At 63.1% G+C, this 461373-nt stretch carries 416 protein-coding genes and 3 pseudogenes (2 of these 419 running past the window's edge); 225 read left to right on the top strand and 194 right to left on the bottom strand.

Annotated features, from left to right (window positions below; translation table 11 throughout):
* Positions 1-764: the 5' portion of an amidase gene (locus ACTJKX_RS07765; protein ID WP_440724903.1), read on the bottom strand. The gene continues 637 nt to the left of window position 1, outside the view; 764 of the gene's 1401 nt are visible here — the first part of the coding sequence; it begins with the start codon at positions 762-764; the stop codon falls past the left edge of the window.
* 322 nt (positions 765-1086) lie between these two features.
* Between ACTJKX_RS07765 and ACTJKX_RS07770 the strand changes: the two genes are divergently transcribed.
* The 5 genes from ACTJKX_RS07770 (at position 1087) to ACTJKX_RS07790 (ending at position 8737) form a co-directional block, all read left to right on the top strand.
* Positions 1087-2040, top strand: coding sequence for a phosphotransferase (locus ACTJKX_RS07770; RefSeq protein ID WP_440724904.1), 954 nt, complete (start codon positions 1087-1089; stop codon positions 2038-2040).
* On the top strand, positions 2040-2999 hold the full coding sequence (locus ACTJKX_RS07775; RefSeq protein WP_440724905.1) for a phosphotransferase: 960 nt from the start codon (positions 2040-2042) through the stop codon (positions 2997-2999). Before ACTJKX_RS07770 ends, ACTJKX_RS07775 begins: the two co-directional genes overlap by 1 nt.
* Positions 3000-3084: 85 nt before the next feature.
* On the top strand, positions 3085-3375 hold the full coding sequence (locus tag ACTJKX_RS07780) for a hypothetical protein (RefSeq protein WP_440724906.1): 291 nt from the start codon (positions 3085-3087) through the stop codon (positions 3373-3375).
* Between the two features lie 1072 nt (positions 3376-4447).
* Entirely contained in the window at positions 4448-5569 is a 1122-nt protein-coding gene (locus ACTJKX_RS07785; RefSeq protein WP_440724907.1) for an efflux RND transporter periplasmic adaptor subunit, read from the top strand.
* 3 nt (positions 5570-5572) lie between these two features.
* Positions 5573-8737, top strand: coding sequence for an efflux RND transporter permease subunit (locus ACTJKX_RS07790; protein ID WP_440724908.1), 3165 nt, complete (start codon positions 5573-5575; stop codon positions 8735-8737).
* A 278-nt stretch (positions 8738-9015) separates the two neighbouring features.
* Here ACTJKX_RS07790 and ACTJKX_RS07795 read toward each other — a convergent pair whose 3' ends face one another.
* Complete coding sequence (locus ACTJKX_RS07795) at positions 9016-9966, bottom strand: helix-turn-helix domain-containing protein (RefSeq protein ID WP_440724909.1); 951 nt, start codon at positions 9964-9966, stop codon at positions 9016-9018.
* 111 nt (positions 9967-10077) lie between these two features.
* A complete protein-coding gene (locus ACTJKX_RS07800; RefSeq protein ID WP_311943960.1) occupies positions 10078-10947 on the bottom strand; it encodes a DeoR/GlpR family DNA-binding transcription regulator in 870 nt (289 codons plus the stop codon).
* A 351-nt stretch (positions 10948-11298) separates the two neighbouring features.
* Between ACTJKX_RS07800 and ACTJKX_RS07805 the strand changes: the two genes are divergently transcribed.
* The 3 genes from ACTJKX_RS07805 to ACTJKX_RS07815 all read left to right on the top strand — a co-directional run bounded on the left by ACTJKX_RS07805 (position 11299) and on the right by ACTJKX_RS07815 (position 13671).
* The gene (locus tag ACTJKX_RS07805; RefSeq protein WP_440724910.1) at positions 11299-12639 is read left to right on the top strand and encodes an aspartate aminotransferase family protein; all 1341 of its coding nucleotides are present in this window, start codon (positions 11299-11301) and stop codon (positions 12637-12639) included.
* Between the two features lie 140 nt (positions 12640-12779).
* A complete protein-coding gene (locus ACTJKX_RS07810; RefSeq protein WP_367626034.1) occupies positions 12780-13304 on the top strand; it encodes a hypothetical protein in 525 nt (174 codons plus the stop codon).
* A gap of 97 nt (positions 13305-13401) precedes the next feature.
* Positions 13402-13671, top strand: coding sequence for an Hpt domain-containing protein (locus ACTJKX_RS07815; protein WP_440725153.1), 270 nt, complete (start codon positions 13402-13404; stop codon positions 13669-13671).
* 15 nt (positions 13672-13686) lie between these two features.
* On the opposite strand, the gene ACTJKX_RS07820 is transcribed toward ACTJKX_RS07815, so the two are convergent.
* From ACTJKX_RS07820 to ACTJKX_RS07850, 7 genes are all read right to left on the bottom strand, one after another.
* Positions 13687-15114, bottom strand: a complete 1428-nt coding sequence (locus ACTJKX_RS07820) for a glycosyltransferase family 2 protein (RefSeq protein WP_394313581.1) — start codon at positions 15112-15114, stop codon at positions 13687-13689.
* Positions 15111-16148 (bottom strand): HEAT repeat domain-containing protein, encoded by a 1038-nt coding sequence (locus tag ACTJKX_RS07825; protein WP_440724911.1) that lies wholly within the window; start codon positions 16146-16148, stop codon positions 15111-15113. Before ACTJKX_RS07825 ends, ACTJKX_RS07820 begins: the two co-directional genes overlap by 4 nt.
* Positions 16149-16150: 2 nt before the next feature.
* Entirely contained in the window at positions 16151-17914 is a 1764-nt protein-coding gene (locus tag ACTJKX_RS07830) for a YaiO family outer membrane beta-barrel protein (RefSeq protein WP_440724912.1), read from the bottom strand.
* Complete coding sequence (locus tag ACTJKX_RS07835; RefSeq protein WP_068281395.1) at positions 17911-18306, bottom strand: response regulator transcription factor; 396 nt, start codon at positions 18304-18306, stop codon at positions 17911-17913. The genes ACTJKX_RS07830 and ACTJKX_RS07835 overlap by 4 nt, the downstream gene beginning before the upstream one ends.
* A 22-nt stretch (positions 18307-18328) precedes the next feature.
* Positions 18329-19837 carry a hypothetical protein gene (locus ACTJKX_RS07840; RefSeq protein WP_440724913.1) on the bottom strand — a complete coding sequence of 503 codons (1509 nt, stop codon included), beginning with the start codon at positions 19835-19837 and terminating at the stop codon, positions 18329-18331.
* Between the two features lie 86 nt (positions 19838-19923).
* On the bottom strand, positions 19924-20319 hold the full coding sequence (locus ACTJKX_RS07845; RefSeq protein ID WP_311943947.1) for a response regulator: 396 nt from the start codon (positions 20317-20319) through the stop codon (positions 19924-19926).
* 4 nt (positions 20320-20323) lie between these two features.
* Positions 20324-22759, bottom strand: a complete 2436-nt coding sequence (locus ACTJKX_RS07850; protein ID WP_440724914.1) for an ATP-binding protein — start codon at positions 22757-22759, stop codon at positions 20324-20326.
* A 308-nt stretch (positions 22760-23067) separates the two neighbouring features.
* Between ACTJKX_RS07850 and ACTJKX_RS07855 the strand changes: the two genes are divergently transcribed.
* Positions 23068-26196: a LysM peptidoglycan-binding domain-containing protein gene (locus ACTJKX_RS07855; RefSeq protein ID WP_440724915.1), complete on the top strand. Its 3129-nt coding sequence runs from the start codon at positions 23068-23070 to the stop codon at positions 26194-26196.
* Between the two features lie 61 nt (positions 26197-26257).
* Here ACTJKX_RS07855 and ACTJKX_RS07860 read toward each other — a convergent pair whose 3' ends face one another.
* Entirely contained in the window at positions 26258-27301 is a 1044-nt protein-coding gene (locus tag ACTJKX_RS07860) for an EscU/YscU/HrcU family type III secretion system export apparatus switch protein (RefSeq protein WP_440724916.1), read from the bottom strand.
* A 142-nt stretch (positions 27302-27443) separates the two neighbouring features.
* On the opposite strand from ACTJKX_RS07860, the gene ACTJKX_RS07865 reads away from it, so the two are divergent.
* Positions 27444-28268 (top strand): tetratricopeptide repeat protein, encoded by an 825-nt coding sequence (locus tag ACTJKX_RS07865; protein WP_311943942.1) that lies wholly within the window; start codon positions 27444-27446, stop codon positions 28266-28268.
* A 37-nt stretch (positions 28269-28305) separates the two neighbouring features.
* Here the strand turns inward: ACTJKX_RS07865 and ACTJKX_RS07870 are convergent, their stop codons facing one another.
* Genes ACTJKX_RS07870 through sctV form a run of 3 tightly spaced genes read right to left on the bottom strand, consistent with a single transcriptional unit; the run spans position 28306 to position 32378 of the window.
* A complete protein-coding gene (locus ACTJKX_RS07870) occupies positions 28306-28779 on the bottom strand; it encodes a hypothetical protein (protein ID WP_394313568.1) in 474 nt (157 codons plus the stop codon).
* A 14-nt stretch (positions 28780-28793) separates the two neighbouring features.
* Positions 28794-30167, bottom strand: coding sequence for a type II and III secretion system protein family protein (locus tag ACTJKX_RS07875; protein WP_311943940.1), 1374 nt, complete (start codon positions 30165-30167; stop codon positions 28794-28796).
* Positions 30168-30215: 48 nt separating this feature from the next.
* Positions 30216-32378: a type III secretion system export apparatus subunit SctV gene (sctV, locus tag ACTJKX_RS07880; protein ID WP_440724917.1), complete on the bottom strand. Its 2163-nt coding sequence runs from the start codon at positions 32376-32378 to the stop codon at positions 30216-30218.
* Between sctV and ACTJKX_RS07885 the strand changes: the two genes are divergently transcribed.
* Positions 32371-32748, top strand: coding sequence for a hypothetical protein (locus ACTJKX_RS07885; RefSeq protein ID WP_440724918.1), 378 nt, complete (start codon positions 32371-32373; stop codon positions 32746-32748). The genes sctV and ACTJKX_RS07885 overlap by 8 nt on opposite strands.
* Here ACTJKX_RS07885 and ACTJKX_RS07890 read toward each other — a convergent pair.
* From ACTJKX_RS07890 to ACTJKX_RS07900, 3 genes are all read right to left on the bottom strand, one after another.
* Complete coding sequence (locus ACTJKX_RS07890) at positions 32703-33140, bottom strand: hypothetical protein (RefSeq protein ID WP_440724919.1); 438 nt, start codon at positions 33138-33140, stop codon at positions 32703-32705. The genes ACTJKX_RS07885 and ACTJKX_RS07890 overlap by 46 nt on opposite strands.
* Positions 33137-34162, bottom strand: coding sequence for a SctD/MshK family protein (locus tag ACTJKX_RS07895; protein ID WP_440724920.1), 1026 nt, complete (start codon positions 34160-34162; stop codon positions 33137-33139). Before ACTJKX_RS07895 ends, ACTJKX_RS07890 begins: the two co-directional genes overlap by 4 nt.
* Before the next feature lie 112 nt (positions 34163-34274).
* The gene (locus ACTJKX_RS07900; protein ID WP_156771301.1) at positions 34275-34451 is read right to left on the bottom strand and encodes a hypothetical protein; all 177 of its coding nucleotides are present in this window, start codon (positions 34449-34451) and stop codon (positions 34275-34277) included.
* Between the two features lie 211 nt (positions 34452-34662).
* Here ACTJKX_RS07900 and ACTJKX_RS07905 point away from each other — a divergent pair, with 211 nt between their 5' ends.
* The 3 genes from ACTJKX_RS07905 to ACTJKX_RS07915 all read left to right on the top strand — a co-directional run bounded on the left by ACTJKX_RS07905 (position 34663) and on the right by ACTJKX_RS07915 (position 43511).
* A complete protein-coding gene (locus ACTJKX_RS07905; protein ID WP_367626046.1) occupies positions 34663-35532 on the top strand; it encodes a MurR/RpiR family transcriptional regulator in 870 nt (289 codons plus the stop codon).
* Positions 35533-35616: 84 nt separating this feature from the next.
* Positions 35617-43221, top strand: coding sequence for an SH3 domain-containing protein (locus ACTJKX_RS07910; RefSeq protein WP_440724921.1), 7605 nt, complete (start codon positions 35617-35619; stop codon positions 43219-43221).
* Positions 43222-43343: 122 nt separating this feature from the next.
* Positions 43344-43511: a hypothetical protein gene (locus ACTJKX_RS07915; protein ID WP_367626048.1), complete on the top strand. Its 168-nt coding sequence runs from the start codon at positions 43344-43346 to the stop codon at positions 43509-43511.
* Between the two features lie 245 nt (positions 43512-43756).
* On the opposite strand, the gene ACTJKX_RS07920 is transcribed toward ACTJKX_RS07915, so the two are convergent.
* Positions 43757-44437 (bottom strand): L,D-transpeptidase, encoded by a 681-nt coding sequence (locus tag ACTJKX_RS07920; RefSeq protein ID WP_440724922.1) that lies wholly within the window; start codon positions 44435-44437, stop codon positions 43757-43759.
* Between the two features lie 306 nt (positions 44438-44743).
* Here ACTJKX_RS07920 and ACTJKX_RS07925 point away from each other — a divergent pair, with 306 nt between their 5' ends.
* The 13 genes from ACTJKX_RS07925 to ACTJKX_RS07985 all read left to right on the top strand — a co-directional run bounded on the left by ACTJKX_RS07925 (position 44744) and on the right by ACTJKX_RS07985 (position 53822).
* Positions 44744-45391 (top strand): type III secretion protein, encoded by a 648-nt coding sequence (locus ACTJKX_RS07925; protein ID WP_415085143.1) that lies wholly within the window; start codon positions 44744-44746, stop codon positions 45389-45391.
* A complete protein-coding gene (locus ACTJKX_RS07930; protein ID WP_068281412.1) occupies positions 45388-45570 on the top strand; it encodes a hypothetical protein in 183 nt (60 codons plus the stop codon). The genes ACTJKX_RS07925 and ACTJKX_RS07930 overlap by 4 nt, the downstream gene beginning before the upstream one ends.
* 48 nt (positions 45571-45618) lie before the next feature.
* Positions 45619-46053 carry a hypothetical protein gene (locus ACTJKX_RS07935; RefSeq protein ID WP_311936333.1) on the top strand — a complete coding sequence of 145 codons (435 nt, stop codon included), beginning with the start codon at positions 45619-45621 and terminating at the stop codon, positions 46051-46053.
* Positions 46054-46085: 32 nt separating this feature from the next.
* A complete protein-coding gene (gene sctJ, locus ACTJKX_RS07940) occupies positions 46086-46898 on the top strand; it encodes a type III secretion system inner membrane ring lipoprotein SctJ (RefSeq protein ID WP_394313556.1) in 813 nt (270 codons plus the stop codon).
* Positions 46895-47509, top strand: a complete 615-nt coding sequence (locus ACTJKX_RS07945) for a hypothetical protein (protein WP_440724923.1) — start codon at positions 46895-46897, stop codon at positions 47507-47509. The genes sctJ and ACTJKX_RS07945 overlap by 4 nt, the downstream gene beginning before the upstream one ends.
* Positions 47510-47512: 3 nt before the next feature.
* On the top strand, positions 47513-48136 hold the full coding sequence (gene sctL, locus ACTJKX_RS07950) for a type III secretion system stator protein SctL (RefSeq protein ID WP_440724924.1): 624 nt from the start codon (positions 47513-47515) through the stop codon (positions 48134-48136).
* Positions 48133-49485 (top strand): FliI/YscN family ATPase, encoded by a 1353-nt coding sequence (locus ACTJKX_RS07955; RefSeq protein ID WP_311936340.1) that lies wholly within the window; start codon positions 48133-48135, stop codon positions 49483-49485. Before sctL ends, ACTJKX_RS07955 begins: the two co-directional genes overlap by 4 nt.
* Positions 49478-49978: a type III secretion system stalk subunit SctO gene (sctO, locus tag ACTJKX_RS07960; RefSeq protein WP_440724925.1), complete on the top strand. Its 501-nt coding sequence runs from the start codon at positions 49478-49480 to the stop codon at positions 49976-49978. Before ACTJKX_RS07955 ends, sctO begins: the two co-directional genes overlap by 8 nt.
* Before the next feature lie 7 nt (positions 49979-49985).
* On the top strand, positions 49986-51065 hold the full coding sequence (gene sctQ / locus ACTJKX_RS07965; RefSeq protein ID WP_440724926.1) for a type III secretion system cytoplasmic ring protein SctQ: 1080 nt from the start codon (positions 49986-49988) through the stop codon (positions 51063-51065).
* A complete protein-coding gene (gene sctR / locus ACTJKX_RS07970; RefSeq protein WP_311936348.1) occupies positions 51058-51711 on the top strand; it encodes a type III secretion system export apparatus subunit SctR in 654 nt (217 codons plus the stop codon). The genes sctQ and sctR overlap by 8 nt, the downstream gene beginning before the upstream one ends.
* A 24-nt stretch (positions 51712-51735) precedes the next feature.
* Positions 51736-52008: an EscS/YscS/HrcS family type III secretion system export apparatus protein gene (locus tag ACTJKX_RS07975; protein WP_068281421.1), complete on the top strand. Its 273-nt coding sequence runs from the start codon at positions 51736-51738 to the stop codon at positions 52006-52008.
* A complete protein-coding gene (sctT, locus tag ACTJKX_RS07980; RefSeq protein WP_311936350.1) occupies positions 52008-52814 on the top strand; it encodes a type III secretion system export apparatus subunit SctT in 807 nt (268 codons plus the stop codon). Before ACTJKX_RS07975 ends, sctT begins: the two co-directional genes overlap by 1 nt.
* Positions 52815-53036: 222 nt before the next feature.
* Positions 53037-53822 (top strand): putative hydro-lyase, encoded by a 786-nt coding sequence (locus ACTJKX_RS07985; RefSeq protein ID WP_440724927.1) that lies wholly within the window; start codon positions 53037-53039, stop codon positions 53820-53822.
* A 16-nt stretch (positions 53823-53838) separates the two neighbouring features.
* Here ACTJKX_RS07985 and ACTJKX_RS07990 read toward each other — a convergent pair whose 3' ends face one another.
* The 11 genes from ACTJKX_RS07990 to ACTJKX_RS08040 form a co-directional block, all read right to left on the bottom strand.
* Positions 53839-54909 carry an LLM class flavin-dependent oxidoreductase gene (locus ACTJKX_RS07990; RefSeq protein WP_440724928.1) on the bottom strand — a complete coding sequence of 357 codons (1071 nt, stop codon included), beginning with the start codon at positions 54907-54909 and terminating at the stop codon, positions 53839-53841.
* A gap of 154 nt (positions 54910-55063) precedes the next feature.
* Complete coding sequence (locus ACTJKX_RS07995; protein ID WP_311936358.1) at positions 55064-55948, bottom strand: ABC transporter permease; 885 nt, start codon at positions 55946-55948, stop codon at positions 55064-55066.
* A complete protein-coding gene (locus tag ACTJKX_RS08000) occupies positions 55945-56853 on the bottom strand; it encodes an ABC transporter ATP-binding protein (RefSeq protein WP_440724929.1) in 909 nt (302 codons plus the stop codon). Before ACTJKX_RS08000 ends, ACTJKX_RS07995 begins: the two co-directional genes overlap by 4 nt.
* A gap of 47 nt (positions 56854-56900) precedes the next feature.
* Entirely contained in the window at positions 56901-57911 is a 1011-nt protein-coding gene (locus tag ACTJKX_RS08005; protein WP_440724930.1) for an ABC transporter substrate-binding protein, read from the bottom strand.
* A 163-nt stretch (positions 57912-58074) separates the two neighbouring features.
* A complete protein-coding gene (locus tag ACTJKX_RS08010) occupies positions 58075-59109 on the bottom strand; it encodes an NADP-dependent oxidoreductase (protein ID WP_440724931.1) in 1035 nt (344 codons plus the stop codon).
* A 326-nt stretch (positions 59110-59435) separates the two neighbouring features.
* Complete coding sequence (gene derI / locus ACTJKX_RS08015) at positions 59436-59873, bottom strand: D-erythrulose-4-phosphate isomerase (RefSeq protein WP_149249587.1); 438 nt, start codon at positions 59871-59873, stop codon at positions 59436-59438.
* A 45-nt stretch (positions 59874-59918) separates the two neighbouring features.
* Positions 59919-60686, bottom strand: a complete 768-nt coding sequence (locus ACTJKX_RS08020) for a triose-phosphate isomerase (protein WP_440724932.1) — start codon at positions 60684-60686, stop codon at positions 59919-59921.
* 64 nt (positions 60687-60750) lie between these two features.
* Positions 60751-61704, bottom strand: a complete 954-nt coding sequence (locus ACTJKX_RS08025; RefSeq protein ID WP_440725154.1) for a sugar-binding transcriptional regulator — start codon at positions 61702-61704, stop codon at positions 60751-60753.
* Positions 61705-61732: 28 nt separating this feature from the next.
* The gene (locus ACTJKX_RS08030) at positions 61733-62665 is read right to left on the bottom strand and encodes a sugar phosphate isomerase/epimerase family protein (protein ID WP_440724933.1); all 933 of its coding nucleotides are present in this window, start codon (positions 62663-62665) and stop codon (positions 61733-61735) included.
* A 7-nt stretch (positions 62666-62672) separates the two neighbouring features.
* Positions 62673-64211: a glycerol-3-phosphate dehydrogenase gene (locus tag ACTJKX_RS08035; protein ID WP_440724934.1), complete on the bottom strand. Its 1539-nt coding sequence runs from the start codon at positions 64209-64211 to the stop codon at positions 62673-62675.
* Positions 64208-65809, bottom strand: coding sequence for an FGGY-family carbohydrate kinase (locus ACTJKX_RS08040; RefSeq protein WP_440724935.1), 1602 nt, complete (start codon positions 65807-65809; stop codon positions 64208-64210). Before ACTJKX_RS08040 ends, ACTJKX_RS08035 begins: the two co-directional genes overlap by 4 nt.
* A gap of 726 nt (positions 65810-66535) precedes the next feature.
* Between ACTJKX_RS08040 and ACTJKX_RS08045 the strand changes: the two genes are divergently transcribed.
* The 8 genes from ACTJKX_RS08045 to ACTJKX_RS08080 all read left to right on the top strand — a co-directional run bounded on the left by ACTJKX_RS08045 (position 66536) and on the right by ACTJKX_RS08080 (position 78743).
* Positions 66536-67192 carry a DUF2291 family protein gene (locus ACTJKX_RS08045; RefSeq protein WP_440724936.1) on the top strand — a complete coding sequence of 219 codons (657 nt, stop codon included), beginning with the start codon at positions 66536-66538 and terminating at the stop codon, positions 67190-67192.
* On the top strand, positions 67189-68733 hold the full coding sequence (locus ACTJKX_RS08050; protein ID WP_394313529.1) for a sugar ABC transporter ATP-binding protein: 1545 nt from the start codon (positions 67189-67191) through the stop codon (positions 68731-68733). Before ACTJKX_RS08045 ends, ACTJKX_RS08050 begins: the two co-directional genes overlap by 4 nt.
* 128 nt (positions 68734-68861) lie before the next feature.
* Positions 68862-69905 carry an ABC transporter permease gene (locus tag ACTJKX_RS08055; RefSeq protein ID WP_440724937.1) on the top strand — a complete coding sequence of 348 codons (1044 nt, stop codon included), beginning with the start codon at positions 68862-68864 and terminating at the stop codon, positions 69903-69905.
* Positions 69906-70012: 107 nt separating this feature from the next.
* Entirely contained in the window at positions 70013-70960 is a 948-nt protein-coding gene (locus tag ACTJKX_RS08060) for a D-ribose ABC transporter substrate-binding protein (protein ID WP_440724938.1), read from the top strand.
* Positions 70961-71099: 139 nt separating this feature from the next.
* Positions 71100-71966: a DeoR/GlpR family DNA-binding transcription regulator gene (locus tag ACTJKX_RS08065; RefSeq protein ID WP_440724939.1), complete on the top strand. Its 867-nt coding sequence runs from the start codon at positions 71100-71102 to the stop codon at positions 71964-71966.
* A 69-nt stretch (positions 71967-72035) separates the two neighbouring features.
* Positions 72036-73559, top strand: coding sequence for an FGGY-family carbohydrate kinase (locus tag ACTJKX_RS08070; protein WP_440724940.1), 1524 nt, complete (start codon positions 72036-72038; stop codon positions 73557-73559).
* Between the two features lie 40 nt (positions 73560-73599).
* A complete protein-coding gene (locus ACTJKX_RS08075; protein WP_440724941.1) occupies positions 73600-75255 on the top strand; it encodes a glycerol-3-phosphate dehydrogenase/oxidase in 1656 nt (551 codons plus the stop codon).
* A 656-nt stretch (positions 75256-75911) separates the two neighbouring features.
* Positions 75912-78743, top strand: coding sequence for an autotransporter outer membrane beta-barrel domain-containing protein (locus ACTJKX_RS08080; protein ID WP_440724942.1), 2832 nt, complete (start codon positions 75912-75914; stop codon positions 78741-78743).
* 227 nt (positions 78744-78970) lie between these two features.
* On the opposite strand, the gene ACTJKX_RS08085 is transcribed toward ACTJKX_RS08080, so the two are convergent.
* The 4 genes from ACTJKX_RS08085 to ACTJKX_RS08100 form a co-directional block, all read right to left on the bottom strand.
* Positions 78971-80608 carry an MFS transporter gene (locus ACTJKX_RS08085; RefSeq protein WP_440724943.1) on the bottom strand — a complete coding sequence of 546 codons (1638 nt, stop codon included), beginning with the start codon at positions 80606-80608 and terminating at the stop codon, positions 78971-78973.
* On the bottom strand, positions 80605-81738 hold the full coding sequence (locus ACTJKX_RS08090; RefSeq protein WP_311936404.1) for an HlyD family secretion protein: 1134 nt from the start codon (positions 81736-81738) through the stop codon (positions 80605-80607). The genes ACTJKX_RS08085 and ACTJKX_RS08090 overlap by 4 nt, the downstream gene beginning before the upstream one ends.
* A gap of 184 nt (positions 81739-81922) precedes the next feature.
* A complete protein-coding gene (locus ACTJKX_RS08095) occupies positions 81923-82681 on the bottom strand; it encodes a sulfite exporter TauE/SafE family protein (protein WP_440725155.1) in 759 nt (252 codons plus the stop codon).
* A 70-nt stretch (positions 82682-82751) separates the two neighbouring features.
* The gene (locus ACTJKX_RS08100; protein ID WP_311936406.1) at positions 82752-82991 is read right to left on the bottom strand and encodes a DUF1127 domain-containing protein; all 240 of its coding nucleotides are present in this window, start codon (positions 82989-82991) and stop codon (positions 82752-82754) included.
* Positions 82992-83164: 173 nt separating this feature from the next.
* Between ACTJKX_RS08100 and ACTJKX_RS08105 the strand changes: the two genes are divergently transcribed.
* A complete protein-coding gene (locus tag ACTJKX_RS08105; protein WP_440724944.1) occupies positions 83165-84508 on the top strand; it encodes a PLP-dependent aminotransferase family protein in 1344 nt (447 codons plus the stop codon).
* A gap of 7 nt (positions 84509-84515) precedes the next feature.
* Here the strand turns inward: ACTJKX_RS08105 and edd are convergent, their stop codons facing one another.
* From edd to ACTJKX_RS08125, 4 genes are all read right to left on the bottom strand, one after another.
* On the bottom strand, positions 84516-86327 hold the full coding sequence (edd, locus tag ACTJKX_RS08110; protein ID WP_367626075.1) for a phosphogluconate dehydratase: 1812 nt from the start codon (positions 86325-86327) through the stop codon (positions 84516-84518).
* A 133-nt stretch (positions 86328-86460) separates the two neighbouring features.
* Positions 86461-87243: an ATP-binding cassette domain-containing protein gene (locus ACTJKX_RS08115; RefSeq protein ID WP_394311273.1), complete on the bottom strand. Its 783-nt coding sequence runs from the start codon at positions 87241-87243 to the stop codon at positions 86461-86463.
* On the bottom strand, positions 87243-88325 hold the full coding sequence (locus tag ACTJKX_RS08120) for an ABC transporter permease (protein ID WP_311936424.1): 1083 nt from the start codon (positions 88323-88325) through the stop codon (positions 87243-87245). Before ACTJKX_RS08120 ends, ACTJKX_RS08115 begins: the two co-directional genes overlap by 1 nt.
* Before the next feature lie 105 nt (positions 88326-88430).
* Positions 88431-89465, bottom strand: coding sequence for a sugar ABC transporter substrate-binding protein (locus ACTJKX_RS08125; RefSeq protein ID WP_440725156.1), 1035 nt, complete (start codon positions 89463-89465; stop codon positions 88431-88433).
* Positions 89466-89795: 330 nt separating this feature from the next.
* Between ACTJKX_RS08125 and ACTJKX_RS08130 the strand changes: the two genes are divergently transcribed.
* From ACTJKX_RS08130 to ureG, 15 genes are all read left to right on the top strand, one after another.
* Positions 89796-91052 carry an ROK family transcriptional regulator gene (locus ACTJKX_RS08130; protein ID WP_440724945.1) on the top strand — a complete coding sequence of 419 codons (1257 nt, stop codon included), beginning with the start codon at positions 89796-89798 and terminating at the stop codon, positions 91050-91052.
* A gap of 499 nt (positions 91053-91551) precedes the next feature.
* Positions 91552-93837, top strand: coding sequence for a penicillin acylase family protein (locus ACTJKX_RS08135; RefSeq protein ID WP_394311276.1), 2286 nt, complete (start codon positions 91552-91554; stop codon positions 93835-93837).
* 284 nt (positions 93838-94121) lie between these two features.
* Positions 94122-95369, top strand: a complete 1248-nt coding sequence (urtA, locus tag ACTJKX_RS08140; RefSeq protein WP_311937478.1) for an urea ABC transporter substrate-binding protein — start codon at positions 94122-94124, stop codon at positions 95367-95369.
* A 225-nt stretch (positions 95370-95594) separates the two neighbouring features.
* Positions 95595-97163, top strand: a complete 1569-nt coding sequence (gene urtB, locus ACTJKX_RS08145) for an urea ABC transporter permease subunit UrtB (RefSeq protein ID WP_394311278.1) — start codon at positions 95595-95597, stop codon at positions 97161-97163.
* Entirely contained in the window at positions 97163-98326 is a 1164-nt protein-coding gene (gene urtC, locus ACTJKX_RS08150) for an urea ABC transporter permease subunit UrtC (RefSeq protein ID WP_394311630.1), read from the top strand. The genes urtB and urtC overlap by 1 nt, the downstream gene beginning before the upstream one ends.
* Entirely contained in the window at positions 98323-99072 is a 750-nt protein-coding gene (gene urtD / locus ACTJKX_RS08155; protein ID WP_311936440.1) for an urea ABC transporter ATP-binding protein UrtD, read from the top strand. The genes urtC and urtD overlap by 4 nt, the downstream gene beginning before the upstream one ends.
* Positions 99073-99080: 8 nt before the next feature.
* Positions 99081-99776: an urea ABC transporter ATP-binding subunit UrtE gene (urtE, locus tag ACTJKX_RS08160; protein WP_367626098.1), complete on the top strand. Its 696-nt coding sequence runs from the start codon at positions 99081-99083 to the stop codon at positions 99774-99776.
* Positions 99751-100593 (top strand): urease accessory protein UreD, encoded by an 843-nt coding sequence (locus ACTJKX_RS08165; RefSeq protein ID WP_394311280.1) that lies wholly within the window; start codon positions 99751-99753, stop codon positions 100591-100593. The genes urtE and ACTJKX_RS08165 overlap by 26 nt, the downstream gene beginning before the upstream one ends.
* 14 nt (positions 100594-100607) lie before the next feature.
* A complete protein-coding gene (locus tag ACTJKX_RS08170; RefSeq protein ID WP_068281452.1) occupies positions 100608-100910 on the top strand; it encodes an urease subunit gamma in 303 nt (100 codons plus the stop codon).
* Positions 100911-101073: 163 nt separating this feature from the next.
* Complete coding sequence (locus ACTJKX_RS08175) at positions 101074-101658, top strand: HupE/UreJ family protein (protein ID WP_394311282.1); 585 nt, start codon at positions 101074-101076, stop codon at positions 101656-101658.
* A gap of 3 nt (positions 101659-101661) precedes the next feature.
* Positions 101662-101967, top strand: coding sequence for an urease subunit beta (locus ACTJKX_RS08180; RefSeq protein WP_068281454.1), 306 nt, complete (start codon positions 101662-101664; stop codon positions 101965-101967).
* Entirely contained in the window at positions 101967-103679 is a 1713-nt protein-coding gene (gene ureC, locus ACTJKX_RS08185; RefSeq protein ID WP_394311284.1) for an urease subunit alpha, read from the top strand. Before ACTJKX_RS08180 ends, ureC begins: the two co-directional genes overlap by 1 nt.
* A 9-nt stretch (positions 103680-103688) precedes the next feature.
* The gene (locus ACTJKX_RS08190; protein ID WP_311936454.1) at positions 103689-104156 is read left to right on the top strand and encodes an urease accessory protein UreE; all 468 of its coding nucleotides are present in this window, start codon (positions 103689-103691) and stop codon (positions 104154-104156) included.
* Positions 104113-104802 (top strand): urease accessory protein UreF, encoded by a 690-nt coding sequence (locus ACTJKX_RS08195; RefSeq protein WP_394311631.1) that lies wholly within the window; start codon positions 104113-104115, stop codon positions 104800-104802. The genes ACTJKX_RS08190 and ACTJKX_RS08195 overlap by 44 nt, the downstream gene beginning before the upstream one ends.
* A complete protein-coding gene (ureG, locus tag ACTJKX_RS08200; RefSeq protein WP_394311286.1) occupies positions 104799-105416 on the top strand; it encodes an urease accessory protein UreG in 618 nt (205 codons plus the stop codon). Before ACTJKX_RS08195 ends, ureG begins: the two co-directional genes overlap by 4 nt.
* A gap of 69 nt (positions 105417-105485) precedes the next feature.
* Here the strand turns inward: ureG and ACTJKX_RS08205 are convergent, their stop codons facing one another.
* Positions 105486-106403 (bottom strand): LysR family transcriptional regulator, encoded by a 918-nt coding sequence (locus tag ACTJKX_RS08205; protein WP_311936458.1) that lies wholly within the window; start codon positions 106401-106403, stop codon positions 105486-105488.
* 92 nt (positions 106404-106495) lie between these two features.
* On the opposite strand from ACTJKX_RS08205, the gene ACTJKX_RS08210 reads away from it, so the two are divergent.
* On the top strand, positions 106496-107434 hold the full coding sequence (locus ACTJKX_RS08210) for an AEC family transporter (RefSeq protein ID WP_394311288.1): 939 nt from the start codon (positions 106496-106498) through the stop codon (positions 107432-107434).
* 45 nt (positions 107435-107479) lie between these two features.
* On the opposite strand, the gene ACTJKX_RS08215 is transcribed toward ACTJKX_RS08210, so the two are convergent.
* The 5 genes from ACTJKX_RS08215 to ACTJKX_RS08235 form a co-directional block, all read right to left on the bottom strand.
* Positions 107480-108259 carry a WYL domain-containing protein gene (locus tag ACTJKX_RS08215; RefSeq protein WP_394311290.1) on the bottom strand — a complete coding sequence of 260 codons (780 nt, stop codon included), beginning with the start codon at positions 108257-108259 and terminating at the stop codon, positions 107480-107482.
* Between the two features lie 359 nt (positions 108260-108618).
* Positions 108619-109479 (bottom strand): sugar phosphate isomerase/epimerase family protein, encoded by an 861-nt coding sequence (locus tag ACTJKX_RS08220; protein ID WP_440724946.1) that lies wholly within the window; start codon positions 109477-109479, stop codon positions 108619-108621.
* 9 nt (positions 109480-109488) lie between these two features.
* Positions 109489-110634: a dihydrodipicolinate synthase family protein gene (locus ACTJKX_RS08225; protein ID WP_440724947.1), complete on the bottom strand. Its 1146-nt coding sequence runs from the start codon at positions 110632-110634 to the stop codon at positions 109489-109491.
* 10 nt (positions 110635-110644) lie between these two features.
* Positions 110645-111427 carry a 3-ketoacyl-ACP reductase gene (locus tag ACTJKX_RS08230; RefSeq protein ID WP_440724948.1) on the bottom strand — a complete coding sequence of 261 codons (783 nt, stop codon included), beginning with the start codon at positions 111425-111427 and terminating at the stop codon, positions 110645-110647.
* Positions 111424-112569, bottom strand: coding sequence for an acyl-CoA dehydrogenase family protein (locus ACTJKX_RS08235; protein ID WP_394311296.1), 1146 nt, complete (start codon positions 112567-112569; stop codon positions 111424-111426). Before ACTJKX_RS08235 ends, ACTJKX_RS08230 begins: the two co-directional genes overlap by 4 nt.
* 157 nt (positions 112570-112726) lie before the next feature.
* Between ACTJKX_RS08235 and ACTJKX_RS08240 the strand changes: the two genes are divergently transcribed.
* Positions 112727-113743, top strand: a complete 1017-nt coding sequence (locus ACTJKX_RS08240; RefSeq protein WP_440724949.1) for an aldo/keto reductase — start codon at positions 112727-112729, stop codon at positions 113741-113743.
* On the top strand, positions 113740-114213 hold the full coding sequence (locus ACTJKX_RS08245) for a MaoC family dehydratase (RefSeq protein ID WP_440724950.1): 474 nt from the start codon (positions 113740-113742) through the stop codon (positions 114211-114213). Before ACTJKX_RS08240 ends, ACTJKX_RS08245 begins: the two co-directional genes overlap by 4 nt.
* A gap of 220 nt (positions 114214-114433) precedes the next feature.
* Here ACTJKX_RS08245 and ACTJKX_RS08250 read toward each other — a convergent pair whose 3' ends face one another.
* Complete coding sequence (locus ACTJKX_RS08250) at positions 114434-115204, bottom strand: enoyl-CoA hydratase/isomerase family protein (RefSeq protein WP_440724951.1); 771 nt, start codon at positions 115202-115204, stop codon at positions 114434-114436.
* Entirely contained in the window at positions 115204-116796 is a 1593-nt protein-coding gene (locus tag ACTJKX_RS08255; protein ID WP_440724952.1) for an acyl CoA:acetate/3-ketoacid CoA transferase, read from the bottom strand. The genes ACTJKX_RS08250 and ACTJKX_RS08255 overlap by 1 nt, the downstream gene beginning before the upstream one ends.
* Before the next feature lie 172 nt (positions 116797-116968).
* Here ACTJKX_RS08255 and ACTJKX_RS08260 point away from each other — a divergent pair, with 172 nt between their 5' ends.
* Positions 116969-117787 (top strand): aldo/keto reductase, encoded by an 819-nt coding sequence (locus tag ACTJKX_RS08260; RefSeq protein WP_440724953.1) that lies wholly within the window; start codon positions 116969-116971, stop codon positions 117785-117787.
* 17 nt (positions 117788-117804) lie between these two features.
* Here ACTJKX_RS08260 and ACTJKX_RS08265 read toward each other — a convergent pair whose 3' ends face one another.
* The 8 genes from ACTJKX_RS08265 to ACTJKX_RS08300 all read right to left on the bottom strand — a co-directional run bounded on the left by ACTJKX_RS08265 (position 117805) and on the right by ACTJKX_RS08300 (position 130487).
* On the bottom strand, positions 117805-121416 hold the full coding sequence (locus ACTJKX_RS08265; protein ID WP_440724954.1) for a DEAD/DEAH box helicase: 3612 nt from the start codon (positions 121414-121416) through the stop codon (positions 117805-117807).
* A 105-nt stretch (positions 121417-121521) separates the two neighbouring features.
* Positions 121522-123120: a GMC family oxidoreductase gene (locus ACTJKX_RS08270; protein ID WP_440724955.1), complete on the bottom strand. Its 1599-nt coding sequence runs from the start codon at positions 123118-123120 to the stop codon at positions 121522-121524.
* Positions 123120-124619, bottom strand: coding sequence for an aldehyde dehydrogenase family protein (locus ACTJKX_RS08275; protein ID WP_440724956.1), 1500 nt, complete (start codon positions 124617-124619; stop codon positions 123120-123122). Before ACTJKX_RS08275 ends, ACTJKX_RS08270 begins: the two co-directional genes overlap by 1 nt.
* 86 nt (positions 124620-124705) lie before the next feature.
* Positions 124706-125740, bottom strand: a complete 1035-nt coding sequence (locus ACTJKX_RS08280; RefSeq protein ID WP_440724957.1) for a zinc-dependent alcohol dehydrogenase — start codon at positions 125738-125740, stop codon at positions 124706-124708.
* Between the two features lie 16 nt (positions 125741-125756).
* On the bottom strand, positions 125757-126698 hold the full coding sequence (locus ACTJKX_RS08285) for an ABC transporter permease (RefSeq protein WP_149249472.1): 942 nt from the start codon (positions 126696-126698) through the stop codon (positions 125757-125759).
* A gap of 11 nt (positions 126699-126709) precedes the next feature.
* Positions 126710-128215, bottom strand: coding sequence for a sugar ABC transporter ATP-binding protein (locus ACTJKX_RS08290; protein WP_394311314.1), 1506 nt, complete (start codon positions 128213-128215; stop codon positions 126710-126712).
* A 7-nt stretch (positions 128216-128222) separates the two neighbouring features.
* Positions 128223-129188 carry an ABC transporter permease gene (locus ACTJKX_RS08295; RefSeq protein ID WP_149249470.1) on the bottom strand — a complete coding sequence of 322 codons (966 nt, stop codon included), beginning with the start codon at positions 129186-129188 and terminating at the stop codon, positions 128223-128225.
* A 186-nt stretch (positions 129189-129374) separates the two neighbouring features.
* Positions 129375-130487, bottom strand: coding sequence for a sugar ABC transporter substrate-binding protein (locus ACTJKX_RS08300; protein WP_394311316.1), 1113 nt, complete (start codon positions 130485-130487; stop codon positions 129375-129377).
* Between the two features lie 307 nt (positions 130488-130794).
* On the opposite strand from ACTJKX_RS08300, the gene ACTJKX_RS08305 reads away from it, so the two are divergent.
* A complete protein-coding gene (locus ACTJKX_RS08305) occupies positions 130795-131436 on the top strand; it encodes a TetR/AcrR family transcriptional regulator (protein WP_367624614.1) in 642 nt (213 codons plus the stop codon).
* Positions 131437-131504: 68 nt separating this feature from the next.
* Here the strand turns inward: ACTJKX_RS08305 and ACTJKX_RS08310 are convergent, their stop codons facing one another.
* The 10 genes from ACTJKX_RS08310 to ACTJKX_RS08355 form a co-directional block, all read right to left on the bottom strand.
* A complete protein-coding gene (locus ACTJKX_RS08310; protein WP_440724958.1) occupies positions 131505-132587 on the bottom strand; it encodes an ABC transporter ATP-binding protein in 1083 nt (360 codons plus the stop codon).
* Entirely contained in the window at positions 132584-133384 is an 801-nt protein-coding gene (locus ACTJKX_RS08315; RefSeq protein ID WP_440724959.1) for an ABC transporter permease, read from the bottom strand. The genes ACTJKX_RS08310 and ACTJKX_RS08315 overlap by 4 nt, the downstream gene beginning before the upstream one ends.
* 1 nt (position 133385) lies before the next feature.
* Positions 133386-134258 (bottom strand): ABC transporter permease, encoded by an 873-nt coding sequence (locus ACTJKX_RS08320; protein ID WP_311936515.1) that lies wholly within the window; start codon positions 134256-134258, stop codon positions 133386-133388.
* 165 nt (positions 134259-134423) lie between these two features.
* Entirely contained in the window at positions 134424-135434 is a 1011-nt protein-coding gene (locus ACTJKX_RS08325) for an ABC transporter substrate-binding protein (RefSeq protein ID WP_394311323.1), read from the bottom strand.
* 18 nt (positions 135435-135452) lie between these two features.
* Positions 135453-135803 (bottom strand): NIPSNAP family protein, encoded by a 351-nt coding sequence (locus ACTJKX_RS08330; RefSeq protein ID WP_440724960.1) that lies wholly within the window; start codon positions 135801-135803, stop codon positions 135453-135455.
* A 4-nt stretch (positions 135804-135807) separates the two neighbouring features.
* On the bottom strand, positions 135808-137271 hold the full coding sequence (locus tag ACTJKX_RS08335) for an aldehyde dehydrogenase (protein ID WP_440724961.1): 1464 nt from the start codon (positions 137269-137271) through the stop codon (positions 135808-135810).
* Positions 137272-137275: 4 nt separating this feature from the next.
* Complete coding sequence (locus tag ACTJKX_RS08340; protein WP_440724962.1) at positions 137276-138313, bottom strand: LLM class flavin-dependent oxidoreductase; 1038 nt, start codon at positions 138311-138313, stop codon at positions 137276-137278.
* Positions 138310-139245 carry a flavin reductase family protein gene (locus tag ACTJKX_RS08345; RefSeq protein WP_311936530.1) on the bottom strand — a complete coding sequence of 312 codons (936 nt, stop codon included), beginning with the start codon at positions 139243-139245 and terminating at the stop codon, positions 138310-138312. Before ACTJKX_RS08345 ends, ACTJKX_RS08340 begins: the two co-directional genes overlap by 4 nt.
* Entirely contained in the window at positions 139242-140087 is an 846-nt protein-coding gene (locus ACTJKX_RS08350; protein ID WP_440724963.1) for an alpha/beta fold hydrolase, read from the bottom strand. Before ACTJKX_RS08350 ends, ACTJKX_RS08345 begins: the two co-directional genes overlap by 4 nt.
* Before the next feature lie 16 nt (positions 140088-140103).
* Positions 140104-140706: an amino acid synthesis family protein gene (locus ACTJKX_RS08355; protein WP_440724964.1), complete on the bottom strand. Its 603-nt coding sequence runs from the start codon at positions 140704-140706 to the stop codon at positions 140104-140106.
* Between the two features lie 95 nt (positions 140707-140801).
* On the opposite strand from ACTJKX_RS08355, the gene ACTJKX_RS08360 reads away from it, so the two are divergent.
* Both ACTJKX_RS08360 and ACTJKX_RS08365 read left to right on the top strand, forming a co-directional pair.
* On the top strand, positions 140802-141500 hold the full coding sequence (locus ACTJKX_RS08360; protein ID WP_311936539.1) for a GntR family transcriptional regulator: 699 nt from the start codon (positions 140802-140804) through the stop codon (positions 141498-141500).
* Positions 141501-141653: 153 nt separating this feature from the next.
* A pseudogene (locus tag ACTJKX_RS08365) lies at positions 141654-141931 on the top strand (SDR family oxidoreductase); the annotation flags it as partial.
* 98 nt (positions 141932-142029) lie between these two features.
* Here ACTJKX_RS08365 and ACTJKX_RS08370 read toward each other — a convergent pair.
* The 13 genes from ACTJKX_RS08370 to ACTJKX_RS08430 all read right to left on the bottom strand — a co-directional run bounded on the left by ACTJKX_RS08370 (position 142030) and on the right by ACTJKX_RS08430 (position 156144).
* Entirely contained in the window at positions 142030-143826 is a 1797-nt protein-coding gene (locus tag ACTJKX_RS08370) for a flavin-containing monooxygenase (protein ID WP_440724965.1), read from the bottom strand.
* 232 nt (positions 143827-144058) lie between these two features.
* On the bottom strand, positions 144059-145126 hold the full coding sequence (locus ACTJKX_RS08375) for an ABC transporter ATP-binding protein (RefSeq protein ID WP_440724966.1): 1068 nt from the start codon (positions 145124-145126) through the stop codon (positions 144059-144061).
* 23 nt (positions 145127-145149) lie between these two features.
* Complete coding sequence (locus tag ACTJKX_RS08380; protein ID WP_311936583.1) at positions 145150-146043, bottom strand: sugar phosphate isomerase/epimerase family protein; 894 nt, start codon at positions 146041-146043, stop codon at positions 145150-145152.
* A gap of 35 nt (positions 146044-146078) precedes the next feature.
* The gene (locus tag ACTJKX_RS08385; protein ID WP_440724967.1) at positions 146079-146849 is read right to left on the bottom strand and encodes an SDR family NAD(P)-dependent oxidoreductase; all 771 of its coding nucleotides are present in this window, start codon (positions 146847-146849) and stop codon (positions 146079-146081) included.
* Positions 146850-146978: 129 nt separating this feature from the next.
* Positions 146979-147800 (bottom strand): carbohydrate ABC transporter permease, encoded by an 822-nt coding sequence (locus ACTJKX_RS08390; protein ID WP_440724968.1) that lies wholly within the window; start codon positions 147798-147800, stop codon positions 146979-146981.
* Positions 147793-148725, bottom strand: coding sequence for a carbohydrate ABC transporter permease (locus tag ACTJKX_RS08395; protein WP_440724969.1), 933 nt, complete (start codon positions 148723-148725; stop codon positions 147793-147795). The genes ACTJKX_RS08390 and ACTJKX_RS08395 overlap by 8 nt, the downstream gene beginning before the upstream one ends.
* 136 nt (positions 148726-148861) lie before the next feature.
* Complete coding sequence (locus ACTJKX_RS08400) at positions 148862-150211, bottom strand: extracellular solute-binding protein (protein WP_440724970.1); 1350 nt, start codon at positions 150209-150211, stop codon at positions 148862-148864.
* A gap of 85 nt (positions 150212-150296) precedes the next feature.
* The gene (locus tag ACTJKX_RS08405; protein ID WP_440724971.1) at positions 150297-151394 is read right to left on the bottom strand and encodes a LacI family DNA-binding transcriptional regulator; all 1098 of its coding nucleotides are present in this window, start codon (positions 151392-151394) and stop codon (positions 150297-150299) included.
* Between the two features lie 248 nt (positions 151395-151642).
* Positions 151643-152416 (bottom strand): SDR family NAD(P)-dependent oxidoreductase, encoded by a 774-nt coding sequence (locus ACTJKX_RS08410; RefSeq protein ID WP_367624636.1) that lies wholly within the window; start codon positions 152414-152416, stop codon positions 151643-151645.
* Positions 152417-152482: 66 nt separating this feature from the next.
* Positions 152483-153166 (bottom strand): class II aldolase/adducin family protein, encoded by a 684-nt coding sequence (locus ACTJKX_RS08415; RefSeq protein WP_440724972.1) that lies wholly within the window; start codon positions 153164-153166, stop codon positions 152483-152485.
* A gap of 97 nt (positions 153167-153263) precedes the next feature.
* Entirely contained in the window at positions 153264-154019 is a 756-nt protein-coding gene (locus ACTJKX_RS08420) for a DeoR/GlpR family DNA-binding transcription regulator (RefSeq protein WP_367624638.1), read from the bottom strand.
* A 36-nt stretch (positions 154020-154055) separates the two neighbouring features.
* Positions 154056-155459, bottom strand: coding sequence for a rhamnulokinase (locus ACTJKX_RS08425; protein WP_440724973.1), 1404 nt, complete (start codon positions 155457-155459; stop codon positions 154056-154058).
* 208 nt (positions 155460-155667) lie between these two features.
* Positions 155668-156144, bottom strand: a complete 477-nt coding sequence (locus tag ACTJKX_RS08430) for an Lrp/AsnC ligand binding domain-containing protein (protein WP_311936612.1) — start codon at positions 156142-156144, stop codon at positions 155668-155670.
* A gap of 137 nt (positions 156145-156281) precedes the next feature.
* Between ACTJKX_RS08430 and ACTJKX_RS08435 the strand changes: the two genes are divergently transcribed.
* The 7 genes from ACTJKX_RS08435 (at position 156282) to ACTJKX_RS08465 (ending at position 162886) form a co-directional block, all read left to right on the top strand.
* Positions 156282-157301 (top strand): 1-aminocyclopropane-1-carboxylate deaminase, encoded by a 1020-nt coding sequence (locus ACTJKX_RS08435; RefSeq protein WP_440724974.1) that lies wholly within the window; start codon positions 156282-156284, stop codon positions 157299-157301.
* 249 nt (positions 157302-157550) lie between these two features.
* Positions 157551-158426 (top strand): helix-turn-helix domain-containing protein, encoded by an 876-nt coding sequence (locus ACTJKX_RS08440; protein WP_394311366.1) that lies wholly within the window; start codon positions 157551-157553, stop codon positions 158424-158426.
* A gap of 78 nt (positions 158427-158504) precedes the next feature.
* A complete protein-coding gene (locus ACTJKX_RS08445; protein WP_394311368.1) occupies positions 158505-159392 on the top strand; it encodes a PhzF family phenazine biosynthesis protein in 888 nt (295 codons plus the stop codon).
* A gap of 64 nt (positions 159393-159456) precedes the next feature.
* The gene (locus ACTJKX_RS08450; protein ID WP_440724975.1) at positions 159457-160209 is read left to right on the top strand and encodes a transporter substrate-binding domain-containing protein; all 753 of its coding nucleotides are present in this window, start codon (positions 159457-159459) and stop codon (positions 160207-160209) included.
* A gap of 93 nt (positions 160210-160302) precedes the next feature.
* Positions 160303-160959 carry a glutamine ABC transporter permease GlnP gene (gene glnP, locus ACTJKX_RS08455; RefSeq protein ID WP_311936622.1) on the top strand — a complete coding sequence of 219 codons (657 nt, stop codon included), beginning with the start codon at positions 160303-160305 and terminating at the stop codon, positions 160957-160959.
* A complete protein-coding gene (gene glnQ / locus ACTJKX_RS08460; RefSeq protein ID WP_367624644.1) occupies positions 160956-161684 on the top strand; it encodes a glutamine ABC transporter ATP-binding protein GlnQ in 729 nt (242 codons plus the stop codon). Before glnP ends, glnQ begins: the two co-directional genes overlap by 4 nt.
* Before the next feature lie 14 nt (positions 161685-161698).
* The gene (locus ACTJKX_RS08465) at positions 161699-162886 is read left to right on the top strand and encodes a serine hydrolase domain-containing protein (protein ID WP_440724976.1); all 1188 of its coding nucleotides are present in this window, start codon (positions 161699-161701) and stop codon (positions 162884-162886) included.
* A gap of 30 nt (positions 162887-162916) precedes the next feature.
* On the opposite strand, the gene ACTJKX_RS08470 is transcribed toward ACTJKX_RS08465, so the two are convergent.
* From ACTJKX_RS08470 to ACTJKX_RS08485, 4 genes are all read right to left on the bottom strand, one after another.
* Entirely contained in the window at positions 162917-165283 is a 2367-nt protein-coding gene (locus ACTJKX_RS08470) for a glucose/quinate/shikimate family membrane-bound PQQ-dependent dehydrogenase (protein WP_440725157.1), read from the bottom strand.
* Between the two features lie 208 nt (positions 165284-165491).
* Entirely contained in the window at positions 165492-166736 is a 1245-nt protein-coding gene (locus ACTJKX_RS08475; protein ID WP_440724977.1) for a glycosyltransferase family 4 protein, read from the bottom strand.
* A 21-nt stretch (positions 166737-166757) separates the two neighbouring features.
* Positions 166758-168038: a sugar transferase gene (locus ACTJKX_RS08480; RefSeq protein WP_440724978.1), complete on the bottom strand. Its 1281-nt coding sequence runs from the start codon at positions 168036-168038 to the stop codon at positions 166758-166760.
* Positions 168039-168439: 401 nt separating this feature from the next.
* A complete protein-coding gene (locus tag ACTJKX_RS08485) occupies positions 168440-169153 on the bottom strand; it encodes a metallophosphoesterase family protein (protein ID WP_440724979.1) in 714 nt (237 codons plus the stop codon).
* A gap of 243 nt (positions 169154-169396) precedes the next feature.
* Here ACTJKX_RS08485 and ACTJKX_RS08490 point away from each other — a divergent pair, with 243 nt between their 5' ends.
* The 27 genes from ACTJKX_RS08490 (at position 169397) to ACTJKX_RS08620 (ending at position 199829) form a co-directional block, all read left to right on the top strand.
* Positions 169397-169987 carry a polysaccharide biosynthesis/export family protein gene (locus ACTJKX_RS08490; RefSeq protein ID WP_311936635.1) on the top strand — a complete coding sequence of 197 codons (591 nt, stop codon included), beginning with the start codon at positions 169397-169399 and terminating at the stop codon, positions 169985-169987.
* A gap of 29 nt (positions 169988-170016) precedes the next feature.
* A complete protein-coding gene (locus ACTJKX_RS08495; protein ID WP_440724980.1) occupies positions 170017-171381 on the top strand; it encodes an outer membrane beta-barrel protein in 1365 nt (454 codons plus the stop codon).
* Positions 171382-171394: 13 nt separating this feature from the next.
* The gene (locus tag ACTJKX_RS08500) at positions 171395-172072 is read left to right on the top strand and encodes a hypothetical protein (protein WP_440724981.1); all 678 of its coding nucleotides are present in this window, start codon (positions 171395-171397) and stop codon (positions 172070-172072) included.
* A gap of 127 nt (positions 172073-172199) precedes the next feature.
* Positions 172200-172736 carry a transcription termination/antitermination protein NusG gene (gene nusG / locus ACTJKX_RS08505; protein WP_440724982.1) on the top strand — a complete coding sequence of 179 codons (537 nt, stop codon included), beginning with the start codon at positions 172200-172202 and terminating at the stop codon, positions 172734-172736.
* A gap of 169 nt (positions 172737-172905) precedes the next feature.
* Positions 172906-174294 (top strand): O-antigen ligase family protein, encoded by a 1389-nt coding sequence (locus ACTJKX_RS08510; protein ID WP_440724983.1) that lies wholly within the window; start codon positions 172906-172908, stop codon positions 174292-174294.
* 40 nt (positions 174295-174334) lie between these two features.
* Complete coding sequence (locus ACTJKX_RS08515) at positions 174335-176545, top strand: GumC family protein (protein ID WP_440724984.1); 2211 nt, start codon at positions 174335-174337, stop codon at positions 176543-176545.
* Positions 176542-177186 (top strand): hypothetical protein, encoded by a 645-nt coding sequence (locus ACTJKX_RS08520; RefSeq protein ID WP_440724985.1) that lies wholly within the window; start codon positions 176542-176544, stop codon positions 177184-177186. Before ACTJKX_RS08515 ends, ACTJKX_RS08520 begins: the two co-directional genes overlap by 4 nt.
* A 40-nt stretch (positions 177187-177226) precedes the next feature.
* A complete protein-coding gene (gene asnB / locus ACTJKX_RS08525) occupies positions 177227-179041 on the top strand; it encodes an asparagine synthase (glutamine-hydrolyzing) (protein ID WP_440724986.1) in 1815 nt (604 codons plus the stop codon).
* Positions 178992-180125 (top strand): glycosyltransferase family 4 protein, encoded by a 1134-nt coding sequence (locus tag ACTJKX_RS08530; RefSeq protein ID WP_440724987.1) that lies wholly within the window; start codon positions 178992-178994, stop codon positions 180123-180125. Before asnB ends, ACTJKX_RS08530 begins: the two co-directional genes overlap by 50 nt.
* Positions 180106-180978, top strand: a complete 873-nt coding sequence (locus ACTJKX_RS08535; protein WP_440724988.1) for an ABC transporter permease — start codon at positions 180106-180108, stop codon at positions 180976-180978. Before ACTJKX_RS08530 ends, ACTJKX_RS08535 begins: the two co-directional genes overlap by 20 nt.
* Before the next feature lie 24 nt (positions 180979-181002).
* Positions 181003-182229 (top strand): ABC transporter ATP-binding protein, encoded by a 1227-nt coding sequence (locus ACTJKX_RS08540; protein WP_440724989.1) that lies wholly within the window; start codon positions 181003-181005, stop codon positions 182227-182229.
* Positions 182226-183062: an FkbM family methyltransferase gene (locus ACTJKX_RS08545; protein ID WP_440724990.1), complete on the top strand. Its 837-nt coding sequence runs from the start codon at positions 182226-182228 to the stop codon at positions 183060-183062. The genes ACTJKX_RS08540 and ACTJKX_RS08545 overlap by 4 nt, the downstream gene beginning before the upstream one ends.
* Before the next feature lie 5 nt (positions 183063-183067).
* Positions 183068-183955: a glycosyltransferase family 2 protein gene (locus ACTJKX_RS08550; RefSeq protein WP_415085687.1), complete on the top strand. Its 888-nt coding sequence runs from the start codon at positions 183068-183070 to the stop codon at positions 183953-183955.
* 1 nt (position 183956) lies between these two features.
* Positions 183957-184892 carry a glycosyltransferase family 2 protein gene (locus ACTJKX_RS08555; RefSeq protein ID WP_440724991.1) on the top strand — a complete coding sequence of 312 codons (936 nt, stop codon included), beginning with the start codon at positions 183957-183959 and terminating at the stop codon, positions 184890-184892.
* The gene (locus ACTJKX_RS08560; protein ID WP_440724992.1) at positions 184889-186265 is read left to right on the top strand and encodes a glycosyltransferase; all 1377 of its coding nucleotides are present in this window, start codon (positions 184889-184891) and stop codon (positions 186263-186265) included. Before ACTJKX_RS08555 ends, ACTJKX_RS08560 begins: the two co-directional genes overlap by 4 nt.
* Entirely contained in the window at positions 186262-187302 is a 1041-nt protein-coding gene (locus tag ACTJKX_RS08565; RefSeq protein ID WP_440724993.1) for a glycosyltransferase family 4 protein, read from the top strand. Before ACTJKX_RS08560 ends, ACTJKX_RS08565 begins: the two co-directional genes overlap by 4 nt.
* Positions 187299-188588: a glycosyltransferase family 4 protein gene (locus ACTJKX_RS08570; protein WP_440724994.1), complete on the top strand. Its 1290-nt coding sequence runs from the start codon at positions 187299-187301 to the stop codon at positions 188586-188588. The genes ACTJKX_RS08565 and ACTJKX_RS08570 overlap by 4 nt, the downstream gene beginning before the upstream one ends.
* Positions 188585-189847, top strand: coding sequence for a hypothetical protein (locus ACTJKX_RS08575; protein ID WP_440724995.1), 1263 nt, complete (start codon positions 188585-188587; stop codon positions 189845-189847). Before ACTJKX_RS08570 ends, ACTJKX_RS08575 begins: the two co-directional genes overlap by 4 nt.
* Positions 189844-191127, top strand: a complete 1284-nt coding sequence (locus tag ACTJKX_RS08580) for a glycosyltransferase (RefSeq protein ID WP_440724996.1) — start codon at positions 189844-189846, stop codon at positions 191125-191127. The genes ACTJKX_RS08575 and ACTJKX_RS08580 overlap by 4 nt, the downstream gene beginning before the upstream one ends.
* Positions 191128-191129: 2 nt before the next feature.
* Positions 191130-192320: a glycosyltransferase gene (locus ACTJKX_RS08585; protein WP_440724997.1), complete on the top strand. Its 1191-nt coding sequence runs from the start codon at positions 191130-191132 to the stop codon at positions 192318-192320.
* A complete protein-coding gene (locus ACTJKX_RS08590) occupies positions 192320-193756 on the top strand; it encodes a hypothetical protein (protein WP_440724998.1) in 1437 nt (478 codons plus the stop codon). The genes ACTJKX_RS08585 and ACTJKX_RS08590 overlap by 1 nt, the downstream gene beginning before the upstream one ends.
* A gap of 18 nt (positions 193757-193774) precedes the next feature.
* Positions 193775-194722, top strand: coding sequence for an exostosin domain-containing protein (locus tag ACTJKX_RS08595; RefSeq protein ID WP_440724999.1), 948 nt, complete (start codon positions 193775-193777; stop codon positions 194720-194722).
* Positions 194719-195909 (top strand): glycosyltransferase, encoded by a 1191-nt coding sequence (locus tag ACTJKX_RS08600; RefSeq protein WP_440725000.1) that lies wholly within the window; start codon positions 194719-194721, stop codon positions 195907-195909. The genes ACTJKX_RS08595 and ACTJKX_RS08600 overlap by 4 nt, the downstream gene beginning before the upstream one ends.
* Positions 195902-196675: a glycosyltransferase family 2 protein gene (locus ACTJKX_RS08605; protein WP_440725001.1), complete on the top strand. Its 774-nt coding sequence runs from the start codon at positions 195902-195904 to the stop codon at positions 196673-196675. Before ACTJKX_RS08600 ends, ACTJKX_RS08605 begins: the two co-directional genes overlap by 8 nt.
* A gap of 16 nt (positions 196676-196691) precedes the next feature.
* Positions 196692-198515 (top strand): carbamoyltransferase family protein, encoded by a 1824-nt coding sequence (locus tag ACTJKX_RS08610; protein ID WP_440725002.1) that lies wholly within the window; start codon positions 196692-196694, stop codon positions 198513-198515.
* The gene (locus ACTJKX_RS08615) at positions 198499-199347 is read left to right on the top strand and encodes a hypothetical protein (protein WP_440725003.1); all 849 of its coding nucleotides are present in this window, start codon (positions 198499-198501) and stop codon (positions 199345-199347) included. The genes ACTJKX_RS08610 and ACTJKX_RS08615 overlap by 17 nt, the downstream gene beginning before the upstream one ends.
* A complete protein-coding gene (locus ACTJKX_RS08620; protein WP_311936706.1) occupies positions 199344-199829 on the top strand; it encodes a hypothetical protein in 486 nt (161 codons plus the stop codon). Before ACTJKX_RS08615 ends, ACTJKX_RS08620 begins: the two co-directional genes overlap by 4 nt.
* 7 nt (positions 199830-199836) lie before the next feature.
* Here the strand turns inward: ACTJKX_RS08620 and ACTJKX_RS08625 are convergent, their stop codons facing one another.
* From ACTJKX_RS08625 to ACTJKX_RS08635, 3 genes are all read right to left on the bottom strand, one after another.
* On the bottom strand, positions 199837-200682 hold the full coding sequence (locus ACTJKX_RS08625; protein WP_440725004.1) for a hypothetical protein: 846 nt from the start codon (positions 200680-200682) through the stop codon (positions 199837-199839).
* A 54-nt stretch (positions 200683-200736) separates the two neighbouring features.
* Positions 200737-201384, bottom strand: a complete 648-nt coding sequence (locus tag ACTJKX_RS08630; protein ID WP_440725005.1) for a hypothetical protein — start codon at positions 201382-201384, stop codon at positions 200737-200739.
* A gap of 116 nt (positions 201385-201500) precedes the next feature.
* Positions 201501-202466 carry a UDP-glucuronic acid decarboxylase family protein gene (locus ACTJKX_RS08635; protein ID WP_440725158.1) on the bottom strand — a complete coding sequence of 322 codons (966 nt, stop codon included), beginning with the start codon at positions 202464-202466 and terminating at the stop codon, positions 201501-201503.
* Here ACTJKX_RS08635 and ACTJKX_RS08640 point away from each other — a divergent pair.
* From ACTJKX_RS08640 to ACTJKX_RS08650, 3 genes are all read left to right on the top strand, one after another.
* Positions 202347-202667: a hypothetical protein gene (locus ACTJKX_RS08640; RefSeq protein WP_440725169.1), complete on the top strand. Its 321-nt coding sequence runs from the start codon at positions 202347-202349 to the stop codon at positions 202665-202667. The genes ACTJKX_RS08635 and ACTJKX_RS08640 overlap by 120 nt on opposite strands.
* Before the next feature lie 90 nt (positions 202668-202757).
* A complete protein-coding gene (locus tag ACTJKX_RS08645; protein ID WP_440725006.1) occupies positions 202758-203543 on the top strand; it encodes an FkbM family methyltransferase in 786 nt (261 codons plus the stop codon).
* Between the two features lie 814 nt (positions 203544-204357).
* Positions 204358-204690: a hypothetical protein gene (locus tag ACTJKX_RS08650; RefSeq protein ID WP_440725007.1), complete on the top strand. Its 333-nt coding sequence runs from the start codon at positions 204358-204360 to the stop codon at positions 204688-204690.
* 134 nt (positions 204691-204824) lie between these two features.
* Here ACTJKX_RS08650 and ACTJKX_RS08655 read toward each other — a convergent pair whose 3' ends face one another.
* The 4 genes from ACTJKX_RS08655 to ACTJKX_RS08670 form a co-directional block, all read right to left on the bottom strand.
* A complete protein-coding gene (locus tag ACTJKX_RS08655) occupies positions 204825-206273 on the bottom strand; it encodes an ATP-binding protein (protein WP_440725008.1) in 1449 nt (482 codons plus the stop codon).
* Positions 206270-206989: a response regulator gene (locus ACTJKX_RS08660; RefSeq protein WP_311936725.1), complete on the bottom strand. Its 720-nt coding sequence runs from the start codon at positions 206987-206989 to the stop codon at positions 206270-206272. The genes ACTJKX_RS08655 and ACTJKX_RS08660 overlap by 4 nt, the downstream gene beginning before the upstream one ends.
* Before the next feature lie 226 nt (positions 206990-207215).
* Positions 207216-210386 carry an efflux RND transporter permease subunit gene (locus ACTJKX_RS08665; protein WP_440725009.1) on the bottom strand — a complete coding sequence of 1057 codons (3171 nt, stop codon included), beginning with the start codon at positions 210384-210386 and terminating at the stop codon, positions 207216-207218.
* Positions 210387-210389: 3 nt separating this feature from the next.
* Positions 210390-211571: an efflux RND transporter periplasmic adaptor subunit gene (locus ACTJKX_RS08670; RefSeq protein ID WP_440725010.1), complete on the bottom strand. Its 1182-nt coding sequence runs from the start codon at positions 211569-211571 to the stop codon at positions 210390-210392.
* Between the two features lie 851 nt (positions 211572-212422).
* Between ACTJKX_RS08670 and ACTJKX_RS08675 the strand changes: the two genes are divergently transcribed.
* The 7 genes from ACTJKX_RS08675 to ACTJKX_RS08705 all read left to right on the top strand — a co-directional run bounded on the left by ACTJKX_RS08675 (position 212423) and on the right by ACTJKX_RS08705 (position 218731).
* On the top strand, positions 212423-213265 hold the full coding sequence (locus ACTJKX_RS08675; protein ID WP_440725011.1) for a substrate-binding periplasmic protein: 843 nt from the start codon (positions 212423-212425) through the stop codon (positions 213263-213265).
* 4 nt (positions 213266-213269) lie between these two features.
* Positions 213270-214646, top strand: a complete 1377-nt coding sequence (locus ACTJKX_RS08680) for a dicarboxylate/amino acid:cation symporter (protein ID WP_440725012.1) — start codon at positions 213270-213272, stop codon at positions 214644-214646.
* Complete coding sequence (locus ACTJKX_RS08685) at positions 214643-215377, top strand: aspartate/glutamate racemase family protein (RefSeq protein WP_440725013.1); 735 nt, start codon at positions 214643-214645, stop codon at positions 215375-215377. Before ACTJKX_RS08680 ends, ACTJKX_RS08685 begins: the two co-directional genes overlap by 4 nt.
* A 134-nt stretch (positions 215378-215511) precedes the next feature.
* A complete protein-coding gene (locus tag ACTJKX_RS08690; RefSeq protein ID WP_440725014.1) occupies positions 215512-216018 on the top strand; it encodes a DUF2165 family protein in 507 nt (168 codons plus the stop codon).
* A gap of 105 nt (positions 216019-216123) precedes the next feature.
* Entirely contained in the window at positions 216124-217062 is a 939-nt protein-coding gene (locus ACTJKX_RS08695; RefSeq protein WP_440725015.1) for a bifunctional helix-turn-helix transcriptional regulator/GNAT family N-acetyltransferase, read from the top strand.
* A gap of 59 nt (positions 217063-217121) precedes the next feature.
* The gene (locus ACTJKX_RS08700) at positions 217122-217883 is read left to right on the top strand and encodes an SDR family NAD(P)-dependent oxidoreductase (RefSeq protein ID WP_440725159.1); all 762 of its coding nucleotides are present in this window, start codon (positions 217122-217124) and stop codon (positions 217881-217883) included.
* A 50-nt stretch (positions 217884-217933) separates the two neighbouring features.
* Entirely contained in the window at positions 217934-218731 is a 798-nt protein-coding gene (locus tag ACTJKX_RS08705; protein ID WP_440725016.1) for a phosphodiesterase, read from the top strand.
* A 92-nt stretch (positions 218732-218823) separates the two neighbouring features.
* Here ACTJKX_RS08705 and ACTJKX_RS08710 read toward each other — a convergent pair whose 3' ends face one another.
* The 4 genes from ACTJKX_RS08710 to ACTJKX_RS08725 all read right to left on the bottom strand — a co-directional run bounded on the left by ACTJKX_RS08710 (position 218824) and on the right by ACTJKX_RS08725 (position 223624).
* Positions 218824-220911 carry a caspase family protein gene (locus ACTJKX_RS08710; protein ID WP_440725017.1) on the bottom strand — a complete coding sequence of 696 codons (2088 nt, stop codon included), beginning with the start codon at positions 220909-220911 and terminating at the stop codon, positions 218824-218826.
* 386 nt (positions 220912-221297) lie between these two features.
* Positions 221298-221846: a hypothetical protein gene (locus ACTJKX_RS08715; protein ID WP_440725018.1), complete on the bottom strand. Its 549-nt coding sequence runs from the start codon at positions 221844-221846 to the stop codon at positions 221298-221300.
* A 43-nt stretch (positions 221847-221889) separates the two neighbouring features.
* Positions 221890-222399, bottom strand: coding sequence for a hypothetical protein (locus tag ACTJKX_RS08720; protein WP_440725019.1), 510 nt, complete (start codon positions 222397-222399; stop codon positions 221890-221892).
* Positions 222400-222730: 331 nt separating this feature from the next.
* Positions 222731-223624, bottom strand: a complete 894-nt coding sequence (locus ACTJKX_RS08725; RefSeq protein ID WP_394311441.1) for a LysR family transcriptional regulator — start codon at positions 223622-223624, stop codon at positions 222731-222733.
* 123 nt (positions 223625-223747) lie between these two features.
* Here ACTJKX_RS08725 and ACTJKX_RS08730 point away from each other — a divergent pair, with 123 nt between their 5' ends.
* Positions 223748-224632, top strand: a complete 885-nt coding sequence (locus ACTJKX_RS08730) for a haloalkane dehalogenase (RefSeq protein WP_440725160.1) — start codon at positions 223748-223750, stop codon at positions 224630-224632.
* A 95-nt stretch (positions 224633-224727) separates the two neighbouring features.
* Here ACTJKX_RS08730 and ACTJKX_RS08735 read toward each other — a convergent pair whose 3' ends face one another.
* Positions 224728-226152, bottom strand: a complete 1425-nt coding sequence (locus tag ACTJKX_RS08735; protein WP_440725020.1) for an amidohydrolase — start codon at positions 226150-226152, stop codon at positions 224728-224730.
* A gap of 440 nt (positions 226153-226592) precedes the next feature.
* Here ACTJKX_RS08735 and ACTJKX_RS08740 point away from each other — a divergent pair, with 440 nt between their 5' ends.
* Positions 226593-227291, top strand: coding sequence for a GntR family transcriptional regulator (locus tag ACTJKX_RS08740; protein WP_440725021.1), 699 nt, complete (start codon positions 226593-226595; stop codon positions 227289-227291).
* A 23-nt stretch (positions 227292-227314) separates the two neighbouring features.
* Here ACTJKX_RS08740 and ACTJKX_RS08745 read toward each other — a convergent pair whose 3' ends face one another.
* Positions 227315-228109 (bottom strand): phytanoyl-CoA dioxygenase family protein, encoded by a 795-nt coding sequence (locus ACTJKX_RS08745; protein WP_440725022.1) that lies wholly within the window; start codon positions 228107-228109, stop codon positions 227315-227317.
* 157 nt (positions 228110-228266) lie between these two features.
* Between ACTJKX_RS08745 and ACTJKX_RS08750 the strand changes: the two genes are divergently transcribed.
* Together ACTJKX_RS08750 and ACTJKX_RS08755 are read left to right on the top strand one after the other, a co-directional pair.
* Positions 228267-229316 (top strand): LacI family DNA-binding transcriptional regulator, encoded by a 1050-nt coding sequence (locus tag ACTJKX_RS08750; protein ID WP_440725023.1) that lies wholly within the window; start codon positions 228267-228269, stop codon positions 229314-229316.
* Positions 229317-229387: 71 nt separating this feature from the next.
* Positions 229388-229627 (top strand): annotated as a pseudogene (locus ACTJKX_RS08755) (dihydrodipicolinate synthase family protein); the annotation flags it as partial.
* Positions 229628-229687: 60 nt separating this feature from the next.
* Here ACTJKX_RS08755 and ACTJKX_RS08760 read toward each other — a convergent pair.
* Complete coding sequence (locus ACTJKX_RS08760) at positions 229688-230710, bottom strand: LacI family DNA-binding transcriptional regulator (protein WP_311936835.1); 1023 nt, start codon at positions 230708-230710, stop codon at positions 229688-229690.
* Between the two features lie 271 nt (positions 230711-230981).
* On the opposite strand from ACTJKX_RS08760, the gene ACTJKX_RS08765 reads away from it, so the two are divergent.
* From ACTJKX_RS08765 to ACTJKX_RS08800, 8 genes are all read left to right on the top strand, one after another.
* Positions 230982-232073 carry a Gfo/Idh/MocA family protein gene (locus ACTJKX_RS08765; protein ID WP_394311462.1) on the top strand — a complete coding sequence of 364 codons (1092 nt, stop codon included), beginning with the start codon at positions 230982-230984 and terminating at the stop codon, positions 232071-232073.
* 36 nt (positions 232074-232109) lie between these two features.
* Entirely contained in the window at positions 232110-233024 is a 915-nt protein-coding gene (locus ACTJKX_RS08770) for a sugar phosphate isomerase/epimerase family protein (RefSeq protein WP_367624714.1), read from the top strand.
* An 18-nt stretch (positions 233025-233042) separates the two neighbouring features.
* The gene (locus ACTJKX_RS08775; protein ID WP_440725024.1) at positions 233043-233981 is read left to right on the top strand and encodes a sugar ABC transporter substrate-binding protein; all 939 of its coding nucleotides are present in this window, start codon (positions 233043-233045) and stop codon (positions 233979-233981) included.
* 54 nt (positions 233982-234035) lie between these two features.
* Positions 234036-235043, top strand: coding sequence for an ABC transporter permease (locus ACTJKX_RS08780; protein WP_394311466.1), 1008 nt, complete (start codon positions 234036-234038; stop codon positions 235041-235043).
* The gene (locus ACTJKX_RS08785) at positions 235040-235822 is read left to right on the top strand and encodes an ATP-binding cassette domain-containing protein (protein ID WP_394311467.1); all 783 of its coding nucleotides are present in this window, start codon (positions 235040-235042) and stop codon (positions 235820-235822) included. Before ACTJKX_RS08780 ends, ACTJKX_RS08785 begins: the two co-directional genes overlap by 4 nt.
* Before the next feature lie 2 nt (positions 235823-235824).
* Entirely contained in the window at positions 235825-237006 is a 1182-nt protein-coding gene (locus ACTJKX_RS08790) for an aldose 1-epimerase family protein (RefSeq protein WP_440725025.1), read from the top strand.
* 69 nt (positions 237007-237075) lie between these two features.
* A complete protein-coding gene (locus ACTJKX_RS08795; RefSeq protein WP_440725161.1) occupies positions 237076-238173 on the top strand; it encodes a fatty acid desaturase family protein in 1098 nt (365 codons plus the stop codon).
* A gap of 10 nt (positions 238174-238183) precedes the next feature.
* Positions 238184-238984, top strand: a complete 801-nt coding sequence (locus ACTJKX_RS08800; RefSeq protein ID WP_367624719.1) for a 3-methyl-2-oxobutanoate hydroxymethyltransferase — start codon at positions 238184-238186, stop codon at positions 238982-238984.
* Between the two features lie 99 nt (positions 238985-239083).
* On the opposite strand, the gene ACTJKX_RS08805 is transcribed toward ACTJKX_RS08800, so the two are convergent.
* The 4 genes from ACTJKX_RS08805 to ACTJKX_RS08820 form a co-directional block, all read right to left on the bottom strand.
* Positions 239084-239755, bottom strand: a complete 672-nt coding sequence (locus ACTJKX_RS08805; RefSeq protein WP_440725026.1) for a uracil-DNA glycosylase family protein — start codon at positions 239753-239755, stop codon at positions 239084-239086.
* Positions 239756-239776: 21 nt separating this feature from the next.
* Complete coding sequence (locus ACTJKX_RS08810) at positions 239777-240337, bottom strand: DUF488 domain-containing protein (RefSeq protein ID WP_440725027.1); 561 nt, start codon at positions 240335-240337, stop codon at positions 239777-239779.
* Between the two features lie 9 nt (positions 240338-240346).
* On the bottom strand, positions 240347-240526 hold the full coding sequence (locus tag ACTJKX_RS08815) for a DUF2945 domain-containing protein (protein ID WP_440725028.1): 180 nt from the start codon (positions 240524-240526) through the stop codon (positions 240347-240349).
* Positions 240527-241072: 546 nt separating this feature from the next.
* A complete protein-coding gene (locus ACTJKX_RS08820; protein ID WP_311936868.1) occupies positions 241073-241957 on the bottom strand; it encodes a LysR substrate-binding domain-containing protein in 885 nt (294 codons plus the stop codon).
* Positions 241958-242094: 137 nt separating this feature from the next.
* Here ACTJKX_RS08820 and ACTJKX_RS08825 point away from each other — a divergent pair, with 137 nt between their 5' ends.
* The 12 genes from ACTJKX_RS08825 (at position 242095) to ACTJKX_RS08880 (ending at position 254870) form a co-directional block, all read left to right on the top strand.
* Entirely contained in the window at positions 242095-243288 is a 1194-nt protein-coding gene (locus ACTJKX_RS08825) for a 2-aminoethylphosphonate--pyruvate transaminase (protein WP_440725029.1), read from the top strand.
* A gap of 29 nt (positions 243289-243317) precedes the next feature.
* The gene (phnA, locus tag ACTJKX_RS08830) at positions 243318-244577 is read left to right on the top strand and encodes a phosphonoacetate hydrolase (RefSeq protein ID WP_440725030.1); all 1260 of its coding nucleotides are present in this window, start codon (positions 243318-243320) and stop codon (positions 244575-244577) included.
* Positions 244574-246028: a phosphonoacetaldehyde dehydrogenase gene (gene phnY, locus ACTJKX_RS08835; RefSeq protein WP_440725031.1), complete on the top strand. Its 1455-nt coding sequence runs from the start codon at positions 244574-244576 to the stop codon at positions 246026-246028. The genes phnA and phnY overlap by 4 nt, the downstream gene beginning before the upstream one ends.
* A 6-nt stretch (positions 246029-246034) precedes the next feature.
* A complete protein-coding gene (locus ACTJKX_RS08840; RefSeq protein WP_440725032.1) occupies positions 246035-247159 on the top strand; it encodes a TIGR03364 family FAD-dependent oxidoreductase in 1125 nt (374 codons plus the stop codon).
* Positions 247160-247193: 34 nt separating this feature from the next.
* Positions 247194-248540: a (R)-1-hydroxy-2-aminoethylphosphonate ammonia-lyase gene (gene pbfA, locus ACTJKX_RS08845; RefSeq protein ID WP_440725033.1), complete on the top strand. Its 1347-nt coding sequence runs from the start codon at positions 247194-247196 to the stop codon at positions 248538-248540.
* Between the two features lie 7 nt (positions 248541-248547).
* On the top strand, positions 248548-249561 hold the full coding sequence (locus tag ACTJKX_RS08850; protein ID WP_440725034.1) for a C-terminal binding protein: 1014 nt from the start codon (positions 248548-248550) through the stop codon (positions 249559-249561).
* Positions 249562-249843: 282 nt separating this feature from the next.
* Positions 249844-250872 carry a 2-aminoethylphosphonate ABC transporter substrate-binding protein gene (locus ACTJKX_RS08855; protein ID WP_367624728.1) on the top strand — a complete coding sequence of 343 codons (1029 nt, stop codon included), beginning with the start codon at positions 249844-249846 and terminating at the stop codon, positions 250870-250872.
* A 29-nt stretch (positions 250873-250901) separates the two neighbouring features.
* Positions 250902-252026 carry an ABC transporter ATP-binding protein gene (locus ACTJKX_RS08860; protein WP_440725035.1) on the top strand — a complete coding sequence of 375 codons (1125 nt, stop codon included), beginning with the start codon at positions 250902-250904 and terminating at the stop codon, positions 252024-252026.
* Positions 252019-252885 carry a 2-aminoethylphosphonate ABC transporter permease subunit gene (locus tag ACTJKX_RS08865; protein ID WP_311936897.1) on the top strand — a complete coding sequence of 289 codons (867 nt, stop codon included), beginning with the start codon at positions 252019-252021 and terminating at the stop codon, positions 252883-252885. The genes ACTJKX_RS08860 and ACTJKX_RS08865 overlap by 8 nt, the downstream gene beginning before the upstream one ends.
* Positions 252869-253666, top strand: a complete 798-nt coding sequence (locus ACTJKX_RS08870) for an ABC transporter permease subunit (protein WP_440725036.1) — start codon at positions 252869-252871, stop codon at positions 253664-253666. The genes ACTJKX_RS08865 and ACTJKX_RS08870 overlap by 17 nt, the downstream gene beginning before the upstream one ends.
* Positions 253666-254097 carry an NUDIX hydrolase gene (locus ACTJKX_RS08875; protein WP_440725037.1) on the top strand — a complete coding sequence of 144 codons (432 nt, stop codon included), beginning with the start codon at positions 253666-253668 and terminating at the stop codon, positions 254095-254097. The genes ACTJKX_RS08870 and ACTJKX_RS08875 overlap by 1 nt, the downstream gene beginning before the upstream one ends.
* 296 nt (positions 254098-254393) lie before the next feature.
* On the top strand, positions 254394-254870 hold the full coding sequence (locus ACTJKX_RS08880) for a DUF2127 domain-containing protein (RefSeq protein ID WP_311936904.1): 477 nt from the start codon (positions 254394-254396) through the stop codon (positions 254868-254870).
* Positions 254871-254878: 8 nt separating this feature from the next.
* Here ACTJKX_RS08880 and ACTJKX_RS08885 read toward each other — a convergent pair whose 3' ends face one another.
* From ACTJKX_RS08885 to ACTJKX_RS08900, 4 genes are all read right to left on the bottom strand, one after another.
* Positions 254879-256078, bottom strand: coding sequence for an MFS transporter (locus ACTJKX_RS08885; protein ID WP_440725038.1), 1200 nt, complete (start codon positions 256076-256078; stop codon positions 254879-254881).
* Between the two features lie 28 nt (positions 256079-256106).
* The gene (locus ACTJKX_RS08890; RefSeq protein ID WP_394311492.1) at positions 256107-256649 is read right to left on the bottom strand and encodes a Chromate resistance protein ChrB; all 543 of its coding nucleotides are present in this window, start codon (positions 256647-256649) and stop codon (positions 256107-256109) included.
* Between the two features lie 133 nt (positions 256650-256782).
* Positions 256783-257910, bottom strand: a complete 1128-nt coding sequence (locus ACTJKX_RS08895; protein ID WP_440725039.1) for a Gfo/Idh/MocA family protein — start codon at positions 257908-257910, stop codon at positions 256783-256785.
* Entirely contained in the window at positions 257897-258865 is a 969-nt protein-coding gene (locus ACTJKX_RS08900) for a hydroxyacid dehydrogenase (protein ID WP_394311496.1), read from the bottom strand. Before ACTJKX_RS08900 ends, ACTJKX_RS08895 begins: the two co-directional genes overlap by 14 nt.
* A gap of 198 nt (positions 258866-259063) precedes the next feature.
* Here ACTJKX_RS08900 and iolD point away from each other — a divergent pair, with 198 nt between their 5' ends.
* The 3 genes from iolD to ACTJKX_RS08915 all read left to right on the top strand — a co-directional run bounded on the left by iolD (position 259064) and on the right by ACTJKX_RS08915 (position 262744).
* Positions 259064-260908 carry a 3D-(3,5/4)-trihydroxycyclohexane-1,2-dione acylhydrolase (decyclizing) gene (iolD, locus tag ACTJKX_RS08905; RefSeq protein ID WP_440725040.1) on the top strand — a complete coding sequence of 615 codons (1845 nt, stop codon included), beginning with the start codon at positions 259064-259066 and terminating at the stop codon, positions 260906-260908.
* A gap of 113 nt (positions 260909-261021) precedes the next feature.
* Positions 261022-261921 (top strand): myo-inosose-2 dehydratase, encoded by a 900-nt coding sequence (gene iolE, locus ACTJKX_RS08910; RefSeq protein WP_394311500.1) that lies wholly within the window; start codon positions 261022-261024, stop codon positions 261919-261921.
* A 4-nt stretch (positions 261922-261925) separates the two neighbouring features.
* Entirely contained in the window at positions 261926-262744 is an 819-nt protein-coding gene (locus ACTJKX_RS08915; RefSeq protein ID WP_440725041.1) for an SDR family oxidoreductase, read from the top strand.
* A gap of 72 nt (positions 262745-262816) precedes the next feature.
* Here ACTJKX_RS08915 and ACTJKX_RS08920 read toward each other — a convergent pair whose 3' ends face one another.
* The 4 genes from ACTJKX_RS08920 to ACTJKX_RS08935 form a co-directional block, all read right to left on the bottom strand.
* Positions 262817-263686, bottom strand: coding sequence for a MurR/RpiR family transcriptional regulator (locus ACTJKX_RS08920; protein WP_322432915.1), 870 nt, complete (start codon positions 263684-263686; stop codon positions 262817-262819).
* Between the two features lie 169 nt (positions 263687-263855).
* The gene (locus ACTJKX_RS08925) at positions 263856-264872 is read right to left on the bottom strand and encodes a sugar-binding protein (RefSeq protein WP_367624735.1); all 1017 of its coding nucleotides are present in this window, start codon (positions 264870-264872) and stop codon (positions 263856-263858) included.
* An 80-nt stretch (positions 264873-264952) separates the two neighbouring features.
* Positions 264953-265993, bottom strand: a complete 1041-nt coding sequence (locus tag ACTJKX_RS08930) for an ABC transporter permease (RefSeq protein ID WP_367624736.1) — start codon at positions 265991-265993, stop codon at positions 264953-264955.
* 7 nt (positions 265994-266000) lie between these two features.
* Positions 266001-266741: an ATP-binding cassette domain-containing protein gene (locus ACTJKX_RS08935; RefSeq protein WP_311936928.1), complete on the bottom strand. Its 741-nt coding sequence runs from the start codon at positions 266739-266741 to the stop codon at positions 266001-266003.
* Between the two features lie 368 nt (positions 266742-267109).
* Here ACTJKX_RS08935 and ACTJKX_RS08940 point away from each other — a divergent pair, with 368 nt between their 5' ends.
* Both ACTJKX_RS08940 and ACTJKX_RS08945 read left to right on the top strand, forming a co-directional pair.
* Positions 267110-268303, top strand: coding sequence for a Gfo/Idh/MocA family protein (locus ACTJKX_RS08940; protein WP_440725042.1), 1194 nt, complete (start codon positions 267110-267112; stop codon positions 268301-268303).
* A gap of 128 nt (positions 268304-268431) precedes the next feature.
* Complete coding sequence (locus ACTJKX_RS08945) at positions 268432-269433, top strand: Gfo/Idh/MocA family protein (protein ID WP_440725043.1); 1002 nt, start codon at positions 268432-268434, stop codon at positions 269431-269433.
* 135 nt (positions 269434-269568) lie between these two features.
* Here the strand turns inward: ACTJKX_RS08945 and ACTJKX_RS08950 are convergent, their stop codons facing one another.
* Genes ACTJKX_RS08950 through iolG form a run of 3 tightly spaced genes read right to left on the bottom strand, consistent with a single transcriptional unit; the run spans position 269569 to position 272841 of the window.
* A complete protein-coding gene (locus ACTJKX_RS08950) occupies positions 269569-270384 on the bottom strand; it encodes an HpcH/HpaI aldolase family protein (protein WP_440725044.1) in 816 nt (271 codons plus the stop codon).
* A 10-nt stretch (positions 270385-270394) separates the two neighbouring features.
* Positions 270395-271831, bottom strand: a complete 1437-nt coding sequence (locus ACTJKX_RS08955; RefSeq protein ID WP_440725162.1) for an NAD-dependent succinate-semialdehyde dehydrogenase — start codon at positions 271829-271831, stop codon at positions 270395-270397.
* Between the two features lie 2 nt (positions 271832-271833).
* On the bottom strand, positions 271834-272841 hold the full coding sequence (gene iolG, locus ACTJKX_RS08960; RefSeq protein WP_440725045.1) for an inositol 2-dehydrogenase: 1008 nt from the start codon (positions 272839-272841) through the stop codon (positions 271834-271836).
* Between the two features lie 274 nt (positions 272842-273115).
* Between iolG and ACTJKX_RS08965 the strand changes: the two genes are divergently transcribed.
* Entirely contained in the window at positions 273116-274126 is a 1011-nt protein-coding gene (locus ACTJKX_RS08965; RefSeq protein WP_440725046.1) for a LacI family DNA-binding transcriptional regulator, read from the top strand.
* Between the two features lie 228 nt (positions 274127-274354).
* On the opposite strand, the gene ACTJKX_RS08970 is transcribed toward ACTJKX_RS08965, so the two are convergent.
* From ACTJKX_RS08970 to ACTJKX_RS08985, 4 genes are all read right to left on the bottom strand, one after another.
* Positions 274355-274666 (bottom strand): MocE family 2Fe-2S type ferredoxin, encoded by a 312-nt coding sequence (locus ACTJKX_RS08970; protein WP_394311519.1) that lies wholly within the window; start codon positions 274664-274666, stop codon positions 274355-274357.
* Between the two features lie 2 nt (positions 274667-274668).
* On the bottom strand, positions 274669-275712 hold the full coding sequence (locus ACTJKX_RS08975) for a sterol desaturase family protein (RefSeq protein WP_440725047.1): 1044 nt from the start codon (positions 275710-275712) through the stop codon (positions 274669-274671).
* Between the two features lie 12 nt (positions 275713-275724).
* A complete protein-coding gene (locus ACTJKX_RS08980; protein ID WP_440725048.1) occupies positions 275725-276471 on the bottom strand; it encodes a 3-methyl-2-oxobutanoate hydroxymethyltransferase in 747 nt (248 codons plus the stop codon).
* Positions 276472-276658: 187 nt separating this feature from the next.
* Positions 276659-277906 (bottom strand): NAD(P)/FAD-dependent oxidoreductase, encoded by a 1248-nt coding sequence (locus ACTJKX_RS08985; RefSeq protein WP_440725049.1) that lies wholly within the window; start codon positions 277904-277906, stop codon positions 276659-276661.
* Between the two features lie 390 nt (positions 277907-278296).
* On the opposite strand from ACTJKX_RS08985, the gene ACTJKX_RS08990 reads away from it, so the two are divergent.
* Positions 278297-278890 carry a Urease operon accessory protein gene (locus tag ACTJKX_RS08990; protein ID WP_440725050.1) on the top strand — a complete coding sequence of 198 codons (594 nt, stop codon included), beginning with the start codon at positions 278297-278299 and terminating at the stop codon, positions 278888-278890.
* A 73-nt stretch (positions 278891-278963) separates the two neighbouring features.
* Here ACTJKX_RS08990 and ACTJKX_RS08995 read toward each other — a convergent pair whose 3' ends face one another.
* Positions 278964-279884, bottom strand: coding sequence for a LysR family transcriptional regulator (locus ACTJKX_RS08995; protein WP_440725051.1), 921 nt, complete (start codon positions 279882-279884; stop codon positions 278964-278966).
* Between the two features lie 88 nt (positions 279885-279972).
* On the opposite strand from ACTJKX_RS08995, the gene ACTJKX_RS09000 reads away from it, so the two are divergent.
* The 6 genes from ACTJKX_RS09000 to ACTJKX_RS09025 all read left to right on the top strand — a co-directional run bounded on the left by ACTJKX_RS09000 (position 279973) and on the right by ACTJKX_RS09025 (position 285083).
* On the top strand, positions 279973-280956 hold the full coding sequence (locus ACTJKX_RS09000; RefSeq protein ID WP_394311525.1) for a TIGR03571 family LLM class oxidoreductase: 984 nt from the start codon (positions 279973-279975) through the stop codon (positions 280954-280956).
* An 18-nt stretch (positions 280957-280974) separates the two neighbouring features.
* On the top strand, positions 280975-281799 hold the full coding sequence (locus ACTJKX_RS09005) for an aldo/keto reductase (RefSeq protein WP_440725052.1): 825 nt from the start codon (positions 280975-280977) through the stop codon (positions 281797-281799).
* Positions 281800-281811: 12 nt separating this feature from the next.
* Complete coding sequence (locus ACTJKX_RS09010; RefSeq protein ID WP_311937507.1) at positions 281812-283011, top strand: MFS transporter; 1200 nt, start codon at positions 281812-281814, stop codon at positions 283009-283011.
* A gap of 27 nt (positions 283012-283038) precedes the next feature.
* Positions 283039-283365, top strand: coding sequence for a MoaF-related domain-containing protein (locus ACTJKX_RS09015; RefSeq protein ID WP_440725053.1), 327 nt, complete (start codon positions 283039-283041; stop codon positions 283363-283365).
* Positions 283366-283427: 62 nt separating this feature from the next.
* A complete protein-coding gene (locus ACTJKX_RS09020) occupies positions 283428-283859 on the top strand; it encodes a PPC domain-containing DNA-binding protein (protein WP_440725054.1) in 432 nt (143 codons plus the stop codon).
* A 243-nt stretch (positions 283860-284102) separates the two neighbouring features.
* Entirely contained in the window at positions 284103-285083 is a 981-nt protein-coding gene (locus tag ACTJKX_RS09025) for a sugar-binding transcriptional regulator (protein ID WP_440725055.1), read from the top strand.
* A 208-nt stretch (positions 285084-285291) separates the two neighbouring features.
* Here the strand turns inward: ACTJKX_RS09025 and dhaL (ACTJKX_RS09030) are convergent, their stop codons facing one another.
* The 10 genes from dhaL (ACTJKX_RS09030) to derI (ACTJKX_RS09075) form a co-directional block, all read right to left on the bottom strand.
* A complete protein-coding gene (dhaL, locus tag ACTJKX_RS09030; RefSeq protein WP_440725056.1) occupies positions 285292-287058 on the bottom strand; it encodes a dihydroxyacetone kinase subunit DhaL in 1767 nt (588 codons plus the stop codon).
* Positions 287059-287094: 36 nt separating this feature from the next.
* The gene (locus ACTJKX_RS09035) at positions 287095-288060 is read right to left on the bottom strand and encodes an ABC transporter permease (RefSeq protein ID WP_311936993.1); all 966 of its coding nucleotides are present in this window, start codon (positions 288058-288060) and stop codon (positions 287095-287097) included.
* Positions 288050-289549, bottom strand: a complete 1500-nt coding sequence (locus ACTJKX_RS09040) for a sugar ABC transporter ATP-binding protein (protein ID WP_440725057.1) — start codon at positions 289547-289549, stop codon at positions 288050-288052. The genes ACTJKX_RS09035 and ACTJKX_RS09040 overlap by 11 nt, the downstream gene beginning before the upstream one ends.
* 76 nt (positions 289550-289625) lie before the next feature.
* On the bottom strand, positions 289626-290570 hold the full coding sequence (locus ACTJKX_RS09045; RefSeq protein WP_367624756.1) for a substrate-binding domain-containing protein: 945 nt from the start codon (positions 290568-290570) through the stop codon (positions 289626-289628).
* Between the two features lie 540 nt (positions 290571-291110).
* Positions 291111-292055: a carbohydrate kinase family protein gene (locus ACTJKX_RS09050; RefSeq protein ID WP_415080958.1), complete on the bottom strand. Its 945-nt coding sequence runs from the start codon at positions 292053-292055 to the stop codon at positions 291111-291113.
* Positions 292056-292109: 54 nt separating this feature from the next.
* Positions 292110-293132: an ABC transporter permease gene (locus ACTJKX_RS09055; protein ID WP_440725163.1), complete on the bottom strand. Its 1023-nt coding sequence runs from the start codon at positions 293130-293132 to the stop codon at positions 292110-292112.
* Between the two features lie 5 nt (positions 293133-293137).
* Positions 293138-294706 carry a sugar ABC transporter ATP-binding protein gene (locus tag ACTJKX_RS09060; RefSeq protein WP_440725058.1) on the bottom strand — a complete coding sequence of 523 codons (1569 nt, stop codon included), beginning with the start codon at positions 294704-294706 and terminating at the stop codon, positions 293138-293140.
* Between the two features lie 185 nt (positions 294707-294891).
* Complete coding sequence (locus tag ACTJKX_RS09065; protein ID WP_311937013.1) at positions 294892-295890, bottom strand: autoinducer 2 ABC transporter substrate-binding protein; 999 nt, start codon at positions 295888-295890, stop codon at positions 294892-294894.
* Positions 295891-295981: 91 nt separating this feature from the next.
* A complete protein-coding gene (locus ACTJKX_RS09070; protein ID WP_440725059.1) occupies positions 295982-296971 on the bottom strand; it encodes an ABC transporter permease in 990 nt (329 codons plus the stop codon).
* Between the two features lie 116 nt (positions 296972-297087).
* On the bottom strand, positions 297088-297543 hold the full coding sequence (gene derI, locus ACTJKX_RS09075) for a D-erythrulose-4-phosphate isomerase (protein ID WP_149250112.1): 456 nt from the start codon (positions 297541-297543) through the stop codon (positions 297088-297090).
* A gap of 178 nt (positions 297544-297721) precedes the next feature.
* Here derI (ACTJKX_RS09075) and ACTJKX_RS09080 point away from each other — a divergent pair, with 178 nt between their 5' ends.
* From ACTJKX_RS09080 to dhaL (ACTJKX_RS09115), 8 genes are all read left to right on the top strand, one after another.
* The gene (locus ACTJKX_RS09080; protein WP_367624761.1) at positions 297722-299200 is read left to right on the top strand and encodes a sugar ABC transporter ATP-binding protein; all 1479 of its coding nucleotides are present in this window, start codon (positions 297722-297724) and stop codon (positions 299198-299200) included.
* A gap of 43 nt (positions 299201-299243) precedes the next feature.
* Complete coding sequence (locus tag ACTJKX_RS09085; protein ID WP_394311538.1) at positions 299244-300248, top strand: ABC transporter permease; 1005 nt, start codon at positions 299244-299246, stop codon at positions 300246-300248.
* An 82-nt stretch (positions 300249-300330) separates the two neighbouring features.
* Complete coding sequence (locus ACTJKX_RS09090; RefSeq protein WP_440725060.1) at positions 300331-301323, top strand: substrate-binding domain-containing protein; 993 nt, start codon at positions 300331-300333, stop codon at positions 301321-301323.
* Between the two features lie 57 nt (positions 301324-301380).
* Positions 301381-302154: a GolD/DthD family dehydrogenase gene (locus tag ACTJKX_RS09095; RefSeq protein WP_440725061.1), complete on the top strand. Its 774-nt coding sequence runs from the start codon at positions 301381-301383 to the stop codon at positions 302152-302154.
* Positions 302155-302187: 33 nt separating this feature from the next.
* Positions 302188-303180: a dihydroxyacetone kinase subunit DhaK gene (locus ACTJKX_RS09100; RefSeq protein WP_440725062.1), complete on the top strand. Its 993-nt coding sequence runs from the start codon at positions 302188-302190 to the stop codon at positions 303178-303180.
* A 12-nt stretch (positions 303181-303192) separates the two neighbouring features.
* The gene (gene dhaL / locus ACTJKX_RS09105) at positions 303193-303834 is read left to right on the top strand and encodes a dihydroxyacetone kinase subunit DhaL (protein WP_415080945.1); all 642 of its coding nucleotides are present in this window, start codon (positions 303193-303195) and stop codon (positions 303832-303834) included.
* Between the two features lie 142 nt (positions 303835-303976).
* Positions 303977-306088: a bifunctional sugar-binding transcriptional regulator/dihydroxyacetone kinase subunit DhaK gene (locus ACTJKX_RS09110; RefSeq protein ID WP_440725063.1), complete on the top strand. Its 2112-nt coding sequence runs from the start codon at positions 303977-303979 to the stop codon at positions 306086-306088.
* Between the two features lie 30 nt (positions 306089-306118).
* Positions 306119-306772 (top strand): dihydroxyacetone kinase subunit DhaL, encoded by a 654-nt coding sequence (gene dhaL / locus ACTJKX_RS09115; RefSeq protein ID WP_311937036.1) that lies wholly within the window; start codon positions 306119-306121, stop codon positions 306770-306772.
* A 124-nt stretch (positions 306773-306896) separates the two neighbouring features.
* Here the strand turns inward: dhaL (ACTJKX_RS09115) and ACTJKX_RS09120 are convergent, their stop codons facing one another.
* The 8 genes from ACTJKX_RS09120 to ACTJKX_RS09155 form a co-directional block, all read right to left on the bottom strand.
* The gene (locus ACTJKX_RS09120; protein WP_440725164.1) at positions 306897-307895 is read right to left on the bottom strand and encodes a LacI family DNA-binding transcriptional regulator; all 999 of its coding nucleotides are present in this window, start codon (positions 307893-307895) and stop codon (positions 306897-306899) included.
* 90 nt (positions 307896-307985) lie between these two features.
* The gene (locus ACTJKX_RS09125) at positions 307986-308894 is read right to left on the bottom strand and encodes an SMP-30/gluconolactonase/LRE family protein (RefSeq protein WP_440725064.1); all 909 of its coding nucleotides are present in this window, start codon (positions 308892-308894) and stop codon (positions 307986-307988) included.
* A gap of 3 nt (positions 308895-308897) precedes the next feature.
* Entirely contained in the window at positions 308898-309242 is a 345-nt protein-coding gene (locus ACTJKX_RS09130; RefSeq protein WP_394311548.1) for a hypothetical protein, read from the bottom strand.
* A 127-nt stretch (positions 309243-309369) separates the two neighbouring features.
* Positions 309370-310479 (bottom strand): substrate-binding domain-containing protein, encoded by a 1110-nt coding sequence (locus ACTJKX_RS09135; RefSeq protein WP_440725065.1) that lies wholly within the window; start codon positions 310477-310479, stop codon positions 309370-309372.
* Positions 310480-310505: 26 nt separating this feature from the next.
* Positions 310506-311555 (bottom strand): ABC transporter permease, encoded by a 1050-nt coding sequence (locus ACTJKX_RS09140; protein WP_394311551.1) that lies wholly within the window; start codon positions 311553-311555, stop codon positions 310506-310508.
* Between the two features lie 19 nt (positions 311556-311574).
* On the bottom strand, positions 311575-313074 hold the full coding sequence (locus tag ACTJKX_RS09145; protein WP_394311553.1) for a sugar ABC transporter ATP-binding protein: 1500 nt from the start codon (positions 313072-313074) through the stop codon (positions 311575-311577).
* Between the two features lie 130 nt (positions 313075-313204).
* Complete coding sequence (locus tag ACTJKX_RS09150; RefSeq protein ID WP_394311554.1) at positions 313205-314110, bottom strand: NAD(P)-dependent oxidoreductase; 906 nt, start codon at positions 314108-314110, stop codon at positions 313205-313207.
* Positions 314111-314188: 78 nt separating this feature from the next.
* Positions 314189-314950 (bottom strand): SDR family oxidoreductase, encoded by a 762-nt coding sequence (locus ACTJKX_RS09155; protein ID WP_367624769.1) that lies wholly within the window; start codon positions 314948-314950, stop codon positions 314189-314191.
* A gap of 196 nt (positions 314951-315146) precedes the next feature.
* On the opposite strand from ACTJKX_RS09155, the gene ACTJKX_RS09160 reads away from it, so the two are divergent.
* Complete coding sequence (locus tag ACTJKX_RS09160) at positions 315147-316085, top strand: 2-hydroxyacid dehydrogenase (RefSeq protein ID WP_440725066.1); 939 nt, start codon at positions 315147-315149, stop codon at positions 316083-316085.
* A 9-nt stretch (positions 316086-316094) separates the two neighbouring features.
* A complete protein-coding gene (locus ACTJKX_RS09165) occupies positions 316095-317123 on the top strand; it encodes an L-idonate 5-dehydrogenase (protein WP_440725067.1) in 1029 nt (342 codons plus the stop codon).
* Between the two features lie 108 nt (positions 317124-317231).
* Here the strand turns inward: ACTJKX_RS09165 and ACTJKX_RS09170 are convergent, their stop codons facing one another.
* A complete protein-coding gene (locus ACTJKX_RS09170; RefSeq protein WP_440725068.1) occupies positions 317232-317726 on the bottom strand; it encodes a DUF3471 domain-containing protein in 495 nt (164 codons plus the stop codon).
* 339 nt (positions 317727-318065) lie between these two features.
* Between ACTJKX_RS09170 and ACTJKX_RS09175 the strand changes: the two genes are divergently transcribed.
* The 3 genes from ACTJKX_RS09175 to ACTJKX_RS09185 all read left to right on the top strand — a co-directional run bounded on the left by ACTJKX_RS09175 (position 318066) and on the right by ACTJKX_RS09185 (position 319794).
* On the top strand, positions 318066-318953 hold the full coding sequence (locus tag ACTJKX_RS09175) for a hypothetical protein (RefSeq protein ID WP_440725069.1): 888 nt from the start codon (positions 318066-318068) through the stop codon (positions 318951-318953).
* Between the two features lie 26 nt (positions 318954-318979).
* On the top strand, positions 318980-319369 hold the full coding sequence (locus tag ACTJKX_RS09180) for a lysozyme inhibitor LprI family protein (protein WP_394311563.1): 390 nt from the start codon (positions 318980-318982) through the stop codon (positions 319367-319369).
* A 188-nt stretch (positions 319370-319557) separates the two neighbouring features.
* The gene (locus ACTJKX_RS09185; protein ID WP_311937071.1) at positions 319558-319794 is read left to right on the top strand and encodes a hypothetical protein; all 237 of its coding nucleotides are present in this window, start codon (positions 319558-319560) and stop codon (positions 319792-319794) included.
* 236 nt (positions 319795-320030) lie between these two features.
* Here the strand turns inward: ACTJKX_RS09185 and ACTJKX_RS09190 are convergent, their stop codons facing one another.
* From ACTJKX_RS09190 to ACTJKX_RS09210, 5 genes are all read right to left on the bottom strand, one after another.
* Entirely contained in the window at positions 320031-320228 is a 198-nt protein-coding gene (locus tag ACTJKX_RS09190; protein WP_311937075.1) for a hypothetical protein, read from the bottom strand.
* A 379-nt stretch (positions 320229-320607) separates the two neighbouring features.
* Positions 320608-320856 carry a hypothetical protein gene (locus tag ACTJKX_RS09195; RefSeq protein ID WP_311937078.1) on the bottom strand — a complete coding sequence of 83 codons (249 nt, stop codon included), beginning with the start codon at positions 320854-320856 and terminating at the stop codon, positions 320608-320610.
* A gap of 419 nt (positions 320857-321275) precedes the next feature.
* The gene (otnC, locus tag ACTJKX_RS09200) at positions 321276-321923 is read right to left on the bottom strand and encodes a 3-oxo-tetronate 4-phosphate decarboxylase (protein ID WP_311937081.1); all 648 of its coding nucleotides are present in this window, start codon (positions 321921-321923) and stop codon (positions 321276-321278) included.
* Positions 321920-323185: a 3-oxo-tetronate kinase gene (otnK, locus tag ACTJKX_RS09205; RefSeq protein ID WP_440725070.1), complete on the bottom strand. Its 1266-nt coding sequence runs from the start codon at positions 323183-323185 to the stop codon at positions 321920-321922. Before otnK ends, otnC begins: the two co-directional genes overlap by 4 nt.
* 31 nt (positions 323186-323216) lie before the next feature.
* The gene (locus ACTJKX_RS09210) at positions 323217-324188 is read right to left on the bottom strand and encodes a LacI family DNA-binding transcriptional regulator (protein ID WP_440725071.1); all 972 of its coding nucleotides are present in this window, start codon (positions 324186-324188) and stop codon (positions 323217-323219) included.
* A gap of 198 nt (positions 324189-324386) precedes the next feature.
* Here ACTJKX_RS09210 and ltnD point away from each other — a divergent pair, with 198 nt between their 5' ends.
* From ltnD to ACTJKX_RS09230, 4 genes are all read left to right on the top strand, one after another.
* Complete coding sequence (gene ltnD, locus ACTJKX_RS09215) at positions 324387-325301, top strand: L-threonate dehydrogenase (RefSeq protein ID WP_440725072.1); 915 nt, start codon at positions 324387-324389, stop codon at positions 325299-325301.
* Between the two features lie 5 nt (positions 325302-325306).
* On the top strand, positions 325307-326110 hold the full coding sequence (gene otnI / locus ACTJKX_RS09220) for a 2-oxo-tetronate isomerase (protein WP_367624778.1): 804 nt from the start codon (positions 325307-325309) through the stop codon (positions 326108-326110).
* Positions 326111-326820: 710 nt separating this feature from the next.
* Entirely contained in the window at positions 326821-329685 is a 2865-nt protein-coding gene (locus ACTJKX_RS09225; protein WP_440725073.1) for an autotransporter domain-containing protein, read from the top strand.
* Positions 329686-330208: 523 nt separating this feature from the next.
* Positions 330209-330679, top strand: a complete 471-nt coding sequence (locus tag ACTJKX_RS09230) for a hypothetical protein (RefSeq protein ID WP_440725074.1) — start codon at positions 330209-330211, stop codon at positions 330677-330679.
* Positions 330680-330990: 311 nt separating this feature from the next.
* Here ACTJKX_RS09230 and ACTJKX_RS09235 read toward each other — a convergent pair whose 3' ends face one another.
* Positions 330991-331941: a LysR family transcriptional regulator gene (locus ACTJKX_RS09235; protein ID WP_311937142.1), complete on the bottom strand. Its 951-nt coding sequence runs from the start codon at positions 331939-331941 to the stop codon at positions 330991-330993.
* A 128-nt stretch (positions 331942-332069) separates the two neighbouring features.
* Between ACTJKX_RS09235 and ACTJKX_RS09240 the strand changes: the two genes are divergently transcribed.
* From ACTJKX_RS09240 to ACTJKX_RS09280, 9 genes are all read left to right on the top strand, one after another.
* Positions 332070-332879, top strand: coding sequence for a dioxygenase family protein (locus tag ACTJKX_RS09240; protein WP_440725165.1), 810 nt, complete (start codon positions 332070-332072; stop codon positions 332877-332879).
* On the top strand, positions 332876-333937 hold the full coding sequence (locus ACTJKX_RS09245) for a maleylacetate reductase (protein ID WP_440725075.1): 1062 nt from the start codon (positions 332876-332878) through the stop codon (positions 333935-333937). The genes ACTJKX_RS09240 and ACTJKX_RS09245 overlap by 4 nt, the downstream gene beginning before the upstream one ends.
* A 143-nt stretch (positions 333938-334080) precedes the next feature.
* Complete coding sequence (locus ACTJKX_RS09250) at positions 334081-335358, top strand: ABC transporter substrate-binding protein (protein ID WP_440725076.1); 1278 nt, start codon at positions 334081-334083, stop codon at positions 335356-335358.
* Between the two features lie 71 nt (positions 335359-335429).
* Entirely contained in the window at positions 335430-336149 is a 720-nt protein-coding gene (locus tag ACTJKX_RS09255) for an ABC transporter ATP-binding protein (RefSeq protein ID WP_311937161.1), read from the top strand.
* Positions 336149-336856: an ABC transporter ATP-binding protein gene (locus tag ACTJKX_RS09260; RefSeq protein ID WP_311937164.1), complete on the top strand. Its 708-nt coding sequence runs from the start codon at positions 336149-336151 to the stop codon at positions 336854-336856. Before ACTJKX_RS09255 ends, ACTJKX_RS09260 begins: the two co-directional genes overlap by 1 nt.
* Complete coding sequence (locus tag ACTJKX_RS09265; protein ID WP_440725077.1) at positions 336853-337716, top strand: branched-chain amino acid ABC transporter permease; 864 nt, start codon at positions 336853-336855, stop codon at positions 337714-337716. The genes ACTJKX_RS09260 and ACTJKX_RS09265 overlap by 4 nt, the downstream gene beginning before the upstream one ends.
* An 11-nt stretch (positions 337717-337727) precedes the next feature.
* The gene (locus ACTJKX_RS09270; RefSeq protein WP_440725078.1) at positions 337728-338792 is read left to right on the top strand and encodes a branched-chain amino acid ABC transporter permease; all 1065 of its coding nucleotides are present in this window, start codon (positions 337728-337730) and stop codon (positions 338790-338792) included.
* A gap of 115 nt (positions 338793-338907) precedes the next feature.
* The gene (locus ACTJKX_RS09275) at positions 338908-340665 is read left to right on the top strand and encodes an FAD-dependent oxidoreductase (RefSeq protein ID WP_440725079.1); all 1758 of its coding nucleotides are present in this window, start codon (positions 338908-338910) and stop codon (positions 340663-340665) included.
* A 108-nt stretch (positions 340666-340773) separates the two neighbouring features.
* Positions 340774-341574: an intradiol ring-cleavage dioxygenase gene (locus ACTJKX_RS09280; protein WP_440725166.1), complete on the top strand. Its 801-nt coding sequence runs from the start codon at positions 340774-340776 to the stop codon at positions 341572-341574.
* Between the two features lie 543 nt (positions 341575-342117).
* Here the strand turns inward: ACTJKX_RS09280 and ACTJKX_RS09285 are convergent.
* The 3 genes from ACTJKX_RS09285 to ACTJKX_RS09295 are packed head-to-tail and all read right to left on the bottom strand — an operon-like array spanning position 342118 to position 345057.
* A complete protein-coding gene (locus ACTJKX_RS09285) occupies positions 342118-342837 on the bottom strand; it encodes an SDR family NAD(P)-dependent oxidoreductase (protein ID WP_440725080.1) in 720 nt (239 codons plus the stop codon).
* A 47-nt stretch (positions 342838-342884) separates the two neighbouring features.
* Positions 342885-343346 carry a nuclear transport factor 2 family protein gene (locus ACTJKX_RS09290; RefSeq protein ID WP_311937178.1) on the bottom strand — a complete coding sequence of 154 codons (462 nt, stop codon included), beginning with the start codon at positions 343344-343346 and terminating at the stop codon, positions 342885-342887.
* Between the two features lie 25 nt (positions 343347-343371).
* Positions 343372-345057, bottom strand: a complete 1686-nt coding sequence (locus ACTJKX_RS09295; RefSeq protein WP_440725081.1) for an FAD-dependent oxidoreductase — start codon at positions 345055-345057, stop codon at positions 343372-343374.
* Positions 345058-345386: 329 nt separating this feature from the next.
* Here ACTJKX_RS09295 and ACTJKX_RS09300 point away from each other — a divergent pair, with 329 nt between their 5' ends.
* A complete protein-coding gene (locus tag ACTJKX_RS09300) occupies positions 345387-346232 on the top strand; it encodes a helix-turn-helix domain-containing protein (RefSeq protein WP_440725082.1) in 846 nt (281 codons plus the stop codon).
* 24 nt (positions 346233-346256) lie between these two features.
* Here the strand turns inward: ACTJKX_RS09300 and ACTJKX_RS09305 are convergent, their stop codons facing one another.
* Positions 346257-347015 (bottom strand): IclR family transcriptional regulator domain-containing protein, encoded by a 759-nt coding sequence (locus ACTJKX_RS09305; protein ID WP_440725167.1) that lies wholly within the window; start codon positions 347013-347015, stop codon positions 346257-346259.
* Positions 347016-347197: 182 nt separating this feature from the next.
* Positions 347198-348136, bottom strand: a complete 939-nt coding sequence (locus tag ACTJKX_RS09310) for a LysR substrate-binding domain-containing protein (protein WP_440725083.1) — start codon at positions 348134-348136, stop codon at positions 347198-347200.
* Positions 348137-348497: 361 nt separating this feature from the next.
* On the opposite strand from ACTJKX_RS09310, the gene ACTJKX_RS09315 reads away from it, so the two are divergent.
* The 9 genes from ACTJKX_RS09315 (at position 348498) to ACTJKX_RS09355 (ending at position 357012) form a co-directional block, all read left to right on the top strand.
* Complete coding sequence (locus ACTJKX_RS09315; RefSeq protein WP_440725084.1) at positions 348498-349133, top strand: alpha/beta hydrolase; 636 nt, start codon at positions 348498-348500, stop codon at positions 349131-349133.
* Between the two features lie 67 nt (positions 349134-349200).
* Positions 349201-349896 (top strand): hydrolase, encoded by a 696-nt coding sequence (locus ACTJKX_RS09320; protein WP_394311595.1) that lies wholly within the window; start codon positions 349201-349203, stop codon positions 349894-349896.
* Positions 349897-350012: 116 nt separating this feature from the next.
* Entirely contained in the window at positions 350013-350288 is a 276-nt protein-coding gene (locus ACTJKX_RS09325; protein WP_394311596.1) for a XapX domain-containing protein, read from the top strand.
* Complete coding sequence (locus tag ACTJKX_RS09330; RefSeq protein ID WP_440725085.1) at positions 350288-352273, top strand: amidohydrolase; 1986 nt, start codon at positions 350288-350290, stop codon at positions 352271-352273. Before ACTJKX_RS09325 ends, ACTJKX_RS09330 begins: the two co-directional genes overlap by 1 nt.
* Before the next feature lie 82 nt (positions 352274-352355).
* Complete coding sequence (locus ACTJKX_RS09335) at positions 352356-352748, top strand: DoxX family protein (protein WP_440725086.1); 393 nt, start codon at positions 352356-352358, stop codon at positions 352746-352748.
* Positions 352749-352950: 202 nt separating this feature from the next.
* The gene (locus ACTJKX_RS09340) at positions 352951-354237 is read left to right on the top strand and encodes an alginate export family protein (protein WP_440725087.1); all 1287 of its coding nucleotides are present in this window, start codon (positions 352951-352953) and stop codon (positions 354235-354237) included.
* An 88-nt stretch (positions 354238-354325) separates the two neighbouring features.
* On the top strand, positions 354326-355012 hold the full coding sequence (locus ACTJKX_RS09345; RefSeq protein WP_440725088.1) for a YoaK family protein: 687 nt from the start codon (positions 354326-354328) through the stop codon (positions 355010-355012).
* Between the two features lie 80 nt (positions 355013-355092).
* Positions 355093-355767, top strand: a complete 675-nt coding sequence (locus tag ACTJKX_RS09350) for a YoaK family protein (RefSeq protein ID WP_367624807.1) — start codon at positions 355093-355095, stop codon at positions 355765-355767.
* An 87-nt stretch (positions 355768-355854) separates the two neighbouring features.
* Positions 355855-357012 carry a low temperature requirement protein A gene (locus tag ACTJKX_RS09355; protein ID WP_440725089.1) on the top strand — a complete coding sequence of 386 codons (1158 nt, stop codon included), beginning with the start codon at positions 355855-355857 and terminating at the stop codon, positions 357010-357012.
* A gap of 392 nt (positions 357013-357404) precedes the next feature.
* Here the strand turns inward: ACTJKX_RS09355 and ACTJKX_RS09360 are convergent, their stop codons facing one another.
* The 3 genes from ACTJKX_RS09360 to ACTJKX_RS09370 form a co-directional block, all read right to left on the bottom strand.
* Positions 357405-358943 (bottom strand): FGGY-family carbohydrate kinase, encoded by a 1539-nt coding sequence (locus ACTJKX_RS09360; protein WP_440725090.1) that lies wholly within the window; start codon positions 358941-358943, stop codon positions 357405-357407.
* Positions 358944-359031: 88 nt separating this feature from the next.
* Positions 359032-360708: an alcohol dehydrogenase catalytic domain-containing protein gene (locus tag ACTJKX_RS09365; protein ID WP_440725091.1), complete on the bottom strand. Its 1677-nt coding sequence runs from the start codon at positions 360706-360708 to the stop codon at positions 359032-359034.
* An 11-nt stretch (positions 360709-360719) separates the two neighbouring features.
* Positions 360720-361613 (bottom strand): MurR/RpiR family transcriptional regulator, encoded by an 894-nt coding sequence (locus tag ACTJKX_RS09370; RefSeq protein ID WP_394311611.1) that lies wholly within the window; start codon positions 361611-361613, stop codon positions 360720-360722.
* Between the two features lie 197 nt (positions 361614-361810).
* Here ACTJKX_RS09370 and ACTJKX_RS09375 point away from each other — a divergent pair, with 197 nt between their 5' ends.
* The 5 genes and pseudogenes from ACTJKX_RS09375 to ACTJKX_RS09395 form a co-directional block, all read left to right on the top strand.
* A complete protein-coding gene (locus ACTJKX_RS09375) occupies positions 361811-362815 on the top strand; it encodes a substrate-binding domain-containing protein (protein ID WP_440725092.1) in 1005 nt (334 codons plus the stop codon).
* Positions 362816-362920: 105 nt separating this feature from the next.
* Positions 362921-364417: a sugar ABC transporter ATP-binding protein gene (locus tag ACTJKX_RS09380; protein WP_440725093.1), complete on the top strand. Its 1497-nt coding sequence runs from the start codon at positions 362921-362923 to the stop codon at positions 364415-364417.
* A 7-nt stretch (positions 364418-364424) separates the two neighbouring features.
* Positions 364425-365411 (top strand): ABC transporter permease, encoded by a 987-nt coding sequence (locus ACTJKX_RS09385; RefSeq protein ID WP_367624812.1) that lies wholly within the window; start codon positions 364425-364427, stop codon positions 365409-365411.
* An 11-nt stretch (positions 365412-365422) separates the two neighbouring features.
* A complete protein-coding gene (locus tag ACTJKX_RS09390; RefSeq protein WP_440725094.1) occupies positions 365423-366457 on the top strand; it encodes an ABC transporter permease in 1035 nt (344 codons plus the stop codon).
* Positions 366458-366994: 537 nt separating this feature from the next.
* Positions 366995-367174: pseudogene (locus ACTJKX_RS09395) on the top strand (aspartate racemase); the annotation flags it as partial.
* Here ACTJKX_RS09395 and ACTJKX_RS09400 read toward each other — a convergent pair.
* The 4 genes from ACTJKX_RS09400 to ACTJKX_RS09415 are packed head-to-tail and all read right to left on the bottom strand — an operon-like array spanning position 367152 to position 369953.
* Positions 367152-368282 (bottom strand): DNA-binding domain-containing protein, encoded by a 1131-nt coding sequence (locus tag ACTJKX_RS09400; protein ID WP_440725095.1) that lies wholly within the window; start codon positions 368280-368282, stop codon positions 367152-367154. The pseudogene ACTJKX_RS09395 and the gene ACTJKX_RS09400 overlap by 23 nt on opposite strands.
* Positions 368279-368776 (bottom strand): hypothetical protein, encoded by a 498-nt coding sequence (locus ACTJKX_RS09405; RefSeq protein ID WP_440725096.1) that lies wholly within the window; start codon positions 368774-368776, stop codon positions 368279-368281. The genes ACTJKX_RS09400 and ACTJKX_RS09405 overlap by 4 nt, the downstream gene beginning before the upstream one ends.
* A 2-nt stretch (positions 368777-368778) precedes the next feature.
* The gene (locus ACTJKX_RS09410) at positions 368779-369615 is read right to left on the bottom strand and encodes a ParB/RepB/Spo0J family partition protein (RefSeq protein WP_440725097.1); all 837 of its coding nucleotides are present in this window, start codon (positions 369613-369615) and stop codon (positions 368779-368781) included.
* Positions 369616-369668: 53 nt separating this feature from the next.
* The gene (locus ACTJKX_RS09415; RefSeq protein WP_440725098.1) at positions 369669-369953 is read right to left on the bottom strand and encodes a helix-turn-helix domain-containing protein; all 285 of its coding nucleotides are present in this window, start codon (positions 369951-369953) and stop codon (positions 369669-369671) included.
* A gap of 36 nt (positions 369954-369989) precedes the next feature.
* Here ACTJKX_RS09415 and ACTJKX_RS09420 point away from each other — a divergent pair, with 36 nt between their 5' ends.
* The 5 genes from ACTJKX_RS09420 to ACTJKX_RS09440 all read left to right on the top strand — a co-directional run bounded on the left by ACTJKX_RS09420 (position 369990) and on the right by ACTJKX_RS09440 (position 373872).
* Positions 369990-370439, top strand: coding sequence for a helix-turn-helix domain-containing protein (locus ACTJKX_RS09420; protein ID WP_440725099.1), 450 nt, complete (start codon positions 369990-369992; stop codon positions 370437-370439).
* A gap of 27 nt (positions 370440-370466) precedes the next feature.
* Entirely contained in the window at positions 370467-370739 is a 273-nt protein-coding gene (locus tag ACTJKX_RS09425; RefSeq protein WP_440725100.1) for a hypothetical protein, read from the top strand.
* Between the two features lie 113 nt (positions 370740-370852).
* Positions 370853-371353 carry a hypothetical protein gene (locus ACTJKX_RS09430; protein WP_440725101.1) on the top strand — a complete coding sequence of 167 codons (501 nt, stop codon included), beginning with the start codon at positions 370853-370855 and terminating at the stop codon, positions 371351-371353.
* Positions 371354-372045: 692 nt separating this feature from the next.
* Positions 372046-372963: a helix-turn-helix domain-containing protein gene (locus tag ACTJKX_RS09435; protein WP_440725168.1), complete on the top strand. Its 918-nt coding sequence runs from the start codon at positions 372046-372048 to the stop codon at positions 372961-372963.
* A 159-nt stretch (positions 372964-373122) separates the two neighbouring features.
* Entirely contained in the window at positions 373123-373872 is a 750-nt protein-coding gene (locus ACTJKX_RS09440; protein ID WP_440725102.1) for an SDR family oxidoreductase, read from the top strand.
* A 423-nt stretch (positions 373873-374295) separates the two neighbouring features.
* Here ACTJKX_RS09440 and ACTJKX_RS09445 read toward each other — a convergent pair whose 3' ends face one another.
* The 14 genes from ACTJKX_RS09445 to ACTJKX_RS09510 form a co-directional block, all read right to left on the bottom strand.
* Entirely contained in the window at positions 374296-374871 is a 576-nt protein-coding gene (locus tag ACTJKX_RS09445) for a DUF308 domain-containing protein (protein WP_440725103.1), read from the bottom strand.
* 208 nt (positions 374872-375079) lie between these two features.
* The gene (locus ACTJKX_RS09450) at positions 375080-375856 is read right to left on the bottom strand and encodes a molybdopterin-binding protein (protein WP_367624816.1); all 777 of its coding nucleotides are present in this window, start codon (positions 375854-375856) and stop codon (positions 375080-375082) included.
* A complete protein-coding gene (locus ACTJKX_RS09455) occupies positions 375853-376707 on the bottom strand; it encodes a cytochrome b/b6 domain-containing protein (RefSeq protein WP_440725104.1) in 855 nt (284 codons plus the stop codon). Before ACTJKX_RS09455 ends, ACTJKX_RS09450 begins: the two co-directional genes overlap by 4 nt.
* Before the next feature lie 106 nt (positions 376708-376813).
* Positions 376814-377443, bottom strand: coding sequence for a hypothetical protein (locus ACTJKX_RS09460; RefSeq protein ID WP_394311626.1), 630 nt, complete (start codon positions 377441-377443; stop codon positions 376814-376816).
* A gap of 76 nt (positions 377444-377519) precedes the next feature.
* Complete coding sequence (locus tag ACTJKX_RS09465; protein ID WP_367624818.1) at positions 377520-378107, bottom strand: TetR/AcrR family transcriptional regulator; 588 nt, start codon at positions 378105-378107, stop codon at positions 377520-377522.
* A 195-nt stretch (positions 378108-378302) separates the two neighbouring features.
* Positions 378303-379211 (bottom strand): LysR substrate-binding domain-containing protein, encoded by a 909-nt coding sequence (locus ACTJKX_RS09470; protein ID WP_311937257.1) that lies wholly within the window; start codon positions 379209-379211, stop codon positions 378303-378305.
* Between the two features lie 86 nt (positions 379212-379297).
* A complete protein-coding gene (argH, locus tag ACTJKX_RS09475; protein WP_440725105.1) occupies positions 379298-380704 on the bottom strand; it encodes an argininosuccinate lyase in 1407 nt (468 codons plus the stop codon).
* Entirely contained in the window at positions 380701-382101 is a 1401-nt protein-coding gene (locus tag ACTJKX_RS09480) for an MmgE/PrpD family protein (protein ID WP_440725106.1), read from the bottom strand. The genes argH and ACTJKX_RS09480 overlap by 4 nt, the downstream gene beginning before the upstream one ends.
* Positions 382094-383002 carry a polysaccharide deacetylase family protein gene (locus tag ACTJKX_RS09485; RefSeq protein WP_440725107.1) on the bottom strand — a complete coding sequence of 303 codons (909 nt, stop codon included), beginning with the start codon at positions 383000-383002 and terminating at the stop codon, positions 382094-382096. The genes ACTJKX_RS09480 and ACTJKX_RS09485 overlap by 8 nt, the downstream gene beginning before the upstream one ends.
* Position 383003: 1 nt before the next feature.
* The gene (locus tag ACTJKX_RS09490; RefSeq protein WP_440725108.1) at positions 383004-383882 is read right to left on the bottom strand and encodes a polysaccharide deacetylase family protein; all 879 of its coding nucleotides are present in this window, start codon (positions 383880-383882) and stop codon (positions 383004-383006) included.
* Between the two features lie 84 nt (positions 383883-383966).
* Positions 383967-384794, bottom strand: a complete 828-nt coding sequence (locus ACTJKX_RS09495; RefSeq protein ID WP_440725109.1) for an ABC transporter substrate-binding protein — start codon at positions 384792-384794, stop codon at positions 383967-383969.
* 26 nt (positions 384795-384820) lie between these two features.
* The gene (locus ACTJKX_RS09500; RefSeq protein WP_440725110.1) at positions 384821-385582 is read right to left on the bottom strand and encodes an amino acid ABC transporter ATP-binding protein; all 762 of its coding nucleotides are present in this window, start codon (positions 385580-385582) and stop codon (positions 384821-384823) included.
* Positions 385579-386466, bottom strand: coding sequence for an amino acid ABC transporter permease (locus tag ACTJKX_RS09505; protein ID WP_440725111.1), 888 nt, complete (start codon positions 386464-386466; stop codon positions 385579-385581). Before ACTJKX_RS09505 ends, ACTJKX_RS09500 begins: the two co-directional genes overlap by 4 nt.
* A gap of 399 nt (positions 386467-386865) precedes the next feature.
* Complete coding sequence (locus tag ACTJKX_RS09510; protein WP_440725112.1) at positions 386866-387657, bottom strand: YoaK family protein; 792 nt, start codon at positions 387655-387657, stop codon at positions 386866-386868.
* 335 nt (positions 387658-387992) lie between these two features.
* On the opposite strand from ACTJKX_RS09510, the gene ACTJKX_RS09515 reads away from it, so the two are divergent.
* From ACTJKX_RS09515 to ACTJKX_RS09585, 15 genes are all read left to right on the top strand, one after another.
* Positions 387993-388286, top strand: coding sequence for a helix-turn-helix domain-containing protein (locus tag ACTJKX_RS09515; RefSeq protein ID WP_367624823.1), 294 nt, complete (start codon positions 387993-387995; stop codon positions 388284-388286).
* A gap of 4 nt (positions 388287-388290) precedes the next feature.
* Positions 388291-390300 carry a hydrogenase 4 subunit B gene (hyfB, locus tag ACTJKX_RS09520; RefSeq protein ID WP_440725113.1) on the top strand — a complete coding sequence of 670 codons (2010 nt, stop codon included), beginning with the start codon at positions 388291-388293 and terminating at the stop codon, positions 390298-390300.
* A complete protein-coding gene (locus ACTJKX_RS09525; protein ID WP_440725114.1) occupies positions 390291-391241 on the top strand; it encodes a respiratory chain complex I subunit 1 family protein in 951 nt (316 codons plus the stop codon). Before hyfB ends, ACTJKX_RS09525 begins: the two co-directional genes overlap by 10 nt.
* 1 nt (position 391242) lies before the next feature.
* A complete protein-coding gene (locus ACTJKX_RS09530) occupies positions 391243-391905 on the top strand; it encodes a hydrogenase-4 component E (RefSeq protein ID WP_149249274.1) in 663 nt (220 codons plus the stop codon).
* Positions 391902-393350 carry a hydrogenase 4 subunit F gene (locus tag ACTJKX_RS09535; RefSeq protein ID WP_440725115.1) on the top strand — a complete coding sequence of 483 codons (1449 nt, stop codon included), beginning with the start codon at positions 391902-391904 and terminating at the stop codon, positions 393348-393350. The genes ACTJKX_RS09530 and ACTJKX_RS09535 overlap by 4 nt, the downstream gene beginning before the upstream one ends.
* 10 nt (positions 393351-393360) lie before the next feature.
* Positions 393361-394884 (top strand): hydrogenase large subunit, encoded by a 1524-nt coding sequence (locus ACTJKX_RS09540; RefSeq protein WP_440725116.1) that lies wholly within the window; start codon positions 393361-393363, stop codon positions 394882-394884.
* 10 nt (positions 394885-394894) lie between these two features.
* A complete protein-coding gene (locus ACTJKX_RS09545) occupies positions 394895-395413 on the top strand; it encodes an NADH-quinone oxidoreductase subunit B family protein (RefSeq protein ID WP_311937290.1) in 519 nt (172 codons plus the stop codon).
* A gap of 224 nt (positions 395414-395637) precedes the next feature.
* Positions 395638-396468, top strand: coding sequence for a spermidine synthase (locus ACTJKX_RS09550; RefSeq protein ID WP_440725117.1), 831 nt, complete (start codon positions 395638-395640; stop codon positions 396466-396468).
* Positions 396469-396498: 30 nt separating this feature from the next.
* Positions 396499-396804, top strand: a complete 306-nt coding sequence (locus tag ACTJKX_RS09555) for a zinc ribbon domain-containing protein YjdM (protein WP_149249269.1) — start codon at positions 396499-396501, stop codon at positions 396802-396804.
* Entirely contained in the window at positions 396804-396971 is a 168-nt protein-coding gene (locus ACTJKX_RS09560; RefSeq protein ID WP_440725118.1) for a hypothetical protein, read from the top strand. The genes ACTJKX_RS09555 and ACTJKX_RS09560 overlap by 1 nt, the downstream gene beginning before the upstream one ends.
* A 12-nt stretch (positions 396972-396983) precedes the next feature.
* Positions 396984-397202: a hypothetical protein gene (locus ACTJKX_RS09565; RefSeq protein WP_440725119.1), complete on the top strand. Its 219-nt coding sequence runs from the start codon at positions 396984-396986 to the stop codon at positions 397200-397202.
* A 125-nt stretch (positions 397203-397327) separates the two neighbouring features.
* Entirely contained in the window at positions 397328-398077 is a 750-nt protein-coding gene (locus tag ACTJKX_RS09570) for a spermidine synthase (RefSeq protein WP_440725120.1), read from the top strand.
* 508 nt (positions 398078-398585) lie between these two features.
* On the top strand, positions 398586-398927 hold the full coding sequence (locus ACTJKX_RS09575) for a helix-turn-helix domain-containing protein (protein WP_149249266.1): 342 nt from the start codon (positions 398586-398588) through the stop codon (positions 398925-398927).
* 2 nt (positions 398928-398929) lie between these two features.
* Positions 398930-399226 carry a hypothetical protein gene (locus ACTJKX_RS09580; protein ID WP_440725121.1) on the top strand — a complete coding sequence of 99 codons (297 nt, stop codon included), beginning with the start codon at positions 398930-398932 and terminating at the stop codon, positions 399224-399226.
* A gap of 416 nt (positions 399227-399642) precedes the next feature.
* A complete protein-coding gene (locus ACTJKX_RS09585) occupies positions 399643-400047 on the top strand; it encodes an RNA polymerase sigma factor (protein ID WP_440725122.1) in 405 nt (134 codons plus the stop codon).
* Positions 400048-400369: 322 nt separating this feature from the next.
* Here ACTJKX_RS09585 and ACTJKX_RS09590 read toward each other — a convergent pair whose 3' ends face one another.
* Entirely contained in the window at positions 400370-400840 is a 471-nt protein-coding gene (locus ACTJKX_RS09590) for a MucR family transcriptional regulator (RefSeq protein ID WP_367624838.1), read from the bottom strand.
* Positions 400841-401237: 397 nt separating this feature from the next.
* Between ACTJKX_RS09590 and ACTJKX_RS09595 the strand changes: the two genes are divergently transcribed.
* From ACTJKX_RS09595 to ACTJKX_RS09630, 8 genes are all read left to right on the top strand, one after another.
* Positions 401238-401933, top strand: a complete 696-nt coding sequence (locus ACTJKX_RS09595) for a hypothetical protein (RefSeq protein WP_394314275.1) — start codon at positions 401238-401240, stop codon at positions 401931-401933.
* A 278-nt stretch (positions 401934-402211) separates the two neighbouring features.
* Positions 402212-403744, top strand: coding sequence for a putative bifunctional diguanylate cyclase/phosphodiesterase (locus ACTJKX_RS09600; protein ID WP_440725123.1), 1533 nt, complete (start codon positions 402212-402214; stop codon positions 403742-403744).
* Between the two features lie 41 nt (positions 403745-403785).
* A complete protein-coding gene (locus ACTJKX_RS09605; RefSeq protein WP_394314273.1) occupies positions 403786-404310 on the top strand; it encodes a ubiquinone biosynthesis methyltransferase UbiE in 525 nt (174 codons plus the stop codon).
* 5 nt (positions 404311-404315) lie between these two features.
* A complete protein-coding gene (locus ACTJKX_RS09610; protein WP_394314320.1) occupies positions 404316-405491 on the top strand; it encodes a class I SAM-dependent methyltransferase in 1176 nt (391 codons plus the stop codon).
* A complete protein-coding gene (locus tag ACTJKX_RS09615) occupies positions 405488-407836 on the top strand; it encodes a SpoIIE family protein phosphatase (RefSeq protein WP_440725124.1) in 2349 nt (782 codons plus the stop codon). Before ACTJKX_RS09610 ends, ACTJKX_RS09615 begins: the two co-directional genes overlap by 4 nt.
* Positions 407837-407840: 4 nt before the next feature.
* Complete coding sequence (locus ACTJKX_RS09620) at positions 407841-408395, top strand: slr1658 superfamily regulator (protein ID WP_311937338.1); 555 nt, start codon at positions 407841-407843, stop codon at positions 408393-408395.
* Between the two features lie 21 nt (positions 408396-408416).
* Positions 408417-408755, top strand: coding sequence for a slr1659 superfamily regulator (locus ACTJKX_RS09625; RefSeq protein ID WP_311937522.1), 339 nt, complete (start codon positions 408417-408419; stop codon positions 408753-408755).
* An 824-nt stretch (positions 408756-409579) separates the two neighbouring features.
* On the top strand, positions 409580-409882 hold the full coding sequence (locus ACTJKX_RS09630) for a hypothetical protein (RefSeq protein WP_394314269.1): 303 nt from the start codon (positions 409580-409582) through the stop codon (positions 409880-409882).
* Between the two features lie 32 nt (positions 409883-409914).
* Here ACTJKX_RS09630 and ACTJKX_RS09635 read toward each other — a convergent pair whose 3' ends face one another.
* From ACTJKX_RS09635 to ACTJKX_RS09650, 4 genes are all read right to left on the bottom strand, one after another.
* Positions 409915-410274 (bottom strand): DUF4180 domain-containing protein, encoded by a 360-nt coding sequence (locus ACTJKX_RS09635; protein WP_440725125.1) that lies wholly within the window; start codon positions 410272-410274, stop codon positions 409915-409917.
* Positions 410275-410326: 52 nt separating this feature from the next.
* On the bottom strand, positions 410327-410830 hold the full coding sequence (locus tag ACTJKX_RS09640; RefSeq protein ID WP_311937346.1) for a class I SAM-dependent methyltransferase: 504 nt from the start codon (positions 410828-410830) through the stop codon (positions 410327-410329).
* A gap of 419 nt (positions 410831-411249) precedes the next feature.
* On the bottom strand, positions 411250-411516 hold the full coding sequence (locus tag ACTJKX_RS09645; RefSeq protein ID WP_311937349.1) for a hypothetical protein: 267 nt from the start codon (positions 411514-411516) through the stop codon (positions 411250-411252).
* Positions 411517-411979: 463 nt separating this feature from the next.
* Positions 411980-412825 carry a lytic transglycosylase domain-containing protein gene (locus tag ACTJKX_RS09650; protein WP_440725126.1) on the bottom strand — a complete coding sequence of 282 codons (846 nt, stop codon included), beginning with the start codon at positions 412823-412825 and terminating at the stop codon, positions 411980-411982.
* A 153-nt stretch (positions 412826-412978) separates the two neighbouring features.
* Here ACTJKX_RS09650 and ACTJKX_RS09655 point away from each other — a divergent pair, with 153 nt between their 5' ends.
* The gene (locus tag ACTJKX_RS09655) at positions 412979-413608 is read left to right on the top strand and encodes a DUF4893 domain-containing protein (RefSeq protein ID WP_311937358.1); all 630 of its coding nucleotides are present in this window, start codon (positions 412979-412981) and stop codon (positions 413606-413608) included.
* 276 nt (positions 413609-413884) lie between these two features.
* Here ACTJKX_RS09655 and ACTJKX_RS09660 read toward each other — a convergent pair whose 3' ends face one another.
* The 3 genes from ACTJKX_RS09660 to ACTJKX_RS09670 form a co-directional block, all read right to left on the bottom strand.
* Positions 413885-414562 (bottom strand): HAD family hydrolase, encoded by a 678-nt coding sequence (locus ACTJKX_RS09660; RefSeq protein WP_440725127.1) that lies wholly within the window; start codon positions 414560-414562, stop codon positions 413885-413887.
* 54 nt (positions 414563-414616) lie between these two features.
* On the bottom strand, positions 414617-416005 hold the full coding sequence (gene sthA / locus ACTJKX_RS09665) for a Si-specific NAD(P)(+) transhydrogenase (protein ID WP_311937363.1): 1389 nt from the start codon (positions 416003-416005) through the stop codon (positions 414617-414619).
* A gap of 439 nt (positions 416006-416444) precedes the next feature.
* Positions 416445-417359, bottom strand: a complete 915-nt coding sequence (locus ACTJKX_RS09670; protein ID WP_440725128.1) for an aminotransferase class IV — start codon at positions 417357-417359, stop codon at positions 416445-416447.
* Positions 417360-417519: 160 nt separating this feature from the next.
* Between ACTJKX_RS09670 and ACTJKX_RS09675 the strand changes: the two genes are divergently transcribed.
* Entirely contained in the window at positions 417520-418167 is a 648-nt protein-coding gene (locus tag ACTJKX_RS09675; protein ID WP_440725129.1) for a glutathione S-transferase family protein, read from the top strand.
* 30 nt (positions 418168-418197) lie between these two features.
* On the opposite strand, the gene ACTJKX_RS09680 is transcribed toward ACTJKX_RS09675, so the two are convergent.
* From ACTJKX_RS09680 to ACTJKX_RS09705, 6 genes are all read right to left on the bottom strand, one after another.
* Positions 418198-419232 carry a hypothetical protein gene (locus ACTJKX_RS09680; RefSeq protein ID WP_440725130.1) on the bottom strand — a complete coding sequence of 345 codons (1035 nt, stop codon included), beginning with the start codon at positions 419230-419232 and terminating at the stop codon, positions 418198-418200.
* Between the two features lie 213 nt (positions 419233-419445).
* Positions 419446-420456 carry a rhamnose ABC transporter substrate-binding protein gene (locus ACTJKX_RS09685; RefSeq protein WP_394314250.1) on the bottom strand — a complete coding sequence of 337 codons (1011 nt, stop codon included), beginning with the start codon at positions 420454-420456 and terminating at the stop codon, positions 419446-419448.
* A gap of 54 nt (positions 420457-420510) precedes the next feature.
* Positions 420511-421521 carry an ABC transporter permease gene (locus tag ACTJKX_RS09690; RefSeq protein WP_367624850.1) on the bottom strand — a complete coding sequence of 337 codons (1011 nt, stop codon included), beginning with the start codon at positions 421519-421521 and terminating at the stop codon, positions 420511-420513.
* On the bottom strand, positions 421518-424094 hold the full coding sequence (locus tag ACTJKX_RS09695; RefSeq protein ID WP_440725131.1) for an ATP-binding cassette domain-containing protein: 2577 nt from the start codon (positions 424092-424094) through the stop codon (positions 421518-421520). The genes ACTJKX_RS09690 and ACTJKX_RS09695 overlap by 4 nt, the downstream gene beginning before the upstream one ends.
* Positions 424095-424216: 122 nt before the next feature.
* Entirely contained in the window at positions 424217-425488 is a 1272-nt protein-coding gene (locus ACTJKX_RS09700) for an ROK family protein (protein WP_440725132.1), read from the bottom strand.
* 183 nt (positions 425489-425671) lie between these two features.
* Positions 425672-426760: a saccharopine dehydrogenase family protein gene (locus tag ACTJKX_RS09705; protein WP_311937392.1), complete on the bottom strand. Its 1089-nt coding sequence runs from the start codon at positions 426758-426760 to the stop codon at positions 425672-425674.
* A gap of 123 nt (positions 426761-426883) precedes the next feature.
* Between ACTJKX_RS09705 and ACTJKX_RS09710 the strand changes: the two genes are divergently transcribed.
* The 6 genes from ACTJKX_RS09710 (at position 426884) to prmC (ending at position 435818) form a co-directional block, all read left to right on the top strand.
* The gene (locus ACTJKX_RS09710; RefSeq protein WP_068293722.1) at positions 426884-427312 is read left to right on the top strand and encodes an Lrp/AsnC family transcriptional regulator; all 429 of its coding nucleotides are present in this window, start codon (positions 426884-426886) and stop codon (positions 427310-427312) included.
* Between the two features lie 192 nt (positions 427313-427504).
* Positions 427505-429595: an OmpA family protein gene (locus ACTJKX_RS09715; protein ID WP_440725133.1), complete on the top strand. Its 2091-nt coding sequence runs from the start codon at positions 427505-427507 to the stop codon at positions 429593-429595.
* A 389-nt stretch (positions 429596-429984) separates the two neighbouring features.
* Positions 429985-431235 (top strand): aspartate kinase, encoded by a 1251-nt coding sequence (locus ACTJKX_RS09720; protein WP_415080776.1) that lies wholly within the window; start codon positions 429985-429987, stop codon positions 431233-431235.
* A gap of 264 nt (positions 431236-431499) precedes the next feature.
* Positions 431500-433764: a phosphoenolpyruvate--protein phosphotransferase gene (gene ptsP / locus ACTJKX_RS09725; protein ID WP_367624854.1), complete on the top strand. Its 2265-nt coding sequence runs from the start codon at positions 431500-431502 to the stop codon at positions 433762-433764.
* Between the two features lie 108 nt (positions 433765-433872).
* Complete coding sequence (gene prfA, locus ACTJKX_RS09730) at positions 433873-434952, top strand: peptide chain release factor 1 (protein WP_367624855.1); 1080 nt, start codon at positions 433873-433875, stop codon at positions 434950-434952.
* Complete coding sequence (gene prmC, locus ACTJKX_RS09735; RefSeq protein ID WP_440725134.1) at positions 434949-435818, top strand: peptide chain release factor N(5)-glutamine methyltransferase; 870 nt, start codon at positions 434949-434951, stop codon at positions 435816-435818. The genes prfA and prmC overlap by 4 nt, the downstream gene beginning before the upstream one ends.
* A 17-nt stretch (positions 435819-435835) precedes the next feature.
* Here prmC and ACTJKX_RS09740 read toward each other — a convergent pair whose 3' ends face one another.
* On the bottom strand, positions 435836-436747 hold the full coding sequence (locus tag ACTJKX_RS09740) for a LysR family transcriptional regulator (protein ID WP_367624857.1): 912 nt from the start codon (positions 436745-436747) through the stop codon (positions 435836-435838).
* Between the two features lie 229 nt (positions 436748-436976).
* Between ACTJKX_RS09740 and ACTJKX_RS09745 the strand changes: the two genes are divergently transcribed.
* The gene (locus tag ACTJKX_RS09745; protein WP_394314236.1) at positions 436977-438194 is read left to right on the top strand and encodes an MFS transporter; all 1218 of its coding nucleotides are present in this window, start codon (positions 436977-436979) and stop codon (positions 438192-438194) included.
* A gap of 149 nt (positions 438195-438343) precedes the next feature.
* Here the strand turns inward: ACTJKX_RS09745 and ACTJKX_RS09750 are convergent, their stop codons facing one another.
* The 10 genes from ACTJKX_RS09750 to ACTJKX_RS09795 form a co-directional block, all read right to left on the bottom strand.
* The gene (locus ACTJKX_RS09750; RefSeq protein ID WP_367624859.1) at positions 438344-438934 is read right to left on the bottom strand and encodes a CarD family transcriptional regulator; all 591 of its coding nucleotides are present in this window, start codon (positions 438932-438934) and stop codon (positions 438344-438346) included.
* A 514-nt stretch (positions 438935-439448) separates the two neighbouring features.
* Entirely contained in the window at positions 439449-439787 is a 339-nt protein-coding gene (fdxA, locus tag ACTJKX_RS09755) for a ferredoxin FdxA (protein WP_311937414.1), read from the bottom strand.
* Between the two features lie 147 nt (positions 439788-439934).
* Positions 439935-440285: a ferredoxin FdxA gene (gene fdxA, locus ACTJKX_RS09760; protein WP_440725135.1), complete on the bottom strand. Its 351-nt coding sequence runs from the start codon at positions 440283-440285 to the stop codon at positions 439935-439937.
* A 70-nt stretch (positions 440286-440355) separates the two neighbouring features.
* On the bottom strand, positions 440356-442356 hold the full coding sequence (locus ACTJKX_RS09765; protein ID WP_440725136.1) for a CocE/NonD family hydrolase: 2001 nt from the start codon (positions 442354-442356) through the stop codon (positions 440356-440358).
* Positions 442357-442426: 70 nt separating this feature from the next.
* Positions 442427-444052 carry an ABC transporter ATP-binding protein gene (locus tag ACTJKX_RS09770; protein WP_311937422.1) on the bottom strand — a complete coding sequence of 542 codons (1626 nt, stop codon included), beginning with the start codon at positions 444050-444052 and terminating at the stop codon, positions 442427-442429.
* A 10-nt stretch (positions 444053-444062) separates the two neighbouring features.
* Positions 444063-444896 (bottom strand): ABC transporter permease, encoded by an 834-nt coding sequence (locus ACTJKX_RS09775; RefSeq protein ID WP_068293556.1) that lies wholly within the window; start codon positions 444894-444896, stop codon positions 444063-444065.
* 10 nt (positions 444897-444906) lie between these two features.
* Positions 444907-445857 carry an ABC transporter permease gene (locus ACTJKX_RS09780; protein WP_311937427.1) on the bottom strand — a complete coding sequence of 317 codons (951 nt, stop codon included), beginning with the start codon at positions 445855-445857 and terminating at the stop codon, positions 444907-444909.
* Positions 445858-446084: 227 nt separating this feature from the next.
* A complete protein-coding gene (locus ACTJKX_RS09785) occupies positions 446085-447656 on the bottom strand; it encodes an ABC transporter substrate-binding protein (RefSeq protein ID WP_311937430.1) in 1572 nt (523 codons plus the stop codon).
* Between the two features lie 348 nt (positions 447657-448004).
* Positions 448005-449318 (bottom strand): ammonium transporter, encoded by a 1314-nt coding sequence (locus ACTJKX_RS09790; RefSeq protein ID WP_311937432.1) that lies wholly within the window; start codon positions 449316-449318, stop codon positions 448005-448007.
* A 47-nt stretch (positions 449319-449365) separates the two neighbouring features.
* On the bottom strand, positions 449366-449704 hold the full coding sequence (locus ACTJKX_RS09795; RefSeq protein WP_068293571.1) for a P-II family nitrogen regulator: 339 nt from the start codon (positions 449702-449704) through the stop codon (positions 449366-449368).
* Positions 449705-449904: 200 nt separating this feature from the next.
* Between ACTJKX_RS09795 and ACTJKX_RS09800 the strand changes: the two genes are divergently transcribed.
* The gene (locus ACTJKX_RS09800) at positions 449905-450603 is read left to right on the top strand and encodes a thermonuclease family protein (protein WP_440725137.1); all 699 of its coding nucleotides are present in this window, start codon (positions 449905-449907) and stop codon (positions 450601-450603) included.
* Positions 450604-450625: 22 nt separating this feature from the next.
* Complete coding sequence (locus tag ACTJKX_RS09805; RefSeq protein ID WP_311937438.1) at positions 450626-452080, top strand: M48 family metalloprotease; 1455 nt, start codon at positions 450626-450628, stop codon at positions 452078-452080.
* A gap of 197 nt (positions 452081-452277) precedes the next feature.
* Here ACTJKX_RS09805 and ACTJKX_RS09810 read toward each other — a convergent pair whose 3' ends face one another.
* The 4 genes from ACTJKX_RS09810 to ACTJKX_RS09825 are packed head-to-tail and all read right to left on the bottom strand — an operon-like array spanning position 452278 to position 456611.
* The gene (locus ACTJKX_RS09810) at positions 452278-453132 is read right to left on the bottom strand and encodes an amidohydrolase family protein (RefSeq protein WP_440725138.1); all 855 of its coding nucleotides are present in this window, start codon (positions 453130-453132) and stop codon (positions 452278-452280) included.
* A gap of 53 nt (positions 453133-453185) precedes the next feature.
* Complete coding sequence (locus ACTJKX_RS09815; protein ID WP_440725139.1) at positions 453186-454343, bottom strand: tetratricopeptide repeat protein; 1158 nt, start codon at positions 454341-454343, stop codon at positions 453186-453188.
* Positions 454286-455071 (bottom strand): hypothetical protein, encoded by a 786-nt coding sequence (locus ACTJKX_RS09820; protein ID WP_440725140.1) that lies wholly within the window; start codon positions 455069-455071, stop codon positions 454286-454288. Before ACTJKX_RS09820 ends, ACTJKX_RS09815 begins: the two co-directional genes overlap by 58 nt.
* Positions 455072-455123: 52 nt before the next feature.
* Positions 455124-456611, bottom strand: a complete 1488-nt coding sequence (locus ACTJKX_RS09825; RefSeq protein WP_440725141.1) for an HAL/PAL/TAL family ammonia-lyase — start codon at positions 456609-456611, stop codon at positions 455124-455126.
* Positions 456612-456725: 114 nt separating this feature from the next.
* Between ACTJKX_RS09825 and gloB the strand changes: the two genes are divergently transcribed.
* The 6 genes from gloB to kdpB all read left to right on the top strand — a co-directional run.
* Positions 456726-457493, top strand: a complete 768-nt coding sequence (gene gloB / locus ACTJKX_RS09830) for a hydroxyacylglutathione hydrolase (RefSeq protein WP_440725142.1) — start codon at positions 456726-456728, stop codon at positions 457491-457493.
* A gap of 29 nt (positions 457494-457522) precedes the next feature.
* Positions 457523-457948, top strand: coding sequence for a cupin domain-containing protein (locus tag ACTJKX_RS09835; protein WP_394314220.1), 426 nt, complete (start codon positions 457523-457525; stop codon positions 457946-457948).
* A complete protein-coding gene (locus tag ACTJKX_RS09840) occupies positions 457945-458379 on the top strand; it encodes a hypothetical protein (protein WP_394314218.1) in 435 nt (144 codons plus the stop codon). The genes ACTJKX_RS09835 and ACTJKX_RS09840 overlap by 4 nt, the downstream gene beginning before the upstream one ends.
* 201 nt (positions 458380-458580) lie before the next feature.
* Positions 458581-458679, top strand: coding sequence for a K(+)-transporting ATPase subunit F (gene kdpF, locus ACTJKX_RS09845; protein WP_195826137.1), 99 nt, complete (start codon positions 458581-458583; stop codon positions 458677-458679).
* Between the two features lie 196 nt (positions 458680-458875).
* A complete protein-coding gene (gene kdpA, locus ACTJKX_RS09850; RefSeq protein WP_440725143.1) occupies positions 458876-460585 on the top strand; it encodes a potassium-transporting ATPase subunit KdpA in 1710 nt (569 codons plus the stop codon).
* A 12-nt stretch (positions 460586-460597) separates the two neighbouring features.
* Positions 460598-461373 carry the 5' end (the start) of a potassium-transporting ATPase subunit KdpB gene (gene kdpB, locus ACTJKX_RS09855; protein ID WP_440725144.1) on the top strand. 1276 nt of this gene lie beyond the right edge of the window, so only the first 776 of its 2052 coding nucleotides appear in the window; it begins with the start codon at positions 460598-460600; the stop codon falls past the right edge of the window.

Here is a 461373-nt window from a genome sequence, read left to right on the forward strand (position 1 = left end):
TCGCGTTCGAGATGGCGGTGATACTGCATGCCGTCGCCCGGGAAGCTCCAGGTGTCGCGCTCGTCGGGGCGCGTCAGCACGGTCAGCATGCGAGCGATATCCTCGACCCTCCGTCCCATCGGGCCGGCCATGCGCATGGTGTCGGGCGGCAGATGCGGCACCCGGCCATGGCTCGGCTTGAGCGAGGCAAGGCCGCAATGGGCCGCCGGCAGGCGCACCGAACCGGCAATGTCGGTGCCGACGGAGAGGAAGCCCATGCCGGCTGCGACCGAAGCGCCGGCGCCGGCCGAGGAGCCTCCGGTGTTCCAGGACAGGCCCCAGGGATTGCGGGTGACGCCATGCAGCGAACTGATGCCGGAGGCCATCAGCCCGCAATCGGGCATGGTCGTCTTGGCGAAGATGGGGGCCCCGGTCTCCATGAGAGCGAGGGCCGGCGGCGAATTGTAGGTAGAGGCCGGCTGGTCGCGATTGGCGGCGATGCCGTGGGTATAGGGCCAGCCCACCATGGCGACGCTGTCCTTGACGGTGACCGGGATGCCGTCGAGCACCCCGGCCGGCGTGCCGGCTCGATAGCGGGCTTCGGAGGCCTGGGCCGTGGCGAGCGCCTCCTCCGGCCGCAGGCTGAACAATGCGTTCACCGCGACATTGGTCGCCTCGGAATGCTCGATCACCGTCTGCGTGACCTCGACCGGGGATAGCTCCCCTGCCGCATAGGCGTCGACGATCTCACCGACACTCATGGCGACAAGGCTAGTGATGGACATGGAAGGCTCCCTGTTCCGGCGCGGATTCGAGCGCCGGTGATATCGCCGACCTAACGGGTTTTGCCGAAGGTCGGGTAGGGGCGCGGTCTGCCGGACAAGAAATCATGGAGCATCAGGCATCCTCACCGCAGCCTTTCGCGGCGAAGATAGGATCGGGGCAATGGCCTGCGCCATCGCCTCCAAAATCACCATCGCTAGGGCAAAATGCGTCAAACGAAACGCTCCGTGCTCTAGCTCCTTGTTTCGACATGCCTTTGCGATTCCGAGCGATTTCGCAAAGGACTTGGCGATATCGCAGAGGCTCCGGGGGACCGACGACGGAATGAGCATGTTCGAGGAGGAGCGGGCACGGGTCGAGGCCCATGTCCGACAGCTGCCCGGCTGGGCGGCGCGCACGATCACCACGGAACCCGCCATACCGGTGCTTGCCTCACCGAGCTGGCGGGGTGTCGACGGTTCACCCTGGCGGGTGCGCGACAAGGCGAGTGGCGAAAGCCTGTTCGTCAAGCTCATGCATCCCGACGCTGCCTTCTATATCGACGTCGCCTGCGCCTTCCACGCGGCGCGGCGGGCCTCGGAACTCGGCATCGGGCCCCATGTCCATGTGGCGGATGAGAATGCCGGAGCCCTGGTCATGGAGGATCTCGACGCCGGCTGGCGTACCGCCACCCTGGAGCGCCTGCTCGATCAGGACGTCGTCGATCGCGTTCTAGCCGCACGCCGACGTTTCCAGGAAGGTCCGGCGCTTTCCCGAACCAGCAGCGTATTCGACGAGATCGAACGCTTCCATCGCGATACCCGCGCGGCCAAAGGCCAATTGCCTGCCGATGCGGACTGGCTGCTGGCGGAACTGCGCTATGCCGGGGCAGCGCTGGCGCCAGGCCGAAAGGCGGCGGTGCCCAGCCATGGCGACGGCAATGTCTCGAATATCATGATCAGCGAGGCCGGCGAGATCCGTCTGGTCGATTGGGATCGCGCTGGGAACGCCGATCCGCTCGAAGATATGGGCAGCTTCCTCGCCGAGGCCTTCGACCAGGAGCCGGAGGCACGCGACGCCTTCGCCCGCACACAGGGAGGCTTCGACGAGGCCGCCTACAACCGCGCTTGGCTCTATGGCGTGGCGGACGACCTGCGCTGGGGCCTGATCGGTACGTTGGTGGCTGCCCGCTCGCCGCGAAACACCCTGGAATTTCATAAATTCGCCAGCTGGCGCCTGGTGCGCTGCCGCATGGCCGTGCACTCGCCGCGTTTCGGCGAAGCGCTGCGGAGGATCTGATGTCCGTCAAGAAACGCCTCGGCGAGGCCGCAAGCGAAGCCGAACACCGTCTGGAACAGGCCGTCGCCAGGGTACCGTCCTGGCAGGGCCGCGGCGTGCACTACACCGCTTTGGTCGGCGGGCTGATGAACCAGAACTGGGTCGCCGAGATCGAGGGCGACACCAGGCGCTATTTCATCAAGGTGCCCGGCGCGGGATCCGAAATGTTCATCGACCGCGTCGCCGCCAACGAAGCCGCCCGCAACGCCCATGCCATCGACGTGGCGCCGGAAGTGGTGTTCTTCGATGCGGCCGACGGCCTGGAGATCAGCGAATTCCTCGACGGCTACCGGGCCTGCACCAATGCCGATTTCTCCGACCCTGCCATCCAGGCTGACGTGCTCGGCATCTATCGCCGCCTGCATGCCAGCCCGGCGCTCGGCCTGACCAAGACCATCTTCGACATGATCGAGGAGCATATTGAGCAGGGCCGCGAACTCGGCGCGCATTTCCCGCCGGCCATGCCGTGGATCGAGCATCGCTATCGCCAAGCCAAGGCTGCCTTCCTGGCCTCGGGGCTCGATCTCGTGCCCTGCTTCAACGACCCCATGCCCGGCAACTTCCTGATCAGCGCCGATGGCGCTCCCAACTCGCGGCCGATGAAGCTGATCGACTACGAGTTCGCCTCCAACAATGAACGCGCCTATGAGCTCGGTGTCTTGTTCGCCGAGATGTTCTACGACGAGCAGAAGACCCTGGAACTGATCGAGGAGTATTGCGGTTCCGTCCGGCCCGCCATGGTCGCCCGCGTCATGCTCAATCGGGCCCTGGCCGATGTGAAATGGGCAAGTTGGGCCGTGGTCAACCGCAAGCTCAACAGCTGGGATTTCGACTATCAGAAATATGGCGTGTGGAAATATATGCGCGCCCGCCAGGTAATGTACGATCCGCGCTGGGAAAGCTGGCTGCGGCTGATCTGAAGCTGCCCGCCAGTCGCAGCAACCTCGACATTTTGTCATCACCGGGCTCGTCCCCCGCCGGACGAGGTGTCCGGTGTAGATCCGAGTGCGCGATCTCGACGAGAAGCGCGATCGGGATGCCCGGATCAAGCCTACGGCTGCCCGCTTGTACCATGTCGGCGGGGTTGCGGTGCCGCGATCGACTCTGGACGATGCCAACAGGGTCCGGCCGAGTACGGTGTTCTGCGAACCAATTGCTCAGATGGTGGCCCAGACCCAGCACAGCCCATATCGGGCGACGAACGATGCCGTCGAGCAGACCGAAATCATCCAATCGCAGAGCATGCCATGCACCACCTGCCGCTTCCAGGCAGGCCTTGGAGGTTTCGACGAATGACGTCCTGCAACCGTTCGCGATCCGGCGTTGGGTCCACGGCGGTCTTCTTCAACCGCACGCGCTTATCCTCTTGCTGCTTTGGCTTCTTCATCTCCGGCGAAAGTGTGCCTGCATATTTTTACAATTAAGGTAGATCAGCGCCGGTTGTCGCTCGCTGCGCCGCAAATATCTGCGGGTGAGATACCCTCATTACCCTGCTTCAGTAGAGCCATTTTCTACGCGGCCGAGAACTTCGACGCCTTCATCGTCTTCCGCTCATTTTTCCAATCGAGAAAATTAGGTGAAAAATCCAAACAAAATCGGTCGAGTTTGAAGGATTAAGATCAACTCATCATCCATGAAAAGCTCTAAAAATATATGTGGAAATAGCACCAGTGTTGGTTTAGGTTTTTTAAAAAAATCAGGAGGTTCGCTTTAGATGGCCGAACTGGTGATGTACCTCATATAAGGGTGCTTGTTACGCCTATGAGGGAGCTAAATTGTGAGATGCTTAGGCGGATTGCTTGCCATCGTTATAGCCCCTGCTTCGTCGCATATCGCCCAAGCCATGCCGGCTGGCGGCGTCGATGGCAGTCAGGCGTTGTTGAATAACGGAACGACTCAAATCGCAGCGCGCCGGGCCATGGCACGCCATCCGCTGGGCAGACCCCATATTCGCCGAGGAGATCGGAGGATCATTCCGGGAAACAGACGGGTGGTTCGCAGGGGTACTGTGGTTGGAAGAAAAAATGTGGTTGTTCGAAACTGGCCCAGAGTGCGCCGCCCCTTTGAGTGGCTCCCATCATGAAGCTCTATTTTTACAGCGGGACACGCACTGTTGCGAAATTGGAATGAACAACTACTCCGAACACTGAAATGACAATTTGTTTCTAATATAAATCTTCAAAAATAAGCGCGCACGAAATAAACACTCGCCAAAAACCAAATTTCTTACTGAAAAGGCCCCGAAATTTATCTCTTTCACACGATTGGCATAATGTAAGCTGCAACAGAAAACGCACACTAAAGCCTATCTCATGAACTGAAACTCAAGATCTGACACCGCGTAAGAGATTTATGGAAGGAAAAGTCGATGAGCTGGTTAAACGCTATGCGGCGTGGAGGCTATGCTTCAATAATCGGTCTTTCGTTTTCTTTCTCCTTTTCGGCTTTTTCGATTGCCGCGGATGTCCCGGCGGTACCGGTCTCCACCGTCGTTGCCGAGCGTCGCCCTGTCACGCAATCGGTCGACTTCGTTGGCCGTATCGAGGCGCCGGAGCGTGTCGAGATCAGGGCCCGCGTCAAGGGCGTGCTGGATGACGTGTCGTTTCGCGAAGGCGACACCGTTGCTGTGGGAGCCCCCCTCTACAAGATCGAGAAATCGCTGTTTCAGGCCGACGTCGAACAAGCTCAAGGCGCTCTTGAGCGGGTGAAGGCCGAACTGACGCTCGCAACCATCCAGCGCCAACGCGCGGAAGACCTCGTTGCACGCAATGCGGGAACCGTCGTCGCCAGAGACCAGGCCGTTGCCCAGGAGGCCCAAACCAAAGGTGGCGTAACATCGGCGCAAGCAAGCCTTCAAACAGCGATGATCAACCTTGGCTACACCGATATTTACGCGCCGATCGCTGGCCGCATTGGTCGAACTGCCGTGACCAAGGGCAATATTGTTGGGCCAGACAGCGGTGTTCTGGCAACACTTGTCAGTCAAGACCTGATGCATGTGACCTTTCCGGTCAGCCAGCGAGATCTGAGCCAAGCGAGAAAAACCGGCGAGGGCAAAGCTGTCGAAGTCAGGGTCCGCTTCTCCGACGGGACACTCTACGACCAGGTCGGTAAGATAAATTTCGTTGATGTGACCGTCGATCGTCTCACGGACACGGTCGTTATCCGGGCCGATATACCGAATCCATCGGGCACCTTGATCGATGGGCAATTGGTCAAGGTCGAGCTTCAGACAGGTAAACCGCAAGAACGCGTGCTCGTGCCCCAGATTGCGCTGATTGCCGATCAAGCCGGCATCTACGTCTTCGTGGTGGAGGATGGCAAGGCTGTCGTCAAACGCATCAAGACAGCGGGCGAAAGTGGCGCTAGCGCAATCATTGCCGATGGACTGTCCGGTGGAGAACAGGTGGTCACGGAGGGTTTCCAAAGCCTTCGCGCGGGAACACCGGTGAGAGCCACACTTGCGACGATCATAGGCGAGGGAAAGTAAGCCATGCTCTCCTCGGTTTTCGTCGATAGGCCGCGCCTGGCAATTGTCATTGCCATCATCACGGTGATAGCCGGTCTGCTCTCCTTGTTTGTCATCCCTATCGCGCAATATCCAGACATTGTCCCGCCGCAGGTTTCGGTCACAACATCCTATCCAGGCGCTTCCGCCGACATTATCGATGCGACGATTGCACAGCCTATCGAGGCGCAAGTCGTGGGTGTCGATAAGCTGATGTATATGAAGAGCGTCAGCGGCAATGATGGCAGCTATTCGCTCATCGGCTCTTTCGAACTTGGAACCGATCCGGACATCAATACCGTCAATATGAATAATCGCGTCCAGACTGCGATTTCCAAGCTTCCCCAAGACGTCCAGAAGCAGGGCGTCACCGTCAAAAAGAAGTCCTCGGCGCTCCTTGGTGTTCTGGCCATATACTCGCCAAAGCACACTTATGATCCTCTGTTTATCTCGAACTACGCCACGATCAACCTCCTCGACGACCTGAAAAGCATACCGGGCGTTGGTGATGCCAGTCTGTGGGGACCGCAGGACTATGCCGTTAGAGCATGGGTGCGCACAGATCGCCTGACAGGACTCAATCTCGCGGTTGGCGACATAATTCGTGCAATCCAGGCGCAGAACGTCCAGGCAGCAGTGGGGCGGATCGGCGCACGCCCGATCTCGGACGATCAGCAGCTGCAGCTGAACTTGCAGACCAAGGGACGGCTCAGTTCGATCGAGGACTTCCAGAAAATCGTGTTGCGGACCAATCCCGACGGGTCGCTCCTGCATCTGGGAGATGTCGCCCGGCTGGAACTCGGCGCTGCCAATTTGGATCGTGAGACGCTCTTCAATGGCGGTCCTTCGGCGGTGCTCGCGCTCTATCAATCGCCGGGGGCCAACGCCATTACCACCCTCGACGCGGTGCGGGCGCGCATGACCGAGCTTGCCGCAAAATTTCCGGACGATCTTGATTGGAAGGTGACCTATGATCCGACCGTCTTCGTCAAGGATACGATCCATGAGGTCCAGAAGACGCTGATCGAGGCGTTCATTCTTGTCGTCTTCGTCGTTTATCTCTTCCTGGGCAGCGTCCGGGCGACGCTGATCCCGACCCTGGCTGTTCCTGTCAGCTTGATTGGCAGTTTCATCGTTCTGAATGCGATCGGCTACTCGGCCAATACCGTTTCCCTGCTCGCCATCGTGCTGTCCATCGGCATTGTCGTCGATGACGCGATCGTGGTCGTCGAGAACGTCGAACGCATCATGGAAGAGCACCCGGAACTGTCGGCTGCCGATGCCACCAAGAAAGCAATGGCGGAGATCACCGCCCCGATCGTCGCCGTTACCCTCGTCCTCCTGTCGGTGTTCGTTCCGGTTGCATTTATTCCTGGAATTTCCGGTGAATTGTTCCGGCAATTCGCGGTCACGGTCGCCGTTGGCATGCTGCTATCGGCAATCAACGCCCTGACATTGTCCCCGGCACTGTGTGGCATTCTCCTAAAACCGGGATCCCATGGCCCCAAGCGTGGCCCGATCGGCTATGTCATGCGCGCTATCGACCGGATCCGGGACGGGTACGGCGCCGTCGTAGCGCGTTTGGTACGCTTTGCCGTGATCGGCATCGTTGGCGTGGGCGCTGCGATGGGGGGCGTCTTTCTCCTGGGAAAGAAGACACCGACCGGATTCCTTCCCGAGGACGATCAGGGGGCTTTCTTCGTCGTTGTTTCCTTGCCGGGAGGAGCGTCCGTCGCACGCACCAGCGATGTGATACGACAGGCCGAGACGATCTTGAAGAAGGAGGACGCCGTAGCCGATTACACATCGATCATCGGACTGAACTTCATCGACAACTACTCTCAGCCTAACGCCGCCTTCATCGTCGTAACGCTCAAGCCATTTGAAGATCGGAAAGACCGGTCCCTCTCGGCCAGCGCGGTGATTGCCCGGCTGGGGCCAGAGCTTCGGCAAATTCGGGATGGCTCGGTCGTTCCGCTCGCCCCTCCGCCGATCGTCGGCTTGGGGACAGGCGGCGGTTTCACCTATGTGCTTCAAGACTTGCGCAGCAGCGATCCGAAGGCCTTGGCCCAAGTTGTTCGCGGGCTCACTGTGGCGGCCAATCAGGATCCGCAACTGACACGCGTATTCAGCACCTACTCGGCAAACAATCCGTCGCTGTTCCTCGATATCGATCGTGAGAAGGCCCAGATCCTGGGTCTTTCCCTCAGCGATGTTTTCCAGGCCCTTCAGGCCTCGCTCGGCGGCTACTATGTCAACGATATGAACCTGTTCGGGCGGACCTGGCAGGTCCAGGTCCAGGCCGAAGCTGCCGATCGCAAGTCTGTGGAAGACATTTATCGCATCAATGTCCGCAACGCGGACGGCAAGATGGTGCCCCTGCGTTCCTTCGTCGAAGTGCGCGTCGTTGTCGGGCCGCCTTCGCTCATTCGCTACAACAACAAGAGAGCGGTGACGATACAGGGTGCCCCCGCTCCTGACGTGTCATCGGGGCAGGCACTTGCCTCGATGGAACGCGTTGCAGCCGCTACCCTGCCCGACGGGTACAGCGGAGCGTGGACGGACACGGCATTCCAGGAAAAGCGAGCTGAAGGCAAGACCGGATTCATCCTCGCCTTCGCCGTATTGTTCGCCTTCCTCTTTCTGGTGGCCCTCTATGAGAGCTGGACCATCCCGGTTCCCGTCTTGCTATCAGTATCAGTCGGTATTCTCGGCTCTTTTGCCGCGATCACCATCGGCCACCTTACGCTCGACCTTTATGGTCAAATAGGCATGATTGTGTTGATCGGCCTTGCCGCCAAGAATGGCATTTTGATCGTTGAGTTCGCAAAGGAGCAGCGCGAGCGGGGGGTGCCTTTGCTCGAGGCCGCAACGGAGGGAGCACGGCTGCGTTTCCGTCCCGTCATGATGACGTCGCTTGCCTTCATTCTCGGACTGTATCCCTTGGTGGTCGCCACCGGCGCCTCTGAGATTGCGCGGCGGAACGTCGGTACACCCGTCTTCGGCGGTATGATACTCGCTTCCTTCATCGGCATCTTTGTGATCCCTCCGCTTTACGTCCTGTTCCAAGGGCTGAGGGAGCGGCTGCGTACCGGAGCGCGGCCGGCTATTCCCGATGTAAAGATCCCGCAGGTGCCGTCGTCAGAGTAAGACAGGATCGCACTTTGGAGCTGAACCGCGCCGGATTTTCCGGCGGCTCCAGCTTTCCGAGTGGAATTGAACCGTGACGAAGGCGCCAGGCACTGTCTCGTTGGCGAGGGTATGACGCGGTAGCGTGACGGAGCGTTGAAATCAGGCTGATGTGCCGGTACCGGGCATGACGAAAGGTGTTTTTCTCGACCTTTGCATAGTTCTTTAGTCAGGGCGTCCGAACAGACTCGGAAGCGCCGGGCTTGCCGGTGCAATTGAGCGGGTCCGAAGACCCGCCCTCAGGGCGAAGCCTGCAGGGTATGGGCCGTGAAGCCGCGGCGCGGCAGGCGCTCCTGCGTCTCCACCGCCGGCAGCGGCATCTTCAGCTCCGGCGCCTCCTGCGCGGTGCGGCGGGCATCGCGCGGCGCCATGTTGAACTGGCGGCTGAAGCTACGCGAAAAATGCGAGACGTTCTTGAAGCCGACCTGATAGGCGATCTCCGAGACCGTGAGGCGCCCCCCCGGATCGGCCACGAGCAGCTCATAGGCCCGCTGCAGGCGCCTGAGCTGCATGAACTGGCTCACCGTGGTGTCGTCGTCGTTGAACAGGCTGTAGAGATAGCTCAACGAAATCCTGCTGCTGGCAGCGATCTTGCGGGGCGTCAGTTCCTGGTCGCCGAGGTTTTTCTCGATGAACTCGAAGATACGCCGGCGCAGATGGTAGCGCGCATTGCGGACATCCACGGTCGAGCCGCGATCCTCGGCACCGATGGCAAGTGCCACGAAACTGAAGATCTCGGTGGCGAGCGCTTCCGGATTGGGCGGCGGGCAATCGACGAAGACCTCCGCAACACTGCGCAGCAGATCCACCATGAGGCGTGTCATCTGCACATTGGCCCCGAAGCGGCGGCCGATGTGATCATCGACCGATGTCAGCCGCCCCCGCAATTCCAGCACGGGAATGCGCAGGATCATGAGCGCAGTATTGGCCTGGGCAGCGAATTCGTGAAATTCCATCTGGCTGAGCAGTACATATTCCCCTGCCCCGACACTGCCCGTACGACCGGCCTGCGCATAGTGCAGCCTCCCGCTCAGGGGAACCAGGAGCATGTAGCAGGCCTCGCTGGCGCCCTTGGCCGGCTCGCAGTGACTGACCCGCTCTCCCTCGGCCTGCGTGATTTCCAACGTGAGCCGGCCGATATGGATCGGTCGTGATGCCGCGGGTCGCGTGCGGATGGCAGGATGATGCATGAGGTGGCCCCGTTCCGTCTGTCTGGATGATGTTCGGTCTTGTTATGGCTGGCCGGCAATCTGGTGATGACCGGGCCCGTCAGCGGCTCTGCGGCCACCTGGCGTGAAGGGTTAGCGTGCGCCCTCCCCGGCATTCTCGTTTCGTGGACCGGCCACGATCACCTCGGTGCCGGCCTCCTTGAGGCCGCCGGCGAGCGAGCCTTGCGGCTGCCTGTCGGTGACCAGGCGGTCGATCGCATCCCAGCGCGAGCAGATGGCGACCGCGAGCTGGTCGAATTTGGCATGATCGGCCACCACGATCGCCTCGGCGGCGCGCTGGACCATGGCGGCGTAGACGGCACCGGCCTCCTCGTCGGCATCGTAGATGCCGCGGGCACCCAGGCCCGTGGCCCCGACGATGGCGCGGTTGGCCTCGTAGCCGTTGATGCTGGCGATGGTCTGCGACCCCAACAGATAGCCTTCGCTGGCATGGAGGCGGCCGGCACAGAACAGCACGCGGATGGTCGGGTTGGTGCCGAGCGCCATCGCGGCGGCGAAATCATGGGTGATGACGGTGATGTCGCGGTTGCGGGCAGCCAGGAAGCGGGCGACGTGATAGGTCGTGGTGCCACCTCCCAGCATCAGCACTTCCTTGGGCAGGATCATGGCCGAGACGGCGGCGGCGATCGCCTCGCGCTCGGCGATCATCACGTGGCGGCGGTCGCTGCGTGACGGTTCATGGGCGAAGGGACGCGAGGCCCCGCCATAGGTGCGATTGATCAGGCCCTGCTCATGCAGTTCGAGCAGGTCACGCCGGATCGTCTCCCCGGAAACGCCGAGGGCTGCGGCCAGTTCCGAGGCACGCAAGGTCGGTGCGGCGGAGAGCTGCGCGATGATGCGCTGCTGGCGCACCTCCTTGGAAAGCCGGTCCCGTTCCTGGTTCGGCTGGACCGAACGGGAATATCTGTCTTCCTTCTCCGCGGACGGCGCATCGTTTGCCATCGAGAACCCCACCAATTGGCGTCACTACCGGAAACGGGACTTGGCGTCCTCTCTCATGATCTTGTGCCGATAAATGTGGAATGTCCACAAAAAATGCGGAACTTTCCTCACATCCACATGCAATCATCCAACCCGGCCGGTTTCATGTATTGACCAAACGGATAAATTTTGCGTCGTTTTTCGCATAGTTTGAGAGATGCGATGACACTCGCTCCTGATATTCTTCAAACTCTGTGCTGAGGGTGTTTGAAGATTGTGGAACCTCACACACAACTCGATGGTGGTTGCAAAGTTGCTCGTCTCCTCCGGGAGATGCCGTCAGCCATCCCCCGAACCCGCCTGGACCCTGCCATGCAGATCGAGAAGGAAATCCTCGCCCTCAACGCCTATGACCCGCAAGCGGCCAAACCGAGCGACGAGCAGGCGCGCCGCGCCGTGGAGCGGCGCCTTGGCACTTTCGGGCAAGGAGCGGTGCTGTTCTATCGGGAGCCCATCGAGGCGGTGAGCGCCGAGGGCGTGTGGATCCAGGGGGCGGATGGCAGGCGCTATCTCGACGTCTACAACAACGTACCCTCCGTCGGGCATTGCCATCCGCGGGTGGTGGAGGCGATCCGGCAGCAGGTCGGCAGGTTGAACATCCATACGCGCTATCTCAATGCCGTCGTCGACGACTATGCCGAGCGCCTGCTGGCGACCCTGCCGGAGGCGATCGGCAATCTGGTCCTCACCTGTACCGGGAGTGAAGCCAACGACCTTGCCCTGCGTGTCGCCCAGGCGGCGACCGGTGGCACCGGCTTCATCGTCAGCGAGATGGCCTATCACGGCAACACGGCGGCCGTGACCGACATTTCGCCGTCGTCGCGCCCCGGCCGCCCGCTCGCACCGCATGTGCGCACCGTCCCGGCGCCCGATTCCTATCGCAAGCCGGACGAACATCCCGGCGAGGTCATGGCCGCCGCCGTGATGGCGGCAATCAAGGAGATGGCGAGCAAGGGCATCCGCTTTGCCGGCATGATCGCCGATACCATCTTCTCGAGCGATGGCGTCCACGCCGACCCGCCCGGCCTGCTGGCCCCGGTCATCGCCGCCGTCCACGCCCAGGGCGGCCTTTTCATCGCCGATGAGGTCCAGCCGGGCTTCGGGCGCACCGGCGATGCGCTCTGGGGCTTCCAGCGCCACGGCATCGTCCCCGACATCGTCACCATGGGCAAGCCTATGGGCAACGGCTTCCCCATGGGCGGCATGGCGCTGAGACCAGACCTGCTCGCCGCGTTCAACGCCCGCGACAAATATTTCAACACCTTCGGCGGCAATCCCGTGGCCGCGGCCGCGGGCCTCGCCGTGCTCGACGTGATCAGGGAAGAGGGTCTCATCGAGAATGCCCGCAATGTCGGCCGTTATCTGTGCGACAGCCTGAGGGAGATCGCCAACCGCCATCTTGCCATCGGCGAAGTGCGCGGCGCCGGCCTGTTCATCGGCCTGGAATTCGTCACGGACCGCGAAAGCAAGACGCCGGCGCCGGAAACGGCCAGCGCCATGATCAACGGGCTGCGCGAGCGCGGTGTCCTGATCGGCGCCGCAGGCGCCTATGGCAACACTCTGAAGATCCGCCCACCCCTCTGCTTCCGCCGGGAGCACGCCGACACCTTCGTCGACCATTGCGATGCGGTCCTGGGCCAGATTCGCGGCTAGAAAAGCGACTTCACGGTCGCCTTTGGCAGGCAGTATTGACGCAAAACCATGCTGCGAAGCCTCGCAAGCAGCCTCAGGCCTCACTTACTCCACACCTGGATGATCACATTTGTTCAACCACGGTTGAGTAGGAGCGAGTCATGCATAGTTCGTCTCTCGTCGCGATCTTGTCGTTGTCGCTTGCGGCAGTAACATCGGCATCTGCGCAAATGCTCGGCGAGAAATACACGCGGTATCCCGACCAGCCGGCCTGCACGCTTTTCGTCTCCCTCGATAAAATCAAGTCAGGACGCCCGCTTCCTTCCGATTGCATCAAACTGCGGCAATTCCAGAAAGTGACCTATCAACGCAATGTCGGGGGTTACGAAGTCGTCGATGTCGGTGGCCGTATCTATTTTACCTTCGGAAACTGCAACTACGCCGGCAATACCAGCCCTTCAAAGAGCTGCTTCACCTTCAGGTCCAACGCCGCGGACATGAAGGCTGACGATGTCAAATCCGCCGAACGCAAGGCAGCAGACACCAAGCGGCGCCTGGACAAATGCCTGCAACCACAGGTGCCGGCCCGTCCTGGTGAGCAGAGGGCTGCGCCACGAAACTGCACGTCGCTTGCCGCGACATACAGGAACGACAAGATGAATTTGGATCGCATTCGCGCCCAATAGATTGTGTGCTGCGCGCCGCCCGGCGCTGTAGGATGGGTCCGCTTCGTCCCGAACACAGGAGGCTTCGATTATTGAAGATCCCATTGCGCGCCTGCGGCTGCGGTTTATCGAACGCGCGCATGGCCAGCTCGCTGCCCTGAAGACGCTTGCCGACGACCAAATAGCAGTTCCTTCGGAAAAACACGCAGATCTCGTCAGGATCGCGCATTCGCTGTCGGGTGCCGGCGGCACTTTCGGCTTTCCCGAGGTGAGCCGCTGCGCATTCGAGCTTGAAACGGCCCTTACGGCGCCCGACGGCACGGATCAGGTCGCCATTCAGCAGCACCTCGCTCGGCTTATCGCAGAACTCGAATCAGCCTTGGCATGATGGGGCGGCAAAGCGCTATTTGCGTGCCCCCGACAGACCCGTCCTGGTCATCTCGCCCCAGTTCTGGTCGGAACGCAGATATTGCCACCACCCTTTGATGCGCCAGAAATTGTTGAGCTGACGGTAGCCGAAATTCTCGACCACGGCAGCCAGGGTCAGGATGGCCAGATCACGCGCTCGCGGGAAGCGCTGCAGTTCCATTTCCTCCAGCACCAGCGACCCGACGCTGACGCACACGCCATAGACGAAGACCAGCGCGGCAAAGGCCAGCATATAGGGCGTGGACAGGAAGCCGAGGAACCAGCTCACCGGGATCAGGACATAGCCCAGCACCTCGGCGATCGGCCCGAGCACGTCGACCACCAGGATGTGGCCGAGGCCGAGGAAGCCCACGCGGCCATAGCGCGGCCTGAACAGCATCGAGCGATAGCGAAAGAAGCATTCGAGCGCGCCACGTTGCCAGCGTGAACGCTGGCGGCCGAGAATGCCAAGCGTTTCCGGCGCCTCCGTCCAGCATACCGGTTCGGGAATGAACTGGATGCGATAGGGCCGCCCCGCATCGATCATGTGGCGATGAAGCTTGATGACGAGATCGAGATCCTCGCCCATCGAGCCCTTGGTGAAGCCTCCGACGGCGACGACCTCGGCCCGGCGAAACACCCCGAAGGCGCCCGAGACCAGCATCAAGGTATTGATGCGGCTCCAGGCCAGCCGTGCCATCAGGAAGGCGCGCAGATATTCGACGATCTGGAACAGCGGCAGCCAGCGCCTGGGCAGGTTGACCTCCTGCACCCGGCCGCTTTCGATGCGCGAACCGTTGGCGATGCGAATGGTTCCGCCCACTGCGATCACACGCTCCGGATCCTCGATGAAGGGCTGGACGGCGCGCATCAGCGCATCCGGCTCCAGGATCGAGTCCCCGTCGATGACGCAGAAGACAGGCGCCCGGCAGACATTGATGCCGGCATTCTGCGCATCCGCCTTGCCGCCATTCTCCTTGTCGACCACGAACAGCCTTTCGTTCATGGGCGAGGAGTAGAGGCCACGGATCGGCTTGTGCTTGAGGGCGTCTTCATGTGGCCGCTGGAACTTCACCAGCCGAAAGCCCTCGATCAGACGCTGCAATGTCTGATCCTTGGAGCCGTCATTGACCACCACCACTTCGAAATTGGGATATTCGAGCGCCAGCATCGAATGGACGCTCTCGACGATGTTCATTTCCTCGTTATAGGCAGGCACGATCAGGGCGATCGGCGGCGCGATATCGGCATAGCGATGCCATAGCAGAGCCGAGCGCGTAACGGGCGGCCGCCGCGAAAGCGCATAAGCGGCCACCAAGAGCTGCAGCAGATAGACCAGCGTCTGAATCAGGCCGAGGGCAATGATGAGCCAGGCGAGGATGCCCGCTCCTAGCGTAGCGTAGTGAGCCCAGTCCGACATCATGCAGGTCCTTCCGCGAGAACGAGCGAGGCGATGCGCTGGCGAAGGGAGGTCTCACCCGCGGCGACTTCGCGCAATCTGTCCTCGCCCAATGGCGGGATGCCGCGCATGGCTTTTGCAGCCGTGTAGCTCACCATCCAGATATCGTCGTCCAGCAGCACGAGGAGAGGCGCGACGAAATCCGGCAGCCCCAGGCGACCGGCGGCCTCGGCCGCCTCCGCCCGGACGCTCCAGTCGCCATGGGCCATGGCTTCGGTGAGAACGGGGACGGCATCGGGATGGCCGAGCAAACCCAGGGCCCGGACTGCCGCTGCCGCGACGTCGGGAATGGCCTCCTTGGCTGCCTGCTGGAAGAGGTCATTGAGCCTATGGTCGCCCGTCCGGGCCAGGGCCTCGATCGCCGCAGACTTGACGAAGGTCGTGGTATCGGGACGGGCAATATGGGCCTTCAATTCATCGAAACGATCGGCCGGCAGACGCCTGAACAAATCGACCAGGCGCCGGGAGCGCTGGCCGGTCAGGCCGATCTGGCGCAAGACGACATCGAGTGGAGGCAACGCGTCAAGATCGCAAAGAGCGATCGCAGCCGCAAGACGCACCTCCCGAGAGCGATCACGTTCCAAAGCCGTCTGCAGCGCGCCTGCCGTGTCGTTCGACTTGAACTTGGCCAACATCTCGGCGGCATGAATGCGCGCAGCGGCATTGCCCTTGCGAAGTTGGCGACCTGCTTCGGCGGGCAGATCACACTCGGCAAAAAGTGCGATGACGGCATCATGCTCGTCTCCCCGCAACAGGGCCAGGAACTCGAAACCCGCATCCAGGGCCACGCGTGGCGGAACGCCGGCGACCACTTGCTTCAGGACCTGACGGTCGCGGTCGTGCGAGAAGGTGATCAATGCCCTGAGCACGGTCTGGCGGGCTTGTGCCTCGGCCGCCTTCCGGCGCTGCTTGAGCAGGCGCCGAAGGATCAGGATGCCCATGACCAGGAGCGACAAGACGCTCAGGACAATCGAAATGGACCATATCAGCCAGAGCATGATCAGAACCGGGCGGTCAGGCCAAGACCGAAGGTATTGCGATCGAAGGCCCGGCGCCTTTCATGGGCGAAGCTGGCCCTCAGCGTCAGGTCGTCGGTAAGGTCATAGGCAGCACCACCGAAGACGGAGCGGGTTGGCACCAGGGAGCCGTCCGAAATCTCGGGAGCATCGGCATAGCCCGCGAACAGCGACAATCGCGGCGTCACCACGACATCGGCCCGAAGCACATAGCCGTCGGCGCGGGTATCGGCATCATCGCGCGCGTGCACCCAGCGGGCCGAAAGGCCGAGGCGGCCATCAAAGACATAACCCTGGATCCAGGGCGAAATCGTCGTCACCCGCGTGTCTGCGAAATCGTCATAACGGGCATCGACATTGAGAAACAGCGGGCCGACGCCGTTCGTGCGGGAAACCGCCTGCCAGGAAGCACCGGTGCCGACGGAATAGCGGGCCAGAAAATCCGCACTCGGTGTCGCGGCGACCAGGGCATAGGCCGAAAATCGCGAGGAGAAAGCGTGGTCGACACGCCCTTCGACCTGCAGGTCCGTCTGGCCGAAACGCGTGGCGAGACGGGTCTTGCCCGAAACGGTGGTGCTGGGCGTCAGGCGGTAGGACAGGCCGACGATGCTGTCCGTCCAGTTTCCCTGCCCCGCCGTCAAGGCGCTGACCTCGCTGCCGATGTCGAAACGCCATTTGCGAGGCGGCGGCACGGCCAGTCGCTGCGCGATATCCTGGGAATGGGGCTCGATGGCCAAAGCCTGGCGATAGGCCTGTCGCGCCGCATCGTCATCGCCCTCTGCCCGGCTGATATCGCCAAACCCCACCAGGGCCTCGCTGTTGCGAGGCTCCCGCGCCAGGACCTGTTGGTAGACCCGGGCCGCGCGAGCATGGTCGCCTTCGAGCATGGCGATCCGCCCCGCGAGGACAAGGGCTTCCGAATTGCCGGGTGCGTCGGCCAGGATGGCGTCGACGCGGGTCCTGGCAAGCGCGACATCGCCTTGCCAGAGGGCGAGCCGCACCTTGCCGAGCCTGGCGTCGAGCAAGGAAGGCCTGATCCGAAGAGCGGCATCGAAGAAATGGCCTGCCTCCTCGAACTTCTGCTGGAAGCCAGCGACCAGGCCGAGCGCTACCAGCACGTCCGTATTGCGTGGCGCATGCCTCAGCGCATCGCGATAGACCTGCTCGGCCTCAGCAAAGCGCCCGGCATTTCTGAGCTTCCGGCCCTTCTCCAGCAAGGCCGCAACGGGATCTGGACGAGGCTTGGATGGGTGAGGCTTGGATGGGCGAAAAGCCTTGGCGGGGCCGGGTTTTACAGGTCTGGCGGTCGCCGCCTGCTTCTTCGCTGCCTGCGCCTTGCGGAGATTGGCGAGAAGCTGTGCAAAATCGCCATTGTCGGGATGCTCCTGCGCGAGCGGTTCGACGAGCCCGAGCGCCGCATCCAAATTCCCGGAGCGGAACTCGATCTCCGCCAGCCCGAACTTGGCGTCCGCATAGGCAGGTGCGAGGGCAAGCGTCTTGGCGAAGGATTCGCGGGCAGCCGCAAGATCGTTGCGGCCGAGTTCGACGAAGCCCAATTGCACGAGGGCATCTGTATTGTCGGGCTTTTGTGCCAAGACACGTCTGAACAGATCGGCAGCCTCATCAAAATGCTGCTGCTGACGGGCCTTGACGCCGGAAGCATAGAGCTCATCGGAGGTCTGGGCCGAAGCAGCCTGCCCGAGCGCCAGAAGAAGCGTCAATGCGACGACGCCCGCCCGCCCTTTCATCCGCGCCTGCCCTGCCGCCGCGAAACCAGGCGTGCCAGCCGCGCCAGTAATTCCTCGGGAATGAAGGGCTTGACCAGATAGTCGTCCGCCCCCTTCTCCAGAGCGGAAACGATGTCCTTTTCCCCCTTGCGGGCCGTCAGCATCACAACCGGAATCGCAGACAGGTCGGGATCGTTCTTGATGCGGGCCAGAACCTCGAATCCGTCCGATTTCGGCATCATGGCATCGAGTACGACGATATCCGGCCGCTCCCCTCCGACCCGGGAAAGCGCTTCCGCACCATCGACCGCCTTGACGACGTCATAGCCCTTTGCCTGCAGCCGAAACTCCATGAGCTCCAGCAACAAGGGGTCATCGTCGCAGATCAGAACCTTTGTCTTCGCAGCACTCACTTGCACTGTCCCACGTCAACCGTCACTGCCCCGGCCCCGGCCCAAGCAATTCATGGATCAGCAAACCACCGAACCCAGGCCATGCCGACAATGTCCGCTCAAGCCTTCTTCGAGCCTCTGCCAGGGTCTGGCGAGCATTCATAAAGCTGATTCGCGATGAATTCACCTCAACTTCGTGACTTAGCGAAAAAACAGGTTTAGTTTTTGAATCGGAGATCTGTTCGGTCAGTATTCGTACAGCGCGCCCATCTTCTGAGCGATCAAGCAGAACCTCGCCGCGCTGTGCTCGAACATATGTTCTGTGATATTCGTCGGGAACTGTACCGTTTTCGAGCGCGATGCCAACCGGAATTGCATCAGCGCCCTGCCAATTCAGCCATGGCTGCGCGATTTGCTCGACGATTGCCGGGTCGGTGCGATAGGCCATTACGGCAATTGACCCGATCGATCCACGCACACTTTCCAGAGCCTGCTCGCCCGCCGCATCTTCGATCATCCAGAAGGGCACCACCACTTCGATGGGCTCGCCAAACACCTGCGAAAGCGCTTTGACGGTCGTCGCCCACTCACGCCATCCGGTAGCACGATCGGCGGCATATTCGGGCCGGAGATAGGGCTCGATATCATATTGGAACGAACGCAGCCCAGGAGCGGCCTGTTTGAAGCGCTGCAATATCCTGGCCCGGTCGAGTGCATGGGCGCGCCCGGCAGACGTGGCCATTGCCGCATCGCCCTCTACCGCATGCACGGCGATATCGGCGCGAGCGAGCACATCGATCAAACTGACAATCTGGGCAGCGTCCTCGACCTGCCCCCCCTCGATGCGCAATTGCACATAGAGACGATCGACCCCCTCGCGCCGGGCTTCGTCCACCAACCGTCCGGGATCGGCGAGCCAGGGTCGCAGGTCCCAGATCCAGCTCCCGACTCCCCGATGGTCTCCGACACTATCGGGGACCAGCTGCAAAGCCGAGATCGTCGCCGTCGCGTCGCCCTGCGGGCAGGTCACCACCAGGTTGCGGACACCGTCGGTGTTACGCCAGGTTGCCGAAGGGATGGACGAAGGCAGGGCCTGCATGCCGCCGGAGGGGCGCTCGGGCGCATCCTCGCCCGGCGCGGTCAGGGCCAGGCCGAAACCGGTCGAACCTTGCCCCTCGATGCGCAACGCCCCCCGCATGCCGGGCGGGAGCCGGTATCCGGCCGCGCTGAATACCACGCCGGCCGGTCGACGCCCCGGGGAGCATCGGATCACGACCCCCGCTATATCCGACGACAGTTGGACGCGCTCCTCCACCCCAAAAACGCGATGATCGAGCAGAGGGAGCAAATTGGCCTCGAAGGGAAAGGAGGCCGGCCGTGATGGCCGCTTGCTGTCCTCCTGCCCAGGCCGGACGACCTCGGTCGGCTTGAAAAGTCCATTCTTCTTCACACCGATGACGACGAGCTTTTCGGGTGTGGCCGCAAGACCTGGCATGGGAAAGGACCATTCCTTGCCCTCCGAGGCGAAGGCAACCGACATGAACGGAGACAAGCACATGATCTCCATGGCAGCGAACAGGGCTAGCGAACAAGCCCGATTTTTCCATCCTGTCCGAATGAACCGCACCAGTCAGACCTTCACAAAAGCTGCCGGCCTGATCCACGCTCCTGAAGCAGTCTCTTCACATCCTTCGCCAACGCCATGGGATCAAACGGTTTTGCGATCACGCCGATCGCGCCCATGGCACGATATCGCACGACTTCATGCGTTTGGGTCCGGGCGGTGACGAAGGCGACCGGAATTGCAGCCGTTCGGGCCGATGCAGCCAGCTGGCGCAGCGTTTCCGGTCCGTCCATGCCCGGCATCATGACGTCCAGCAAAACCAGATCCGGCTGCCACTCTGCGGCATCGACGAGCGCCCTGCTGCCCGAGGCGGACGAACGCACCTCGAATTGCGGTTCGAGCTCCAGGGAGATCTGGGCAATTTCCCGGATGTCATCCTCGTCGTCGACATAAAGGATCTTGGTCGGCATCGATTCACTCCCCGGGGGTCGTCGCATGGATATGAATATCGAAGGTCGGCAGCAAGTTCTTGACGAGCCTTGCCACATCCAGCTCGGACGTCTTGGTCTTGGTCATGATCGCCCTGACGCGATCGCCGAGATTTTGGTCGAGCTCCACGGCCGAGAACACGATGACCGGCGTCTCGGGCGGCAGATCCTTCAGGAGGTCGAGCCCGGACCCATCCGGCAGCCCGATGTCGAGAATGACCAGATCGAAGCGCTGCAGCGCAATCGCCTCCTGGGCCTGCACCAAGGAGCGGGCCGAGGAAATGCAGACATCCGGCCCCAACCCTTCCGACATCACGGTCAGGACACCCTCGTCATCCTCGACATGCAGGATGTTGGGCCGACGATCGAGCTTGCGGGTGACGATCTTTTCGAGCGCGGCATGAAGACGATCGGGGTCGACGGGTTTCTCCAGCCAGTCCACGATCCCGATCGCCGATCCGTTGAGGGAGCGCCGGGTTTCGTCGGCGACTGCCGAGATCACGATGACGGGAATGTCGGCATTGGTGGCGGAAGCTCGAATATGGCGGAAGAGCTCGATGCCCGATTCCCCGGCCAGCTTGATGTCCAGCGTCATCGCCACATAGTCGCGTGTGCGCAGAAGGGTCTTGGCCGAGGCGATGTCGGGGGCGACATCACTGGTGAAATTTTCCGCATCGAGAAGCATGGCAAGCACAGCGGAAATGTCGGCCTCGTCTTCGCAGATCAGTACCCTGAGCCGGTTGTCCCGCTTGCGCACGATGACAGCCGGTTCCGGCCTGGGCGGCCGTTCCGCTTCCAGGAGGTCGACGTGAAAGGCCGTGCCGGTTCCCTCTCCTGTTTCGAAAGAGAGGCTGCCGCCGAGCTTTTCGACAATGGTCTTGGCAATACTCAAGCCAAGGCCAGTGCCACCCTTGCTGCGGGTGTTCGAGGCATCAGCCTGGGCAAATTTCTCGAAAATCTGATCCTGGAAAGTGTCCGGAATGCCGCTGCCGCGATCGATCACAGATATGCGCAGCTTTCTGCCCGGCTGGCGCTGCAATCGGAGGATTACCGTCTCGCCGTCGGGTGAGAACTTGATGGCGTTGGACAGGAGATTGGCCAGGACCTGATGCAGCCGGTCCGGATCGAGAACGGCTTCCGCACGAGGGGCGTCGTCCATCAGAGCGATGCGGATCTGCTTTTCGGACATGTAGTTGGTGCTGCCCGCGATGGCTTGCTCCAGAACCGGGCGCAGCGCCGTCCTGGTGACCTGGAACACCATCTTGCCCGACTCGATCTTTTCCATGTCGAGGATATCGTTGATGAGATGAACCAGCCGCTCGCTGTTGGTGTGGGCGATCTTGACGAGATTGGCGGTCTTTGGAGGCAGCGCACCCGTGACACCGGCGGCGATGAGGCCGAGAGAGCCGCGGATCGAGGTCAGAGGCGTCCGCAATTCATGGCTGACGGTGGAGATGAATTCGTTCTTGAGCTGGGCCGCACGCCTTTGCTCGGTCACGTCGCGATTATAGGTGATGATGCCGACGATCCGCCCGGCCTCGTCACGGAACGGCGCTTTCAATGTCGCTATCCAGCCCTTCCGCTCGTCCGGAAACACGGCCGGCTGATCGATCCGCACCGTCTCGCCACGCTCCAGGGTCGACACTTCGTCCTGTCGGAACTTCTCCGCCAGATCCTTCGGAAAGAAATCGAAATCCGTCTTGCCGATCAGGGCGTCCACCGAGCCGGCCCGCATGAATCTGGCCGTTGCGGGATTGGCGGCGATGAAACGGCCCTGACTATCCTTCACATTGAGGCAATCCGGCAGCTCTCGCACCATCGCACTGAAGATCAAATTGGCTTCCGCCAGTTCGCGTCGACGCCATTGCCTGTCGAGCAGGACGCCAATGATGATCTGGCTGACGAAGACGAACGACAGCAGCGGCAAGCCGGCCTGTTTGAAAATCTCAAGACCGGCATGTGATGGAAACAGCATGAAGCCGATGGCGCTGCCGGCCGCGACCGCAGCACCCAACCCCAGAATATCTACCGACTTCCGGCGCCGGCCGCCAATGGCGTAGTGATAGCCCAGCCCGACGGCTGCCGAGATCAGGATGCCTGTCACACCCGGCCATGCCCCTGCGCCGCCGAGATAGAGCCGGAAGGCGATCGCGCACAGGGTGGCAATGGCAGCCGCTCTCCATCCTCCGAAAAAGGCGGCGGAAGCGATGAAGGCGGACCGCAGATCGACGATGAAGCCGGAGGCGATCGGCATGGCCAACAGCATGGATATTATGGCCCCGCCCGCCATCACCGCACCCAGGAGGAGATCCTGAACTTTCCTGGATGTCCGCCTGGCGAGATCCGAAATGATGTCCCATCCCACCAGAAATATCGAGACGAGTGCAAGGTTTGCCAGGAGTGATTGCCAGATCGTACCCATACCGGCCCCAAATCTTGATCGGACTATTCGCCGTCGACCATCGCAGATGGAAATCTTCCGGCAATCAACTCACCGATATCACAGGTGAGATGCGACGATAGTCCAGCCTTTCCCAATGGGCCAGTCCGGGATCTGAAGTGTCCGCCTTCACCCCGCGGAATCCACCAGGCCCGCGCCGGATGGTCCCGGCGTGTCATCAAACCATCATCCACCCCCGGCCATAGTGCTGCCCACAAACTGGCCGCGCAGCCGTTCGCGGCGGATGCGCCGTCGCCATGGCACGACTGATTCTGGCGGGGTAATGCAGCATGTCTTTTCGTATAGATCCGAACGCACGGTTTCGCTTCGATCCGATCCGGAATGTGAGCTTCGCGCTCCCCCCGCAGCAGCAGAAATTCTTCGAATCGCAGATCGACAAGGCCGTGCGCGAGCGGGCCGATGCCGGCGGACCCAAGCAGCTCGATCCGAAAACGGAGAAGACGGTCATCGTCGAGCAGGGCGACAGCCTCTGGAAGATCGCCGCCGAGAGCAATGTCAAGTTTGCGGACCTTATCGTGGCCAATAAGGGGCATCTCGACGCCAATGGCGAGGTGCTGCATCCCAATGATGTCGTCATCGTCCCCGAAAGCGCCCCCGAGCTGGTTGCCAAGTCCGCAGCCGGTACCGGCGGCGCGCCGTCCGGAGAGAAGGCCTTCCTCGACGATCTCTATGGCCAGGGCAACAAGCTCGGCTACCAGGACGGCATCTCCCTGGAGGAGCTGAAGGCCGGTGGTGCGGCGATCAAGGCCGATATCGGGGCCTATCTCGATGCCCTGCCGCCATCCCAGCGCCAGGCGGCTGCCTTACGGATCGCTGCCTATGACTGGTCGGATGGCGGCCCGGCCAGGGCCAGTGCCGAAGCGGCCATTCGCGAGCGCGGGCTAGAGACCGATCCCGAGGAGGCCTTTGCGAAAGGCCTCTACGAACGCGGCAACAAGGGCGCCGATTCCGACGATCCGAACTACGATTTCACGGCCGAGCAGAAACAACTCACTGCCGACACCAAGGCCTATCTGGGCGGCTTGCCGGAAGCCGAGCAGCCGGCCGCGCTGCAGCGCCTGTTCGATCGCGACTGGACGGATGGCGGCCCGGCGCAGAGCGCCATCGAAGCGGCCGGCAAGGATCTCGGCATCGCCCTGCGCCCCTCCGGCCATGCCGGGCCGCAGGTGGAAGCCGCAGCGCGCAAGATCATCGACGACGCCAATGCCGCAGGCAGCCCCGGCAAGGCGTTCGAGAAAATGGCAGAGGGCTACGCCACGGCGACACCCGAAGTGAAGCGGGCCATCGCCAATTCGCAGGATGCCCTCACCCTCATCCAGGCAGCCGCCGACGAAGCGACCCGGCAGCTGAAGAACTACGATCCCAAGACGGCGGTCAGCGACCAGGGCGATGCGGCGACCGTGATGTACAATCTGCGCGGCCTGGTGGACAAGGCCGACCCTGACCTCGCCGTGAAGCTGATGCAGGCCGCCCTGCCCACCATCGAGGCCGCCAATGCCACGCGTCAGCGCGAGATCGGCACCGATCTGATCGGCATGGAAGGCCTGTCCAACCTGATGGCGATCATCGACAAGATAGGCGACGCACCAGGCGCATCGACCATCGTCACGCGCTTCGCCGAGATCGGAAGCTACGACATCAACTCCATCCCCCAGGCCATCGCTGGCGGCTCGCGCCTGGATTACCCGCTTGCCCTCGGCTACCCGGTCGACGAAACCGTCATTCCCAATGTGCAGCAATTTGCGGCCGGCACCGTGAACAAGGATGTCGATGCCTATCTGGAACACACCAAGGAGCTGCAATATCTGATCGCCAGCAAGGGCCCGCTGATGACGCCCGAGCAGCTCACCCAGGCGATCGCCCACTACAAGACGGGCAAGGGCCCGCAATGGCAGCAGAAGGAGCAGGACCTCGCCGCCAAGATCCGCGAGGACGGCAAGAAGCTCCTGGTCCAGATCGACCAGTTGGGCAATCTGCCGCCCGAGCTCGCCCGGTATCAGAAACAGGCCAACGACGCCGTCGCCAAGCTGCTCGCCGACGACAAGACCGCGATGGCGCTCAACATGACGCTGACGCAGGAGCCGACCCTGCTCGGCCTGCCCAAGTTCGACAAGCTCGCAGGCACGCTGCGCCTGACGGACCGCGGCCGCAAGATCGTCGAGGAAGCGGCAACCCAGCTGATCCGGCGCACCGTGATCCCCGGCTTCGCCGATTTTGACCCAAGCAATCCGGCAACGTTCAAGAAGGTCGACGATGCGCTCGTCTCCTTCAAGGACGGCAGCATGGCCAAGATGCTCGGCGTCAAGCAGAGCGAGCTCGACAAGGCCGTCAAGCTGGTCGAGGATTCACTGCCAAAGGCCGGTGACACGCCCGCCGAAGTGGAGCGCAAGATGCGCCAGCTCAATGCAGGGCTGGACGACATCACCGACACCAATGGCATCAAGGCCTTCAAGAACGACACGACGCCGGGCAAGATCCTGCGCATCATCGGCACTGCCGCTACCCTGGCGGGCCTGGTCAATACCGGCGTCAACTTTGCCAATAATCCGACCTGGAAGGGCGGCCTCAAGATGGTGATCGACGCCGCCGGCGTCAGCCAGCGTGCGATCGAGCTCTCGCACGGCTTTGGCCTTCTCTCGGGTGGCAACAAGACGGTGGAGGTATTCGGATCCAGCAGCAAGCCGGCGGTGAAGGTTCTCGGTGCGGTCGGCGCTATCTTCGATGTCTGGAACGCGGTCGACTATTTCAAGGCAGGCGACCCGACGATGGGCAGCCTCTCCCTGGTCGCCGGCGGCGGCACGGTGATGGCCGCGCTCGGCACCGGCACCGCCTTCGGACCGATCGGGCTGGCCGTCGTCATCGGCGCTGTAATCGCCCAGTTCGTCGTGGCGGGCAATCGCGACAATCACGAATTCGAGACCGCCGACGCGACTGCCTTCCTCAAGCATGCCGGCCTGTCGGAGGAGGCTGCCACCGCCCTGAGGAACCAGAGCCGCGAAGGCTACAGCCCCGTGCCTCTCCTCATCCAATATGGCGAGCTCAAGGGCTTCAAGATGAACGATGCCGCCAGCCGGCAGGCCTTCATCGACTGGATCAACGCCATGCCCAAGGCGGCGCGCGACACGCTGGTGAGCAATCTGCACCATACGCTCGCCGGCCTTAAGGGCGATGCCACCAAGCTCACGGCGACGGCATCATCCGATTCAGCCTTTACGGATCCGGCACGCTTCAACGCCAAGGAGGATTTCACCGCACCCGACGACTATGGTTCGGGGGAGGTCACCGTACATATCGACAACACCGCCTCCAAGGTTCGCAACGGCGAAGCCAGCCCGGCCTCGGTTGCGCAGATCGACGTCGCCCTCACGGCACTCGGCATCGCCATTCCCGCGGCCTGAGCGGCTGGGCACCTTGCGGCCTTGGGACATCCCTTCGGCTGCCAAGGCCGATGGCTCGATACTAGACCAGCCCGTTCTTGACGAGGTGGGCGACGATGGCGGGGAAATAGTCCGCCTCGACATAGGCGCCCGGCGTCGTGCGCTCGAACAGGACTTCGGCCAAGGCCGCATCCTCGACGATCGCCAGATCCAGTTCGCGGGCTTGCGAGCGAAGGCTCGCGACGGCCGCCCCCTCGCCCTTGCCGACCACCACCGGAACGGGTGTTTCGCCGCGCACATAGCGCAGGCCCACCAAATGGTCGCGGCCGGCGACGACCAGCACCGCATTGGCAAGGCCGAGCTTGTAGGGCCGGCTGGTCACGTCGCGACGCTGGCGCTGTAACTCCTGTCGTATCAGAGGATCTCCTTCCAAGTCCTTGTGCTCTCGCTTGTATTCCGTCTTTGTCATGCGCATGTCGCGCAGGAAAAGCCCGCGCTGGATCGGCACGTCGATGAGGCCGACGACGATGAAGGCAAGCGCCGCCGCAGCCCCCAGGGGCGTGAGGATGGCCAGCAGCGTCGGCTCGAGGCAGGACTGGCCGCAGGCGGGAACCTCGAAGAGCGGTTGCAGCCAGGCGGCCATGATGGCGACGAAGACGGCCGCTAGCAGCAGCGTCTTCATCAGGCTCTTGGCGAACTCGACGACATTTCGCAGGGATGCGATGCGCTTCAGCCCCTTGGCAGGATTGACATGTTCGAATTGCGGCTTGAGCGGTTCGAAGGAAAACGCCGGCCCGCGCGTCGCGATGGTGCTGACCAGAATCGTCACGGCAACGACGACACCCGCCAGCGGCACCACGGTATAGAGAAGCGTGAGCATGGCCTGATGAATGAGGGCACTGGCGGTCTGGGCGAAGGGAGCCGATTGCGCACTCGCGACAAGCTCGGCGAATTGCTTGATGCGATCCATGATGCCGGACCCGGCAATATAGAGAAAAGCCAGCGCCGCGAAGATCGAGAAGCCTGAAACAAGGTCCCGGCTGTTGGAAACCTGGCCCTTGCGCCGTGCATCGCGCAGTTTTTTTTCCGAAGCGGGAAGCTTTTTCTCTTCGCTTTCCTGGGACATCTCAGCGCCCTATACCATGCGCGATAACGCTATTTCCTGCGCGGATGTGCATGTTCGCGAGGTTCCTCGTGGATGACCTGCGTATATGGTTTCCGCGGCAAGAGGCTTGCGATATGATCCGGCGGCTTTCAGGAGGATCGGCATGCGGCTGCGCACGGCGTTTTGTCCCGTCTTTGCGATGATGGTGCTTTCGGCCTGCACCACGGCGCATACTGCCAACACGCCCGCTGTCGGCCTGGGGAGCGCATCGAACACGCAATCCTCCCGCCTGATGCGGCTGGCTGCCGATGTCGAGTCGCATGGTGACAAGGGAACTGCGCTCGCCCTCTACGAAAGGGCAGCTGCAGCGCCGGACGCCTCCGCGACGGCCAATGTCGAGGTTGGCGATGCCTATGTCCGTGCCGGCTCCTATCCCAGCGCGATAAGCGCCTATCGCACCGCGCTGGCGAAATCGCCGAAGGATGGCAAGGCCCTGGTTGGGTTGGGCTCGGCCATGATGGCGACCGGCGACAACGAGGCCGGGCTGCGCGCCCTCGGCGAGGGCGCGCAGATCGTCAACACATCCAGCGCCTATAATCGGCTTGGCGTGGCGCAGACCGTGGCCGGCCAGACCGGCCCGGCCGAGGCCTCCTTCTCGCGCGCCCTGGCGCTGTCGCCCGCGGACCTCGACATCAAGGCCAATATGGCGCTCGCCGCGTCCCTCGCCGGCGACGCGCCGAAGGCGATGCCGTTCATCCAGCAGGTCGCCGCCGCTCCGGACGCGCAATTGCATCACAAACGCAACCTCGTGGTCTGCTACGGCCTGCTGGGCCAGGACAGCCAGGTCCGCTCCGCTCCGCCTGTCGGCCTTTCCAGCAGCGAGGTCGATGCGCTGCTGGCCCGCACCCGCTCGATCCGCGCCAAGTCCAGTCCCAAGGAGCGCGCCGAGGCGCTCGGCCTGATGAACGGCGGGGCCAGCGCCAGCTAAGCGATGGCCTGATGCTTCCCTGGACCAGAATCCGGTGCTAGTCGGAGGACTGTTGCGTTGCGCTGCCGCCGGCACCGCCGAGATTTTCCGATGAGGATGCATCCCCCTCTTTCTCCCCCAGCAGATATTTGCGGGCCGCGCGCGCGGTCGTGACGCCGGCAGCCGGGCCCATGCGCCGGCCTTCGACGAGATCCCCCTGCCTCTCGGTCATGCGCTGCAGGTTGTAGGCATTGGCACAACCCGGCGGCAGATGGGCTCCGAGATCGGGCATCGCCGCTTCCACCGTGCCCCAGGCCGGACGCTGGACATCGGCCGGGGGGCCAAGACAGGCATCGGGCACCAGCACCGAACCTGTCGCGCCCTTGGCCGAACCATGGCCGGCATTGGTCGCCACATAACTGTAGCCGGGGGAATAATCGGCCGTCGGGCCGGCCGAGCAACCGGCCAGTCCCATTACGCCGAGGAGAGCCACACCCCGGCAAAGACCCGCCCGCAGGAAATTCGCGCGCATCGCTCCCGTCCTTCCTATTTCACGATGAGGCCCATGCCGGCGGTATTCGCTGGCTTGCGAGCCTTCTTGTTTCGGGCGGGCCGGTCGATCGGGGTAGCAAGGTCATGGCCTCGCACCGGCTGGACGAGATAGGGCGTCACCAGGATCACCAGTTCGGTTTCCTCGCGTTGGAAACGCTCGGACTGGAACAGCGTGCCGAGCACGGGCACGTCACCCAGGAACGGGAATTTCTGCAGGCTTTTCGCGAATCTCTGCTGGAACAGCCCCGCGATCGCGAAGGTCTGCCCGCTTGCGACTTCCACCGTGGTATCGGCACGCCGCACCACGAAGCTCGGCAGGTTGAAGCCGTTCAGGCTGACACCGCCGGAATCGGAGATCGAGCTGACCTCCGGCTTGACGTGAATGGCAATGTGGTTGTTGGGGAGCAGGGTCGGGGTGAAGTTCAGCGAGACCCCGAAGGACTTGTATTCGACCGTCACGGTATCGCGGCTTTGCGGGATCGGCACGGGGATCTCGCCGCCGGCGAGGAAGCTTGCCGTCTGGCCGGTGACCGCGGTCAGGTTCGGCTCGGCCAGGATCTTGACGATGCCGTTGCGCTGCAGCGCCTCGATGAGCGCGCTGACATTGACGGCATTGGATCGCAGGCCAATGCCGAGATTGCCGCCGCCCTCGCTCACACCGCCGGTCTTCAAGAGGCCGAAGGAGAAGTTGCCCGAATTGGCGAAGACGCCCCAGTCGACGCCGAAGGACAGCAATTCAGAGCGCGAGATCTCCGCAAAGCGCACGCGGATGTTGATCTGCTGAGAGCCGGAGATGGTGGTGTCGTTGATCGGCGGCCGATCCGGCTGCGAGTAGGTACGCGCGACATCGTCGGTATCGAGCGCCTCGTCGACGCTGCCGGCATTGCCGCTGGCGACGATGCGGTCCCCGAAAATCGTGAGATTGGTCGCCCCGCGCGGCTGCATCACCTTCTGGGCCCGCTGGGCAGGCCGGGGATCGGTGCTGACCCGGAATTCCGTGGTCGCCTCGACCTTCTGGTCGGCCGTCACGGCGATCAGATTGGTCAGGCCCGGCTTCAGCCCGAAGACATAGACCAGTTGCGGCGAGACGATCTGCAGATCCGCAATGGTGGTATCAGCGACCAGGACGGATTCGACCGGCTGCTTGAAGCGGAACAGCCGCCCCTGCCCCACCGCGAGGTCGACGCTGGGCTTGCTCGGCAGGCTGGTCATGGTCTGGGCATGGGCGCCTTGCACCAGGCCCAGCAGAAGAAGCGCGAAAGCGGCAAGCACGGCCAGTTGCCGATACAGGAGAGACCAACCGATTTCCGGGGCGAGACCCGTTGCATGTGTGACCATGCAAAGGCCGGCCCTGCCGTGACTTGTCATTCCGTTCCTCTCCTGTCGTCTACCGATGGCGCCCGTGCCTGCCCCGTGTCAGGCGGCCCCCTCACGTTGTTTGGTCGGGCGGGTGGTTGCGAGCGAAGGCCGGGCAGCGCCCTGGCCCTGCAGGCTGGTGATGGTGGCAAGCGGCTGCACGTTGAATTCCGGCGCGAGCTCCTGATAGGACAGAACCGCAAGCTCGATGCCGTGCTGCGCCAGGAAACTGCGCATGTGCCGCCGGACGTCTCCCGCCGTCAGGACGACCGGCGCGGCATCGGGCGCAGTTTCCCGGAGAGCCCGGCCGATCTGCGTGACGATGGACTGGGCCTGCTCCTCCGGCAGGCCGAGGAAGCCGCCTAGCGTCGCCGTCTGCTGGCCAGCGCGCAGCAATTCCTCTGCCGAGGGCTGCATGACATAGGCGGCGATGACGCGGTTGCGGTCGGCGGCTCGGAAGCTGATCTGCCTCTTCAGCGCAACGCGCACATGCTCGGCAAGCAGGGCCGGATCCTGCTGGTGGGCGCCTGCATCCACCAAGGCTTCCAGAATGATGCGCAGATTGCGGATCGGCACGTTTTCCGCCACCAGACGGCGCAGCACCTCGGCAATCTTCTGCAGCGGCACCGTTTCGCGGGCTTCCCTGACCAGCTCGCCATAGTCCTGCTCGGCTTCGGAAAGCAGTGCCCGGGTCTCCTGGATGCCGACGAAGTGCCCGGCATAGCGCCTCAACACATCCTCGGCCCATTGGCCGACGACTTCTCCCGGCTCGGAGGAGACCAGCCCAGCCTCTGCCAAGGCCGGTGCCGCACCGGCGTCGACCCACAAGACCTGGTCACGCGGGCCGGCGGGATGTTCCTCGTAGGCGAGGCCGAGCAGAGCGAGGTTGGCGGCATCACCCTCGACCTTGATACGGCCTTCGGGCAGATCCGCCTCCAGGACCGGCGCCTCCTCCACGTCGATCCGGATGTGCTGGCCCGGCACAGCCGGGTCTTCATAGACCCCGATACGGGGCAGCTCTACGCCCAGATCATCGTAGAGGCGCTGGCGAATACCGCCCACATGCTCGTCCAGCACGGCCCTGTCGAGCAGCGTGCCCTTGCCGTAGCGAACCAGGATCCGGCTCGAAGGCAGGGTCTCCTCCCCTTCCTCGGCCGTGAGGGAACCGGAAGCCTTGCCGGACCGCGCGACATCGGAGGCAATCGCGGAGTTCGAGCTCTGTCCCTCCTCCTTCGTCCCCTTGGCATTGCGATGGAGGGCATAGGCGCCAACACCCAATATGGCACCGAGAATCAGGAAGATGATGGTGGGGAAGCCAGGCACCAGGCTGAGACCGGCCAGGATGACCGCAGCCAGACTCAGCGTGCGCGAATCGCGCAACAGCTGCCCGGCGATCTGGCCGCCGAGATCGCCTTCGCCCTCCGCTCCTGAAACGCGGGTGATCATGGTGCCCGAAGCCACCGCCACCAGCAGCGCCGGGATCTGGGCTACCAGGCCATCGCCTACCGTCAGCAGGGCATAGGTGGAGGCCGCCACGCCAACCGACATGCCGTGCTGCAGGGTGCCGACGGCGATACCACCGATCAGGTTGACCAGGATGATGACGATGCCGGCGATGACGTCGCCCTTGACGAATTTCATGGCACCGTCCATGGCGCCGAAGAGCTGGCTTTCGCGCTCCAGACGTTGCCGGAGCCGGCGCGCCTCCGTCTTGTCGATGTCGCCATTGCGCAATTCGGCGTCGATGCTCATCTGCTTGCCCGGCAGAGCATCCAGAGTGAAGCGCGCGGCGACTTCCGCGACCCGCTCCGCGCCCTTGGCGATGACCAGGAACTGCGCGATGGTGATGATCAGGAACACCACCAGTCCCACTGCGATACTGCCGCCGACCACGAAGGTGCCGAAGGCCGTGATGATCTGGCCGGCATCGGCCTGGAGCAGGATGAGGCGGGTCGTGGTGATGGTGATGGCGAGGCGAAACAGCGTCGCCACCAGGATCACCGATGGCAGGGACGAGAAATCGAGCGGATGGGTGACGTAGAGCGCGGCGAGCAGCACCAGCACGCTGATGGCGATGTTGATGGTGATCAGCACGTCGACCAGCTCTGTCGGCAACGGGATGAGCATCATGATCACCGCGACCAGCATCATGATCGCGATGACGAGATCGGCGCGCTTGGCGGCCTTGGCAAGGAACGTCAGAAGGCGGTCAGGCATGCTCATTCAGCTCTCGTTGCGCCAGAAAGTCCTGAAAGGACCGCCGCGCTTCCACGGGGCGCCCCGCCGCCAGCAAGGCCTTGCCCTTGAGCAAGGCGAGGGCGGGATGGTCGGCGCTTTCCAGTTCCTCCAGCCTTTCGATCGTGGCGAGCGCCTTGCCCGCCTCGCCGCCCAGCACGAGCAGATGGGCCAGGGTCTGCAGGACTTCCGCATTCGCCGGCTCGAGCTGCGCCGCGATCAGGAGATAGGCCGTGCCGCGCTTGACCTGGCCGTGGCGACCATAGAGATAGCCCAGCAGGTGCAGCAGCTTTACGGTGTCCTGCCGGTCGGTCAGCTCTCGGTTTCCTTCTGCAGCCGCGCCATCAGGTCGCGATGACGTTCGATTTCCTCCTCCATCAGCGATCGGGCGAGGCTGCGAAGCTGGTCTCCACCTTCCAACTGGGGCACCAGATCGGTGATGCAGTAGCGCAGGATGGGTACCGAACGGCGCAGAATGGCCGAGCCGGCTCCCTTGGGCATCACCAGATCCTGCAGTTCGTCGTCGAGGGAGCGCTTGGCCGATGGCCCGGCCGCTCTGCCCGCCGATCGCGGCGTGGCTTCCGAACGCTCGCTCCTACCGGCCTTGCCGGCCTCTTCGGAGCGTGACTCGATCGAATGCAGTCGCCGCCGGTTGACCGGAGGCCCCTGCAAGCCCTTGACGTTCGTCTCCTGGCTGGACGAATCGAGATGGGGTGCATCGAGGCGAATGGCATCCAGCCGTCGGGTCATCGGTATTTCAAGGTGAGTGTCGAGCCGTTCTTGGCCAGGCGCAGATCATCTTCGCCGATCTTCTCGATGGTCCAGCCGCCGGTGACGAATGCCCCTTCGTGATAGCGAGCGCCGTCGCTGGCGATGACATAGGGCCGCTCACCGAACCAGATCGCCCGCAGCGTGAGCGGCGGCGACTGTGCGGGCTTGCCCGTCTCGACACGCGAGACGAGCGGTACGCGGTCGCCATATGCCTGGTCGTAGCGCGCCTGGACGTCGCGCCAGGCCTCGCCCTGCTGCGCCGGCAGCACGCCCGAGACGACCAGCCGGTCCTTTTCCGTGGCGATGGTCAGATTGGAGAATCCCGCAGCCGCCAGACGGCCCGCAAGGTCGTCACGAGCACGGCTCGCGGGAGCAGCCGCATCGGTCGAGCTCGTGACGACCGGCTGTGCGGCGGGTTTTTCGGTGATGTCAGCAAGCGGATGCGGTGCTTCGGTCCGGTGAGGCTGGGAGGAAAATGCCGTGGCGCTCGGCAGCCAGTTCAGGGCAAGCGAGGCTCCCACCACCGTGACGATCACGGCACCGCTCGCGAAAAGCAAGCGCCCGAGCCAGGTTCCGCCACCCAAACGTGCGGCCCTTGACGATCCACGCCGGGCTTCCAGGCGAAACCGCGCTTCACCGATGCCGACTTCGAGCGGCAGGCGGCAGCGGCGGCCATGGCCCTCGGGCAGGATCTCGCCCTTTGCAAGGCTGAGCGCCCCACCGAGGGCCTCGATCTCCACCCGGCCGCCCCGGTAGCGCAGGCGCGCATGAAGAGGCGCAATCCCCGCATCCCTCAGGACGATGTCGGCATCCCTGCCGGAACCGATCGTATGCTCCGCCTCGTCCAACCCGAGGCTGGCATCCTTGTGGAGGCCATCGGTCACCTGGAAATTCACGGCCGATTCGGGCTCGAATCGGGTCTTGTCCGCAGCCGGCGGTGGCGAGGGCCGACGCAGGGCATGCGCCTCACCTTGAGCCTTGTCGATCATTCCGGTGGGCATCGTTCCAGTCCCCAATCCCCAGTCGGGCCGCCTTTTCCGATCTGCGCCATCGGAAAACGGCTCAGACAATACGGTTCGAGCGCCGCCGGCCAGGGCCGGCGGCGCTCGTCATTCAGGTCTTGCTGCCGCGGGTGATGTTGTCGGCGGCCTTGTTTTTGACGCCGATTTCAGTCGTCGCCACCTGAAGCTTCAGGTTCAGCAAGAACATCTTTTCCATTTTCGCGATCGCATCGTCGACAGCCCCGCTGGGGGTGCTGGATGCGTTTGGATTTAGGGAAGACACGGACATCGTTCACTCCTTGAATCGCGCTTCGAACGGCGAGATCACAAGACCGCGAAGGGCATCGCTCGGATCGCCGTCGCCGGCATGCTAGTGAATCTCGGAATGAAAGTCCATTTGGAATGCATGCTATTAATAAGTTCCAATTGTTGCATTGGCGAAGGCCATGTCATACTCTTGTCATCAACAGATTTGGGTCGCCGCAATGAGAGAAGGTCCGTTGACGCAGCTCCTGGTCGAGCGGTTCGAGACCATGCCGTCGCAACTGAAGCTGGCGGCCCGGTTCGTGCTGGACCACCCCCAGGAAGTGGCGCTGATATCGATGCGCGAGCAGGCGCAGCGGGCCGGTGTCTCGCATTCCACCATGATGCGCCTTGCCCGCTGGCTGGGCCTGGAAGCCTATGAGGACATGCGGGCCCTCTATGCGCAGGCGCTGCGCGAGCCGGGGGCCAAATCAGCCGCCAAGCCGGCCGAAGCGGTGGAGACACCGAGCGTGGCGGAGGACGGCCAGGGCTATTCGACGGTCAGCGCGACCACTGACATGCTCGCCGCCCAGGTCGCCCGCCTCGGCGAATATACCAGCGCCATGCAGCATGTCGCCGTCGCCGACATCCTGATCGAAGCACGGCGCGTCTATTGCCTGGGACTGCGGTCGGAACAGGTCGTCGCGACTCACTTTTCCCGCTTGCTCTCGCTGTTCGACGATCGTGGCACGCTGCTCGATGCCGCCGCCAAGGGTGAGGTCGATGCCCTTCGTCATGCCGGTCCCGGAGACGTCATGCTGGTGGTCGGCATGGCGCCCTATGCCCGCGCCACGGTCGAGGTGGCGCGCCGTGCGGCCAAGCGCGGCGTGACCATCGTGGCGATCACCGACAGCCGCGTGTCGCCTTTGGCACGCCTGGCGCGTGCCAGCGTCATCGTCACGGTCGAATCCCATTCCTTCTTCAGGAGCGTCACCCCGGCCCTCGCGGCGGCGGAGATCCTCATCGCTCTCATCGCTCAACGGTCCGGCGTCGACGTCAAGGAAGCGATGCGCGCCGTGGAGCAGCATCTCAGCGAATACGATGTCTACTGGACGCCCTCGCGATGAGGGCGCCACAGCCACTTTGAAACCCGGCTCAGGCGTTCCGGTGGAGGTGCGCAAGAAATCGGGCTGCCTTTGGAGATTCAACGCATGGTCGTTCGTCCCATCTTTCTGCCGCCGCCACCTCCGCCGAAGATCACGCCCAAGAACGACATCGACCGCATCGCAGAACTTCGAGCCCAGGCACAGAAGCTGCGCGAGCAGATCCGACTCGCACAGAAGATGGGCGAGGCCGAAGAAGCCACCAAGCTGCAGAAGGAACTCAAGCAGACCAATACGGAGCTGACGAAACTCGAGCCGCCGGCGACGGCACCAAGCCCGGTCGTCACGCCGCTGGCCCTTGCCAACAGCACGCCTCTGCTCCCTTCATCCGGTACGCCGACGGTGACCCCGGCGCTGTTTGTCACGCCCCAGAGCGGCACGCCAGCCGTTACGCTCGTCGACAATCCCGCTCCCGTCGATACGCCGAAGCCGGGGGCCGATGCCGGCGCCATCGTCAAGGACGTTCAGGCAGGCAAGAGCGTCGACCAGATCGCCACCGAACGCGGGCTGACGCGCGACCAGGTGCTCAATGAGCTCAAGGCCGGCGGCCTCGACATCAAGACGACCGATCCGAAGAGCGACAATGGCGACGTCCGCACCACTGAGATCAGCGACCCCAAGACCGGCCAGACCGTCACCGAATATTACGATTTCCAGCACGGCACCTACTACACGCAGGTGAAGGATGCCAAGGGCAAGGAGACCGACACGCCGGTGCGCGACGAATCCGGCCAGAAGATCACCACCAACTACGACCCGAAGACGGGAACGACGACAACCCGCCGCGAGGACGATCTGGGAACGGGAACGATCACCCAGACGACGCAGCTCTCCAATGGCGTGACGACGGTGAAGACGACCGGCGCGGACGGCAAGTCCACCACGGTGGTGACCGATGCCAAGGGGCAGAAGACCACGCTTGCCGCCAGCCAGGACCCAACCCGCAAGGGAGCCGAGGGCATCGGGAAGGATGTCGCCGCCGGCAAGAGCATCGACCAGATCGCCGCCGAACGCGGGCTGACCAAGGAGCAGGTGACCGCGCAGCTCGCGGCCGCGGGCCTGGAGGTCAAGACGAGCCAGCCCACCAGCGACAATGGCGACGTGCAATCGACGGAGATCGTCGACCAGAAGACCGGCAAGACGGTCACCGGCTACTACCAGGACTATCAGCACGATTCCCAAACGGTGCGCACGACCGACGAAAAGGGCAATGCGGTCACCACCAGCACGGAAGCCAACGGGACCGAGACCAAGAGCGTCGTGGAGGGCAATGGTCGCACCACGCGCACCGTGAAGCAGGGCAAGGACACCACCGTCTCCGTGACCTTCAACGGCTACACGCTGACCACCAAGCCGGATGGCAGCATGACCCTGCATGACGACGCCACCGGGCGCGACGTCAAGGTCAAGCCCGACAGCGCCGAGGCCGCGCTCGCCCAGACCCTCGTTTCCATCGACCCCAAGAGCTCCGATCCGCAGGAAGCCAAGAAGGCCGAGATCGTCAAGACCACCCTCGACGGCATCTTCGCCGGCGAGGAATTGCCAAGCCTGCAGCAGGCCGTCACCGACCTGCACCAGAAAACCCAGGACGCCATCGCAAAATATGGCGAGGGCCAGCCTGGAACCAATCCGACGGCGGAAAACCCCTATGGCACCCCGCCCCCCGGCAAGGCACCGTCAGGCGGCGACTGGGTGCCGAAGAACGGCAAATGGGTCGATCCGGTGGTCGCCAAGGCGATGGACGCCGAAAACGTCGCCATCGGGCAGCGGGCCGAGGCCAGTGCCAAGGTCAATCAGTCACAGGCACAGCTGAACGTCTACGCGCTCGATCCCGCCTATAAGGGCGCGATGACCGACGCCAAGGCCCTGCTCGACGACAAGCTGGCCCCCTTTGGCCTGCAATGGAACGCGCCGACGCCGGAGGGCTCGCTCGCCGACGCCAAGAAGGCCCTCACCGATGCCAACAGCCAGCTCACCAATGCGACGACGGCGCGCGAGAACTACGAGAAGGCCCAACGCCTTCTCGACCAGGCGATCAGCAAGCAGGCGACATTGCCGCCTCCGCCCCCCCTCCCCGGGCAGACGACGGTAAGGGCCACCGCCGCCGACGATCATACCAACTACGAATTGAAGGACGCCCAGTCCAAGGCGGCCCATGACGACGTCACTGCGCTGTTCTACCAGGCGGGGCTGTCTTCCAGCCAGGGCGACAAGGCACTGGCGGACTATCTCGTCGGCGTCCGGCAGCAGGAGGTCAACGCCACCAAGCCAGGCACGCCGGAGCGCACGGCGGCTGAGAAAAATCTCAGCGATGCCAAGACATTGAGCGAGAATGCCGGCAAGCAGGTCGATGCAGCCACGACCTATTCCAACTTCTATTCGGCCACGAGCACGCTTTCTGGCCAGGAAGTTCAGGCCACCGATCTCCGGCAGAAGATTCTGGCACAGTACCGCGCCGCCAATCCCGGCTCCTTCGATATGGAGAAGGAATATTCCACCTATGGCGGCGACTATCTGGGCAAGATCAAGGAACAGCACGTCATAGAGGATCCCAAGGATCATCAGCTCTACCTGGAGACCAAATACGAGCACGATACCAAACGGGTCCAACTGACCTTCGCGACCAGCGACAAGAACATCCGCGAGGACCTGCGCAACGGCGAACTCAACAAGCAGTGGCAGGCGCTTCTCAACAACCCCGCCAACGCCAATATGTGCTACGCCGACGGCCGGGGAGGCCTGGCGGCGGCCAAGGCGGCGCAGGTTTCGGCCGGCCAGCAGATCCAGGCGATGATGAAGGACCAGCTCGGTCTGGTGCGGGACGGTCTCGACAAGCAGATCACCGGGCTGAAGACCGATCTCGATGGCGCCCTCAAGCAGCACGGCCCGGGCAGTGTCGAGGCGCCCGCAGGCCTGCTGCCCCAGGGTACCCAGCCCGTGGAGGTCACGGTCAATGGCCAAAAGGTGCAGGTGACCCCGGACATGGCCGGCGACGTGCAGCGCGGCGGCATCGATGCCATCGTCAAGAGCGGCAAGCCTGTTCGCATGGAGATCAATGGCCAGTGGTTATGGGTCCATCCCGACGTCGCGGCGGCCCAGATCCGGCTCGATGCGGTGCAGGATCAGCGCGCCAGCGTCGAGAATGCCCGCCAATCGGCCGAGCGCTCCGAGCAATGGTATTCCTTCCTGCTGACCCAGCCGCTCAAGCTGTTGGACGATGCGGGATCGGCGCCCTATTATGCCCATCTGCAGAGCGTCTATCTCGACGACCATCCCGACCAGGCGATGTCGGTCTACCAGGCCACGTTCCAGAACCTCTACAATTCCGGCTACAATGACCAGTTCACGCCGCTCGAGGGGCGCCAGGCCCAGGAAGGGCTGGTTGCGCGCACCCTCGGCCTCGACACTTCCAGTGACGATGGCCGCACGACCCTCGACAAGGTCGTCGACGAGATCCGCGACATCGGCGGCAACACCGCCTCGGTCAAGGTCGTGCCCCTGTTCTATGTCGACGACAAGGTCGGTGCGCAACAGGTCTCGCTTTTCGCCGTCCAGGATGGCGATAAGACCTGGTATGTCGATGCCACCGGCCAGAAATTCGAGTCCATCAAGGATTTCCAGGACAACAACCGCCAGTTCCAGGAAAGCGGCAAGCTGATCGTGCCTGTTGGCCTCAGCATGAAGCCCGGGGCCGACGGCAAGATCGACCTGGAGGTCGTGCAGGCCCGCAATGTCTCGACCTTCGACAAGATCATCGATCCGATCGTGGGCATCGGCACCGCCCTCGCCACGGCCGTCGCCGTCATTCCCAATCCCTTCTCGCCGCTCGCCGCCGGCGTGGCCTATGCCGGAGGCGCCTATCTCGGCACCCGCGCCGTCATTAAGGAAGTGGACTATCTCCAGCATGGCGGCGAACTGGGCGACATGGAATCGATGATGAACATCGGCACTGTGGCCACCACCGTCCTGCCGATGGGATCGAGCGTGTTGCGCACCATCGGCATGGCAAAAACCACGGAATTGTCGGTGACGCAGGCGTTCCGGGCCAGCATCGGCATGACCGGGCAAGGCAGCTCCGTCGCCACGACGGCAGACGCCTATATGAGGAGTTCGGGCGGGCTGAACCGCACCGCGCGCGGCCTCGACTGGGCAGCCATCGGCACGGGCGTGCCGCTGACGGCAGTATCGGCCCATGACCTGGCCGCCTATGGCGACCAGATGAGCGGCCTGGAATTCGCCAGCGCGTTGACCAGCCTCGGCGTCGGCGTCGCCGGCACGGGCCTGGGCGTCAAGGGGCTGCGAGCCACCAAGCCGCTCGCCGCGGCCGACGAGTCGGCCGGCGGGTCCCCTTCGACGGCATTGCCTGCCTCGGTAAATACACGCTCGTTCGGCTCGGAAAACGGCCGCACGCTGAACTATCTTCCCGACGGTACGGTGACGATCGGCGGGCAGCCTGTGGCTGCCAAGGACCTGTCGATCGGGCTGTCCAACAAGGGCGCGGTCGACAAGGACACTTTCCTGGTGATCGCCGACGAGACCAACCTGCCTGGCGCGACCCAGCTGATCGAGGACCTGCGCAATGCCGGCTATCGCGACGGCCAGAGCATCACGATCCTCGCCTGCCGCGCCGGTTCCCTCGACCATCAAACCGGCAGTCCCCTCACGCGGTCCCTCGCCGGCGAGGTGGCCGACAGGCTCGGCGTGCGGACGCGCGCCTATGACGGACCTGTCGAGCTTGCCGGCGCCATCAAGCCTGCCGAAGGCGGCAAGGAGGTGGTCGAACTGCCCGGCCTGCCGCTGACCGATGTTTCCAGGGGCGCAACGCTCGAGCAGCCCAACCATGCCGTTCAGGAGCGCTTCTGGTTCAAGGGCGGCAAGAATACCGCGCCTCCTGCCTCCCCGAGCAACGTGAATGTTGCCGGCGACGGTCCCATCGACCCGATCAGCCTGGGCAAGAAGACCGGCCCCGCCCCTTCGGGCCAATCGCCGAAAAGCACGCCTCCCACGCGCAAGCAATTGCAAGCCACCGATCCCAAGCAGCTGGACTTCACCCAGCTCAACGCCAAGAACGTGCCCTGGCTGAAGCCGGACCAGGTCGCCGCGTTCACGCCCAAGCAGTGGGAAGCCTTTAAACAGGCCGGACTGCAGGGTTCGCTCACGCGCGGCCAATTGCAGGCGATTCCGGAAAACAGGATCAGGAATATCGACGCCGGATCCCTGACGAAATCCCAGGTTCGCTCGCTGACCAAGGCTCAGGTCGCGGCCCTCAATGGCAAGCAATTGCAGGGGCTCCATCAGGCCGGCCTGCAGGAGCACCTGACTCAGGGCCAGATCGGGGCGATACCCGACAATCGCGTCCAATATCTCGATAGCGCCAGTTTGACGAAAAGACAGATCGGGGGTCTCTCTCAGGCCCAGATCGCGGCAATGACCAACAGCCAATGGAAAGCCTTCAATCAGGCGGGGCTGCTGCCTCATCTGTCGCGGGCTCAAACGCGCTCGATCCCAGAGAACCGTATTGCAGACCTGAATATCGGCTCCATGCTGCCCAAGCAGGTCTCCTGGTTGACCTTGAAGCAATGGGAAGCCTTCAAGCGATCCGGCCTGCAGGGGCAGTTGACGCAGGCCCAGATCGGCGCGATCCCGAGCAATCGCGTCAAATATCTCGATATCGCCAGTCTGGACGCCAAGCAGGCCGGATGGCTGAAACCCGATCAGCTTTCGGCACTGACCAAGTCGCAGATCAGAGCCTTTTCCGGCGAACAGCTGCGCGCTCTGCCCAATGCATCTGTCGCCGATATGGCAGCCACCCTGACACGCAAGCAGATTCCCGAATTGACGCTGGCGCAGATGGAGGCGGTTGGCGACACCCAGAAGAAAGCGATGAGCGAGGAAGGGCGCAAGCTCCTGGACGAACTCATCGAGGTCCGCAACCTGTCTCCGGATGACATCGCCCGCCTCTCGCCGAGTGGAATCGTCAATCTCACACCCGATCAATTGAGGGATCTGACGCCGGACCAATTGCGCGCCATCGCGCCCAAACGCATCAAATATCTCGATCTGGCCGAGCTCAACCCCTCGCAACTGGCTGAGTTGACGCCGGAGCAGGTGAAGAAACTCAGGCCGAACCAATTGGCAGGCCTGAAGGACGATCAATTGCAGGCCCTCACGCCAGCCCAGGTCGATGTGCTCAAGCCTTTCCAGACCGCCCTGCTGAAGGCCAACCAGCGCTCGGCCCTCAACGGCTACACGCCCGCCTCGGCGCCAGTGCGGGCGCTGGCAAAAATGCGCGCGATGGGCGTCGACGATCTCGTTCTCACCACGACCGCAACGGCCACCTTTGCCGCCATCTGGCCAGCCCTGCCACCGCATGTCCAAGCCTACATGCGAGCCGGTGGTCTCGCCTGGCGCGGTCTGACCATGAGCGCCGCTGCGGCCCTGCCGGGCAAATGGACGGCGCTGCACACACCGCTGGGCCGCATCATGAAGATCGGCGATGCGCTGAGCTATCTGCCGACCCAGGCGGCCGGCATCCCGACCTCGGCCACTCTGGGCGGTGCCGGCGGAGCCCTGTTTGAAGGAAGCAACGCCTTCTATTTCGCCAAGGCCGTGCGCGAAGCCCGTACCGGCCGGCCCACCATGCCGATGGCCGACAAATGGAACCTGCCCTCCTATGCAATCGGGAGCGGCCTCTCGCTCGGCGATTCCATCCCCAAGGACGGCTCGAACCTCGCGAGCCTGCCTGGCGTGCCGGATTTCGTGTCAAAAGGGTTCGACTTCGTTCCGGGCGCCGCCGATACGGTCGACAACGCCGCCTTCCTCCTCGGTTCGGCCTATCTGTGGGCACGCGGTGCCCGGACAGGACTGGGACGCGGGAAATGGGAGCCTAGCATGTCAGGCTTCGATCGTGTCGTCTTCGGTGTCACCTTCGGCGGCGGCATGATCCTGTTCAGCGGCATCGTGGTCGCGAATTGGCTGGATCAGCAGAACAAGGCAAATGCTCCAGGGGTACAGCCCTCCGGCAACAATTCCACGCCGACCCCGACGCCGACAACACCGGCGCCAGCAACGCCAACACCAACGCCGTCAAAGACGACACCAACCCCCACCACCTCGCCTACCGCCACCAGTTCCTCAACTCCCTCGCCGACCACGACGAAAGCGGGCCCGAACAAGCCTCTGCCGAGAGAACCCGGCACATCGGAGGCGACGCCGGCCCAGTTCGTCGTCTCGGCGGATGACGGGCTCAATCTGCGGGACGAGCCGGCTGGCGATTCCGGTGTGGAGACGGTGATCCGGCCAGGTTCCCTGGTCAAGGAAATGGGCGCTTCCAAAACCGACGAATCCGGCAGGACCTGGGTTCCCGTCAGTGCCCATGGTGCGGATGGCACGGAGCATCAGGGCTGGGTCGAAGCCAGTTTCGTGCAGACCCATCCGGCCGGAGCACAGGATGGCGAGGGACGTCTCAATCCCGAACTCGAACGCCAGGGCTATCAGCCGATCATTGCCCGCGACGGCGATACGATGGGCGGCATCGCGCGCAACCATTCGGCCGATGTGCGGGAAACGGTGTTGCTCAACATGGGCCACATCGCCATCCCGGACGTCATCTTTGCTGGGGACCGCATCTACCTGCCTGGCGCGACGGCATGAGATGAGTTTGGAAGCATTCCGAGCTCGCAGGAGTCCGATCTCGCCTTGATTCAGGTCAATGCAAGGCACCGATGACAAGCCCAATCTGCTCCCCGGCTTTGAAGCGAGCCATGGAGGCACAGATGGGCGTGATCATTCGATTGTTGTTGTTCGTGGCGGCGCCCGTCGCCGCTCTTTTCGTGGCCAGGGATTCCCTCAATTTCCAGATCGCCCAGGTGTTCTTCGCGATGATGATCTTCATCGCCGTCGGCGTGATCGCGGCTTTCTGGGCAGGCGGAAAGAAGACCTGATTCTTCCAGCGCGACATTCCCGGGAAGACTGACCGCCGGACCTAAAAAATGATGCTAAAACAATGATTTATGCCAAAGCGTGGGCCAGAAAACGGATCCTCTTCCCGAATATGGCTCTGTGCATCCGATAGGTTCGTCCCAAACGCCAGCCTCGGCCCTGGAAGCCAACACAGCACCCGGAAGGGTTGCGGAGCGCCCTTGTCGGCAATTTCTACAAGAATTTATCAGTATTTTCGTACCTCCGACTACCGCACGACGACCTCGGCGCCAATCGAGGCGCGTTGATAGAGATCGATCACGTCATCGTTCGTCATGCGGATGCAGCCCGAAGAATTGGCAGTGCCGACAGTCCAGGGCGCATTGGTGCCGTGGATGCGATAGAGGGTATTGCCGATATAGAGCGCACGCGCGCCGAGCGGGTTGTTGGGCCCACCGGCCAAGCGCACCGGCAGGTAGTGTCCCTGTGCGGCCTCTCTTTCCCGCATTTCGGCAGGCGGACGCCAATCGGGCCATTCCTTCTTGTCGAGAATGCGGTCCCGGCCCGACCAGGAAAAACCCTCGCGTCCGACCCCGATGGCATATTTGAGCGCCCTGCCGTCGCCAAGCACGTAGTAGAGGCGGCGCTCGCCGGTGTCGACGATGATCGATCCCTTGGGATGGGGTTCGGCGAAGGCCACGATTTGGCGCGCGATCGGCGGCGTGCGCCGCGTCGCCGGTTGACGGGCGGCCCCAGGGGCGGGCTCACCGACGACATCCCCCGGATTGTCCGAGGGCGCGATGACCACGTCATCCTCGCCGTCATAGACCCATGTGCGCGGATCGTAGCCGCCGGCCTGGGCCGCGGCGATACCCATCATCGACAATGATACGGTGCCGACGACAGCGACAGCCATCGCGGCTCTGCGCATGACGGATTGCAGGATCATGGGTTTGCCTCGCAGCCAGCGGCACGCATGAAGACGCCCTGCTTCGACCGTCATTTCCCCTGCTCTCCCCTGCGCGTCGCCTCGTTCGAAAACCGTAACAACGTACCTCCAGCCGCAGCACGAATCTGAAGCGTTTGGCACTTGCCTATGGCTCTATAATCCAATTGGACTTTCATTTCAGCGACGATCACGATAATGTGCGGCACGGTTTGGCAGGCAAATCATGCCGCATGGGACTCACGCTCGAAGAGCGGACGCGTCGTTGCACAGGTAAGGGGCATGGAATTTGAGACCAGCAGGATGGCTATGGGAACGCGTCGTCGCTCCCCTGCCATTCTCGGCTTCGCAGTCGGATTTTGCCTGTGCGTGGCGGCTTTGCCCACGCGCGCAGCCGAGCCTGACTGGCCTGCCGGTCCCTACAAATACATCACCATCGACCAGTCGGTACGCGACGCCTTGACCGAGTTCGGCCGCAACATCCACGTTCCGGTAAAGCTCAGCGACGGGGTGAAAGGTCGCCTGAGTGCCGGCATGCCGATAGGCACGGCGCGCGAGTTCCTGCAATGGGTCTGCGACCGCTACGGACTGGTCTGGTATTATGATGGCTCCAGCCTGGCCGTGGCGACCGAAGCCGAAATGCGTACCGACATGTTCAAGGTCGACGCAGCCACCCTGCCCGGCATCCCCGGCCGACTGCGGGAACTCGGCGTCGCCGATGCACGCTACCCCATCAAGATCGCCCAGAACGAGCGGGTCGTCTCGGTTTCCGGCCCGCCTGCCTATATCGACGCCGTCCGCAAGGCGCTCGGCGTGCTGACCGAGCCGTCCGGTCCGACGCGGGCGCGCGAAGTCGACGGTTCGGCCGAAAATGTCGTGCCGGTGCGTGTTTTCCGAGGCCGGCGCGCCGAGGTCGAGACCCCGCCCGCCGCCAAGCATCCAGGAGAGAGCAAATGAAGATCGAGAGCAACGGTATCAGCCCGACCAATCAGCCCGACCCGAGCAAGGAAAGCCAGGAAGCGGCCCTGCAGAAGCAGATGGAAGAAACCCTCGCCAACTTCGCCGTGAGCATGGCCCAGCAGCAGGGCGACCGGGCTCTGGAAGGCATGCAGCAGGCCCGCAACGAGGAAGGCTGAGCTGGAACCGGAAGGCAGGCCCCAATCGGCGATCGATGAGGAATGAACATGCAGCTTGCAGACGCTGCCATAGGTGCAGTTTCGGCGGCACCCACCCAGTTCCAACCGCCCCAACCACAGGCGAATGTCGAGCATCAGCTCTTCGACTATCTCGTGGAGATGGAAAAGAGCGTTGGCAGAACCGGGCAGCCCAATGATCCCGCCACCCTCGTCGGCGGTGCCCTCCACTCGCTCGAAGGGGTGGTGCAGCAGGCCCAGTCGGCCTTTGCCAAGAACGGGCCCCAGGCAGGTTCCGCCCCGCCGGCCGGCGAAGGAACCGGCAATGCGGCGGCCGGCAATGAAGGGCCACCGGGCCAGCCGAACGCAGATCTGACGCTGGATCGCGCCATTTCCTTCATGTGGGCGGCAGCCAATGTCTCCGTCGCCATCAACAGCGTGACGGCCGCCACCGGCTCGGTCAACACGCTGATCAAACAGCAATAGTGCGTGGCGGGGGCTCCGTGAGGCCAGTATCGATGCATCGGTTGCCGGCCTGGCTGCGCCGGTTCGGCACCGTCTTTGCTCTTGTCGGCGTGCTGTTCCTGCAGGCCTGCACGGTGGAACTCTATACCGGCCTCAGCCAGCGCCAGGGCAACGAAGTGGTCGCCGCCCTGGTGCGCAAGGGCATTCCCGCCCAGCGCCAGATCGACAAGGAAGGTACGGTGACCGTCCTTGTCGACAAGGCGCGCTTTGCCGAAGCCATGTCCGTGCTCGACGCGATCGGGCTGCCGAAGGAGAAATTCGCCACCCTCGGCCAGGTGTTCAAGCGCGACGGGCTGGTCTCCTCCCCGGTGGAGGAACGCGCGGCGATGATCTACGGCCTCAGCCAGGAACTCTCGCAAACCATCTCCGACATCGACGGCGTGCTGTCGGCCCGCGTCCATCTCGTCCTGCCGGAGAACGATCCGCTCAAGCAGCAACTGGTGCCGTCCTCGGCATCGGTCTTCATCCGCCATCGCACCTCGGTCGACATGAAAGAACTGGTGCCGCAGGTGAAGATGCTGGTTGCCAACGGCGTTGCCGGCCTGACCTATGACAATGTTTCGGTCATCCTCGTGCCGGTCGCGGCAGCGGTCGAGCCGACCACGAGCGAGCCGGGCCTCACGAACTTCATGGGCATCTGGCTGCATCCCGACGACCTCGCGCGTGCCATGTGGATCGTCTACGGGCTGATCGCCATGGGCGTGCTCCTGGTCGGGAGCCTGGCCTATCTTCACTGGCGGCGGCGGCGCGATGTCTACACTCTCGACAGCGCTCCTCCCCTTCGCGCCGTGAAGAGGGCGCCATGACCGGCAAGATCGATGCTGCCCAGGCCTGGCAGTCCTTTCTGCATAAGCCGGCCCTTCATGCGATTGCGGCGCGCCTGGTTCCCTGTTTCGGCGGCTCGCTGGGTGACGAGGCTTGCGCCCATATGCTGACTGCCGGGCGGCTGGAGGCAAGGCTCTCCAGCCTGATCGGCGAACATTACGGCTTTTCTCCTCAGGAGCCGCAGGTCGATGAAGGCGACCGGGCCATCGCGCTCTGCGACCCGGACGCGCTGGCCGATATCGCGCTGAAAGCCGGCGCGATCTACTGGGCCGCCGCTTTCGCCGGCGTGATCCGCCGTGAGACCACGGCGGCGCTGCATGCGCAACTCGGCGAAGCGCTCTGTGAATTCGCGGTGGTCAATCGCGACCTTGCCGGTCCCGAACAGGACCTCGATCCGATCGCCGGCCTGGCGGGGCGGGTCACGGCCGATGGCTGGCGCTGCCTCGGCGCCTGGTGCGATGCCCTGCCGGCGGGTGTCGGGATGCGGGTCCGCCTCAAGCTGCCGCCCAGTCCGGAACTCGATGGCATCGGACCGGCGCCTTCTACGCAATTGGGCCCGCCGATCGTGCGGCGGGCCGCTGGCTCGAGGTAGAAGATGGCAGGGCAGGACACAGGCCCCCTGGCCGATCGACCCAGGCGCCCGACCGGGCGCATCCTGCGCGCGGCGGAGGCAAAGGCTTGGCAGGACGGCTATGGCTTTCTGGAAACCGCGCGGCAGGACGCCGGACACCTGCGCGAGGCAGGACGGCGGGCCTATGCCGCCGAATATGCGCAGGGCTATGAAGACGGGCTTGCCCAAGGCAAACGGGAGGCTGCACGTCTCGTCACCGAGACGACGGCCAAGCTCGATCGCTATTTCGAGGGTGTCGAAAACCAGGTCAGCGGCCTGGTGCTGGAAGTCGCCCGGCGCCTGCTGGGCAGCTTCGATCTCGACGAACTCGTCGCCAAGATCGCCCGCCAGGCCGTCGCCGAGGTCAGGCAGGCCAAATATCTCAGGCTCACCGTTCACCCCGATTCATATGGCAGGGTTCGCGAGGAACTCGAAGCACTCACGCGGGAGCGGCAATTCGGCTTCCCCATCGAGGTCGAGACCGATCCTGCCCTCGCGCGTGATGCCTGCATCGTAGCGAGTGAGGCCGCCGTGATCGATGCCCGTATCGGAACCCAGCTCGATGCCGTCGCCGCTGCACTCGGGTCGGCGAGAAAGGCGGCGTCATGACCGACGCCTCCATCGACATCGACGCGAGACTCGCCGACATCGTTCCGCGCCTCGGCAAGCGGCTGCGGGAAGAGAACCAGCGAACACGAAGCGGGCGGGTCCGCGAAGTCGTCGGGGTCGTCATCCATGCCACGGTGGAAGAGGCGCGGCTCGGTGAAATCTGCGACCTGGTCGATCCGAAGACGGGCCGCCGCGTCAGGGCCGAGGTCGTCGGCATTGCCGATGGTTCTGCCGTGCTGGTTCCGCTCGACGACCTGGCTGGCCTGTCGAGCCTGACCGAAGTGATTCCGGTGGCGGCCCAGCTGCAGATCGGCGTCGGTCCGGGCTTGCTCGGCCGCGTGGTAAGCGCTCTTGGCGAGCCGCTCGACGGCCGGCCGCTGCATGGCGATACCCTCGATGACCGGCGCCCCGTACACGCTTTCCCTCCGTCGCCGCTCTCGCGCGGGCTGATCAGCGAACCGATCCAGCTCGGCATCCGCGCGCTCGACGGCATGCTTACCTGTGCCCGCGGCCAGCGCATCGGCCTGTTCGGTGAGCCAGGTATCGGCAAATCGACCCTGCTCGCGAATATCGTACGCGGCACCGACGCGGATGTGGCCGTGGTCGCGCTGGTAGGCGAGCGCGGCCGCGAAGTGCGCGAATTCGTCGAGCATGCGCTGGGCCCCGAGGGCATGGCGCGTACCGTCATCGTTGCGGCGACCTCGGACAGGCCGGCGATCGAACGCGTCAAGGCTGCCTTCGTCGCCACCACCATCGCCGAATATTTCCGCGACCGGGGCCAGCATGTCCTGCTGGCGATGGACAACATCACACGCTTCGCCCGAGCCCAGCGCGAAATCGGCCTGGCCTCGGGCGAACCGCCGACACGGCGCGGCTTTCCGCCCTCCCTGTTCGCGGCGTTGCCGCGCCTGCTCGAGCGGGCCGGCCCGGGGCAGATCGGCACCATCACCGGCCTCTACAGTGTGCTGCTCGAAGGGGACGGCACGCTCGACCCGGTGGCCGAGGAGCTGCAGGCATTGCTCGACGGCCATGTCTTCCTGTCGAGCGATCTGGCCCGGCGCGACCATTTCCCGGCCATCGACATCCTGCGCAGCAGAAGCCGCCTGATGAATGCGGTGGTCTCGCAGCAGCACCGCGCCGACGCGACCCACATACGCGAGCTGATGTCGCGCCACGCCGAGGTGGAACTGCTGGTGCGTATCGGCGAATACCAGAAAGGCAGCGACGCCGTCGCCGATGAAGCCGTCGCCAAGATCGACCGGATCAACGCCTTCCTGCGTCAGCCCTCCGACCAGCAGGAAGCCATGGAACACACTGCCGAACGCTTGCGGGATATCGTCAATGGCTAGGCCGGCGATCATCTCCCAGCTCCACAGGATCCGCAGCTTGCGCGAGCGACGCGCCCTGGAAGCGGTTGCCCACCAGCAGCGCCTGGCTCGCGAAGCACAGGATCGGGCGCGATCGGCGGCCAGCGCGCTCGCCACTCGCCTCGAGCAGGCTGCGGCCGACGAACGAGCCTCCTTCGTCGATCTCATGGGCCAGCCGCTGACGGCCCAGGACCTGCTGGCGCTGCGCGGCCGCTTCCAGCTTACCGCCAGCGAAGTGGAGCAGCTACGGCAGGCGACGGAAGAGGCTAGGCAGGCTGAAGCCGGGCAGCAGCAAAAGCTGGTGCAGGTACGCGAGGACCACCACGCCCGGCGCAAGGCCGTCGAGAAACTGACCCGTCTCGTCGACGAGATGAGATCGCGCAGCAGGCGCCGGCTGGAGGCGATCGAGGAAATCACGATCGAGGAGGAAGCGACCCTCGCGGCCGCGTCAAAGCTCAAGCCAGGAAGAGCGTGATTTTCGCATGCATCAGAGACTAGCGGCACTTGGAAAAACGCGACAGCGCCCTGCGGCCGACCCCCCGGTCTCGGCGGCCCGCCTGCAAGCGATCACCCCTGCGGATGCCGCGGCCCTCAACACCTTCTATCGCCATCGTCCGCCTGTGAAGATCCGCGTTGCCGGTGAGGAGTTCCTGCTTTCCGTCCTGTGGCAGCCGGCAGTGGATCCGGGCACGACCACCGCCATCGACTTCAAGGTCGGTGCCGCAACGGGCCGTCTTTGTCTCGCGCCTGCACAGTTCGAACGCTGGCTGGCGCGGGCCAATCCCGGCGCCACAGTCGGGCCGCCTGCCCCCGCGCATGCTGCCCTGCTGCTGGAATCCTACCTGCGGGATGAGATCGCCTGGCTGGAACAGCAACTGGACGGGACGATCGAGCTGATCGCAGCCACCGGGCTCAGCTCCCCGCCCGATATGCCCTTCGCGTTTGCCCTCCGGTCCACTGGCCAGGCCGAAAGCGCCTGCTTTCTGCAGGCGGACGCCACGCTCACCACCAGGATCGGCCGCATCCTCGACACCGCATCGGGCAAGCCTGCCGTTCGCCGGCTCGATCTGCCCCTGCCCGTCAGCCTCTGGTGGGCCGCGACCAGCCTTTCGGTGGGGGAACTGCGTACCCTCCAGCCCGGCGACATCGTCATGACCGATGGCTGGACCCGCGGAGCGCAAACGGTCCTGGTGGTGCTGGCCGGGCGCCGGGCGGCGCTGGCGGAGCCGATCGGACAGAGCGGCAGACTTGTTTCGGCGCCGATGCCGATCAGCAAAACGAGATGGGGATGGATCATGGATGAACCACAATCGGCAAGCGGACAGCCTGACGACGCGGGCCTGGAGGATTTGCCGGTGACGGTCGTCTTCGAACTCGCCCGCATGACGATGCCTTTGCACGAGGTCAGCCGGCTCGCTGCCGGTTCCATCGTGCCGCTCCCCGAGCTTTCCGAGCCTGCGGTCGATCTCGTGGCCAATGGCAAGCGCATCGGTCGCGGAGAGATCGTGAAGGTCGGTGACGGCATGGGAGTGCGTATCGTTCGCATGGCAACTGATGCTTGAGGGCTCGCCCAATCTTCTCGGCCTTCTCGTCGCGGTCGGCCTGGTCGGCATTCTGCCGCTGGCCGTGGTGACCATGACGGGTTTCCTGAAGATCTCCGTCGTCCTCTTCCTCATCCGTAACGCGCTCGGCGTCCAGCAGACACCGCCCAACCTGGTGATCTACGGCATCGCCCTGGTGCTGACGGTCTATGTGACGACGCCCTTGATCGGCGAGATCTCGGGACGTCTGCAGCAGGAAAACATCCAGTTCCAGACCACGCAGGACCTGACGCGCGCGGCCGAGCTGGCCCGCGAACCGCTCAAGCAGCATCTGCTGCGCTACACCCAGCCCCAGGAGCGCCAGTTCTTCCTGGACGGCACCAAGCGGCTGTGGCCGGAACCGGCACGGGCGGAAGTGAAGGATGACGACCTGCAGATCCTGGTGCCGGCCTTCGTCGCCTCCGAACTGACGCGGGCCTTCGAGATCGGCTTCCTGCTCTACCTGCCGTTCCTCATCATCGATGTGGTGGTCGCCAATGTGCTGATGACGCTGGGCATGATCATGGTCTCGCCGACACTGATATCCATTCCGCTGAAACTGCTGCTCTTCGTGGCGATCGACGGCTGGTCGCGCCTGATGCACGGCCTGATCCTCAGCTACAATTGACGGTTGCACCGCAAGGACCGCCCGATGGCCAATGATTTCATTCTTGCCAAGGTCCAGAGCGCCCTATGGATGGTGCTGATCCTCTCGGGGCCTGCCATCGTGGCGGCGCTGGTCGTCGGCCTGCTCATCGGCTTTGCCCAGGCACTGACCCAGATCCAGGACCAGAGCCTGCCGCAGACCGTCAAGCTGGTGGTGGTCCTCGTCGTCATCCTGCTGGTCGGCCCGCTCCTCGGCTACCAGATCGCCAATGAGGCGTCCAAGGTCATGGACGAGTTTCCCGTCGTGACGCGCCAGTGATGGAAAACCTGTTTGCATCCCTCAAGGGGCTGGAAACCCTGGTCCTGGCCAGTGCCCTGGCCACGGCGCGCATCGTCGGCCTGGTCGCGCTGATGCCGCTGTTCTCCCGTACCCGGCTGGCCGGGATCCTGCGCACCGGCGTGGCGCTGGCGCTGGCGCTGCCGGTCATCCCGATGACCGTCGACATTGCCGGGCGCGGCCATGTCGACGCGCCCATGATGCTCATGCTGATGCTCAAGGAAGTGGTGATCGGCGCTTTGCTCGGCTTCGTGCTCGGCATCCCGTTCTGGGCGGCGGAGGCCGCCGGCAACATCGTCGACCTGCAGCGCGGCTCGACCATGGGCACGCTGATCGATCCGATGATGACCCATGAGACGAGCGCCACCGGCACGCTGCTGATGATCGTCATGGTGGGCATCTATCTGGCCGCCGGTGGCCTTCATCATACCTTGAGCGCGCTGTACGACAGCTATGCGCTCTGGGCGATCGACAGTCTCTCGCCGATCTTCAGCCGGGATGCCGGCGCCATCCTGCTGACCTTGCTGACGCGCATTCTCGGCATGGCGCTGACACTGGTAGCGCCTCTGATCGTCAGCCTGCTGCTTTCGGACGTCGTGCTCGCCTTTCTCGCCCGCGCCTCGCCGCACCTCAATATTTTCGCCCTGTCGCTGGTGGTGAAGACCCTCGTCTTCAGCCTCGTCTCGGTGCTCTATGCCGCCTTCCTCATCCATTACATGACCAGCGATCTCGCCTTCCTGGACCAGGGCGTAAACGACCTCAAAGCACTTGTCGGTGGAGCGAGGTAGCGATGGTCGCAAAAGCCAAAACAAACTGCCCGGTCATAAGGAACCTGTGCGAGCGCTCGGGCCGGCAGCCGAACAACAAAGAGCCGTTCCAGCCGTCGAAAGAACCAAAAAATATAATAATTCTAATTGCTTGTTCGAGATTTCTCTACTCTCGCAGCAAGCTGGGGGCCACAGAAATCAATGGGACGTCCACACATCGCGACGAGGTACGAAGAATTCCGCATGGTCGGCGCGACCAGTCTGCGCGAAGCGATCAGGCTCGGCCACTATCGCGGCCACACCGCCGGCCTGGCGGATGGCAAGCTGCAGGCAGACGTCATCATCCTGCCGAACAGCCTTGCCGACGACTTCCTGGAATATTGCATGCGCAACCCCAAATCGCTGCCCCTGGTCGGCGTCAATCGGGCCGGAGATCCCAGCCTGCCTACTCTCGGCGAAATCGACGTGCGTACCGACCTGCCGCAATATGATGTCTTCCATGCCGGGCCACAGACCTGGAGCAGGACCGACATCATCAGCCTGTGGCGTGACGATCTGGTCGCCTTCGCACTCGGCGGCACATTCAGCTTCGAGCATATGCTCCGACGGAACCGGATCGAGGTGCGCCATGTCGCCATGAGCCAGAACGTGCCGCTCTATCGCTCCTCAATCCGTACCCAGGGCGTGGGCATGTTCGGCGGCTACATGGTCGTCTCTATGCGGCCGATCCGAAAGGATCTCGTCGACAGGGCTCGCGCCATGACGGCACGTTTTCCGCACGCCCATGGCTCGCCGGTCCATGTCGGCGATCCCGCGGAGATCGGCATCGACGACGTCGACAGCCCCGACTGGGGCGATGCCGTCGATGTCCGTCCCGACGAGATTCCCGTCTTCTGGGCTTCCGGCCTGACGGCGCAAAGCGTGCTGAAATGCTCGACGCCGGAGATGTTCATCACCAATACGCCAGGGCACATGCTGATAACCGATCTCGACGCCGATGCCGATGTCAGCCAGATCAGGCTGTTTTAGCTGTTCGGCACCGGCATCAATCGCGCAGCAGTGGCAGCAATCGTTCGCCCTGGCGCTTGATCTCGGACAGATAGGGCGTATCGGAAAGCACGAAATGCGTGATGCCGAGATCGCGATATTTGCGCAGTGAATTGGCGACATCGGCGGCCGAGCCGACCAGCCAGGTCGTGCCGGCACCGCCTCCGCCGAACTTGCCGGGGGCGGTATAGAGATTGTCGTCGAGCACGTCGCCGCGCGAGGCAAGATCGAGCAATCGGCGCTGCCCCTCGGCGACGGCCTGGCGATGGTCGTGCCAGCCGGCGCCGTTGGTCCTGGCCATCTCGGCAACCTTCGCCTCGGCATCGGCCCAGGCCTGCTCCCTGGTGTCACGGACAAGCGTCGTGATCCGCAGGCCGAACTCCAGGGGTGGAAGATCGCGGTCCAGCGCCTTGCTCAAAGCCTTGAGGCGTTCGATGCGCTCCTGGACGCCACCGCGCGGCTCCCCCCAAAACAGCTGGACATCGGCCTCGGTTGCGGAGACTCGTTCCGCCGCCTCCGAAGCGCCCCCGAAATAGAGACGGGGATGCCGACGCTCGCCACGCGGGGCAATGCGCGGCGCCGCGGTGGAGCCGGTAACCCGGAAGTGCTCGCCTTCAAAGGTGACGTTCTCCTCGGTCCAAAGCCTGCGCACCAGGCGCATGAATTCCCGGGTGCGGGCATAACGGTGCGCCTGCTCCCCCTCGGCATCGCCATAGGCCGCCAGATTGTCCAGACCCGACACGACGTTCACGCGCACGCGGCCGCCGCTGAGCTGATCGAGCGTGGCGGCGGCGGAGGCGAACTGGGCCGGCTGCCAATAGCCGGGCCGGATGGCGATCAGCGGCTCGAAAGTGGTGGTCCGTACGGTAAGGGCAGTGGCAAGAGTGAAGGTATCGGGCCGGCCCCAGCCGGTGCCGATCAGTGCGCCCTTCCAGCCATGGTCCTCCAGAGCCCGGGCATGGCTGGTCAGCGTCTCCAGGCTGTTGTGATCCGCGGCGGCCGCGTCGCCGCGATGGCCGGCCCTGACATCATTGGGGATGTACCACAGATATTCGCCCATCCCGCTCATGGCGTCGGCCCGCCATTGCCCGTGGCTGCGGAGCCGTGGTGATCGCCGGCTTGGCGCGCTTCGCTACTCGACATGGTCGGTCTTTCCGTAAGCATTCCTGATGTCCTCGAGGGCGACCGCCAGTCGAAGACGGACTGTGAGACGACGGGCAAGGTCAGCGCACCTGCCCCCAGCGACGGATGGTGATCCTCTCCAGCGTCGCGAACACCACATTCTCCATGACGAGCCCGATCAGGATCACGAGGGCGAGGCCGGCGAAGACACGGTCGGTGTAGAGTTCGTTGCGGTTTTGAAAGATGAACCAGCCGAGCCCACCCTTGCCGGACGAAGCGCCGAACACCAGTTCCGCCGCGATCAGCGTGCGCCACGCAAAGGCCCAGCCGATCTTCAGCCCCGAGAGGATGGCTGGCAAGGCGGCGGGTACCAGGATCTGAAGGACGTAGCGCACGCCCCGCAGGCCATAATTGCGGCCCGTCATGCGCAGGGTCTCGGGCACGGCCTGGAAACCGGCGAAGATGTTGAGGGAAAGCGGCCACAACACCGAATGGATCAGCACGAAGACCAGGCTGCCGGCGCCGAGCCCGAACCACAGCAGCGCCAGCGGAAGCAGGGCGATGGCGGGCAGCGGGTTGAACATGGCCGTCAGGGTCGAGAGCAAATCCCGGCCCACTTGGGTTGCAACCGCGAGCGTGGTCAGCGCGAAGGCGAGGACGATGCCGGCGACATATCCCTGGACGAGCACGAGGAGCGACAGCCTCACCCGCTCGGGCAGCTCGCCGCTGGCCATGTCGGCTATGAAGGCCCGCGCGGTCGCCATGAAGGTCGGCAGCAAGAGGTCATTGTCCTGATAGCGGGCAAGAACTTCCCACAGCAGCGCGAGGGCCATGAGTATCAGGCTCTTGCGCAGCCAGCCCTGTTGCCAGAGACGGGTCGCCAGCGGCAGCCGGCGTTCGAGCGCCACTTCGACGAAGGGCGGGAGGTCGCGCTCGAATTCCGGGCGGACAGGTGGAACGAGCGATCCGTTCGAGACCATGCTCATCCCCGTCCTCCCATGCCAATCCTCGCTGCGACCGCGCCTTCCGGCTCCTTCGCCTCCTCCTCGAACAGCAGGCGATGGATATGCTGGCTCGCGGCCTGGAAGGCCGTCCCGCCACTGCTCGTCAGGTCCCATTCATGGCTGTTGATCTCCGCGCGCACCCGGCCCGGACGTGGCGAGAGCAGCGCCACGCGGTTGCCGACGACAAGCGCTTCCTCGATGGAATGGGTGACGAACAGCAGGGTGAAGCGCACCTCGTCCCACAGGCGCAGCAGCTCCTCCTGCATCTTGCGCCGCGTCAGGGCATCGAGCGCCGCGAAAGGCTCGTCCATCAGCAGGATTTCCGGCTGCATGGCGAGCGCCCTGGCGATTGCCACCCGCTGCTTCATGCCCCCCGAGAGCTGGTGCGGGAAGACGTCCGCGAAGCTGGCAAGCCCGACCTTGTCGAGGTAATGCAGGGCTCGCTCCCGCGCCTGGTGGCGCGGCAGGCGTCCGGAGGCGACGAGCGGGAAGACCACATTCTGCAGCACCGTCTTCCACGGCGGCAGCTGATCGAACTCCTGGAAAACCACGATACGGTTGGGGCCCGGCGCGCGTATCGGCCGCCCCCTGAGCACGAATTCGCCTTCGACCGGCCTGATGAACCCCGCCGCTGCCTTCAGCAGCGTGGACTTGCCGCAGCCCGACGGCCCGAGCAGGACGAAACGATCGCCCTCATAGACGTCGAGATCCACCCTATGTGTGGCCCGGACGACCTGATGGCGGGTCGCATATTCCAAAGTCACCGAACGCGCCTGCAGCAAAGGGGCTGGCAAGGCGTTCTCGACAGCTGGCTGCAGTGCACGCGAAACGTCACGCGGCTTGGAGAAGACTGGTTTGGAAAAACCCTGCAGGAGGCTGTCCGTCATGCGGTCCGCCGATCACTCATCTCAGTACCATTTTTGGAACGGCGCATTCAGCTGCCGCCGGATATGCGCGGCTCGTCGAAGAAATAGTCCGACAGGCTCTTCGGCTCGTTCTTGATGGCGCCGACGCGGTGCAGGAACTGGCCAAGCCCCAGCGTGTTGTCGGGAGCGATCTTGAAGCTGACTTCCGGGTTCTTGATGATCTTGAGGAGCAGGTTGCGGTCTGTCTTGGCGCCGGCCACCTCCAGGTAGATATCGGCCGCCGCCTCGGGATTGTCACGGATGAACCTGGCGGCCTCGTCGAGACCGTCGAGGAAGGCCCTGTAGGTCTTGGGACTTTCCTCGACGAATTTCTCCGTGGCGTAGAGCACCGTCGAGGAGGCCGGCCCGCCCTGCACGTCATAGGATTTGAGCACGACATGCGCCTTGGGATTGTCGGCGAGTTCCTGTTCCTGGAAGGGCGGGTTGCCGAAATGGGCGGTGATCTCGGTGCCACCCTTGATCACCGCCGCCGCGGCTTCCGGATGCGGCAGCGCGACCGAGATCTTGTCCAGCCTGTCATAATCGGCATCGCCCCATTGCTTGGCCGAGGCCCATTGCAGGATGCGCGACTGCACCGAGACGCCGACGGCCGGCAGCGCGATGCGGTCCTTGTCGGTGAAGTCGGCGATCGTCTTCACATTGGCGTTGTTGGTAACGAGGTAATAGGGAAAATTGCCGAGCGAAGCGACGCCCTTGACGTTCTGCTTGCCATGGGTGCGATCCCACAAGGTGAAGAGCGGTCCGACCCCTGCCCCCGCAATGTCGATGCTGCCCGACAGCAGCGCATCGTTCACCGCCGCGCCGCCCGAGAGCTTGACGAATTCAACCTCGATGTCGACGCCTGCCGCCTTGCCGTGCTTTTCGAACAGTTTCTGAGCCTGCGCGACATTGAGCGTAAGATAGACGACGCCGAATTGCTGGGCGATGCGCAGTTTGCCCTCTTCTGCCTCTGCCGCCGAGGCAAACAGCAATCCCGCACCGGCCAGCAGCCCGATCATCGCCCGCATATGACGCCTCATGAAACACCCGTTCGTCGCTGGAAATTCCTCCAAATATAGAAAGTCTATTGAATTAGTCAATTTTATGCTGCGAGCGAGCCTTTTCGGGGCGCGNCTTGGAAACGTTGCGTCCGGTTGGCGGGAAGAGGCGGACGAGACGTCCGCGCACCCGGAAAAGGCGCTGCTATTCGGGAGCGACACGCACCACGAGCTTGCCGAAATTGCGGCCCTCGAGCAGGCCGATGAAGGCTTGCGGCGCCCTGTCGAGACCGTCCACGAAATCCTCCTTGTAGCGGAGGCGCCCCGAGGCGATCCATTCTGCTGCCTCGCGATAGAAGGCGGGGCGCTGGTCGGCGAATTCGCGCTGGATGAAACCGCGGATGAGAAGGCTCTTGCTCAGGACATCCCGCATCATCGAGGGCAAGCGATCGGGACCAGGAAAGGCATCCGGGCCGGCATTGTATTGCGCGATCAAGCCGCAGACGGGGATACGCGCAAAATCGCTGAGCAGCGGAAACACCGCATCCCATACGCGGCCGCCGACATTCTCGAAATAGATGTCGATCCCCTCCGGGCAGGCAGCAGCCAGTTGGGCGGCGAAATCGGGAGCGTGATGATCGACCACGGCGTCGAAGCCGAGCTCATCGCGCACGAAGGCACATTTGTCGGCACCGCCGGCGATTCCCACGGCGCGGGCGCCCTTGATCCGGGCGATCTGGCCGACGACCGAACCGACGGCGCCCGACGCAGCGGCGACGACGACGGTCTCGCCGGGCTTGGGCTGGCCGATGGTCAGCAACCCCGCATAGGCCGTGAAGCCGGGCATGCCGAGCACGCCAAGCGCCGTGCTGATCGGCGCTGCCCGGGGGTCGAGCTTGCGCAACCCCACGCCGTCGGACAGCGCGAAGCTCTGCCAGCCGGAATGGGAGAGCACGATATCGCCCTCCCGGTAATCGGGATGGCGCGAGCGTATCACGCGGGCGACGGTACCTCCCTCCATGACATCCCCGATCGCCACGGGCTTGGCATAGGATTTGGCCGCGCTCATGCGGCCGCGCATATAGGGATCGAGCGAGAGATAGAGGACCTGCAGGAGGAGCTGCCCGTCCGAAGGCTCGCCGACGGGCGCATCCTCGAACCGGAAATCGTCCGGGGAAGGAGCGCCGACGGGCCGGGAGGCGAGCACTATTCGCCGATTGATGAGAGTTGACGTCGTCATGATCGAGCCGGCCTCCGTTCTGTCTGTTTCAAGAACGCCCGTTTTCCGGCCACCGAATGTCCGGCGCCGGGAACAGGACGCCAGTTGCATTTAAGCTCGCTTGCGGAAATGTCATCGCCGGTGCCGCTCATATTTTTCGCGATGGAGCACCGGCCCGGATGACGGATCACCCAAGCCGCGAGGCGACGGCCACAACGGCGACCTGCCGGGAGACGGCCCTTGCCTCCCGCGCATCATCTCTCCGTCGGCTGCCTGCTTCCCACCCTTTTCGATGCATCACAGACGGAAGCCCCAGGAGGCTTCCGTCTCTCCCCGAAGGCCGTCGATCACTTTCGGGCGTCGAGCTGATCGATAGCCTGCACGTTCCCGGCCGAAGGGCCCTCAGGATCGAAATTCGACGACAGCCAGGTATCGACGATGGCCTTGGCGAGTTCCGGACCGACGACGCGCGCGCCCATGGTGATGATCTGGGCGTTGTTCGACTTGGCTGCGCGTTCTGCCGAATAGGTGTCATGGGTGAGGGCCGCCCGGATACCCGGCACCTTGTTGGCGGAGATACACACGCCGATGCCGGTGCCGCAGAACAGGATGGCGCGGTCATGCTTGTGATCGACGACGTCCTGGCCGACCTTTGCGGCGAGGTCGGCGTAATAGCCCGACTGGCTGAGATCGGTGACCTCCAGGTCCGGTCGATTGGCCAGATGCGCAGCGATGACATCGAGCAGGGGCTTGCCTGCGCTGTCGGCTCCAAGTGCGATTTTCATGACGGTCTTCCTTCCTTGTATAAGTGAGATCGGTTGCACTAGGGGCTATGCCGACAGGGCCCGGGCCGTGCGTTCGAGGATGTCGAGATAGCCTTCGGCCTGCCAGGCGGAGCGCCCGATGAAGAGCCCGTCGATATGGGGCTGGCCGATGAGGTCGGCGGCATTGGCCGGATTGACACTGCCGCCATAGAGAACCGCAGGAGATGTCCCGAGCCGGTTCGCCGCCACCTGCTTGATCAAGGCCTGCTGGCGATCGGCATAGTCGGCGCTGGCTGGAATGCCGTTTTCGCCGATGGCCCAGACCGGTTCATAGGCGAAGATGATCTCGACAGCAGGCTTGCCGTCGCCAAGCTGCGCAAGCGCGCCCTCGACCTGAGTTGCAAGCACCTCTTCGGCCCTGCCGCTCTCGCGCTCAACCAGGGTCTCGCCGACGCAGACCAGCGGTATCAGGCCGTGCTTGATGGCTGCCGCCGTCTTCAGGCCGACGGTACGATCCGTCTCGCCGAAATGCTCCCGCCGCTCGCTATGGCCGAGCTCGACCAGGTCGAGACCGCAATCCCGCAGCATCGGCGGCGAAATTTCGCCGGTCCAGGCTCCCGCATCGGCCCAATGCATGTTCTGCGCACCGACCTTCACGCGCGTCCCGGCGAGCGCCTTTTTGACCTCGCGCACCAGGGTGAAGGGCGGGATGACGAAGGGCTGCAGGCGATCGTCGACCGAAGCCAGCGCTTGAGCCAGGGCTCGCGCGAAAGCCAGCCCCTCTTCCAGGGTCTTGTTCATCTTCCAGCTGGTACCGACCCAGTGACGTGTCATTTTCCAAGTATCTCCGTGCCGACCACGACCGGCCGACTTGCAAATCGGTACGTTTCAGACAGACCTAGCCGAGCAGCGCCCGTGCCGTGGCCTCGTCGGTGATCAGTCCTCGCAGGCGACCGCTGAGCAGTACGGCCCGGATCGCCTCGAGCTTGTGCGCCCCGCCCGCAATGCCGACGATGTGGTCATCGGCCCGTCCGTTCAGGGCCACGCCCAGGGTCCGCGCGGTCAGCGGGTTTTCGAGCACCCGCCCCTGTGCGTCGAAGAAATAGCCGAGCATTTCGCCCACGCCGCCCTCGGCCTTGATGTCCCGGATCTCCTGCGGGTGCATCATGCCGGACGAAACGAGCTGGGCGTCGGCATCGACCGAGCCGATGCCCACCACCTTCAGCTCCGCGCCATTGGCCATGGCGAGCACCTCGCTGATGCCGCGCTGGGCGAGCAGGACCGCCTTGTCCTCAGCGGAGTTGGCGAAGAACGGCACCGGCATCACATAGGCCTGCGCACCGGTCTTCTCCGCGATGGAGTGCATGACGTCATGCGGGTTGACGGCATAATTGCGGGTAAGCACGCCGAGCAGCGAGACGAAACGCATTTGGCCGGCCGCGATGCGAGACATATGCGCGACGGCCGATGTCAGGGTCCGCCCATGGCTGAGGCCGATGGTGCGATGGTCGCCGCGTTCGATCTCGCGCCGCAGGAACCCCGCCCCGGCCTGGCCGAGCGCGCGCAGCGGGATGCCCTCCTCGCCGAGATCGGGCGCGACTTCGCAATGATCGAGATGGAAGCGCCGGCAGAGTTCCGCTTCCAGCTCGACGCATTCGACGATGTCGCCGTCGATGGAAACCTTGACCACCCCGCTCGCCACCGCCCGCGCAATGAGGCGATGGGTCTTCACCGAGGGCAGGCCGAGCCGCTTGGCCACCGCCGCCTGGGTGAGGCCGCCAACATAATGCAGCCAGGCGGCGCGGCAGGCGAGGGATTCCTCCAGCTCGTTCTCGGTGACGGCGCGTCCCATCCCGCCTCCCCGCCCCGTTCCTTTTGCGTCAGACATGAAGATCCTCCACGCCTGTCTCGATGAAGGGCGCCCAGAAGGCGATGCTCTCGGCAATCTGGGGAATGACCTGGCGATCGTTGGGCTCGCGTTCCTTGAAGCTCAGCTCCAGGCAGATCTCGTTGTCGTCGGCACCACCCTCGGCCAGGGCGGTCAGCAACGGTTCGGGCTGGATCCGGCCCCTGGCATTGAACTCGGCCGTGAAGGGCCGATGCCCTCCCTTGTCCATCAGGCTCTGCTTGATGTGGATGATCGGGGACACCTTCGGTACGGCCCGCGCCCAGGCATAGGGGTCGTAGTCGTCGGGGTTGGACGAGGTGACGTCGCCATGATCGATATCGGCCATCATCCACATCGGCACGGCCATGTCGGCGGCCGTCAGCCGCCGCTGCAGCGACAGGCAGGCCTCGATGGTTTCGCCGAATTCGCGGCCGATGCTCATCGGCTCCCAGAAGACGGAGGTCAGGCCGGCGGTCTTGGCGTGCTCGGCGACCTCGGCCCAGCAATCGATGGCGATCCGGATCAGCTCCTCGCGCCTGATGGCATCGTCGTAATCGGCAAAGGTGAAGATGGCGAATTGCGTGCCGACCGACGAGCCGCCGAGATCGCCGACGATGTCGGCGAAGGTCTTGAACCAGTCGACATAATAGCGCCGCACATCCGGATCGGGATGTCCAAAATGGTTGAGCCGGCCGTAAGGCCCGGTCATGCCGCTGGTCACGCGCACGCCCGTGCGGGCCAAGGCGCCGCTCATCTGGCGGACCAGGCGCCTTATGGTGGACGCGGGCCAGCTCGGGTTGATGAATTCATGGGTGAGCTGCAGGTCGCGCAGCCTGAGATCGCGCGCCACCGTGTCGATCAGAGCGTCGGGATCGGCGAAGCGGTTCACCAGCGGATTGGTGTTGAGGGACAGCGTCAGAGGCATCGGACCCTCAGGCGGAAACATTGGAATAGGAAGTCGGCGCCGCCACGCCTGGACCGGCGATCTCGCGCTCGAACCAGGCGATGAAGGCCGCCTTTTCAGGTTCGCTCAGATGGAGATAGTGCTTGGTCCGGCGCAGCAGGACGTCCTCGGCACTGCGGGCCCATTCATGGCCGGCGAGATAGCGCGCCTCGGCCTCGAAGAGGTTGCCGCCGAAATGACGGCCGAGATCGGCGACACTGCGGGCCGAGCCGACGACCTGAGGCGCGCGAGCTCCATAGGCACGACCATAGTGCTGGAGCAGCCGGTTCGACATCCAGGGATAGGCCGTACGCAGGCTCTCGACGAAGCTGACATAGTCGGCATTCTCGATCTCGCCGCCAGGCAACTTGGCTTCACGCGTCCAGTCGCCGCCCATTTTGGGGAAGAACTTGCCGAGCCTGTGCAGCGCACGCTCGGAGAGTTCGCGAAAGGTGGTGATCTTGCCGCCGAAGACGTTGAGCAGCGGCACCCCGCCGGTCTCGTCGAGATCGAAGACGTAATCGCGCGTCACGGCGGACGGATTGCCCTTGCCGTCGTCGAAGAGCGGCCGGACCCCCGAGAAAGCGTGCAGCACGTCCTGCCGCCGCAGCTTCTGCTTGAAGTAGCGGTTCACCGCCGTGATCAGGTAGTCGATTTCCTTCTCGTCGGCAGCGACATCCTCGGCAGGCCCCTGATAGGCGATATCGGTGGTGCCGATCAGCGCCATGTCCCCTTCATAGGGATTGATGAAGATCACTCGCTTGTCGTGGTTCTGCACCAGATAGGCCTGCTGCCCCTCCCAGAATTTCGGCACGATGATGTGGCTGCCCTTGACCAGGCGCACATTGCGCGTGGAGTTGGAGCCCGCCTGTGCGATGACGTCGGAGACCCAGGGTCCTGCCGCATTGGCTATGCATCGGGCCCGGTGCATGCGGGTTTCGCCCGTCACCGTATCGCGGGTGGTGACGGTCCAGCCCCCCTCCTCCCGGCGCGCCGAAACCGCCGCCGTGCGAGTGAGGATCGTGGCGCCCTTTTCCGCGGCGCCGAGCGCGTTGAGCGCGACGAGACGCGCATCATCCACCCAGCAGTCCGAATATTCGAAACCCTTGGTGTATTGGTCGAGGATCGGCGCGCCGACAGGGTCGCGCCGCAGATCCAGCACGCGCGTGCCGGGAAGCTTCTTGCGGCCGCCGAGATGGTCGTAGAGGAAGAGGCCGAGGCGTACCAGCCAGGCCGGCCTGTCCTGCGGGCTGTGCGGCAGCACGAACCGCATCGGCCAAATGATGTGGCAGGCCGAGTTCAACAGGACTTCGCGCTCGATCAGCGCTTCGCGAACCAGGCGGAACTCGTAATATTCCAGATAGCGCAGGCCGCCATGCACCAGCTTGCCCGAGCGCGAGGAGGTGCCCTGGGCCAGATCGTCCTTTTCCACCAGCGTCACGGACAGGCCGCGGCCTGCCGCATCGCGGGCGATGCCGGCACCATTGATGCCGCCGCCGATCACCAGAAGGTCGATCATCTCACTCATACTGCAAGGCTCCTTCCCGCGGCGGGCGCCGCGCCCGCCCCGCCGGCATCGTGCCGGACGGCCGCAAGCGCTTTCCAAGCCGGGATCAATTCGAGGCGCGTGGCCCTGAAGGCGGGGAACAGTTGGTCGTAAAGGCTCGCCAGGGCCGGATCGGGCGGTTCGGGCGCGCCCAGAAGGGGCGTCACCCACTGGGCGACGCAGGCATCCATGTCCTTGAAGGCGCCAACGGCAACCGCCGCCATCATGGCCGCGCCGGCGGCGCCGGCCTCCTCGCGCGAGGAAACCCGCAGCGGCGCGTTGATCGCAGCGGACAGCACGCCGCGCAAAGCACGCGAGCGCACGGCACCGCCTGCCAGGCGCAGCTCGGCCGGCAGGTCACCCATGGCGGCGTAGCAATCGCGCATGGCCAGGCCGAGCCCCTCGACGACGGCACGCACCAGATCGGCATAGCGATGCCCGGCGGAGAGGCCGATGAAGCCGGCCCGCGCCTCGGCATCGACGAAGGGACCGCGCTCCCCGGCATCGGAAATATAGGGATGGTAGATCAGCGATCCCGGGCGGCTGTCAGCCAGCCATCCATCGATGCGCTTCACCAAATCCTGATGCGTGACCTTCTGGCCCATCTGGGCAAGGATGTCGGCCGCGATCGTCAACACCCAGTCGATGTTGAGCGTGGCCGCCATGTTGGTCTGGACCTGGGTGACGACACCGGGCACCGGCAGGGCGATGACATAGCCGGTGCCTTCAGCATTGAGATGAACGTCCGCCGCCTTCTTGGCCCGCATATGGACGCCGGTCGAGCCGATGGTGGAGCAGGCCGCATCGCCCGAACCACCATAGACACCCGCCCCCAGCGCGGCCATGACCATGTCGACATAGCCCAGGCTCACCGGCGTGCCCGCCAGCAATCCCGTCTGCTCGGCCGCGCGCGCCGTCAGAGCATGCGTGACCTGGCTGCCGTCGACGATCTCCGGCAGCAATTTGCGCCGATGCGTCAGGCCGAGGGCCTCCACGACCCCATCGTCATAGCGGCGGGTGCGGAAATTGCCGAAGGTGAAGCTGGCTTCCGACGGGTCCGTGGCGCGCACGCCCGTCAGGTTCAGATAGAGCCAGTCCTTGCAGTGCAGCGCCACCTCGGCCCTGTCGAGCAAGGACGCGTCGTGACGGTCCATATGGGCCATTTGCGACCCCTGCTGGCAGGTATTGAGGCCCGTGCCCGTGGCCTCGAAGCGCGCCCGGTTCAGCGGCGAGGCCGCCAGGCCCTGCACTGTGGGCGCAGCCCGTGCGTCCAGCCATAGCCAGGCATCGGCCGTCGGCACATTGCCCGCTCCCACCAGCCAGGTGCCGTCGCCTTGGGCCGTGACGGCGAGCGCTGCCGTTCGAGCCGCCAGATTCTCAACCTTCTCGGCCAGCCCTCGCAGCGCCGTGACACAATCGGCCCAGGTCACCTCCAGCGACTGGGTGGCCGAACCGTCAGGCCCACGTTGGTAGCGATTGGGTACGGACGAGGCCCCGACCTGTCGGCCGCCGAAATCGAAGGCGACAGCCTTGATCACCGAGGTCCCGGCATCCACCCCGATCAGCAGATCAGCGGGCATCGCAACATCCTTTGCGAACTGACGGGTCGACACTTCCGCGCATGAACCATCTCCCAGGCAGGGCCAGGCCTCCCACGTCGCCGACGATTTCCGCCGTGCGCATCGATCTTCGATCACTGTGTTTCATATATCACAAAGATATCATACGTCACGTAATTTATTGCTGAGATAACATATTATTTCATTCGATTGCGCCTGCCTCTAAAAGACGAAGGCGCATCCAAAAGCCGGAACCACCCTCCGGACACCGCAGCCAAAACGAAGCCGAAAATCGCGAGACTTCTCAATTTCCTGAGCTGATTAAAATGATTTAACCTATTGATTAATATACATAAAAATCATATTTTCCGATATTTTACACACCAATTCTTCGGGCTGACGGCCACGCAGCGGATCGCACTGCCACGCCAGAGATCACCTTCGCACCATCGAGGGAAACGCACCGAGAGACTACTCTTTCCAGGAAACTTTCTCACCGGCCCGACGAGTCCATGTTATAACTCTGTTGACGTTTTATAAAACACAGATATAACATATCTCAATGATCAGCGAGAGAGCCGTTCCGGCCCGTGAGAGCGGGTCGCATCAGCGGCAGAATGGGAGGAGCCATGCTGCGCATTCGGCGCACCGGGTCCGCGCTTGCGGCACAGACCGGCGCAAGCCTCGGCCGGGCATTCCCTCATCCCCGTTTCCTGGTCGCATGCAGCGAAAATGGTGGGCTTCGTCATGAGCAATAGTCATGGTGCATCCGCGAGGGCACCGGCCGCCGCTGGCTGGCGTCGGCTGATCGTGCCAGCGCTTGCCGTTCTCGTCGCCGCGGGCATCGCCTTCGACACCCGCATCGTGCAGATCGGCTCCAAGGACGATGTGCGCCAGGCGACCTTTTCGCCCGACAGCTATGGCGCCGAGCATTTCCCGCAGGTCAAGGCGGCCATCGAGCAACGCGCCGTCGAGGCCAAGACCCTCGCGCCCGAGATTCTCGCCGACAAGGCGGCAGCCGCCACGAAATACGGAACCGCAGCCTCCACCGGTTCCATCATTCCCGTCCGCCTCACCGGCGTCGCCGGCGAGCAGAAGGCGGGCATCTACAAGCTCACGGTGGATGGGCTGCCGGCCTCCATCGGCGTACGCGTCCAGACCGGCCCTGCCATCAACGGAACCGACCTTCGCGACGCGCCGGGCGATATCGCCTTCGGCCAGTTCAAGAACCAGATCGAGTATCAGAACGCCGGCTCGGCCATCAATCGCGAGATGAAGAAACAGGTACTCACCGGCATCGACACCGCCAACCTCACCGGCAAGACCCTGGAGATCGTCGGTGCCTTCCGGCTGGTGAACCCGGAAAACTGGCTGATCACACCCGTGGCGGTGACGGTGAAATGAGCCAGGCCCCCTCTCCTTCCGACGCGCAGGCACCCGAGGTCGTGCTGGCCGCCCGCAACGTGGCCAAGTCCTATGGCAATGTCCACGCCCTGAAAGGCGTGAACTTCGACATTCATCGCGGCCAGGTCACGACTTTGTTCGGCGAGAATGGCGCCGGCAAATCGACGCTCATGAAGGTCCTGTCGGGCATCGTGACGCCGACATCGGGCGAGATCCTCCTCGATGGCCAGCCCGTGGTGTTTTCCTCGGCGTCGGATGCCCGCGACCGGGGTATCTCGATCATCCACCAGGAACTCTCCCTCGCACCCAATTTGTCGGTGCGGGACAATATCTTCATGGGGCGCGAGATCATGGGCCTCACCGGCGTCGACTTCGCCAAGGAGGAAGAAGAGACGCGCGCCCTGATGGCCGAACTCGAAGAGGACATCGATCCCCTGACCCCGGTCGGCGAGTTGCGGCTCGGACAGCAGCAGATCGTCGAGATCGCACGCGCCCTCTCGGTCCGGAGCCGCATCCTGATCATGGACGAGCCGACCTCGGCCCTGTCGGCAACGGAAGTGGCGGTGCTCTTCAAGGTCATCGGCGACCTCACCAGCCGGGGCGTATCGATCGTCTACATCTCGCACCACCTCGAGGAAGCGCTCGAGATCACCAATCACGCCGTCGTCCTGCGCGACGGCACCATGACGGCCTATGCCCCGCGTGCCGAGATCGACCTCAAATGGATCGTGCGCAACATGGTGGGCGAGAATTACGATCTCGGCTCCCCGCCGGTGGGCTACGCGTTCGGCGCCACCGCGCTTTCGGTACGCGAACTCACGGTCCCGGATCCGGCCGGTGGCGGCTACAACGTGGTCGACAAGCTGTCGCTGGACGTCAAGGCCGGCGAGATCGTCTGCATCTACGGCCTGATGGGCGCCGGCCGGACCGAACTGCTGGAAACCCTGGCTGGGCGCCTCAAGGCCTCGTCCGGCCAGATCCTGCTGGAGGATGACGAGGTCTCGGGCCTGACCATCGCCCGGCGCATCCAAGCCGGTCTGGCCCTGGTTCCCGAAGACCGGCAGCGTGATGGCCTGGTCCAGACCATGAGCGTGGGCCAGAACCTGTCCCTGGCTTCGATTGCCGACTTCACGCGCGGCCTGTTTACCTCGCTGAGGATCGAGCAGCAGCTGATCGACGACACCATCCGCAAGGTCACGGTCAAGACGGCGGGGGGCGGAGCACCCATCGGCTCGCTGTCCGGCGGCAACCAGCAAAAGGTGGTGATCGGCAAGATGCTGGCCACCAACCCCAAGGTGATCCTGCTCGACGAGCCGAGCCGCGGCATCGACATCGGCGCCAAGGCCGAGGTGTTCCGGCTTCTCGCCGAGGGCGCGCGCCGCGGCCTCGCCGTCGTCTACTCCACTTCCGAAGTCGGCGAATGCCTCTCCGTCGCGCATCGCATCATCGTCATGCGCAAGGGCCGCATCGTCGCCGAATTCGACGCAACCGCAAGCAAGGACGAGATCATGGCCGCCTCCGGCGAAGCCGTGGTCCACTGATCCTCCCGGAGCAAGGCGCATTCGGATGAACCGCACCTTTGCTCTAACTCTTTGTTTCGACACGACCTTGCGCCCCCTGCCGATGCCGGCAGATCGCAGAACGCTCTAGGCTTTTAGGAGGCCTGCCCATGTCGCAAACCGCTGCAAGTACGAGCGCCAAGGGGCAAGGATCGAGGCCCGGCCTCGGCCGGCTGCTGCTCGAGGGACGCGCCTTCTTCGCCCTGATCCTCATCGTCGCAGTCTTTTCATTCCTGTCGCCGAATTATTTCACGCTCAGCAATTTCCTGACGATGGCTTCGCACGTCGCCATCTACGGCATCCTGGCGCTCGGCATGCTGCTGGTGATCCTCAATGGCGGCATCGATCTTTCGGTGGGTTCGGTGCTGGCCCTGTCCGGCTGCGTCGCCGGCTTCCTGATGGGGGGCGTGACCCTGCAAGTGGCCGGTGTCATCCTCTACCCGCCGGTCTGGGCCATCGTCATCTTGACCTTGGTGGTCGGCGGGCTGGTCGGAGCCTTGAACGGCGTGCTCATCGCCTGGTTCCGGGTGCCTGCCTTCGTGGCAACGCTGGGCGTGATGTATGTCGCCCGCGGCGTGGCGCTGCTGATGACCAACGGCCTCACCTACAACAATCTCTCCGGCCATGCCGATCTCGGCAATACCGGCTTCGAGTGGCTGGGCTTCAATCGCCTGTTCGGCGTGCCGATCTCGGTGCTGATCCTGGCGGCGCTCGCCATCGTCACGGCCCTGGTACTCGGCCGTTCCGCCTTCGGCCGCTGGCTTTATGCCTCGGGCGGCAATGCCCGCGCCGCCGAATTGTCGGGCGTCCCGGTCAAGCGCGTGCAGATCACGGTCTACACCGTCTCCGGCATCCTCTCGGCGATCGCCGGCCTGGTATTGTCCTCACAGCTGACTTCGGCTGGCCCTACAGCGGGCACCACCTATGAACTCACGGCCATCGCGGCCGTGGTGATCGGCGGTGCCGCGCTCACCGGCGGCCGCGGCACGGTACAGGGCACGATGCTCGGTGCCTTCGTCATCGGCTTCCTGTCGGACGGGCTGGTGATCATCGGCGTGTCCTCCTACTGGCAGACCGTCTTCACCGGCACGGTGATCGTGCTCGCCGTCCTGCTCAACTCGATCCAGTACAAGGCCCGTGGCCGACAAGGCTAGGTGGCCCGCACAGAAACTTTCCCATTTCGGCAACAACAACAGATCTGCAGTGGGATCGTTGCCGTCTTGCGACGGCAGACAACTTCACCAATCAAGGGAGATGCCCAATGTTCAAAAAAGGCATGCGTTTACTGGTTGCGGCCGTCGCCGTGACCCCGTTGCTGATCGGCTCGGCCTCGGCGGCGGGCCTGATCTCGATCATCGTCACCGATCCGGCCAATCCTTACTGGTTCACGGAGGGCGAGGTCGCCAAGAAGACCGCCGAGCAGCTCGGCTACACCGCCTCGGTCGCCGCCCATAAGGGCGACACCAACACCGAGAGCACGCTGATCGACACTGCCATCACCAACAAGTCCGCTGCTATCATCCTCGATCCGGCCAACGCCGACGGATCGGTCGGCGCGGTCAAGAAGGCCGTCGATGCCGGCATCCCGGTGTTCCTCGTCAATGCCGAGATCAACAAGGAGGGTCTGGCCAAGGCCCAGCTGGTCTCCAACAATGCGCAGGGCGCTGCCGTCGGTGCCGAGCAGTGGGTGAACTCGATCGCCAAGTCCGGCAAATATGTCGAATTGTTCGGCAACCCCGCCGACAACAACGCCGCCACCCGCTCCAACGGCTATGAAACCGTGCTGACGCAATATCCCGACCTGACCAAGTCGGCCCAGGAAGTCGCCAACTGGGATCGCGCCCAGGGCTACCAGAAGATGCAGTCGATGCTGCAGGCCCATCCCGACATCATCGGCGTGATCTCCGGCAATGACGAGATGGCCCTCGGTGCCGTCGCGGCGCTGAAGGAAGCCGGCAAGCTCAGCAAGGTCAAGGTCGGCGGCTTCGACGGCTCGCCGGACGCGGTTGCCGCGATCAAGGCTGGCGAACTGCAATACACCGTCCTGCAGCCGGTTGCCGTCTTCTCCAAGGAAGCGGTGGTCCAGGCCGATACCTTCATCAAGACCGGCAAGACCGGCGCGGCGACCGAAAAGCAGCTCTTCGACTGCGTCCTGATCACCAAGGACAATGTCGACAAGTATGTCTCGGCCTTTACGCTCGCCAAGTAATGACGAAGCCGGGATGGCTGTTGGCCATCCCGGTTCTCGCAGGGCGTGTCGCGTCCTTCCACAGCAGTGATTGCTGCAGGCAGGCATATTCCCGCGCTTCGGGATATTCTGCCCCGGCACAATCCGGAAACAGACCGACATGACATCGACGAGAGCCACGCAGGACGAAACGCTGGAACAGATCATCGCCGATCAGGTGCCGAGCGACAGCCGCCATGCCCGACAGTTGGCCCGCCGCCAGCTCATCATGCAGGCGGTGATGGCCGAGGGCACCATGCGCATCGAGGAACTGGCGGAGCGCTTCGCCATCAGCCTGATGACCGTGCATCGCGATCTCGACGAGTTGATCAACCGCGGCCTGCTGCGCAAGTCTCGGGGCATCGTGTCGGCGACGCCCACCAGCCTGGTCGAATCGAGCGATGTCTATCGCTCCATGCGCCAGGCCGTGGAAAAGCGCGCCATCGCCCAGGTCGCCGCCCAGTTCCTGGAAGCCGGGCAGGCCGTCTTTTTCGATGATTCGACCACAGTGCTGCAGATGGCGCCCCATATCGCGGCCCGCGTGCCACTGACGGCGATCACCAACTCGATCCCGCTGATGAACGAGTTGAAGGAAATGAACGATGTCACCCTGCTCGGCCTCGGTGGGCGCTACTACAACTGGTGCAACGCCTTCATGGGCCCTGCCACCACGGCCGAGATCCGCCGCCTTCGCGCCGACTGTGTCTTCCTGTCGATGTCCGCCATCACCGACGACATGGTGTTCCACCAGTCCGCCGAGATGGTCGAGACCAAGCGGGCCATGTTCGACAGTGCGGCCAAGCGGATCCTGCTTGCCGATCACACCAAGTTCCAGCGTCGTGCCCTGCATGCGATGGGCAATCTCAGCGAGTTCGATGCCATCATCGTCGATGACGGCATGGCCCCGCTCCAGGTCGAATTGTTGCGCTCGCGCGGCATCAACATCGTGATCGCGCCGCTCAAGCAGCGCTCATCCCATCCTGCGTGACGATATCCGGCATTTCGTCCGGCGGTCTCGCATCATCTGCAACAACCCTTCGCGACGGAGTGCCTGCCAATGCCGACCCTCATCGGAATCGATAATGGGCTGACGGTGACCAAGGCAGCCGTCTTCGATGAAAAAGGCACGCTGCTCGCGGTTGCCCGCCGGCGCATTCCCCAGATCATCCCCCATCCCCATCATGTCGAACGCGACATGGTGGGCCTCTGGCAGGCGACGGCCGAGGCCATTGCCGGAGCACTCGAAAAAGCCGGGCGTCCCGCCGGCGATGTCGCGGCAGTTGCCGCAACCGCCCATGGCGACGGCCTCTATCTTCTCGATGCGGAGCGCCGGCCACTGGGCAACGGCATCCTGTCTCTCGATAGCCGCGCAGCGGCCATCGTCGCCGAGTGGGACAGGGATGGCACCGCCGCCACCGCCCTCGCCCGCACCGGCCAGGTCGCGCATGCCTCGGCTCCCTCGGCGCTGCTGGCCTGGATCAAACGCCACGAGCCCGAGCGCTTCGCCCGGATCGCCCATGTCCTGGCCTGCAAAGACTGGCTGCGCTTTTGCCTGACCGGAACGCTCGGCACGGATCTCACCGAGGCCAGCACCTCGTTCACGGCGGTGCAAAGCCAGGTCTTTGAACCGGACATCCTTTCGATCTTCGGCCTCGATGGCCTTGCCGGTGCCCTGCCTGCGGTTACCCGGCCGGACGAGATCATCGGCACGGTCTCGCAAACTGCTGCCGCCGCGACCGGCCTGAGGGCCGGTACCCCGGTGGTGGCCGGCGTGCACGACGTGGTCGCCTCCGCTCTCGGCATCGGCGGCCATCGCGAGGGCACAGTGGCGATCGTGGCGGGGACCTATTCGATCAACGAGACGATCGCCAGCACGCCGAAGACCGATGCACGCTGGTTCTGCCGCAACGGCATCAAGCCGGGCGAATGGAACCATATGAGCATATCGCCGGCCTCCGCCGCCAATTACGACTGGTTCCTGGATACGCTCTGCGCCATCGAACGGCGCAGCGCCGATGAGACGAACGGCTCCATCCATACCGCCATCGGGGCCGAAATCGAGGCCGCGCTTGCCCGGCCTTCCACGGTGCTCTTTCACCCCTATCTCTACGGTTCACCGCATGGCGCGACCGCCAGCGCCGGCTTTCTCGGGCTACGCGGCTGGCATGATCGCGGCGACATGCTGCGCGCCGTGATCGAAGGCATCGCCTTCAACCACCGTGTGCATGTCGATGCCCTGCGCGAAGGCTTTTCCCCCCGGACCATCAGCCTGACGGGCGGCATTTCGAGAAATCCCCTCTACGCCCAGATCTTCGCCAATGCGCTCGGCCTGCCCGTCACCGTGAACGAAACGGAGGAGGCAGCCGCCTGGGGCGCCGCCCTGTGTGCCGGCGCCGGTGCCGGCCTCTATGCGTCGCCAACGCAAGATCCGCGCGATCTCGCAGCGCTCGCCCGGCATTACCAGCCGGATCCCACGCGCAGCCAGCAGTTGCAGGAGCGCTACGCGCTGCATTGCGACATCGCCACGCAACTTGCGCCCCTGTGGCCGCGCATCGAAGCCCTCGCCTCGCAAGCGGCCTAGCGCGGCGGATCTCGCGCCGCACGACCTTTCGGTATTTGACATGACCAAAGACATTGACGTTCTCATCCTCGGCGCCGGCATCAACGGCGCGGGCCTGTTTCGCGATCTCTGCGAGCAGGGCCTGACCTGCCTGATCGCCGACAAGGCTGATTTCGGCTCCGGCACCAGCGCCGCGCCGTCCCGGCTGATCCATGGCGGCATCAAATATCTGGAAACGGGGGAATTGCGCCTCGTCGCCCAGTCGACGCTGGAGCGCAACCTCCTGCTGCGCAATGCGCCGCATCTGGTCGAGCCCCTGTCCACCGTGATCCCGATCTTCTCCTGGCTGCAGGGCATCCCGGCGGCGTTGCGCACCTTGTTCGGTTCGACCACGGCGCCGCGCAACCGTGGCGCCGTGCTCATCAAGATCGGCTTGGCGCTCTATGATTTCTATGGCGCCCGCCATCGCGTCATGCCCAAACATGCCCTGTGGTCCCGGGGCCGCGCGCTCACCGAAATCGCACCGATGACGCCGAAGATCGTCGCCGCGGGCACCTATTACGACGCCAAGGTCACCTGTCCGGAACGGCTGGTGCTGGAACTGCTGCAGGACGGCATAGCGGCCAGCTCGGGCTCCGAGGCCCTGAATTATACGAGCCTGGTGTCGGCCGAGAACGGCGTCATAGGCCTGCGCGGACCAGACGCCACGGAGCGGGCCGTTCGCCCGCGAATCGTCGTCAATGCGGCCGGCCCCTGGATCGATCACGTCAACCAGGCCCTCGGCTCGCCCACCAAGCTGATCGGCGGCACCAAGGGCTCGCACATCCTGCTCGACCATCCCGAACTGCTCGCGGCGCTCAAGGGACGGATGATCTATTTCGAGGCCAATGACGGGCGCATCTGCCTGGTCTACGACTATCTCGGCCGGGCCCTGGTCGGCTCGACCGACATCCGGGCCGACGATCCCGACACGGTTCGTTGCGACGACGAGGAGATCGACTATTTCCTCAAGAGCCTGCGCGATCTCCTGCCCGGCCTGGCCTTTTCGCGTGATCAGATCGTCTACGCCTATTCCGGCATCCGCCCCCTGCCCGCCTCCGGCAATACGGCTGCCGGGCTGATCAGCCGCGATCATTCGGCTCCCGTGCTGGAACCCGCCATGGACCGTCCCTACCCGATCATCTCGCTGGTCGGCGGCAAGTGGACGACATTCCGCGGCTTTGCCGAGGAGGTCTGCGATCTCGTCCTGGGACGCCTCGGCCAGGCGCGCAGGCGCGGCACGCGGGACCTCGCCATCGGCGGCGGACGCGGCTATCCGGGCGAACCGGCCAGCCATGCCCGTTGGATCGATCAGACGGCAAAGGTAACCGGTGCGTCCGCCGAACGCGTCGCCGAGTTGCTCGGGCGTTATGGCACGACGGCGCGGGCCATCCTTGCCCATGAGGGACCGCAGGCAGCCCGATTGGCCGATGCGGACGACTATTCCTGGGGCGAAATCGACTGGCTGACGCGCCATGAAAAGGTCGTGACACTCGAGGACATCGTGATGCGGCGCAGTACCCTGGCCATCACCGGCCGCCTCAGCAGCCGTGACCTCGCGACGATTGCCGACATCGCGGCCCAGGCCCTTGGATGGAACGAAGAGCAACGCAACGAACAGCTGGCAAAAACGTGGGAGATACTCGCGGCGCGCCATCGCATTCGGTTCGAAAAATAGCCCGCTTCCGTCGAGGGACTACCGGGGTCGTCCTCCCTAGAGCAAAGCGCGTTCAGGCGTGAACGCTTTTTTACTCTAACTCTCTGATTCGACGCGTCTTTGCGATTCTTGGTGATTCAACCAAATCGCAAAACGCTTTAGCTCCCTTTTGCCCTCGACCTGATCCGGACGGCGAAGCGCACTCTATCCAAGGGTGGCGCCGGCAACCGCGCTCTCACCGCGCGGCCGGAACCGTTGCGGCTGCCTTCAGGGATCGGCAAGACCGGACCTTCCACACTTGCATCGATCCGTAGCGACGGTGGCAGGCCCTGCTTCTCGCAACAGAACATGGCTAGAGATATACTGATCTCAACAAAAACTTCTACGCTCGGCAAACGATTCGTAGACGCCCCTCAATTGCATCAATTCAATATCCGCATATTGCTCATAATCGGTGATTCCAGGAGAATTAATTCTTTCATATCAACTTAATTTATAAAACTAACACACTTGAAAGTATCATCAAAACAAGAAAATTTTGACTCATATTCTAAAGAATAATGAGATATAGCTCATATTCCAAACGTTCGGTGCGCCTGCGTCAAAGGCACCCGGCAGGCCCCGTCAGGCGGTTGCGCAGACCTGAACTGACACGGCAACGTGGAAGGAGGAATCCCATGACGTCGTCGATCGGAAACGCTTGCGTTCGCTCCCACCTGACCAGGCGCTCGCTTCTGAGTTTCCTGTTGGCATCGAGCGCCGTCATGCTGTGCCAGTCCGCCTATGCCCAGGTAACGGCCAGCGGCGGACAGACGGTGCGCATCACGCCTGCCCAGGCAACCTGCAAGAACGAGATCTGCTTTCACGCCATCGACAAGGGCTCGTTGCTCTACAGCAATGCCGACACACCCATCGACGTCACGGTACCGCCTGCCTCGAATGGCGACGACTACGACATCGGCATCTTTGCCGAGGATGGGGCGACCATCAATCTGAAGGGCGGAGGAACCGTTCGCGTCGGCGGGAGCTCGACGGGGCTGCAAGCCAATTGGGGAGACGTAGCGGGGGCCACGATCTATGCAACCGATCTGAACCTTGACGTCGCAGATGTTGCCAGGGGTGCGATAGCCTCCCGGAGCAGCCGCATGACGTTCAGCGGCCAAACCACCCTGGTGGGCCACGGTGCCTGGTCGGATGGCCTTTCTGCGCAGTTCGACAGCACCATCACTGTGAATGGCCCGATCAATGCCAGTGGTGCCTGGCTCTACGTCGCCAACAGCAGCGATGGCAGCCGGGTCGATCTGAAAGGTGGCGGAACCATTTCACTGACCGGAGCAGGCCAAGGCGTTTTTTCGGCGGTCGCCGACGGAGTTTTGACAGCGACCGGCATGAAGATCCATGCCGATACCAACCAGAGCAGCGGCACCTCCTTGCTGAGCGGCGGCAGTGTCAGCACCATCAAGGTCTCCAACAGCGAGCTGGATGGCGCCAATTCCGGGGGAGCGATCTGGGGCATCCACGTCTCGAACGCCGTGACGGAAAACGCGACCTTCGTCCTGGACAACAGCCAGCTTACGATGAACTCGGCCGGCGCGGCCATCTATGCCGATGGCGGAAGAGCCTCGGTGCGTCTGACCGGCTCGGACGTCACGGCCTTCAAAGGCAGCGGCGGCCTGCTCGCCGATGTCGGAACGGGCCGGATCTTCCATCTGCCCAGCGCGCTCAGCCTTACCGCAATCGATTCCACGCTCTCCGGAGACATGACGGTGGGGGCACCTGCCGCGGATGGAGCAAACACCCTGTCGGCCAGCCTGCGCGGCACCACGACATGGACCGGCAATCTGACTGTGAATGGCGCCTCGCGGGGCAATGTAACCTTGGCCGATTCTGCCCATTGGACAGGCTCGGCCACCAACGCCAGCACAGTCGTGCTGAGTTCCGCCACGGCCCTTTGGGCGATCCCCGGGGGCGGCAATTCCACCGTCACCGGCACGGTGAAGAATGCCGGCAAGATCGCCTTCCAGGCCAGTGGCCCGACCACGCTGACGGTACGCAACTTCGTCAATGAAGGCGGCACCATCCAGGTGAACATCAACGCCGCCGGGCAGAACGATTTCATTCACGCCACCGGCACCGCTACCATCAATGGCGGCACGGTTTCCGTCATCCCTGCCACGGGCGACTACACGATCGGCCAGACCTACAAGATCCTCACCGCCAATGGCGGCATCACCGGCCAGTTCGCCAAGGTGGTCGACAACGCCCCGTTCGTCGATCTCGGCCTGTCCCAGAATGCCAACAACGTCTATCTGAAGGTCACGCGCAACGACACCTCCTTCGCCTCGGTCGCCGGCAGCGAGAGCCAGCGCGCCGTGGCCGAGAGCGTGGAGACGCTGGCGAGCGGCAGCACGCTCTATCAGGCCGTCGCCAAGGCGCCGGACGTCGCCAGCGCCCGCCAGGCCTTCTCGACCCTGTCCGGCGACATCCATGCCTCGGCCCGCAGCGTGCTGGTCCAGGATAGCGGCCTCATCCGCGATGCCGTGCTGAACCGGCTCTACACCGCCGACCTCGGCGCCATCGCACCTGCGGCCATGCTCTCGGGCCCGATCGCCTATGCCGAGAATGTGCCGGCGGCCACGCCGACGCCGTTCGGCTCAGCCACCCCGGTGGCCCTGTCCGGCTTCTGGGCCCAGGGCTTCGGATCCTGGGGCTATCTCGGCGGCGGCGGTCGCGACGCCCGGGTCGATCACGATACCGGCGGCTTCCTCATCGGCTTCGATACCCTCGTCCAGGGTTCGTTCCTGCAGGATTGGCGCCTGGGCGCCTTTGCCGGCTATAGCCATTCCAGCTTCGACGTCGATGCGCGCGCCGCCTCGGGTACGGCCGACAATTATCACGCCGGTCTCTATGCCGGCCGGCAGTGGAACGCCCTCGCCCTGCGGCTGGGCGCAAGCTACACTTGGCACGACATCGACAGCGACCGTACCGTGGCGCTGCCGGGCTTCGCCGACAGGCTCAGCACCAGCTATGACGCCGGCACGGCCCAGCTCTTCGGTGAGCTCGGCTATCGCATCGATACCCAGGCCTTCCGCTTCGAGCCCTTCGTCAACGCCGCCTATCTCAACCTGCACACCGATGGCTTCCGGGAGACCGGCGGCGATGCGGCTCTGATCGGCCGCAGCGATACCAGCAATCTGGGTTTCACCACCGTGGGGCTGCGTGCGGCCACCAGCTTCGATCTCACCGAAGGCATGAGCACCACCCTCCAGGCCACCCTGGGCTGGCGGCACGCCTTCGGCGATGTCAGGCCGACGACCGCGCTCGCCTTGGCCAATGGCTCCGTCTTCAACGCCAGCGGCACGCCGATCGCCCGCGACGCCCTGGTGGTCGACACCGGCATCGGCGTGGCTCTGTCCCACGCGGTCAGCCTCGGCGTGTCCTATAGCGGACAATTCGGCGAAAAGGCCGTCGACCAGAGCGTCAGGGGCAATTTCGTCTGGAGATTCTGACCACGGAAGAAACGGGGCGCGTTGCTGGACATCGCGCCAAGCATTTGTCTTCTGGATGCAAGGCGCAAGAACCTCATTCGCAGCCCGACGATATTCCGATCATATGGCCTTCGGCCACTCGCCTGTTTCGTTCGTGGCAAGGCACGTCATTGGAGTGGCAAAACTAAGAAATTAGATTGGAATTGTTAGATAAAATAAAGAAATATATAGAGAAATAGAAATCCCATCTAGATGGGAAGTCGATTGGGTCTGGGCAATAGGGCAATCAGCAGGAGACAGACGAAGGCACCGCCGGCAGCAGCCAGGAAGCCGTCGATATAGGACAGCACCGCCGCCTGCTTGGCGATGGCCGAGGACAACAGGCTCGTCGCCCGGGCGCTGGCGATCGCCACGTCTGCTGTATGAGCGCTGACAGCGTTGCGATAGGCCGCGAGGCGATCGACCGTCGCACCGGCGAGGCTGTCGACATGCAGGCCGATCAGATTGGAATGGACCTGTTCGCGCACGCGAACGAAGGTCTGCATGAAGGCGGTGCCGATCTCGCCGCCGAACATGCGGCTGATCTGCAGCAGGGCGCCGATCGTCAGCGCGTCGGCCGGATTGATCGACTGCACCGCCAGGACGACCAGCGCCGTGAGGGCGAAGGACTGGCCGAGGGCCTGCAGGATCTGGGATTGCAGGAAATCGTCGGTGGCCCAGGCGCTGGTGAGCTGCGCCGCCATCAGGCAGGCGATGCCGACCAGGGCCGTGCCGGCAGCCAGCACCCATCGTCCGTCGACGCGCTTGAGGACATAGCCGAGCGGCACCACGATGATGAGCTGGGGCAAGGCGATCCACAAGAGCACGGCGCCGACCTGCAACTCCCGAAAATTCTGCACCGACTGCAGATAGTTGGGAATGATGTAGGCGGTCGACAGGATGATGAAGCGAAAGCCCGCCAGCAGGAGCAGCAACAGCAGAAGATGGTGTTGCATCAGGAGCCGCAGGTTGAGGAACGGCCTGCGGCTGACCCATAGCTCGCGCACGACGAAGGCCGCCGTCACCAGGGCACCGGCGATCAACAGGCCATTGACCAGGCCGCTATTGGTCCAGTCGAGCCGGTTGCCCTGGTCCAGCCCGGCATAAAGCAGGCTGAAGCCCGCCCCGGCATAGACCAGGCCCGGCCAGTCGAAATGGTGCAGGAGCTCGGTCTTCACGTCCTCGCGCGGAATACCGAACCATACACAGGTGAACATCAGCGGCAGCAGGCCGCAATATTGCCAGCTGATCCAGCGCCAGGAGAGATTGTCCGCATACCAGCCTTCGAGCGAGGCCGCGACATTCTGCGAAAGCTCCGAATTCATGGCATAAACCGCGATGCCGTAGATGATCAGGCGCGGCGGCAGGCTGCGGGCAATGAAGCTGATGGTGAGCGGAATGAACGTCCCCGATCCGACCCCGGCCAGGAACTGGGCGGCCAGGAATGCGCCGAGATTGGGAGAGAGAGGCGCGAGCAGGCTGGCGACGAAGAGCAGGGTGATGCCCAGCAGCAGCATGCGCCGCACCCCGAAAATGGCGCCGAGATAAGGACAGGCCACGCCGACCAGCATCTGGCCGACGGCGAAGGTGGTGGTCATCCAGGCCCCCTCGTCAAAGCCCAGATGCAGCCCGCCGCGCAGATCGGCAAGACCGAAACTGGTGACGCGGCTGCCGAGCGTGGACATGATGGAGCCGAGCAGCACGCCGAGGATGCCGATATAGGGACGCAGCGTATCGGCGCGGAAACGCGGCGGGGCGTGCGTCGCCGGTTCGAGGGCTGCCCCGGCCGCTGTCAGCGGGGCGGCCGTCGCCGTCATGCCCGCCATCGTCACGCCCGCCGTCGTCATGGCGAAGCCGCCGCGCCGGTGCCTGGCCTGTCACCGGTATCGACGGTCGCAACCACCGACATGCCGGGCCGGATCAGGGTTCCCAGCGCCGGATTGGGATCGAGGGCGATCTTGACCGGAATGCGTTGCACGACCTTGGTGAAATTGCCGGTGGCATTGTCGGGCGGCAGCAGGGCGAAGGTGCTGCCGGTGCCGGGCGACCAGGCTTCGACCCGTCCAGTCAGGACCAGGTCGGGAAAGGCATCGACGGTAACATGCGCCGGCTGACCAAGACGGATATTGGTCATCTGGGTTTCCTTGTAGTTCGCCACCACCCAGATATTGGGCAGCGGCACCACGGCGATGACCTGCGTGCCGACATTGACGAACTGGCCCGGGCGAACCTGGCGCTGGCCGACGAGCCCTTTCGCCGGCGACCGGATCTTGGTGTAGCCCAGATTGTTGGTGGCGAGGGTGACCTGCGCCTCCGCGGCCTTGATCTGGGCCCTGACCTGCTGCTCCTGCACGTCAAGCCCGACAAGCAGGGCCTTCTGCTGGTCGAGCTGGGCCTCGTAGAGCGTCTTCTGGGCCAGAGCGCGTTGGGCATTGGCATCGGCCTGCTCGACCGATTGCTGGGTGCCGGCCGTGCCGGTCTTGAGCAGGTCGCGCTGGCGCGTGGCTTCGAGCTGGTAGCGCCGCACATCCGCACTGCCCGCATCGATATTGGCACCGGCCTGCCGGATCAGGGCATTCTGGACATTCTTCTGATTGGCGACATTGGCGAGACTGGCTTCGGCCGCGGCGAGATTGGCCTGGGCCAAAGCGAGCTGCGCCTGATAGTCCGACGGTTCGATCTCGGCGATGAGATCGCCGGCCTCCACCGCCTGATAGTCGTGGATGGGGACTTCCTTGATGTAGCCGGAGACACGCGCCGACAAGGGCGTGACATCTCCCACGATGAAGGCATTGTCGGTTTCCGCGAGGCGGGCAGCACCGGTCCAGCGGTTCCAATTGCCGGCGACGTACCAGACCAGCCAGGCGGCGAGCAGAAGAAAGCCGACGCGCAAGGCCGGATAGAGCCAACGTGACCGCATGCTGCGCGCGGGCGGCGGCGTTTCGGATACGGTCGATTTTTCCGCAGCATCCGACATCTGATCCTCGCACCCATATTCCAACGCTGCCGATCCTGGCGAAGGATTTTGGATGGCGATACAAAAATATTCCAATACGCACACCGGACTTGCCGGGCTCGATCGAGCCTATCCTAGTGGGGCTCTAAAGGGCGCGGAAATCGGCGTCATCCCCGAGCCTTGCGGGCATGCCTGGCATTCACATTCATCCCGAGAAGCCGGAAACGCCGTCCCACAGCAATTTCAACGCCGTAACGGCGAGCAAGCCATAGCAGGCACGATAAACCTGACGCTGATCCAACACGCCATGAAGCCGCCAGCCGGACCAGACACCAACGGGAATGGCGAGCAGGCAGATCGCCATCAGCGCCCAGGTCGTGGCCGCAGGCTGTACCAGCAGCAGCCATGGCACCAGCTTGGTCGCATTGCCGACGGTGAAGAACAGGCTTGTGGTTCCCGCGTAGATCTCCTTCCCCAGCCCGAGAGGCAACAGATACATCGCAAGCGGCGGCCCTCCCGAATGCGCCACCATGGTGGTGATGCCCGAAGTGAGGCCGGCGGCGACCGCCTTCGGCATGGAGCGCGGGCGATGCGTCAATTCCCCGCCCCGCACGAGCCAGAGGCCGACAAAGACCAGGATGACGGCAGCCATCATGATCGCAATGGCGCGATGGTCGAGCACGCGGAACAGCAGGAAGCCGAAGCCGATACCGATCACAAGCCCGGGCAGCAGCACCATGAGGTCCGGCTTCGACCAGGTCGACGGCTTCCAGTAGCGCAAGGCGTAGAGGTCCATCGCGATGAAGAGGGGCGCCAGCAATCCGCCCGCGGTGACGGGATCCATGACCACCGAGAGCAGCGGAATGCCGACGATGGCAAAGCCGCCGCCGAAGGCGCCCCTCATGAAGCTGATCAGGAATACGCCGGCAAAGGCGACGAGGATGGTGGCAGCGCTCAGGTCCATGGTAACGCCAGCATCGCCGACGGACATGAGCATTCCCGCCTGTGCAGGGCCGTCGTGGCGCAATCGGGGATCATGACGCTTTGGTCCCACCGGGGGGGATGGGCCGGCCATAGACCGCGGCCTCGATATCACCGCGTGCAAGGCCGATGTCGCGCAGCGCGAAATCATCATGGTCGCGAAGGTCAGCGAGGGCGGCGCGCCGGGCCAGGAAACGCACGATTGCATCGCGAAGTGCACCGAGTGCCCGATACCGGGTGGCGCGCTTCTTCACGAACTCGGGACGGACGACGGTCGAAAAGGAAACAGGCATTTCCAATCTCCAGTGATGAGGTCAGGCCAAGCGACGCCGTTGCTGCAAACCACGATGTGCCGGCCGACATGAATGGTAGAAATTTTCACAGAGCCCGGTACAATCCGGTTGATATAGGCAAAATGCTCTGATATTTTTCTCGGTGCAATTATAACATTGCTCTCGGTGCAATAATGTCGAAATCCGAATATCTGAAATTGGCCGACGAGATTGCTGCCGATATATCGGACGGCAGGCTCATGCCGGGCGATCGCCTGCCCCCGCAGCGCAATTTCGCCTATGAGCGCGGGATCGCCGCCTCGACGGCAAGCCGCGTCTACACGGAGCTGCTGCGTCGGGGCCTGGTGGTCGGCGAAACCGGGCGAGGCACCTTCATTTCGGGCAATGCCAGGCGCGGCGTGGCGGCACCGGGCGAGCCGAGCGGCATTCGTATCGATCTCGAGTTCAACTATCCGCTGCTACCCGATCAGACCGCCCTCATTGCCCGGAGCCTCGATGGCCTGGAACAGCCTGCCGCCCTCGACATGGCACTCAGACAGGCGACCAGTATCGGAACGCCGGCGCTGCGAACCCTTGCCTCCTCCTTCCTTTCGCGGGACGCTTGGTCGCCAACCCCGGAGCAACTCGTCTTTACCGGCAATGGCCGCCAGAGCCTGGCGGCCGCCCTTGCCGCCATCGTTCCGACCGGCGGGCGCTGCGGCGTCGAGGCCTTGACCTACCCTTTCATCAAGGGCGTTGCCGCGCGGCTCGGCATCACGCTGGTGCCCTTGGCGATGGACGAGGGCGGCCTGCGTCCCGACTCGGTGCAAAAGGCGCACCATGAAGCCCATCTTTCGGCGCTCTACGTCCAGCCGGCTGTCCAAAACCCGCTGAACATGACGATGAGCGCGGCGCGCCGGGCCGACCTTCTGCACGTCGCAGAAAAGCTCGACCTTCCGATCATCGAGGACAATGTCTACGGCTTCCTCGACGACGAGCCGCCGCTCGCAGCTCTCGCGCCGGCACGGTGCATCGTCATCGACTCCCTGTCCAAGAAGGTCGCGCCGGGCCTGTCCTTGGGCTTCATCGTGCCGCCGCAGCGTTTGCGTGAAACCATCATGGCTTCGGTGCGCTCGGGCGGATGGACCGCCTCCGGCTTTGCCTTTGCGGCGGCGCAGCGACTGATGGGCGATGGCACCGCTGCCGAACTCTCCAGGCTGAAACGCCTGGATGCCCGCGCGCGCCAGAAGCTGGCGGCCGAGCGCCTTTCGGGCTTCGAGATTCAAACCAACGAAAAGTGCTACCATCTATGGCTGACATTGCCGGCGCATTGGCGCTCGCAAACCTTCGTCGCGGTGGCGGCCAGGCGCGACATTGCCCTGTCTCCCTCCACGACCTTCGCCGTGACGCCAGGCCATGCGCCCAACGCCGTCCGGCTGGCGCTGGCCAGCCCATCGATGGATCAGCTCGATAGCGGCCTGGCCACGCTGGCCGCGATGCTGGTCATGCGGGAGGACGATTTCGACTCGACCGAATGAGCCTCAATCAGCCGAACAAGGGCGAAGCACCATGTTCCGCGGCCGAGACCTGCCGGCGAAACAGGCCGAAGAGTTCGCGGCCGACACCGAATTCGTTGCCGTCGAGATCCGGCTCGGCATTCTCCCGTTCGAGCGCTCCCGCCGTCAGCACGTCGATCGTGCCCGCAATCGCGTCGACGCGCACGAGGTCACCGTCCCTGAGCCTGGCAAGCGGTCCTCCGTCGAGCGCCTCGGGGCTGACATGGATCGCCGCGGGCACCTTGCCCGACGCCCCCGACATCCGCCCATCGGTGACCAGAGCGACCTTCAGCCCCTTGTCCTGCAGCACGGCAAGCAGGGGGGTCAGGCTGTGCAGTTCCGGCATGCCATTAGCCTTCGGCCCCTGGAAACGCACCACCACCACGGTATCCCCGGTGAACTCGCCGGCCCGGAAGGCCTGCTTGACCGCCTCCTGGTCGGCGAAGACGCGTGCCGGCGCCTCGACGACATGGCGCTCCGGCGCCACGGCCGAGACCTTCATCACGCCGGTGCCGAGATTGCCCTGGAGCCGCTTGAGGCCACCCGTCGGCTGGAAGGGCTCTCCGGCCGGCCGCAGCACCTTGGGATTGAGGGAGGCGCTCGTCCCCTCCGACCACACCAGGGCGCCGTCGATGAGCTTCGGCTCTCTGGTATAGCGGGCGAGCCCCTCGCCAGCCACGGTGCGCGTATCGGGATGCAGGAGCCCGGCTTCGAGCAGTTCGCCGATCATGAAGCCGAGGCCACCGGCAGCGTGGAAATGGTTCACATCGGCAAGCCCGTTCGGATAAACGCGCGCCATCAGCGGCGTCACCTCCGAAAGATCGGCGAAATCCTGCCAGTCGAGCACGATGCCGGCCGCCCGCGCCATGGCGATCATGTGGATGAGCAGGTTGGTGGAGCCGCCGGTGGCGTTGAGCCCGACAATGCCGTTGACGAAGGCGCGCTCGTCGAGCACGTCGCAAACCGGCGTATAGTCGTTGCCGAGCGCCGAGATCGCCAGGGCCCGCCTTGCGGCTTCCACGGTGAGTGCATCGCGCAGGGGCGTGTTGGGGTTGACGAAGCTCGAACCCGGCAGATGCAGGCCCATGAACTCCATCAGCATCTGGTTGGTGTTGGCGGTGCCGTAGAAAGTGCAGGTGCCCGGCCCGTGATAGGCCGCCATCTCCGCTTCCATCAGCTTGTCGCGCCCGCATTGGCCGGTGGCGAAGAGCTGGCGCACCTTGGATTTCTCGTCATTGGCAATGCCGCTCGCCATCGGCCCGGCCGGCACGAAGACCGCCGGCATATGGCCGAAAGCGGCCGCTGCAATGACGAGGCCAGGCACGATCTTGTCGCAGACCCCGAGATAGACGGTGGAATCGAAGGTGTTGTGGCTGAGCGCGATACCGGCCGCCATGGCAATGGCATCGCGCGAGAACAGCGACAATTCCATGCCGGCCTGGCCCTGGGTGACGCCATCGCACATCGCCGGCACGCCGCCAGCGACCTGCGCGGTGCCGCCGGCCGTGCGCGCCGCCGCGCGGATCAGGTCGGGGTAGCTTTCATAGGGCTGATGGGCCGAGAGCATGTCGTTATAGGCCGTGATGATGCCGAGATTGCCCGCGCCGCCCTTGACCAGGGCCGCCTTGTCATCCACCGGCATCGCGGCGTAGGCATGGGCCTGGTTGCCGCAGGACAGATGGGCTCGCACGGTGCCGGCGGCACGGGCGCGCGCCATGCGCTCGAGATAGGGGCGGCGAAGGGCCACGGACCGCGCCACGATCCGATCGGTAACCCGTGCGAGCGTTGGGTTCAGCGCCATGGTGACCTTTCTCGGGTTGGGAGACGATGCCGGCGTTGATACGGCGCATCGTCTCCGGAGGGCTTCGTCGATAAAGAGGCGAAGCAAGAAACACGCCAGCCGGAGGGACAAAACCCCCCGGCCCTCGTCTCTGTCAGGCCGCAACCAACTCCTCGGGCGGGGCCTTGGCGCCGGTCATGAAGGCGACCGCGTCGGACATCGTGTAGTCGCGCGGATTGATGACGCAGAGCCGTCGGCCGAGCCGGTGGATGTGGATACGGTCGGCCACCTCGAACACATGCGGCATGTTGTGCGAGATCAGCACGATCGGCAGCCCGCGCCGCTTGACGTCGAGGATAAGCTCCAGCACGCGGCGGCTTTCCTTGACGCCGAGAGCGGCAGTCGGCTCGTCCATGAAGACCACCTTCGATCCGAAGGCGGCTGCACGCGCCACCGCGACGCCCTGGCGCTGGCCGCCGGACAGGGTCTCGACGGCCTGGCCGATGTTCTGGATGGTCATCAGGCCGAGCTCGGTCAGCTTCTCGCGGGCCCGCTTTTCCATGGCCGGCCTGTCGAGCATCTTGAACCATTGGCCGAGGATGCCCGGCTTGCGGATCTCCCGCCCCAGGAACATGTTATCGGCGATGGACAGGGCCGGCGACAGGGCAAGGTTCTGGTACACGCACTCGATCCCCGCTTCGCGGGCATCGATGGGCGACTTGAAGTTGACGACCTTGCCGTCCAGCCTGATTTCCCCCTCATCGGGCGTGACTGCGCCCGACAAGGCCTTGATCAGCGAGGATTTGCCGGCGCCGTTGTCGCCGATCACAGCGAGGATCTCGCCGGGATAGAGGTCGAAGTCGCAATTGTTGAGAGCGGTGACCCGGCCATAGCGCTTGATCAGACCACGCCCTGAGAGAATGGGTTCCTGTGCCATTAGCCTGCAACCTTTCTGATCCACTGGTCGACGGTCACGGCGCCGATGATCAGCACGCCGATGAGCAGGTAGGTCCATTGCGGGTCGGTGCCCACCAGCCGGAGGCCAAGCTGGAACACGCCGACGATCAGGGCGCCGAAGATCATGCCCAGGATCGAGCCCCGGCCGCCGAACAGCGAGATGCCACCGATGACCACTGCGGTGATCGACTCGATATTGGCAAACTGGCCGGAGGTCGGGGAAACCGAGCCGAGACGGCCGATCAGCACCCAGCCCGCCAGGGCGCAGATGATGCCGGACAGGGTGTAGACCTGGAGCAGCATCTTGTTGGTGCCGACACCGGAAAGCTCGGCCGCATCGGGATCATCGCCCACGGCATAGACATGCCGGCCCCAGGCGGTGTGGTTGAGCACGTACCACAGCACCGCGACCAGCAGCACCATGGCGATCACGCCGGCGGTCAGGACCGCACCGCCGAAGCGGAAGCTCGCGCCGAAGAGCTGCAGCAACGGGGCCTGAGCCGCGATGTCCTGGCTGCGGATCGTCTCATTGGCCGAATAGAGGAAGTTGGCGGCCAGGATGATCTGCCAGCTGCCCAGCGTGACGATGAAGGGCGGCAGCTTCATGCGGGAGACGAGCAGCCCGTTGATGTAGCCGCACAGCGCACCGCAGGCGAAGCCGCTGAGAATTGAGAGCGGCGCCGGCAGGCCGTAGCGGAAGGTGAACTGCCCCATCACCACCGATGACAGCACCATGATCGCACCGACAGACAGGTCGATGCCGGCCGTCAGGATGACCAGGGTCTGGGCTGCGCCGACGATGCCGGTGATGGCCACCTGCTGCAGGATCAGCGTCAGCGAAAAGGCCGAAAAGAACTTGCTGCCCAGGAGGATGCCGAAGACGGCGGTGGACAGCACCAGCACGATCAGCGGCACCATGGCCGGGTTTCCGTGCAGGAAGTGCTGCGCCTTTTCCAGGGCGGATTTGTTGTGGACGTCGAAGCTGGCTACGCTGGTGTCGCTGCCCGAGAGGACTTTCTCGAAGTCCTGTGGACGGCCGACATTTGCCGAAGGATCGGTCATATCTTTGGTCTCCTCCCGTGGGGCGGTCGCCCCTCGTAAAAGGAGCGGCGCGGCGGCCGCTCCTCCCTAAGAACAAGATTGAACGCTGGCCGGGCTGGCCTCAGGTCAGCCCCAGCACAGATCCTTGCCTTTCTTGGTGTCGATGGACTCGACGCCGGAAGCCGGCTTGTCGGTGACGAGGGTGGCGCCGGTGTCGAAGAACGCCTTGCCTTCGGTGGGCTTGGGCTTCTCGCCGCCATCGGCGAACTTCTTGATGGCCTCGATGCCCATAGCGGCCATCTTGAGCGGATATTGCTGCGAGGTCGCGCCGATGACGCCCTCCGCGACGTTCTTCACGCCCGGGCAGCCGCCGTCGACCGAGACGAGCAGCACGTCCTTCTCGCGGCCGACGGCCTTGAGCGCTTCATAGGCGCCCGCGGCGGCCGGCTCGTTGATGGTGTAGACGACGTTGATCGTCGGGTCCTTCTGGAGGCAGTTCTCCATGGCAGCCCGGCCGCCCTCCTCATTGCCGTTGGTCACGTCGTGGCAGACGTTGCGGGCATCGCCCCAATCCTGGATCTTGGTCGGATTTTCGATCTTGGAGACGCCGAACCCGCTCATGAAGCCCTGGTCACGCAGGACGTCGACGGTCGGCTGGCTCGGATTGAGATCGAGATAGGCGATCTTGGCCTCCTTGGCCTTGTCGCCGAGCGTGGCCTTGGCCCACTGGCCGATCAGTTCGCCGGCCTTGAAATTGTCGGTGGCGAAGGTGGCGTCGGCCGCGTCGATCGGCTCCAGCGGCGTATCGAGCGCGATGACGAGGATGCCGGCAGCGCGGGCCTTCTTGACGGAGTCGACGATGGCCTTGGAGTCCGAAGGTACCAGCAGAATGCCCTTGGCCCCGTCGGCGATGCAGGATTCGATGGCCGAGACCTGGCTCTCATTGTCGCCGTCGATCTTGCCCGCATAGGCCTTGAGGTTGACGCCGAGCTCCTTGGCCTTGGCGCTGGCACCTTCCTTCATCTTGACGAAGAAGGGATTGGTGTCGGTCTTGGTGATCAGGCAGGCGCCGACATCGGCCGCAAAACCCGGGGTTGCAAAAACACCGAGAGACAGGACGCTGGCGCACAGCAGCGCCGACTTCAGGACCGGTTTCTTCATCATATTCCTCCCTTTTGGAACGCGTGGCCGGCTAGCCGGGCCTCGCTTTCGGGGCGCCCCTCATTGCCGTGTCGGCGCCTGGACATGAAAAAACACCATCCCCGCCTACCCTGTCAATAAATAAATAAGTCTTATTTAGTTATTTATTGACGCCCTTGCACGAAGCACTCATTGTGGGCGAAAGAAACAATGTTGCCCAATGCAGCCTCCCTCGTTCGAGTCACAAGCTCAAGCGGGTGAAAGCTGTAAAATTTCAGACACTTGCAGAATTTTCTTGCCATTGCCTGTTCACAGCCAATCGAGACATTCTGCCGACGGGGAGGAAACGGGATGGAGGCTGGCACCCAGAAGGCCGGTTCGTCCGAACTGGCCGAGAGCCGATTTCATCGCGGCACCAATCAGAGCGGCATGCGCGACCACAATGAGCGTATCGTCCTCTCGCTCGTCCGGGAGCATGGCGCCCTGGCCAAATCCGACATCGCCCGCATGACCAGCCTGTCGCTGCAGACCGTTTCGGTGATCATGCGCGAGCTGGAGGAAGCGGGTTTGCTGACGCGCCAGGAGCCGGTGCGCGGGCGCATCGGCCAGCCCTCGATCCCGATGGCGCTCAATCCGGAAGGCGCCTATTTCCTCGGCCTGAAGATCGGGCGGCGCAGCGCCGATCTGGTGCTGATCGATTTCCTGGGCAATGTGCGTGCCATGCTGCACAAATCCTACCGCTACCCTGCCCCGGGCGAAGCGATCCGCTTCGCGCTCGACGGCATCGCATCCGTCAGGGCCACGCTCAGCCCGGCAGCGAACCGACGTATTGCGGGGCTCGGCATCGCCATGCCCTTCGAATTGTGGAACTGGGCCGATGCGGCGGGCGCCCCACCCGATGTCCTCGACGAATGGCGCCATCGCAGCATCCAGGCCGACCTCCAGTCGAATTGCGATTTTCCGGTCTATCTGGAGAACGATGCCACTGCCGCCTGTGGCGCGGAACTCGTTTTCGGCCAGTTTTCGGGCGTGCGCGACTTCGTCTATTTCTATATCGGTGCCTTTGCCGGCGGCGGCATCGTGCTGAATGGCCGCCTGTTCGGCGGGCAGACCGGCAATGCCGGCGCGCTCGGCTCCATGCCGGTCCCCGGCCCCGACGGCAGGCCGACACAGCTCATCGACGTCGCCTCCATCGCCATGCTGGAGAAGGCCCTGAAGGCACGCGGCATCCATGCCGCGCATCTTTGGACCTCGCCCGAGGCGTGGGGCGACCTGGGTGAGGACGTCGAGATCTGGATCAACCAGGCGGCCGACGCCCTGGCTTATGCCATCGTCTCTTCCTGCGCCGTGATCGATTTCGAAGCAGCCGTCATCGACGGCTGGATGCCGACCGATGTCCGGGCGCGCCTGGTCGGCGCCGTACGCGAGGCACTCGGCAGGATCGACGTGGAAGGGCTGAGAACGCCCCATGTGCGCGAGGGAACGGTGGGCATCCATGCCCGCGCGCTCGGCGGCGCCAGCCTGCCGCTATCGGCCCGCTTCCTCCTGCTTGCCGATAGTTCCAAAGAGAGCAACACGGTCAAGAGCGGCGACCTGCACAGCCGATAAGCCAGCGCAAATGGTGGCATGAGGCACCTCACTGTCACAGCGCCGATGCTCGATCATAAATTTAAGATCATTAAACAAGTAATTAATATTGCTTATTTTTAAAAATATCCAATGCACATTTCTGCGCAATATATCCGGTCTCAGCTGCGCTCTCGAACGCCATCGACGCAGGATGGCGAAGGGCCGACCTCGCGCTCCCACCGCCCGTCTGGCGCCAGCCAGAACGCAACGGCATGACGGTAGACGTTCCTGGGCGGCGAAGATAAGTTTCTTGTCTGACGCTAGAAATGGCGCCACTATCTACGTCCCATTAAAAATAATCATAATTTTCTAAAAGTGTACCGCATAGAAAAATAAGGTCATTGATATGGTTCGCGGCCTGGCAATCGTTTTGAGTTCCGTTTCTTTGGTCGCCTGGGGTTCAGCTGCTCTTGCGGAAATCTCATCAGGCGTACGGCAACAGAGCCACAATATCCAAGGCTTGCAGCAACCTGCCACGATGATCGTCGATCATTGGGGCATCGCGCATCTCTATACCGCCAGCCGGCGCGATGCGTTCTTCATGCAGGGTTACAATGCCGCGCGCGACCGCCTGTGGCAGATCGACCTGTGGCGCAAGCGCGGCCTTGGCCTTCTAGCCCGGGATTTCGGTCCTGCCTATGTCGAACAGGACCGTGCGGCACGCCTGTTCCTCTATCGCGGCGACATGGACAGGGAATGGCAGTCCTATGGCCCCAACGCGAAGGACTATGCGAACGCCTTCATCGCCGGCGTCAATGCCTATGTCCAGGAAACCCGGGACGGCACGCAGCCCCTGCCCGAGGAGTTCAGGATCGCCGGATCGCGTCCTGACCTGTGGCATGTCGACGATATCGTGCGCATCCGCAGCCATGGCCTGACGCGCAATGTCGAACTCGAAGTGCAGCGTGCGCAAATTGCCTGCGCAGCCGGGCTCGAGGCCGACAAGCTCCAGGCCCAGCTCGAGCCCGAATGGACGACGAAGCTGCCCGACGGCCTCGACCCCTGTTCCATTCCACGGGACGTGCTGAAAGACTACACGCTTGCGACCGACCCGGTGAAGTTCGGGGCGGGCAAGAAGGCGGCACAGGCCTATGACCCCGGGGTCCTGCTGGCGCAGGCACAGGCCAAGGTCGATACGATCGGCTCCAACAATTGGGTCGTCTCCGGCAAGCGCACGGCCACCAGGCGCCCGATCCTGGCCAATGATCCGCATCGCGACCACAGCGTGCCGTCCCTTCGCTATATCGTTCATCTCATTGCACCGGGCATGAACGTGATCGGCGCCGGCGAACCGGCACTTCCCGGCATCTCGATCGGCCATAATGGCCGCATCGCCTTCGGCTTGACGATCTTCGGCATGGATCAGGAAGACCTCTATGTCGAGGCGCTCAATCCGAGCAATCCAGATCAGGTCAAGTTCGACGGGAACTGGGAGCCGGTCCGGATCATGCGCGAAAAGGTCGAGGTCAAGGGCGGCTCCCCGCAGGATATCGAGATGCGCTTCACCCGGCACGGACCGGTGCTTGCCAGCGATGCCAAGCGAAACCTCGCCTTCACCATTCGCTCCGTCTGGTTCGAGCCGGGAACCTCGGCCTATTTCGGCTCGTCCGACTACATGACGGCGAAAAACTGGCCGCAATTCCAAGCCGCCATGAAGCGCTGGGGCGCCCCTTCGGAAAACCAGATCTATGCCGACACCAAGGGTAATATCGGCTGGCAGCCGGGCGGAATGGCGCCGCGCCGCCTGAGCTATGACGGGCTGCTGCCGGTACCGGGCGACGGGCGCTATGAATGGCAGGGCTTTTTGCGCCTGGACGAATTGCCGAGTGTCTTCAACCCCAAGACCGGCTATTTCGCCACCGCCAACCAGATGAACCTGCCACAGGGCTATCCCATCGAGCAGCGCCGCATCGGTTTCGATTCCTGGGCCAATCCCGCCCGCTGGGACCGCATCGTCGAAGTGCTGCAGGACAAGAAGAAATTCAGCCTCGCCGACGCGATGGATCTGCAGAATGACGACACCAGCATGCTGGGCCGCCGCCTGATCGCGCTCCTCAAGCCGCTGCAGTCGGATGACCCCCAAATCGCCAAAGGACTGCAGCTCCTGCGCGATTGGAATGCGAGCGACGACCGCGACAGCGCCGCCGCCGCTCTGTTCGAGGTATGGATCAGCAAGCATATCGGCCCGGCCTTGGTAAATGCCAGCGTGCCGCAAGCCGCTCGTGCCCTCATTCCCAAGCCGAGCGTCGGCGCGATGTTCGAGCTTCTGGAAAAGCCGGACGCCTCCCTCGGTCCCGATCCAGCCAAGGCGCGCGACAAACTGCTGCTGCAGAGCATCGGCACGGCGGTCGCGGAGGTTTCCAAGCTTCTCGGCGAGGATGCCGGCCAATGGCGCTGGGGCAGGCTGCACCATGCCCAATTCGATCACGCGCTGATGCCTCTGGCCGATCCCTCGACCCAAGCGCAGATGCGCGTCGGCCCGCTCGAGCTCGGCGGCGCCAGCAATGTGCCCCATGCCGCCAGCTATCGCAGCTCGGACTTTCGCCTGACCTCCGGCGCCTCCTTCCGCATGGTACTGGATGTCGGCAATTGGGACGCCAGCCGCGCCATCAATACACCGGGGCAATCGGGCAATCCCTTCAGCCCGCATTACCGCGATCTCGCACCGCTATGGGCCAACGGGCAATATGTGCCCCTGCTCTATTCCAAGCCGGCGGTCGAGAATGCAGCGAGCGAAATCGTGACCTATACGCCCGTGAAATAGTGACAGCGGCAGGAGCCGCGAACCCATTTCGGCGCCACCAAGTGGCACCGAAAGGCAGCAGTTCGCCTAATTATTAGGCATGCTTAAATTATTGCCCTCCCATCGAAGCACTTCAGCACCTTGTCCCGGCCGCCTGCCAGCAGGCTCTGCGCTGTCAAGGACTGCCCCGCCCCAATTGGCACGCCGTTTGCAGGAGCCCTGCGGGATCCAACAAGAAGCAAGGGGAAGGCGTCATGTCGAAGCTCGGAAGACTCGGTCATTGCCTGTCGGGCAGCATCATCGCGATGTTGATCACCTGCGGCGCGGCCAGTGCCGAAGAAAACACCATCAAGATCGGCATCCTGCATTCGCTGTCCGGCACCATGGCGATTTCCGAGACGACGCTCAAGGACGCCATGCTGATGCTGATCGACGAGCAGAACAAGAAAGGCGGCGTGCTCGGGCGCAAGCTGGAGGCCGTGGTGGTCGATCCCGCCTCGAACTGGCCGCTTTTCGCCGAGAAGGCCCGCGACCTCCTCGGCAAGGACAAGGTGGCGGCGGTGTTCGGCTGCTGGACCTCGGTCAGCCGCAAATCCGTGCTGCCGGTCTTCAAGGAACTCGACGGCCTCCTGTTCTACCCGGTGCAATATGAGGGCCAGGAGAGCGAGCGCAACGTCTTCTACACCGGCGCGGCGCCGAACCAGCAGGCAATCCCGGCCGTCGACTATCTGATGAGCCAGGAAGGCGTGAAGCGCTGGGTGCTGGCGGGGACCGACTATGTCTACCCCCAGACCACCAACAAGATCCTGCAGGCCTATCTGCAGTCCAAGGGCGTGGCCAAGGACGACATCATGGTCAACTACACGCCGTTCGGCCAGTCCGACTGGCAGACCATCGTCTCCGACATCAAGAAATTCGGCTCCGCCGGCAAGAAGACCGCCGTCATCTCCACCATCAACGGCGATGCCAACGTGCCCTTCTACAAGGAACTCGCCAACCAGGGCATCAAGGCCGAGGACATTCCCGTCGTCGCCTTTTCGGTGGGCGAGGAGGAACTGGCCGGCCTCGATACCGGGCCGCTGGTCGGCCACCTCACGGCCTGGAACTATTTCCAGTCGGTCGATACCCCGGCCAATGCGCAGTTCATCAAGACCTGGCGCGCCTTCACCAAGAACGACAAGCGCGTCACCAACGACCCGATGGAAGCCCATTACATCGGCTTCAACATGTGGGTGAAGGCGGTGGAGAAAGCCGGCACCACCGATCCCGACGCGGTGATCGACGCCATCGTCGGCGTATCCGTGCCCAACCTTTCGGGCAGCTATTCGACCATGATGCCCAATCATCACATCACCAAACCGGTCCTGATCGGCGAAATCCAGGCCGACGGCCAGATGCAGACCGTCTGGCAGAGTTCGGGACTGGTGGTGGGCGATGAATGGTCCGACTACCTGCCGGACTCCAAGGATCTGATCGCCGATTGGCGCAAGCCGCTGTCCTGCGGCAATTTCAACGTCGCAACCGGCAAATGCGGCGGCCAGGGCACGAACTAACGCCAAGAAGCACTATCAATGCCCCTTGGTCCCTTCTGGTGATTTTCGTCAAATCTCTGATTTGGCATCGAAAATCACCAGCTGTTCAAGCCGAGAATGCCTCAGCATTTTCGAAGCTTGGTTTAAGGCTCCAATATGCTGTCCTGTGAACCTTCCCGTCTCCGGTTGCGCTCCGCCATGCACGGGTCTCGTCTCCTCGTCCTGGCCTTGTGGGCCTGCCTCCTCATGCCCGGACTTGGTCACGCCGATGAGGCCGGCATCAGGGCCGGCCTTGCCAAGTTGGCCACTGCTGGAAATTTCCAGCAGGTCGAGGCGGTGGTGCGTGAACTGGCCGGAAGCGGCGATGCACTGGCGGCCCGCCCCCTCGCGGCGCTGGCAGACGGCAATCTCTACTGGCGCCAATCCGACAAGGCGGTCCTGATCGCTTCGGGCAGCGGCGATCCGCTCGCGATCACCGATCCGCTCACCGGCGCCGGCGCGGGGACGGCGGGCAAGGGGGAACTCGTCAGGATCAAGGTCAACAATGCCATCAGGCGGGCGATAAGGGAGGCGAGCGGCTCGCTCACGCTCGCCTCCCCCGACAAGGCAGCCCGCCTCGCGGCTGCCGACGCGTTGACCGAAACCCCCGATCCGGGCGCTCTCCCGGCTCTCGACAGCGCCATCGCCAGGGAGGCTGATACCACTGTCAAGGCCCGCCTCGAGACGGCACGTGCCGCCGCGACATTGTTCTCCGACAGGCCCCAGGCCGACAAGAGTGCCGCCGTCGGTCTCATCGCTTCCCTCGGCAACCGCGAGGCAGCCGCGCTGCTCGGCCGTTTCGAGGCCGGCGCCGACGGAGCGTTGAAAGAGGAAGCCGCCGCGGGTATCCGCACCATCGATGCGCGCCTGAAGCTGTGGGATCTGGCGCAGAACGTCTGGTACGGCATCTCGCTGGCCTCGGTGCTGCTGCTCGCCGCCATCGGCCTTGCCATCACCTTCGGCGTGCTCGGCGTCATCAACATGGCGCATGGCGAGATGGTGATGATCGGCGCCTACACCACCTTCGTCGTGCAGGAGGCCGTACGCGCCTACGCGCCCGGCTTGATCGACTGGTCGCTGCTGATCGCCCTGCCCTTGGCCTTCCTGGTCGCGGGCGCCGTCGGTGTCGTCATCGAGCGCGGCATCATCCGCTTTCTCTACGACCGCCCGCTGGAAACCCTGCTGGCGACCTGGGGCGTCTCGCTGATCCTGCAGCAGGGCATCCGCGTGATCTTCGGACCGACCAACCGCGAGGTCGCCAATCCCGGCTGGATGTCCGGCAGCATCAGCGTCGGCGAACTGACAATCACCGCCAACCGGCTGTGGATCTTCGCCTTCTCGATCGCGGTGTTCATCGCCCTGCGCCTCATCCTCAATCGCACCCGTTGGGGCTTGCAGATGCGCGCCGTGACCCAGAACCGGCGCATGGCGTCCTCGATGGGTATCCGCACGCCCAGGGTCGACGCGCTGACCTTCGGCCTCGGCTCCGGCATTGCCGGCATCGCCGGCGTCGCTCTCAGCCAGATCGGCAATGTCTCGCCCAATCTGGGGCAGGGCTACATCATCGATTCCTTCATGGTCGTGGTGTTCGGCGGTGTCGGCAATCTGTGGGGCACGCTCCTGGGCGCGCTGACGCTCGGCATCGCCAACAAGTTCCTCGAACCCTATGCCGGCGCGGTCCTGGGCAAGATCATCGTGCTCGTCTTCATCATCCTCTTCATCCAGAAGCGCCCGCGCGGCCTGTTCGCGCCCCGGGGGCGGGCGGTGGAAGCATGATCCTCGCAACCCTGCTCAAGAACGGCCTCGACCGCCGCTTGTCCATCCTCGTCGCGCTTCTCGTGGCGGCGGCCGTGCTGGTGCCGGTGCTTCACCTGGCGGTACCGGCAGACAGCGCCTTGCATGTGCCCGCCTATCTCGTGGCGTTGCTCGGCAAATATCTCACCTATGCCCTGCTCGCCCTCTCGCTCGATCTCGTCTGGGGCTATTGCGGGCTTCTCTCGCTCGGCCATGGCGCCTTCTTCGCGCTGGGCGGCTATGCCATGGGCATGTATCTGATGCGTGGGATCGGCGATCGCGGCGTCTATGGCAATCCCGTGCTGCCCGACTTCATGGTATTCCTGAACTGGCAGGAACTGCCCTGGTTCTGGTACGGCTTCGACAGGTTCTGGTTCGCCGCGCTGATGGTGATGGCCGTACCGGGCCTGCTCGCCTTCACCTTCGGCTGGTTCGCCTTTCGCAGCCGCGTCAACGGCGTCTACCTCTCGATCATCACCCAGGCGATGACCTATGCGCTCATGCTCGCCTTCTTCCGCAACGACATGGGGTTCGGCGGCAATAACGGCCTGACCGATTTCAAGGATCTGCTCGGCTTTTCCCTGCAGGCGCCGGGCACGCGCGCGGCCCTGTTCGCCGCCAGCGCCCTGATGCTGGCGCTGTTCGTCACGCTTACCGCCATGATCACCGCCTCCAAGCTCGGCAAGCTCATGGTCGCCGTGCGCGATGCCGAATATCGCTCCCGCTTTCTCGGCTGGCGGCCGGAAAACATCAAGCTGTTCGCCTTCACCTTCTCGGCGGTGATGGCCGGCATCGCGGGTGCGCTCTATGTTCCGCAGGTGGGCATCATCAATCCCGGCGAGTTCTCGCCGGCCAACTCCATCGAGGTGGTGATCTGGACCGCCATCGGCGGCCGCGGCACCCTGATCGGGCCGGTGATCGGCGCCGTCGGCGTCAACTGGGCCAAGAGCTGGTTCACGGCCGCCTTGCCCGATCTATGGCTGTTCGCACTCGGTGCCCTCTTCGTCATCATGCCGCTCCTGCTGCCACGGGGCCTGGTCGGCGCCTTCGAGCAATGGCGCCGGTCCAAATCCCCTCGCAAGGCCTCTGCGAGCAAGGCGCTCGTGCCCGCCCAAAGCGACGCCGCGGAGGAAGCGGCCTCATGACCCAGCAACCGCACAGCATTCTCTATCTCGACGGCGTCAGCGTCAGCTTCGACGGCTTCAAAGCCATCAACAATCTCTCGCTCATCCTGGAGCCCGGCGAGATGCGCGCCATCATCGGCCCGAACGGGGCCGGCAAGACCACGATGATGGACATCATCACCGGCAAGACCCGGCCCGATACCGGCGAGGTCTTCTTCGATGGCGAACATGATTTGACCAAGCTCGATGAAACCGACATCGCCAATCTCGGCATCGGCCGCAAGTTCCAGAAGCCGACCGTATTCGAAACGCATACGGTCGAGGACAATATCGCCCTCTCCCTCAAGGGTAGGCGCGGCATCTTCGCCGCCCTGTTCGACCAACGCTCGCGCTCCGAAAGCGAGCGCATCGATGAGATTCTCGCCACCGTCCGTCTCGAACAGCGGCGGGACGACAAGGCAGCCGGGCTGTCGCACGGCCAGAAGCAATGGCTGGAGATCGGCATGCTGCTGGCCCAGAACCCCAAGCTCCTGCTCGTCGACGAGCCGGTGGCCGGCATGACCGATGCCGAAACGGCGCAGACCGGCGATCTCCTCAGGCAGATCGCCCGTTCGCATTCGGTCGTCGTCGTCGAGCACGACATGCATTTCGTGCGTGAGCTCGGGGTGAAGGTGACCTGCCTGCATGAGGGCAGCGTGCTGTCGGAGGGGCGGTTCGACCATGTCTCGGCGGATCCGCGGGTCGTCGAAGTCTATCTGGGGCGATAGAGCAGATGATGTTGTCCGTCAGTGATCTCACCCTGCATTACGGCGCCGCCCAGGCATTGCGCGGCGTTTCCCTGCAGGCCGAAGCCGGCAAGGTCACCTGCATCCTCGGCCGCAATGGAGTCGGCAAGACCAGCCTGATGCGCACCATCGCCGGACAGCACCGGCCGAGCGCCGGCTCCGTCAGCTTCGAGGGCAAGCCACTCGGCCGCAGCCCTGCCCATGACAGGGCCAGGCTCGGCATCGCCCTCGTGCCCCAGGGCCGGGAGATCTTTCCCCTGCTGACGGTAAAGGAAAACCTGCAGACCGGGTTTGCGCCGCTCAAGCGCGCCGAGCGCAGCCTTCCGAGCCATATATTCGAGCTGTTCCCCGTGCTCGCCCAGATGCTGCAGCGCCGCGGCGGCGACCTTTCGGGCGGCCAGCAGCAACAGCTTGCCATCGGCCGGGCGCTGGTGACCCGACCCAAGCTCCTGCTGCTCGACGAGCCGACGGAGGGCATCCAGCCTTCCGTGATCAAGGATATCGGCCGGGCCATCGCGTTCCTGCGTGATCAGATGGGCATGACCATCCTCCTGGTCGAGCAATATCTCGACTTCGCGCGCGAACTGGCCGATCGTGTCGTCATCATGGATCGCGGCGAGATCGTCTTTTCCGGCGAGGCCGCCGACCTGGACAAGCCCGATGTACGCCGACATCTCCTGCTTTGACGTCAGGAAGGCCCCGCTCCGCCTCGAACGGGCCGAGGGCGTCGCCCGCCTGGCCTTTCGCCAGCGTGACGGGGCCACCAGACTAGCGACCCTGTATCAGGAAGGATGCGCCAAGATACGGTTGCCGCGACCACCGCCTGGAGCTCAGCCGGAAGCTATCCTCATCAACACGGCGGGCGGTCTGACTGGTGGCGACAGGCTCGCCTTCGAGGTCGTGGCGGGGGCGGCAAGTTCGGCCACCATCACCACCCAGGCCTGCGAACGCATCTACCGCTCGACGGGCGAGGACGCGGTTGTCGTCAACCGGCTGACCGCCGAGGCCGGCTCTCGCCTCGCCTGGCTGCCGCAGGAGACCATCCTGTTCGACGGTGGCCGCCTCGTCCGGCGTCTCGAGGTCGACCTGGCCGAGGGCGCCCAACTGCTTGCCGTCGAAGCCGTGCTGTTCGGCCGCGCGGCCATGGGCGAAGTGTTGCGCAGCGGCGCCTTGAGGGATCGTTGGCGGGTACGCAGCAACGGAAAACTGATCTTCGCCGATGATTTCCGCATAGACGGCGATATCGCCAAACGCCTTGCTGCCCCCGCGACGTTGGGCGGACACCGCGCCATGGCGACAATGCTTGCCGTTTGCCCGGAGCCGGAGGAACGGATCGAGACGGTACGCGACATCATCGGCAGCCATGGCGGCGCCAGCGCCTGGGACGGCAAGCTGGTGGTGCGCCTCCTCGCCGAAGACAGCCTGTCGCTCAGGCATCGCCTCGAGCCTCTCCTGTCCTTTCTGCTCGTCGACCGTCCCCTGCCGAAAGTATGGCAGCTCTAACCACCGGAACCCGCATGAACCTCACGCCCCGCGAAAAAGACAAGCTCCTGATAGCCATGGCGGCCATGGTGGCGCGCCGGCGCCTCGAACGCGGCGTCAAGCTCAACCACCCAGAGGCGATCGCCCTCATCAGCGATTTCGTGGTCGAAGGTGCGCGAGACGGGCGCTCGGTCGCCGATCTCATGGAGGCCGGCGCGCATGTGCTGACGCGTGAGCAGGTGATGCCCGGCATCGCCGAGATGATCCACGACGTGCAGGTGGAAGCGACCTTTCCGGACGGAACCAAGCTGGTCACCGTGCATGAGCCCATCCGATAGACCGCCGGAGAACCAGAGAATAGGTGAACCGAACGAACTCAATCTTTGTCATTGCCGGGCTTGACCCGGCAATCCAGCCCCCCCTGTCGGGCAATGCAGACCCCAATCCCTGGATGCCCGGGTCAAGCCCGGGCATGACAAGGGCAATTTTTCAGAGGCCAGAATGAAGAAATATCTGTTCGCACTCGCCGCCATGCTCACCGCCACGCCGGCCATGGCTCATATCAACCCGGCCGAGCATGCCTCCTTCTCCACGGGCTTCCTGCACCCTCTTTCGGGCGCGGACCATATATTGGCGATGGTCGCCGTCGGCCTGTGGGCCGCCCAGCTCGGGGGACGTGCGCTGTGGGCGGTTCCCGCGACCTTCGTCATCGTCATGACGGCAGGCTTCGGCGCCTCCCTCACCGGCATGCCCCTGCCCTTCATCGAGCCGGCGATCGCAGCCTCCGTCGTGGTGCTCGGCTTGCTGGCCCTGATGGCATTCAAGGTGCCGACGCCGATCGGCATGGTCGTCGTCGGGTTTTTCGCCCTGTTCCATGGTTTCGCCCATGGCAGCGAACTGGGCAATGCCAGCGCCACCCCCTTCCTGGTCGGCTTTGCCCTGGCGACGGCCCTGCTGCACGCGGCCGGTGTCCTGCTCGGGCCGGGGATCGCTCGCCTCGCGGGCGACAAGGCCGGTCGGCTGGTCACGCGCTTCGCCGGGGGGCTGACCGCCCTCGCCGGGTTGGCCCTGATCGTGGGAGGCTAAACCATGATCCCGGGCGAAGTCCTGCCGATGGCTGGAGACATCGTGCTGAACGCCGGCGCGGAGGCGAGCGTTCTCGTCGTCGCCAATTCCGGCGATCGGCCGATCCAGGTCGGCTCCCATTATCATTTCTTCGAGGTCAACGCGGCGCTCCTGTTCGACCGGGAGGCGGCGCGTGGCATGCGGCTCGACATTCCCGCCGGCACGGCCGTCCGCTTCGAGCCGGGGCAGCAGCGGCAGGTGCGGCTGATTCCGATCGGCGGCAAGCGCGTCATCTTCGGCTTTCAGAGCAAGATCATGGGAGCACTGTGATGCCCGCTACTCTTTCCCGCGCCGCCTACGCCCAAATGTATGGACCGACCGTCGGCGATCGCGTCAGGCTTGCCGATACCGAGCTGTTCATCGAGGTCGAAAAGGACTTCACCATTCCCGGCGAGGAGGTGAAGTTCGGCGGCGGCAAGGTGATCCGCGACGGCATGGGCCAGAGCCAGGCGAGCCGTGCCGCCGGCGCGGTCGATACGGTCATCACCAATGCGCTGATCATCGATCACTGGGGCATCGTCAAGGCCGATGTCGGCCTGAAGGATGGCCTGATCGTAGCGATCGGCAAGGCCGGCAATCCCGACATCCAGCCGGGCGTCACCATCGTCATCGGTCCCGGCACGGAAATCATTGCCGGCGAGGGCAAGATCCTCACCGCCGGCGGCGTCGACGCCCATATCCATTTCATCTGTCCGCAGCAGATCGAGGAAGCCCTGATGTCGGGCGTCACCACCATGCTGGGCGGAGGCACGGGCCCCGCCCACGGCACGCTCGCCACCACCTGCACGCCAGGGCCCTGGCACCTGGCCCGCATGATCCGTTCCTTCGACGCCTTCCCTATCAATCTGGGGCTGTCGGGCAAGGGCAATACCTCCCGGCCCGAGGCCCTGGTCGAGATGATCGAGGGCGGAGCCTGCTCGCTCAAGCTGCATGAGGACTGGGGTACGACGCCGGCAGCCATCGACAATTGCCTCAGGGTGGCCGACGACTACGACGTCCAGGTGATGATCCATACCGACACCCTCAACGAGAGCGGCTTCGTCGAGGACACGGTCGCCGCCTTCAAGGGGCGGACCATCCATGCCTTTCATACCGAAGGCGCCGGCGGCGGCCATGCGCCCGACATCATCAAGGTCTGCGGCCTGCCCAACGTGCTGCCGTCCTCGACCAACCCGACCCGGCCCTATACGAAGAACACCATCGCCGAGCATCTCGACATGCTGATGGTCTGTCATCATCTATCACCGGCGATCGCCGAGGACATCGCCTTCGCCGAAAGCCGCATCCGCAAGGAAACCATCGCGGCTGAGGACATCCTCCACGATATCGGCGCCTTCTCGATCATCTCGTCCGACAGCCAAGCCATGGGCCGCGTCGGCGAGGTCCTGATCCGCACCTGGCAGACCGCCCACAAGATGAAGCTGCAGCGCGGGCGCCTGCCCGGCGAGAGCGGCGACAACGACAATCTCAGGGTGCGCCGCTATATCGCCAAATACACCGTCAACCCCGCCATCGCGCAGGGCCTGTCGGCCCATGTCGGCTCGATCGAAATCGGCAAGCGCGCCGATCTCGTCCTGTGGAACCCGGCCTTCTTCGCGGTCAAGCCGGAGATGGTGCTGGTGGGCGGCACGATCGCCGCCGCTCCGATGGGCGACCCCAACGCTTCGATTCCGACGCCGCAGCCGATGCATTACCGCCCGATGTTCGGCGGTTTCGGCGGTGCTCCGGCAGCCTCTTCCCTCACATTCGTCAGCAAAGCGGCCCTCGCCAGCGGCCTGAAGGAGCGGCTCGGCGTCGCCAAACCGATGGTGGCGGTCGAGAACACGCGAGGCGGCCTTTCCAAGCGCTCCATGGTGCTGAACGATGCCTTGCCACAGATGGAGGTCGATCCCGAAACCTATGAAGTCCGCGCCGACGGCGAACTCCTGACCTGTCCACCGGCAACCGAACTGCCGATGGCCCAACGCTATTTCCTGTTCTGATTTCCGATCATGCTGCACGCCACCTCCCATTGCCATCATGACAGCCGACTTCCCGTCGGCACGATCACGCTCGATCACAGGGGCCGTCATCTGCGCCGCAAGCGCCTCATCACCGATCAGGGCGATATCGTCATGATCGACCTGCCCGAAGCCGTGCTGCTCGCCGATGGCGATGCCCTCGTGCTCAAAGACGGCCGCACCCTCACCATCCTCGCAGCGCCCGAGGAACTCTACGCGGTCCGGCCCGGCCGGCAATGCCCGCTCGCCCATCTGGCCTGGCACCTCGGCAATCGCCATCTCGCCGCCGAAATCGGCACCGAAATCATCCTGATCGAACGGGATCCCGTAATCCGGACGATGCTGCAGGGTCTCGGGGCCGAAATCCAGGAGGTGGTCTCCGGCTTCCAGCCCGTGCACGGCGCCTATCATGGCCATGCCCACGGCCACCATCACGATCACGGGCATGGCCATGACTGACGATACGGCGCGTCTGGTGCGGTTGCTCAGCTGGCTATCGCCGGCCTTTCCGGTCGGCGCCTTCGCCTATAGCCACGGCCTGGAACGGGCCGTTCACGATGGCCTGATCGAGGATCGAGCCACGCTGGTCGACTGGCTCGGCGAGATCGTCCGGTCGGGTTCCGGCTGGAACGATGCCGTTCTGCTGGGCGAGGCCTGGCGCCTTGCCTCTCGGGGAGAGAGCTGCGCCACCGTCGCGGAGCTTGCCGAGGCCATGGCCGGCACGCGCGAACGCCACCGCGAGACCATGCTGCAGGGCGAGGCCTTCGGGCAGGCCGTCTCCCACTGGACCGGCGAGGCGATCGAGCCTGCGCCCTATGCCGTCGCCGTCGGCCAGGCCGCCGCGCAGCACGGCATCGGGCTCGAACAGGCGCTGGCCGGCTTCCTGCACGCCTTCACCGCCAATCTGGTCCAGGCCGCCATCCGGCTGGTCCCGCTCGGCCAGCGCGACGGCGTCCAGGCGCTCGCCGCGCTCGAACCGATCATGCTGGCCACGGCAAGGCGCGCCTGCCTCGCGACGCTCGATGACCTCGGCGCCTGCACCCTGATGTCCGACATCGTCTCGATGCAACACGAAACTCAATATTCGAGGATCTTCCGCTCATGAGCTCCAGCAATGGTCCTTTGCGCGTAGGCATCGGCGGCCCGGTCGGCGCCGGCAAGACCACCCTGACCGAAATGCTGTGCAAGGCGATGCGCGAAAGCTATTCGGTCGCCGTGGTCACCAACGACATCTTCACCAAGGAAGACGAGCTGATCCTCAACCGGGTGCAGGCACTTCCCCAGGACCGCATCATCGGTGTCGAGACCGGCGGCTGCCCCCATACCGCCATTCGCGAGGATGCCTCGATCAACCTGGCGGCGATCGCCGAAATGCGCCGGCGTTTTCCCGACCTCGACGTGGTCTTCATCGAATCCGGCGGCGACAATCTGGCGGCGACCTTCTCGCCGGACCTCGCCGATATCACGCTCTACGTCATCGACGTCGCGGCGGGCGAGAAGATCCCGCGCAAGGGTGGTCCCGGCATCACCCGCTCCGATCTCCTGATCATCAACAAGATGGATCTGGCTCCCCATGTCGGCGCCGACCTCGACATCATGCGTGCCGATACCGAGAAGCAGCGCGGTAAGCGACCCTTCGTCTTCACCGATATGCGCCGGCGCATCGGGCTCACCGATGTCGTCGCCTTCATCGAACAGCAAGGCGGCCTGACAGCATAGCGCTGCAGTCCTGATTTGACGGAGACCTTGGGTCTGCGTCATTGCGACTGTAGTCACAGAACCTTCGACTCAGCGCGTCGGCTGGGCCACAGGCATTGCGGCAGCGAGCGGCCCTTTCCACTCCCGGATGATGTCGATCAAGGGGGCGATGGCCGGATTGCCGGATTCAGCGGGAACCGAGAGAACGACCTTCAATGCCGGTGCAGCCGCGAGCGCCCTTGGCACGACCTCTACGATCGACTCGTCGCATATCGATGCCGGCACCAGGGCCACACCGAGCCGCGCCGCCACGAGGCGGACGATGGTGTGCTGCAACTGGGGTTCATAGCGAAACCGCGGAACGATGCCGGCCATCTCGAAATAGCCGGCGATGGCCTCGCGGAGCGTCGGCGCCACGGTTGCAGGCGCCGCGATCAAATCCTCTGCTGCCAGATCGTGTGGAGCAATGGTGTCCCGCCCGACCAAGGCATGCTCGCGGGGAACGATGAGGCACAGATGGTCCGTGATAACAGGTACTGTCCGCAATTGAGGAAATGGCCGGCCGGCAAAGGTGATGGCGGCATCGAGTTCGCCGCCGAGAAGCCTGTGCTCGATCTCGGCCGGCGTCGTCTCCAGGAGAACGATGCGAATGTCCGGCCTCAACCCGGCATAGCAACTGACGATCTGCGGCACGATGCGATGGGCGGCATGCATCATGAAGCCCAGGCGCAACTCGCCCTTCTGGCCTTCAGCGACCAGCCTCGCATCACGGCAGGCATCCTCGAATTGCGCGAGGACCGCGCGTGAGTCAGCCAGGAACCGCTCCCCAGCCTGGGTCAGGGTGACGTGGCGCGAGTTCCGCTCGACCAGTTGCACGCCGAGCTCGCGCTCCAGATTGGCGATCTGCCGGCTGAAGGGCGGCTGGGTCATGTGCAGTCGTGCAGCGGCTCGGCCGAAATGCAGGGTCTCGGCGAGAGCCACGAAATAGCGCATCTGGCGTGAATCCATCGATACCTCCAGTGCATTGATAATGGCAATGCATTGGATTGGATTATATCGATTGCCTCTTCTATGAAAGACGGCATCCCAATCGGCCTGCCATGCTTTCCAACCTTCTCATCGTCCTGCCCGTCTTTGCCCTGATCCTCGCCGGCTGGCTCGCGCGGCGCAGCAATGCGCTCGGCCCGCACGCCACGCGCGAGGTGAACAGGCTCGTGGTCTATCTGGCGCTCCCGGCGCTGCTGTTTGACATCATGGCCAACGCGGACCCAGCCCGGATCTGGCAGCCCGGCTTCATTCTGGCCTTTGCCCTGGGCTGCGCCCTCATCTTCGTCCTCGCCCTGACGATCCGCCTGCGGCAGGGCTGCCATCTCGCCGATGCGGCCATCGACGGCCTCAATGCGGGCTATGCCAATACCGGCTTCATGGGTTTCCCGCTGATCCTCGCAGTCGTCGGCCAATCCGGCATGGCACCGACGCTGGTCGCGACGATCGTGACCGTCTGCGTCCTGTTTGCCGTCGCCATCGTCCTGATCGAAGCCAGCCTGCAGTCCCAAGCCCGTCGACGGGATATCGCTCGCAAGACGCTGCTCGCCTTGATCCGCAATCCCCTGCTGGTCGCACCGGCCCTGGGGGCGGTGGTGATGGTTTCGGGCTGGCCTCTTCCCCAGACGCTGGACCGGTTTCTCAAATTGCTCGGCGGCGCCGCCTCGCCCTGCGCACTCATCGCGCTCGGCCTTTTCCTGGCGGAGAACACCGGCAGGGCGGCGGAGGCAGGACGCAAGGTCGAGGCCTTGCTGATCGGGTTGAAGCTGGTGGCCCACCCCGTCGCGACCTGGGTGATTGCCGCGCCCATCCTCGGCCTCACGCCGGACGCGGTCCACACAGCCGTCCTCCTCGCGGCCCTGCCGACCGGGACAGGCCCCTTCATGCTGGCCGAATTCTACGGACGCCAGGCCCTGGTCACCAGCCGTGTCGTCCTGGCCACGACGATCCTGTCCGTCGCGACGCTCTCCCTGTATCTCGCGGTTTCACGATAGGCAGGCTCTGCGCCCGGCACCGGATTCTCGACGTCATTCGGCGTTTCAACCGGATTTGCCGTCGCTCGGCGGCGGGCCGCGCGACAGCAGGCTTTCGCCGAGAAGTGCCCGCGAGAATTCATCGATGAGCGCGAGCTCTCGATGATGACGAAAACCATCGCTGTCCGCCACCGCCAGACAGATTTCGATCAGCCTGGCCTTTACGGCCGGTGCTGCCGCGTCCAGCTCGCCCAAACTTGTCTTCACCGCGTCGGTCGATGGCCTCATGCGCCGGATCCATTGGCGGGTGCGCTCGATCTCGCCCGCGTCCAGGTCGATGCCCTCCGCGGCACACACGGCCGCGACATGATCGAGCATGACCTTGACCTCCTCGCCCGACATTTGCAGGTCGGCCCTGCCGACCGCCACGGCGAGGACGAGGCCGCTTTCGCGCGCGACCCTGCGAATGACGGCCCAGCGCTCTCCCGCCTGTTCCTCCGTGGAAGGCCTGGCACGCGCCTGCGGCCAGGACAGGCCGAGCACCTGCCGATAGAACTCATCCAGCGGTTCCTGTAGCACGCCATCGGCGTCTGCGATCGACAGGATCCTGTCGAGACGGAAGGAGCGAAGGTCGCCTCGATCGTGGCTGTAGCCGAGAAGACGTGGAATGCCGTCGCGCCCCGGCTTGACCGACCAGAGCGTGACCGGCCGAAACCGTCGGCGGCCGGCCGCGTCCTGATATTCGATGACGAGGAGGAGACCGTTGACGCCCGCGCCACCCGAAGGCGGCCCTGCCTTATCGGGCGAGGATCCGGATGGTGGAGGAGGTCCCGTTCTCTGGGGCATTGGTGACCTCTCGACACATGGCGCCGGGTGACGGGAACCAGGCGGCTGCAACCCTGGACCGGAAAGGCTGCGGCCATCGGCCTCGACGATTGCGACTGGTCGATGTTTGAAGGGGCGACGCCTGAGCGTCAACAGGGCGGGCCATGGCTGCAACGGCCGATTTGCCTGGAATTTTCGCGGCGGCCGGCATCGGCATGTCCCGGCCGGCCGGCAAGAGCGACAGTACGGGTGATGGATCGCCGGGCTCGAGGATGAATTCACTGGCTTCACCAGCCTGGAGGCGAATTGCCTCTTCGAGCGCAATCCTGCCGATGGAATATAAGGGCCTTTCGAGCCCCCATTGCCGACCGGCGGAAGTTTCAGCAGACGGACCGAAAGCGCTCGACGCAGGTGTCGAGCACCTCGGCAGGATCACGTTTCCACCAGTTCCCGGCCGAAAAGACCTCGACCTCGCACAAGCCCCGATAGCCTGCCTCTTCCACCGCCGCGCGCAACGATCTGAGATCGGCGACGCCATCCCCCATCATGCCGCGATCGAGCAAGATATCACGCGTCTCGGCGAGCCAGTCGCACAGATGATATCCCAGGATGCGCTCCTTGCCGGCGCGCTGGAGTTCGCGCGCAAGCGAAGTGTCCCACCAGACGTGATAGACATCGACGGCGATGCCGACATTGGCCTCCCCGATCGCCTCGCAGAGGTCGACCGCGTCACGCACCGTCACCAGGCAGGAGCGATTGCCCGCATACACAGGGTTGAGCGGTTCCAGCGCGAGGCGAACGCCCCGCTGCGCCGCGTAGGGCGCGGCTTCAGCCACCCGCTCGGCCACGCGTTTCAGGCTTTCCTCCACCCCAAGGCTGTCCGGCTCGACCCCGCCGACGACGATGGTGAGGATCGAGGTCCCGAGCGCCGCCGCCATGTCGATCGAGGCCCGGAAGTCGTCGCGGAGGGCGGATAGAGGCCGCGGCGCCATCGGCCCCACCAGGAAGGGGCTGCGGCACAGGCCTGCGACTTCGAGGCCCACCTGACGGGCACGATTGCCGATCTCGATGGCTCGGTCCCCGATTTCCCGGCGCCAGAACACGATGCCGCCAAAGCCGCGCTCGGCGCAGGCATCGATGACGCGCTCGACGGACCAGCCGGCGCCATGCCCATCCAGATTGTGCCCGAGCGTCGCGGTATTCAGGGCGAGCGCCGAGTGATCCGTCGAGAAATCGCGCATCGCGACCTCTCAGGCGCCGTAAAGGGCAAGCAGCCTGCGCATGCGATCGGTTGCCAGCTCCGGGTCGCGCAGCAGGCCGCAGGCATCCGCATGCTTGAAAAGCTCGACGAAATAGGGCAGCGGCCTCATGGCCTGCGCCCCGCCCAGCATGACGAAATGTTCCTGGAAGCCATTGAGCCAGGCAAGGAAGACGACGCCCGTCTTGTAGAACTGGGTGGGCGCCCGGAAGATGAGCCGTGCCAGCGGAACGGTGGGATCCAGCGTCGCATGGAAGGCTTGCCTGTCGCCCTCCCCCAGTTTCTGGATGGCGAAGGCCGCAGCCGGCGCGAGGGGATCGAAAATGCCGAGAAGGGCGTGAGAAAAGCCGATCTCGTCGCCGGCAATCAATTCCGGATAGTTGAAGTCGTCACCCGTATACATTTTGGCGCCGGCGGGCAGGCGCCGCCGCATCGCGATTTCCTTGTCCTTGTCCAGGAGCGAAATCTTGATGCCGTCCACCTTTGCCGCGTTCTGTTCGATGACGCGCAGCGCCACCTCCATGGCGGCCTCGAAACTGTCGCTGCCCCAGTAACCCCTCAGCGCCGGGTCGAACATGTCGCCGAGCCAGTGGAGGATGACGGGCTGGTCGCAGCGGGCCAGGACATCACCATAGACCTTCACATAGTCTTCCGGCGAGGCAGCCACGGCGGCAAGGGCGCGGCTCGCCATCAGGATCAGGCGCCCTCCCAAGGCCTGGATGGCTTCGACCTGTTCGAAATAGGCGCGACGGACGGCGTCCAGCCCTCGCGCCTCAATCGGCTCAAGTTGATCTGTGCCGCATCCATTGAAGACCAGTGCCTGCGGAAGCTCCTCGCGGGTGCGCCGGATAAGCTCGAGCGCCCTGGGCCAGTCCAGGCCCATGCCGCGTTGGGCGGTGTCCATCGCTTCGGCAATGCCGAGGCCGAGATCGTTCAGATGGTGACGAAACGCCATCGTTGCCTTCCAATCGACCGTGGCTGGGCCGGAAGGATCGTTGGCGGTGAACGGATCGGCCACGACATGGGCCGCCGAGAAGACGACGCGTGCCGCGCCGGCGGACAGGCGGGCGGCCGGGATCACCTTGCCGCTGAGCCGATAGTCGGAGAAAACGCCCTTGGCGTCGGGAAGACGGATCATCGTAGTTTCCTCAAAATCTCGGCACCAGCATGCCGGCATCCACGGCGATCACCTGGCCTGTCGTATAGGGCAGCTTGCCGGTGGCGAGCGTTGCCATCACGGTGCCGACATCCTCCGGCTGGCCCAGGCGCCGCATCAGGGTCAGGCCCTCTTCATCGATGCGCCGCTGGTATTGGCTGGTCACCGATTGCGTCATGGCGGTCTCGATCAGGCCCGGCCTGATATCGTAGACGGCAATGTTCTCGCGCCCCAGGCGAACGGCGAATATCTTGCTGACCATAGCCGAGCCCGCTTTCGAGACGCAGTACTCGGCGCGCGGTTCGGCGACTGCATCGGCATTCGACGACGACACATTGACGATGGCATAGAAGCGGCCGTCATTGCGGTCGCGCGCAAGCACGCGTCTCGCCCATTTCTGGCACAGGAAGAACTGCGCCTTGGCATTCACAGACTGGCAGTGGTCGTAGCTTTCCTCGCTGACATCGAGCGGATCGCCGCGGCTCAGGACCGATACGCCCGCATTGTTGATGAGGGTCGAAAGCGGCCCCAAAGCCTTTTCGGCCAGGTCGAGCATCGCCTCATGCGCGCCGATGTCGGCGATGTCGCCGGCGACGCGGGTGACGGGCACATCGAAAGCGCGCACGCGTTCCTCGGCAGCCTTTAGCTCTGCATCGTCGACGGGTCCGTTCAAGGCGATCGCAAAGCCGTTCCTGGCCAGTTCGACGGCGGCCGCCAGGCCGATCCCGCGGCTCGAGCCGGTGATGAAGGCCGCCTGCCGGAGTGGTGTGCTCATGCCAACGCTCCATGCTTGAACAATTCGCGGGCGATGATCATACGCTGGATCTGGTTGGTGCCTTCATAGATCTGGGTGATCTTGGCGTCGCGATAAAGGCGCTCGACCTCGAAGCCGCGGATGTAGCCGGAACCACCGAAGACCTGGACGGCGTCGGCCGTGCGGGCAACCGCCATGTCGCCCGCAAAGCATTTGGCGATCGAGCAGGCCTTCGTCGCATTGTCCCCGCGATCGATCTTCACCGCCGCGCTGTGCACCAGAAGGCGGGCCGCCTCGATATCCTTGGCCATGTCGGCAATCAGCCATTGCACACCCTGGAACTCGGCGATCGCCTTTCCGAACTGCTTGCGCTGGCGGGCATAGTCGACGGCTGCCTCCAGGCCAGCCTGGCCGATGCCGACCGCGAGCGCCGCAATGCCGACGCGCCCCTTGTCGAGCACGCTCATCATCATGTGGAAGCCCTTGCCGAGTTCTCCCAGCAGGGCATCCGGCCCGAGCACGACATCGGTGAAATTGAGCGCGCCGACCTGGCTGGCGCGCTGCCCCATCTTGTGCTCCTTGGGGCCACGCTCGACACCCTTGGCGTTGAGATCGACGATGAAGATGCTCATGCCGCGGTGGCCGGCATCCTTGTCCGTCCGGGCCAGCACGAAACCGACATCGGCGACCGGCGCGTTGTGAATCCAGATCTTGCCACCGTTGAGGCGCCAGCCCTCTCCGTCCCGTTCTGCCGTTGTCCTGATGCCGGATACATCCGTGCCGGCCTCCGGCTCGGTGATGCAATAGGCCACGCGCTTGGTACCCCGCATCGCCGGCGCCAGCCAGGTCTCACGCTGGGCCGGCGTGCCGTGCCTGACCAGCAGTGTAGAGATAAGTTCGACCAGGCCGCATTGATCGGCAACCGAGGCATAACCTCGCGAAAGCTCCTCCATCACGAGCGCGTAGGTCAGCGTATCGAACCCCGGGCCGCCCATGGCTTCGGGAACGCCGATGCCGAACAGCCCCAGCTCTCCCATCTGCTCATAGATCTCGTGGGGGAAACGCTCCTCGCGATCGAGCCCCTCGGCCAGCGGTTTGACGACCTCGTCGGCGAACTGCCGCGCCATGTCGCGCACCTGCATCTGCGTCTCGCCCGGATACATGCGCCTCTCCCCTTTTGTAACTATCTAGTTACTGCTATAACGCACGTGGATCGAACGGGTCAAGCCTGACGATTCCCTCGAAATCGATCGGTCGATCGCCGGATCGAGGCGAGGTCAGGTGAGACGAGCCACAAGAGCGACGCCAAGAGAGGAAACCATGAAGCCATCGGAAAAACGGAAATTCGGCCGCAGCAACATCGACGTCACAGCCTTTGCCTTCGGGACGGCGCCAATCGGGAATTTCCTGCGCGAGATCAGCGAACAGGTTGCCGACGAAATGGTGCAGCACGCATGGAATGCCGGCGTGCGCTTCTACGACACCGCGCCGATGTACGGCCATGGCCTTTCGGAACTGCGCTTGGGGCAGGCGCTGCGCTGGAAGAACCGCGACGATTTCGTCGTCGCATCGAAGGTCGGGCGCGTCCTGCGCCCGGCCCGGCGCTCCCAGATCGACTTCGCGCCCTGGGTGAATGCGGCGCCGAATGTGATGAGCTTCGACTACAGCTATGACGGCACGATGAGGGCCTTCGAGGATTCCCTGCAGCGGCTCGCACTCGAACGCATCGACATGCTGTTCATCCACGACATCGACCGCTTCACCCGCGGCGACGACCAGCCCGAAGTCTTCCGGCAGGCCATGGACGGATGCTGGCGCGCCCTGGAGCGCCTGCGCTCGGAAGGCGCGGTGAAGGCGATCGGCGTCGGCGTCAATGAATGGGAAGTCTGCCACGAGGCACTCAAGCAGCGCGATTTCGACTGCTTCCTCCTGGCCGGTCGCTATACGCTGCTCGAACAGGAGGCCCTCGACGGCTTCCTGCCGCTTTGCCAGGAGCGCGGCGCAGCCGTGCTGGTCGGCGGCGGCTTCAATTCCGGGATCCTCGCAACCGGGGCGGTACCCGGCGCGAAATACAACTACGCCCCCGCCCCGGCCGCGGTGATGGAGAAGGTCGCCAGGATCGAGGCGGTGTGCCGCGACCACAAGGTGCCGCTTGCCGCCGCGGCGCTCCAATTCGTCGTCGCCCACCCGGCCATCCCGGCCTTCTGCGCAGGAACGCGCACGGTGGAGCAGCTCGACCAGAACCTGGCATGGTTCAGCCACCCCATACCCTCGGATTTCTGGGCCGAGCTGAAAAGCAAGCAATTGCTGCGCGAGGACGCGCCGGTGCCGGCATGAACGACATCGCACCCGACACCGGTCGCCGCCTGGCGGCGACCGGACTGCGCTATGAGGATGTGTCCATCGGGGATTGGTTCGACACACCGGCAAGGCATGTCGGCACCGAACTGATCGATGCCTTCGCAGAGCTGACCGGCGACCGCTTCGAAATCCATATGGATGACGATGCGGCGCGCGCGCATGGCTTTCCCTCGCGTGTCGCCCACGGCCTCCTGATCCTGTCCCTCGTCGACGGGCTGAAGAACCAGGCGCAGGCCCGCTTCCTCGCCATCGCCTCGCTGGGCTGGAACTTTCGCTTCGAACGCCCGGTCCTGGCCGGTGACACGATCACCGCCCGCGTCCGCATCAAGGACAAGCGGACGACATCCCGGCCGGACCGGGGCATCCTCACATTGGGCTTTTGCGTGCGCAAGCAGACCGGGGAGACCGTCCAATCCGGGGAGAACCAGCTGATGGTCTATCGCTGAGACGACGGCAAAGATAGCTCTTATCGACGATCTGAATGTCTTACCCTCCCCTGGAGGGGGAGGGTCGGCCTGAAAGGCCGGGGTGGGGTGAAAACGGCAAAGATTCCGATGAGGAAAAAAGGTCTCAGCAAGAACGTCACCCCACCCCGCCGCTACGCGTCGACCCCAGACCATTCCAAGAGGAATGGTCGACCCCTCCAGGGGAGGGTAAATCCAGCCTTCAGAATTTCGGCGGCCGCCTTTCGCGGAAGGCGCTGAGGCCCGCCTGCAACTCCTTCGACTGTGCGGCGGCCATGCCGGCCAGGCAGTCGAAGACCCGCTCCGTCTCCTCCGCTTCGGCGGCGTTCACCAGCATCTTCGTGATCTCGGTTGCCAGGGGCGCGCGCGAGCACACCTTTTCCGCGACTTCCATGGCCCGGGCAAGCCCCTGGCCGCTCTCCACCACCTCATCCACGATACCGAGTTCGCGCGCTTCCTTCGCGGTCAGTATCTCGCCGAAAATCGCCATGCGCCGCACGGCCTGGGCACCGAAGCGACGTGTCGCGCGCTGGGTGCCCGACCAACCCGGAATGATGCCAAGCCCGGTCTCCGGCTGCCCGATCTTGGCGTGGGCCTCCGCAATGCGATAGTCCGCGCAGGCGGCAAGCTCCAGACCGCCGCCCAAGGCATGGCCGTTCAGCACGGCGATCAGGGGCTGGCGCAGCCGGGCCAGCGCGTCGAAGGCGGCGTGCCCCTCGCGCACCCAGAACCGGCCGAAATCCTCGGGTGTCTCCCGGCTCCAGGCCTCGATGTCGCCGCCCGCCGAGAAGGCTTTTGCCCCTGCCCCGGTCATGACAGCCACGCGGATGGTCGCATTGTGCTCGATGAGGGCGCACAGACGTTGCAGCTCCGCCACCATGGCAGCATCGAAGGCATTGAGCTTGCCCTCGCGTTCGATGACGATGATCGCAACCGGCCCCTCGATCTTCAGACGCACACCATTCCCGCTCATCACTCGGCCGCCTCTCTGGTGACCGCCTGCCGGCTGCGGCGATCGGGCTCGAACAGGTCTGCCGGCATCGACACCAGCGGGTCGGCAACCGCGAGCGGAAAGGCAGCCTGGTCGAGGATATCGCGCTTGAGATCGACGCCGGGGGCGATCTCCGTGACGGTCAGCCGGCCTGCGATCAGCTTCAGCACGCAGCGCTCGGTAACATAGGTCACGTCCTGGTTCTGCAGCGTGGCACGCTTGCCGGAGAACGAGACCTGGTCGACCTCGGGCACGAGCTTGGCGACCTTGCCCTCCTTGTCGATCCTCAGCTTGCCATCGACCACCGACAGTTTCGCGCCGGCATTGAAATAGCCCGAGAACACGATCTTCCTGGCGCGAGCGGTGATGTCGACGAAGCCTCCGGCGCCGGCCGTCACATGCGGCCGCACCGCCAGCTTGGAGACGTTGACGGAACCATCCTCGCCGATCTGCAGGAAGGACAGCAGGGAGGCATCGAAGCCGCCGGCCTGGAAATAGGTGAACTGATGCGGCGAGGCCACGAACGCCTCCGCATTGGAGGAACAGCCGAACTTGAAGTCGAGCAGCGGGATGCCGCCGACGGCTCCCTGCTCGATCACCCAGGTGATCTCGCCATGCCGGCCTTCCTCCAGCAGGATGCGCGGAACATTCGCGGAAATGCCGAAGCCGATATTCACGGCCCAGCCGTTCTCGAGTTCCATCGCCACCCGGCGGGCCATCACCTTGGCCGCGTCGAAGGCGGGGATCGTGAACGTATCGAGGGGGCGGAACAGCTCACCCGATATCGCCGGGTCATAGGCCGTCGCCGTCGTCTGCAACTGGTCCGGCGCCTCGACGATGATGTCGACGAGGATGCCGGGCACTCTGACGTCATGGGGACGCAGCGTACCCGACTGGGCGATCCGCTTGACCTGCGCAATCACGGTGCCGCCGGAATTGTGCGCGGCCAGCGCCAGCTCCATCGCGCCGAGATAGGCGCCCTCATGCTCGAAGGTCAGGTTGCCGCGCTCGTCCGCCGTCGAGGCCCGGATGATGGCGACGTCGGGGGCGATCGCCGGGAAATAGAGCCACTCGTCGCCCTCGAACTGGACCCTGCGCACGATCGGCCGCGAGCGGGCGCGATCGTTCATGGCGCAGCCGTCGAGCGCAGGATCGACGAAGGTGTCGAGCCCGACCTTGGTCAGGACGCCGGGACGCTTGCCGGCCGCTTCCCGGAGAATGTCGAACACGATGCCGCTGGGCACGTTGTAGGCGCTGATCTTGTTCTCGCCGAGCATCTTCCAGATCAGCGGCGGCTCCGCCGAAGATGGTCCCGATGGATAGGATCCGCCGATGATCGTATCGATGAGGCCGTCCTGGGCCAGATGGTCGACGCCCTTGGTGCCGAACATGTCGCCGGCAGCAATCGGGTGGATCATGGTGAGCTGGCGGGGATGCCCCTCTTCGCGATACCGCTCGCCGAGCGCCTGGAGAACCAGATCCGGGCAGCAAAGCCCGCTGGAGGAATTCACGGCAACCACCGCCTTGTCGCCGATACGCTGCACCGCCTCGAGCGCACTCCTGATTTTGGACATCGTCTCCTCGCAAGGATTTTTATAAGTAACTATATGGTTAGTACCTTATAGCGCCAGCACCTTCAACTTCTTTTCTCCGCGGCCAGGTTGTCGGGAGCATTCAGTGGCTTGCCCGCCGCCAGGATGCGATATATAAGTAACTAGATAGTGCGATAAAATGGAAACGACAGGGATGAGCATCTATTTCACGCGGACGTTCCAGCGCTCCTTCGGCACCTACCCCCTGCGCGGCGATGCCTGCCGGCAGGCGATCGAGACGGCACTGGCCACTGGATATCGCGCCTTCGATACGGCGCAGATGTATGAGAACGAAGCCGAGGTCGGTGAAAGCCTTGCCGATGGCGGCGTGAAGCGGGACGAGCTTTGCATCACCACCAAGGTCAGCATCCACAATTTCTCCGAAGAGCGCTTTCTCCCGTCGGTCGAACAGAGCCTGAGGGACCTTCGGGTCGACTTTGCGGACGTCCTGCTGCTGCACTGGGCGCCGGCCGACGGCAATATCGCCGCCTCGCTCGGGCTCCTGCAAAAGGCACGGCAGCTCGGCCTCGCCCGCCACATCGGCGTCTCGAACTACACGGCAGGCATGATGAGGCAGGCGAGATCGATCGTCGACGCGCCGCTGGTCACCAACCAGGTTGAGTTTCACCCCTTCCTCAATCAGGACATTCTGTTGGCCGCCGCCAACGAGACCGGCATCCCGCTTTCATCCTATTGCTCGGTCGCACGCGGAAAGGTGTTCGAGCAGCCCCTCTTCGCCGAGATCGGCCAAGCCTACGACAAGACGGCGGGACAGGTCGTCCTGCGCTGGATTCTGCAAAAAGGCGTGCCGCTGAACACGATGTCGACGAAACCGGAAAACATCCGCTCGAATTTCAACATCATGGATTTCACGCTGTCGAGCATCGACATGGCACGGATCGACGCACAAACGCAGAAGAACCTGCGCATCGTCGGGCGTGACCTCATCCCCTGGGCGCCGGAGTGGGATTGAGGCGCCTGCCCAAGCACCTAGTTTGGCCGCCCCACTGTAGGGAGGAGAGGTTGGATATTGGATATCAAGGTTCTGAAACACCCAGCATTGGTCCACGCCGAGCGCGCCCCTACAACGTAGAGATTCTCCTGCGCCCGCGTCACCGCGACGTTGAGTAAGTTCACCGATGACCCCGCCCAATGCCTTGCGCCATTTTGAGCCGGTAAAGGTGCCCCTAGCACGAAGATCACACTGTCGGCTTCGCGCCCTTGCACTGTATGGACGGTTCCCACTCGGTCACGGGTCCACTCCCATGCTTTATCAGTCCATGGCTTCAAGACTCCACTCGCACCAATACGTTCTCTCAACCGCTGAGCAACGATTCTAAACGGTGAAATAATGTAGATATCGAGTTCAGGAACGCCAGCCTCACCAAGTCGCCTCAAGAGGTCGACGATAGCCTGCCCTTCCGCCTCACTCCATTTATCTTCGGTCCTGGTAGGTTTAATGTCGATCCAATGCGAGGGGCCCAGGACGTCTCGGATCATTGATCCTCGATCCGGCGTCGCCTTTACCATCAATCCATCATAAGCGATCTCGTTCGAAATGCTGAACATTGGGTCGGCGCAACGGCGGTGGACGAGAAGCGGGAGGCCTACATTGATCTGGTTGTCATTCGAGCCAAACTTGGTTCCCCGACTGCTGGTAGCGTCGACAACAGTTTGAACAGAGGCTTCAGGTGCGTTCCATTTATCGGGATTGACGCTGAACTCCTCACAAATCGTTTCAGCAAGCTGCGTCGGCAGACTGGTTACAGGCTCGACTTGACGTGGATCACCCACCACAATCGCGCGCTGGGTCCGCATTATGGCGCCGACAGCCGCCTGCGGAACGGCCTGCCCCGCTTCGTCAATGAGTAGCCAGCCGAGCGCCCCTGGAGGCAAGTAGCCGATCATGCGTTCGATCGATGCGAAGGTCGTCGATATGACTGGTACAACCATGAACAGCGTTGACCAAAGCCCCGGCATGACCGGCGCCATGCGAGGGGACCAGCCACTGCGGCCGAAAAATGCCTTGAACAAAACGTCCAGATTATTGCGGATCGGCTTTGCGGCCGCGCCGATGAAGGCTCGATGAACCTGCATTGCGCATTCAAAAACGCGGTCGCGGTCCCGATGGGCTTGATCATCATACCATGGCGACGTGGTGTGCATCTCAGCGGGCTCGCGCCCGAAGAAAGCACGATCAACTGCACGCGAGCCGCATCGCGTTCGCAGAACCTCAACTTGTTGCTCCGCCGACGTGAATACTGATGTGGCCTCATCCAGTCTTGCGGCAGCAATCACCAGCCGCCCCCGTTCAGCCTCTCGCTTTGTAAAGGCTGCGGATAAGAATGCCGAAATCGCTTGTTGATGTCGAACTGCCTGGTCTAGATCGCGATCGATGTTCGCCTTCTTCTCACTCCAGGTGCGGGCGGTGGTTCCACCTACTAGCCGAGCCATTAGCTTGGGCGCTGATCGTTGATGCTCGTTCGACTGCTGACGAGCACGTTGCTCCGCCGCACGTGCAGAGATGATTTGGGCCTGAAGCTCACTGAATTCGTCCTCGGCGTCAGCGACAGCCTGTTCAGCTGCGCGCTTGTCTTGCTCGCGCGCTCGTACCGCCGCCGCTTTAGCGCCGATCGAACCAGCGTTTACCCGTGCCTCTTCCAACAAAAGCCGATAGGCTCGCGCTTCGGCAATCGCTTGCCGGAACGCCTTGCGAGCTGAGCGCCATTTCTTCAACGCAGCATCGTGTGAAGTCGGTGGGCTCTCTTTGGAAACGACTTCGGGCTTACGCTTGCGCAGGACCTTCTGCGTTTTGGGGTCGACCTCTTCCATCCATTGCGGTTGCCCTGAAGCTTCGCTCAGATAGGAACGAAGTCCATGATCGGCATTACCCCAGAATGCTTCCTTGAACTTGTATCGGTTAGACGAATTGCCAAGTACCGCCGCGATCAAACCCCAAGTTTCTTCCTTTCCGTCGATGTTGTCGGAGACGGTTTTGAAATAGCGCAGATTGGGCGCATCTTTCGCGATGGCCTTGAGGCGAGGCAATTCGCTGCTGACATTTTCGACGGCCCTGTTGTTCGAAGAAGCCACGAGCATCTCAAAGCCAAGAAGCCGCTTGTCTGGCTGGTATATATGGCTAAAGCCCATACCGGAGCGCTTTGTCTGACCGACGTGAGAGAATGCTTCCTCGGGATCATCGAAGGCACACATTGCCTCCGCGCGGCCGACAACCAGGGAGGCAACGAGGTCTCTAAGCAGAGTTGTCTTACCCGTGCCCGGAGGCCCGTTGACCGGCAGAAGAGTGGCATCCGGATCATTCGACACCGCCAGATTGACAGCCGCTTGCTGTAGAAGCGCTAGTGAATGGCGCCCTTCGCCGGGCCACCGACCAAGTGGTGTTCGCCCGGGCGCAACGGCTTCGGCAAGAGTTCTGTTGTCCTGAAGGATATCGGCCCAGCTCAATGGCTTCTCGAGGCCGAGGTAACGGGCGAGATTGCGATGCATCTTCTCGGCCATGACCGATCGAGCGGCGGCCAAATCGCCGAGATAGAAGCTGCCCAAGAGAGGAGGATCCGGTGGCTCGATCGCCTTAAAAAAGTGATAGTGACGCAGAGCAAAACTGGGCGCCTCCATCATGTGAGCGGGTAATTCCAGGCGCTCTACGAGCAGCTTGTAAACGCGCTCGATCGCAGCGGGATCCAAAGGCAGCAGATTTCCCTCGGAATCTTGCCTACGGATTTGTTCATCCACCATGTCGGTGAGTTTACGCTCGACCGTGGGCCATTCCTGGAGCCTCTTCAATCCGTCGCGCAAGGCTAGCGGCAAGCCCCAGGCAAAACTCGAAACTGCGGCTGCCTTTTCGGGAATGGGACGGCCAAATTTGTCGATGGTTATCGTCGCTATACCTGCAAATCCGCTTTCCGTTCGGCGATCGAGTTCATCATCGACGTAAACCTCAAGCAGTGCCTTGGTAGCCTCCTCCATGCGAATGGCACCGAGCACGATGTGATAGCAAAGCTGCGTGCCGGGCTTCGCCTTATCGCCGCCGTTGATCCAAGGCATGAAGAGTTGGTCGGCAAAGCGTGCAACGCGTCGTTCATCGCCATCAACAAGATCGGACGGCTTGGAGTAAGTGAAGGGCGAGAGGACTTCCAGAGCGGTCCATGCCGCCAGAATGTCGGCGGGCTGATCGGCGTATGCGGCTGCCTGGCGTCGTGAAGCGCGCGGCGCAGGCATAAAGGCAGGGCGAACGATTACTTCAGGCTCGATCTCCGGCGGTCTGGTGATCTTAGCAATCTTTGCAGGCTCCGTTTGTCTTACCGGCGATGCTTCCTTTGTTTGCTGATTGGGTTGTTGTCGTGGGGATGAAGCGGATTGAGTTCTTGCTGGTTTTGTGGCTTTGAGGCCCTTCTTCTCCTTCGGCAACACACCAAGTGCTTGAACGACCTTCTTCTTCAACACCTGTGCCCGATCGACCGATCGAAATCCGAGTTCATGAAGCAGTCCCTCCAGTGCCTCACGATCCGCCCGGGATCGCTCAAACAATGCTTCAAGATCCGCAATACGAGCTTGAAATAGTGGGCGCTTCATAATTGCCATCGCAACTCTTTTTAGCTATTCGCCAGTTGCGAGTGATTTAACCTTGTTTGCCGTCACCTATGCAAGTTAGATGACTCATCAAGCATAACTTCTACTCTCCCTTTCTCACATATTCCCGCGGATCAGGTCCGTTGCCTTCTCGCCGACCATGATCGCGGCGGCATTGGTGTTCGAGCCGATCAGGCTGGGGAAGGTCGAGCTGTCACAGATGCGGATCCGATCGAGGCCCCGCACCCGCAGTTGGGGATCGACCACGGCCATGGCATCGATGCCCATCTTGCAGGTGCCGCTGGGGTGATAGGAGGTCCTGCCATAGCGGCGCGCATAGTCCGCGAACTGGGCGTTGGTCCTGACATCGTCGCCGGGCAGGTGCAGGCGCTTGATGAATTTCTGAAGGGAAGGCCTGGCGAAGATCTCCCGGCTGATCCGCACCCCCTCGGCGGACACGCGGACATCGTCCGGCTCTGCCAGGAAATTCGGGTCGACGATCGGATTGACGGCAGGATCGGAGGAAGCCAGCCGGACCGATCCGCGACTTTTCGGGCGAAGGGTGTAGGAGTTCAGCGTAATGCCCGATCCGGAGGGAACCGTGGGCACGCCCGCTTCGGCGCCCGCGCCGGCCAGGAAATGGAATTGCAGGTCCGGTATCGCGGCATCGGCATCGCCATACCAGAAGGCGCCGCCCTCGACGACGTTGGAGGTGACCGGTCCGGATTTGAAGAGCAGGTACTGGAGCCCCGCCCATAGCATCCAATGCCACTTGTTGTACTTGTCGAGGCTGGTCGGCCCCTTCAGTTCCGCCACGATGTCGACGCCGAAATGGTCGTTGAGGTTCTCGCCCACGCCGGGCAAATCCTCGACCACCTCGATCCCCAATTTCCTCAGATGATCGGCGGGGCCGACCCCCGAAAGCATCATGATCTTCGGCGATCCGATCGCCCCGGAGGTGACGAGGACCTCGCTCTCCGCTCTCGCGATGACGAGCTGGCCATTCCTGACGAATTCGACGCCGATGGCGCGCCCCTTCGCGAACAGGATGCGCCGGACGAGGCAGCCGGTCTCGACGGTGAGATTGGATCGTTTCGCCGCCGGCCTGAGATAGCCGACGGCCGCCGAGCAGCGCCGCCCGTTGCGGATGGTCGTCTGGTAGATCCCCGCGCCTTCCTGTGCCCTGCCATTGAAGTCCGGATTATAGGGCATGCCGAACTCCTGGCAGGCCTGGACGAAAGCGCGCGACATCGGCTGTGGATCGGGCAGGTTCGAGACGCCCAGCGGCCCGTCCGCCCCATGCATGTCGCCGGACAGAATGGTGTTGCCTTCGGAGCGGATGAAATAGGGCAGCACCTCCTTGAAGGACCAGCCGGCCGCCCCCTCCTCGCCCGCCCAGCGGTCGAAGTCGGCGGCGTGGCCCCGTGTGTAGATCTCCGCATTGATCGAGGAGCCGCCGCCAATCACCTTGGCCTGGGCATAGGGGATCTCCCGGTCGCAGGCATGGCGCTGCGGTGCCGTCTTGAGCCCCCAGGTCAGCGGCCCCGCCGTCATCTTGGCGAAGCCGACCGGCATGTGGATGTAGGGGTTGCTGTCGCGGCCGCCGGCCTCCAGCAACAGCACGCGCACGGCCGGGTTCTCGCTGAGGCGCGCGGCGAGCACACAGCCCGCCGACCCGCCGCCGACGATCACATAATCGTAGCCATCTTCCTTCATCAGCGCACCCAAGGCTCGCGCTTGCCAATCTCGATATGGACGGACTTGATCTGGGTATACTCCTCGATGCCGTAGGAGCCAGCCTCGCGTCCCCAGCCCGACTGCTTGAAGCCGCCGAGCGGAAGCTCCGGGCCGCCAGCCAGCGTGGTGTTGACCCAGAAGCGGCCGGCACGAACGCGGCGGGTCACGTTCAAGGCCTTGTCGATGTTCTTGGTCCACACGCTCGCGGCCAGGCCGTAGACGGTGTCATTGGCCATGGCGATCGCTTCGTCCTCGCTGTCGAAGGGCATGACCGCAAGCACCGGGCCGAAAATCTCGTTGCGGGCGATCGCCATCGAACCGGTGACGTCCCCGAACAGAGTGGGCGCGATATACTGCCCGCGACCGAAGTCGAGCGCGCTACCGCCGCAGACCAGGCGCGCGCCTTCCTCCTTACCCTTGGCGATGTAACCCAGAATGGTCTCGTTCTGGGCCGTGGTGGTGATGGCGCCGATCTGGGTGGTCGGATCGAGCGGATCGCCGACCTTGACCTTGGCCAGCTTGGCGGCGACCAGCTTCTCGAACTCCGCCGCCACCGAGCGTTCGACGATCAGGCGGCTGCCGCTCACGCAGCACTGGCCGGTGTTGAAGCCGATACCGAACGCCACGCCATCGGCAGCATCCTCCAAATCCGCGTCCGCGAAGACGATCTGCGGATTCTTGCCCCCGAGTTCCAGCCCGAGCTTCTTGAAATTGCTGCCGGCTGCCTCGACGCAGCGCCGACCCACGGAAGTCGAGCCGGTGAAGGACACCATGTCGATATCCAGATGTTCGGTCATGGCCTGGCCGATGACGCTGCCCGAACCGGTGACGACATTGTAGCAGCCGTCGGGCAGCCCCGCTTCCGACAGGATCTCTGCCAGCATGAGGGTGGTGGCCGACGTCACCTCGGAGGGCTTTGCGACGATGGTGCAGCCGGCCGCAAGGATGTAGGGCACCCTTTCGCAGAGGATCAGGAAGGGGAAGTTCCACGGCGTGATCAGGCCGACCACGCCGATCGGCTCCCGGGTGACCAGGCCGAACATGCCGTCGCCCAGATTGTTGAAAGCATCGCCATGCAGCGTCCTGGCGAGGCCGGCGGCATATTCGAACATGCCGGCGCAGCCATCCACTTCCGCCCGCGCCTGGCTGATGGGCTTGCCGTTCTCCAGGGTTTCCCAATAGGCCAGTTCCACGGCACGGCTGCGCAGGATCTGGGCGGCGCGCAGGAGCACGTTCGCCCGCTCCACGGCCGGGATCCTCGACCAGCGCCCGTCCTCGAAAGCGCGCCGCGCTGCCTTGACGGCAAGGTCCAGATCCTCCCTGGTGCATTTTGGAATGCGCGTCACCGGCACGTCGTGGCCCGGGCTGCGGCGTTCAAAATAGGCCCGCTCCCCCGCCTCCATCCGCTTGCCATCGACAAAAAAGCCGAACGTCCTGGGACTGTCGGGAAGCGACTGTCTACCGACGACCTGGTCCATGTCCTGAATCCTTTTATTCCATGAGCAATTGTGTCAACGCGCCCGGGGCGCATGTGATTCCGCTGCCTCGGCGGTGCCTGAAGCGGTCATACCGTCGTGTCGATCTGCGTTTTCAGAACGGCCGGCCGGTCCTGGATCGTCTCGAAGGCCATTTGAATCGCGCTCAGCGGCACGACCGAGCCGATGAAGGCGTCCACCCGGAAGCGCCCGTGTTTGAGCAGCGTCAGGGCGTCGTGTATGTCCTGGCCGATGCCGGCGACTGAGCCCTTGACCGAGTTTTCCCGCAGGACCGTTTCGAGCAAGGGAAGCGGCACGCTGTCATCAGGGCCGGTGATGCCGAAGGCGGCAACATGGCCGCCGGGACGGATGAGCCTGAAAGCCTCGGCGTAGAGTGCGGGGGCGCCGACGCTTTCGATCACCACGTCCGCTCCCCGCCCTTCCGTCGCCTCGGCGACGAGCCTGCGAGCGTCCTTGGGGTCGGTGATGACGAGATCGGCGCCGGCCTTCTTCGCGAGTTCCGCACGAGGTTGCGACGGCTCCACCGCGATGATCGGCGCGGCGCCGACGAGGCGCATCATCTGGATGTGGAGGTTGCCGATCGGCCCGGCGCCGAGCACGACGACCGACATGCCGAAACCGATGGCGGATTTGCGCGCTGCCCGCACGACACAGGCAACCGGCTCCGTCAGAGCCAGCAGCTCGGGCTTCGCCTCGGTGGGCGCCGGAATGACCAGGCGAGCGGGGACCGCGACGAACTCGGCAAAGCCGCCATCGCGATGGATGCCGATCTGGCTGACAGCCTGGCAGTTGAGGACCTCGCCGTGGCGGCAGAAGTAGCAATGCCCGCAGCCGATATTGACGTCCGCGACGACGCGCTGCCCGACCTGCAGGCCCTCGACCCTGTCCCCCACGCGGCTCACCGTGCCGGTGAACTCATGCCCGGGAATGAAAGGCAGGGTGTCGGCGGCATAGTGACCCTTGAAGATGTGGATGTCGGTGCCGCAGATGCCGCAGCGATCCACCTTGATGAGAGCGTCATCCGGGCCGATCGGGGGGATGGGCACCTCCCGGACTTCGAATGCCCCGGGGTGGGTGAGCACTGCAGCTCGCATCATGTCCATGTCGCCAACCCCTCGCTTATTTCACGATCCGCATCTTCGAGCGGTCGATGGTGAGGGCGATCGCAACGATCAGCACGATGCCGAAGAAGATCTGCTGCCCCGTGGCGGGGATGTTGAGATAGAGCATGCTGGCGCGTACGACCGCGACGATCATCGCGCCGATGAGCGTGTTGACGACGCCGCCGACGCCGCCGGTGAGCGGGGTGCCACCGACAAGCACCGCGACGATGGCCGGCAGGAGGAAGCCCTCCGCCAGGGTCGGTGAGCCGCCCGAAAGCTTGACCGAGAACATCAGCCCCGCGATCGCCGCGAACAGGCCGGAAAGGGCGAAGGCCAGGACCTTGTAGCGCTCGACCCGGATGCCCGATGCCACGGCCGCAAGTTCGCCGGCGCCCACGGCCTTCAGGGTACGCCCGGCGGTCGTCCGGCTTTGAATGAACCAGGCGATCGCAAGCAGCCCCAGGGACACGACCAGTTCGTGGGGTATCCCGGCGGTTCTGCCGAACATCCATCCGAACGCCTGGTCCCTCGCTGCCACATCCATGTGCAGGGCGCGCTGGCCCGACGCGAACTGACCGACGGAAAGGGCAAGGCCGCCGACCGCCAGAGTGGCGATGAAGGAGGGCACCTTGAGCCTCGTCGTCACCAGTCCGGAGACAGCGCCGAACAGCAGGCCGACCAGCGCGATCAGGAGGGCGCTGAAGACGCCGAGATAGGGCAGCGACAAAGTGGCGAGCACCGTCGTCATGTTCGCTACCGATTGGGCCGAAAGATCGATGCCGCCGATATAGATGGCGAGCGTCATGCCGAGCGCCATGATGAACAGCGGCGCAATGTCGGCGCCGAGTTCCATCAGGTTCTGCGGCCTGAGGAAGGTGGGGTCCATGATGCCGACAAGCAGGATCAGCACGAGAAGCGTGATCCAGGGGAAATGGCGCTTGAGCTGGTGGAGATTCATCACCCTGGCGCTCACGTCATGTGATGAAGCAGGTCGTAGAGGGAGGGCTTTGCGCCTGGCTGACAATTGAACCATTTTTGGATCTCGCCATCCTTGACAACGGCTATGGTGTGGCTGAGGCCGATGGCCTCTTCGAGCGTGTCGGCGATGAGCACGATGCCCACCCCATCGGCCGACATTTCCCGGATCATTTCGTAGACGTCCTCCTTGGCACCGATGTCGAGGCCGCGCGTGGGATGGTCGAGGAGGATGATGTTCGAGCCGCCGCTGCGCCATTTGGCGAGCACGACCTTCTGCTGGTTGCCGCCCGAGAGGTTTCCGCAATCGGCGTTCTCCGAGGAGGCCTTGATCGACAGGCGCTTGATCCAGTCGCGCGCGAGCTTGCGCTCGGAGCCGATGTCGAGAACGCCGGCCCTGGCATAGTTCCCGAGCTGCGAGAGCGTCATGTTCTCGAAGACGTTCATGCCGCCCACGATGCCTTCGATCTTGCGCTCCCTGGGGACATAGCCGATGCCGCGGGCGACACCCTGCGAAGGACCGAAGTCGTTCACCGGACTGCCATGGAGCGCCAAGGTGCCCGATTGCATGCGCTCCAGGCCGAAGATCGTGCGCAGGATCGCCTCGCTGCCGCACCCTTCGACCCCGACGAGCGCCAGCACTTCGCCGGCATGCAGTTTGACGGAAATGTCCTTGTAGTGGCCGGGCAGGCTGATCCGGTCCGCCTGCAACAGCAGCTTCTGGACATCGTAGGGGCGCTGCTTTTCTTCGCGGTAATATTCCTGGTTGATGTCGCGCCCGACCATCCGCTGCTGGATGGCTTCGGCCTTGGCCTCGGCGCCTTTGACGACATCGACCACCGCACCATCCTTGAGCACATAGATGCGGTCGGACAGTTCGATGACCTCGTCGAGGCGATGCGAGACGAAGATGAAGGAGGCGCGCTTGCGCAGGTCGCGCACCAGGCCGAACAGCAGCCCGATCTCCTCCTTCGAAAGCACCGATGTCGGCTCATCGAGGAGGATCACGAGATGGCCATGCACGCGCTCCTCGAGCGTCAGCACCTTCGCCAATTCGACGAGTTGGCGCTGGGCAAAGGAGAGCTTGGCAGTGACCGTCCTGGGATCGATCTGCAGCTTGACCTTCTTGAGCTGTTCGCCGGCTGCCTTCGCCATGCGCTTCCAGTCGATCTTGCCGAAGCGGGCGAACTGCTTCTCGAAGCCGAGGAAGATGTTCTCCATCACGCTCAGGTTGGGAATGAGCGACTGTTCCTGGAAGACCATGCCGACGCCGCGATCCATCGCTTCACGCGGGTTCTGGAAGCGGACGGCCTTGCCGTCGACGAGCACCTCTCCGCCGTCATGCTGGACGGCGCCATAGATCACCTTCATCAGCGTCGACTTGCCGGCGCCGTTCTCGCCGACGAGCCCGATGATCTCGCCGCGGTCGATCTGGAAATTGATACCCTTCAGGGCATGGACGCCGGGGAAGCGTTTTTCGACGTTTCGAAGTTCGAACATGGCGCGCCTATTTCACGAAGGCCAGCGATCGACGATCGGTGGACAGATAGACTGCTGTGATGACCAGAAGGCCGAGGACGCCGTCCTGGACATAGCTCGGCAGGCCGACCACCACCATGCCGTTGCCGATGACGTTGACGATCAGCACGCCGACCAGCGTGTTCCAGACACCGCCGGCGCCGCCCCAGAGCGCCGTGCCGCCGACGACGACCGAGGTGATCGAGACGAACATGAAGTTGCGGCCGGTCACGGTCTCGGCGATGCCGATCTGGGCCACGGCGAGAATGGCGCCGAGGGCATAGAAGACGCCGGCGATCATGAAGCAGATGACCCGTACCCTGGAGACATTGAGGCCCGAGGCATGGGCCAGGTCCTCGCCGCCGCCGACGGCATAGAAATTCCGCCCAATGGTCGTCTGCGTCTGGATGAACCAGCCGGCGATGACCGCCGCAAGCGCCACATAGGCCATGAGCGGAAAGCCACCGAGCCGGTAGGTGAGCAGCGAGCGAAAAAGCGGATCCTCGACCAGGATACGGTCGCCGCCGGTGATCAGCAGCGAAAGACCGATGCCGACGAAGCCCATCGAGAGGCTGGCCATGAAGGAGGGAATCTTGAGGCGGACATGGACCAGGCCGGTCACCGCGCCGAAGATCGCGCCGACCGCCATGGCGCCCGGGATCGCCAGCCAGCCCCAGCCGGCAAGGGAGCCGCCCAAGGCTCCGAACAGCGTGGCAAAGAGCACCGCACACACCGCGACCGAGCCTTCCATCGACAGGTCGATCGAGCCCATCAGGATGACGAATGTCACGCCCACCGCGACCATCAGCGCCGGCGTCGACGAGATCGCGATGCGCGCAAAATTGCGCACCGACAGGAAGTTGGGATTGACGACCGAGAAGAACAACACCAGCGCCAGGAGCACCAGGACGGGCGCCCATTTCTGAATATTGTCCTTGGTGAGCAGGCTATCCATGTCGCGCTCTTGCGTCAGAGGGAACGGGATGCAGGCGCACGCCCTTTCCCATAGCGTTTTGCGATTTGGTGGAAGCACCAGGAAACACAAAGACGCGTCGAAACAGGGAACCAGAGCAAACAAGCGTTCACGCTTGAACGCGCTTTGCTCTGGAGGGCGGCGTGCGACCGATGCGGAAGGAAGGGATCAGGACTTGTACTGGATCTGTCCCTTGCTCGGGCCCCAGAAGTCCTTCCAGTCATATTTGGGATTGCTGTCGAGATATTTGGCCTTGAATTCCTGGGCGTCCTTGGGCGTGACCAGGATCGTCGGCCCGTAGAACTCGCGGTGTTCCTTGGGTTCGCTCGAGGGCTTGAAGGCCCCTGTCGCCGCGTAATAGGCAAGCGCCGCGCTGATGCCGCCGCCCCAATAAGGGTTGGTAAAGACGGTCGCCAGGATCTGGCCCTTGGCGACGAGTTCGACAGCCTGCTGGTTGCCGTCATAGGAGACGACGGGCATTCCCTCGATACCCTCGGCGCGCAGTGCCTCGAGCACGCCATAGGCGATCGTGTCATTGGCGCAGTGAACACCCTTGATCTCGTCGCCATAGCGCGTGATGAAGCCGGCCATGACCTGGTTGGCCTTCTGGGTATCCCAATCGGCCGGCTGCGCGTCGAGCAGTTGCACGTCGGGATAGTCCTTGAGGGCCTTCTTGAGTCCGTTGAGGCGCTCGATGGCAGGATTGTTGGAGGCGATCCCGCCCAGGTGAACCACGCCGCCCTTCTTGCCCATGGCGTCCAGGAGGATGCGGGCCGTCTGCTCGGCCGGTCCCTCGTCCGACCAGGTCATGTGGGAGACGTAATGGTCGCCGAAGTCCCAGGGATGCAGATCGTCCGTCTTGTTCCAGATCGTGGAGACATAAGCGCCGGCGGCGGCGACGGCCTCCACCACGGGACGGCAGTTCGGCGCATCGTTCGCATCGATCGCCAGCGCGACGTTACTGCCATTCTTGCCGAGTAGCGCCTTGACGTCCGCCAGCGACTTTTCGCTGGAGCCTTCGTTGATGAGATTGACCAAGGCGGTCTTGGGCAGCCCCAGGCTCTCGACGAAGGCTTCGCCGCCCGAGACGATGTAGTTCCAGTAGGGATTGGTCCTGTCGCGATAGCTCCAGGCTATCGTCGGATTGGCCGTCGCCGCTCGTGCGGGCCCCGATCCCAGCGCACCGAGCGCCACCAGGCCTCCCAGGCCATAGGCCGATGCCAGCAGCAGATTGCGGCGATTGACCGTCTCCTGCTCGATGAATTTCTTGATGAACGACATGCCTTCCTCCCCTGCGGACCCGTGCATCGCACCGCGTTTTTGAGCGTCACCGGACGCTGCCGCATTTTCGATATTGCACTATCTAGTTACTTCGTTATCGATGGCCTGTCAACGCCGCTGGATGCACGGAGCTGGCCTCGGATCGTTGCAGCAGGGGAGTGCGGGAAAGTGCATACGGCACTGGCGCCGCGCCAAAGTAACCAGTAAGTTACCAAAATTCTTGAGCGAATCCGGCTAGCAGCGGACAAAGTGCAACTGGAAAGAGATCACGGACGGCAGCGCGTCAGGCAACGCCAATGAGGTAGGAATGCTCACCAAGTCCCCCAAGCGCCCTCGGATCAGAGACGCGGAAGCCACCCAGGCAAGAATCCTGGCCGCAGCGAAGAAGGAATTTGCGAAGAACGGACTTGGCGGCGCGAGGGTCGATATCATTGCCGAACGCGCCAAGGCCAACAAGCGCATGATCTATCACTACTTCAACAGCAAGGAAGATCTGTTTCAGCGCGTTCTGGAAGACGCCTATTCCGACATACGGACGGCCGAGCAAAAACTCGACCTGGAGCGCCTCCCACCCAAGGAAGCGCTTGAACGTCTGGTGCGCTTTACCTGGACCTATTACCTGAAGAACCCGGAATTCTTGACGCTCGTCAACAGCGCCAATCTCCACAAGGCGAAGCACATCAAGAAATCCGAGGTCGTTCGCCAGGTGAGCACGCGCTTTGTCGACATGGTCGGGAACCTGCTCGACCGCGGCGTCGAGACCGGCGAATTCCGATCGGGCATCGACCCTGTACAGCTGAATATAACGATCGCGGCAATCGGATATTACTATTTTACGAACCGCTATACCGGGTCGATCGTCTTTCAGCGCGACCTTATGACCCCCGAAGCACTGGAAGAACGGATCCGTTTCAATGTCGATACCATCATGCGACTTGTAGAAGCCTGACGCATGAACGGGTCAACGCGAACCGAGGTGTCGCGGGCAGGGATGAATCGCATCGTCCTTGCCGAAAATCAGCGGCTGTCGCCGAAGACGTGAGCCGCCTCCGCATCGAACCGCAGCCATACCGCATCGCCGCGGCTGAGGCCGGCAATAGCCTCGTGGCCGAACGGCAGCCTTACGGACAGTTCGTTTCCCTTGCCTGTCCTCGTCACCACATGAATGTTGTTGCCCAAAAAGGTGATGTCGCTGACCGTGACGGGCACCCCCTTGTCCGACGACGCTTTCGACAAGAACAAGCGTTCCGGCCGCAGCATGACCGAAGCCTTGCTGCCGGAGACCGAGCCATGCATGGGCACATCGGGCACCGTCATCGTGTCGCAGATCGAGATGCTGGCACGGCCGGGGGCTGACGAGAGAATCTCGCAGGGCAGGAAATTGCTGTCGCCGATGAATTCGGCCACGAAACGCGTCGCCGGATTGGCATAGAGTTCCGGCCCGGTTCCGATCTGGTCGATCACCCCCTTGGAGAAGACCGCGATGCGATCGGACAGGCGCAGCGCCTCTTCCTGGTCGTGCGTCACATAGAGGATGGTCACACCTGTCTGCTGATGGATGCGGCGGATCTCGTACTGGATCTCCTCGCGAAGCTTCTTGTCGAGCGCGGACAAGGGCTCGTCCATCAACAGCACCGGAGGGTCATAGGCCAATGCCCTGGCGAGAGCCACGCGCTGCTGCTGGCCGCCCGACATGTTGGCCGGCTTGCGGTCCTCATACCCCTCCAGCCGGACGAGCCGCAGCATCTGCCTGACCTTGGCATCGACCTCGGCCTTGGGTTTGCGCCGGACCCTGAGGGGAAAGGCGATGTTCTCGCCGACGGACAGATGCGGAAACAAGGTATAACGCTGGAAAACCATGCCGATATTGCGCTGGTGCGAGGGGGTGGACAGCAACGTCGCCCCGTTCAGCTTGATATCGCCCGCCGTCGGGTTGTCGAAGCCGGCCAGGATATAGAGCGTCGTGCTCTTGCCCGAACCGGAGGGGCCGAGAAAGGTCAGGAATTCGCCTTTCTCGACATCGAGGTTGACGTTCTGGACCGCGACGACGGTGCCGTATTCCTTGCGGATGCCTTGGATTTGCAGGAAGGGCTGCGTCATGATTTCAATCCTTTACGCACGAGAGCGACCAGCGTCATCAGGACCAGGGTCAGCAGGATCAACAGCGTCGAGGCTGCTGCAACCACCGGCGTCAGATCCTGGCGCAAGGTCGCCCAGACCTTGACCGGCAAGGTCTGCAGGGTGGGGCTTGCCATGAAGATCGCCACCACCACCTCGTCCCACGAGGTCAGGAAGGAGAAGATCGCGGCGGAAAACAGGCCGTGGCTGATCGAGGGCAGCGTGATCCTGATCTTGGCCTCGAGCGGCGATGCCCCGCACAGCACGGCCGCATCCTCGATCGACTTGTCAAAGCCCTCGAGGGCGCTGCTGATCGAGAGGATGGAGAAGGGCAGCGCCAGGACCAGATGGGAGGCGACGAATCCGGTCATGGTGCCGTTCAGCCCGATCTTCAAGAAGAAGGCGTAGAGGCCGACGGCCAGCACCACCACCGGCAGGATCATCGGCGTCAGGAACAGGGCCTTCAGCCCTTCACGGAACCAGAACCGGCCGCGCACCAGGCCGAAGGAGGTGACGAGCCCCAGCAGGACGGAAAGCACCGTCACGATCACCGCGATCTTGAAGCTGGTCCAGGCCGACTGCAGCCAGCGCGGATCGGCGAACAGATCCGAATACCATTTCAGCGTCCAGCCCGGCGGCGGGAAGATCAGCCATTGCGACGAGCCGAATGACAGGGCCGCGATGAACAGGATCGGCAGCAGCAGGAAGGCAGCGGTCAGGGCCGTGATGGCGAGCAGGACGAATTTCCACCAGCCCAGGCGTTCGAAGTTCAGCAGCATGCTAGCGCCCTCCCAGGCTATGGTCGCGGAAGAAGCGCAGCTGCACGGCGTAAAGCGAGAGCGTGACGACGAGGAGGACCAGCGCTGCGGCGCCCCCCATGCCCCAATTGACCAGGGACTGCACGAACTGGGCGATGAGTTCGGCCAGCATCATGTTGGCGGTACCGCCGAGCAAGGCCGGGGTGACGAAATAGCCGAGCGACATCACGAAGACCATGAGCGCGCCGGCGACCATGCCCGGCACCGCCAGAGGCAGGAGAATGCGCGTCAGCGATTGCCAGCGCGTGGCGCCGCACAGGGCAGCGGCCTGGAGGATCGCCGGATCGATCTTCCGGATCACCCCATAGAGCGGCAGCACGATGAAAGGCAGCATGATGTAGACCATGCCGATCGTCACGCCGACGAGATTGTTGACCAGCGCCAGCGGCTTGTCGATCAGCCCGATGCTCATGAGCAGCTTGTTGATCACGCCGGTGCGCTGCAGCAGCACCATCCAGGCATAGGTACGGGCGAGCAGGTTCGTCCACATCGACAGCAAGAGGATCGCAAAGACGATGGCGGCGAGCTTCCTGGGCATGATCGCCAGCGCCCAGGCGACGGGAAAGCCGATGGCCAGCGAAACCACCGTCACCACCGCCGACACCAGGAAAGTGTTGAAGAAGATCCGCAGATAGGTGGAGGAACCCAGCAGTTCGGCATAATTGCCGAAGCCCGGCACGGGTTCCAGGACGCTTCGCAGCAGCAGCAGGGCCACCGGCACGACGAAGAAGAGGGCGACGAAGGCCAGGGCCGGCATGATCCAGGCCAGGCCCGTCGGCCTGGTCGGGCGCGAAACAGGCTGTACCGCGGCGCCGGCTATTATCTGCTGGGACATGGCAATCCTTTCCGCATGGGACATATCGGGAAGCCCGAACAGTCCGTCGTTCCGGCTCCCGTCCGGGCCATCCTTGCATCATTCGATGTTGCTGCCGGGCAGGAACGGGTGGGAGGGAGCACTCCCTCCCCTTGCACGCTGCTCCGCTTTACTTTGCCTGCCAGTTTACTTTGCCTGCCAGGCGTACCAGCGTTCGCCGATCGCATCGCGGTTGGCAGCCCAATAGGTCATGTCGGCGTTGACCTGGCTCGCCTTCTGCTGATCGGGCAGGGTCTTGACCGTCTCCGCATCCATGAGCTTGGCGGAACCGAGGTTGATCGGCGCATAGCCCGTCGTAGCAGCCATGTCCGCCTGGGCCTGGGCCGAGGTGGCGAAGGCGATGAACTGCATGGCGGCATCCTTGTTCTTCGTGCCCTTGGGCACGACGAGCGAGTCCGCCGCCGTGATGTTCTGTTCCCAGGATGTCTCGACCTTGACGCCGGTCTTGGCGAGCGCCGTCATACGGCCATTCCAGACGCTGCCGAACGGGGCTTCCGCCGAAGCGATCAACTGCTGCGACTGCGCCCCGCCCGACCACCAGATGATGTCGGCCTTGATGGTGTCGAGCTTCTTGAAGGCGCGGTCGAGATCCAGCGGGTAGAGCTTGTCCGCCGGCACGCCGTCAGCCAGCAACGCGGCTTCGATCACGCCGGGCGCCGACCATTTGTAGAAGGTCCGCTTGCCCGGGAATTTGGCGGTGTCGAACAGATCCGCCCAGGTCTTCGGGCAGGCCGCGACCGCATCGGCGTTACAGCCGATCACGAAGGAATAATAGAAGCTGCCGACCGAATAGTCGGTCACGAAGCGCGGATCGAGCTTGGATTTGTCGATGACGCCGAAGTCGAGCTTTTCCAGAAGGCCTTTAGGGCCGGCCTGCGCGGCGTAGTCACCTTCCACGTCGACCACGTCCCAGGTGACATTGCCGGCCTCGACCATGGCCTTGATCTTGCCGTAGTCTGTCGGCCCATCCTGTACGACATTGACGCCGGCCTTCGCCGTGAACTTGTCCGCCCATGCTTCCTTCTGGGCGTCCTGGGTGGTTCCACCCCAGCTCGAGAAGACCAGGTCCGCTGCGACTGCAGGTGACGCCATGATCAGCAATGCCGCACAGGCGGCCAGTATCGATGTCGATTTCATGTTCCCACGCTCCGGTTGTCAAAGCTCTTGTCTGGATGTGTCATGTGAACGGTGCCCCTCCGACGGAGAGAAAGCGGCCGGCTTCATGATCTTGTTTTCGGCAGTTTCTATGAGGTCGCGGATCTTCGGCAGGAAGGCCTGCCAGCGCGGATCGGAGGCGAGCGAGGCCCGGCGCCGTTCCCTGTCGTCGAGGCTCGCATAGGCCCAGATATGCATGATTTCGTTGATCGGACCGATCTCCGAGAAGAAGTAGCCGACCAGATGCCCCAGATGCTCCTTCTGGATCGCGATGCCCTCGTCCTCGACGACCTTGAGGTAGGCTGGCACCGTGCCGTTCCTGAGCCTGTATGTGCGGACCTCGTAAAACATGGCGTCACCGCATCACGAAGGGATCGGGGATCGGGTCGTCCGAGGTCCTGAGCCAGACCGTCTTCGTCCGGGTGTAATCAAGCGCCGCGGCGAGGCCGCCCTCGCGGCCATGGCCGGAAAGCCCGAAGCCACCGAAAGGCGCGATCGGCGAGACGGCGCGGTAGGTGTTGACCCAGACGACACCGGCGCGGATGCCCTTCATCAGGCGATGGGCGCGCGTCAGGTTCTGGGTGAACACCCCCGACGCCAAGCCATAGACGGTGTCATTGGCCAGACGCAGGGCTTCCTCCTCCGTGTCGAAGGAGACGACGGATAGAACCGGCCCGAAGAATTCCTCGGCCAGCGACGGCGAATCCACGCCGTCGCAGTCGAGAATGGTCGGGGGATAGTAGAACCCCTCCCCGACAGGCACCCGGCCGCCGGTGACGACCCTGGCACCCGCTGCGGACGAGCGCTCGACCAGCGCGTCGATATGCTGGCGCTGACGCGCCGTAGCGAGCGGCCCGACCTCGGTCGCCATGTCGAGCGGACTGCCGATGCGCACGGCTTCGGCCTTGCGCTTGAGAAGCGCGAGAAAGCGGTCCTTGACGCTTGCCTCGACGATCAGGCGCGAGCCGGCGACGCAGGACTGGCCGGTTGCCGCGAAGATCCCCGCGACCTGGGCATTGGCGGCGCTTTCGAGATCGGCATCGGCGAACACGATGAAGGGCGACTTACCGCCCAGTTCCAGCGAGGTGGAGGCCAGGTTCTCGGCGGAATTGCGCACGACATGGCGCGCCGTCTCCGGCCCTCCGGTGAAGGCCACATGGGCGATCCTGGGATGCCGGCCGAGCGCAGCGCCACAGGAGGGGCCAAAACCGGTGATGATGTTGACGACGCCCGGCGGAAAACCGGCTTCATGCACCAGCCGGGCGAATTCGAGGAGCGGCGCCGGCCCGTCCTCCGAGGCCTTCAGCACCAGGGTGCAGCCGGCGGCGAGCGCAGGACCGAGCTTGACGGCCGACAGGAAGAGCTGGCTGTTCCAGGGCACGACCATGGCGACCACGCCAACCGGCTCCCGGCGCAGCCAGACTTCCATGTCCGGCTTGTCGATCGGCAAATAGGAGCCCTCGATCTTGTCGGCGATGCCGGCATAATAGCGGTAATATTCCGCCACATAGGCGATCTGGGCCGATGTCTCGCGGATGATCTTGCCGGTGTCGCGGGTCTCGAGTTCGGCCAGCCTGGCTGCATTGGCGGCAACGAGATCCGCCAGCTTGTAAAGCAGCTTTCCACGCTGGGTGGCCGTCAGCTTCGACCAGGGGCCGTCATAGAGCGCCTTGTGTGCGCTCTCGACCGCTCTGTCGACGTCAGCCTCACGCGCCTCGGGCATCTGGGCCCAGGCCTTGCCGGTTGCCGGATCCACGCTGTCGAAGGAAGCCTCGCCGTCGCAAAAGGCCCCATCGATGTAGAGCTGGAAGCGCTGCATCGCATCAATCCTTGAAGGCAGGCATGACGTCGGCGATGAAGCGTTCGAGCGAGGCCTTCTTGCGCTCGAAACTCACGCCGGTGTCGATCCAGAACGAATATTCGTCATAGCCCAGCGCCTCGTAGTGCTTGAGGCGGGCAATGACCTCGTCGACCGTGCCAAGCGCGAGATTGGCCCGCATGACCTCCGGCGAGAGTGTGGCATTTGCCGCGATTTCCTCTTCGCTCAGCCGCTGGATCAGCCCCTGATGGATCGGCCGCTCGTTCTTGAACCAGGCGAAGAAGTAGTTGTAGTAGACGCTCAATTCCCGGGTCGCCTGCGCCACGTCAGCCGCATCCGCGCCGACATAGGTGTGAAGCAAGAGCATGATCTTGGGCCTGGGAACCTCGGGCGCCTTCGAGCAGGCCGCCTCGAAACGCTCCATCAGGCTCTCGATCTCCCGATCGCCATTCCAGAGCGGGGTGACCTGCACATTGCAGCCATTGACGACCGCAAACTCATGGCTGTTGGGATCGCGGGCGGCGACCCAGATCGGCACCGGATCCTGCAGCGGCCTGGGCGCGGAGGTCGTGGCCGGGAATTTCCAGAACTCGCCGTCATGGGCGTAGTCCCCTGCCCACACCCCCCGGACGGCGGGGATGAGCTCGCGCATGCGCTGGCCGGCCTGCCAGGCATCGAGACCCGGCAGGAGACGCTCATATTCGAAGGAGTAGGCGCCGCGGGCGATGCCCACGTCCAGACGCCCGTCGCTGATCAGGTCCGCCATCGCGGCTTCGCCGGCCAGCTTGATCGGGTGCCAGAAGGGCGCGATCACCGTACCGGTGCCGAGGCGGACTTTGCTGGTACGCCGCGCCAGGTCGGCGATGGTGACGAAGGGGTTCGGCGCGATGGTGAAGTCCATGCCGTGATGCTCGCCGGTCCAGATGGCGTGCATGCCCCCCTTGTCGGCGATTTCGCACAGCGCCACGAACTCGTCGTAGAGCTGCTTGTGGGACTGGCCGGCATCGAGCCTCTCCATGTGCACGAATAGCGAGAACTTCATGGACGGGGTCCCTTCGTAGAAATGGAATGCACCCTGCCGGCCGTCTCGCTCCCAAAATAGACGCCGAAATTGCCGATGGAGCTTTCCAGGGCAAAGCGCGCGAGAATGTCGGCGGTGGATTGATCTTTGACCTCACCGGCACGGACCGCGTCCGGCCGGATGAACCGACCGACCCTCGGTTCCCCCTCGCCCGCGAAGGCACGGTAGACGATGTGCTGGAAGCCCGAACCCTTGTCCTCATAGACCGAGTAGAGAAAGCCGATGGTGACGGACAGTCCCGTGAGTTCCTCCAGGTAGCGCGCCAGCACATCGGTGGGATTGCCATCACCGCCGCGACAGGCCGGAAGGGTCATCGGGCCCTCGCCGAGCAGCAGCACCTCCCCCTCGCGCTCGAGGACCGCACCGAACTCGATATTGCCCTCGGCCGCCGCCGATACCGCCCTGGCGGAAAGATTGGGCGTGAAATACCCGCCCCGCGCATAACCCAGGCCATTCAGGCCGGAATTGTCGAAGACCAGAACCCGGCCGACCAGGATGACATGGTCCCCGGCATCGACCACCTCATGCATCGCGCATTCGAACCAGGCCGATACGCCGGAAAGGATCGGGCAACCCTGGGCGCCAGGACGCCAATCCACAGCCGCGAAGCGGTCCTCGACCGGCCGCGCGAAAGTGTTGGAAACATCCTTCTGCGTCTCGGACAGGATGTTGATGGCAAAGGCGCCGGCCTCCGTCATCGCCGCATAGTTGCGTGAACTCTTGGCGAGGCAGACGAGCAGGAGGGGCGGATCAAGCGACACGGAGGTGAAGGAATTGGCCGTGAAACCGATCGGCTTGTCCGCCGCATCGCGCGTCGTCACCACGGTCACGCCGGTAGCGAAGGCACCGAAGGCGTCACGAAGGGCTTTGGGATCGAGGTTTGGTGCGCTCATGCCGGCTTCTCCTTTGCCACCAGCCATTCCGCCAGGACGGCGTTGACCGCTTCGGGCGCCGTCAGATTGACCATGTGCCGGTGGCCCTCGATGATGCGAGCCCACCCCTTCGGAGCGGCGGCAGCCATCGCCCGCGCCATCTCCGGCGTGGAATTGGGATCGCCCGATCCGGTCAGGAACAGCGCGGGACAAGCCACCTCCGGCCAGCAGTCGGCATAGGTTTCGTCGCCACCGGCAAAGGCTGTATAGGCAACAGCATACCCCTCCGGATCGACCTGTTCGAGCCAGGCTCGGGTCAGTTCGCGGGCGCGGCGATTGTTCGGCTCGTCGTCGAACCAGCGCGCCAGCGGGCCTTCCTTGTCGACGCCCTCCGCGCGGATGGCCTCGGCCCGGGCCAGCACAGCCGCCTTCGCCTGCGGATCCCGACGGTAGACGCCATTCAGATAGGCGACGCGGGCAACCCGCCTAGGAAAGCTCGCAACGGCGCCACCCGAGATCATCGCGCCCATGGAATGGCCTGCAATGCTGGTGCGCCCCAGGTTCAAATCATCAAGAAACCGGCCGAGCCAGGCGACGAAATCCGTGACGGTGCTTCCCACCGGCAGCCTGTCACTCCCGCCATGTCCCGGCATGTCCACGGCGATGACACGATGCGTCTTCGAGAACCGTTCGATCTGAGGGGCCCAGGCTTCCAGGCGCATGCCGACCCCGTGAATGAGGAGCAGCGCATCGCCCTCACCCGCCTCGAAATAGGCCGCTCCCCGTGCGCTTTTCTGGCGCGGAAACGTCCCGGCGGCTGCCAGGTCGGTATCGCTGGATGGCGTTGCGGGTTCGGTCTGCATGGCAGCGCCCGCCTGCTCAGACGCCGGCCGGATTGGCGACATCCTGCCCGAGATCCTTCAGATCCTGGTAGCGATCGCCGATGCGGTGATGGGGACGCCCGCCAACGGAGGCGCCCAAGGCCACGACGATTTCGTCGGCGGCGGGGGCATCCGCGATCGCAGCCTGGATCGTCAAATAATGGGAACGCCGCCCCTCGTCGTTCTTGTCCATCAGCGGGATCGTGATGGGAGCGTTGGCCGGGCCACGCGTGTTGCAGAAGGCGAGATAGGATTTGGCGCCGACCGCCTGGCGATAGTGGTTGCCGAAGCGCAGCGTGTGGATCAGGGCCGAGGCATGCTCGATCTCGCCGTCCAGCCCAACGACGGCGGACTTGCCGTAGCCTTCCACCGCCTCGCCGGAGCCGACCGCATCGAGGATCATCTTGGTCAGCAATTCGCCCAGGACAGGCGCGACGGCGTGGATCTCGGGCTTCAGATCGTCGACGAAGCCCCTGCCTGCCCAGGGGTTCTTCACCACGGCGATGGCCGCAAAGAGCTTCAGAGGCCGGGGAGCAGCCTTCCCTCCTTCGATCAACGTCGTCTCGACCTGAAGCAATGTCTTGCGGATCTGGATGGCCATGGAAATATCCTCATACGGTCATTGCATCTTATGGTATACCATAAGATCACGTGTCAATGCCTTGCCCGGATGATTTTTTGCGGCTACACCAAGACATGAGCAAGAACGCCGACAATCTCGCCGCCCTCAGAATCGAGAATCCGCCCGCGACATTGCGTGAAATCGCTCTGGAGAGGATGAGGCGGGCGATCATCAACGGCCTCTTCGAGCCGGAGGAGCGTCTCGTCGAGCGCACCCTGTGCGATCAGCTCGGCGTTTCCCGATCCGTCATTCGCGAGGTCATTCGTCACCTGGAAGCCGAGGGTCTGGTGACGATGCTTCTCAACAAGGGGCCGATCGTGGCGCGGCTCGATTGGGACGATGCCCGCCAGATCTATGCCATCCGGGCCGCGGTTGAATCGACGGCCGTTGCCGACTGTGCCCGCCTTGCCGATGCCGACGTGAAGAGGCGGCTGAGGAAAGCGCTGGACAATCTCGACCGCACGTCGCGGCAACGCTCCCCGGCCGCGATCATCGACGCGACGACCGAGCTCTACAAGATCATCTTCGAGGCTGGCGGGCACAAGATCGCCTGGGACATCGTCAGCCGCCTGAACAGCCGTATCTCCAGACTGCGCGTGATGACGCTGTCGACCGCCAACCGCATGGTCACCGGCCCAGCGCAGATACGCGAGATTTTCGACGCCATCGAGAAGAACGATCCGGACGCCGCAGCAGCAGCCTGTCGGCGGCACATTTCGGCCGCCGCTGCGATTGCCGAGGTGGTTCTGGGCGACATGCAGGCCAGGGCGTAAAGCCGGGCACCTGCTCAATCACGTCGGCATAGACCGTATTGTGGGGCAGGTCGTAATCGCAGGTGAACCCTTCTGTGGCCGCCGACGGCTCGAGCCCGCCGGTCATATAGAGGTTCTTGGTCTTGAGGCCGTACCACAGACGCTTCCGGCAGCGGCGTTACGCAGAGCCTTGCCAAGGGAGGCGCGAAAAAAGGCATCACCATCAACGCCTTCTGCCTCGGCACCATCGAAACGGATATGTAGGCCTATAACGACACGGCCTGGGGCAAACTGCTCGGCGACCACAAGCCCGGCGGGTTGATGGCCGAATGGCTCCGCAACATCCCAATGGCCAATGCCGGCAATGGCGAGGACGTCGCCGGCCTGGTCTCGTTGCTGACCAACGACGCGCCGGCTGCATCACCGGCCAGACCGTCAATGCCGATGGCGGAGCTTGTTATGGCGTGAAGCAGTCAGGCACTCCCGGTGGTCGATGCCGACCACCGGGTATGGACCGCGACGATCGACCGTCGGACGGCCTTTCCCCTCGTCAGGCCAGGTGATGAACCGGCGGGATGCCGAACACCGGCGTGGGTATTCCCTCCAGGCGCGCCTTCAGCTGCAAGGCGAGATATTGGGAGTAGTGGCGGGACTGGTGCAGGTTCCCGCCATGGAACCAGAGCCCATCCTGCCGGGTGGGCTTCCACATGTTGCGTGGCTCGCCCTCCCAAGGGCCGGGATCCTTGGTGGTACCGGAGCCGAGCCCCCAGACCTTGCCCACCCGATCCGCCACCTCCTGCGAAATCAACCTGGCGGCCCAGCCGTTCATCGAACCATAGCCGGTGGCGTAGACGATGAGATCGGCCGGCAGTTCGGTGCCATCGCTGAGCACCACGCCGTTCCGGGTGATTTCGCGGACCCCGACGCCGCTTTTCAGCTTGATATCCCCGTTCGCGATCAGGTCGGAAGCACCGACATCGATGTAGTAGCCCGAACCGCGCCGCATATATTTGAGAAACAGGCCGGATTCGTCGTCGCCGAAGTCGAGCAGGAAGCCTGCCTTTTCGAGCCTCCCCAAGAGATCGGCATCCGCAGCCTTGATGGATGCCGTCACCGGCTTGAGAAGCTCCGGCATGAGCCTGTACGGCACTGAGGCATTCAGCAAATCGGCCTTGTCGGTATCGATGCCCCGCTCGAGGGCGTCCTCCGAATAGAGCCGGCTGGTGCCGAACCGGAAGAGCGCGTCCGAGGTGGCGACATGCGTCGAGGTACGCTGCACCATGGTGACGTCGGCGCCCTTCTCCCATAGATCGGCGCAAATATCGTGGGCTGAGTTGTTCGAGCCGATGACGACGCATTTCTTGCCGCTATAGGCGTCGCTGCTCTTGTAGCGGCTGGAGTGGCATTGCTCGCCCGCAAAAAGATCCATGCCGGCGAAGGCGGGCTCATTGGGAATGCCGGACATGCCGGTCGCGAGAATGAGGTGCCTGGGCGTGAGCGTCACCGGCTTGCCCTCGCGGATGACCTCCACGGTCCATTGCCCTCGCGCGGCATCGAAGGAAGCCTTGCGGCAGGGTGAGGAACTCCAGACATTGAGCTCCATGACCCTGGCATAGGCTTCGAGCCAGTCCGCCATCTTGTCCTTGGGCGTGTAAACGGGCCAGTCATCAGGGAAAGGCAGATAGGGCATGTGGTCGTACCAGACCGGGTCATGCAGGCAGAGGGACTTGTAGCGCTTGCGCCATGCATCGCCCGGCCTTTCATGGGCCTCGACGATGAGTGTGGGCACGCCGAGGCGCTTCAGCCGGGCTCCGAGCGCCAGGCCGCCCTGCCCCGCCCCGACGATCAGGCAATAGGGCTGGGTCTCGGAGCCGAGGGAAGCCTCCTCCTCCTGCCGTCGCTCCAGCCAGGTCTGTCGATCGCGGTGAATGCCATGCTGGGCCCCCATGACCCGCCGGCGCCCCTTCTTTTCCTCGAAGCCCTTCAGCTCTTCCATCGAAGTCAGCAGCGTCCAGCAAAGATCGCCCTTGAGGCGGACATAGCCGCGACAGCGCGCCTCGCTGGTTTCGAACGTGAAAAATCCTTCGATGACGCCGTCGGTTTCCGATACTTCGTCCTGCACGGTAAAGGCGCTGGGCCGGGTGCGTGCCAAGGTCGCGTCGATCAGGTCACCGACGCCTTCCCTGCCCTCGGCGGTGTGCAGGTTCCAGGTGAACGCCAGCAGATCGCGCCAATAGCAATCCTCGGCGAACAAAGCGAGGAGCGCAGATCTGTCGGCAGCCGCCGCGGCGAGAGCAAAGCGATCCAGCCACCTCGAAAGCTGGCCCTTTGCATCCGGTCTACTCATGACATTTCATCCCTATGGTTTTTCAAATCGCGCCTCATTGTGATGCGGGCGCTCGTAAAAAGCGGCGGCTTGACGACGCACACCGGCAATCTGCCTCGCCAACCAACCGTATATCAAAACGTAATACTATGGATTCTTCTTGCACCTCGTTCTTTCAGCGCTAAGGGGAAGTGATTGCAAAGTATGTGTCAAGTAATTTCGAAGTCAGAAGTGCCTGGGATAGAAGCACCCCTCATGCGGCGATCGCCGTTCCGCCGCTATCGAAGAGATGGACGCGGGACGCATCCGGCGTGAGGAAGATCCTGTCGCCGGTCTTGAAGCGTCTTTCGCCCACGGCGCGCACGGTGATGGTGCCGAGCGATGGAACCTCGACATAGAGCAGGGCATCGCTGCCCAACTGCTCCTCCAGGGACACCGTGCCTCCCCACAGGCCTTCGCCAGGGGAATAGAGCACATGCTCGGGGCGGATGCCGAGCGTCATCTTCTGGTCCAGCCGCCTACGTCGCCCGTCCGGCAGGGCGACCTTCGAGCCACCCGGAAGCTCCAGGTCCCTGTCGCCGCTCGGCGCTGCCGGCAGGAAGTTCATCTTGGGCGAGCCGATGAAGCTCGCGACGAAGAGATTGGCGGGATGGTCGTAGAGTTCGAGCGGCGTAGAGAACTGTTCGACATTGCCCGCCCGCAGCACCACGATACGATCGGCCATCGTCATGGCCTCGACCTGGTCGTGAGTCACGTAGATCATCGTGGTGCGAAGGGTCCGGTGCAGCCGGATCAGCTCGATGCGCATCTGCACGCGCAGGGCCGCATCGAGATTGGACAGGGGTTCGTCGAACAGGAAGGCGGTGGGCGAGCGCACGATGGCCCGCCCGATCGCCACGCGCTGGCGCTGGCCGCCGGATAGCTGGCGGGGCTTGCGGTCCAGATAGTCCTCCAGGGCCAGGATGCGCGAGGCCTCCGCCACTTTGCCGGCGATTTCCTGCCTCGGCATGCCGGCGATCTTCAGGCCGAAGCCGATATTGTCGCGCACACTCATATGCGGATAGAGGGCATAGGACTGGAAGACCATGGCGATGCGGCGATCCGCCGGCGCGAGCCGGGAGACATCCTTGCCGTCGATCAAGACACGGCCGTCCGACAGTTGCTCCAGACCGGTGATCAGCCGGAGCAGCGACGACTTTCCGCAGCCCGACGGGCCGACGAACACCACGAACTCCCCGTCCTTCACTTCCAGGCTGACATCGGAGATGACCTGGTGAGACCCATATTTCTTGCTGACACGGTCGAACTGGATGCTTCCCATGGTCACCTCCTGATGGCTGAGATCTAGACGAGGCCGCTGCGGCCGCGCTTTTCGGTCTCGTAGGCGGCCTTGAGGTGAGCCTGCGTGAAGATCTTGGCGTGCGCGGCGAGGTCATCCCCGTCGTCCCACAGGTCACGCCAGATGCCGAGGATGCCTTCGAGAGGTTGGCCGACGACCCGGGAGGAGAAGGATTCGAAGGTGATCGGCCCCTGGTAGTTGGCTTTGGCGAGGGCGCGGAAGATCATCTTGAAATCGATCGAGCCGGTGCCGAGATAGCCCCGGTTTGAATCGCCGGTATGGAAATAGCCGAGCAGCGGTCCGGTCTCGACGATGGCGGCGGCGACGTCAGCTTCCTCGATGTTCATGTGATAGCAGTCGAGATGGACCTTGACGTTCGGCGCACCGATCCGCTTGCACATCTCGACCGCCTGCGCCGCCGTGTTGAGAACGTTGCTCTCATAGCGGTTGACCACCTCCAGCCCGAGGGTGATGTCGCTCTTGGCCGCCTGCTCGGCGACCCGCTGCAGGACCTCGACCGCGCGGGCGACGCCGTCCTTGGTGGGCGGCACGGCATATTTCTGGAACGCCGAATAGATGATCCCGCAGATATGCGTACCCTTGAGGTCCCGGGCAATCGAGACGATGTCGAGAAGGCGCCGTTCCCCGCGCTTGGCCATCTCCGGGTCGCCGTTCGAAATATCGGTGGTGGCATCGAGGCCGAGGGAGAAGGTGATGCCGACATTGGCCTTCTCGAGCTCGCGCCGCGTGAAGTCCACGTCGAAGACACTCGGATCCAGGGCCGGCGCCTCGATGATGTCATAGCCCAGCTCCGCCGTCTTCCCGATGGCCCGAGCGCATTGCTCGTGGCTCCAGCCGGGCGTCCAGACAAAGGCGTGCAGTCCCAGTTTATTGTTCACGATGCTGGTCTTTCTTTCAGCAGAGGTTGATGGTTTCAGTGGAAGATGATGCCGCCGCAAACGTTGAGTGCCTGCCCGGTGATGAAGGATGCATCATCGGACGCGAAAAAGGCGACAGAACCGACGACATCCTCAGGATATCCCAGGCGGCCGAGCGTGGTCTTCTCGATGACTTTCCTGAGCGACTCCTCGTCCCGATAATTGTTGCGGCCCATGTCGGTGTCGATGATGCCGGGGCAGACCGCATTGACGGTGATGCCGTCGAGGCCGACCTCCATAGCCAGGATATGGGTGAAGCTGATCACGGCGGCCTTGGACGAGCAGTAATGAGCCTGGCCGACGCCGCCGCGCTTGCCGCCGATCGAGGCGATGTTGATGATGCGGCCGGCCTTGCGCTGCCGGAAATGACCGAGCAACGCCTTGGTCACCATGAAGGTGCCCTTGGTGTTGACGTCATACATGCGGTCCCATTCGTCCGGCTCGATGTCCTCGACCTTGTGGACGGACAGGACGCCCGCATTGTTGACCAGGACATCGATGGTGCCGCAGCGGGCAAGGGCGTATTCCGCCAGCGAGGCGACGTCGGCGGGATTGCTGACATCGGCATAGGCGATGTCGCAGCGCCCTCCGCTGGCCTCGACCTCGGCCCGCAGCATTTCCATTTCCTCGCTCTGGCGTTCGATGTCGTTGGCGACCACGTGGTAGCCTTCGGCCGCCAGACGCTTGACGATAGCGCGCCCGATGCCACGGCTCGCGCCGGTGACGACGGCTGCGCGGTTCCGGCCGCGCCGGGCTAATTCAGACATGTGGGATCTCCGTGGTCTTGTTCTAGAGCAAAATGACATTCCTCTTATTGCCATTTTTCTCTAACCCTTTGTTTTAACGTGCTTTCTTGATCGAAAAGTCTATCAACTTTTCTGGAAAACGCTTTGAGGTCAGTCCTTGACAGCGCCCATCGTCATTCCCGAGACGATGTGGCGCTGCATGAAGAGGGTGAAGATTACCGGTGGCACGCATTGGATGATCGAGGCGGCGGCGATCAGGTCCCAATAGACCTTGCCCGTGCCGATGAAGGAGGAGATCACCACCGGCAGCGTGCGGGCCGAACGGGTGGTCAGGAACAGCGAGAGCAGGAACTCGTTCCAGCAGAAGATGAAGACGAAGGTCGCCACCGTCATCACGCCGCTCAGGCTCATGGGCAGGGCGATTCGCACGAGCACCTGGGTCCAGCTGCAGCCTTCCAGCCGCGCCGCCTCGATCACCTCCCGCGGTACCCGGCGCAGGAAGGACATCGAGACCCAGACCGCGAAGGGCAGGTTGAAGCCGGCATAGGCGATGATCAGCGCCCACACGCTGTCGAGAAGGCCAAGCCCCCTGAAGATCACGAACAGCGGCACGGCGGCGGCGATCGGTGGCATCATGCGGGTCGACAGGATCCAGTCGGCGATCGCGTTGGAGGCGCGCATCTGGAAGTTCACCAGGCCGAAAGCCGTGGGAATGGCGAACAGCAGCGCCAGCGCGGTGGCGCCAAGCGTGACCACGACCGAATTCAGGATGAAGGGCCAGTAGTCGGTGAAGATATGGACGTAATTGTCGAGATAGGTGAAGTCCGGGATCCAGACCGGCGGAATGGCGATGATGTCGCTGGTGTTCTTGAACGAACTCAGGCCGATCCACAGCAACGGCCCGACGGCGAAGGCCGTGAAGGCGAGAGCCGCAATGACGAGCCCGATGTCCTTGCCACGAATGCTATGCATTTTCCACGCTCCTCAGCAGGCGAACCGCGAAGGTGGTGATGACGATGCTGATGACGAGGATGAGAACGGCGGCGGCCGAGCCGACGCCGATCTGGAAATACTGGAAATCCTGCTGGTAGGCATAGAGCGTCACCACCATGGTGGCATCGCCAGGGCCGCCGCGCGTGGTGACATAGATGACGTCGAAGAAGCGCAGCACGTCGATGATGCGCAGGATGACGCCGAGCAGCACGACATTGAGGATCGAGGGCACTTCCAGCGACCAGAGGATATGGTGCCAGCGCGCGCCGTCGACGCGGGCGGCTTCATAGAGATCGGTGCGGATCGAGGTCAGGGCCGCCAGGCACAGCAGCATCATGAAGGGCGACCACTGCCACACATTGATCAGCAGCATGGAGACCATGGCCGTGACGGGCTCGCCGAACCAGGAGACCGGCGTCAGCCCGACGAGCTGGATGACGTAGTTCACCACCCCCAATGTCGGGTTGAACAGATAGGCGAAGATCATGCCGACGATCAGCGGCGTCACCATCATCGGCATCAGATAGAGCGAGCGCAGCGCCCCGACCCAGCGCAGATGCGACAACTCGTAGAACACCTTCGCGGCGGTGAAGCCGATGACGATCTCCAGCGAGATCGAACTGACGCCCAGGATAGCCGTGTTGAGGAGGGCGCGCAGGAACAGCCCGTCATGCAGAAGAAAGAGATAATTGTCGAAGCCGGTGAACACGGCGCGCTGCAGCGTGGTGAGCTTGACCTGGTGCAGGCTGAGATAGACCGAATAGACGAAGGGATAGATCGTCAGGAACAGCAGGAAGAGACAGGTCGGCAGGATAAAGGCCGTCTGCTGCAGGCGGTCGTTGCGCAGGAAGGCAAGCCGCCGCCGGGGCAGGTCTTGGGAATATGCGAGGGCCGCGGGCTGCATGGAGGTCCGCCTCTCTGGTTGGCTGCCGGCCGGACCCTGGCGGATGCAAACCGCCAGGGATCTCGGCGATCCCCCTCCCCCATGCCGGAGGAGGGGTCGTCCTGTCGGGACATGGAGCGGGCTGCGCCCGCCGAGCTTACTTCAGGGCGCCGGAAGACTTCAGGAGCTGCGTGGCCTTGGCGTTGGCATCGTCCATGGCATCCTTCACCGACATCTCGCCGATGATCGCCTTGTTGACGTTGACGCCAATGGTGTCGATCAACTGGAAGGTGGCGGGAATGCGCGGGCGGACCTCCGTCCAGGCCGTCTTCTGGGCCTCGGCGATGGTCTTGGTCCAGGGGAACTTGGCCTGGACCTCGGCATCGTTGATGGCGCTCAGGCGGCTCGGCGTGCCGCCCGCCAGGGCATAGCGCTTGTGCTCGGCCGGGCTCGCATACCATTTCATGAAGTCCCAGGCCGCGTCCTTCTGGGTGCCATGGGCGTTGAGGCACATGACCCAGCCGCCGACCGGCGGAACCGGCTTGCCTGCCTTGGAGGGCATCAGGACGCTGCCGAACTTGCCGGCGATCTGGCTGGTCTTGGGATCGTTGGCGATCTGGGCGCGCACCGACCAGTCATTCATCATGGCGAGCTTGCCGCTGGCAAAGGCGCTGGCACGTTCGTCCCAGGCGTAGCTCTCGACGCCGGGCGGGCCGAATTTCACCATGTCCTTGAAGAATTGCACGAGATCGAGGGACTCGGGCGAATTCAGGGTCGGCGTCATGTCGGCATAGGGATCAGCCGCGCCGATGACATTGCTCTTCCAGGGCGAGCCGCCGGCATTAAAGATCCATTCGAAATATTGCTGGCCGGCCGCTGCGCCACGCTGATTGTTCATGGCATAGCCATAGACGCCCGGAAAATCCGGATTGTTGGTGAAAAACTTGGCAGCCTTCTGCAATTCGTCGAAGGTCTTGGGTGGCTGCATCTTCGCCTTTTCGAACAGATCCGTACGGTAATACATCAGCTCATAGTAGATCGCGACAGGCAGGCAGTATTTCTTGTTGTCCCAGCTCGCCTGGCCGGCGCCCGAGGAGGTGTAGTCGTCCCAGGCGATCACCTTGGGATCCTCCTTGGCGATGCGGTCGTCGAGGGCATCGATGCAGCCGGCCTCGACGAACTCGCCGATCCAGATGCCGTCGATGAGCAGCACGTCATAGCTGCTGTCGTTCTGCGAGCAGTTCAACAGCTCCTTGTCGTGCAGGGCGTCGTAACCGTTGCCGTCGACCTCGACCTTGGCGCCGGTGAGCTTGGTGAAGTCGTCCTTGGTGGCCTTGATCGCCTCGATGAAGGGATCGCTGATGCTGATCAGTTTCAGCGTCTTGCCCGCCTGGTCGGCGAGCTTGCCTTTCCAATCAATGTCCTGGGCGTGTGCGGCCAGACCGGCGAGACAGGCAAGCGCGGACGCCGTGCCGACCATGATCTGCTTGAATGCGGGGCGTTTCATATTGATCCTCCATTCCGGCCGTTCTTATGGGCGCGCCGGTGCCGGTGACGGCGCGTCGTTTCGAGATCTCGAAGGGGCTGGCGAGCTAGACCCTGGGCTGCCTGGCCACGGATTTTCGTCGCGTTCCGCCCTTGGCCGGCTCTTCGGCGGCAGGCAGGCGACGGATCGGCAGGCCGATCCTCTTGGTCGAGTTTCTCAGGATGAGTTCGCAGGGCAGGCGGACATGCCGGGGCACGGCAGCCGGATCGTCGATCCTGGCGCGAATGGTCGCCCAAGCCTGCGCGGCGATCTGCTCGACGTCCTGCCGCATGGCGGTGATGGGCGGCGCCGTCGCGCGCATCCAGGCATAGTCGTCGAAGCCGACCAGCGAGATGTCCTCGGGAATCCGGATATTGCGCTGGGCCATGTCGGCAAGAACACCGAGGGTCCCGAAATTGGTGAGGGCGATGACGGCGGTGGGCCGCTCATTGGCCGTGAACCAGCGTTGCAGGCCCTCGGCGACGGTCTCGAATGTCTGGCCGACTTCGAGAATGGGCGGAGCAGGCAGGCCCGCTTGCTGGAAGACCTGCACAATGCCGGCGCAGCGCTCGCGAATATTGGCGATACGCGTGGTGGTTGCGACCACCAGGGCATTGCTGTGCCCATATTCCAGGAGGTGCTCGGCGGCGTGTCGCCCGGCGGAAAAATTGTCGCTGCCGATGGTATCGCCCTCGAAACCCTCGGTTATGCGGTCGACGACGACATAGGGCACGCCGACATCGTCGAGAAGCGTGCGGGTGGCGAAGCGATCATCGTTCGGAATGATGACGACGCCCGACGGACGCCAGGACAGCAAGGCCGACAGGCGGGATCGCTCGACCTCTTCATTCTCGTTCGAGCTCGCCACGATGATGTCGTAGCCCTCATCCTGGACGCAACGTTCCAGGCTGGCGATGACGGCGCTGAAATAGGGATTGTCGAGACTTGGTACCAGAACGGTGACGACGCGCGCTTTTCCCGTTCTGAGTTGCGAGGCAACCCGGTCGACCTCGTAGCCCAATTCACGCGCAATGGCCTGCACGCGCTCGGCGACCTCCGGGGTTGCCGCCCCCTGGCGGCCATTGAGGACGTTCGACACCGTCGCCGGCGAAACGCCGGCCCGCGCTGCAACATTCCTGATGGAAATACGCTTAGGTTTGCGCATGGCAGCCCAACGTTTCCGTTCCCTGTCATTATTACTTAAACGATTTAATAAAACGATTCACCAGCTGATCGTGTTTGTCAACACCTTACTGAATCGTTTTAGTACGGAGACCCGATCACAGGAGAGAAGACGGCCGCGAGCGGTAGCGTCCACGCCTCAGCGTCCCGCCAAGCCGCCATCGGGACCGAGGGAAATCCTTGTAAAGGGCTGTCGACGGTGAAGGCCGCGGGCCCTTCCGCCGGCCGCCATCACCAGCAGGTAAAGCCGCCGTCCGCCACCACCGTGGTGCCCGTCATCAGGCTGGAGGCATCGCAGGCCAGGAAATGCACCACCGAGGCGATCTCGTCCGGCTTGCCGAGACGATGCATCGGCGTGTCGCGCAGCCAGACGTCGATCATGCCGTCATTGTCGTGGCGATACATGGTCATGGCGGTCTCGATATAGGTCGGCGCCACCGCATTGACCCGCACGCCCCGATCGGCCCATTCGGCGGCCAGCGACGAGGTCATCTGGTGCACGGCAGCCTTGGCTGCATTGTAGTAGGTCTGCTTTTGCGGGCGGTTCGAAATCAGGCCGGACATCGAGCCGATATTCACGATGGCTCCCCGCCCGGCCTTGAGCATGTGGCGGCCGAATGCGCGATTGCACCAGAAGACGCCGTTGTAGTTGACGTCGTTCACATGCAGCCAATGCTCGTCGCTCACATCCTCGGCCGCCGTTCCAGAACGGGCAATGCCGGCATTGGCAACCAGGATGTCCACCCGGCCATGGTCCCTCACGACATCCTCCGCCAGGGCCTCGACCTCGGCGGGCTTGGTCACGTCGACCTGGCGCACATCGACTTCGTAGCCCTTGCGCGCCAGTTCCGCCCGCCCCTCGGCGGCGATCGACAGGTCGATGTCGGCAATGACGACTTTTGCGCCGTTTTCCAACAGGGCTTCGGCGCAACTCAGGCCAATGCCGCGCCCACCGCCGGTGACGACGGCAACCCTCCCGTCGAGGCGGAACTTGCGTGCATACATGGCGTCCTCCCGTTCCAGATTTTGTGGGAATGCAAGATTTTGTGGGAATGCCCGTCGAGGCCGGCCCTATTCGGCGGCGCGGTCGAGGAAAGGATGGCGACCGGGCTGGGCGAACTTGGTGCGGCGGATATCGAGAAGCCTCTCGATCTGCTCGGCGTTGAATTCCTTCGCGCCGCCATAATGGGCCGCGAGATAGACCACCTTGGCGTAGTAATCGAGCGCTTCCATTTTGAAATAGGCGCTGGTGAGATCGTGGCCGTAGGAGAGTGCGCCGTGGTTTTCCAGCAGCAGCGCATCATATCGGTCGAGATAGGGCGCGATCGCCTCGGACAATTCGCTCGTCGAGGGCAGCGCGTAGGGCGTCAGCGGCACCTCGCCGAGGAACATGGTGGATTCGGGCATGATCTGCTGCGTGATCGGCTTGCCGCAGATGGCGTGAACCGTGGCATAGAGAGGATGGGCGTGCACGACCGCCCGGACATCGGGCCGATGATCATAGACGCATAGATGCATCTTGATCTCGGTCGAGGGACGAAAGCCCTTGTCCTCGACGAGTGCCCCCTGCCGGTCGATCCGGCAGATCATCTCCGGCGTCATGAACCCCTTGGACACGCTGGTCGGGGTGCACAGCAAGGTGCCGTCGTCCAGCAGAACCGAGAAGTTGCCGTCATTGGCGGCGCCCATCTCGCGCGCATAGGCGCGGCGCCCGATTTCACAGATATATTTGCGCAATCGGAGATCGTCTTGCATGCCGGGCACCTCGCTGGGTTGGCCCGAGCTATCGCAAATTCGGTCAGAAAGTCAACTATTCGGACATTTTATTTTTGAATATGCCCGATCTTGCCCATCACACGATCAGCTTCACCTTGTTCCTTTCGAACAAGTCGCGCCATTCCGGTGATGGCTCCCGGTCCGTGACCACGAAATCGATGGATTCGAAGCCGCAGATGCTGATCAAGGCCGTCTTGCCGAACTTCTCGCCGTCGACGAGGAGGCAAACCCGTTGTGCGCTGGCGATGAAGGCCCGCTTCACCTCCGCATCGGCCATGTTCGCCTCCATGAGGCCGCCAGCCAGCGAGATTGCCTTGCAGCTGATCAGGGCGACATCCGCATTGAACTGGGCGATGGTTCGGCTGGCCAGCGGGCCGACGAAGGTCATCGAGCGGCGCCGCAATTCTCCGCCGACCGACATGATCGTATAGGCAGGCAAGCTAGGGTCCGACAGGACGCGGACGGAATTGGTGATGAGGGTCAGATCTCGCCGGTTGCCGAGACCTCTCAAGGTTTCATAGGCCGTCGAGGATGAGTCCATCATCACCGCATCGCCATCCTTGACCAGCGCCGATGCCTTCTGGGCGATCAGGCGCTTGGCCCCGATATTGATGAGATGTCGTGTCCGATAAGGCAGGTCTTCGGCTTCGCCTTTGAGCGCGACCGCGCCCCCATGCGTCCGGCTGAGCAGACCCTCTTTCTCGAGCTTGTTGAGATCGCGCCGTATGGTCTCTTCGGTAACCGCCAATTCCTGGCTGAGCGCGGTCACCATGACGCTGCGATTACGGGTGACAAGGTCGAGTATCCTGGTTTTTCGCTCAGCCGCCAACATGCATCACCAGATCACCTGACCAAATATCGGAACGTTTCAGACAAGATTGCGAATGTCGACGGATCGTTCAACCAGAGCCCGGCCTTCTTCCAAGGATTTTATCTGCCCCAGACCAAGGAGCTGGACCAAGGCGTTACCCCAGGAACTCGCCTCGATTGGACCGATGCGCACGGCCTTTCCGGAACAGGCTGCGATCCGGTCGCACAAAATCGCGTCCTGCGCGCCGCCCCCGCACAAGGTGAGGCTCGGCAGCACGCGGCCCGTCAGCTGCTCGATCACCCGGACCGCAGAGCCGATTTCTGAGGCGAGGCCATTATAGACGGCCAGCGCCAGACCACCGAGGTCATAAGGGGGAAAGGTGCCGTTCCGCGCGCAGGACCGGCGGATCGCCTCGATGATATCGGGAGGATTGAAGAAGAGCGGATCGGATGGGTCGATGGCGGGCGTATCGTCCAGACGGGCGGCTTCTATCACCTGATCGGCGATCCCGGCAAACGTCACGGGCCGGCCATCGCGCTGCTGCCAGGCGGCCCGCAGCTTCTGGATGAGATGCAGGCCGTTCAAACTCTTGATCAGGAAGGTGCGGCCATCGACACCCCCCTCGTTCCCGAATCCCGCCGCCCGCACGGCATCGTCGAGATCGGGGGCGCGCCGCTCCAGACCGATCAGGGACCAGGATCCACAGATCACGAAGCCACCTCCATCCGCAAGATCGAGAGCCGCCACGGCGCTGGCCGTGTCATGGGCCGCGACCGAGATCACCGGAACCGGCCCCAGCCTGTCGGCAAATTCGCCGCGCAACGTGCCATAGACCTCGGCGGGACGGATGATGGGCTGCAGCAACCGCTGCGGCAGGCCGAGCCTTTGGCAGAGCTCGGCGCTCCAATCCTCCGTGCGGGCATCGACGAGCCCGGACGTACGGGCCAGGGTCAATTCGGACCGCAGCCTGCCGGTCAGATGATGGTTGACAATATCGGCCATCATCAGGAGGTTGCGGCTTCTCGCCAACGTCCCGGAGGCGTGCCGCGACTGGTCGAAAAGCTGGCAGATCGTATTGACCGGCAGGTCCTGCGCACCCGAGATCGCGTAGAGCTCCTCCGGGGCGAGCGGCAGGGCATCCCGCCCGCGCTGCGAGCGCGGATGGCGATAGTGGCAGGGCTCCTCCACGATGCCGCCGGCGTGATCCAGCAGCGCGTAATCCAGGCCCCAGCTGTCCACGCCGATGGAATCGAGCGAACTCACCGCGGCGCTGCACCGGCGCAAGCTCTCCTCTACCCCGTCGAACAGGCGCGAAAGACACCAATGCGGGCCATCGTCCCGTTCGACCGCGTAGCCGTCGAAGCGGTGAATTTCATCGATCCGCAGCCGACGATTCTCAAACGTCGCCAGCATTGCGCGACCACTGCCGGCTCCGAGGTCGAGGACGAGACAGCGCGCCATCGGCACTCCTTCCGGTTTCATCTTCTCCGACAAACAACATTATCGGGCAAATCTTGCCAGGCCGATTGTTGAAAAAAGTCCGAATGCGACCTTACGCCCCCACGCGCCTGATCGGCAACCCATGGCCGTGCCGTATAGCATCCATCCTCTGGAGCCATGAATCCCGAGCCGGCACGGCGCCGCCCTCTCGCGGCACCGGGAGCCGCCATCAGAATGGCAGGCGCGCATTGTCCTTGACCTGTTTCATGACGAAGAAGGTGCGGGTCTGCCTCACGCCCGGCAATGCGATCAGTTTCTGCCCGTGCAGCTTGTTGAAATCCGCCATGTCGCGGACGCGGATTTTCAGCAGATAGTCGAAATCACCCGCCACCAGGTTGCAGTCCAGAACTTCCTTGAGCTTGAGCACCGCTCCCTCGAAGGCCGCAAAGCTCTCGGGTGTCGAACGGTCAAGCACCACACCGACCATCACGAGGGCATCGAGCCCGACGGACGTCGGAGAGACTTCGGCACGAACACCGGTGATGAAACCTTCGTCGAACAGGCGCTGCGTGCGCCTGTGGCAGGTGGCCGGGCTGACATTCACGCGCGCGGCGAGATCGGCATTGCTCAACCGGCCGTCGATATGCAGTGCCCGTAAGATGTTGATGTCGATGCGATCGAGATCGCTGATGGAAGGTTCTTTCATTTTTATACTTCTTAATGAGAGATATTATGTCGAAATGATAGTTCGGCTTTCATTCTTGTGAAAGCCGAAGGTAAAATTCGGAAGCACCCTCCAGGGCTTTTCGACTAGGCTCCGTTCCGTCTCATGGAGCCCGTCCAATGTCCCTTCTTGAAAAGTTCGAGCGCTATCCGCTCACCTTCGGTCCAACCCCGATCGAGTACCTGCCGCGTCTCACCCAGGCCCTCGGCGGCAAGGTCCAGATCTATGCCAAGCGCGATGATTGCAATTCCGGCCTCGCCATGGGCGGCAACAAGCTCAGGAAGCTTGAATATATCGTGCCGGATGCCATCGCCTCGGGTGCGGACACGCTGGTGTCGATCGGCGGCGTTCAATCCAACCACACTCGCATGGTGGCGGCGACCGCTGCCAAGATCGGCATGAAATGCGTGGTCATCCAGGAGAAATGGGTGCCGCATTACGACGCCGTCTATGACCGCGTCGGCAACATCCTGATGACCCGGCTGATGGGCGCGGATTCCCGGCTCGTCGATGACGGCTTCGATATCGGCATCCGCAAGAGCTGGGAGGATGCGATCCAGTCGGTCGAGGCGGCCGGCGGCAAGCCCTATCCGATCCCGGCCGGCGCGTCGGTGCACAAGTTCGGCGCCCTCGGCTATGTCGGCTTTGCTGAGGAGGTCGCCAGGCAGGAGGCTGAGCTTGGCTTCACGTTCGACTATGTCGTGGTCTGCGTCGTCACCGGCTCGACCCAGGGCGGCATGATCGTCGGCTTTGCCGCGCAGGGGCGCGCCGATCGCGTGATCGGCATCGATGCTTCGGGCACCCTCGAACAGACGCGGGCGCAGGTGCGCTCCATCGTCGACAACACCGCGGAACTGGTTGGCCTCGGCCGCACGATCGGCGAGCACGAGATCGTCATCAACCCGGACTACGCCTATCCGGCCTATGGCGTGCCGTCGGAGGGGACCAACGAGGCGATCCGGCTCGCCGCCCGTACCGAGGCGATGATCACGGATCCGGTCTATGAGGGCAAGTCGATGCAGGGGCTGATCGACCTGACACGCAAGGGGTTCTTCCCCGAGGGCTCGCGCGTGCTCTACGCCCATCTCGGCGGTGCGCCGGCCTTGAACGGCTACAGCTATTACTATCGCGAAGGCTGACAGGGATCGTGCGTTCCCGCGCCTGTCCGGCAAGCGGGTGGCCGAGGGGGCGGATCCGAAAAAGGTCCGCCCCCCGCCCAGCGCATGCCGCATTGGCGCTCTGCGGGCGGTAGCAGCGGCCACGCCTGACGCGAAGACACCGATGCGCAGCCCTTGCGTGGGCTGACTGGCTACGGGCACACAGAGTTGCATTGCCGGTTCCCACCTACCGCTGTTACTCTGTGCGAAGGAAGGGATCAGAGATCAAGGATGCTGCGGTCATTCGAGCAATTGCGCGACACGGCAAGGTCCGATCTGCTCATAGCCGCCGACGACGAGCATGCGGCGGTGGCAGGCAGCGGCAGCTATGCCATGCCCTGGCATTGGCACGATTGTCTGATGTTCATCCTGCCCAGCCAGGGGACCGTCGAACTCAAGCACGAAGGCCGCCGCGAGGGGGCCTGGCTGTCGCAGGACCGGTTTGCGGTGGTGCCCCCGAACCAGGCGCATGAAACGAGGGCGGCCATCGGCGCTCATCGTCACCTTGCCATCTATGTGACGGGTGCCACGCTCAGCCGGCTCGACCGGGAAGCGGGCTCGCTCAGCGAGTTTCACCGGCGCACGCGCACCACGATCCTGGTTCACCGCACCTCCTCCGTGAAAGCCTTGCAGGCGCTGTCGCTTCGAAATGGCCAGGGCGCCTACGGCGATGGCAAGGTCAGGCAGGCGCTGACATCCGCCCTGCTCGTGCAATGCATCGCCGAAGTCATGGCAGGGGAGATCGCGCCCGCTGCCTCACGCTACGAACATGGCATGGCGCTGGTCGAGGATCTCAAGCATTATCTGGCGCTTCATGCCGACGAACAGGTTCCGCTCGACGCCCTAGCGGATCGCTTCGGCGTCTCGAGGCGCCACGTCACGCGCCTGTTCCGCGAAGGCACCGGCTTCTCGGTGGGCGAGTTCCAATTGCGGATCCGTCTGCGGACGGCATGCGAACTCCTTACCGGAACCGACCTGCCGGTCGGCGAGATCGCCTTCCGGGTGGGTTTCGAGAGCGGAGCGGCGCTTGCCCATGCCATGCGGCGCGCTGAGGGCCGATCCCCTTCCGACATCCGCAAGAGCCTGGCCCGGCCGATCAAAATCTAAGGCCCGTTCGGACGCGCGGAGCGAGGACCGCCGCGATAGCCTGCACGCCGTAAATTCTGCGCGACAGGCAGGTTGGCAATGGGTTCGGACGTTGAGATAGTCAGTGTGTTTGCGGCGGGCCCCAATGGAGGCAATCCGGCACCGATCGTGATCGATGCCGCTGGAATGTCCGATGCGGACATGCAGCAGGTTGCACGTTCCTCCGGCTATGAAAGCGGCTTCGTTCTTCCGCCACCGCCCGCCTCGAATTGCGATTTCGAACTCCGCTTCTGGGTGCCCAACCACGAAATGTCGATGTGCGGACATGTGACCGTCGGCGCCTTGTGGCTGCTGGATCGGCTGGGACGGCTGCCGGGTAACGAGCTTGCGATCTGGACCAAGAGCGGCCGCGTTGCGGCGAGAATTCGGGAACGAACCGAACGCGGTGCGGCTGTCGAAATCTCGCAGCCGGTCGGCACGGTCGAAACGCTCGGCGATGGCGACACCGCCGGCATCCTCGAGGTTCTCGGGGTGGGATCGGGCGATCTCGCACCAAGACCGATCCAGAACGCGTCGACCAGCCGGGTCAAGACGCTCGTCCCCCTGAAGAGCGCCGAGACCCTGAACGGGTTGAGCCCCGATTTCGCCAGGATCGAGGACCTATGCGACCGGATCGGCTCGACCGGCCTCTATCCCTACGCGGTGCTCGATGGGGACGCCCAGATCGTCGAGGCTCGCCAGTTCCCCAAGGCATCCGGCTATCCCGAGGACGCAGCCACCGGCATTGCCGCATCGGCCCTGTCCTTCGGCCTGCTCGCGAACGCCATGGTGGAAGCATCAGAGCGCCCGATAACCATCCGCCAGGGACGGGCAATGCGGCGCCCCTCGGAAATCCTGGTGCGTTTTCAACTCGGCGATGGGCGCCCTGCCGGCTGCTGGCTGGGAGGGGCCGTCCGCCTGGAAGGGCGTGACCGAGCCAGGTCCTGACAGGCAACAGGCCCGATCACACAGGCACCAGCGCTCTGATGCCTGCCATAACAAAGGGGAAAAAATGGATCGCAGACAGATTCTCCAGCTCGGCCTTCTGGCGGTGCCCGCCACAACTCTCGCTGGCCCGGCAAGGGCCGACGAAGCCGAGCTCATCGTCGGCTCCAATGTCGGCAGCCCACCCTTCGCCTACAAGGATGGCGATCACTATTCCGGCTTCGACATGGAGATGTTCGCCGAAGTCGCCAAGGCCTTGAACCGCAAATGGCGCGTGCAGCCGATGGACTTCGGCGCCCTCATCCCTGCCCTGCAGACGGGCAACATCGATGCGATCGTCTCGCAGCTGTTCATCAAACCCGAGCGGCAGAAAGTCATCGATTTTTCGGCCCCTTATTACCAGAGCGGGCTGGTGGCGGTGACGAGCGCCAGCAACACCACCATCAACACGCCCGACGACCTGGCCGGCAAGGCGATCGGCACCGAGACCGGAACCATCGCCGTCGACTACATCAAGGACCACATCAAGGGCGCGACGCTCGACCAGTTGCCGAGCATCAACAACGCCTTGCTGGCGCTTCAGGCCGGGCGTACCGACGCGGTCATCTATGACACGCCGGCCCTGATGTACTACGCCAACAACACGGGCAAGGGCAAAGTCCGGGTCATACGCCCGACCCTCGAAGGCCGTGATGTCGGTATCGGTTTCAGGAAGGGCAGCCCGCTCGTGATGCCGGCGAATGCGGCGCTGGCGGCGATGAAGGCCGACGGGCGGCTCAAGGCCATTCGCGAAAAATGGTTTGGACAGGACCCGACGTGAGCTCGGCGGCAAGGCATCGAGAGCCGAGGCGCAATCACAGCCGAGGCTCGCCTAGCCCACTTGTCATGTGGTCAACCATCGACGGGACCCCTGATGACTTTTGACTGGACGGCCGTCTTCGACGCTCTACCCGAGCTGCTGCAGGGCCTCGAGGTAACCATGCTGATCGCTCTGGCCGGCCTGGCCGGCGGCGTGGTTGTCGGGGCCATCACCGGCGCCCTGCTCACCTATGGAGGGTGGCTGGCGCAGGTTCCGGCTCAGCTCTATGTCGCCCTGATCCGCGGCACGCCAATCACCGTGCAGGTGATGTTCATCTATTTCGCGCTGCCCATCCTCATCGATGTCCGCATCAGCGCCGCCAGCGCTGGGATACTGACCTTGATCATCAATTCCGGTGCCTACAATGCCGAGATCGTTCGCGGCGCGCTCGAGAGCGTTCCGGCGGGCCTGCGCGAGGCCGGCCTCGCCATGGGGTTGAGTTTTCGCAAGGTGCTCGTCCATGTCATCTCCCCCATAGCTGTCAGGCGCGCTCTTCCCGCCATGGGCAATCAGCTCGTCTCGGTGGTCAAGGACACCTCGATTTTTCTCGTCATCGGTGTCGGGGAATTGACCAGGCGCGGGCAGGAGATCATGTCCGGCAATTTTCGTGCCGTGGAGATCTGGACGGCGGTGGCCGTGATCTATCTGATCGTCATCAGCATTCTCGCCGTCAGCCTGCGGTTCGTCGAACGGGCGGCGCGCTTGCCATGAGCATGGTCGAATTCTCCAAGGTCTCGAAGCAGTTCGGCAGCCATCGCGTTCTGAAATCAATCGATCTTGCCATCGATCCCGGCGAGGTTGCCGTCGTGATCGGCCCATCCGGGTCCGGCAAGTCGACCATGCTCCGCTGCATCAACGTGCTGGAAAGGGTGAGTGAAGGCACCCTCCTGGTCGATGGCATCAGCGTCCTCGGTACGTCGCGCGATGTGCGGCGCATCCGGCTCGAGGCCGGCATGGTCTTCCAGCAGTTCAACCTGTTCCCGCATCTCACCGCCCTTCAGAACGTGATGTTCGGCCCGATCCGTGCGCGCGGCAAGAGCAAGGCGGAGGCGCGCGACATCGCCGCCGCCCTGTTGCAGAAGGTGGGCCTCGGCGAACGCATGGACCACTACCCCTCGCAGCTTTCCGGCGGCCAGCAGCAGCGCGTCGCCATCGCCCGGTCCCTGGCCGTCGGGCCCAAGCTGATGCTCTTCGACGAACCGACATCCGCGCTCGATCCGGAACTGCGCCAGGAGGTTCTGAAGGTCATGCAGACATTGGCGCTCGAAGGCATGACCATGGTCGTCGTGACCCACGAGATGGGATTTGCCAAGCGTGTCGGCTCACGTCTGCTCTTCATGGATGGCGGCCAACTCGTCCACGACGGCAAGCCCGCGGACCTGCTGTCGGATCCGCCAAGCGAGCGTTTTGCCGATTTCCTCAAGCATATCGACTGACGGAGTATCCCCTGATGACCTATCCATCGGCGTTCGAGGCGGCGTGGGGTTTCGCCAGGGACGCGGTCCGGCTCGACAACTGGCGCGCGGCGTCCTGGAACGTCTGGGCGTTTCGCCATGTCTGCGAACTCATTCCGACAGCTCGGATCGCAGCCACGCCCGGCCTGGCGGAGGAGCCGGTCGTCGACGCGAGGGACCTGTTGGACGAGACAGTGAGGCTCGAAGGGCGGCCTGTCACGGTGGCCGAACTCCTCCGCAAGACTTGCGCCGACGCCATGGTCGTCATGAAGTCCGGCCGCATCATTGCAGACTTCCACGCCCCGAATTTTACGCTGCAGAGCCGGCATATCCTGTTCTCGACCAGCAAATCCGTCACCTCGATCATCGCGGGGATCCTCCGCGACGACGGGCTGCTCGATTTCGACGAGCTGGTATCGCGCTATGTGCCGGCCCTCAAAGCCTCGGCCTATGGCGATGCGCGCGTCAGGGACGTCCTTGACATGAGGGTGAGCCTGGATTTCGAGGAGATCTACCACGACCCGCGCGGTCCCTATGCCCGCTATCGGCGTGCCGGTCTCCTGGATCCGCCAGACCCCGAGGACAAGATCGAAACGGTAGTTGAGTTCATTGCCGGATTGAAGAAGGGCAAGGCTCCCCACGGTGGCCCCTATCACTATACCTCGCCCAATTCCGACGTCCTCGGCCTGATCATCCAGGGCGCCTCGGGACAGCGCTTTCCGGAGCTCGCATCAGAGCGCCTGTTCCAGCCGCTCGGGGCCCGGCAGGACGCCTATGTGACGGTCGACAGGGCCGGTACGCCGCGCACCGGCGGCGGCATCAACATGACACCGCGCGATCTCGCCCGCATCGGCGAGATGATGCGCCAGGGTGGCATGGCCAATGGACGCCGGATCGTCTCGCAGGAATGGGTCACCGACACCACTACCGGCGGCTCCTCCAGGGCCTGGGCCGAAGGCACCTCCGCGGCATGGCTGCCACATGGGCGCTATCGCAACAAATGGTACCAGACCGGCACCGGCAACGGCGCCTTCTTCGCCCTCGGCATTCACGGCCAGTGGCTCTATGTCGACCCGCAAGCCGAAATGGTCGTCGCCAAGGTCTCGTCCCAGCCCGAGGCCGTGGTCGACGACGCAAAGGATCTCAATCTTGCGCTGTTCGACGCGATTGCGAAGATCATTTGAGAGCCCGGCGGATTCAGGATCCGATCGGCGCTACGGCAGGCTGTAGGCGACCAGGTAATCCCCCATCGTGGTGCCGAACGAACCATGGCCGCCGGCCATGGTGACGACATATTGCTTGCCACCGATCTCGTAGCTCATCGGCGTGGACTGCCCGCCGGCCGGCAGGCGGTCCTCCCAGAGCTGGTTGCCGGTGGTCACGTCATAGGCACGGATGTAGTTGTCCATCGTATAGGTCATGAAGGCCACGCCGCCGCCCGTGACGATGGGGCCGCCGAGCCCGGGCATGCCGATCTTCAAGGGCAACGGAATCGGCGAGACATCGCGGATGGTGCCATTGCGGTGCATCCAGACGATCTTGTTGGTCTTCAGGTCGATGCCGGCAACGAAGCCCCAGGACGGCTGCTTGCACGGAAAGCCGATCGGTGACAGCAACGGATTGATCGTCACGCCGAAGGGAACGCCGAACTGGGGCTGCACGCCCTGCTCGGTTCCCGAGGGCAGGCTGGCATCCGGCGTTGCCGGGTTGTTGGGGCCGCGCGGGATCAGCTTGGATACGAAGGGCAGGTAGATCGGGTTGGCGATCGCGACCTGCCGTACCGGATCGACGGCGATGCCGCCCCATTCGAAGGTGCCCAGATTGCCGGGGAAGACCAGCGTTCCCTGTAGCGAAGGCGGCGTGAAGGTCCCTTCATAGCGCAAGCGCTTGAAGATGATCCGGCAGGCGAGCTGGTCGAACATGGTCGCGCCCCACATATCCGCATCGGTCAGCTTCTTTTCCGGCCGGAAGGTGAGCTCGGAGAAGGGCTGCGTGGGAGAGACCCGGTCGCCCGGGGCAGCGCCCTGCGGCACCGGCTTTTCGGGGGCGGGTACGATCGGTTTGCCGTCCCGCCTGTCGAGCACGAAGATGTTGCCGGTCTTGGTCGGCGCATAGAGGGCGGGCACCACGCTGCCGTCGGGCCTGGCGAGGTCGACGAGGCTGGGCTGTGCCGGTACGTCCATGTCCCAGAGGTCGTGATGGACGGTCTGGTAGGACCAGGCGAGCTTGCCGGTATCGGCGTTGAGGGCGACGATGGAGGAGGCGTAGCGCTCGCTGGCAGGCGTGCGATTGCCGCCCCAGATGTCGGGGGTCTGCACGCCGGTCGGGATGTAGACCAGGTTCAGCTTCGGATCGTAGGACGACACGATCCAGGAATTGGGCGAGGCGTCGACGAATTTGTGCGTCGCCGACGGCATCTGGTTGGGATCCTCATTGCCGGCGTCGAAGGCCCAGACCAGCTTGCCGGTATGCACGTCGAAGCCGCGGAACACGCCGGACGGCACGGTAGCCGAATAATTGTCGATCACCGAGCCGGTGACCATCACGATCCTGTCGGTCACCACGGGCGGAGAGGTCACGTAGTAGAAACCGCGCTGGGTGACCCCCATGCCCTCCATCAGGTCGATCGACCCGCCCTTGCCGAATTGCGCGCAGGGCGTGCCCGTCTGGGCATCCACCGCGAACAGCCTGCCATCATTGGTCGGCAGGAAAATCCGCGTCGGACACTCGGCCGGCGGGGGATTGCCATCGGAGGTTCGGGCATCGGCCTTGGTCTCGAGATAGGAGACCCCGCGACAGGTCATGTGCTGGTAGGTCTTGTCATAGGCGATCTTCGGATCGAACTTCCATTTCTGCTTGCCCGTGTTCGCGTCGAGCGCGAACAGGATCTGATGGGGCGAACATAGATAGAGCGTGTCCTTGATCTTGATCGGCGTGACCTGGTTGGTCAGTTCGCCCGGATCGTTGGGACCCTTGAGATCGCCGGTCCGGAAGGTCCAGGCCACTTTCAATTGGGACACGTTCTGCGGCGTGATCTGGGCGAGCGGCGAATAGCGGTTGCCGAACTGGGTGCGGCCATAGGACGGCCAGTCGCCATCGGGCAGGTTTGCCCCATCGGCTGCGACAGGGGCCGGCGAAGCGACCGGCGGCAGGTTGCCGGCAAAGCTCTGCGGGTCCTGGGTGAGCGAATAGCCGAGGACGCCGGCGCAGGCGAGCAGCGCGACGATGAGCGGCATGCGGGCCGCCAGGCTCAACTCGCCGGTTGCGGGTGAACGCAAGGGACGGGTGACGAAGGGCAGCAGCAGCCATAGGCCGAGCGGTGCGAGGATGTCGCCCCGCGGTGCCAGCAGCCAGAAATCGAAACCGGATTCCCACACGGCCCAGATGAGCGTGCCGAGCAGGAGCACGGCATAGACGACGAGGGCGGAGGAATGACGCCTGGCAAGCAGGAAGGCCGTCACCAGCATCAGAAGCCCGGCGACGACATAGTAGGGGGATCCCCCCAGCATCAGCAGCCAGATCCCCCCGCCACCGAGGGCCAGGCCGATTATCGCAAAGACAACCCAAGTAATGGTAAGCATAAGGCCACGACGCTGGTGCATTGAGCCATCCAGTTCAGCGAAAGATGTCGTATCCCCTTGCAAAAGGACTAGCAGGCCCGAGCGGGCGAGGCAACAGCCCGCGACGGGGGTATTTCACCTTGCCCGCTCAGGTTGGCAAAAAGCTACCGCAGCCCGCAATTTGAATGAGTGGAGCGACGGCACCGCGCCACGCATCCATGGCTGCGACCTAGCTTTTCGGCGGCCCCGCGACTGACAGCAACAGCTTCTGCCAGGCGTGCAGGCTGGAACGCCGGTCAAGCCCACTCTCGATCAGGGCGCGCGCGTAGCGCCCTTTCTCCGCCAGGAGATCAGGCCGGCCGCGCCATTGGCGGACGGTCGCCGCGAAGCCCGCGCTGTCGCCGGGAACGACGACGGCACCACAATCGTACCGGCGGATCAGGCTCGATATTTCACCATCCGGGGCCATGACCGCAATCATCGGCTTTCCGGCCGCGGCGATACCGTAGAACTTGCTCGGCACGATCAGGCCTTCCAGGTGCGAATTGAGCGACAGCCAGTGAATATCCGGTACCGTCAGGGACTGCGGCAATGCGCCGGCATCCTGATAGGGCTGGAAGTAAAACATCGCTCCCAGCCTATGCTCGGCGACGGCCCGCTTGAGGTAAGGGGTCAGATAGCCATTTCCGATGAACAGGAAGGCGATCCCGGGCTCGTCCCGCAGCAGGCGGGCGGCACCGATGAGTGTGTCGATCTCATGCGCCCGGCCGAGATTGCCCGAATAGCCGATCACGAACTTGTCCTGCAGTCCCCAGTCACGGCGCAACCGACTGGGCTCCCCGCCAGCCGGCACGATGCTGCAGTCATCACACCAGTTGGAGATCGCCGTGACCTGGGCAGCCGGCACGCCAAATCCGGTGATCTTCGCCTTCATCCTCTCGCCGACCGCCACGTTCATGACAGCATGGCGAAGGCTGGCGTTCCGCAGCCTGCGCAGGATACCTCCCAGCAACCCCTTGCCGGCCTTCAGGCCGAGCTCTGCCGCAACTTCCGGATAGACATCCTGCAGCCAGTTGACCTGCCTGAGGCGCCGCGCCAGGACGACAGGCAACAGCGAGACGCCAAGCAGCGGCGGATCGGTCTTGACCACGACGATATCGCCGGCCCGCGCGCGCCGCCAGACCTCGAAGGCCAGGGCCGCGTGAACGGCGAGCGCAACGCCGGCGCGCCGGAAGAGCGATGAGCTCGCCTCCGTCACCGGACCGACGCGGTGGATCGCAACACCGGGCAGGACCGCCTCGGGATCCAGCCTGCAGGTGGGTTCGTCATAACGGCCGGCACCGGTGATGGCGACGACCTCCCAGCCCTGCCCGGCCAGGAAGGCGGCCAGATCCGACGCGATCTGGCTGGTCGCGGACGTATCGGGATGGAAGTAGCGATTGACCAGGAGGACGCGGCGCTGTTTCGAAGCCATGCGGGATCGCTGCCGTTCCGGTCAACGTCGATAGGTCGGGGGGGAGTGTTGTTCCGCCAAGCCCCGCGCCAGAGCTTTTCTGCCCCTGCGCGCGGCCATGGCGCGATTGAGCGCAGCACTTCCCCTCCGTTCGCCGCCCAATACGAAGATCACGGTCATGACGGCAATCTTCAGGTCCAGGGCGAGGGATGCATTGTCGATGTAATACTCGTCGAGGGCGTCCTTCTCCTCGCTGGTGACGAGATTGCCGCCATTGACCTGGGCCCAGCCGCTGATGCCGGGCCGCACGGCAAGGCGGAGCCCGGGATTGGCCGGCTGGTCCGCCGGCAGAAGCGGACGCGGGCCGATCAACGACATTTCACCCGTAAGGACGTTCAACAATTGCGGAATCTCGTCGAGCCGCATCTTCCGGATGAACCGCCCGATCGGCGACAGACGCTCGGGCCCGGGAACCACATGCCCCTTGGCGTCGTAGGGGGCGTGATAGGTCCGGAACTTGTAGATGAAGAAATGCCGGCCTCCCCGTCCCACCCGCTGCTGCCAGAAATGCAGGGGGCGTCCAACGTCGAACAATACGAGCGTGGCGACCAGCAGCCAGACGGGCGCCAGCAGCAGCATGAGGACAATCGAGGCCACGATGTCGATGGCACGCTTCACGCCGAAATAGCGCCGTAACACGGCCGTAGGCTGTGCCTGCGCATCCCGGGCCGCCAGCATGGGCAAGGCTGGCATCCCCGCAGTGCCTTTGGGCGTGAGGTCCAGCGCCTGTGCCACGCTCTTGAGCGCGATGCCGCGGCGACCACACTCTTCCGTGACGAACCGGAGGCTGGCTGTCTCCAACTGGCCGGGCTCCATGGACAGCCACACCGCATCAATGGTCACGCCATGTAGGGCATATTCGTCGACGATGCGTCCGAGATCGCCCACGCGCCCGGCTACGCGCACGCCGTTGAGCGAGCGTCCCGTCGCCGACGGTCCCTCGTCGAGGACCGACATGATCTGCGTGGTGACCGGCGCCTGGCTCTCGATGAGCTTGATCACGAGCCAGGCGAACTGATCCGTGCCGATCAGGATGACCTTGCGAAGATCGGTGATGTTGCGCTTGGCACTGACCCTGGCGCGCTCATGGGAAACGAGCCTCGAGAAGGCCCGCCCACCCACCAGGCCAGCGCCCAGGACGAGCGAGTAGATGATCGGGGTCGAGCGCGGGATGCCATCGAGTCGCGTGAGCATGAAAAGCACCAGGCCGCTGGCGCTGATGGTCAATGCAATCACCGCGCCGATCGCATAGAGGTCCGGCACCGAAAACGTGTTCCGGATGGCATCCCCGGCACGACAGATGAGCAAGGCCGGGATTGCAAATGCGATCGTAACAAAAACAAAAAGATAGGGACCCGGAAGGTCGAATGGCACGTTCGGCCAGGCGAGGAGGTCAATATCCCGCAACGCCAGCGTCAATATCGGTGCGGCAATCACCCACAATACGTCGAAAAGTGACAGACGTAATTTACGTGGACTATACGACGTCGGGATTCGGGACCGCATTCAACGCTCCTTACAAGCCCAGAATAAATATGACTGTAGCAACGTCAAGCTGCCAACCCGTAAACAGGGTTGCCAGTTCCGAGGCGGTCGCACCGAACCATTGTCTTTCCCCAATTGCGGTCGCAGGTCTTGTTGCCGCGTAATCGGCTTGCCGCTCCTCATGGTGTGGCACTCAAGAAGCGCCGGCCTGCCTCTTCCAGCACGACTGCGGTGAGACGCGAGGTTGCAAAGGCCCCCGTATCGACATTGATCCGATTGGCGAGCATTTCCGGCTCGGAGACGGGCGAATGACCGTGCACCACGATCTTGCCGAAGCTGCCGCCGAACTTCAGAAACTCGTCCCGGATCCACAAAAGGTCTTCGCCTGCCTGCCGGTCCAGGCCAATGCGCGGCTTCACCCCGGCATGGCAGAAGAAATAGTCACCACAACTATGGCTCAGGGGCATGTCTTCCAGGAATCGCCGATGGGCGGCGGGCAGCTTTGCGGCGAACTGCTCGCGGACCTGGCGATAGCCACGCCCGCGCAGGGCTTCGCTGACATCGACCCCATAGGAGTGAAGCGTTTCCAGGCCGCCGAACTTGCGCCAGCGTTCGAGGACCGCGGGGTCATCGAGAAAGGACAGCAGCAGATCCTCATGATTGCCGCGCAGGGCCTTGATGGTCGCGCCGAACCGGCAAGAGGACAAATGCTCGATCACGCCGGCCGATTCGGGACCCCTGTCGACATAGTCCCCCAGGAAAACCACCAGAGGTTCGGTGATACCACCATCGAGGTCGGCCAGGATCCGCTGTTCCATCCGCAGCAGCAGGTCCCGGCGGCCATGAATGTCACCAACGGCGTAAATTCTCGTTCCAGGCGGGACAGTTGACACGCCTTCTCCCTTTGGCAACGCCGCCATCCATGCCACGAATTATAATCAAATAGCACGAAGATTATGCCCGATGCTTGAGCTATCAACATCCTTCTTCATAGGTCGGACGAATTTGTTCATTAAGCAAACTAAATAAAGCGTAAGGCAAGCGGGAGAAATTATTGGACAAAAAAACACACTTACGCCTATCGTTACGTTGTTTATGTATCCGATCTCAGGCGCGAGGGGTTGTGGGTGTCGCGTATGGGTATTCAATCGAGGCCATTTTCGGCACTCATTGCGGTTTTCTGCCTGTTGCTCGCGTCCTGTGCAAACGACACGGTCGGCGTTGCCTCGAAAGCCGACCAGGAAGCCCTCATCCAGAAAGCAGCGGTCGCAGCCCCGAACATCCAGGCCGGCGACAAGATCCGGGTTACGGTCTTCGGGGAAGACCGTCTCACCGGAGAATATCAGGTCGACCCGGCCGGCTTCGTCTCCCTGCCGCTTGCCGGCACGGTGAAGGCAGCAGGCCTGAGCAAGCAGCAGATGGAAAGGACGCTCGCCTCCAAATTCAGCGGCGAGTATCTGCGTGATCCGAAGGTCACCGTGGACCTCGCCAGCTTCAGGCCCTTCTATATTCTGGGAGAGGTCAACAAGCCGGGAGAATATGACTATAAGAGCGGCCTGAATATCGTGAGCGCCCTGGCCGTGGCCGGCGGCACGACCTACAGGGCCAGCACATCCAACATCGATATTCAGCATGTCGGCGAAAACGGGTTCAAGAAATACCCGATTTCATCGAATATTCCCGTTCTGCCGGGCGATCTTATCCGCGTCCCCATGCGTTACTTCTAGTCGCTCGAACCCGAGAGCCAGGGGTATTCATGCAGCGCACAACGTCACTGGTTTTCCTGGCTTCGGTGGCGATGCTCATTCCGGGCTTTGGCTTGCGGCATGCATCGGCGCTCGAGGCCACGCCCAGCCAGGCGACGGCCGAAACCCTGGGCATCACCGCCAGCCCGAATTTCGTCGAAGGACTGCCCTTCGGTGGCTGGCTGGTCTATCCGTCCCTGTTCCTCGGCGCGGTCTATAACGACAATATCGACATCGACGGCCAGGACCGAAACCGCCAATCATCCCTCGGGGTACAGATCCAACCGCGCCTGGACGCGGCATGGGAAGACGGCATTCATCGTCTTGCCGTCTATGCCAACGGCGATTTCCAGCTCTACCCGTCGCACCAGGACAGCAGCCGCATCACTGCCAAGGTCGGGGCGGCATGGACCTATTCGCCCCTGCCGGACCTCACCATCCGGCTTCACGGCGACTTCAGCCGCGCCAACGGCATGTTCAGCCCGGGGTTCTGGTCATCGCCCTACCAGACCTGGCAGCGCCCGGGCGCCGTCCTCACCGATTCCTCGGTTTTCACCAATACCTACGAAGCCGGCGTCGCGGTCGAAAAGAAGGTGACCGATCAGACCTCCATCCGCCTGTCCGGCGGCGTCATCTATGCCAGCTTCGATCGCCCCGACGACAAGGCCGCGGCAAGGAGTGGCTTCCCCACCCCGTTCAATGGCACGGACTATTATGTGGCGCTTCGTGCCACCACCATGCTGACCCCGCAGATCTATGCCTTCGTCGAGGGCGGCGCCGATTTCCATCGCTATGACAGGAAGGTCAAGGGCGACTCCGTCTACCATGTGACGACAGGCCTCGGCTCGGAGCTGATCCGGCTCGTGCGCGGCGAAATCTATGTGGGGTACCAGGCTCGCAGCGGATCGCGCAGCATCTCCGGCTCGACGAACCAGCCGGCGTTCGGCGGGCGGATTTCATACTATCCGACGCAATACCTCACCATTGCCGCTTCGGTCGATCAGTCGCTCTCCTTCTCGCAGACCCCCGTCCTGCTTCCCTCGGGCAATGGTGGCGTCACACAGGCCATGCAATCGGCTTCCGGCCGGACATTCCAGTCCCGGCTCCAGGTCGATTATGCCCTGTCGCAGCTGTGGTCCGCCTATGTCCAGGGCGGCTACGGCCAGACGCGCTATAGCGCCGTCTCCAATCTCACCAACACTCAGGTCTGGTCGGCCGGCGCCGGGCTTCGCTATGATCTATGGCGTAACATGGCGCTCACCGTCGAATACCAGTTCAACCGTTCCAGTTCGAAATACAGGCAAGCAGCGCTTTTCAGTTCCAACAGTTCATTCAACCAGAACGTCGTCTCACTCGGATTGACTTACCATTACTAGGGAGCCGAGAACCATGCTGGCGAGGCTCACGCTGCCAATTCTTGCCTGCTTGTGGCTCGCTACGGCTGCTCAGGCGCAATCGACCCAGGCGCCGGCCTGCGTTTCGGAAACGGACCCGCTAGGCTGCGAACAGGCACAGGAAAACCTGGCGCCGGAAATGCTCAGGCTGCTTTCGGCCTATCCCCATGGCGGGCAGGCCCTGGAGGGGACCGCCTATCGAATGGCCGTCGCCCAGCCTGAACAGGCCTTCGCGCTGATCGCCCTGGCCAATCGCTCCAATCCCGAGCAAATGGCGGCAATCGCCCGCGGCCTGCTGCATGCCTTCGACGAATTGACGGAATCCAGTCCGCAATGCCGGGCCGGATGCATGGACAGGCTTCAGAAGATCATGATGCTGCGCCGTCTCAAGCCGATGGCCGCCCGTTCTGCGAGCCGGGGAAAATGCTCTTCGGGAAAGGCTGACGTCAAACCCTATCCACTGACCTGCGGCACACCCGTCAGGGCCGCAATGCAATGCGCCAACCAGACGCTCACCGCTCTCCTGACCGCACTTGCGCGCCAGCAATTCGCGGCGTTGGCGACGGCCTCGGGCGCCCCGAGGGGCTGTTTTGCGCCCGTCTATCAAAGTCCCCACAACGCCGCAGGCTGGACTTCGTCAGCCCCTACCGGCCTGCCGATAAGTCGAAATTGATGGTTGCCAGATTCGGTCATTTCCGCGAGCCTGAGCTCATGTTGTTCAGCAACGACGTGTCTGCAAATCCTGAGGCCGCCATCGAGGGGACGCAGGCCTGGAACAGCTCCCTGCGCCGGTTGCAATCATGAGCAGGGCCCTATCCAGTCTGCTTCAGGCCAATATGCGTGGGCAACGCTGGTATGTCGTGCAGACACGCGCCCGCTCGGAGCAGACCGCGCGCTTCAATCTGGAGAACCAGGGATTCGAGGTTTTCCTGCCGCGCACGCTTCGCACCGTCCTGCATGCGCGCAAGCGCCGCACCGCCTTTCACGCCCTCTTTCCAGGCTATCTGTTCGTACGCCTCGATCTGGAACGCGAACGCTGGCGCTCGATCAACGGCACCATCGGCGTGGTGCAGGTGGTGATGGGCTCCAATCTGCCGCTCCCGGTGCCCGAAGGCGTGGTCGAAACGATCCTGACCTATGTCGATGCCGAGGGCGTCGCCCGGCTCGACCGCGATCTTGCACAAGGGCAGACGGTTCGCGTGACGCTGGGTCCATTTACTGAAAGCATCGGCCCGTTGATGCGCCTCGATCCCAATGAACGCGCCCGCGTTCTGCTGGAGATCATGGGCCGAGCTGTCGAGATCAATCTGCCACGGCGAGCGTTGGAGGCAGTTTGACCCTGGCCGGCTTTTGCCGGCCTCCAGATGTCGGATAGAGGGTGAGACAGACCGTTTCACCCTAACGGCGGTAGCATGGCAAAAACGGATATCGTTGCGATCGGGGCGAGTGGCATTGGCGAGCGGCACGCTTGCGGATGAGCGCCTGAGGTCTCGCGCAGAGACGAGGATGACGACAGGCGTTGTCGAGAAGCTTCTCTTGGCCGCTCTCATCCTCGGCCTTGCCTGGGCCCCGGCCTGGCTCGGCAGCAACCGCGCAATTGCTTGGGGCGTGAACGGCATCCTGTTCCCCGGACTGGTGATCGCCTACGAACTCAGCCGGATCGTCCTGGGCCGGCCTCATGCGGTAGCTGCCCGCTATCTTTCGGTCCCGATCGGCCTTTTCATTGGTGTCGTCGCCTGGATCCTCCTGCAGATTTCGCCATGGACGCCGCCCACCCTGGTTCATCCCATCTGGCCCCTGGCCGCCCAGGCGCTCGGCGAACCCGTCCCCGGCTCGATCAGTGTCGACCCCGGCGCGAGCGTGCTCGGGCTCCTTCGCCTGATCACCGATGCCAGCGTGTTCTGGCTGGCGCTCCAGCTTTGTCGCTCGGCGCCCCGGGCGCATCTGCTGCTCCATGCGATCATGGCCATCATCGCCGTCTATGCAGCGCTGGGGCTCTACCTTGCAGTCTTCGAGGCTTCGAGCATCCCCTATCTCGACGGTCCCGCACCCGGCCTGGTGCGATCGACCTTCATCAACCGCAACAGCCTGGCCGCCTATGCCGGCATCGGCGTCATCATCGCCTTGACCCTGTGGCTCAGGGCGCTGAGAGCCGCATCCGCAACCGGTTCTCATCAGCCAGGCCGTTTCCTTCGACTGATCGCCCAGTTCCATTGGATCGAGATCGGGGCAGGATTGCTGGCGCTCGGCGCCCTCATGGCAACCGGTTCGCGTGGCGGCGTCATCGCCACGGCCGCAGGCCTTGCCTGCGTGCTGGTCCTGACGTTCCCGCGCTCGGACGGATCCATCCTCCAGCGGATTTCCGTGCTCCTCGTGCCGCTGCTGGCTTTAGGAGGCGCAGTCGTCTTCATGGGTGACGTCGTCTTCGGGCGTATCGCTGCCTCCGGCCTGACCGACACCAGCCGAGCGGCCGTCAACGACATCATGATCCGTTCCCTGCAGGATGCCCCACTGTCGGGTTTTGGCTACGGCACCTTTACCGATATTTTTCCCGTCTATCGCGATCAATCCATTTCGACGACGGGCGTGTGGGACAAGGCACACAACACCTATCTTGAGGTTTTGCAAGGACTTGGCCTCGTATTCGGAACCATGATGATAGCCTTGGTGGCCTGGCTTGTCGGACTTTGCGTGGTCGGTGCCTTCCGCCGGCGCCGGCATCGGGCTCCGCTGATCTGCGCCGTCGGCACCGGCATATTGCTGGGTGTGCATGCGCTCGTCGATTTCAGCCTGCAGATCCAGGCAATCTCGTTGACCTTTATGGCTTTGCTCGGCGCTGGCGTGTCCCAATGGGCCAGTTCCAGCGTGAACCTGTCGGATGGGACACTGTCATGAACTGCGGATGGATCCCTGATCACCATCGGAGCTGCGCCAGATGTTGAACCGTCTCGACACGAGCTTGCGCGGATTGGAGGACAGTGAAGCCCAGGGCGGCCGATTCGATATCCGTGACACCGTCAACTTCGTCTGGCGGCAATGGGCCTTCATCCTTGCCTGGACCATCCTGGCCGGATTGCTGGGGGCAATCTATATCGCCCGGCAAACGCCCCTCTATACGGCCACCACCCAACTGCTGCTGGACCCTCGCAAGGAAAAGGCTGCAGGCCCGGACTCCATCTACACCGACACCGCTCTCGATCTGTCCGTGGTCGAGAGTGAGATCGCTGTGATGCGCTCCACCGTTCTGCTCAAGCGCGTGGTGCTCAAGGAAGGCCTGCTCGGCGGCAGCGGCACCCCCGCCCAGCCGCCCCAGACCAATGCCGGCTCAACATCGGCACAGCCGGCTCCTGGCGGCGAGTCCGACGACGCGATGTCGCCGGCCATGGTCGCCGCGGTCGAAGGCCTCAAGAATGCGGTGGTGATTTCGCGGGCCGGCCAGGCCTATGTGATCAACGTTTCCTATACGTCGGACAGCCCGGCCAGGGCCATGCAATTGGCCAATGCAATTGCCGATGCCTATGTGGTCGACAAGCTCGACGCCCGCTTCGAAGCGGCCAAGCGCGCCTCGAACTGGCTGAACGACCGCCTGGTGGAGTTGCGTCAGCAATTGCGCCTATCCGAGGAAGCGGTGACCAAGTTCCGGGCCGACAACAATCTCGCGCAGGCCGTGCCCGGTGCGTCGCTCAACCAGGAGCAACTCACGCAATTGAACGGCCGGCTGGTGGCGGCGCGCGCCGATACGGCGGAAAGAAAGTCGCATCTGGATCTGTTGACCAAGATCCAGGCCGAGCGCGGCAAGCTCGACGCTCTGCCCGAGGCGGCCAGTTCCGGTGTCCTGGCCGATCTTCGGCGCCAGGAAAACGATCTGTCCCGCCAGGAGGCGGACCTCCTGGCGCGCTATACCGGTGCCCATCCCCAGGTCGTGAACGTCCGCGCCCAATTGTCCGATGTTCGTCGCAGCATCGCCAACACCCTGCGCCAGATCGCCAGCGACGTCCGGAACAACTACAATCTTGCCCTGGCCCGCCAGGACGCGGCCGAGCAGGCCTTGAAGGAAGCCTCCGGGCAATCCGACCTCGACGCCTCCAAGGCGATCACCCTGCGCGAACTCGAGCGAACCGCCGCCGTCAACAAGAGCCTGTTCGAGGATTTCCTGCAGCGCGCGCGCCTCACCCAGGAACAATCGACCTTCGAGGCGCGCGACGCACGGATCATCACGCCCGCGGTGGCACCCGGCATCCCCTCCTCCCCCAAGCGCACCCAGATCATCCTGACATCGCTCATTCTCGGGCTTATCGTCGGCATCGGGGCGGCTTATCTGAGGGAAGCCCTGAACGCCGGCTTCACCACGCCGCGCGAGATCGAAACGTTGCTCGAAATGCCGCTGCTCGCTTCGATCTCCCGCTTCTCGCCCCGCACCAAGGACGAGAATGGGCGGCTGCTCAGCCTGCCCGAATATCCCCTGCGAATGCCTTTGGCACGCAGCTCGGAGGCGATACGCTCGCTGCGCAGCGCCGTGCAGATGAGCGATGTCGATCATCCCCCCAAGGTGGTGCAGGTAACGTCCACCCTGCCGGGCGAAGGCAAGACGACGATCGCCCTGATGATGGCGACCTCGGCGGCCCAATCGGGCCAGAATGTGCTTTTCATCGATTGCGACCTGCGCCATCCCTCGGCTTCCTCGCAATTGAGGAAGGAGAAGGCGCCCGGCCTGATCGAATGCCTGTTGGGCGAGATCGGACTCGAACAGGCGCTCTTCTACAGCGAGAGATACCGGATCTGGGCGCTTTCCGCTGGTGGCGAGAGCAAGAACCAGCCTGATCTCCTGGCCTCCGAGCGCATGAAGGCTCTGATGGCGAAGGTGCGCAGCCGATTCGACGTGGTGATCGTGGATACGCCGCCCATGGGGCCGGTGATCGATCCTGTCATCGTGTCCAATCTGGTCGACAAGGTGATCTATATCGTGCGCTGGGCCGCGACAGCCCGCGAAATGGTGCAGCAATCGCTACGCCAGATCGCCGGCCAGAAGAAGGTGGCCGGCATCGTGTTCAACCACATCATGGACGACAAGGCCAAGAAATATGGCCGCTTTGCCTATGGCTACTATTATGGCAGCCGCTACTATCGGAAATATTACGAGAAATGAGCGGTCAGCTGATGCGAACAGGCACGGCGATTCTTTGCATAGCCGTGGCCGGCTTTGCGGTCTGGCGCTCGGTCCCGGTCCTCGGTTATGCGCTCGCCGAGCGCCAGGCCGAAGAAACTGGCGACATGGCCTCTCTCCGACCCTTTGCAGCGACACTGGAAACCGGTGCCCTGGCTGAAGCTGCCATGCAATCCGCCATCACGCAGACCCAGCCCACCGGAACGATCGAGGACACCGTCCGCCTGCTGAAGCGCCAGCCTCTGTCGAGCAGTGCCTGGCTCGATCTGGCTACCGCCCGGCTTGCCGCCGGAAAGGGCATGGAGGAGGTCGAGCAGGCCCTGCGCCTGTCGGCACTCACGGGACCGAATGAATCGGTACCGATGGCGAGCCGTGCCCTCTTTGCCTTGCCGCTATGGACCGCCCTGCCCGACGACCTCCGCCGCCGCACGGCGCAGGATATCGCCGGCGGCTGGGATCGCCTGGAGGCTTCGGACAAGCTCGTCATGCGCCTGGCTCTGTCGAATACTCCCGCCATCCGTACCGAGCTCACCGCCCTGCTCCGTCAGGCGGATAGCATGAGCCGAGCAAGACTCGACGATCTCGGCCTCGGTCCAGCCCAGTCGGAAGGCTCGATGCCATGATATCGGCAGGCCTTAACGCCAGCCAATGGCAGCCTGCCTGATGTGCGGCATCGCGGGCATCTTTGCCTATCACTATGCGGCGAACGCCATCAGCCGCCCGGAACTGGGCGCCATGAGCCGTCACATGGCGCGGCGCGGGCCCGATGCCAGTGGCGAATGGTTCGATCCGGCGGAACGACTGGGCTTGGCCCATCGCCGCTTGGCGATCATCGATCTCGCGGATCGTGCCTTGCAGCCAATGGCGAGCGCCGATGGCCGTCATGTCATCGTCTTCAACGGCGAAATCTACAATCACCTCGCCTTGCGCGAAGGCTTGCAAAAGGAAGGCGCCGAATTCAGGACCTGGTCCGACACCGAGGTGCTGCTGCATCTTTACACCCGCTACGGCGAGGGGATGGTCACGCGGCTGCGCGGTATGTTTGCCTTCGCCATCTACGATACGACCGCCCGTACTCTGTTCCTGGCGCGCGATCCCTATGGCATCAAACCGCTTTATTACAGCGATGACGGCTGGGTCTTCCGCTTCGCCAGCCAGGTGAAAACCTTGATTGCCGGAGGCGGCATCTCTCGCGACCGCGACCCGGCCGGCGACGTCGGCTTCTACCTTTTCGGCAGCGTGCCCGAGCCCTTCACCTGCTTCCGCGCGGTTCGAGCCCTGCCGGCGGGCTCGACGATGCTGGTCGACCGGGCCGGCGCACAGGTGCCGCGCAACTATCACCATGTCGCGTCCGTCTATGGCGCCGCACAGCAAAACCCGGAGGCGGGGCGCGACAGCCCAGCAGCCTTTGCCGGCATTGCCCTGGACTCCGTGCGGCACCATCTGGCCGGGGATGTCGAGGTCGGTGCCTTTCTTTCGGCCGGCGTCGACTCCGGCGCCCTGGTCGGCCTCATGCGCGATGCCGGTGCCGGGCAGGTCAAAACTATCACCATCGGATTTGAGGAATTTGCCGACACGCCAGCAGACGAAACGTCTCCGGCCGCCGACACCGCCCGCTTCTACGGCACCCACCATGTTACGCGCATGATCACCAGAAGCGAGTTCGAGACTGATCTGTCGCGTTTCTTCGAGGCCATGGACCAGCCCAGCATCGATGGCCTCAACATCTGGTTCGCCGCCAAGACGGCCCGCGAGCTTGGCCTCAAGGCGGTGCTGTCGGGGTTGGGCGGCGACGAGCTTCTGGGCGGCTACCCTTCCTTCCGGGACATTCCCCGCTGGGTGAGGACCCTGCAGGTTCCTTCAAGCGTTCCGCTTCTCGGCACGAGCCTGCGCCGTCTGGGAAGACCTTTCGTCGAGCGGCTGCGCCTTCATCCCAAGCTCGCCGGCCTGCCTGAATATGGCGGATCCTATGCCGGCGCCTATCTGCTCAAGCGTGGGCTCTATTTGCCCTGGGAACTGGGCGAGGTGCTCGACCGCGACACCGTCGAGGTAGGCCTGCGCCGTCTGGGACCGCTGAAGCTGATCAACGCCCAGTTGCACGGACAGCCAAAGGACCCCTTCGCCCGAGTCGCCGCGCTGGAGTCGAGCCTCTATCTGCGCAACCAGTTGCTCCGCGATGCCGATTGGGCCGGCATGGCGCACTCGGTCGAGATCCGGACACCCCTGGTCGACAGCGAAGTGCTCGAGCGCTCGGCCCGGCTCGATCTGAGGGGAGGTGCCGGCAAGACGGTGCTTGCCCAGGCACCGGCAAAGATCCTGCCGCAGGCTGTGCTCGATCGCCCCAAAACCGGTTTCGCCCTGCCGATCGCTCAGTGGTTGCAGGCGTCCTCCCCTGGTTCCATGCCCGTCCCGCGCAAGGCAACCCAGCATGGCTGGGCACGCGACTGGAGCCGCATCGTCCATCGCCAGTTCGCATGACATGGCGCCGCGGCGGCTGACAATATTAGCCTTGCTCTCCGATGGCTGGGGCATGCCGGGCGGCATTGCCCGCTACAACAGGGATTTCCTTACCGCTCTGGCTGCAAGTACCAGCGTCGGGGATATCGTCGTCCTGCCCCGGTCGGCCGGCACCTCGACGGACCTGCCCGCTCATGTCGTTCAACTGGCCCCCCGGACGGGCCGGTTGGCCTATAGTGTGACAGCGTTCGGGCAGTTGACCTCGCATCGCTATGATCTGATCTTTTGCGGCCACCTCTTCATGGCGCCGCTCGCGGCCGTACTCTCCAGGCTGGCACGGACGCCGCTCTGGCTGCAGCTGCACGGCATCGAGAGCTGGGCCAGGCCGAACCTCGCCATCCGTCAGGCCGTGCAGCAGGCCCGATTGATCACCGCGGTCAGCCGGGCGACCCGAAATCGTGCCCTCACCTGGAGCGACATCGAACCGGAGCGCCTGCGCGTCTTGCCGAATACGTTCGACGAGCGCTTCTCGCCCGGCGCGCCGCCTACCGGTCTCACCGATCGCCTCGGCACGCGGGGACGCAAGGTGATCCTCACCGTGGGCCGCCTGTCCTCGCAGGAGCGCTACAAGGGCCATGACCGTGTCATCGAGGCCCTGCCTTGGATCAGAAGCCGCTATCCGGACATACTCTACCTCATCGCCGGCGACGGAGACGATCGCGACCGTCTCGCCGGGATCGGGCAGCGGCTGGGGGTATCGGAGCTGATCCGCTTCACCGGGCCGGTTTCTCAGGCCGAATTGCCGGACATCTATCGCCTGGCCGATGTCTTCGCCATGCCGAGCACCGGAGAGGGCTTCGGCATCGTCTTTCTGGAGGCGGCCGCCGCGGGACTGCCGATCGTCGCAGCCAAGGGCGATGGCAGCACCGATGCCCTGGCGGAGGGAGAACTCGGCACGCTCGTCGACGCCAGCGCCCCCCAAAACCTCGCCGAGGCGATCATCGCCTGTCTCGATCAAGGCAGGCCCACGCCGGAGCATCCCAGTCGCTTTGCCTTCCCGCATTTCGCCGCACAGGTCGACCATCTTGTATCAAGCCGATTCTGATCCAATTAGGGGCAACCAGCCTCCGCCGGAGCCAACCCCGGCGGTCACGCTCATCGTTCCAGACCGGCTATGGCGTTTCACCGACCTTTACGAGATCTGGCGTTATCGCGACCTCGCCTGGGTGCTGACGGAGCGCGATATCAAGGTCCGCTATAAGCAGACCGTGCTGGGCTTCGCCTGGGCGATCATCCAGCCACTCTTGCTGATGCTGATCTTCTCGGTGCTGTTCGGGCATCTCGCCAAGATTCCCACCGACGGTTCGCCCTATCCGATCTTCGTCTATGCGGGCCTGCTGCCCTGGGTCTTCTTCTCCAACGCCCTGACCGCTGCGGCAGGATCGCTGGTCGGATCCGTCAATCTGATCAGCAAGGTCTACTTCCCGCGCCTGATCATCCCGCTCGCCTCCACGGGGGCCGGCCTCGTCGACTTCCTGGTCACGACCGCGCTCTTGCTGGTGATGATGCTGATCTATGGTGTCGGCTGGAGCATCAACCTTCTCGTGGCTCCTCTCCTGATGGTCGGGGTCATTCTCTGCGCGTTGGGCGTCGGCACCGGGCTTTCGGCGCTTACGGCCACCTATCGCGATTTCCGCTTCGTCGTTCCCTTCCTGTTGCAGTTCTGGATGTTCGCCACCCCGGTCGTCTATCCGGCCAGCCTGGTGCCCGAAGCCTGGCGCTGGCTGTTGTTCCTCAACCCCATGGCTGGGCTGGTGGAAGGTTTTCGCTCGGCGTTTCTCGGGCATCCTTTCGATTGGCTGTCGATCGGCCTCTCGCTGCTCCTGTCGCTCGGGCTCTTCGTCCTCGGCGTGTGGTATTTCGAACGGGTGGAGAGGCGCTTTGCGGATATCCTCTGAGGTCCAACGAAGAGCTCGTTCACGATGAGTGCGCCGAGCATCCGCGCCCGCGGGGTCAGCAAGGAATATGTCAGGGGCGGTCACAATCCGTCCCTGCGTACCTTTCGGGAGACACTGGTCGGCATCGTCACCGGGCGTTTTCGTCCCTCGGCAAGGTCGGCCATCGAGGACGACCGCTTCCTTGCCCTGTCCGATGTCTCATTCGACGTGCATCCCGGCGAGGTGATGGGGATCATCGGGCGGAACGGGGCCGGAAAATCCACGCTGCTCAAGATCCTCTCGCGCATTACGGCACCGACGACGGGCCGTATCGAAGTAAGAGGCCGGATTGCCAGTCTCCTGGAAGTTGGCACCGGCTTTCATCCCGAGCTGACGGGACGGGAGAATATCCGGCTGAACGGCGCCATCATCGGCATGACCAGCAGTGAGGTCGCCCGCAAATTCGATCGGATTGTCGCCTTTTCCGAGGTGGAGAAATTCATCGATACGCCGATCAAACACTATTCCAGCGGCATGTATACGCGCCTGGCCTTCGCCGTTGCGGCGCATCTCGAGCCGGAAATCCTGATCGTGGACGAGGTCCTCGCCGTCGGTGATGCGGAATTCCAGAAGAAATGCCTTGGCAAGATGAACGAGATCGCGGGCCAGGGCCGGACGGTTCTCCTCGTCAGCCACAATCTCAGCGCCATCGGCGTCCTATGTCAGAATGCCATCCTGCTTGACGGTGGGCGCATTCTTCACCACGGCGCCGCTGCAGAGACCATTGCGCGCTATTCCGCTCTTTTCCGGGCCGACGATGGTGTGGTGGTCGAGGACCGGCCACCCTTGGGGCCGCATATCGCCAGAGCAACCCTGGCCGCCAACCAGATCCTGTTCGGCGAGAAGCTCGCGGTCACCTGCATGATTCAATCCCCGGATCGGCGGCGCGCGGCGATCGAAATCGAAATCCATGACGGATTGGGGCGCAAGCTGATCTATTCATCGACAGCACCAATGCATGGCCAGGAATTCGACATTTACCCCGGCACCAATCGCGTGTTCCTGGAGATTGGCGCCCTGCCGCTGGCACGGGGAAGCTACGAGCTGCATCTGTGGCTGTCCAAGCCTTGGGTCGAGGAGTTTCATCGCCTGTCCCAGCCCATCTGCTTCGATGTCGTGCAATCCGATCCGGGGCGTGCGGGCTTCGATTTCCAGCAATCCTATGAACGCGGATGCGTGGCCGTGCCGATCACCTTTGAAAGGCAGGAATGACCGCGGCATCATCCCTGCCGCTGCACGCCCGGCTTCTGCGCCGCTATTGGCACATGCCGGACCATCCCATGAAGCTTCGGCTTTACGACTGGCTGCGCGCCAGCCGGCCCTTTCGCCATGTCATCGCCCGCTTGGCCTTCGGGACGTTCAAGCTGGACCTTGTCGACTACGTGCAGCATGCCATGTTCTTGCACGGCTCCTACGAACCCAAAAGCCTGGCTCTGTTTCAATCCCTCATCGGGAGCGGGGAAACGGTGATCGACCTCGGCGCCAATATCGGCCAATACAGTATTGCCGCCGCACGCATGGCGGGACCGACCGGACGTGTGATCGCCATCGAGCCCCACCCCGGGGTTTGCTTCCGGCTTCTCGACAATATCCGGCTGAGCAAGGTCGAGGATCGGGTCTTGCCGGTAACCTCACCACTTGCCGATGCGACCGGCTTCATCGAGTTCGGCCTTCCGGAAGCAGGAGCGCTTGGCACCATGAGGCCCAGAAGACCGGATGAAACGCGGCGCCTCCTCACCATGGCCGTCACGATCGCTGAACTCGCCGACCGCTTGGATATCGCGGCCGCCGCCGTGATGAAGATCGATATCGAGGGCTATGATCTTGCCATCATCGACGACATGTTCCGCAATTCCGTCCTTCGGCCGCGGCATATCCTGTTCGAGTACCTTCCCTCCCGCTTTGACTATGCGATCGCGGCCAGCCACCTCACAGCGTATTTTTCTGATTTCGGCTACGAACTGCTGACAATCGACGGGGTTCGCTATTCGCCCGAACAGGACGTTCCAGAGGAGAATCTGTGGGCGCGACGGATATCCGCTTGAAGCAGATGTCTTCGCCGGCACTCGTCTCCGTGGTGGTGCCGACCTTCCGGCGTGTCGAGCGGCTGCCCAGCCTGCTCGCGAAATTATCGGTGATCGACCAGGCCTGCGATCTCGACGTAGCCATCGTCGACCAGACGCCCGGCGCCGACCTTTCGAAGTTGCAGGGCTTTTCGGAGCATTTCGCTTGCCTGCGCTTCATCAGTCTTGCTCAGGCCAATGTTTCCAGGGCCCGAAATATCGGCGCGAATGCAGCGTCCTGCGATATCCTGCTGTTCCTGGATGACGATATGGAACTCGAAAGATCCTACATTCCACGCCTGCTCTCGCTGATGCGCGAGAAGCCTCAGGCAGCGTGGGGCGCGACTTGGCCTCAGCAGGGCGCGATAGGGCGCGCGGATGGCAACCCTTTGAACGGGCGCGATGGTGATCCATTGATCTTTCTGCCCACCTGCGCGCTGGCCATGCACAAACAGGATTTCATGGCGGCGGGCGGCTTCGACGAGCGCCTCGACCGCAATTTCGAGGATGCCGAATTCTCCCACCGCCTCAAGCAACAGGGGTTGCGCCTCGTCCGTCACCCCGATCTGCAGGCTCAGCATCACAACCGGCAGGAAAACGGCACCTGGTATCGCCGCTCGCTGATGGAGGCAGCCGCGCGCCTGATGCGGCAGACGGCCTATTTCCGCCGCAAGACCGGCCGTAGCTGGCCGGGCGTCTTGCTGGCTTTGCTGCGGGTGATTGCGAGCGAAGCGCGACATCCGGGCTATCTGCGCGGCGGTACCCCTCTTGCAAGGGCCCTGACCCTGGGGCTTTCGCTTCCTGCGGCCGTAATCTATGCCGCGCGGCCGCCTCTTCTTATCCGTCGACCCGACACCGCCGGGAAGCCTTGCTGACATGCCGCCGTTCCTGCCAGGCGTTGCCGTCGTCATCCCCTGCTACAATGCCGGCCTCACCTTGGCGCAAACGCTCGAAAGTGCCATCGGCCAGCCCGGCCTCGCCGAACTCGTGGTCATCGACGATGGTTCGACCGACGGTTCGGCCGAGATCGCCCGGCGCTATCTGCCGGCCGATCGCGTCATCGAGGGCCCCAATCGCGGCGTCTCGGCGGCGCGCAATCGCGGCATCGCCGAAACCCGCTCGGAATGGCTGCTCTTCCTCGATGCGGACGACCTGCTCACGCCGGGCACGATCGAACGGCGCCTTGCCGTGGCGGAGAACGCCGATGTGGTCGCCTGCTACTATCAGGAGTTCAGCACGGGCGAGCAGGGTGCTCCCATCCTCTCGCAAATCCGCGGCATCGACTGGCCGGCGCTGCGGCAGGATGCGGAAAGAGCGATCGCTAGCCACGTCTGGATCACCACCGGCGCCCTGCTCTATCGGCGAGAACTGGTCGAGACGATCGGCGGCTTTCGCCCCGATCTGCCGGTGATCCAGGACGCCCGCTTTATGTTCGATGCAGCCTTTCACGGTGCGCGCTTCGTGCCCAGTGCCCATATCGGCGCCCACTACCGCATCGCGGCACAAAGCCTGTCGCGGAGCGATCCCGCGCGGTTCTGGCGCGACGTGCTCCGCAACGGCCGGCAGATCGAAGCCCTATGGCGCGAGCGCGGCACCCTGACTTCCGATCGCATCGCCACGCTGCGCGACCTCTACGACAATGCCGGCCGTGGCCTGCTGCGCTGCGCGGACAAGGACTTTTTCGAGGCGAGTGCCGCTGGACGCACACTCGGCCCGCGCCAATCGCGACATGCGCGTATCGCAACGCCGCTCGCCCGCCTGCTGGGGCTGCGCGCCGCGCACGGCCTGCTGTCCATGATGGGTCGGCCATGAACGAGGCGCCGGCCGATGTCGTCATGGCGACCGCCTGGTACCCGCCCTACGATCTCGGCGGTACCGAGGTCTATCTGGAAGGGCTGGTGCAGGAACTCTCCCTCAAGGGCCTGACATGCGCCGTGCTGGTGCCACGGGCAGCCGGGGCGCCGGATCGCTACGAGCATCGCGGCACGACGGTATGGACCTATCCGGTCGAGTTGCCCGAGGCGAGACAGCCGGGACCAGGCACGCGCAGGCACGGCCGGTTCGACCATTTCGAAGCCCTTCTTCGGCAGAACCCTCACGCCATCTATCACCAGCACTCCTGGACGACGGGTTGTGGCCTCGACCATCTGCGCGCCGCCCGGGCACAGGGACTGAGAACCGTCCTGACCTTCCATGTCGCCGGGACCGTATGCCTGCGTGGCACCTTGCTGCATTTCGGAGAGGTCCCTTGCGACGGCATGGTTGAGGAGATCCGCTGCGGCGCCTGCTGGGCCGAGAGCCGCGGCGCGCCCCGCGCGGTCGCCTGGGCGATCGGCCGGCTGCCCCGCGCCCTTGCCGCCAGCGCCTGGCAGGGTCGCACGCGGCTTGCCACCGCGCTTTCGGCAAGGGCACTCGCCCTCGGGAAAGCGCAGGAGCTGGACGAAGCCTTCGAGCTGAGCGACCGGCTTGTCGCCGTCTGCCAATGGCTCGCCGACACGCTGACGCGCAATGGCGCGCCGCCCGACAAACTCGCGCTCAGCCGCCATGGCCTCGCGGCGTCCTATCTGGCGGAGGCCGGGCAAGCTGCGGCTCGAAAGAGATCGGAGGACACCAGGCTGCGGCTCGTCTATCTCGGGCGATGGGACCGGGCCAAGGGTATTCATGTCGCAGTCGCCGCCCTCCGCAGCCTGCCGGAGAAGATGCCAGTCGAACTTTCCATCTACGCCATCGGCGCCGCTGAGGACGATGGCTATGAGGCTGAAGTGCGAGCCCTGGCCGCGGGCGATCGGCGCATCCGGTTCCACCCGCCCCGGCCTCATTCGGAGATCGCCGAGACCCTGGCCGCGCACGATGTTCTCGTCGTGCCCTCGCTCTGGCTGGAGACCGGTCCGCTGGTCGTGCTGGAAGCGCAGGCGGCCGGCCTCTACGTGCTGGGATCGGATCTCGGCGGCATCGCCGAGCTTATGGCCGGGACGAAGGCCGGCGAATTGCTCCGGCCCGGCTCCGTGCCGGGCTGGGCCAAGGCGATCGAGCGGCTGGTGGCTCGCAAATCTGAGGGCCCCCTGCCGAAATTCCAGGGCCTCTTGCGCAGCCAGGCCGATGTCGCCGACGACATGATCGGCCTCTACCGGTCGCTGCCGCCCGCCCTCGCCCCGGAAAGCCGGCTCGCGAGGATCACGCCATGAGGATTGCCCTGACCTGCGATCCCGAGCTGCCGGTGCCGCCGCAATTCTATGGCGGCATCGAACGCGTGGTCGACATGCTGGCACGCCGCCTGGTGGCACGCGGCCACGACTTGACCCTGTTCGCGCACCCGTCCTCGCAATGCGCCGTCCCAAAGCGGGCCTGGCCCGGCGCGAGCAGCCTTTCGCGCTTCGACACGGTCAGGAATGCCGGCGAACTGGCGAGGGCGATCGCCGGCCAGCGTTTCGACATCATCCACAGCTTCTCCCGACTGGCCTATCTGGCGCCGCTCCTGCCGCGCGCGATCCCCAAGCTGATGACCTACCAGCGCGAGATCAGTCCGCGCACCACCGGGCTGGCGCAGCGCCTGTCGCGCGGCACGCTGCAATTCTCGGCTATCAGCGAGCATATGGTGCGCCATGTCAGGCATATCGGCGCCTGGCACATCGTTCCCAATGGCGTGCCGAGCGAGACCTATACCCTCCGGGAGCAGATACCGGTCGATGCGCCGCTGGTGTTCCTGGGGCGTGTGGAAGAAATCAAGGGGCCGCACCTTGCCATCGCAGCGGCGCGGCTGGCCGGTCGGCGGCTGGTCATCGCCGGCAATCTGGCTGCCGAGCACCGGGCCTGGTTCGAGGCCCATGTCGCGCTCCATCTGCATGACGGCGATATCGACTATGTCGGGCCCGTCGACGACCGGCAGAAGAACCAATTGCTCGGTGGCGCCGCAGCCCTGCTGATGCCCATCCTGTGGGAAGAGCCCTTCGGCATCGTGATGGCGGAGGCAATGGCTTGCGGCACGCCGGTCATCGGCTTCGGTCGTGGCGCCGTTCCCGAAGTGGTCGAGCATGGCCGCACCGGCTATGTCGTCGACACCGTAGAGGAAATGGCGGCGGCAGTCGCCGAACTCGAGAGGATCGAACGAGCCGCGTGCCGGCAGCGGGTCGAGACGTTCTATAGCGAGGATGCGGTCACCGATCGCTATTTAGAGATCTACGAGGCCATGATCGCGGGACGGGGTTCGAGGGCTGCCGCATGAGGTCGGTGCTGAGCTATCCCGGCACCATGCTGCATGCCCAGCAGATCGCCCTGGCCCTGCATGAACAGGGTTGGCTGAAGACCTTCGTGACCGGTTTCCACTATTCCACGCAGGGCTGGGGCGATCGCCTGCTGCGCACCCTGCCGTCGCGCCAGGCTGCGGCGCTAAGAGAACAATTGTTGCGCCGTTCGATCGAGACGGTTCCGCACAGCCTCGTGCAGGCCTATCCGGCCTGGGAAATCTTGCGCAGCGTCGTGGCCAAGGGCGGCGCAGGGCCAGTGACCGTCGACCGCATCTGGGACCGGATGAGCCATCACTTCGATGACGCCGTCGCCAGCCGCCATGTGCCTGGGGCCGACGCCATCCATGCCTTCGAATATACGGCACTGGCGAGCTTCCAGCGCGCCGCACGGGAACAAGCAGCGCGCGTCCTGCACCTGCCCTCGCTAAGCAGCCGGCAATTCGAGAGGATCCGGCGGCGTGAACTGGCCCGGTGGAAGCAGCTCGACGATGCCCATGCCGCCTATTTCTCGGATCGCTTTGCCCGCAGGCAGGCACGGCGTGACGCGGAGATCGGGCTCGCCGATCTCATCGTCACCAACTCGGCTCTCACCGCCCGCTCCCACATCGCCGAGGGCGCGGATCCGGCCAAGATCCTGGTCGTCCCCCTCGGCGCTCCCCCGGTGCTCGATCGCGAGCCGCCCCCACGCAGGAACGATGCGCAGGCCCTGCGTGTGGTCTATGCCGGCAATGTCACCCTGGGCAAGGGCGTGCCCTATCTGCTCGAGGCCTGGCGCCGACTGCCGGCCGCTGATCATGCCAGGCTGGATATCTATGGCCGGATCGGGCTGCCCGCCGACCTTCTCGCCCCGGCGGATGACACCATCCGCTTTCATGGAGCCCGGCCGCGCGCCGAACTGTTCCAGGCCTTCCAACAGGCCGATATCCTGGTGTTTCCAAGCCTTGCCGACGGTTTCGGCATGGTCGTGGCCGAGGCCATGGCGCATGGCCTGCCGGTGATCGTCACCGACATGACGGGCGCGGCCGACCTGGTCACGCCCGAGAACGGGCTCGTCATTCCCTCAGCCGATGCAGAGGCCTTGACCGAGGCCCTTGCCTGGTGCCTTGACAACCGCCAGCGCTTGCAGGCCATGCGGATCGGCGCGCTCGAGACGGCCCGCCGGCATCAATGGCCGGCTTATCGCACTGCCCTGGCTGAAGGGCTCAGGGAGCGCCTGGGCAGTTCCGACCAAGGTTCCCCGATGCCGCAGATGGAGCGGACATGACGAACCCGCGCCCGGGATCGCATATCTGCATCCTCACCCCGGGCCAGCTCGGATCCAATCCGCGCGTGGTCAAGGAAGCGCATGCCCTGCACGAGGCCGGCTTTACCGTCACCGTCGTCGCCACCCGTATGCTGGAGGGCGTGGAACCACGCGACCAATCCATCCTGCGCCAGGCACCATTCCGGATCGAGCGCCTCGACCTGCGCTCGCGGGCTGGCTGGCGCCTGCGCCGGCTCGGCCAGGAACTCGCGGGGGCTGCACACGCCGCGAGCGGCAGGCGCCTTTTCGGCTCCCGGGCCTTCAGCGTGTTCACACCCGTCCTGATGGCCGCAGCCAGCCGCATCGCGGCCGATCTCTACATCGCCCATTATCCCCCGGCCCTGCCGGCAGCCAGGGCCGCCGCCAGCCGCTTCGGAGCAGGCTATGCCTATGACGCCGAGGATTTCCATCTCGGCGAATGGCCAGACGGCCCGGCAGCAGAGCCGAACCGCTCGCATCTGCGCGCCATCGAGGCGGCCGCCTTGCCGGGATGCCGTTATATGACCGCCGCCTCGCCCGAGATTGTACGCGCCTATGCGCAGGCCTATGCGCTACCCCTCCCGCATGTCGTGCTGAACAGCTTTCCGCTGTCGCAGGCCCCGGATCGCCCAACCGCCAAGGGCACGGCCGATCCGGGGCCCTCGCTCTACTGGTTCTCGCAGGTCATCGGCCCCGATCGCGGCCTCGAATGTGCCATCAAGGCCATTGCGAGGGCCGCTTCAAAACCGCACCTCTATCTGCGCGGCCATGTGGATGCGCCCTATGCAGGCCAATTGCGGAGCCTTGCGCAACGGGAGGGCGTGCCGGAGCGCCTGCATTTCCTGCCCTCCGCGCTTCCCGGCGAACTCGTCAGGCTGGCCGCCAACCATGATCTCGGCCTGTGCGCTGAACCGGGGCACACGGCCAACAACGCCTTCGCCCTCTCCAACAAGCTGTTCACCTATCTCATGGCCGGGCTCCCCGCTGTTCTCTCGGATACGCCGGCTCAGCGGGCGTTCGCCGGCTTGCATCCGCTTGCCACCGCACTTTTCACAGCTGGCGATGCCGTGAGCCTGGCAGCCAGCCTCGACGGCCTGCTGCAGGATCCAGCACGCTTGGCGCAAGCGCGGGCATGCGCGTTCGGTCTTGCGCAGAAAACCTATAATTGGGAGCGGGAAGGCGCGATCGTGGTCGATCTGGCCCGTCAAGCCCTGGACGGTTCGTCGTGGAGGCGGGCATGACCCTTCCGCGCACCGTCCTGATCGTCTCCCCCTATTTCCCGCCGTCCAATCTGGCCTGCGTGCATCGGGCCCGGCATCTGGCCAATCACCTGCCGGCAGCGGGCTGGACCCCTGTCGTCCTCTGCGTGGACGACAGCTTCTACGAGCAGGAACCCGATCCCCTGCTCGGCAGTCTGGTCTCGCCGGGGCTGGAGATCGTCAAGGTTCCCGCCCTGCAAGCCCGAATGACACGCCGTTTCGGCGTCGGGGATCTCAGCCTGCGGGCTTGGCCGGCCCTTTCCAGCCGCGCGGCGAAATTGCTCTCGTCCAGGCGGGTCGATGCCGTGCTGATCACGGGATCGCCGTTCTACCCAATGCTGATGTCGCGCTGGATCGAGCCGAAATTCGGCGTGCCCGTGGTGCTCGATTTCCAGGACCCCTGGGTTTCGGCGTGGGGCGGGGACCAGAAACCATTGAGCAAGGCCGGGCTATCCCACCAACTCGCGCTTCGCCTCGAAGGGCCGGCTTTGCGCAAGGCCCGCTTCGTGACATCGGTCTCCGCACGCCAGAACGAGGAACTGGCCGCGCGCCATTCCTGGCTCGACGCCTCGCGCATGGCAGCGCTGCCGATCGGCGGAGATCCCGGCGATCTCGACCTCCTCCGGGCCATGCCGGGCACCCGCCCGAGCCGGCTTGAGCCGGCGATGATCAATCTGAGTTATGTCGGTACGGCACTGCCACGCTCGCAGGAGCTTTTCCGCATCCTTCTGAAAGGCCTTGCCACGGTGAGGGCACGTCAGCCGCAGCTTGCCGCGCGCTTGCGTCTGCATTTCATCGGCACCAGCAATCAGGCCAAGGGCTGCGATACGTTCTCCATCCGTCCGCTTGCCGAAGCAGAAGGCGTCGCCGATCTCGTGGTCGAGACTCCCCAGCGTCTTGCCTATGCCGAAGCGCTGCAACTGATGGCTGAGTCCCAGGGCCTCCTGTTGGTCGGCTCGGATGAAGCCCATTACACCGCCTCCAAGATCTATCCCGCCTTGCTGACGCGGCGTCCCTATCTTTCGCTGTTTCATCGCCAATCCAGCGCCCACGCCCTTCTCACGGCAACCGGCGGAGGCATCAATTTCTCCTTTGCCGACGCGAGCGACCTGGGAGGCCTGCCGCGGGACATCGCCACCGGATTGGAGCGCCTGGCCCTCGAGCCCACCAGCCTTGGTCAGGCCCGGCAGGATCTCCTGGAGCCCTTCTCGGCCCGGGCGATCGCCGGCCGCTATGGCGCGATTTTCGACGGGCTGCTCTGATCATGCGCCTGGCGATCCTCACCTCCCATCCGATCCAGTACCAGGCGCCGATTTTCCGGGAGCTCGCCAGGCACATGGAGCTGGAGGTCTTTTTCGCGCACAATCCCACGCCCCGGCAGCAGGCCGACGCCGGCTTCGGGATGGCGTTCGACTGGGACATCGATCTCACCACCGGCTACCCGCATCGCTTCCTTGCCAACAAGGCCAGGAACCCAGGCGTGGATCATTTCTTCGGCTGCGATACGCCCGCCATCGCCCAAGCCTTGCAGGAGGGCGGTTTCGATGCCCTGCTCGTCTGCGGCTGGGCGCTGAAATCCTATCTCCAGGGCATTGCCGCCGCCCGGCGCCTCAACCTGCCCGTGCTGGTGCGAGGAGACAGCCATCTGCTCACACCGCGCCGGCGCATGAAGGCCTGGGCCAAACAGGCGGCCTATCCACGCCTGCTGCGCTTCTTCGATGCGGCGCTCTATGTCGGGCGGAACTCCCTGGCCTATTACCGCCACTATGGCTATCCGGCCGAGCAGCTGCATTTTTCACCCCATTGCGTCGACACGGACTGGTTTGCCTCGCGGGCGACGCCTGAGGCCCGCCAGACCCTGCGCACCAACCTGTCCATTGCCGAGGGCAGCCGGGCCATCGCGTTTGCGGGCAAATTGGTCGAACGCAAGCGTCCCCTCGACCTCATCGAGGCGGCAGCGCTGTGCCGCGGCAAAGGATGCGAGATCGAGGTGATGATCGCCGGCGATGGTCCGATGCGCGAGGTGGTGCTCACGCGCGCCGCAGAGCTCGGAGTACGGCTGCATTTCCTCGGTTTTCGCAACCAGACCGAAATGCCGGCTTTCTATGCCGCCTGCGACGGGCTGGCGTTGCCCTCCTCCGGGCAGGAAACCTGGGGCCTCGTGGCGAATGAAGCCCAGGCTTGCGGGCGACCCATCATCGTATCCGATCAATGTGGCTGCGCCCCCGACCTGGTCGCCGATCCCCGCACCGGACGGACCTTCGAGACCGGTAACGTCAGCGCGCTTGCCGGAGCCCTCGCCGATCTGCCGACGGGGCTCGCAACGAAGGAGGCCCTTGCGTCGCTGGTCCGCCGCTATAGCGTAGGCGCCGCTGTCGATGGCATCGAGGCTGCCCTATCGTCCTGCCTCGAAAAGGCGCCCTCCCAGCGCAGGACGTCGGGAGCCCTGACCTGATGCCGATATCGGCCACCTCCCCACGCTCGGCGGCCCCGCTGCCCGGGGCCGTGATTGTCGGCGCGGTCCTGCTCGCCATTTTGAACCTGCCCGCCGAGAACGCCCTGCTCACCACCTTCAGCCTGGTCGTGCTCGTGGCCGGCGTCGCCCTGCTGTGGCGGCCGGGCGAGCCGCCGATCGGGTTGTTCATCTTCGCCTATCAATGGCTGCAGGCCTCGATATCGGCCTTCCATGCCAATTGGCTCGGCATCGACGTCAGCGCCTATACGATCTATGGCGGGGACAACAAGTCAGCGATCCTGCTGACCCTGGCCGGCCTGCTGTTCCTGGCGCTGGGCATGCGGCTCGGCAGCGGTCCGCCCGACAGGGCTGCCAGCCGGCAGGCACGGGAGGCGGTGCTGGCCCGGCCGCTCGCCACCTGGTTCTTTCTCTATCTCGCGGCCTCGATCGTCGCGGTCGGCGCCCTCCAGGCTGCCGCGCTCATTCCCGGGCTTGCGCAGCCGCTCCTCGCCCTGGCCGGATTGAAATGGGCGTTCTTCATGATGTTCGCCTATGCATCCTTCGTGCGAAATCAGCTAGGCAACCCTTTGTTTTCCTGTGTCTTTCTTGCCGAACTGGCCATGAGCACGGGCGGGTATTTCTCCGATTTCAAGACGGTGATGTTCTTCACCCTCTTTGCCACAGCCATGGCCGGAACGCGCCTGCGCGGCCTTCACATCGCGGGCGGGGCGATCCTGGTCTGCCTGATCGTCGTCAGCGGGATCCTGTGGACGGCCATCAAGGAAGACTATCGCAATGCCGCCTCCGGGGGCTCCGCCTCGCAGGCCGTCACGCTCGACCTCGGCGAGCGGCTGGCCACTATAGCCCAGCTCCTCGGCAGGCTCGACGGCGCCTCGATGTCGGAGGCGACCGGGAAGATGCTCCATCGCATTTCCTATGTCGAATTGTTCGCGGTGGTTCTCGCCCGCGTCCCGCAGACCATCCCCCATGAGAAGGGGGCGCTCCTCCTGGATGCGGCGAGCCGCCCCTTCATGCCGCGCATCCTGTTTGCCGATAAGAGCCAGGTCGACGACACGCGCCGCACCAACTACTACACGGGCGGCCTGTCGGGCACCTATCGCGGCACCTCGATCAGCCTCGGCTACATGGCCGAACTCTACATCGATTTCGGCCCTTTGCCGATGATGGCCGTCATCCTGGTCTTCGGCTATCTCTATGGTCGCATCTACCGCTGGCTGGTGCACTCTGCGCGAGCCGGACCACTGCTTGGCTTCACCTCGGCCTGCGCCATCCTGGCCCAGGCCGCCCTTTTGGAAGTCAGCCTGGCGAAGCTGGTTGGCGGCGTGATGGTTTCGGTCCTTCTCACCGCCCTGTTCGTCCGGCTGGTGGCACCACGCCTGCGCGTCTGGCTGGAAGCCAGGCCGGCAAGACGCTGACAAGACGGACGCGACGCCATGCGCCCCTGCGTTCTCCTCACGGCTCTGCGGGAAAACCCTGCTCTCTCGAAAGCCCGCAGGCTGGCAGCGCTGCATCCGCCCTCGGCCTTCCGGATCGCGGCTTGCGACGACACCCCCGATATCGTCTTGTACCTCGACAGCGGCTATGTCGGCCTTGCCGACCTGCCGCACTTGCGGCGCCAGATCGGGACGCACCCCGCGGCGAGGCACTTCCTGTTCTCGGAATCGGACTGGCCCTATGCAGCGCTGCCAGGAGCCTATCCATCCCTCACCAGGGCTCTGCCCTGGGCGCGGAGCTGGAGCTATCTGCCCGACCCCGATGCCCCCATGCCGGCTGCCTCCCCGCCGCAGGAGGAGCCGGCCCATCTCTTCTCGTTTCTGGGCCGGACCGGTACGCATCCGATACGAGAGTGTCTGCTGGCCCTCGACAGCCCGGATACGCCATGCCTCGATCTTGCGGCGGCACCGGGCCGCTTCGCCGATTTCGACTATCGCCGGACCTATCGCGAGCTGCTGCTCGGCTCGCAATTCGCCCTTTGTCCGCGCGGCTTCGGCGCCGCCAGCATCCGCCTTTTCGAGGCGATGGCCTTCGGTCGCGCACCGGTGATCATCGCCGATGCCTGGCTGCCGCCGCCGGATATTCCGTGGCGGGACTTCAGCCTGTTCGTGGCCGAAAAAGATGTCATGCACATACCGCACATCCTGAGTGAGGCGCACGGGGAGGCCGCTGCCATGGGCGATCGCGCGCGCCAGGTGTTCGCGGCGCATTTCGCCCCTGATGTCTTCTTCGACCGCCTGCTCGCCATGCTGGTCATGCTTCCCTACGAAACAGGCACCGCCGCACTGGCTGGACGTGCCTGGAAGGCACTGGGCTGGCGCGAGGGCTATACGCTGGCGCATCGGATCAAGACGCGGTTCCGCGCCGCGCCGGGGCTGACGTCTTGACCCTGCGCTGCCTTCATGTGGTGCCGACCTATCTGCCGGCGCTGCGCTATGGCGGGCCTATTCATGCCGTGCACGGTCTGTGCCGCGCATTGGCAGGCCAGGGCTGCGACGTGCAGGTCTACACCACCAATGTCGACGGTAACGGTGTCCTGCCGGTCCCGACCGATCGGCCGGTGCAGCTCGACGGGGTGGATGTCCACTATTTCCCCGCCGGGCTGGGCCGGCGTCTCTATCGCTCGCCCGCCATGGGCCGCGCCCTGGCAAAGCACGTCTGCTCCTTCGACATCGTTCATCTCCATTCCGTTTTCCTGTGGCCGACCACGGCCGCGGCAAGACACGCAGGGAGAAACGGCGTTCCCTATCTGCTGGCACCACGAGGCATGCTCGTCGGCCCGCTGATCCAGCGCAAGAGCCGGCTGCTGAAATCGGCCTGGATACAGGCCTTCGACCGGGCTAACCTCGCCGGGGCTGCGGCCGTCCATGTGACCAGCCGATCCGAACGCCTCGAAATCGAGAAGCTGGGACTGCCGGCCCAGGCTTTCGCCCTGGTGCCCAATGGCATCGACATGCCGCCTGCCGGTGCTGACCTCATGCAGCCCGATTACGTCCGGCCCTATGTCCTCTTTCTGGGGCGGATCAGCTGGAAGAAGGGCATCGAGCGCCTGATCGATGCCATGCGGTTGGTACCCGACGCCGATCTCGTCATCGCCGGCAATGACGACGAGGGCGAAACCGCCCGGTTGAAGGCACAAGCAACAGCGTTGGGCCTCGATGCCCGCATCCGCTTCGTCGGTCCCGTGCACGGCGAAAAGAAATGGTCCCTGCTGCGCAACTGTGCTGCCTTCGCGCTGGCCTCCCATTCGGAGAATTTCGGCAACGCCGTCCTGGAGGCCATGGCCTGTGCCCGCCCTGTCGTCGTTACCCCCGAAGTCGGGCTGGCCGATGTGGTCACCGGCGCCGGCTGTGGCCTGGTGGTCGAAGGCACTCCTGCGGCACTTGGCGCAGCGCTTTCTTCACTGCTGGCAGACCCGGATCTTGCCGCGCGGCTGGGACAGGCGGGCGAGAAGACGGCACGCGAGCAATTCTCCTGGCCGGGCATTGCAACAGCCATGCTCGATGTCTACCAGGAGGCCATCCTCGCCCAGGCGGGTCAAACCGCCCTCGCCGGAAGAGCCGTGCATGTCTGAGTTGATCGCGCCGCAGACGACGGTTCTGGTCCTGAGCTTCAACGAGGCTCCCAATCTGGCGCGTTGCCTCGACAGGCTGGACTGGGCGCCGCGCATCCTGCTGGTGGATAGTGGCAGCACGGACGAGACCCTCGAGATCGCCGGCCGATACGCCAATGTCGAGGTCGTGCATCGCCCCTTCGACAGTTTCGCCAGCCAATGCAATTTCGGCCTGGGCCTCATCGAGACCCCCTGGGTGCTCTCGCTCGACGCCGATTATGAATTGAGCGAGAGCCTCGTTAGCGAAATCCAGTCGCTCCGCGAAGGGACCGCGCAGGGCTATTCGGCCGCCTTCATCTATCGCATCCATGGCAAGCCCCTGCGGGGGACGCTCTATCCGGCCCGCATTGTGCTCTATCGCCGGCAGGCGGCACGCTATCGCGACGAGGGCCATGGCCATCGCGTGACCGTGGCCGGCGAGGTCGGCAGCCTGGCCGCTCCCCTCTATCACGACGACCGCAAGCCCCTTCTCAGATGGGTCGATTCCCAAAAGCGCTATGCGCAGATCGAGGCGGACCATCTGCTTGCCAGCCCGAAGGAGGCACTGAGCCGGGTCGACCGTCTCAGGCTGGAGGCATGGCCGGCCCCGCTTCTGGTGTTCTTCTATACCTTGCTGTGGAAGGGCGCGTTTCTCGACGGCTGGGCGGGCTGGTACTACACCCTGCAGCGCCTGATCGCCGAATGCCTGATTGCCTTGACCCTGATCGATCGGCGCCTGGCAAAATGACGGGAGGGGTTCCGGCTTGATTATCCTCGGCCTCAACGCCTACCACGCCGATGCCGCGGCCTGCCTTCTCAGGGACGGGAAGATCGTTGCTGCCGCGGAGGAAGAGCGCTTTCGCCGCATCAAGCACTGGGCGGGGTTTCCGAGCCAGGCCATCGCCTATTGTCTGCAGGAGGCCGGTATCGGGCTTAGAGACGTCGACCATGTCGCCGTCAACAGCGACCCGAAGGTGCATCGTCTTGAGCGTCTGGCCCATATGATGCGCCATAGGCCCGATCCTGCCCTCGTTCTCGACCGTCTCCGGAACAGGCGCAAGCGCCTGTCCGTATCCGATGAACTGGTTGCCGCCTTTCCCGGGCAGCTTTTCAAGGGCACGGTGCATCGGATCGAGCATCACCTGGCCCATCTGGCATCGACCTTCTTCGCCTCCCCCTTCCAGGAAGCGGCCATCCTCTCCCTCGATGGCTTCGGCGACTTTTCCTCCACTGCCTGGGGAAGCGGGCAAGGCAAGAACATCGCCGTCGAAAGACGGGTCCTGTTCCCCCATTCCATCGGCCTGTTCTACCAGGCGCTCACCCAATATCTCGGCTTTCCGCATTATGGCGACGAGTACAAGGTCATGGGCCTGGCGTCCTATGGCAGGCCGCTCTTCCTCGACAGGCTGCGGCGTGTCATCAGGCTGGAAGCGGCAGGTGGCTTCAGCCTCGATCTCGGCTATTTCCGGCATCACCGCGAGAGGATCGCCTTCGACTGGCAGGGCGGTGCCCCGGTCTTCGCCCCGCTCTATTCGGATGGGCTGGAGGACTTGCTCGGCCCGGCGAGAGCGCCGAACGAGGCACTGACCGAGCGCCATCGTGATATCGCGTCCTCGGCCCAGGCCCTTTATGAGGAGGTCCTCGGCCACATCCTGCAGGCTGTCCGGGACAATTATCGCCTGCCCAACCTCGCTATGGCCGGCGGCTGCGCCCTCAACTCGGTGGCCAATGGCAAGATCAGGCAAACCACCGCCTTCCGGCACCTTTATGTGCAACCTGCCGCCGGTGATGCCGGCGGTGCTCTCGGCTCCGCCCTGGCCGTCTGGCACAAGCTCGGCGGCGATCGTATGCCCCCGATGGATCACGCCTATTGGGGACCAGGTTTTGCCTCCGCAGACATCGATCGGCTGGTGATGGCGGAGGCCGCCAATCTCGCCGCCATGGGCTGTGAGATCGGGCATTTCGACGATGATGCCGAGCTTTGCCGGGAGACCGCGTCCGCCATCGCGGCCGGTCATGTCGTCGGCTGGTTCGATGGGCGCCTGGAATGGGGACCGCGCTCGCTCGGCAGCCGCTCCATCCTGTGCGACCCCCGCCGGGCCGACATCAAAGAGTTTCTCAACCACAAGATAAAGCGCCGCGAGTCGTTCCGGCCTTTCGCGCCCTCCATTCTCGCCGAGCATGCCGCCGCTTGGTTCGAGGGTATCGACGACGTGCCGTTCATGACCGAGGTCCTCCCGGTCCGGCCCGACAAGCATGCCCTCGTGCCCGCCATCACCCATGTGGACGGCACGGGGCGGCCCCAGACGGTGCAGCAAAAGGCCAACCCCGCCTATCATGCCTTGATTTCCGCCTTCTTCGTGCGGACCGGCATCCCCATGGTGCTCAACACCTCCTTCAACGAAAACGAGCCCATCGTCTGTACCCCGCGCGAGGCGCTCGACTGCTTCCTGCGCACGCGCATGGACATTCTCGTGCTCGGGCATGTGATGATCCGACGCCGGCAGGACACAGGGCCCCTTGGCCTGCCCGACAGTCGGTACGCCGCCGATAACCACGTCTCCGATAGCCATGTCGGCGGTTCCTGAAGCCACGGCGTCCTCGCGCGCCGTCTCCTGCCGGGCCGTCTATGGCTGGTGCCTCGTCCTCGCTTGCCTGGAATGGCTGTATTATCGGCTGGGCCAGCAGCCCTTGCGGCAGATCGGCGACCTGCCAAACGTGATCTCTGTCCTGGAAGTGATCGAGATCGCCATGATTGTCCGGCTGATCGGCCGCGAGCGTCGTGACGCTCCCTTCCAGATCGGCGAAGCGGTCCTCATCCTTACAGCAATGGCCTTCTGCGTGCTCGTGCTGCGCCAGATACCGCTCGCCGCCGCGCTGGCGCTTGCCGTCCTTGCGGCGTGGCGCCTGCGCAAGCGCCCGTCCTGCCGCGCCTCGGCCCTTGCCTTGCTGGCCTTCATCGCCCAGTTCGTGCTTCTGGGCTGGCCCTTCCTCGTTCTTCACAATGTCGTCGGCCTGCTCGATGCCACCACCGTGCGAACCTTGCTCCAGATGGCAGGCCAGGACGTATCGGGCTATGGCACCTATATCCTCCGCCCGGCTGACAATATCGGCTTCGACGTGATGTGGGGCTGCGCCACCTCGACCACTTTGGTCCAGAACCTCACGGCCTACGCCATTATCGCCGTCGGCCTCGGGGGACCGCTCCGCCGTTCCGACCGCGCGGCGTTCCTCATCGTGATCGGCGCCACCTTCGCCTTGAACTGGCTGCGCCTGGTGCTGATCTGCGCCTCGAAGGAGGGGTATCTGGCCTGGCATGAAGGCACGGGCGCGAGTTTCCTGGCAGCGTTCTATGCCGTCTTGATCGTCGTCCTCGCCTATTGCCGGGCCAGGCCCGGGCAGACGCAAGCTCCGGTATGACGCGCCTGTTTCATCTCCTGGCCGCTGCGCTGGTGGTCTGTTCACTGGGTCTGGCGATCCGCCAGGCTCGTCTTCCGCCGCAGCCCGCCCCGGAAACCCAGATCGCATTGGCTTTCGCAAAAGCCGGCTATTCGCTCTCGGCCCAACGCAAGACCCCGCTCGGCCCCGAGTTCTCCTTCGCACGGCCCGACTGCACCACGCCGACGCGGGCGGTGCTGACGCAGACCATCCACCGCGATGCCACCCGCATTCTCGCAGATATGTCCGGTGCCGATGAAGAGCTGACCACCGTCTATGGCGGCGCGGCCGTGCCCAGCCTGCATCTGCGAGATCTCGCCTGGCCGTGGTTGCAGCGCAAGCTCGGCGTCGCGCTCGGCCTTTCCCGCTCGAGCGCCTGGGACTCCATCGGCCTCGCCGTCTTCTCGCCCCATCGATGCCGGAGTGACAAGCCCGATTGGTCAGCTCTGCTCACCAATCCCTGAGCCGCGCTCAGGTCCAATTGAAATTGTGAGCCGCGCTGCGCGTGTCCTCCTCGTAGCGATCCTCCCACACCCGCGTAAGGAAGATCACCAGTGCGAATTCCGACATGAACAGGATGAGCGCCATGAACGCCCAGACGACCGGCGCTGCGACCAGCCGCAACTCGCCGATCTGGGGATAGTGACCGAGGAGCAGATTGGCCCCCTCCATCACGAAGCCGATCTGCAGGCCGATGCCGATAATGATCACCAGGATGGATATCGGTTCGCGCCACGCCGTCCTCAGCGAAGTCCATATCGGGCGAGGCTCGTCCAGGGAGGCGGCAGGCCCCACCAGCGCCAGGCCGGCCGTCGCCATGAAGCCGAGCGCATAGGACAGCAGGACGGCCCCACGCACGAGTTGCTCATGCGGCACCGGCGAACCCGGCAAGGGCGGATGCTTGAGCAGCCCGATGACGGCCCAGCACGACAGCACGTAGAAACCCATGCGCCGTGCCCGCGCCCCAGTGGGTATGATGGGGCGCCATTCGCCATGGACAAGCCCCCGGTGCAGGCGCAGCGCAACGCGGGCAAGCAGATAGGTCGTCAGGGCATGAAAGGCGACAAGCAGGCCGATCTGAACCAAACCCGACGGCCACGCCACCAGGAAGGACAGCGGTGGCACCACCTCCTGGACGGCGAAGATCAACCAGGCTGCCAAGAACAGACCTGGCTGGCGTATGATCGTCACGCATGCCTGGCGCCAGCTTTCGGCAAAAATATTGTAGGGCCGCGAGGACGCGAAGAAGCCGGCGATGCCGATAGCCACCAGGATCACGAAAATGATCAGTGAAACCTCGATGGGCAGAGAAGGCATATGGATTTGCCCTAACGCAAGACGTGGAAATGGAGCGCGACTACCAAGCTGAGACTATGAACAACCAGTCGATAACAGGCTTCGGAGCCATCTCAACCCATCTCGCATTTGCCGGCGTCCCAGCACCAGAGCCAGAAGGGCTACCACCAGATAGGAAATCGTGCTCGTCCCCGGCACAGGCCCGGGGATCTGCACCAGGGACACGTCGTCCAGACGTAGTGGAGCCGTCAACAAACCAGGCAGGTTTGTGAAAATTAGGTCCGTCGCACCAGCTGGCAAGTTCACCGTAAGTGTATAAAGATTGTATCCACCCAAGCCGATAATAGTAATTCCATAGGTCAAATTATAGGTGGTTCCGCCTATCTGCACACTAAAATTCAAAGTTCCGAGAGAAAGAGAAATCTGCGGCGCAAGATAGAAACTCAATTGATAGGTACCAGCGGTAGGAATATTGATGGATTGCGAAATCGTGCCGCCGCCCGTGGCAATCGTGCCATAAAAACTCCCACCGTGCGCCGGCGGGTTGAGAGCCAATGTCCCTTCCTGGGTGCGCGTCGAGCCTCCGGCATACGTCCACCCGGTCGTCGTCTCGAAGCCGCCATTGGTGATGATCTGGGCGCGGGCCTGTGCAAGCAGAATTGGCGAAACAACGAGGGCGAATGCCAGAAGCAACGGCCCCCATGCCTTGAGCAGAAATTGCATGCCACTCTCCCGGCGCCAGTCCCCACGTCAGGTTAGCTTGGCAAGATAGATCATGCCCGGCCAATCAACAATCGCATTGAACTTCCGGCCTGCGCTGCCCGCATGGCCTCAGGAACTCACTGGGCCGGACTGAGGCTGCGCAGCACCCCATGTTCGTCCGATCTCAACAGGTCCTCGAAATAGGCAATCGTCCTGGCGAGGCCGTCGCGAAGGCCGACAGACGGCGCCCAGCCCAAAAGCGCACGCGCCTTGGCGATATCGGGTTGGCGCTGGCGCGGATCATCCGCCGGCAGGGGTCGGAATCTGAGCCGCGACGACGAACCCGTCAATTCGATGATGAGCTCGGCGAGGTGCCGGACGGTTATCTCCACGGGATTGCCGATATTGACCGGTCCGTGAACATCGGCCGGCGTTGCCATCATGCGGACCAGCGCTTCGATCAAATCGTCGACATAGCAGAAGGAACGCGTCTGCCCGCCATCGCCATAGATCGTGATGTCCTGGTTGCACAGGGCCTGGACGATGAAGTTCGACACCACCCGCCCATCATCGGGCTGCATGCGCGGGCCATAGGTATTGAAGATCCGCACGACCTTGGCGGGTACGTGGTACTGGCGGACATAATCGAAGAACAAGGTCTCAGCGCAGCGCTTGCCCTCGTCGTAGCAGGAACGTGCCCCGATCGGATTGACATTCCCCCAATAATCTTCCGCCTGGGGATGGGTGTGCGGATCACCATAGATTTCGGAGGTGGAGGCCTGCAGGACTTTGATCTTCAGGCGCCGCGCCAGATCCAGCACGTTGATGGCGCCCAGCACGTTCGTCTTGGTCGTCTGCACCGGATCGAACTGATAGTGCTTGGGCGAAGCCGGACAGGCCAGATTGTAGATCTCATCGGCTTCGAGATTGAGCGGCGTCGTAATGTCGTGTTGCAACAGCCTGAAGGAAGGATCGCCAAGAAGTTGATCGACGTTGCGGCGAGACCCGGTGAAGAAATTATCGACGCAGATAACTTCTTTATTTTCCTTCAGCAGGCGCTCGCACAGATGCGAACCGAGAAATCCGGCACCACCCGTCACCAAGACGCTGCTCAAAGCCGCATTCCTGTTCGTCCTGCGAGTCCGATGCCGCAATTCAAGACCTTCATGACCAAGAAAACTATCGATTTTTGGGGAGTCGTCAAATTCGATGGGGAAGCACGCCTGCCACTTGCCGGCACAACCCTCCCCTTTTGCCTCCCAGACATCCAGGCCATGGCTCAACAGGGCTGTCATGCCAGGTAAAATGACTTAACAGGTGAAATGACTTAATACGCCTTCGTCGAATCCCCCGCCCCGCAGTCAAAGCGGGCGAGCTTGGAGTGCAGCACGGCGATGGGCGTTCTTCGCGCACAAATCTCCAGGCTGGTGAAACGGGTGCTGGCCCGGCACGGACTGCTCCTGATCAGGACCGGGGCCAAATTCGGCCATGACCCCTGGGCCGACATCCGGCATCTTGCCGAGGATTGGCGCTATCCCATTGTGACCGTCTTCGATGTCGGTGCCAATGATGGCGAGACGGCCACCCTCGCCCTGCGCAAATTCCCAGGCGCGAGAATCGTCAGCTTCGAGCCGCACCCGGATACATTCGCCGTCCTGATGCAACGGCTCGGCCAGGAGCCCCGGTTTACCGGCGTCAATACGGCGCTCGGCACGCAGACCGGCACCGTCGACATGTTCGAGTACCCCTCCTCCAAGATCAACAGCCTCAGCGACCGCGCGCAATATGCGCTGCGCTACCCGCAAGATGCCACGCGGATCAGTGTTCGGTCGATGACCCTCGATGCCTATTGCCGGCAAAACGGCTTCGAAGCGGTCGACATTCTCAAGCTCGACACCGAGGGCTTCGACCGCATGGTTCTCGAGGGCGGCCGCGCCATGCTGGAACGGCGGGCCATCAAATTCATCTATGTGGAGTTCAACGATTTGCAGCCCAAGGAGAAGGCGGTGGGGGGCGACCTGATCTCCATCGATACGCTGCTGCGGCCCCATGGCTATCGCTTCGTCGCGTCCTACAACGACTATGTCGTTGCCGAAGGCGAGATGTTCTGTGTCTCCAACGCGCTTTTCGCTCTTCCTCCGGCCGCAGCTACGCCTCCGCCAAAATCGGAAAGATTCTAACTCCTTCCCCGGAAAACCGCCTCGAAGGATGTTGCCCACGAGAACGGCGAAAGGGTGATGGGCCTGAAAGCTTCAGGAACACACTCGGCCCGTATCACTGATACGGGCCGAGAAATGTCTTCTGCTCAAATTCACCAGAAGAGTGAAATAATACCTTATTCAACTCTTATAATAGCGATAGGTGATTAAAGTCTGGACCGAAAGAAAAGTTAATACAGAAACGATATAGATATATTTTGCAGCAGGGAGAATGGCGTTAATGATCTGATCGCTCATATTGCCTCACAGATAGGTTTTCGCTCCAACAGAAACGCAGATTCCTGTAAATTCAAAGAGCGAATTTGAAAGTAATCCTGCAATTCAGATAGTGGCACCCGCATCGCTAGATTGAAGAAAAGCACAAGCCTGCCCTTGTCTTCGGCCATCATCGATCGGACGCTACATTCCTTATCGCCGTTGTTTTGATAATAGCCGGCACCTGCCTCACAAGTTTGTCCGGAAGCAGGTTGTTTTGTAAGAAAGTGTCACAGGCCCAGATTGAAACCAGAGCGAGTACGGGCCCCGGGCTTTTGCCGGTTTCAGGGAACAAGCAGCGTCTGAAACGAATCCTGGCCCGGGCCATGCCGGACGGTGAAGGCAATGGCGATGCCGCCAACGGATCCAGCCCTGCCAAGCGTCCCTGCGGGGGGCTCTCAACGGTATCCAAATGTCACAGGGGGCGCCGTTACACGCTTTTCGACAAATCTCCGCCCTGGCGGCGAAGTCCCGCGACAAAGGATGCTTACGCTCACGCCCTGCAACCGGAGGCAAGGCCATGACATCCTTTGCTGGTTTTTCCACGCGATCGAAAATCGTCGACGATGAAGTGCCTTTCGTCGGCGACCCCGCCTATGAGACGCTGGATGGCCCCGCTGCCATCGCCTATCGCCGCGCCGGCGGCGTGTTTTTCGATATCCTCGTCATCGCTTCGATTCCCGCGATCATCGCCTTGAACCTGCTGGTCTCGCCAGCCCCTCATGCCAAAGACACGACAGGTTTCACGTCGGTCGCCGCAATCACCGCCTCATCGCCACCGACGACAAAGCCGCGCCCAATCAGTCTGCCATCGACTGAGGCGGCAAGCGCTCCATGCGCCCTTGCGATTTGAAGGGACGTCGTCAAATTGCAGGGCACCTTGACGGCCGCAAGACAAGCCTATCCGGTCGGTCGAAAGGGCTGGCAATGCCGCTCATGCCTTGAGTCCCCGCAGGGGTGCCATCAGAGGCGGCTACGGCCTTGGCGTCACGCCCGGGCCTGGGCAGTGCGGCCGGTGACGAGCGGCAGACCGATCACCGCCCGCAACCCCTTGGCCTGATTGAAGAGCCGGATGTCGCCGCCATGATGGCGGGCAATGGCGCGGGCGATCGAGAGGCCAAGACCGACCCCGCCTGTCTCACGGTTGCGCGAGTGCTCGAGGCGGAAGAAGGGGGCGAACACCTGGTCGCCGACATTCTCCGGAATACCTGGCCCATCATCTTCGATGACGATGTCGATACTCTCGGCCGTGCGCGCGAGCGTAACCCTGGCACGCTCGCCATAGCGCACGGCGTTTTCGACCAGATTGCGGACGGCGCGGCGCAGCGCATCGGGACGGCAGCGATAGCTGATCTTCGGGCCGTCAAGGAAGGCAACGTTCTGGCCGATATCGACCAGATCATCGCACAGACTCTCCACCAGCGCTGAAAGATCGACCGTGCGGGTGGTCTCGGCCGTTGCCTGTTCGCGCGCGAAAGCCAGCGCCGATTCCGTCATGGTCTGGATCTCTGCAATGGTCTTGAGCATCTTGTCCTGGATCTCCGGGTCCGAAACGAACTCAGCCCGAAGGCGCAGGGAAGTCAGCGGGGTGCGCAAATCGTGTCCGATGGCCGCGAGCATGCGGGTGCGGTCTTCGACGAAGCGCTGCAGCCGGGCCTGCATGCGGTTGAAGGCCTCGGCGGTCTGCCGGATGTCGTCAGGCCCGGATTCCGGCAGGGGCGGCACGGCCTCGCCGCGCCCGAGCAGTTCGGCCGCGGTAGCCAGGCGGCGCATCGGCCGGGCTATGCTGCGTGCCACCCATATGGCGATGACCGAAAGCACCAGGGCGGTGATGCCGAGCGAGAGGGTCGATTGCGAGGTCCAGAAGGCGTTGTGATAATTCTTGGCATAGGCCGCATTAAGCCACATGCCCCGGTCCAGCTGGACGGCCAGACCCATGCCGATCGCGGTGTTGAGATATTGAAACTTCGCGGGACGGGCAAGCAGCCAGGACTGCGGCGCGATCTCCACCCAGCGGGCAGGTTCGCTGGCGAAGGCGGCGCCGGTTGGTATTTCCGGTACGGCCGCCACCGGCGGGCCGCCGTACGGCTTGGGATGGACGGGCACCTTGCCGGGCGGGAGTGGCTGGTGAAGGCGCATCCAGGCGTCCTTGGCCCAGGCCGTCGCATCGACCGGTTCCCGGTCGGACAGCCAGAAGCGCGAATAGATCGTGCCGCTGACGGCGAGAATGTCGTCATGCACCGCATCCGGCGTCGCATTCAACGACAGAGCGAGCGAAGCCGCACGGCTGAAGAACTCCCCCTTGGCCGCCGCGCGCATGGCCTGGCCGCGCTCGTCCCAGGAAACGCAGAAACCTATGCCCTGCGAGACCGCCAGCGCCAGCAGCATGAATGTGATGATCTGCGCAGCCAGGCTGCGCCGCCACAAGGCCATCATGCCTGCTCGACCTCCGCGGTGAAGCTGTAGCCGCCGCCCCAATGGGTCTTGATGAGCATGGGGTTTTTCGGATCGAACTCGATCTTCTTGCGCAGACGGCTGACCTGGTTGTCGATGCTGCGGTCGAAGGTGTCGGCGGCCCGCCCGACCGTGAGGTCGAGCAATTGATCGCGGCTCAACACCAGGCCGGCATGGTCGAGGAAGGCCGTCAGCAGCCGGAACTCGGCTGTGCTGAGGGGGATGGCGACACCGTCCGAGCCGGCAAGCTCGCGGCGGCCGACATTGAGTTGCCAGCGGTCGAAGCGCAGCGTCTTGGCCTTCACCGCACCGCGCTGCGGCGGCAGGCTGTTGACCCGTCGCAGCACCGCCTTGATCCGCGCCAGCAATTCGCGCGGATTGAACGGCTTGGTGAGATAGTCGTCCGCCCCCATTTCGAGGCCGATGATCCTGTCGGTGTCATCGACCATGGCGGTGAGGAAAATGATCGGCACCACCGTGGTGCTGCGCAGATGGCGGCAGACGCTCAGGCCATCCTCGCCCGGCATCATCACGTCGAGGATGATGAGGTCGGGCGCGTTGCGCTCGAGCAGCCGCCGCAACGCCGCCGCATTCTCGGCCACGCTGACACGATAGCCATGCTGGGTGAGGTATTTGCCGACGAGGTCGCGAATGTCACGGTGGTCGTCGACCACCGCGATATGGGGCACCGATTCCATGCATGACACTCCGACCTAGGGCGACCAGGGCAAAGCAGGCTCTTCGCACCATGCCCACCGCCGTCTCTTCCACGTTCTATTGTAATGGCGTCGCAGCGGGCTGGGTAGACCGGCTGTCGGGACAAACCGGCCTGAACTGTATCCAATTGTATCCTGCGGATATCGCGCCATAGCTTGCGACATTTTTCCTGTGACCGGCGTAATCCTGCAGATCCTGCTGCTTTGACTAGGAAGCCTCGATCGCGGCCGAGACGGGTTTTCGACGAGCTCCCCCTTCAAGCATGCGGCACAGCACATAGAAGACCGGCGTGCAGACGAGGCCGAAGGCCGTGACGCCGATCATGCCGAAGAAGACGGCCGTGCCCAGCGACTGCCGCATCTCGGCGCCGGCACCGCTGGCCAGGAACAGCGGCAGCACGCCGAGAATGAAGGCGAGCGAGGTCATCAGGATCGGTCGCAGGCGGATGCGGGCACCCTGCACCACCGCTTCGACACGGCCGAGCCCCTCCGCTTCGGCCTGGCGAGCGAATTCGACGATGAGGATGGCATTCTTGGCCGCCAGCCCGATCAGGATGACGAAGCCGATCTGGGCCAGGATGTTGACGTCCATGGCAAAGATCAGCAATCCGCTCACCGCCGACAGCAGGCATACGGGCACGATCAGCAGGACGGCGAGCGGCAGCGTCCAGCTCTCATACTGCGCCGCCAGCAGGAGAAACACGAAGACGACGGAGGCACCGAAGATCAGAAGGCCGGTATTGCCGGCAAGCCGCTCCTGCAGGGCCACTTCGGTCCATTCGAAGCCGAAGCCTTCGGGCAGGTTGTCGCGCGCGATCTGCTCCATACGGTCGAGGGCAGCGCCGGTCGAGGACCCCGCCGCCGCAGCCCCCTGTATCTCGGCCGCCGGATACTGGTTGAAGCGCGGAATGCGATAGGGGCCGGACTTCTCCTGGAAGGTCGCCACCGCGCTCAACGGCACCATGGCGCCCCCATCGCCGCGCATCTTGAAATTGCCGATCGAGGCAAGATCCGTGCGGTAGCGCCCGTCGGCCTGGGCCCGCACCTGGAAGGTTCGCCCGAGCATGTTGAAATCGTTGACATAGGCCGAACCCAGATAGACTTCGAGCGCTTCGAAGACGCTTGCGGCGGGCACCCCCAGCATCTGCGCCTTGATGCGATCGACATCGGCATAGACCCGCGGGGTCGCCGTGTTGAACGGCGAGAAGGCATTGGCAATCCCGGGGGCTTGCGCGGCAGCGGCCAGCACCTGCTGGGCCGCCGCCTCCAGCGCCTGGGGCGACTGGCCGTTGCGGTCCTGCACCATCAGCTTGAAGCCGCCGGCATTGCCCATCCCACGTACCGAGGGCGGCTTGATCGGAATGATGCGCGCTTCGTAGAGATCGGCGAAACGCGCTTGCAGCGAGGCGATGATCCGGTCGGTGGTCAGCCCCTGGCGCTCGCGTTCGGCGTAAGGCTTCAGGATGGTGAAGGCGACGCCACTGCTGGAGGCGTTGGTGAAGGTGGCGCCGTCCAGCCCGGCAATGGCCACGACATTTGCCACCCCTTCAGTGGCGAGGAGCCGGCGCGAGACCTCCTTCATCACCGCATCGGTCCGGCTCAGGGCCGAGCCCGGCGGCAGCTGCACGGCATTGATGATGTAGCCCTGGTCCATCACCGGGATGAAGCCGGTGGGTGCGCGGGCAAATTGCCAGCCGGAGAGACCGACCAGGCCGGCATAGGCGACGAGGACGAGAACGCTGACACGCAGGAGCCGCCTTGTCATGCTGCCATAGGCAATGGAGAGGCGGTCGAAGCCACGGTTGAAGAGACCGAAGAAGCCATGGATCAGGCGCATCGGCAGGAAGCCCCGGCGCTTCTGCCCTTCGGCCGCATGCGGCTTCAGCAGCAGCGCGCACAGAGCCGGACTGAGCGTCAGCGAAACGAAGGCGGAAATGGCCGTGGCCGCCGCGACGACGACGGCGAATTGCCGGAAGAACTGCCCCGAAATGCCCGACATCATGGCGGCGGGCACGAAGACGGCGCACAGGACCAGGGTGATGGCGATCAGGGCGCCGCCGATCTCGTCCATGGAGCGGTGGGCGGCCTCTCGCGCCGAAAGGCCGGCGGCCAGATGGCGCTCGACATTCTCGACGACGACGATGGCGTCATCGACCACGATGCCGATGGCAAGCACCAGGCCCAGCAGGGAGATATTGTTGAGGGAGTAGCCCAGCGCCGCCATGACGGCAAAGGTGCCGACCAGGGATATCGGGATCGCCAGGACGGGAATGATGGCGGCGCGCCAGGTTTGCAGGAAGAGAAGCACCACCAGCACGACCAGGCCGATGGCCTCGAAAATCGTCTTGTAGACTTCGCGAACCGACTCCGCGACGAACTCTGTGGGATTGAAGGGAATGGCGTAGCTCAGGCCATCAGGCATCTCCGCACCGAGACGCGTCATGGTCGCCGTCACGCGCGCGGCCGTCTCGATGGCGTTGGACCCGGGCTGCTGGAATATCTGGATCGGCTGGGCCGGCTGCCCGTTGAGATAGGCGGTGCCACGAAAGCTCTGCGCCGTCAGCTCGACGCGGGCGACATCACGGATGCGGATGACGCGTCCTTCGGCATCGGTGCGGATGACGACGTTTTCGAATTGCTCCTTGTCGGTCAATCGCCCGAGCGTTTCGACATTGAGTTCGAAGGCCCCCTGGCGCGGCACCGGCGACAGGTTCATCACCCCCGCCGAGACCTGGACATTCTGCGCCCGCAGGGCCGCTACCACCTCCCCCGCCGAAAGATTGTGCGCCGAGACCTTGTCCGGATCGAGCCACACGACCATGGCGTAATCGCGGGACGCCGCAAGACGGACATCGCCGACGCCGTCCAGGCGCAGCAAGGCATCGCGGATACGTAGCGTGGCATAATTGGCCATGTAGAGGGGATCGCGCGACCCGTCCGGGGAGAAGAGCTGCACGACCATTAAAAGGTCCGGTGAGGTCTTGCGCACGGTGACGCCGAGGCGACGGACCTCCTCGGGCAGACGAGGCTCTGCCACCGCCACGCGGTTCTGCACCAGCACTTGAGCCTCGTTCAGGTCGGTGCCGAGCTGGAAGGTCACGGTGAGGGTCAGCTGGCCGTCACCGGTGGCCTGCGAGGACATGTAGAGCATGTTCTCGACACCGTTGATTTCCTGCTCGAGCGGCACGGCGACCGTATCGCCCACAGTCTCGGCCGACGCGCCGGGATATTGGGCCTGGACCACGACCGTCGGCGGGGCAATCTCAGGATATTGCGCCAGAGGCAGGGTGAAATAGGCAGCCACGCCGATGATCACGACGAGAACGGACATGACCGTCGCCAGGATCGGGCGATCGATCGAAAGATGGGCGATGCGCATCGTCTACTCCGCGAGGCCGGCCGTCTGCGTGGTGATGCTGCCCGGTTGGGGCGCGACCTTCTGGCCGGGCCGGGCCCGCAGCAGGCCGTTGACGACGATGCGATCGTCCGGGCCGAGCCCGCTGGTCACCACCCTCAACCCATCCGGCCGGCTGGGACCAAGACCGACCGTCGCGGCCTGCAGTGTGCTGTCGGCTCCCAGCTTGAGCACGATGCGGCTTGCCTGGTCGGTGAGGACGGCCGTCTCCGGGATCAGCAAGGCCGGATAGTCGCCGGAGGCGGCCATGCGAACCCGGCCGAACTGGCCGGGAGTAATGGCAAGGCCCGGATTGGCGAGCGTGGCGCGGGCGCGGATGGTGCCGGCGCCCGGCTCCAGCCGATTGTCGACGAAACTGAGGACGCCGTCATTGGACCAACCTGTCTCGCCATCCGGCCGAGCCTGCACGGCAACACCCTTGTCGCGCATGGACGGCATGGCTCCCGCCTTCATGGCGCGCTCATGGCGCAGGAAGTCCCGTTCGCTCATGTCGAAAACGAAGTCGATCGGATCGAGCGCCACGATGGTGGTGAGAACCGTGCCACTATCGGAGACGAGGCTGCCGACATCGAGCCGGCGATTGGAAACCCGCCCGGCAATCGGGGCACGGATCGTCGCAAATTCGAGATCCAGTTCGGCCCGTCGCAAGGTGGCCTGCGCCGTCTCGATCGCAGCATCGGCCGCCGCCTTTTGCTGCAGGCGCTGATCGAGCGTGGAACGCGAGACGGCCGCCGTGCCGGCGAGCTGGCGGGCCCGCTCCAGTTCCTGACCGGCCAGATCCGCCTGTGCCCCCGCGCTCTTGAGCTGGGCCTTGGCCATGTCGAGCGAGGCCTGATAGGTACGCTGATCGATGACGAAGAGCACACGGCCTTTTTCGACCAATTGTCCGTCCTCGAAATTGATGGCGTCGAGATAGCCCGGCACCCGCGCCCTGATTTCGACCATGGCGCTGGCCTGGAAGCGGCCTGCGAATTCCTGCGTATCGACGACGCGCATCTGCAGGGGTTGGGACACGACGACCGAGGGTGCAGGACGGATGGGCGCCGGCGTCACCGCCGCCCGTGCCTGAAAGAGAGTCCACCCCGCAGCCGTCATGCCAGCGAGGATTGCCAGGCCGGCCAGCCCCATGATTGCCTTTGCGTTTTTCAAGTCCGTGCTCCGCGCCATGCGTCTATCAGCGTTCCGCCTGTCGTCGGAGCGCCCTTGTCGCGGGTCAGACTGATCGAGGCCTGTCTCGAAAGTGTGCCGTTGGAAGGCGCAGTTTGTCGAAGGATGTACCGACTTTGCTGCATCGCACAATTTGCGACAAAGCCGATATCTTTTGTCCCAGGATTATACGGCGGCGCCTTTCGAGCCGGAGTCACGGATATTCGAAGTAATTCTCCACTTAAAAATTTTGCAAATATGAATTTTTTCTGAAATTATTGCAGATAATACCAATTTATATAAGAAAAATCCCCAAACATTATTGTGTATAATTGAAATTATTCATTTATTATGGGGATTTTATACATTAAATTTAAATCCTTAAACTTCCATACCGTACCGATAAACCATCATCGCCGATACGATGGAAGAGCTTTAACGTGTGCATCTCCGGGATAAAGTGTAAAAGGTCATGGATAGCCATAACTGATGGAATTTTCGCCACTGCGGCACCTTGTAAAAATCCAGGCACCATCTAAGCTAACCTATCGCTAGACTAGATATAAATTTGCCGAATGCGTTCAGCCGCAGTGTTTCCGAGGTTTGAGAAATTCGGATTGAGGGGATGACATCAGCACCTGGAAGATGGGGCCGACACCTCCGCCGGTATGACCGGACCGGATGGGAATTCATTGTGCAAGCCCTATGACCCACCCGCCTCAAGTGTCCGATCTCCGAGCGAGGATGCAGTGTAGAGCGAAAGGGTAGCACGTTGTTCTGCAGGTCATGTCCTGATTGCGCTGCCTATTCGGATTGCATGTGAGTCTTGTTTGTTTTCGGGATTGCACAACGTCATGATCACCAGGCGAATTCTTTTTCTAGCAGCACCTGCTCTTGCCGTATCGCCCGTTGTGGCAGCAACCCAGCCCGACGAGTCTCTCGCAACAACGCCGTTGGTCGGGGATGTCGAAGAGATTGTCGCGCGCAAATCGCTGGTCGTCGCCATGCCCGGCTTCGCATCGCCGCCCTTCTTTGGGGGGAGCAGCGACACGCTGCAGGGCATCGATGCCGACACCAGCCAGCAGCTTGCCGACGCCCTCGGCGTCAAGCTGGTCCTCGACCGCAGTTCCCCCACTTTCGATGGCGCGGTTGCGCTGATCGAGCAGGGCCGCGCCGACATCGTCGTCGCCAAGCTGAGCCGTACCCTCAGTCGCGCGCGAAACATCAGCTATTCGCGTCCCTATGCCCAGCTCAGCCATGCCCTGATCATCAATCGGGTCCGCTTCGCGATCCTTGCCAATGGGCGGCAACCCGAGGAAGTCGTACGTGCATTCGACGGCGAACTGGGCGTGATCGCCGGATCATCATTCGAATATTATGCGCGAAACAATTTCACCAAGGCGAAGGTACGGACTTTCCTCACCTGGCAGGAATTGGTCGCAGCAGTGCGGGACGGCCATGTGGACGCGGCCTATCGCGACGATCTGGAAATCAAGCGCCTGCTGCACGAGGACCCGTCGCTCACCATCGTGGCGCGATCCGTTACCCTGACCGATCTGACCGACACCATTGCGATCGGCGTGCGCCGCGGTTCTCCCCACCTCCTGGAATTCGTCAATCTGTTCCTCGAGCTGTCGGGGCGCGACAAGCCCATGACGGCCGACGAACTGGTGAACCGCTATTTGCGCAAGGCCTGACCCCATGAGCTCCGTGTCCGTTCCAAGCGAGCACAAATCGGCCACCTGGAATGCGGGCCTGCGGCGCATCTCCCAATCGCCCTGGACTGTGATCGCGTCGGTGGTGCTCGGGGCCCTCTGCGGCGCCTACTTGCCGGATTTCGCCAAGTCCCTCGCGCCGATCAGCGACGCCTACCTCAATCTGCTGAAGATGGTCGTCCTGCCCTTGATCGTGTCGGCGACGGTTTTCGCGATCAAATCGATGACCCGGGATCCGCAAACGGCCGCTTACCTTTCCAAGGTCGTCATGGCGATCGCATTGGTATCCGTGGCAGCCGTCGCCATCACGGGAGCCGTGACATTGGTGCTGCAGCCGGGGGTGATCACCGACGTCCAGGATCGCATCGAACTCGGCACCGTGCTCAACAACCGGGGAACCATCGGCACGGATTTGCAGATGACGCTGGCGCCACCCAGCCAGCCCCCCACGAACGAGGGCGTGTTCTCAGGTCTGCTGGAGCTGATCCCCAGCAACATCTTCAACTCGCTGTCGGTCGGCAACACCATGCAGGTGCTGGTCTTCTGCATATTGTTCGGCATCGGCATCGGCCGGGTGCCCGCCGCCACCTCCCTCAGCTTCGCCAACGCCCTCGAGACGGTCTACCGTGCCTGCCTGATCATGACGGGATGGTTCAATGTCCTGCTGCCTCTCGCCTCCTTCGCGATCATCGCCAGCCAGACAGCGTTGACCGGCGTCGAGCCGCTGATGCTGATGGTCGGCTTCATCGCCACCTTTGCCATCGCAACCGGCATCATCATGGTGCTGTCGCTGCTCTTGGTGTGGTTTCGCAGCGGCGAGAGCCTGTGGGCGACCTTCAAGGCCCATCAGCCCCTGTTCATGATCGCCATCGCGACCCGCTCCAGCACGGCGAGCATCCCCTGGATCATCAGCCTCGTCGGCGAGCGCCTGCGCTTCAACCGCATCGTCGTGGAGATGCTGGTGCCGCTTCACGTCACCATGCTGCGTGCCGGGCCGATCATGCTGTTCGTGTGCGGCTCGCTGTTCATTGCGCAGCTCTATGGCCGTTCGCTCAGCATGAACGACTATGTCTATATCGCCGGCGCCTCGATCCTGGTGGGCATGACTACGGCCGGAATGAGCGGCGCGGTCACGCTGTCGCAGATGGCGATCCTGTGCGCGCACCTGAACCTGCCCTTCGAAGCACCCTTCGTGCTGTTTCTCACCATCGACGCGCTGACCGACACCATGCGAACGCTGACCGTCGTATCGACGATCGCCGCGGCGACAGCCGCGATCGCGCCCAAGGACTCGGCCCAGCATCCGGTCGATGAGAGCGAGGGGTTCGCGCTCAACGTTCCCAAGGCGGAAGCAGCGGCATGACCGGCCAGCTCCTGCGACCGCGTCTCGGTGTGGTCGGCGGTCTTGGCCCGCTTGCCACCGCGGATTTCTATCGCAAGACCATCGACGCGGTTCCAGCCGAGACCGATGCCGACCATATCTCCATGGCAATCCTGAGCGTGCCGCAGATACCGGACCGTTCAGGAGCCATCCGCGAGGGCAGCGACAAGCCTCTTCCCTGGCTGATCGAGGCGATCGACATGCTCAACAGCCTCGATGTCGAGATCATCGCGATCGCCTGCAATACGGCCCATCACTGGTACGATGCCCTGTCTGCGGCCTCCAGGGCCGAGATCATTCACATCGCGGACGCGGCCATCGGCGAATTGCATCGCCGCTACAAGGGGAACCGGGCAGCCGTGATGGCAACGCGAGGGACCCTGCATTCGGGTTTCTACCAGAAACGTCTGCGGGAAGCGGGCTTCGATTGCCGCAACCCGATCGGGCCGGCCTTCCAGCGCGCCGTCGACGATGCAATCCTGCAGGTCAAGCTCGGTAAGCTGAGGCAGGCGCGACTTGCCTGTGCGGCGGCTTTCGAGCTCTGCAGGCAAGACGGCTCCGAAGCGGCCATTCTCGCCTGCACCGAGCTTCCCATCGCGGCAGAAGAGGTGGTGCCGGAGGGCATGCCGGTGATCGACGCATCGCTGGCCCTCGCCTTGACCTGCATTCAACGACTTCGCGATCCCGATCGCCGGCGCAATATCGCCATGTGAGGTGCCCGGATGTCTGAGGGTTCCGCCGAAGGCCCCAGGCCACAAAGGCTCTGTCAGCGCAGGCCGCGCCCCGCGGGATGGTCGAGCGTGATTTCCAGGCTGGCCCATCCGTCTCAACCGAGGAAGTACAGCATATGTCCACCCGCTACGCCAAGATCGTCATGTGCCTCTGCCTTGCGGCCTTCGCCTTTCTCGTGACCTTCGGCAACATCACCGACTATGGCTCGAACTACGAATTCGTAAAGCATGTCCTGTCCATGGACAGCACGTTTCCGGGCAATAGTTTGATGTATAGGTCGATCAGCAGCCCGATCCTGTGGAATGCTTCCTACATTCTAATCATAGCCGGCGAAGCAATTACCTGCGTTTTGTACTTATTTGCCAGCGCTGCGCTCTGGAAAGCCCGTCACGCGCCGGCAAGAAGCTTCCATGCTGCCAAGAACCATGTCGTCATGGCCTCCACGATCGGGTTTCTCGTCTGGTTCTTCGGCTTCATGGTGATCGGCGGGGAGTGGTTTGCCATGTGGCAGTCTTCGACCTGGAATGGCCAGAATCCCGCCTTCCGGTTCTATGTCACCATTCTCCTCGTGCTGATCTTCATCATGCAGCCCGACGAGGATCTCGAACGCCCGACGGCGTAACGGGGTATCCGCGGGCCCAAGGTCACCGCGATGAACACGATGAGGCTCGACAAAAGGCGAGAAGCAGCTATGGTTGTATCGTACAACTAAATTGGACGCTTCGCCATGTCCGGCTCCCCGCCTATCATCGAACTGGTGCGCGAGGCTTCTCGGCAACTCGTCCGCGAACTCGGCTTCATGCACGAGTCTCTGGCCGGAACGGACCTGTCGCCCTCCGCCGTCCACGCCCTGATCGAAATCGAAAAGCATGAGGGCATCACAGCCCGGACGCTCAGCGCAATCCTTCGCCTGGAAAAGTCCAGTGTCAGCCGCATGCTGCGCAAGCTCATCCTCTCCGGCGACGTCCTGGAAGAGCCGGGGGAGCAGGATGCCCGGGAAAGAAGGCTCTCCTTGACTGCGGCTGGCCGAAACCGGGTTACGGCCATTCACGCCTTCGCCCGGGAGCAGGTCGTATCTGCCTTGGATCGTCTGTCTCCCGACCAATGCAATGTCGTCCTGGACGGCCTTCGCCTCTACGCCGGGTCCCTCGCCGCAGATGGGCCCGACCCCGCGCCGCCGCTTCGCATCGCCTCCGGCTATCGACCTGGACTGATAGCCCGCATCACTGAAATGCACGCGCTTCACTACGCGGATGCGTCCGGTTTCGGCCAGGCTTTCGAATCCGTCGTCGCCGGTGGTCTGGCCGCTTTCTGCGATCGTCTCGACAGGCCCGCCAACAATATCTGGAGCGCTATCCATGGCGACAGGATCATCGGCTCCATCGCCATCGACGGCGAGGACCTTGGATCCGGCATCGCGCATCTGCGCTGGTTCATCGTGGAAGGGTCGGTTCGTGGCGGCGGTACCGGCCGTCGATTGCTCTCGACCGCGCTCGATTTCGTGGACCGGAATCGGTTCGAGGAGACCCATCTATGGACCTTTGCCGGCCTGGCGGCGGCGCGGCACCTCTATGAAAGACATGGCTTCGTCTGCGTCGAAGAGCGCCCCGGCCGGCAATGGGGCAGCGAAGTATTGGAGCAGCGCTTCATGAGGCCCCGCCCATGACGTCCGCTCTGGCACCGCCCCCCACCCTCTCGGACCTTGCCGGTCCCGCTCCGATCCACATGCCGGCTGAACGGCTTGACGGGCGCACCTGCCTCGTCCTCGGTGCGACCAGCGGCATCGGTCGTGCCACCGCCCTTCGCATGGCCCGGGAAGGCGCCGCCATCGTCGTGATCGCCGGCCGCCGGCAGACGCTTGGCGCCAGACTCGAAGAAGAACTGCAGCGCTCAGGGGCGAGGAGCCTGTTCATCCCTGCCGATGTCACGCAGGAAGGCGATCTTGCCAGGCTGATGGAACAGACGATGCAACGGTTCGGCCGCCTTGATGCCGTCTTCAACAACGCTGGTTTCCAGGAGAGACGAGCGCCGCTGGCGGAACAAACCGACGGCGTCTACGCACAGGTATTCGATACCAATGTACGGGCCATGTTCCATGCCATGCGACATGAAATCCCCGCGCTCCTGGCCTCGGGTGGCGGGACGATCGTCAACAACACCAGCGTCAGCGGCCTCCGAAACCCCAATCCCGGTCTGGCGCTCTACGGGGCTTCCAAGGCGGCCGCCATTGCGCTGACGCGCGCCGCGGCCATGGAATATGCCTCCAAGGGCATTCGGATAAACGCCATCGCGCCGGGCCGGGTCGTCACGGACATGATGCTGTCCTCGGGCATCGCGGACATGCGGAGTGTCGCAGCGGGACTGCCGCTCCGCCGCATGGGGCATCCGGAGGAAATCGCGGCAGCGGTCGTCTGGCTGCTTTCAGGCGAGGCGAGCTATATTGTCGGCCATGTGCTCGGTGCGGATGGTGGTTTCCTGGCCGGCTGAGAAGGGCCCGACCTTCCAGGGCGTGCCGCGACTTTTGATGAGGTTACTGAGTGCTGATCGCCCATTTGTCGGATCCCCACCTGCGGGAAAAAGGCCATCTCTATCAGGGACTGGTGGATTCCAATGCCATGTTCGACCTGGCGATGGAAACGCTCGAGGCGCTCAGGCCGGAACCGGACATCGTGATCATCGGCGGCGATCTGGTCGATGAAGCATCCGAGGCCGAATATGAGACCGCCCGGCACGCGCTCTCCAGGTTGCGTCAACCGGTTTTCGCCATTCCTGGAAACCACGACGAGCGGGAAGCCTTCAGGACCTGTCTTCGTGAAACCGCAAGCCTGACGGCGCCCGGCCCCCTCCATTTCGATACGGGCACGCGATGGCCGGTGCGTGTGATCGGCTTCGACATCACCGTACCCGGCCAGCATCACGGCGACATCGATGACGCTGCGCTCCTGTGGCTCGAACAGACACTGTCTGAATACCCGGACCAGCCGACCGTCATCCTGATGCACCAGCCCCCGATCGACATCGGCATCCATTTCATCGACGCCTATAAATGCCTTCGTGGCGAGCGGCTTGCCGAGTTCTTGCTTCGTCACGGCCATATCGAACGCGTCCTGTGCGGGCATGTTCATCGTTTCACGCAGGCGCGGTTCGCCGGAACCATGCTCATGACCGCGCCGAGCACCGCTACCTCCATTGCCCTCCGCCTTGCGGCGGATTCCATACCGGCCTCTTATGTCGAGCCACCGGCCTTCCTGTTGCATCATTGGCGGCCCGGGCATGGCTTGCTGACCCACTGGGTGCCGATCGGAAACTTCCCGGGACCGCTGCCTTTCTTCTGAGCGCAAGTCTTCCGAACGCAAGTCTTCCGAGCATAAGCCGGATCGGGCCGGTTCGCGAAGCCGATGGGCATTCGCACCCGAATGCGCTTCGATCAGTCATTTCCAACGTAGGAAACCCGCTCCTGGGCCACGCGGGCCTGCTGTTCCCCAGGCAGCGTCGAAAAGGCCAGATCGACGAGCGCCCGCCCATGCGGAAGATCCCACGAAAACCACGGACCGGACGGCATCACCACGGGCGACAGCCCCGTCGACGAGGCAATATAGCCGGGCATGGCCCGAAACCCGGATGGTATCGCCGCCAGGCTGGTCTCCTTGCCGTCGGAAAGGTCATACACCGTCGATGATGTTCCGGCGCTCGCAAGCACGAAACGCCCCGTCGGATCGAAGGAGGCGTCCATCACCATGCCCTTGGCGGACAAGACCTTCTTCTTGGAACGAATATCCCAGACCATGAAGTCGGCCTGTCCGCTGAAGCCATTGTCGGGCATGAGCGTGAGAGCGACGTAACGCCCCGCGGGGTCATAGCTCAAATGTGTCACCGACTTCGCGGAAACCCGATCGATCAGCGTCAACTGATGCTCTTTCAGATCATAGGTCGCAATCACCGGCCGTTCGGGCTGCTGGCTCGATGAGAGCAGCAGGAGCAGCTTGTCGTCACCGATATACTTCACCGCCGGAGACTGGGCGACGTCCGCAACGGGCGCGAACGCGGCACCGTCGAAGGCTTCGACGACATTGCCCGTGCGGGCATCGAGGATCTGAAGAATCTTCTTGTCGGTTGCGGTTACATAAAAGAAGCGCCCATCGGGACTGAAGCCGACATCGAAGACCCATTTGCGCTGGCCGAGCAGGCCGCCGGCGGCCTCATGCGCAACCACGGTTTCGAAACGCTTGACGCCCGTGGCCATATCCCATCCGGCAACCGTTCCATTGCCGAAGCTCAAAAGGAGGGTGCCGTCAGGACTGAACCTGGCGCCATGGGCCTCGTTTGCGGGATATTCCGCCACCGGGCGCAGCAGAACCTGACGTGACTGGGACCAGAGCTCCAGGCTCGAGGCACCGTTCTCGAGCAGGCGAAACACTGCGACCTGGTCACCGTTGATGTCGCCAAGGGGCAAGCCGTTCACCGGCAGTTTCGACATGCTGGCATGCATGGCGGAGAAGACGGCGAGATAGGCATCCGGAAATGCCCTGAGCGTCGCCTCGCTGGGCTCGGCCGGCAATCCCTTCAAGGCGGCAGCCAGCGCGGCTTGCCGGCCCTCATGCGTCCATAGGAGCTTCAGCGACAGGTTCGCCCAGTTTTGCGACACCGCCTGGGCCTCGGCCAAAGTCTGCTCGCCGTCGAGCTTGAGCTCGCGGGTGAGCGAGGACTTCATCCAGGGAGTCTGGGCCCATGTCGTCTGCTCGCCCACGGCGTTCGTCACCTCGCTCATCACCCGCTGGATCGAATAGCCCGGCGAAAGGACCCTGTGAATGAAAGCATCCGTAAAGGGGCTGAGATCGCCGTCGCCGTCCACGGCGACCGAATTGGGCGAGGTCGAATAGGCCACCATCAGGCCGCGGGCCTGCGGCGCAGCGGGCTTCGGGACGGGCGCCTTGCTTGCCACGATCTGGATGCCGCGGCCGGTGGATACCGACAGGCCTTCCCGGCCCCTGGGCGCCAGCGGATTGTTTCGGCAAGCGTCGAGGAACACGAGTGTCGCGGCGGCCCGACGCTGGATCTCCTCGACGATCGGCTGCACGGGCACAAAGCCCGTCTTGAGGTTTCCCGCCCCCGCATTGACAGCAACGAGATAATTCTCGTCATCGACCTGGATGCCGTGGCCCGAATAATAGAACAGGCCGATCGCTGCCTGCGACATCCGGGCGCTGGCGCGCGTCAGGCAGGCCTGCAATTGCCGGTCCGAGGCATCCGTGACGAGGAGGACCTCGAAGCCGAGCCTGCTCAACGTCGCGGCGACCGCGGCGGCATCGTTGGCGGGGTTGGCGAGCGCCGGCAGGCCATGCCGATAGGCCGCATTGCCCACGATCAGCGCCACGCGCTTGTCGCCGCTGTCGCGGCCCGCCGGAATCTCACGGCAAACGCCGGCCTGGGGCATGGCGGCGTGTGCCTCCGCGATGACGCCGAATTGGAGCGGGATCCATACAAGCAGGCACAAGCGGATGAGCAGGTTGGGCATTTTCTGCAGTCGATCGATCAGATGAGGCCCCCGACGTTCTATAGCCGGAATTGAATTGCCTCTTCCAGCCTTTGCTGGCCGGGCGCGCCATGTCCGTTTCGTCAATCATCGTTGTTGCCAACGCGCTTCGTCTTCGCCCTGCTGGCCGCGCGATCGACGCGGTGACATCGCGCATTCCCTTCCACGACGACAGACCCGCGGCGGGCTCCGTTCCAGGCGGCAGGGTTTCATCGCAGTCCCTCATTCGGGACTGACCGCATCGTCGCCAGCGGGGGGCCGAATGCCAGGCGGATCGCTTCGCACGCGCTCGGTCGCGTGGCCTCGCGCCAACATGGAGTGGCGACACGAATTATGCGGCCCCGAGTTCCCAATTGCGGGATCGGCTCCTAGTCGGGAAGAACGTACCATATCTTCTTGGCGAAGCCGCGCTTGTCGAGTGCCCAGGTCGTGCCGGTCACGATGGCGCGTCCATGACGGCATTGGAAACTATGCCCGGTGTCATGACCCGTGATCGCAAGAGCCAGGTCACGGCCGTCGTCGGCGCCCGGATTCTCCAGGCAGTACTTTGTGATCTGCGGAATGTTGCGCGCCATGTTGATCTTCACGCAGGGCAGGTTGGCGCCGATGGAACAGACCATCACCTTGCCATCCATGCAGCGATAATTCGCGTCGACCTTCAAATGGGCGTCGAGTTCGCTCGGATTCTCCCGGGACGCGTCGCCTCCGCCCCGGAATGTCTCATAGGCACGCAGCGTCCGATCGCGCAGGTCCGGTGTGTATTCGCGGACGGTGTCGTCGGTGCCGACCCGTGCGCAATAGGTCGGAAGATCCTCGTTCGCTCCTTTCCCGATCCTGGCGGCGATGGCGGGCGCCGGAAGGCCACTCACGGCAGCAGCGACACAGCACGAAGCGGCAAGGGCGAGTTGCTTGATCATGGCGATCTCCAAACAAATGTCAGGAACGTCCGGAACGTCTCGCTCAAGCCGACCGGCAAAACAGGCAGCGAAGGCCTGCAGCACCACGGCGGCCGATGCACAGGGCCGTGAGGCCCGCGACTGCGCCGGCAGAAGCAAAGGCCAGGACGATGTAGGGCATCGATAGACCCTTCAGCCAATCCGGCAGGCGGAAAGCGGCCCCCATTGCCAGATGAGGCACCAGGAAGAAGCCGATGAGGAACCCTGCCAGACTATGTGATTGCAACATCAGGAGCGCGATGATGCCGCCGGCGGCCGCGCCGAATCCCAATGCGTGTCGCCGCCGGGTCATTCCGGCCGCACCCGCGAGGCTCCACAGGGGATAGCCCACGACAAGGCAAACCATCGCGGCGATCGGGATGATGTAGACTGCCAGGAAAACGATGGTAAACGCCTCATAGGCGGGAATGGAAAGCCCGCGGCCGGCCGCCAGCTCCCTGGCCCATCCCAGGAGCAAAGGCACCAGCAAGGAAAAGCCCGTCAGCACCATCCAAGTCGTAACGCCGGCGGCCAACAACCCGCGGATTCGATGCGGTCGATTTTCTGAAAAGGCAGATCTCGGATCGTCTTCCATCGCGCTGCTCCCTTTGGGGGTGATCGCTAATGGTTGGCTCGACTGTCAGATCATTCCGGCAGAACCGAAATAGGACCTTGATTATCTTACAGGCGAATTATTGGATCTGTTGTGTCGAGCGTAACACCAAACAAAACCGGCCGGCTATCGTTTCCCGGCCTTGGCCGTGCGCCCCGAAATCCTGGGCATCGCCTGACGAATACCGGGTCGCGACTTGCAGATCCGCAGGGGCCGGGTTGCAGCCCATAGCGCCAGGACTTTTTTACCGCTTCTATACGCCTTCGAAACGCAGGCGTTCCTGTCGGATGGCATCGAACAGGAAATCGGCCACGACCCGGATGCGCTGTGGCGGTTGCGCGCCATGACGGGTCAACAGCCACAGCTCACGCAATGGCGGTCCATAAGACAGATCAATCTCTACAAGACCGGGATCATCCGCTGCGAGGAAATGCGGCAGCAAGGCAATGCCAAAGCCCGCACGCGCCGCTACGATCTGTCCCGTGATATTATTGCAGCGCAAGGCCATTGGCGCATTTTCGAATTGCGCCGCGAGCCATTGCGCCTCGGGAAAATCGGCCCCCGCCTCGTCGAAGCCAATGAAACGCGGTGAGGCACCGGCAACGAGCTGTTCACGCCATACCGGCGTTCCATAGAACCGATAGGCAAGACTGACGACCCGGCGTGCCCTCAGTTCCCCTTTTTCCGGCCGACCGATGCGCAGCGCAATATCGGATTGATGCCGTCTGAGACTGAGCGGCCGGCGTTCCGCGTTGATCTCGAGTTCGAGAAGCGGGTGCTGTTGTTGCAAGGCAGCGAGCTTGGGAATGACGAAGCTCTCGGCCAGGCTCGGTGTCGTAGTGACGCGGACAAGACCGGTCAACGCGGTTTCGGGCTCCAGCTGCGACAGAGCGGCAGCCGCGCTTTCCATGGTATCGGCCGCCTGCAATGCCTGCCGGCCGGCATCGGTCAGCTGATAGCCATTGGGGTCGCGTTTGAAGAGCTTGACCTGGACGGCGGCTTCGAGTGCGGCAATGCGGCGGGAGACCGTGGCGTGATTGACCCGCAAGGCGCGGGCGGTCGCCGACAAGCTGCCATGGCGCGCCAAAGCCGCAAAGAAGCGCACATCTTCCCAATCGATCCGGCCTGTGCGAAAATGATCATGCATTGCGCAATATTAGCGAATTTTCGCAGAGGCCGCGACGGCCTAATTTGCCCCCATGAGAGCGATGCCGAATGGCGCCAACAGGCGCTTCGGCCTCTCCAGACAGGGAGCAAGACCTTGAATATGATGATCAATCCGGAAGATCCCCATCCGCGCGAACGGATCAAGGTACTCGACAGCGAAATGAGCTACGTGGCCGTCGGCACGGGCGACCCGATCGTTTTTCTGCACGGCAACCCGACCTCATCCTACCTCTGGCGTAACGTCATTCCCCATGCCAGCGGGCTTGGACGCTGCCTGGCTCCCGACCTCGTCGGCATGGGACAATCAAGCCCGTCACCATCCGGCGCCTATCGCTTCATCGATCAGTCGCGCTATCTCGATGCATGGTTCGAGCAACTCGGCCTTACCGCCAATGTCACTCTGGTGCTGCATGACTGGGGGTCAGCGCTCGGCTTCTATCGCGCTTTCCGGCATAGCGAACAGATACGCGCCATCGTCTACATGGAGGCGATCGTCGCCGAACGCCATTGGGCGGAGTTCCCTGCAGGGCGCGACAAATTCTTTCGCGCCCTGCGCTCGGAACAGGGCGAGGCGCTGGTGCTCGACCAGAACTTCTTTATCGAAACCGTCCTGCCCAAGAGCATCATCCGCCCCTTGGGCGAGACCGAAATGGACGCCTATCGCAAGCCATTCGTGCAACGCCAGGCCCGGTTGCCAACCCTCATATGGCCGCGTGAACTGCCGATCGAGGGTGAGCCGGCGGATGTGCTGGCCATTGTCCGGCAATACAGCGCCTGGTTAGCAAGGGCAGCTATCCCGAAGCTGTTCGTCAATGCCGAGCCAGGCGCAATCCTTACCGGCCGGGCACGCGAGACATGCCGCAGTTGGCCCCATCAGCGCGAAGTGACGGTCAAGGGTATCCATTACGTCCAGGAAGATTCGCCGATGGAGATCGGCGAAGCTCTGCGCCACTTCCTAGAGTCTCTCGACGAAGCCAATAACGGGTAGCAAATCGGCCTTGCCGAATAGCCGGGCCGATCTCACGAGAACGCGGGCCGTCCTGATGACGGCCCGCTCCGCCGCGCTTGCCTATACGGACAAGGTTAGCCGGCCTTGGGGAGCGTGCCGTAGGCGAGCTTGCCCTTGTGGAACACGGCATTACGGACAGGCAAGCGCGCGACGGCCTCGGCCGAGCAGCTGGCGGGAAGGAGATTCATGCTCGCCTCGTCACCCACCTTCGGCCAGACCTGCTCGCCCTTGTCGTTGAGCGGGGTGACAAAGCCGGTCGCATATCCGAGCGTGCGATTGATCTCGAACTCCGTGCTGCGATACTGGATGCGGGCGATTTCGTTGGCTTTCTGCAGCATGTCGCAATTGCCGAACGAATCCCACCAATCCATGGTGCTGTCGGTACCGCAGATCACCTTGATGCCGGCTTCGTGCAGTTCACGCAGCGGCATCGCATCCTTGCCCAGGGGAACTGCACTGGCGAGGGTAACGCCCAGCGCCTTCATGCGGGCAGCAATGTCGCTGAGCTCTTCCTTGGAGAGTTCGGCCAGCGAATAAGCGTGGCTGAAGGTCACGTTACCCTGCAGCTGCTTGTTCTTCTCCATGTGATCCATGATGCGGTTGAAGGCGGGAATGGCCGTCTGACGCGGCTCATGGATGTGGATGTCGATCCCGACGTTGAAATCGATCGCGAGCTGGACCGTCGTGTCGACCGATTTTTCCATGGCATTGTCGAAGGCGGAAGGATCGACGCCGCCGACGTAGCTGACGCCGCCTGATTTCAGCGCTTCGCGCATCAGTTCGACACTGTTGGAGGCGAGCAGACCGTGCTGGGGAAAAATGATGATCTTGGAGTCCAGCGTATCCTTGAAGCGCTCGAACGACGCCTTGAGGTGCTCGAGATTGCCGAGCTTGCTGACAGGATCGACATTGCAATGGCTGCGGCAGACCGTAGTGCCGTGCGAATGCATCAGGCGCACCATCGCGGCGGTACGTTCCTCGGCCAGCGGTAGAAGCTTGAGCAGAATCTCGCGTTCCTGGGCGATGCGATCGGCTCGGCCATGCTCTCTTGGCAGCGTCGCTTCCCACGGACCGCCATAGAAGGTCTTGTCCAGGTGGATGTGCATGTCGCGGAAGGTCGGCAAGAGCAACTGGCCCTGCGCGTCATAGGTCGCCATGCCCGCCGGGATGGCGGCCTTGCTGTCGAGGATCTCGGCGATCTTGCCGCCAGCGATGCGCAGCGTCTTCAACTCGGTACTGGTGTGGGCGATGACCGGAGCATCGAGCCACGACTTCTTCTCCTCGACAAAGCCCGTCTCGAGGCGGACGTTGAGCAGGTGATAGGCATCCGGCAATTTCGTCACATCGCTGACGGGTGTCGTGACGGCACCGACATCGATCATGGATTTCCCGTCTGCCGCCTTCGCGCCCGCCGCCAGGCCAAGACCCAGCGCCAGACTGCCGGCACCGGCTCCCGCCATAAAGCCGCGTCGAGACAATTCCACTTGTGAGCCATTCATATTTCCTGCCCTCCCGAGCCAGCGAGCCGCGCTCACTAATTGTATGCATTATTTATAATAAATTGCATACTTATATGACACGCCCGAGTCAAGTCAGGGGAGAGACCCCGGGCGCTCGATTGCACTGTCGCGCCGCTTATGAAAGGCAACCACATGCGATCAGGCTGGAAAAATTCACATATCTTTTGAATGGCACTCCTATCGAAAATCACTTTCGATTTTCGAATGCAATTATTGTATGTAAAATATAGGAAATATGCGTACAGAATTATCCTCAAGGACGCACCTCGCATGCCCGGGCCGCAGGATCAGGCATCCATCAAACGAGTTGGCAAACCCTCGCGATGGCAAATGCATGTTCACGGCGATGACAAGCGACTGGACACCCACAATATTCGCATGCAATTCCAAGAGAGAAGCGTTGGAGCCGGAGATCTCGAATGGCAAAGAAGGTGGGCGACATCGGCGGTGGCCGCTCCCAGGCCGTTCACCGAGCCTTGAAGCGAGCCATCCTCGACCAAGCGCTGCCGCCCGGATCGAAACTCCCGGAGGACTCGATCGGCGAGCGGTTGGGCGTCAGCCGCACGCTCGTCCGTGAGGCGCTCGTCCGCCTGAGCCAGGAAGGGCTTGTCGAGTTGCGACCCAACAAGGGAGCCGTGGTCTCCCATCCCAGCCTGGAGGAAGGCCGGAACCTGTATCTCACGCGCATCGCACTGGAACGCCTGGTCGTCGAGACCCTTTCGGGAAGCCTGACGCAGGAACAGATAGACACGCTATCGACCCATATCGCCGCCGAGGAGGCTGCCAGGGCCGAGCACGCGGCGTCGATACGCCTGGCCGGCGAATTCCACACATTGTTGGCCCAGATGACCGGCAATGCCAGTCTCATACGCTATGTGAACGAACTGGTCGCGCGCAGTTCGTTGATCCTCGCCCTCTACGGCAGGCCGCACTCCTCCGAATGCGCCGTATCGGAGCATCGGGAACTGCTGGACAAGCTGATCGCCGGCAAGACCGACGAGGCGGTCGCCCTGATGACACACCACCTCGACTCGATCACGACGCGCGCCTTGTTGCCCCGGAAAGACAGCCTCGCGGACGCTCTTCATGCCTATGCGGTCGCCGAGGGCCTGGCCTAGCGCCGATCCATGGAGAGCCATCCTCAGGTCGGGTCGGCGCCCATCACGAGACCTTCGATGTCGTGCTTCTGGCTGATCGGCACCAGTTCGTCCACAACCCTGCAAACAAGATGCCGTTTCGCAATATCAGGCAAGGCTTCGTACCAGTCATGCGTGACCATCATGTCGTGCAGATCGGCATGCCCTGCCCCCGGCGCATCGACGCCAAGGACCATGACGGGCCGCGCGATCGGCGATTGATGCTCCGTTCCCCGGTGGACCGTCAGGGCAGACCGGCAGGAAATATCACCACGGTGCGGATATTTGCGAGTCGCCCGCTCCTGGAAGCGGCCCCAGAGCGGCTTGTCCGGAAACATCTCATGCTTCCATTCGCGGCCGTCGTCATACTGCGTGCCGGGCGCGATTTCGAAAGGCCCCATGTCCTCGGTGACATCGACGCCGGTGAGATTGAAGGCGAGCGAGGTAATTTTCCGATCGCGATAAGTGTCGGCCGGTGACGGGAAATCGCGATGCCAGGGCTGGTATTTCGCACCCTGGAACGGCACGTCGAAGCCGATTTCCACGATCTGGTAATCGGGTCCGAGTACATGGGCGCAGACATCCACGACCCAGGGATGGGTAATGAGGTCCACGAAACCGCGAAAGGCCTGCGGATGTATTTCGACATACCAGCGGCGCGGACCACGACCGACGGCGCCGCCGGGCCTTTGAATGGCTGCCCAGAAAGCCGTCATCATATCTTCGCGCATGTCGTCGGCCCATTCAGGGCTGAAGGCGCCTTTCAATCCAATGATGCCATCCTCGACGAGTTGCGCCACCTGGGAGGCGATATCGTAATTGAACGAGGGGTGCGTGGTCATCCGGCCGTCTCCTCCCTTTTGCGGAGACGCTATCGCAGCTAATAATTATTAGTCAATGGTCGAATTTTATTAGCTTGTGTAGCTTGCGTAGGGTCGGATCCCGAATGGGGGACATGTGAACAGCCGGAAAACCAAGAAGCGCGTGACGATGATGGACGTAGCGAAGGCAGCGGGCTGCTCGCAGGCTACGGTGTCCGTCGTCCTGAACGGCATCACGGATATCAAGATCTCTCCCGACCTGCGCATGCGGGTGCAGAATGCGGCGCGCTCCCTCGGTTATGGAATGGGAAGTCCGATTCGGCGAGCGAACCTCGAAGAACTGCGGGGCAGTTGCATCGGCTTCATCGTGGACCAGTTGGCGACGACGCCGGAAGCCGTCAATGCCATTGACGGCGCCCGACAGGCATCCTGGGAAAACGACGTCACCATTCTAGTGGCGCAGACCCAAGGCCGTGCCGAGCACGAACGCAAGGCGGTGGCCCGGCTTCTCCAGGCGGGCGCACAAGGTATCGTCTATATGTCGATCTTCACCCGCCGCGTTTCACTGGATCCAACTTTCGACGACCTTCCTGTCCCCCTGGTCTTGCTCAATTGCTATACGAGCGATGACCGCTTTCCAGCGGTGGTCCCCGACGAGGCGACAGGCGGGCGAATGGCGACCGTCTCCCTCATAAGAAAGGGTCACAGGCGCATCGGCACGATCGTGGGAGAAAGCTTCATGGAGGCGGCCCAGGACCGGCTCGCCGGCTACAGGCAGGCGCTGATGGAGGCTGGCATTCCCTATGACGATCATCTGGTCGCCGAGGGGAACTGGACGCCGACCTCCGGCTTCGAGGCGACGCAAAGGCTCCTGTCGCTCGAGGAGCCGCCGACCGCCATTTTCTGCCAGAACGACAAGATGGCAATGGGATGCTTCAACGCGATCGTCGAAACTGGCCTGAGGATACCGGCGGATCTGTCCGTCGTCGGATATGATGATGACGAGCTATCACGTCACTTGCGGCCCCAGTTGACGACGCTCGAGCTTCCGCATCGAGCCATGGGTGCCTGGGCCATTGAGCAACTTGCAAGGAAGTCCGCATCGTCGGCTCGCCGCATTCACAAGATCGGATGCACGTTGATCGAGCGAGCCTCTTCGGACCGTCCAGCTGTCCGCAGAAGATGAATTCCGACATCGCCGGCCTGGAATCCTGATCGTTGGCAATGAGTCCGGATGCGACTGCCGGCAATCCAGGCGCCGATGTGACGCTGACACCGGTCTACCTCTACGACATCCCGGCACGCACGCAGAACCATCTCGAACCCCAGACCGCTCGAACTCTTGCCAGCCACGGCAATATCGCCGGCAGCAAGGACCTGGGGCGCAAAGGAGACGCTCGAAGCCGGTCTTCAGATTTCCAGGGAGGTCGACGGATTCCAGGTCTGTCCGGCCCCGATCATCTGGTGCTGTAGGCGCTCGAGAATAAGGCTGCCGGCTGAATATCAGGCCCGGGCAAGGCGATGCCGCCTATCCTGGCCGATAACTTGAGGGCCTTCTTAAACCTCCGGAATATTCTCTTTGAACACCACTTGCAGGCGCGGCGGATGGGCAATGATCGGCTGATCCCGCAAGGAGTGGATCAGCGTATTCAGCGCTTCGCGCGCCTCCACACGCGGGTTCTGGTCGATGACCGCATCGAGCGTACCGTCCAGCAGCAACGGCTTGGTGTCCTCGGTGACCTCATGCCCGACGAAGACGACCGAGTTCGCACGGCCGCATTCTTTCAGGGCACGGGCAATGCCGGGAATGCCGGCACCGATATTGTAGATGGCGGCGAGGTCCGGATGATGTTGCAGCAGCGCCTTGGTTTCCGCATAGGCGCGTTCGTTGTCGTCGCCCATTTCGCGAAGCTCCACGATGCGCAGCCCGGGATTCTCCTCGGCAAGGATGTGGCGAAAGCCCATCTCTCGTTCCTCATGGCCGCGATAGGACAATGACCCGGCCAGCAGCCCGACCTTGCCCGTCCTGCCGGCACCCATGAAGCGGCCGGCGAGATAGCCGGCAAGGCGGCCCGCCGCCCGGTTGTCGATGCCGACATAGGCGACGCGCGGCACGGACTGGATGTCGGAAACGATCGTCACGATTCTGACGCCGGTGGCCGCCAGCGACCGGATCGCCTCGCGCACGGTGGGATGATCCAGCGCGATCACCCCTACGCCGTCGGTTTCCCCCTGCAGGTCGTAGAGCGCCCGGGCGAGCCTGTCCGGCGTGAAGTCGTCGACCGTGTGGATCCGCGCGTCGACACCGGCGCGATAGGCCGCCTGCTCGCCAATCTGCTCGCACAGCTTGCGCATGAAGGCGTTGGAACGGGAGGGCAGCACGAAATCGAGGCGCAGGCTGCGCCCGCTTCCCGCATCCTGCGCCGCGCCATCCTCGAGCACATAACCGAGGCGCTGGGCGGTCTCCAGAATGATCTCGCGGGTCCGGCCGCGTACGCCTGGGCGCCCGTTCAGGACACGATCGACCGTTGCCGACGAAAAACCGGCCTCTCGCGCAACGTCTGACAGGGTGGCACGCAATCTGGAACTCGCCTTCCGAATGCGGCACGGATGCCGCCTTTTGTGATTCTGATTGAAAATGATGGATTTTTTGCGGGCCGAGTGCAAGCGACACCCAGGCCCCGGAAATTGCCGGCCGCTATTTATCCACCTGTTTTAGCTTGTGTTTTCGACATCTTCTTCAAGTCTTCCAAGCCGGATGATTTACAATGATTTCAAATGATGTTGACATCAAAATCCATCAACATCAATATCGCCCGAAAGGTCGGACAAACAGACCTAGGGAGGATGCATGAACGAACCCAGGCATTTCGCGCCGGATGCCCCGGTGCGCACCAGGCGCTACGCGATCGGCTGCATCGGTGCCGGCATGATCATGGCCGAATGCCATCTGGCGGCCTACAGGGAGGCGGGCTTCCCCGTCGTCGCCATCGCGTCCCGCACCAAGACGAATGCCGAAAAGGTTGCCGCCCGTTGGCAGATCCCGACCGTACATGACACGCCCGAGGCCCTGATCGAGGATACCGACGTCGAGATCCTCGATCTTGCCTTTCCGCCGGACCAGCAGCCGGCCCTCATCCGCCATGCCCTCAAGCAAAGGCACGTCAAGGCGATCCTCGCCCAAAAGCCGCTTGCCCTGTCCTTGTCGGAAGCCATCAAGCTGCGGGACGAGGCCGAGGCCGCCGGCAAGATCCTCTCCGTCAACCAGAACATGCGCTACGACCAGTCGATGCGCGTGCTCAAGCAGGTCCTCGACGCCGGCGACCTCGGGCAGGTGGTGTTCGCCCAGATCGACATGCATGCAATCCCCCATTGGCAGCCCTTCCTGCGCAATTACGACCGGCTGACGCTCGCCAATATGAGCGTGCATCACCTTGACGTGCTGCGCTTCCTGTTCGGCGATCCCGACGAGATCACCACCCTCACCCGCAAGGACCCCCGCACCACCTTCGACCATCGCGACGGCATCACGATCTCGACGCTGCGCTTTCCCTCGGGGGTGCTGGCGCTGTCGCTCGAAGACGTCTGGTCGGGCCCGAGGCAGGAAGGCTATCGCGACGACCAGCACATCACCTGGCGCGTGGAGGGAACCGAAGGCGTGGCCAAGGGCAGCATCGGCTGGCCCACAGGCGCCCCGTCCACCTTCAGCTATGCATCGGCCAAGGCCACGGGCGGCGAGTGGGTCACGCCGCAATGGCAGACCATGTGGTTCCCGCACGCCTTCATCGGCGTGATGGAGCAGCTTCAGCATGCGGTGGAAACCGGAACCGCCCCGGCCCTTTCGGTCGCCGACAATGTCAGGACGATGGCGCTGGTGGAGGCGGGATATCGCTCCATCACGGAAAGCCGCACCGTCAGGCTCAGCGAAATACCCATCCATTGAAAATCAAGAAATATCGATACGGGAAGGAAATCGACCATGATGCAGGCAGGTATCTTCACCGGCTATTTTCCTTATAGCCTGGAGGAAACGGCGAAGAAGATCCGTTCGCTCGACTTCAACACCGTGCAGCTCGACCTGCATTTCAAGGATGTCGACCTCTCCGCCGGCCAGATCACCAAGGACAAGGCGAAGAAGGTGCGCGATACCTTCCGCGACCACCATCTGCCGATCTGCTGCATCTCCGGCTACACCAACATCATCCATCCCGACAAAGCCGAGCGCGAGAAGCGCGTCGGCTATCTCAAGGAGATCATCCGCAATGCGCGCCATTTCGGCTCGCCCTATGTGATTTCCGAGACAGGAACCTTCAACACCGAGTCCGATTGGGTGCATCATCCCAGGAACAAGACCGAGGAAGGCTTCGAGGAATGCCGCAAGGTGATCGCCGACCTCGCCCAGACGGCCTATGACCACGGCGCGGTCTTCCTGCTCGAAACCTATGTGAACAATGTCGTCGGCTCGGTCGAGGAAACCGTGCGCATGTTCGCCCAGGTCGACCATCCCGGCCTCGGCCTGCTGATGGATCCGACCAATTATTTCGAGACCCACAACATCGACCGGATGGACCAGATCCTCAACCAGGTCTTCGACACGCTCAGTGACAAGATCCGGATCGCCCATGCCAAGGACGTGAAGCGTTCGGGCGACGACAAGAGCGAGAAACATGCCGATATCGGCGACGCGGATGCCCTCGAAAGCCATACCTTCCGTGGTGTCGGCGAGATCGAACTGCCCGCCCCCGGCCTCGGCTCCCTCAATTACGATCTCTATTTGCAGCGTCTTGCCCAGAAGCACCCCAACATTCCGGTGATCATCGAGCATCTGTCCGAGGAGGACGTGCCCCGCGCCAAAAAATTCCTCGACGGCAAGTTCCGCGACAACGGTCTTTGAAGGTCGAGGGAGGCGAACATGTTGAAATTCGGACTGAAGCTCGCTGTCGCAGCCGCCTTGCTGGCCATGGCGATCACCGCGCCGCAGGCGCAGGAGCAACAGAAGACCTTCTACCTTCTCTCCCATGGCGGGCCGTCCGACGCGTTCTGGATCGACTGGAACGCCGGCGCCACCAAGGCCTGCGACCAGCTCAAGGTCACTTGCAAGATTTCCTTCAGCGGCGGCGACATGGCCGCCCAGAAGGAGGCCTTCAACTCGGCCATCGCCGCCAAGCCGGATGGCATCGCCACCACTTCGGCGCAGCCAGGTCTGTGGACGGAGGAAGTGAAGGCCGCCAAGGCAGCCGGCATCCCGATCATCTTCTACAACACCGATGACGTCGCCACCGGCCGCCAGGCCTATGTCGGCGCCGATCTCAAAGAGGCCGGCGTCACCTGGGCCAAATATCTGGTCGACAAGAAGCTGGTGAAGCAGGGCGACAAGGTCTTCCTGCCCGTCGAAGTGCCCGGCGCCAGCTACCAGCAGCTGGAGACGGCGGGCATCGCCAGCGTCTTCGATCCGCTCGGCATCAAATATGACGTGGTCGATTGCGGCACCGATCCGGCCGGCATCATCGCCAAGATGACGGACTACATGATCGCCAACAAGCCGCCGGCGATCATCGCCCTCGGCGACTCCGTGGCCGCCAGCGTCAAGCGGGTCTTCGAGGGCGCCGGTGTTTCGGCCGGCCAGATCCCGGTGGTCGGCTGGGGCAATTCGAGGGAGACGGCCGAGGCGGTCAAGGCAGGCTATGTCAACGCCGCCGCCTGGCAATACCCCTCGGCGCAAGGCTTCATGCCCGTCGCCCTGCTCAACCTGGCCGCCTCGGGCCAACCCATCGGCTACGACGTGCACACCTTCAGCCTCTACGACGCTTCCAGCGTCGAGCCGATCCTGAAGCTCTACGCCGGCAAGTAACCGAAGGGGCCGGCCCCGGCCGGAACCCTCCTTTTCGCAGCGAATGGGACCGTCATGGCTTTGGTCGTGGAAAACAACACTCCCGGAAGGAGCCTGCGGGCGAGCCTGCCGCGCTCGCCCCAGATGGCATCGCTCGTCATCCTCCTCGTGGCCCTGGCGGGCTTCGCCGTGGCCGACGCCAATTTCCTTTCCCCGCTCAACATCACCAACATGATGGCGTTCCTGCCCGAGCTCGGCATCATCGCGCTCGGCATGACGCTGCTGCTGACGGCAGGCGAGTTCGACCTTTCGGTCGGCGCCGTCTTCGCACTGGCGCCGGTGCTGGTGATGCTGCTGGTGCAGCAGGGCGTGATAGATATCGGCCCGGCCCTGCTGGTCGGCCTCCTCCTCTGCGTCGCGATCGGCTGGGTCAACGGCGTGATCGTGACGAAGATCGGCATCTCCTCCTTCCTCGTCACGCTTTCCATGCTGCTGATCCTGCGCGGCGTGGCCCTCTACATCACCCAGGGCTTCCCCCTGAAATCGTGGGACCAGCCCGGTCCCTGGGTGACGCTGCTGGCCGGCAGCTTCCAGGCCGGAGCCTTCAAGCTCTACACCTCGCTATGGTGGTTCATCGGCCTCACCGGCCTGTGCATCTATCTGCTGAACTACGCCAAGCTCGGCAACTGGATCAGCGCCATCGGCTCGAACCGCAATGCCGCGGTCGCCCGCGGCGTGCCGGCCGATGCCGTGAAGATCTGGCTGTTCATCCTGACCTCGGTGCTCGCCGGGCTTGCCGGCATGATCAGCGCCTTCCGTATCTCCGCCGCTTCCCCGGTGGCCGGCACCGGCTATGAACTCGAGGTCATCGCGATGGTCGTGGTGGGCGGCACCGCCCTCACCGGCGGACGAGGCACCATCTTCGGCACCGTGGTCGGCGTGCTCATGCTGCGCGCCATCCGCAACGGCATCGTACTGATCGGCGTGCCGGGCCTCGCCTACAACATCTTTCTCGGCGGCATCATCCTGGTGATGCTGATCCTGCACGCCCTGCTGCAGAAGAATGGCGGGAGGCGCCGATGACGAGAGAAGTGCTGCGGCTCGAAAACCTGCGGAAATCCTTCGGCAGCGTGCAGGCCCTCAAGGGCGCCTCGCTGACATTGCGCGAAAGCGAGGTCGTCGCCCTGCTCGGGGACAATGGCGCCGGCAAGTCCACCCTGATCAAGGCGATCTCCGGCGTCCATCCGAGCGATGGCGGCGCCATCTATGTGCGCGGCGACAAGGCCTCCATCCGCTCGGCGCGCGATGCGATGGATCTTGGCATCGAGACGATCCATCAGGACACCTCCCTGGCGCCGGATCTCAGCATCGCACGCAACCTCTTCCTCGGCCGGGAGCCGGTGAAGCTGAGCTGGCTCGGCGTATTCGCCCCGATTGATTTCGGCGAGTTGCGCCGCGTGGCGGCGGCCTTGCTGAAGCGCGTCGGCATTTCCAAGAAGCTCGACGCCGATGCCCTGGTCTCCACGCTCTCCGGCGGCGAGCGCCAGTCCATCGCCATTTCCCGCGCCATGCAGTTCGCCGCCAAGGTGATCATCCTCGACGAGCCGACCAACAATCTCGGCGTGGAGGAGACCCATGGCGTGCTGCGCTTCGTGCGGGAGATGCGCGATGCAGGCCACAGCGTGCTGTTCATCACCCACAACATCCACCACGTCTTCGAAGTCTGCGACCGCCTGGTGGTGATGCGTCGCGGCGAGGTCGTCGCGGAGAAGACGGTGGCGGAGACCGACCTCCTCACCGTGGAAGGCATCATCATGGGCGTCGACATCAAGGCGCTGCTCAAGGATGCGAAGGCGCATTGAGAATGGTCGAACTGTTCGGACGCTCCCTCACGCGCCGCCAGATCGGCGAACGGGCCGGCATGCTGTCGCAATTCGCCGGCGTGCGACTGATGACATTGGGCGACGGCGTCGAACGCGGCATCCGCATGCTGGAATTCCGTACCGGCACGGGCCTGCGTTTCACCGTGCTGGTCGACCGCGCGCTCGACATCGCCGACTGCGAGTATCGGGGGCAATCCATCGGCTGGCATTCCCCGACCGGTTTCCGGCATCCGGGCCTGCATGAATATGAGGGGGAAAACGGCCTTGCCTGGGCCCGTTCCTTCTCCGGCCTCCTGGTGACCTGCGGCCTCGATCATATCCTCGGGCCGCAGGAAACGCCGGCCGACAGCTACAATTATCCCGGCAAGAAGAGCATCAAGCATTCGCTGCATGGCCGCATCGGCACCATTCCCGCCCGCCTGACCGGCTATGGCGAGAGCTGGAACGGCGAGCACTGCGTGCTCTGGGCGGAGGGCATCGTGCAGCAATCGGCCGTGTTCGGCGAGGACCTGCATCTCCTGCGACGCATCGAGGCCGATCTCGGCGGCAACGAGATCCGCATCCGCGACCGCGTGGTCAATCACGGCTTCCGGCGCACGCCGCACATGTATTTCTATCATATCAATATCGGCCATCCCGTGCTTGACCAGGGCTCGCGCTACCTCGCCCCCATCGAGGATGTCGCCTGGGCTGCCCATGCCGGTGAGGCCTATCGCCAACAGGAGATCGGCTATCGCGTGGCCCCCGCCCCCCAGGTCGGCTTCCGCGAGCAGGTCTGGCAGCACAGGCTCGCCGCCAATGCCGCCGGGGAACAGCCGGTGGCCCTCGTCAACGACCGCATCGGCCTGGGACTGATGGTGGTGACGCGACAGGACCAGTTGCCCTGCCTCTATCAATGGCAGAACTTCCAGCCCGGCGAATATGTCCTCGGCATCGAGCCCTCGACGCATCACGTTCTCGGCGATCTCGCCGCGCGCGAGCGCGGCGAAATGATCTGGCTGGAGCATGGCGAGGAACGCCCCTATCAGGCGACCTTCAAGGTCCTCGATGGCGCCGCCGAGATCGCGGCGGCGGAAGACCTCATCACCGGTATCGCCCGGCAGCCCTCGGAGGACTTCCCCCCGCCATCCGGACTGTTCCCACAACTGGAGGGGCGTTCGTGACGAGGGCGGGATGGATGAGGAAGATGCGGGCGAAGGCCCGGAAAACCACACGAAATGAACGGCATGGCCATGGCGACGATGCATAGGAAACGGGATTACAGCCTGGTCGGCGACAGCACGCGCCAGGCCATCGAGACGGGCTTGGCGTCGGCGGAATGGTACCACACCGACATCCCCCGCAAGGTCATGAAGGAGTTGATGCAACGTTCCGACGGGCCTGCGATCCGCGACACCGTGATCTGGATTGCGGCCATCCTCCTATCCGCGGCCGGCGGCATCTGGTTCTGGGGCAGCTGGTGGTGCCTTCCCTTCTTCTTCGTCTACGGCGTGCTCTACGGCTCCTCCAGCGACTCGCGCTGGCACGAATGCGGCCACGGCACCGCCTTTCGCACCCGCTGGATGAACGACGTGGTCTACCAGATCGCCAGCTTCATGCTGATGCGCAATCCCGTCACCTGGCGCTGGAGCCACGCCCGCCACCACACCGACACCATCATCGTCGGGCGGGATGCCGAGATCGCCGTGATGAGGCCGCCGGACCTGATCCGGCTGGTGCTGAATTTCGTCGGCATCATCGACGCCTGGTATTCGCTGATCGCCCTCGGCCGCAACGCCTTGGGAACCCTGACGCCTGACGAGCAGAGCTTCATTCCCGAGATGGAACGGCACAAGGCCGTGACGGCAGCACGCTGGCATATGGCGATCTATCTTGCCGCCATCCTCGCTGCGCTCGCCGCCCGGTCCTGGCTGCCGCTGATGCTGATCGGCCTGCCGCGCCTCTATGGCTGCTGGCACATGGTGATGACCGGCCTACTCCAGCATATCGGCCTCGCCGACAATGTGACAGACCACCGGCTCAACACCCGCACCGTCTACATGAACCCGATCAGCCGCTTCATCTACTGGAACATGAACTACCATGTGGAACACCACATGTTCCCGATGGTGCCCTATCATGCCCTGCCCAGGCTGCATGACCTGATCAAGCATGACCTGCCCGCACCGAACCCGTCGATGTGGCACGCCTATCGCGAGGTGTTTCCGGTCGTGCTGCGCCAGCTTCGCAACGAGGATTATTTCCTGCTGCGGGAGCTGCCGCCCACCGCCCGGCCCTATCGCGCCGAATTCCATGAATTGGCCGTGGCCGCGGCCGCGGCCGCCGAGTGAGAACCACGCAATGACCCGCACCAGACCCACTGTTGCCGACCTGCGCGCCCTCAAGGGCCGTAAGCAGCTGACCATGCTCCGCGTCACCACGCTGGAGGAGGCCGAGGCCGCCGAGCGGGCGGGCGTGGACATCGTCTCCATTCCGCCCGAGCTGATCCTCGACCCGCGCTATCGCGATGCCGCGCCGAGCCTGTTCTCCATGCCGGGCGAGAACTTCTATGAGATCGGCACGGCCGACGACTTCGTGCGCTGGTCGTTCCGCATGATCAAGGCCTCCGCCGATGCGGTCTATTGCAGCGCCTCCTATGCTACGATCAAGCGCATGGCGGACGAGGCGGTCCCCGTCATCGGCCATGTCGGCCTGATCCCCTCGCGCAAGACCTGGACAGGCGGCTTCAAAGCCGTCGGCAAGACGGCCGACAGCGCCCTGCAAATTTTCGAGGCCGTCAAGCAGCTCGAAGCAGCCGGCGCCTTCGGAGCCGAGATCGAGGTGGTGCCGGTGGAGGTCGCCGAGGCGATCGCGCAGCGCACCAGCCTCTTCATGCTGTCGATGGGGGCCGGCGCCGGCTGTGACGCGCAATATCTGTTCGCCGAGGATATCCTCGGCATGAACCGCGGCCACATGCCCAGGCACTCCAAGGTCTACCGCAATTTCGCTGCCGAATATGATCGCCTGCAGGCCGAGCGCGTTGCGGCCTTCCGCGAATATGTGTCGGATGTGGGCGCCAATGCCTATCCGCAGGAACGGCACATCGTGCATATGCCGCCAGATGAATTGAAGGCGTTCATGACGAAGCTTGAGGTGAGCTGAGGCTGGCCTCCAAATCAGGCCTGATGCCGTAAGAGTCCCCGCTATCGCTTCGCTTGCTGCTGGAAGCCCGTATCCATTTTGGGTCACGGTATTCCATCATCACAGAAGAACATCCCGTATGTCCGCCTGCAGCACAGGCAACACATCGGTCTCGAACCACGGATTCTGGCTCAGCCATCTGTTGTTGTGCCAGGACGGATGAGGCAACGGAAACCTGCGCATCCGCGGGTCGCTTTGATAGGCCTCGCGCCACCGCCTGACCGTTTCATTGACACCCCATCGTCCGGCTTCCGGTCCGAGGTGCCAACGCTGGGCATAGGAACCGATGACCAGCAACAGCCTCACATTCGGCATTTGAGAGAACAGCCGGGAGCGCCAGAGCTCTGCGCACTCCCGGCGGGGCGGCAGATCGCCGCCGTTCGACGTCAATCCCGGAAAGCAAAATCCCATCGGCAGAATGGCAACCTTCGACGGATCGTAGAAGCTCGCTTCGTCAACTCCCAGCCACCGCCTCAAACGCACGCCGGACGGGTCGTCGAAGGGACGACCGCTCTTGTACACTCTGGTTCCCGGTGCCTGGCCGGCTATGCAGATACGCGCATCTTGCGATGCCTGAATGACCGGCCTTGGCTCATGAGCCAGCGGCATGCCGTACCGGGGGTCATCGCGGCAGATGCGGCAGGCGCGGATACTGCTCAGCAGTGCCTCAAACGGGGAGGCCTGGTCGCTCGTCTTTGAAACGTGGGGCTCGAGGGGCGTCACTGATTTCATTGAATGGTCACCGCACGGCCTTCATGGCTGCTCCGCGGCTGGGCTATTGCGGGGTGCCGGATAGATAATCGTCGCGTCTGCTTCGACCATGGCACCCGTCGTGAGTTGCGCACGCTCAAGGCGCCCCTCTCCCACGATGTGGAAAACGATCTCTCCCTCGGCGATTAAATAGTCCGCCACGATGCGGCGGTGACATCGCCACCACACCGCTTCCGAACACATGATCGCCGAGCGCTTCTTGTGTCCCTCGCTGCGCAGGCGCTCCAAGCCTTCGTGGAACTCACCCGAAAGTGCATAGTCGGCATAATTGTGGAAGCTCTCGTTTGTCCAAAAGCCATTGCGATCCCAAGGGAATGCTCCGAACTTGCCGCGAAGGCCACCAAGCGCAGCAATGTAATCGTATGAAATCTGGCAGGCCGAGAGGGAGCCGGGCAAGCGATCCTGATTGAATTGCGGGTTGGCTCTCGACATCGGGATCTTCCTGATATCGACGAGCAGCTCAACCTGCGCCTGACGCAGAAGGTCGACAAACTCTTCGATGCGCCGGTTGGAATGGCCGATGGTGAAGAAGGGCGGCTTCACGCGCCTGGTTCACACATGGTCGAGGGCACTGCCCTTGTGAGCGGCGATATGGTCGGTCTTGTCGCTCTTGATCTCATATTGGGGATCGTCTTCCGTCGCACGGTGGATATGCCCCTTATAGTCGAAATCACGTGTATGGATCGCGATAATCGTCCCCGATACGCGGCCCGCCTCGGAATTCCAGGTCACGTGATCGCCGATCTCAAATCGTTTGGTCGTCCCGCCAACTCCTCCTTCCGTCGGAAGCCCACTCCCACACGCGCGTCATTTCGATCCTGGTCATGGGCGTGATGGACGGCCGAGGCAGTCTCGCCTGCTTGGGCGGCTTGCGGCGAAGTCAACCTGATCCCGCCGCGCATTCATGCTGCCATTCTCCACCGAGACAGCGCTCGACGACAGGCCGACTGAATCACGCTCCACGACCACAAGAAGCCTCGCTTCCTGGCCTCGCGAAACAACATTTAACATAACAAAACTTCTGATCAGCAAGAAGCCGGCCTAGCGTGTTCCCTGCTTCTGCTGCCCCCAGCGGAAGCCAAATCGACCGAGCCCCGCAACGCTTGGTCAACAGGCCCGGTCGCCCCACCCAAACCTCAGCGACCGGGCCACCTGCCACCGCACCGTCCGATTGCCGGAAAACGTCGAGTTGGCTCTGCGACAGCGATTTTCCTGACGCGTCCCCGGAGCGATGCCTCGTCGCGGCCGGCCAATGCCGCTGTCGAGAAGAAGGAGGGCCTAACCGCTCATTGGGATCCGGTTGGCAAGTTCCCTCGCAATGCCCAGAAAAGCGCGGATGGCTTTGGCATCGCTTCGCTCGCTCAGGCAGACCAGCGCCTCTTCCATCAGCATTGGAGGGCCCGAGATCGGGATTCTCATGAGCCGGCCGTCGTTGCCGAACTCGGCCTCGGAAACGAAACCAAGGCCGGCGCCCGAAGCCACGATCTCACGGACAGCTTCGCGTCCCTCTGCCTCGATGGCATATTTCAGCCTGATGCCGGCATCGGCCGCCCCGTCCTCCAGGCGCTTGCGGGTCTTGGAGCCACGCTCGCGAATGACGAGGGGCATCGTGGCCAGATCGGCAAAAGAAAGGCTCTTGCGTCCACCAAGGTCGAAATCTGCCGCGGCAAAGGCGACGATCGGCGTGGCGTTGAGGGCGATGATCTCGAAGTCGCGGCCCGCCGGCACCTCCCCCACGACACCGATATCCGCTTCATAGTTGAAGAGGCTCTTGATGACCGTTTCGGTGTTGCCCGACCGGACGGTGACATGGACCCCCTGATAACGCCGGCGGAACTCGCCCATGATATGCAGCACGTGGTGGGCCGCATCGGCGACGATGCGGAGCGTCCCGGCCCGAAGAGAACGGGATTCCGACAAGAGTTCGAGAGCCTGATTCTCCATTTCGAACATGCGCCGTGTGATGGTCAAAAGGCGCTCCCCGGCTTCCGTCAGCACGACCTGCTTGCGCTGCCGATTGAACAGGAGCGTGTCATATTCCTCCTCCAGCTTGCGAACCTGGTCGGAGATAGCCGGCTGGGTCAGCAGCAATTCGCTGGCGGCCCGCGAAAAGCCGCCCGAGATCGCCACATAGTGAAAGGCGCGAAGTTGAACATAGCGCATCGGCGATCATCCCCAGGGCTCGATATCGTCCACATATAATCACAGCTTATATACGGATACAAAATAACGATTTTTAGAATAGATTGTGCCGGTCCTATATGGTCGCCGAACGAACGGCATCTGATGAGGACCGGCCCATGCACGATGGTGCGTCGACGCAAGCTTTTGCCCCTCCCCTGCTCGGTGAGCCCTATCTACTGACCCCCGGCCCGCTGACCACTTCAGCCGAGGTGAAACAGGCCATGCTGCGCGACTGGGGCTCCTGGGATGCCGATTTCCGTGCCATGACCGTCGAGCTTCGGCGGGGCCTGCTCGCTTTGACCGGCGACCGCAGGGGCGACTATGATTGCGTGCCCATGCAGGGGTCCGGCTCGTTCTGCGTCGAGGCCATGCTCGGTTCCTTCGTCCCCAGCAACGGCAAGGTCCTTGTCCTGGCCAATGGCGCCTATGGTCTGCGGGCCGCCGAAACCATGCGCTATATTGGCCGCCCCTACACCCTCATCGACAAGGGCGACTACCTGCCTCCGCGCGGCGAGGAAGTTGCGGCCGCGCTCGACGCGGATCCGGGGATCACCCACGTCCTCGCCATCCATTGCGAAACCTCCTCCGGCATTCTCAACCCGGTGGCCGAGATCGCCGCCGTGGTCGAGAGCAAGGGACGCAAGCTCCTCATCGATTCCATGAGTGCCTTCGGCGCCATCCGCCTCGACGTCAACGAGATCGCCTTCGAGGCCATGGTGTCCTCCGCCAACAAATGCATCGAGGGCGTGCCGGGCTTCGGCTTCGTGATTGCCCGCAAGGATGCGCTGAAGGCGGCTGAGGGTAACAGCCATTCGCTCAGCCTCGACGTCCACGCGCAATGGGCCACGATGGAAAAGACCGGGCAGTGGCGCTATACGCCACCCACCCATGTGGTCGCGGCCTTCCTCCAGGCCCTGCGCATGCATACCGCCGAGGGCGGCGTGGCAGGGCGGGGTGCCCGCTATATCAGGAACCGCGATGTGATGGTAGCCGGCATGCGCGAGCTCGGCTTCGAGACGCTGCTCTCCGACACCTGGCTCTCGCCCATCATCGTGACCTTCTTCTGCCCCGCCGATCCGAATTTCGTTTTCAGCCGCTTCTACGAACAGATGAAACAAAAGGGGTTCATCATCTATCCCGGCAAGCTGACGGTGGTCGAGTCCTTCCGCATCGGCTGCATCGGACGGATGGATGAGCATGTCATGCGCAAGGTGGTCGAGGCGGCCCGCCAGTCCCTCGCCGAGATGAAGGTTGCTTCCGCCGCCCCGCCCGCCGACGCCATTGCCGAACGCGCAAAACTCGCCGCCTGAGGCGGCCCTTATTGAAGGATCGATCCTCGATGAACCAAATGTCCCCCGTCTCGGTCTCCGCCAACGAGCGCAATTACGCCTGGCCGCGCGTGCCGGCCATCGCCATCTGTCTCGACGGCTGCGAGCCAGCCTATCTCGACGAAGCCATCAAGGCCGGCCTGATGCCGGCCCTCGAGCGCATCCTGCGGAAGGGAACGGCCAGCACCGCGCACAGCGTCATTCCCAGCTTCACCAACCCCAACAATTTGTCGATCGTCACCGGGCGCCCGCCCGCCGTGCACGGCATCTGCGGCAACTACCTCTACAACCCCGAAACGGGCGAGGAGGTGATGATGAACGATCCCAAATTCCTGCGCGCCCCGACCGTGTTCAAGGCATTCTACGATGCCGGGGCCAAGGTTGCCGTGGTCACCGCCAAGGACAAGCTGCGCGCCCTCTTGGGCCATGGCCTGTCCTATGACGACGATCGCGCCATCTGCTTCTCGTCGGAAAAGGCCAACACCACCACCAAAGCCGCCAACGGCATCGAGGATGCCTCCAAATGGCTGGGGCGCCCGGTGCCGGACGTCTATTCGGCGGAACTGTCGGAATTCGTGTTCGCCGCCGGCGTCAAGCTTCTGCGCGAATTCCGCCCCGACGTCATGTATCTGACGACGACAGACTACATTCAGCACAAATACGCCCCCGGCGTGCCGCAGGCGAACGCCTTCTACGCCATGTTCGACAGATATCTCGCCGAGCTCGACGCGTTGGGTGCCGCCATCGTCGTAACTGCCGACCACGGCATGAAGCCGAAGCATCATGCGGACGGCTCGCCCAACGTGGTCTATGTCCAGGACCTGCTGGATGAATGGCTCGGCAAGGATGCCGCCCGCGTCATCCTGCCGATCACCGACCCCTATGTGGTGCATCACGGCGCACTGGGCTCGTTCGCCACCGCCTATCTGCCCAAGGGCGCGGACCGGGAGGCCATCATCGCCAGGCTGCGTGCTATCCAGGACATGACGCTGGTGCTCGGGCGCGAGGAGGGCTGCCGGCGCTTCGAACTGCCGGAGGACCGCATCGGCGACATCGTCATGGTCTCGGGCGAGAACAAGACGATCGGCACGTCCGAGCACCGCCACGACCTTGCCGCGCTCGACGAACCGCTACGCTCGCATGGCGGCCTGACCGAGCAGGCGGTACCCTTCATCGTGAACCGCCCCCTGCCCGACCTGCCGCAGGCGCCGGCCCTGCGCAATTTCGACGCCTTCTACTACGCCACCCTCGCAGCGGCTCAGCCAAAATGAACACACCCGAGAAAACCATCAAGGTCCGCCATGAACCGATGCGGATCGCCGGCCGCCTGGTCGAGGCCGAGGCAACCCTCGAGGTCCGCTATCCCTATACCGATACGGTCGTCGGCACCGTGCCGGCCGGGCGGGCCGAACATGCCAGCCAGGCCTTCGAGATCGCAGCCGGCTACCAGTCGAAGCTCACGCGCTACGACCGCCAGAAGATCCTGTTGAAGACGGCCGAGCTCATCAACGCCCGCAAGGACGAGATTTCCGATCTCGTCACCAGCGAACTCGGCATTTCCAAGCAGGACTCGCTCTATGAGGTCGGGCGCGCCTTCGACGTCTTCACCCTCGCCGGCCAGATGTGCATCCACGACGATGGCCAGATCTTCTCCTGCGACCTCACTCCGCATGGCAAGCAGAGGCGGATCTTCACCCAGCGCGAGCCTCTCACGGCAATTTCGGCGATCACGCCCTTCAACCATCCGCTCAACATGGTCGCGCACAAGGTGGCACCGGCCATCGCCACCAACAATTGCGTGGTGGTGAAGCCGACGGAACTCACGCCGATGACGGCACTGGTCCTGGCGGACATTCTCTACGAGGCCGGCCTGCCGCCGCAGATGCTCTCGGTGGTGACGGGATGGCCCGCCGAGATCGGTGATGAAATGATCACCAATCCCCATATCGACCTGATCACCTTCACCGGCGGCGTGCCCGTCGGCAAGATGATCGCCTCCAAGGCCGGCTACAAGCGCCAGGTCCTGGAGCTCGGCGGCAACGACCCGCTGATCATCCTCAACGATCTCGATGACGCCGACCTCGCCAGGGCGGCGGATCTCGCCGTCGCCGGCGCCACCAAGAATTCCGGCCAGCGCTGCACCGCCGTCAAGCGCATCCTGGTGCAGGAGAAGGTCGCCGATCGCTTCGTGCCCCTGGTGCTCGAACGCGCCAAGGCCATCCGCTTCGGCGACCCCTTCGATCCAGCCACCCAGCTCGGCACGGTGGTGCATGAGAAGGCGGCCGCCCTGTTCGAAAAGCGCGTCCATATGGCGGCTGAGGCCGGCGCCGAGATCCTCTACGATCCCGGCCGCCAGGGCGCACTGCTGCCGCCGATCGTCGTCGACAGGGTGCCGCATGCGAGCGAGCTCGTCATGGAGGAAACCTTTGGCCCGATCGTCCCGATCATTCGCGCCCCCGATGACGACGAGGCCTTGATCGCACTGTCGAACTCGACGGCCTTCGGCCTGTCCTCGGGCGTATGCACCAACGACTTCCGGCGCATGCAGGCCTTCATCACCGGCCTCCGGGTCGGCACCGTCAATATCTGGGAAGTGCCGGGCTATCGCATCGAGATGAGCCCCTTCGGCGGCATCAAGGATTCGGGCAACGGCTACAAGGAAGGCGTGATCGAGGCGATGAAGTCCTTCACCAACGTCAAGACCTTCTCATTGCCGTGGTAGCGCTTCATGCCCGAGACCTTTGATCTTGCCGTGGTCGGGGCCGGCATTGTCGGCCTCGGCCATGCGCTGGCAGCCGCCCGGCGCGGGCTGCGAGTCGTGGTCGTCGATCGCGACAGCGCGGCCAATGGTGCCTCCATCCGCAATTTCGGCCTGGTCGTCGTCAGCGGCCAGACGCCGGGCCCGTCCTATCGGCGCGCCCAGCGCAGCCGCGAGGTCTGGCTTGCGGCGGCGGCCAAGGCGAAAATCGACATACTCCATCGCGGCATGGTGGTCGCCGCCCAGCGTCCCGAGGCGCTCGGCGCCATCGAGGCGTTCTGCGCCACGCCCGAAGGCGCCTCATGCCAGGTCCTGACCCGCGCCGAACTCGCGAAGCACGAGCCTTCCCTCGCCGGCTCGGCTGCTATCGGCGGCTTCTTCAGCCCGCATGAATTGCGGGTCGAATCCTCCCTCGCCTTGCCCCACCTCGTCGAGTGGCTTCGGACGCATCACGGCGTCAGCTTCCGCTTCGGCACGGCGGTACGGGGCGTCGAGCCTGGACGGCTTCTCACCAGTACCGGGGATATCGCGGCCTCGCGCATCGCGGTCTGCCCGGGCGACGATCTCGCCACTCTCTTCGGCGACAACATTGCGGAGCATCGCGTGCGGCGCTGCAAGCTGCAGATGCTGCGCCTCGCCGATCCCGGCTTCAGGCTCAATTCGGCACTCCTGTCGGATCTCAGCCTCCTGCGTTACGGCGCCTTTGCCGCATTGCCGGAAACGGCCGCGCTGCGCCGGCGGCTCGAAAGCGAGCGGGCAGCCGCCCTGAAGAACGGCGTTCATCTCATCGTCACCCAATCGGCCGATGGCTCCCTGGTCGTGGGCGATTCACACCATTACGGCTCCATGCCGGATCCCTTCGCCTCCACCGAGGTCGATGCGCTGATCTTGGCCGAATACGAGGCTCTGTTCCGCGCACCACCCCCGCCCGTCACCGCCCATTGGGTCGGCACCTACGCGTCCTCGTCGAAGGACGAGGCGCTCCGCCTGAACCCTTGCGACGGCGTAAGGCTGGTGATCGTGACCAGCGGCACGGGTGCGAGCACTGGTTTTGCTCTCGGCGAGGAGACGATTGCCGAGCTTTTTGGAGACTGAAGAGGGAGCGGGCTCGGCCCGGCTGTGAAGCGCCATGACCCTGATCCATACCGAGGGCGAATCCAATACCGCCCAGGCGCGGCGTGACTGGAACGCCCGGCAGCATCACGCTGCCTCGGCCGCGCTGCTGCAGCGCGATGCCGACGTCTTCCTGCATCAGAGCCTGTCCAGCCCCTGCGTGTCGACCATCGCCAAGGCCGAGGGCATCTGGATCGAGGACCTCGCCGGCCGGCGCTACATGGATTTCCACGGCAACAGCGTCCATCACGTCGGCTATGGGCATCCGCGCCTCAAGGAAGCAATCCGGGCGCAGATGGATGAGCTGCCCTTCGCCCCCCGGCGCTTTACCTGCGAGATGGCGGTCGAACTGGCCGAAACGCTGGCCGAACTCACGCCGGGCGATCTCGGCAAGGTGCTGTTCACCACGGGCGGCTCGGATGCCATCGAGGTCGCGCTCAAGCTGGCACGTGCCGCGACCGGCCGGTTCAAGACCTTGTCCTTCTGGGATGCATTCCACGGCGCCGGTTTCGGTGCCTCCAGCGTCGGCGGCGAGGCGACCTTCCGTTCGGGTATTGCCGGGCCCCTCCTGCCGGGCAGCGAGCATGTCGCGCCCTGGGCCCCGCATCACTGCCCCTATGGCACGAATTCGCTGGAGGAGTCGGCCCGCGCCTGCGCCAGCATGATATCCTATGTCCTGGCCCGCGAAGGCGACATCGCCGCCTTCATCGCCGAACCCATGCGCGCGACCCCGCTCGTTCCCGCGCCGGGGTTCTGGAAAAGCGTGCGCGAAGCCTGCGACAGGCATGGCACGCTGCTGATCTTCGACGAGATTCCGACCGGCCTCGGCAAGACCGGCAAATTCTTCGCCTCCGAACATGACGGCGTCACCCCCGACATTCTGGTGCTCGGCAAATCGCTGGGCGGCGGCATCCTGCCCATCGCGGCCGTCGTCGCCCGTCGCGGCCTCGATGTCGCCGGCGACTATGCGATCGGCCACTACACCCATGAAAAGAACCCGGTCACCACCCGGGCCGCGCTGACCACGATCGCCATCATCCGCGAGGAGGGCCTCCCCGAACGCGCCAGAGAACTGGGCGATCACGCCATGAACCGCATGCGCGAGCTGATGGCCCGCTCCCCGCATGTCGGCGACGTGCGCGGCCGAGGATTGATCTTCGGCGTCGAGCTCGTCGAGGACCGGCAGGGGCTTCAGCCCAATCACGCCCTGGCCGAGCGGGTTTATTATCGCTGCCTGGAAAACGGCCTCTCTTTCAAGATCAGCCGGGGCAATGTGCTGACGCTGTCGCCGCCGCTGACCATCGCCAGGGCAGACCTCGACCGCGCGCTCGGCATCGTCGAAGAGGCGGTCCTGACGGGATGAGGGCGCGATGGTGAAGGCGGTCAGGACCGACGGGGAACTCGAATGCCCCGCCGTCGATGCGGGGCTCAGGGCTCATGGCGTCGAGCTCGCCATCCTGCCGGAAGGCATTTCGGAAGGCGATCTATGCGCGGCCGTGGCCGACGCCGACCTCTTGCTGATGTGCTACACGCCGATCACCGCCCGGGTGATCGAAGCCGCGCCCCGGCTGAAGGGCATCGTCAAATATGGCGTCGGCATCGATGCGATCGACATCCCGGCGGCCATGGCGCGCGGCATCCCCGTGGTCAACATACCCGATTATGCCGAAGAAACGGTGGCCGAAGCCGCCTTCGCCCTGATGATCGCGCTCGCCAGACGCTTGCCGGCCATCACCCATGCGGTTGCCGAACAAGGCTGGGTCTGGCCGGAGGCGCGCTGGCTCGGGCGCGATATCGCCGGCGCGACGCTGGGCCTGGTCGGCTGCGGCAGGATCGGCCGCAGCCTTGCCCGCATGGCCGGGGCCGGCTTTCGCGCCCGCGTCCTCGGCTACGATCCCTATCTCGACGCCGCAGTCATGCGCGGGGCCGGTATCGAAAAGGTCGATGCCTTGCCTGACCTGTTGGCCGCAAGCGATTTCATCTCGATCCACACCGTGCTCAACCAGAGCACGCGGGGCATGATCGGAGCGGCGGAACTCGCCTGCATGAAGCGGACCGCCATCCTGATCAACGTGTCGCGCGGCGCACTGGTCGACGAAGCAGCCCTGGTCGATGCAGTGATGGAAGAGCGCCTGGGCGGCGTCGGCCTCGATACCTATTCGCTCGAACCCTTGCGCAAAGCCGGCCACCCGATGAGCCCGCTCTATCGTCATGACAACGTCATCCTGCTTCCGCATCTTGCTTTCTTCACGGTCGAAGCCATGCAGCGCCTGGAAGCGGACACCTTGACCCGCTGCGAGGAGATCCTTCAAGGCCGGCCGGTGACGGTTCGTTCCAACGACCCCCGCCTGCGAGCACAGCGCGCCGGCATTCGGTTTGCCTGAAGCATTTTGCGATCCGGCGGCAATCGTAAAGTCATGTCGAAACAAAGAGTTGGGGGCAGGAGGACGCTCGTGCTGGGGCGTGCCTTGCCGGTGGAAATCCGCGAAACCGCGGCCTCGATCCAACCATAAGCCTGATCTTTCATTGCATAAGATAAATAGATTTTACTTATCGGACACTTGAAAACACATTTCGCTAAGGCGTTCGGCTCCGGCCGCGGCAAGAGACAGGCAAAAGCGAAGAAAGCCGCCAAACGCTCACATCCGTCCCGAGAGGAGAACGTCATGAAATCCAGGTTCGCCCTGATTGCAGCCCTGATGTTAGCCGGCATGGCCGTTCCGGCCCATGCCGATGGCGTGGTCACCATCTACAGCGCCGATGGGCTGCACGACGGCACGCCGAGCTGGTTCGGCGATCAGTTCGAAGCCTTCACCAAGGCGACCGGCATCGAGGTCCAATATGTCGAGGCGGGATCGAGCGGCGTGGTCGATCGCCTGGCCAAGGAAAAGTCCAACACCCAGGCCGACGTGCTGGTGACGCTGCCGCCCTTCATGCAGAAGGCCGCTGCCGACAGCCTGATCGAAGCCTATAGCCCGGCCGGAGCCGACAAGATCGAGGCCCGCGACAAGGACGCCGGCGGCCGCTTCTATGCCCTGGTGAACAACTACCCCAACTTCATCTACAACGCCGAAGTCCTCAAGCAGCCTCCGGCGAAATATGAGGATCTCCTCGATCCCAAATTCAAGCAGAAGCTGCAATATTCGACACCGGGACAGGCCGGTGACGGCACGGCCTTCATGCTGCAGACCTTTCACGCCTTCGGCAGCAAGGAGAAGGGGCTCGACTTTCTCAAGAAGCTCCAGGCCAACAATCTCGGCCCTTCCGCCTCGACCGGCAAATTGACTGCGCTGGTCAACAAGGGCGAGCTCTACGTCGCCAATGGCGACATGCAGATGAACCTGTCCCAGCAGGCTGACAATCCCAACATCCAGATCTTCGTGCCGGCAGGCCCCGACGGCAAGAAGACGTTGTTCGCACTGCCCTATTACATCGCCTTGGTGAAGGGCGCGCCCAACTCGGAAAATGGCAAGAAACTCATCGACTTCCTGCTGTCCGCGGAAGCGCAGAAGCAGGTCAGCGTCGTCGCCAAGGGCCTGCCCGTGCGCAATGACGTCAAGCCCGAGGACGAGAACTACAAGAAGCTCCAGGCCATGCTGCAGGGTGTCGAGATCTGGAGCCCGGACTGGGTGGGCGTGCTGTCCGGATTGAAGGACAATGTCGCTGCCTACAATTCAGCCATTTCGAGCAATTGAGAGCCGACAAGGCGATGGCGAGCGCGCAGTTGAAAACCGGTCCGGGCACCGAAGCCAAGACCGCCGCTCTCGACGGCAGTCGCATCGGCTTCGAGGACGTCTCGGTTACCTACGGTAACCTGACGGTTCTGCATTCCCTCACGCTGACCGTGAATCCGGGCGAGGTCGTCGCCCTGATCGGCCCCTCGGGCTCAGGCAAGACAACGGCGCTACGCGCCGTTGCAGGCTTCGTACGGCCCTCCTCGGGCCGGATCATGATCGGCGAGCGCAACGTGACGCATCTGGCCCCCTATGATCGCAAGATCGGCATGGTGGTGCAGAACTACGCCCTGTTCCCGCATATGCGCGTCGACGAGAACGTCGCCTTCGGCCTGCGGGCCCATGGCGCCCGCGAAGACGTCATCCGCCAGCGCGTGCCCGAATGCCTGGCGATGGTGGGCATGTCCGCCTATGCGCGGCGCTTTCCGCGCGAGCTTTCGGGCGGGCAGCAGCAGCGTGTTGCCATCGCCCGTGCCCTGGCGCCACGGCCGCAGGTCCTGCTGCTCGACGAGCCGCTTTCGGCCCTCGATGCCCAGATCCGCCGCGCCATGATCGACGAAATCGCCAAGCTTCATACCAGCCTGCCCAACCTGACGGTGCTCTACGTCACGCATGACCAGTCCGAAGCCCTTACGCTGGCCAACCATATCGGCATCATGCGGGACGGCAAATTGCGCGCCTTCGGCACGTCCCAGTCCCTGTTCCGCAATCCCCCGAACCGTTTTGCGGCGGAATTCCTGGGCCGGGCGAATCTGATGCCGGTCAAGGACCTGCAGCCGACCGAGAACGGGCATGCCCGGGTGAGTTTCGGCGACACCTTTCTCTTCGCCCGCAACCATCACCGTCTCGCCGGCGGTAGCGATTGCCTGCTCTGCGTCCGGCCGCATGATTTCCGCTTTACCCGGGCGACCTCCGAGCCCAATGCCCTCAAGGCTACCGTACTGAGCGTGCAATGGCAGGGCGATGTCCAGAACATCACCTTCGAAACGGGCGGGCACACGGTTCGCATGACGACGCCGCCGATGGCCGATCCGCCGCAGGCCGGCGAGAGCGTGCGCATCCATTTCGAGCCCGGTGACGTCACGCTGGTTCCAGAGGATCCCGCCCATGGCTGACATTGCGCTCGGCGCGGCCCCGGCGCGGCGCAATCTCGACGGGTTCTGGATCCTGCCGCCTCTTCTCGTGCTGGCGCTGCTGTTCTTCTACCCCCTCGCCCTCATCATCCGCGCCTCGCTCGGGGACGGTCCGCCCTCGCTCGCCACCTTCGAGCAGGTCCTCGGCTCGCGCCAGTTCGTCGACGGGCTCTACCACACTATCGTCATTGCGATCTGCTCCACCATCGGCTGCCTGCTGCTGGGCTTCGTCCTGTCGGTGGTGTTCGCCTTCGTGCCCTTTCCCGGCGCCAAACTTGCAGGCCGTCTGATCGACACGGTGATCGCACTGCCGACCTTCCTCGTTACCCTTGCCTTCACCTTCATCTATGGCTCGGCCGGCATTCTCAACGAAACGCTGATGCACGCCTTCGCCCTGCAGCTGCCACCCATCGACTTTCTCTATTCGCAATGGGGGGTCGTGCTGGCGGAGGTGACTGTTTACACGCCCTTCGTCATGCGCCCGCTCCTCGCCACCTTCTCGCAGATCGATCATGCCCAGATCGAGGTGGCAAGCAGCCTCGGCGCCCGGCCCCTGCGCATCGTGCGGAAGGTCATCTTCCCGGCCGCCCTGCCGGCCCTGGTCGCCGGCGGGAGCCTGTGCCTGCTGCTCACCGTCAATGAATTCGGCATCGTGCTGTTCATCGGCGCCAAGGACGTCATCACCCTGCCGCTGCTGATCTACAGCAAGGCGATCCAGGAGTTCGACTATGCGACCGCCTGCGTCATTGCCGTGGTGAACATCGCGCTCTCGCTCGGCCTCTACACGCTCTATCGCATCATCGTCGCTCACTTCGGAGGCAGCAATGCTGGTGTGGTCTAAAGCCGAGCGTGGGGCCGTTTGGGCGACCGTGGTGCCGCTCTTCCTCCTCGTCTACGGCCTGCCGATCGGAGTGATCGTCCTCGCCAGCTTCAGCGGGCAGTGGAACGACATCCTGCCCTCGCACCTGACCACCCAGCATTATGCCGACGCCTTTCGCACGGCATCCTTCACTTCGCTCAAGGCCAGCATTCTCACAGGCATCATCGCCAGCCTGGCGGCGCTCGTCTGCGGCACCTGGGCGGCCCTGGCGCTTCGCCGTTTCAAGCCCTTGCCCAAGCGCGTGCTCGACCTCTTCTTCTTCGTGCCGAGCGCGGTTCCCTCCGTCTCCATCGGCCTCGGCCTGCTGGTCGCCTTCAGCCAGCCGCCCTTCCTGCTCAACGGCACGCGGCTGATCGTGCTGATCGCACATTTCATGCTGATTGCGGCCTTCACCTACGGCACGGTCACCGCCGGCCTTGCCCGCCTTCCGATCGACTGCGAACAGGTTGCCGAGAGCCTGGGCGCCCGCCCCTTCTACCGCCTGCGGCGCGTGACGCTGCCCTTGCTCACGCCCTATCTGATCGCCGCCTTCAGCCTCTCCTTCGCCCTGTCGATGGGAGAGCTCGGGGCGACCGTCATGGTCTATCCGCCGGGCTGGGTCACCCTGCCGGTTCGCATCTTCTCGCTATCGGACCGCGGCGCGATCTTTGATGCTGCCACGCTGACGACGATCTTGGGTGCCGCGACCCTGATCGTGCTGATCACCCTGACGCGTATCTCGAGCAGGGTGATGTCGAGGTGATGCAGGACCTTGCAAGGCCCTCGCCCTCATTGCGCCAGGTGGCGGCCCTGCCCGTCCGGATCAAGGCCGGACGCCTGGAGACCTGCCTCGTGACGACCAGCACGACAAGGCGGTGGACCTTGCCGAAGGGCTGGCCGATCAAAGGGCGCAAGGATCCCCAGGCGGCAAGGATCGAAGCAAAGCAGGAAGCCGGCCTTGTCGGCAAGGCCGACAAAAAGCCGATCGGCACCTATCCCTACTGGAAACGCCTCGATACCCATTTTGCCCTGGTCGAAACCACCGTCTATCGCGTCGAGGTCAAGGCGACCTTGAAGAAATGGAAGGAGCAGGGCCAACGCGAGGTTCAATGGATGCCGCTGGAGGAAGCGGCGCTTCTCGTCGCCGAACCAGGCCTTGCCCGCTTGCTGCGCGGCCTGACCCATCGAGCCTAACCATGCGCGGTCCCCTGCCTCGCCAAGACTGCGAACGTTGCTCCAGGCCACCACCAATCAATCCGCAGGATGAGCAGCGAGAGCGCCAACCTCAAGAGCGCCGGTCTCCTGGGCCCGCCACGCGCGCAGATGCCAGTCCTCTATCCGCCGCCATGATCGAGGACTACAACAAGGCGATGCTGCCGCCTCGTGCACGACAGAGCTGGTGATCCACACGACCGCCAACGACAAGGCTCGAATTGCAGCTCGCATGTGTCTGTTCGTATTCTCCCTGCTGATGCTGGCTCGACCATCTCATGAATGAACATCAGGTTCACAAGATCTTCCAGATCGGCATTCTCCTGAAAGGGGCACATGCACTGATAGAATGCGTCGGCGGCATCGCCCTTGCTCTGATCAGCACCAATACAATTCGGGCTTTCGTCAACTGGGTCACGCAAGAGGAGCTGATCGAAAACCCGCATGACTTCATCGCGGGCCACCTATCCGCCTTCGCCCAGAATTTTTCCATCGAGACGAAGCATTTCTACGCATTCTATCTACTGGGCCATGGCGTGGTGAAACTGGCGCTGGTCATCGGCTTGTTGAAGGGCAAGCTTTGGTCGTATCCGGCATCGCTGATCGTGCTCGGGCTTTTCATCGTCTACCAGCTCTATCGTTTCTCCTACACGCATGGTGCCGGGCTGATCGTCCTCACCATCCTGGACGTCGTGGTGATGGGGCTGATCTGGCACGAATACCGTCTCATGCGTCGCCATATGCCCACCCAATAAAGCTTCGATCATTCACGCGTCCCGGAGAGCTGCGCACGAACCGGCAGCAAGACGATGAGGGTCACAAGCGAGAAAACAGCTCCTGCGAGAAAAGTGGCTTGCGGTCCGGCCAGGTCCCATAGGGCTCCTGCTATCACGCTGGCGACGAGCAGCGCGAGGCCGGTAACCAGATTGAACAGGCCGAAGGCGGTGCCGCGCAGTTCGGCAGGCGCGGCTTCGGCAATCAAGGTGGCCAGCAGCCCCTGAGTGAACCCCATATGCAGCCCCCAGAGCGCCACACCCAGGCACACGCCCATGACGCCGGAAGCGAAGGCGAGCACCAGATCGGCAACAATCAGCAGCACGAGGCCGATGACGAGGATCGCCACCCGATCCATCCGATCGGAAAGGATGCCGGCCGGATAGGCCGAGAGCGAATAGGCAAAGGCCATGATCACCAGCACGATCGGCACAAGCGCCAGGGGCAGACCGGCCGACTGGGCACGCAGGACGAGAAACGCTTCGGAAAAGCGGGCAAGCGTGAAGATCGCCGCGACGGCAACCACCCACCAATAAGCCGTTCCGAGGCGGCGCACCTCGTCGCGCCGCAGTGGCATGCGGACACGGCGCAGGTCCTGCGGTCGCTCGGGCTCCTTGACCGCGACCAGGAGGAGGCCGACGGACAGGAAGGCTGGCACGACGGCAATCCAGAACACGAGCTGGAAGTGATTGGCCGTCATCCACATCAGGCCGATCGCCAGGAGCGGGCCTGCAAAGGCGCCGATGGTATCCAGTGATTGGCGCAGACCGAAGCTCGCGCCGCGCAGATGCGGCGGCGCAAGATCGGCGACCAGGGCATCGCGGGGTGCACCCCGGATACCCTTGCCGATACGATCGACGAACCGCGCCGCGACCAGCCAGTCGATCGAATTCGCCAGGGGAAAGACCGGCTTGGTGAGAGCGGCCAGACCATAGCCGAGAGCAGCCAGGAATTTTCGCTTTCCCAGCCAGTCGCTGAGAGCGCCCGAGAACACCTTGGTGATCGAGGCCGTCGCTTCCGCGATGCCCTCGATGAGGCCGACGGCAAGCGTGGACGCGCCGAGCACCGTGACCATATAGACCGGCAGGAGCGCATGGATCATCTCGGACGAGACATCCATCAGCAGCGACACGAAACCGAGCGCCCAGATGCCGGCTGGAATACCGCTGCGCGGCGGAGAAGGCGTCATGGTTTGGGCTGTCCTCCGATCGGCCATCTCAGCGGTTCTCGTCCTGTGCCTCGAAGACGCGTTGGGCGTAGCTGTCGAGCAGAGCCTCGCAGGCATGCAGGCGCTCGGCCGCCTCCCCGGCGAGCGACGCACCGTAGAAATCGAGTTTCCTGATCTTCTCGAGCCACCCCTGGAGCTTCTTGAGGTCGGTGTCCTCTTCCTCCAGTTCGGCATAGGTGAACTTGTTGATCGCAATTTCCTTGGCGATTTCCTTTTCGAAATCGGCGCATCGCCCCAGGAATTCGCGATATTGCTCGTCCCGATCGTCCTTGAAGCGGCTTACGACTTTCTCTTCCTGCCCTTGATCGAGCGCAACCGTCTCCAGGATCACGCAATCCCCCGACAGGTCGGCGATATCGTTCTCGATCATCTTCAGGCGGCGGATGTGGTCATTGGTCTTGGGCAGGAGACACACGCCGTTCTGCAGATAGACCGCCCCCATCCCCTTGAGCCGCCGCCAGAGCGCGATACGCCGGGCAGCCGGTTCGGGTGGCACCTTGTACGTCAGCAACAACCAGGAAAGCGAAACCATGGAACTCATTGTGATGAAACAGCCGTAACATTTCAACCGCAATCACAATGGCACCGCTTCTCCGCCGGAACCGCTGCTGGATGGCTCACGGGAGGAAGGCAACCAAGCCCGGCCTAGGCCATTCCGCCCGCAATCATTGGGACGTATCGATCCAGCGCCCTTCGAGGCCGGATCTTTGTATCGCCTCGACCAGCGACTGGATGCGATGGCCGGCCTTGAAACCGAAGGGCTCGGGCCGTTTGCCGGCAATGGCGTCGACGAAGCCTGCGATCTCGATCGCCTTGAGATCGTTGAAGCCGAGCTGGTGGCCGGGAGCAACGCAGAACGCTCCATAGGGGGCGTGGTCTGGGCCGGCCTCGATGCGGCGGAAGCCACGGCGCCCCTGCCGGTCGGACGTATCGAAGAAATGGAGCTCGTTGAAGCGCTCCTGGCTGAAAATCAGGGCTCCTTTGGTGCCATAGACTTCGAAGTCATGCTGCATCTTGCGGCCCATGGCGATCCAGCTCGCCTCCAGACTGCCGGACGCGCCGCTGGCGAACCGCAGGAAGGCGCGGCCGAGATCGTCGACCTCGACATTCCGTCGGCCTCCCTTGCCATCGGGCCGGCTGGCGATCACGGTAACGCTGTCGCCCTGCACACGTTCGATCGGTCCGAGCAGGAACTCCGCCGTCGCCAACGCATGGCTGCCCAGATCCGCCAGGGCTCCGCCGCCGGCCGGATCGTGCCGGAAGGTGAAAGGGCTTTCGGCGTCGGCCATGTAGTCCTCGGCGTGAATGCCCCGATAGCTGCGGATCTCGCCGAGCTCACCGCCACGGATCATGTCGCGGGCCAGCGAAAACAGAGGATTGCACAGATAGTTGAAGCCGACCTGGGTACGGACACCGGCAGCTTGCGCGGCCTGCGCCATCTCGGCGGCATCGGCCGCGGTGGTGGCGAGGGGCTTTTCGCAATAGACGTGCTTGCCGGCCGCCAGCGCGGCAAGCGCCATCTGCTTGTGCAGCGTATTGGGAGCGGTGATGTCGATCACGTCGATATCGGGATCGGCGATCAGGGTTTTCCAGTCGCCCGACGACGTACTGAAGCCGAGCGTCTGCGCCGCAGCGGCGGCCAGTTCCTCGCTGCGGTCGGCGACCGTGTGCAGCACGATGTCATAGTCGAGGTCGAAGACCCGCTGTGCGGCGGCAAAGCCGAAAACATGGGTCTTGCCCATGAAACCCGTGCCGATGAGGCCGATTCTGAGCTGCTGCTTAGGAGTTGGCATTGAGCTGTTCTTTGTTGACGACAAGGGCCGGGTCGATGGTGCCGGAAAAGAAATCGAGCACGTTCTGCACCGAAGAAATGGCCATCCGCTCGGCGCACTCAGCCGTCAGGCCGGCGATGTGCGGCGTCAGGATGACCTGATCGAGCCCGAACAAGGGGTGATCGGCAAGAGGAGGTTCGTCGTCGAAGACATCGAGACCGGCGGCCGAAATCCTTCCCTGGCGCAGGGCCTCCAGCAGGGCCGCCTCGTCAACCACGCCTCCGCGCGCAGTATTGACGACAATTGCGGAGGGTTTCATTGCCGCGAGTTCCCCGGCACCGATCGCCGGGCAGGCGGCCTTGGGCACATGCACCGATATGGCGTCGGCCCAGCCCAATCCGACGGCAAGCTCATCGACGGGAGCAACCGGCCCCTCCGGCCAGCCGGCGGCCTGCAGGTAGGGGTCATATGCCCTGATCTCCATGCCGAACACTCCGGCATATCGGGCAAGCTGGCGCCCCGTCCGGCCAAATCCCATGATGAGAAGGCGTTTTCCGGATAGTTCGGTCGCTTCGAGCCTGTTGCGCCAGATCCAGTTGCCTTCGCGCACGCTGGCATCGGCCCGCAACAGCTTCTTGGCGCAGGCGAGCAGCAGCAGCATAGCGTGCTCGGCCACTGAGATCGAATTGACATCGCCCACGATCGCAAGCGCGATGCCCCTGCCGTTCAGTGCGGGCAGGTCGACGGCGTCATAGCCGACGCCGTGCCGCGAAACGATCTTGAGCCTTTCGGCCTGCGCGATGATGGGGGCCGAGAGAGGTTGCGTGCGAATGACCAGGCCGTCCGCAGCGGCGATGAAAGGGGCGTAGCTTTCCTCCGAGACCTCTTCGACATAGTCGAACGTCACCTCGGGAGCGTCACGCAGCAATGCGATTCCGCTCGGATGCAATTTGCCGGCGACGAGTACGTGCGGCATCGTTTCCTCCGGCCCAGCGCTGGTGGCTGGTTCTGTCGATCGTTTCATGCCCGCGATATGGGGAGCGCCGTCATGCTCGCTCATGAGAGGGAGCCTGCCTCCTGCCAAGCATTTTGCAATGGTGATTGCAAATATGTTGCATTGTCAATAATCATTTCGTAAGCAATGGAAAAATCGCGGTTGCGTGGGAGGAACACGATGCCGGCAACACTCCGCCTCACCATGGCCCAGGCCCTGGTCCGTTATCTGTGCAATCAGTTTACAGTCGTAGAGGGCGCGAAAGTTCCGCTCTTTCCGGGTGTTTTCGCGATCTTCGGGCATGGCAACGTCACCTGCCTGTCGGAGGCCCTGGAGGCGGTCAAGGACACTTTGCCGACCTGGCGCGGCCAGAACGAGCAATCGATGGCCCTGGCGGCAATCGGCTTCGCCAAGGCCAAACGCCGACGCCAGATCATGGTGGCGACGAGTTCGATCGGCCCCGGTGCGCTCAACATGGTCACCGCGGCCGGCGTCGCCCATTCCAACCGCCTGCCGGTGCTGCTGCTCTCCGGCGACACTTTCGTCAATCGCCGCCCCGATCCCGTCATGCAGCAGGTGGAGCATTTCGGTGATCCCACCATCAACGTCAACGACGCCTTCAAGGCCGTGACGCGCTATTGGGACCGCATCGTCCATCCCGAGCAGATCATCTCCTCGCTGCCGCAGGCCGTCGGCGTGCTGCTGGATCCGGCCGATTGCGGGCCCGCCTTCATCGCGTTGCCTCAGGACGTCCAGGAAATGACCTGGGACTATCCGGAAGCGTTCTTCGAGCCTGCCGTGCACAAGATCCCAAGGCCGCGCCCGGATCGCGATCGCCTCCAGGAAGCCGTGAAGATCCTGCAACAGGCAAAGCGGCCGCTCATCATTTCAGGCGGCGGCGTGCGCTATTCCGGCGCCGAAAAGGCCCTGGCCGAGTTTGCCGCGAAGCGGGGCATTCCGCTCGCCGAGACCATTGCCGGCAAGGGCGCGCTCACCCATGACCATCCCGCCCATGTCGGGCCGATCGGCATCGTCGGTTCGACTTCCGCCAATGCCCTGGCCAGCGAGGCCGATGTGATCCTCGCCATCGGCACGCGCCTGATGGATTTCACCACCGGCTCCTGGACCGCCTTCTCGCAGACGGCGAAATTCATCTCGATCAACGCGGCGCGCTGGGATGCCACCAAGCATCGGGCGCTGGCGGTGGTCGGCGATGCCCTGGAAACCGTCGGGGAATTGGCGGATGCACTTGGCGATTGGACGGTGCCGGCGGCCTGGACGCAGAAGGGCGTGGCGGAATTCGCCAAATGGAATGCCATGCTCGATGGCTTCCAAAAGCCTACCAACGAGCCGGTCCCCACCTACGCACAGGTCGTCGGGGTGGTGAATGCCAATGCCCGCAGCCGGGACCTGCTCATCACCGCTGCCGGCGGCCTGCCCGGCGAAGTCATGAAGAACTGGCGGGTCAAGGAGCCCAACACCTTCGACTGCGAGTTCGGCTTTTCCTGCATGGGCTATGAGATCGCAGCGGGCTGGGGCGCGGCAATGGCCGATCCGACGCGCACGCCGATCGTCATGGTCGGCGACGGCACCTACATGATGATGAACTCGGACATCTATTCGACCGTCCTGAGCGGCCACAAGATCATTGTGATCGTCTGCGACAATGGCGGCTATGCCGTGATCAACCGGCTGCAGAATGCCAAGGGCGGGGCTTCCTTCAACAATCTGATCAAGGATTGCCGGGTGAAGGAGCCCTTTGCGGTCGACTTCGCCAAGCACGCCGAGGCGATGGGCGCCCTGACCCGGCAGGTGGACAGCCTTGCCGATCTCGGCCCCGCCATCGAATGGGCGCAGAACAACGACCGGACCACGGTCATCTCCATCGTTTCGGACGCCTTCACCTGGACGCCGGGCGATGCCTGGTGGGATGTCGGGGTTCCCGCCACGAGCGAGAGGAGCGAGGTACGCGAGGCGCATGCCTCTCAGCTTGACGGGCGCAAGCGCCAGCGTGTCGGGGTATGACGGACGCATATTGCGAGCAGCCGGGACTATCCTGCTTCCCAGGCCTGCTTCCCAGGACTGTCCTTTGGAGGTGATCGACCTCGATTTCCATCGATGCAGATTTGGAGAACCTCATGAAAGCCCGACTTGGCATCGCACCGATTGCCTGGTGGAATGATGACCTGCCCGAACTCAGTGACGACGTGTCGCTCGACGAGTGCCTGCGTCAGGCCCGCGAGGCGGGCTTTACCGGAATGGAGACGGGCCGTCGTTTTCCGATGGATCCCGCGGCGCTCAAGCCCGTCCTGGACAAACACGGCATGAGCGTTTGCGGCGGCTGGTTCTCGGGCCTGCTGCTCGACGGCGATCTCGAGGTGGAAAAGGAACGCATCGCCGGACAGATGGCCCTCTTCAAGGCGGTTGGAGCACCGTGCATCGTCTATGGCGAAACCGCCGGTACCATCCAGGGCAATCGCTCGGCGCCCCTGTCGACCAAAAGGCGGTTGAGCGAGGAAGAGATCAAGGCCTATGGGCGCAAGATGACGATCTTCGCCGAATGGTGCGCCGGACAGGGCATGCCGATCAGCTACCATCATCACATGGCGGCGCCGATCGAGACCGAAGCCGAACTCGATCTCCTGATGAAGCACTCGGGAGACGCCTTGCCCCTGCTCTACGATGCCGGTCACATGGCTTTCGCCGGCGGCGACGTGCTGCGGGTGATCGACAAGCACCATGCCCGCATTTCCCATGTCCACACCAAGGATATCCGCGCCGCGGTGGTCGAGAGCGTCGACCGTACCAAAGAGAGTTTTCTCGATGCGGTTGTGAAGGGGGCCTTTACCGTTCCCGGAGACGGATCCCTCGATTTCGAGGCGATCGTGAAGCGGCTGGCCGGCCACGGCTATGAAGGATGGTTCGTCGTGGAGGCGGAGCAGGACCCCGTCAGGAGCCCGCCACTGCAGATGGCCAGGATCGGGCACAAGGAATTGCTGCGGGTGATGGCCGCAGCCGGCTATTCGGTGGAGAATTGATGCCATGAACCGCATGGATGGAAAGATCTGCGTCGTGACCGGTTCGACCCAGGGGCTGGGGGCTGCGATCGCGCATGAGCTCGCCGCCGCCGGGGCCGCCGGCCTGGTCACGCTCGGCCGCAATGCCGCCAAGGGCCAGGCGGTGGCCGATGAAATCAGGGCGCGGACCGGCGTTCCCGTTCACTTCGTCAAGGCCGATGTCGCCGATGTCGGACAGTGCCGGCACGCCATTGCCGAGGCCGACCGCGTCTATGGCCGGGTGGATGTCCTCGTGAATGCCGCCGCCTGCACCGATCGCGGCACGATCCTCGATACCTCGCCCGAGTTGTTCGACCAGCTCTTTGCCACCAATGTCCGCGGGCCCTACTTCCTGATGCAGGAGGCGATGAAGCTGATGATCCGCGACGGCATCGCCGGATCGGTCTGCAATATCGGTTCGATTTCCGAACATGCGGGACAGCCTTTCATCAACGCCTATTGCGCTTCCAAGGGCGCCCTGGCGACGCTGACCCGCAATACGGCCTTCTCGGTGATGAAGAACCGTATCCGCGTGAACCAGCTCAATGTCGGCTGGATGTCGTCCGATCATGAACGCGAGCTGCAGGCGGCCTCCACCGGCGATCCCGACTGGGAGGCCAAGGCCGCGGCGGCACTGCCTTTCGGCCGGCTCGTCGATCCCGCCGAGGCGGCCAGGGCTGTCAACTTCATCGTCTCCGACGATGCCGGGCTGATGACGGGTGCCGTCATCAACTATGACCAGACGGTGTGGGGCGGATCAGCCGGCATGATGCCGGTGCCCAATGAAGCCCTTTCCCTGGCATGATCGCCCCACGCGGAGGTGTATTGGCGACCGGAAGCGGCCCCTCGTGGGCCGCTGCTCTGTGCAAACACTCGCCTAGGGTTGCGTCACGATCGGGATGCGGGGATCGGGAGCCTTCTGCAGGCGTGCCGCCAGCGCCGCCGTCAGGGACTGCGCCAGACACATGGGAGCCGCCAGGGATCGTGAAAACGTATATTGATGCTCGGGCACTGCGAACAGAACGGTTGCGTTCTTGGCGAGGGGCGAAAGGGTCGAGTCCGTTATCGCCAGGATCGGCAGTTTTCGGGCCGCCGCCTGCTCGACGATATTGACGACCTCGGTCGCATAGAACCGGAAAGAAACGGCAAAGAGCAGATCCGTGGGCCGCATGGTGCCGGCGATATGGGTGGAAAGGCCTCCGCTCGCATCGAGGAGAACGGTGCGTTTTCCCAGCATGGTCAGGATATAGCGAGTGAGATCGACGATCGGCGCCGAGCGAAGCTGGCCGACCAGATAGATGGTGTCGGCCTTCTCCATCAGGTCGACGGCCTTTTCGATGGTCTCTCCCGTCGTCAGGTTCAGCAGTTCCTGCAAGGCGTCGATGTCGCGCAGGACCAGATCGTGGAGGAAGCCCCAGCCGCCGACATTCTCCCGGTCGCTCAGCTCCGACTCCAGGGCCTTGATCCTGGCCTGGAAACCGGGCGCAGCCGTCGACAGGCGTCGCTGGAAGACCGCCTGCACCTCCTTGAAGCCCTTATAGCCCAGCATCTGGGCGAAACGAACGAAACTGGAGGCATGGATGCCGCAGGTGTCCGCGATGGCGTTGAGCGACATCACCGCGACATCATTGGGATTTTGGGTCAGGTAAACGGCTATATTCTGATAGGCCTTGCTCATCCCGTCATACTTGTCGTGGATGACCCGAATTAGGTCCTCGTAGTCTTGCGGGACACTGTCGGCGCCCATGAATATGTCCTTCTCCAATCACCGGCAGCTTGGGAAAATGCCGCATGCAAATCGCGCTTTATCACAGGTATGCCGCGCAGCGTTAGCCACGCGGCATATCCGGAACTGCCCGCCGGATGGCCCGGAAGATCGACGGGCCTTGCAGGCTGTATGGAGCGGCCTGGCTCCGTCAGTTGCCACCGCCGATGCAGGTGGCGACGTTTTCGGGTGTGCAGACGTCCAGGCCGGTATAGCTGGGATCCTTGGGCGGGGCCTTGCCGTCCTTGATATCCTTGAGGAAATACATCGCCTTATAGCCCATCTCGAAGGGACGCTGGCCGACATTGCCGGAAGCCAGGCCTTCCTTGAGAAGGTCGATCTGCACGGGCAGCGTATCGGCAACCACCAGGGCAAGGGCGCCGGAGGCGATCTTGCTCTTATATTTGGTCGCCACCTGCCGATAGGCGTCGGGCAGGAATTCGGGGAAGCCGCCCGTCGGGATGAACGCATCGAGATCGGGATATTTGCCGAGCGTGTCTTCGAGCTGCTGCACCGATTTCGGGAAATCGTCATCGGTATAGAGCGGGCACCCGTCGACTTCGGTCCAGCCGTTCTGGCCGGTCAGGCGATCGCCCGGCGACTGGGCGCTCGGCTTGCCGGCAAGGGTATCGCGAATTCCCTGCATGCGTTCATTGTGGTTGGCGGCTGCCGCACCGCCCGACTGGATGCAGATCTTGCCGCCCTTCGGCTTGATCTTCATGGCAATCTTGGCGAGATTCACGCCGATCTCGTAATTGTGCGTACCGACATAGGCGACACGCTCGCCCTTTGCGTCGGGAAGCAGGTCGGAGTCCCAGGTCAGCACCGGAATCTTGGCCCCGGCCGCGCCCTGCAGCGCAGCGGCGATCGCCGGTGCATTGGCCACCGAGACGGCGATGCCGTCGACGCCCTTGGTGATGAGGTCCTGCACCATCTGCGCCTGTTCGTCGCCGCCGCCATGTTCGCCCGGGCCGACATAGAGGCATTCGATGGCGCCGTTGAGTTCCTTCTCCGCCTTCTTGCAGCCGGCCTGCGCCTGGTCGAAGAAGGGATTGTTGGTGTTCTTGGGGACGAGCGCGAAGGTTAGCTTGTCGGCGGCATGGGCGCCACCGGCCGTCGCGGCAAGACCAACGGCAAGGGCCGCCGAGGTCAGCAGATATTTGAGCATTGTCTCCTCCGGATGTTGTGCCCTCCGGGACGTGTCCGCGACACGCCCTTGGGGCGTTCACACGATGCCGGTTCGACCGGTCATTCGCGTCTCTTGCCGCGGATCCGCTCGAGCAGGACCGCAAGAACCAGGAAGCTGCCGACGAAAACGCCCTGCCAGTTGGAATCGACGCCGGCCATGAGCAGGGAATTGCGGATCACTTCAAGCAAAGCCGAGCCGATCAGCGCACCGAAGGCACCGCCCTCCCCGCCCATCAGATTGGCGCCGCCGATCACCGTGGAGGCGATGGCGCGCAGTTCATAGCCCGTGCCCAGGGAGTTGATGGCCGAACCGGCCCAGCCGACGCTCAGGATCGCGGCGATGGCACCGCTGACGCCGGAAACGACATAGGCCTGCAGCTTGATGCGCTTGACTGGGACGCCTGTAAGGTTGGCGGCCTGTTCATTGCCGCCTATGGCGATCAGATGCCGGCCCCATGTCGTCATGCGCATGACCACGAAGAGCGCGAAAGTGAGTACGAGCAGCACCCAGACGGGATTGGCGATACCGAAAATCGCGCCGGCGCCGATGGCCTTGAAGGTCGGGCCGCCGGGACCGAAATTGTAGAGCATCTTGTTGCCGGACAGGACGACGGCGACCGAGCGGGCGGCCGAGAGCATGCCGAGCGTCACCACGAAGGGGGACAGGCCGACATAGGCGATGAGCCCGCCATTCACGGCACCGGCTATGCCGCCGGCGACGAGGCCGGCCAGCACGGCCGCATACCAGGGATTACCCGCCTCCAGCGTCAATCCGCAGACGACGGCGACCAGGCCCATGATCGAGCCGACGGACAAATCGATACCGCCGGTGACGATCACGGCGGTGGCACCGAGCGCCATGATGCCGATAAAGGCGAAGTTGCGGGTGATGTTGTAGAAATTGTCCTCGGTGGCGAAGCGCGGCTCGCGGATCGACATCACGATGCAGATGACGAGCAGTGCGACCGTCACCCAGAAGGCCTGGCTGGAGACGAGCGACTGCCACAGTGACTTTTCCTTCGTCGTCAGGACCGACTCGATGGAAACATTGGCGGACGCAGGCGCATTGGCCTGCTTGGAATGGTTGGAAGCATCCGTCATCGCAACCTCACGCTGCCTGGATTGCGCCGGTGATGAGACCCGTAACCTCTTCGGGCGAGGTTGCGGCTATGGGCTTGTCCGCCACTTTATGGCCGCGCCGCATGACGACGACGCGGTCGCAGACTTCGAAGACGTCGGGCATGCGATGGGAAATCAGCACCACCGAAATGCCGGCGTCGCGCAGGCGATGGATCAGCCCCAGGACCTCGGCAACCTGCCGCACGCTGATGGCGGCGGTGGGTTCGTCCATCAACACGATCTTGGCCTGCGACAGGCGCGTGCGTGCAATGGCCACCGCCTGGCGCTGCCCTCCCGACATCTGTCGGACCAGGTCGCGGGGGCGGGTTTCCGATTTGAGCTCGGCGAAGAGCTCACCGGCCTTCTTGATCATCGCCCCGTGATCGAGCCAGCGTAAAGGACCGACGCCCTTCTTGATCTCGCGGCCGAGGAATACGTTGGCGGCGGCCGAGAGGTTGTTGCACAGGGCAAGGTCCTGATAGACGACCTCGATCCCCTTGGCCCGGGCCTCCACCGGCTTGTGGAAATGCACCACCTCGTCGTCGAGCTTGATTTCACCGGAAGTGGGAGGGAAGTTGCCGGCGATCAGTTTGACCAAGGTGGATTTGCCGGCGCCGTTGTCGCCCATCAAGCCGACGATCTCGGCCCTGCCAATCGTCAATTCGACGTCTGTCAATGCCTTGATGGCGCCGAAGCTCTTTGAGACTGACTTCAGCTGCAGCAATGTCATGCCTCGCTCCCTCTTTCTTTTCTTGTTGCTCTATTCATGACGCATAAGCCGGCAGATGCCACCGGAAAAAAGGCGGCCGCCCGCGCTGGAAGAGCATCGACTTCATTGGGATCGAAAGATCCGTCGCCCGGCGATCCTGCTGCAAGCAAGGATGCTTTCGTGACGCCTGGCACGCATTGCGAATTTCCCCGTCCTGCCGCTGGTGCTTGCTTCTTTTTTGCAATTTCTATTTCATTTTTACTATGATTGCAACAATTATTGCAAAGCCGACGCGACCGTCAAGGGTTATTGAAATGATAATTGACTAAAATTATTTTTATCAATAATCATTGCAAAAATCGCACCGGCAGGTGCAGGGAGAGGAAGCCATGACAGCCAGGCAATCTCGGATGGAGGCCTATCCCAGGGCCGATCGTCGACTGAGGCTTGGCTTCGTCGGCGGCGGGCGCGGTGGCCAAGTCGGCGCTTGGCACGCCGCCGGCGCTCGTCTCTCCAACCGGTGGGACATCGTCGCAGGAGCGCTCTCAGCCGATCCGGCCACGGCCCGGGCATCGGGCCGGGACTGGTTCCTGGCCGACGACCGCATCTACGACGATTATCGCACCATGGCGCAGCATGAAGCAGCCCGCCCTGATGGCATCGATGCAGTTTCGATCTGTACGCCCAACCACACCCACTACGACATCGCCCGTGCCTTCCTCGAGGCGGGCGTCAACGTCATCTGCGACAAGCCCCTGACGACGAGCCTGGACGAAGCCAAGGCCCTGATGACCCTCGAGAGGGATACGGGATTGGTCTTCGGCGTGACTTATGCCTTCGCGTTTCACGCCATGGTACGGCAGGCGCGGCACATGATCCTCGCAGGCCGGATCGGGCGGGTCCGCCAGGTTCATGTCGAGTATTTCCAGGAATGGTCCTGCCTGGAAGAAAAGCCGGCTGGCGGAGAGCTGCCCTGGCGCCAGGATCCGGCAAGGGTCGGCAGAGCGTCGGCGATCAGCGACATCGGCACGCACGCCTTTCATCTGGCGAGCTATGTCACGGCCGAACCGATCGTCGAACTGAGAGCGGATCTGCATGTGTGCGGCCCCGCGCGCGGCCTGGAGGACACGGCCTTCATCAATATCCGCCTTGCCGGCGGCGCCCCCGGCACGCTCCTGGTCACGCAGGTCGCGCCCGGCAATTATTGCGCGCTGCGCTTGCGGGTCTATGGCGAGCGCGGCGGCATCGAATGGGACCAGGAGAAGCCCGAATATCTGCGGGTCAGCTCCCTCGGGCAACCGGACGAGGTAATCGTCCGCGGCAAGGAAGGGGCGATGCTGCCTGGTGTCGGGAAAATGTCCACGCTGCCGAGCGGGCATGGCGAGGCGCTCAGCAATGCCTGGGCCAATCTCTACACCGAATTTGCGGTGGCGATCGAGGCGAGAGCCGCCAAGCGTTCACTGCCGGCGGGCATGCTCGAATTTCCCACCGTGCAGGATGGTGCCCGCGGCGTGGGCTTCATCCACGCCGCCGTGGAATCGCATGAAAAAGGTGGTGTCTGGACGCCGTGCCGGCTGGCCTAAAGCATCGTGCCGAAAAGGGGACGCCGGTTTTCGGCAAAAGCGATGCGACAGCAATAACCTGCAGTACCGGACTCGATTCCGAAATCGGGTCCGGTGCTGCAGGGCCACGATGGAATCGGGAGGATGGAATGAGTGTCAGGTTGGGGATTGTCGGCGTTGGCGTGATGGGTGCCGATCATGCCCGCACGATCGCATCGCAGGTGGCGGGAGCCAGCATCCGCGGCATCTACGATGCCAATGCCGAGCGCGCCAAGCAGATTGCCGACGAGGTGGGTGCCACCGGAGTCGCCAGCGACCCCCTTCATCTCATCGGCGATCCCCAGGTCGATGCCGTGCTGATCGCCTCGCCGGACAGTACCCACAAGGAGTTGACCCTCGCCTGCATCGGGGCCCGCAAGCCGGTGCTGTGCGAAAAGCCCCTGGCCTCGACCTCGCAGGAATGCCTCGAACTGATCGATGCCGAGATAGCGGCAGGCGTGCGTCTGGTCCAGGTGGGCTATATGCGCCGGTTCGATCCCGCCTATGTCGCGATGAAGGAGCAACTCCTGGCGGGCAGGCTCGGCAAGCCTCTGCTGTTTCATTGCGTTCATCGCAATGTCGCAGCGCCACCGTGGTTCGATGGCGGCATGGCCATTGCCAATTCGGCCGTGCATGAATTCGACATCGTGCGTTGGATGCTCGCCGGCGACCTGACCGCCATTTCGGTATTCCGGCCCGGCAATCGTTCCGCCCAATCGCCCGGCGCACCCGTCTTTCTGGTGCTGGACGGCGCCGGCGGCACTTTGGCGACCATCGAGGTCTTCAACGATGCCGCCTATGGCTACGACGTCAGGGGCGAACTCGTGTGCGAGAAGGGCACGATCGAGCTGCAGCGGCCGGTGCATGCGCTCGTCAATCACGCTTTGTCACAGGGTGCGAGCTATCCGCTGGACTGGCGCCCGCGCTTCCAGGATGCCTATCGCCTGCAGGCGCAGGGGTGGATCGACGGCATCAGGGACGGCAAGCCCACCGGTGCGAGTGCCTGGGACGGATATGCCGCCACCCTCGTGGCCGAGGCGGGGCTGCGGTCGCTCGCCTCCGGGCATCGTGAGGATATTCCCGCCACATCCGTACCCAGGCTCTATGGCTGATACACCAGCGCCGTCATTGCAAGCGAAGCAATCGGAGGGCAGTGGGCTCCATGCCTTCAAGCCCCCGGATCGCTTTGCTCGCAATGACGGGCCAGCCTTTATGTTCCCTGGCATGAGACCTTTGCAGGCACGCGATCAATAGGCCGATTTCACCGCCGGGGATGCCGTGGCCGGTTTGCCGTTGAGCTCGCGAAAGCGGGAGACGCTGGCCTGCGCGGCAGCGGCGAGCAACCTGGAATCGCCCGACACCGTGGTCATGTCGAAGCCCCAGGCGATGGCACGCGTGGCATAGTCGGGCGTGCCGCAATGCAGGGCGGCGATCTTGCCCGATTTCTTGCATGCCGCGACGATCGCCTGCAGCGCCTCGATCATCTCCGGCTCCTCGCGGTCGAAGCCCGGCGCGAGACGTCCCTGATGCAGGCTGAAGGTGAGATCTGCCGGCCCGACATAGATGCCATCCAATCCGGGTGTAGCAGCGATGGCCTCCAGATTGGCCATGGCCTCGGCGGTTTCGACCATGGCGAAACCGAGGATCTCGTCATTGGCCTCGGCCGCATAATTGGCGCCGGCCGAGAAGTTGGCTCGTGTTGGCCCGAAACTGCGCTGGCCGTGGGGCGGATAGCGCATGTAGCTGACGAACTCGGCCGCCTGTTCGGCCGTGTTCACCATCGGGCAGATGATGCCATAGGCGCCGGCGTCCAGCGCCTTCATGATGATGCCGGGTTCGAGCCAGGGCACGCGCGCCATCGGCACGACGCCGGATGCGCGCATGGCCTGCAGCATCGGCAGCAGCATGGAATAGTCGAGAGCCCCGTGCTGCACGTCCACCGTAAGGCTGTCATAGCCTTGCGCCGCCATGATTTCCGCAGTGAACGGGTTGCCGATCGAGAGCCATCCGTTGATGGTGGCCCGTCCCTCGGCCCAACTCTGCTTCAGCTTGTTCCTGATCAAGGCCGCCTCCTCAAAATACGATCTGGGCCAGCTTGGTATCGAGATAATCCGCAATGCCCTCAGTGCCTCCCTCCCGGCCCATTCCCGAATATCGGGTGCCGCCGAAGGGAGCCTCGGCAGCGGCCAGGGCGAAGCTGTTGATACCGACCATGCCCGCCTTCAGCTCGGCGACGGTCCGCCTGGCGCGCGCAGGGCTGCGCGTGAAGGCATAGGCGGACAATCCCATGTCGCTGGCATTGGCCCGAGCAATGACCTCGTCATCGGTGGCAAACGAGGCTATGGCGGCGATCGGCCCGAAATTCTCCTCGGCGAACACGCGCATGCCGTCCTCGACCTCGGTAAGCACCGTCGGCTCGAAGAAAAAGCCGGCGTTGAAGGAAGGAGGCGCGCGCCCACCGCAAACCAGCCTGGCGCCGGCCTTCTCGGCCTCGGCGACGATAGCCTCGATCTCGCCACGACGCCTTGCACTGATGAGCGGCCCCATCTGCGTCTCGCCATCGAGACCGTCGCCAAGCCTGAGGGCACTCGCCCTGGCCACGAAGCCCCGCACAAAGGCATCATGCAGGCTTTCATGGACGAAGAAGCGATCGGGAGTCACGCAGACCTGGCCGGCATTGGCGTATTTGGTCGGCACCGAGGTGTTGAGGGCCAGTTCGAGGTCGGCATCCTCATAGATGATCAGGGGTGCGTTGCCGCCGAGTTCCATCGAGACCTTCTTCACCGTTTCGGCGGCATCCCTGATCATCTGCTGCCCGACGCGCGTCGAGCCCGTCAGCGAGACCTTGCGCACCGCCGAGGAGACCATGATCGGACCATAGGTCGTGGCGGTCGGGCCGACGACAAGGCTCACCACGCCGGCGGGGATACCCGCCGCCCGGGTGCAGTCGACCATGAGCATGGCCGTCCCCGGCGTCTGGCTGGAAGGCCTGACGATGATCGAACAGCCAGCGGCAAGCGCCGGTGCGGCCTTGCGCGCGACCAGGGCCGCCGGGAAGTTCCAGGCCGTGAAGGCAGCAGCGATGCCGACAGGCTCGTGCAGAACCTCGAAGCGTCCGCCAGGGACCCGACTCTCGATGATGCGGCCATAGATGCGGCGCGCCTCTTCGGCGTACCAGCGGAACTGGTCGGTGGCGAGGCCCCATTCACGCTCGGCCTGCCCGATGGGCTTTCCGGTTTCGCTCGAGATCATGCGAACGGCATCGTCCTTGCGGCGGAGCATCTCATCGGCGATCCGATGCAGGGCATCTGCGCGCTCGAATGCCGTCTTCGATCGCCACAGCGCAAAACCCTTGGCGGCGCTGTCCAGGGCCTCTTCCGTATCGGCGAGGGTCGCCAGCGGGACTTCACCCAGCGCGCGCTCGTGCACGGGGCTGATGACTGGAGAGCTGCCCTTGTCGGAGGCTTGGCGCCATTGGCCGTCGATGAAAAGGCCGAAATCCTGATACATGTTCACCCGACCTCGCTGGCGTTTACCGGCCGTCCTTCGCGGATCGACCGGCCGGCCGCTTCGGCCAGGACCAGGGCCGCACGGCCATCGGCAAAGCCGACCTCCGGCGTCGTGCCGTTTTCGACCGCCTCGACGAATGCGCCGATCTCGGCGTTGAAGGCCTCCGCATAGCGTTCGATGAAGAAATTGAGGTAAGGCGCCCCGCGGGATGTGAACTCCGCGGCAAAACGCACGCAGTCATGCGTCCTGCGGTTTTCCGAGATGGCCATGCCCCTGTTGCCGAACACCTCGACGCGTTGGTCGTAGCCATAGACAGCCTGCCTGGAATTCAAGATCACGCACTGCTTCCCCGACGGCGTGGTCAGAACCACCGAGACGGTATCCCAGTCCTCGCAGCGGGCCATCAGAGCTGGATTGACCAGCCGGCTTCCGACCGCGCTCACCGTTTGCGGTTCCTCGCCCAGCAGGAAGCGGGCCATGTCGAAATCGTGGATCGTCATGTCGCGGAAAATACCGCCCGACACCTCCATATAGGCGGCCGGCGCCATTCCCGGGTCGCGGGAGGTGATGACGATCTGGTGTACGTCGCCGATATCGCCATTCGCGATGGCAGCCTTGGTCGCCCTGTGCGTGGGGTCGAAACGCCTGACGAAGCCGAGCATGATGGGCAGAGACGTCTTGCCGATCGTACTGGCACAGCGATCGACCCTTTCCAGGCTCAGGTCGATCGGCTTCTCGCACAACACCGGCTTGCCGGCCGCCACGGCCTTTTCGATATAGTCGGCATGCGTGCTGGTGGAACTGGCGATGAGCACGGCGTCGACTTCCCTGGAGGCGAAGACCTCCTCATCGGTCGCGAAGACGGGCGTCGCCTCTCGGGCTCCGACCTCGGCGGCAGCTTCTCTCGAAACGTCGAAGACACCGGCGAGCCGGGTCCGGGGATGAGCCCCGATGTTGGCAGCATGCATCCGTCCGATACGCCCGCATCCCAATACGGCAATCCTGAGCACGGAAATCCTCCCTGATTTTTTGCAATGATCATTGCAAAAAATACATATTGTCAACAAGCAATGCGGATTATTTTGTGGCACGCCCGTGTCGGCATCGGGACCGTGCATCGGGGATAGCCCAATATTGGCAATCAGCATCTGCTGTTGATTGCAGCCGCTAAGAGAGCCGTCGGCGATCGCCAGCGACACGGCGAAAGGCGCCACTTCCCAGGCGACAACAATTGTGATCATATTTGATCAGGGCGCGGAACGACCTGCCAATTCAGAAACTGGGATGAAAAAAGCGACGTTGGCGGACATTGCGCGCGAGGCGGGGGTCGGAACCGCGACGGTCGAGCGCGTCCTGAACTCACGCGGCAATGTCACGCCCGCCACCATCGAGAAAGTCGTGCAGGCCATGCGCCAGCTCGGCAGCACCCGGGCCCTGCCGCAGAAATATAGCGGCGTCCTGCGTATCGAGGTCCTGATGGTGCGTCGTGAGACGCCCTTCTTCACCCGGCTGAACGAGGCCTTCATCCGCATCTCGGAATCGCTCGATCCGAGCATCCTGCTCCACCGCACCTTCGTGGACGAGAACGTTCCTGCCAGCGTGGCCCGGCGGATTGCGGAGCCCGGCTTTCGCCGCGTTGGGCTGATCATCGTCGCCCCCGACCATCCCGAGGTCAGGGCCAGGCTCGCCCAGGAGCGCGAAAAGGGCGTCGCCATCGTCCAGATCGTGTCCCGGATCGACGGGTCCCACGATGCCTTCGTCGGCATCGACAATTATGCGGCGGGCCGAACGGCCGCCATGCTGATGGCGAGGATGCTAAGAGGCGCGTCCGGACACCTGGCTGCGCTTTGCCACAGTGGCGTCTACGAAGTGCACCGGGAGCGTATCCGCGGTTTCTCGGACTATCTTGCCGAGCAGGCGGGAGATGGCTTGGTGTTCTCCGAAACGCTGTTTGGGCTCGACCAGGACCAGCGATCGGCCGAGATTCTCGATACGGCGCTGAAGCGCGATCCTGAGATCGTCGGCCTCTACAATGCGGGTGGCGCCAATGCAGGCGTGGCCTCCGTCCTGGAACGGCGCAAATCCGGCCACCCCCTTATGTGGGTCGGCCATGAGCTGACGGATGAATCCCGGCTTTGGCTGCGATCGGGCTTGATGGATATCGTCCTGGATCAGGCACCGGAGACACAGGCCCGGCGCGCCATCGATACGGTTCTGAGAAAGATCGGCTTCATTGCGGCCGAGGTCAGTACCGAGCCCGTGCGGTTCTATACGATCACCGCCGAGAATCTCTAGGTGACCACCTCATAGCTTCGCACCCAGATTCGGATTGAAGCGAGTTGGACAGAGGCGAGGAAGTTGTCGTCGCGCTTGCCGTAGCGGGCTGCGACAGCCCTGAAGTGTTGCGTTTATTGAAGAAGCGCTCGACGGCATTGCGCTGGCCATGGCGCCATTGAAAAAGGCCGGTCACGCAAGGTGCCGGCCCGTTTTCGTTTGGTCTATAGGCGCAAAGCGCAGCCGACCCTACAGGCACACCCTCACATCGATGCCATCCGTCTCGGCCTGGTAAGTCTTGAGATTGACGCAAGGCGGCATGCGCAGCGCCTCGCCGGTTCGATAGTCGAAGGCGCCCGAATGCTTCGGACATTCGATCTCGTAGTCCATGACCAGGCCATCGGCCAGATGAATGGCCTCATGGGTGCAGAGCCCGTCGGTGCAGAAGACCTCGTCACTCGGCGAGCGATAGATCGCGTAGGTCCTGCCGCCATGGTCGAAGCGAATGACGCCCTCGGCTTCGATGTCGGCCAGCTTGCAGGCAGTGATCCAGTCGGCCATCTCTATGCTCCTGCCCGGTCGGTTTCATTGGATTTCTTGGCCTCGGCCTTCGCATTGAGGCGGGCCTTCTTCTTTTCGTAGCGGGCCTGCATCTGTTTCTCCCCCTCCTTGCTGCCGTCGTGGAACGTGCCGAACCATTTGTCGAAGGGGATCAGCCCGTCGCCATAGTTCACCTCGAAATATTTGTGGTGGAGGTAGTGGATATAGGCGTGGCTATCGACGGCGGTGTCCTCGCCCAGTTCCACCTTGTCGAAGCCGACATGGCCGGGAATGGCACCAAATCCGGCGAAATGCAGCTGGTAGAGCGCCATGATCGGGTTGGATGGGATGATCAGGTGCCAGAACATGGTGCCGAGATAGAAGAACTGCTCGACGGGATGCATCGAGAGGGACGACCACGGCGAGGGATTCACCGAATTGTGGTGGACGGAGTGCACCCATTTGTAGAGCGGTCCCCAATGGATCGCCCGATGCAGCAGGAAGAAATGGGTCTCGTGAATGATCGGCACCAGGAGCGCGAGCACGAACAGATAGACCGGGTTCTGCGCGAAGGCGAGCCACGGTACCCAGCCATTGGCGAAGGCCATGAGCACGAACACCTCGATACCCGTCCAGATCGGCAGCCCGGTTCCGAAGGTGCGCAGCATGTTGTCGACATTCTGGCGCTCGAAGAAGAAGGCTTTCGAACGCTGCTCGGCCGGAAATTTCCCGTTATATTTGAAGCGGTTGCCCTGAGAACGCAGAATATAGAGCTTCAGTTCGAAGGCGCCGAAGAACAGGAAGACGGCGATGGCGTTGGCGGCGAAGAGCTTCAACACCCAGCCCCAGGCCAAGGCCTTCATCACCTCGGGCTCCGGCAGGACAAAATACCACCAGGCAACGGCCGAGAGCGCGAACAGGACGTTGTAGGGAAGAAAATAGTGCGGAAGCCACTTCAGGAACTTCAGCGGCTGCGGCGGGAATGTGAAGACGGGCGCCGTTGAGGCCGGCTCGTTCGGAGCCCAGTCGCCGCGCTTGTTGCGCGCGCCATAGGAAAGGTCGTCCATGACGGCCTCCTTTCAGAGCTTGTTGGAAAGGGTCAGGAAACGTTCGAAGGCGTCGTCGTCCATGTCGACCTGGTGCACGACCTGCGGATAGGCGCCATTCTCGACATCAGCTGCGAAGGCCTGGAACGCGGTCACGCGCTTTTGCTGCAGCTCCGCCTCGAGGGCAGCGAAATCGGCATATTTCTTGGCGTGACGGGGGTAATGCCCTCTATTCGTCCCCAGCACATCGGATGAAAACAGATATTGCGTGTCGCAGGCCGATCCGCATCCCATGCCCATCGTGATCATCGGGGTCGAGCGCGTGATGAAGTCGGCGAGGCGCACGGGGACCACTTCGACCTCGATGAAAGCCGCTCCTGCATTCTCGATATCCTTGACGGCGCGCATCACCTGGACCGCCTCTTCGGCCTTCTTTCCGATGGCGCGAAAATTCGTCCAGGTCGCTCGATTTGGCACGAGGCCGACATGGCCGGTGACCGGGATGCCTTCGCGCGCCATGGCTTCGATGAAAAACGGAGAATGCGAACAATAGATGGAATCGGCGCCGCGGCGAAGGATCTCGAAGCCGAGCCGGATGGCTTCCTGGGGCGACGAGACAGAGCCATGCGGCATCCCCGCCGACAGGAAGGCACCAGGCGCGGCCTTGCGCAGGGCTTCGAGCTGATGATCGGGCTCGCAGGAGAGGATCACGATGCCGGCGGCTTGCGCGGCGGCAGCCTCGGCCGGGGTATCGACATGCAGCTGGAGCCACTTTCGCAAGCCTTTCTGGCTCCGCAGATCATAAACCGACGGCCGACGGTCCATCGCCTTTTCTCCCTTTTTCTTGCATCGATGATAGCCGGCGTGCCGGTGTCCGTCGCCGGATTACTTGATCAGAATTGATCAAGCGCTGGCGATCTGCCCGCTCGCAAGTCACCGCCTCGGCCCGGCTGGCTGACCGATGTGTTCACGCCGCGAGCAAGCTCTTGAGATTGACATTCGGTGCCGACAAGGCGGCCGCCGAGGGCCTGGTACGCCTGGCGATCAACATCTCCGCCAGGCGGATATCGCGGGCCACCGCATTGCCCGGCCCGATGCCGCTCGCCGCGACCAAGCGGCCCGTGCCATCCAGATGAAACTGCAGAACGGCATGCGGTCCGAGGTCTCGCCGCACAATCGAGCATCCCTGATCGACCAATCCGGCAACCTGGAGGCTGAGATCGTATTGATCCGACCAGAACCAGGGCACGGCGGAAATCATGTCATTGGCGCCGAGCATGTTGCGGGCCGCCAGCGCGCCATGATCCTGCGCGTTGCGCCAGGATTCCAGTCTCACCCGCCTGTTGTCGTAGACCGGCAGGGGGAACGAACAACAATCGCCGGCGGCGAAGATCGACGGGTCGCTGGTGCGAAGCTGGGCATCGACGGCTATCCCGTTTTCGATCGCCAGCCCGGCTGCCTCGGCAAGCTCCGTCGATGGCACCGCACCGACACCGGCCACCACGAGACCGGCGGCGATCTCCCGTCCGTTCGCCAAGCGCAGCACGGCCTGCCCTCCCCTGTCCTGCAAGGACAGGATGGGGATCCCGCACACCAGTTCGACGCCGGACGCAAGATGGCGCGCCTCCACCATACGGGCGATCTCTTCGGGCACGCCCCGGCTCAGGATGCGTTGCTGGACCTCGATCAGCGTTACGCCCGCGCCGCGCTGGATTGCACTGGCTGCAACCTCCAGCCCGATGAAACCGCCGCCGATGATGGCGATCCTGGCGCCAGGACGAAAATGGCTGCGCAGGCGCGCCACGTCCTCGAAACGACGCAATGTTACGCAGTGGCGATCGTCGCCGTCGCCGGGAAGGATTATGCGCCGCGCACTCGCACCTGTAGCGAGCAGGAGCCTGTGATAGGCAAGCGTCCGGCCATCGGACAGATGCACCCGCTTTGCCACGCGGTCGATGCCGTGCACCTTGATACCGGTCAGGCATGTGATTGCAGAAGCCTCGAAGCGAGCGGCGGTGGCGATGGTCTTCGGACCGGGCGCATCCTCGGTGGTCAGCGCGTCCTTGGACAAGGGCGGCCGTTCATAGGGAAGATGCGTCTCCTCGCCGATGAGTGTCACCGAGCCCGCAAAGCCAAGCTCGCGCAATGCAAAGGCAGCCCTGCTCCCGGCCTCGCCCGCACCGATTATGACCATATGCTTGCTCATGGTTTCCATTCCGTCTTCATCGGCGACGCAATGGCGTCTCCGTTCCGTCGCGAAATGTGCGAGAAAATTCATCGGATTGAACGAGGAGTCTTGATCAGATTTGATCACAGCCGGTCATCAGCGCTCCGTCGTCCGGGCTTCCGGCACGCCAGCGCATTGCAGCAGCAAAGGAGGTTTCGCATCCAGGCAGCCAGGCTGGACCGACGTGGCCAAGGCCGAATCCACTTGGCGACAGCCCCGATCGTCCCGCAGAAGGCCCATCGTGCCAAACGGCAACCCGCTGTTCCATAGGTCCATGCCCATGCTAAAAGCTTCCTCAAATGCGTAATTTCGGGAAGCTGTGAATTTGCATTGTCGTGTTCCCGACCGTTGGACTCTCCAGTCTCGATTGGCTGCTGCATGATCCTGCTGGTTGGCAACGGTCCCATCTCTCCTGACGCAGTGTCCCTTGCCGATCAGGCCAGCTTCGTTGTCCGCTTCAACGACTGCCGGTCCTATGCCGACCTGCCGGGCCCTACGCATGCCGTGGCCATCTGCAACACGGGTCGGCCTGGCTATGCGATGGCGACCTCCACCAAGTGGCGATCTCATTCGGCGATCCGCGAAGCCGGCGAATTATGGTGCGTACGCAACCCAGCCAAGTTTCTGGACCTGAGGGCTGCCATCCTCGATATGTGGCCCGACCTCACCGATTTTTGCGATGATCACACGTCGAGGTTCGCCACCTATTGCGCTGTCGTCGGCAAGGACTTTCTGGTTTTCGATCGCAAGCTCCACGACGAAGTCGATCGTGACCTCGCTGATCTTGCGGCTCCGCCCTATGTGGTACCAAGCAGCGGAATGCTGGCGCTCCACTATGTTCTCCAGCGTTTCGCACACCTTCCCATCATCCTCGTCGGCTTTACCCATCAGGGGTGGGAGTGGCACCCTTTTTCTGCCGAAAAGACCCTCGTGGATCGCTACATTCGGCTTGGTCGGGTAACGCGCCTTTAGGCCACCGCCGAGATGAAGCTTCATCCCGCGCCTGGCGATCAAGGGTATTTGCGTATCCCCAGCCGCCTCTTCGTCATGCCACGGCCGTCTGTCTGCCCATGATGAAGGCCGTCAGGCGAGGACAGACGAAATCGAGGAAGGCCCTGACGCGATAGGGCAGATGCGGGCCGCCCAGATAGAGGGCATGGATCTGTTCCTCGTCCCCCTCGACCGCCTCCGACAGCACCTCGACCAGGCGGCCCGCTGCGATATCGGCCCGGACATGGTATTCGCCGAGCCGCGCCAACCCGGCTCCCGCCACCGCCATCCGCCGGACGGTCTCGCCATTATTGGCAAGCAGAGGCCCGCCGACGACGCGATCGACGATGCGTCCCCCTTCCCTCAGCGGCCAGACCGGCGCGGCCCGCCGGAAATTGAAGCCGAGGCAATTGTGCCCGGCGAGGTCCTCCACGGTCCTTGGCTCCCCCCGACGCTCGATATAGCGCGGAGCAGCGACGATCTTGCGCCTGGCCACGCCGATGCGGCGTGCAATCATGGCGGAATCCTGCAGCGCGCCCACCCGGAAGGCGACATCGGTACGGTCGAGATAGAGATCGACGATCTCGTCGGAGAGGGAGACATCGACGACGATGTTGGGATGAGTCTCCCAGAACGCCGGCAGCAAGGGCTCCAGGCCCAGCACGCCGAAAGCGACCGAGGCGTTGACCCGGACGGTGCCGCCGGCACTGGCCGCGCCCTGGGACAGGCCGCGCTCGATCTCGTCCAGTTCCGCCAGCAAGGCGAGGCTCTTCTCATAGAAGATCTGGCCCTCGGCCGTCAGCGACAGCCGGCGCGTGGAGCGCTCGAGCAGGCGCACGCCCAGGCGCTCCTCGACGCGACCGATCAGCTTGCTGACCGTGGATGGCGTCATCAACAGCAACCGGGCAGCCTCGGAGAAGCTCCCGCTCTCCACCACGCGCAGGAAGACCTGCATTTCGCCGACGCGATTGTCCATGCGACGCCCAATCTGTGAACTGACTTCGCAGATAATGTGGAAAGTGAGCCGATTATCAAGCCGGATCCAAACAGATATCTAGCCATTCATGAAAAAGAATTCCGCATTGGAACTGATCCGCAAGCCGGATCACATGACCCTCGGCATCGAATTGCCGCTCGACAATGACTGGTCGCCCGCCGGCGAGGCCCGGCGAGCGGCGCAAGGGCGCCCGCGCGGCGTTCCCGATCTCAGCGCGCAGACCGATCTTGTCCGCAGGGCCGACGACCTCGGTTTCTCGGCGATCTGGATGCGCGACGTGCCTGTCTTCGACCAGGTGAACATGGGCGATGCTGGCTCGGTCTACGATGTCTTCACCCTGCTCGGTTTTCTCGCCGGCGTGACCCGCAGGGTGGCCCTCGGTACCGCCGCGGTCGTCCTGCCGATCCGCCATCCCCTGATGACGGCCAAGGCGGCGGCCTCGGTGGACGCCCTCTCCGGCGGCCGCCTGATCCTCGGCGTGGCCTCGGGCGACCGGCCGGTCGAATATCCACTGCTCGGCCTTGATTTCGAGGCCCGCGGCGAAGCCTTCCGGGAGGCGGTCACCTATCTGCGTGCGGCCTGGCAGCCCGGCGGCCTGCCGGTGAATGGCGAGCGTGCGCCGGCGCTGGACCTGCTGCCGAGGCCGGTGCAGCCGACGATTCCCCTGGTGGTGGCCGGCCAGGCCCGGCAGGACGACGCCTGGCTCGCCGCTCATATGGACGGTCGCTTCGTCTATCCGGGCAGCCTCGACAAGACCGCCCGGCAGGCGCGCGGCTGGACCGATGCGACGGCCGGGCACGGCGCTTTCATCAGCGCTTTCCACCTCGATCTGCTCGACCAGGCCGACGCACCGGCAACGCCGATCCGCTTCGGCGCCCGTGTCGGCCGCAAGGGCCTTGTCGCGCATTTCCGCGCTTTGGCGGCGGCGGGTGTCGATCACGTCGCCATCAATCTACGGCAGTCGGCCCGCCCGCCTGCCGAAGTTCTCGATGAACTCGCATCGGATGTCATGCCGATGCTGACCAGGAAACCCGCGGCGCTGGCCGCCTGACGATCCCAGGAGACGAAAATGCAGACCATCAGTGTCCAAGGCGCTGTGATCCCCACCCTCGGTTTCGGCGTGTTCCGCATGTCGGATGCCGAAGTGGAGCGCGTCGTTCCCGCTGCCCTCGAAGCCGGCTTCCGCCATTTCGATACAGCCCAGATCTATCAGAACGAGGCCGCGCTCGGCCGCACCCTCCAGGCCGCCGGCGCCCGCCGCGAGGAGCTGTTCCTGACCACCAAGGTCTGGGTCGACAACTACAGCCGGGCCAGGTTCGCGGCCTCGGTCGATGAAAGCCTCGACAGGCTGAAGGTCGACCAGATCGACCTCCTGCTGCTGCATTGGCCGGGTGACAAGGTCGCCATCGCCGATCAGGTCGAAATGCTGAACGCCGTCCAGGCCGCCGGCAAGACCCGCTTCATCGGCGTGAGCAACCAGAATATCGCCCAGATGAAGGAGACGGTAGCACTGAGCCAGGCGCCCATCGTCACCAACCAGGTCGAACTTCACCCCTATCTCGACCAACGCGCCCTCGCCGCGGCCGCCAAGTCCATGGGCCTTGTCGTCAGCGCCTATTACGGCATGGCCGACGGTGCTGTGCCCCGCGATCCGCTGCTCCAGCGCATCGGCGCGAAATACGGCAAGAGCGCCGCGCAGGTCGCGCTACGCTGGCTGGTCCAGCAGGGCTTCGTGGCACTGTCCAAGACCGCCAGGCCCGAGCGCGTAGCCGAGAATGTCGCGATCTTCGACTTCGTCCTGAGTGAGGACGACATGGCGGTGATCGGCGCGCTCGCCCGTGCGGATGGACGCCTCGTCAACCCTCCGGGTCTCGCCCCGGCCTGGGACGCCTGAGGAGGATCGATGATGAGCACGAACGGTGTCGCTTCCGGCGACGAGCTTCGGCAGGGGTTCAACTGGCCCCTGCTCGCCTTGGCCATCGGCGCCTTCGGCATTGGGACGACCGAATTCACGCCCATGGGCCTGCTGCCGGTCATCGCCGACGGCGTGGGTGTCACGATCCCGACGGCCGGCATGCTCGTCAGTGCCTATGCGATCGGCGTGATGCTGGGCGCCCCGATCATGACGCTCGCCTTCAGTCGTTTCGGCAAGCGCGCCGCCCTGATGCTGCTGATGGGCATTTTCACCATCGGCAACATCCTGTCGGCGCTCGCGCCGGGATATGCCACCCTGCTGCTCGCGCGGCTGGTCACCAGCCTCAACCACGGCGCCTTCTTCGGTCTCGGCGCCGTGGTTGCCGCCAGTGTCGTGCCCAAGGAGAAGCAGGCCAGCGCGGTCGCGACCATGTTCATGGGCCTGACGATCGCCAATATCGGCGGCGTACCCGCAGCCACCTGGATCGGCCAGCAGATCGGCTGGCGCATGGCCTTCGCCGGTACGGCCGTGCTCGGCCTCCTCGCCATCGCCTCGCTGTGGCTGGCGCTGCCGAAGGGAGAGCCCGGCAAGGTGCCGGACGTCAAGCGCGAGCTCGGCGTCCTCATCCGCCCGGCCGTCCTGCTGGCAATGGCGACGACCGTGATGGGTGCCGGCGCCATGTTCACGCTCTACACCTATGTCGCTCCGGTGCTGGCGGACCTCACCGGCGCCTCGGACACCTTCGTCACGCTCGCGCTGGTGCTGATCGGCGTCGGCTTCACCCTCGGCAACGGCCTGGGAGGCCGCCTCGCCGACTGGTCTCTCGACGGCGCCACCAAGATCTTCCTCGCCGCCCTCGCGCTTATCATGGTGCTGTTGCCCTTGGTGTTGACGAGCCATGTCGGGGCGGCGATCGGGCTGCTCGCCTGGGGTGCTGCAACCTTCGCCATCGTCCCGCCGGTACAGATGCGGGTGATGCAGGCGGCGGCGGAAGCACCCGGCCTGGCCTCCTCGATCAATGTCGGCGCCTTCAATCTCGGCAATGCGGTCGGTGCGGCTGTCGGCGGCGGGGTCATCAGCCTTGGCTGGGGCTACGCGGCGGTTCCCGTGGCCGGCGGTGCGCTTGCCGCAGCCGGCCTGGCGCTGGTGTGGCTCGGCCGGACACGGACTGCCCTCGCCTGCCAGGCCTGAGCCAACGATCGCAAAGGTGAAACGAACATGAATCCTATCGCATTTCCTCTGGCCGGACAGCAGTTCGAGGTCGACTACGGCGACCTCGTCGCCACCAATGCCTATGCATCGGATGGCCCCTCACTCCGCTATGAGATCACCAGGGGGCCGCTGACCGGCAACAAGGCGACTGTCGGCTTCGAATGGCGGCATCTGGCCGGACAGTCCTATGCCATCTCCTGGCAGGAGGCCGACGGCTCCACGGTCGTCCATATCGACGACTTCGAGGCCGGGCGCTCGCTCGCCTTTTTCACGACGCCGGATGGCACGTTCTTCCGCCTGGAAGGCAGCCTGCGGCCGCTCGCTGCATCATAAGGGTGGCAGGCCTGGTGCCGACGGCGCAACCAGGCCTGCAGCAACGGTCCAAGAGGCCTGGAATGCTCGAGCACAGGCGCTACATTCAAACGCCGGACGGCTATTTCATGGTCCTGCGGCAGGGCGACGACGTCTTCGCGCGGCTTGAAGCCCTGATGAAGGAGGAAGCGGTTCCGGCTGCCGGCTTTGTCGGCTTCGGATTTCTCCGGCAAGCGACCTTCGGGTTCTTCGATTTCGACAACAAGGCCTATCGCCCGAAAACCATCGAGAATCTGGAGCTCGCCAACATGACCGGCACCCTGGCCTGGAAGGATGGCGAGCCCGCGATTCACGCCCACGGCGTGGCGGCGGACAGCACCTTCCAAACCTTCGGCGGCCACCTGCTTGCGCTCGAGGTCGGTCGTGGCTCGCTGGAGATCCATGTGTCGGTCTTTCCGACGCGACTGGGGCGGGCGCTCGATCCGTCGATCGGCGCGAATGTGCTGCAGCTCTGACGCAAAGATCGCGGATCCCGCACTCGCGGCCCGATCGGCGGTCTTTCCCCGGGACGCGGCGTCCCGCGCCGAACGCGTTGCGCAGGGCAGCATGAGCTGACGGAAAACGATGCGCCGAGCCGGGCGCAACTCTCGGCAGAAAGGGAGGAAAACCCTGTTTCGGCACCGGATCACCTGTGACAAGGTTTGCAACGGCTTACGCCGTACGGCTATACCGGATGGCCCATTCTACAGGATCGCCCCGTGCCCAGCAGCGAGATCGAAGATACCATGCCAGCCGGGGCGAATCTTGCCGAGGAACTCGAGCGCGCCCGCGTGGCCTGGCTCTATTTCGTGGGAGGCCAGACCCAGCAGGAAATCGCCGAGCGCATGAACATCACCCGGCTGAAGGTGAACAAGATCATCGGCCAGGTCCGGGATACAGGCAAGGTGCAGATCCGTGTCAGCTTGCCGCTGAGTGACTGCATCGATCTCGCGGAGAGGGTTTCGGCACGATACGGCCTGGTCGAGTCGGTCGTGGTGCCGGACGTGACGGACTATCTCGAGCAGAAGCGCGTCATCGGCGAGGCGGCCGGCATGCTCGCCAGTTCCCTGATCAATGGTCAGGACATGGGCGTGGGCATCGGTTCGGGCCGCACGCTCAGCTACGCCGTGCGCGCGTTGACGGCGAAGCTGCGACCGACGAGCTGGGTGGTCGGACTGACGGGCGGTGTCACCAGCGGTTCCTCGACGAATACCTTCGAGGTGGCGACGGCCTTCGCCCGCTCCCTCGGCGTGGAATGCCACTATTTGACGGCGCCGATCTATTGCGCCAATCCGGAAAGCCGCAACGCGGTGCTTCTGAACGAGGAGTTGACTGATGTCCTGGCGCGCACGGAGATTGCCGACATCGGCCTCGTTTCCTGCGGCCCGCTATCGCATGACACTTCGCTCACGCAGATCCGGGTCGTGAAGGATCATCTGGACGCCATTCTCAATCTGGGCGCCGTCGGCGAATTCATGGGGTGCTTCCTGGATTACCAGGGCCGCCCCGTCGACCACTTTCTCAACGAGTCGACCATCGCCCTGCCGCCTGACAAGCTCAAGATAAAGCCGATCTCGGTGCTGGTTTCAGGAGGCACCGACAAGATCCCGATTATCCGGGCGATCCTGCGGGCAGGATATGTCAACCGCCTAGTAACCAATGAATCGGTTGCCAGAGCCCTTCTGCAGGGGCCACGCTAGAGCATCGTGCCGAAAAGTGGATGCCGGTTTTCGGCAAAAGCGATGCGACAACGATAACCTACAGCATCGATGCTTGACCGACCAAGCATCGTCCTTGCGAGCGGGCCAAACATCGTGGCCGCCGGAGCAGGCCCGGCGGCGACAAATGTCCCGTTTCTTTCAACACCTCGGCCAAGCTGACCAGGACGTGCACGCCGCCTTGTCGGGCTCAGCCGACGGCGCGCTCGCGCGCTTCGGACATCGCCCTCAACATGACATAGGTCGAAGCCGCACCCGGATCGATATGCCCCATGGAGCGCTTCCCGAGTTTGGCGGCGCGGCCGCGCCGCGCCTCCATTGCCGCCGTAGCCTCCATGCCATCCTTGGCACCATCCCTTGCGGCAATCAGGATATCGAGTGTCGAGCCTTTTTCCTGCGCGCGCTCCAGAGCCGCGGAGACGGCCGGCACCCAGGCATCGATCATGGTCTTGTCACCGGGCTCGGCGCGTCCACGGTCGCGGATCCCCTGGCAGGCCGCGGAAAGCCAGGCCGCCAAGGCTTCGGAATCGAGATTGAGACGATTACCGACCGCCGTGCCTGCCCGCAGGAAAGCGGTCGCGTAAAGCGGCCCCGAAGAAGCGCCGACGGCATCGAGAAAGGCCTTGGCCATGCGCTTGCATATGCCCTCGATCGCCTCATTGTCCGGCCCATCGTCAAGAGCCTTCTGCACCGCCCGCCAGCCGACTTCCATGGTGACGCCGTGGTCACCGTCGCCAATGACCCCGTCGAGCTCGGAGAGCCAATCCTTCTCCGCGATGATCTGGTCGCCGACATTCTGCATCATGGCCCGGAACAGGGCGGGCGTGATGTCGCCATCGGCGATGAGTTCACGAGCGGCTTCCATTGTCGTCGAGCCACGATCGGGCGTCCGTTCCGGCTGGCGCCGCACCGTGCCCTTCTCCACGACCGGTTTCATTGCGCCTACGGTCAGGGCCAAAGTCCGGCAGGGATGGTCAAGCAGAGCCTGGAGTCTGTCATCGAGCTTCATCAGCGTCACCGAAGCGCCTGCCATTTCCAGCGACGTCGCGTATTCGCCCACCCAGGACGCGTGGATCTTCACATCGAGGGCATCGAGGCGCTGCTTGACGCGCCGGAACATCACATAGAGTTCGATTTGCGATGTGGCGCCGAGGCCATTGACCAGGACGCTGACCCGGTCGCCTTGCTTGAGTGCGAGCTCCCTGGCCAGATTGTCCATCAGTTCGTCGGTGACGACGTCGGCCGTCGCCAGTTTCTGGCGCCGAATGCCCGGCTCGCCATGCAAGCCCATGCCGATTTCCATGTCTTCGGCACCGATGGTGAAATTGGGCTTGGCTGTTTGCGGCAAGGAGCAAGGACTGAGCGCCACGCCCATGGAGCAGGTTGCGTCATTCGCCGCGCGGGCCAGCGCTTCCACCCGTGCGAGGGGCTCGCCGAGATCGGCGGCAGCGCCGGCGATCTTGAAAACGAAGAAATCGCCGGCAATGCCGCGACGCTCGTTCTTGCGTTCGGGCGGCGCGGAGGCAACGTCGTCTACCACGGCGACCTGGCGCACATTCACGCCTTCTCCGGCCAGTTCCTCCGCCGCCATCGTGAAGTTCAGCACGTCGCCGGTATAGTTGCCATAGAGCAGCAGCACGCCGGCGCCGCCATCGGCGGCGTGCGCCGCTTCGACGATGTGCGCCGGGGACGGAGAGGCGAAGACATTGCCCACCGCTGCGGCATCCGCAAGGCCGCGCCCCACATAGCCCGCAAAGGCAGGCTCATGGCCGGATCCCCCGCCGATCACGATGCCGACCTTGCCGGCGCGCGGTCCGTCCACGGCGACGATGGCGCGGCCTGTTTGCCCTTCCACGCGCAGCAGGTCGGGATGTGCGCCCGTCATGCCCTCGATCATTTCCTGGATGATCTGTTCGGGCGCATTGATCAGCTTCTTGGTGGAGACTTGTTCGTTCATCGTTTCTTGTTCCGCGAATTCTTCAATCATGTCCGTTCAAGCTGCTTCGCCGCGCAGATAGCGACGAGAGATGGCATCAAAGGAGATTGCCAGCACGACGATCGCACCCGAGACAATGCCCTGCCAGTAGGGCGATACGCCAAACAGGACGATGATATTTTCGATGATGGCAATGATGCCGGCGCCGAGAATGGCTCCGATCGGGCTGCCCACGCCGCCCGTGGTGGCGACGCCGCCGATCACGCACGCCGCGATGGGGGCCAGCACCCAGGTATCGCCGATGGACGGCTGGGCCGTTCCCAGGCGCGCCACCATGAGGACACCCGCCAGCGCCGCGAGAGCGCCGGCTGCCACGAAGACGATCAAACGGACGAGGTCGACACGGATCCCGAGCATGCGCGCGGCGCCCCGGTTGTTGCCGATCGCATACATGTAGCGGCCGAACGGCGTTTTCACCATGACGAAGGTGGCGACGAGGAGGGCGCCGATCATCGCCACGAAGGGAACAGGCACGCCGAACAGGTCGCCGCGGCCGAGATATTGGATCTGCTGCGGAATACCGGTGATGGCCACGCCGCGCGTCAGGACCAGATTCGCGCCGCCGTAAATGCCCGCCGTGCCGATCGTCAGGACGAGCGAGTGCAGCCGCAAGCCGGTGACAAGCAGCCCGTTGGCAAACCCGAGGGTTGCGCCGAGGGCGATGGCGAGCAGCATTGCCGTATAGGGCTCGATGCCGAACTTCATCATCAGGACACCGGAGGCGATCCCGCAGAGGCCGCCTATCACGCCCAGCGACAGGTCGAGTTCGCCCAGCACCATCAGCATGGACTGCGCGATGGTGATGAGCCCGACGAAGGCGATGCCGCGCGCTACGACGGACATGTTGTAGGAGGTCAGGAAATAAGGTGAAACGATCGCCGACAAGGCGAAGATGACCGCGAGGGCCGCAAGGACTCCCGCGAGCGGATCGCGCAGGACCGTGGCAAGTGATTTAGGCGACATCGGCGTTCATCTCGGTTCCAAATATGGCGCCCACCAGCGTTTCCGTGGCCGTGTCGGCCGTGACGTATTGGCCGGTCAGGCGCCCGTTATGCATGGTTATGATGCGGCTGGCGCATTTGCGCAGTTCGGCGATCTCGGAAGAAATGAGAATGACTCCCACACCTTCCTCGGCCAGCCTCTTCATGATCCGGTAGATTTCGGTCTTGGTGCGAATGTCGATGCCTTTGGTCGGCTCATCGAAAATCAGGATCTGCGGCCGCGTGGCCAAAGCGCGGCCGATGATCGCCTTTTGCTGATTGCCGCCCGACAGATGGGAGATACGCTTGCCCATGCCGGCGGTGCGGATGCCGTACTCGTCGATGATGGTCTGGACCGCGCTGCGCTCTCGCTTCTGGCTGATGCCCAAGGGGCCGACGGTGAGCGGCAGGATGGAGATGCCGATATTCTCGCGCAGCGAAAGTTGCGGGAATATGCCGTGAAGCTTGCGCTCCTCGGACAGATAGAGCATGCCGGCCTCGACCGAACTGGACGTATCGTTGAGCCGCCAGTCCTTGCCGGCAACCATGACCTTGCCGGCGGTCGCCTTGCGATAGCCGAAGATGGTTTGCATGATTTCGGAGCGCCCTGCCCCGACAAGGCCGGCGAAACCAAGGATTTCGCCGCGGCGAAGATCGAATGAAATATCGCTGAAGCGCGGACCGGTCAGGCCCCTGACTTCCATGATCGTATCCGTCGCGTTGCCCGCAGGATGGAAATGCTCGTCCAGCGCCACATGACGGCCGGACATGGCGCGTATGAGATCCGGCTCCAAAATATCGGCGATCCGTCCGCTCTCGATCTTCTCGCCATTGCGCAGAACCGTATAGTCGTCGCCGATGGCAAAAACCTCATCCATCTTGTGGCTGATGAAGATAATCGCGTGGTTGCGATCGAGGAAGCCGCGCATGACCTTGAAGACACGCTCGACTTCGACGCCGGTCAGCGCGGAGGTCGGCTCATCGAGGATGAGCACCTTCATATTCCTGTTCGTGGAAGCGCGTGCGATCTGGAGCAGTTGCTGATCCGAGACCGAAATATTGGCCACGAGATCCTGGGGGCGGGCCTCGATGCCGAAACGGTCGAGATAGGCCTGCGCCTCCGCCATCAGGGCGCGGCGGTTGAACAGCATGCCGCCATGGCCCGTGCGGTTCAGGGGCATGAAGAGATTCTCAGCAACGCTCATCTGGGGAAACAGCGTGAGCTCCTGAGGCACATAGGCGATATTTCGGTAAAGGGAGGGCTCTTCGGTGGGATCGCGACCATCGATCCTGATGGTCCCCCGCGAGGGATGTTCCGTGCCGGTGAGAATCTTGACCAGGGTCGACTTGCCGGCCCCGTTTTCGCCGGCCAGGACATGAGTGCGCCCGAGTTCGACCTTGAGATCGACCCCATTGAGCGCAGTCACACCAGGAAAGTCCCTGCCCAGTCCGGTGGTTTCAAGATAGGCCATGGACCAAATCTTTCACTGTGGACGAATAAGGCGCGGGCCGAGGAACCCGCGCCTGTTTGCTTTTTGCGAAAGATGCTCAGCCGCCCACATTCTGCTTGGTCAGGAAGGCGTTGCCGGTGTCGATGAAATCGGGAACGGGCGCCCCGGTCGCCTTTGCCCACAACATCATCACAGACCAGTAACCCTGCAGTTCAGGCTGGGACGCCGATGAACTCTCCGCGACGCCATTGCGGATCATATCGAGCATTTCCGGCAGGTTATCGAGGCCGACAAGCGTGACCTTGCCCTGCTTGCCAGCTTCGACGATGGCCTGGCCGATGCCGATCGGCCCCGCGGCATCGGAGGCAACCCAGCCCTTGAGATCGGGGTGCGCCTGCATGATGGCGGCGGCCTGCTGCTGAGCGGTCTGGATGCTGTCGTTGTCGATCCCTTCGGCCACAACCTTGATGCCGGGATTTTCGGCAAACACCTTGCGATGGCAATCAGCCCGGATCGCATGGTTGGGCGCGGTCGGCACGCCCATCATGATGGCGACTTCGCCCTTGCCGCCGAGAAGTTCGACGAGGCGGCGCGAAGCAATCTTGGCCTGTTCGCAGAAATCCGATCCGATATGGGTGATCGACATGCCCTCGGGCGGCACGGAATCGAACAGGACGAGCGGGATCTTCTGGCCCTGGGCTTCTTCCAGCGAAGCGCGGTTGCCCGAAGGATCCAGAAGATCGATCGCCAGGCCATCGGGATGCGTGGCGAGCGCGCTGTCCAGGATCTGGTTCTGTTGCACGACATCCGCGGACTGGGGAGCGGAATAGACGATTTCGACATTGGCGCCCGTTTGCGCCTTCAGTGCCGCCGCAGCCTGCTGGGCGCCCTGATTTACCTTGTCGAACCAGGGATGGACGACTTTCGGCACGATGACAAAGCGATAGCTGTCCTTCTTGACGGTACCGGGCGCGCTTTGAGCCAGGGCTGTAGCGGGCAGAGCAAAAGCGGCACATGCGATCAGCGTCGCGAGCTTATTCATGGAGTCCTCCCTCTATGGTCGACAGGCAGAACAAGTCCGCCTGCAGCGTACCGGCTGACTGCAGTCAGTTCCGGCCGCCTTCGGCAATCGATACACATGTATTTTAATTTTTACAAGAGTTATAGGAGCGCATGGATAGAGCCATCCGCGGGAGCCATCGGGCGCCTCACGGCCGGGGGGCCGGGTCTTTGAGTTGCAGGATCTGGAGAAGGATCGTCTGGCTCGATCGGCGGCCTTGCGGCGGCGTTTGACGTCTCCCTGGCCGCACTGGCATGCCGTGGGGCGGGCACGAAGCGCCGGGCAACGGCCCCTGATCAAGTCGAACGCAGGATGGGGCGAAGAGCGGCGCGGAACTATATCCCCTCGCCTGCGCAGCAGGCGCGAGGCCGACGGTCTGCAGATCCTGGATCGCAGGGATCCAAGCCTCGCGGCCAGCCTTTCGGCAAACGTGCCTCCTCTGCCGAACGAAGCACGTTGTTGCCCGAGGCTGCTGCCGGCCTTTGGGGGTCATGAGGGCCGGATTTGCGGGACGCTTCCGGTTCAGTGCTTGATCGGCACGGTATTCATGAAGGCCAACGTGTCATCGAACGACCGAATGCCTGCATCGGAGCCAAGCCCCGTCGCCACCAGTGCAGCCGATGCCTGGGCAAAATTCAAGGCGGTCTTCAGGTCCATCCTGCGATGCAGGGCCGTGATGAAACCCGCATCGAATGCATCGCCGCATCCGGTGGTGTCCACCACTTCGATCTGGAAGGCCGGCTGGCGAACGATCTCGCCGTGAGCGTCCATGAAGCACACGCCATCGCCGCCGAGCGTGAATACGCAATGTTTCACGCCGCGATCGAGGAAGAACCGGCCCGCACTCTCGATATCGGACGTGCCGGAGATCTGCCTCGCTTCCTCGATGGAGGGCATGAAATAGTCGATATAGGGAAACAGGGGCGCAATAAGATCGAGCGTGCCGTCATTGGCCCCGAGCAGGTCGAACGTTGTCGTCCGCCCGCGCGCCTTTGCCTCGGCCAGCAATTTGCGGCTCGGCTCTCCGTCGAGCCTGGCCAACAATCCGGTACCACCCAGGTGGATGATCGCCGGAGCCAGCACCGCATCAAGGGCGCTTTCGGCAACCTCGAAATGATCGGAGGCGCCTCGCGCATGGAGCGCCGGCCGGTCGCCATTGCGCCGGATGTTCAAGATGGTCGACGATGTCGGCACGCCGGTCAGGCGCTGCATCTGGGCCGTATCGACACCGAAGCGCTGAAGAGTTGCAAGAACGAAATCGGCCTTCTCGTCGTCGCCCACGGCACCGACTGCAAGGCAATTCAGCCCAAGCTTTGCAAGATCCACCACCGTTCCACCGGCGGTGCCTGCAACGGTCAGCCTGATTTCGTCGATGAACTCCACATTGCCGCCGGCTGGAATGGCATCGACCGGGCGGCCGAGCACGTCGAGAATATAAAGCCCAATGACCGACACGTCATGAGACATGGAAACCTCTTGAAATTAAGACACACGATTGGCTGGCGGCGCTGCAGGCGCCTGCTAGCTACCATTGCGCAAGGCAAAAATGGTGCCCGCGATCAGGATGAAGATGCCGACGATGGCCAGCTGCAGCGTGCTTGGAATACCCACGAAGATCAGCACGTTGCTGACCAGCGTTATCAGGAGCACGCCGAGCAGCGTCCCGATCACCGATCCGGAGCCGCCCGTGATGCGGGCGCCGCCCAGAACGACGGCCGCGATGATTTCAAGCTCCATGCCGGCCAGATCGAACGGATTGGCGAGGCGATTGCTCGAAACGTGGATCACACCGGCAATGCCGGCGAGCAGCCCGGCATAGGCAAACACGAACACCCGCACGCGAAACAGATTGATGCCCAGACGTTCGGCAATCGCAGAATTGCCGCCGATGGCGAAGATGGCGCGGCCCATCAGCGTGCGCTCCAGGATGTACCATGTGACGAAAGCGGCAACGGCCAGCACCAGAACGGTCGCGGGCAACACGGACACAACGCCATTCGAGGCGCGATGGGTGAACAGCGAGGCCTTGCCGAAAGCATCCATCGCGGCCGGGATGTTCATGAACAGGGCCGTCCCGATGAAGGTCAGCAGGAAACTGCGGATGACATATTGCGTGCCGATCGTGACGATCAGCGACGGGGCCTGGAGTTTTTGCACGAGCAGCCCGTTTACGATTCCAAAGGCCGCGCCGCCGAGGGCCGCAAGGATCAGGATGACCGTCATCGGCATGCCCGGGAACCAGTTCGTGACGATCATGGTCAGGACATACATCACGAAGGCGGCAATCGCCGTGAACGACACGTCGATGCCCCCGGACGCCAGCACGACCAGCACCCCCATCGCAAACAGCCCGCGCACCACCGATGCGCGCAATATGTCGACGATATTGCTCATCTGGAGGAAGTCGGGATTGGCGGCGATCACGACCAAGCAGGTCGCAATCGTCAGCGCCAAGGTGAAGAGCTCGGGCCGGCGCCCCATCAAGTCCCACCCGCGGAGCAGGAAGCCGCGGCGCTGGGGGGCGGCAGCGGTCGGCGATGCCATCTCGGTCATTGCGCGATCTCCTTCGACGTGCCGGCCATGGATTGATAGATCGCGTCTTCCGTCAGCCCTTCGGCCTTGTGCGCGGCCACGATGCCGCCGTGGCGCATGACGAGAATGCGGTCGCAGTTCTGCAGAAGCTCCGGCAAATCATCGCTGATGATGATGACCGCCATGCCTTCATCGGCCAGGCGCTGGATGATCCGGAAGATCGTGTCTTTCGACCCCACATCCACGCCGACGGTCGGCCCGTGCAGGATGAGCAGTTTCGGGTTGATGGTGAGCCACCGTCCGATGAGCACCCTTTGCTGGTTGCCGCCGGAAAGGGACTGAACCGGAACCGCTACGTCCGGCGCGACGATCTGCAGGTCGGCGACGCTGGCTTCCGCGGTGCGACGAGCACTGCGGGAACTGACGATGCCGAGCGCATTGCGCAGACGATCCAGGATCGGCAGCGTTATGTTGTCCTGGATCGACTTTTCAAGGAACAAGCCCTCGGTAAGGCGATCCTCGGGCACATAGCCAATGCCGTTTTGTATGGCTTGCAGCGTCGATTGAGGCGCGATCGTCTTGCCGGCCAGGCGTATCTTGCCGCCAATCGCCGGCTTCACGCCGGCCAGCGCCAGAGCCAGCTCGTTGCGGCCGGAATCCAGCAACCCCGTGACGCCCAATATCTCGCCCTTTCTCACGCTCAGCGAGATGTTTCGAAAAGCCCGGCCATCCTCGAGATTCTCGACCTGGAGCAGGACATCGCCAAGTTTCGGGTCGGTGCGATAGCGTGTCTCGCCGATTTCGCGGCCCGTCATCCACCGGCTGAATTCAGCCTTGCTGTGATCGGCGACATCGAGTTCGGCGACCTTCAGCCCGTCGCGCATGATGATTGCGCGGCCCCCGAGCAGTTTGCACTCGTCGAGCTTATGCGTGACGAACAAAACCGCGACACCCTTGGCGCGCAGCCGCTCGACAACGCCCAGCAGATTTTCGACTTCCTGGCGCGTAAGGGATGTCGTCGGCTCGTCCATGATGACCAGGCGCGCTTCGGAGGCGATGGCGCGGGCAATGGCGATCAACTGGCGCGTCGCAAGCGGCAGCGTGTCCGTGCGGCGGGTGAGAAAATCGCTGTTGGTCGGTAGATGCACTTCCGCCAGGGCCCGGCGCGCCGTTTCATGCAGCGCCGTGACGTTCAGCCTGCGGACCAGACGCCCCGACGCCTCGACGAGTTGCTCGGTAAACGCGACGTTCTCGGCAACCGAGAGGTTGGGGAGGAGCGACAGGTCCTGATAGACCGTCTCGATACCGGCCCGCAGCGCCCCGATCGCGCCCAGGTCGCCGGCCCGGCTTCCGGTCGACTGGCCGTCGATCAGAATTTGACCCTCATCGGCAGGCTGGGCGCCGGAAAGGATCTTGATCAGCGTGCTCTTGCCGCAGCCATTCTCCCCCATCAGGTGATAGATCTGCCCCGCCTGGATCGTGAGGCTGACATCCTTCAGCGCCACGACGCCGCCAAAGGACTTCCGGACGTTTCTGACCTCGAGAAACGGCGGCACAGAGTGCGGCGTGGGATCGGTCGCGTGCATGGCAAATTCCTATAGCGTTTTGCGATTTGATTGAATCGCTTCAAATCGCAAAGACGCGTCGAACCAAAGAGTTAGAGCAAACAAGCGTTCACACCTGAACGCGCCTTGCTCTAGAACTCCCCGACGCGCCTTCCGGCGCGGGATCGATGCCCGGCGGAAGACGCATCGGCGAGCAATGCTCGTTGTCAGAACGGGAACTTCTTGTAGTTGGACTTGTCGACATCCACCCAAGCCTGGCCCTGCATGATGATGCCCTTGCCCGGTCCCTTGATGACGGTCATCTTTTCGTAGCCCGGCACGCCGAGATTGACCCCGTCCTTGATCTCTTCGCCCTTCAAGACCATCTCGGAGACCTTGTTCATGACGTAGCCGGCATCCTTGGGATCCCAGAAGAAGATCTGGTTGACGGCGCCGCTTTCCAGATAAGGTCCGGTATCCTTGGGAAGGCCGAGGCCGTAGACGCAGACCTTGCCCTGAAGCCCAGCTTCTTCCACGGCGCGGCCGATACCGATCACGTCAATGGCAGAGGAGCCCTGGAAGCCCTTGATGTCCGGATATTTGCGCAGGATCTCCTTGGCCTTTTCATAGGCGCGATTGGCGTCGTTGAAGGATTCGTTCTTGGCGGCAACCAGTTCCATGCCCGGATATTTCTTGGCGTTTTCCGCGCCGGCATCGACCCACTGGTTATGCGTCAAGCTGCCCAGCGAGCCGACGAACGACGTCCATTTGCCCGACTTGCCCATGCAGGCGGAGAGCTTTTCGTTGATACGCGCACCGAAGGCCTTGTTGTCGAAGGCTTCGATGTCGACATCGGTATTCTTGAGGCTGTCCCCCTCATGGGTGATGACCTTGATCCCACGCTGAGAGGCTCGGCGAAGCACGCCTTCGAGTGCCGACGGGTCCATCGGAACAACCGCGATCGCCGATACTTTCTTGGCGACGAGATCTTCGATGATGCGGGCCTGCTGCGCCGCGTCTGCCTTGGCGGGGCCGATCTGGCTGGCGCTTAAGCTTGGGTTGTCCTTGCCGAACGCATCCACGCCTTCATTCATGCGGATGAACCAGTTTTCGCCGGTGACCTTGACCACCGTCACGATGGATGGCTTGTCCTGGGCAAACGAAGCCCCGGCCATCAACACGCCTGCCAGCATCGTACAAGCTGCCAGTTTGGTAATTTTGCTCATAGTTTCCTCCATTTTAAGCAAAATCGTCTTCTAGGATCGGCATTGCCGGTTCTATGGGATCTTCACGGTGCCAAGCCGATCGCGAACCGGGCTATCGTCGCTTCGGCTTGAGCCAGACGCCCAGATGCACCCGCGAAAAGGCCAGGAGGGCCAACAGCAGGACGCCCCAGGCAAGGTCGCGGAAGAAATTCGAAATGTTCATGAAGTTGAACAGGCTCGAGAGAATCTGCAGCGCCGTCGCAGCCAGCAGCACACAGACCACCTTGCCGTATCCGCCTTCGGGCTTAACGCCGGCCAGAACGGCAATCAGAATGGCGATCAGCACATAAGAGCCGCCATAATCCCATTTCACCGAGGAATTGCGGGCCGCGATAATGACCCCGGCAACGGAAGACAGCGCACCGCATAGAGTATAGGTAACAAGCAGCATGCGCTTTTCATTGATGCCGCCATACCGTGCTGCCTTGGAATTACTTCCCAGCATCATGAGTTTCATGCCGAAAGGCGTGTATTTCAAAAGAAATGCCAGTCCGGCTGCGATTGCCAGAAACAACGCAAAGCACACGGGAATACCGAATACCGGCATGTTGCCGAAGTCATCCAGCGGTTCGATAAAGCCCATGGTGATCGCGGAGCCATTGGTCAGGAACACCGCAATGCCGGTAAACAGGAGCTGCGTCCCCAGTGTCGCGATCAGGGGTGTCAGCTGCGCATAGGCGATCACGCTTCCGTTTACGAAGCCGCCGACCAGGCCCACGAGAAGCGCCAGACCGGTGAAACTCCAGAAAAACAGGGTCGGCGCGTCATCGGCGACGACGAAGTGGCTCGTCACCAGAAAGGCGGCGATACCGGCAAGGTTCGCCAGGGCGATACCCGACAGATCGATACCACCATTGCCCGAGATCATCGCCAGCATGACGCCGAGTGCCAGAAGGCCGAGTTCGGGAACCTGCGACGCCATGGATTGCAGATTGTAGCTGTCGATGAAACTGGAGCCCGCCAATAGAGCCCCGGCGGCGAGCACCGCGCAATTGATCAACAGCAGAAAAGGCGCCTGCCGGTTCAGGCTATATGACGACACTTTTTCCTCCCGTTTCCGAAGGCTGCGTTTTTCCGGCGAGGCCGGCCAGGTCCGCCGGCGGGGCAGCTTCTTTGTCGGTTGCGCAAGAGTTCATTGCCGCGCTCCATCGTTCAGCCTCAAGCATCGGATGCATTTGCCTTGCCTGCATCCAAACGATCGATCGCTTTGACGTTGTCCGCCGACGGCCCGTTTGGATCGAAGCTGGATGCGAGGAAAACGTCGACGATGGCTTTAGCCAGTTCCGGACCGATCACACGGGCGCCCATGGCAATGATCTGAGCATTGTTGGACCTTGCGGCTCTTTCCGCTGAATAGGTGTCATGGGTCAGGGCGGCGCGGATACCTGGCACTTTGTTCGCCGAAATCGACACGCCGATTCCGGTGCCGCAGAACAACAGCCCCCGATCGTATTCGCCGTTGACCACGCTTTCGGCGAGGACCTTCGAGATGTCGGCGTAGTAGCCCGGCCGGCTCAGATCGGTAACCGTGATGTCACCCCTACCGGCCAGATGATGCGCGATGACATCAAGCAGGGGCTTTCCTGCGCCGTCCGCGCCAAGAGCAATCTTCATTGTGGTTCCCTCCCAAGGCCAGCCGGCTGCCCGACGGCCATGGTTCTTGTTCGTTTTTGCAGTTCTTGACATTTGTCGATCCTTATTTGACAATTGTCAATATCGACGCTCGAGCTTGGCTCTCGTGACGTCGACGTGCCCGCCGGCCAGGCGGCGTGCGCATAGGAGGAGAGGAAGCGTGGATCTCTTGCTTGAGGTGGAAGGGCTCAAAAAGTCCTTCGGCGGCGTTGCTGCTTTGCGAAATGGCGCCTTCAAGCTCCATGCTGGTTCCGTCCATGCCTTGTGCGGCGGCAACGGCGCGGGCAAGTCCACCTTCCTGAAGATCCTGATGGGGCTGCATCGCAGAGACGCCGGCTCGATCCGCCGCCGCGGCAAGGCCGTGGAGTTCTCCAGTCCGGCCGAAGCGCTTGCCTCCGGCATTGCCATCATCGAACAGGAGCTCAGCCCGGTTCCCCACATGACGGCGGCCGAGAACATCTTCCTCGGGCGCGAACCGTCGGCACGCTTCGGCGGCATCGATTTCCGCAAGATGAACCGGGAGGCCCAGGCGCTGTTCGATCAGCTCGGCTTCAACATCCGTGCCAGCCAATACATGATGAATCTCTCGGTGGCGCAGATGCAGCTCGTGGAGATCGCCAAGGCGCTCAGTCACGATGCCGAGGTCATCTTCATGGACGAGCCGACCTCCGCCATCGGCGAGAAGGAAGCTCAGCATCTGTTCTCGGCCATCGAGCGGCTCAAGGCCGCCGGCAAGGGGGTCGTCTATGTCTCCCACCGATTGTCGGAAATCTTCCAGATCGCCGACTCCTACACCGTCTTCCGGGACGGCAGTTATGTCGGCAGCGGCGCCTTGGCCGATATCAACCGTCCCGAGTTGATCCGCATGATCGTCGGTCGGGAGCTCGGGGAGGAATATGTCAAGACCAACATCCCCGCGGAGACGGTAAGCTTCGAGGTCAAGGGCCTCTCGGCTCCCGGCAAGATCGACGACATTTCATTTTCCGTGCGACGGGGTGAGATCTTCGGCATTTACGGTCTGATGGGGTCGGGGCGTACGGAGATCTTCGACTGCCTGTTTGGCCTGGACAAGCCGACGGCCGGCAGCATCACTTTGGACGGCCAGCCGCTGGCCATTTCCCGTCCCGCCGATGCCATGCGCGCAGGCATCGCGCTCGTCACCGAAGACCGCAAGCTCACCGGCCTCAATCTCTCCGACAGCGTGCGCAACAACATCTGTCTGGCGAGCCTGCCGGAGCTGAGTCCGGGTTTCACCATGCAGCGCCGGCAGGAACGGGCCGCCTCGGCAGACATGATCGCGCGTTTCGGCATCAAGGCTGCGCGCGATACCATGCCGGTTTCCGGCCTGTCGGGTGGCAACCAGCAAAAAGTCGTGCTCGGCAAGTGGTTCTTGCGCCAGCCCAAGCTTCTCCTGCTGGACGAACCCACGCGCGGCGTCGATGTCGGCGCCAAGCGCGAGATCTACCGCATCATCTGCGATTTCGCGGCAGCAGGCGGCACGGTCGTGATGATCTCATCCGAAATAGACGAGGTGCTCGGCATGTCCGACCGCATCCTGGTGATGCGGCAGGGACGGTCCGCCGGGATCCAACGGCGTGAAGAAACCGACGCGCAGTCGCTCGTGCATCTGTCCACCTGAGACCGGCGCCCTGGCGTATGCCCGGCACAAAAAGGAAATCCACGTGTCCGCTAACCAGAATCCTTCCACCAGCATCTGGCCCGGCAGGGAGCATCGTCGGCTCATCATCCAGGAATACGGCATCTTCATCGCCTTCTTGCTGCTTGCCTTGGTCCTTTCGGTCTCCAACCAGTACTTTCTCACCGCGGGCAACATCTCCAACGTATTGTTGCAGACGGCCATCAACGGCGTGCTGGCGGTGGGCATGACGTTCGTCATCCTGACGCGAGGGATCGATCTGTCCGTCGGATCGGTGGCGGCGCTTACGGGCATCATTGCCGCCAGCTTCGCCACCACCTCGTCGACGGCGGGCCTGCCGGGCGCGCCTTATCCGTTCTATCTCGCATTGGCGGCGGGCCTCCTCGTCGGTATCGCCTGCGGCGCCGTGGCCGGTATCATCGTCTCGCGCTTTGCCGTCCCCGCCTTCGTGGCCACGCTCGGCATGCTTTCCGCGGCGCGGGGCCTGACGTTGATCTATGGCGGAGGCCGGCCCGTGCCCGCTCTCACGCCCGAATTCCGCTGGATCGGCACCGGCAGCCTGTTCGGCATTCCTGCGCCGGTCGTCCTGCTCGCCGTGGTGTTCGCCCTGTCCTGGTGGGTGCTGAACCGTACGCGCTTCGGCCGCTACATCTATGCCGTGGGCGGCAACCCGCATGCCGCCAAGACGTCGGGCATCAACGTTGCCCGCATCCGTTTCAGCGTCTACGTCATCTCCGGCGGACTTTCAGGCCTGGCGGGCATGATGCTGGCCGCCCGCACCGGTTCCGCCCTGCCCCAGGCCGGTATCGCCTACGAACTCGATGCCATCGCGGCCGTGGTGATCGGCGGGACCAGCCTGTCGGGTGGCGTCGGTCGTATCACCGGCACGCTGATCGGCGCCCTGATCATCGGCGTGATGAACAACGGCCTCGATCTGATGGGCATCCAATCCTACTACCAGCAGGTCCTCAAGGGCGCCCTGATCGTCGGTGCCGTGATGCTGGATCAGAAGAGAAACCAGGGCGAGTAAGCCCGTGCCATCCGGACGCTCGCGCCCGCGATCCAGAACCGCGTGCCGTCATGGCTGCGGCAATTTTCGGAGGAGAACGACCATGAGGAAACTGCTTTTCGCCCTGGCCGCGGCCACGGCGTTGCTGGTGACGCCTGCCCTGGCGCAGGACAAGAAGATCAAGATCGGGGCGGCCCCCTACGGCCTCAACGCCGAGTTCATGCAGATCTGGACAGCGGCGCTGAAGGAGCATCCTGCCGTCAAGAATGGGGAGGTGGAACTGACCGTGTTCGACGGGCGCTACGATGCGCTCGTGCAGCAGGAACAGTTCAACACGATGATCACGCAGAAATTCGACGCGATCATCTTCGTGCCCATCGACATCGAAGCCGGCGCCACCGCCGTCCAGGCCGCCCATGACGCCGGCATTCCCGTCGTCGGCTCGAACACACGCGTCCACTCCGACCTGCTGGCGTCCTATGTCGGCTCCGACGACACGGTCTCGGGCTATCTGGAGGCCAAGAGCGTGCTCGACAAGATCGGCTGCAAGGGCAATGTCGTGATCATCGAAGGCCCGATCGGCCAGTCGGCGCAGATCTCCCGTCTCGAGGGCAACAAGAAGGCTCTTGCGGAATGCCCGAATGTGAAGGTCATCGAAGACCAGACGGCCAACTGGTCACGCGCCGAAGCGCAGACGCTGATGGAAAACTGGCTGACGGCACACCCGGGCCAGATCAACGGCGTCATCGGCCAGAATGACGAGATGGCGCTCGGCGCGATCGAAGCCATCAAGGCAGCCAAGCTGAACGTCAAGGATTTTGCCATTGCCGGCATCGACGGTGTCACCGATGCGCTCCATGCGGTCAAGCAGGGCACGATGACCTCGATCCTGCAGGACGCCCGCGCTCAGGCGCAGGGAGCGTTGGACCTTGCCATCTTCCAGGCTAGGAAGGGCAACTACAAGCCGCAATCCGATATCTGGGCCCAGTATCCCAGCATGCCGTTCAACGACGGTAAGGCCAAGGAATACAACGTGCCGTGGACTCCCGTCACCGCCGACAATGTCGACAAGCTGCTCGCTGCCCGCAGCAAGTGATTTTTACGCGCGGGGCATCGCCTCGCCCCGCGCCTTCCGCCGCCAGGAGCAATCGACATGACCGATATCGCGCCTCAAATCGACCTGACCTTCCCGCTCTCCGGCAAGGTCGCCCTCGTTACCGGAGCCGCCTCCGGCATCGGTGCGGCCATTGCAGGGGCCTTCGCCGCCAAGGGTGCCCGGGTCGCCGTTCTCGACATCAACGCCGAACTTGCCGCCGCGAAGGCGGCCGAACTTGGGAATGGCGCGCACGCATTCGCGTGTGATGTCACCGATCCTACATCCGTCAACGCCGCGATCGCGGGTACGAAGGCTGCTTTTGGCGGCATCGACATTTCGGTCAACAGCGCCGGGGTCGTGTTCCTGGCTCCGGCCGAGGATCTGTCGCTGGACCACTGGACCAGGACGATCGACATCAATCTCAAGGGCAGCTTCCTGGTCACGCAGGCTGTCGGCCGGGAAATGATCGGCGCCGGCAAGGGCGGCAGGATCATCAACCTCGCTTCGCAGGCCGGCACCGTCGCCATCGAGGAGCATGTGGCCTATTGCGCCTCGAAATTCGGCGTGATCGGCATGTCCAAGACCTTTGCGGCCGAATGGGGCAAATACGGCATCACCGTCAACACGCTTTCTCCCACCATCGTACTCACCGAACTGGGCAAGAAGGCCTGGGCGGGAGAAAAGGGCGACGCCGCCAAAAAACGCATTCCCGCCGGCCGGTTCGCCTTTCCCGAGGAAATCGCGGCCGCTGCCGTCTTCCTCGCTTCCTCCGGTGCGGACATGATCAACGGCGCCGATCTGCTGATCGATGGCGGCTACACCATCCTTTGAGCCGAAGCGCTCCAGGAACCCATAGGAGAAATCATGCAGCGTTTCGTCAACAATCCCGACGAAGTCGTCGAAGACACGGTGAAGGGTTTCGTCAAGGCCCATTCCGATATTGTTCGCCTCGCCGACAATCCCCGTGTCATCGCCGCCAGGGATGCCCCTCAGGCCGGCAAGGTGGGTGTCGTCACGGGCGGCGGCTCCGGTCACGAGCCGGCCTTCATCGGCTATACCGGCAAGAACATGCTCGATGCCGTGGCTGTCGGCGAGCTGTTCTCCTCCCCCACGGCCAAAAGCTTCCATGACGCCATCCGCGAAGCCGATGGCGGTAAAGGTGTCGTCGTGCTCTACGGCAATTACGCCGGCGACAACATGAACGTGAAGATGGCGATCAAGCTTGCCGCCAAGGATGGCATCGAAGTGGCGACCGTGGTCGCCAACGACGATGTCTGCTCGGCGCCCCAAGACGAGCGCGAAAAACGCCGGGGCGTTGCTGGCGAAATCTTCATGTGGAAGGTTGGCGGCGCCAAGGCGGCAAAGGGCGCCTCGCTCGAAGACGTCCGTGCCACCGCGCAAAGGGCGATCGACAATTGCCGCTCGATCGGCGTGGGCCTCGGTCCATGTACCTTGCCTGCTGTCGGCCATCCGAATTTCGAGATCGCTCCGGGCACGATGGAGGTCGGCATTGGCCATCACGGCGAGCCGGGCGTCCGCGTGGAGCCGCTTAAATCCGCGGCCGAGATCGCCCGCGACATGTGCGGGATCGTTCTCGACGACCATGATCTTTCCGAAGGTACCGAAGTCGCCGTACTGGTTTCCGGCCTCGGCGCGACACCGCTCAACGAACTCTACATCCTGAACGATACGATCGAATCCGAGATCGTCAAACGCGGCCTGAAAATCCATCGCACCTATATCGGCAATTACTTCACCTCTCTGGAAATGATCGGCGCAACCCTGACGGTCATGGCTCTTGACGACGAACTGAAGGAACTGCTCGATACGGACGTGCGCTGCACTGCAATCTTGTAGAGAGAACGCCCCATGCAAACCCTGAACAATGCGGAAGCCGGCAATATCGTTTTGGCCATGGCAGAACGCATTATCGAAAATCGGGCCTATCTCAGCGAAATCGACGGCAAGATCGGCGACGGCGATCACGGCGTCAACATGGCCAAAGGCTTCAACCTGGCTGCCGAACGGCTCAAGGGCAAGAACGCGTCCCTTTCAGGCTCGCTCGATACGCTCGGCACCGTCCTGATGACCGAAATCGGCGGCTCGATGGGGCCGCTCTATGGCGTCATGTTTACGGAATTCGCCGAAAAGATCGACGGTGTCGACGCCATCGATGCCACCGCCTTCAGCCGCATGCTGCATGCGGGCCTCGAAGGCATTCAATCCATCGGCTCAGCCAAGGTAGGCGACAAGACGCTTCTCGACACGTTCGTTCCTGCCCTTGCCGCGTTCGACGATGCGAACACGGCCGGCAGATCCTTTGCCGAAGCTCTGGATGCGCTCGTTGAAGCCGCGGAAAAGGGGCGAGATTCCACAATAGATCTGGTGGCCAGGATTGGACGCGCCAGCCGTCTGGGCGAACGTTCCCGCGGCGTCTTGGACGCCGGGGCAACCTCCTGTGCCATCATTCTCAAGGAATTGTCACTCCGCGCCCGCGAGCAGCTGCAATAAGGGACAGCCGATTTGCGCAACATGGCGGCCCCACTTTATGCTTGGAAAGTTGGGCCGCCTTTTGTTGTGAATTTTCGCAAGACGAGACAAAGGCATTGTCCTGCAAGCCTTCCCGACCGACGCAGGAGCGATGGCAAACAAGATGGCACCGAGTAATAAAACCGCTATGGCCAAGCCCGGTCAGGCGGAATTGGCCGATGTCATACCGCTGCGTTATGGCGACGATCCCTATGTGTGGGCCTGCTGGCTTTATTACGAGGACGGGCGCACACAGGGCGATATCGCCGAGATAATGGGAATCTCGCGCGCAACGGTCAACAGCTACCTTGCCGAAGCGCGCAGCCGTGGAATTGTCAGCATTTCCATCGAACCTTCGCGGCTGAGCTCGCTGATAATCGCACAGGAGCTGAAACAGCATTTCGGATTGACCGACTGCCTCGTCGTGCCCAATGATGACGGATCGCGAACCCTGATCGACCGCCTGGGAGCCGCCGGTGCACAAGCCGTTGCGAAGCTGCTGAAATCCGGCGATACGGTCGCCGTCGCATGGGGGCGCACAGTCCTATCCATTGCCCAAAACCTGCATATCTCCAATCTGCAGGATGTGACGGTCGTCCAGGCCACCGGCGGCACTCGCGCCGGTTTCGCCTACACGCCGGAGCTATGCGCGGCAGCGCTCGCCAAAGCCACGAATGCCCATCTCATCAACATCACCGCGCCGGCCATCGTGTCGAATGCGCAGGTCAAATCGGCTTTCTTGGACGAACCGGTCATTGCCGAGCAATTCCAAGCGCTGACCCGGGCCAACAAGGCACTTTTCGGCATTTCGTCCCTTCGGCCGAATTCGACGATCCATACCAGCGGATTCTTCGAGGACGTCTCGATACAGGATTATCTGGCCAGAAATGCAGTCGGCGTGATTGCAGGCCGTTTCATCGACTCCCATGGCCACCCCGTTTCCGGTCCCCTGGACGACAGAACCATCGGCATTTCGCTCGATCGGCTGCGGGATAGCGACATGCGCGTTGCGGTTGCCGGCGGTTTCGACAAGGTGCCGGCAATTCTGGCGGCGCTGAGAGGCGGCTATGTCAGCGTGTTGATCACCGATGCGGCGACCGGGCGTGGCATCCTCAACGCCGATGGCGTAGCGCAGATCCACAACAAGCCGGCCCAACGCTTGCGGCAGGAATCCGAGGCTGCCCCGCCCAGCTACAATCGCACCCACATCAAGAAATTTCTCAACAACCCCGATGACGTTGTCGATGAAATGCTTGACGGGGTGGTCAAGGCGCATGCCGCTCATATCGCACCGATCAACGGCTCGAAGCGTGCCTTGGTTGCACGCAATGGTCCGCGTAAGGGCAAGGTCGGCCTGGTCATCGGCGGTGGCTCCGGCCACGAACCCTGCTTTCTCGGTTATGTCGGCAAGGGGCTGGCCGACGCGGTAGCGATCGGCAACATCTTCTCCTCGCCTCCCCCTGTTCCAATCTTCGAATGCGCAAAGGCTGCCTCAGGCGGAGCCGGCGTCCTTTTCGTCTACGGCAATTATGTCGGCGACGTGATGAACTTCGAAATGGCGGCCGAGCTGGCGCAGGAGGCGAACATCCCCACGCGCACGGTGCTGACGACTGACGATATCTCCTCCTCACCGGTAGAGGATCGCGACGGACGGCGCGGCGTGGCGGGCAATTTCTTTGTCTTCAAGATCGCCGGCGCCGCCTGCGATCGCGGGCTGTCGCTCGACGAATGCGAGGCCATTGCGCGCAAGGCCAACAGGCGCACTTATACGATGGGCGTCGCGCTGGAACCCTGTTCCTTGCCGCAAACCCGCCGGCATAATTTCGAGATCGGCCCTGACGAGATGGAAATCGGCATGGGCATTCATGGCGAGCGAGGCGTCATCCGCGAGAAGATGATGCAAGCCGATGAAATCGTCGACCGCATCATGGACAGGGTCTTTTCCGAGATGACCGCCGGCCCGGGCGACCAGGTGGCGGTTCTTGTCAATTCGTTCGGCTCAACCCCCCTGATGGAGCTCTACATTCTGTTCAAGCGCGTGGAAGAGCGCCTCAGCGCCAAGCGGATCGTCATCGTGGCAAACTGGGTCGGCCATTACTGCACGTCGCTCGACATGAACGGTGCATCCATATCCATCCTGCACCTGGATCAGGAACTATCCGATCTCCTGTCGCATCCTTGCGATACGGCCTTTCTTCGGATCACCGAAAAAGGGCCGCTACCTGCGGCCCAATGAGAATTCCACGCTGTTCGGGAGATCAATGCAATGCCGCAAACCGCAGCGCGACGCCTCAGCTGGATGTTCCAGCTGATTGCCCTGTCGATAAAGGCGGAGAAGGAATATCTGTCCGATCTCGACGGCGCCATCGGCGACGCCGATCACGGGATCAGCATGGCGCTGGGGTTTTCGGCCGTCACCAGCGCGCTTGCAAAACTCGACCTTGATGAGGCATCGCCCTCCGACGTCTTCGCGGCAGCGGCATCCGCCTTTCTCGATGCCGTCGGCGCCTCCACCGGTCCCCTTTATGCAACAGGCTTTCAAAACGCAGCCAAGGCCTTGAAGAACCAGCTGTCCCTCGAGCTGCCGGAACAGGTCGCCATCGTCGAAGCCATTACCAAGGGTATCCAACTGCGCGGCAAAGGGCAGCGCGGAGACAAGACGATGCTCGACACATGGATTCCGGCAATGGAGGTCGCCGTTCACGCCAAGGCAAACGGCCTGACCATCGGGCAGATGTGGCGCCATATCGTGGAGGCCGGCGCGGAAGGCGCGCAATCGACAAGGTCCATGGTCGCAACCCGAGGGCGTGCCGCCCGGCTTGGAGAACGTTCCCTGGGCCATATGGACCCCGGCGCAGCGTCCGCCCTCATCATTCTACGGGCAATGCAGGAAGCCTTCGCCGAGCGACCGGAATCTTAGGAAGTACGAGCCTGGTTTTCCTGCCACTGGCGATCAAGCCGTGAGGTGGGTCCCGTGGCGCCAAGCCAGGGAGCGCGGGGTTTGCAGCTGAGCCGTGCCGGCGGGAGGAAACTGCGAAGGTCCGTCAGCTGCTTTCACGCGGTATCACGACGAACGGCATCAGCATCATCTCCGGCGGAATTTGCTGCTGCGACCGCTGGGCTTCTATTGCCCGGAGCAGAAGGTTTCCCGCCGCCCGACCGATCTCCTTGGCATCGACGGAAACCGTGGTGATGCTCGGGTAGGCGCAGCGCGCAACCTCGAAATCGCCGAAGCCGGCGATCGCGATACGCCCCGGCACCGCCCAGCCGCGGCGATGGCACTCCATCAGGGCCCCGAAGGCCGACAGATCGGAAACGCAGACCGCCGCATCGACATCAGGCCATTGGGACACCAGATGCACGATGGCCTGGGCGCCCTGCTCCATCGAGATCGGCGGCTTGCCGAAGGAAATGACCCGACCGTGTGGGAGGGCGAGTTGCTCGATCGCCTGGATGTAGCCCTGGCGACGATCGGCGCCGCGGGTGTCGCGATTGCTGGTGCCGCCGATGAAACCGATATTGCGATAGCCACGGCCGTGGAGATGATGCACGAGCGCATTCATGGCGGCAGCGTTGGAGAAACCGACGACGTGCTCGATCGGCTTATCTGGCACGTCCCAGGTCTCGATCACCGGGATGCCGGCGGCCTCGAGCAGCTTGCGGGTGCGATCGGTGTGGCGGCCGCCGGTGACGATGATGCCTTCGGGACGCCGCATCAGCATCGATTCGACCAGCCGTTCCTCCTTCTCGATCTGATAGTCGGTGTAGCCGAGAAGCAGTTGGAGGCCGCTGCCCTCGATGGCTTCGGTGATGCCGCGGGCGGTGTCGGCAAAATTGGAGCTGTTGATCGAGGGCACCAGTGCAGCCACGAAACCGGAGCGCTTGGAGGAAAGCGTGCCCGCCATCTGGTCGAGCACATAGCCCAGCTCGTCCACCGCAGCCATGATCTTGCCGCGGGTCTTCTCGGAGATCGAGCCCCCCTTCTTCAGGGCGCGCGAAACCGTCATGGTCGACACCCCCGCCCGCTCGGCGACATCGGCCATGGTCGGCTGGCTTTTGAGCGGTCTGTCGTTGTCGCGAGGCATCAAGCAATCCGTTAGGGCAGTTCTGGCGCAATCGCCATAGTCGGAGCGTTACCAGCCCGGCGGGTGATTGTTAACGTAGATGGCATAGAGGGAGCTCTGCGCCGTGATGTAGAGGCGGTTGCGCTTCGGGCCTCCGAAGCACAGATTGGAGACGATCTCCGGAATCGGGATGCGCCCGATCAGACTGCCATCCCGGGCATAAACGCGGACTGAATCGGCGCTGGAGGCCCAGACATTGCCGTCGCGGTCAACCCGAAACCCATCGAAGAAACCAGCTTCGCACACGGCGAAGGTGCGTGCCGGACCGATGGTCTCGCCCGAGGCGGACAGATCGTAGGCGTGGATGGCCCGAGGCAACCCTGGAACGTGGCTGGCGCCGGTATCGGCGACATAGAGCAGGCTTTCGTCCGGCGAGAAGGCCAGGCCGTTCGGCTTGATGCGATCGGTGACGACAGGCCTGACAGCGCCGGTAGCGGCATCGATCCGGTAGACATGCGAAGCCCCGATCTCGGATGCGGCGGCATGGCCCTCGTAATTGCTGTCGATGCCGTAAGTCGGATCGGTGAACCAGATCGAGCCATCGCTCTTCACCACGACATCATTGGGGGAATTCAGGCGCCGGCCGTCATGGCTGTCGGCCAGCATACTCCAGCGCCCGTCCGGCTCCAACCGCGTCACGCGGCGACCGCCATGCTCGCAGGCGATCACCCGGCCAGCCTGGTCCAGCGTATGGCCATTATGGTAGCCGCAGGGGCTTTCGAAGACGCTGACCGACCCGTCCGTCTCGTCGAAGCGCATCACGCGGTCATTGGGGATATCCGACCACAACACGGATTTGGCGGCCGGCACATAGACCGGCCCTTCGGCCCACCGGCACCCGGTCCAGAGTTTTTCGAGCCGGGCGTGGCCGATGATCAGGGCGGCGAAGCGCTCGTCGAGGATCTCGTAGTCGCTCATCCCTCACCCTCGTTCCGGCGACATCGGGAACTCGTCGGCGCGAAAGACCGTGTGGAAGATGTCGCCATCGAACATAGGCATCAGTTCGGCGGTGACGGCCCGGCTCTTCGTCCTGGCCTCCGAGGCGAGAGCCTCCTCGATGGCGGCGCGCGAGGGGTAGCGGATGGCCAGCACCATGGCGTAATGCGGCTCCGCCACATCGGCCTCTTCCTGACGCAGGACACGCACCTCGTCGGCCCCCGGGAAGCGGGTCCAGAGCGGAACGAGCCTGTCGCGCACGAACTGCGTAAAGGCGTCTTCCGACCCAGGGCGGACGTGGCCGCGAAAAAAGGCGCAGCGTATATACATGATTGAGCGACCATTGAAGTGGAGAGAGAGTTGAAGAACTTGGCTCAACCCTCGAATAATGCGGTATAATCTATCTTTCAGCCTGGCAATTGCGGAGGCGCCTACGCGCCCCCGCCACGCTTCCGGCTCAGTTGACACCCCAGATCTTCTTATAGGCGTCCCTGTAGCCATTGTCGGGATCGAAGACGTTCTTGGAGCCGCCGTCGAAGCCGATATTGTCGGGCGTCACCAGGTGCACGCCGGGGACGTATCCCGACCATTTCTCGCCGGCAAAGGCGCGGTTCAGCTCATCGACGAGTTGCCAGCCCTGCATGGCGAGGGGCTCGGGCACCGTCGCGGCCTGATGGTCCTTGGCGCGGATGCGCTGATAGGCGGCTTCCGAACCGTCGCCCGCCGAGATGTTCTGGGGATCGCCATCCCCGGCGATGCCGGCCGCTGCCAGCGAAGGCGGCATGAAATCGTAATAGAGATCGTTGATCGCCAGCGAATGGGTCCATTTGGCACCCTGCTGCTGCAGGAGGGTGGTGGTCAGCTGGGGAATGCGGGTGGAAACATCCGAGAGCGGCGTGTCCTGGAAGGAGAGCACGGCGCAGCCCTGGCATTTCTTGATGACCTCCTCCATCGCCCGTCCCTTGGCGATGGCGATGGCATAGGTCGAGTCGGCGAAGATCACCACGCCGGCCTTGCCGTCGGAATCGGCGATCGCCTTCATGGCCGCCACCTTGGCGACTTCCATGGCGTCGGTGGTGACATTGGCGAAGACCGGCGTGCCGTCGAGCGGCCCGGGCTTGGGGCCGGAGTGCCAGCCGACGATGGTGATGCCCTGCTTGGCCGCATCTTCCAGCGCCGCCTTCTGCTCGACCGCATCGCTGCCGCCGACGATGATCGCATCCGGCTTGAGGGCAACGGCCTGGCTGAGCGCGGCGGCCTGGCCGGATACCGTGCCCTGCCCGTCGATCTCACGATAGGTCCAGCCGATCACGCCGGCTGCTTCCTTGACGCCCTGGGCAACGCCCAGGATGCCGCCATTGCGCATGTCGCCCGCCACATAGACAACCGTCTTCTTGGCCGCCGCCTTGGGCCCGGACGTCGGTCCATCCCATTTGTCGGCACGCGCCGCAGCCTTGGCGACGACTGCTTTCGCCTCGTCGACAAAGGCATCCGCCCGCGCCAAAGCGGGCGCCAGGGCCAGGGCCGCCAGGCCGGCAGCCACCATCAACACATTTCGTCTCAACATGATCTCCTCCTGAATGCGACGGGTCGTCAGTTGCCCGTCTTCTTGAAATTTCGGGTGGCCGAGCCGCGTCGGCGCTGGGCATAGCCGGCGATGCCGATCGCGATCAGCAGGGTCACGCCGTTGAACATGGGCTCGACCCAGAACGAGCCGCCGAATTGCTGGATGCCGGCGATGCCGACCGCCAGGATGGCAACACCGACCACCGTGCCCCAGACATTGACGCGGCCGGGCTTGATCGTCGTCGAGCCCAGAAAGGCGCCGACGAGGGCCGGCAGCAGATATTCGAGACCGACGCTGGCCTGGCCGATACGCAGTTTCGAGGCGAGCAGGACGCCGGCCACCGCCGTCAGAGCGCCAGAAGCCACGAAGGCGCCCATGGTGTAGCGTTGCACGGGGATGCCGTTGAGCGCCGCCGCCTTGGGATTGGCACCGATCGTATAGAGGTAGCGCCCGATCGGCAGGTGCTCGAGGATGAACCACAGGGCAAGCGCAAGGCCCAGCACATAGAAGCCCGTGATCGGCAGGCCGAAGACCATGGTGCCGTTGAGCGAGAGGAAGCCCTGGGGCAGGCTCGCCACGACCTGGCGTCCCCCCGTATGCCAGAGTGCGACGGCATAGAGCACGGTACCGGTGCCGAGCGTGGCGATGAAGCTGTCGATGCGTGCCACTTCGACCAGCAGGCCGTTGAGCAGGCCGATCAGGGCGCCGAACAGGACGACGACCACCACGGCCACCGACCAAGGCAGCCCGAACATCGTCTGCAGGCTGATGGCGAGGATGTGCCAGAGCACGATGCCATAGCCGACGGTGAGGTCGATCTTGCCGGCCGCCATCGGGATCATGGCCGCCAGCGAGAGCATGGCGATGATCGCCTTGTCCGCGATGATGGAGCGGACGTTGAGCATGGTCGGAAAGGTCTGCGGCAGCATCAGCGAGAACAGGACGATCAAGAGGACCGTGAGGATCGGTAGGCCGTAGACCGGCAGGCGCCGCAGCAGTCGTTCGCCGGCGGAGGCCTGCTTGAGTTCGCCGCGTGTCGGCTCGAGGGCGTCGGACTTGATGGAGTTGGTGGACATGGAGCTTTCCTGTCTGCGCTCACGCGGCTTCGGAGGCCGAGGCGGCCGAGATCACCGCCTCCGTGGTCAGGGCTGGGCCGGTCAGCTCGGCAATGATCCGGCCGCGGTTGAACACCAGGGCACGGTGGCAGATATGGGCGATTTCCTCGAAATCCGTGGACACCACGACCACGGCGAGGCCGGATTCCAGGGCTCGGGCGATGAGGCGGTAGATCTCGGCCTTGGCGCCGACATCGACGCCGGCGGTCGGATCCTCTGCCACCAGGAGCCGGCGGCCGGTCGCGAGCCAGCGCCCCACGACCACCTTCTGCTGGTTGCCGCCTGACAGCCCCTCGATCGGCAGATCCGGATCGTTGGGCCTGAGCCCCACGGCCTCGCCCAGCTCACTCGCCAGCCTGGCCTCGACCGCGGGCGAACGCGGTACATACCACGGCCGTCCGGCGGCTTCCGGGTTAAGGAAGGCGTTTTCGCGGATGCTGAGCGAAGGCGCGAGGGACTCTTCCATGCGGTCCCTGGCAACCAGCCCCACACCGGCCTTCAGAGCCGCCCGCGGTGAGGAGAGATCGGGCACCTGGCCATCGATGGTGATCGATCCGCGATGCGGCACCGCCCCGAACAGGCTGCGCCCGATATCTTCCTGACCCGCGCCACGCAGGCCGACGAGGCCGAGCAATTCGCCCTGGCGAACCTCGAAGCTGACGGGGCCGGCCGCCGGGGTCACCACATCGCGCAGAACCACGCGGGCCTTGCCCGAATGGAATTCGGCCTTGCGGAAGAGTTCGAGGGTGGAGCGGCCGACGATCATGCTGACGAGTTCGTCGGGCGTGGTCTCCGCCACCGGCTTCTCGTCGACCTTGAGGCCGTCACGCATCACCACCACCCGATCGGCGATACGGAAGATCTCGTCGAGACGATGGGAGACATAGATCATGCCCACGCCCCGCTCGCGCAGGCGCCGCACTGCCTCGAACAGGCGCTCGACCTCGTCGGCCGGCAGGCTGGCCGTCGGCTCGTCGAGCACCAGGAAATCGCAGTCCACCACCAGGGCCCGGGCAATGGCGACCAGCGACTTCTCGGTCCGGCTGAGGCTGTGCACGCGCAGGGTGGGATCGATGTCGCAGCCGACCAGCTTCAGCGCCGTCTCGGCCTTGCGCTCCACCTCGCGCCAGTCGATGCCCCCCAGCCAGCGCCGGGAGAAGCCCTGCGACAGTCCCATATTCTCGGCCACCGTCATCCATTCGACCAGGCCGAGGTCCTGGTGGATGAAGGCCACGCTCTGGCGCTGGCCCCGCGCATTGGCACGGTGGCGATAGACCTCGCCACCGATGGTGATCTGGCCGTCATCGGCCTTGAAGATACCGCCGAGGATCTTGATGAGGGTGGACTTGCCGGCACCGTTCTCGCCCAGCAGGGCCACGACCTCGCCGCGCCCGACCTCCAGGCTGACGCCCTTGAGCGCACGGGTGCCACCGAAGGCCTTGACGACATTCTCGAACCGGAGAGCATCCTGCCCTGCCATCGCGTTCGTCCTCCACAACTTCGAGGGCCTTCCAGCCCCGCAAAGCCCGCCCGGCTCTACGGCCGGTTTCTTATGTTATCGATAACAAATATAATCCTGTCAAGATACCCGTCGGTGACCGACCCCGACATCAGCCTTCATCGGACTGCTCACGAAACCCGGTGAACTGCAGCATGATCGCCGCCGTATCGCGGGGTCCGAGGCCCGCGGCCAGCAGGGACCGGTGCAGGTCGGTAACCAGCCCGGTCACGGGCAGCGGCAGGCGCTGGCTGCCGGAGAAAGCCTGCACGGCCTCCAGATCCTTCATCATGTTGTCGATGCGGCCGGTCGGCGTATAATCGCGTCTTGCCATTTTCGGCCCGAATTCCTGCAAGATGGCGCTGTCGGCGCGACCGCCTTTGAGGGCTTCCGCCAGGCGGGCCGCATCGACGCCCCCCGCCTCCGCCAGCCTGACCGCCTCCGCGACCGCCTGGAAGCCCAGCGCGCAGAGCACCTGGTTCACCAGCTTGGTCGTCTGCCCCGCGCCGCTCGGACCCATATGCGTGTAGTTGGCGCAGAGGCTGTCCATGATGGCGCGCGCCCGGTCCACATCCTCGGCGGCCCCGCCGGCCATCACGGTAAGGCGGCCGGCCAATGCTCCCGGCGCGCCGCCGGAAAGCGGGGCATCGACCCACCGCATGCCCGTCGTCTCCGCCAACTGCCCGGCAAGCTCCCGTGTCGAGGCCGGATCGATCGAGGACATGTCGATCAGGAGTCCGGAAGCATCCGCTCCTTCCGCAATGCCGCCTGAGCCGAACACGGCGCTCCGCACAATCGCGGCGCTGTTGAGGCTGGTGATGACGAAGCGGCTCGCCTGCGCTGCCTCCCGTGCGCTGGCGGCTGCCCTGGCCCCTTTCGCGACAAGCGCCGCGACCTTGGCCGTGTCCAGGTCGAAGACAGTCACGATATGTCCCGTCGCCAGCAGGCGCGTCGCGATCGCCGATCCCATGATCCCGGTTCCGACCACGGAAACGGCGGCCTTCTCGCTCTCTATCATCGGCCGTTCTCCACTTCGTCCCATCGCAAGAGGCTGAGAAGGGCGCAGCACCCCTCCTCTCGCCGGCCTCGGGAAAACCTACAGGCTCGAGGTGATCCCGCCATCGACATAGAGGACATGCCCGTTGACGAAGCTGGAGGCGTCCGAGGCCAGGAAGATCGCAGCGCCCGCCAGTTCCTTCACCTCGCCCCAGCGGCCCGCCGGCGTGCGCTTCTCCAGCCAGGCCGAGAAATCGGCATCGGCAACCAGGGCGGCATTGAGCTCGGTCTTGAAATAGCCCGGACCGATGGCATTGACCTGCAGTCCATGGCGGGCCCAGTCGGTGGCCATGCCCTTGGTCAGCATCTTCAGGGCGCCCTTGGTCGCGGTGTAGGGCGCGATGCCTGGGCGCGCCAGCTCGCTCTGCACCGAGCAGATGTTGATGATCTTGCCCCGGCCGCGCGGAATCATGCGGCGGGCCACGGCCTGTCCCACCAGGAAGGCGCTGTCGATATTGGTGGCGCACAGGCGCTTCCAGGCGTCGAGTGGAAAAGTCTCCAGCGGCGCCCGATGCTGCATGCCGGCATTGTTGACGAGAATGTCGATCGGCCCGAGCCTTTGCTCGATCTCGGCGATGCCGGCCTCTACGGCATCGGGATCGGCGGCATCGAAGGGCGCGATATCGACGGTATGCGACTTGGCCGCGAGCGCCACCCTGGCGTCCTCCAGACGGTCGAGATTGCGGGCATTGAGCACCACGCTGGCACCGGCGCCGGCCAGAGCCTCTGCAATCGCATAGCCGATGCCTTTGCTGGCCCCGGTTATCAGGGCCCTGCGCCCGGTCAGGTCGAACAGCGTCACGTCGGTCTCCCTTGTCTTGCCGGCGCCTGTTCGCTATCGGCGCTCTTCCTCGACAAATTGATATCGATAACAAAATTTGTCAACGCGCTAGAAGCCGACCGCGGCCGGCATTTCGTTCGTAAGCGGTGAGCCGTGGAAAGAGGCTTGCTCCCCTATGCAGTTGTGATATCGATAACAAAAATATGCCGAGGCGAGGATGATAAAACCTGACCTGCTGATGATGGGTTCCTATCCCGACGGGGACATGGAGGCCCTGTCGAGCGCCTATCGGCTGCACAAGCTCTGGGAACAGGGCTCCGACGGGCCTGCCGTATCGATCCGCCCGCTCATCCGGGCCATCGCCACGCGCGGTGACCTGGGCGTGGACACCCGGACACTGGAGATCCTCCCTCATCTCGAGATCATCGCCTGCTATGGCGTCGGCGTCGATGCCATCGATCTCGACATGGCGCGCGCAAGGGGCATTCGCGTCACCAACACCCCCGAGGTCCTCAATGGCGACGTCGCCGACCTCGCGATCGGCCTCGCCTTGGCCACGATGCGGCGGATTCCAACCGGGGACGTCCACGTTCGCTCGGGCGATTGGGCCAAGGCGAATCTCCCGCTGACGCCGCGGCTTCATGGCAAGAAGCTCGGCATCGCCGGGCTCGGCCGCATCGGCTCGACCGTCGCCCGCCGCTTTTCGGGTTTCGACATGGACATCGGCTATTTCGGCCGTTCCCCGCACGAGGATGCACCCTACCGCTTCTTTGACGATCTGACGGCGCTCGCGGCCTGGGCGGACCTGCTCGTCCTGACCCTTCCCGGCGGTGCCGCAACCCAGAAGATCGTGGGCAAGGAGGTCCTGCAGGCGCTCGGCCCCGAGGGATATCTCGTCAACGTCTCGCGCGGAACCACCGTCGACGAGGAAGCCCTGCTGCAGGCGCTGGAGGCCCGTACGATTGCGGGAGCCGGCCTCGACGTCTTCTGGAACGAACCGCGCATCGATCCCCGCTTCGCCAGGCTCGACAACGTCGTGCTGCAGCCCCATCTCGGCAGCGCGACGATCGAGACCCGGCGGGCGATGGGCCAGCTGGTGCGCGACAATCTCGCCGCGCACTTCGCCGGTCTTCCGCTTCTGACACCGGTCATTTGAGAGGTAGCCATGCGTGCTCTCGTCATCCACGGCCCCAAGGACCTGCGCCTGGAGGAACGCGACCCCGGTCCGCTCCAGAACGGGCAGGTCATGGTCCGCGTCCAGGCCGGCGGCATCTGCGGTTCGGACCTGCATTATTACAACCATGGCGGCTTCGGGGTCGTCAGGCTCAAGGAGCCGATGATCCTCGGCCATGAGGTCTCGGGCGAGATCGTCGAGGTCGCGGCGGATGTCGGCTCGCTGCGGCGCGGCGACCGGGTCGCCGTCAATCCGAGTCGACCCTGCGGCCATTGCCGCTATTGCCTGCAGGGCCTGCCCAATCACTGCATGGACATGCATTTCTACGGCAGCGCCATGCGCATGCCGCACGTCCAGGGCGCCTTTCGCCAGCTCCTCGTCTGCGATGCCGTGCAGTGCGAAGTCGGGCACAATGCCGGCACGGACGAACTCGCCTTGGTCGAGCCCTTCTCGGTTGCCCTGCACGCCGTCTCCCGCGCCGGTTCGCTGCTCGGGCGCCGTATCCTGGTGACGGGATGCGGGCCGATCGGCGCGCTCGTCGTGGCTGCGGCCAGGTTTCATGGGGCCACCGAAATCATCGTCACCGATATCGTCGACGAGCCGCTCGCCATTGCGGCCAGGCTCGGCGCCGATCGCACCATCAATGCGGCGCAGGCACCCGAGGCCCTCTCCGCCTTGGCGGTGGACAAGGGCCAGGTCGACGTGATGTTCGAGTGCTCCGGCAACGAGAAGGCGCTGCGCGCGGGCCTGGAGGCGATGCGCCCGCGCGGCATCATCGTCCAGCTCGGCCTGGGCGGCGATGTCGCCTTCCCCCAGAACCTCGTGGTTGCCAAGGAACTCTCGGTCGTCGGCTCCTTCCGTTTCCACGCCGAATTCGCCCTGGCGACGCAGTTGATCGATACCGGCAAGATCGACCTGCGTCCCCTGCTCACCGGCAGCTTCGCGCTCGACGATGCCGTCTCGGCCTTCGCCCTGGCCAATGACCGCCGCCGCGCGATGAAGGTGCAATTGTCGTTCTGACGCCATCCGGGGAGGCGTCAGCCCACACACCAGGAATTGTCGACCGGTGGGCGCGAGGTCACGCATCGACTGCAACCTCGTTTCCTTCACCGTGTGCTCCGCTTTGCTTCAGGTCCCCCTGGGCCTCGCAAACGGGAAGGTGCCGAGCATATTGTCGTTGAAATAGGCGGCGGTCATCGACGTCACCCTTCCGCCGGACAGCGCGAACCCGACCGAGTAAAGCGACCCCTTGGCGGTGAAATCACGGCCAGGATCCATCTGGAAGACGTCCGCGTCCCAGTGCTTGAGGACGAACTGCAACTTGCGGGGGCCGATCTGCAGGATCAGATGATCGCCGTTCGCCCAGACCTCGACCTCGCCGAAATAGGCCGAGCTATAGATCCCTTCATAGATCGCGAGCGGATGCGGGAAATTGGGATTTTGAGGCGGTGAATTACCGACCAGATCGCCTGACGCCTTATAGAAATTCATGAAATGACCGTGCGCGATCTCGTACCAGCTGTTGCGCGTGACGTCGCCGAACTGGGCGATGTCCATGAACTCCGTGGCGATGGCTTCTGCGGCCCCCACCTGAGCACCATTGGTGAGAACGACGATGCCCATATCGGCATCGGGCAAAACATGGAATGCCGCCCCCCCCACGAAGAAGGCGCCGGAATGGCTCATCGATCGGCATTTCGATAGCACGAATTCGATATCATCTTGTGTTACCGTCGTTTCAGCTGTTGCTCCGTTTTAGCGGGTATCGTTCTCGGCAGATCGGTCACCGAACCATTGCATTATGAGAGGAATTTCGCTCCTGGCAGAAAGGGCGCCCCCCGGGCAGCCCAAGCCCCCGGCAAATGGCCTGACTGCGTGGCAGCCGGTCGCCCGGCCGGCCCCGCGGAGGCCGTAGAGAACAAGGAGCCATATTGATCCTTTTTGGGATCGTGGAGATCCGACATGTCGACAATGCGCAAGATTTTGCTGGCTTTAGGAATCGTGGTCGTGATCGGAGCGGCCGTCGGCACCGGCGTCTACTATTTCACCAAGGGCGTCGCCGACACAGCCACCGTCTTTTTTGCAACCATCGCTTCCAGCGGGCCGGAGAATGCCTATCGCAGCGCCTCCCCGGCATTCCAGCAGGCCATGAGCGAAAGCAGTTTCGCCGCACTCGCCAACCGAGCGGGTCTGAGACGGTTCAAGAGCGCGTCATGGCCCGAACGAGAAATCGAGAACGGCCGGGGCAGCGTATCGGGGACGCTGTTGCTGGACGGGGACGTGTCTCTGCCTGCCAGGGTAGAATTGACCAAGAACGCTGCAGGCGCGTGGCAAGTCTTCAATTTTACCCTCCAGATGCCCGGCATCGCTCAACAAAACGCGGCTCAGCCGCAACCCGCAACGAGCCCGCCCTCTCAAAATCAACCGCCCAAGATCGTCGCCAGCACGCAGGAGGGCGATCGGGTTTCGACTGAGATCGGGGATAGGACCTGGTCGGCAGGCGGCTCCTCGCTCATCGTCGTGAAGTTGGGCAGCACCGTTCTCGTCAACACGGCCCCCATCATCAAGCCGGACAGGACGATCGATGCGACGACACTGCGACTGCAGTTCGACGCAAGCGCCACCGGCACCCAGAAGCTCACCCGCGACTGCCAGAAGAATGCCCCCTGCATCGAACTCAGCACCAATGACAGCCACTACAAGACCGATGAAAGCCCGAATGCAGAGGCCGCACTGACCATCACGAAGATGGAAGCCGGCAAGATCGAAGGCGATTTCTCAGCCGACATGATCTCTTTGGAAGGCAAGCTCGCCCTTCACCAAGGCCACTTCGTCGTCTCGGTGCAATGACCCGTGCAAAGCAGGAGGTGCCACCCATGATCTCGAAATATGCCCTTGCCGGCGTGTTGTTTCTCGCCGCCCAGTCCGTGAACGCACAATCGACCGACGAGATGACCGCCTGCGTCGATCGCGCGGATGGTGTTTCGACCAACATGCTTGAATGTGGAAAGACAGAAATTGCCAAGTGGGATGCCAGGCTGAACATCGCCTACCGAGCCCTGCTGCACAGAGAAGACGGCAGCAAACGGACAAAGCTGCAGGCAGAACAAAAAGCCTGGCTTGTCCATCACCTCGGCGAGACCAGGCGCCTTGCGAGCGATCCCGACACCGGCTCCGGCGCCTTCATGATCTCACAAAGCTTCGAGCTGGACGATATCGCCAAGCGCACGCTCGAACTGGAGAAACGCGTCCGCAACCCAGGCTAGTCCCCCGCCAAGATCATGGACGGCCAGCCCTGGCCAAATCTTGATCCAGCACATCGGAGCCAAAAGCTTCGATGAACAAGCAGGTGTTTTTGTTTGCCTCTCCGAGTCACATCCCTGTCACACGAAACAATAGATAGGCAGGATAGCGCAGGTGTCTACAATATGCCCAACAGAGGTAGTTACCAATCATGAATGCAACTAGGGGTCTTACCCGATCCTTCAAGCCGCTGGTCATCCGCCTGGCCCCCGAACTGCGGAAACTTCTCGAAGGCCAGGCAAGTTTCAAAGGCATGTCGATGAACGTGCTGATCAATTCTATCCTGGAGGAGCACGCTTACCGGTCCGTGGACATCCATGATCGGTTGAACCGGCTGGAGGAAGATCTTGCGGCCATGCAACTCGAAAAACGCGCCCAGCCTCACTGAGTGCCGGATCAGGCGGCAAAGCGCGGTGCCAACATCCCATGCAAGGCTGCACAAGGCGCCATGTCATGGCAAGGGCCGAGATCATGCTCTCCGGCATCGAATTGGTCCGTGGGATGCGCAAACGACACGCCTGATTTGCCGATGATCCACGTTCGTCACCGGAAGCGCGGCGCGAATGCCAGGTCAGGTGAACGATGGCGCAAACCAGGTCGCGCGGGACAAGGTCCTGCGCTCGATCAGGAAGACGGATTCTTGTCGAGCGCCTTTCTGATCTCGACGAGGGAGTCGAGGATTCGGCCCAACGCAAAGGTCAGCAGACCAAACCCCAGTGCAACGGCGCCTTCCAATTCCTGTAGAAGCCCCGATGCCGTTGGGATCATTATACAACCAAGAACAAATGCAATGATTCCTACGATGCTAATTGACTTCGCCATGACAGACCCTTCCTCAATCAACTGATTATCCTGCGCTGATAATCGTTAGGTCGGGTGCAATTTACCCTGCAATATGTAACGGGACCTTAAAAAACCTCTGTGAAGATCTGACAGAAAGAGCCCGCCCCCGACCGGGCAGGACACAGCCATACCAACGGATCGACAGGAAGAACATCAAGGGAAAGGTCGACCCGCCACGGGCATCATCGATGGACTCGCCGTTTCGAGCACCGCACTTTGGTTGCGTTTCATGGCCGCGACTGACCGAAGACGGGCCGGCCAAGCAGACTTCCTCGCTATTGGATGCAGGCAGTTACCATACGCCATCGTGCATCCCGCCGGATCCCCTCTATGGCGCGCAAGGGCGGCAGAAGCCGGATCATTCCATCTCCGCAAGGCCTTTCGGCGTTTCGCCATATTTTGCCAGGATCACCGGCCGACTATCGCCAGTTCGCATGAACGCAACGGCCCCGACGATCGTTTCGTCACCTTGCCTGATTCCCACACAGAAAGCAGCACGGAAACGCGCCATCGTATTCGAATAGGCCCTTTGCCCCTGTCCGGCGACAAGGTTGCCCTCGCTGTCTCGGACGAAGGGGAAAATGATGTAGTGCGTCACAGTGGACATTGTTCTGCGTCAGATCCTCTGGCGTATCCCCATATCGCGCCAGGATCACCGCATCATCATATGTTCCGGAGGCTGGATTGCGAGCGTCAAAAAGGATTGCATTGCAACGAACGCACCTAAAGTTTCAATGCAAAAAAGCAAGCAGGCAAAGAAAAGCCCAGCGATACGCTACACGCCGGGCAGTCTTGTCGGATATGACAGAGCCGTTGAGCTTGACCACGGCGGTGCTTGAATAGGCCAGATGGTGTTCGGGCGGCGTGTTAAAACGCACATACCGGAGGGGTGCTACCCTTGGATCGCTCGCCGGCGGCGGGCGATTCCGAACTGCCGCGGCCTTCACGCTACCAACCAGAGCATTTCCGCGACAGTGCACCGATCGACTGCGATGAGCCCAATGCATGGTACGATCCAAGCGGTTTCTATTCTGAAGGCTTCGTGAGTTCATTGCGTTGATCCGTGGTAAGCGGTCTGATCCTTTCTCCTCTCAGCATCAAAAACAGCTTCGCGGTCTCCTCCAGTTCCTCACTTGCGTATTGGGCCTCGCGAAGCGACTTTCCTGCGACGACCGGACCGTGATTGGCGAGCAGCACCGCATGGCTCGTGCGTGCCCTCTCGCGAACCGCCTCTGCCAAAGCGACATCTCCCGGAGCGAAATAGGGCGCCAGCGGCAGCTTCCCAACTCGCATGACATAATATGCGGTGAGTGGGGGCAGGAGATCTTCCGGATCCAGGCCGTCGATCACGCTGACAGCCACCGCGTGCGTCGAATGGAGGTGGACGACCGCCCCTACCCCCTGACGTGCGCAGTACATGCATTGATGCAGAAACGCTTCTTTCGTGGGCTTGTCACCATCGACGAAGACACCTTCCGCGCTGAATCTGGAAAGCCGCCCCGGATCAAGCGCTCCAAGGGAGGCGTTGGTCGGCGTCATCAAAAGATCGCCATTCGAGAGCCTTGCGCTGATGTTTCCGGTCGACCCAAAAGTGAAGCCTCGCTCGAACAAGGACTTGCCGACCGCCACGATCTCATCTCGAACGCGGGTTGTCTCGGAAATGATGGCTGTCATTGCAGCAGTTCCCAGGCCTTCAGGAAAAAGTCGGCCGTACCGAAGTTTCCCGATTTCAGCGCCAGAGCCATCGGCTCCGCCTCCCCCATCGTCAGCGTCCAGGGAACTCCGGGGTCGATTTCCGGTCCGATATAGAGGGCGGCGGGTGCAAGGGCGCCAACCACCGCCCCGGACGTTTCGCCACCGGCGACGATAAGGCGTCGAACACCATTCGCACGCAGCATGATCGCGGTTTCTGCCAGGAAGTGCTCGATGATTTCACCGGCCTTCTGCCGTCCGAGGGCATCCTGCGCGGCACGAACTTCGGTGGGGTCGGCGCTCGAATAGATGAGGGGGGTGCCCTCCCCCTGCTCCAATGCCCAATCCGTTGCGCCGCCCACGGTGACGCGCCCCTGCGCTATGTCGATCGGATCGATCCGCATGGAGGGCATGCCGGCGGCAATGGCAGCCTGTATTTGGCCCCTCGTTGCCTCCGAGCATGAGCCAGCCAAGATTGCAGCGCCGCCGCGTGGCGCGGTAAAGGAGCCGGGTTCGGAATTGCCCGATAACAATCCGGCACGGCGAAAGTTCTCCGGCAAGCCGATCGCGATGCCGGACCCTCCGGTGATCAACGGAAAATCGGCAACGGCCTCCCCGATCGTCCGCAAGTCTTGGTCGGATATCGCATCGACGACCAGCACTCGATCGCCAAGCGCGCGCGCCGCCCTAAAGGCCTCACGCAGGGCCTCTGCGCCCCGTGCCACGATCTCCTGTCCAACGAGCCCTACCTTGAGGGACGACTGCGCGGCCATGAGCCGTACCAGGGAGGAATCCGTCATGGGGGTCAGCGGATGATTCCGCATCGGGCTCTCTGAGAGGAGCTTCTCGGCAAGGAAGAGATGGCCTTTGTAGACGGTTCGGCCATTTGCCGGAAAAGCCGGGCAAACAATGGTGAGATCCACGTCGAGCGCAGCAAGGAGCGCATCGGTCACCGGCCCGATATTGCCCTTTGCCGTTGAATCAAAGGTCGAGCAATATTTGAAGATGATTTGCCGAGCGCCTGCCGCGCGAAGCCACGCCAAGGCCTCAAGCGACATTGCGACGGCTTCTGTGGCCGGGTTGGTCCTGGATTTGAGAGCAACCACGACGGCGTCGATATGAGTGAGATCGACGTCTCCCGACGGGACGCCAATCGTTTGAATGGTTCGCATTCCCTCTCGGGAAAGCATGAGGGCAAGGTCGCTTGCCCCGGTAAGATCGTCAGCGATAGCGCCGAGTAACATCCCCTACTCCTGTTGCGAAAAGGCGGCCCGACTACGCGGTCGCGCCATCAATGATGGTAAACCCTGTGTCGATAATTGCCGGCTCAAACGCGCGGTCGGGGGATTTCAGGAGAGTCTCCACCGCCGTCCTGCCGATGGCAAAACGATTGGAAAGCACCGTCGCGAGCGGCTTCGGAAGCGCCTGGCCAATCTCCAACCCGTTGAATCCCATGAGGGCGAGCCTGTCGGGCACTGGAACGGCAGCGGCCAAACAGTGCAGGTATCCGCCAACGGCCATGTCATCGTTGGAAAATGCGACGGCCTCGATCTCGGCCCCATCGGCGAGAATTGCCGCCAGGGCCTGCCGGCCGCTCAAGGTCGAGCTTGGTCCGTCGACTCTATGCTCCGCGACCAATGCCAGCCCGACGTCCCCCAAGCCTTCACAAAGCCCGCGATAGCGCGCATGGGCCCGGCGATCCGCGTCCCAATCATGCCCGACATAGGCGATCTTCGAGTATCCGCGGCGCGTGAGATGGCGAGCCATGGCACGCCCCGCCCCGCGGTGGGAGAGGCCGACGGCAAGGTCGATCGGCCTGCGGTCGATATCCATCAACTCGCCGACACGAACCTTGCTTGCCTCCAACATCCGCCTCGCTGTATCGGTATGATCGAAGCCCGTGGTGATGATCGCCGCCGGCTGCCACGCCAGCAGCGACGAGATCAGTTGCTGTTCCTTCTCGAGGTCATAGTCGGTCACACCAATCATTGGCTGATACGATGTTCCCGCCAGGCCGGCATGAATGCCACGAAGCAATTCCGGAAAGACGATGTTCGAGAGCGAGGGCAAGATCACCCCGACGATCATCGAGGAGGAAGATGCGAGCGAGCCGGCTGCTCGGTTTGGCACATAGCCGAGCGCATCGATGGCTTCGATGACTCGCCGGCGCGTCTCCGGTGCAATCGCCCCCTTGTCTCGGATGACCCTTGAGACCGTGTTCTCGCTGACGTTGGCCAGTCTCGCCACATGGGCGAGGGTTGGCGTTTCAAGCGCTGTCAAAGGACGACCTCACCGCAGGATCTGCGCCCGACGGCGAAGGTCAGGGCGTTATGTGTAAGCGCTAACATCATTCGCTTGATCCTTGCAATAGGATGTGATTAGCAAGTGTTAGCGCTGAGATAGGCGAATCTGATTTGATTTGGAAAGTGGGAGGCGCCGTCCAGGATGAGCGACCAATCGACGATTGCCGTAATCGGTCTGGGCTCGATGGGATTGGGGATGGCGCGCTCGGCGCTCCGGGCCGGACGGACTGTAAGAGGATATGACGTCAACGCAGATGCATTGAAGGCGTTCAGCCAGGAGGGCGGTCTGGCCTCCGCCAGCCTGCAGGAGGCGGCTGCCGACGCCGACATTGCCGTCATCGTCGTCGTGAACGCAGCCCAGACGGAAGCTGTTCTTTTCGCCGAGGGCGGCGTCGTGTCTGCCTTGCGGCCTGGAGCGGTCATCGTCTCGTGCGCCACCATTTCACCTTCGGAGGCGAAGGGATTTGCATCACGCGCCGAAGCCGCAGGCATGCTTTATCTCGACGGCCCGATTAGCGGTGGCGCCAAGAAAGCTGCTTCCGGCGATTTGACCTTCATGGCATCAGGCTCCGCCCAGGCCTTTGCTGCAGCCCGGCCGGCACTGGATGCGATGGCCGGAACGGTCTACGAGCTGGGCGATCAAGCGGGCATCGGCTCGTCCTTCAAGGTCGTCAACCAGTTGCTCGCGGGCGTCCATATCGCCGCGGCTTGCGAAGCAATTGCATTCGCCAGGAGCCTCGACCTCGATATTTCGCGTGTCTTCGAGGTGATCACCAAATCCGCCGGCAATAGCTGGATGTTCGAGAACCGTATTCCACATGTCCTTTCCGGAGACTACACCCCCCATAGTGCGGTTTCCATTTTCACCAAGGACCTTGGCATTGTTTCCGACATCGGGAGGAAGGTGAAGTTTCCGCTCCCGATCACAGCTGCAGCATTGCAGCTGTTCATCATGACGGAAGCGGCGGGCATGGGCCGGGACGACGACAGCTCCGTCGCCCGGCTGCTCGCCAAGATCGCCGGCCTTCGCCTGCCCGGCATGTCGGAAGAGGTTTGATCGAGATGCCCAAATTTGCCGCCAATCTATCGATGATGTTCAACGAGCGTCCCTTCCTGGAGAGATTCCAGGCGGCTTCCGACGCGGGCTTCGGTGCCGTCGAATATCTGTTTCCCTATGACCATCCCGCGGAAATCGTCGCGGACGCGCTGGCGACGGCCGGTCTGAAACAGGCGCTCTTCAATATGCCGCCTGGCGATTGGGCAGCGGGCGATCGCGGCCTGGCCAGCCTGCCGGACAGGCGCGCGGAGTTCCTCAAAGGGCTGGACCTGGCGGTGTCCTACGCCAAGACGATTGGAACGCCTTTGCTGCACATGATGGCGGGCAATGCTGCTTGGGATTCCCCTGCGTCGATTGCGGCCTACAAGGACAATCTGCGCAGAGCCGCGGATGCGACGGCTGACGCAGGCATCGGCCTCGTTATCGAGCCGATCAACACGCGCGACATGCCGGCATACTTCCTGAACGACTTCGATCGGGCACTCGAGTTCATCGACGACCTCGATCACGCGAATGTCCGCCTGCAGTTCGACGTCTACCATCGCCAGATCCTGCACGGCGACGTCATCATGGCCCTACGGCGAATGGCACCGAAGATCGGACATATCCAAATCGCCGCCGTGCCGACACGCAACGAGCCGACAACCGGCGAGCTCAATGACCGGCTGGTGTTCACCGAGATCGACGCCATCGGCTATCAGGGCTATGTCGGGTGCGAATATCGCCCCGCCGGTGTAACCGAGGAAGGGCTTGGTTGGTTGAAGGCGGTGCAGGCCCCCGACACCGGAACTCGCCCTACGCCCGAGTGAGCAACTCCGTCAATCGGAGATTCGCGGCGCTGCGCACAGCGCCGAGGAACGAAGACTATTCGCTGGCCGGAAACGTGATCGGATCCGCAACTCGCCATCAGCTCCCGCAAAGGCGGATCTTCTGGTGATTCAGTCCGCGCGGCGGTACGCGAGTGCCGCGCCCATGAGATCAGGTCCCCAAAGCAATGAGCCCTGACACGGGAACTGTCCTGGGACGGGGCACGCGGGCTTCACAGGAAGCTCGCTTCGATCGTCAAGGGCCGGGACCTATATGAGCGCAAAAGCGCCGATGTCTGCCGTCCTCGGAAAGCTCACAGTCGCGAAGGACTGGCTGGAGCACAAGCGAGCCAACATTATAAAGATCCACCGTGAAATTGATGAAATATTTTTTAAAAATATAACTTTAACATTCTAACTTGATGATTTCGCTGTGTGTGTATTTAACATAATTTTTAGTTCCGTAAATTCAAATTGACACGCAACTCCAAGCTATAGCATTTCATATATCAATATTCCTTATATTTATGAAATTACAAACTTGAATGTTCCGTCATGACTCGATAATTTCGGGCCATATTCTGCGGAAATATCGACCTTCGCTCCTATTCCGCAGGTGTTGGAGGACGCCTACCCGCCTTACCCCCATCGTCGCCGGTTCAGCCGGTCGCGCGGAACTCGGGGCGCCCTTGGCATTCGAAAGGAGAAGGTCCGTGACGTCATCAACTGGAAGGGCCTCCACCCGCCCCACTCTGCCGAGGGGTCCGCTCCTGGGTTTCCTCCTGGCATCGAGCGCCGTTCTGATCTGCCAGGGCGCCCAGGCACAGGCGACCGCCAGCGGCGGCCAGACGGTCGAGATAGCGCCAGGGCAGGCAACCTGCAGCGGCAAAGACTGCTTCCAGTCCTTTGATGCAGGTTCGCTGCTGCATAACAATGCGGGCACGCCCATTGACGTGACGACCCCGAACAGTTGGCCGACCGAAGGGCCATTTTACTTCGGAGCCATGGCCTGGAATGGAGGGACCATTCATCTCGACGGCGGCGGAACCTTCCACCTTGGCACGGATACCTGGGGGCTTTGGGCTGGCCATCCCTTTAAGGAGGTCACGCCCGGCACGATCACGGGGCACGACCTGACATTCGACATGGATGCCGGAGCCTTCGGAATCGGCGTCAACTACAACAGTACGATCACGCTCGACGGCACGACGACCATGACCGCCCGCGGCGGTGGCGGCTATGGCATCGAAGCTCGTCTGGGCACGGTCACCCTGAATGGTCCGATCAAAGCAAGCGGGGTGTGGCTCGACTTCGCCCATGCCGACGCCGGTGACATCTCTTTCAACGGCGGCGGCACCGTTACCGCCACGGGTTCGACTTACAGGGTGTTCTCATCGGGCGGCGGCCTGATTTCGATGCGAGGCGTGACGGCCAGCGCCAACACGAATGTCTCTCACGACTCTGACGGGACTGACTTCCTGGCGGGTGTCTGGGACAACAGCCGCTTCTTCGTCATCGACAGCACCTTCGAGGGAACCAATACGGGCGGCCCCATCAACGGAATTCACGTCACCGGCAATGGAGGCTCCTCCTCCTTCATGCTCGACAACAGTCAGATCACGCTGAAATCGGCCGGTTCGGGCATACTGGTGGAGGGTGCTTCTGCCAACGTCACCTTGACCCATGGGTCGGCAATCACACCTGTCGCCAGCAGCAAGGGCGGCCTGCTCGCACGCATCGCAGCCGTGGACTTCGTACCGACGAATTCTTTCGATATAGGGAAACTGACCCTGAGAGCCCAGGACTCCGCCCTGTCCGGAGACGTGCAGGTGGACGCGCCGGGCAAGGCTGGCGCCAACGAATTCGATGGCCGCCTCGAAGGTACGACCCTCTGGCGCGGCAATCTGACGGTGGCGAAGGGATCGCTCGGCAGCGTGACCCTTGCGGACAGATCGCGCTGGATCGGCACGGCGAACAATGCCACTTCGATCCAGCTCAGCGATCCCGGTGCCCTGTGGGCGATACCGGGCGGTAGCGTGGCCACCGTCGCCGGCACCGTCACGAATGCCGGCAGGATCGCCTTCCGGCCTGGCACGCCGTCGACACTGACGGTCGGTACTTTCGTCAACAATGGCGGCACAGTCCAGGTCAATGTCGATGCGGCCGGCCACAGCGATTTCATCCATGCCACCGGCACTGCCACCGTCAATGGCGGCACGGTTTATGTCGTTCCCGTCGAGGGCACCTACGAGATCGGCCGGCACTACAAGATCCTGACCGCCAATGGCGGCATCACCGGACAGTTCGACAAGGTTACCGACAACGCCCCCTTCGTCGACTTCAGCCTGTCCAAGAATGTCAACAACATCTATGTGAATGTAGCGCGCAACAGTGCCTCCTTCGCTTCGCTCGCCGCCCTGGATACCAACCAGCGTGCGGTGGCTCAAAGCGTGGAGGCGCTGGCGCTCGGCAACAAGCTCTATGATGCCGTCGCCCTGTCGCCGGACGACACCAGCGCACGCCAGGCCTTTTCCACCCTGTCGGGCGATGTGCATGCCTCAGCCAGGAGCGCCCTGATCCAGGATGGCGGCCTCATTCGCGATGCCGTGCTCAACCGCCTCGCCAATGCCGATACGCCGGCCCTCGCCCCTGCCCCTCCCGTCGCCGGCCTGACATCCTATGCCGAGACCCCGTCCATGAAGGGACCCTCGCCCTTCGACGCGGCTGCCGCGCCAGCTCCACTTTCCGGCTTCTGGGCCCAGGGCTTCGGCTCCTGGGGCCATCTGGGCAGCGGTGGGCGCAATGCCCGCATCGACCATGATACCGGCGGCTTCCTCATCGGCTTCGATACCCTGGTCCAGGGCTCGTTCCTGCAGGACTGGCGCCTGGGCGCGCTCGCCGGCTACAGCCATTCCACCTTCGACGTCGATGCCCGCTCCGCCTCCGGCAAGGCCGACAACTATCATATTGGCCTCTATGCCGGACGCCAGTGGAACGCCCTCGCCCTGAGGCTCGGCGCCACCTACACCTGGCATGACATCGACAGCGACCGCACCGTGGCCGTGCCCGGCTATGTCAACCGCCTCACCACCTCCTACGATGCCGCCACCGCCCAACTCTTCGGCGAGCTCGGCTATCGCATCGATGCCGGAGCCTTCCGCCTCGAGCCCTTCGCCAATGCCGCCTATCTCAATCTGCACACCGACGGCTTTCGGGAAACCGGCGGCGATGCCGCCCTCGCCGGTGGCAGCAGCAGCACCGATCTCGGCTTCACCACCCTGGGCACCAAGGTGGCCACCAGCTTCGATCTGACCGAGGGCACCATCGCAACCCTGCAGGCGAGCCTGGGCTGGCGCCATGCCTATGGCGACGTCAAGCCTACAGCCGCCCTCGCATTGGCCAACGGCACGGTCTTCACTTCCGCCGGAATCCCGATCGCCCGCGATGCCCTGGTCGTCGATGCCGGCGTCAGCGTCGCCTTTTCCGAGGCGGTCAGCCTCGGCGTCTCCTACAATGGTCAATTCGGCAACAAAGCCGCCGACCAGAGCGTCCGGGGCAATTTCGTCTGGAGATTCTAGACTCCGGCTTTGAAACGAACCGATGGCGGCGCTCAAGACATCGCAGAAAGACAAAATGCGCCCCTCAGTGAGGGGCGCATTTCCTGCCGACATGGAAATGCCGGACGGTAAGGCCCTCATCCGGGAGGGTTATTTTCAGATATCCCTGAAACGGGAACGATAGGTCGCGATCAATGCGGGCTCGAAGCGGATGCACCGGACTTGGTGCCTTCGCGAATTGGCGATTTGAGCCGCTACGCCCCCCGCAATTGCCCGTTGTCAAGGCCAGCCCGGCAGTGTCGCGCAATGCCGGACTCCCATATTATTTGACTATGAATAGGGTAGGCTCGATACAACCGAGTTTGCGAAGCGCTTTGGTCATGCCATTTGATTTCGATGAGATCGCTGCCTCAAGGGAAGCATCCGCATGGTGGATCATTGTTGAGCATGCTTCGCATGGCTATGCCCAGACACGTTTCAAGCTTCTTGCCGAGGCGATCAACGCTTTTGGACCCGGTCGGTTTGCGTCGAGCAGACGGAGGACATGATGAACGATGACCTGATCGAACGGCTTGAGCTAGGCGTGCCCTCCTGCGGAATGCATGACGACAACGAGACGGAACTGTTCGACATCGATGACGCCAACAATACAATGATCGAAGCCGCCCATGCACTGCGTGCCCAGGACGCGGAGATAGCACGGTGCCATGCTCGGCTCGAAATCGACTACGAATACAATGTCGACGTCACAAAGCATGAGTTTGCGCGTGTCGCTGCACCAATGGAAAATCGATTATTGAGGGAAGACGGCATCGCCCGCCGGGACGCGACTGTCGACAAGTTGAAACTACATTTAAACAACGCATTGGAGATCTCGGATCGCTATCGGTATGCACTGTGGGCCATCATTGAATGCGTCCAGTACAGCGCTGACTCGAACCCCGTCTGGGCGCAGATCGCCAACAAGGTCCTCGCCGAAACAAGTGACCTGCCCCCGCGGGATGGCCCAGGGTGATTGCTCGTCAATGGTAGGCCAGAGCCAACATCCTGACGAATGATTTGCGACTGCCCCCAAGCTGTCCAATGCATCCCTGGAGAGGCACAATGGGGCGTTGCCAGTCAGGATCGATCCGAACCTGATTTGAACCTATCGATCCAACAGGATAGAGCGCGTCGTTGAGTAGCGTAGATTTAACGTGGTCGGCGTGCTGCAGCCCAATTGGTACAGTCTGTCGAAACCAGTGATCGCGCATCTCCAAACGAACAAGTGAAGAGATGGGTTCTCTTGCTTGCATGCCCACGATACGCAAGGTGACGACCAAATGGCTATAGGCCCCACACGATGGCCTTCTCATGGCGTTCTATCAACAGCGCCAGATCCTTGAAGCGCTTGGTGACATGAGCGACGAAAGCATCCACGGCCGGAGCCCGCGTCGCGTTGCTCTGCTGCAATATGCCCAAGGCGCGCTCGGGGTGGGGAATTCTGACCGGCAGCGCCGTGATCGATTTCTCGTTGCGATAGGCGAAGACCACGCTGTGGGGCAGCACGGTGAGCGCATCGCTTGATTTCAGGTAGTTGATGGCGCTGGACAGCGAGCCGCCGGAATAGCGGATCTTGATTTCCGTGGCCCCCAATGACAGCGCCAGGCTATTGAGGTCGGCATAGAGGGGACTGCCCTCCGGCGGACCGACCCAGGGATAGTCGAGCAGGCTTGCCGGATCGAGACGGCGCTTCATCAGCAAGGGGTGAGTCGTGCGGCAGGCGACGACATTGCGTCCGGGCAACACCACGTCGAAACGCAGGCCCGATCCTTCCTTCAGCACGTCGATAGGGCAGATTGCAATATCGATGCGGTCCGCGTCCAGCGCCGCCCGCAATTGCCCCAGATAGCCATAGCTCTGCTCGACACGGACATCGGGACGCCTGTCCTGGAATTCGGCGATCATGCCCGAGATCAGTGCGTCGGAGAAGAAGGGAGAACCGCCCACCCTGACGACGCCAAACGCGCCTTTCTGAAATCCGGCGACGAGGGCCGATGCCTTGCGCGAGGCCGCAAGCATGGTCTGGCCGTGGCTCGCCAGCGCCTGTCCCAAGGCCGTCGGTTGCAGGGGCCGCCGCCCTTTGACGAAAAGAGGCTCGCCGATACGCTGCTCCATCATCGCAATCGTTCGTGACACGGCCGGCTGCGTCATGCCGAGCAGAGCCGCAGCCTCCGTCACCCCGCCGGCCTGGACCACGGCGGCAAGTTGGACCAGGTGGCGCTCGTCAAGCTTCATAGCAATTTGCTATATTATTTAATCGAGAAATGATCAATATGCAGGCTGGTGCCGGGTATGTTGCTCCTCGGGAGGAACAGCCGGTGGCTATCAGGTCGTTGAACGCACAGAACTCGGCTGATGTCGTGATGGAGCGCGTCGGCCCCGGCGTAAAGGAAACCTCCGCTTCATTCCTGAATTCGCTGGTGAGGCATTTGCACGCCTTCGTGCGCGAAACCCGGCCGACCAGGGACCAGTGGCGCTCCGCCATGCAGCTTTTGACCGACATTGGCCACGCCACCGATGAACGGCGCCAGGAGTGGGTGTTGGCCTCGGATCTGCTGGGTGTCACCGCCCTCGTCGAAGAGATCAATGCCCAGCGCCACAGGGGCGCCACGCCCAATACGGTGCGCGGGCCGTTCTATCGTCCGGACGCACCCGCCATCGCCAATGGCGGATCGATCTCGCTCGATGGTGTCGGCGAGGCCCTTCTGGTTCGTGGCCGTGTCGTCGACCTTGACGACGTGGCCATCTCCGGCGCCACCGTCGAGACCTGGCAGGCGAATGCCGACGGATATTACGAGAACCAGCAGCCCGACCGGCAGCCGGAATTCAACCTGCGCGGCGTCCTGAAGACAGATGGCAAAGGCGGTTTTCTCTACCGCACGGTGCGCCCCGCCGGGTATGCGACACCGACCGACGGCCCCGTCGGCCGGATGCTGGCGGGCCTCGGTGTCTCGCTGCGGCGGCCGGCACATCTGCACTTCATCATCAGCGCCGACGGCTTCGAGACCATCTCCACGCATGTCTTCGACGGCAGCGATCCAGGCCTGGGGCAGGATGCCCTGTTCGGCGTCAAGCCCGAGCTCATCGGAGACATCAGGCGCGACGGCGATGGCTGGGCGCTCGACTTCACTTTCGTCATGGCCCGGGCCAGGCAGGAAAGGCGTGCAGCATGAACCTCTCATTCGTCTATCAAGGCAGCCCCGCGCATATCGTCTTCGGCGAAGGTTCGTCCAGGCATGTCGGAGAGTGGGTTGAAAAGCTCGGTGCCAGCAGGGCGCTCGTGCTGACCACGCCGCACCAGAAAGCCGAGGGCGAGGCCATGGCCACGGCCCTTGGCGGGCTTGCGGTCGGAACCTATGACAACGCCACGATGCACACCCCGGTCGATGTGACCGAAGCGGCCGTTGCACGTGTTCTGGACTTGAAGGCCGACGTGGTCGTGGCGCTCGGCGGCGGCTCGACCACCGGGCTCGGCAAGGCGATCGCCTATCGCACCGACCTGCCGCAGATCGTGGTGCCCACCACCTATGCCGGCTCGGAGGTGACCCCCATTCTCGGCCAGACCGAAGGCGGCGAGAAGATCACGCTGCGCAGCCCGAAGGTCCTGCCCGAAGTGGTGATCTACGATCCCGGCCTGACGCTGGGCCTGCCCGTCGCCATGAGCGTAACCAGCGGCCTGAACGCCATCGCGCATGCCGCCGAGGCGCTCTATGCGCCGGACGGCAACCCGATCACCGCGCTGATGGCGGCCGAGGGCATGCGTGCCATCCGGCAGGCGCTGCCTGTCATCATCGCCTCGGCCAGGGACAGGCAGGCTCGCACCGATGCGCTTTACGGGGCCTGGCTCTGCGGCTCGGTGCTGGGCCAGGTCGCGATGTCGCTGCACCACAAGATCTGCCACACGCTGGGCGGCAGCTTCGACACGCCCCATGCCGAAACCCATGCCATCATGCTGCCGCACACCATCGGCTTCAACGCAGGCGCCGCTGAAAAAGAGCTGCAACCGGTTTCCGACATCTTCGGCGGCACGCCCGGCCAGGCACTCTACGATTTCGCCAGGTCCGTCGGATCACCGATGGCGCTGAAGGATTTCGGCCTGAAGGAAGCCGATCTCGACCGTGCCGCCGAGATTGCGACCAGGAATCCCTACGCCAACCCTCGGCCCATCGACCGCGCTTCCATCCGCGCCCTGCTCCAGGATGCCTGGGAGGGAAGCCGACCGCCATTTTAGGCCCACTAAGGCGCTTTCGAGAGATGCCGATAGCTCTTCGAACAAGAAAACGCGCCAAAACAATGGGTTAGGGAAAAAAGATGCGATCCGTAGAAGTCGCACTTTTCTCTGGTTTCACGACGATCTTCCTGGGGAGGAAAGCAATGATCACGCGTCGCCATTTCCTGAAGACTTCCGCCGTGCTCGGCACGAGCGCCGCCTTCGGCGGGGTCGCCAGCCCGGCCATCGCGGCAGGCGCCGCGATCAAGCTCGGCTATGTCAGCCCGCAGTCCGGGCCGCTGGCCGCCTTCGCCGAAGCCGACAAGTTCATCATCGACGGCTTCCTCGCGGCGACCAAGGCCGCGGGCGCGAACTTCGAGGTCATCGTCAAGGACAGCCAGTCCAATCCGAACCGTGCCGCCGAAGTCGCCAAGGAACTGGTGGTCGATTCCCAGGTCAACCTGATGCTGGTCGCCTCGACGCCCGAGACGACCAATCCGGTGGCGACGATCTGCGAGGCCGAGGGCATGCCCTGCATCTCGACCGTGGCGCCCTGGCAACCCTGGTTCATCGGCCAGCAGGGCAATCCCGGCGCGCCAGATTCCTGGAAGCCGTTCGAGAGCGTCTTCCATTTCTTCTGGGGCCTGGAAGACGTCATCGCCGTCTTCACCAACATGTGGGGCCAGCTCGAAACCAACAAGAAGGTCGGCGGCCTGTTCCCCAATGACGGCGACGGCAATGCCTGGGGGGATGCGAAAGTCGGCTTTCCACCGGTGCTCGAGAAGAAGGGCCTCACCCTCACCGATCCGGGCCGCTACCAGAACCTGACCGACGACTTCTCCGCCCAGATCAACGCCTTCAAGGGCGCCAAGGCGGAGATCATCACCGGCGTGATGATCCCGCCGGATTTCACCACCTTCTGGAACCAGGCGCAGCAGCAGGGCTTCAAGCCGAAGATCGCCTCGATCGGCAAGGCCATCCTGTTCCCGCAGGCCGTCGAAGCCTTGGGCAAGGCCGGGCACAACCTGTCGTCCGAGGTGTGGTGGACGCCCAACCATCCGTTCAAGTCTTCCTTGACGGGCGACAGCTCGGCGGCCTTGGCGGCTGGCTTCACCAAGGCGACGAACCGTCCGTGGACCCAGCCCATCGGCTTCGTGCATGCCCTGTTCGAACTGGCCGCCGACGTGATGAAACGCGCCGATCCCACCAATGCCGAGGCGGTGATCGCAGCCATCGCCGCCACCAGGCTCGACACCATCGTCGGCAGGGTCGCCTGGGACGGTGCCAACCTCCCGCCCTTCGCGGCGAAGAACGTCGCCAAGACGCCGCTGGTCGGCGGCCAGTGGCGGCTTAGGGATGGCGGCGGCTACGATCTCGTCATCACCGATAACCAGACCGCGCCGAACATCCCGACCGGCGGCAAGATGGAAGCGATCGCCTAGAGGCCATTCCTTATCCGGTGCCATCGCGGCTCCCTCCTCCCCGTCGACGCGGAGAGGGACAGGAGAAGATCATGACGATCCTTGCCCTGCAAAACGTCTCGAAGAGCTACGGCGCCTTGAAGGTGACGCAGGACGTCTCCTTCGCGCTGGAGAAGGGCGAAGCCCTGGGCATCATCGGCCCGAATGGAGCCGGCAAATCGACGCTGTTCAACCTCATTACCGGCAATGTGGACGTCGACGGCGGCCGCATCATCTTTGAGGGCCGTGACGTCACCAGCACGCCGCCGATGGCGCGGTGCCTGGCCGGCGTCGGCCGCACCTTCCAAATCCCGCAGCCCTTCGACAAGCTCACGGTGTTCGAAAACCTGCTGGTCGCCGGCACCTTCGGCGCAAGCCAGTCGGAGAGCGAAGCCACCGACCGCTGCGCCGACATTCTGTGGCGAACCGGGCTTTCGCCCCGGGCCAACGACATGGCAGGTGGCCTCAGCCTCCTGCAACGCAAGCGGCTCGAACTTGCCCGTGCCCTCGCCACCCGGCCCACGCTGCTGCTGCTCGACGAGATCGCCGGCGGCCTCACCGAAGGCGAATGCGGCCAGCTCGTCGACACGATCCGCGCGGTGCACGAGACAGGCATCTCCATCGTCTGGATCGAGCATGTGCTGCATGCCCTGACCGCTGTCGTCGGCCGCCTGCTGGTGCTGGATTTCGGCAAGGTCATCGGTATCGGCCAGCCGGACGAGATTATGGCCTCCAAGGCCGTGCGCGAAATCTATCTCGGGATCGACGTGTGATGGCCCTGCTCGAAACAAGATCCCTCACGGCCTTCTATGGCGACTTCCAGGCACTGTTCGGCGTCGACATGGCGCTGGCCGAAGGACAGACCGTCGCCATCATCGGCGCAAACGGGGCTGGCAAGACGACGCTGATGCGCTCGATCGCCGGCGTGCTCAGGAACGCGGCCGACCAGATCAGGTTCGACGGACGCCCGATCGGCGATCGGGCCGCACCGGATATGCTGGCCTTGGGCATCGCCATGGTCCCGGAGGGCCGCAAGCTCTTTCCCTCGCTGAGCGTCGAGGAAAACCTGCTGATCGGCAAATATGGGCGCGCGGCCGAGGGCTTCTGGTCGCTCGATGCGATCTACGAGATGTTTCCGATCCTGAAGGAGCGCCGCCACAATCCCGGCACCGCCCTGTCGGGCGGACAGCAGCAGATGGTCGCCATCGGCCGCGCCCTGATGTCCAATCCGCGCGTGCTGCTGTGCGACGAGTTGAGCCTCGGCCTTGCCCCGGTCGTGATCAAGGACATCTACGCCGCCTTCCCGAAAATCCGCGACAGCGGCGCATCCATCGTCATCGTCGAGCAGGATATCGGCCAGGCGCTGAAAGTGGCCGACCATGTCTACTGCATGATGGAAGGCCGCATCACGCTGTCGGGCAAGCCCTCGGACATCAGCCGGGACCAGATCCACGCCGCCTATTTCGGAGCGCATGCATGAATCTCATCGACACGATCATTCAAGGCGTGTTGCTGGGCGGCCTGTACGCCCTGTTCGCGGCCGGCCTGGCGCTGGTCTTCGGCATCATGCGCCTCGTCAACCTGGCGCATGGCGACCTCATCGTCATGGCCGCATTCGCGATCCTGTTCCTGGTCTCATCGCTGGGCCTGAACCCGTTCCTGGCGGCGCTGATCGCCATGCCGCTGATGTTCGCCATTGGCTGGGCCCTGCAATATTTCGTGCTCAACCGGACATTGGGGCCAGACATCCTGCCGCCGCTGCTGGTCACCTTCGGGCTCTCCATCGTCATCCAGAACGGGCTGCTCGAGACCTTCTCTGCCGACAGCCGCCGGATCGCACTCGGCTCGATCGAAACCGCCTCGCTCAACCTGGGCTTCACCACCATCGGCGTGATGCCCCTCATCACCTTTCTCTCGGCGGTCGGCGTGATCCTGGCCTTGAACCTCATCTTCTATCGCACGTCGCTCGGCCGCGCCTTCCGCGCCACCTCGGATGATCGCGTCACGGCCGGCCTGATGGGCATTCGCCCCGACGCCATCTTCGCCATCGCGACAGGGTTGGCACTGGTGGTCGCCACCATCGCCGCGCTCTATCTCGGTGCCCGCGCCAATTTCGACCCGACCGTCGGCCCGGCACGCCTGATCTACGCTTTCGAGGCGGTCATCATCGGCGGGCTCGGCTCCTTCTGGGGCACGCTCGCCGGCGGCTGCGTCATCGGCGTGGCGCAGGCGCTCGGCGCCAGCCTCAATCCGGAATGGCAGATCCTGGCCGGCCATATCGCCTTCCTGGCCGTGCTGCTGTTCAGGCCGCGCGGCCTGTTCCCCAGAGCCGTCGACTGAGGGGAGCCGAGATGAACCTGCAAGCCCCAACCGCCTGGAAAGTCGAGACGCGCACCCGCGCCTCCTCGATCTTCTGCCTCGTCGCGCTCCTGGTCGTGGCGCTCGGTTTCGCCGCGCCCCTGTTCCTGCCGCGCAGCGGCATACAGGACCTGTTCTTCATCCTGACCATGCTGGTGCTGGCGCAATGCTGGAACCTCTTGGCGGGCGATGCCGGCCTGGTTTCGGTGGGCCAGCAAGCTTTCGTCGGCCTTGGCGCCTATGCCATGTTCGCCGTCGTCATCCTGTTCGGCCTCGACCCGCTGGTCGGCGTCGTCGCCGGCGGGCTGGCCGCCGCCCTGCTCGCCATTCCCACCGGGTTCTTCGTGTTCCGCCTGCAGGGCGCCTATTTTGCCATCGGCACCTGGGTCATCGCCGAGGTCGTGCGCCTTGCGATGGCGCAAGTGAAGACACTCGGTGGCGGCACCGGTACTTCGTTGCCCTCGCGCGCAACCCGCGACATGGTCGGCGTCAATCTGGTCCAGGATCTTTTCGGCGTGCGTTCGGCCCAGGCCGTCGACATTCTGTGCTACTGGCTCGCGCTGGCCCTCGCCGTCGCTTCGATCGTCTTCATCTATCGCCTGTTGCGCTCGCGACAGGGGTTGGGTCTTGCCGCGGTGCGCGACAACGCCCAGGCCGCCCGTGCCGTCGGCGTCGACGCCCTGAAGGTCAAGGCGGCGACCTATGTCATCGTCGCCTTCATCACCGGCGCCGCCGGAGCCCTAATCTATGTGCAGAAGGCGCGCATCTCGCCCGATGCGGCCTTCGCCGTGACCGACTGGACCGCCTATGTGATCTTCATCGTGGTGATCGGCGGCATTGGATCGATCGAAGGACCGATCATTGGCGTCATCGTCCTCTACATCCTGCAGAGCCTGCTGGCCGATTTCGGCTCCTGGTATCTGCTCGCCCTCGGCTTGATCGGCATCGCCGTCATGCTGTTCTCCCCGTGCGGCCTGTGGGGCCTGTTCACCGAACGGACCGGCATTCAGCTCTTCCCGGTTCGCCGCATACTCACACCCAGACAATCCAACAAGTAGAGCGTCTTGTTTTTAGATCGAACCATCAAGAACTGCAAAATGCTCCGTTCCAGACACGTCAAGAGGAACGAACGCCCAGCCCAAACGCATTTTGCTCTGGATATGGAGAGGGAACATGGCCGACATCACCACCGACGTCCTCGTCATCGGCACCGGACCGGCAGGATCCGCCACTGCAGCACTGCTCTCGAGCTATGGCATCGAGAACATCGCGATCAATCGCTATCGCTGGCTGGCCAACACGCCGCGGGCCCACATCACCAATCAGCGCACGATGGAAGTGCTGCGCGATCTCGGCCGTGAGGTGGAGGATGAGGCCTATCTGTTCGCGGCGCATCAGGAGCTGATGGGCGAGAACGTGTTCTGCACATCGCTGACCGGCGAGGAGATCGGCCGCATGAAGAGCTGGGGCACCAGCCCGCATTCCAAGGCCGAGCACCTGTTGTCTTCGCCGACTTTGATGAACGACCTGCCGCAGACCTTCATGGAGCCGCTGCTGTTCAAGACCGCCTGCTCGCGCGGCACCCAGGCGCGGCTGTCGACCGAATATATAGCGCATGTGCAGGACGAGGACGGCGTCACCACCACCTGTCTCGACCGGCTCACCGGCAAGCAGTTCACCATCCGCTCGAAATATCTGATCGGCGCCGACGGCTCCAACTCCAAGGTGGCGGAGCATGCCGGCCTGACATATGGCGGCAAGATGGGTCTCGGCGGCTCGATCAACATCCTGTTCAAGGCCGACCTGTCCCGATATGTCGCGCACCGTCCCTCGGTGCTCTACTGGGTGGTGCAGCCGGGCGCCGATGTCGGTGGCATCGGCATGGGCCTGGTGCGTATGGTGCGCCCCTGGAACGAATGGCTGATCGTCTGGGGCTATGACATCAACCAGCCCGCGCCCAAGGTCGACGAAGCTTTCGCCACCAAGGTCGTGCGTGAACTCGTCGGCGATCCTGAGCTGGATGTCGAGATCGATCAGGTCTCCACCTGGACGGTCAACAACATGTATGCAGAGACGGTATCGAATGGCAGGGTCTATTGCATGGGCGACGCCATCCACCGCCACCCACCATCGAACGGCCTCGGCTCCAACACCTCCATTCAGGACGCATTCAACCTGGCCTGGAAGCTCGCTTTCGTGCTGAAAGGCCAGGCGGGCAAGGAGTTGCTCGACAGCTATCAGGCCGAACGCGCGCCCGTCGCCAGGCAGATCGTGACCCGCGCCAACAAGTCGATCGAGGAATTCGGACCGATCTTCAAGGCGCTCGGCCTGCTCGACTCGATCGATCCGGTGAAGATGCAGGAAAACATGGACGCCCGCTGCAATCCGAACGAGGCGGGCGAGGCCCAGCGCAAGGCGATCCGCGAGGCAATTGCCGCCAAGGTCTATGAGTTCGATGCGCATGGGGTGGAGATGAACCAGCGCTACCGGTCGAAGGCCGTCCAGCCGGACGGGCAGGAAGAACCGCCCTTCAATCAGGACGCCGAACTGCACTTCCAGCAGACGACATGGCCGGGCGCCCGCCTGCCGCATGCCTGGCTGTTCGGCGCGCGCGGCGAAAAGGCCTCGACCCTCGATCTCACCGGCCATGGCAAGTTCACCATCCTGACCGGTATTCGCGGCCAGGACTGGGTGAAGGAAGCGCAGGCCGTCGGACAGGAACTCGGCCTCGACATCGTGGTTCACGTCATCGGCCCGCGCCAGAAATGGCAGGACCTCGCCGGCGAATGGGCGCGGGTCAGCGAGATCGAGGAGAACGGCGCCGTCCTGGTGCGCCCCGATCATCATGTCGCCTGGCGCGTCAAGACATTGCCTGCCAGGCCGGACGCGGAGTTGCGCCGCGTGCTGAAGAACGTCCTGGCGCTGGCCTGACACCGTCCCCTTATCGACACCGGGCCAGCCCGGTGATCGCAAGCCCGAACGAGGTAAGCCGTGAGCTATTTTTCCGAAGACCATTCCATCGAAACGGTCAACGGCCGCATGGGTGGGGATATCGACCCGCGTCTCGCCATAGTGATGTCAGCCCTCGTCAAGCACCTGCACGCCTTCGCCAAGGAGGTCGAGCTGACGCAGGAGGAGTGGAATTTCGGCATCGATTTCCTCACCCGCACGGGACAGATCTGTTCGGGCGAGCGGCAGGAATTCATCCTGCTGTCCGATACGCTCGGCCTGTCCATGCTGGTCGACACCATCAACAATCGCCGCCCCTCGGGCGCCACCGAGAATACGGTCTACGGGCCGTTCCATGTCGCCGATGCCCCCATACGCGAGATGGGGGCGACCATCACGCTCGACGGCAAGGGCGAGAGCTGCCTGTTCGAGGGCCGCGTGCTGGATCTGGAGGGCAACCCCATCGAGGGAGCGCGCGTCGATGTCTGGTCCGACAATGCCGACGGCTATTACGATGTGCAGCAGCCCGGCATTCAACCCAAAGGCAATAATCGCGGCATCTTCATCACCGGGCCGGACGGCAAATACAGCTTTATCGGCATCAAGCCGGTTTCCTATCCGATCCCGGACGATGGCCCGGTCGGCAAGATGCTGGCGGCAGTAGGGCGCCATCCCTACCGCCCAGCGCATATGCACTATCTGGTAACGGCACCCGGGTTCAAGACAATCGTCACCCATACCTTCGTGGGCGGCGATGAATATCTCGAATCCGATGCCGTATTCGGCGTGAAGAAATCGCTGATCGCACCGTTCGACAGGCTCGAAGGCGAAAAGACGCTGTGGCGCTCACCTTTCGACTTCATCATGGCGCCCGACACGGCCGGAACCTGAGGAGGATGGATCGAAGGGAGCAAAAAGCCGCACGGGTATATTGCTCGCCCCTTCCGATCGCAAGCCACTGCCCGTGCCATAATTGCTTACGTGGTGCCGCCCCTCACCCTTACCCTCTCCCCGCAAGAGGCGGGGCGACGGGGCGGCAAGCGTCGCGATCCACCTCGGGGCCGTCATCTTGCTCGATCGGTGGGCGAGATGACCGTTTTAGGAATGAAACAAGCGGCTGAAGTCCCCCTCGCCCCGCCTCTTGCGGGGAGAGGGTAAGGGTGAGGGGCAGTGCCGACCTTGACGGAGTGAGCAACCACCCCGCGCAGCTTCTTCGAGTAGAATCATATACAAAACAAACGTTTATCGCCAACGGCTACGATGTTTGATCCAGGCGTCACTGCATCGTTTTGCAATGACAGTGCTTGATCGGTCAGGCATCAATGCCATCGGCATGAAAGGAAAGAGCGCGCTCATGACTGAACGCGCTCTGCTTTCGATCTTTGTTAGCTAAAGGTCTGGATCGGCACGGGATCGGCCGCCTGTCAGAGCGGACTATTGGGCGAGATAGCCGCCATCGATCACCAGTTCCGCCCCGGTCATGTAGCTCGCTTCGTCGCTGGCGAGGAACAGCACGCCGTTCGCCACCTCGATCGGCTTGCCGGCCCGCTTCATCGGGGTAGAGGCGATGACGAAGGCATTGATGTCGGAGGCCTGCGCCTGGGTGAGTGGCGTGTCGATGAAACCCGGGTGAACGGAATTCACCCTGATGCCGTCGGCGACATAGCTCATCGCCGCATTCTTGGTCATGTTGCGCACAGCGCCCTTGGTGGCGTGATAGGCATGGGCCCCACCGAGGGCGGCATTGCCCCAGATCGAGGAGAAGTTCACGATCGACCCACTTTTCTGCCGGCGCATGGCCGGCACCACCGCGCGCATGCCGAGAAACACTCCCGTCTGGTTGACGGCGATGACACGCTGCCAGGCGGCAAGATCGAGTTCGTCCAAGGGCTCATAGGCGATGATGCCGGCATTGTTGACCAGGACGTCAATCCGGCCGTGCCTGGCGAGGATCGTCTCGACGGTGCCGGCCCAATCTTCCTCGCGGCTGACATCGAGGCGCACGTTTTCCACGCCGGCGGCGTGCGGGTGATCGGGGCCGGCGATGTCGCCGGCATAGGTGATTGCGCCCTCGCGGGCGAAGAGCTCGGCAATCTCATAGCCCATGCCGCGGGCTGCCCCCGAAACCAGGGCGACCTTGTCCTTGAGCCGCATGACCCTTCCTCCTAAATTTGATCGTTAAGTCCAAAAATGGTCCGACGCTATCGGCCAAGCCAGGGGTAGCGGGCACTGTCCTTCCCGGCGTAATCGGGATCGAGATAGATGAAGCAGCGCTGGATCTTCCAGTCGCGGATCTCGAAGACGTCGCACCAGCGCCCCGCACCCCAATCGGGCACGCCGGCTCGCCAGGGACCGTCCTTGTGCTCGCCATGGCTGGTGCCCTCGCAGACGATGACATCGCCGCCCGAAAATACCCAGTTGAAGGCGGCATAGTGGTGGACGATGCTCTTCAGCGTGCCGCCGACATCGCCGAACAGGCGTCCGATTGCCTCCTTGCCGTCGGCGAGGCCCCATTTGGGGAAATAGACCTGCGCGTCCTCGGCGAAGAGGTCGAGGATGGAGCCGCCATCCGAAGTCACGCCGGCCTTGTCGAAGGCCTTGAGATATTCGAGGGCGACGGATTTGCGCTGCTCGTCGGTCATGGTCTGCCGGGTCAGGGCCATCGGCGTTTTCTCCCTTGTCGAAGCTTCATTCGGCCGCGATCTTGCCCGCCGCCGTCTTGACGGGCTCGAGATGGGCCCTCCTTGCGGCGAGATAGGCATAGGCGAGGATGGGGCCGAGCGTGCCGCCGCCGGCCCAATAGGCCCGCGCCGAGGCCGAGGCGACGCAATTGCCGACGCCGTAGAGGCCGGGGATCGGCTGGTCCTCGTCGTCGAGTACCTGCCCCTGCGGCGAGGTCTTCGGCCCACCCTTGGTATCGAGATTGCCGCCGCTCAGCAGCGCCGCATAGAACGGACCCGATTTGGCAATCGGATACATGGTCGGGTTCTTGCCGGCCGGCTCGGCCACCGGACCGTTGAAGAGCTGCTCGACCGGCCGCTCCCCACGCCGGAAGTCGAGATCCCTGCCGCTCTCGGCAAAGCCGTTGAAGCGGTCGATGGTGGCGCCGAGGCTCGCAGCGAAATCCGCGGAGAGGCCAAGGCCGCCAATATTGTCGGCGTACCGGGCCAGGCGCTCGGCGATGCCGGCTGAGAGCCCTTCCAGCGTATCGGCCTTGACGACATGGGCATCGTCGGCGCCGGGCGGCACGATGAAGCGGCCATATTCGTCGCTGGCGCTATGATCCTGGCTGCGCTGGTCCCAGATCGCGAACAGTACGAGATTGGGATATTCGCCCTTGGCGGCATCCCATTGGAAGAAGGCCTGCGCGGATTCGTTGTAGGCAAGCTTCTCATTGGTGACCCGCCGGCCCTGCCGGTCGACATAGATCATCGAGTCTCCCGAGGGCGAGAAGGTGCCGATCAGGCCAGGATCACGATTGAGCGCCTTTTCCAGCACGATCGGGCACATCCAGGCATAGTTCATGTTGCGCAACTGCCCGCCCGCCGCCGCGCCGATCCGGACGAAATCGCCCTCGTTGGAAATGGCGGCGCAGCCGCCGAAAACCGGGGCGGCGAGGAAATTGCGCCGCATCTCGGCATCATGGGTAAAACCCCCGCTGGCGAAGATCACGGCCTTGCGAGCCCTCACGGTGGTCAGGCGCCCGTCGATGTCGGTTGCCTGCACGCCGTTCACCGCTCCGTCATCGCCTCGGGTGAGGCGCTGGACCCGCATGCCCGTGCGGATCTCGATGCCGTCGCGCCTGGCTGCAGCGGACATCGTGCGGATCGCGACCTCGCCGCCGTCGGACATGCTGTCCTTGGCGCCCTTGGGCAGCAGCACCCGGCCTTTCGGCGCCTTGTCCTCGCCGAATTCGGCCCAATAGTCCGGAACATCGGGACAATGGCGATATTCGAGCGCCCCTTTCTCGGCCAGGAGCTCGGTTGCCGTCGAGGCGTTGTCGTAGAAGGCCTCGCACATGGCATAGTCCCATGGGTCGAGGCCGAAGGTCGGGTGATCGGCGACATAGCGCTCGGGCCGCGCCAGCCGGGCCATGTAGCGGATGCAATCCGGCTTGGGATCGGCAATGCCGAGTGCCTGCATCGCCTTGTTGTTGGGCACCCAGTACCAGAAGGCCGCCTTGCGCGTGGTGCCACCGAGTTCCTGCGCTTTCTCGAGCAGGACGACCTCATTGCCCTCCCAGCGCGCAAAGAGCGCGGAAGCGAGCCCACCGGCACCGCCGCCGACCACCACGATATCGGTTTCGATATCGAAATCGGCCGCGGTCACCGGCTTGGCGCTGGCACGGGCCGGCAGTTTCATGGATGCAGTCATGCGCGTCCTCCCCTCTCCCGGCCCGCTTGAAGCGCTGGGCCGCCGAACATCGAGGTCTGTCGCGGATAAGCCGCTCGACCGTTGCGTACAGGCTGCCGGAAATCGGGCGCCGGCGTCTTTCACGATCGGGGCGTTACAAAAACTGATCAGGTCAACGAAAAGACAGATGTGCGAATATCGCACGAAGGTGCGAATATTGCACCCAGCGCAATTTCCTGGCAGTATCCGCGCGTTTGAATGTAGCCGGTCCGGCATCAAGATCGGATGGCTGCCGGGAAACGCTCGAAACGCAGGCGCGCCTCGCGAAGGCACGCCGGATGGGGGACGCCATGGACACCCCGCAATGCCTCGCCGCCACGATGAACACCGGCAGCGCCCAAGCCGAATGTGCGCTCTGGCATCTGGAGTCAGCCAAGCCCTATCGGCTGGAATTCGAGAACGACGCCGATGTCGTCTGCCTCCTGCTCGGCGCGATCGAGGCGAAGACGGGCTATGACGGGCGCAGCCCATCCGCGATGCGTTTCGATGCCCTGACGGCCGCCTTCCATCCCGCCGGCGGCCGCGTGGCGGTCGAGGCCAGCGCCGTGTCCGCGGGCTTTGCCGCCTTCCGCTTTGCGCCCGAACTCCAGCACAAACTGCTGGGCGCGGACTATCGCCTCGCCCCCATCCCCACCAGCATCGACAACATCGCCTCCCCATCGATTGCCGGCCTGGTGGCCTATGCGCGCACCCTGTTCAATGCCTCGTCGCAGCCCGACAGCATCGCCGTGGAGGCCGTTTCGCAACTTGCCCTGGTGGATGTCTTCCGCTCGCTGCGCGCATTTGCCAGCAGGACGGCATGTGGCCCGCTTTCGGACCGCGAATATGCCCGTCTTCGCGAGCATATCGATGCCAATATCGCCGAACGGCTGAGCCTGGCCGAACTGTCCGATCTGCTCGACCTGCCGGTGATCACATTGCGGCGTCGCTTCCAGCGCAAAGCCGGCCTGCCCCTGCACCAGTTCGTCCTGGAACGGCGCGTGCAGATCGCGCAACATCAGCTCACCGCAACCTCGGCGCCACTGCGGGAGATCGCCGCCAGTTGCGGCTTTGCCTCCCAGCAGCACATGACGAGTGCCTTCAGCCGGCGGCTGGGGCTGACGCCGCTGGCATGGCGCGAACGCGCGCGAACGTGAACACGGGACTTGCTGCCGCGCCAGTCAGGCCAACGCCTGCCGCAATTGCGCCTGCACATCGAGCAGGAGCGGCAGGACTTCCGCCTTCAGGCGCGCAGTGGAGGCCCGGGCGGCCTGGGCGCCGGTGTTCAGGGCCGCGACAACCCGCCCGCCCGTCGTGACGATCGGCACGGCGATCGAGCGCAGGCCGAGTTCGAGCTCCTGGTCCACGAGGGCGTAGCCGCACCGGCGTACTTTTCCGAGCTCGGCCATGAGATCGTCGACATCGGTCAGTGTCCTTGGCGTCATCGCCGGCCGTTCGCTGCCCTCGAGCAAGGCCCGCGCTTCTTCGGGTGGCAGGGCGGCGAGCAGGACCCGGCCCATGGATGAACAATAGGCCGGCAAGCGGCTGCCGATATTGAGGGCGACAGACATCACCCGCTTTTGGGCAGCACGCGCGACATAGATTACGTCGCTCCCGTCCATGATGGCGGCGGAAGCGCTTTCCTGCGTGGTTTCGGATAGCCTTTCGAGGAAGGGCTGCAGGCGCCTTGGCAATGGCGCGGCGGAAAGATAGGCATAGCCCAGGCGCAGCACGCGCGGCGTCAAGGCGAACAAGCGGCCATCCGTGCTGGCATAGCCCCCCTTGAGCAGGGTAAGAAGGCAGCGACGCGCCGTTGCCCTGTCGAGTCCGGTCAGGCGGCTGACATCGGCGATCGAAAGGGCTTCATGGTCTTCGTCGAAAGCTTCGATGACCGAGAGCCCCTTGGCGAAGCCCCCCATCATGTCGCCATCCTTCTCCATTTTCGTCATAGGCACCCTCGTTCGAATATCGAACGTATACTCGGCTATCGCACCAGGCGAGCAAAATTGGTGAGGATGCAATGCAGGGGACAGGAACGAATGCGCGATGACGGCGCGCCCTATGCGCCATCGGAACCGGGCGAACGGAGAACAGGCAATCGCAGTGAGTGCGCGCCCGGCAATCAGGGATGCTCGCTACGCCCTTGCTCGGGCGTGATGCCTGTTGGCAAGTTGAAACCGTCGGAGAGGGATTTCATGAGGAAATCGATGAAGACCCTGAGCTTGTACGGCAGGTAGCGCGTCGGCGGAAACATCGCGTGGATCGACATTTCAGGCGCATGATAATCCGACAACACCTCCCTGAGGGTGCCGTCGCGCAAGCAGGAGTCGACGATAAAGCTGGGAAGGAGCGCAATGCCGCGCCCTTCGACGGCGATGTCGCGCAGCACTTCCCCGTTGTTGCTGCACAGGCACCACGACACCGGAACCCAGTGGTCACCGTCCTTGCCGGTGAGCTTCCACTGCGCACCGGTTTCGAGATAGCCATAGTGCAGGCCAGCGTGGTCTCGCAGGTCCCTTGGATGCCGAGGAATGCCCCTCTCTTCCAGATAGGCCGGGGATGCACATATGATCCGCGGCGCCGACGCGATTTCATGGCTCACGAGATTGGGCGGCGGCGAATCCGTCAAGCGGATCGTGACGTCGAAGCCTTCCTGCACCGTATCCAATTGCTGATCGCTCAGGACCAGCTGGATCTGGAGGTCGGGATGCCGGGCCATGAACTGGCCGATCAACCGTCCCAGAAACATCGTCCCGAACGACATCGGCGCATTGACACGCAACAGCCCCCGAGCCTCGACCTGAAACTGCGATAGCGAGGTTTCTGCGTCTTCGATCTCGGCGAGGATGGCCAGGCAGCGCTCGTAATAACGCATCCCGACTTCGGTTGGTGCCGCGCTCTGCGTGGTGCGATTAAGCAATTGCACACCGAGCTCGATCTCGAGATCGATGACATATTTGCTGACGGCGGATCGGGAAAGGCGCAACTCTCTCGCCGCTTCGCTGAAGCTGCCATGGTTCACGACCCTCGTGAACGCCTTCATATTGGTCAGTTTGTCCAAGCGTGCCTCCGCAGGTTGCCGCACCGGCCGCGCAAACCATCGGCGCTCGGTCAACGCCCGTCAGCTTGTCGCCATATCGTGGACAAATACGCCATACGATTTGATATTGTCAATGCATCGGAACGAAACTATCGTCCATTGCATGAGATGAAGATTGCATTCGCAAGGCGCCGCGGCACATACGCTTGGGATCAGAAGTATGATTTCTGCTGATCTCAAGTAACGGTTACGTATTGCGCCGACCGATCTGAACTTTCTTCCGCAAACGACATACCGACAATCATCTCGTCGAACGCGACCAGCCGCGAATAACGGCTGTTTCCGCACGCGTAGCCACTTCGTTTGATGGATGGAGAGAAACATGAGCAAAAACTACTCCATTGCAACGACGGGGGCCTCGCTGGACAAGGCCAAAGCGGCTGTCATTCTCCTGCATGGGCGCGGCGCCGCCGCCGAGAGCATGTTCGGTCTGGCCGATATCTTCGAGCAGCCCGATATCGCCTATTTTGCGCCGCAGGCGCCGGGCGGCACCTGGTATCCGTACTCATTCCTGGCCGCGCTCGATCGCAACGAACCCCATCTCTCCAGTTCTCTCGCCGAGGTCGGCAATGCCGTCTCATGGCTGCAGGGCAAGAAGCTGGACCTGGCCCGGATCGCGCTGCTCGGCTTTTCCCAAGGCGGTTGCCTGGCGCTGGAGTTCGCGGCCCGCAACGCACACCGCTACGGCGCCGTCATCGGTCTGAGCGCCGGCCTCATCGGCCCGGACAGGACGCCTCGGGACTATGCCGGCTCGCTCGCGGATACGCCCGTCTTTCTGGGCTGCTCCGACATCGACCCGCACATCCCTGTTGAACGGGTGCGTGAAAGCAGCCGCGTGTTGTCGGCCCTCGGCGGCCAAGTCGTCGAGAGGATCTATCCGGGCATGGGGCACGAGATCAACGACGACGAAGTCGATCAGGTCCGTGCGCTCTTGTCCGCCCTCGTCGCGGCGCACTGATCCCGCGGTTCATGGCGCGCGACGCGCAGCCGGCCAACCCATCCCGAGCTTTTAACGGAGACTAGACATGAGCAAACTTCACGAAGTTCTGACGCCTCAAAACAGCCAGGTCATTTTCATCGATCAGCAGCCGCAAATGGCGTTCGGCGTGCAATCGATCGACCGGCAAGTGCTGAAGAACAATGTCGTCGGCCTGGCCAAGGCCGCCAAGGCGTTCAAGGTTCCGGCCACGATCACGACGGTCGAGACCGAGGCCTTTTCCGGTAATACCTTTCCCGAACTCCTCGCCGTATTTCCCGAGAACCAGCTCCTCGAGCGTACGTCGATGAACTCGTGGGACGACCAAAACGTTCGTGATGCCCTGGCGAAGAACGCTCAGGATGGCCGCAAGAAGATCGTCTGCTCCGGCCTGTGGACCGAGGTCTGCAACATGACCTTCGCGCTCTCCTGCATGCGTGACACCGACTATGAGATCTACATGGTTGCTGACGCCTCCGGCGCCACCTCCGCCGATGCCCAGAAATACGCCATGGATCGCCTGGTCCAGGCGGGCGTGGTGCCGGTGACCTGGCAGCAGGTCCTGCTGGAATGGCAGCGCGACTGGGCGCGCAGGGACACCTATGACGCGGTGATGAACATCGTGAGGGAGCATTCCGGTGCCTACGGCATGGGCGTCGATTACGCCTACACCATGGTGCACAAGGCGCCCGAGCGCGTGAAGCACGGCGAGCGCATCGGCCCCAATCCCGCAAAGCAGGCCTGAACCACCCGCCCTCCCCGCTGCAATCCGGAAGGGTCGGAGGGTCATGGGCGACGGAGCGCGCCCCGCGCCGTCGCCCATAGGCTCACGCACGGCTCCGGTCTCAGGGAAGCTATCTGATGAAACTCTATCTCGTCTCTTTGGGCGCCGGCCTGTTGGTCGGTTTGATCTACAGCCTTCTGGATGTCCGCTCGCCCGCGCCTCCGGTCGTCGCGCTCGTTGGCCTCCTGGGCATTCTGGTTGGTGAACAGATCATCCCGGTCGGCAAGCAGTTGATCTCAGGCAAGGCCTTCGCCTCCGCCTGCGACAAGAGTCATGCCGTCACCCATGTCTTCGGCCAGCTGCCGGGCCGCCACATCACGCAGGCCTCAGAAACATCGAAGGAAAAGACCTGATGAAGACCACCCGTCGCGCCTTTCTCGGCGGGGTATCCGGCCTCGCACTCCCGACGATCGTCTCGCGGGCCCGCGCCGGCGACAGCAATTCAAACGGAGATGCCGCGATGAATGCCGATACCGTCATCCACAACGCCAAGATCACCACGCTTGATCGGACAAACCCGGTCGCGAGTGCCGTCGCCATCAAGGATGGCAAGTTCCTCGCCGTGGGCAGCGACAAGGAAGTACTCGCACTTGCGGACGACAAGACCAGGAAAATCGACCTCAAGGGCCGGCGCCTGCTGCCCGGCCTGATCGACAACCATCTCCACATCATCCGTGGCGGGCTGAACTTCAACATGGAGCTGCGCTGGGATGGCGTTCGCTCGCTTGCCGACGCGATGGACATGCTGAAGCGCCAGGTCGCGGTGACCCCCGCTCCGCAATGGGTCCGTGTCGTCGGCGGCTTCACCGAGCATCAATTCGCTGAAAAGCGCCTGCCGACGATCGAGGAGATCAACGCCGCAGCGCCCGACACGCCGGTCTTCCTGCTGCATCTCTATGATCGCGCCCTGCTCAATGCAGCGGCGGTGCGCGCGGTCGGCTATACCAGGGACACGCCCGAACCACCCGGCGGCGAAATCACGCGCGACGCCAACGGCAATCCGACCGGTCTCCTGCTCGCCAAGCCGAACGCCGCCATTCTCTATGCGACGCTGGCCAAGGGCCCAAAGCTCCCCTTCGACTATCAGGTCAATTCCACCCGCCACTTCATGCGCGAGCTCAACCGCCTCGGCGTGACCGGCGCCATCGACGCCGGCGGCGGATTCCAGAACTATCCGGAAGACTATGCCGTCATCCAGAAGCTCTCGGACGACAACCAGCTGACCGTCCGTCTCGCCTACAATCTGTTCACCCAGAAGCCGAAGCAGGAAAAGGAAGACTTCCTCAACTGGACCTCCTCGGTCAAATACAAGCAGGGCGACGACTATTTCCGCCACAACGGCGCCGGCGAAATGCTGGTGTTCTCGGCAGCGGATTTCGAGGACTTCCGCCAGCCACGGCCCGACATGCCGCCGGAGATGGAGGGCGAACTCGAGGAGGTCGTGCGCGTGCTGGCGCAGAACCGCTGGCCCTGGCGTCTGCATGCGACCTATGACGAGACGATCTCGCGCTCGCTCGACGTGTTCGAGAAGGTCAACAGGGATATCCCGCTCCAGGGCTTGAACTGGTTCTTCGACCACGCCGAGACGATTTCGGAAAAGTCCATCGATCGCATCTCGGCACTTGGCGGCGGCATCGCCGTCCAGCATCGCATGGCCTATCAGGGCGAGTATTTCGTCGAGCGCTATGGTGCCGGCGCGGCCGAGGCGACGCCGCCGGTCGCCCGCATGCTCGAAAAGGGCGTGAAGGTCTCGGCGGGTACGGACGCGACACGCGTTGCCTCCTACAATCCCTGGGTCTCGCTCAACTGGATGATCACCGGCAAGACGGTCGGCGGCCTGCGCCTCTATCCGCAACGCAATTGCCTCGATCGCGAGACCGCCCTGCGGATGTGGACCGAAAACGTCACCTGGTTCTCCAACGACGAAGGCAAGCGGGGGCGGATCGAGAAGGGCCAGTTCGCGGACGCATGCGTGCCCAGCAAGGACTTCTTCACCTGCCCCGACGACGAAATCTCCTTCCTCACCTCGGACCTGACGATGGTGGGCGGCAAGATCGTCTACGGCGCCGGGGATTTCTCCAAGCTCGACGAGAACCCGGTCCCGCCGGCAATGCCGGACTGGTCGCCGGTACGCAGCTTCAAGGGCTATGCGGCCTGGGGTGACCCGGAGGGTGCGGGCAAGAATTCGCTGCAGCGCATGGCGATCGCCTCGTGCGGGTGCCAATCATCCTGCGGCGTGCATGGTCACGACCATGCCAGCGCCTGGGGATCGAAGCTACCGATCTCCGACCTCAAGAGCTTCTGGGGAGCACTCGGATGCTCCTGCTGGGCGGTGTGACGTGGCCTCTTCATCGAACGCTCCAACGACCGTCGTGGCGAGGTTGGCCACGGCCGCGCGTCCGGTCTTCGGATCGGCCACCATGCGAAGTCTTGCCTGTCTCGGCCTCTGCGCGGCCTACATCCAGGGCTCTGTCACCAAGATCCTAGATTTCGAAGGCGCGATCGCGGAGATGGCGCATTTCGGACTGTCGCCGGCACCGCCATTCGCGGTGACGGTGATCGCCTTCGAACTCGTGGCCAGTGCGATGGTGCTGTTCGGTCTCTGGCGCTGGCTCGCGGCCCTGGCTTTGGCAGGGTTCACGCTGATCGCGACGCTCGTCGCCCTGCGCTTCTGGGAAATTCCGGCCGGCCAGGGACGAATGATGGCGATGAACGCCTTCTTCGAGCATCTCGGCCTCATCGGTGGATTTGTTCTCGTGGCCATCGACGACCTGACCAGGACGAAAGACACAGTACGTGACGGGCGGCGTTAGGCCGGCTGCAGCTCCAGCAGATTCGCCTGACCGCCAGCCCAGCGCACATGCGGGCCGCGCGTGCAGGCGCAGTCCCAACCGATCCAGCCGTACGCCTTGATCGACCACTCGGCTCCTTACGCCAAAAGAAAGGAAGTTGCCCATGGCGCGTCTATCTTGTGTTGCACTTGCCCTGTGCGGCCTGATATTTGGCGGCGCCGCAATGGCGCAGGAGACCAATTCCAATGGCGTGGCCGACAAGGATCCCTTCGACGCGCTGAAGAACATCCCGCTCTCCTCGGATGGCAGCGTCTATGTCGATTTCGGGGGACAGTTGCGGCTTCGCGGAGAGTCCTCGAACCACCCGGTCTTCGGCTTGGCAAAGCCCGAACACAATGACGTCCTGCTCATCCGCTCTTTGCTCTCGGCGGACATTCATTTCGGGCCTTACCTGAGAACCTTTGTCCAATTGGGCAGCGGGCTGGCCCCTTCCTGGAACGGAACGGCTCCGGCAACGCAGTTTGATCGCTTCGATCTCATGCAAGGCTATGGCGAGTTGACGCTTCCGTCAGCTGCTGGAAGTTTTATGGTCCGGGCCGGGCGGCAGGAGATGAGCTTCGGCTCTTCGCGCCTCGTCTCCGTGCGCGAGAGCCCCAACATCCGTCGCGCCTTCGATGGTGTCCGCGCCGCCTGGATAGCGTCGCCGGACACACGTATCGACGCCTTCCTCGTGCGCCCGGTTTCGCTGCTCTCCGGCGTGTTCGACGACAAATCGGACACCAGCCAGGCCTTCTGGGGCGTCTATGCCACGAGTCCCGTTCCCGGCATCCCCGCTCTGAAGGTCGATCTCTACTACTTCGGCCTCGACCGCGACGATGCAAAGTTCGCACGGGGTACCGCCGACGAGCATCGGCACACGGTCGGCGCGCGCCTGTTCGGTAAAGCCGACAACTTCGATTGGGACCTGGAAGGTGCCTATCAATTCGGCCGCTTCGGCACAGCCGACATCCGCGCCTGGACCGTCTCAGGCGAGCTTGGCTACACGTTTCAGGACGCGCCGTTCTCTCCTCGGATCGGCCTCAACGCCGATGTGATCAGTGGCGACCACAATCTGCGCAACGGCACGCTTGGGACCTTCAATCCGCTGTTCCCGAAGCTGCCCTATTTCTCCGAAGCGAATCTGGTCGGCCCCGCCAACCTCATCGACATCCAGCCCAATCTGACGCTGACCGTGGTGAAGAACGTGGTGCTGAACGTCGGTTGGAATCCGCTCTGGAAGGAAGCGACGGCCGATGCATTTTATGGACCGGCAATTGCCCCGGTCGCGGCTACCGCTGGCGGCACCGGCCGGTACATGGGCCAGCAAGTTTCCACGACCCTTACCTGGACGCCGACCAAACACCTGACCTTCGGTGGCACCTATGTAAACTACACACCCGGAAAGCGGATTCGGCAGGCGGGCGGAAAGTCCGGATCCTTCGCCGCGGCCTGGGCAGCGATATCGTTCTGATCTTGCAACAAAGGCCGCGATGACGCGAAGCCACTTCCGATAAGCTCATGGAGATATTCCGCCGCCGCCGGAAAAAAGGAACCAGCAATTGAAACAGGGCACGTCATTCCTGCTCAGTCTTAACGGCGGCTATGTCGATACCGCCGGCTTCCTGGCGCTGCAGGGGCTCTTTACAGCGCATGTGACAGGCAACTTCGTAACGTTCGGCGCCGCCCTCGTGAACGGCACGTCGGGGGCCTTCGCCAAGCTTCTCGCGCTTCCGGTGTTCTGCCTGACAATCCTACTGACGCGGATGATCAGCCTTCGCTTCGGCGCATCGGGCTCAATCGCCTTGAAGACCATGCTCAGCATCAAGGTGCTGCTGCTCGCCCTCGCCGCGGCTCTTGCATTGGCCTGGGGGCCGTTCCCAGATGGCGACACCTGGCGGGCCATCCTGACCGGCATGATTTTGGTCTGTGCGATGGCGATTCAGAACGCCTCTCATCGCGTTCATCTGCCGAAAATTCCCCCCTCGACGCTGATGACGGGTACAACCACGCAAATCATGCTGGATCTGGCCGACCTATTGTCTGGAAGCGCTTCGCAACAGCAGCGCTCGGACATCCGGGGCCGACTCAAGAAGATGGTGCCGGCCATTGTCGCTTTTGCAGCCGGCTGTGGCGCGGCGGCGCTCATCTTCATCCTGTTTGGCCTTCACGCCTTCCTCCTCCCGCCATTCATCGCGCTCGCGACCGTGCTCTCGATCCACCTCGATCCAGAGCCGGATATCGCCTGACGCCCATCTGTATCGATAGGGAATGCGCGTCCCGATCCCGCCGGGCCGCATCTCAAAAAAGAAAGGGGTGATGGCAGAACATGCTGAAAACACTTCGCAGCAAAGGCAATTCACTTATTCTGGCGTTCATTTCCGGCTTCGCGGATGCGTTGTTCTTCATTCATCTGGGCGGGCTCTTCGTCGGCCTGGTCACCGGCAATGTCATCCTCCTCGGACTGGGCCTGATCGGGCATGAGAAAGGCGGCCTGCATGGGCTGCAGCTCTTGACCTTTCCGCTCTTCATGCTGGGCGCCGGCCTTGCGGCGATCCTGGTCGCCTGGATCCGGCCACTGGGTCGCGCCACGTCCTGTACGATCGTCACCGCGGCCTGTGCGTTCGCGATTTCGGCGGTTCTTGCGATCACCCAGACCGGCCCTGACTCGGCCTGCGCGCTTTTTGCTGTCGTTGCGATGGGCATGCTGACGGCGATCGAGCGCCTCGATCCCCGGCTCGGGCCGCCATTCTCGTTGATGACCGGCAATATCGCCGGCTTGGCGGTCGCAGGCACGCGCCGGCTCATCGGCTACAAGGAGCGCCCGGAAGAATGGGCCCAGTCGCTGACCTCGATCATCCTCGTCATCGGCTTTGTCGCGGGATGTGGCGCGGGCGCTTTTGCTCAAAAAACTGTCGGTGTCGCGGGGATGCTCCTACCGACGCTTCTGCTGTTCCTGATCGGGTTTTTCTATGCGCCGCAGAATGGCCAGAAGCCGAGCTGACACAATGGGCCGTCTCATCGGGCCGCCCCTCGCCTCGGTCGCGAGGTCCTCTATCTGCGCGACGGGCGCCCCTTGGCATTTCCGGCGATGATCTTTCGGCTCACCCCCCGCGATCAACATGAGGCGAACCGCAGCTCGACCTCGCTGGAACTGATGTTCGACCTGGCGACCGCCGTGGCCGTTGCTGCCGCGGCCCACGGCCTGGCGCAGGAAGTCGGCGGCGGCCATATTGCCGCGGGCGCCGTCCGGTTTGCGGGCAGCTTCTTCATGGCCTGGCTGGCCTGGGCCAATTACACGTGGTTCGCTTCAGCCTATGACAACAAGTCGACCGCGTTTCGCGTCCTGACGATGATCATCATGTTCGGATCGCTGGTGCTGGCCGCCGGGATCCAGATCACCTACAGCGATCAGCCGATCTGGCTTGCACTCGCCGGCTTTGTCATCATGCGGGTCGGCATGATCATATTATGGCTGGGGGCCGCCAATGGCGATCGAACAGCCCGCTCGATGGCCCTGCGCTATGCAGCGGGGATCGGCACGATGCAGCTCTATTGGGTGATGGTGATCGTCATCCTTCCGCCGCAGGGCTCCATATATCCGCTTTTGTTCGTGCTGGGTGTTCTTGGCGAACTTGCGGTGCCGGCGTTCGCGGAGCGGCAGACCACCACCAGTTGGCACCACGGTCACATCGTCGATCGCTACAATATGTTCAATATCATCATTCTCGGCGAATGCTTCGCCGCGGTTGCGAAAATCATCGCGGATTCCGGGATGCCGGACTTCGGACATTTCCGGCTGGCCGGCCTGTGCTCCGTCATCGCATTTTCCATGTGGGGCCTCTATTTCGACCGAAAGGAGCAGTTGCTTCGCCGCAACCTCGGCTCCGTCCTGGTCTGGGCCTATGGCCACTACGTGCTCTTCGCGGCCGGTGCTGCGACAGCGGCAGGTTTTGCAGTCTTCCTGGCTCTCGCTACCAAACGCGTCGAGGTTCCTGCGCAAATCGCTTCCTTCGCCATCGCCATTCCGATTGCGCTCTATCTCGGGTCGCTTTGGCTGGTGCGTGACCGCGCAATCCATCATGGCGCCTCGCAATGGCTTCTTGTCGTCTCAGCCGCCCTGATCCTGGCGAGCGCCGCACTCGCTCCCCACCCGGCGGAAGTCATCGCCGCGCTCCTTGTGCTGGCAGTCGTCTGCCGGCAACGCCTTGGCCCCCGCAATGCCAAGAAGACCGAAGGACATGACTGAATCGGCCTCGACGGATGAATATTCCATGGGAAGCACAAACGTGCCGTCATCGCGCGGTAGCGAGCAACGACCTGCGAAAGGCAACCGAAGGATCTAGAGCATCGTGCCGAAAAGGGGACGCCGGTTTTCAAAAAAGCGACGCGAAAACAATGACCTATAGCATCGGACTCGATTTCTAAATCGAGTCCGATGCTATAGGTCTGTGGATGACTTCTTCCCTCATTTTGAGGCAAGGAGGCCATGCTGGCACCTGGACATTTCAGCGACGATTTCAAGCGGGGCGCAGCGCGCAGATCACCAAGGCAGGCGATGTGCCGCTGCCTGCGCATCCAGCTCCGCGGTTTCCATGCCTGGAGCACCTGGAGCATCTGGGCCGATCCACCAACCGCGGGTCATATCGCCGAAAGCCTGCCGAAAAAGCCGGCAGACTCGTCCAGCATGTCGGCATAGAACTTCGCATAGCTTCGATAAAGTTCCGTCCGCCCAGGGTCTGGACGGGTCGGTTCCCCCTCTTCCCTTACGAACCGGCGGGCTGTATCGGCCATGTCGCTGAACAAGCCGACCGCCTTGCCGGCTACGATGGCACTGCCGAGCGTTCCGAACTCGTCGCGATCGAGACGCCCGTAATCCAGGCCCAGGATGTCGGCCTTGATCTGCCGAAAGGTCTGGCTGCGGGCTCCTCCGCCAATACTCGTGACCCGCCTCGGCACGAGATCGGGCGCAACCGCCTTCACCGAGCGCAGGTAGAGCAGATATTCATAGCCGATGCTTTCCATGATCGAACGAACCATGTGCGCCTTTCCGTGGCGCCAGGTCAGGCCGACGAAGGCACCACGCATATCCGTATTGTTGGGCGTATTGCGCCCCCCGAGATGCGGCAGGAAGATCAGCTTGTCCGCACCGGGCGGCGCGGACTCGGCCAGGCGGCCAAGTTCGTCATAGGGGTTGCGCCCCTCATTCTCCCATTGCGGCTTCTCCGCGTCGCAGATGGCATCGCGGAACCAGCGCAGATTGAGCCCGCCGCCGGCGACATAGGCCATGGCGTAGTAGAGCCCGGGCACGACGTGGGGACAGGTCATCAGGGCCTGATGGGTGGTATCGGTGGCAAAGCTATCGAGCACGATCGAGAACACCGAGGCCGTGCCGGAAGCATCGTAGATCATGCCGGGATCGACGATGCCGCCCCCGAGCACATTCGCAGCCTGATCGCCGCATCCGGCCGCAATCGGCGTCCCCTGCATGAGACCGGTTGCCTCGGCTGCCGCATGCGTCAGCCTGCCCACCACTTCCCAAGGCTCGACGATGCGGGGAAGCTTGGCCGTGTCGAGGCCGAAATCGGCGAGCAGATCCTCATTCCATCGACAGTTGGCCGTGTCGGCGAAAGTCGAGAAGTTGAGATAGGTCCTGTCGATGAAGGCATCCTTGCCCTTGAGACCAGCCAGGCGCCCGGCGACATAGGCAGCAGGCTGCACAAAGGCGCGGATGCGTTCCCAGGCCTCGGGGAACTCGTGTTTCCAATAGAGGATCTTCGGCCCGTGATTATAGGAGGGTGTGCAGCCGGAGGCCTGCAGGATCTCCATGCCGCGCTTCTTCAACCGGGGCAGATAGGCGGCACAACGATTGTCGAGCCAGGAATCGTAATGCGTCGGGGCATTCCAGTCGTCGTCGACGGTGCATACGCCGCCCATCTGGCCATCGAGGGCGATCGCCACGACATCGGAGGGGTTCACCCCACCAGCTTCCATCGCTGCGCGAATGGTTCGATGGACGGAGCCTTCGATATCGTCGGGCCGCTGCTCCACCCATCCTGGCTTGGGATAGATCAGGACCGACTCTTCGAAAGCCGAGCCCAGCAGCTTTCCGGTCTCGTCGTAGATGCCGGTCTTGGTGCCGGTCGTGCCGATATCGATGCCGATCACGGCCTTTGCCATGGCGTCTCTCCCTGAATTGGCCCTGGCAGTTTCATCCCGCCATTGTCGCGCCACCGGCCCGTTCGCGCCGGTGGATAGTCGTATCGGCTCAGCCTTGCGAAGCGTTGGATATGCCACCGTCGAAGAGGCGTTTTTCGTCCTCCAGCGACCAGCGGACCGGCTGGTCGTCCTGGCGCAGGTCACGCACCGGCGTTACCGGCAGGTCGAGCAAGGCGGGATAGATGGCGATCTTGCCCGAGACCTTGCCGGCATTGACCGCCTCGAGCGCATCCGGCAGGGCACCGAGCCCCGCCACCGCCTCCAGATTGCCCGAGAGTTCAAGCGAACCTTCCACCACGCGATCGAGGACGGCAAGCTGGTCCGCGACCGTGCAACCGGTAGAGCCGGTGATGCGTGCATTGGCGCTGGAGACCAGCCCGAGCGGCAGAGCGCAAGGCTGGCCGAAAGGCATGCCGGCGAACAGCACGAGCATGCCATCGGCCCGCATCAGGCGGGCGCCGCGCTCGATCACCGCGACCTCCGGTGCAACCACCACCACGTCGTCGCAGCCTTCGGGGGCCAGGCGAGCGACGCAGGCTTCGACCTCGCCGTCCTCGATCACCACCAGCGTCTTGCCATGCTGCCGGGCGAGCGGGGCGAAGTCATCCTCCAGCGCCTTGAGGCGGGCGCCCTTGCGCGAGGTGGCGATGACGGTCGCCGGCCCATCCTTCAGCTCCAGGGCGCGGTGCGTGTGGATACGGCCCATGGCGCCACCCGCACCCAGCACAAGGGCTATGCCGCCCGCGCGCAGTTCGAAGCGTGTGCGCGCCGGCAGGAAGGCTTCCGACAGCGAGGGGCCGGGAGAGCCCAGAAAAGAGAGCTCGTGATAGTGGATGCGCGCGGCATCGAGGATGACGCTCTCGTGCCCCAACTCTGAGCCGACCAGGACCATCAGGCCGCCCTTGGCAAGGCAGTTCGCCAGCCGGGCTGTCGCCTCCGCGTCGAGGCGGCCGGCGAGGATGATGTCGTCATAGCTCGCCTGTCCAGCTTCCGAGGCTGCAAAGGCATCCAGGCTCTCATGCCATGCCACCGAAGCTGCGCCGCCCGCCCAGGCACGCGCAGCCTCACCGGCGCCGACCAGAACGACCTCGCCGTCCGGCGCCGGTCGATCGAAGCGCGTTCCCGACACCGCCTCCACCACCAGCAGGCGGCCGCCGGGTTTCAGGCTCGTGCGGCAATTGGGGCGATAGGCCGCCTCCACGCAGGCATAGGGCTCCAGCATGGCGATGGTGGCGGCGCTGACATCGGCCGGCACCGGAAAGACATAGGGGCCTTCGCCTGCCAGCACGCGCGCGTCGAGGCGGATATATTCGGCGAAGGCACCCGGCAGGTCCATGCCGACGGTGCGGCGCCTGCCCTCGACCATGATGGCCGGCTGCAGGCCGAGCCTGTCCCCCGGCCGGAACCGATCGCGCCAATTGGCCCCGGCATCGACGATCGTCAGCGCCATCTCGTGGCCGAGCACGGCAGGGCTGTCGGCAAGGTCGCGATCGGCAAACAGGGGGTGAGCCTTGCCCATGCGGATGATCTTGATGTCCGACGAGCAGATGCAGACGGCATCAATGCGGGCAATCACCTCGTCCGGCCCGGCCGGTGCCTGCGGTTCATCGACATAGCGCCCATCCATACCGATATCGCGGATGCCGCCACCGGCAAAGGGCCAGCTCCGGTTGAGGGCCGGCAGGCCGGAGGGCACGGCATTCTGGGAAAGGGCAGTACGGCGCATGGGATACTCGCTTATTTCAATCGGCTTCTGGCGATGACGCCATCGGTGTAATCGAGGCGTTCGAGAGCCTTCTCGTGATCCTGGAGGGCCACCAGCGCGTAGAGCGCATCCATGGCGGTGAGCTGCGCCATCTTGGAGACCATCGATTCATACATGCCTTCGCCGCCCGTCGGTTCGGGTGCGGCGCCTGGCAGGGTCAGTACGGCGTCGGCCTGCTTGGCGAGAGGCGAACCGCCAGCAGAGGTGATGGCGATGGTGGGCATGCCCAGGGCCTTCGCCTCGCGCAGCGCTTCGACAGTACTCTTGGTGCGGCCGCTGTCGCTGATGCCGATGGCGACGGCGCGCCCGGCAAGGCCCGCCACCGAGAACATCTGGATATTGGCATCGCGGTTGAAGATGCAGGCCTTGCCGATGCGCAGGAAACGCATGACGCCATTCTCCGCGGCAAGGAGCGAGGATCCGACCGCGAAGAACACAATGGTGTGGTGTTCTGAAACCAGGAGCGCCGCCTTCCGCAATTCGGCGGGATCCAGCGTCATCGTGGCGCCGGTGATGATCTCGGCCTGGCGGCGCGATACCTTGGCGATGATCGCGGCGGCATCGTCCCCCGGCGCGATGCCTTCATAAACTTCGTGCTCGGCCGCCCTGCCCCGGGCCGCTTTGCGCGTCAGCCCTTCGGCCAGCATGATGCGGAACTCCTGATAGGAATCGGCACCGACCAGGCGCACGAAACGGCTGACGGAGGACTGGGAGACACCGGCTTCCTCGGCCAGTTCCTTGATGCTCATGGCCTTGGCATCGGCCGTCTTGTCGAGCACGAAATCGGCGATGCGCCTCAGGGTTGGATTGAGCCCGCCGCGCAGAGCGTTGATGCGTCGCGTAATCTCCGTTTGCGGTCCCTGCACAGGTCACTCCCAAAACCGTTCGTCGGGCGCTCTGCTTAGCATCATTCGGAGCCCTCGCTTATGAAAGTAACTTTCTTTCTTTGTATCTTGCAAGGAAATTTCCTTCTAGACACCCAGGTCCGCCGATGCTAGCGTTTCGGCCTATCGAACTTCCCCGCAAAGTGGGAAGCGGCAAGAAATTGTGAGGGAGAAAGCTCGTGAAAAGACTATATTCGTGCCTGGCTGCAGCGGCCTTTGCCTTGTCAGCCGCCACTTTCAGTGGCCAGAGCGCAGCTCAGGAGCATAAGAGGACGTATTACTACGCCTCCCAATTGCAGGGGCACCCCTATCTTCTCGATTCTCTACTTGGCATGGACTATGCCGCCAAGAAATTCGGCGTGAACATCGTCACGCTCGGCCCGCAGAGCTGGGATCCGGTAGCGCATGCCGAAGCGGTAGAACAGGCCATCGCCAAGAAGCCGGACGGCATCGTGACCACGCTGTGGGAGCCTGGCGCCGTGCCAGCGATCAAGCGTGCCATGAGCCAGGGCATCCCGGTGGTGGTGATCGAGGCGGTAACACCCGACAGCGGCGCCCTGACCTTCGTGGGCCTGGACAATTACGAGGCCGGCGTGGACACGGCCAAGGAATTGATCAAGCGGGCGGGCAAGACAGGCAAGCTGGTGGTCTCCGGCAATTGGGGAGCCTCCAACACGGACGCCAAGTTCAAGGGCCTGATGGACTACCTCAAGGCCAATTCGCAATGGGAGCTGCTCGGCCGCGTCGACGACAAAGCGACCACCGAGACCGCGATCGACGCCGCCAAGACCATGTTCAACACCTATAAGGACATGACCGGCGTCATCGGGTTGGATTCCTCGTCCGGGACCGGTATCTGCCTGGCGGCCGAGGAGCTCGACAAGGACATCAAGCCTCTCACCGTCATCGTGCACGATCGCGAGGCGCCGGTCCTGGAATGCGTCCAGAGCGGCGACATCGATGCCACCATCGTCAACAAGACGGCACTGCAGGCCTATATGGCGATCCAACTGCTCGAAGCCTACAACGACGAGAAGATCGGCCTCGCCAGCGTGCCGATCTCCAGCGACAACAAGGCAGCCGGCGTCATCCCCTTCCCGCAATATATCTACATGGGAACGCAGGTGATCGATAAGGACAACATCCAGTACTTCCTGGCCGCCAACATGCCGAAGTTCAAATAGGCCCGGGCTTCGCAGGATCCCGCTCCTTCGCCTGCAGAGCGTGCGTCTGCGGGCGAAGGCCCTTCGCGAAGACCGCTTCGGATCATCAAGTCAGGAATGCCAGCCATGGCGGACATCGTCCTCTCGCTGAAGGATGTCACCAAGTCGTTCGGTGCGGTGAAGGCCCTCGGCGGCATCAGCTTCTCCGTGCGACGGGGCGAGATTCACACGCTCCTCGGCGAGAACGGTGCCGGCAAGAGCACCACTCTCAAGATCATCAAAGGCGACGTCACCCCGACGACCGGCACGGTAATCATCGATGGCGAGACCGTCACCGAGTTCCTGCCCTCGAATGCCGCCAGGCACGGCATTGCCATGGTGCACCAGGAACTCGCCGTCTTCGAAAACATGACGGTGGCCGAGAATATCTTCGTCGACAGCCCGCCGCTGCGCGGCGGTCTCGTGGACGTCACCGGAATGAACCGGCGCACGGCTGAACTCCTGGCGATGTTCGAGCTCGACATCGATCCACGCACCCGCGTGCTGGAGCTCACACCCAGCCAGCGCCAGATCATCGAGATCCTGCGGGCCGTGAATGTCGAGCGCAAGATCGTCATCCTCGACGAGCCGACCTCCGGCCTCAACACGCATGATTCAGGCATCCTCCTGAACCTGCTCGCCAGGCTCCGGGCCAAGGGACAGACGATCCTGTTCGTCTCCCACCGTCTCGGCGACGTCATGCGCATCTCCGACCGCATCACCGTCCTGCGCGATGGCGCCGTGGTGGAGACGCTCGACAACCAGGGTCTGCAGGAAAGCGATCTCGTCAACCGCATGGTGGGCCGCAAGCTGGCAGAAGTGCATCACCGCGACCGCCCAGCCAGGGCAAGCGAGGAGCCAATCGTCTTCAAGGTCGAGGGGGCAAGGCGGCAGGATGGTTTCGAGGACGTCTCCCTGTCGCTGCGCCGCGGCGAGATCGTCGGCGTCTACGGCCTCGAGGGCTCCGGCACGGCGGAGCTCTCGCGCTCCCTCTTCGGCCTCGATCCTATCGAGGGCGGGCAGATGGAAATTTCCGGCAAGGCCGTCGCCTCGCTCGAACCCCGCCGCATGATGGCGGCGGGTGTCTCCTATCTCAACGCCAACCGCAAGGATGCCGGCCTCTTCATGCAGCGCAGCATTGCCGACAATGTTTCGGCACCGGTATTGCGCCGTTTCGCGCGTCTGGGCTTTCTGAACGAAAGGAGCCTGGTGGCGCGGGCCGGCGAAGCGATCCGGCGTTTCGCCATCCGCGTCGCCGGCACCAATGTACCGCCCCAGGAGCTCTCCGGCGGCAATCAGCAGAAGGTGATGCTGAGCGCCTGCCTGTCCTGCGATCCCACCATCATGATCGTCAACGAGCCCACGCGCGGCATCGATGTCGGCGCCAAGGTGGATGTGTACAGGGCGCTGACCGGCCTGGCCGACGAGGGGCGCAGCCTCCTGGTGTTTTCATCCGAGCTGCCCGAGATCCTGCTTCTCGCCGACCGCATCCTGGTGATGCGCGCCCGCAGGGTCGCGGGCTGGCTCACCGGCACGGCGATGACCGAAGAGCAGGTCATGGCCCTGGCCGCCGGCAACAAGTGAGGATCGGATGAGCCAGCAAGAGACAGCTCCGCTTGCCGCGGCTGCGCCCTCGGCCCCTGCCCGCCGGCGCGCCCGCCTCGGGACGATCCCGCTCCTGGTGATCACCCTCGCGCTCTGCGCCTTTCTCGCCATCACGCGTGAGAATTTCCTGACGGCGAGCAATCTTTATTCGCTCGCCTTCGCCGTCTCGATCGAGGCGCTGGTCGTGCTCGCCTTCACCTATGTCATGGTGCTGCGCGAGATCGATCTTTCCGTCGGCGCGGTCTACGCCCTTTCCGGCGTCCTATCGGGTTATCTCCTGCTGCAGGGCCTCTCGCTGCCGCTCGCCATCGCACTCGCCCTGGGTGCCGCCGCCCTGGTCGGCCTGGTCAACGGCTTCCTGGTCGTGCGTTTTCGCATCAATTCCTTGATGCTGACCATCGGCACCATGCTGATCGTGCGCGGCATCGTCGGCGTGATGACCACCACGCTGCGCGGCAACATCTTCCCGCGCGAATTTCGCAGCCTGGCCCGCCAGGCCTTCTTCGGCGTCAACCTCACCATCATCGCCATGATCGTCCTGGTGATTGCCGCCCTGCTCTTCCAATGGCGTAGCGTGCTGTTCCGGCAGATGTGCTACATCGGCGAAAACCTGCAATCGGCGACGATCTACGGCATCCGCACGGGCCGCATCAAGGTGCTCGCCTTCGTGGCATCGAGCCTGATGGCCGGTATCGCCGGCATCTACACCGCCTCGCGCATCACCCATGCCGATTCCAACATGGGGGTCGGGCTCGAATTCAGCATGATCACTGCGGCGGTCCTCGGCGGCGCCAGCCTCTATGGCGGGCGCGGCAACGCTGCCGCATCGGTGCTCGGCCTCTTCCTGCTCGCCGTGATCATCAACGGCATGGCGATGTACGACATCGAACCCGTCTTCCAGCAATTCGTCGTGGGAGCCCTGCTGATCGCCACCGTCGCGATCGACACGCTTCTCAACCGTCATCGCGTCTGAGGGAGACAGAAATGGCCACCCGTTCCGCCACCCCCGAGACGATGCCCTTGCTGAAGCGCTGGCGACTGGAGCAGGAGGCGATCACGCTGGGCGTGGTCGCCGCACTCGTGCTGCTGCTGGCCTTGGGCGCATCGGCCTTCCTCAATGCCAACAATCTCGACTCGCTGCAGACCAGCCTTGCACCGAACATGATCATCGCCATCGGCATGATGGTGCTGTTCATCACCGGCCTGTTCGACCTGTCGGTCGGGGCGGTCATGGGCCTGTCCGGCATCGTTACGGCCTATGCGCTGTCGGCCGGCTTCGGCATGGCCGGAGCCATCGTCTGCGGCCTCGCGGTCGGTGCCGTGATCGGGCTTGCCAACGGCGTTCTGGTCGCGGTCTTCAGGATCAACCACCTGATCGCCACGCTCGGCATGATGTACATGGTTCGCGGGCTGGTCGAGGTCATGCTGATCGGTACCGGCCTCGGCGGCTTCACCGAATTTCCGGCCGCCTTCACCTTGCTCGGTAACGGCCAGGTTTTCGGGATCTACGGCATGTTCATCTTCGCGCTGGGGCTGGTGATTGCCGGCGAGTTCATCCTGCGCCGTACCATACTTGGGCGGCGGCTCTATTTCCTCGGCGGCAATCCCGAAGCGGCCGGCATGATCGGCATCAACGCCACCCGTCTGCGCATCGGCGTCTTCGTCTTTTCCGGCTTGATGGCATCGCTGGCCGGCGTGCTGGTCACGGCCCGCATCGGCATGGCCAATCGCTATCTCGGCGTCGGGCTGGAGATGAACATCATCATCGCCTGCCTCGTGGGGGGCGGCAGCATTGCCGGCGGCAAGGGCTCGTTGATCGGGGCCATGCTGGGTGTGGGCTTCATCAGCCTGATGACGAATGCCTTCAATCTCTTCGAGGTCCCCTCCGAATGGCAAAGCTCGGTGATCGGTCTCGTCCTCGTGATCGTGGTGGTGATCGATGCCATCATGCTCCTGCGAAAGCAGCGGCTCTCATGGGCGACCATATTCGGCACGAGATCCCTTAAGGCAGGGCGATAGCGCCTGTGTCAGAGCAAGCCCCCCGGGGTCATCGGCACTCCAGCGCCATCGACGCGCCGTACCGGCGGGCACCTCGAAGCGCCAATTTGAATATGCGGCGGCAAGGCCTGGCCTCAACGCAATAAATCCTGCGCCGGACGGGACTTGCGCGTCGCGGTGATTGCCTCGAGCAGGATTTGCTCCTACATCGTTTTTCCTCTTAGCCTATCGATGTTTACCGGACCTGGCATCACGAGTTGGAAACAGGCGGTTTCGTGCTGTAGTGCAATTTCCATGGGTGATCCGCCGCGCAGCCATGCCTGGCTTGATTCCTGAAATCGGTTGCTGCGTGGTGGTTGAACAAGCGTGCCACCGCAGGAAACCGCGCTTCAAGACACGAAGCCTTTGGAAGCCCAATACAGCCGAGCGCAAACGGCTCAGAAACAATAATATGTTCCCATGTGGCGGTATTGAGATGAGATATGATTGAATAATTTTATATAAATATCTAAATTATATATGGAATTTCGTAATAAATCGGATTTTTTCGGAAAACACATGAAGATCATTGGCATATTGGGAGGAATGTCTGCCGCATCGACGCAGATCTACTATCGCAGGCTCTGCGAGATCACACGGCAACGCCTTGGTGGTTTGCACTCTCCGCAACTCTTGATCCGATCGCTCGACTTCGCAGAGATCGAGACGCTGCAAGTCAACGGTCAATGGGATCAAGCTGGGCGCCATAGGGCGTGGTCCAATGGGTGCGGATGCCAAGCTGGGTGAGCACGCCGAGCGGCTCATCAGCCTTGTATTTGAAGCGGAAGCGGCTGGGCTGGCCGCCGGAGATCAGCTTCGAGGCGAAGCCGCGGCCATTGTCGAGATAGATGTCGTCGGGGATACCATACCGCTCGACCATGTCCGCGATGGCGAGGCGGACCGAATCCCGAGTTTCCGTCAGGTCCAGGTTCCAGCCGACGATCAGGCCGGTGCCGAGATCCTGCAGGGCAACCAGGATCACGCGGGTGGGCTTGTCCAGGCCGGGCACCGCGACGAAGACGTCCAGCTTATGGCCGTCGATGGTAACGGCCTGCAGCGGGCCGAAATGCCGGCGATCGCGCTGCTGGGCGGGATAAAGCCGCTTGAGAACATCCGAGCCTTTCCGGGCAGCGACGCGGGCCGCTGCAGGAATCTCCTTCTCGATGCGCCGTTTCAGGGTCTTGGAATGGGGTATCGGCCCCCAGCCTTCCTCGGCGGCAACATCCTGCAGGCGACGAAAGATCGCCTCGAAGCGCGGGCATTCCGCCCGCATATATTCGGCGACGACGTAATCCCAGGCACGCGGATCACACTCCGCGGTGGCGGTGCGGCCCTGGCGCTGCGGTGCCAGCGCCGCGAGACGGTCGGCTCGATCGACCTTGGCCGCGAGCTTGAGCCAGCCATAAAGGGTCGACTGCGACACGCTACGTTCTGCGGCGACGATGGCTACGGCAGCTGTTCTGGTCGAGGAAATCGACAGCTTCTCGACCTGATCGACGGCTGCCAGCCGCTCTGCGGCCTCTTGTTTCGCGGAATTCGAGAGACGTTCAAAGAGCTGCCAAATCGGCTTTGAGGGAGCCTGAGCGACGGGCCGATCGGCGGGTGCCGTGAGGCGGGCCTGCACCTCGATCGGCGCCAATGTATAGTGGTATTCCCAGCCGCCGCCCGGCTCGGTCGAGACCCGTCCACGGCGACGGTCGGCCCTCCAGCCGTTCTTAGCCGCGTAGCGCGAGAAGGCGTCGACATCCGTCGGGATTTCGCCGGCCGAGGCTTCAATAAAATCGGACGGTCTGAACCATTCTGTCATAGACGCCTCCGCGCCACCGAAACCGGGGCGTCGCGCATTTCGCGGTCGAGTTTCTTGATCTGCTCATCCAGCTCCCGGCGCCGCTGTTCGAGCAGGCCGCGCTGGGCGAAGTGGGCCTCGCGTCCTTCGAGGACGACCAGGCCGAGCGGTTCCGCCAGTTCGTCAAAAACCCAGTTCGCACCGGTGGCCTGCACGAAGGCGATGAAGCGGGTAATCCCGATTTCGTGCTCGGGCTTCGAGGGCGCCGTGTAGGCGTAAAGGGCATCGACAGTGAGCGTCCGGCCGGTGAGCTGCGAAATTTCACCGGCGATCTGCTCGATCGACTTCGGGCTTTCGCGCAATGCGCGTCCCATGGACATCTTGATGCGCAGCGACAGGTCGGCGCTGCGCAGCTGGCCCTCGGGCCGGCGCACCGGATAGAGCTGCTCGGCATAGGCAAACAGGTTGCCCTGTCCCTCCGCAGTCTCGCTCTGTTTGGTGCCGCGACGTGCCATCGTCAGGCCACCTCAGCCTGGACGCCGCGGGGATTGACGATGCGGTCGATTTCCTTGGAGGTAACGTTGGCGAACGAGAGCATTCGCCGGCGGGCCTTTGCGGGCGCTTTGCCCCACAAGGCGACGAAGCGCTCGACGATAACGTCCTCAGGATCGCGCTCGGTACGGCCGAGGGCACCCGGCAGCGTCTTGCATTCACCGGAAGCCAATCGTTCCAGCGCCTTACGCTGCTCATCGGGCGGCATGCGGGAGAGCTTTTCGAGGTCGCCCTGATGGGTAGCAAGATAGGTCTGGCGGATGAGGGGGATGAGCTCGGGGGCGAGGTGGGAGCCAATGAAGGCGACGCGCTGCAACACACGCTCGGATATCCCGGTCTTTTCCGCAGCCTCCAGCGTGTAGCGATCAAGTCGCCATTCTGGCGACTTGATATCACCCTTTGATTTCAATGATTTGCGGTCTCCGCCATGTGCGGCGGAAGGGTTGAGCTGCTCCCAAACCCGTTTGCGCTCCGCAACGAAAATGGCCTTGTCGATCGCGCTGAGCTCGTCACGCTCCAGGTTCTCGTCGATCTCGGCCAGCCGTGCCGTCAATGGGTTGAGATCTGCGCGGATCTCGGCGCGGATGGTCTCCCATCCGAGTTGCTGGGCAGCCACGAAGCGGTGGCCACCCACTACGACGACGTAGCCGTCACCCTCGGGGCGCACCATGATCGGTTGGAGTTGACCTTGTTCGGCCATGCTTTCGGCACGAGACGCAGCCTGGGTTGGATCGACCGGGCGCAGGCGGTCGCCGAGGCTGATTTTTGCGAGGGGGATTTGAAGCACTGTACTTTCGGGCATTCCAAGGCTTTCAGATCAAACAATGCGGGGAGGTTCACGTGCAGGAGCCGTGTCTAAGCGGCCTTGCGGTTTGGACTGTTCCTGCGAGCCTGGGCCGTGCTAGGTTCCAAGCGTTCGACAAGTCGAATTGAGGCTCCGCCCGGCCCGCGCCGGTAGCGGTCGGGAAAAAGGAGATGGAGAGGCTTTCCGATGCACTCGGCGAGCGCGCGTTCTGCAGCAGGAAAAGGAGCCGAGAGGGCCTTGGAGCAGGCCCCTGGTGAGAGTCCTGCGGTAGTCGCGACGGTGCGTAGAGTGTGCCCGGCGCGCCTCACTGCAGCGAGAATGTCATGACGGTCCATGCCGAATCCGATTAACCGAATAATTCGATTTATCGAATGTTAGATTTCGACTCATCGAATGTCAAGTTCGCGGAGCGCCTTGTTGCGGCCATGGGATCGCGCACGGGCAAGTGGCTGCATGAACAGACAGGCATCCCTGCCTCGACCCTGTCGAACTATCGAAAAAAAGGGCTCATGCCCGCGGCGGACGCCGCCTGCAAAATCGCGATCGCCCTAGGTGTGAATGTCTATTGGCTGGTGCTCGGAATTGGCGAAATGCACGCGGGTGCCGGACCTATTACCAAGGCGAAACAATCTCTGGACGTTTCTACCCTTGCAGGCGCCGTAACACTTGTCGAAGACTGGTTGAATAATACCCGGCGGGAAATGAGCCCTAATAAGAAGGCCGAGATCGTTACCGAAATTTATTCTTTAATGTTGGAAGATACGCGGGGGAGCACGCCCCTTCCACAGCAGATCAACAAACTACTGCGTCTCGTGGGCTGATATCGTGCATTCTTGGTGGGGCGTATCTTGTCTAGCGACGGTTCGAAGAAAAATGATCGTTTTGATGAAGTTAGAAAGAAATTATTGGACAATAGCCGGGAGTTAAATGGACGGGGACGGGAGCTGACGAAGGGCAAACGGTCCGGCCGCCCGCCCAAAAGAGCTGCTAGACTTGGTGACACAATCATTCAAAACTCGGTGATCGTCTTCAATCAAGTTTCGGATCCGCGGGATGGCGGCACCGACCTGAAAGACTTGTTGGTTCGGATTTTGGATAGGTTCGAACCGGGCTCGGTGTGATCGGAGCAACGGTCATGTCACGGGCGCGTTCGACAGCCTGTGCACACTTTATCGCCGTGGTAATGTAAAAATCGCGGAATAGCTTCCGCTTAAACTAAAAATCGGGGTCCACGATGCGGTGTCAAGTTGTCGGTGTTGCGTTAATTCTGGCGGGGGCTGCCGGTACAGCGGTAGCCGCGCCCGTCAAATGCATTGATTTTCAAGCTCGATTAGAAGCCGCCGCCAGAGCAGCGGAGGTCAACTGGCCGCCCTTACAGTGGAAGGGGCGTGATGGTGTTGTCGCCATCACGAACCTACCTGACGTCGACGCCTTCTACCTCTGCAGTGAGGGACGAGTGTTGATGTTCTCGACTACCCGGGAGGTGAGCAAGGGAGCGAGTCTAGACTTCGGGTCGCTACAGACGGCCGCGATCGTCGGCATTGGCGCATTCGATGACTGGCGACAGGCGCTTTCATATCAACAACGTCTACTTATTGAACGCGCCGAGAGTGTGAGCCAGCAGATGGCGGCCGGAAAACTCCAGCCGCGCACGAAGCAAACCATCAATGGCTATGACGTGAAATTCGGGGCCTCCAATGGCGTGCGCTTCTTCACCCTGGAACAGCCGGATTGACGCCAGTGTGTCGCCGCTATCTTGGGCGCGGCGGGCACCTGCCTCGACACCCTTTAGGTGACTTGGAACGCCCTCTGCAAACTGCCGGAGTTCCCCACCATGCCGGGCCGGCGCCCTATCCCGCCTAACGCCTTGATTTTTCCAGCTGATTTCCTGTTTAGGTGCTGAGGGGCCATAGAACCCAGTTCTTAGCCCCAAAGAGCGGGCATCACGCTCGGTCTGTCACAGATGCGCCGCCGACGTCGCCTACCTTAACCTGTGTTTTATCAAGCTCTTGAAGCGTTTTTGAAGGCTGTTCAAAGCCCGGGTTTGAGAGTCAGTCCACTCCAGTTTCAAGTGTCCGGAATTCGTGCTACTCCAATTTCAAGTGTCTAGCGCGCTTCGCCAATTAGACACGCCAGAATCCCGCCAAGCCCTTGTTTTCTGGCCCTTTCCCTGCTGATCCCGGGCAATCCCGGATGATCCCGCCTACTCCAGTTTCAAGTGTCCGATTTCAGTGCTTTGAGAGGTCAGGACCTTGCGCTTCTCATCGACAAGCTCGATCGCGTTCCGGATATCGGGACATACTGGTCCCGTGACCGGCTCTAAAATCGCATTGCAACACGATCGGCCTTCGCGCCTGGCGGTCTGATTTTCGATCGCGCCATTCCTGATGCGAAGCTGCGTTGTGAGCTTGAGTTTTTTATAGCGAGATACCCGAGCTCGACTACCGGAGGAAGCGTTCCCGTGCTCCAATCGGGCTCGAAAACCACATCAGCGGTATCAGGTTGATCACCGGCGACGGACCGGCGTGGAAAGACGTTTTCGTGCAGGTCTTCTCGCGCAATCGCACGCAACACTCTTTCCTCGTTCCTGCCGTCGCCGAGCCACTGATCGTTTGGGTCGTGTCGGGCAGCGCCACCGTCGCAGAACGGGATCTTGGCGGTGAATGGGCCACGAGTCGCGTGAGCGTGGGCGATTTCTTCCTGACGAGGTCACCCACTCCCTATGAACTGCAATGGCAGGCCGATGGCGATCAACCCTTTCAGGTGATGCACCTCTATCTCTCGGTTCCACTCTTCGAGAGGGTCGTGCGAGGGATTCTCGGAAAAGCCTGCAGTGACGTCACCGTGAAGGACGTCTCCGGGGGCAGCGACACCACGCTCTCGCATATCCTGAGCCTCCTTCATGGCGAACTGGCGATGGCAGAAAAAGCAAGCTCGCTGTTTGTTGAAGGCCTGGCCCAGGGCCTGGCTGTGCATCTGGCGCGCCATTATGCGGTTGCAGATACCGATAGGCGCGTCAGAAACGCCTTGCCTGGCTCGAAACTGCGACGGGCGACTGCCTTGATGACAGCCCGGCTCGATCAACCATTTGATCTCAACGGCCTGGCACATGAGGTGGGAATGAGCGAGTTCCATTTCAGTCGGCTTTTCAAGAGGGCGACAGGCCTTTCTCCCTCGCTCTACGTCATTCGCCAGCGAGTGGCCAAGGCGCAGCAATTGCTGCAGGAAACCGACTCCAGCATCCTCGAGATCGGCATGGCCGTCGGCTACTCCAGTCCGAGCCATTTCGCGCAGATCTTCCGTCGTGAAACGGGCCTGTCGCCAAGCGACTACCGTCGCGGCTGAGACGCCAAGCTCGTCAGAAGTCAGAAACGAGCAAGATCCCGACAGCCTCCGCAAGGGGCCGGGAGAAAGAAAGGCCAAGGTTTTCTAGATTCCTCCTTGCCGAAAGCGAACGCCCTTCCGCTCCCCGGATCGGGTTCGAAGTCAACAAGGAGACACGTCATGACCAACCTCAGTGGAAAGGTCGCCCTGATCACCGGCGCATCGAGCGGTATTGGCGCGGCAACGGCCCTCAAGCTCGCAGGTGCAGGTGTCAAGGTCGGCATCGCCGCCAGGCGGACCGATCGCCTCGAAGCGCTGAAAGCCGACATCGCCAAGGAGGGCGGCGAAGCTCTCGTCATCCCGATGGACGTGGTCGATCCGGCCTCCGTCGCGGCCGGCGTCAAGATGCTGGTCGAAGCCTACGGTTCGATCGACATTCTCTTCAACAATGCAGGACTGATGCCACTCTCGGATATCGACCAGTTCAAGACCGCCGAATGGCACCGCATGGTCGAGGTCAATGTCGGGGGCCTGCTCAATACGACGGCGGCGGTGCTGCCGCAGATGATCGAGCAGCATTCGGGGCACATCTTCAATACGTCCTCGATCGCCGGCCGCAAGGTCTTCAAGGGGCTCTCCGTCTATTGCGCCACCAAGCACGCGGTGACCGCCTTCTCCGACGGCCTGCGCATGGAGGTCGGGCAAAAGCACAACATCCGCGTCACCTGCATCCAGCCCGGCGCCGTCGCCACCGAGCTCTATGACCAGATCACAGACGCCGGCTACCGCCAGCAGATGGAGGACCTTGCCAAGCAGATGACCTTCCTGCAGGGCGAAGACGTCGCCGAGACCATTCTGTTTGTGGCCCAGGCACCGGCCCATGTCAACGTTGCGGAACTCTTCGTTCTGCCAATCGAGCAGGGCTGGTAGGCGCCTTGCCGACGATCGCCGGTCACCCCATAGCATTCACGCCAACCGTCACAAGCAAGAAAAGGAAGATGCGCGAGGCTCAGCCTGCGCATCCGGCATCACTCGGCGATCGAGGCCAGAGCAAGGTCAACAACATGCATTTTTGTCGATTGCCTATCATAGTCGTTCACCTCCTTTGGAGGCAACGCCGACTGTCTACCGAAATGACCATCGGATGATAGGATGGGGCTGACGACAGACGCTCCGCGCCGATCGACTGGCGCACGGCGACCTGATTTCGTCGCGAGATGCTCAGGCATCGCCGTGCTCCGCCTGCGGCCTCTCCCGGTGCACTGACAGGACGCTAATCGGCGCTGATCTGTCAGAGCCGTGATTTTGCGTGCGAAGCTCGTATCGCCCACAATAGTCGGGCGACAGGTCGCACTATGCTCTTGCACGACGCATCTCGCTGAAGCTGAGCCATAGAGCGGAAACCAGGAAATAGAAGGCGCCGAGGCCCGCATATCCTGCAATGTCGGCAATCGACGGCAGTTCCGGCATTCGCGCCTGAGCGATGAAGAAGGCACCTGCCACGGCAGACTGACCGCCGCTCAGGATCATGGCCCACTGGCCACCACGCGTCTTCCAGCGGCGAAGCGCCGTGCCCAGTTGCAGGAGACCCGAAAAGATAGCCCAGAGACCAAAGACGCCGAGAACCCAATTCATGCTCATCGTGAGCGCAATAATCACGACAGCGATCATCACCGAACTGACGGCCACGTTGATCGCTTGGCTCCGGTTATTTGCCAAGCCGCCGTTTCGTGCTGCGTCGACGAAGTTGGCCGCTGCGTCCCAGGCCGGATATAGGATGAGCAGGGCCGTCGCGACGGGAAAAGAATGGCGACCGGCGGTCAATGCCGCTGCAACCCAGATTCCAGAAAACACGGCTCGGGCGAAATAATATCGCTTCAACCAATGGTCCTTGTCGCTCGCCGCTAAGCTCTTTTGATCGGTAGGCATGATAGTTTCCTATGAAGTGTTGAAAAAGTTTGGTTTGTTGGTCGATGTCAGCGTGCTGAAATGCCCTGTCGATCGGCTTGATCGGGGAGGCTGGTCCCCGCGCCCTATCGCTGCTCTCATTTCTGATCTCGAGGGCTCATTTGCCGGCAACGCACATGGGTCGCACCGAAGCGAAGAGAACATTCGCCGGACTCGGAGCGCGCATGGATTAGATCCCCGCGTACCACTCGTATCCTCGATCCTCCCAATAGCCGCCGTTTCCGCCCCATAGGCCGGCAAAGCTGTCGACGAGTTCGATGCGCATGATGTATTTCGCCTGCTTGTAACCCAATTGGCGTTCGACCCTCAGGCGCAGCGGGGCGCCATGGCCTATGCTCAGGTCCTGCCCATTCATTTGATAGGCAAGGATAGTCTGCGGGTGAAACGCGTCGATGAGATCGATGCTCTCATAGTACCGGCCACTTCCATCGAGCGTCTTCTCGAGCTCGTCGGCACAATGGAAGACCACGTAGCGCGCCGTGGGCTTCAGGCCGGCCAAGCGCAGGAGGCTCAGGAGCGGAACACCCGTCCACTTGCCGATGGCGCTCCAACCTTCGACGCAGTCATGGCGGGTGATCTGAGTGCGCGCCGGGAGCTTTTTGAGGTCCGCGAGCGATATCTCCTGGGGTCGCTCCACCAAGCCGCCTATCTTCAGTCTCCAGCCCTGGAACTTACCCTCCGCCAGTTCCACATATTCGTCGCTGTCGGGAGCATTGGTGCCATTGACGCGGAAAGAGGGCGAAATATCGCTCTCGGCAAATTCACGCGCCAAGGCATCATGCCCCTGAAGCAGCCGTTGAGCCTTCATCGTCAGCTTCTCCGCTGAACGCAGGACGGCACCAATATCGGCATTTTGCTCCAACGCGTCACAGCCGGGAAGAGCCAGGACACTGGCTCCAAGCATGCTGCCAATCAGGAACCGGCGACGGGTGAGAAGTTGGCTCATGATTTGGGACTCTTTTCGTGAATGGCGTAGCGGCCAGTGATCATCGAGCGAAGATTGTTCCAGGCGCCCGACAGCGCGACCATCACGATGTGGACGATGACGAACAGCACCAGAAGAGATGCCGTGATGAAGTGGATGGTTCGGGCGGATTGGCGCCCGCCAAAGAGGTCGACCAGCGCGGGAAAAGCTGCGTCGATGCCGGGCGACATGGTCAGGCCGGTAAGGACCATCAGGGGCAGCAGAACGACAATCACGGCGAGATAGGTGAGCTTTTGCAGCGCGTTATACCGTCTTGCGTCTTCGCCCTCGGGGAAGCGAAGGCGGGCGTGATCAAGGACTTCGCGCCACAGATGGCGCGGTGAAAGTTCTCGCGTCGTCGGTGCCAGGTCTCGCCTGAAGTGGCCGCTCAAGACACTGAAGCCGAGGTAAAAGATGCCGTTGAGGAGAAACAGCCAGGCAAAGAAGAAATGCCAGCGCCTTCCAGCCGCCAGATCCTGAAACGAAGGTATCGTGGCCCATGGCGGGAAAGCCCGCGATATCGGCTCGCCTTCCAGGTCCGACACCCCCAGAACCCCGGTCGTCGCAAACTGCATGCCGGCGACACGCACAAAACCGCGTGTCTGGGCGCCCTCGCCCTCCGAACCGATGGTCAGGACGGCACGATCCCCGTCTCCCCCATAATGGCCCCAGTACAATTCGGGATGAGCATTGAAGATCTGAAGTCCACTCAAGAGGAGGAAACTCAGGCACAGCGCGTTCAGCCAATGCGTGAGCCGCGTGCTGAGGGAGTGACGGCGGATGAACACCGTTCGCCGATATCGGGCGTTATCATTGCTGGCATTTCCGTTCATGAAGACGCCCTCGGTTCTTGGCATTCATGGGTCTCGGGTCAGGCGGCATTTTCAGGCGCGCCGATCGAACCGGTTGGGCAACCGGGTCGATCGGCGGCGAGGCGCTTCACATGGGCGGAACTACGCCATTCTTTCCGACAAGAACCTGATGGGCGATAGTGCCGGTTCCAGCCTTCTCGGCAGGTACGAAGACGACAGCGCCGGGAACGAGATCGTCCGCGGTCGCCGGCGCAAAGGTCACGATCGGCGTGCCGTCTGGAATGGAAATCTTCTTTTCCTTGCCATGATAGGACACCGTGACCGTCCGGCCATCGACACCTTTGACCGCATCCGCCACGGTAGCATTGGTCATGCTGCTGTTGGGCTTGAGGTCCCAGCCGTAGCTGCCCTCTCCTGTGCCTTTGAGTGCTGGCGGGAAGATGAGCACCTCCAGCGCGCCGTCACCACCGCCCTTCTTGGGCAGCGATGCAATACCGACGAAATCGCCGGGCTTGATGTCGGTTACCTTTGCATTCGCCACGCTGGATACTTTCCAGCCATCAGCAAGGGCCACATCGAGTGTCTCTCCTTCGCGGGTCTTTACCTTGAGGATAGACCCACTGTAATTGAGGATGCTGCCCCGGACATGGATCTGCCCTGCCTTCTTATCTTCGGCATGCACAGGCGATGCCAGCACAGCCGCCGAGGAGAGAGCCGCCAGGCCAAGGGCGAGCGCCGGGAAAAAGTTCTTGATCATTGAATAACTTCCTACTAGTTGGTAGTTTATTGGATATAATTTCTGCGCGGGGCAGACTATTCCGCCCCGAGCGTTGTCAAGCAGCAGGCGACGACAGCCGCTCCAAGGTGGGCGCCAGAATGGTGGCGAACACGTCCGGGGTCCCGTAAGCGCGCGCTGAAAGCATGGCTCCATGCACGGACGCCATGAACGCCTCAGCCTCGATCCGCGGCTCGCTTGACAGCTTCAAGACACCCTCATTCGAGCCACGCTCCAAGACTGACGTCAGCCAACCCGATAGAAACCGGAAAAAGGCCCTCACTTCCACCGCCACTTCCGGGGGCAGCGCCGGCAACTCGCTGGCGAGCAGAGCGCAAACGCAAAAAGGAATGCTCGCATCCTCAATGCACTTGGCCCAGAAGCCCGCATAGGCATTGAGGAGTTCGACAGGGCTGCGCACATTCCGCTCAAGCCCCGCCAAACCCGACTCGGCTTCTTCGCGATATCGCCGCACGAGCGTGCGAACCAAGTCCACCTTGCTTGGAAAATGGTGATGAATACTGGCCTTGCGGATCCCAACGACTTCAGCGATGTCGGCGTAGCTGAAACCGTTATACCCCCCATTCATGACGAGGGAGCGCGCAGAGGCCAGGATATCGTCAGACGTCGTCGAGAGATTGCTCATGGGACTTATCTACCTTTTAGTAGGGAGGCCGTCAAGCGTAAATCTATTTTCCACCTGCTTCATAGCTGAACACGCTCGGCCCCGGCATCGCAAATGACCCGCAAGGCCTTCCACCCTGTTTCAAATCCACCAAATGCCGGGACTAAACACGTAGCCTTGTCGCGACTTCACATCGCCACTGCGGCAGAGCCGGCACTAGTCCTGGAAGCTGGCGCAGGCTTTACGCAGCCAATCGGCGAAGTCCGCAACCTTCCTTCTGGCGTCCTCCTGGGCCGGATAGAAGGCAAAGTAGCCGTAGCCGCTCGACACGACCCGATCGAAGGGTGTCACCAGATCGCCACGCCTGAGATCCTCCACTGCCATGCCCAGATCTCCCGTGACGACACCCAAGCCGGCAGCGGCGGCAGTAAGGGCAAAATCATGGGTATCGAAAACCTGGTGGCTGAAGGCCTTGAAATTATATTGCTCCTCCGCCCGCAGCCAGAGAACCCAATCGCTATGGCGCACGTTCGAATGCAACAAGGTGAACTGCGACAGGTTGTGCAGATTGGCTGGCGACCCGAGCGCGGCGGCCACGCTCGGCGCGCACATCGGCGTCAGGCGTTCTTCCAGGAGGGGAATGACATCCATGCCTGGAGACGTGCCATTGCCATAGGTTATCACCATGTCGACATCCCCCAACCCGAAGGTCGGCCTGATAAACCAGGCCGTGTCGATGCTGATACTCAGGTCCGGATGAGCCTGCTTGAGAAGCGGAAGCCTTGGAAGCAGCCACCTCCGCGCGAAGGTCGGCGTCATGCGCACCGTCAATGTCCGTGACTGGGCCCGCAAGGCTTCGAAAGAGTTCTTGAACGACAGGATCAGGCTTTCGACGATAGGCAGCAGCGCCTGTCCCTGCGCCGACACGACGACCTTGCGCGTATGCCGCTCGAACAGGCTGCAGCTGAAATAGTGTTCCAACTGCTGGATCTGCCGGCTGATCGCACTTTGGCTCAAGTTCAGTTGCTCTGCTGCCAGTGTAAAGCTGCCAGTTGCCGCGACCACGGCGAAGGTTTGAAGCGTCTGCAGGGGAGGCAGGCGATTGGCGTCGATCTTATGCTCCAATTTACCCCCGTCGGTTCAAGGTCCCTGTCGGCAATGTCAAACCATAGGCAAAGCCTGCGCTTTCCAAAAGGGCACAGGCTCCTGACTTACAGGTGGATGGATGGTCGGGCCAGCATTGCACGAACTCGTGCGATCTGGCGGTGGACCTGCCCAGGCGCCGTTCCGCCGGTATGGTTGCGGCTGGCCACGGAGCCTTCCACGGTCAGGACCTGATAGACATCATCGCCGATCACGGACGCAAAGCGACGCATGTCGGCCAGGGCGAGTTGCGACAAGGTTCCAAGCCCCCGCTCCCGGGCCAGGCCGACAATGGCCGCCACCGCATGATGGGCATCGCGAAACGGCAGGCCGGCGCGCACCAGATAGTCCGCAAGGTCGGTCGCAGTCGAATAGCCCTTGTCCGCGGCGGCGAGCATCTTGTCCTTGTGCACCTTGATGGTACGGATCATCTGTGCGACCACGGACACGGCGCCGCGCGTCGTCTCCAGCGTATCGGTAAGCGGTGGCTTGCACTCCTGCTGGTCCTTGTTGAAGGCGAGCGGCAGATTCTTGTTGAGCGTCACCGCAAAACTCAGATTGCCGATCACACGCGCCGCCTTGCCCCGCACGAGTTCGGCGAGATCGGGATTGCGCTTCTGCGGCATGATCGATGAACCGGTGCAGAACTGGTCACCGACCTCGATGAAATCGAACATCGGGGTGCACCACATGATCACTTCCTCGCAAAAGCGGGAGAGGTGGACCATGATGAGAGCACCGGCATTGGCGATGTCGCAGATGTAGTCGCGATCGGAGACCGCATCCAGCGAGTTGTGGCAGACGTCGGCAAAGCCGAGGGCCTGCGCACTATATTCGGGATCGATGGGGTAGCCGCTGCCGGCAAGGGCTGCGGCCCCCAGGGGCGAGACGTTGAGGCGGCTCCGCGCCTGGCCCACGCGCTCGAGGTCACGCAGGAACATTTCCGCATAGGCCATCAGATGATGGCCGAAGGTGATGGGCTGGGCGACCTGCAAATGGGTGAAGCCCGGCATGATGGTCGCGGCTTGCTGTTCGGCAAGATCGACGAAGGACGCGATGAGGACCTTGATCTCGCCGGCGAGCGCATCGAGCTCGTCACGGGCGTAGAGGCGGATATCGGTGGCATTCTGGTCGTTGCGCGAGCGGGCGGTGTGGAGCCTCTTGCCGGCATCGCCGACGAGGTCGGTCAGGCGCTGCTCGACATTCATGTGAACGTCTTCCAGCTCCTTCTTCCATGCGAAGGTGCCCTCGCGCATTTCCCGCGCGATCGCCGCAAGCCCACCCTGGATGGCCTCGTTGTCGGCTGGCGAAATGATCCCGGCACGCGCGAGCATGTCGGCATGGACCCGCGATCCGGCCACATCGTGCAAGGCAATGCGCTTGTCCTGATCCAGGCATTCGTGGAAATCCCGGAAGTCGGCGGACACCGGTTCCTTGAACAGGGGAGACCAGGTCTTGTCGGTAGAGGTTGTCATGCCTTAGCTCCTGACATTGGAATTGCGGGGGACGGATGCCGGAGCAAGGCGGACAGGCAATGAACTGCCGGTTGGCGCTCCAGATTCAGCACGAAGTCCCGGATGGCGTCGCTGCGCTCAAGCCCGACGACGCCGGATGCCAGGCCGGTGAACTTGGCGATCACGGCTTCATCGGCCATCGGGTTTGCCGGACTGCCCAATGGCTGTTCCACCGTCTCGACGAAGCGGCGACCGTCCCCGGTGGTGACGGCAATCACGGGCTCGGCATCATCGCTCATGTCTGGATCGGCCTCTGTCCAGATGAACGACAACCAGCGCGCGATCTGGGGATGCGTGCGAGCAGTCTCCCCGAGTTCTGCCAAGGTCACCTGTCCGTATTGGAGCCTGGCGGCCAGGGCATAGGGCAAGCTCATCTGGGCATCGGCCCGGGTTGATACCGATTTTCCGCCGCACATGCCGATCTGAAAGGCACTCATGCGCACCTCGATTGCCGCGACGTCTTCGGGCACGAGCCCCTCCCGGCCGAGAACGAGCCCGATGGCGTCGATGGCCGAATGCGTTCCGCGGCAGGTGGCATAAGGCTTGATCGAACAGCGGTTCAAACGCCAGTTCTGGCCGAAATCCGAGACCAGCAGGCCCGTATCGCCGGTGTGGCGTGCGAAGGTCGAAAAGAAACCTCCCCAACATTGCGCATCGAAGAGTGCCGCCGGACCGGTCAGCGAAGCGCGAGCCAGTTTTGCGGCGATCAGGCCTCCCTCGGCTGCGCGCCCGGCGTGGAGTTTCTTGGCCTGGCTCCCATCCTGGATGAAGGCCCAGGTCCCGCCGGCATAGGAACAAGCCAAGCCCAGTGCGGAAGTCAATTGCGGCGTATCGAGGCCAAGCAGCACGCCGGCTGCCGCCGCAGCGCCGAAGACGCCGCAGGTACCGGTCGAATGCCAGCCCAGCCCGTTATGGGCTTCATAGCCACCGGAGGCTTCCAGCACGCGGCGACCGACCTCATAGCCGATCAGGATGCTCTCCAGGAAACGAGCCCCGTCGACGGGAGCCCCGACATCGGTCAAGGCGGCAAGAACCGCCGGCAGGACGACTGCACCGGAATGATCGCAGCCGCCGGCATCGTCGAGCTCGAAGGCGTGGGCCGACACACCGTTGACGAAGCTCGCGGTCCGGTTGTCCAGCATGAGGCCGATACCCCAGACGGGCGTGTCACCGGTGTCCCGCCCCAGGCCGAGGCCGTGGATCACGGACCGTGTTTCCGGCGAAGCCGATCCGGCCAGGGCCGCGCCGAGCGTGTCGAGGATATGAAGTTTCGCCTTGTGGACGGTAGCGGCGGGAAAGTCCGAGAACCGGACCTGCCCGATCTTGCGCGCCAGGTTTTCTGCCAGAAATTCACTCATCGCAGGCCTCTTCCCTGCGGTAGGCCTCGAAGACTTCCAGCGGATGGTCGGCAGGTGCGGGCGACACCCGCTGCGCCGCCCACGCCGCCAGGTCTCCGCCCGTCGTCAACCAGACATCGTCATGGTCGAGCATGTGATGCAGCAGGTCCTGGAGAATGAAGATACGGCCGGGCGTACCCAGCATTTCGGGGCGGACCTGGAGCACGTAGCACAGGCCATAGCGCCGATAGGCGTCGAATTCGGTGATCCAGTTGTGCAGGACGCCGTCGTAGGACGCGATACGCCCAAGGCCCTTCGGGAAGGGAGGCGTGAAATTGAACTGAAAATAGGGTCGATCCTCCAGCTCGATATGGACGGGGATCTCGACCAGCGAAGAGCGGTGCAGATAGGGCAGATCATCACCGTTGAGCGAGGCCGACCATTTGAAGCCGGCCTCGACCAAACACTGGTCGAAATGCCGCGGCCATCTTCCTTGCGGCAGACGAAAGCCATCGGCCGGGCGGCCTGCGATGTCTTCGATGATGGCACGCGAGCGCAGCAGGATTTCCTTGTGCTCTTCGGCCGGAAGCCTCCCGAAATCCTCAAAGGCCAGGCCACGGCAGGCGATCTCATGGCTGCTGCTGATCCGCCTCACGAGATCGGCATGTTTTTGAGCGACGAGCCCCGGCACGAACCAGCTGGTCCGCAGCGCCAGCTCATCGAACAGGTCCAGGAGGCGATCGACGCCGCGCCTGGCACCATATTCCCACACCGAGAAACTCTTGCTCCGGTTCCTGAGATCGGGTGCCCGAGCGATGGCATCCAGGCCATCGTCGAACAGCACGCTCACCACCACGGCGCAGGATTTGCCCGCCGGCCAGGAAAACCTTTCGGACGCATCGACGTTTTTAAAAACGGTCATGTCACGCAATCACTTCGTCGGAAAAACCGTGCAGATCGAGCCACCACAGCGCGACGTCGCGGCAGCGGGCGACCCAGACATCGTCATGGGCGCGGATTGCCTCGAACAGGCCGCGCAGAATGGCGAGGCGGCCAGGCTTGGCGGACACTTTGGGATGGAAAATCGTGGTCCAGCACAATCCGTCGCGGTGAAAGCCCTCGAATTCGGCTCGCCAATTGCGTTCCACCGCCCGGAAATCGGGAATGCGATCGAGGCCCACGGGAAAATCCGGATCCTCGAAATAGGCGAGCGCCGTATAGTCGTCGATATCCCAACGGCCGGGTATTTCGACCAGCCCCGGCTTGCCGTCCGAGGAAGGATGGAAATAGGGGCGATCGTCCCCACGCATCGAACTTGAATAGACAATGCCGAAATCGCGCAGCAGCGCCGCTGTCTGCAGGCTCCAGTCCCCCGACGGCGTGCGAAAGCCGACCGGCCCGATCCCGAGCCTCTGTCTGAACACGGCCGCCGAGCGGTGCATGATCTCGAGCTGCTGGTCGGGCGTGCAGTCGATGAAGACTTCGTGGCGATGGCCGTGATAGGCGATTTCGTGCCCTGCCCGCAGGATCGCCTCGCATCGGGCCGGCCAATGCTCGACCACCCAGGTGGGGACGAAGAAGGTGGCGACGAGACTGTATTCTTCAAGCAGCCCCAGCAGGCGCGGCACGGCCCGCCAGGGGCCGTAGGCGCCCTCGGTGAAGTAACGCAGATTGTCGCGCAGGCTGCCGTTGAGCATGGCATCGCCCGTCGGTCCGTCGACATCGAAGGCCAGGGCGACGGCAGATCGTTTTCCGGAGGGCCAGGAAGGGCGCCTGCGGCCGTCATAAGGAGAGTCCAACATTTGAATATGACCGACGAGCGGTGCGAGGCGAGCAGCGACCCCAGCGCATTGTCGCCTTGGGGTCGCCCGCCGCCTGCCCGGCCGCTATTTCACACCATTGATGACGGCTTTCTCCACGGCATTGTGGTTCAAGCCCCATTTCTTCAGGAGGTCGGCATAGGTGCCGTCCTTGATCAGACTATCCAAGGTCTGGGCGACGGCGTCGCGCAGGGCAGTGTTCGATTTCTTGAAGCCCATGCCAAAGACGTCGTTGGTGAGGATCGGCTCACCGACCATGACATAGGTGTCAGGCTCGACGCTCATCTGATAGGCGATGGTCTCGACGCCCTGAACGACGGCATCATAGCGCCCCTGGCGCATGCCGAGGCGAGCCGCGTTGGAATCCGCCGTGCCGTCGAACTGGACGGCCGGCTTGCCCTTGCCGACGCAATTGCTCTCGCTCCAAGCCTTCACATTGTCGGGAAATGTGCCGGTGCGGCTTCCAGCGATCTTCTGGCCGCACAGATCCGTACTGGTCTTGTATTTGTCGGCATTGGCCTTGGTGGTGAAGAAGATCGGGCCGCTCGTGATGTAGTCCACGAAATCCATGACTTCCTGGCGCTTGGGGTTGTCGCTCATGCCGGAAATGATCACATCGCCCCGCCCCGTCTGCAGGCCGCTTTGCAGCTCGGCAAAGGCGGAATTGATGAAGATGACCTCCAGGCCCAGCTTCTTTCCGATGGCGTTGGCCAGATCGACGTCGAAGCCATCCTGCACGCCGCTCTTCTGGTTCACGAACTCCATGGGCGGATAGATCGGGTTGATCAGGACACGCAGCTCTCCCTCGGTCTTCAGATTGAGCTTGTTGTCCGCGAAAGCGCTGGTTGCGGCGAGTATCGCCACGGTAGCCGCCAAGAGCGACAAACCCTTCATTGTGTTCTCCTCTTTCATGTTTGTTGTCATAGGACCGCGGAAACGAAGCTCTTCACGCGAGGGTTCTGCGGGTTTTCCAGGATCTCGGCAGGCGTGCCGCAGGCCACGATGGTGCCTCGATCCATGAACAGCACGCGGTCGGCGACCTCACGGCAGAAGCCGATTTCATGGGTGACCACGATCATGGTGGTGCCGGACTTGGCCAGTTCCTTCATGACGCCGAGCACCTCACCCACCAACTCGGGATCGAGCGCCGAAGTCGGCTCGTCGAACAGCATCGCCTCCGGCTTCATGGCGAGGGCCCGCGCGATCGCCACGCGCTGCTGCTGGCCGCCCGAGAGTTCCGAGGGATAGGAGCCGGCCTTGTCGGCCAGGCCGACGCGCCGCAACAGGGAACGCGCCTCCTCCCGGCAGGCTTCGCCATTGCGCCTTTGCACCTTGATCGGGCCTTCGGTAGTGTTTTCGAGGACCGTCTTGTTGGGAAACAAATGGAAGCGCTGGAACACCATGCCGACGGCCTGGCGCTGGCGCGCGACGGCCCGGTCACCGAGGGGATAGAGCTTGTCATCCTTGCGGCGATAACCGGCAATCTCACCATTGACGATGATGATGCCTTCATCGACGCTTTCGAGCTGGTTGATGCAGCGCAGGAACGTGCTCTTGCCGGAACCGGACGGGCCGATCACGCAGACGACCTCGCCCTTTGCGATCTCGAAGTCGATATCTTTGAGGACCTGGAATTGTCCGAAGGACTTCTGCACGCCCTTGATGGAGATCACCGGGGTCATTTCGCCACCTCTTCCGCCGGCAGGTTCGGCATCGGCCCCTTGGCTTGGTCGCGACGGCCCCAGCCACGCGAGAAATAGCGCTCGATATAAATCTGGATACCGCTGAGTACGGTGACGACGACCATGTACCAGATGGTTGCGACGATCAGCAGTTCGATCACGCGCGAATTGGCGTAATAGACGTCTTCCACGCTGCGCAGCACTTCCGAATACTGGATGACGCTGGCGAGCGACGTCAGCTTCACCATGCCGATGGTCTCGTTGCCGATAGGCGGCACGATCACGCGCATGGCCTGCGGCAAGACGATGCCGACCATGGCTCGGAACTTGGTCATCCCGATCGAGAGAGCGGCTTCGGTTTGACCGCGATCAACGGAGAGCAGGCCGGCGCGCACCACTTCGGCCGTATAGGCGCCTTGCTGAATGCCGAGCCCGAGCAAAGCCGCCATGAACGGCGTCATCACATCGACCGTATTGACCGAATAGAGGCCGAAGAAACTGATGGTGGGGAAGATCAGCGCGAGATTGAACCACAAAAGCAACTGAAGAAGCGTCGGCGTTCCGCGGAAAAGCCAGACATAGCCACTGGAGATCGCCTGCAGCACCTTGTTGTCGGACATCCGCATGATCGCGGCGGCGATGCCGAGCGTAACGCCAAGCGCCATGGCACAGAATGTCATGACGATTGTGCCTACCACACCGAGCATGACGGGTTGGGAGAACAGATATTCCACAACATAAGACCAAGCAATGTCGCCGGTTCTAAATGCATTCCCAATAAAAACGAGTGTCAGGATACAAAGGAATGCCAGCAAAGTCGTGCCGTACTTCCTTGGCTTGACGATCGTCAACCCACCATTACCCTGCAAGGGCGCACCATTCATGCACTATCCCCGTTCCGGCGTTCGCCAGCTTATTGTGGATGCTGACTTTATTTTAGTTCCAGAATGAGATTACGCTGAGCGGATGGACCAATACAAACGAGTTATGGGCATGGAATTAATGCGTGAATCGCATAAATCCCATGCTGCCCAGGGCGGATGTATCCGGGCTCCTGTTTAAACGTCGCGATCGTATTATCAGAGGAACGCGTCGAAGCCTCGATACCGACAGGCCGGCAGCAGGGAACATGCCCTCGATACGCCTTCAGGCGAAGGACAGGGCGCAGGTGGCGCGGAGCCGATCCGTGCGACGGCAAATTGACCGCACGAGCAGCGTGACGGCAATGTTCGGATCGTCATCTACTGCTCGAGTGGGACAGCCCCAATACCAACGTCCTGAGCCTAAGGGTATCGCTGCCCCGGATGGCGCAAGGCCAATGGCACCCCCGCTAAGATCAACAAGAGGGTGGCCAATGGAAGCACGGCTGCAAAGCCGATCAAATGAAACCCGTAAGCGCCCGCCAATCCGCCTGTCAGAAAGGCACCAAGCAAAGAGCACAGCAAGGAGAGCTTCGTTCGATCAGCGACAACCCTGGCACCGGGAGTATTTGTCGTCCTGTTCCAATAGAAAAGCTTGCCCAGTTCTATTCCAAGATCCGTCACCATGCCGGTCAGATGGGTAGTCCGAATTCGTGCCCGGGAAATCTTGGTGATGATTGCGTTTTGCAGGCCCATGATAAAGCACAGCAATGGAATGGCCACCGGTACGAAGAAGACCCGGTGATTGTAGAGGCCGCCGATCAGACCAAAGAGGAGCAATAGAATCGCCTCTACGACCAGCGGAAAGGCATATTGACCATAGGCGCGATGCCGCCGCCCCCAATGGATCAGGAAAGCCGAACAGGCGGCGCCCAGAAGGAATGCCGTCAACGCACCCAAGCCCCCCAGCACCAGATGTGTGGCCCCAAGCGCGAGGTTGTCGGCCAGCGACGAGATCACGCCGGACATATGGGAGGTATACTGTCCGACAGCGAGGAACCCTCCTGCATTCACGCCACCGGCGATGAAGCATAGGGCGACGCCGAGTCGGGTATCTGCGCTTTCGTTGCGCTCGACACCGACCGCACCTTGCAGACCATCGACAAACTGGACTGCTAAAGTACGCCTTTTCGAATGATCAGAAAATTCGCTCATTACGTACCAGACACCAAATCTAAAGTTTACTCGAATTCATATTTTTACTTTTAATGAAAAATCCAAACTAAAATACCAATGGTATATTTATATATATTTGAAAAATATACATAACTTATTTCACCAATTGCGCTCAAAATATTTTCCAATAACGCATCTTCAAAAAACTCCCGCCAACGCGTCGCAAGTGCATTGCCAATCTGGGTATCGTCTCCCGCCACACCGCATTGGCATCATTGATGCATAAAACATCAATAATAAGTGTTGAGATTGTTATATAGTGGTATTAAGCTCTAAATTGCATATAAATTATGGCACTCAGTGAGCGTGGGACAATGATCACTGCAGCGCAATTGCGGGCAGCCCGTGCCCTTCTCGGTATCGACCAGAAAAAGCTGGCCGCACTGTCGGATCTTTCCGTGCCGACGATCCAGCGCATGGAGGCACGAACGGGCCTTATCCGGGGCAATGTCGACTCTCTGATGAAGCTTGTGGAGGCCCTCGCCGCGGCCGGTGTCGAACTGATCGGCGAGGGCAGCATCAGTTCGTCAGGCGGGCGTGGGGTTCGCCTCAGGCAATCCGCGCCAAAGGCCCCACGCACCGTCGCCATGGACGGAATGGAGGAATGAGGCCATGACGCTTGCCGTCGCTTTGGGGTGTATCGCGGTCCTGCTGGCCATTGCACTCGCGGCGCTCTTGGCAAGACGCCTCTCGTCTGCAACCACGTTCATCTATTCGGCCTGTCTGTGTGTTTCATCCGTGCTTCTGGCGACGGCGCTCGCCCAACTGCTCGGCCGGCTTCCGGAAGCGGATCTGAAATTGCCCCTCGGCCTGCCCTGGATTGGTGCCAATTTCCATATCGATGCGTTGAGCGCCTTCTTCCTGGCCATCGTCAACCTCGGTGCTTCCGCTGCAAGCCTCTACGCGCTCGGCTACGGAAAGCATGAGCACGAGCCTTTGCGCGTATTGCCATTTTATCCCGCCTTCCTTGCGGGAATGAACGCTGTCGTCCTCGCCGCGGATGCCTTCGCCTTCCTGTTTTCCTGGGAGTTGATGTCGCTGGCGTCCTGGGCGCTGGTGCTCGCGCATCATCGCGAGGAGGACAACCTCAAGGCCGGCTATGTCTATATCGTGATGGCGAGTTTCGGTTCGCTGGCACTGCTGCTGGCCTTCGGCCTTCTGGCCGGTAGCCAGGGCGCCTACGCCTTCGATCAAATTCGCCATCAAGCCCCGACGGAAACGGCAATCGCCGCAGTGCTCGCCCTGGTGACGCTCGGTGCCGGCTCGAAGGCTGGCCTGGTGCCTCTCCATGTCTGGCTGCCCCTGGCTCACCCGGCAGCACCGAGCCATGTCTCGGCCCTCATGAGCGGCGTGATGACCAAGGTTGCGATCTATGCCTTCATCCGCATCGTCTTCGACCTGCTCGGCTCGCCGGAATGGTGGTGGAGCGTCCCGATCCTGGTCGCGGCCGGTGCCTCGGCGGTTCTCGGCATTCTCCAGGCTCTGATGCAGACCGATCTCAAGCGGCTGCTCGCCTACAGCACGATCGAGAATGTCGGGCTCATATTCGCCGGCCTCGGCCTGGCACTGGCTTTTCAGGCCAATGGTTTTGGCGCAGCGGCCGCGCTGGCCATGACGGCTGCCTTGTTCCACATCCTCAATCATACCCTGTTCAAGAGCGTGCTGTTCTTCGGAGCCGGCGCCATCCTGACGGCGACCGGGCAACGTGACCTCAACGCGCTGGGCGGGCTCATTCACCGCATGCCCGTGACGAGCGTCGTCGTACTGGTCGCCTGTGTCGCCATCTCGGCTCTGCCTCCGTTGAACGGCTTCGCATCCGAATGGCTGACGTTTCAGGCCATCCTGCTCAGCCCGCAGATTCCCCAATGGGGCCTCAAGCTGCTGGTGCCGGCCATCGGCGCCCTGCTCGCCTTGTCCGCAGCCCTGGCGGCGGCCTGCTTCGTTCGCGCCTTTGGCACGATTTTCCTGGGGCGCCCCCGCACGCTCGCAGCCCAGGAAGCACGCGAGGTTGATCGCTGGTCACAAAGCGCGATGATCGCACTTGCCAGCTTGTGCCTGCTGGCGGGAATTCTTCCGGGCTTCATCATCGACGGCATCGCACCGGCGGTGTCCTACGCGGTTCAGGCGCGCATGCCGGCACAGGCCGGTGTGGATTGGCTCACCATCATACCGGTGGCCGCGAGCCGCAGTTCCTACAACGGCCTGCTCGTCTTCGTCTTCATCACCTTTTCGGCGTCATTGTCCGCCTACGCCATCCACCGCCTGGCGTCGCGGGCCGTAAGGCGAGGTCCCGCCTGGGATTGCGGCTTTCCGGACGCCAACCCGATCACGCAATACAGCGCCACCAGCTTTTCCCAGCCGATCCGGCGCGTCTACGGCGCCACCCTGTTCCGCGCGCGCGAAAGCGTTGACATGCCCAGGCCTGGCGACCAGCGGCCCGCTCGTCTTCTGGTGAGTTTGCGGGACCTCGTCTGGGATGGGATCTACGGACCGTTGGTCAAGGCCGTCCTGCTCGCCGCCGACCGGCTCGACCGCCTGCAATATCTCACCATCCGGCAATATCTGAGCCTGGTCTTCCTGCTGCTTGTCTTCCTCCTCGTGGTGCTGGCGTCATGGCCGTGATCGAAAGCCTGGCCATCCAGGCCCTGCAGATGTTTCTCGTGCTCTGCCTCGCACCGCTCGTCACCGGCCTGGTGCGGCGGATCAAGGCTCATCTGTTGCGCCGGCGCGGGCCCTCCCCATTCCAGCCATACCGCGACCTTCTGCGCCTCCTGCGCAAGGAGGTGGTGTTGGCCGACAATGCTTCCTGGCTCTTTCGCGTCACGCCCTATGCGATCTTCGCCGCGACATGGGTGGCCGCCGCTCTCGTGCCGACCTTCGCCACCGGACTGCAGTTCAGCTGGTCGGCCGACCTCATCGTCGTGATCGCTCTCCTGGGCAGTGCCCGCTTCTTTCTGGCCCTGGCCGGCATGGATGTCGGCACGAGTTTTGGCGGCATCGGCGCCAGCCGGGAAATGATGATCGCCACGCTGGCGGAGCCGGCGATGATCATGATCGTCTTCTCCGTCGCGCTCCTCGCCGGTTCGACCCAGCTTTCCTATCTCGCCGGCTTCATGGTCTCGGTCGGGCTGAGGGTATCGCTCGCGCTCGCTCTGATCGCATTGGTGATGGTGGCCATTGCCGAGAACGGGCGGATCCCCATCGACAATCCGGCCACGCATCTCGAACTCACAATGGTGCATGAGGCGATGGTGCTGGAATATTCCGGACGCCACCTCGCGCTGATCGAGCTGTCGGCCTCCCTCAAGCTCGTGCTCTATATCTCGCTGATCGGCTGCGTCTTCGCTCCCTGGTGGCTTGCCCCTGCCGGTGCGCCCGCCGGCGCCTATTTGATCGGCGCCATCGTCTACTTCATCAAGCTCCTGCTTGCCGCTGCCCTCCTCGCCATTTTCGAGACGATGGTGGCCAAGATGCGCGTCTTCCGTGTCCCCGATTTTCTTGGCGCAGCCTTGATGCTCAGCCTGCTGGGGGCGCTGCTTCTCTTCGTGTCGAGGAGTTTGTGACATGAACGGGCTCACCTTCGACATAGCCCATGTCCTGGCCGGCGGCCTGGTGCTGGTAAGCTTCATGATGCTCTACCAGAACCGCCTCTACGCGCTGCTCAACATCTTTGCGCTGCAGGCCGTGGTGCTGTCGCTGTCGGTGGCTTGGCAAGCCTGGGTTCAAGGCGCGACACACCTTTACGTCACCGCGGTGATCGCCCTCATCTTCAAGGCGATCATCATTCCCGTCGCCTTGCATCGCATCATCGCCCGCCTCGGGATTCACCGGGAAGTGGAGACGGTCGTGGGCGTGGGATTGACCATGCTCGCGGGCATCGGCCTGGTGGCCCTGTCCATGGTGATCATGCTGCGCGTCACGGCCGGCGCCGATCCCCTGGCACGTGAGGACCTTTCCTTCGCTCTCTCGGTCGTCCTGCTCGGTTTTCTCATGATGGTGACACGCCGCAACGCCGTCAGCCAAGTGGTGGGCTTCATGTCGATCGAGAACGGCCTGATCCTCGCAGGCACCGGGGCAAAGGGCATGCCCCTGGTGGTCGAGATCAGTGTCGCCTTTTCGGTGCTGATTGCCCTTTTCGTCATCGGCATCTTCCTGTTTCGCATCAGCGAGCGCTTCGACACCGTGGATTCCAAGGCTCTCGACCGTTTTCAGGGAGAACGTCAATGAGCGGCCTTGCCCTGGACGGTTCGACATTGATCCTGATCATTCCGATATTGGCCGCCATCCTCATGGCGGTCCTGCCGGATTTCCGGCTGTCGGCGAGGCTGAACGCGCTTTCCGCCTTCCTGACCCTGGCGGCCGCATTCTCTCTCTTGTTCTACAGGCCGGACCCAGGTTCCTTCATCGTGGTCGACGATCTCAATATCGTCTTCCTTCTCCTCAACACCTTCGTGGCTTTCACCACCAGCGTATTCAGCGCCAGCTATATCGGCCATGAGCTGGAAATCGGCAGGCTGACGCCCTCGCATCTGCGCTTCTATCACGCGATGTACCAGGTCCTGCTCTTTGCGATGAATCTTGCTCTGCTGGCCAATAATATCGGCCTGATCTGGGTCGCCATCGAGGTTGCCACGCTGACCACCGTCCTGATGGTGGGGATCTACCAGACCCAGGAGGCCATCGAGGCGGCCTGGAAATATTTCATTCTCGGCAGTGTCGGTATTGCACTGGCCCTTTTTGGCACCATCCTGGTCTATATGGCAGCCCGCCCCATCGTGGGCGAAGGCGTGGACGGCATGGTCTGGACGGTCCTGCTGCGGCACGCCGCCGACTTCGATCCCTCGCTGCTCAATCTCGCCTTCATCTTCCTGCTGCTGGGTTACGGCACCAAAGCGGGCCTGGTGCCCCTGCACGCGTGGTTGCCCGACGCGCACGCCGAAGGGCCGACACCGATCTCGGCCGTGCTCTCCGGCCTGCTGCTCAATGTCGCCCTCTATGCAGTGCTGCGTTTCAAGCTCCTGCTCGCCGCCAACCCCGCGGCCATCGCGCCCGGTCCGATGCTGGTGACGATGGGCCTCGTCTCGCTCATCTTCGCCGGCTTCATGCTCTATCGGCGCCGCGACATGAAGCGCATGTTCGCCTTCTCCTCCATCGAGCACATGGGCATCATCGCCTTTGCTTTTGGCATGGGAGGCCCGCTCGCCAATTTTGCCGGCCTCTTGCACATGACCATGCACAGCCTGACGAAATCGGCGATCTTCTTTGCCGTCGGTCATGTCGCCCAAGCCAAAAGCACCCAGAAGATGGCCGAGATCGGTGGCCTGACCCAGAGCCACCCACCGCTCGGCTGGGGGCTGGTTTTTGGTGTGCTCGCCATCGCCGGCCTGCCGCCGTTCGGGGTATTCATGAGCGAATTCCTGATCGTGAGCGCCACGTTTGGGCGGCAACCCCTGCTGGCCTTGGCTCTGGTGATGGGATTGCTGGTCGCCTTCGGAGCCCTGATCCTGCGCATGCAAGGACTTGCCTTCGGCGCCCCGAAAGGAACGATGGCGCCGGTCAAGGCATCCTATGTTCCCCTGGCCCTCCATCTGGCCCTGGTCTTGATCGCAGGCTTCTATCTGCCTGCACCGCTGGTTGCCTGGTTCCAGCACGTCGCGAACATGCTTGGTTAGGATGCACGCCATGGCAACGCTCCAAGAGCTGCTGACCGCCAATCCTACGCCTGGGGCGCATCTTTCCTGGCCCCACATCACGGCCGACGATGCCCTGTGGCACGACCTGGCCGAACAGTTGCAACAGGGTGCCGTCACGCTACTGGGTCTATGGGGGGAAAATCGGCAGAGTGGTGGCGTCGTTCGCGTCGCGGTGGTCGATGAAGCGCAGCGGACGGGGGCGGTGGTCACCCATGATTGCCCGGGTGGTCAATATCCTGCCTTGAGCAAGTCTCACCCGCCGGCGATGCGCCTGGAACGCACCGTGCACGATCTCTTCGGGTTGCTGCCGATCGGCCTACCTGACACGAGGCCATGGCTCGATCACGGAATGTGGCCGGTGCGGCATCCGCTCGGCGGCCAGACCCCTTCCCCCGCATTGGCCGTGCCCTATCCCTTCCTCGGCGCCCAAGGCGAAGGCCTGCACCAGATCCCTGTTGGTCCTGTCCATGCCGGCGTGATCGAGCCGGGACATTTCCGATTCACGGCCGGCGGCGAGACCGTCGTTCGGCTCGAGGAACGGCTTGGTTACACCCACAAGGGCGTGGAAGGGCTGATGATCGGTGCCGATATCAAGCATGCTGCCAAGCTGGCCGGCCGCGTGTCGGGCGACAGCACCGTTGCCTATGCTTTGGCCTTTGCGAATGCTGTTGAATCTGTCCACGACGCCACAGTGCCGGCGCGTGCTGTATGGCTGCGGGGCCTGATGGCCGAACTCGAGCGGCTCGCCAATCATTTCGGCGATATCGGCGCCATCTGCAACGATGCGGCCTTCGCCTTGATGCACGCGCATTGCAGTGTACTGCGCGAACGCGTCCTGCGCACTGCCATGACTTGCTTCGGGCACCGCCTGATGATGGATCGCATCATTCCCGGCGGCATTAGCAACGATCTGGTCGCGGACGGGGAGGTCGCGCTAAAGGACCTCCTGATTGAAATTCGCCGCGTCTTTCCGGCGCTCGTGGAGCTCTACGACAATACGGCCTCGCTGCAGGATCGGACGGTAGGAACCGGAATCGTCGATCCGGCATTGGCACGCCAATACGGATGCGGCGGTTTCATCGGCCGGGCGTCGGGTCGGCGTTTCGACACGCGTCACGTCTTGCCCTATCCCCCCTATGACGATCTGCGGTTCGAAATACCCGTCCTTTCCGATGGCGACGTCAATGCCCGGGTCTGGATCCGGATCAGGGAGGTCGAGCAGAGCCTGTCGCTGATCGACCAGATCCTCGAGCGCCTCCCCCCAGGCCCCGTCCACGCCGATCTATCCCAGGCAAGAGCCGGCGAGGCGATGGCCCTGGTGGAGGGTTTTCGCGGCGATATCCTCGTCTGGGTCAGCCTCGATGAGCACGGACGAATCCGCCGCTGCCATCTGCGCGATCCGTCCTGGTTCCAATGGCCTCTGCTCGAAGCGGCGATCGACGGCAACATCGTGGCCGATTTTCCGCTCTGCAACAAATCCTTCAACTGTTCCTATTCCGGACATGATCTGTGAGGTTCCGGTCATGAGACGTTTGCTGTTCGATACATTGCGCAAAGCCCCGCTCACCGAACCGGCTCCTTCCCCCCACGATCCGGAAATCGCCGGCCTCATTGCCCAATTGGGCCGGTCTGCCCAGGCGCGCCTGGGCCGGAGCCTCGCCATCCGCGAGGTCGACGCCGGCTCCTGCAATGGCTGCGAGCTTGAGATCAACGCTCTTGGCAACGCCTTCTACGATTTCGAGCGCTTCGGCCTGCATCTCGTGGCCTCGCCACGGCACGCCGACGTACTGCTGGTTACAGGACCTGTGACGCTGAACATGCGCGAGGCGTTGCAAAGGACCTATGAGGCCATGCCCTCGCCCAAATGGGTCGTTGCTGCCGGAGGATGTGCGCTGGATGGCGGCCTGTTCGCGGGTAGCTATGCCTGCGCGAAGGGGGTATCCGACGTCATACCCGTCGATCTCCATATTCCCGGCTGTCCGCCCACACCCACCGCGCTTCTCAAAGGCCTTCTGGCGCTTTTGAGCCGAACGCAGATGTAATCGTCACAGTCACGTGAAGGGCCGTTGCGTGCGCTGCACCACCCCGCCGAATGATTGAGGACGGCCTCGGGCCATTCACTCCTCTTGCGGTCCGAACCTTCTTATTGCCATATATTGCTTTATCATTGATGTTTAAAACATCAAACCGATGCTCATATCGCATCGGTTTGGGTAGGGCGAAGGCGACGGGCCTGCCGATCGGCATCACGTCAAATCGGGGTTCAATGCGTCAGATCGATCTCATCGACTCAAAATCGGGCGTGGTCGCGATTTACGAAGATCGTCGAGGCGGCCGTATCTATCTGGAAGGTAGCGCCATTCAGACCTACGCCGACCCGGATGGAACCAGCCTGTTGTCCTATGTTCGCCTGATGGCGGATGTCCTCTCTCCCTGCAAAGAGGTCCTGGTGCTGGGCTGTGCCGGCGGCTCACTGGCGACGATGCTCCACCGATCCGGCAAGCGCGTGACCGTTGTCGACAACAATCCGGAGAGTTTTCGCATCGCACGCCACTATTTTGGCATGGCGCCAGCCATACGATGTGTGGCTGCGGATTTTCGAGATTACCTGGAAACGGAGAGCGCCCAATTTGACGGTATCGCGGTCGACATCGGAGGGCCGACCATTGCCTTCCAGGATCTGTTCGATGCGCCGACCTGCGAGGCAATCTGCAAGAGGCTAAGCCCAGCCGGCCGCCTGGCCATGAACCTGATCATTCCCGAGGCCGCCGATACGCTCGCCGACCATATCGCCTCAGGGCTCATGGCCGAAGGTGCCGGCCTGTGGATCTACGACCAGATCGGAGAGCGGGACTTCAACGCCGTGCTTGTTCGCCTCCCGCCCACTGAGCATCACAGTCTGCGGGATGAGGTATACGGGACTGCCTTGGACAATGTTCCTTGGACGAAAAGGCCTCCGCGCAGCCCCCTGGCACCCTATCATCACAGGCAAAAAACACCCGTGAGCGGGTTGGAGCGGCAGCTGGCCGAACTGTTCATGCAGCGCATGTTCGACATCGGACCAGCCTCGGACGAACGGCCTCTCGCTGCACGATAGTCTGCTCGACCAACATTAGATGGAGTGGCCATGGCCAACGACAATGAAGATTATATCTATGATGAGGCGAGCGGCGAATGGCTGCCCGCTTCGCAAGTAAAGGCCGCCGCTGAAGCCAGCCAAAAAACGGTTCGTGACTCGGCTGGCAATGTCCTTGCCGATGGCGACGCGGTCACCCTCATCAAGGATCTCAAGGTCAAGGGAACCAGTCTCACCTTGAAGCAGGGGACTGTGGTCCGGTCGATCCGCCTCACTGACAACGATGAGGAAATCGACTGCCGCTATGAAGGAATCAAGGGCCTGGTTCTGCGCACGGAGTTCGTGCGCAAGCGTTGATGGGTCGCGGCGCCATCTTTGAGGGCAGCCGCATCTCCATTTCCGCACTTAGCCTGGAAGGCGGCCATTATCGCAATGCTGATCTTGCCCAGGCATGCTGTGGCATTGATCCAAATCAATGCCACGCCAATGAGTTCATGCCCGATCTCTATGCAGGAACTCAATGATGGCGCTGCCACATGGGAAAAACCGATAATCTGGTTCGAAAATGCAACGACATGATCGCGGAAGGTCTGGATTTCCCGACGATATGGGAAGCATATCTGAGGCGCCACGCTGCCGTGATCGGCCCGCCGATCCAAGGCTATCGGGACAATGAGCCCATTCTGACCATCCCCCTGTTTTATCGACAGACATTGCTCTTTCTTTCAACGAACGGTCGGTTCGTGATCGAATGAAGGGTCGCAGAGTCACCTTCGAACGCTTGTCTGGTCGATGCACGGCAGGGCGGTCGCCGAGAAGCTGGTGACGCTGGATCGACGCGGTTGAGTGTCCCGAGCAGCATTCGGCACATTATCCGCATATGGAGGGAGGCACCGTGCAGTTGCTAGCCCGTTTCGAGGGCATCCATGGCCGGATCTTCGTCATCGAGGAGAAAGCCACGGGTGCCCGTCGGTACTATGAGGGAGGCTCCTTCCAGAGCCATGCCTGGCGGTCCGGAGAGAGCTGCTTCACCTATGTTCACCTGATGAAGGCTCTCCTGCAGCCGGCCAGAGACGTTCTCGTGCTTGGTTGTGCCGGCGGCACGCTGGCCACGATGCTGCATCGGCAGGGCAAGTCCGTTACAGTCATCGACAGAAACCCGCTGAGCTTCACGCTTGCGCGCGAATATTTCTGGATGCCGTCGGACGTTCGATGCATCGCCGCCGATTTCAAGGATTTCATCACCTACAATCGGGATTGCTTCGATGCGATTGCCGTCGACGTCGGTGGCCCCGGATTCGACTACGCCACCGAGTTCGACGAAATGACCTGCCGCACTCTCCTCGGCCGTTTGGGCCACAGTGGCCGGATCGCCATGAATGTTCTGATCGAGTACGGGATGGATCTGCTTCCGGACATCGCCGGCAAGCGACTTGCCGGCCCGGGCTTGCAGACCTGGATCATTGACGAGGTCGTTAGGGAACCGGACCGCAATGCGGTGATCGCCTGTGTTCCAGAAGGCCATCTGGACATTCAATGGCAGATTTTGCCGGACACGGTTGCCACCGATGCAGCGCGATGGCTTGTCAGGCGTTCGCACCTGGAAAGCGCTGACAAATATGCACGCTGAAGGGCCTGGCGGACTATTGGCGAAATCTCCAGTCGGTTCTCCATGCCGGAAGGACAAGAGGACTGGCGATTGAATTGCCCCCTAGGAGAGGCGGCAAGTCAACCGCCATCATGCAGTCGGCCAGCCAACTGCGGCAGCGAAGATTGTAGAACCGAGCCGAGCGTCAGCACCACCCGGATTTCATTCGATCAATTACGCCAGCCGGCAATCGCGAGGGCAATACCCAAGATCGAGGTGCCTGCAATGATCATCGTAAGCATGAGAACTTCACCGCCTGACATGGATCTTCCCTACTGAATAGATCGGATGGAACAGGCGCCATTCCTGCCGACTATGTGCAGCAACCGCGCCTGAAATAGGAAGACACAGGACGCCGGCACTCGCGTTGATCCAGATCAATGCTCATCAACGATTGTTCCACCATGCGTTACATCTGAGTTGTTCAGCGTTAGCAAAAGGCCTATAGAGTCCGAACGATGCAACCTCCTGTGTAGCGAAAAAGAGCAATATGGGCAGCATACGGCACCGTAGCCTTGGCAAGACCTACATCAAGGAGTGGCGACTGAAGCGAGGGCTGTCTTTGCGCAGGCTCGAGGATCGTCTTGAAACACTGCCGGACGGCAAACCCATGATCACGCATGTCTCGATCAACCGGATCGAGATGAGCAAGCAACCCTATAGCCAGGAGGTTCTGGAGGCCTTGGCGGCAGCTCTTGATTGCTCGCCGGCTGAACTCATCAGTGTCGACCCGAACAGCGAAAATGAGATGCTGGAGCTTTTGCGTCGGCTACCGGCAGACAAGTATCGGCAGGCCATCAATTTCATCAAGTTTCTTGGAGAGGCAAACTGACAATGCCCAGGATCACACGCTATCTCGCGCTTCCCTTCATCCGCACTCTTGATGGAGATCTTCTCGCCCAATCTGCCATCGACATGGCCGATGAGCCGAAGGCAAGGGAGATGGCCTCAACGATGGTCGGGACGTCAGCCACGATCGCGAGGGGCGCGGGGCCGGGATTCGATGCGGTCACCTATGTCGGGGCCATGGCCCTGTCCCGCACGGTGAATCGGGACGCCGGTGGTTTTGAAGGCGCGGTGGTCCTGGCGCGTTATGGCCAGACCCCAGCCAATCTGAGCGGCATCCTGTGATATTCCGATAAACCCTCTTGAGAATGTCTGCCGGGCTTTGCGCCGTCACCATGATTACTCTGGCGGCGGTCGGTTCGATGGCAAGCCAATCCGGCAAGCATATCACGACGAAACAGCCACCATGCTGTGGGCAATGAAGGATGGCGACAAGCTCCCCAATGGTCTTCTTGTGAAGAAGGACGAGCGCCCGGGGCTCTGATCTTTTGACGAGTCATAGGGTGATCGGCGTAGTTAATGGCATTCTGATGTCTCGGAGCCAGCCGCCGAGGCGCGGAGTTGCAGAACCGCCGCATGGGTCGCCGCGCAAGTTAGAATCTCTATAAATCATTGCTATTGCAGGGTTTTTCCTCATCCTCTAGGTTGGGATTGCTTCACCTTTAGGAGCATTGTTCTTCTTATCTATGTTGCGGGCTGGCGTGGACAGGCTGTCTCTCGGAAAACTGATCAGTGCCTTTGCGAAGATGCGGCCGCGGCTGCAGGCGGTGGCCAAGGCACCCACCGGTTGCTCGGCGACAGCCGAGGACTTGATGCAGGACACCTGGCTGAAACTGGAAAACGCCGGTCTGGAAGACAATGCGATCCGCAATCCGGCCGGGTTCATCACCCGCGTTGCGCAGCATGCCGTCACCAGTCATCTGCGCAACCAGCGCAGGCGCAATGAAATCGACGATGAACTCACCGACATCCTGTGGGAAAACTGCGACCTGGTTTCGCCGGAACGGGTGCTGATCGGGCTCGACCGCTGTGGATTGCTCGGATGTGATTTTCGGCCACCGGCATCTATACCCGGCTGCCGAGCTATGTCCGCTTCTGGGCCGTGAAGTGGCTGGATACGAGGGCGGAGATCGTCAATGTCGTCAAATGCGAGGAACTCACCGCACTGCCGAAGGCTTTTCCGGAGCCTTGGAAAGGCTGCGCAAGGAGGGCTCCCATGTGCCGGCGACCTCGCCAAAGGGACGGCACACCATCCTAGCTTGAAATCGAGGAAGACGATCCCAAGCTGCCTGACGGCGTGCCGGTATGGCAAGAACGCTTCAACGACGTCCCGTCCCGGTATTTATGGGTGATCCGTAGACATCCACAGGCCGACAAGAACGTCCGTGATCACATGCGCTGGGTTCATTCCGCCCTACGCCAAGGCCGCTACGACGCCTTTTTCTTTCTGCCCCTGCTGGGCGCGGGAGGCGGTGGCGGTGGCGGTGCGCTATTCGCCTTTCGATTCATCTGGCCCAGTCCGAGTTCCTTGGCCAGGCGCGCGCGGGTAGCTGAATAGTTCGGCGCAACCATGGGATAGTCGCTGGGCAGGCCCCACTTCTCCCGATACTGCTCGGGCGTCATTTCATAGGTCGTCCGCAGATGCCGGGTCAGCGATTTGAACTTGCGCCCGTCTTCCAGACTGATCAGATAATCCGGGGTGACGGATTTCTTGATCGGAACGGCGGGCTTTGGCGGGGTAACCGCCTCGACCGACCTTGGATTGTTCAGATCCGTTAGTCCTTTGTGCACCGAATGGATCAGATCCGCGAGGGATGCGGTGGCAACCTGGTTGTTGGAAACATAGGCAGAGACGATGTCGACTGTCAGGTCGACCAGACTTGCGTCGTCCTCAGACATATTCAGTCACCTTCTTGTTTTTTGGGGTGATGTCGAAGTGAGTGCTGTTTTTCTTTATGAACGCAGCATTGTGGACCCGTTCGCTGCGCTGGCTCAGATTCTCCGGCAAATTCCAGTAACTGTAAAGATCATCCTCGGGGATGATCATGGCTGCCTGTGCACTATTTCGAGCCTTTTCGGATTCTGTTTCGATCGCTCGTGCCCTCTGTGCAAATCACTATAAAAATAAGTGATTAGAGAACATTCGATCTACATGCACCTGTTGGAACACCGGCCAGTTCCCTTAAAACAAGACGAGCCGCACACATCCGTCCGCCGAGGCTTGGGCCCGAGGACGTCTCAGCCAACCAGAAAATTTCATCGTGACGATCTCGCACAAGGGTGCGACGCCGCGCCATTGACCGCGATAGATGCTGGTGTCGATGCCGATGCCGCAGTCCATGAACACGCCTGTTCGCTGCTCGAACCCGATGCACGTTCCCAAGGTCAGACGCTCGACGCATGGACGACCGGAATAGCGAAACGAGGCCGAGCCTTACGGCAGGACGAATACGTCATTGTCCGCGATTTCGGACGCAATATCGATCGCCGCGAACTCGAAGGATTTGAAGGCGCGACGATCACTCGAGGCTGCCTCCTTCCCGAAGAGCGGGCTGACAATGGCCCAGTCGAACACGGCTGCCTCAAGTTGATCCTTCCACCCTTACCGAGGGTCGAGCAGGTCGGCGCAGATCCATCGTGCTTCCGGCAACAGCTTGCGGCCGATCTTGACGAGGCGTGGATTGATCTCGACGCAGACGGCAATGGAGGAGGATTGATCCTCGATCCCTCGACGAGCCTTCCCTTCGCCAGTTGTGCCATCACCTTAACTCGACGCTCGCAGACGCCTGGGCTTTCGAGCTCCAGCCGGGTCTGCCGGCCCAAGCTGATGGAGGCCAGGCGACGGAGCGGCTATCCGCAGCCCCGCTCGCAGTTACACTTCGGCGAAACCCCACATGGCTACAATCGGTCGTGTGTCGGCCGTCACCTTGCGGCTCACCTATTTGAATCGTTCCAGCGCCGTGACCGTTCTTCGCAATGTTTTCGTCAATGAATCGACATTCTGAATTGTATCCCGTACGGAAATCGGAGTAGGAATTTACCGTGAATATATGACTGTCTGAACAACCGTCAGAGGATCTGGAATTGTTCCGCTTTTGGAGAAAGTTTAGGTTACCAAAAGGGACCCCAGTAGAGGTCGAAAAGATTGAAGCGGGCGAGCAAGCTCTCTCAGAATTTCTAAAACATACACAGGATTTAATCTCTTTCTACGATAGAGAATTAAGACTTATCCAATTCGCAGCCCAGCTTGGGACTGTGCGCAATGGCAGTATGTCAATTGGTGCGAGCCTGTTTGATATCTATCCTGGCATTGCTACGGGCGAAGCGCGGAAGGCAGTGGACAAGGTACTTGCTACCAGGGCTCCTATGATCCTCAATATTGCCACCGCGTCCAACCAAGGAATGGAAGCCTGGGCGTTTCCCGCCGCCGACGGGATCGGCCTGATCGAAGTGGCGAATTCTCCTGCAAGGCGCGCGGAGGCCGAGCACAACAGGCTGATGTATCAAGCCAATCATGACGTGCTGACCGGCCTCCAGAACCGGCAACGCCTCAGTGATCGGCTCAAGGAGATCTTGGCCGCGACCGACGGCCAGCATACGCGTTCGGCGCTGCTGCAGATCGATCTTGACGATTTTAAATCAGTCAACGACACCTTGGGACACGGCACGGGCGACGCCCTGCTCAAAATGGCTGCCGATCGGATACGAGGTGTGCTGCAGGAGGGCGATTCGGCTTTCCGCTACGCCGGCGATGAGTTTGCGATCATCCAGTTTGGCAAGGACCCGATCGAAGCCGAGAGTGCGGCACAAGCTCTCGTTGATGCTTTCAAGATACCCTTCATGATCAATGAAATACCGCTCTTCGTTGGCGCCAGCGTGGGCATCGCATTCGGCCCTCAGCATGGTACGCAGAGCGAGGAACTGATGAAGGCGGCTGATATCGCGCTTTATGCTGCCAAGGGAGAGGGGCGGGGTTGTGCGCGGACCTTCAATCGCTCGATGATGCTTTTGATCGAACAGCGAGAAAGCCTAAGACGCAGCCTTCGACTGGCGCTGGAGCGACGCGAACTTCTGCTTGAATACCAACCCCTACTCCGCTCATCGGGCAAGGTCGTCGGCTTTGAGGCGCTGGTGCGTTGGGATCACCCGGAAATCGGGCGGATAACGCCCAATGTGTTCATTCCGATCGCCGAAGCGGATGGATTGATGGATGAAATCGGCCGCTGGGTGCTCGAGGAAGCATGCAAACAAGCGATGACCTGGCCAGAAACTCTGAATGTCGCCGTCAACCTATCGCCCGCGCAGTTTCTCGGCGGGTCCATCACTGACATCGTGGCTCAGGTCATCGATAGTACCGGCATCAACGCAGACAGAATAGAACTGGAAATCACGGAGTCAGTGCTGCTGGAGGAGACCGTCGATAATTTGGACACCCTGAATACGCTGAACGTACTCGGTATCCGCATCTCCCTAGACGACTTCGGCACGCGATATTCGTCGCTCAACTATCTCAAGAATTTTCCCTTCGACTCATTGAAAATAGACCAGTACTTCATTCAAAATGTCGAAAAAGAGCATAAAAGCCAGACAATTGTACGGGCAATCATCGGCATGGCGCACGGTCTGGACATGATGGTGACAGCCGAAGGGGTGGAAACGGCCGTACAAGCGCAATGGCTGATCAAGGAAGGGTGTGACGTCCTCCAGGGCCACCATCTCGGCCAGGCCATGAGTGCCGAGAGAGCACGGATATTCGCTTCCAAGGCCGGAGCCCCACGAAGACGTCGAGAGCGCGTCAACTGAATCGACACATTCCGCCGGGCATCGCAATAGCAGAGAGTAATATGGCGCCGAACGTCACGCACAACGATAGCTTGGATCATGATTTTCGTATCATGGTACAAATTGACATGGAAATGGAGGCGTTCAACTCCAATTGGACACATTGCGATTATATCGCCACCTTCTTAGCTCGGGTGATTAGCCATAATCGGCCAGACTCTGTACTATTTGCAAACTTGTTTTCATCTGCACTCAATGAGTTGCTGGAGATCACCTTCCGCAGCAACCATGTCGGGGGAACTTTCGTCTGCAAGATTTCGCGCCACGGCGATACCGAAAGGGTCGAGCTCACCTTCACCTGTAGCGAAGATGAACGTGATTTCTTCAAGGAAGCGGTGATCCGCCTTCGAGGCAGCCACGCTGAAGCCAACTACATGGACTCGTTGTCGAACGCCGCCGACCTGAGCCGTGACATGCTCCTGGTCGAATTAGCCATCAGCTACAACGCTGCGGTGACCCTAACCACGGTTGGCGACAACACCATAACGCTCTCTGTCGATCTGCCACTTGGAGGCTTGACACATTGAGCGCGATCACCTTCGCCTACGATGTACGCTTCAATGCGCAATTCGACCTTAGCAATCAGGAATACTCGCTTTCTGGCACATTGCGTCCCCAGTCCTTGAACGAGATGGCGTCAAGCTTGGCGTTGCTGCGGGATTCGATCAACCGTGTGAGTGGCGTGTTCTATCTCAACGTACGGCGGCTTGCGCAGATGAACAACCTGGCATTCCATGCGTTCGCACGTGAGATGCTGGACGCCAGCCGGTCGAGGCCGGACATGCAGTTTATTATCGTGACCTCCAGCGTGGTCGGATGGACAACTGAGAAGTTCGGCCGCCTGAGTCGGATCGAACCGGCCATCAAAGTCCAGGAGTATGACGCCAGCTTCTATCCAGGTCAGAGCTTTCTCGAAGAAGGCGGCTTCATTCCGGTTTTGCGCACCCAAACTAAGATGACATGGCGGCACGAACGCAACATCTTGCCTCGCCACGGCATGCGGGCTGGGGTCTACATGGCGGATATCTGTTGCGGGATCGGCGATTTCGCTGCACTCGTTCAAAAGGAGTTCACACCCGCGCGAATTGTCGCCCTCGACCACTCGCGCTCCAGTCTTGCCTATGCACGTCGGGTAGCGTCGGAGTTCAAGATCAGTGGGATCGAGTATATTTACGGCGATGCCTCGGAGATGCTGCTCGAAGACAATCAATTCGATCTCGTCACCTGTCGCCACTCGTTGCAGATATTCGATCGCCCTGCGCTGATCCTCAAGGAAATGTACAGAATCTGTAAGCCCGGCGGCCGCGTATATGTAACCAATGAGAAGATCTCGCAATGCTTGGGAGAACCTCGCGGCGAGTCCATTCAATGGACATATAACGAACTGTCCAAACTCTTCGGCCATTTCAACATGGATCTCGAACTGGGTCCCAAGAGCCGGCATTATCTGATGGATGCCGGTTTTGATGATATTCGTGCAGAATCCTTCATGGTCACCAATCTCGATGGTGACCCGCAGGATTTCGCCGATATCGTCCAGGCGTGGGAGGATACATTCGCGGGAGAAATGTCCCAGAAACGCGGCGACGATCCCGAGTTCATCAAGCAGTTTCGCAAAGGCTTTCAGGACCATATCTTCGCAGCATTGCATCCGAAGGGATACGCTGGCTGGCCGATCTGGGTTGCGTCGGGACGAAAGCCGCTATGAGTGCGAAAGGCGGAAATTCGTCGCGGTTTGGCTTGCGCTCGTTCCGAGCGAAGTTTGTACTGGTTGTCGGTGGCGCAGTCCTGTTCGATCTGTTGATCAGTGGCGGCCTTGCTCTTTGGAACGTGAACCGACTTTCGGTGGATGCCACCCAGCAAGTTGGCCTCGGCCTGACGAAGGCAACCGGCGAATACCTGCACAACTACATCGAGACCACTGCCGAACGGACCGATCTTCTGCTCGATCAGGTCCATACGGAGGTGAATATTCTTGCTGGTTCGACGCAGGCTCTGATCGATCATCCCCAAATCGCGGCCACGGTGGGGGAGGCAATCGAGCGCGATCCGACGTTCTCCACTCCGCTTACCTACAATCCATCGAGTAATTGGTGGCAAAATGGAGCTGGTGACCCGTCAGCGGTGACGGTTTGGGGGTACCTCCTCAATGCGACCAAAAACCTGCCGCCAGACGTTGCAAAAGTCGTACGCGACAGCACGGCTTTCAACATTTTCGGTCCCGCAGTCCAGGCGAACGGCACACGAAAGCTGCAGGTCTACTATATCGGCCCAAAGAGCGCTCCCATTTTGCGTTCAACCCCCTATACTGACCAAGGCACCACGTTCGATCGCGTCTATCCGGGCCATAACGTAACGAATTGGTGGGACTTCTTTTTTCCTCAACTTTACGAGGATTGGCAGCGGTGGCTCAAGGATCCCGCGAGCAAGCCGGTCGACGAGAAAATCACGACGCTTTCGCCCTATAAGGACGGAGTCACGGGCAAGCTGATCGTCAGTTTCTTCGAACCCGTATGGACCAAGGACCGCAAGGACCTCGCCGGCGTCGTTGGTGCTGACCTTACATTGGATCAGATGGCAGACATCGTGCAAAGCGTGAAGATTGCAGACACCGGGTTTGCATTCCTCGCTATGTCCAATGGGAATGTACTCGCCGTCACGCCCGAGGGTGAGAAAACACTGGGCATCGGCAATTCGAGCCCGACGGTGTTCGACCGGTCACTGCGCAAAAGCACCGACGCTGCAGTCGCGGCGCTACCACTCGATCAAAACAACGATGGCGTCATACAGACCATTTCGCTCGACCGGAACGGCGAAAAGGTCAACTACATCGTCGTCCTCAAAAAACTCAGACCGACGAACATGTGGAGTGCCGGCCCGATAACAAAGGAAACAATGACGGTCGGCATCGTCGTTCCCGAGCACGAGATATACGCCACTTTGATTGCTGCTCAGGATAGTATTTCCAAGGCGACAAACCGTATTCTTCTTTATCAACTCGCAGCAATTTTCGTTGCGTTATGCATTGTATTTGCAGCGGTATTCGGTTTGTCGAAACGCATCACGGCTGGCCTCAGCGCCTTGGCCGGAGCGGCGCGTAAGCTGCAGGCCAAGGATTATTCTGTTCGGGTCCACATTCCGACCAAGGATGAGGTCGGCGAGGTCGGGGTGGCATTCAATCGAATGGCCGAGGAGATAAGCTACCATACCGAGAACCTGGAGAAGCTCGTCGAGGATCGCACGCGCGATCTCGAGAGCGCCAACCTGGAAATTTCATCGCTTAACGAACAGCTGCGCAGCGAAAATTTGCGGCTCGGTGCCGAACTCGACGTGGCCCGCCAGATCCAGAAAATGGTGCTCCCCAAAGAGCGCGAACTAGCCGCAATGCCAGGGGTAGAGATCGCAGCCTACATGCGCCCCGCGGACGAGGTGGGGGGCGACTATTACGACGTATTGCGGGACGGCAAGAAGCTTAAGGTGGGCATCGGTGACGTCACCGGCCACGGCTTGGAGAGCGGCGTTCTAATGCTGATGGTGCAGTCGGTAGCGCGCGCGCTCCAAGAAACCGGCGAGAATAATCCCGCCCAGTTCCTTGATCGACTCAACCGAGCAATATTCAAAAATCTCGAGCGAACCAATTCGGACAAGCATCTGTCGCTCTCATTTCTAGACTATGAGGATGGTAAGCTCACGCTTTCGGGCCAGCACGAGGAAGTCGTGGTGGTGCGTGCAGGCGGTGGAGTTGAGCGTATCGATACCATTGATCTGGGATTTCCGATTGGACTCGAAAAGGACATTTCGCCTTTTGTCGCCACCCGCAACATAGCTTTCGCAAGCGGTGACGTGGTGGTGCTACATACCGATGGTGTGACCGAGGCCGAAGGTGGGAAGGGCGAACTGTTCGGCTTGGATCGTCTTGTCGAGAGCGCACGTCAGCGTCATGGCTCGAGCGCTGAGGAAATAAAGAACGGGATTATTCAAGATCTGATGGACTACATTGGAACCCGCAAGATCCACGACGACATAACGCTCGTCGTTATTAGACACAGGTAACATCATGACCACTTTGTACGGATCGAAAGACATTGTGATCGGTATGAATGAACGCGTGAGTCGCGTGAGCCTATTCGACGGTCCCCTCGACCTGCGATGGCACCATTGCGCAACGACATCGGATTTCATCGCCGACATATTCGCCCTGCCATTCCGAACTTCACGCAACGACTATCGCGCGGTCCGGCACAATATCGGGTACCTGGTAAACGAGTTGATAGAGAATGCGGTCAAGTTCCATGAGCCCGGCGAAATCAGAGTCGAGGCGGCGATGGATACCGATGCCTTTAAAGTGAAGGTTTCCAATGTTGTCAGCGCCAACGCGGCCACCTCATTCCAGGCCCTGCTCGCTGAAATTACTGTTGGTGACCCTGGTGACCTGCTCATCGAGCGCATCGAAGCCAACGCTGCAGATCCAGAGACTTCCGGATCGGGTCTTGGATTGCTGACCTTGATGAATGACTATGGCGCTCGCCTGGCCTGGATTTTCAACCCCGTTGAAGATGGCAGCCGCGTGCATGTAGGAACATTCGCCACCCTTCCCGTCACTCATTTTTAACCGTGAACCATGAAGCCAAATATTGAGATCACGACTGACGAATATCGAGTCTGGGCCGAAGACAATGTCATCCATTTCGACGGTACGATGCGCCTGTCGGGAACGGATGCTTATGCTCCGATCATGACACTCATGACTGACATCCTGACGGCCGCGCCGCCGACGATTGTCCTCGACCTGACTGATCTCGAGTTCCTCAATTCTTCAGGAATTAACTTGTTGGCAAAGTTTACAATCGAGGTGCGCAAGCACCCAGACGTGACGCTCGTCGTACGCGGCAGTTCCGAGATTCCCTGGCAGAGCAAGTCCCTACCCAATCTCAAGAAGCTCCACCAGGCGATCTCCCTGCAGATCGATTGACCCGTTCGGCCAAGGCAGGCGATGGTCGTAAGCGTCGGCTTCAAAATCTGGATTGCCTAGCAAGAGATCTCCGCAAGGCAGGCTTCAAATCGAATAGAGATCATCTTGTTCTTCCATAGAAATTCTACTTGAAAGACGTGGTTCATGGCTCTGGGTGACACATTGCATCGAAGAAAATGTGTCACACTTGCCCCCATTTCGATGATCTACTTGTGACAATGATGCTGACCGCGTATTGTTTGGCCGGCATGGTTAAAGGCGCAGAACTCGACAGGTGCAGCCAGCTGGATGCCCACCGTGCTGCCGACCGAAGGCGATGCCGTCGACACCGCCACGCCCAATGCCGTCATACTGGGAGTTACAGGCGCCGGCACCTTTGACAGGTGGGCTACCGGGTAAACTCGGTGCCAGGAAATGGACACTCAAACATCGTCGCCTCCATTCGCTCCGACGTGGAGAAACGGCCATGGCCTCGCACCCTTTTTCTCGCGCTCGCCATCAACATCCGTTTGGCGACTGGCTCGGATGATCAACTGGGAACAAGGATCCGCGAAGCCTTGGGAACTGTCGCCAATACAACAACAGGGCCCCTCCTATCTTCCATGGAAACCATCGAAGTACTAAAGCGTTTTGCGATTTGGTTGAATCCCCAAGAATCGCAAAGTCGCGTCGAATCAAAGAGTTAGAGTAAGAAAGCGTTCACGCCTGAACGCGCTTTGCTCTAAGCAACAGGCAGGCCGGCAGGCGTGCCGAGCCCGACACGATTGTCAGATCGGACCGGGCAACCTATCGTGCATCGTCACCAAGAGCCGCCGGGGCCGATCGTGGATCCAGGAGACAGAACCATTCACTGCCCCATCCACGGACGGCAGCAAGCGGCCTTTGTCTGCCAGCACATCGTCCAGGGTGCCCAACGTGGCTATCGTGTCGGCTTCTGGTTCGGCGACGATCCGGTGAATCCCAGATCCGATGCCTGGTGCGATGCCTGCGAGACCGGTCTGGCCAAGGCCGACTATGTCTGGGGCGATGAAAAGGAAGCGCAGGCGGGCGTAACCGTCATCTGCGGCCTCTGCTACGATTCCGCCCGGAACTTTCACCTCGGCGAGCCTCGGCACCAACAGGTGTAGCTGCAGGAAACACCCGTCCAATCCCTGCCGGCTTACAGCCGGCTGCGCAGTTCGGCCAAATCGGCGGCGAAGCAGATGTCCCGGCCGCGATTGGCTTCGCGGACGAAATCGCGCAGGGCGTCGCTCTCGGCAACCCAGGCCGAGATGTCGCCGATCACGGCAAGATGCAGGCGGTAATTGACGAACTTCTGCACCACGGCGCCGGCGAGCCGCGTGCGCAGACGGAAGAAGTCGTCGACAAGCCGGGCGACAGGGATCGCCACCATCGTCGCTTCCTGCTCCCAGGCCTTGCCGAGAAAATCGTTGATATCGCCTTCGCCGGCGAGTTTCTTACCGTCCTCGGCGCAGATGAGCACCCGGATGCCCCGGATCTCCTCGACTCTGTCGCTCATGACTATTCTCCTAAGCGGCCCGTAGCAGCGGCATGTGCCGGTGGCTCCGACCTCAGACGATCTCGTAGATGTGATACTGGTCGCCCGTCGCCTGCGGAAAGTCTCGGCGCCGGAAGGCGGGCGGCACGCTGCCGTCGACCAGAGCGATGTCGACATTGGAGATGTAGAAGCCGCCCTTCGCCATCAAGCCGGGCAGATAGGCGATGATGTCGGCCACGATCGGCACGGCGCCCTGCCTGTCCTTGAGGCCGAGGTCGGAATGGGCGAGCGCCGCCTTGCGCGGCAGGCGCGCCGCGGCAGTGCGGATCGTATCGGCGATGTCGCCGAGGAAGAGCAGTTCATCCGCCGGGCGCACGAAGACATTGGGGCTTACCCGGTTCTCAAAGGCATAGATGTCCCGATCGGGAAAGTTCTGGCGCAGATGGTCATAGGTCCGGCCGTGGCCAAGGCCGAATTCGAGCACCGGCCCCTCGATCCCCCGGACGAGTTCGACGGCAAGGTCGAGGCAATTGCGCTGGGCCGTCATGCGATTGATGAAATTATCGAGGTAGCTCATTATCCATTTCACATCATTGCAGAAATCCCGGCCGGCCATTCGGGCCGCCGTCCCGGCGGGCGCCGGGAGCCGGCTCCCGGATGCAGCCTCCGGACCGGATATGCCGATCGTCATAAGCCACCGGCCCCGAGCGAGGCAAGCGATCCTGCGGGCTCCACGACGCCGGGCGGCCTGACAGCCACCGCATGCGGGTCCCTCCGAATGTCCGTCAAATTTGCCGGTGTGCGCGAACACAGCGTACCGGCTAAGTTGATTCTGCGAACGGCGCGGCAATCTCCGAACAGATCCCCTCCCTGCCGTGTTGTTCGCGTCTTTCCAGCTCGTCTCTCTCTCGTCTAACCTCCCAGCCCGCGCAAGCGGGCTTTTTCTTTTCCTGCCTGCATTGATAGGGGCGCCGGGCTGCACCAGCTTCCGTTCGGTTATCCGCGGGAATAGGGAATGCCGATCTCGGCCCGTTCCAGCAGCCACTCCCAGTGGCCTCGGGCATAGCCGCGCGAGACGTCGGCAAGGAGCTTGGCCATCTCGGCTTCGATCGCAGCGATTTCGGCCATGGCGTGGCTGTTGGCGACCAGCAGGACGCGCACGGCCATCCGCGCATCGCCGTCGCAATCGGCGATGACGCGCTCCACGCTCGCCTCCAGATCCTCCGGCAAAGCCTGTTCGGATTTGCTGGCTTGCGACGTCATTGACGGATCTCCCTGTTCAGAAAACTGGAACCAGCGGATATCGCGCTCCACCGGGACGATGCACGAATCCCACCCGGCCTGGTCTCTGCCGTTGCCGGCAAACCGCTGGAGGATTTCGGAATCGAGACCGGAAAATTAGGCGAGGGTGCCGTGGCTGTCGAGCTTTTTGTTCATGATATGTTCTAATATCGACAAAGCCGTCACGCCCTAGCCGACGCTCTCGGCAGCGCATTCGTGGCAGCTCAAAAAATTTTCGCACGAAGCATGGAACCAAATCCCGGCCCACCGGTTCAGTCCCCAGTCGGATGCCTTGAGACCGTTCCTGGCATTCGAGCGGGCCCGCCCGCATGACTTCGAGCTGTTGACGCACTCGTAGTTTTCTCGGGCTCTGTGGCCCGACCCAACGACCCAACTGCCGGGTGCCCCCGCATCCGGCTTTTTCTTTGCACCGGCCGTATCGGCTTCAGTTGCGCAGCACCGCGCAACTGCCGCCGGCCCGGTGCAGCTTGTCGCAGATGAGGCTGGCCTCGCGCATGCTGCGTGCCGGCAGGCGGACGCGATAGAAGGCTCGCCGGCCGCGCCCGGCCATGCGCGTGCCGAGGATCAGCGTCTCCCGGCCCGCCAGAATGGCCGGGAAGCGCTTGACCGCCCGCTCATAGGAGGCGATGGCGATGGCCTTGGAGAAATTGCCGGAGAGCTGCACGCCGAAAGGCGCGTAGGGCCCCTCGATCAGGCGCGGCACCTCCTTGCGCACGGCCGTGACGACGGCGAGGCAATCGACTGGCTTGGCAGCGGGTTCCTCCCCGGCTTTGAGGCCGTCGCCGGAAACCCAGTCGTCGACATTGCGATGGGTGATGAAATAGACATAGGCGCGCGTTTCCGAGGGCAGATAGCGCCCACCCGCCAGCCAGTCGGAGAGGCGCTTGGGCCCAGCATTGTAGGCGGCCAGCGCCAAGCCCCAATTGCCGAACTGCTTCTTCAGGGCGGTAAGATAGGCGGCCGAGGCCGGTATCGCCTTTTCGGGATCGAAGGGATCGTCGAGTTGCCATTCGGCGGCCGTGCCCGGCATGAACTGGGCGATGCCCTGCGCGCCGGCACTGGAGACGACGTGCGGCCGGAAGCTGCTTTCGCGCCAGATCAGCCGCGTGAAGAGCTCGGGTGGAATGTCGTTGGCACGCGCCGAGGTCTCGATCAGGCGGCAGATCGCCTCGTCCAGGCTCTCCTGGCGGGCCTGAGCCTTCCCCGGCATGGCAAGGCAAGCGAAAGCTGCCGACAGCAGCGCTGCTGCAAAGAGATAACGAACGTTCACAGACAATGTCTCGCCGTTAGGGGCAAGCTAGCATTTAGGCGAAAACACTGCGGCGCTCCAGATGCCATGCGATGACCCATGACGCCGGGCCCGCCTTGCCAGGATCGCGCCGACTGGTGCAAACAGGACGCCCCGCCACTTGGAAGTTCCACCATGACTAGATGCCATTGGGTCGTCGCCGCTTTCGCCTGGTTCGCGGCCTCTGCCGGCACGGCCCTGGCCGCCTCCGACTTCGATCCCACGCCGCTGCTGCCCGTGTCGATCGAGGATGCCGACCGCACCCGCCTGATGAACTTCGAGGCGACGCGCCGCAGCGCCATCGATGCAGTGCTCGGCTCCAATGCCCGCCACACCGCCGACGGCATGGCCCTGGAGGAGATCCTCGCCGGCGATCCCAGGCCGATCGCCAATACGCGCGAACTCGTCGGCACCTGGCGCTGCCGCAGCGCCCAGCTCGACGATGGCTCAAAGGCCAATGACGGCAAGGGCAGCGTCTATACCTATCCCTATTTCAAATGCGCCATCAGCGAGCGCGGCGGCAAGCTCTTCTTCGCCAAGGTGAACGGTTCCCAGCGCGTCAGCGGCTTCCTCTATCGCGTCAGCAACACCCGTTTCGTCTTCCTCGGCGGCAATGCCAATGGCGACGATCCGCCGGTCGCCTATGGCGCCTCGCCCAAATCCGATGCGGTCGCCTATCTCTTCAAGGCCGGCCCGCGCAAGCTGCGCCTGGAACTGCCGCAAACCTGCTGCAGCACGCTCGAAATCCTCGAACTGGTGCGCTGAGCCTGCCGGGAAAGAAATGCCGGGTATGGAGTGCCGATAGAGCAGTGCAATCCCTCATCCACCTGCCGGCACCTTCTCCCGCAAGGGGAGAAGGGGATTGTTTTGAAGTCGCGGCACGAGCCAGCTGCCTTCTCCCCTTGCGGGTGTCGTCAACGCTCTTGAGTTGACTAGAGGTGCCCCGTAGGGGCGGATGAGGGGTCGTGATGCCCTATCCAGCCTTTCTCCGGTTTGTTTCGAAGGACCTTGAGATGGGGGATCGAAAACTCGCCCCCGGTTTCATGCCACCTTTGTAAAGGCGGCCCGATCCAGCGTCAGAAGATCGCCGATGCGCTCGATGGTGACGTCGGGCTTGGGCTCGATGGTGCTCATGTCGGCCTCCAGGGCATAGTGGCCCTGGCGCACGAAGATGGTGGTGAGCTTGTCGCCCATCACAGCCTTCATCTTGGCGAGCAGGCGCGGCTTGTCGTCGACCATGGCGTAATGCTCGGCCGGGTAGTGGCGCTGCACCGAATCCAGCATCTGCTCCTTGTGCAGATAGATCATCACCCGCCCTTCCACGGCGTCCCACAGGCCGGCGCGCTGCACCTTGCGCGGCTGGAACACGATGTCGCCATCCGAGAGCACGGCGGGAGCGCTGAACGCCTTGAGATGGGCGATCGCCTCCAGGGCCTTGGGGAAGACGCGCTCGGCGAAGGGATATTCCAGCAGGAATTTCGACATCTGCAGGAGGTCGGGATCATCATCCAGCCCGGCGCGGAAGAGCTGGAGCGCAGCGAGATAGTCGGCATAGCCGTATTCGTCGCGGATCTTGCCATAGATCGCCCAGTAGCGTGCGCGCTGGTCGGCGCCGAAGGCTTCCTCGATATGGTCGCCGAGGTCCTCGCCGAAGCGGTCATTGTCGAGCAGCGTGTTGTCGACGTCGAGAAGGACGACGAGCTTGCGGTCAGGGGACACGGCGAACTCCTGTGAGGTTACGCGAACGGCGGGCGTGGCACGGAACGAACCGCGTCAGCGCCCCATCCGGTTCCAGGCGTCGAGGCCGGCGATCTTGTAGGCCTCGGCGAGGGTGGGATAGTTGAAGGTGTTCTCGATGAAATAATCGATCGTGCCTTTGAGGTTGAGCACGGCCTGGCCGATATGGATCAGTTCGGTCGCCCCCTCGCCCAGGATGTGCACGCCGAGGAGGCGGCGGGTCTTGGTCGAGAAGATCATCTTCATGATGCCGCTGTCGAGCCCCATGATGTGGCCGCGCGAGGTCTCGCGCATGCGGGCGATGCCGACCTCGTAGGGAATGCCCTTCTGGCGCACCTCCTCCTCGGTCAGGCCGGTGGTGGAGATCTCCGGCACCGAATAGATGCCATAGGGGAAATATTCGGGCGGCGGCGGCGGATCGAGGCCGAAGGCGTGGCAGGCGGCCACCCGCCCCTGCTCCATCGAGGTGGAGGCCAGGCTGGGAAAGCCGATGACGTCACCGGCGGCATAGATGTGCGGAACTTCGGTCTGCAGGGTGGCGGGCGTGACGCCGATGCGGCCGCGGTGATCGGTCTTCAGGCCAGCGGCATCGAGGTTGAGCCGATCCGTATTGCCGACGCGCCCGGCCGCGAACATCAGCATCTCGGAGGAGACCTTGCGCCCATCGCCCAGCTTGGTGACGACGCGGCTCTCCTCGCGCTCGATCGAGACGACCGGCGAGCCCAGGCGCAGCGAGACGTTGCGATCGCGCAATTCATGCATGAATTCCTCGATCAGCTCCTTGTCGATGAAATCGAGGAAGCTCGAACGCGGCTCGATCAGCGTGACGGCGACGTCGAGAGCGCTGAAGATGGTGGCATATTCGACGCCGATCACCCCTGCACCGATCACGGTGAGGCTGCGCGGCAGCCGGGGCAGCTCGATGATCTCGTCGCTGTCGAAGACATTGTCTGAATTGAACGGCACGTAATCGGGGCGGAAGGGCCGCGTACCGCAGGCGATCAGGATGTAGTTCGCCGTTACCGTGCTCTTGGTTCCGGTCTCGGTGGTGATCTCGATTTCGTGCGGGCCGAGAAAGCGCGCCTCCCCGCGGGCCGTGCGCACGGTGTTGCGGCTGAACTGGTGCTCCAGCACCTCGACCTCGTGGTCGAGCGTCTTCTGCAGGCGGACCATCAGGTCGGTGGCGCCGATATCCTGCTTGACCCGATAGGCCCGGCCATAGAAGCCACGCTCGCGCCAGCCCGAAAGATTGAGCACCGTCTCACGCAGTGTCTTGGAGGGAATCGTTCCGGTATGCACCGACACGCCGCCGACGCGCCGCCCCTTCTCCACCACCAGGACCGACTTGCCGAGCTTGGCCGATTGTACGGCGGCACGCCGGCCGGACGGGCCCGAACCGATGACGAGCATGTCATAATCATACATGGAGGGAAGTCTCTAGGCCGTTGGAACAAGGTGTCGAAAAGTCAGGAAGTGCCCGGGAGCATCGTCATGCTGCATGACAGCATGAATGCACATAGGGCTGCCGCCTGCCAAGAGACAAGAAAAAATGCCACGGCACTGTCGAACCATCTGCCATGCTGCCGGCAGAATGAAGCACATTTGCCTTCGCCGCGGAGCGGCCTCGCATTCAGGCGCAAGGATTCCTCCCCGACTTCGGGGAGGGTGGCCGAGCGTAGTGAGGTCGAGTGGGGTAGAGTGGTGCGATCTCCCCATTTTCTGACCTGTTGCTCCACTCTCCTCCTTCCGTCGCTGCTACGCAGCGACATCTTCCCCGAAGTCGAGGAAGGATATCTGCGCTCAATACTGAATTCGTCAGATGCACGACTGCGATAGCCGCTTCGCGCATAACGCCGGTCGCGCCCTACCCTGCCCGCCGGCCCGGCAGCACATCCGCGACCGCCGTCGACCATCCGCTATCCGTGTGCTTGGCCCAATAGGCCTCGAGCAGCGCCCTTGTGACCGGCCCCATGCGCCCCTCGCCGACGGCGGCGGCATTGATCCGCGTCACCGGCATGATGCCGCCGGCCGTCGAGGTGATGAAGACCTCGTCGGCTGCCAGCGCCTCGGCCGCCGCCACGACCCGCTCCTCCAGGGGAAAGCCGAACTCGGCGGCGAGTTCGATGGCGCTTTGGCGGGTGACGCCGCGCAGCACGCCGCGATCCGGCGTGGCGATCCGGCCCTGGCGGACGGTGAAGATGTTGAAGCCGGGGCCTTCGGCAAGATTGCCCCCGGCATCCGTCAGCACGGCACTCTGGGCGCCGCGGTCATAGGCGTCGTAGAGGCTCATGACGAAATCCAGCCAGTGATAGTTCTTGACGGTGGGATCGACCGACTCCGGCGGGATGCGGCGGATGTCGGACAGCAAGATCGAAAGTCCGGCCTCACGCTGTTCGGGCTTGAGGATCCAGCCGAAGGGAATGGCAAAGCAGATCAACTGGTTACGGGCCTCGCGAAGATCGCGCGAGAAGGTCGGCGAAGTGCCGCGCGTCAGCACCATCTCGACATAGGCATCCTCCAAACCGGAGCTGGCGACGCATTCGCCAAGGATCTGGACGAGCTTTCCGGGCGAGACCGGCAGCGTGAGGCGCAGCCTGTCGGCCGAGCGCAGGAACCGCTCGACATGGGTGTCGAGGCGGAAGAAGCGGCCCTTCCAGACATGCACGACGTCATAGGTCGCATCCGAATGCAGGAAGCCCCAGTCGAGCACCGAGATCTTGGCTTCCGACATGGGCACGAAGGCGCCATCGATATAGGCTGTTCCGGCAGGATAATTCATGCGACCCCACTCTTGTCCCCGCGATCTCTCATCGGAATCGAACATGCGTGATCTGCGCCCGGCCCTCAAAATAATTCAAGGCTGATGTCGCCCTCCGGTCGGCTCGTTCGTCGTCACGAGAGGAGGCCGGGACATTCGGCCAGGCAAGGGAACCGACGCGATGACGATCACCATCACGGCATTTGAACGATCGCCCGACGGCGGCAAGGGACTGGCGCGCGATACCCGCGTGCGCTGGGCGCTCGAGGAAGTGGGCCAGCCTTACGAGGTTCGCCTGGTTTCGTTCGCTGAGATGAAGGCACCTGCCCATCTGGCCCTCCATCCCTTCGGCCAGATCCCCACCTATGAGGACGGTTCCCTGTCGCTGTTCGAGACAGGCTCGATCGTCTTTCACCTTGCCGAGCAGCATGCGGGCCTGCTGCCTGAGGATCCCAATGCCCGCGCGCGGGCGATCACCTGGATGTTCGCCGCGCTCAACACCGTCGAGCCGCCGATCCTCGACCTGACGACAGCAAGGATATTCGAAGCCGACAAACCCTGGAGCGAGGAGCGCCTGCCGCTGGTCAAGGACCGCGTTCGCGCCCGGCTCGACCAGCTCTCGACGCGCCTGGGCACTGCCGACTGGCTCGACGGGGCGTTCAGCGCCGGTGATCTGTTGATGGTATCCGTGCTGTTGCGCCTGAGAATGTCGGGCCTCCTGGACGAATATCAAAACCTGGCTGCTTACGTCGCTCGCGGCGAGGCCCGGCCGGCCTATGCCAGGGCCTTTGCCGCGCAATTTGCGGTCAACGCCCCATCAGCCCGTTGAAACATGCGCTCGCAGAGCCAAGTCGGTGACCTAGCTTGGCGCCAAGGCGTGGCCACGAATACGCCAGCCGAGCGTGAGCGGCGTTCCCGGCTCGAGTGTGATTGCCGTTCGCACGCCGGCAAGCGCGATGGGATTGTCCGCAGCGGCGATCGCCGATCCGAAATCGAAGGCCGAGGCCACGGGCTCGACGCCGACGCATAGGTGGCGCCCGTTCCAGGGCGCGAACTTGCGCCCGCGATTGCTCATCCATAGCAGGCAGGACGGCAGCTTCGCCGTGTCCCAGGAAAGATCCCAGGCAACTCGGTCGTGCTCGTCGACAAGATGCACGCCGCCCTCGATGCCGCAGAGTTGCAGGATGTCCTCGCGGTCATCGGCGAAGGGTAGCCTGTCGAAACGCTCGTGCCCGCCTGACTTGACTGCGACCTCGGCAAGCGTGGTGAACTTCCTGTCGGGCTCGGCCCGGGCCGCCGCCTCGGCCACGGGATGGCTGAGGCCGAAGCGATAAGGTCCGGGCTCGATGCGGAAGGATCCGGGATTTCCACGCAGGGCGAAGTTGGGGTGAAAGCCGAAAGGCCTGACACAGGGGCGCCGGGCCTGGATCTCGACGGAGACATCGAGCCCGGCCTGCCCGTCGATCGGCCGGATCGTGCGCGTGATCCGCTCGATCGGCGAGTCGCCGGGATAATCGAGGTCGAGGGTGATCACCTCCCGCGTGAGCGACATCAGCTTCCATTCGGAGGCAGCGCTGTAGCCATGCAGCAAATGATCGCTCGGGCCGAGCGGATCGGCGGCCTGCGGCAAGGGAGCATCGACCAGCCCCCTCCAGGCACCGACGAGAGGATCATCGCTGCCATAGAGCCGCCCGAAGGGCAGGCAGGGCCAATCGCCGCGCAGATTCCCCAGGCCCGGCTCGACCGTCTCGCCGGCCGTGATCCAGGGCGCCTCGTGGAAGGGCTCGACGAAGCGCCCATCATCGAGGCGAAAGCGCGTGCGGCCCAGGGCGGCGGCGCCGGCATGTACCGTCACCTGGCCATGCGACCAGTCGAGCGACCAGGTTTGCGGCATGTAGATGTTCCCAAATGTCTAACCGAGGGCAGATCGAGCTGCGATTACAACAGCATGACTGTCCCGCGCTACACGGTTTGAAGTGGCGCAAGCCTTGTCATTGCCGGGCTTGACCCGGCAATCCAGCCTTCCGCTCGAAGCGGCGACGACCGGCTCACTGGATGCCCGGGTCAAGCCCGGGCATGACAAAGTTCACTCCCTTCGCCGGTTCGGCTAGAACTTGAATTCCTCGACATTGGCCGGCGTGACGATCTTGGCGGGACCGAGGACCACCTCGCCCTTCTCGCCCACCGTGTAGTCGCCGAGGCGCCCGGCCTTGAACTTGTCGCCCGGCTTGCCGGCGATCTTGCACTGCGCCAGTTGCTGGGCGCCGTAATAGGTCAGGTAGCCGAGGTCCTTGACGTTCCACCAGATGTCCTGGACGGAGCCGTTCTGGATGTATTTCTTGATCAGGGTGGCAGGAGCGAGCCCCGTCAGCTTGACCTTGCCGAGGCTGCCCGCCTGGTCGAGGGCGCGCGCCGCCGCCGGCAGGCCGATGCCGGCTGGGATGATGATGCCCTTGAGGTTCGGGAAGGCCTGGACGAGCGCCAGGGCCTGCTGCTGATTGACCTGCTCGCTTTCCTGGCCATAGGCGATCTGCACCAGCTTCATCTTGGCGAATTTCGGCTCCTTCATCTTGTTCTTGATGAAGTCGATCCAGGCATTCTGGTTGGTCGCCGTCGGGGTCGAGGACAGGATGGCGAAATCCCCCTCATAGCCGATCATCTGGCCCATGCTCTCCAGCATCATCTCGGCCAGGCTGTCGCCCTTGGCCTGGTTGAAGAACAGTGAACGGGCGGCTTCCGAAACGTCGGAATCATAGGAGACGATCCTGACGCCCTGCTTGGCGGCGCGCTTGAGGGCGGGCGCCACGGCATTGGCGTCATTGCCGGAGATGGCGATGACGTCGACCTTCTGAGACACGAGATTGTTGATGAACTCGATCTGCGCTTCGGCAGTCGCCTGGGACGGCGCCTGCTGGATCACCTTGCCGCCGATCTCTTTCTGCGCCTCTTCCGCCCCGGTCCTGGCGACCTGGAAATAGGGATCGGTGTCGAGCTTGGGCAGGAAGCCGACTGTGACGGGTTCCTTCGCGCATTTCTCGGCTGCGAAAGCCGGCGCCGCCAGGGCGCCCAGCACGATGGCCGTGGTCAGGATCAGATGGGTTCTCGTCGCTTTTTTCATGGCTTGTCTCCTCCTTCACGCCTTTCTCGAGGTCGTTGTTGTCTACGCTTTCAGTCAGGTCGTTCGTTCCGGCCCTTTCGGCAGGCTGGCTGTCTTGAACTTTGCCTGGAGGCCGCCATAAAGGCGCTGGGCCGTGGTGCTGAGCAGCAGCGAGACGATCAGCAAGAGCCCGATCACCGTGCCCTGCGCATCGCCACCGATCTGGCTCAGGCCCAGCACGTTGCGCAGCGTGGCGATCAGCACCAGCGCCAGGAACACGCCGGTGAGCTTGCCCTTGCCGCCGAACACGCTGACGCCGCCGAGCAGCGCGATGGTGATCACGTCGAGCTCCAGGCCGATGGCATTGTCGGCCCGCGCATTGGCAAGGCGGGCAGTGAATACGATGGAGGCAATGGCGCAGATGAAGCCGCTGAGCACGAACAGGCCGAGGCGGATGCGCGCCACCCGCACGCCAGCATAGAGTGCCGCATCGGGGCTGCCGCCGATGGCATAGATGCGCCGGCCGATACTGCTCATCTGCAGGAGGATGGCGAAGACCGGCGCCAGCACGAGGAAGGGCACGATGGTCCAGGGGATCGGCGTATCGCCCAGCGTGTCGATGCCGAAATCGGTGAAGCTCTCGGGAAACTCGTTCACCGAGCCGGTGCCGAGCAGGATGTAGCCGATGCCGCGGAACATCGCCATGGTGCCGAGGGTGACCACCAGCGAGGGCAGGCCGAGATAGGTCACCAGCACGCCGTTGAAGGCGCCTGCCAGGATGCCGGTCAGCAGTGCCAGCGCGATCGCCCCCTCCAGCGGCAGGCCCTCGCGGATCAGCACGCCGAACACCACGCTGCACAGCGCCAGGATGCTGGCGACGGAGAGGTCGATCTCGCGGGCGATAATCAGGAGCACCATCGGCAGCACGATCAGCGCCCGCTCGGATGCGCCTGCAATGGCCTGAGAGATGTTGAAGACCGTGGCGAAGTTCGGCACGGCGAACACGGCATAAGCGAGAACCGCCACCGTCAACAGGGCCAGGAAATTCTCCCAGCTGGCGATCCTTTCGATGAGGCTGGTCTTCATCGCGCCCTCCGTCCCTGATGGGTTCGCCGCCCGATGATGGTATCGACACCGATGGCGAGCAGGATGACGAGGCCATAGACCCCCTGCAGCCAGAGGGGATCGACGCGCACCAGCGTCAGTCCGTTCTGGATCACGAGCAAGGTGAGCGCCCCCAGGGCGACGCCGAGCACCGTTCCGGCCCCGCCCCTGATGGCGACGCCGCCCACCACCACCGAGGCGATCACGGTGAGTTCGAAGCCGAGCGCCACGCGGGCGTCGATGGTGGCATAGCGCGAGGCCCACAGGGCGCCGTCGAAGCCGGCCAGCAGGCCTGCCAGCATGAAGGCCCCGAGCACGAGGGCCGTACGGCGGATGCCGATCAGGGCAGCGCCGTCCGGATTGGAGCCGATGGCATAGAGCTCCCGGCCGACAGGCCAGTGCCTCAAAATCAGTCCGATCACGACCAAGCAAGCGAGAGCGATGAGGATCACGGCTGGAATGCCGGCGATGCGGGCGCTGGTCATGTCGAGCCAGGCCTGTGGCACCTGGTCGGCGCTGATCTGGCGGCCGCCCGCCCACAGGCTGTTCAGGCCCCGGAAGACCGAAAGCGTCCCCAGGGTGACCACGATGGCCGGCACGCGCCCAAGGGTCACCACCAGCCCGTTGAGGGCACCGCAGGCCAGGCCGACCACACAGGCCACGCCGACGCCCAGAAGCACCGAGCTGTCCGGGTGGGCATGCATGAAGCTCGCCGCGCCATAGGCCGAGAGGCCGATCACCGAGGCCACCGACAGGTCGATGTTGCGCGTGAGCAGGACCAGCATCTGGGCCACGGCGACGATCATCAGCAGCGCCGCGTCCATGGCGATGGCTGTGAGGTTTTCCGGGCTGACCATGCGCGGATTGAGGAACATCACCGGCAGGACCACGGCGGCCATGGCCCCAACCAGCCCGACCTCGCGCCGGCGCAGCAGCGCCTTGAGCCAGCCCGCCTTGGCCTCATCGGCCTTGGTGGCGTCATCCCGCGATGCCAGCGCCGGTTGCTTGTCCGCAATCACCCCGCCGGCATCCGTGGCCGCGCGTATGACCTTTTCCTGGTCGGCCTCCTCGCGGGTGAAGGCGCCGGCCATCCGGCCTTCGCGCAGCACCACGATGCGGTCGCACATGCTGACCAGTTCCGGCAGCTCCGAGGAGATCAGGATGATCGCCAGCCCCTGCTGGGCAAGTTCCGCGATCATGGTATGGACTTCGGACTTGCTCTCGACGTCGATGCCCTGGGTCGGCTCGTCGAGGATCAGCAGCCTGGGCTGGGTGGCGAGCCATTTCGACAGCACCACCTTCTGCTGATTGCCGCCCGAGAGTGTCTTCACAGGCTGGTCGAAGCTGCGGAATTTCAGCTTCAGGCGCTTGAGATGCGGCTCGACCAGGGCCAGCTCCTGCCGGCGCATCACCAGCCCGGCCATCGTCGCCTTCTCGATCACCGGCAGGGAGGCATTGTCGAGGATGGGAAAATCCATCACCAGGCTCTGGCCGAGCCGGTCCTCCGAGACATAGGCGATGCCGGCGGCCATGGCGGCGGGCGGATCGGCAAAGGCCACCGCCTTGCCCTCCATCTCGATGCGGCCCGCCGTCGGCTGGTCGATGCCGAACAGCACGCGGGCGATCTCGGTGCGCCCGCTGCCCACCAGCCCGCCGAGGCCGACGATCTCGCCGGCCCGGACATTGAAGGAGACATCCTCGAACGCCCCTTCGCGCGACAGGCCGGAGACGGAGAGCACCTCCTGGCCGGGTTTTGATTCCCATTGCGGATAGATGGCCTTGAGCGGCCGCCCGATCATCATCTGCACGGCCTGGTCGCGGTCGAGCTCGGCTGCCTGCCTCACGCCGATGAGGTGCCCGTCACGCAGGACGGCGATGCGGTCGGCAATCCGGTAGATCTCCTCCATGCGATGGCCGACGAACATCATCGCCACCTGCCGGGCCTTGAGGTCGGCGACCACGGCGAAGAGACGCTCGACTTCGCGCTGGGACAGCGCCGCGGTCGGCTCGTCCATGATCAGCACCTTGGCATTGACCGACAGGGCGCGGGCGATCTCGACCAATTGCTGCTCGGAGGTGCGCAGTTCCTTCAGCGTGTCCTCGGGCGAGCACTGCAGCCCGACCACATCGAGCAGCGCGCGCGCTTCCTCGCGCATGCGTTCATAGTCGATGCGTCCCAAGGCACGCTGCGGCATGTGGCCGACGAAAATGTTTTCGAACACCGTCAGGTCACCGAACAGGCCGGGATGCTGGTGCATCACCGCAATGCCGCGTCGTTGCGCTTCGAGGGGCGACCAATGCTCCACCGGATCGCCGCCGATGGTCACCGCACCCTCGTCCGGCCTGTAGACGCCGGCAAGCAGCTTGACGCAGGTGCTCTTGCCCGCACCGTTCTCGCCCAACAGGGCCAGCACCTCACCGGGCAGGAGATCGAAACTGGCGTGGGAAAGGGCGATCGTTCCTCCGAAGCGCTTGGAGGCGTTCACCAAGCCGGCGGCCGCGACGGGGGACGCGATCGAGGCTCCGAAATCCTCATCCGCCAGGCTGCTCTTCATGGCCTTGCCCGCCGGCGACGATGCGACCGAGATGCGCCCATCATCAACGTCCCCTCACCTTTAATTATTAAAGCAAATGGATATATCGATGACCCCAAACTGTCAAGCGCATGCCCTCTCGCCTAAGCGGCCCCGATATAGGTTCTCAGGCTGGCGCGCCCGATGCCCGGCGCCTTGGCCTTCACCAGCGTGGCGCTGTCCGGCGCGAACATGGCATAGAGCGGCAGGATGGCTGCGCCGATCGCTGCGGCGCGCGGCCCCATGGTGCCGACCGCGATCTCGGGCGCGAACAGGCCTTCGGGTACGATCTCGCCGAAACGACGCGACACCGCTTCGACCGTGCGCTGCAGGATGGCCGCCGGCAGGATGCCGTCGATCACGATGGCCGAGACATCGACCACGGCGATGGCACCGACGATGGCCTGAGCCAGGGCATCGGCACAGTCCTCGACCCACTCGCCGAGAAAGGGTTCGGCCTTCTCGCCGATTTCGTCGAGCTCGAGAGCCCGGCGGATCGGCACGCCGTTCTCGCGCAGATGATTGGTCAGCACATAGATCGACGCGCGGCGCAGCAGGATCTCGAAGGGTCCCTTCGGCGCCGGCACGCTCGACAGCAGCGAAGGCGTCACCGGATAGGGACCGAAGGCCGCCGAATTGCCGTTCGGGCCGGTCTCCAGATTGCCGTTGATGATCAGTCCACCACCGATGAAGGTGGAGATGAACAGATAGATGAAGTCCCGGACCTCCCGGCCCCGGCCATAGACCAGTTCGGCTGTCGCCGCGCCGGAGGCGTCGTTCTCGAAGAACAACGGCAGGTCGATGCTGTCAGCAAGGCCCTTGGCAAAGTCGAAATCCTCCCAGGCCTGGGTGATCGAGGCCGGCATGCCCAGTTCCTTGGTCCAGCTATCCATGAAATAGGGCATCGCCACCCCGACGCCGACCGCGCGGCTGCGCAAATCGGGCGCCAGGCCGGCCCGGAAGGTGCGGACATAGGCGGCCGCCAGCTCCGCCACCATCTGCGGCTCGGGATATTCGTATTCGCTGGTTTCCATGCGCAGGGTGCGGCCGGTGAAATCGACTAGCACGGCATCGAAGGCCCGCCGGCCGACATGCAGGCCGATCGAGAAGGCGCCGTCGGGCGCCGGCGCATAGAGGGTGGAAGGCTGGCCGACCTGTCCGGCGCGCTTGCCCTCATGGCGGACCAGCCCGACTTCCTCGAGGTGGTCGACGATGACGGCCACGGCCTGGGGCGTGAGATTGGCGGAACGGGCGAGCTCTGCCTTGGAAGCCTGGCCAAGGCGCTGCAACGCCTCGAGCACCACGCGCTCATTGTAGCGCCGCACCTGGACGGAATTGCTGCCCTTGCGGCTCGCGGGCGCGTTCGGCTGGGACATGATCGCCATCGTGCTCCAAGGAATGAAGGATCTCGAGCCGGAAAGATCCTTCAATTATTAAAGCACTATGCTTAATTATCAAGGGGGACGTCCCGGGACCGCAGGCACCCTGCCCGCTCTTGAAAAACTCTGACTACGCAGGAAAAGCGAATGCGGGCGAGGACGCCCGCGATCTCTGGAAACCTATCGCGCCGCCGTCTGCGCATAGGCGCTGCCGAAGCGATTGGCGAGGAAGGCCGAGAGCGCGATATCCTCCTGGCGGATGAAGCCCTTCTGCGGCAGCTCGCCCTTGGCCAGCATGTCCAGCACGGCGCAGATGGCCGAGGCCGTCGTCACCTGGATGGCGCTGCGCAGGCGCGAGCCGACGCGGCGGTTGTAGATCTTGTTGGCATAGGTTTCCTGCACCAGATGGCCGTGGCGCTTGCCACTGACGGTAACGAAGATCACCACCACGTCCTGGATCGTCGCCGGCAGGGCATTTTCGAGAATGTCCTTGAGCACGTCGCGGCGATGCCGGAGATCGAGGTCGTTGAGCAGCGCCTTCATGATCGCCGCATGGCCGGGATAGCGGATGGTACGGTAGTTCAGCGTGCGCACCCGCCCCAGATAGGTCTCGCACAGGCTGCCGAGCCCGCCCGAGGTGTTGAAGGCTTCATAGGTGACGCCGTCGAGCGAGAATTCCTCGCGCTCCTCCATGGCGGGCACCTCGACGCGATGACCGTCGACGATCGCCTCGCAAGGCTCGCAATATTCGTTGATGACCCCGTCCGTCGACCAGGTCAGGTTGTAGTTGAGCGCGTTGGAGGGATATTGCGGCAGGGCGCCGACGCGCATGCGGATGGAATCGAGGCTGTCGAACTGCTGGGCGAGATCGTTGGCGACGATCGAGATGAAGCCGGGCGCCAGGCCGCATTGGGGGATGAAGGCGCTCCTGGCCGAAGCCGCGAGGTCACGCACCCGCCGCGTCGAGGCGACGTCCTCGGTCAGGTCGAGATAATGAACGTTGGCGCGCGCCGCCGCCTCGGCGATACGGGTGGTGAGATGGAAGGGCGCGGCGCTGAGCACGGCATAGGCACCGTCCAGGACGGTGCGCAGGGCTGCTCCGTCCTCGAGATCGAGTTCACGCTGCTCCACGCCCGCCGACAGTTCGGCGCCCTCCAGTTGCGCGGCCGACCGGTCGATCACCGTGACTTCATAGTCCCCGCTGACCGCCAGGATATCGGCAATGCATGCGCCGATCTTGCCTGCTCCCGCCACCACGATCTTGCGCATTGTCCGCCTCCCCTGCCGTGTTTCCCTGAGCAAAGCCTAGGCCTGCCTCCCTGCTTTTCGAAGCCTGCATTTTGACGAAATGCCGAACTATCTTTGCACAATGCCATCCGCTATATCGTCGTTATGACGACGCCCGCCGATGACGCCCTGATTGCCATCCTGCGCGAGAACGCCCGCGCCTCCACGGCCGAGATCGCCCGGCGCCTCGGCGTTTCCCGCACCACAGTGCAGAGCCGCCTGGCTCGTCTCGAACATCGCGGCGTGATCGCCGGCTACACCATCCGGCTTTCGGAGGAGCATACCCGTTCGCTGCTGCGCGCCCATGTGCTGCTCACCACCGTGCCCAAGCTGATTCGCCAGGTGGAGGCGGGCCTGCGCGAGATTCCGGCCGTACGCACGCTGCATTCGGTCAGCGGCAATTTCGACATGATCGCGGTGATCGAGGCTCGCTCGGTCGGCGAGCTCGACGAACTGGCCGATCGCATCGGCGCGCTGGAAGGCGTCGAGCGCACGTCGACCTCCCTCATCCTGTCGACGCGGATCGAACGCTAGGGCGTACCGAAAAACGCGCGCCAGACCCAGAAAAACCATGCAATAACAATGATTTACGATAACGGGCTCGATTTCGGAATCGAGCACGGCCGTGTGAGGCGTGTCCCGGCACCGACGGATATTCGACGATCCGCGTTCAGTTTCGGTTCAGCCGCAATCGGGATGATGGCGGCCCAATCAAGAGAGGTCGCGATGCTCCTGCGCAAGAAACTGATCAGTCTGGCTGGTACGCTGATGCTCGCCGTCTCGCCCACGGCGATCGTGCTGGTGCAGGACGCGCTGGCGCAGGATGCCCAGGCGCCCACCACGGAAGCGCCCGCGCCGGGTGCCAAGCCCTCGATCGAGGACGTGCTGAAGCGCCACAAGAAGGGCGGCGGCCAGGATGGCGAGGGCGCGCCGGCAAAACGGGCCGCTCCCGCCGAATCGCAGGACCAGGACGGCGGCGCTCCGGCTGCCAAGCCGAAGCGGCAGAAGCCGAACGCCGAGCAGGACGGCGCAGCATCCGGTTCAGGCGGCGACGAAACGCCTGCCGCCAAGCCCCGCCGCCAGAAGCCGACCCCCGGGGCCGCCGGCCAGGACGCGCCCGGCGAACCCGCGCCCGGCGAAGCGCCCCCCGCTGCCAAGCCCAAGCGCCAGAAGCCGGCCGCCGATTCGGCCGGCCAGGAAGCTCCCGGCAAGCCAACCGCGGGAGAACCTGCACAGGAGGCCCCGGCTGCAAAGCCCAAGCGCCAAAAGCCCACAGCGCCTAGCGACACCACGGGACAAGACACGCCCGCAGCAAAACCCCGCACTCCGGCCGAGCCGGATGCGGATCAAGGCAGCGGCAACGCCCCCACGCAGACCAAGCCCGTCCAGCCCAACCCCGTCCAGCCCAAGCCTGTGCCCCAGCAGCCCGCCGCCGGCGACGGCCAGCCGGGTGCAGGACAGGAAAACGGTGGCACGCCCGAACCGCGCGGCAAACGTCGCGACCGTACCCAGGGCCAGCCCGGCACTGAGGGGGCGCCGCAGGGCCTCGACAACGGCCAGCCGGACAGCCGCCCCCTGGATGGTCGCCCCAGCGGTCGCAACCAGCTCCCCGGGCAAGGCGGGATTCCCCTGCCGGCCGACGGCCCACAACAGGGTCAGGAAGGCCGACCGGGCCTTCCGCCGCAGCCGGAGAACGGCAGCCAGCAAGGCCAGGGCCGCCCCCTGCAGGGTCCGGTCGACCGGGCAGCGGAGCAGCGCGCCATCGGCCTGCTGGGCGATGCCACGCCGCCCGATCGCCTCAACGACCAGCAATTGCGCCAGCGCCTCAACGTCTACCGCTCGGCCCTGTCAGCCGGAAACCTGTCGGAAGCCACCGAACAGGCCCTGATCCAGCGCCTGAACGGCGCGCGCGCCGCCCTGCGCAACCGCGTGGCCGACCAGGAATATGGCGGCGAACAGCAGCAAGGCCAAAGCGGGCAGGGCTCGCCCTTCGGCCGCTCCCAGTTCCGCCAGGGCTCGCCCCGGCCGCAGGACATCCCGGCCATCCTGGCGGACCGGCGCCCTTCCAACGTGCTGACCGTCGACCAGCTCAACCGGCGCATCCTGGTCTATCGCGATGCCGCCAACGACCAGCGCTACAACCCCGAGGACCGCGAGGCCTTCGCACAATATCTGCAGGACGATCGCAACGACCTGCGCCGCCGCCTGCTGAGCGATCGCGGCCAGCGCACCGATCGCCTGCGGCGCTATGAAGGCGACGGACGCTTCGACGTGGACATCAATCCGCGCGGACAGCGCTATCAGAGCGTCTGGGCCGCGGAAGTCGACGACGACCAGATCGAGCAGCAATTCGCCTCCCGCCCGCTCAAGCCGCTGCCGCGCCGTTATGCACGGTCCGAATTCCTTGCCCAGCCCGAAGCGGTGATGGAACAGCCGGCCATCCGCCAATCCATCCCGAGCGTGGAACTGGACACCATTCATTTCGGCTTCAACGAATCATTCGTGCGCGAGGAGGAGATCGCCAATCTCGACCGCATCGGCCGCATCATCGAGCGGATCGTGGCCGCCCATCCCAATGAGGTCTTCGTGATCGAGGGCAACACCGATGCGGTGGGCGACGATGCCTATAATCTGCGCCTGTCCAAGGAACGGGCGGAAGCCGTGAAACAGGCCCTGACCCAATATTACGTGATCTCGCCCGACAACCTGGTCACGGCGGGCCTCGGCGAGCGCTATCTCAAGATCCCGACGCCCGAGCCCGAGCAGGAGAATCGCCGCGTGACCCTGCGCCGGATCACGCCCCTGCTGCAAAACTGACGGCATAAAATCTACCCTCCCCTGGAGGGATCGGCACTTCCTCTTGGAAGTGCCTGGGGTCGGCCTACAGGGCCGGTGTGGGGTGGCTTTTCGCATATGATGTGAAAATTTCACGCCAATCTTCTGAAGACAAACGGCCAATTCAGCCTGCCCCGAGGCTTCGCCTCGACCCTCCCCCTTCCAGGGGAGGGTAAGCCCCTGCCGCTTTTGCTTGCCATCCTCGGTCCTTTCGCTTAAATCCCGCGGCGCGGTGGCCGCAGGTCTCCGCATCTCCTCGCCTCATGCAAACAGCCACGGCCGGGACCGCATCCTGGCCCGCTTTTGTGCGGCGTCCCCTCATCGAGAGCGTCTTACCAACGTTCGAGAGTTCATCGGAGCCTAGTGGCCGTATGTCCGGCAGCCCGCGTCCCCGTCTTGTCATGAAGTTTGGCGGCACCTCTGTCGCCACTGTCGAGCGCATCAAGAATGTGGCGCAGCATGTCAAACGCGAGGTTGCCGCCGGCTATGACGTGGCGGTGGTGGTCTCCGCCATGTCCGGCAAGACCAATGAGCTGGTGGGCTGGTGCAACGAGGCCTCGCCGCTGTATGACCAGCGCGAATACGACACCATCGTCGCTTCCGGCGAACAGGTCACCTCGGGCCTGCTGGCTCTGACGCTCAGCAGCATCGGCATCAAGGCCCGTTCCTGGCAGGGCTGGCAGGTGCCGATCGAGACTTCGGCCGCCCACGGCTCCGCGCGCATCTCGGCGATCCCTTCCAAGAATCTCGATGACGGCTTCGCCGCGGGGGAAGTCGCGGTGATTTCCGGCTTCCAGGGCATCGAGCCCGTGAGCGGGCGCATCACCACGCTGGGGCGCGGCGGTTCCGACACCTCGGCCGTCGCCATCGCCGGCGCGATCGGCGCCGAGCGCTGCGACATCTACACCGATGTCGACGGCGTCTACACCACCGATCCGCGCATCGTGCCCAAGGCGCAGCGCATGGACCGCATCGCCTTCGAGGAAATGCTGGAAATGGCCTCCCTCGGCGCCAAGGTGCTGCAGGTGCGCTCGGTGGAACTCGCCATGGTCCACAAGGTGAAAACCTATGTAAGATCGTCCTTTGACGACCCTGAAAACCCCAATCCCGGAACCCTGATCTGCGACGAGGAAGACATCATGGAACAGCAGGTTGTGACCGGCATCGCCTATTCGAAGGATGAAGCGCAGATCACCCTGCGTGACGTAGCCGACCGTCCGGGTGTCGCCGCCGCCATCTTCGTGCCCCTGGCCGACGCCAACATCAATGTCGACATGATCGTCCAGAACATTTCGGCCGACGGCGCCTCCACCGACATCACCTTCACGGTACCGCAGGCCGAGTTCCAGCGCGCCAAGGACGTGATCGACAAGGCCCGCAAGGACGTGGTGTGCGACAATGTCGAGACCAATATGGACGTCTCGAAGATTTCGGTGATCGGCATCGGCATGCGCAGCCATGCCGGCGTGGCGGCAACCTGCTTCCAGGCCCTTGCCGGCCGCGGCATCAATATCCGCGCCATCACCACCTCCGAGATCAAGATTTCGGTGCTGATCGATGCGGCCTATACCGAACTGGCGGTCCGCACGCTGCACACGCTCTACGGGCTCGACAAGGCCTGAGCAACCGCGCCTTGTTCTCACGACGACGGCACAGCGCCCCGATGACGCAGTGCCTGGCAGAAACGGAAATACTTCTTTCAATTTCCGTGAAATCTTGCGACAGAACAAAAAGTTAGTGCGTGCTTCGTTTGGATTCTCGCGCGAGGCACGCCCCCTATTCATTCTATGACCGGCCGCTTCGCCAGAACCGGCCGGCCCTCTGAGGCAGCGGACGGCCCCGGGTTCGCCGGGTCACCTGACCTGTCGAGGACATGGAGGCATCGGATGCGTGGCGCGATCGGCGGCCCGCGCCTGCTCCTCAAGCGGCTCCGCGAAGTCATGGCGGAGCCTGTTTCGGCGCAGGAGAGGCTGGACAAGACCGTGGTCTTGATCGCCGCGAACATGGTCGCGGAGGTCTGCTCGGTCTATGTCCTGCGCACCGACGGTACGCTCGAACTCTATGCCACCGAAGGCCTCAATCCGAACGCGGTGCATTTGACCACCATGCGCAAGGGCGAAGGCCTGGTCGGCCTCGTCGCCAAGGAAGCCGAGCCGGTCACCACCTCGGACGCGCAGCACCATCCCTTGTTCGCCTACAAGCCGGAAACGGGCGAAGAGATCTACAACGCCTTCCTCGGCGTGCCGATCCTGCGTGCCGGCGAGACGCTCGGCGTCCTCGTCGTGCAGAACAAGGCCCAGCGAGCCTATTCGGAAGAGGAGATCGAGGCGCTCGCCACGGTCGCCATGGTGCTGGCCGAGATGATCGCTTCCGGCGAGCTCCAGGCCCTGGCCCGCCCGGGCGCCGACCTCGCCAGCCGCCGTGCTTTGCAGCTGACCGGCGCACCGCTCTCGGAAGGCGTCGGGCTCGGCCATGTCGTGCTGCACGAGCCGCGGGTGGTGGTGAAGACCCTGATCGCCGACGATGTCGGCCGCGAGACCGATCGCCTCGACAATGCCATCGTCGGCCTGCGCGATGCGATCGACGCCATGCTCGACCGCGGCGACCTCGCCCGCGCCACCGAGACGCTCGACGTGCTCGAAGCCTATCGCATGTTCGCGCAGGATCGCGGCTGGATCACCAAGATGCGCGAGGTCATCGCCACCGGCGTCACCGCCGAGGCGGCGGTGCAGCGCGTGCAGTCCGATACGCGCGCGCGCATGCAGCGCGTCGCCGATCCGATCCTGCGCGAGCGCCTCTACGATCTCGACGATCTCGCCAACCGCCTGCTGCGCCAGCTCACCGGCGACGGACATCACGTCCCCTCCGAGTCCATGCCCAAGGATGCGGTGCTGGTGGCGCGTTCGATGGGGCCAGCGGCCCTGCTCGATTATTCGCGCGACAATCTGCGCGGCCTCATCCTCGAAGAAGGGGGGCCGACCAGCCACGTCGCCATCGTGGCGCGGGCACTCGGCATTCCCACCGTGGGCGAGGTCGAGGGCATCACCAGCCTGGTCGAGCAGGGCGATGCCATCATCGTCGACGGCTCGGTCGGCGAAGTCCAGGTGCGCCCGGCCCCGGATGTCGAGCATGCCTATGCCGAGAAGGTGCGCTTCCGGGCCAAGCGCCAGGAGCAATATCTCGCCCTGCGCCACAAGCCCAGCCGCACCCGCGACGGCTGCGATATCAAGCTCTATATCAATGCCGGCCTGCTGGTCGACCTGCCGCATATCAAGGAAAGCGGCGCCGACGGCATCGGCCTGTTCCGCACCGAACTGCAGTTCATGATCGCCTCGCAGTTCCCGCGCACCGGCGAGCAATATGCACTCTACAAGGCCGTGCTGGAGGCTGCCGGCGACCGGCCGGTCACCTTCCGCACCCTCGATATCGGCGGCGACAAGGTGCTGCCCTATATGCACCAGATCGAGGAAGAGAACCCGGCGCTCGGCTGGCGCGCCATCCGCCTCGGCCTCGACCGTCCCGGTCTGATGCGCTCGCAGCTCCGTGCCTTGCTGCAGGCCGCCGCCGGGCGCGAGCTCAGGGTGATGTTCCCGATGATCTCGGCCTCCGAGGAATTCGACCAGGCGCGTCAAGTGGTGGAGCGCGAGATCACCTTCCTGCGCCGCCACGGCAAACCCCTGCCCGATCTCGTCAAGCTCGGCGCCATGGTGGAAGTGCCGAGCCTACTGTTCCAGCTCGACGAGATCCTGCAGCGCACCGATTTCCTGTCCGTCGGCTCGAACGATCTCTTCCAGTTCCTCTATGCGGTCGATCGCGGCAATGCGCGCGTGGCGGGCCGTTTCGACACGCTCTCACCTTCGGTGATGCGGGCCCTGAAGATGATCGCCGATAAATCCAACGCGGCCGGCGTGCCGGTGACGCTGTGCGGCGAGCTGGCCTCCAAGCCGCTGGAGGCGCTTGCCCTGATCGGCCTCGGCTTCCGGCAATTGTCGATGACGCCGTCGGCCATCGGCCCGGTCAAGGCCATGCTGCTCGAGATCGACGCAGCCGAGATCATGGAGCTCGTCGATCATCATCTCAAGCCGGAAGCGGACAGGCCGCTGCGCCTTGCTCTCAGGGAATTCGCCGCCGAACGCGGCATTCCGTTATAGCGAGGCTGCCCTGGGAGCGCGGACGTCTTCGTCCGCTTTTTCTCCCCATGCACATCGTTTCCAGATGCGGACAGGATGTCCGCGCTCCGACACTCCCAGGACCGCCCTATGCTTCCCCTCGACCGCCTTGATGCCCTGCTTCGCCGCCGCGATTTCGTCGAGGCCGAGCTCGCCTCCGGCCCGGACGCCGATACCTATGTGACCCTGGCGCGCGAACTTGCCGAGCTCGATCCCGTTGCCGCGCTCATCCGCGAATGGCAGGGCGCGCAGGACGAGTTGAAAGGCGTCGAGGCCATCATCGCCGAGCCGGCCATGGCCGGCGAGATGGCCGAGATGGCGGAGGAGGAGCGCAAGACCTTGCTCGAGCGCCTCGGCGAGTTGGAGACGGCGATCAAGCTTTCACTGCTGCCCAAGGATGCCGCCGACGAAAAATCCGCCATTCTGGAAGTGCGCGCCGGCACCGGCGGCGACGAAGCCTCGCTCTTCGCCGGCGATCTCCTGCGCATGTATATGCGCTATGCCGATCTCCAGGGCTGGAAGACCGAGATCCTGTCCGAATCCGAAGGCACCATGGGCGGCTACAAGGAAATCGCGCTGGCCATCAGGGGCAAGGGCGTGTTCGCCAAGCTGAAATTCGAATCCGGCGTGCATCGGGTGCAGCGCGTGCCGGTGACGGAAGCCGGCGGGCGCATCCACACCTCGGCTGCCACGGTCGCGGTGCTGCCCGAGGCCGAAGAGGTCGACATCGCCATTGAGGAGAAGGACCTCAAGGTCGATGTCTTCAGGGCCTCCGGCGCGGGCGGCCAGCACGTCAATACCACTGACAGCGCCGTGCGCATCACCCATCTGCCCACCGGCATCGCCGTGGCGGTGCAGGCAGAGCGCTCCCAGCACAAGAACCGGGCGCAGGCCATGGCGATGCTGCGCGCGCGCCTCTACGAAGCCGAACGCGAACGCGTCGACAGTGCCCGCGCCGCCGATCGGCGCGACCAGGTCGGTTCCGGCGACCGTTCCGAACGCATCCGCACCTATAATTTTCCGCAGGGACGCCTGACCGACCACCGCATCGGCCTCACCCTCTACAAGCTCGACCAGATCATCGCCGGCGACGCCCTCAATGAAGTGATCGACGCGCTGGTGACTGAGAACCAGGCGAGGCTCCTCGCCGCCAGCGAGGCAAGGGCGTGAGCACGCTCGGCGGTCTTTACCGGGAACTCCTCACTGCCTTCCGCACTGCCGCACTGCCCACGCCCGAACTCGATGCCCGCTGGCTGGTGGCTGGAGCCACCGGCCTGCCGGCGACCGCAATCACGCTTTCCCCCGACGGCCCTGTGACGGTCGAGGCTGCGGAGAAGGCCCGCTCCTTCCAGGCCCGGCGCCTGCAGGGAGAACCGGTGGACCGTATCCTCGGGCACCGGGAATTCTGGAGCCTGGAATTTCGCCTGGGCCCAGCCACGCTGTCACCAAGGCCGGATACGGAGACGATCGTCGAGACCTGCCTGTCCCTCTTGCCCGACCGCGAAGCGGCCTACCGCCTGCTCGATCTCGGCACCGGCACCGGCGCCATCCTGATTGCCCTGCTGCATGAAAGACCGCGCGCGAGCGGGATCGGGATCGACCAGGCGGCCGACGCCCTGACGGTCGCAGGCCTGAATGCCACCGACAACGGCGTTGCCGATAGAGCCGATTTCCGGCTGGGAAACTGGATGGAGGGCCTGGAGGATGAAGTCGACCTCATCGTCTCCAACCCGCCCTATATCCCTTCCGCCGACATTGCCGGGCTGGAACCGGAGGTACGTGAGCATGATCCCCTGCTCGCGCTCGACGGCGGCCTCGACGGCCTCGATGCCTATCGCCTCATTGCCGCCGACGCCCCTCGCCTGCTGCGCTCCGGCGGGCTGCTGGTCTTCGAGCTCGGCATCGGCCAGAAAGAGGCTGTGGCCGGGCTGATGCGCCGTGCAGGCTTCGAGATGCTCGGTCCGGCGCGCAGGGACCTCGGGGGCGTTCCCCGCGCCTTGGCAGGCAGGTGGCCGGGGAACCCGCGACCGGCCTGATTTGCGCGGATATGCCTTCAACCCGCAGCCTCCCGCAGAAAGCGCTGGAGCCTCGGTACGCAGAAATCCAGGAATACCCTGACGCGATGGGGAATGTTGTCCCCACCGAAGAAGAGGGCATGCATGTCCTCCTCATCCGGCGCGACGACGTCTGCAAGGATCTCGACGAGGCGCCCCGCCTTGAGATCGTCGCGTATATGATAATCGGCGAGGCGCGCCAGACCTATGCCTGCGACGGCCACGCGGCGCAGCGTCTCGCCATTGTTGGCAAGCAGGGTCGTGCGGACGGCGCGGTCCACGATACGACCGCTCTCGCTGAGCGGCCACACCGGCACAGCGCGGCGGAAACTGAAGCCCAGGCAATTGTGCCGCACGAGATCGTCGACTGATCGTGGCGTGCCGTGGCGGTCGAGATAGGCAGGAGCGGCGACGATCAGACGTCGCGAGGTGCCGATACGACGTGCCCGCAGGCGCGAATCGGGCAAGGCGCCCACACGGAAAGCGACGTCGATGCGCTCCAGATAGAGGTCGAGCTTTTCTTCCGAAAGCGCCAGATCGACGGCAATCTCCGGATAGGCCTGCCAGAAGGCCGGCAGGATCGGCTCGATCGCCATTGCCCCGAAGGCCAGCGACGTCGTCACGCGCACGGTGCCGGTGGGCGTGACGGCTTGCCCGCTCAAATCCCGCTCGATCGCATCGAGATCGTCGATGACGGCGCCGCCGCGCTCGTAATAGGCCCGTCCCTCCTCGGTGAGAGACAGGCGCCTGGTCGAACGCTCGAACAAGCGCAATCCCAGGCGCGCCTCGATCCGCGCGATCAGCTTGCTCACCGTGGAGGGCGTCATGCGCAGCTGCCGGGCGGCACGCGAATAGCTGCCTGTTTCGACGACCAGCCGGAACACCTGCATTTCGCCGAAGCGATTGTCCATGGTCGGGCCTCTCTCATTGATGAAACGATTTCATAAATAAGGTGATCCCGGGCGCCTTTCCAGCGCTCGTCGACGAGCCCATTTCCATCCCGACTCCAGCAGCGGCCAGGCAGGGGGCTCCTGATCAAGCCACGGGCACGATCAGGCGGACTCCGCAGAATATCCAACCCCGCCTGGGCCGCGGCTGACTGGAACCGATGAAATCGAAAGTCGAGACGCAATGGATGCCATGGCCGTACAACCACGCACCGCCAACACCGATACACCTTCCAGCTTCTGGCCGTTGACGGCCCTGGCCATCGGGGCCTTCGGCATCGGCACCACCGAATTCTCGCCGATGGGCATGCTGCGCGACATCGCGCAGGGCGTCAGCGTCGACATCCCGACGGCTGGCCTACTGATCAGCGCCTATGCCATCGGCGTGATGGCCGGTGCTCCCATCATGACGCTGTTGCTGGCGCGTTTGCGCAAACGCACGGCCCTGATCGCCTTGATGAGCATCTTCGCGCTCGGCAATCTGCTGGCCGCGATCGCACCGGGTTATTGGACCCTGATGGCCGCCCGCATCATCACCAGCCTCAATCACGGAGCCTTCTTCGGCCTGGGTTCCATCGTCGCTGCCAGCCTCGTGCCGCGTGAACGCCAGGCCAGCGCCATTGCCGCAATGTTCCTGGGCCTGACCATCGCCACTGTCGGCGGCGTACCGGCAGCCACCTGGATCGGCCAGGCCATCGGCTGGCGGCAGACCTTCGCAGCGACGGCCCTGCTCGGGCTGGTGGCCATCCTGGCGCTCTTCCTCGCCCTGCCGAAGGGGGAGCCCGGCCGCATGCCCGACATTCGCCGGGAGTTCGGCGCCATCGCCCAGCCCAGCGTGCTGACCGCCATGGCCGCGACCGTGATGGGAGCAGGTGCCATGTTCGTGCTCTATACCTATGTGACTTCGGTCCTGATCGAGATTACCCACGCCGGGGCCGGCTTCATCACCCTCGCCCTTGCCCTGATCGGCATCGGCCTGACCCTGGGCAACGCGCTGGGCGGGCGCCTGGCCGACTGGTCACTCGACGGTGCCGCCAGGCTCTCGCTCGCGGCCCTCGGCCTGATCATGGCTGTGTTGCCGCTCGCCCTGACCTCCCGCTACGGCGCCGCCATCGGCCTCATGGTCTGGGGCATGGCCGCCTTCGCCATCGTGCCGCCTCTGCAGATGCGGGTGATGCAAGTGGCATCGGCCGCGCCGGGCCTGGCCTCCTCGATCAATGTCGGCGCCTTCAATCTCGGCAACGCCCTTGGCGCGGCTATCGGCAGCGCGACCCTCAGCCTGGGCCTGGGCTATGCCGCCATTCCGATTGCCGGCGGATTGCTGGCCCTTGTCGGCCTCGCCCTCACCTTCGTCGGCACCGAGAAGGCAACCAAGCCGGAGGTTTGGTCCGACTGCCCCGACCCGACCTGAGGCCATTGCCGCGAGACAGGACCCGGGCACGACGAGACCCAGGGCCTACCTGCTCCCTTGCTGTCTGGGCTTTCCGCCATTCTCGGCCTCGCAGCCAAAAGAAAACCCCGCCGAAGCGGGGTTTTCCGTATGTCTGATGGGGAAACGCCTCAGGCGGCGGCTTCCTCTTCTTCCTCGGTCGCATCGTCGAACTCGGCCTCGGCTTCCTTGGCACCACCGCGCTTGGGACCCTTGGCGAGATTGGCTTCGATCACCTTTACGGCCTCGGAATCGATGAGGTCGTCGACGGCGGCCAATTCGCGTGCCATACGATCGAGAGCCGCTTCGTAGAGCTGACGCTCGGAATAGGACTGTTCGGGCTGAGCATCGGAGCGATAGAGATCGCGCACGACCTCGGCAATGGCGATCAGATCGCCCGAATTGATCTTGGCTTCGTATTCCTGCGCACGGCGCGACCACATGGTGCGCTTGATGCGGGCACGGCCCTTGAGCGTTTCGAGCGCCTTGGCGACCACGGCCGGTTCGGAGAGCTTGCGCATGCCGACGGAAGCGATCTTGGTGGTGGGCACGCGCAGCGTCATCTTGTCCTTGGAGAAGGAAATCACGAACAGCTCAAGCTTGAAACCGGCTACTTCCTGCTCGTCGATCGACACGATTTTGCCGACGCCATGCGAGGGGTACACAATGCTCTCGCCCGTCTTGAAACCCTGCTTCGTGGACGTCTTCTTCGCTGTCGTCATGACGCTTCAACGCTCCTATCATTGGCGGATGCCGAATCGGCAGCCGCACCAAACCACGGGCAGGCTCACGCCTGTTGCCGCAAACACCATTCGACAGTGAAACCAGGCCAAAGCTTCAAGAGCCGCCGCGAGGAACGTCGAAATGAAGGACGGTCAAAAATTCCATGTATCTATCGGCGCTACCCGCACCGACCGACTGAGGTCCCTTGAAGCTGAGCACAAAAAAATTGCCCCTGTGCGGAGCAGCGGCGGGGTAACTCGGTCTCTCTCTTGACCATGCCCCTGTATATACCAAAAATCGGCAAAAATCAACGCTTTTACACGCCAAAACGGCGCGTAAAGCGCTCGTTAAGGTTGATACTGCGCGGTTTTTGTGAATAGCCGCTATGCAAAAAGCGCCGGGCAGTCCAAAGGGTGCCTCGACAGATGCCCGCTGCCGAAGCCCCTAAAACGGGCAGCCATGCTACCCGTGCAGGGGAAACCGAACCCTGTCGGATTCGGCCGGAATTTGCAATCAGGCGTCGCCCTGCCCCGGTTCCGGCGAGAGCAGCGGCAGTTTGTCCGGCTTGCCGTCCCACTCCTTGGCATCGGGAAAACCGTCACGCTTGACCGTGATGTTGGGCCAGCTCTGCGCGAATTTCGCATTCAGCTCGAGCCAGGCCTCCAGGCCCTTTTCGGTATCGGCCTTGATGGCATCCGCCGGACATTCGGGCTCGCAGACACCGCAATCGATGCATTCGTCGGGATGGATGACGAGAAAATTCTCACCCTCGTAGAAACAGTCCACCGGGCAGACTTCCACGCAGTCCATGTATTTGCACTTGATGCAGTTCTCAGTGACCACGTAGGTCATGCCAGAAAATCCCGAAAGTTTATAATCTTGCTAAAACTGCCTAGCCGAACTGCGCCGACGGTTCAAGGCGCGCTTGCACAGAGCAGCCATTCGCCGCGGTATAGGCTTTGACTCAGTTCATCACAAACGGAGCACTGGACCTGTCCTCTACCCGGCCTGTCCTGCGTCTCCGGCGCCCGGCCGAGGCGAGAGCAAGGCGAGCTTGCCAAGCTCGCCGTCCCATTGTTTAGCATCCAATGGCGGCTCGCGCCGCGCCGTGATCTCCGGCCAGAGATGGGCATAGCGCGCGTTCAATTCAACCCAAGCCTCCAATCCGCGCTCCGCATCGGAGCGGATGGCATCCGCCGGACAGACCGGTTCGCAGATGCCGCAATCGATGCATAATAGGGGATCGATGACGAGCATATTCTCGCCTTCCCGGAAGCAATCGACCGGGCACTCGGCCACGCAGTCCATATATTTGCATCTGATGCAGTTTTCGGTGACCACATAGGCCATGGCGCCGTTCCATCCGGAGGGAGCCCTCAGTGGAACGGCCGGTTATGGCGCGCCTAAGGCGCAATTGCGGTCACAAGAGATCGCGGGGGATTTTCTCGTACCAGCGGCGCTCGGCGGCCAGCTCGCCATTGGCTGAGGCCCTGAGTTCGCCCTCCAGGATGAAATCGGTGGCGGTCGCCTGCATCGCGGTCTTCACCTCGATGCGGATCTGCCAGCCCTCGCGCCCCATCTCATAGCTCTCGCTGAGGCGGTAGCGCGCACTGAGAGGGTCATCGCCCCTGACGGTCAGCTCGCGCCGGAGGCTGTGGGAGAGCGTGGTGTCGATCTCGTCGAAGCGCAGCACGCCCTCGCCGAACAGGCCGCCCTCCCCTTCCGTGACATAGGTAGCCGTATCCGTCAGCAGGTCGAGCGAGGTGGTACGCGCCATGCGGCCTTCGGCGACCTTGGTCGTCGGGGTGCGGGCTGCGCTCAGCGCCGGCTCGAAGGCGACGACGGGGTCGTTCGCGCGGGCCTGGCGCACCGGCAGGGCCAATCGGCCCGGGCAGCGCAAGGTGAGCGTCACCGGTTCGGGCGCCGGCCAGATCAGCGGCCAATAGGCGGTCGACAGGGCAAGCCGGAGGCGATGGCCCGGCGCGAGGGCATAGCCGCAATCGCTGAGCTTGAGGCGGATGGGATAGAAGCGGCCAGGCACCAGCGCCTCGGGCTCGGCATGGCTGTCGCGGTGGGTCAGGTTGAACACCGCATAGGCGATACGGCGCGAGGAGCCGTCCGGCGCAACGTCGCAAAGCCTGGCGCAGAGCTGGGCCAGGGGCTTGTCGGAGGCAATCTCGACCTCGATCTCCGGGGCGCCGAGCAGTTCGAGCCGTTCGGTCAGGACTTCGCCATCGAAGCAGCAGGAGAAGGCGTCGTCATGGCGCTGATCGGCTGGCTCCTCGCCAGTGACGCCGGTACCCATCCATTCCCCGGCTGCCGCTCCCGTCCAGGCCGGCGAGGTGAAGGCGATCTCGCTGGCCGGTCCGGCTTCAACCGCCAGGGTGCCCGGCGCCAGATGGACGGTCTTGGCGACGATCGCCGGCGAAGGCCATGTTGCCTCGCCGACGAAGCGGCCAGGCACCGGATCGCGATGACCAGGCGGCGTCCACTCCTCGACGAAAGCCCGCATCATCGGTTCGGCCATGATGCCGCGATCCGTCCCCTTCAGCCAGTGATCCCACCAGCGGGTTGCTTCCTGCAGGAAGCCGATGGCCGGCCCCGGCACGCCGTCCTGCGGATAGATATGGGCCCAGGGCCCAATCAGGCCGAGCCTGGGTACGGTGAGGCCCTCGAGCAGGCGGGGAATGGCATTCGTATAGGCATCGCCCCAGCCCCCGACGGCGAAGACCGGGCATTGTACCGCCGAGAAATCCTCGCAGATCGAACCGTGCCGCCAATAGGCGTCGCGCCTCTGATGCGCGAGCCAGAGCGCCGGGAAGAAGGGCAGATGGTCGAGGCGGTACTGCCATTGCGCTCGCCAGGCCTCGCCGACCAGCGCCGGATCGGCCGGCCTGGCCTGATAGGCCAGCATGATCGAGCCCCACCACAGATTGTCGTTGAGCAAGGTGCCGCCCATGAAATGGATGTCGTCGGCGTAACGGCCATCGGTGGAGCAGACGGTGATGATGGCCTTGAGGGCCGGCGGGTTGAGCGCCGCGACCTGCAGGCAATTGAAGCCGCCCCAGCTCTTGCCCATCATGCCGACGGAGCCCGAGCACCAGGGCTGGGCCGCGAGCCAGGCGATCACCTCGCAGGCATCGTCGAGTTCGCGCTGCAGATATTCATCCTCGAGCAGGCCGTCGGACTCGCCGCTGCCGCGCATGTCGACGCGGATGGCGGCATAGCCATTGGCCGCGAACCAGCCATGCATCGGCTCGTCCCGCCCGCGCGTGCCGTCGCGCTTGCGGTAGGGGATATATTCGAGGATCGCCGGCACCGGCTTGGCTTCGGCATCCTCGGGCAGCCACAGGCGCGCGGCAAGCCGGGTACCATCGGCGAGGGGAATGAAGAAATGTTCGATCGTACGGACTGGGGACATTGGAAAATACTTCAAGAAAAACGAACGAAAGGGCCGGTCAAAAGACCGGCCCTTTCAACGAACCATTGGATCACGCCACCTTGCGGCTGGCGAGAATATTGTCGAGCCAATGCGTATCCATCTCCGGCACGGAGCTGATCAGCTTCTCCGTATAAGGATGGAACGGCGGGGCGAAGATATCCGCCGTCGGCCCCTGGGCGATGATCTCGCCCTTGAACATCACCGCCGTGCGATGGGCGATGCGGCGCACCGTGCCGAGATCGTGGGTGATGAAGATGTAGGCGAGGCCGAGATCGTCCTGCAGCTTCTTGAGGAGCTTGAGCACGTCCTCCGCCACCAGCGGGTCGAGCGCGGAGGTCGGCTCGTCGCAGATGATCACCTCCGGCTCGGCGGCGAGGGCGCGGGCGATACACACACGCTGCTTCTGCCCGCCCGAAAGCTGGCCGGGCCGGCGATCCGCGAACTCCTCCGGCAGGCCGACCTGCCGCAGCAGTTCGAGCACGCGCTTGCGCACGTCGCCGGCCGAGCGGTTGAAGTAGAAGCTCACCGGGCGCCCGATGATCTGCCCCAGGGTCTGACGCGGATTGAGCGCCACATCCGGCATCTGGTGCACCATCTGCAGGCGTCGCAGGATGTCCTTGCTGCGCTGGGGCAGTGCCGGCGGCAGGGTCTTGCCGTTCAGCGAGACATCACCCTCCCAGCGCGGCAGCAGGCCGACGATGATGCGCGCGATCGTGCTCTTGCCGGAACCGGACTCGCCCACCACCGCCAGCGTCTCGCCTTTGGCGAGCTTGAAGGAGGCGTTCTTGACGATGGCAACCGGGCCATAGCCAGCGGTGACGTTGGTCATGGAGAGTACGGGCTCGGCGCCCTCCGCCGGCGCGGTCAGCTGGAGATGCTCGGCCTCGCGCCGCTCGTTCACCAGAGCGCGGGCATAGTCGGTCCGCGGCGCCTCCAGTACCTGCTGGGCTTCACCGACCTCGACGGTCTTGCCATGGCGCAACACCATGATGCGATGGGCGATCTGGGCCACCACGGCAAGGTCATGCGTGATGTAGAGGCCGGCCGTGCCGAATTCCCGGATGAGGTCGCGCAAGAGCGCCAGCACCTCGATCTGGGTGGTGACGTCGAGCGCCGTGGTCGGCTCGTCCAGCACGATCACATCGGGCCGGCAGCTCATCGCCATCGCGGCCATGGCACGCTGGAGCTGGCCGCCCGAGACCTGGTGGGGGTAACGATCGCCGATCGTGTCGGGATTGGGCAGCTGCAGGATGCGGAAAAGCTTGCGGGCATAGGCTTCCGCTTCCGGCCGCGTCATCACGCCATGCACGACCGGCGCCTCGCAGACCTGGTCCATCAGCGTCATGGCCGGGTTGAAGGAGGCGGCGGCGCTCTGGGCGATATAGGCGATGCTCTTGCCACGGAAATTACGGCGCTGCGCGGCGGTGGAGGCGCGCAGCTCGGTACCGTCGAGCTTGATCGAGCCGCCGGTGATGCGCATGCCGGCCCGGGCATAGGCCATCGACGCCAGGCCGATGGTCGACTTGCCGGCACCGGATTCGCCGATGAGGCCGAGGATTTCGCCCCGCCGCAGCGTCACGTCGACATTGTCGACGAGAACGCGGCCGGTGATGGTCTCGACCCTGAGCTTTTCGAGTTCGAGGATCAGATCGGAAGAGGTCTTGTCGTTTGCCATCTCAGCCCCCTTACATTTCCGCCTGCGCGCCGGACGGGCGGGCATCGATCGACAGGAACCAATCGACCACCAGATTGATGCCGATGGTGAGGAGAGCAATGGCGGCAGCCGGATAAAGGGCCGCTGCCCGCCCGAGCTTGAGGCTGGTGATGTTGTCGCGCACCATGCCGCCCCAGTCCGCATAGGGCAGGGGCACGCCGAGGCCGATGAAGCTCAGCGCGGCGATGAACAGGAAGTTGAAGCAGAAGCGCAGGCCGAACTCCGACATCAGCGGTGCTGCGGCATTGGGCAGGATCTCGCGCCAGACCACCCACCAGATGCCCTCGCCGCGCAGCCTGGCCACCTCGACGAAATCGAGCGAGGCGAGGTTCATGCCGAGCGCGCGGGCGAGACGATAGACGCGGCTGGAATCGAGGAAGGCGATGGTCAGCACCAGCGAAGTCAGGGTCTGGCCGAAGATCGACAGGATGATCAGCGCCCAGATCAGCAGCGGCACCGACATGACGATGTCGACGGTTCGCGAGAGCACGGCATCGATCCAGCGCCCCGTCACGGCCGCTACCAGGCCGAGCGTGATGCCGATGGCGAAGGACAGGATGGTGGTGACCAGGGCGATGCCGATGGTGAGGCGGGCGCCGTAGATCAGGCGGGTGAGCATGTCGCGGCCGATCTGGTCGGTCCCCAGCCAGCTGGTCGCTGAAATCGTCGCCCAGGTCTTGCCGACGGTCTGCGTCTCCGAATAGGGCGCGAGCCAAGGGCCGGCTATGGCGACGACGACATTGAGCGCGATGATGAACAGGCCGATGACGGCGGTGAGCGGCGCCTTGTGTCCGAAAATGACCATGCTGCCCTCTCTACCGGGGATGCCGCAGACGCGGATTGAGAATGATCGCCAGCACGTCGGCAATCGTATTGAGGATGATGAACACGGCCGCAAACAGGATGCCGCAGGCCAGGATCGCCGGCACGTCGCGCTTGGTCACCGCGTCGATCATGTATTGGCCGACGCCAGGATAGGTGAACACCTTCTCGATGACGACCACGCCGACCACCAGATAGGCGATATTCAGGGCCACCACCGAGATGATCGGCGAGGCCGCGTTCGGCAGCGCATGCTTGGTGACGACGCGGGCCCGCGTCAGGCCCTTGAGGAAGCCCATTTCGACATAGGGTGTCGACATGATCGACAGCACCGAATTGCGCGTCATGCGCATCATATGCGCGGTGACCAGGCAGGTCAGCGCCACCGCCGGCAGGAAAGTCACGTAGAGGCGCGTGAAAAAGCCCATGTCGGGGTTGACGGCCGCCAGAGGCGGAAACCAGCGCCAATAACCGGCGAAGAGCAGGATCAGCACGCCACCGATGAAGAACTCCGGCAGCGAGATGGCGATCAGCGCCAGCACGTTGGCGGCCCGGTCAGCCAGACGTCCCTCGGTGATGGCGCAGGTGATGCCGGTGATGACCGCGAGCGGCACGGCGATCACGGCGGCATAGCAGGCCAGGAACAGCGTGTTGGTGAAACGCGGCCACAGATCGTTCACGATGACGTTCTGGTTGGTATAGGACCGGCCGAAATCAAAATGGGTGATGATGTTCCACAGCCAGCTCAGATAGCGCTGCCAGGCCGGCACATCGAGGCCAATGCTGCGTTCGAAAGCGGCTTTGGTTTCCGCCGTTGCGGCCTGGCCGAGCACGGCATCCGCCGCATTTCCCTGCAGGTTGAGGGTTAGAATAAACAAGATGAGGGAGATGGCGAAGAGCGTCGCCACCCCCTGGACGATGCGCCAACCGATAAGACGTCCCACAATGTGCCCTTTCGACCTGTTGCCGACGGAGGCCCGGCACGCTGCAGTTCCCCCCGCACGCGCCCGTCCCTCTGCAGTATGAAAGGAAAAGAGCGAGGCGCCTCACGCGCGTCGCCCCCGACACGCCCTGCGATCTGGCGGCTAGGCCAGGATTCGCAAGGACACGTCGAAACAAGGAGCAGGGGCGAAGCAGCGCTTGTCGCCAAACGCCCCCGGCTCCAGAGCTCTCAGGCGAACCAGCCCTTTTCGGCGACACGCTGGTCGCACATGTCGTAGCGCGGATGCGGAGCCGTCCCCATGATCTTCTTGGAGTAGGCGTCGAGATAATCGCCGACCGCGTAGCAGACCATGCCGCCATCGTCGTGGATCATCTTCTGGCATTCCGAGTAGATCTGCGCGCGCTTGGCATCGTCGGTCTCGACGCGGGCGGAAATCAGGAGCTTGTCGAACTCCGGCCGCTTCCAATGGGTGTCGTTCCAATTGGCGGTGGACAGGAAGGTCTGCGAGAGCTGCAGATCGATGTTGGGGCGCCCGCCCCAGTAGACGGCGCAGAAGGGTTCCTTCAGCCAGATATTCGACCAGTAGCCATCGCCCGAAACGCGCGTGACGGTCAGGTCGATGCCCGCCTGCTTCATGGCTTCCTGGTAGAGCAAGCCAGCGTCGGTTGCGCCGTTATAAGCGCCTTCCGAAACCTTGAGTTCCAGCTTGGGGCTGCCGGCCTTCTTGTAGTGGAAGGCGGCTTTCTCCGGATCGTAGGGCGTCTGCGGCACGTCCTTGGCATAGTATTTGTGCGACGGACTGATGGTGGTGTCGTTGCCGACGGTGGCATAGCCCTGGTAGACGGTGTCGACGATCTTCTTGCGGTCCATGCCGTATTTGAGCGCCCAGCGCAGGTCGGCATTGGTATAGGGATCGGTGTCGCACAGCGCCACGAAGGCGAAGCGGTTGCCCGTGCCCTTGCTCTGCACCACGCTCACATCAGGCGAGGAGGTCACGATGTCCATGGTCTTGGCATCGAGACGGTTGATGGCATCGACCTGGCCGGAAATCAGGGCCTGCAGGCGCGATGCCTGGTCCTGGATGTATTGCAGCTCGATGCCATCGAAATTGCCGCGTCCAGGCTTCCAGTAATTGCCGGTGTTCTTGGTGACCACGCGCACGCCGGGCTCGAACACTTCGAGCTTGTAGGCACCGGTGCCGACCAGCTTGGAGAAGTCACTATAGCCGTTGGGCACGCACAGGACGTGATAATCGGAAAGGTTGTAGGGCAGGTCGAGATTGCCCTCGGACAAGGTGATCTGGATCTGGTTGGCGCTGAGCTTCTTGACGTCGGTAATCGAGCTCAGCAGATCCTTGGCGGCGGACTTGGTGTCGCCGCGATGCAAATTGATCGAATAGATCGCATCATCGGCATCGAGCGTCTTGCCATTGTGGAACGTCACGTCCTTGCGGATGTTGAAGATCCATTCCTTGGCGCCGGGCTTGTATTCCCAGCTTTCGAACAACTCGCCCTTGGGCAGTCCGTCATCGCCGATTTCGACGAACCCGTTGCAGATCTGGTAGCCGTAGGAAATCGGCACGGAATCGGCATAGGTGCGAGGATCGAGACTGTCGGAGGCCGAACCGCCCTCCATGCCCAGCTTCAAGGTGCCGCCCTTCTTGGGGGTATCAGCCGCCAGGGCCGAGCCGCCGAGCGCGCCCAGGCCACCAAGGCTCAAACCGAGCGCAGCAGCGCTCTTCATCAATTCGCGGCGGTCGAGGATCAGGCCCGATCCCTGCGTAAAGTTCTTACCCGTCATGTCAATGTTCCCTGCGGCTCGCCTGTATGGAATTTGCGCTCGTTGCCCGAGCGTTCGACCTGCCCACTATCGTGTCCTGCAAGCCGCTGTGCAAGAGACCTACAAACGACATCAAATGACAGCAGGGCGACGTTCTTTCATTTTCATGAAACCCAAATCAGGCTCGATTTGCGAATTTGAACGTCGGGTAAAGGCCAATTTTCAATCAGCAGGCCTAATTTTCGTCAATTCCGGGCAAAAAGGATCTCGCCCGGCGCGAGCGACAACGGATGATATCGGATCGATCCGCCCATAAACAGAAAACCCCGGCCATGCGGCCGGGGATCGGATCTTGCGTATGCCATCACGTCAGCTGTGATAGGCGCGTTCACCATGTTCGACGATATCGAGGCCTTCGGCCTCCGTCTGGCGGTCGACACGCAGGCCGACGACGAGATCGACCAGCTTGAACAGAATCGCCGAGCCCACGCCCGTCATCACGATGGTGAAGGCAACCGCCTCGACCTGCACCCAGAGCTGGGCGCCCATCGTCACGCCATCGGCATAGCCGACGCCACCCAGCGACGGCGATGCCAGCACGCCGGTGCCGAGAGCGCCGAGGATACCGCCGATGCCATGCACGCCGAAGACATCGAGGCTGTCGTCATAGCCGAAGGCATTCTTCACGGTCGTCACGAAGAAGAAGCAGACGATACCGGCGATGAAGCCAAGCGCGATGGCGCCGGCCGGACCGACGAAGCCGGCTGCGGGCGTCACCGCCACCAGGCCGGCGACCGCACCCGAGACCGCACCCAGCATCGAGGGCTTGCCATGGGTGAACCATTCGACCAGCGACCAGCCCAGGATGGCGCCCGCCGTGGCGACGAAGGTGGTCATCATGGCAAGGCCCGCGCTGGCGCCGGCCGAGAGGGCCGAGCCGGCGTTGAAGCCGAACCAGCCGACCCACAGCATGCCGGCACCGACCCAGGACAGGGTCAGCGAATGGGGCGGCATCTGCTCCTTGCCGAAGCCGGTGCGCTTGCCGATCATTAGGCAGCCCACCAGACCGGCGACACCGGCATTGATGTGCACGACGGTACCGCCGGCGAAATCGAAGGCGCCCAGCTTGAACAGCCAGCCCGTCGACTGCCACACCGAATGGGCGACCGGGATGTAGATGAAGGTGACCCAGAGCAGACAGAACAGCACCACAGCCGAGAACTTCATGCGCTCGGCGAAAGCGCCGACGATGAGGGCAGGCGTGATCGCCGCGAAGGTCATCTGGAAGCAGACGAACACATATTCAGGAATAGTGCCGCTCAGCGTGTCCTTGGTGATGCCGGCGAGGAAGGCCTTGGAGAAGCCGCCGAAGAGGGGACCGCCGTCGCTGAAGGCGAGGGTGTAGCCGTAGAAGACCCAGATCACCATCACCACCGAGGCGACGATCAGCACCTGCATGAGGATGGAGAGCATGTTCTTGGCGCGCACCAGGCCGCCATAGAACAGGCCGAGGCCCGGCGCGATCATCATCAGCACCAGCGCGCAGGACACCAGCATCCAGGCCGTGTCGCCCGAGTTCAGGGTGGGCGGCGGCGCTGCGGTCTGGGCGAGAGCGGGGCCCGCAAGCAGCCCGGCGCCCATGAGGGCCATGACGGCGGATTTGAGGAAACGGAGGGAAGTCATCGGGAAAAGATCCTGTCTCATGGGAGTCGAGGGCATCAGCGGCAGACCTAGAGCGCGTCGCCGTCGCGCTCGCCGGTGCGGATGCGCACCGCGGTTTCGATCGGCATGACGAAAATTTTGCCGTCGCCGATCTGGCCGGTCTTGGCGGCCGCCGTGATCGCATCGATCACCTTGGCGACCAGCTCGCTGGGCACCGCGACCTCGATCTTCAGCTTGGGCAGGAAACTCACGGCATATTCGGCGCCGCGGTAGATCTCGGTATGCCCTTTCTGGCGGCCATACCCCTTCACCTCGGTCACGGTCAGACCGTGCACGCCCAGACCCGTGAGGGCATCGCGCACCTCCTCGAGCTTGAACGGCTTGATGATGGCCATCACTATTTTCATGCTGCTCTATCCCCTTAAGGCGTTTTGCAATTTGGCGTCAGACATCCTCTTTCAAGCCGCGTGCCAACTGCCAAACGCCATGCTAAGATCATGAAAAATCACGATAAAAATTACCTCTGCCCAATGTAAGGACCACTCGCTTGCCAAGGGTTGCGCAAATATTAGGCACAATGGCCGTCGTTGCGATATTTTCGAGCAACGTGCACAAGGCGTTCGCTGATCCGTGCGCCATCCCGGCGGAAGCAGGCGAGAATGTGACGATTGCCGGCAAGGACGAACAGGGCTACCTCCTGCTCGCGGACGGCCGCAGGATAAGGCTTGCGGGCGTGGATCTTTCCTCGCTGAGGCTGCCCGATCTTGCCGATGCCACTGCGACCCTGGTGGGCTCGGCCACGCCCGACAGGCACGGCGCATGGCGCGGAGCGCTCTATTTCGAAGGCCGCGATCTGGCGGCCGATCTCGCAGCCCGCGGCTTGGCGCGCATTCGGCCTTCCGTTGGGGAAGATGTGTGTTACACAGAATTAATGACTGCAGAAGACAATGCCCGCCGGGCTCGGCTTGGCCTCTGGGCCGAACCGGGCTATGCAGTCGCCGATGCGGCGACTCCTGAGGCCGTTGCCCGACACGCCGATGGCTTCGCCATCGTGGCGGGACGCGTGCTGCATGTTGGAGTGACGAAGACGACCGTGTGGATCGATTTCGGCAAAATCTGGCGCGAAGACGTGACTTTGGCGATACCCGCCAAACAATGGCCACGTTTCGAGGCAACCGGTCACACCGCTGCCGCTCTCGAGGGCAGCTATGTCAGGGCTCGTGGCGTCGTGACGATGCGCGACGGGCCCCGCATCGAAATTACCGAGCCGGCGGCGATCGAACAGGTCGCACCGGTGTCGCCGTAGGAGGAGTGGGAAGCTGAGCGAGATGCTGGGGGGCGCGGCGAGACAACCGAACTGGCGGAGGGCTTGCGCCCTGGCGCTTGCGCTCGGCCTGTCGTCTTGCGCCACCGTGGGCGACAACGACCAGGCGGGCGATCTTCCGCGCGCCACGCCGGCAGCCCTTCCCGCCGAAGCCCCGCGTGTCATCGCTCCCCCCAATGCGGAGGACCGCGAAAGCGCCCGCGTTCTCGCTTCCTATGGCGGCGCCTATCGCAACGCCGCCCTGGAACGCTATCTCGACGATCTCGTCCAGCGTCTTGCCGCCCAGTCCGACCGGCCCGACATTCCCTACAAGCTGACGGTGCTGAACGCCTCGTCGATCAACGCCTTCGCCCTCCCCTCCGGCCGGCTCTACGTGACGCGCGGCCTGCTCGCGCTGGCCAATGACGATGCCGAAATCGCCGCCGTGATCGCCCATGAGATGGCGCATGTCTCGGCGCGCCACGCTGCCGCGCGTGCCGATCGCGAGCGCCAATCCCTGGTCGTCTCCAAGGTGGCGAGCATGGTGCACAATCCCGGCCTGGTCTCCTCGAGCCAGAACAGCCTGGCGAGCTTTTCGCGCCAGCAGGAGCTGAATGCCGACGAGATCGGCATTCGCACGATCGCCAAGGCCGGCTTCGATCCCTATGGCGCCGCGCGTTTCCTAACCTCGATGCGCCGGCAGGTGGAGGCGCGTTCGCGCCAGGCGACGCCGGACTTCCTGTCGACCCATCCCTCCACGCCCGAACGTATCGCCAAGGCCAACACCGAAGCTGCCCAATATGGCGCTCCCGGCTCGGGCGAGCATGACAAGTTCCGCTATCTGTCGGTGATCGACGGCATCACCTATGGCGAGGATCCCGCGCAGGGTTATGTGCAGGGCCGCATCTTCTGGCAGCCTCGCCTGGCCTTCACCTTCACCGCGCCCCCCAATTTCACCCTCGACAACACGCCGCAGGCCATTCTCGGCGTCGACGGCAACGGCCGTGCGTTGCGCCTCGACACGGTCAAGACCAAGGACGGCCAGTCGCTTTCCGACTATCTTGCCTCCGGCTGGATCAGCGGCGTGGACACCTCTTCGGTCTCCACCCTGCGCATCAACGGCAACGAGGCGGCAACCGCCCTCGCCCGTGGCACGGACTGGAGCTTCCGCCTCTATGCCATCCGCTTCGGCAGCGACGTCTACCGCCTGATCCTGGCGGCCCGCGACCTCAACCCCGCCACCGACGCCCTGTTCCAGGAAACCGCCAACAGCTTCCGGCGAATGACGCCGGACGAACTGCGCAATGTGCGGCCCGAGCATATCGACATCATCACCGTGCGCTCGGGTGACACGCTGCAGTCCCTGGCAGCCCGCATGGCCGGCCCCCAGGACCAGCTCGAGCGCTTCCTGGTGTTGAACGGCTTTGACGAAACCAGCCCGCTCAGGCCGGGCGACCGCGTCAAGGTCGTCACGCAGTAGAGGGCGGTCCACCCCTCATCCGGCTACCGCCACCTTCTCCCGCAAGGGGAGAAGGGGCTCCATTTGGCAAGGGGCGCGGTCTGGCCGCATGCAAGATTTTGCAGCCCATCCCAATCAAATTCCTTCTCCCCTTGCGGGAGAAGGTCCCGGCAGGGGGATGAGGGGTGCCGCTCGACAGAACGCCATCCTCGGCTTCCTCACCTCAGCCGATAGAACGCCGCGGCATTGTCCCTGAACAGCTTGCGCCGTTCCGACGGCGAGCAGTCATGCGTGATCTCGTCGACGACATGCACCCAGTCGGGATAGGTCCCCGCCAATTCCAGCACGTGCCAGTCCGAGCCGAACATCACGCGCTCGAAACCGAAGCTTTCCAGGGCATGCTCGACATAGGGCGTGATCTCCTGGCGCGTCCAGCTGCGGTGATCGGCCTCGGTGCATACGCCAGAGATCTTGCAATGCACGTTGGGCAAGGCAGCGAGCCGCTTTAAATCAGCGCGCCAGGGCTCCATTTCACCCGCCTTGATCGCCGGCTTGCCGATATGGTCGAGCACGAATCGGACGTCCGGGCATTGCTGCACCATGCGGACCGCGTTCGGCAGTTGGTGATGCAGGATGCAGATGTCGAAGGAGAGATCGTGGCGGGCCAGCAGCTTGAGGCCGGCCAGAAAACCGGGCTGCAGGCAGAATTCCGGATCGGCCTGGCCCTGGATCAATCGCCTGATGCCACGCAGCGGCTTGTGCTCGCGCAGGCGATCGAGATCCGCCTCGACCGCCGCCCCTTTTTCGAGCGGCAGGCTCGCGACCATGGCGCCGAGCCGAGGCTCGGCCGCCGCAAGCTCGCTGACCCAGGCGGCTTCGTCGAGATGCTGGCCGGCATCGACATCGACTTCCACGAAGACGAAACGTTCGATCTCGACGGGTCTGGCCGCAGCGAACACATCCGCCGGCACCGCCTTCGAGCGCAGGCCTGTGATGCCCTCGGCCCAGGCATAGCCCAGGCGCGCCGGATCGAGCAGATGAACATGGCTGTCGATGATGGGGTAGTCGAGCACCTGAAACCTCCCGACGAGTCAATGTGGATCGTCAATTTATCGATTGTGAGGCGCTATCCCAGGCGTTCCTGGTAACGCTCTCTCTCTGCATCCGTCTGGAAGGGAAGATCACCCCATTCCTCATAGAGAATGTTGTACCAGGAGCAACCACCCATCGCCGGGATATACTGCTCCAGGCGCAGGAATTGTTCGTGAATATCCATCGCATAGGCTTGCTCGGTCCGGGCGATCCAGCTCAACGCCTTGATGGCAGCGCCGGTGATCCAGTCCGATGGTCCGAACAGCATCGACAGCAGCGCCTTGCGCCGATGCGATCCCTCCCAGCCCGTATCGATCTGGGCCAGCACGAAAGCCGCCATGAGTTGGACGGTTGGCACCCAAGCCAAGGCATAGCTATGTTCCGGTATGGCAGGGGGGCGTACCATTACGGCGAGCAGATCAGGAACCGCTTCCACTCCCAACTCATTGGCGGTGAAACTTGCATCGGCATAACTCAGGATGGTGGAGCGATAACCGCGGGCCAGACGTTCGATGCAAACAGAAACGTCCTCTCGCGGCGGATCTACGACAGGCGAAGGGAAGGCTTCGTGGTAATGCCAAAGCAGATAGTCGACCGGCGCGACGGGAAGTCGCGGATCGGGAGTCTGGATGGCATCGACCTGCAAGTTGAGCTCCATCATCTTTCCCGCCGCCTTACAATCCAAAAACATCGCCAGTATGTTGCTTGGAGCCTCCAATACCGAAACCTTCAGCTGGACGCGAAAGTTCTCCTCGTCGGGTTTTTCCTTCTTCGCCTTTAGGAGGTTTGGCCGCCCCTGACGCCAGAACTCAGCCGTCGCGTCATAAAACTCGGGGAATGACGACACATACTCGTTCCAGATTTGCCGCGCCCTCTGATTGCCGCGCTCGATCAAGGCGAAGAGTTCATCGAGCTCGGCATCGCCCGTTTCTTGATCCCAACGGCAGTATAGCGCAGAGGCTGTGGCCCATGGCTGATCAGGCTGGAGCTTCAGGGCGCCTTCATACCAGTACAGCGCGCGCTCCCAATGATTGGCGTCGAACCAGGCATCTCCGCATTCTAGAAAAGCGCTGACATTGCCGGGCTTGAGTTCAATAGCCCTCATAAAAGCTTGTTCGGCCTCCTCCAGGCGATTCAAGCGTCGCAACGCAAGTCCTCGCGCCAAAGCTTGATATTCGTCGCTGTTCTCCAACGGGCCGGCAGTCGCAAGCGCCTCCTCAATCGTCCGGCCTTGCGAAGCGCGCCCGCCTTGAACGTAGCCATGACGCCTGACGGAACTGCCTGCGGAAAGGCCCGGCAGGCAAGATCTGCCCAGCGGTGCGCCATACGCGATTGGTTGCGCGAGGCCTTGCGCAACTCGGACGCATTCGTCACCACATATCCGAACAGCATAGTGACGAGATCAGGCGGCAACCTCTCGATCGTGCCCGGTCCCTCTAGCCAGCCGCATAGCCAAGCATCAAGATAGCGCTTGTCACCGATGGCCCGGGTAACGGAGATCAGAAGTTCCACGGCCTCTTCCAGCCGCCCCTGAGCATGCCAGAAATAGGCTCGCAAGGCTTCCGCCTGGGCATGGCCTACCTCAGTTTCAGGAATCAGCCCATCGAATCCTTTGCCTACCTTTTCGACATAACGTTGAGCCAGTTGGATCCAATCAGCCCGTGTGGGATCAACAAAGAGCAGGCCCGCCAAGTGATAGGCACCGTGGCGCAGATTGCCGCCGATCTCCAACTCGCCCTCGGCCACGAACAGATCGAAATCGGGCGTGCCTATGCGCTGGGCGATCTTGGTCTGATCGTGGCGGCAGCCAAAGGTTTCCTGTACTAGGTCAGGTTCGTCAATCGCGGGAATCGATCGGACTGGCTTGCGTTCATGCCATCGGCTCAACCAGGTCATCATGCTCCCCAGCGGACTGGCCAAGAATCCTCTTGCTTACCCAAGCACTATCGCAGTCTCGGACCATCGCCAAGCCTCACCACCCTCGCGCCCTGATCGCCTCCGCCAGGCGGGAGACGTCGGGGCCGCTCGGACGATCCTCTTCCAGGCGCTCGACATGGGCACGCACGAAATCGCGGATGCGCGCAGTCCCCTCCCCCAGCGCAACCGTACCGCGCAGGTCGATGCTCTGGGCCGCCACCACCATCTCGCAGGCCGCCAGCACCAGCACCCGCGACGCGCTCTCCCCGAGCTTGGTCACCGCCGCCGGCGCGTTGGCGGCATGGTCCTCGACACCGTCGGCGGCATGCAGCAAGGCCAGGGTCGCCGGCTGGGCCCGCGCCCGGATCTCGCCCTCCAGGGCACCGATCGCCTTCTGCAGCGTGGCGAAGCCGGTGCGGCTCTGCCCCATCGGGGTGAGGAAACGCGGCTGGTCGGAATAGACGGGCGACATCAGCTTCAAGGCGCGCTGGGCCGAGATCGTCGCCACATGGGAGAGCGCCTGCGAGAGCGCCTCGAAGCGCAGGGTAAAGCCGGTCATGTCGAAATTGCCGTTGGAAACCAGCTGCCCCTCGACGATCACCGGATTGTCGCCGGAATGATTGAGTTCGAGCAGCACCATCGCCTCCGCCTCGGCAAAGGCGATGCGCGCGGCACCGTGCACCGGTGCGACGCAACGGAAGGAGAGCGGATCCTGAACCCGCCGGCTCGCCTTGTTGTCGCCGAGGGGGCCGCCGGCCAGCAGGGCATAGATCGCGCGGGCTGCCTCGCGCTGGCCCGGGGCCGGACGGGCCGCGTTCACCGCCTCGGACAGGGGGGTGATATTGGCGCCGAAGGCTTCCATCGACAGGGCCGCAGCGCGGTCAAGCGTATCGAGCGCCAGGCGTGCTTCGGCGAGCGCCAGGGCGCCGCGGCCGGTGGAGGCGGCATTGGCCACCACCAGGGCATGCCCGTCCTTCGGCCCGATCGGTACCGGCTGCAGCCCGGCCCTCCGCAGCGCCTCGGCGCCGGCCAGGCGCTCGCCGCGATAGTCGGCCTCGCCCTCGCCGAGCAGCGCCAGCGCCATATGGGCAAGCGGTGCGAGATCGGCGGCGCCGATCGAACCGATCGTCGGCACGATGGGATGAAATCCGGCATTGAGGGCAGCGGCCAGTGCTTCCACGACCGTGAGCGACACGCCGGTCTGGCCGACGCTCATGCCGGCGATACGCGCCGCCATCATGGCCCTGACCTCGGCGACCGGCATTTCATCACCCACCCCGACCGCGCGGGCAAAGGCAACGCGGCGCTGGAAGGCGGCAAGATCGTCGGCGGAAAGCCGGGTGTCGACGCCCGCGCCAAGCCCGGTGGTCAGGCCATAGACCGGCTTGTTCTCGGCAATGGCCTGCTCGATCACCGAGCGCGCCGCACCGATGCGTTCGCGGGCGGCCGGCGACAGGATCACATGGCAACGCTCGCGGGCGATGGCGGTGAGCGCATCGATGGTCAGGGGCGCATCGCCGATCACCACAGTTCCGCCGGACATTTTCAGGGTTCCCTCATCACTGTCGGCCCGCGCCATCGTTTGCGTGACCTCCCACCGCCAATCGCATAGAAGGGGACGCATCTCCAAATAAATGTGCATGCCGCGAGGATGAGAATGAGCGCGCTGATCGAACTGTTCTTGTGCCGGAGCGACAATTTCGGCGTGCTGCTTCATGACGAGGCGACCGGACGCACCGCGGCCATCGACGCACCGGAGGCCGAAGCGATCGAAGCCGCCCTCGAACGACGTGGCTGGCGGCTGACCGACATCCTGGTCACCCATCATCACGCCGACCATGTCGAGGGCATCGAGGCGTTGAAGACCTCCTATGGCTGCCGGGTGGTCGCAGCCAAAGCCGATGCCCACCGCATCCCGGCCGTCGACGAAACCGTCGTGGAGGGCGGCACCGTCAATGTCGGCTCGCTCGTGGCCGAGATCATCGACACCCCGGGCCACACGGTGGGCCATATCGCCTACTGGTTCGCCGAGCAGAAGCTGCTGTTTGCCGCCGACACCCTGTTCTCGCTGGGCTGCGGCCGGCTGTTCGAGGGCTCGCCGGCCGACATGTGGCAGTCCCTGCTGAAATTGCGAGCCCTGCCTGACGATACGCAGCTCTATTGCGGGCATGAATACACGCTTGCCAATGCCCGCTTCGCCCTCACGGTCGATCCCGCCAACCAGGCTCTGGCCAGGCGCGCCGCCGAGGTCGAGGCCCAGCGCGGCGCCCACCGCTTCACCCTGCCGGTGCTGCTGGGCGCCGAAAAGCAGGAAAATCCGTTCCTGCGCGCCGACGATCCCGGCGTCGCCACGGCCGTCGGGCTGGCCGGGGCCGATCCCGTCGCTGTGTTCACCGAACTGCGCGAGCGCAAAAACCGGTTCTGAATACCCTCTTCGACACAATGGAAATGATCATGAAGACCGCCGCCGAGATCATCGCCCTCCTCGACATGCAGCCCCACCCCGAGGGCGGCCACTATGTCCGCACGTTCGAAGACAGCGCCCTTCACGGCGACCGGTCGGCCTCGACCGCGATCTATTACCTGCTCCAGGCCGGCGAGCATTCGCATTGGCATCGGGTCGACGCCGCCGAGATCTGGCACTTCCATGCCGGCGCGCCGCTGGCCCTCGACCTCTCGGCGGATGGAATTGCCACCAAGCGCCTGATCCTCGGCACCGATTTCGCCGCAGGCCAACGGCCGCAGGGCGTGGTACCGACGGGCGTGTGGCAGGCGGCTCGCAGCCTCGGCGACTGGACTCTGGTGGGCTGTACGGTTGCCCCCGGCTTCCGCTTCGAAGGCTTCGAACTGGCCCCGCCCAACTGGGCGCCCGGACAGTGATCCTGCGACGCAATTTGCCGTGCACGAACCTGATCTGGAAAGGCGCGGGCCTGCGCTCGGTCGCGGTTGGGCTGACCCTCATTGCCTGCTTCGCGATCCCTGGGGCAGCAGCACGGGCAGATAGAGCGAGGATCGGCCCTGCGCAGATCATGCAAATGCAGGAGATCTTGACCCGTGCCATGCGCCCCTGTGTGGCACCCGCGATCGGGCAATCCGGCACCCAATGGGCAACCGTGCGTATTTTCTTCAATCGCGACAGCACGCTTGCGCGACGACCTGAATTGGTCGCTGCCACAAGCGCCACGATCGGGGCCAACGTCCTTCGCGCCGCCACGCGGTGTCTCGCGCGCAAGGATGCTCTTCGCTTTGACGAGCGATCCTACGACGCTTGGAAGATCATCGATCTGAAATGGACTCCGGGGACACTCTGACGTCGTCGGCGCCGACCCCAATCCTTACACTTTCCTTACGCCCGGGCTCGATAATCGGAATCGAACCCTGACGCCCTTTGGTGGCAAACCACACCCATGCCCAATCGGGTTGGAGTTTGTCATGCTAGATCTTGCCTATATGGCGCTGGGGCTCGGTGGCCTGCTGCTGATGGTCCTTTATGCCCGCGTCCTCGACAGGCTGTGAGGCGCATCATGTTCGATCCCCTCCTTGGCCTCCTCGTGGCCGTCCTGCTCGGCGCCTATCTCGTCTTCACGCTGGTGCGCCCCGAACGCTTCTGAGTTCCACGGCTTCACCGCCCTCCCACGCCGGCTGCCCCCGCACCGGTGCGATGGCGCGTGACGGGGCGCGGGACCGGCTCATCGGGAAACGGTCCCGCTCCCTGCTCATTCTCGCTTTTTCGGGCTCCACGCCAATCCCCCAAGGGACGATCTCCCCTGAGGATCGGCGGGGCTCGCGTTGTTTTGGAGAATTTCCATGTCCTTGAACGGATGGCTTCAGATCATCCTTCTGTTCGCTCTGGTGCTCGTAGCGGTGAAGCCACTGGGTGCCTACATGGCCCGTGTCTTCACCGGTGAGAGAACCTTCCTCACGCCCGTGCTGGCCCCGGTCGAGAAGGGTTTCTACAAATTATCCGGTATCGATCCCGCCCGGGAACAGGGTTGGCTTGCCTATACGCTGGCCATGCTGTTCTTCAGCGCGGCGGGCTTTGCCTCGCTCTACGCGATCCTGCGGCTGCAGGCTTATCTGCCGCTCAATCCGCAGGGTTTCGGCAATGTGGCGCCGGATCTGGCTTTCAATACGGCGATAAGCTTCGTCACCAACACCAACTGGCAGAACTATGCCGGCGAAAGCACCATGAGCCATTTCAGCCAGATGGCCGGTCTTACCGTGCATAATTTCGTCTCGGCCGCCACCGGCATTGCCCTTGCCCTCGCCCTGACCCGCGCCTTCATGCGCTCGGGCGGCACGACTCTCGGCAATTTCTGGGTCGATCTCACCCGCTCCACTCTCTATGTGCTGCTGCCGATCGCCATCGTCGTGGCGCTGGCCTTCGTCGCCATGGGCATCCCGCAGACGCTGCAGGCCGGTGTCGACGCCACCACGCTGGAAGGCGCCAAGCAGACCATCGCCATGGGGCCGATGGCGAGCCAGGAGGCGATCAAGCAGCTCGGCACCAATGGTGGCGGCTTCTTCAACGTCAATTCGGCCCATCCTTTCGAAAACCCCACCGCACTGGCCAACTTCCTATCGATCTTCTCGATGCTGTCGATATCGGCGGCCTTGGTCTACGCCTTCGGGCAGATGGTCGGCTCCCGCCGCCAGGGCTGGGCCCTGCTGTCGGCCATGGGCGTCCTTCTGATCGCCGGTGTGGCCGTGGTGTATTGGTCCGAAACGGCAGGCAATCCGATCCTGACGCATCTCGGCCTCGACGGTGCTCTCGGCAACATGGAAGGCAAGGAGATCCGCTTCGGCCAGGCCATGACCGCCGTCTTCGTGGCCGTCACCACGGGCTTGTCCTGCGGCGCCGTCAACGCCATGCATTCCTCGCTGACCCCGCTCGGCGGCCTCATTCCGATGTTCCTGATGCAGCTCGGCGAAGTCCTGCCCGGCGGCGTCGGCTCCGGCCTCTACGGCATGATCGTCTTCGCCATCCTTAGCGTGTTCATCGCCGGCCTGATGGTCGGCCGCACGCCGGAACTCCTCGGCAAGAAGATCGAGTCGCGCGAGATGAAGTTCGCCGTGCTGGCGATCCTGATCCTGCCCACCGCGATCCTCGGCTTCACCGCGATCTCGGCCATGGCTCCCTTCGCCCTGTCGCAGCTCGGCAATGCCGGTCCGCACGGCCTCTCGGAACTGCTCTACGCCTATACGTCGACGACAGCCAACAATGGCTCGGCCTTCGGCAGCCTGTCGGCCAACACGCCCTGGTTCAATGCCACGCTCGGCATCGCCATGCTGCTCGGACGCTTTGCCTATGTCGTGCCGGTGATGGCGATTGCCGGCTCCCTGGCCGCCAAGACCAGGGTTCCCGCCTCGGCCGGCACGTTCCCCACCCACACGCCGTTGTTCGTCGGCCTTCTGGTCGGCGTCATCCTGATCGTCGGCGGCCTGCAATTTTTCCCCGCGCTCGCGCTGGGGCCGATCGTCGAGCACTTCGTCATGCTCGCCGGCAAGACTTTTTGAGGAATGGCTATCATGTCATCCAAACCAACCTCCCCCTCCATGTTCGACGCGGCCATCCTGCTGCCCGCCATCAAGGATGCCTTCGTCAAGCTCGACCCGAGACTCCTCGTCCGCAATCCGGTGATCTTCGTCACCGAGGTCGTGGCTGCCCTGGTCACCGTGCTCAGCTTGCGTGACGCCTTTACCGGCGCCGGCGTCGGCTTCAGCGCGCAGATCGCTGCGTGGCTGTGGTTCACCGTGCTGTTCGCCACCTTCGCCGAAGCCGTGGCCGAAGGGCGCGGCAAGGCGCAGGCCGAGAGCCTCAAGCGCACCAAGTCCGACCTCAAGGCCAAGCGCATGCCTTCGGCCGCGACCGCCTTGGGAAACTTCCAGGTGATCGACGCCACCAAGCTCGTGGTCGGCGACATCGTCATCGTCGAAGCCGGTGACCTCATTCCCGGCGACGGCGAGGTGATCGAGGGCGTCGCCTCGGTGAACGAAAGCGCCATCACCGGTGAATCCGCCCCGGTCATCCGCGAATCCGGCGGCGATCGCTCCGCCGTCACCGGCGGCACGCAGGTGCTGTCGGACTGGATCAAGGTGCGCATCACCACCCAACCCGGCTCCTCCTTCATCGATCGCATGATCGCGCTGGTCGAGGGCGCCGAGCGCCAGAAGACCCCCAACGAGATCGCCCTGTCGATCCTGCTGTCGGGCATGACGCTGATCTTCCTGATCGCCGTGGTGACGCTGTGGGGCCTTGCCGGCTATTCCGGCACGCTGCTCTCCATCACCGTGCTGGTAGCACT

The organism is Labrys sp. 22185 (assembly GCF_052045555.1).
Lineage (GTDB): Bacteria > Pseudomonadota > Alphaproteobacteria > Rhizobiales > Labraceae > Labrys > Labrys neptuniae.

Bases quoted from the DNA above. Each gene is read 5' to 3' on its own strand.
- ACTJKX_RS09015 (WP_440725053.1), top strand. From the start codon at position 283,039: ATGAATCCTATCGCATTTCCTCTGGCCGGACAGCAGTTCGAGGTCGAC.
- ACTJKX_RS08060 (WP_440724938.1), top strand. From the start codon at position 70,013: ATGTTCAAAAAAGGCATGCGTTTACTGGTTGCGGCCGTCGCCGTGACC.
- ACTJKX_RS08715 (WP_440725018.1), bottom strand. From the start codon at position 221,846: ATGATCAAGCAACTCGCCCTTGCCGCTTCGTGCTGTGTCGCTGCTGCC.
- ACTJKX_RS07955 (WP_311936340.1), top strand. From the start codon at position 48,133: ATGACCGACGCCTCCATCGACATCGACGCGAGACTCGCCGACATCGTT.
- ACTJKX_RS08975 (WP_440725047.1), bottom strand. From the start codon at position 275,712: ATGGACGACCTTTCCTATGGCGCGCGCAACAAGCGCGGCGACTGGGCT.
- ACTJKX_RS09250 (WP_440725076.1), top strand. From the start codon at position 334,081: ATGATCACGCGTCGCCATTTCCTGAAGACTTCCGCCGTGCTCGGCACG.
- ACTJKX_RS08690 (WP_440725014.1), top strand. From the start codon at position 215,512: ATGTCCACCCGCTACGCCAAGATCGTCATGTGCCTCTGCCTTGCGGCC.
- ACTJKX_RS07900 (WP_156771301.1), bottom strand. From the start codon at position 34,451: ATGTCCGTGTCTTCCCTAAATCCAAACGCATCCAGCACCCCCAGCGGG.
- ACTJKX_RS08875 (WP_440725037.1), top strand. From the start codon at position 253,666: ATGCAGGACCTTGCAAGGCCCTCGCCCTCATTGCGCCAGGTGGCGGCC.
- ACTJKX_RS07855 (WP_440724915.1), top strand. From the start codon at position 23,068: ATGTCTTTTCGTATAGATCCGAACGCACGGTTTCGCTTCGATCCGATC.
- ACTJKX_RS08310 (WP_440724958.1), bottom strand. From the start codon at position 132,587: ATGACGCAGCCCTTCCTGCAAATCCAAGGCATCCGCAAGGAATACGGC.
- ACTJKX_RS08190 (WP_311936454.1), top strand. From the start codon at position 103,689: ATGCTGCACGCCACCTCCCATTGCCATCATGACAGCCGACTTCCCGTC.
- ACTJKX_RS09195 (WP_311937078.1), bottom strand. From the start codon at position 320,856: ATGTCCACTGTGACGCACTACATCATTTTCCCCTTCGTCCGAGACAGC.
- ACTJKX_RS08385 (WP_440724967.1), bottom strand. From the start codon at position 146,849: ATGTCTGAATTAGCCCGGCGCGGCCGGAACCGCGCAGCCGTCGTCACC.
- ACTJKX_RS09510 (WP_440725112.1), bottom strand. From the start codon at position 387,657: ATGAGCGAATTTTCTGATCATTCGAAAAGGCGTACTTTAGCAGTCCAG.
- ACTJKX_RS08025 (WP_440725154.1), bottom strand. From the start codon at position 61,704: ATGGGACGCGCCGTCACCGAGAACGAGCTGGAGGAATCCCTCGCCTGC.
- ACTJKX_RS09410 (WP_440725097.1), bottom strand. From the start codon at position 369,615: ATGCCCGAAAGTACAGTGCTTCAAATCCCCCTCGCAAAAATCAGCCTC.
- ACTJKX_RS08625 (WP_440725004.1), bottom strand. From the start codon at position 200,682: ATGCCTTCTCTGCCCATCGAGGTTTCACTGATCATTTTCGTGATCCTG.
- ACTJKX_RS09065 (WP_311937013.1), bottom strand. From the start codon at position 295,890: ATGAGCAAAATTACCAAACTGGCAGCTTGTACGATGCTGGCAGGCGTG.
- ACTJKX_RS07975 (WP_068281421.1), top strand. From the start codon at position 51,736: ATGGCCAATGATTTCATTCTTGCCAAGGTCCAGAGCGCCCTATGGATG.
- ACTJKX_RS07890 (WP_440724919.1), bottom strand. From the start codon at position 33,140: ATGACCCGACGGCTGGATGCCATTCGCCTCGATGCACCCCATCTCGAT.
- urtE (WP_367626098.1), top strand. From the start codon at position 99,081: ATGTTGTCCGTCAGTGATCTCACCCTGCATTACGGCGCCGCCCAGGCA.
- ACTJKX_RS08090 (WP_311936404.1), bottom strand. From the start codon at position 81,738: ATGTCGGATGCTGCGGAAAAATCGACCGTATCCGAAACGCCGCCGCCC.
- ACTJKX_RS09560 (WP_440725118.1), top strand. From the start codon at position 396,804: ATGGGTCGCGGCGCCATCTTTGAGGGCAGCCGCATCTCCATTTCCGCA.
- sctL (WP_440724924.1), top strand. From the start codon at position 47,513: ATGGCAGGGCAGGACACAGGCCCCCTGGCCGATCGACCCAGGCGCCCG.
- ACTJKX_RS09540 (WP_440725116.1), top strand. From the start codon at position 393,361: ATGGCAACGCTCCAAGAGCTGCTGACCGCCAATCCTACGCCTGGGGCG.
- ACTJKX_RS08570 (WP_440724994.1), top strand. From the start codon at position 187,299: ATGAGGTCGGTGCTGAGCTATCCCGGCACCATGCTGCATGCCCAGCAG.
- ACTJKX_RS08595 (WP_440724999.1), top strand. From the start codon at position 193,775: ATGCGCCCCTGCGTTCTCCTCACGGCTCTGCGGGAAAACCCTGCTCTC.
- ACTJKX_RS08330 (WP_440724960.1), bottom strand. From the start codon at position 135,803: ATGTTTTACGAGGTCCGCACATACAGGCTCAGGAACGGCACGGTGCCA.
- sctR (WP_311936348.1), top strand. From the start codon at position 51,058: ATGCTTGAGGGCTCGCCCAATCTTCTCGGCCTTCTCGTCGCGGTCGGC.
- ACTJKX_RS07825 (WP_440724911.1), bottom strand. From the start codon at position 16,148: ATGCTCTGGCTGATATGGTCCATTTCGATTGTCCTGAGCGTCTTGTCG.
- ACTJKX_RS09825 (WP_440725141.1), bottom strand. From the start codon at position 456,611: ATGTCCGGCGGAACTGTGGTGATCGGCGATGCGCCCCTGACCATCGAT.
- ACTJKX_RS08320 (WP_311936515.1), bottom strand. From the start codon at position 134,258: ATGTCCCAGCAGATAATAGCCGGCGCCGCGGTACAGCCTGTTTCGCGC.
- sctT (WP_311936350.1), top strand. From the start codon at position 52,008: ATGGAAAACCTGTTTGCATCCCTCAAGGGGCTGGAAACCCTGGTCCTG.
- ACTJKX_RS08045 (WP_440724936.1), top strand. From the start codon at position 66,536: ATGAGCAATAGTCATGGTGCATCCGCGAGGGCACCGGCCGCCGCTGGC.
- ACTJKX_RS09705 (WP_311937392.1), bottom strand. From the start codon at position 426,760: ATGCGCAAGATCGTGGTGGCGGGAGCAGGCAAGATCGGCGCATGCATT.
- ACTJKX_RS09035 (WP_311936993.1), bottom strand. From the start codon at position 288,060: ATGTCGCCTAAATCACTTGCCACGGTCCTGCGCGATCCGCTCGCGGGA.
- ACTJKX_RS08605 (WP_440725001.1), top strand. From the start codon at position 195,902: ATGTCTGAGTTGATCGCGCCGCAGACGACGGTTCTGGTCCTGAGCTTC.
- ACTJKX_RS07920 (WP_440724922.1), bottom strand. From the start codon at position 44,437: ATGATCCTGCAATCCGTCATGCGCAGAGCCGCGATGGCTGTCGCTGTC.
- ACTJKX_RS08555 (WP_440724991.1), top strand. From the start codon at position 183,957: ATGCCGCCGTTCCTGCCAGGCGTTGCCGTCGTCATCCCCTGCTACAAT.
- ACTJKX_RS09100 (WP_440725062.1), top strand. From the start codon at position 302,188: ATGCAGCGTTTCGTCAACAATCCCGACGAAGTCGTCGAAGACACGGTG.
- ACTJKX_RS08305 (WP_367624614.1), top strand. From the start codon at position 130,795: ATGCTCACCAAGTCCCCCAAGCGCCCTCGGATCAGAGACGCGGAAGCC.
- urtD (WP_311936440.1), top strand. From the start codon at position 98,323: ATGACCCAGCAACCGCACAGCATTCTCTATCTCGACGGCGTCAGCGTC.
- ACTJKX_RS08500 (WP_440724981.1), top strand. From the start codon at position 171,395: ATGCTGGCGAGGCTCACGCTGCCAATTCTTGCCTGCTTGTGGCTCGCT.
- ACTJKX_RS08275 (WP_440724956.1), bottom strand. From the start codon at position 124,619: ATGGACCAGGTCGTCGGTAGACAGTCGCTTCCCGACAGTCCCAGGACG.
- ACTJKX_RS08425 (WP_440724973.1), bottom strand. From the start codon at position 155,459: ATGGCGCGCTGTCTCGTCCTCGACCTCGGAGCCGGCAGTGGTCGCGCA.
- dhaL (WP_415080945.1), top strand. From the start codon at position 303,193: ATGCAAACCCTGAACAATGCGGAAGCCGGCAATATCGTTTTGGCCATG.
- ACTJKX_RS07870 (WP_394313568.1), bottom strand. From the start codon at position 28,779: ATGCGCGCGAATTTCCTGCGGGCGGGTCTTTGCCGGGGTGTGGCTCTC.
- ACTJKX_RS09135 (WP_440725065.1), bottom strand. From the start codon at position 310,479: ATGTTGAGACGAAATGTGTTGATGGTGGCTGCCGGCCTGGCGGCCCTG.
- ACTJKX_RS07865 (WP_311943942.1), top strand. From the start codon at position 27,444: ATGCGGCTGCGCACGGCGTTTTGTCCCGTCTTTGCGATGATGGTGCTT.
- ACTJKX_RS09635 (WP_440725125.1), bottom strand. From the start codon at position 410,274: ATGAGCGACAGAGTCGAGGAGATCCGGGGCATCCGGGTGCTCATCTGC.
- ACTJKX_RS08955 (WP_440725162.1), bottom strand. From the start codon at position 271,831: ATGTATCAGGATTTCGGCCTTTTCATCGACGGCCAATGGCGCCAAGCC.
- ACTJKX_RS09460 (WP_394311626.1), bottom strand. From the start codon at position 377,443: ATGATCAAGAACTTTTTCCCGGCGCTCGCCCTTGGCCTGGCGGCTCTC.
- ACTJKX_RS09120 (WP_440725164.1), bottom strand. From the start codon at position 307,895: ATGGCCGATGTCGCCGAGCGGGCGGGGGTGTCGACCATGACGGTTTCG.
- ACTJKX_RS09320 (WP_394311595.1), top strand. From the start codon at position 349,201: ATGAGCAAACTTCACGAAGTTCTGACGCCTCAAAACAGCCAGGTCATT.
- ACTJKX_RS09675 (WP_440725129.1), top strand. From the start codon at position 417,520: ATGACGATCACCATCACGGCATTTGAACGATCGCCCGACGGCGGCAAG.
- ACTJKX_RS07795 (WP_440724909.1), bottom strand. From the start codon at position 9,966: ATGCATCATCCTGCCATCCGCACGCGACCCGCGGCATCACGACCGATC.
- ACTJKX_RS09620 (WP_311937338.1), top strand. From the start codon at position 407,841: ATGACCACTTTGTACGGATCGAAAGACATTGTGATCGGTATGAATGAA.
- ACTJKX_RS09485 (WP_440725107.1), bottom strand. From the start codon at position 383,002: ATGACCGTTTTTAAAAACGTCGATGCGTCCGAAAGGTTTTCCTGGCCG.
- ACTJKX_RS08825 (WP_440725029.1), top strand. From the start codon at position 242,095: ATGCACGATGGTGCGTCGACGCAAGCTTTTGCCCCTCCCCTGCTCGGT.
- ACTJKX_RS08040 (WP_440724935.1), bottom strand. From the start codon at position 65,809: ATGCCCGCTGATCTGCTGATCGGGGTGGATGCCGGGACCTCGGTGATC.
- ACTJKX_RS09670 (WP_440725128.1), bottom strand. From the start codon at position 417,359: ATGAATTATCCTGCCGGAACAGCCTATATCGATGGCGCCTTCGTGCCC.
- prfA (WP_367624855.1), top strand. From the start codon at position 433,873: ATGCTTCCCCTCGACCGCCTTGATGCCCTGCTTCGCCGCCGCGATTTC.
- ACTJKX_RS09275 (WP_440725079.1), top strand. From the start codon at position 338,908: ATGGCCGACATCACCACCGACGTCCTCGTCATCGGCACCGGACCGGCA.
- ACTJKX_RS09615 (WP_440725124.1), top strand. From the start codon at position 405,488: ATGAGTGCGAAAGGCGGAAATTCGTCGCGGTTTGGCTTGCGCTCGTTC.
- ACTJKX_RS08930 (WP_367624736.1), bottom strand. From the start codon at position 265,993: ATGACGGATGCTTCCAACCATTCCAAGCAGGCCAATGCGCCTGCGTCC.
- ACTJKX_RS08785 (WP_394311467.1), top strand. From the start codon at position 235,040: ATGACGAGAGAAGTGCTGCGGCTCGAAAACCTGCGGAAATCCTTCGGC.
- ACTJKX_RS09525 (WP_440725114.1), top strand. From the start codon at position 390,291: ATGGCCGTGATCGAAAGCCTGGCCATCCAGGCCCTGCAGATGTTTCTC.
- ACTJKX_RS08180 (WP_068281454.1), top strand. From the start codon at position 101,662: ATGATCCCGGGCGAAGTCCTGCCGATGGCTGGAGACATCGTGCTGAAC.
- ACTJKX_RS08675 (WP_440725011.1), top strand. From the start codon at position 212,423: ATGATCACCAGGCGAATTCTTTTTCTAGCAGCACCTGCTCTTGCCGTA.
- ACTJKX_RS09745 (WP_394314236.1), top strand. From the start codon at position 436,977: ATGGCCGTACAACCACGCACCGCCAACACCGATACACCTTCCAGCTTC.
- ACTJKX_RS09385 (WP_367624812.1), top strand. From the start codon at position 364,425: ATGAGCCAGCAAGAGACAGCTCCGCTTGCCGCGGCTGCGCCCTCGGCC.
- ACTJKX_RS09835 (WP_394314220.1), top strand. From the start codon at position 457,523: ATGAAGACCGCCGCCGAGATCATCGCCCTCCTCGACATGCAGCCCCAC.
- ACTJKX_RS09765 (WP_440725136.1), bottom strand. From the start codon at position 442,356: ATGTCCCCAGTCCGTACGATCGAACATTTCTTCATTCCCCTCGCCGAT.
- ACTJKX_RS08415 (WP_440724972.1), bottom strand. From the start codon at position 153,166: ATGCAAGACGATCTCCGATTGCGCAAATATATCTGTGAAATCGGGCGC.
- iolE (WP_394311500.1), top strand. From the start codon at position 261,022: ATGAAAGCCCGACTTGGCATCGCACCGATTGCCTGGTGGAATGATGAC.
- ACTJKX_RS08115 (WP_394311273.1), bottom strand. From the start codon at position 87,243: ATGGCACAGGAACCCATTCTCTCAGGGCGTGGTCTGATCAAGCGCTAT.
- ACTJKX_RS09145 (WP_394311553.1), bottom strand. From the start codon at position 313,074: ATGGCAGGGCAGGATGCTCTCCGGTTCGAGAATGTCGTCAAGGCCTTC.
- ACTJKX_RS08020 (WP_440724932.1), bottom strand. From the start codon at position 60,686: ATGACACGTCACTGGGTCGGTACCAGCTGGAAGATGAACAAGACCCTG.
- ACTJKX_RS08880 (WP_311936904.1), top strand. From the start codon at position 254,394: ATGAATGAACATCAGGTTCACAAGATCTTCCAGATCGGCATTCTCCTG.
- ACTJKX_RS08545 (WP_440724990.1), top strand. From the start codon at position 182,226: ATGACCGCGGCATCATCCCTGCCGCTGCACGCCCGGCTTCTGCGCCGC.
- ACTJKX_RS08735 (WP_440725020.1), bottom strand. From the start codon at position 226,152: ATGAATGGCTCACAAGTGGAATTGTCTCGACGCGGCTTTATGGCGGGA.
- ACTJKX_RS07860 (WP_440724916.1), bottom strand. From the start codon at position 27,301: ATGTCCCAGGAAAGCGAAGAGAAAAAGCTTCCCGCTTCGGAAAAAAAA.
- ACTJKX_RS08920 (WP_322432915.1), bottom strand. From the start codon at position 263,686: ATGGGCGCCGACAGTGTCCCGCAAGACTACGAGGACCTAATTCGGGTC.
- sctQ (WP_440724926.1), top strand. From the start codon at position 49,986: ATGCATCAGAGACTAGCGGCACTTGGAAAAACGCGACAGCGCCCTGCG.
- ACTJKX_RS09335 (WP_440725086.1), top strand. From the start codon at position 352,356: ATGCGAAGTCTTGCCTGTCTCGGCCTCTGCGCGGCCTACATCCAGGGC.
- ACTJKX_RS08925 (WP_367624735.1), bottom strand. From the start codon at position 264,872: ATGCTCAAATATCTGCTGACCTCGGCGGCCCTTGCCGTTGGTCTTGCC.
- dhaL (WP_311937036.1), top strand. From the start codon at position 306,119: ATGCCGCAAACCGCAGCGCGACGCCTCAGCTGGATGTTCCAGCTGATT.
- ACTJKX_RS08070 (WP_440724940.1), top strand. From the start codon at position 72,036: ATGCCGACCCTCATCGGAATCGATAATGGGCTGACGGTGACCAAGGCA.
- ACTJKX_RS09605 (WP_394314273.1), top strand. From the start codon at position 403,786: ATGGCGCCGAACGTCACGCACAACGATAGCTTGGATCATGATTTTCGT.
- ACTJKX_RS08000 (WP_440724929.1), bottom strand. From the start codon at position 56,853: ATGACGGACAGCCTCCTGCAGGGTTTTTCCAAACCAGTCTTCTCCAAG.
- ACTJKX_RS09280 (WP_440725166.1), top strand. From the start codon at position 340,774: ATGGGTGGGGATATCGACCCGCGTCTCGCCATAGTGATGTCAGCCCTC.
- ACTJKX_RS08270 (WP_440724955.1), bottom strand. From the start codon at position 123,120: ATGAAGGAAGATGGCTACGATTATGTGATCGTCGGCGGCGGGTCGGCG.
- asnB (WP_440724986.1), top strand. From the start codon at position 177,227: ATGTGCGGCATCGCGGGCATCTTTGCCTATCACTATGCGGCGAACGCC.
- ACTJKX_RS08620 (WP_311936706.1), top strand. From the start codon at position 199,344: ATGACGCGCCTGTTTCATCTCCTGGCCGCTGCGCTGGTGGTCTGTTCA.
- ACTJKX_RS08470 (WP_440725157.1), bottom strand. From the start codon at position 165,283: ATGCTTACCATTACTTGGGTTGTCTTTGCGATAATCGGCCTGGCCCTC.
- ACTJKX_RS08100 (WP_311936406.1), bottom strand. From the start codon at position 82,991: ATGCCTGTTTCCTTTTCGACCGTCGTCCGTCCCGAGTTCGTGAAGAAG.
- ACTJKX_RS08325 (WP_394311323.1), bottom strand. From the start codon at position 135,434: ATGAAATCGACATCGATACTGGCCGCCTGTGCGGCATTGCTGATCATG.
- ACTJKX_RS09775 (WP_068293556.1), bottom strand. From the start codon at position 444,896: ATGGTCATTTTCGGACACAAGGCGCCGCTCACCGCCGTCATCGGCCTG.
- ACTJKX_RS08895 (WP_440725039.1), bottom strand. From the start codon at position 257,910: ATGCCAACTCCTAAGCAGCAGCTCAGAATCGGCCTCATCGGCACGGGT.
- ACTJKX_RS09255 (WP_311937161.1), top strand. From the start codon at position 335,430: ATGACGATCCTTGCCCTGCAAAACGTCTCGAAGAGCTACGGCGCCTTG.
- ACTJKX_RS09180 (WP_394311563.1), top strand. From the start codon at position 318,980: ATGATCTCGAAATATGCCCTTGCCGGCGTGTTGTTTCTCGCCGCCCAG.
- ACTJKX_RS08490 (WP_311936635.1), top strand. From the start codon at position 169,397: ATGGGTATTCAATCGAGGCCATTTTCGGCACTCATTGCGGTTTTCTGC.
- ACTJKX_RS09700 (WP_440725132.1), bottom strand. From the start codon at position 425,488: ATGTCCCAGCCGAACGCGCCCGCGAGCCGCAAGGGCAGCAATTCCGTC.
- ACTJKX_RS09355 (WP_440725089.1), top strand. From the start codon at position 355,855: ATGATCTTTCGGCTCACCCCCCGCGATCAACATGAGGCGAACCGCAGC.
- ACTJKX_RS09265 (WP_440725077.1), top strand. From the start codon at position 336,853: ATGAATCTCATCGACACGATCATTCAAGGCGTGTTGCTGGGCGGCCTG.
- gloB (WP_440725142.1), top strand. From the start codon at position 456,726: ATGAGCGCGCTGATCGAACTGTTCTTGTGCCGGAGCGACAATTTCGGC.
- fdxA (WP_440725135.1), bottom strand. From the start codon at position 440,285: ATGGCCTATGTGGTCACCGAAAACTGCATCAGATGCAAATATATGGAC.
- ltnD (WP_440725072.1), top strand. From the start codon at position 324,387: ATGAGCGACCAATCGACGATTGCCGTAATCGGTCTGGGCTCGATGGGA.
- ACTJKX_RS08540 (WP_440724989.1), top strand. From the start codon at position 181,003: ATGAGTGCGCCGAGCATCCGCGCCCGCGGGGTCAGCAAGGAATATGTC.
- ACTJKX_RS07845 (WP_311943947.1), bottom strand. From the start codon at position 20,319: ATGCCGACCAAGATCCTTTATGTCGACGACGAGGATGACATCCGGGAA.
- ACTJKX_RS08205 (WP_311936458.1), bottom strand. From the start codon at position 106,403: ATGGATTCACGCCAGATGCGCTATTTCGTGGCTCTCGCCGAGACCCTG.
- ACTJKX_RS08285 (WP_149249472.1), bottom strand. From the start codon at position 126,698: ATGAATCTCCACCAGCTCAAGCGCCATTTCCCCTGGATCACGCTTCTC.
- ACTJKX_RS09270 (WP_440725078.1), top strand. From the start codon at position 337,728: ATGAACCTGCAAGCCCCAACCGCCTGGAAAGTCGAGACGCGCACCCGC.
- ACTJKX_RS09055 (WP_440725163.1), bottom strand. From the start codon at position 293,132: ATGGCATCGCCGACCGCTGCCGCCCCCCAGCGCCGCGGCTTCCTGCTC.
- sthA (WP_311937363.1), bottom strand. From the start codon at position 416,005: ATGTATGATTATGACATGCTCGTCATCGGTTCGGGCCCGTCCGGCCGG.
- ACTJKX_RS08130 (WP_440724945.1), top strand. From the start codon at position 89,796: ATGGAGGCTGGCACCCAGAAGGCCGGTTCGTCCGAACTGGCCGAGAGC.
- ACTJKX_RS09405 (WP_440725096.1), bottom strand. From the start codon at position 368,776: ATGGCACGTCGCGGCACCAAACAGAGCGAGACTGCGGAGGGACAGGGC.
- kdpA (WP_440725143.1), top strand. From the start codon at position 458,876: ATGTCCTTGAACGGATGGCTTCAGATCATCCTTCTGTTCGCTCTGGTG.
- ACTJKX_RS08405 (WP_440724971.1), bottom strand. From the start codon at position 151,394: ATGCGCAAACCTAAGCGTATTTCCATCAGGAATGTTGCAGCGCGGGCC.
- ACTJKX_RS09240 (WP_440725165.1), top strand. From the start codon at position 332,070: ATGGAGCGCGTCGGCCCCGGCGTAAAGGAAACCTCCGCTTCATTCCTG.
- ACTJKX_RS09290 (WP_311937178.1), bottom strand. From the start codon at position 343,346: ATGGCCCTGACCCGGCAGACCATGACCGACGAGCAGCGCAAATCCGTC.
- ACTJKX_RS09360 (WP_440725090.1), bottom strand. From the start codon at position 358,943: ATGGCAAAGGCCGTGATCGGCATCGATATCGGCACGACCGGCACCAAG.
- ACTJKX_RS08050 (WP_394313529.1), top strand. From the start codon at position 67,189: ATGAGCCAGGCCCCCTCTCCTTCCGACGCGCAGGCACCCGAGGTCGTG.
- ACTJKX_RS07885 (WP_440724918.1), top strand. From the start codon at position 32,371: ATGCTCATTCAGCTCTCGTTGCGCCAGAAAGTCCTGAAAGGACCGCCG.
- otnI (WP_367624778.1), top strand. From the start codon at position 325,307: ATGCCCAAATTTGCCGCCAATCTATCGATGATGTTCAACGAGCGTCCC.
- ACTJKX_RS08345 (WP_311936530.1), bottom strand. From the start codon at position 139,245: ATGAGCGCACCAAACCTCGATCCCAAAGCCCTTCGTGACGCCTTCGGT.
- ACTJKX_RS08795 (WP_440725161.1), top strand. From the start codon at position 237,076: ATGGCGACGATGCATAGGAAACGGGATTACAGCCTGGTCGGCGACAGC.
- ACTJKX_RS09500 (WP_440725110.1), bottom strand. From the start codon at position 385,582: ATGACCCCGGTGATCTCCATCAAGGGCGTGCAGAAGTCCTTCGGACAA.
- ACTJKX_RS07995 (WP_311936358.1), bottom strand. From the start codon at position 55,948: ATGAGCATGGTCTCGAACGGATCGCTCGTTCCACCTGTCCGCCCGGAA.
- ACTJKX_RS09430 (WP_440725101.1), top strand. From the start codon at position 370,853: ATGCGGTGTCAAGTTGTCGGTGTTGCGTTAATTCTGGCGGGGGCTGCC.
- ACTJKX_RS07990 (WP_440724928.1), bottom strand. From the start codon at position 54,909: ATGAGCGGGATGGGCGAATATCTGTGGTACATCCCCAATGATGTCAGG.
- ACTJKX_RS08260 (WP_440724953.1), top strand. From the start codon at position 116,969: ATGAGCATCTATTTCACGCGGACGTTCCAGCGCTCCTTCGGCACCTAC.
- ACTJKX_RS09140 (WP_394311551.1), bottom strand. From the start codon at position 311,555: ATGTCCACCAACTCCATCAAGTCCGACGCCCTCGAGCCGACACGCGGC.
- ACTJKX_RS09400 (WP_440725095.1), bottom strand. From the start codon at position 368,282: ATGACAGAATGGTTCAGACCGTCCGATTTTATTGAAGCCTCGGCCGGC.
- ACTJKX_RS08630 (WP_440725005.1), bottom strand. From the start codon at position 201,384: ATGCAATTTCTGCTCAAGGCATGGGGGCCGTTGCTTCTGGCATTCGCC.
- ACTJKX_RS08030 (WP_440724933.1), bottom strand. From the start codon at position 62,665: ATGCCTCTGACGCTGTCCCTCAACACCAATCCGCTGGTGAACCGCTTC.
- ACTJKX_RS08765 (WP_394311462.1), top strand. From the start codon at position 230,982: ATGAACGAACCCAGGCATTTCGCGCCGGATGCCCCGGTGCGCACCAGG.
- edd (WP_367626075.1), bottom strand. From the start codon at position 86,327: ATGGCGCTGAACCCAACGCTCGCACGGGTTACCGATCGGATCGTGGCG.
- ACTJKX_RS09445 (WP_440725103.1), bottom strand. From the start codon at position 374,871: ATGCCTACCGATCAAAAGAGCTTAGCGGCGAGCGACAAGGACCATTGG.
- ACTJKX_RS09005 (WP_440725052.1), top strand. From the start codon at position 280,975: ATGCAGACCATCAGTGTCCAAGGCGCTGTGATCCCCACCCTCGGTTTC.
- ACTJKX_RS09570 (WP_440725120.1), top strand. From the start codon at position 397,328: ATGGAGGGAGGCACCGTGCAGTTGCTAGCCCGTTTCGAGGGCATCCAT.
- ACTJKX_RS09535 (WP_440725115.1), top strand. From the start codon at position 391,902: ATGAGCGGCCTTGCCCTGGACGGTTCGACATTGATCCTGATCATTCCG.
- ACTJKX_RS09060 (WP_440725058.1), bottom strand. From the start codon at position 294,706: ATGCACGCGACCGATCCCACGCCGCACTCTGTGCCGCCGTTTCTCGAG.
- hyfB (WP_440725113.1), top strand. From the start codon at position 388,291: ATGACGCTTGCCGTCGCTTTGGGGTGTATCGCGGTCCTGCTGGCCATT.
- ACTJKX_RS08585 (WP_440724997.1), top strand. From the start codon at position 191,130: ATGCGCCTGGCGATCCTCACCTCCCATCCGATCCAGTACCAGGCGCCG.
- argH (WP_440725105.1), bottom strand. From the start codon at position 380,704: ATGACAACCTCTACCGACAAGACCTGGTCTCCCCTGTTCAAGGAACCG.
- ACTJKX_RS08665 (WP_440725009.1), bottom strand. From the start codon at position 210,386: ATGCGCATCGCCCATCTTTCGATCGATCGCCCGATCCTGGCGACGGTC.
- ACTJKX_RS08870 (WP_440725036.1), top strand. From the start codon at position 252,869: ATGCTGGTGTGGTCTAAAGCCGAGCGTGGGGCCGTTTGGGCGACCGTG.
- ACTJKX_RS08430 (WP_311936612.1), bottom strand. From the start codon at position 156,144: ATGAAAGAACCTTCCATCAGCGATCTCGATCGCATCGACATCAACATC.
- ACTJKX_RS09170 (WP_440725068.1), bottom strand. From the start codon at position 317,726: ATGGGCATCGTCGTTCTCACCAATGGTGCTCAGGTGGGGGCCGCAGAA.
- ACTJKX_RS09655 (WP_311937358.1), top strand. From the start codon at position 412,979: ATGACTAGATGCCATTGGGTCGTCGCCGCTTTCGCCTGGTTCGCGGCC.
- ACTJKX_RS08410 (WP_367624636.1), bottom strand. From the start codon at position 152,416: ATGTATGCACGCAAGTTCCGCCTCGACGGGAGGGTTGCCGTCGTCACC.
- ACTJKX_RS08225 (WP_440724947.1), bottom strand. From the start codon at position 110,634: ATGATCCGTCTTCCCGACGCCAAGGGCGTTTTCTCCGACTATCGGCTC.
- ACTJKX_RS09185 (WP_311937071.1), top strand. From the start codon at position 319,558: ATGAATGCAACTAGGGGTCTTACCCGATCCTTCAAGCCGCTGGTCATC.
- ACTJKX_RS07930 (WP_068281412.1), top strand. From the start codon at position 45,388: ATGAAGATCGAGAGCAACGGTATCAGCCCGACCAATCAGCCCGACCCG.
- ACTJKX_RS09590 (WP_367624838.1), bottom strand. From the start codon at position 400,840: ATGTCTGAGGACGACGCAAGTCTGGTCGACCTGACAGTCGACATCGTC.
- ACTJKX_RS09640 (WP_311937346.1), bottom strand. From the start codon at position 410,830: ATGAGCTACCTCGATAATTTCATCAATCGCATGACGGCCCAGCGCAAT.
- ACTJKX_RS08685 (WP_440725013.1), top strand. From the start codon at position 214,643: ATGACCGGCCAGCTCCTGCGACCGCGTCTCGGTGTGGTCGGCGGTCTT.
- ACTJKX_RS09575 (WP_149249266.1), top strand. From the start codon at position 398,586: ATGGGCAGCATACGGCACCGTAGCCTTGGCAAGACCTACATCAAGGAG.
- ACTJKX_RS08300 (WP_394311316.1), bottom strand. From the start codon at position 130,487: ATGTCGTTCATCAAGAAATTCATCGAGCAGGAGACGGTCAATCGCCGC.
- ACTJKX_RS08035 (WP_440724934.1), bottom strand. From the start codon at position 64,211: ATGAGTGAGATGATCGACCTTCTGGTGATCGGCGGCGGCATCAATGGT.
- ACTJKX_RS08360 (WP_311936539.1), top strand. From the start codon at position 140,802: ATGAGCAAGAACGCCGACAATCTCGCCGCCCTCAGAATCGAGAATCCG.
- ACTJKX_RS09515 (WP_367624823.1), top strand. From the start codon at position 387,993: ATGATCACTGCAGCGCAATTGCGGGCAGCCCGTGCCCTTCTCGGTATC.
- ACTJKX_RS09150 (WP_394311554.1), bottom strand. From the start codon at position 314,110: ATGATAGAGAGCGAGAAGGCCGCCGTTTCCGTGGTCGGAACCGGGATC.
- ACTJKX_RS09690 (WP_367624850.1), bottom strand. From the start codon at position 421,521: ATGAAGACCAGCCTCATCGAAAGGATCGCCAGCTGGGAGAATTTCCTG.
- ACTJKX_RS09330 (WP_440725085.1), top strand. From the start codon at position 350,288: ATGAAGACCACCCGTCGCGCCTTTCTCGGCGGGGTATCCGGCCTCGCA.
- ACTJKX_RS08125 (WP_440725156.1), bottom strand. From the start codon at position 89,465: ATGAAGAAACCGGTCCTGAAGTCGGCGCTGCTGTGCGCCAGCGTCCTG.
- ACTJKX_RS08550 (WP_415085687.1), top strand. From the start codon at position 183,068: ATGTCTTCGCCGGCACTCGTCTCCGTGGTGGTGCCGACCTTCCGGCGT.
- ACTJKX_RS08945 (WP_440725043.1), top strand. From the start codon at position 268,432: ATGAGTGTCAGGTTGGGGATTGTCGGCGTTGGCGTGATGGGTGCCGAT.
- ACTJKX_RS09720 (WP_415080776.1), top strand. From the start codon at position 429,985: ATGTCCGGCAGCCCGCGTCCCCGTCTTGTCATGAAGTTTGGCGGCACC.
- ACTJKX_RS08255 (WP_440724952.1), bottom strand. From the start codon at position 116,796: ATGTCCAAAATCAGGAGTGCGCTCGAGGCGGTGCAGCGTATCGGCGAC.
- ACTJKX_RS07910 (WP_440724921.1), top strand. From the start codon at position 35,617: ATGGTCGTTCGTCCCATCTTTCTGCCGCCGCCACCTCCGCCGAAGATC.
- ACTJKX_RS08995 (WP_440725051.1), bottom strand. From the start codon at position 279,884: ATGGACAATCGCGTCGGCGAAATGCAGGTCTTCCTGCGCGTGGTGGAG.
- ureC (WP_394311284.1), top strand. From the start codon at position 101,967: ATGCCCGCTACTCTTTCCCGCGCCGCCTACGCCCAAATGTATGGACCG.
- ACTJKX_RS08010 (WP_440724931.1), bottom strand. From the start codon at position 59,109: ATGACGACGTCAACTCTCATCAATCGGCGAATAGTGCTCGCCTCCCGG.
- ACTJKX_RS08175 (WP_394311282.1), top strand. From the start codon at position 101,074: ATGAAGAAATATCTGTTCGCACTCGCCGCCATGCTCACCGCCACGCCG.
- ACTJKX_RS08005 (WP_440724930.1), bottom strand. From the start codon at position 57,911: ATGAGGCGTCATATGCGGGCGATGATCGGGCTGCTGGCCGGTGCGGGA.
- ACTJKX_RS09130 (WP_394311548.1), bottom strand. From the start codon at position 309,242: ATGTATATACGCTGCGCCTTTTTTCGCGGCCACGTCCGCCCTGGGTCG.
- ACTJKX_RS09380 (WP_440725093.1), top strand. From the start codon at position 362,921: ATGGCGGACATCGTCCTCTCGCTGAAGGATGTCACCAAGTCGTTCGGT.
- ACTJKX_RS08575 (WP_440724995.1), top strand. From the start codon at position 188,585: ATGACGAACCCGCGCCCGGGATCGCATATCTGCATCCTCACCCCGGGC.
- ACTJKX_RS09465 (WP_367624818.1), bottom strand. From the start codon at position 378,107: ATGAGCAATCTCTCGACGACGTCTGACGATATCCTGGCCTCTGCGCGC.
- ACTJKX_RS08265 (WP_440724954.1), bottom strand. From the start codon at position 121,416: ATGGCAATTATGAAGCGCCCACTATTTCAAGCTCGTATTGCGGATCTT.
- ACTJKX_RS08725 (WP_394311441.1), bottom strand. From the start codon at position 223,624: ATGCATGATCATTTTCGCACAGGCCGGATCGATTGGGAAGATGTGCGC.
- ACTJKX_RS08445 (WP_394311368.1), top strand. From the start codon at position 158,505: ATGGGTTCGGACGTTGAGATAGTCAGTGTGTTTGCGGCGGGCCCCAAT.
- ACTJKX_RS08805 (WP_440725026.1), bottom strand. From the start codon at position 239,755: ATGAAATCAGTGACGCCCCTCGAGCCCCACGTTTCAAAGACGAGCGAC.
- ACTJKX_RS09165 (WP_440725067.1), top strand. From the start codon at position 316,095: ATGCGTGCTCTCGTCATCCACGGCCCCAAGGACCTGCGCCTGGAGGAA.
- ACTJKX_RS07915 (WP_367626048.1), top strand. From the start codon at position 43,344: ATGGGCGTGATCATTCGATTGTTGTTGTTCGTGGCGGCGCCCGTCGCC.
- ACTJKX_RS07775 (WP_440724905.1), top strand. From the start codon at position 2,040: ATGTCCGTCAAGAAACGCCTCGGCGAGGCCGCAAGCGAAGCCGAACAC.
- ACTJKX_RS08820 (WP_311936868.1), bottom strand. From the start codon at position 241,957: ATGCGCTATGTTCAACTTCGCGCCTTTCACTATGTGGCGATCTCGGGC.
- sctJ (WP_394313556.1), top strand. From the start codon at position 46,086: ATGCATCGGTTGCCGGCCTGGCTGCGCCGGTTCGGCACCGTCTTTGCT.
- ACTJKX_RS07895 (WP_440724920.1), bottom strand. From the start codon at position 34,162: ATGCCCACCGGAATGATCGACAAGGCTCAAGGTGAGGCGCATGCCCTG.
- ACTJKX_RS07985 (WP_440724927.1), top strand. From the start codon at position 53,037: ATGGTCGGCGCGACCAGTCTGCGCGAAGCGATCAGGCTCGGCCACTAT.
- ACTJKX_RS07820 (WP_394313581.1), bottom strand. From the start codon at position 15,114: ATGATGTCGGACTGGGCTCACTACGCTACGCTAGGAGCGGGCATCCTC.
- ACTJKX_RS08440 (WP_394311366.1), top strand. From the start codon at position 157,551: ATGCTGCGGTCATTCGAGCAATTGCGCGACACGGCAAGGTCCGATCTG.
- ACTJKX_RS09045 (WP_367624756.1), bottom strand. From the start codon at position 290,570: ATGAATAAGCTCGCGACGCTGATCGCATGTGCCGCTTTTGCTCTGCCC.
- ACTJKX_RS09600 (WP_440725123.1), top strand. From the start codon at position 402,212: ATGTCAATTGGTGCGAGCCTGTTTGATATCTATCCTGGCATTGCTACG.
- ACTJKX_RS08645 (WP_440725006.1), top strand. From the start codon at position 202,758: ATGGGCGTTCTTCGCGCACAAATCTCCAGGCTGGTGAAACGGGTGCTG.
- ACTJKX_RS08770 (WP_367624714.1), top strand. From the start codon at position 232,110: ATGATGCAGGCAGGTATCTTCACCGGCTATTTTCCTTATAGCCTGGAG.
- ACTJKX_RS09090 (WP_440725060.1), top strand. From the start codon at position 300,331: ATGAGGAAACTGCTTTTCGCCCTGGCCGCGGCCACGGCGTTGCTGGTG.
- ACTJKX_RS08475 (WP_440724977.1), bottom strand. From the start codon at position 166,736: ATGGCTTCGAAACAGCGCCGCGTCCTCCTGGTCAATCGCTACTTCCAT.
- ACTJKX_RS08170 (WP_068281452.1), top strand. From the start codon at position 100,608: ATGAACCTCACGCCCCGCGAAAAAGACAAGCTCCTGATAGCCATGGCG.
- ACTJKX_RS08855 (WP_367624728.1), top strand. From the start codon at position 249,844: ATGAAATCCAGGTTCGCCCTGATTGCAGCCCTGATGTTAGCCGGCATG.
- ACTJKX_RS09050 (WP_415080958.1), bottom strand. From the start codon at position 292,055: ATGTCTCATGACGTGTCGGTCATTGGGCTTTATATTCTCGACGTGCTC.
- ACTJKX_RS08935 (WP_311936928.1), bottom strand. From the start codon at position 266,741: ATGACATTGCTGCAGCTGAAGTCAGTCTCAAAGAGCTTCGGCGCCATC.
- derI (WP_149249587.1), bottom strand. From the start codon at position 59,873: ATGAAAATCGCACTTGGAGCCGACAGCGCAGGCAAGCCCCTGCTCGAT.
- ptsP (WP_367624854.1), top strand. From the start codon at position 431,500: ATGCGTGGCGCGATCGGCGGCCCGCGCCTGCTCCTCAAGCGGCTCCGC.
- ACTJKX_RS08985 (WP_440725049.1), bottom strand. From the start codon at position 277,906: ATGGAAACCATGAGCAAGCATATGGTCATAATCGGTGCGGGCGAGGCC.
- ACTJKX_RS08450 (WP_440724975.1), top strand. From the start codon at position 159,457: ATGGATCGCAGACAGATTCTCCAGCTCGGCCTTCTGGCGGTGCCCGCC.
- ACTJKX_RS08210 (WP_394311288.1), top strand. From the start codon at position 106,496: ATGCTTTCCAACCTTCTCATCGTCCTGCCCGTCTTTGCCCTGATCCTC.
- ACTJKX_RS08970 (WP_394311519.1), bottom strand. From the start codon at position 274,666: ATGGCCGACTGGATCACTGCCTGCAAGCTGGCCGACATCGAAGCCGAG.
- ACTJKX_RS08510 (WP_440724983.1), top strand. From the start codon at position 172,906: ATGACGACAGGCGTTGTCGAGAAGCTTCTCTTGGCCGCTCTCATCCTC.
- ACTJKX_RS08350 (WP_440724963.1), bottom strand. From the start codon at position 140,087: ATGCAGACCGAACCCGCAACGCCATCCAGCGATACCGACCTGGCAGCC.
- otnC (WP_311937081.1), bottom strand. From the start codon at position 321,923: ATGACAGCCATCATTTCCGAGACAACCCGCGTTCGAGATGAGATCGTG.
- ACTJKX_RS08105 (WP_440724944.1), top strand. From the start codon at position 83,165: ATGTCGAAATCCGAATATCTGAAATTGGCCGACGAGATTGCTGCCGAT.
- ACTJKX_RS08520 (WP_440724985.1), top strand. From the start codon at position 176,542: ATGAGCGGTCAGCTGATGCGAACAGGCACGGCGATTCTTTGCATAGCC.
- ACTJKX_RS08915 (WP_440725041.1), top strand. From the start codon at position 261,926: ATGAACCGCATGGATGGAAAGATCTGCGTCGTGACCGGTTCGACCCAG.
- sctO (WP_440724925.1), top strand. From the start codon at position 49,478: ATGGCTAGGCCGGCGATCATCTCCCAGCTCCACAGGATCCGCAGCTTG.
- ACTJKX_RS08840 (WP_440725032.1), top strand. From the start codon at position 246,035: ATGCCCGAGACCTTTGATCTTGCCGTGGTCGGGGCCGGCATTGTCGGC.
- ACTJKX_RS08850 (WP_440725034.1), top strand. From the start codon at position 248,548: ATGGTGAAGGCGGTCAGGACCGACGGGGAACTCGAATGCCCCGCCGTC.
- ACTJKX_RS09095 (WP_440725061.1), top strand. From the start codon at position 301,381: ATGACCGATATCGCGCCTCAAATCGACCTGACCTTCCCGCTCTCCGGC.
- ACTJKX_RS07770 (WP_440724904.1), top strand. From the start codon at position 1,087: ATGAGCATGTTCGAGGAGGAGCGGGCACGGGTCGAGGCCCATGTCCGA.
- ACTJKX_RS08400 (WP_440724970.1), bottom strand. From the start codon at position 150,211: ATGAAACGCCCCGCATTCAAGCAGATCATGGTCGGCACGGCGTCCGCG.
- ACTJKX_RS08660 (WP_311936725.1), bottom strand. From the start codon at position 206,989: ATGGAATCGGTGCCCCATATCGCGGTGGTCGACGACCACCGTGACATT.
- ACTJKX_RS08240 (WP_440724949.1), top strand. From the start codon at position 112,727: ATGAAGCCATCGGAAAAACGGAAATTCGGCCGCAGCAACATCGACGTC.
- ACTJKX_RS07945 (WP_440724923.1), top strand. From the start codon at position 46,895: ATGACCGGCAAGATCGATGCTGCCCAGGCCTGGCAGTCCTTTCTGCAT.
- ACTJKX_RS08710 (WP_440725017.1), bottom strand. From the start codon at position 220,911: ATGCCCAACCTGCTCATCCGCTTGTGCCTGCTTGTATGGATCCCGCTC.
- fdxA (WP_311937414.1), bottom strand. From the start codon at position 439,787: ATGACCTACGTGGTCACTGAGAACTGCATCAAGTGCAAATACATGGAC.
- ACTJKX_RS08650 (WP_440725007.1), top strand. From the start codon at position 204,358: ATGACATCCTTTGCTGGTTTTTCCACGCGATCGAAAATCGTCGACGAT.
- ACTJKX_RS09480 (WP_440725106.1), bottom strand. From the start codon at position 382,101: ATGAGTGAATTTCTGGCAGAAAACCTGGCGCGCAAGATCGGGCAGGTC.
- ACTJKX_RS09010 (WP_311937507.1), top strand. From the start codon at position 281,812: ATGAGCACGAACGGTGTCGCTTCCGGCGACGAGCTTCGGCAGGGGTTC.
- ACTJKX_RS07925 (WP_415085143.1), top strand. From the start codon at position 44,744: ATGGGAACGCGTCGTCGCTCCCCTGCCATTCTCGGCTTCGCAGTCGGA.
- dhaL (WP_440725056.1), bottom strand. From the start codon at position 287,058: ATGAACGAACAAGTCTCCACCAAGAAGCTGATCAATGCGCCCGAACAG.
- ACTJKX_RS09785 (WP_311937430.1), bottom strand. From the start codon at position 447,656: ATGACGGGTAAGAACTTTACGCAGGGATCGGGCCTGATCCTCGACCGC.
- ACTJKX_RS09495 (WP_440725109.1), bottom strand. From the start codon at position 384,794: ATGAAGGGTTTGTCGCTCTTGGCGGCTACCGTGGCGATACTCGCCGCA.
- ACTJKX_RS08780 (WP_394311466.1), top strand. From the start codon at position 234,036: ATGGCTTTGGTCGTGGAAAACAACACTCCCGGAAGGAGCCTGCGGGCG.
- ACTJKX_RS08615 (WP_440725003.1), top strand. From the start codon at position 198,499: ATGTCGGCGGTTCCTGAAGCCACGGCGTCCTCGCGCGCCGTCTCCTGC.
- ACTJKX_RS08680 (WP_440725012.1), top strand. From the start codon at position 213,270: ATGAGCTCCGTGTCCGTTCCAAGCGAGCACAAATCGGCCACCTGGAAT.
- ACTJKX_RS09230 (WP_440725074.1), top strand. From the start codon at position 330,209: ATGATGAACGATGACCTGATCGAACGGCTTGAGCTAGGCGTGCCCTCC.
- ACTJKX_RS09530 (WP_149249274.1), top strand. From the start codon at position 391,243: ATGAACGGGCTCACCTTCGACATAGCCCATGTCCTGGCCGGCGGCCTG.
- ACTJKX_RS07850 (WP_440724914.1), bottom strand. From the start codon at position 22,759: ATGGGTACGATCTGGCAATCACTCCTGGCAAACCTTGCACTCGTCTCG.
- ACTJKX_RS09415 (WP_440725098.1), bottom strand. From the start codon at position 369,953: ATGGACCGTCATGACATTCTCGCTGCAGTGAGGCGCGCCGGGCACACT.
- ACTJKX_RS08075 (WP_440724941.1), top strand. From the start codon at position 73,600: ATGACCAAAGACATTGACGTTCTCATCCTCGGCGCCGGCATCAACGGC.
- ACTJKX_RS08370 (WP_440724965.1), bottom strand. From the start codon at position 143,826: ATGAGTAGACCGGATGCAAAGGGCCAGCTTTCGAGGTGGCTGGATCGC.
- ACTJKX_RS09300 (WP_440725082.1), top strand. From the start codon at position 345,387: ATGGACACCCCGCAATGCCTCGCCGCCACGATGAACACCGGCAGCGCC.
- ACTJKX_RS08900 (WP_394311496.1), bottom strand. From the start codon at position 258,865: ATGCCGCACGTACTCGTCGCCGGCAAATTGCATCCGAGCGGAATCGCA.
- ACTJKX_RS09340 (WP_440725087.1), top strand. From the start codon at position 352,951: ATGGCGCAGGAGACCAATTCCAATGGCGTGGCCGACAAGGATCCCTTC.
- ACTJKX_RS08215 (WP_394311290.1), bottom strand. From the start codon at position 108,259: ATGCCCCAGAGAACGGGACCTCCTCCACCATCCGGATCCTCGCCCGAT.
- ACTJKX_RS08885 (WP_440725038.1), bottom strand. From the start codon at position 256,078: ATGACGCCTTCTCCGCCGCGCAGCGGTATTCCAGCCGGCATCTGGGCG.
- ACTJKX_RS09550 (WP_440725117.1), top strand. From the start codon at position 395,638: ATGCGTCAGATCGATCTCATCGACTCAAAATCGGGCGTGGTCGCGATT.
- ACTJKX_RS09160 (WP_440725066.1), top strand. From the start codon at position 315,147: ATGATAAAACCTGACCTGCTGATGATGGGTTCCTATCCCGACGGGGAC.
- ACTJKX_RS09190 (WP_311937075.1), bottom strand. From the start codon at position 320,228: ATGGCGAAGTCAATTAGCATCGTAGGAATCATTGCATTTGTTCTTGGT.
- ACTJKX_RS08560 (WP_440724992.1), top strand. From the start codon at position 184,889: ATGAACGAGGCGCCGGCCGATGTCGTCATGGCGACCGCCTGGTACCCG.
- ACTJKX_RS09645 (WP_311937349.1), bottom strand. From the start codon at position 411,516: ATGACGTCGCAAGCCAGCAAATCCGAACAGGCTTTGCCGGAGGATCTG.
- ACTJKX_RS09295 (WP_440725081.1), bottom strand. From the start codon at position 345,057: ATGACTGCATCCATGAAACTGCCGGCCCGTGCCAGCGCCAAGCCGGTG.
- ACTJKX_RS09325 (WP_394311596.1), top strand. From the start codon at position 350,013: ATGAAACTCTATCTCGTCTCTTTGGGCGCCGGCCTGTTGGTCGGTTTG.
- ACTJKX_RS09305 (WP_440725167.1), bottom strand. From the start codon at position 347,015: ATGGAGAAGGATGGCGACATGATGGGGGGCTTCGCCAAGGGGCTCTCG.
- ACTJKX_RS08990 (WP_440725050.1), top strand. From the start codon at position 278,297: ATGATCCTGCTGGTTGGCAACGGTCCCATCTCTCCTGACGCAGTGTCC.
- ACTJKX_RS08135 (WP_394311276.1), top strand. From the start codon at position 91,552: ATGATCGTCGATCATTGGGGCATCGCGCATCTCTATACCGCCAGCCGG.
- ACTJKX_RS08165 (WP_394311280.1), top strand. From the start codon at position 99,751: ATGTACGCCGACATCTCCTGCTTTGACGTCAGGAAGGCCCCGCTCCGC.
- ACTJKX_RS09740 (WP_367624857.1), bottom strand. From the start codon at position 436,747: ATGGACAATCGCTTCGGCGAAATGCAGGTGTTCCGGCTGGTCGTCGAA.
- ACTJKX_RS08790 (WP_440725025.1), top strand. From the start codon at position 235,825: ATGGTCGAACTGTTCGGACGCTCCCTCACGCGCCGCCAGATCGGCGAA.
- ACTJKX_RS08280 (WP_440724957.1), bottom strand. From the start codon at position 125,740: ATGGACATGATGCGAGCTGCAGTGCTCACCCACCCCGGGGCATTCGAA.
- ACTJKX_RS09695 (WP_440725131.1), bottom strand. From the start codon at position 424,094: ATGAAGAGCAGCCTGGCGGATGAGGATTTCGGAGCCTCGATCGCGTCC.
- ACTJKX_RS09450 (WP_367624816.1), bottom strand. From the start codon at position 375,856: ATGAGCCAACTTCTCACCCGTCGCCGGTTCCTGATTGGCAGCATGCTT.
- ACTJKX_RS08315 (WP_440724959.1), bottom strand. From the start codon at position 133,384: ATGCTGCTGAACTTCGAACGCCTGGGCTGGTGGAAATTCGTCCTGCTC.
- ACTJKX_RS08580 (WP_440724996.1), top strand. From the start codon at position 189,844: ATGACCCTTCCGCGCACCGTCCTGATCGTCTCCCCCTATTTCCCGCCG.
- ACTJKX_RS08775 (WP_440725024.1), top strand. From the start codon at position 233,043: ATGTTGAAATTCGGACTGAAGCTCGCTGTCGCAGCCGCCTTGCTGGCC.
- ACTJKX_RS08395 (WP_440724969.1), bottom strand. From the start codon at position 148,725: ATGCAGCCCGCGGCCCTCGCATATTCCCAAGACCTGCCCCGGCGGCGG.
- ACTJKX_RS09685 (WP_394314250.1), bottom strand. From the start codon at position 420,456: ATGAAAAAAGCGACGAGAACCCATCTGATCCTGACCACGGCCATCGTG.
- ACTJKX_RS08435 (WP_440724974.1), top strand. From the start codon at position 156,282: ATGTCCCTTCTTGAAAAGTTCGAGCGCTATCCGCTCACCTTCGGTCCA.
- ACTJKX_RS08055 (WP_440724937.1), top strand. From the start codon at position 68,862: ATGTCGCAAACCGCTGCAAGTACGAGCGCCAAGGGGCAAGGATCGAGG.
- ACTJKX_RS09420 (WP_440725099.1), top strand. From the start codon at position 369,990: ATGTTAGATTTCGACTCATCGAATGTCAAGTTCGCGGAGCGCCTTGTT.
- ACTJKX_RS08655 (WP_440725008.1), bottom strand. From the start codon at position 206,273: ATGATGGCCTTGTGGCGGCGCAGCCTGGCTGCGCAGATCATCACATTC.
- urtA (WP_311937478.1), top strand. From the start codon at position 94,122: ATGTTGATCACCTGCGGCGCGGCCAGTGCCGAAGAAAACACCATCAAG.
- ACTJKX_RS08515 (WP_440724984.1), top strand. From the start codon at position 174,335: ATGTTGAACCGTCTCGACACGAGCTTGCGCGGATTGGAGGACAGTGAA.
- ACTJKX_RS08195 (WP_394311631.1), top strand. From the start codon at position 104,113: ATGCCCACGGCCACCATCACGATCACGGGCATGGCCATGACTGACGAT.
- sctV (WP_440724917.1), bottom strand. From the start codon at position 32,378: ATGAGCATGCCTGACCGCCTTCTGACGTTCCTTGCCAAGGCCGCCAAG.
- ACTJKX_RS09545 (WP_311937290.1), top strand. From the start codon at position 394,895: ATGAGACGTTTGCTGTTCGATACATTGCGCAAAGCCCCGCTCACCGAA.
- ACTJKX_RS08355 (WP_440724964.1), bottom strand. From the start codon at position 140,706: ATGGCCATCCAGATCCGCAAGACATTGCTTCAGGTCGAGACGACGTTG.
- ACTJKX_RS09795 (WP_068293571.1), bottom strand. From the start codon at position 449,704: ATGAAAATAGTGATGGCCATCATCAAGCCGTTCAAGCTCGAGGAGGTG.
- ACTJKX_RS08290 (WP_394311314.1), bottom strand. From the start codon at position 128,215: ATGTTCGAACTTCGAAACGTCGAAAAACGCTTCCCCGGCGTCCATGCC.
- ACTJKX_RS09040 (WP_440725057.1), bottom strand. From the start codon at position 289,549: ATGGCCTATCTTGAAACCACCGGACTGGGCAGGGACTTTCCTGGTGTG.
- ACTJKX_RS07810 (WP_367626034.1), top strand. From the start codon at position 12,780: ATGCATAGTTCGTCTCTCGTCGCGATCTTGTCGTTGTCGCTTGCGGCA.
- ACTJKX_RS08085 (WP_440724943.1), bottom strand. From the start codon at position 80,608: ATGACGACGGCGGGCGTGACGATGGCGGGCATGACGGCGACGGCCGCC.
- ACTJKX_RS07830 (WP_440724912.1), bottom strand. From the start codon at position 17,914: ATGAAAGGGCGGGCGGGCGTCGTCGCATTGACGCTTCTTCTGGCGCTC.
- ACTJKX_RS08740 (WP_440725021.1), top strand. From the start codon at position 226,593: ATGGCAAAGAAGGTGGGCGACATCGGCGGTGGCCGCTCCCAGGCCGTT.
- ACTJKX_RS08295 (WP_149249470.1), bottom strand. From the start codon at position 129,188: ATGGATAGCCTGCTCACCAAGGACAATATTCAGAAATGGGCGCCCGTC.
- ACTJKX_RS07805 (WP_440724910.1), top strand. From the start codon at position 11,299: ATGCAGATCGAGAAGGAAATCCTCGCCCTCAACGCCTATGACCCGCAA.
- ACTJKX_RS09790 (WP_311937432.1), bottom strand. From the start codon at position 449,318: ATGACTTCCCTCCGTTTCCTCAAATCCGCCGTCATGGCCCTCATGGGC.
- ACTJKX_RS08375 (WP_440724966.1), bottom strand. From the start codon at position 145,126: ATGGGAAGCATCCAGTTCGACCGTGTCAGCAAGAAATATGGGTCTCAC.
- ACTJKX_RS08465 (WP_440724976.1), top strand. From the start codon at position 161,699: ATGACCTATCCATCGGCGTTCGAGGCGGCGTGGGGTTTCGCCAGGGAC.
- ACTJKX_RS07785 (WP_440724907.1), top strand. From the start codon at position 4,448: ATGAGCTGGTTAAACGCTATGCGGCGTGGAGGCTATGCTTCAATAATC.
- ACTJKX_RS09580 (WP_440725121.1), top strand. From the start codon at position 398,930: ATGCCCAGGATCACACGCTATCTCGCGCTTCCCTTCATCCGCACTCTT.
- ureG (WP_394311286.1), top strand. From the start codon at position 104,799: ATGAGCTCCAGCAATGGTCCTTTGCGCGTAGGCATCGGCGGCCCGGTC.
- ACTJKX_RS07800 (WP_311943960.1), bottom strand. From the start codon at position 10,947: ATGGCAAACGATGCGCCGTCCGCGGAGAAGGAAGACAGATATTCCCGT.
- ACTJKX_RS08245 (WP_440724950.1), top strand. From the start codon at position 113,740: ATGAACGACATCGCACCCGACACCGGTCGCCGCCTGGCGGCGACCGGA.
- ACTJKX_RS09365 (WP_440725091.1), bottom strand. From the start codon at position 360,708: ATGCGCCGTACTGCCCTTTCCCAGAATGCCGTGCCCTCCGGCCTGCCG.
- ACTJKX_RS09750 (WP_367624859.1), bottom strand. From the start codon at position 438,934: ATGACGACAGCGAAGAAGACGTCCACGAAGCAGGGTTTCAAGACGGGC.
- ACTJKX_RS08065 (WP_440724939.1), top strand. From the start codon at position 71,100: ATGACATCGACGAGAGCCACGCAGGACGAAACGCTGGAACAGATCATC.
- ACTJKX_RS08590 (WP_440724998.1), top strand. From the start codon at position 192,320: ATGCCGATATCGGCCACCTCCCCACGCTCGGCGGCCCCGCTGCCCGGG.
- phnY (WP_440725031.1), top strand. From the start codon at position 244,574: ATGAACACACCCGAGAAAACCATCAAGGTCCGCCATGAACCGATGCGG.
- urtB (WP_394311278.1), top strand. From the start codon at position 95,595: ATGCCCGGACTTGGTCACGCCGATGAGGCCGGCATCAGGGCCGGCCTT.
- ACTJKX_RS08235 (WP_394311296.1), bottom strand. From the start codon at position 112,569: ATGTATCCGGGCGAGACGCAGATGCAGGTGCGCGACATGGCGCGGCAG.
- ACTJKX_RS08095 (WP_440725155.1), bottom strand. From the start codon at position 82,681: ATGGACCTGAGCGCTGCCACCATCCTCGTCGCCTTTGCCGGCGTATTC.
- ACTJKX_RS09440 (WP_440725102.1), top strand. From the start codon at position 373,123: ATGACCAACCTCAGTGGAAAGGTCGCCCTGATCACCGGCGCATCGAGC.
- ACTJKX_RS09260 (WP_311937164.1), top strand. From the start codon at position 336,149: ATGGCCCTGCTCGAAACAAGATCCCTCACGGCCTTCTATGGCGACTTC.
- ACTJKX_RS08220 (WP_440724946.1), bottom strand. From the start codon at position 109,479: ATGCGCGATTTCTCGACGGATCACTCGGCGCTCGCCCTGAATACCGCG.
- ACTJKX_RS09455 (WP_440725104.1), bottom strand. From the start codon at position 376,707: ATGAACGGAAATGCCAGCAATGATAACGCCCGATATCGGCGAACGGTG.
- ACTJKX_RS08495 (WP_440724980.1), top strand. From the start codon at position 170,017: ATGCAGCGCACAACGTCACTGGTTTTCCTGGCTTCGGTGGCGATGCTC.
- nusG (WP_440724982.1), top strand. From the start codon at position 172,200: ATGAGCAGGGCCCTATCCAGTCTGCTTCAGGCCAATATGCGTGGGCAA.
- ACTJKX_RS09125 (WP_440725064.1), bottom strand. From the start codon at position 308,894: ATGAGCGACTACGAGATCCTCGACGAGCGCTTCGCCGCCCTGATCATC.
- ACTJKX_RS08695 (WP_440725015.1), top strand. From the start codon at position 216,124: ATGTCCGGCTCCCCGCCTATCATCGAACTGGTGCGCGAGGCTTCTCGG.
- ACTJKX_RS08800 (WP_367624719.1), top strand. From the start codon at position 238,184: ATGACCCGCACCAGACCCACTGTTGCCGACCTGCGCGCCCTCAAGGGC.
- ACTJKX_RS09350 (WP_367624807.1), top strand. From the start codon at position 355,093: ATGCTGAAAACACTTCGCAGCAAAGGCAATTCACTTATTCTGGCGTTC.
- ACTJKX_RS08080 (WP_440724942.1), top strand. From the start codon at position 75,912: ATGACGTCGTCGATCGGAAACGCTTGCGTTCGCTCCCACCTGACCAGG.
- ACTJKX_RS09565 (WP_440725119.1), top strand. From the start codon at position 396,984: ATGGGAAAAACCGATAATCTGGTTCGAAAATGCAACGACATGATCGCG.
- ACTJKX_RS09235 (WP_311937142.1), bottom strand. From the start codon at position 331,941: ATGAAGCTTGACGAGCGCCACCTGGTCCAACTTGCCGCCGTGGTCCAG.
- glnP (WP_311936622.1), top strand. From the start codon at position 160,303: ATGACTTTTGACTGGACGGCCGTCTTCGACGCTCTACCCGAGCTGCTG.
- ACTJKX_RS07935 (WP_311936333.1), top strand. From the start codon at position 45,619: ATGCAGCTTGCAGACGCTGCCATAGGTGCAGTTTCGGCGGCACCCACC.
- ACTJKX_RS08340 (WP_440724962.1), bottom strand. From the start codon at position 138,313: ATGAAGTTCTCGCTATTCGTGCACATGGAGAGGCTCGATGCCGGCCAG.
- ACTJKX_RS09175 (WP_440725069.1), top strand. From the start codon at position 318,066: ATGTCGACAATGCGCAAGATTTTGCTGGCTTTAGGAATCGTGGTCGTG.
- ACTJKX_RS08865 (WP_311936897.1), top strand. From the start codon at position 252,019: ATGGCTGACATTGCGCTCGGCGCGGCCCCGGCGCGGCGCAATCTCGAC.
- ACTJKX_RS09680 (WP_440725130.1), bottom strand. From the start codon at position 419,232: ATGCCGCAAACCTGGTCGCTCGACTGGTCGCATGGCCAGGTGACGGTA.
- otnK (WP_440725070.1), bottom strand. From the start codon at position 323,185: ATGTTACTCGGCGCTATCGCTGACGATCTTACCGGGGCAAGCGACCTT.
- ACTJKX_RS08230 (WP_440724948.1), bottom strand. From the start codon at position 111,427: ATGAGCACACCACTCCGGCAGGCGGCCTTCATCACCGGCTCGAGCCGC.
- ACTJKX_RS09505 (WP_440725111.1), bottom strand. From the start codon at position 386,466: ATGAATGGTGCGCCCTTGCAGGGTAATGGTGGGTTGACGATCGTCAAG.
- ACTJKX_RS08250 (WP_440724951.1), bottom strand. From the start codon at position 115,204: ATGAGCGGGAATGGTGTGCGTCTGAAGATCGAGGGGCCGGTTGCGATC.
- pbfA (WP_440725033.1), top strand. From the start codon at position 247,194: ATGACCCTGATCCATACCGAGGGCGAATCCAATACCGCCCAGGCGCGG.
- ACTJKX_RS08700 (WP_440725159.1), top strand. From the start codon at position 217,122: ATGCCGGCTGAACGGCTTGACGGGCGCACCTGCCTCGTCCTCGGTGCG.
- ACTJKX_RS09000 (WP_394311525.1), top strand. From the start codon at position 279,973: ATGAAAAAGAATTCCGCATTGGAACTGATCCGCAAGCCGGATCACATG.
- glnQ (WP_367624644.1), top strand. From the start codon at position 160,956: ATGAGCATGGTCGAATTCTCCAAGGTCTCGAAGCAGTTCGGCAGCCAT.
- ACTJKX_RS08530 (WP_440724987.1), top strand. From the start codon at position 178,992: ATGGCTGGGCACGCGACTGGAGCCGCATCGTCCATCGCCAGTTCGCAT.
- ACTJKX_RS09110 (WP_440725063.1), top strand. From the start codon at position 303,977: ATGGCACCGAGTAATAAAACCGCTATGGCCAAGCCCGGTCAGGCGGAA.
- ACTJKX_RS09555 (WP_149249269.1), top strand. From the start codon at position 396,499: ATGGCCAACGACAATGAAGATTATATCTATGATGAGGCGAGCGGCGAA.
- ACTJKX_RS09285 (WP_440725080.1), bottom strand. From the start codon at position 342,837: ATGCGGCTCAAGGACAAGGTCGCCCTGGTTTCGGGGGCAGCCCGCGGC.
- ACTJKX_RS09020 (WP_440725054.1), top strand. From the start codon at position 283,428: ATGCTCGAGCACAGGCGCTACATTCAAACGCCGGACGGCTATTTCATG.
- ACTJKX_RS07790 (WP_440724908.1), top strand. From the start codon at position 5,573: ATGCTCTCCTCGGTTTTCGTCGATAGGCCGCGCCTGGCAATTGTCATT.
- ACTJKX_RS08890 (WP_394311492.1), bottom strand. From the start codon at position 256,649: ATGGTTTCGCTTTCCTGGTTGTTGCTGACGTACAAGGTGCCACCCGAA.
- ACTJKX_RS09715 (WP_440725133.1), top strand. From the start codon at position 427,505: ATGCTCCTGCGCAAGAAACTGATCAGTCTGGCTGGTACGCTGATGCTC.
- ACTJKX_RS08335 (WP_440724961.1), bottom strand. From the start codon at position 137,271: ATGCAGCGCTTCCAGCTCTACATCGATGGGGCCTTTTGCGACGGCGAG.
- ACTJKX_RS09770 (WP_311937422.1), bottom strand. From the start codon at position 444,052: ATGGCAAACGACAAGACCTCTTCCGATCTGATCCTCGAACTCGAAAAG.
- ACTJKX_RS08120 (WP_311936424.1), bottom strand. From the start codon at position 88,325: ATGACCGATCCTTCGGCAAATGTCGGCCGTCCACAGGACTTCGAGAAA.
- ACTJKX_RS08390 (WP_440724968.1), bottom strand. From the start codon at position 147,800: ATGCATAGCATTCGTGGCAAGGACATCGGGCTCGTCATTGCGGCTCTC.
- ACTJKX_RS09490 (WP_440725108.1), bottom strand. From the start codon at position 383,882: ATGTTGGACTCTCCTTATGACGGCCGCAGGCGCCCTTCCTGGCCCTCC.
- iolD (WP_440725040.1), top strand. From the start codon at position 259,064: ATGCCGGCAACACTCCGCCTCACCATGGCCCAGGCCCTGGTCCGTTAT.
- ACTJKX_RS07875 (WP_311943940.1), bottom strand. From the start codon at position 30,167: ATGACAAGTCACGGCAGGGCCGGCCTTTGCATGGTCACACATGCAACG.
- ACTJKX_RS08730 (WP_440725160.1), top strand. From the start codon at position 223,748: ATGATCAATCCGGAAGATCCCCATCCGCGCGAACGGATCAAGGTACTC.
- ACTJKX_RS09710 (WP_068293722.1), top strand. From the start codon at position 426,884: ATGACGACGCCCGCCGATGACGCCCTGATTGCCATCCTGCGCGAGAAC.
- ACTJKX_RS08565 (WP_440724993.1), top strand. From the start codon at position 186,262: ATGAGGATTGCCCTGACCTGCGATCCCGAGCTGCCGGTGCCGCCGCAA.
- ACTJKX_RS09315 (WP_440725084.1), top strand. From the start codon at position 348,498: ATGAGCAAAAACTACTCCATTGCAACGACGGGGGCCTCGCTGGACAAG.
- ACTJKX_RS09245 (WP_440725075.1), top strand. From the start codon at position 332,876: ATGAACCTCTCATTCGTCTATCAAGGCAGCCCCGCGCATATCGTCTTC.
- phnA (WP_440725030.1), top strand. From the start codon at position 243,318: ATGAACCAAATGTCCCCCGTCTCGGTCTCCGCCAACGAGCGCAATTAC.
- ACTJKX_RS08965 (WP_440725046.1), top strand. From the start codon at position 273,116: ATGAAAAAAGCGACGTTGGCGGACATTGCGCGCGAGGCGGGGGTCGGA.
- ACTJKX_RS08420 (WP_367624638.1), bottom strand. From the start codon at position 154,019: ATGTTGGCGGCTGAGCGAAAAACCAGGATACTCGACCTTGTCACCCGT.
- ACTJKX_RS09390 (WP_440725094.1), top strand. From the start codon at position 365,423: ATGGCCACCCGTTCCGCCACCCCCGAGACGATGCCCTTGCTGAAGCGC.
- derI (WP_149250112.1), bottom strand. From the start codon at position 297,543: ATGAAGATTGCTCTTGGCGCGGACGGCGCAGGAAAGCCCCTGCTTGAT.
- ACTJKX_RS08940 (WP_440725042.1), top strand. From the start codon at position 267,110: ATGACAGCCAGGCAATCTCGGATGGAGGCCTATCCCAGGGCCGATCGT.
- ACTJKX_RS09805 (WP_311937438.1), top strand. From the start codon at position 450,626: ATGCTGGGGGGCGCGGCGAGACAACCGAACTGGCGGAGGGCTTGCGCC.